The sequence below is a fragment of the Dongia soli genome, from assembly GCF_034044715.1.
GTDB lineage: Bacteria > Pseudomonadota > Alphaproteobacteria > Dongiales > Dongiaceae > Dongia_B > Dongia_B soli.
The window spans coordinates 922,747-1,376,770 of record NZ_JAXCLW010000001.1 but is presented as its reverse complement, the minus strand read 5'-3'; the positions used below and the strand labels follow the sequence as shown (position 1 = coordinate 1,376,770).

Genomic DNA, 454,024 nt, shown 5'->3' with positions numbered 1-454,024 from the left:
ATCGTCTTCGGCAGCAGGATCGGCCAGATCGGTGTCGCGGTCTGGCTGCCGCAATTGCTGATCCAGGGTGGACTTTCGGGTTTGATCGCCATCGTCGCTTATGGCATCGCGGTGCGGCAGCTCGGCGCAACTCGCGCGGCCGCTTTCAGCGCTTTGGTTCCAGCCTTGACCTTACTGGGCGGCCTGTTGCTGCTGGGTGAAAGCGTGCAGCCGCTCACATCACTGGCGACGGCCTGCGTCACGTTTGGCGTGGCCCTTGCGACCGGCCTCCAGCGCAGCGGAAAATAACATATTCCGACTGCAACGCGGCGATCCGATATCAGTCCGCGCGGCGCCTCGGCAATCCGCCATGTCCTGCGCTGCGATGACCGCGTTCGGTTGCCGCCGCCCGGAAATAAGCCAAGGCGTAGGCCCGGATCGAGGCGGTGAGGCTCGATTCCCCGCGATGGCGATTCACTTCGGTGCAGAGCTGATGCAGCGATAGATTTTCGCGCGTCCCGATTTCAAGCAGCGCATCCCACATTTCCGGTTCCAGCCGAAGGCTCGTGCGCCGACCAGCTACCGTGACGTTGCGGGCAATCATCGTTCTATCCAATCCCAGTTGTACAGAACTTCGCCCGGTCGCACCTTCGGGTGCGGCTTTATGTGATCCCTTCATGACGGCAGTCCACCCTTCCCCCAAAAGAGCTTATGCGTATATTCCCAAGCAGGTGACGCCAGACAAGTCAATAATTTTTGCTAAAAATTATCTTAATTTGAACTTATCGAAAGTAGTGTTGCGCGGGTTTCATCGATTCTGCTGCTTTCGGTTGCGACAATCTACCGCAGTACATCAGAAGCGGTAATCAAAACTTAATCGGCCCGACAACCTAGTGGACAGCCGATAGAACCGCCGCGCGCCAAATCGCCGCAAGTCTTCTAGCGGGTTTTTGCCCGGCTCCATGGAAGTCTTCGACAGGCGTTTACTCGCCGGGTGCCCGTGTCACCAAAGAGAGCGCATGTACCGGATTGTTCATGTCATCCGCCAAAGTGGCATAGACAAGGCGTTGGCGCTCAACCCGGGATTTGCCCGCGAAAGCGGCGGCTGTAATTTCGATCCGGAAATGTGTTTCGCCGCTTTCGCGCCAGCCCGCATGGCCGTGGTGCTCATTGGTCTGGTCGATGACGGCGAGCGCCTCGGGCTGAAAAGCCGTGCGCAGTTTTGCTTCCAGACGATCGGCGACCTGCCCCATGATAATCACTCCATTCATCTAGGGTGGCCAGCCTGCCGGCATCGCGGTGAAGCATTAGCCGCTGGCCGCAAGGATGGTTACGGAGAAGTCGCGCATTTGACAAGTCCGTCGCATGCAACGCTGTTCCCTGTGCAGTGCGGTCGCGCGATACTTGCCTTAGCAGCGGCGAAAACCCATACTATTGGCATGCCGAAATCCATGAACCAACGATATCGGCGCCGAGACTCATTCGAGGACGCGCAGCCGCAAATCACCCTCTGCAACCATCCCGGTTGCACCGAGGCGGGGGTTCATCGCGCGCCGAAATCACGGCAAAAGCTGAACGAATATTACTGGTTCTGCCTGGAGCACGTGCGCGCCTACAACAAGGCTTGGGATTACTATGCCGGCATGAATCAAGCTGAAATCGAGCGGCAAATGCGCCAGGACATCGTCGGACAACGGCCCACTTGGCCGTTGGGCCGTCTTGGTGCTCACCACCGTTTTGGCGTCAAAGGCGATTTCGTGCCGGATGACGTCGCCGAAGCCTTGAACGGCGAGCAAGCGAAGCGGGAACGGCAACAGCGCGCCAAGGCCGCAACCTCTCCGGAGGAACAGGCTTTGGCAGTGCTTAACCTGAGCTGGCCTGCCACTTTCGATGAGATCAAGCTGCGCTATAAGAGTTTGGTGAAAAAGCTCCATCCCGATGCTAATGGCGGCGACAAAACGGCGGAAGAGCAGCTGAAATTGGTCAACCAGGCTTATAGCACGCTGAAAGCCGCGGCCATCGCCGGGGCGTGACGGGCGTTTCCGCGAAGCGGACCCCGCTCTAGCGTTATTCCGGTCCCTTCAGGAACGACGCGACCCGGCACGCATGCTGGCGAGGCGTATATGCCGGGCAGACGAGGCTGGATTGCGCATATTGTCACCCCGTGGTCGTTCCCTGCGCTCCGACCTAGCGCAATCCCACTATAATCGAGTAGAAATTGCCAACGACGCAGTAATGTAACGAAAGCGGATCACTTTATCATGGCAGCCACCAGCGCGGCGGCGGAAAAGACCGCCACCCCCGATATCTCCATCTCCGTCAGCCAGGTCTTCGGCCTGGAATCCGACATGCAGGTGCCGGCGTTCAGCCAACGTAGCGAACATGTACCGGATGTCGACGAATCCTATCGCTTCGATCATGACACCACGATGGCGATCCTGGCCGGTTTTGCCTATAACCGCCGCGTCATGATCCAGGGTTATCACGGCACCGGTAAATCGACCCATGTCGAGCAGGTCGCCGCGCGTCTCAATTGGCCCTGCATCCGCATCAATCTGGATAGCCATATCAGCCGCATCGACCTGATCGGCAAGGACGCCATCGTCCTGAAGGACGGCAAGCAGGTGACCGAATACCGAGAAGGCCTCTTGCCTTGGGCCCTGCAACATCCGACCGCTTTGGTCTTCGACGAATATGATGCCGGCCGGCCCGACGTGATGTTCGTGATCCAGCGCGTGCTGGAAGTCGAAGGCAAGCTGACCTTGCTGGACCAGAACAAGGTGATCCGGCCGCATCCGGCCTTCCGGCTGTTCGCCACCGCCAACACGATCGGCCTTGGCGATACGACCGGCCTCTATCACGGCACCCAGCAGATCAACCAGGGCCAAATGGACCGCTGGAACATCGTCGCCACGTTGAACTATTTGCCGCATGACGACGAGGTGAATATCTGCGTTTCCAAATCGCCGACCTATGACAACGATGCCGGCCGCAAGACGATCGGGGCCATGGTGGCCTGCGCCGAATTGACCCGTGCCGGCTTCATCAACGGCGACATCTCCACCGTCATGAGTCCACGTACCGTCATCACCTGGGCCGAGAATGCCCGCATCTTCAACGATGTCGGCTTTGCCTTCCGCGTCTCGTTCCTCAACAAATGCGACGAGCTGGAACGGCCAATCGTCGCGGAATATTACCAGCGCTGTTTCGGTGTCGATCTGAAGGACAGCATCACACGGGCGCAGCTGGTTTAAGAACCGAGGCATCGTCATGTCCAGCCCCTTCAATCCGCTGGAGGAGTTCCGCCGCATCACCGGCGCGACCATGCGCGCCATCGCGGAAAAGAACGATGTGCAGGCGAGCTTCTCGCCCGGCCCAGCGAATCTGCTGGGCAGCGAAGCCCGCCTACCTTTGCCGGCACGCCATCTGCCGGCGGCGGAAGTCGCCTATGCCCGAGGTGAGGCCGATGCCATCGCGCTGAAGCTTCGTTATCACGACAACAAGCTGCATGCCCGCGAATGCCCGAAAACGCCGCTCGCCCGCGAAGTGTTCAATGCGGTCGAACAAGCGCGGGTGGAAGCCCTGGGCAGCCAGCGCATGGTCGGGGTTTCGGAAAACCTGACGGCGGCGCTGAAGGAGCATTGCAAACTGAAGGGCTTCGCCCGGATCAATTCGCGTCAGGAAGCCAACCTGGCCGATGTCATGCGCCTGCTGGTGCGCGAGGCGATCACCGGCCAGCCAGTGCCGGACAGCGCCAAGGCCATGGTCGATCTGTGGCGCGCCGATCTGGACCAGAAGGTACGGGACGATATCGCCCATCTGCGCGACGAATTGCATGACCAGCGCGCCTATGCGAAGGCGGTGCGCCGCCTGCTCGCCGATCTGGAGATGGAAGCAAGCGACGAGGATTTCGATTCCAGCGACGATCAAAGCGACGAGCAGGACGATCAGCAGAACCAGCCTGACGACCAGCCGCAGCAGCAAGGCGGCGAACAGGGTGAAACCGATCAGCCGCCGCCGATGGACAAATCCGCTGCCGAGGGCGAAGCCGAGGCAGAAGAGATGGCCGGCAGCGAAGACGAGATGGATATGCCGACCGAGGACGGGGAAGAACAACCCGGCAAACCCGGTCGACGTCAGGAACACGATCTCGGGCGCAATCGCCATGATTCCGCCTATAAGCCGTTCACCAATCAGTTCGATGAAGTGATCGGCGCTGAAGAGCTGTGCGACCCGGATGAATTGACGCGCTTGCGCCAGATGCTGGATCAGCAGCTGGTCAATCTGCAGGCAGTCGTGGCGAAGCTTGCCAACCGGCTGCAGCGGCGATTGCTGGCAAAGCAGAACCGATCCTGGAACTTCGATCTGGAAGAAGGCCTGCTGGATGCCGCGCGGCTGCCGCGTGTCATCGTCAATCCGGAATTGCCGCTGAGCTACAAGCAGGAAAGCGATACCGAATTCCGCGACACGGTCGTCACCCTGCTGATCGACAACTCGGGGTCGATGCGCGGGCGGCCGATCACCGTCGCTGCGATGACTGGCGATATCCTGGCGCGAACCTTGGAGCGCTGCGGTGTGAAGGTCGAGATCCTCGGCTTCACCACGCGCATGTGGAAGGGCGGCCAGTCCCGCGAAGCCTGGATTGCCGCCAACAAGCCAAGCAGTCCCGGCCGTCTCAATGACTTGCGGCATATCATTTATAAGGCGGCGGATACGCCTTGGCGGCGGGCCCGGAAGAATCTGGGGCTGATGCTGCGCGAAGGCATCCTCAAGGAAAATATCGACGGCGAGGCGCTGCTTTGGGCCCATAGCCGGCTGATCGGCCGCCCCGAGCAGCGCAAGATCCTGATGGTGATCTCCGACGGTGCGCCGGTCGATGATTCCACCCTGTCGGTCAATCCTGGCAATTATCTGGAACATCATCTGCGCGAGGTGATCGACTGGGTCGAGACGCGATCGGCGGTGGAGATCGTCGCCATCGGCATCGGCCATGACGTCACCCGCTATTACCGCCGCGCCGTTACAATCGTCGATGCCGAGCAATTGGGCGGCACGGTGCTGGAGCAATTGGCCGCCTTGTTCGAGGAAGACCATCAGCCGCGCCGTCGCCGGCGCTAGAGACCTCAAGGATAAGCGGCGGCGTCGATAAGACGACCATGCTGAAAAGCTGGCGCTGGCGGAACGGCGTATTGCTAGGAAAGAGCAGCCTGTTTCGGCGGCCGCCCCGATCAAACGGACTTCCCACAAGCAAAGCGTCCTATCGGCATGTTGTCGTTCCCAAGCGAGTGTTTCTGACGCCTGTTTCCGGGCGAGCTGTTTTCCAGCCAGGGCGCGTCGTGATACCTTGATACGTCATGTTGGAAAGGGCGAGGCGCATATGACAGGGCATCAGCACGGTTCGACGCGGCCTGCACGCGGGTTGGGTGCAGGCTGGTTCGCTTCCGTGCAGCGAATTGGTCTCGCAATCGTCACGGCTTCTGCCCTCATCTTCCTGTCATGCACGGCATCGCCGGCCGGCGCCGATACGGTCGAGGCGTTGAAAGAACGCAAGTCGATCATTCTGGGTGTCCGCGCCGATCAGCCGCCATTCTCTCAAATCAAGGACGGCAAGCCGGACGGCTATGCCGTGGCGTTGTGCCAGGAAATCGTCAAGACCTTGCGCGAGACCCAGAACATGCCGGATCTCGGCATCACCTATGTCACGGTCAGCGCTGATTCGCGGTTCGACGATCTGGCCACCGGCAAGATCGACCTGCTTTGCGAGGGAACGTCGGAAACGATCCAGCGCATGCAGAAATTCGACTTCACCCTGCAAATCTGGGTTTCCGGCACCGGTTTGATGACACGGACCGACAGCGATGTCGCCAATATGCGCGACCTGGAAGGGGAGCGGATCGGCGTCGTCGGCAACACCTCGACCGAAGCGATGCTGCGCGCAACCTTGCACCGTCTGCTGATCACCGGCGACGTGGTGACCTTTGAGAGCCATCTATCCGCCTTGAAAGCGCTGGAGGACAAGAAGATTGCAGCATATTTCGCGGATCGCGATACGCTGGTTGTCTTACGGGCACAGAGCAAGGAACCGGACAGCCTGCGGGTCGCCGACGAATCCCTTAGCCTGGAACCTTTCGCTTTCGCGCTACGCCCGAACGACGATCGCCTCCGGGTGATTGCAAATCTAGCCTTGTCACGGCTTTATCGTTCCGGCAAGGCGCAGGAATTGTTCCATGTCTATTTTCCAAATTCGGAACCCAGCGCCCTGCTGAAGGCGCTCTTCATCCTGCAGGCAATACCGGAGATTTGAGCCGGTCGTTGCCGCGGTCTCAACTGCCGATGGTTTCGTGCAGAAAGGCGACCGTGCGATCCCAGGCCTGGCGCGCCTCCGCCGCCTCATAGTTCTGGCCGGTGGGATTGGCGAAGGCATGATTGGCATTGTAGCGATAGATGGTCGCTTTCTTGCCGATCTTCTTCAGCCGCGCCTCGAAGGTATTCACCGATTCCGGCGTGATCGATTGGTCAAGATTGCCGAAATGGCCGAGAACCGGTCCCTTCAGTTTCTGCAAGGCGGATTCATCGGGCGTGACATCGCCGTAATAGATGACCGTCGCCTCGACCGGCCGCGCCAAGGAGGCACGGAGGGACCAGCCGCCGCCAAAGCACCAGCCGATCATCGCCAGCTTGCCATTGCTTTCCGGCCGCTTGCGCAGGTAGTCGATCCAGGTGGTGAGCGTTTCCGTCGCCTGCTCGGGCTGCACGGCATCCTTCAACTGGCGTGCTGTCGCCACATCTGTCGCGACTTTGCCGTTATAAAGATCGCTGGCGAGGGTGAGATAGCCGATCTTGGTCAGTTCCGCCGCTACGCTTTTGATCTGATCGTTGAGGCCCCACCATTCCGGCACCAGCACCACGGCGCCGGCCGGCGTCTTGGCCGGTACGCCCAACGCGCCGGAGATGTCGCGGCCGCTCGGTGTCTTCGTGGTGATGGTGGTTAGGCTTTCCGCCGCGGCGGCCACCTTGACCGGATCGGCGAGCAATGCCGCGAGGGACAGTCCGGCGAGGCCGGTCATGACATGACGGCGTGGAAGATCGTTCATCTGCAACCTCCATTTCAGCTATCGTCATCGGCCTGCGCGCGGCGACAGTTTAGCATCCGCACCGGATCGATCCAGACCGAATCCCATTCAGGGCGGTCCGTCATCGATCCGCGGCGGCAGCGATGTGAGGGGCCTAGCCCGATTACGTCGTTGCGGTCGCCACAGCCAGCAATGGTGACGAGCCTGTCCGCCGGTAGCGCAGGCGATCCTCCGGCGGCAGGAACCAGCCGGCGAGATAGACGAAGGGTGCCTCTGCCACCGCCATCGCCAAGCGGATCCAATAGGTGCCGATGACATAGGTGAAGATAAGCGCCCTGAGGCCGAGCGGCGGTTCGCCGAGCAGCCAGGGGAAGACCATCCAGGCGAGACTATTGAAGATGATGTTGTCGATTAGCGCCGAGATCGCCGTCGAGCCGCCGGCCCTGAGCCGCATATGACGGCTGCCGGTCCAGGCGCGGAACTCCTGGAACACCGGGACGTCATTGAACTGGCTGATCAGATAGCTGGTCATGCTGGCTGCCAGCAGGGTCGGCGCTGGCAGGAACAGGGCCATGATGTGGTCGTGATTGGGCAATGCCCAGGCCATCGCTTCGCCGCTTCTGCCGCTGTCATCGGCCGGTAGCCGATGGCCAGCATCATCATGCAGGTCATCAGCAGCATGACGGCAAAACCAAGCCAGAAGCCGCGCCGTGCAGGCGCCCGGCCGTAATATTCCGTCAGCACATCGGGCCGGCCGGACCGAACAGCTGCAGCATGGCGGGGATCAGGTTAAAACAGAGCAGCATCTCGATGATCAGCAGATCTCGGGCGGCAAAGTGTCCAGATAGGCAACGAAATCGGACAGCATCGATACCTCCCTTCCTCGGTGACCGGGAAGATGCCCGGGCGAGGTGCTGACGGGCCGCGATCGCGGCTAATCATAAATGCGGAAAAGCCCGCGGCATGCGCGGGCTTTTCAATACGGTTCCGGCAAGGTCAACAACCGGGCGAAACGGCCCGGGACAGCGCGGCCTTAGGCAGCAGCCTTGGCGGCAGCCTTTTCGATCCGGCGCTTCAGCTTGCGGGCTTCGTCCGTCAGCTTGGAATCCGACGTGCCGAGCAGGAAGGAGTCGAGACCGCCATTATGCTCGATGGTCCGGATCGCATTGACGGTCAGGCGGAGCTTCACCGGCTGGTTGAGCGTATCCGAGACCAGCGAGGTTTCCTGCAGATTGGGCATGAAACGACGCTTGGTCTTGTTATTGGCATGGCTGACATTATTGCCAACCTGAACACCCTTGCCGGTGATGGCGCAACGACGAGCCATGACCAAATCCTTTTCTTTTCAGATATTTGTCTAAATTAAAACGGCCGGATGAACCCTTTTCCGGCCAAGTCGCGGCGGTTCTACCGGTTTAAGGCCGCTTGGTCAAGGCGATTCCGGCCGTTTCCGCCCGAAAGGCCGTCAGTCCGCTTTGAAGAACTGCGCCAGCAGCTCCCGGGCGGCGGCCCCCGGGGTCGTCTTACCGGCGACGACCCTGGCTTCCAGCATGGCCAGCCGTTCGGCCACGCCCGGATGGGCCTTCAGGCTTTCGAGCAGGCTGTCCGACAATTCGCGCCAGAGCCAGCTGCGCGCCTGCTCGCGGCGCCGCGCGGTCAGTTCGCCGCTGGCCGACATCTGGCGCTCGAAGCCGATCACCTTGTCCCAGATTTCCGGCATGCCGGTGCCCTGCAGGGCCGAGGCTTGCACGACCTCCGTGGTCCAGGCGCGGTGCATCGGATGCATCAGGCGGAGAGCATTGGCGTAATCCGCCGCAGTCCGCCGGGCGGCGGCAGCGAGATCGCCATCGGCCTTGTTGACGATGACGAGATCGGCCAGTTCCATGATGCCCCGCTTGATGCCCTGAAGGTCGTCCCCGCCCGAAGGCAGGAGCAAGAGCAGGAACATATCGACCATCTCGGCAACCGTGGTTTCCGACTGACCGACGCCGACCGTCTCGACGATGATGAGATCGAAGCCCGCCGCCTCGCAGACCAGCAGCGCCTCGCGCGTACGGCGCGCGACACCGCCGAGCGCCATGCCGGCCGGCGAGGGTCGGATGAAGGCTTCCGGCCGGCGCGACAGTTCCGCCATGCGGGTCTTGTCGCCGAGGATCGAGCCGCCCGAGACCCGCGAGGTGGGATCGACGGCAAGCACGGCCGGGCGCCGCCCCTGATCGATCACGAACTGGCCAAAAGCTTCGATGAAGGTGGATTTGCCGACACCGGGCGGTCCGGAAATGCCGAGGCGGATTGACTTGCCCGTTACCGGCAGGAGCCGGTCCAGCAAGGCCTCGGCCGAACGCCGATGATCCGCCCGGTCGGATTCGACGAGGGTGATCGACCGCGCCAGTGCCCGCCGATCGCCGGCCAGCACCCGTTCGGCCAAGGCAGCAACATCCACCGTCATTAGACTGTTTCCCGCTGGGTCGCAGTCTGCGTCGCCATCAACGCGGCATCCTGGGCCGCCGCTTCCTGTTGGCGGCGCCACATGGCGGCGTATTTGCCATTGGCCGCCAGCAGCTCGGGATGCCGTCCACGTTCGGCGACACGGCCATCTTCCAGCACGATGATCTCATCGGCATCGATCACCGTGGAGAGGCGATGGGCGATGACCAGGGTCGTGTGATTGCGTGCCATGTCACGCAAATTGGCCTGGATGTCCCGCTCCGTCTGGCTGTCGAGCGCCGAGGTCGCCTCGTCGAAGAGCAGGATCGGCGGTGCTTTCAGAATGGTGCGGGCGATGGCGACGCGCTGCTTCTCGCCGCCGGACAGTTTCAGGCCGCGCTCGCCGACTTTGGTCGCGTAACCGTCCGGCAGCTTGGCCACGAAAGAGTGAATCTGCGCCAGCCGCGCCGCTTCCTCGATCTCCGCCCGGCTGGCGCCCGGCCGGCCATAGGCGATGTTATATTCGACCGTGTCGTTGAAGAGTACGGTGTCCTGCGGCACGATGCCGATGGCGGCGCGCACGGATTGCTGCTGCACGTCGCGCAGATCCTGGCCATCGATGGTGACGCGGCCCTGTTGCACGTCATAGAAGCGGAACAGCAGCCGTGAGATGGTCGATTTGCCGGCGCCGCTGGGCCCGACGATCGCCAAAGTGCGGCCGGGTTCGACTTTGAAGCTGACGCCCTTCAGGATTGGGCGGCGCGGGTCATAGCCGAAATAGACGTTCTCGAAGGCGACCGCACCCGCGGTGACCTGGACCGGCGGTGCACCCGGCTTGTCGGCGATATCGACATCGACCAGCAGCAGGGCGAACATCGCCTCCATATCGATCAGCGACTGGCGAATTTCCCGATAGACCGTGCCGAGGAAATTGAGCGGCAAATAGAGCTGGATAAGATAAGCATTGACCAACACGAAATCGCCGACGGTCAGGCGCTTGTCGACAACGCCGCTGGCCGCCAGAGCCATCATCAATGTGACGCCGGCGGCGATGATGAAGGCCTGGCCGACATTCAAGGTGGCCAGGCTGGTCCGGCTCTTAACCGCTGCCTGTTCATAGACCTTCAGCGCCACATCGTAACGCCGCGCCTCATGCGCCTCGTTGTTGAAGTATTTGACGGTCTCGTAATTGAGCAGGCTGTCGACCGCCTTGGTATTGGCCGACTGGTCGGATTCGTTCATCACCCGGCGGTACTTGATGCGCCATTCGGTCACGGTCAGCGTGTACCAGATGTAAAGACCGATCGTGCTTGCGGTGATGGCGGCGAAGCGCCAATCGTAGAGCTTCCACAGGATGATGCAAACCAGAGCGATTTCCAGCAGCGTCGGCAGCACGTTGAAGAGGATGAAGAAGAGCAGGAATTCGATGCCTTTGGCGCCACGCTCGATCGCCCGGCTGAGGCCGCCGGTCTGGCGGTCGAGGTGGAACTTCAGCGACAGGGCATGCAGATGCCGGAAGGTGTCGAGCGCGACCTGACGGATCGCCCGCTGCGCCACCTTGGCGAAAATGCCATCGCGCAATTCCGCGAAGGCCTGGGAAAGCACGCGGGCGAGACCGTAAGCGAGCAACAGGCCGACCGGCACGACCAACAAGGTCGCCACGCCAGGTTTCAGCGTCAGATCGTCAACCATGTGCTTGAAGAGAATCGGCACATAGATATTGGCGACCTTCGCGATCACCAGGCAGGCGATGGCGAGCAGGACGCGAACGCGCAGGTCCCACTGCCCGGCCGGCCAAAGATGCGGCAGTAGCGATTTGAAGGCATACCACTGGCCCGCCTTGGGTGTCGGGGTCGGCGGTACCGAGGACTGGGGCGTCGTGACCTGGTCAGCCATGACGCGTCCCCAGCCGTGTCCTTAAGCGGTCAATGTTCGACGGCACGGCCGAGGCTATTGGCCATGACGAGATAGAGCTTGCCGACATCGGCGGTAATGAAGGTGGCATCAAGAACGGCCTCCGGATCTGCACTGCGGGATTGGGACAGCAGATCCTCAAATTTTTGAATATAGCGATCGACCATATCATGGAAGCGTTCATCGCGCTGGTAACGCTGTTCGATCGCCGGGATGACGTAGGAATCCTTCATGCGGAACAGGCGACGGGCGAAGACCGACTTTTCGCCGTCGCGATACCGCTTCCAGACCTCGTCGGGGATTTCGGTATCGAGCAGGTTGTGGATGTCGAGCGCCAAGCCGTTCAACTCGTCGATCATCACCCCGGCGGCCCGAAGGAAAGCATCCCGTGTGGCATTGTGCTGGGTCTGGCGCAACTGCTCCAGCCGTTCCAGCGCCAGGCTGGAACTTTGGGCTAGATCGGCGCTGTGGCTGCGGAAGGCCTGGCCGAGCTGATCGGCCTTGCTGCCGGCATCGGCGATCGCCCGCTCAAGCGCACTGGCCTGGGTCTCGAACTGCTTGCCGAGGCTCACGGCGCGCTTCATCGCCTGATCGGCGGCTCCCTGCATGCCGGTCATCCGCTGGTCGAGATCGCTCGTCACCTCGGTGAGATGCGCCTTCATACGATCGGCCGCCTCTCCCAGCATGGTGACCTGGCGGGCCAGCATGGTGGTGGTGGCGGTGGCATCGCTGCGCGCGGCATCGCTGCTCTGGCGCACCGAAGAGGCCGCCGCGGCGAAATCCGCCATCTGCGCGCGGAGCTGGGTCTGGACCGATTCCGCCAGATCGCCGACCTGCTTGCTGAGCGTCGTGAGATCTCCTACCTGGTCGCGCAAGGCTTCCTTTATGCCACCCACCTGATTCATCGAGGCCTGGGTGACGGTGCTAAGCGCCTCAGCGCCTTCACGGAAGGACTGCACGATGCCCTTGGCCTGGCGGGCGGTTTCCTGCGTCGTGTTGCGCAACAGCTTGACCAGCGTTTCGATCGAGGCGCCAAGCTGACCGATCTGCTCTTCCCCGGCCTTGCCGGCTTCGCCGATCGCGGCGACGCGGTTGCTGAGGGACCGATGGACATCATCCTGCCGGATTACCGTCTGGTCGATGATCGTCACCAGCGAATCGGCGCGCTGCTGCAGCGCCTCGCCCACTTCGGTGAGCTTCCGCTTCGCCGCCTCGCTGCCCTCGCCAAGCTGGCGCATATGGGTCTGATAAAGTGTTGCCAAATCGCCGCCGCGTTTCAGGCTGTCATCGAGCGCTGCCTGCAGGTTGCTGCATTGCTGTTCAATTGACTGCCGCGCGGCGGCCGCCTTGTCGAGCGCCAGGCGCGCCGCCTCGTCGAGCACAGTGAGATGCTGGCGCAGCGATTCCTGCAAATCGCCGGCACCGCCGGTCGCCTTGGCCGCCGCCTCGGTCAATGTCGCTGCTTCCGTGCGGAAGACGGTGCCGATCACCTGCGCTTCCATCGTCACCTTCTCGGCGACATCGCGCAGGTCCTGGATCTGGGCACGCAAGGCTTGGCGGATGCTCTCGGTGGTTTCCGCGGTCTCCTGCATCGCCGCCTTCAGATCGTCATGCTGACGCGCCAGCGATTGAGACAAGGTTACCGCCTGGGCGGCGGCCGCCTCGCTGGCGGCCTGGATGCCGGCTGCATGGTTCGACATGATGGACTGGACGGCGTTCGCCAATTCCGTGGCATGGGCCTGCAACTGCCGCCCCGCTTCCGCGGCCCGTTCATTGATTTCAACGCCGGCGCGATTGGCCGCCTTGGATTGGGTCACCAGGGCATCGCGCATGGTGATGGCCGCCTCGGTCGCCTGGGCCGTCGCCTTGCCGAGGGTGGCCGACTGCGCATCGGCCGCCGCCGCCATCTGGCGTCCCTGTTCGGCGATGCCTTCGAAGAGACCGGCGATCCGAGTGTTTTCCGATTCCAGCACTTCGCGCAATTGCGCTGCGGCAGTTTCGCCGGTCGTCTGCAACGCAGTCGTCTGTTCCCGCCCGATATCGCCGATCCGGGTGAAGCCGTCCTTCAAGGTGGCAGCGATTTGCTCGGCCTGGACTCGCGCTGCGGCGGCGAGACCTTCGCTTTCCTGCACGGCGGCCGCCGTCGCCTTGGCGATATCCTGGGCATGTTTCGTTAAAGCGGTTTCGAACAGGCTGGCAGCTTCCGTTGCCACCTTGATCAACGCTTCGCGCTGTTCCACGGTTGCCGCGGTCAAAACCGTGGTTTTCTCACCCACTGCCTCGACGGTAGACTGCAACGCCGCAGCCTGCTGTCGCAGCAGTTCCTCGAACTTCTCGGCCGCAGTTTCTGCCAAAGCCGATAGGCGATCAGTTTCGCCCCGCAAGGTGGATTGGAGATCGCGGCTGCGTTGTTCGAGCTGCAGGATGCTGGCATCTTGGGCCGCCGATTGGCGCGCGATCTGCTCTTCCAGGCGCTTGGCTGTGGTTTCGCTGACCTGCTCCAGCATCTTCGTCTGCTCGCCCATCTTCTCGGCGAATTGCGTTGACGACGACGCCAGAGTCTCGCTGAGCTTGCCGGTGGTCTCGCCGGCCAGGCTGTTCAAACGGCTGCTTTGTTCCTCCAGCAGCGCCTGCAAATTGCGGCTGCGCTTTTCGAGCTCGGTAGTGGCGGTTTCGTGGGCAGCGGCATGGCGGGCGATCTCAGCGGCCAGCCGTTCCGCCGTGGCTGCACTCAGTTGCTCCAGCGTCGCGCCCTGTTCCGAGAGGTCCGAGGCGAAACGAGTTGCAGTACTGCGCAGCAGTTGCGTCAGCCTGGCCGTGGCCTCGCCGGCGGTATCATTCAGGCGCTGGCTTTCTGTCTGTAGTGCCGTCTGCAAATCCTTAGCGCGCTCGGCGAGATCGGTAATGGCCTTTTCCTGCGCCGACGCCTGCTCGGCGATTTCCGCACGCAGCCGTTCGGCGGCGGCAGTGGTGGTTTCCTCAAGGCGGCCGCCCTGCCGGGAAATATCTTCGGCAAAACGGGTGGAAGCGGCCTGCAGCAACTGATCCAGGTTTTCAGTGGCGCTGCCGGCGGCAGCTTTCAGGCTTTCAGCTTGCGTCTGCAAGGCGGCCTGCATCTCCTGGGCGCGCTGGATGAGATCGGCAATCGCCTTTTCCTGGAGCGCGATCTGCCCGGCGATTTCGTCGCGCAGGCGGGAGGCCGTCGTCGTACTGGTTTCCTCCAGCCGCTGGCCCTGCCGGGAGATGTCCTCGGCAAAGCGTGTTGCAGCTGCCTGCAGTAAGAGGCCGAGCTTCTCCGTCGCCGCACCAGCTGAGGCATTGAGACTCTCGCCCTGTGTCTGGACTACGAAGCGCATCTCACCCGCCTGACGCTCGAGATCGGCAAAGACCTGCTTCTGCGTCGTAATCTGCTGGGCGATCTCCGCCTGCAGGCGGGCAATCGCAGTGGCGCCGGTCTCCGCGATGCTTTTTCCCTGCTGGACGACTTCCCCCGCGAAACGGATCGAGGCCGCCTGCAGGGATTGATCAAGCTTGAGTGCCACCTCGTTTGCCGCCGTCCCGAGGCGGTCTCCCTGGCTTTGCAAGGCCACCTGCATTTCGCGCAGGCGCTGCTCCAATTCGCCAATCGTCTTTTCCTGGGCGGCGATCTGCTGCACGATCTCAGAGCGCAAACGGATCGAAGCCGTCGTGCTGACAGCGTCCAGGGTTTCGCCATGGCGGGTGACATCGTCGGTGATGCGGCTTGCCGAGGATTGAAGGAGCTGTTCCAGCCGCGCCGCTTCGGCATCGACCGTCGTCGCCAGTTCACGCTGTCGGCGATCGGCGAGATCGCTGATTTCCGCCAAACGCTGCTCATGGGCTTTCAAGTGGTCAAGGAAGCGCTGGCCGGCCTTGTCCGCCGCATCATCCAGACGTTGCCCTTGCTGATCGATCAGCGCGGTGAGCTCGCCATTGCGGGCCTCGGTATCGGCGATCACATCGGCGATATGCTGGCGCTGCTCTGCCAGCAATGCCGAGAACCGGCCGGCGCCGCGATTGGCAGCGGCCTCCAGGATCATCGCCTGCTTGTCGAGCAATTGCACGAGTTCGTTGTTCTTGCGTTCGGCCAAAGCGACGAGACCGTCGAGATGTGCCTGATGCGCCTCTGCCTGGACCTTGAAACGTTGCGCCGAGGCATCGGCAGCGAGGCCGAGGCGGACGCCTTGCTGATCAACCAGTTCCGCCAGTTTCTCCGATTGCTCGCCAACCGCGATGCCGACCTCGTCCATGCGGCGGCCAAGATCGCCAATTCGCGCGGCCAGCTGATCGACCGTCTCGTGAGCTGCTTCCGCAATGGATTGCCGATGCCGCTCCAGTTCGCTGTTCAAGGCACGGCCATGCCCGCCGATCCGATCGGCGGTGGTGGCGGCAACCGCTGCGATCTCACCGCCAAGGCGGTCCAGGGCAGCGCGGAACTGCTCGCCGGCAAGCTGGGCCGCCTGGCTGAGACGCTGCGCCTGGGTCCGGCTGAGCTGCTCGAGCGCGGCATTATCGGCCGCCGTTTGTTCGCCGGTCCGCAAAATCTGGTCACTCAATTGAGTCAGGCTGACGATGAGATCATCGGCGATGCCGCGCGTCGTATCGATGATCGCATCGCCTTGTTCGCGCAGGCTGCGCTGAATCTCGCTGGTCTTGCGCGTCATTTCCGCGACCGTGGCGGAAGAGCTGGCGAAGGCAACTTCCTGATGGCGCTTCAAGGCCAAAGCGAGACGTGTGGCGGCATCATCGGCCGCGTGATCAAGCTCGACGCGATGCTGATCCAGGGCTGCCGTGAGCCGCTGCTCCTGGTGCTGCAGATCCTCAAAGAGCAAGGTGAGGCGACGCGCCTCTTCGCCGGTCGTTTCGGCGAGCTTGCTGTTATGACCGTCAATCGCCTGGCTGAGGCCCGCCAGATAATCGGCGATCCCCCGCTCAAGCTCACGATGGCGTTGTGCTGCCGACGCCGTCGCCTGGTCCAGGGCCTCGCGTTCGGTTGCCACCACCGCTTCCAGCCGCTTGCCTGCCGTGGTGATGCCCTCCTGCAGGAGATCGGCCTGGCGTCCGACAGCAGCCAGGAGTTCGCCTTGCGCTGCCTCGCTATGACGGGTGGCACCGAGAATCGCCTGGATCTGTCCTTCCAGTTTGTCGGCGACGATCTTGACCTGATCTGCCGCCCGGTCGCGATTTTGCTGCAGCACGGTGGTGAGGCGCGCCGCCATTTCTTCCGCCAGGCGGCCGGCCGCATCGCCGGACTGCGCCAAACCATTCATCAAATCGGCAATGGTCGTGTTGAGCTTGTCGCCAACGGCGTTACCCGCCGTCTCCAGCGCCGCGGCCTGGGCAGTCACCTGATTGCGCAACGCGGATTCCTGACGTGCCGCCTGTTCCGCCGCATCGCTGAGATGGCGCGACAATTGATCGATTTCGGCGCCCAACCGGCCGGCAGCGCGTTCAGCGACATCGTCGAGCCGCAAGGCTTCGGTTTCGATCGCATCGCGCACCGTCGAGCCGTGGTCCATCAAGCCGTCGATGATGCTCTCGATGACAATGCGCTTCTCATCCATGGCTTCGGCCACCCGGGCCATGCCTTCCGCCGTCAGGCGTTCCAGGGCCATTGTCTGATCGGCGATCACCGTCTCGATCCGCTCGCGCTGGGAATCGGCCGCTGCAGTCATCTCGGCCAACATGCGCCGCTGCTCGGCCAGGGCCGTCTCGACTTCCGCCTGCTTGTCGCTGCTGCTGCGCGCTACCGCCTCCAGTTCCTTTGCCTGATGGCGGAAGACATCGCGCATCTTCGCCAAGGTCTTATCGGCATAATCGGTGGCCTGGGTGAGGTCGATCGATTGCTGGCGCAAAGCCGAGGCGATGCTGGCGATCCGCGCCTCGCTTGCTTCATCGGGATAGGTCAGGAGCTGCAACTGCGCTTCCAGGCTCGCCGTATGCCGGGCGAAATCCTGGCGTCGCAACAGGACGAAGAAAATCAGCCAGAGCACCAGCAGGGGCAAAGCCGCTGCCGTGACAATGGCCCCCAACTCATTCGGCATCAGCTCATTGATGATATCAAGACCGATCGCGCTATCGAGATAGATGAGACAGGCGATGAGCCAGGCCAATGAGAGCAGGCAGACGATAGTCGTGGACCACGGATAACCGCGCCGGTCCTGGACGGGTTTGTTGTCGGCCATGATGGGATCGCCTCGTTCAGGCAGCTTTGCGGGTGCGGTGTACCAGTGAGAGAATCTCGGCGGCGGCGCGCGGGATATTGGTGCCGGGACCGAAGATCGCCGCGACCCCGGCCTGTTTCAGGTAATCATAATCCTGGGCAGGGATGACGCCGCCGCAAATTACCAGGATATCCTCTGCCCCCTGCCGCTTCAGCGACTGGATGAGTTGCGGCACGAGAGTCTTGTGTCCGGCGACCTGGCTGCTGACGCCGATGACATGCACGTCATTTTCGATCGCCTGCCGCGCCGCTTCATCCGGCGTCTGGAAGAGCGGACCGACATCGACATCGAAGCCGATATCGGCAAAGGCCGTGGCGATGATCTTGGCGCCGCGATCGTGTCCGTCCTGGCCGAGCTTGACCACCAATAGGCGCGGTCGGCGGCCTTCGATCTTGGCGAATTCCTTGATCTCTTCCTGGATGCGGCGGAATTCCGGATCGTCCTGATAGGCCGCGCCATAGACGCCGGCGATCGAGCGGATTTCCGCCTTATGGCGCGAGAAAACCTTTTCCAAGGCGCTAGAAACCTCACCGACCGTGGCGCGGGCGCGCATCGCTTCGACACTGAGCGCGAGCAGATTGCCATTTTCGTTCTGTGCCGCCTCGGTGAGCGCATTGAGCGCCGCCTCGACCTTGGCGGCATCGCGGCTGGCCTTGATCTTTTCGAGCCGGGCGATCTGCTGCTGGCGAACCTTGGTGTTGTCGATATCGAGGACATCGATCTCCGCCTGCTGGCCGGACTGATATTTATTGACGCCGACGATGATATCCTCGCCGCGGTCGATGCGCGCCTGGCGCCGCGCCGCGGCTTCCTCAATCTTCAGTTTCGGCATGCCGCTTTCGACCGCTTTGGTCATGCCGCCCAGGGCTTCCACCTCGCTGATCAGCTTTTCCGCTTCCTTGACCATGCTGTCGGTCAGGCTTTCGACATAATAGCTGCCGCCCAACGGATCGATCACATGGGGAATCCCGCTTTCTTCCTGGATGATGAGCTGGGTGTTGCGGGCGATACCGGCCGAGAAGGGCGTCGGCAGCGCGATGGCTTCATCCAGCGCGTTCGTGTGCAGCGACTGCGTGCCGCCCAGCACCGCCGCCATGGCTTCGATGGTGGTGCGGACGACATTGTTATAGGGATCCTGCTCGGTCAGGCTGACGCCCGAGGTCTGGCAATGGGTGCGCAGGGCTAAAGATTGCGCGTCCTTGGGATCGAACTGCCGCATCAGTTTCGCCCAGAGATAGCGGGCAGCGCGCAGCTTGGCGATTTCCATGAAGAAATTCATGCCGATCGCGAAGAAGAAGCTGAGGCGAGGCGCAAATTCGTCGACCTTCAGACCCTTCGACAAAGCGGCGCGGACATATTCCAGGCCGTCGGCGATGGTGAAGGCCAGTTCCTGCACCGCCGTCGCCCCGGCTTCCTGCATATGATAGCCGGAGATCGAGATCGAGTTGAATTTCGGCATGTTCTGCGCCGTGTATTCGATGATATCGGCGACGATGCGCATGCTGGGTGCGGGCGGATAGATATAGGTATTCCGCACCATGAATTCCTTGAGGATATCGTTCTGTATGGTGCCGGAGAGCTGATCCAGGCGAACGCCCTGTTCCTCGCCCGCAACGATGAAGCCGGCAAGGACCGGCAACACCGCGCCGTTCATGGTCATGCTGACCGACATCTTGTCGAGCGGGATGCCGTCGAACAGAATTTTCATATCCTCGACGGAATCGATGGCGACGCCGGCCTTGCCGACATCACCTTCCACTCGGGGATGATCAGAATCATAGCCGCGATGGGTAGCGAGATCGAAAGCGACGCTCAGGCCCATCTGGCCACGGCGCAGGTTCTCGCGATAGAAGGCGTTCGATTCTTCCGCCGTCGAGAAGCCGGCATATTGGCGGATGGTCCAGGGGCGGTTGGCATACATGGTCGCCCGGGGACCCCGCACATAAGGAGGCAGGCCGGGCAAAGTGCCGAGCACTTCCAGCTTTTCCAGGTCTTCGGCTGTATAAAGCGGCTTTACCGCAATGCCCTCCGGCGTATGCCAGGTGAGGCTATCGGGATCGGCCGCTTTCAGCTCCTTGGCCGCCAATTTACGCCAATCGTTCAGCGGACCCTTCGGAAAATCGACCACGCTACCCTCCCCCAATATCAATCTTACCGACCACCGGGGTGTCACCCGAATTTCACAGCCGGCTTGCGCTAAAGCCGCATTTCGCGGCGCAACATGGCAGGAATATAGCCAAAAATCCGCGCCCTCGTCCAGAAATCGTCCAAATTTATGACAAGCCTGTGCGAGCTGCCGTCAGCGCCGATAGAGCGCTTGAGGGACGCCGTTATTCCATCTCGTGACGGCAGCAATCACAGCCTTGGATCTATTCAGGGCTTCGCCTGATATGGCGCCGGAACCCAGGCATATCGGCCATTGTCGAAACGGACATGTCCGATACCGGGGAAAGAAAGATGAGCCCCGCCCACCAAATAGCCCTGCCGAGCCGCGCCCTGAAGCACGCGTTGGCGGGTAGCAATGGCCATTACGGGATCGACGTCATAATCGATCGTGAGCGTGGGATCGGCGAACTGCACTTCGGCGGCGTGGATGATGTCGCCCCAAAGCAGCAGCTGTTTTCCCTCGCTCTCGAGCATATAGCCGGTCAGCCCGGGCGTATGGCCATATTCCGGGACAGTGCGGATGCCGGGAAACAGCTCTGTCGGCCCATCGAAGGTCTGGAGACGTCCGGCACGTACATAAGGATCGACCGTCTGGTGTGACTGGACAAAGGTGGTCCGGCGATTGGCGGGTGCCTTCGCCTCCTCTTCGGCGCTCAGCCAATGCGCAGGATCGCGCCGGTCGACATATACGATGGCCTTGGGGAAAACCGGCTTGCCACCGATGCTGAGGCCGCCCGAGTGATCCCCATGAATATGGGTTAGCAGGATCACATCGATATCCTCCGCGCTATATCCGCCGGCGTGCAGATTAGCAACCAAATAGCCTGAGCTCGGCCCGAACAGCACGCCCGCACCGGTATCGACCAGGATGCGCTTCTCGCCGGTATCGATGAGATAGGCGTTGATCGAAAGCTCGACCGGAAGGGCCTGATGCGACGCCGTAAAAGCGGCGCGCACAGCCTCAGGCTTGCTCATGATCTTGGGCAGATCCCGTGGCGCGGTGCCATCGGAAAGGACTGTGATCCGGAAGTCGCCGAGACGGAAACGATAAAAACCGGGCGCTTGCTGAGCCACCCAGCCGGTCGCAACAGAATGAGCGAGGGGCGAGGCGGGCTTAGCTGTTATGCTGCATGCCGAGACGGCGAGCGCCAGCATTGCGGCCGAAACGAACGGGAATTTCATGACAGGACCTTTCGAATAAGGCGAGCGATGGGCGGGGAAGCGAGCGTGAGGTCGCCTCCCCGTTCGGTCACATCAGCGATTCACTTCTGGCGGTTCACACCTGTGGTTCACTTCATCAAGGCATTGCGGACGGCTTCACCGACCTGTTCAAGCGCCGCCTGGGTGCTGGGGACATCCTTGATCCCGTTCAGCAAGACGAAATCATGGATCGTGCCGTTATAGCGGGTCGCGGTTACCGGCACGCCGGCTTCCTTCAGCTTACGGGCATAGGCTTCGCCCTCGTCGCGCAACGGATCGTTTTCGGCGGTGATCACCAGTGCCGGCGGCAAGCCGCGCAACTGGTCGAGCGTCGCCCGCATCGGCACCGCATAGGGATTCGCCCTCGTCTTTGCGTCCGGCGCGTAGATGTTCCAGCCGAACTGCATGAAGGCACGCGGCAGGAAGCGGCCCCTATCGAAATCGCGATAGGACTGCGTCTCGAAATTAGTGTCAGTTGCTGGGATGAGGAGTACCTGCAACCGGATGTCCGGTCCGCCGCGATCCTTCGCCATCAATGCGAGGGCAGCGGTCATATCGCCACCCACCGAATTGCCAGCGACGGCCATACGGCTGCCATCCAGACCGAGCTCGGCACCATGCGCTGCGATCCATTTGGCCGCTGCATAACTCTGCTCGATCTGGGTCGGGAAAATTGCGTCCGGAATCGGCGTGTATTCGACGAAAACGGCGGCGGCACCTGACCGGACCACCAGATCACGGACGAGCCGCTTGTGGTTTTCGAAATTGCCGGCGATCCACACGCCGCCATGGATAAAGAGCAGCACCGGTGGCGTTCCGGTAATATGCTCCGGCTTCATGATGTAAAGCTTCACGCTGCGGCCATCCTGGCTGATTGTCTTCTCGGAATGATGACACCCGAGAGGTCAACCGGTGTCTTGGCCTGTAACCCGGTCAGCACCGCCCGCACCTGCGGCCCGGGAAGCGTCCAGAAGGGGCTCGGGTCCTTGTTCACGTTCGACAGGAACGCCCGCACCTGCGGATCGATGCGGAGGTCCTTCGCCGCATCGGACGCGGCATTGGCAGTCTGGATCATGGCGGTGAGTGCTCCTAAGACGAAGATTGAGGTCAGAAAACGGTTCATTGTCGTACTCCTAGAAGGGATCTGGGTTACAGCCGAGACAGGTTTCCCTCGGCACATCCCCTGTCTACGCCCACGAAACCGGCTTGATTATTCGGAGATTTCCGCAAAGATTGTGCCATGGGTGGCACAATCGAGTTCCATATGGAAGCCCACCTCAACGATACTCTCGCTTTCATCAAAGTCGTCGAAGGCGGCAGCTTTACCGCCGCCGCCCAGAAGCTTCGCCTCCCCAAGACAACCGTCAGCCGACGTATCCGCGAGCTCGAGTTGAAATTGGGCGCGCAGTTGCTTCATCGCACGACCCGGCGGCTGAGCTTGACGGAAGCGGGCGCGGTGTACTTCCAGCAATGCCGCCACATCGTCCAGGCGCTGGCCGAAGCCGAGGCATCGGTTGGACAGCTGCAGGGCCGGCCGCGCGGCACGCTGCGCGTCAGCTCATCCTATTCGTTGATGCTCAGCCTGGTCGGGCCTTTGCTGGCGGAATTCCGCTCGCTCTATCCCGAGGTGCATATCGACCTCGTCCTCAGTCACGCTCGACCTGGTCGAAGAGCAGATCGACGTCGCGCTCCGCATGGGGCCGCTGGTTGACTCCGCATTGGTCGCGCGACGCCTGGCGGTGCTACCCAATCGTATTTACGCAAGCCCCGCTTACCTGGCCGAGCATGGGGAGCCCGCGCATCCTTTCGATTTGCAACGCCATTCCGCACTGGTCACCCGTATCGCCCGGCGCGCCGGCGGCTATGCTTGGACAATGAGCAGGGACGGCGTTGTCGAAAGCTATGAAATTACACCGGTGATCGAGGCCGATGATCCGGAGATTCTCAAGGCGCCGCTATTCGCAGGCGCCGGCCTCATGATGGCGACCGATATGATCATGGCCCGCCATGTAACCGACGGACTTGTGCGGCCGATACTGCCCGGCTGGTTCGGCCGTTGCCCCGAACTCCATGCGGTCTTTCCGCGCGGCCATGTCCAGCCGCCGAAACTGAGGGCCTTTGTCGATTTTCTGGTTGAGCGGCTGAGCAAAGAGCCGGCGGTTGGAAAAATCGCTCGGGAGGCTTAAAGGCATCCGGCGCCGTTCCGCAAAACACTAGGCTTCAGCCCAATTCCATCAGTGCGTCGATCTTGTCCTGGCCCATGATTTCGGCATGGCCGTGAATGACTGCGCTGGCCTGACCGATCAGGTCCTGAAGATTATGCGAGGCGCGGGAGGCCACCAGGCGGAGGACATCATCCTCGCCTTTCGTCAGCAACTGCTCCAGCCTGACGACCGAGAGCGCCACCAGGCGGTTCATTTCACCCACCAGCCGGTCAAATGGCTGGCGGAATTCCGCCGGGACATAGTCGTAGGCTTCGATCGCCAGATCGCGATCGGCGATACCGCTTTGGGCGAAATGCTCCTGATAACTGAGCGGTCGCCATGCCTTGCAATCCTCCAGACAATCCGGAAGATCGGGGATGAGCTCCAGCAGCATGACGATTTCGTTGATATGATTCAGATAATCGGTCGCGAGCAGGGTTTCTTCGTGAACATTCGAACCACGCGCCTGCAAGCATAATTCCAGATAGCGGCGCTGACATTCGTCGCCGCCCGGTCTTTTCCCGCTCGTATTCTCGGGCTTCACGTCGCATCACCCCTTCTGGCCGGGTCATCGATCCCGTCATCGGCCCCAGACTGGCGCTGCCACCTTTATAATTCGTTACTGCGCTTCGGGAGGCGCAACTCAAGGTCGGACACGAACAAAAGGCTGCGGCGTGTCGAAACCTTTCAGCACCGCCTGGTCGGCGAGAACCGTCAGGTTGCTGAGCAGTGGCGCTAATGACTCGCCTGCTGCCACCTCCGCCGAGAGGATCAGGTCACCGCCGACGGATTGGCCCTGTAGCCGCGCCGCCATATTGACGGTCGAACCGAAATAATCGAGCCGGTCATTCAAGGTGACCGCGATCACCGGACCGGCATGAATGCCGAGCTTGATCACCAACCCCTCGCTCAATCCGTTCTCGCGATTGAAATCGGCGATCCGGCCCTGGATTGCGAGTGCCGCCGCGACCGCCTGGTTATTATCGATGAAGGCCGCCATGACGGCATCGCCGATGGTCTTCACCACGGTGCCTTCATGGGCCCGGATGACGGCCGTCAGAAAGGCGAAGTGATTGCGCACCAGGCGATAAGCCGCCGCATCGCCGACCCGGCGATACAGCGCCGTCGATCCCTTGAGATCGGTGAAAAGCAGAGCCACATGACCGACCGTCACGTCGTCGCCCGGCCGCAGCACATCATCGGAGAAGAGGTCGCGGAAGGCTTGAAGGGCCGTCACCCGGTCGGCGGTCAGGGCCTCGGCAATCCAATGCCGATCCTCGATCACGAAGGTCCGCCACCTGTCGCTGCGGTTTTCCAGGCGGATCGTCGCACGGCCTTTTGGACTTCGCGGGTTTTCGCCCGCAATGGAAAGATCATCCCGCCGGATCGTGTCGCCGAGATGAGCAAATGCCAATCGATGATCATCGTGCCAGTCGATCTCCTCGACCGGACCGCCCTCGAAAGTGCGCAACCGAAAGGGACCTGGCACAAGCGCGAGCGAGAAATCCCGGTTTTCGCCGGGAGCGATCGCAACCTGCAATTTCACATGCGGTTCCGACATCGGTCCCCAGACACAATACTCGCCCGTCTCCAGCGCGCGGATCGCCGGGCTCGGCCGGAAGCTGGCTTCGACATTGCGGGAGAATTCGCGGTCGTAATCGATATTGCAGGTGGGACAATGCACCTTCCGCGGCAGTTGGTCGAGGGTTCCCGACCAGGCTTTCGCGCCGCGGCAACTTGGACAAAGCAAATCCCAGCGCAATTCCAGCAGGCCGCTGCGCACCGCCTGCAAACAGAGCTCGATCACGTGCAAAGCCGGCCGGTTCCATCGATGCGCCAGGCCCAGTGGTCGAATATGCCAAAGATCGACTTCCTGAGCCGTAACCACGAAATCGGCCAAACGTCGGGCAAGGCCATGGCCATTCGGGGTCGCCTCGATCTCGGCGATGATCCGGTCGAGACGGCTTCGCAACCCCGGCGAGACTGGCGGCGGCGTATAGGGAAAGACCTGTTCCGCTTCACCTTTGGCATAGGCATTGGCCGAGGCCGTCATACGCCTGAAGCTGCGTTCGGCCGCGCGGAAGAAACCGGTCGCCAGGACCAGCCGGCCGAACCAATTGGCGGGACTCGCCCTCACCCGGTAGGTCATGCGGCAGCCGCGATCGCTTGGTTCGAGCTCTATTTCCGCCCCGAGGAAGCGCAGCGGGCCGCGCGTGAATAGACGATTGTGTTCCAACCATTGCCCGCTGATCCAGTTCGCCGGGATCTCGCGCCATTCGAGTTTGACCGGTCCGATCTTCGCCCTGGCGATGGCAAGGACGCTACCATCCGGTTGCACCGTTTCGCTGACGATATGAATCGGCAGGCCGCTTGCTTCATTGAACCTGGCCGTATCGGCCATCAACGACCAGATTACCTCCGGCGGATGGTCGAATTCGGTGATCCAGGTCCGGCTCTGCTGCTCAGCCATCGGTACGATCTCAATTGCGCCGCTGTGTCGGACAGGATCGCCCGATGAGTGATCATTGGGCAAGCACGCGCATCACCAGGCAAGGGCCGGCATGGCGTAATCCGCTGTCACTTCATAGTGCCGCAGCAGGCCCATGGTGGCTTGGCGGTCGATTTCCCCATCCTTCAGCACCTCGCCGTGATGGATGCCGCCGCCGAGGAAAAGCGATTTTGCTCCCGCCGCCATGGCCCCCGCCACATCGGTGCGGCAGGAATCACCGATCGCTAACACGCGCGCCGGGTCGTCGACCTGCATTTCGGCAAAACATCGCTGATAGATGCCAGGATAAGGCTTGCCGTTATAGATCACCTTCCCGCCCAGTTCCTGGAACCGGGCAGCGATCGCACCCGCACAGATTTCCGCGACGCCGCCGCGATGAACCAGGAGATCGGGATTGGCGCAGATCAATGGCAGCCCGTCCCAGACGGCCCGGCGCAACACCTCCTCGAACTGCTCGACCGTATCCTGCGGCCCGTCAACCCCGATCGCCAGCAGGAAGCCGGCGCGGCTGACATCCTGCACCACGTCCAGATTTAGGCCGCTCAACAGGGTTTGGTCCTTTGCCGACATGAAGGGGTAGACAGCGCGGCCGATATGGCGGAATTCCGGCGTCGGGCGATCATGCAATTGGTGCCAGGTTTCCTCGCCGGACGAATAGATTCCGTCATAAAGATCCGGCGTGATGCCCATTTCGGCGATCCTTTTCGCCACCTCACCGATACGGCGCGGCGCATTGGAAATGATCGCGACTTTTTTGCCAGCCCGGCGCAGGTGATGCAGGCAGTCCATCGCCGCCGGATAGCAGGTCACGCCATCATGCATGCAGCCCCAAAGGTCAAGGATGACGCAATCGATCTGGTCGATCAGGTCACGGACGCCGCGCGGAAAAAGGAGTTGATCGGGCATGACAGCACTCAGTCCAAAAGAAACAAAGCGGAAATGATGGCAAGACGGCTTTGCCCGGCAACGGGACCTAAGTCAATGGCCGTGATTTAAGTGAGCGGACTGGCCATTTCGCTGCGCACCAGGCGCGGCTCGCCGAACAGATAGCCCTGGCCGAAATCGATGTGCAAATCCAGCAATTCGCGCAACATGTTTTCGTTCTCGATCCCCTCGACGATGAGGTCGATGGCATAGGAATCGAGAATGCGCTTCAGCGCGCTGGGATCGTCCCCGATCTGGCCGGCGGAGACCGCCTCCAGCAGATTCGTCGCGTCGAGCTTCAGGAAGCGAAAATGCCGACTGGAGAGATCGGCGACATCGATATCCAGGCTGTAGATCTGATCGATGGCGAAACGGAAGCCCATCTGCGCCAGCCGGCCTAGGTCGCCCCACAGTGCCGGATCGGCATTCTCGATCGCCCGCTGGGAGAACTCGAAAATCAGATTGGGCGCCAATTCGACGTGCTGTGACATCAGATTGATGAATTGCCGGAAGAAGTCGCGGTCTGCCAGGGTGTAATGGGAGATGTTCAGGAAGAAGCCGGTCGTGGCATTCGAGCGGCGCAAGCGGCGCAGCATCTGAATGCAGCGGAACAGCATCAGATTGTCGATCGCCGTGATCAAGCCATGCCGTTCGGCAATGTCGATATATTGTTCCGGTACCAAAACGCGGTCCTGGCCAACGCGGATCGGCGAGGAACATTCGAAATAGCGCCGCTTGCGCTGCGGCAGGCTGACGATCGGCTGGACTGCCAGCTCGACACCGTTTTCCCGCAGACCATCGCGCACAAGATCGAGAATGGTGCTTTCGTCCAGCCCTTCGGCGATGGGCGGCATCGGCAGACTAGCGCCATTGGCTTCGGTCGGCGAGACGGCTTTTCCGGCCTCCGCGGCAGCAGCGGGTGCAGGTTTCTGGACTTGACGGCGTGCCGGGTTGGGCTTTTTTTCCGATTGAACAGCGGCGGCCTGTCCCAAAGCCATCGGCGCACCGGCGGCTGCCGCGGCAGCCACCGGCGCAGCGGCAGCCTTTTCAGCTTGCTGGGAGACCGTGTCATTGGCACGGGCGGAGTAAAGCCGCTCCACCAACGACTGGAGCACCTTCACCTCGGCCACCACATTGCCGACGTCCGGTGCCGCCTGATTTTCCAACGCCGTTAGCGATTCATCGATCCGCTCCACCGTGACGGTGAGGCGCTGCTGATCGCCATAAAGGCGGTTCATCGCCTGTTCGACCTCAGCCATCTCACGGCGCAAGGCTTTGTTATGCGCCGCCAGGGCCAGCAGAACATGCAGCAGCGCCGCGAACAGGAGGATGAAGCCACCGGCGATGATCGCTATCTCCAGCTTGATCATCGGCAGATGACGCGGCAGGCCATACGCCAGAACCGCAGCGGCCAGCGCATAAAGACAAAAGATCAGGACGTGAGATCCGCGTCGCATCGTTCGTCCTGCTTAACGGTTTACGGTTAAGACTGCATTAAGGCGCGCTTTCATGCACGATGATCAGCGCCGACCGCCGCCGAAACATTATCGAAGCCATCCTTCGCCAGCAGCTCGGCGAGATCCCGGTTGATCCGGGTCACCAGTGCGGGCCCGTGATAGACCAGCGCGCTGTAAAGCTGCACCAATGAAGCGCCAGCCCGGATCTTGGCATAGGCCTCTGCCGCATTGGAAATTCCGCCGGTGCCGATGATCGGCAGGCGCCCTCCGGTCAGCCGATACATCTGGCGCAGAATCTCGGTTGATAAAGGGAACAGCGGCCGCCCGCTCAGCCCGCCGGTTTCCTTGGCCAGCAGCTGATCAATCCCGGCCGGGCGGGTGATGGTGGTGTTGCTGACGATCAGCCCGTCGAGCCCGGCCGACGCGCCGGGTCCACTTTCCAAAGCGACGGCGGCGATATCGGCCAGATCTTCCGATGTCAGATCCGGCGCGATCTTCAGCAACAGCGGCGGCGCCTGGTCCGGCAGGGTCGCGGCCAACGCCTGACGGCTACGGCGAATCAACTCCTGCAGCGGCGCTCGACCTTGCAAGGCGCGCAGACCGGGCGTGTTGGGTGAAGACACGTTGATCACGAGGTAATCAGCAAAAGGCGCCAACCGGCGGATACCGATTTCGTAATCAGCGGCGGCGTCTTCGGTCGCCTTGTTCTTGCCTAGATTGATGCCGAGGATGCCCTGGCGATTGGATAGTCCGTTCCGCCCTGCCAGAAGTTGGGCCATAGCCTCAGCACCGGCGTTATTGAACCCCATGCGGTTGATCACCGCTTCGGCCTGGGGCAGGCGGAACAGCCGGGGGAGCGGATTGCCGGGTTGCGGCCGCGGCGTGACACTGCCGATCTCGACAAAACCGAAGCCCAGGGCCAAAGCCTGCCGCCAAACCTCGCCATTCTTGTCGAATCCTGCCGCCAAGCCGACCGGATTTGGAAAATCCAGCCCCCAGAGACGCTGCCCCAGGCGCGTCGCTGTTAACTTATCGGGCGCTGCCATGCCGAGGCCCGCGGGCAATCCCAAGCGGAGCGCCCGGACGGCCAACCGATGGGCGCTTTCCGCCGGGAGGCGGCGCAAGAGCGGCCCCACATATCTATAAAAATCGACGGCCATGACGTTCCGACGGTCCCGTTATTATCCTACGGCGCAGCGGCGCCCGCCCTATGCTGGGGAGCCTATAGCAGGCGTCCGCCGGAAGACCAACCCGCCAACAGTCGTCGATTGATATATTTGCATTCTGAGAATAGCTCATTGCAAAATGCAAATATCTGGTTTGCATAATGCGAAAAATTCCTTGCTCCAACTAGCAAAAATTTCGAAATTGTTGGCAAATCATTGCAATTGTGAGCTTTTCGAAGGGTCCTAGGATGGGATCAAGATTGGCATAGGATTTGATGCGTCAGCATGGCGCCGGACCATCGCGCATTGCGCCAGGAGCCCGCGTAACGCTGATAACGAAAAAGGACAAGAAGGAGGCTTGACTATGTTGCAACACGTAGATGTGTGGCGCGGCATCGACCGGCTCGCGGCAAAATACGGCCTGTCCCCCTCTGGCCTGGCCCGCCGCGCCGGACTTGATCCGACGGCATTCAACCCAAGTAAGCGGATTACCCGAGAAGGCCGCCCCCGCTGGCCCAGCACAGAATCCCTCTCCAAGGTTCTCGCGGTGACCGGCGAGAGTTTCAGCGGCTTCGTGACTCTGACCGGCGCGCCGGGCAGCGGATTTGAAGCGACACCCGGCGGCAATCGGATCATCGCCAAGACGGGGCAGCCCGTACCCGGGGCTCGTGCTTTGCCGGTGGTCGCCTTCAGCCGGGTCGCGGAAGGAGATTGCTTCGATGCCAATGGCCGGCCGCAAGGCACCGCCTGGGGCCGCATTTCATCGACCCTGGCGACCGATCCCGATGCTTATGCCATCGAGATCAACGGTCACGATTTCGACCCGATCTACCGCGACGGTGATGTGGTCGTGGTCTCGCCGGGTGCGGAAATCCGCCGTGGCGACCGCGTCCTGATCGGTACCGCCGGTGCCGGCGTGCAGATACGTCGGCTTGGCCGGCGCGATACTGACGGACTTTATCTCGAACCGCTGGCAAAGAACGGTGTGGCGACGAATACGGGGCAATTCCTCGCCGCCGATCAGGTGCAGTGGCTGGCCCGCATCATCTGGGCATCACAGTAAGCGTAACTGGCACCGTCAGTGGCTTAAGAGCGGAACGCCAGCACTGACGGTCTCACGGTCTGGGACGACGAACGGTCATGGGCTGCGGCAACGCGGCCCATGAACGTTTTGAGACGAATTATCGCGTGATAGATGTCTTAGAGGGCGACGTGACGCGCCCGCGCAGCCCGTTCGATCGCGGCAGCCGGCAATTTGCCGACATCCAGCGTATCGCGGATCATTTCCAGCAAACGCGCCTCTTCCTGGGTCACCTTGCCATCGGCTGCGGCGACATCGCAGGCCAGCGCGTAAGCGGTTTCACGCAACTTCACCGGGAGCGCCTTCTTGATGTCCTGCAGGATATTCATCAGACCGTTATCGCCCTGAAGCCGGTCGACACAAGCGCCCGAGGTCTTGGCGATATCGTTGCGGTCATAATCCCGGAACACCGGCAGATGGCCGATGATATCGCCGATTGAGGTCATTTCCGCATCCGACATATCGCGATCGGCAGCGGCCATCAGCACCATCGTATAGATCAGCGCGGCATGGTGATTGATCATCGTTTACTCCGGTCGTTGGTGGATCAGGCGGAAACGGCGGTCAATCTAACGGGATCGGACGGAAACACAAGACCCCCGCGCGATACAGCATCTGCCGTTTCAAGAAAGGTTGATACCGCCGCTTATCGCGGTCTGTGGCGCGGTATCGGGCTGAACAGGCGGATTGAGAAACTCGGCCGTCCGCCGCACCACCTCGGCGAGGCCAAGCCGCTCCACCGTGACGCCCTCCGGGAAAGCTGTCAGCAGCCGCGACGGCATCGCCTTGTCGAGCAGCACGAAAACGCCGTGGTCATCGGCCCGGCGCACCAGCCGCCCGAAAGCCTGCTTCAGTTTCAAACGGGTCAGCTGGTCATCATAGGCCGTGCCGCCGAAATGCGCCTTGCGAGCCTTGTGCAGCAAATCGGGGCGCGGCCAGGGTACCCGGTCGAAGACGATCAGCCGCAGCGCCCGGCCTGGCACATCGACGCCGTCGCGCACGGCATCGGTGCCGAGCAGACAGGCGTCGATCTCGCCGCGGAAGATGTCGATCAGCGTCGCCGTCTCCACCGCATCGACATGCTGGGCGAGAAGATCGATGCCGGCCTGTTCCAGGGCCGGCGCGATCCGGCGGTGCACCTCACGCAGCCGGGCGATGGCGGTGAAAAGGCCGAGCGCGCCGCCGCCGGCCGCGAGAAACAGGCTGCGATAAGCGGCAGCGACCTGGTCTATCTCGTTGCGGCCGATATCGGTGACGATGAAGACCCGCGTCTGGACCGCATAATTGAAGGGCGAAGCCACGCGGGCCCGCATCGCCGGCAGCGGCAGATGCGCCGCACCGGTTCGCATTTCCGCTGCCGCCCAAGCCTCCGCCGTACCGCTGCCATCGGTCAGGGTCGCGGAAGTGACGACGATGCCATGGGCCGGCTTGGCCACCACTTCGGCAAAGGGCTTGGTTGGATCGAGCCAGTGGCGGTAATGGCCGACATCGAGCTCCCTTCCGTCATTGCGATCGAGGGCGAACCAATCGACATAATCGGGCGCCATCGCATCGAGCGCCTGGCCATCGCGCAAAGATTCCAGCATCGACCGCCAGGCGCCAATCTCCATGTCGGCGCGACGGGCAAGGCCGCGCGACAGCGCCTCGATACGCAAGCGCATCGGCGTGTCCAGCGTATCGGCATCTTCATCCAGCCGCTTGGCGAGGCGGCCGGCGAGATCGCGCAACGGCCGTTGCAGCGCCGCGAAGGCCTCGTCGAGCACGCGGGCCGCCTCGGTCACGCGCTCATCCAGCGGCAAAGTGGCGGTTTCCAGCGTATAGCCGGCGCCGTCGCTGGGTGCTCGGGCTAAAACCTGTCGCCGCACCGCGGCCAAATAAACTTCGGTCGGACCCATGGGATGGCCATCGATCAGCCGCTGATGCCAGCCTTCGCTGGCCAGAATCCGAGCTGCATCTAGACTCTGCTGCAGGAGGTCGATCGCGCCGGCGTCATCCAAAACGAGGTCTTCGATGCGCCGCTTGAGACCCCTGGCGCGGCTTGACCGGCCGCCTTCCCCACCCAGCAGCCAGCGCCGCAGATCGAGCGTCTCCTGGCCAGTCAAATGCGCGGCGAAGGCGCCGTCGATGGCGGCGAAGAGGTGATGGCCTTCATCAAAGACGTAGCGGGTCGGCAATTGCTTTTCATCCGGACCGAGTGCTGCCTGGATCATCACCAGCGCATGATTGGCGATCACAATCTCCGCCTTGCGCGCGCGGCGAACCGAACGTTCGATGAAACAGCGGCTGTAATGCGGGCAGGCGGCATAGATGCATTCGCCACGCCGATCGGCGAAGCCCTGGCTGCGATTGAGGCCGATCAGGTCCGGCAGCCAGCCGGGGAGATCGCCCCCCACCATATCGCCGTCACGCGTCGCCATCACCCAGCGCGCCATCAATCCGGCTGCGATAGCCAAGGACGGTTGCGCGGCATTACCGGCGATCTCCGCCAGATTGAGCAGGCAGAGATAATTCTCCCGCCCCTTGCGGATGACCACCTTGCCGGCTTTCAGCGCCGGATTTGCATAAAGTCGGTCCAGCTCTTGATCGATCTGGTGCTGCAGGTGCCGGGTATAGGTGCTGATCCAGACCGGCCCCTGGTTCTTGCGTGCCCAGAGGCCCGCCGGCGCCAGATAGCCCAGCGTCTTGCCGACACCCGTGCCGGCCTCGGCAAGCACCAGGTTGGGGCTGTCCGGCTCCAGGCGCGGCGTGAAGGCCGGCACCAAGGCGGTGGCATAATCCGCCTGTTGCGGCCGTTGCTCGGCGCCTTCGGCCAGCAATTGCGCCAGATATTGCCGGGTTTCCTCAACTTCGATCGGCAGGGAAGCCGGTGCCGGTTCGGGTGCCGTCTCGCTCCATTCTGGCAGATCCTCCCAAACCGCGATGCCCGGCGCGGCCCGCCCGTCGAAATCGCCGGCCTGCAGCGCCCGCAGGACGTCCGGCGCCCAGATCCAGCCGGCTTTTTCCAGATAGCGCGCGAGCCCGATCAGGCGCCGGCGCCGGCGATCAGTCGCCGCGAGTTCGCTCAGCAGGGCTCGCGCCGCCTGGCGCAGCAGCGGGGCTTGCAGCGCCAGACTGTCCGACGGGGATGCTGCCGCGGGCAACGGCAAGCCCAGCGCCTCGGCCAAACCACGCGGCGTCGGGAGGCAGAAACTGGCGGGACGGACAAAGGCGAGGAGTTCCAGCAGGTCGTAAGCGGGAAACCGCTCGCCGCGCAAACGCCGCGCCGTATTGGGCAGATGACAAAGCAAAGGCGGCGCCGCTCGGGCCCGCTGCAAGGCAGCCTGCGGCGCCAGCCGCTCAACGGCATCGCTTAGCAAGCTGTCGCCGGGCAGCCAGATCACTTCGGTAAAGCCAGCCAACAGTACCGGCCGCCGGTTGATCGGCAGGGACTTTGGGGTGGCGTTAGGCTCAAGCATCCGAGGCAGGCCGGCAAGGGGAGCTGCGAAGGGAACAGATATGAAACATCGCCCTGTTATGGCGAAGCCGGCGCGCTCTGGCAATCCCGTCGCGCATCTTTGATGGATAGCGGAACGGGCGGCAGTATGGGTTACATACCCGCCGGCAGCGGGCGAACAGTCTCGGGATTGACCTTTTCGCCGATCTGCCAGGGACGCCGCGGATCAGGGCGACCGAAATAATAACCCTGGAGATAATGCACCCCGGCCCGCGTCAGCACTTCGGCGTCTTCCGCATTCTCGACGAACTCGGCGATCGTCTCGAGGCCGAACGTTTCAGCCAATGCGAGCAGATTGCGGATAAAGAGCTGATTGTCCTGGCTGCGGCTGAGATTACGCACGAAGGAGCCATCGATCTTGACGAGATCGACCGTCAACGCTTTCAGGTGCCGGAACGAGGTGAAGCCGGCGCCGAAATCGTCGATCGCCACGCGGCAGCCCAGATCGCGCACCGCATTGACGAAACGGGCGGATTCCTCGATGTCGTGTAAAGCCGCCGTTTCGGTGATCTCCACCACCAGGCGTGGGCCGATATCCGGCGTCGCCTTGACTGCCGACATGAGCGCCCGCAGCCAGGTCTGGTCGGTCGCCGTCAGACCGGAAATGTTCACCGCAAGATCGATATCGTGATGCGCGCGCAATTCCTCGACGGCGAGATCGAGGACATAGCGATCCATCACCTTGGTCATGCCGAGCTGTTCGACCACCGGCACGAAAGCACCTGCGGAGATGATTTCACCGCGTTCGCCGCGCATCCGCAGCAAGCATTCATAGCTGGCCACTTCCTGCGTGTCGGAGCGCACGATCGGTTGATATACGAAAGACAGCCGGCGTTCGCGCATCGCCGCCTGAACCTGGGCGGCGATATCAAGATTACGGCGGAACAGCAAGGATTGCTGTTCGGAGGCACGATAGACGCTGAAGCAGCTGCGTCCCGCCTGCTTCGCCTGATTGAGCGCGGTTTCGGCCTTGGCGATCAGATCATAGGCGGTGTTGACGAAACCGGGGAAGAAGACGCAGCCGATCGACACGGTGGCCGGAATGGCCTCGCCTTTGATCTCGATCACCTTGTCGCGCACCACTTCGATGATGCGCTCCATGGCATGAAGCACCATCTCCTCGGGGCATTGGGTGAGAATGACGCCGAAGCAATCGCCGCCCAGACGACCGATGACATCGCTGGCGCGCAGGAAGCGGTCGAGACGCTGGCCGATTGTCACCAACAGGGCGTCGCCGATTTCGTAACCGTAAGCATTGTTGATCAGCGCCAGCTTATCGACGCCGATGACGATGAAGGCGCCCGGGATGGAAAAGCGGCGCGCATAGCTAAGGGCATGTTCGAGCTCTTCGCGCAGGCGGCGTTTATTATAATGGCCCGTGAGATCGTCATAATTGGCGATCCGCTCCAGCCGCGCCTCGCTTTGCTTGCGATCGGTGACGATGCGCAAAGTGCCTGACATGCTAACCGGCACGCCGTTCTCGCCCATCACGGCCCGCCCGCGATCATGCACCCAGACCACCGAGCCGTGGCCGCTGCGCAGGCGATACTCGCAATCGAAGGTTCGGGCCTGGGCGAAATGGTCGGACAGCGCCTTCAGCCGGATTGGCAGATCTTCCGGATGAACCCTGTTGTTATAACTATGGCCGGTGAGAATGGCAGAAGCGGCCGGCATCGAGGGGGGAATTGCAGCCGAAGATGCCAAGCGATCCGCCGCAGCGCTTTCGCCAAACATCTCCTGCGTGTTGCCAACCCAATAGATATTGTCGCTGGCAACATCCCAGAAATAGGCCACATCGCCCGAACCCTCCACCGCCTGGCGCAGCCAGTCGAGCGGATTTGGTTCGCTTTCGGGCGTCATACTGCTGACTGTCGTCTCGCCCAATGGGATTCCCACAACAGGTGCCTTTATTGCCTTTTTGTTACGAGCGAGCGTCCAACGCCCCGAACGAGTCACGGTAGGTGGAGAGCGTTAATAACCTCTAAAGGTTTCGCTCACATTGCGAAGCAACATATTATAGTTAACAGATTTTTGCCGATAAGTTTATCAAAGACATGCATACAGGAGGGTGTTTCGCCCTTGTTCTGCCCTTAATTATGCCTCAGTCTATGCCCGTTACCGTACCGGTTGCCGGATGAGGGGGCGACACTGCGGTGTAGACGGATCTGAAGCTTGCTGGGCCCTAGCGGCTGCATAATGTGGTCAATGCCATTATGGCCGATTTGATCAAACCTGTTGCGACCTATCGCGACCTGTCGGTTACCGCCGCTGCCGAAGCGCAGTCACGGCGAAACCGCCAGCGCGCCTTGTTGCAGGAGGATGGGCCGGCCCGCTTGGCCACGCCGGTCGAACAGCCGGCTGCGCGTGAACAGGAAAAGTCCAGCTATCAAGCGATCCAGGATGCAGTCGGCAAGGCGCAGGAACGTGCCGCCGAACAGGAACCGCAGTTTCTGGAAAACCAGGACAGCAGCCACCAGGCCAGCAAAACGGCCCTCGCGCAACGTTCGACCAAACAGATCGAGGCGCGCGATGAGGAGGAGATCGGGGACGAAAGCGATGGGTCGCTGGAGGATCTCGGTCTTGCCGATGACGAGAGCCTGAGCGCTCCTTATGCGGCCCAGGTCTTGGCCCAGGAATACCTCGGTGAGGGCCTGCACATTCCGCCCCTACAACCGGCCGACGAAGCCTATCGCCGCGCCGGTGCCGAGCCGCCGCTGGTCACCGAGGATGCCTCCCCGAGCGTGATGAGCCTGGCGATCTGAGCGCCGAAGTACCTGCAACACATGCAACAGATCCCGGCGGTTTGTCTTTGGCTATCGGGATGAGCTAGCGGCTGCCGCTCGGGGCTGTCGTGTCGGGCCGGAAGCCAAGGGCCGCATTGTCCGCTGGCGCGCCATCGGGGGCTGGCGCCTCGATATGCGCAATTCCGTCGCCGATCGGCGGTGCGGCGGGGCGCTCCTGGCCAGGATCAATGGAACCGCCAGCGATGGCGCCGCCGCCCAGCAAGTTGAGCGCATAGCGGCCGCCCACCAGGATGTCGCGGGAGATCGTCATGACATCGTCTAGCCAAGCAGTAAGGCCTGCGCAATCCGGCGCCTGATTATCCGCGCCCTCGCGGCAGAGGTGATTGTCGCTGCCGTCGCTATAGTCGAGTATGACGCCCGGCAGCGGTCGTATTTTCGCTTCGGCCGGTGGCGCAGCCAGGTCGAACATGGTGGGCCCGTTCTCACCGATCAAATCCATCACCAGACGGGGCAGGCGATACATTGGCAGATGGCCCAGGCGCAGCGGCCCGTTGCGACCGTCGATCACGATCAGCGGCGGCGTTGACGAGATTGCGTAATCCGCCGCGGTAAATTCCCCGAAGGTCGGTTTCAACAGGCCGGATTCCACATAGCCGCCGAAACCCGGGCCCAAAGACGGCAGGTGATCGCCGAAAGCCACGATGACCGAATCCGGGTCGGTGCGCCTCAAGCGTTCGATCTCATCGACGACGTCGCGCGATTTGTAATAGACCGCATTAGCGTAATTCACCACATCCGGCCAGGCGCTGTCCGAGGTGATGACCGGTGGACGTTGCGCACTGGGCGGATAGGGCCAATGGCCGAAGATCGAGACGATGTAATCGAAAACCGGACGCTGGTCGCCGGCTGAGGCGGCGGTTTGCGTCAGCTTGGCCGCGACCTGGGCATGCAAAGACCGGTCCGATAGAAACTCGCCGCCAGCGAGATCGTCCATCACGAAATCCTTGCCCGCCCAAAAGGTTTCAAAGCCGAGCAGCTTGAAGGCGACCTGGCGGTTCCAGAAGGCGGGAATGTTGGGATGCGAGGCGATGGTGCGATAGCCGGCCCGGTCGAGCAGTTGGGGCAAGCAGGGCATCGAATTCTTGAGACCGTATTCGAATTTGACTGAGCTTTCGTTCAGCGGCAATCCGCACAGAACTTCAAATTCGGCATTGGCGGTCTGTCCGCCATAGGCTGGGCTTAGGCTGCGAGAGAAACCTGTCTGGCGCCACAGCTCGACAAACCGCGGATCAAGCGGCGGCTGGTTGAAATGCGCCCCCGCAAGCGGGCTGGGGTCCCAGAAGCTTTCTTCGAGAATCACATGAATATTGCGCTTCCGGCGATAGGAGGTATCGACCGACCCATCGGCAGCCAAGGGCGCCGGTGAGTAGATATCAGCCAGATTGACGCGCGCTCCGTTCGCCAATTGACGGCGCGCCACCGCCGCGCGGACCTCGGCGTCGCTCGGCGCCGGCCGGCGTTCGGCCAAGGCGCGAACGCCCTCCTGCACGAAATTCAGCGTGCCGCCGCGGTGAATGTAGTTTTCGCGCTGGTCCCAGGGGAAGTTGTCGAAGACCTGATCGAGACCGCTTTCCAGCCATTGTGTTGCCGGATGGGTCAGAGAAACCGACGCACCGGCCGGCACCACCAGAAGCAGGCCCCAGGCGGCTTTGGTCATCCGTCCTTTGAGGCGCAGATTGAAGAGGAACAGGCTGGCGATCAGCGCCAGCGGCAGAGCCACCGCAAGCCAGCCCAACGGACCCAGGATGCGTACCAGCGCATTCACATTGTGGATGTCCTCCGGCATGATCGGCCGGCCCAGCATCGACGTCTTGACCGCACTCCCGACATAGAGCACCGCGACCAGCAGGGTCTGCAGCAGGAGGAAAGCCCAGACGCGGCGGGATATGGCAAAGACCAAAACGGCCAGCGACAGATGCAGGGCGAAATCGGCCGGAACGCGGCTTGGCTTGATGTAGATGCCGAAGCACAGCGCCGGAATCCAATAGCCCAGCCCATAAAGGACGATCGTTGAAGCGACAGGGACGAGCCAGCGGTGGCGGGTCGTCCGCATCCCGCGCAGGCGGGAAAAGAAAATCATCGTAACGGCCCGTTCCAGCTGACGGCGGTAGCGCCGCATTGCCTCAAAATGTCCTCAAATTATGATTGAGTTGTCATTCTGCTGCAATATTTGAAGCATTCAAAAAGGCGCGAGCGGGATGCATCAGCCGCATAGGCGGCCATATGAATACGCGAAATAGCGGTATTTTTGTTCAGCCGATATGGGCGAGATCGGCATTGCCGCCGCAGATCACGACCCCGATTCGTTCACCGATCCGGGGTTTATAAGCGCCGGCTACCAGGGCAGCGAGCGCGGTAGCGCCGCCAGTCTCGACCGCGAGGCGCAGGTCCCGCCATAAGAGTCGCTGGGTGGCGCGGATTGCCTCGTCCTCGACCAGGACGGAACGGTCGATTGCCCGGCGGGCGATTTCAAACATCAAATTGCCGACACGCTTGGCGCCAAGCGAATCCGCGGCGATCCCGCCCACTTCGACATCCACCGGGGCGCGCGCAGAAAGTGCTGCGTGCAAGGTCGGGCAGTTCATGGGCTCGACGCCGATAATCCGCGTGTGGCCCGGGGTTAGGGCACCCTGCTTGGCATCCGCATGCCAGGCAGCGATGCCGCCGATCAAGCCGCCACCGCCGACCGCCACCAACACCGTATCCAGATCGGCGATCTGCGCTTCAAATTCCCGCGCAAGCGTACCCTGCCCGGCGAGTACCGCGACTTCGTCATAGGCATGAACCGAAAGCGCACCGGTTTCAGCTTGCCGAACCTGGGCGGCGGCCAAAGCCTCGGCATAGGTAGCTCCGGTTTGCCGGATCTCTGCGCCGAAATCGCGCAAGCGCTGAACCTTGGCCGGGCTGGCGATCTGGGGAACGAAAATTTCAGCATGCAGCCCCAAAGCCTGGGCGGCATAGGCGACGGCGGCGCCGTGATTGCCGCCGGAGGCGGCGATTACACCGGCAGCGGGAATCCCGCGGGAACTTTCCCGCGCGCTGAGCAGCGCATTGAAGGCGCCGCGCGCCTTGAAGGAGCCGGCATGTTGCAGCGATTCCAGCTTAAGAAACAGGGCTGCCGGCAGGCCGAATGCGCCCTCCTCCAGAGCGATCACCGGGGTGCGGCGCACATAACCGCCGATGCGATGCGCGGCAGCCTCGATATCGGTGCGACTGATCGGAGCGTTTCCGGGATTGGCGGTCATTCAGGGCTGCGGATCATTTCCGCTCGAACATGGTGGAAAGAAGGATGGCAGAGGTGGTGCGGGCAATACCGGGCAATTTGCCGATTTTGGTCAATACCTCGTCGAGATGCGCCGAGGTGCTGGCGGTGATCATTGCGATAGCATCATAGATCCCGCTCGCTGTGTAGCAAGCGGCAACCTCCGGCACACCCTTCAATGCGGCCATCGCGCGGTCCTGGAACTTCGGGTCGAGCGTCAGGAGCACATGGGCGGTTACGCCGGGGCGCTCGGTTTCGGTACCGATGATCACGGTATAGCCGCTGATCACGCCATCCCGCTCCAGGCGCTTCAGGCGCTCCTGAACGGCGCTGCGTGACAGGCCAAGCTGCCGTCCCAGGGCTGCGGTCGGCAGGCGTGCATTGGCGCGCAAGAGCGCCAGAAGCCGCTGATCGGTATCATCCAAACTGCGTTTCGCCATCTGCCCTCGACCCCCGCAATTCCGTTTACATCACCCGACGCGATCCCGGCGCCAGGAGCCCCAGCTCTTGGTTTGTCCGTTCCCGGATGCTGGCGCTGACCCGCTCTCAGTCATCAGTCCAAGCGTCAGGAACAGACCGGCGATTCGTCGGCCTCGGCCCCGGTTTTCCACCTTTCGCCGGGTTTAGGCAAGCCCGACCCCAACTTATGATCGAGTCGTCACATATAAACGTACAGGGGAAACGAGAAATGAGCCGTAAAGTCCTGATTCTGGGTGCCGGAAAGATCGGTGGCGCCATCGTCGACCTCTTGCATGCGAGCGGCGATTACGACATCACCCTGGCCGATACCGATGCCGCATTCCTGAAGCAGGCCGGCGGTAAGAAGGCGAAGACCGAGAAGGTCGATGTCGCCAATGGCAAGGCCCTGGCAAAGCTCGCCAAGGGCCAATCGGCGGTGCTCTCCGCCCTGCCCTTCTTCCTCAATCCAGGCGTCGCCGCCGTCTGCGCCGAGATCGGCGCGCATTATTTCGACCTGACCGAGGATGTGGCGACCACACGCGCGGTCCGCAGCGTCGCCAAAAAGGCATCGACAGCCTTCGCCCCCCAATGCGGCCTCGCGCCCGGTTTCATTTCCATCGTGGCCAACCATCTCGCCAAGGGTTTCGACACCTTGCGCGAAGTGCATATGCGGGTGGGGGCGCTGCCGCAATTCCCCGCCAACGGCCTAAAATACAATCTGACCTGGTCGACGGACGGCCTGATCAACGAATACTGCAATCCATGCGAAGCCATCTATGAGGGTAAGCTGCTCGACGTGATGCCGCTGGAAGGATTGGAGCATTTCTCGCTCGACGGTATCGATTACGAATGCTTCAACACCTCGGGGGGCCTCGGCACGCTTTGCGAATCGCTGAACGGCAAGGTGCAGAGCCTCAATTACAAGACCGTTCGCTATCCCGGCCATCGCGACATCATGAAATTACTGCTCGAAGATCTGCGGCTGCGTGACCGCCGCGACCTGTTGAAGGACATCATGGAAAAGTCGGTGCCGATCACGCATCAGGATGTCGTCTTGATCTTCGTCACCGTCACCGGCACGAAGGATGGCCGCCTGACGCAAGAGACCTATGCGAAGAAAATCTACGCCCGCGAAATCGAGGGCAAATTGATGAGCGCGATCCAGATCACCACGGCCGCCGGGATCTGCGCCATGCTGGATCTGCAAGGCGACGGCAAATTGCCGAAGAAGGGATTTATCCGCCAGGAAATGTGCGATCTCGACGCATTTCTCGCCAACCGTTTCGGCAAATATTACGCTTAACCGCAACGGGTCCAGGGGCCGATGCCGCCGGATTGGCGCGACTCATTCCGGCGGCGCCTCGACATTCTGCGTCGAGGCTTCGCCATAGATATCGCTCAATACTTCATAACACAGTTGAAGATTGCCGCCGGAGGCGTCGATCATCTCCGGCGCAGCGTCCGGCGATGCGGTTGGCAAAGGGCCGCATGATTCCAGGGTGATGACCAGCGGATCCGGCAGCTTAACAGTCTCGTTCAGATGCCGGACCAGCCCGTCGAACAGCGCGCTGTTGCGGATCCAAGCGGCGATATCCCGCAATGTCGGATCGGCGCTGCTGCGATATTGCAGCGTGAGCGGATGAAGCTCCTGCGTCGACGAGATACCCGCAGGCTGCGCCGATGCCAAGGACACGACGGCGATATCAGCCTTGGCAAGCGATCGGGCCCAGCTTTGGCGCAAATCGGCAAAGCCCGCCGCACAATCGCCCGCCTGTGCCGGCGCGAGTAGCCCCTCATCCACCACGCGGCGCCATCTTGCCGGATCGCTGCCATAGATCACGCAGGCGATGGTTGCCATTTGCGCCGGATTAAGACTGCCGATTGCCCAGGCTGTACCGGTGGCGGAATCCGTCCCAGTCTCATCCTCATCGGCATCCTTGCCGCCCGATGGCGCCTGCTGCTGTGCCGCCTGATCTTCCTGCATGGCGAGATGCCATGAATTGAACCAGCCGAGCACCGCTTGCATCAGCGGGATGCCGTTATATTGATCGCCTTCGGCACTGACCAGCAACAGGGCGGCCAATTGATCGCGCGCCGTCGCGGTATCTCCTGGATGGGAGAGATCGAAATGCTGTATCAGCAGATCGGCCATATCGCGATAGAAGACGAAACCGGTTTTGCCGAGGAAGTAAGCCCAGACCGGATCCTCATTCGGCCCGCCATCCGGATCATCCGCGGAATCCGCCGCCTGTCCGTCCTGAGGAGACGGCAAGCTAGGTGTCAGCAAATCAGGCGAGGCATCATTCTGCAGCACCTGATCCTGAGCGGTTTGCGCCGGCCCCGTGCTTTCCTGGGCCGAACCGGATTGCACCATTGCGATAAAAACCACCGCGATTAGAACCAGAGCGATTAGAACCACTGCGCGAAAAAACGGGATGATCAACCCTGCCATCCATGGTCGCATTCGCATCAGAACACCGCGTTTCAACTCGGCCCCCGCATCACAAATCACAATAGGATTTGGTGCAGATTAACCGTTGGGCCGCAATTGTGCTACATCAGGTCGGCAACATGCGATAGCAAGCGATCAGACAGGACGTTCACGGATAACAGCTTCATGACAACGACTTCCGGCTTACAGGAACAGACGAGGAGCGGGACATGGCGCCTGCGACAGGCGGGACGCGTGTTGTGGCGAACTGTTCTCTGCCTTGCCTGGTTCGCGGCTTTGATGGGCTGGCTCGACCAGCAGCAAGGCCAGCTGATGGAATTGCCGATGGTCTTGCGGGCCATCATCGCCATCTTCCCGCATCTTGCTTTGCAGCTTTGCCTAATCGGCGCGTCCCTCGCCGCGCTGGCGCTGGTGCAGCGGTCGTGGCGCGGCTTCCTCATTGCCGGCCTGCTCGCCTTGTGGCAGGGCTGGATCGTCTGGCCCCCGGCATCGCCGACCGGCAGGGCCATCGCCGCTGAAGCACCGATTCCCGGCGCGTCGGCATTGAAGATCGTTTCGTTGAACACCTGGTATCGCAACGACCGGTACGACAATCTGGTTCAGTATCTACGCGGCAGCGGGGCCGATGTGATCGGCTTGGTGGAGGTGACACCCGGGTTGAAGGCCGCGCTGGCTTCGTTGCGCGATCTCTATCCCTATCAGGCGGATTGCGTGGGCAGCCTCAAGAAATGCGAGGAGATGCTGCTGTCGCGCCTGCCCTTGCATGACGTCGCCACGCAGCGTGTCGAGGGAATGCGGCCAATCGTTGTCAGTGCGCGACTTGATCTGCCCGGGGGACCGGTCACCATCGGCGTCACTCATTTGAGTTCATCGCTGAACGGCTTGATCGAAATCAGGCATGCAGAGGAGGATATCGCCCAGGAGGGGCAGGTGGCGCGGATCGGCAGATATTTTGCCAGCCTGCCCGCCGATGCGATCCTGATGGGCGATTTCAACGCGGCACCCTGGAGCCGCGTCCTGACCGAAATGCGCATTGCCGGCGGCTGGCGTGCCAATGCCGGCCTCGTGCCGAGCTGGCCGCGCTGGCTGCCGATGCCTTTGCGCCTGCCTATCGACCACATCTTCGGCCGTGGCCGGGTCACGGTCACCCGGATGGATGCCGGCCCGGCCTTGACCTCCGATCACCTGCCGGTTGTGGCACAGATCGCCATTCGCCCGGAAAAAACGGTTCCCTAAGGCCTTTTGGCTCGTTCTGCGGCGACTGCGCCCTTGCCCGCAACCCGCGCCGCCACTAGTCTCCGACCTTCTTTACCCGAAACCGGAGATTGATGGAGATGACGAGCGAACGCACCTATGCCGAAGCGGCGAAGGCCTGGCCCTTTGAGGAGGCGCGCAAACTGGTCGCGCGCTATGCCGGGAAAGCGCCGAAAAAGGGCTATGTGCTGTTCGAGACAGGCTACGGTCCCTCGGGCCTGCCGCATATCGGCACCTTTGGCGAGGTGGTCCGCACCACGATGGTGCGCCAGGCCTTTCAGCGCCTCTCCGACATCCCGACCCGTCTGTTTGCCTTCTCCGATGACATGGATGGGCTGCGCAAGGTACCGACCAATGTGCCGAACCAGGAGATGCTGGCCCAGCATCTCGGCAAGCCGCTCACCAAAGTGCCCGATCCCTTCGGCAAATATGAGAGTTTCGGACATCACAACAATGCCATGCTGCGCGGCTTCCTCGACAGTTTCGGCTTCGAATACGAATTCCAGTCCTCGACCGATTACTACATGTCGGGGCGGTTCGATCAGGGCCTGCTGGATGTGTTGAAGCATTATGAGCAGGTGATGGAGATCATGCTGCCGAGCCTGCGCGAGGAACGGGCGGCAAGCTATTCGCCGTTCCTGCCGCTCTGCCAGAAGACCGGCCGGGTGCTGCAGGTGCCGGTGCTGGAACACAATGCCGCCGCCGGCACCATCGTCTATCAGGACGAGGACGGCTCCAAGGTGGAGACGCCGGTCACCGGCGGGCGCTGCAAGCTGCAATGGAAGCCGGACTGGGCCATGCGCTGGCATGTGCTGGGCGTCGATTACGAAATGTCCGGCAAGGACCTGATCCCCTCGGTGCAGCTTGCCAACAAGATCTGCCGCGAGCTGGGCTCGCCGCCGCCGGACGGCTTCAACTACGAACTCTTCCTCGACGACCAGGGCCAGAAGATTTCCAAATCCAAGGGCAACGGCCTCAGCGTCGAGGAATGGCTGGCCTATGCGCCGCCCGAAAGCCTTGCTTTGTTCATGTATCAGAAGCCACGTGCGGCCAAGCGCCTCTATTTCGACGTCATTCCCCGGGCGGTCGATGACTACATCACCTTCGTCGAGAAGTTCGACGGCGAAACCGAGGCCCAGCGGATGGAAAATCCCGCCTGGCATATCCATAACGGCAAACCGCCGAAGGACAAGGCGCAGCTCAGCTACGGCATCCTGCTGAACCTCGCCAGTGTCTGCAATGCGGAGGCCAAGGAAACCCTTTGGGGCTTCATCACCCGCTACAAGCCGGATGCGACGCCGGCCACGGCGCCCTTCCTCGACAAACTTGTCGGCTATGCGATCAATTATTATCGCGATCATGTGAAGCCGACGAAGAAGTATCGGGCTCCGGATGCGACCGAAAAGGCCGCCCTCGCCGACTTGCTCGCCTATCTCGACAAAGCGCCGGGCACGGCCAGCGCTGAAGATCTCCAGAACGAGGTCTACGAGATCGGCAAGCGTCACGGCTTCACGGAATTGCGGGCCTGGTTCAAGGCGCTTTACGAAGTCTTGCTGGGGCAGGATCAGGGTCCACGTTTCGGCTCCTTCATTGCGCTCTATGGGCGCAAGGAAACCGCCGATCTGATTCGCCGCGCGCTGGCGGGCGAGGATCTCGCCGCCTGACCACGCAATCGATCGCCTGAAGAAAGCGGCAGCCCGGAAACGAGCTGCCGCTTTCATTTTCGCTCAGTCGAACAGATCGCTGAGCCAGGATTTGCGCCGGTGATGCTTGTATCGGTAATCGTCATCATCATCGCGGCGAGATTGCTGTGACCTAGAGGGCTCGCGCATCGCCGATGCTGCTTGCGGCATCTCCTGCACGCTCCGCTCGATGATCTTGTCCAATTCGCCGCGATCCAGCCAGACACCCCGGCATTTGCGGCAGTAATCGATTTCGATCCCCTGTCGGTCGCTCATCACGAGATCTTCCTGGCAGGTAGGGCATTTCATCAGCGGAACCTCCTGTTGTGAGTTTGCTCGGCTTAAGGTCTTTCGTTACGATCGCGGCCTTCTTGGCGCCGCTCTGATATGAACCTGACATGGCCCTCCTGATATCGTGGCGCAAGAGGCGCGACATCCGTAGCCAAGAGGGGAACGAAACAGTCAACGGCGATGCGCTACCGCGAGGCCAATGGCCGCCGTCATCAACAGGCCACCGGTCATGCGCTGACGCAACCGGCCGTGTCGCAACAGCAGATGCCGGCTGCGACCGGCGAGGAGGGCCCAGCCGCTATCGACACCGAGGGCAAGAGCAAGAAACGTCACCGACAGCAGGGCGAGCTGCGGACCGGCCGCGCGGTCCGCCGCAATGAACTGCGGCAGAAAGGCGCCGTAGAACAGCAAGGTCTTCGGATTGCCGAAGGAGACCAAAAAGCCGCGCAGCAACAGGCGCTTCGCCATAGCGACATTGATCGGCATCGACTGCATCGTCTCCACATTCAAGCGGTCAGGTGCGGCGAGCCAGCATCGCAATCCGAGATAAAATAGATAAGCGACACCGAGCCAGCGCAGGATATCGAAGAGCTGGGCCATCAGGCCGAGCAACGCGGTCATCCCCAGTGCCGTCAAGGCAAGCTGCGGGATCATGGCGCAACTGGTGCCAAGCACTGTCAAAAAACCGGCGCGGGTGCCATGGGCAATGCTGGCCGAGGTGATCAAGGCCACATTGGGGCCGGGAACAAGCATCAACATCGCCACCGTGGCGATGAAGGCAAGATAAAGCGTAGGATCGATGATCGGCATGGATATCTCCGTTGTCGGTTTGCGGGCGACAGACGGAGATTGCGCAAATAAAAAGCCCCGTCCGTTGCCGGCGGGGGCCTGTGATGGTTAACGACGCTTGGTTTTAGCGCGCAAGACCACCTGACGACCCGCCGAAAGGCGCGGTCGCTTGTTGGTTGGTGGTCCCAAGGTCGAACATCGTCGTCATGCGATGCTTATGACCGTCGCCGCGCCACTGGTCAAATCACGCATACCAATGGACTTGCCAGCGGGCCTCACGCGGCTTACATTGAGCCCATGAGCAAGATGCAGATGACATCCGGTGCCCTGCGCACCTCGCGATTTTGGTACCGCTGGTACAGCCCGGCGGCCTAGGATCGTGTGCATCTGACACAACCCCGAAGCCGCCCCCTGTAAGGCGGCTTTCGTATTTCCGGTTCCCGGTCAATCGAATTCCCGCCTGACATGGAGCGGTTTCCTAATCCAGGAGACGACCATGAAACGCATCCACACCACTGATTTCGATGTCATCACCGGCCCGTCGATGGCGAGTGCCTGCCCTGTCGTGGACACCGCGCCGGCGGAATTACCGCCACTTGCTGAAAGCCGACTGGCCGGAAAGTCCGATGACAGTGCGACTACGCCGCTGCATCAACCGGCACCAGCATCACCAGTTTGATATCTGGCTGATTTGCGAGGGTGAAGGCGATCTGGCGGTAGAGCAGCAGGCCGCGTTGCGGATGCTGGAACTGCCGGTTACCGCCTTCGCGCCCAAGCACCGATTGCTCCTCCCATAGACGGCTAAAGGCCGGGCTGTGGCGGCGCAGATCGCCGATCAGCCCGCGAAGCTGCGGATCGTCCAGCGCATGGCTGTGATCGGCGCGGAATTCAGCCACGACACGCCGCGCCCGGTCTTCCCAATCGACGATCATCTGGCGCGCCCGGGGCTCGAGAAAGATATAGCGCAGCAGATTGCGCTGCGGATCGGCGGCAGTGTGATCCAGCCAGCCGATGAAAAGTGCCGCGGCCGCCGCGTTCCAATGGCGTGCCTGCCAATGCCGGTCGAGCAGATAGGCCGGCACCGTGACGGCGGCGATGGCGGCAGCAGCGGCCTCCGGCAGATCGGCATCTTGGCCGGCTTGGTGAACATCGGGATCGCGCTTATCGGCCAGATCGAACAGATAAGCCCGCTCCGCCCGCGTGAGTCGGTAGGCCCTTGCCAGGCGTGCCAAGGCGGCCGGCGACATCGATACCTCCCGTCCCTGCTCGATCCAGGTGTACCAGGTCGCGCTCATGCCGCTGAGCTGAGCCGCTTCCTCCCGGGTCAGCCCGGGGGTACGGCGCCGCGACCCTGTGGACAGGCCGAAGGATGCCGGTGATAGGCGCGCTCGCTGGGCCCGCAGGAAGGCCGCCAACGCATGGCGCTGGGAAGAAGGCGGCGTTTTCATGGCAGTTTTTATACCAGGATATCTAGTGGTCTAGTACCGGTATGAATTTGGCCACATCCTGCCTTCTGTCGCAACTTTTCCGCGCTGCCAAGGGCAGCGCCTCCAGCAGCAGGCCGAAAATCATGAAATCCGATCAACCGTCATCCAGCCGCGTTCACCAAACCGTCGTCGCCGAGCAATTTGGGCCCCGCGCCGCAGCTTATGTCACCAGCGCCGTACACGCGCAGGGCGAGGATCTGCAGCAGATGGCCGGTATGGTCATGGGGATCGGACATGCCCGCGTCTTGGATCTCGGCTCCGGCGGGGGTCATGTCAGCTTCCAGGTAGCACCGCATGTGCGCGAGGTCGTCGCCTATGACTTGTCGCAGGACATGCTGGATGCCGTTGCCGCCACGGCCACCGAGCGTGGCCTGGAGAATATCAAGACCGAGCGCGGCGCGGCCGAAAAGCTGCCCTTTGAGGACGGCTCTTTCGGCTTCGTAATGAGCCGCTTCAGCGCTCATCATTGGCACGATCTCGATGCCGCCTTGCGGGAAGCGCGCCGCGTGGTGCGGCCCTGCGGCCGTGCCGTCTTCGCCGATGTCTATACGCCCGGCCATCCGCTGTTAGACACGTTTTTCCAGACGATCGAGATGCTGCGCGATCCGTCGCATGTGCGGAACTACACGATTGCCGAATGGGAGCGGGCACTGAAGAAATCCGGCTTCGCGCCGGGCGAGGTTACCCGGCGGCGCCTGCGGCTGGAATTCACCAGTTGGGTCACACGGATGCAGACGCCGGAAGTTCACGTCCAGGCGATCCGGTCGCTGCAACAGCGCATGGCCGATGACGTGACTCGGCATTTCGAGATCGAGGCCGATGGCAGCTTTACCATCGACACCATGACCATGATCGCCAATCCGGTTTAGCAGAGCCCGTCAGTTTTCCGGCGTCGTTGGTTCCGGCGCCGGCTTGACTGAGCGCTGCCGGCAATCGGCGACCATGCGATCGAGCTTCGCGAGGGTTTCCGGCCCGGCCGATCCGTCGCCGATCTTGCCGATTTCCGCCGCATCCAGATTCTTTGCCAATCGGTCTGCGACGCAGCTGCAATAGCTGTCAAGCATCTCTTCGGTGGCTTCATCCATCGCCAGAGCGCCGCCGCCATTGGCGATGCGGCCCTGCTGCTTGCAGGTCTTCATGAAATTCGCCCGGTCCGCGGCTTGCCGATCCGTCCCGCCGTCATGAAGGTAAAAATATGCCCCGGCCGCGATCAAGAGGGCCGCGACAAGACAGAGGACAATGAGAGGGATTGCTCTGCGACGAAACATACGTGCTAAAGTGTCAGTGACGCGCAGAGAGCGCAAGAGCAACGGCCAGGAAAGACCATCAGGCGTAACGATCACGGAAGGGTGATGACGCATGACGCGATTGACCGTCATTGCGGGCAGCGGCACGGATAACTGCCGATTGCGTTCGGCCCGGCCGAGAGAGGCCGCCGCCCTTACCGACCTCGCTTTGCTTTCCAAAGCCAGTTGGGGCTACGATGCCGCCTTCATGGCACGGTGCCGCAAGGTGATGACGATTTCGCCGGAAGATATCCGACGGCATCCCTATTACGTAGCGGAAGACAGCCGCGACCGGCTGACGGGCTTCTATGGCTTTGCCGTCATCGATGGCCTCCTCAATCTCGATTGGCTGTTCGTGATGCCTGATCAGCAGCGGCGTGGCATCGGCACGCACCTTTTTCGTCACGCCATCACTTTGGCGCGCGGATTGGGCTTCGCTTATTTCCAGATCACCAGCGATCCTCATGCAGAGGATTTCTATCGCCGCCAAGGAGCGGTCGTGGCCGGCGCGGTTCCTTCCGACCTGAGCCCCGCGCGCTACCTGCCGCTGCTGCGTTTTGATCTGACCGAATTGGCCCGGCAACCTCAAAGTCGCTGATCGGCCGCCCAGGCAACGCTGGCTGCACAGACTCATCAAATGAGCTCGTTGAATTGGCGCGAAAAAACTTCCATCTCTATGAAACGCGCTCTACGCTGCGACAGCATTTTCAGAGGACACCATGGCTGAACAGATTTCCGCGATTCTCGATGTGTTGGACGGCTTGATCGCCCGCGCCAAGCGGGCCGGCGCAGATGCCGCCGATGCGGGGTTGGCCCGCGACAGCTCGCTGAGCCTCGGCCAACGGCTCGGCAAGCGGGAAAAGCTGGAGCGGTCGGAATCTCAGGATGTCAGCCTGCGGGTCTTCGTCGGTAAGCGGCAGGCCATGGTCTCCACCAGCGATCTCTCCGATTCCATGCTGGACGAATTGGCCGAGCGCGCCGTCGCCATGGCAAAAGCCGTGCCGGAAGATCCCTATTGCGGGCCCGCTGAACCGGAGCTGCTGGCGAAAGATTGGCCGCAACTGGAATCGTTCGATCCACGAGAACCGAGTGAAGCTCAACTCGCCGAGAAGGTTAGGCTGGCCGAAGAAGCCGCGCGGGCGGTACTTGGCGTCACCAATTCCGAAGGCGCCGAGGCCGGCTGGGGCCGGGTCGACATGGCGCTGGTCGGCAGTAACGGCTTTCGCGGCAGTTTCAGCGGCAGCCGCTTCGGGCTGAGTGTCTCGGTCATTGCCGGCGAAGGGACGGCGATGGAGCGAGACTACGATTATTCCTCCACCGTCTTCGGCGCCGATCTCACCGATCCCGTGGCCCTGGGCAAGGCGGCCGGCGAGCGTGCGGTCAAGCGCCTCAATCCGCGCAAGGCGCAGACGGCGAAACTGCCGGTCATTTACGATCCTCGTATCTCGAATGGATTGATCGGCCATTTCGCCGGGGCCATCAATGGCGGTTCGATCGCGCGCGGCACCAGCTTCCTGAAGGACCAAATGGGCAAGCAGGTTTTCGCCGCCGGCATCAATATCATCGACGACCCGCATCGCCGGCGTGGCCTGCGTTCGCGGCCCTTCGATGGCGAAGGTGTCGCAAATCGCCGCATGGCCTTCATCGAAGACGGGGTGCTGAAGAGCTGGGTCCTCGGCTGCCGGGAAGCGCGGCAGCTCAATCTGCGTACCACCGGCCATGGCAGCCGCGGCGGTTCGCCCTCGACGTCCAATCTCTATATGGAAGCGGGCGAGGTCTCGCCCAAGGAATTGATCGGTGCGGTGGAACGCGGTTTCTATGTGACCGAGCTGATCGGCCATGGCGTGAATGGAGTGACCGGCGATTACAGCCGCGGTGCAGCCGGCTTCTGGATCGAGAAGGGCGAACTGGCCTATCCGGTATCGGAAGTCACCATCGCCGGCAATCTGAAGGAGATGTTCCTTAACATCACGCCGGCCGATGACCTGGTGTTCCGCTACGGGATCGATGCGCCAACCCTACGCATTGACGGCATGACCATCGCCGGCGCATGACGCGCCGCTGTCGATATTTCGGCGGATTACCCCTCTTCCTTGCTCTCGTTCTGCTGCTGACCGCATCGCGGTCGCAGCCAGCGGCAGCCGATGCGGTAGTTGACGGTCCGGCCTGCGCTGTGCTCGCCAGGACCATGGCAGCACAGCCGGATGGGCCGGTCCTCCTCGCGAGCTTTCCAAGTGTCACGACGGGACCGCTGCACAACGCGGCCTTCCTTTACGACAATGCAGTCGCCGCAATCGCGCTGCTCGGTTGCGGACGGGGCGATCAGGCGCGCCGGATCGGCGATGCCATGCTGCTTGCGCTGGAGCATGACCGCTACTGGCATGACGGACGATTGCGCAATGGCTATGCCGCCGGGCCTGTCACGACGGAGCCGATAAAACTTGCCGGCTGGTGGGATCAAAAAGAACAACGCTGGCTGGAGGACCGCTATCAGGCGGGGAGCGATAGCGGCAATCTCGCCTGGGCCATGCTCGCCTTGCTATCGCTCGCCCGCCATGAGCACGATACGCGCTATCGCGGCGGCGCGGAGCGGATCGCTCATTGGCTCATCACGCAGCGCGATACGACACATCGCATCGGCGGCTTTACCGGCGGCACTTTCGGCCATGAACCGACACCATCGACCGTCACCTGGAAATCGACCGAGCACAATACCGATCTCGCCGCAGCCTTCGCCGAACTGGCCATGATGACCGGCAATGCGCCTTGGCAAGATCAGGCGCATGCTGCCAGCCAGTTCGTCTCGGCGATGTGGGATAATGCTTGCGCCTGCTTTGCCACCGGCACCGGCGATGACGGTGTGTCGATCAATCGCTTCCTTGCCTTGGATGCGCAGGTTTGGCCGCTCCTGGCGCTGCCAGGTCTCGAGAGCCGTGCCGATGCAGTGATGGCAATAATCGCCGCCCGACTGGCGGTCGGCGACGGATATGCCTATAGCGAGGTGAAATCCGGCATCTGGACCGAAGGCACCGCCCAGGTTGCGCTGCTGGTGGCCTTGCACGGCGACGAGACGAAAGCGGCTGCGTTGCTGAAAGCCATCGCCCGCCAGCGTGCCAGCGATGGCAGCTACTATGCCAGCGATATCGCGGCCTTGCCGACCGGCTTCATGCTGCCGACCGATCCGCGCCAGCCGCGCCTCTATTTCCGGCTGCCCCATCTTGGCGCAACTGCCTGGGTCGCCCTGGCCGAGCGACGCTTCAATCCCTTCACCGGTTCGGCAACCTTTCCTTAAGAGTCCGGACATCGCCGCCATGCGGAGATGACGGTTCCGCGTCGATCCAGCGACAGGCCGGTGAATTTCGGTGCAGGACAGATGTCCGGCCGCGCCTGTCATCATCCCGTCACCGGCTTGCCGCATTGTCTGCCGCGTCGCGGGTTCTCGAACCCGAGTCGTAGATGAAAGCCAGTCGTGGATGAAAGCCAGGGAGCGGCTGAACGGCCATGAAAATTGACCCGATACCCACTCATTATCGGACGATTTTCGTCTCGGACGTGCATCTCGGGACGCGCGGATGCAAAGCGGAATTCCTGCTGGATTTCCTCAAGCATCATGAATCCGATACGCTCTACCTGATCGGCGACATCATCGATTGCTGGCGGCTGAAGAAATCCTGGTTCTGGGCGCAAAGCCACAACGACGTGGTGCAGAAGGTGCTGCGCAAGGCACGCAAAGGCACCGAGGTGATTCTGGTTCCGGGCAATCACGACGATCCCCTGCGCGACTATGACGGCATGGCTTTCGGCGGCATCCAGGTGTCGAAGGAAGCGATTCATGAAACCGCAGACGGCAGGCGATTGCTGATCGTACATGGTGACGGCTTTGACGGCATCATGCGGCACGCGCCCTGGCTGGCGAAGCTGGGCGATGCGGCTTATACGTTCGCCCTTGGCCTCAACCACTGGTACAACCGCGCCCGTCTCGCCTTCGGCTATCCCTACTGGTCGCTTTCCGCTTATCTCAAGCACCGCGTCAAGGATGCGGTGAAGTTCATCAGCGATTTCGAGATCGCCATGGCGGACGAAGCCAAGAGCCGCGGGCTCGACGGCGTCGTTTGCGGCCATATCCATAAAGCCGAGATCCGCGAGATCGACGGCATCCTCTATTGCAATGACGGCGACTGGGTAGAGAGCTGCACGGCGCTGGTCGAACATCGTGACGGTCGATTGGAGATCATCGAATGGGCGCGCGTGCGGCAATTCTCCATGATGCAAGCCTGACGGATTATCTAACTGGAATCGACGCCACGCCGCCGCTTCGCATTGCGATCGTCAGCGACGCCTGGATCCCGCAGGTCAACGGCGTGGTTCGGACCCTTGGACGCACCATCAAGGAACTGGTCGAGCTCGGTCACCACGTCGATGTGATCGCACCCAGCGATTTTCGCAGCCTGCCCTGCCCCACTTATCCGGAAATCCGCCTGGCGCTGATGCCGAAACGTGGCATGGCGCGGCAGCTGGACCGTCTGCAACCCGAAGCCATCCATATCGCCACCGAAGGTCCACTGGGTCATGCGGCGCGCGCCTATTGCCAGGCACGCAAATTCCCCTTCAGCACGGCCTATCACACGCGCTTCCCCGAATATGTCGCCGAACGCTTCGCCGTTCCGAAAGCCTTGAGCTATGCCCTCCTGCGGCGCTTCCACGCCCCGGCGCAGAGCATCATGGTGGCGACCCGGTCGATCGCCGAAGACCTGGCATCGCGCGGCTTCCGCAATATCCGCGCCTGGTCGCGCGGCGTCGATCTCGAGCTCTTCAAGCCGCGGGTCAACGAAATTCCCGACTTGCTGCGTAACCTGCCGCGTCCCCTGCATCTTTATGTCGGCCGCGTTGCAGTGGAAAAGAATATCGAGGCCTTTCTGTCGCTCGATTTGCCGGGAACCAAGGTCGTGGTCGGCGATGGGCCGCAGCGCGCCTCATTGCAGCGGCGCTTCCCCAAGACGGTTTTCGCCGGCGCCAAACACGGCGTGGAGCTGGCACAGCATTATGCCGCCGCCGATGTCTTCGTCTTTCCCAGCCTGACCGATACCTTCGGCCTGGTCGTCCTGGAAGCCCTGGCAAGCGGTATCCCCGTCGCCGCTTTTCCGGTAGCTGGGCCGAAGGATGTGCTAGGCAATAGCGGCGCCGGCGCTCTCGACTGGGATCTGGCCCGGGCGGTCCAGCGGGCAATAGCAGTACCACCGGCCCAATGCCGTGCCCATGCGGAAACGTTCTCCTGGCGTGCCGCGACTGACCAGTTTCTCACCAATCTCGCGCTCATCTCGAAACCCGTGCAGGTTTGATGTCCGCACCGATTGCTCCATATCCAGATCTGATATCCGCCTGGATTTGACGCTGCAACCGCGCGCCTTGCATCCCTTATCGTCTTGCCGCAGAAAGACGTAACGGAACAGGAGGCGTCATGTCATCCACCTCTTCAGGGACATCATCAGGCACACCATCATCAATGACATTGGGAGTCATCGGTGTCGGGGGCTTAGCCGATTTCATCGTCCAGGGATTGCGCCGAGCCGGTGACCGAAGGAAGATTTTGCTGTCGCTGCGCAATGCCGCGCGGGCTGCCGTGCTGGCGCAGCAATGAGATGCCGATATCCTGCAGGGGAACCAGGCGGTGATTGACGGCGCTGGGATCATCCTGGTCGCCGTGCCACCCGCGGCCGTCTATGACTGCGTCAAAGCACTGCGCTGGCGATCCGGCCAGGTGCTGATTTGCGTCGCTATCGATGTCACCGCGGCAGGATTGCAGGCAGCGGCGCCAAGCGCCATCGTGGTGCGCGCCATGCCGAGCAGTTGCGCAGTCCTCAATGCCGGCGGCACGCCCATCTTTCCCGGCAACGACGCCGCGGCGGATTTGTTCGGCAAGCTCGGCACCGTCTTTCCTGTGAACAGCGAAGCGCAATTCAACACGGCAGCGGCTCTCGCCGCCTTTTATCTCTGGAGCTTTGCCGTCATCGATACGGTCGCCGAACGCGCTGTCGCCGAGGGGTTGCCGCCCGAAACCGCTCGCGGTCTCGCCGCTGCCCTGGCCGGCGGTGCCGCCGCGGTCGCCGCCAGTCGTCCTGATCTTCCCGCGCGGACACCGCTGGAAACCTTCGGCCGGGCCGGCACGATGACACGGCAAGGCTGGGATGTGCTGATCCGGTCCAAGGCCCTGGATGCCTGGAGCGAGGCGCTGGATATCGCTATCGCCCGGATGCGGAGCAGCCGGTAGCGTTCAGCTGTGCGATCAATCTGGCCGTTTCATTTCGAAGATGTTGTCGACCACGGTGAAATCCATATAGCCCAGGCGGGCGATGGGACGGATCTTGCCAAGATCGACACGGCCATCGGTGATCACCGCATCATCGATATGAACCTGCACCACCTCGCCGATCACAATGGCATTTTCCAAACCTGCGCCCTCGGCCGTCGTCAGATTGACGGTCTGGCGGTAACGGCATTCAAGGGTGACGGGGCTGCGTTTGACACGCGGCGGTGCGACCAGGACGGATGGTGCCATTTCCAGCCCGATCATTTCAGGCTCGCTGACATCCGCGGGCATCCTCGCCGAGGTGGCATTCATCTCGGCGCGCAGATCATAGGTCGCGAGATTGAAGACGAATTCGCCCGTCTCCTCGGCATTGCGCTGCGAATCCTTGCGCGGGCCGCTGGAGAACATGACGAAGGGCGGTGTCGTAGAAACCGCATTGAAGAAGCTATAGGGGGCTAGATTGACGATACCCTCGCGCGTCACGGTGGTGATCCAACCGATCGGCCGCGGCACCACCAAAGCGTAAAAGGGATTGTGCGGCAGGCCGTGATGTTCGCTACGCGGGTCGTAATGCATTATTCCTCACTTCGGCGTCAGAGATACCAATCATATTCCTGCGGGGAAATTCGGCGCTGGAATTTTTCCGCTTCTGCCCGCTTGGCATCGACATAGAGCGCCAGGTAATCCGCGCCGAGATAATCCGGCAAGATCTTCGCCTTGGCCATGCGATCCAGAGCCGTCATCCAGTCGAAGGGAAGTTTCGCATCGCGTTGCTGGCTGACATCACCAGTCGAGATGGGCGGTGGGGTCAGCTTCCCCTCGATGCCGTGCAGCATGCCGGCGAGGATGCCGGCCACCACGAGATGCGGATTGGCATCGGCGCCGGCAATGCGGTGTTCGATGCGCCGGCCCTTGCCATTGCTGAGCGGAATACGGAAGGCGACCGAGCGGTTATTGGCGCCCCAGGTCGCCGCCATCGGAACCAGACTGCCCGGCTGGTAGCGGCGATAGGAGTTGAGATTGGGCGCAAAAAGTGCCATCGCCTCGCCCATGGTGGCGGCAAGACCAGCCACCGCCTGGCGCAGCACCGGACCACCGGCATCGCTGCCATCGTCGAAGACATTGCCGCCCTTATCGTCGAGCAGGCTGCAATGGACGTGCATGCCGCTGCCCGCCTGTTGCAGGAAGGGCTTCGCCATGAAGGTGGCTTCATAGCCATGGCGCTTCGCGATCTCGCGGATGACTCGCTTCAAGAGCACCGCATGATCTGCCGCCAGCAGGGCATCAGGGGAGTGATGGAGATTGATCTCGAACTGGCCCGGTGAGTTCTCGGTGATCGCCGTCGAGGCGGGGATCGCCTGGGCTCTGGCCGCCGCCGCGACATCGCGGATGAAGGCGCCATACACATCGAGATTGCTGATGCTGTAAAGCTGGCGGGACGTATCTGGCAGGCCGGTTGCCGGCGAGATCGGCGGCAGCGGCTCACCCAAACCGCCACGCTTGCGGTCGGCCAGATAGAATTCCATTTCGACGGCCACCATCGGTGTCAGGCCGCGCTTCTTGAACCGCGCGACGAGATCGCCGAGCATCTGGCGCGGATCGACACGGCAGGGCTGGTTGGCCTGATCCGGCATGGTCAGCAGGACCTGCGCCGTCGGCACATCAGCCCAGGGCACGGGCTGCAATGTGCCGGCAACCGGCCAGGCCGAGCCATCGGGATCGCCGCGCGCTTCGGAGCGTTGGCCCGGATCGAGATCCTCGCCGGTCACATCCAGGAAATAGAGGCAGAAAGGCATCTGCACGCCGCTTTGCCAGATCTTCGCCGCCTCATGTACCGGCAGGCGCTTGCCGCGAATCGTGCTGCAGAGATCGCTGATGAAGGCGTCGACGAATTGCGTGTCCGGATGGCGTTTCAGGAATCGCTCGAATTCGGCCAGATTACTTTCCCCCAAGCCGCCTTTCGGCTGCTTCGCCCTGCCGAGTGCCTTCGTGCGTTGCGCCATTTTCCCCTCGTTCGGTCGTCACACCGCCCGTCAAATCGTCTCGTCGGGCAGTTTTCATCTGCAGCCAGGACACTAGGCAAGACTACGGCCGGCGGCAAGCCTACCGAGGTAATGATCGTTCGCTGGAGGCGAACAATCCGTTCAAATACGGCCATCTCGCAAATTGCCCGATGATCTGCCATTTGAACGTAGAATGATTCATTGACGGCGCGGTCGAGCACGCGCCTGGAAGGAGGCTGCATGACCATATCGGCAAAACAGACTGGCACCGCCGGACAGTCGGCCGCGCGCCGCGTGACCCGGCTCATCGCCGCCAAACCGGCGACGGACGGAGCTGGCGTGCGCATGAAGCGGCTGCAGGGTGTACCTGATCTGCAGAGCTTCGATCCGTTCCTAATGCTGGACGAATTCAAATCGGATGACCCGAATGCCTATATCGGCGGGTTCCCCGATCATCCGCATCGCGGCTTCGAAACGGTGACCTATTTGCTGGCCGGACGCATGCGGCATAGCGACAACCATGGCCATAGCGGTTTGTTGGGTCCGGGCGGCGTGCAATGGATGACGGCGGGACGCGGCATCGTGCATTCCGAAATGCCGGAGCAGGAAAACGGCCTGCTTTGGGGCTTCCAGCTCTGGCTCAATCTGCCGGCCAAGGAAAAGATGATCGAAGCCGGTTATCGCGACATCAGCGCCGGGGAAATCCCAAGCATCGATCTGGCGCCCGGCGTCACAGGCAAACTGATCGCCGGTCACTTCGGCGCTGCCGACGGGCCGGGTCACGCTGCCGGAACCGCAAGGACGGCACCGATCTATGTGGATTTGCATCTGGCGCCAGGTGCCGCTGCCTCTCTGCCTTTGCCGGAAACCCATGCCGGTTTCGTCTATGTCTATGAAGGCGAGGCCGCGATTGGCAAAGCAGGCGAAACCGAAGCAGTCGGCGCCGGCCGACTGGCGGCCTTGAGCGATGGCGCAACCGTTGCCATCGCTAACCAGACGGCAAACGAGACCAAGGTTCTGCTGTTGGCGGGACAGCGCCTCGGCGAACCGATCGTGCAATATGGCCCCTTCGTCATGAACAGCGAGGCTGAGATTCACGCAGCCATCGACGATTATCGCGCCGGGCGTTTCTGAAGCGAGATCAGCCGGCCGAAAGGACCTTGTAGAAGAAGCTCGCGGAGTCGCAGATGCTGCCATCGGCCCGCATGGCATAGCCGGGAATCTCGCCCACTTCCGTCCAGCCCAGCCGCGCATATAACCGCTCGCCGGCGCTGCCAGTTTCGGTATCGAGGGTCAGCAGGGTGCGGCCGATACGGCGCGCTTCTTCCTCGGCCGCTCGCATCAGTGCCGCACCGAGGCCCTGGCGCTGGGCCAGCGGATGGACCAGCATCTTGGCGAGATCCGCCCGGTGACGCTGATTCTCCTGTGGCGCCGGCACCAGATGTACGGTGCCATCCAGGCGCTCGTCGCTCTCAGCGATGAAAATCAGCCGCTCACCGCGCGCCTGATCAGCCAAGGCGCCGTCCCAACAGCCCTCGGCTTTTTCGCGGGTCATCGGGAGGACGAAGTTGACCGAGGCACCGTCCTCGACCACGGCGATCAGCAGATCGACCAGCGCCGCGCGTCTGGCCATCGCCTGTTCCGGGGTGAGAAGGAGAATGCGATGCGAGGCCATGAGTTCGCCTTTTCACTGCGGATGACGGCACGGCCTTGATAGCGAAAACCTCGGGCCGCCGCCAAGCTCAATCAGCCAAGCTCAATCTGCGGTAGTCAGGGTTTCCCGGGCGCGCAGATGATCGATCAGGCTGTCGGCGGTCTGCTGGATATGCCGCTCCAGGAGATCGAGCGCCTCTGCGACATCCCCCTTCCGGCAATGCGCAAGCAGGTCCTCATGTTCGCGGAAGGCCCGGGCTCGGCCGGCGCTGAGCGACACTTCGAGGCGCAGGTAGCGGTCGATATTGTCGTGGATGCGTTTCAGCATCTTCAGGGTGAGCGGCCGGTCGGCTGGACGATACATGACTTCGTGGAAGCGCCAGTTGAGTTCACCCCAGCGCGGCAGGCTGTCCGGCGCGCGCTGTTCGGCGATCAACTGGTCAAGGGTGGCGAAGTCTCCCTCAGTCAGCCGTGGCAAGGCGAGGCTGAGAATCCAAGTCTCCAGGTGCAAGCGGAGTTGGAAGAGCTCCTCGATCTCCGCCACCGATAGCGGCGCCACGGTCGCGCCCTTATGGGACGCGATGGTGACGAAGCCTTCTGCCTCCAACTGTTTGAGCGCTTCGCGCAGCGGAATACGGCTAATCCCCAGTTCCGTCGCCAGATGTTCCTGCCGGATCGGCGTGCCTGCCGGTAGCACACCCAACAGGATGCGCTGGCGCAACAGGTCGGCCACCTGTTCCGCCATGGTCCGCTTGCTCAATACCGGGCCATCCATCACACAAATGATCCTTCTTCCGACTCGTCCCAGCTTGACAGATTTGTAGATTGTATACAATATTCGTTTAACGCAACCCAGCCCTGGAGCCCCAGATGCCCCGCAATCCCTTCTGGTCCGGCGTGTTCCCCGCCGTCACTACCCAGTTCAATGCCGATAACAGCCTTAACCTGCCTGCGACGCAGCAATCGATCGAGCGCTTGCTGCGGGCGGGCGTGCATGGCCTGATCATGCTGGGCACCTGCGGCGAGAATTGCTCGCTGCTGCCGGAAGAAAAGCGGGCCGTGTTGGCGGCCGCCAAGGAAGTCGCCGGCGCTAAGGTGCCAATCATCTCCGGCGTCTCGGAATACACCACGGCGCTCGCCAGCCAATATGCCAAGGATGCCCAGAAGATCGGCATCGACGGACTGATGGTGCTGCCCGGCATGGTCTATAAATCCGATACCCGCGAGACGCTGACGCATTTCCGCACCGTCGCCCGGGCCAGCGATTTACCGATCATGATCTACAATAATCCGATCGTTTACGGCGTCGATATCAAGCCGGAAACCTTCGGCGAGTTGGCCGGCGAGAAGACCATCGTCGCGATCAAGGAATCTTCCGACGATCCGCGCCGCATCACCGATCTCCACAATCTGCACGGCGACCGCTTCACCTTGTTCTGCGGTGTCGACGATCTGGTCCTGGAAAGCGCCGCACTCGGCATCGATGGCTGGGTCTCGGGCCTGACCGATGTCTTCCCGGAAGAATCGGTGGTGCTGTGGGATCTGCTGCAGGCCGGTCGTTTCGCCGAGGCACGCGGCCTCTATCGCTGGTTCACGCCGCTTCTCCATCTCGATACCAAGATCAAGCTGGTGCAGTACATCAAGATCGGCCAGCAGGTCGTCGGCCTGGGTTCCGAGAAGGTACGTCCGCCCCGCCTGGAACTGGACGGCGCGGAACGTGCCGAGATCATCGCGATGTATGAAACGGCGCTGAAGAACCGGCCGCAGCTCGGCAAGCTGAACGCCGCGCAGTAAGCGCTTAACAGATGAACATCAAAGGCCGCATCTTCTGATGCGGCCTTTGTCGTCACGCCGATCGATCAAGCCAGATAATAGTCTTTGTACCAGGCGACGAAGCGCTCGATGCCCTGCGGCAAAGCGGTTTTTGGTTGGAAGCCGAGGTCGCGACGGCTGGCCTCGATATCGGCCCAGGTCGCGGCAACCTCGCCCGGCGGCGGCGGCACTTCATTCCGCTTTGCCTTGCGCCCCGTTGCCGCTTCAATTGCCACGATCAGGTCATTGACGCTGGCGGCAGCGTTGTTGCCGAGATTGTAGAGTCGATGCTGCCCGGCGTCGATCGGCCGGTCCAACGAAGCCAGTACACCGGCGACGATATCGTCGATATAGGTGAAATCGCGCCGCATGCTGCCATCGCCGAAAATGCGCAAAGGCTCGCCGTCGAAGATCGCTTTGGTAAAACTGAAATAGGCCATGTCCGGCCGGCCCCAGGGCCCATAGACTGTGAAGAAGCGCAAGCCGGTCTGCGCCAGTCCATGGCTATGGGCATAGGAGATGCTGAGCGCTTCATCCGCCCGCTTGGTCGCAGCATAAAGCGACAATGGATTATCGACCCGATCGTCAATCGAAAACGGCACCTTGGTGTTGCCGCCATAGACCGAACTGGAACTGGCATAGACGAGCTGCCGCAGCTTCGGCAGATGTCGCGCCATCTCCAGCACATGCATATGGCCGATCAGGTTCGAAGCGATATAAGCATGGGGATTGACCAGCGAATACCGCACGCCGGCCTGGGCAGCGAGATGCACGATGCCGTCGATCGACTGGCCATCCCGCGCCGTGAGTGCTTCCATCGCCGCGCGATCGGCGAGATCGAGATGATGAAAGCGAAAGCTTTCCCCCTTTGCCAGCGATCGCAGGCGATCCAGACGCGCTTGTTTCAGCCGCGGATCATAATAGTCGTTGATGCTATCGACACCGATCACTTGTTCGCCGCGCGCCACCAGCGCTGCCGCAACCTGCGAACCGATGAAACCGGCGGCTCCCGTCACGAGAATCGTCATGGGGTCGTTCCTATGCCTCTCTCATCGTTTGGTCAATGCAACGACCGATCTTACCACAGGGTGCCGCTGGCGCTGACGACCATCGGCACCGGCGTCCGGACGCTACTTGCGCCCGATACTATGATAGGCGAAGCCACGTTCGCGCATATCGGCGGGACGGTAGATATTGCGCAGATCCACCACCACCGGCCGGCGTAGAATCTGTTTCATGCGCTCAAGATCCAAGGCGCGGAAACTGTTCCATTCGGTGAGGAACACGACCGCATCGGCATCCTGCATCGCCTCATAGGGATCACTGGAATAGGTGAGATCGGGCATCAGGTCCCGCGCCTCGGTCATGCCGACCGGATCGAAGCAGCGCAGCTTAGCCCCCATCTCCTGCAAGCGCGGTAAGATGACCAGCGACGGGCTTTCCCGCATATCGTCGGTATTCGGCTTGAAGGTCAAGCCAAGCACGGCAATCCGCTTGCCCTGGACGTTGCCATCGAGAGCCGCGGCGATTCGGTCCACCATGGCGATCTTGCGCTGATCGTTGAGGCGGACGACCGTCTCAATGATCTCGATCGGCGCGTCATGATCGCGCGCTGTCTGCACCAGCGCCAAAGTATCCTTGGGGAAACAGGAGCCGCCATAGCCGGGCCCCGGATGCAGGAACTTCGGACCGATGCGCCGGTCGAGGCCGATCCCCTTGGCAACGTTATGCACGTCCGCACCGACCTTTTCGCAGAGATCGGCCACCTGGTTGATGAAGGTGATCTTCATCGCCAGGAAAGCGTTCGAGGTATATTTGATCACTTCCGCCGTTTCGAGATCGGCAAATAAAATCGGCGTTTCGATCAGATGCAGCGGACGATAAAGCTGACGCAGCACTTCGCGTGCGCGTTCGCTTTCGACCCCGACGATGACACGGTCGGGTCGCATGAAATCTTCCACTGCGGAGCCTTCGCGGAGAAACTCCGGATTGGAGGCGACATCGAACTGGGCGTCGGGGCGGCGCTTGCGAATCACTTCGGCTATACGGCGTGTGGTGCCAACAGGCACGGTCGATTTGGTGACGACGATCTTATAGCCGTTGAGATGATCGGCAATCGTTTCCGCAGCCGCCACGACGAAGCTGACATCGGCATGACCGTCACCGCGCCGGGATGGCGTGCCCACGGTAATGAAGATCACATCGGAATTCTCGATCGCGGGTCCAGCTTCGGTGGTGAACCGCAGACGGCCTTCCAGAGCACTGCGCTGCACCAACGCTTCCAGCCCAGGTTCGAAGATTGGGATGCGGCCGGCTTGCAGCGCTTCGATCTTGCGCGGATCGGTATCAACGCAAGTGATGTCGAAACCGAATTCCGAAAAGCAGGCGCCAGTAACCAAACCGACATAACCCGTGCCGATAACTGTGATCTTCATGTGGAGCCTTCCGGTGGTTGCCTCAAAGATTGACGCGTGCGCGACATGAACGTCGATAACGGCGGCACCATAACCCGGGCATGATGGCGAGGCGAAGAGCAAAAGCACATTCTTGACGTGATATCGGCGTGACATGGCTGTGACTTGCGGTGATCGATCCTTGACGGATGAGTGACCATCGCAAGCTTCGCTCCACAGCATCATCCCTCGGCACCGAATGGGCGGTGCCTGCATCGCCGTGTTCGGCGTGCGCGTCAGGTCGAGGACAGGTCATCCGAGGAAGGCAATCTAGGAATTAGGACAGCTTGCGCCGCGGGGATCAAAGACGGGCGCCACGAGATGCCTCGCCAGCGAAGCCCTCTGTCAGGACCATCGCCTAGATAAAAATTTATGTATAATATGGATGAAGGAGCGACGGCGCCGCTGGGAAGGCGTCGGCTGCTTGCGGAACAGACGCCGCGTCAGTCTGGTGATTTGAGTTGGTGCCCCTGGCCGGACTCGAACCAGCACATCTGTGAAGATACCTGATTTTGAGTCAGGCGCGTCTACCAATTCCGCCACAGGGGCCAACCACTTGGGGGATATGCCGGTTCGCCGGGCAGATAGGCCTGGCGGAGCGGCGTCGGGCGTCGCTGGCATCAGTGGTGCATGCCGATGACGCGTGGCCGGCATAATAGCCGAGTTTGCTCTGATGGCAAGTGTCCGCGCTACGGATTAACGCAATTCGTGATAATCTTAAGATTTATTGTATATACCTGATTTTAAAGGGATTTTTTACATTCATCTGCTTGCATGGCTATCCGGATCTTATTAAGAATTCGGTCGGCCAAACAAAGAAGGGACGCGGCCGTGGCACAATTGACCCAGGCAGATGTTGACCGCCTGATACACGATCCGAGCCCGGAGAGCCGGTCCGCGGCGATGTTGCGCGTGGGCGCGGCCTACGGCGAGGACCAGCTATCGGAAGCCGAGCGCAGCCTGGCGCTGGCGATCATGCAGGTCGTCCTCCCCGAGGTCGAGGTCTCGATCCGCTGCCGCCTTTCGGCCAGCCTGCAGCATACCACGCAGCTCGACCACAACCTTGCGCTGCAATTGGCCAAGGACGTGATCGATGTGGCGGCGCCGATCCTGACCAATTCGCCGGCTTTGTCCGAGGACGATCTGCTGGAGGTGATTCGCACCACCTCGCCGGCCCATATCCGGGTGATCAGCCAGCGTGCTTTCCTGTCGGTCGCGGTCACCAGTGCGGTGATCGATAGCGGCGATGAGGTCGCCGTTTTGCGGGTTGCCGCCAACAGCAATGCCGCTATCAATGCCACCGGGTATCATCGCATTCTCGATCAGTTTCCCGACAATGCCCGCATCAACGAGGCATTGAGCCAGAGGCCGGCTTTGCCAATCGCCATTGTCGAGCGCCTGACCACCGCCGTGACCGGCAAATTGCTGGAACGGCTGATCCAGCGTTATGCACTGCCGGCGCAGCGTATCTCCTTCATCCTGCATCACAGCCGCGAACATTTTCTGCTCACCAGCATGGCCGGCCATCCGGCCGAAGAGCTGCGAGATTTCGCGGAAAAGCTGGAAGAGAACGGCTTGCTCAGCGGCAGCCTCATCCTGCGCGCTTTGGCGATCGGGCAGTTCGCCTTCCTGCTGCAAGCCTTGTCGGTGAAAAGCGATATTGCGATCGGCAATGTGCGTCGACTGATGTCGGATGACGGCGGCATCGGCCAGGAGCGGCTGTTCGATAAGTGCCAATTGCCAGCTGCCTATCGTCGGCTTTTCGTCGAGCTGGCCATGGCTGGCGGCAATCAGCCGGCGCATCGCGATGGCAAGCCACCGGCTGGCTGGATTCCGCAAGCGATCGGTATCCTGCGGCGCTACCTGGAACAGCCGGATCCGGATCAGAGTTTGGAACAGGTCATCACCGAGGTGATGTATCGCCTGGACGGCAGCGCCGAGTCGCCGACCACGCGACGCAGCGCCTGATCGCACCGCTGATTCAGCGGTATCATCCGACCGCGCCACATTTTCGCCATCATCACACCGGCAAGCTGCCCTTGTGGCACCATGCCCTTGCCATATGGCGGTGGCGTCCTGGATCGTGCCCCTATGAACTGGGCGACGGCCTCTGCTAAAAGGCCTGACGCCACTTAACCAAGCAGGGCCACGATCAGGCAGATATGACGCGTTCCGATTCGCCTCCTCCATCCCGCCGCAACCGCGGCCGGCCCGTTCTTTGGTTTCTGTTGAAATGGGGACTCATCGGCGGCATTTGGGGAAGTTTCCTGCTGTTGATCCTGGTGGCCTGGTGCGCCTATGACCTGCCGGATGTCAGCCGCCTGAACGAGATCAAACGCCGCCCGAGCGTGACCTTGCTGGCGACCGATGGCAGCATTCTCGCGACCTATGGCGATCTCTACGGTACGCGCGTGACGCTGGCGGATATGCCGCCTTATCTGCCGGAAGCGGTGCTTGCTACCGAAGACAGGCGCTTTTACAGCCATCTCGGCGTCGATCCCCTGGGGCTCCTGCGCGCCATCTATGTCAATTTCAAGACCGGCGATGTGGTGCAAGGCGGGAGCACCATTAGCCAGCAGCTGGCGAAGAATATTTTTCTGACGCCCGAACGCAGCCTGCACCGCAAGGGACAGGAAGTTCTGCTGGCCGTATGGCTGGAACACAACTTCAGCAAGCAGCAGATTCTCGAGCTTTATCTGAACCGGGTCTATTTCGGCGCCGGGACCTTCGGCGTCGACGCCGCGGCGCGCAAATATTTCGGCCATCCGGTCCAGCAGGTGACGATTTTCGAAGCAGCGATGCTGGCCGGCATGTTGAAGGCGCCATCGAAATACAATCCGCTCAATGATAAGGAATTGGCCAAAGCGCGGGGCAGCCAGGTCATCAAGAACATGGTAGCGGCCGGCTACCTGAGCGGAGAAGAAGCCAACGCGGTCGTCACCCAAACCGCGCCCGCCGTCGCAGCCCAGGCCAGCGGGCAGATTGGTGAGTATTTCGCCGACTGGGTGATCGATCAGGTCTCCTCCTATGTCGGCGCCAGCGACCAGGATCTGATCGTTCACACCACCCTCGATCCGCGCATCCAACGCGCGGCCGAAGCCGATCTCAATCGCATCCTCCAGGAGAAGGGCGGCGAGATGAAGGCGAGCGAAGGCGGCCTCGTGGCAATGACGCCGGATGGCGCCGTGCGTGCCATGGTGGGAGGCCGCGATTACCATAACACGCAGTTCAATCGCGCAACCCAGGCCCTGCGCCAGCCGGGATCCGCCTTCAAGGCCTTTGTCTTTCTGACCGCCTTCGAGAATGGCTACACACCGGAGAGCCATTTCTTCGACGGGCCGATCTCGCTCGGCAATTGGGCGCCGGGTAATTACAACGACAAATTCTACGGCGATGTCAGCCTGCGCGAAGCCTTTGCGCGGTCGCTCAACAGCGTCGCCGTGCAGTTGTCGGAGCGCACCGGCCGCAAGCGTGTGATCGAAACCGCGCAGCGCCTTGGCATCACCTCGCCAATGGCGAATAACGCCTCGATCGCGCTCGGCACCAGCGGCGCCTCGCTGCTGGAGATGACCGGGGCCTATGCCACCTTCGCCAACCAGGGCAACGGCGTGTGGCCGCGCGGCATCGACCTGATCAGCACCCGCGATGGTCTCATCCTCTATCAGCGCAGTGGCGACGGTCCGGGCCGCGTTGCTTCCGGCACGGCGATCAATGATATGCTCGACATTATGCATTCGGTGGTCGAATGGGGTACGGGCCGCAAGGCGAAGCTAGACCGCCCGGCCTATGGCAAAACCGGCACCAGCCAAAACTATCGCGATGCCTGGTTCATCGGCCTGACCGCCGATCTGGTGACCGGTGTGTGGGTCGGCAATGACGACAACTCGCCCATGCAAAAAGTGACGGGAGGTGTCCTTCCCGTCACCATCTGGCATGATTTCATGACAGATGCACTGGCGGGAACACCGCCGCGCGATGTGGCGCGACCGGGTACCGGCGGCTGGATCGCCTCAGCGGCACCGACGGATGTCACGCCGGATACGCCGGAAACACCGGCTGAACCGGTCAGTGCGCCCACCACCATCGAAGGCATGATTCAAAACATTCTCGGTGATGACAGCGGTCAGGACACCGCGGCGAAGAAGGAACAACGCCGCAAGGTCCTGCAAGAGCATATTGGCGGCGCGAAGAACTGACGTCGCCCTGAGCATGACCTCGTCAATGAGATGAACTGCTGGGCCGCACCATCAGCCAGTAAGAGAGATTGAGGCCAACAACGGTCAGCAGAATCGCGACCGTCATGGGTACCGCTGTTTGCGCCTGCAATTGGCCGAGCGCTGCACCGATCAATGCCGCAACGGACATCTGCAGGAAACCGAGCAGCGAGCTGGCGGCGCCGGTCGCCTGCGGGAAGGGACCGATCGCGCCGGCCTGCGAATTGGGCGAAGCGATGCCGATGCCGATCATATAGACCATCAAGGGCAGCAACAGCCCCGGCACCGATTGATGGATCAAAGCGATCGAGACCAGAACGATGCTGGCCATCAAGGCCACGGCGCCACCCAGGCGCACCATATTATCGACACCGACCCGATGCGTCAGGCGTGCCGACAGAATGGTGCCGATCATATAGCCGATGACGAAAACGGCGAAGCACCAGCCGAAATGCTTCGGCGAGACGCCGAGCATATCGATGAAGACGAAGGCCGAGCCGGAAATGAAGCAGAAGATGCCGCTATAGCTGAAGGTCTGGCACAGCACGAAGCCGACATATCGGCGGTGGCTGAGCAGCATGCCGAAGGTCTTCAGCATGGTAATCGGGCCAGCGGCGACACGGTTCGCCGGTTGATGGCTTTCGGGCAGCAGCGCGACGGTCGCAATCAAGCCGATGACGCCATAGAATGTAATGAACCAGAAGATCGAGCGCCAGCCAAAGGCATCTTGCAGGAAGCCGCCGAGGATCGGGCCGACTGCCGGCGCCAATGCCATGGCCGCGGCCAAATAGGACAGCACGCGCGACGCACCTTTGGCGCCGAAGACGTCGCGCACCATGGCGCGGCAAAGGACCGGCCCGGCCCCGGCGCCGATCGCCTGTACGGCCCGCGCGGCGATCAATTGCTCGATGCTGTCGGCAAGAGAACAGGCGAAGCTGGCCAAGCCAAAGACCACCAGACCGGCCAGCAAGACGGGCTTGCGGCCGAAGCGGTCGGAGAGCGGCCCGTAGATCAGCATGGCGACGGCGAAACCGCCGAGAAAAGCGCTGAGCGTCAATTGGGCATCGGCCTCGCCGACGGCGAAATAGCGAGCGATGCTCGGCAAGGACGGTAGATAAAAATCGGTCGAGACCGGTCCCAATGCCGTCAGCGCCGTCAACAGCACGACCGCGACAGGGCCGAAGCGCGGTCCTGTCACGCCATGCACCGCTCCCGCCCGGTCGCCGTGAGTGGCGGCCGAATTGCCAGCCGCATTATCTTGGCGCTGGAGCGGCGTTTCCTTGTTCATTGCTGGACATGGGTCGGTTCCGGGCTCGAGGCCCCCTGTTGCGCCGGGGAAGGCTCCGCCGCCGCAGGTGTTGGCGCCGGCAAGGTTGCCGTGACACCGACAGGCTGGCCGACCACCGCGAAAACCAATCGATCGGGCTGTAGCAAGCGCTTCGCCACCCGCGCGACGCCGGCCGGCGTCACCTTGGCGATTTCCGTTTGGCGGCGGTCGATGTAATCGATGCCGAGACCTTCAAGCTGGATGCCGAGCAGCGCACTCGCCGTGCCGGCACCCGAGGTAAAGAGCCGCGGATAGGAGCCGAGCAGATAGGTCTTTGCCGTCTCGACCTCGGCTGCGTTGGGGCCGCCGTCACGCATTTTTGCCCATTCGGCGCGAATGATCTCGATGGTCTTGGCGACCCGTTCATTGACAGTCTGCACCTGGCCCCAGATGAGACCAGCATGATCAAAGGTGAGGAGACTGGTGTTGATGCCGTAAGCGAGGCCGCGCTTTTCGCGCACCTCATGCATGAGGCGCGATGAGAACCCACCGCCGCCGAGAATGTAATTGGCAACATAAGCCGCGAAGAAATCCGGATCGTCGCGCTTGATGCCCGGCTGGGCGAAATTGATGATGCTTTGCGGGATGCCTCGGTCCACGACCATGATACCCCCCGGCCGGTCGATCTTGGCTTCCGGTATGGCGGGAAGATCGCTGCTGGCCGGCAGGTCGCCGAAGGTGGAATCCAAGAGCGGCCCGAGCTGCGCGGCGGTGATGTCGCCGACCACCACCAGATGCAGTCGGTCGCGGGTGAAATGCTGGGCGACGAAGTGATGGAGATCATCGGCGGTGATTGCCTGCATGCTCTCCGCCGTGCCGATCCTGGGGCGGCCATAGGGATGACCGCCAAACAAGCTCTGGCTGACCGCACGCGCACCGATCACATCGGGATCGGAAAGCTGGTCATCGATCATCGCCAGCAATTGCCGCCGGATGCGTTCCACCGGCTCGGCATCGAAATGCGGCGCGGTCAGGGAGCGGTGCAGCAAGCCGAAAGCGAGATCACGCTGTTCAGTCAGCATGTTCATCTGGCCGGTGAAGGAATCGCGCGAGGCATCGAAACCGTAGTCGATGCCGTTATCGTTCAACTGTTCCTGGAAGGCCGCCGAATCGAACTCGCCCGCCCCCTCATCCAACAGGCCCGATGCCAATTCGGCGAGGCCTTCCTTGCCCACCGGATCTGCAGTTGCCCCTCCGGCGAAACCGAGTGCGACGGCGATCAGCGGATTGGTGTGATCCTCAACCAGCCAGGCGGTGACGCCGCTATCGCCGGTCACCTGACGAATCTCGATCGCCCGCGCCGCCGGGGCGAAGATGAGACAGCAGACGGACAACAGACAGAACAGAACCAGCTGCCCGACGATGCGGGGAGGCACAGCCGAACTCCTGCGATCCGCCATCAGTTCACGTTCCTGCATCAGTTCACCGTACCACTCGGCATGGCGCCGGTCTCCGGACTTTGGGGCAAGGGTGGCGCCGCTTCGGGCGCGAGCCTGGCAGCAGCTGCCGGATTGGCCGCCAGCAACCGGCCTGTCACCGACCGGCGGTCATCGAAGACCCGCCGAGCGGCACGCTGGATATCCACTACCGTGACCGCATCGATGCGGTCGGCCCAAGCCTGCACATCCGCCAGGTTGCGGCCGTTGACCAGGGCCGCCGCGATCATGCCAACCGGCCCCGACAGGCTGTCACGCGCCTTGACCGTGGCGATGCGCAGCCGCTTCTTCGCCAAAGTGAGCTCCTCCTCGGTGATGCCGTCCTTGAGAACCAAAGCGATCTCGTCATTGATCGCCGCTTCGACCTTGCCGAGATCGCCGCCCGGCACCGGGCTGCCATAGAAGCTGAACGTGCCGAGATCATAGGCGCCGGGATCGTAGCTGCAATCCGCGCTGGTGGCCGATTTATCGGTGATGACGAGCCGGCGATAGAGACGGCTGCCGGTACCGTCGCCGAGGATCTCGGACAGCAGCAGCAAGGCGTAAGCGTCATCATCCTGGGCTTGCTGATTGTCGAGGCCGAGGCGATAAGATGGCGCCAGATAGGTTTTCACCACATAAGGCTGGCGCACCAGATCGCTGGTAAGTTCGACTTGGCGCGGCGCCCGCTGCTGCGGCTCTTGCAGGCGCTGGCGCGGCGGCAGGTCACGGCGCGGAATCGATCCGAAATATTTTTCCGCCAGGCGCCGCACTTCCGGCACCGTAACATCGCCGCCGATCACCAGCACCGCGTTGTTGGGCGCGTAATAGCGGTGATAGAAGGCAACAGCATCGGCCGTGCTGTACTGTTCCATTTCGTGGCGCCAGCCGATCACCGGCAGCCGGTAGGGGTGGTTGAGGAACAACGCGGCGTCCATCATTTCCATGAGTTGCGCGCCGGGTTCGTTGTCGATGCGCTCGCGCCGTTCCTCGAGAATGACGTCGCGTTCAGGCATCACCACCGCGTCGGTCAGCCGCAGGCGGGTCATTCGATTGGCTTCCATGGACATCACCAGGGGCAGATGTTCTTTGGCGATTTCCTGGTGAAAGGCCGTCATGTCCTGATTGGTGAAGGCGTTATCGGTGCCGCCGCGGCGGTCGATTTCCTGGGTGAACTGGCCGGCCTTCAATTTGTCGGTGGCCTTGAACATCAGATGTTCGAGAAAATGGGCGATGCCATTCTTGCCCGGCGGCCCATCGGCAGCCCCGACCCGATAGGCGATCATCTGGAACACCACCGGCGCCCGGTGATTGGGTACCACGACGACCTGCAGCCCATTCTTCAGGGTGAAGGTCTCGGCATCGAAAATCTGCGCCTCGCCTGTCGAGGGCGCCAAGATGACGCCCAAAAGCATGATGCCGGCGATCAGGATCGCCGGCATCCGCAGCAGGCCAGGCCTGCCGTGCTTAGAATATACCTTCAAGCATGCCTCGTTGCTTGCGTTCGATGACCGGCGTATCGCCTTCGGTCACCGGCTTGCCCAAAGCGGCGTTTTCCTGCAGCCGCTTCTGCTCGGCCGCGGGATCGATCACCGTGCCGTAAGGCTGCGGCGAACGCCAGAAGGTCAGGCTATCGGCCAAACTGGTCGAGTTGGCTTCGTCCTGCGCCGTCTCGGCATCGACTTCCTGGCGGATATTGGGGTCGACCCCGGCCAGGCCGGCACTCTGCAACAAGGCCGCCTCCCCCGCCGATTGTGCGGTACCGGCGGCACCTTCGCCGATTGGCGGCGGGACCTGATCGTTGCCGATACCGGCGCCCGGATGGCCGAACACGGCATTCTCCGCCTGATCCCGCGCCGTCCCTTCCTGGGGCCGGGGCGCGCCGGGTGTGGGCGGCCGCAGGCTGTAATTCGGCGGCATGCTTAGCGGCGCCCGCGATACGACCCGGAATTCATCCGGCGAGCGCTTGGTTAATCCGAGTGTTTCCTTGGTCGCTTCGCACCCCGTCAGCAGGGCGGCAGCCGCAACCGTCGAGATATAAAGCGCTATGGTCTTCCGACGCATGATCGGCACCTCCGTCATGGGGTCAGTTTTTACCTTGTTCCGAGCCGTGAAACAACCCATCCAGCAGCAGCAAGACGACCCCTGTCGTGATAGCCGAATCCGCCAGGTTGAAAGCCGGCCAGTGATAATTTCCCCAATAGACGTCGAGGAAGTCGAAAACCGCCCCGAATCGGAGGCGGTCGATGACATTGCCCAGCGCGCCGCCGATTACTAATCCGATACCGACGGCCGGCAGCGGCTTGCTAACGCGCAGCAGCCAGATCGCCAGGGCGATGGAGATAACCACCGACACCGCCGAGAGGATGAAAGGACCGCTGGCGCTGTCGGTATGGAGGAGGCTGAAACTGACCCCCCGGTTCCAGGCGGTTACCAGGTTGAAGAAGGGGGTGAGTTCGATCACCCGCGGCTGCTCCATCGGGCCGTTCAGAAGCCACCATTTGCTGGCTTGATCGGCCAGGATGGTCACCCCCGCCAGGATGCCTCCCAGCAGGACAAGACGCGGTGCGGCTATTCGCATCAGGCCACCCCGGCCCTATCGGCTTGCGTCCCGATCTCATCAACCGCGTCGCCGCAGCGATGGCAAAGGGTGGGATGGTCGCGATCCTGCCCGACTTCCGGCAACACCCGCCAGCAGCGCTCGCATTTCTCGCCATCGGCCAAGGCCACTACCACGGCAAGACCCGGCACATCCGGCAGCGTAAAGGCATCGGCCGGTGCTGGCTGGGCGCTCAATGTGATGGCGGAAGTGATGGCGATCTCGGCGAGGTCGAGACCGTCCAGCAGATTACGGTGCTCCTCGGTCAGGTAGACGACCGGCTTTGCCTGCAGGCTGGAGCCGATCTTCTTATCGGCCCGGGCCAGTTCGAGCGCGCCGGTGACGACTCGGCGCAGATCGCGCAGCTTCGCCCAGCGGGCTGCCAGGGCCTCATCGCGCCAAGAGGCTTCCGCTTCCGGGAACAGGCGCAGATGGACGCTTTCGGCATTGTCGACATGCTTCGCCGCATTCGCCGCGTCTTTCCATGGCCGGTGGCGCCAGGCTTCCTCAGCCGTGAAACAGAGGACCGGGGCGAGCCAGGCGGTCAGGGCGTTAAACAGCTCGAATAGCACCGTGCGCGCGGCGCGGCGGTTGAGCGAACTGGGCGCATCGCAATAGAGCGCGTCCTTGCGGATGTCGAAATAGAAGGCGCTGAGATCGACGGCGCAGAAATTATGCAGCTCGGTGAACCAGGGATGGAAATCGAAGCTGTCGGCGGTTTGCCGCGTCCTCCCCGCCAACTCGGCGATGCGGTGCAGCACCCAACGATCGAGTTCCGGCATCTCGGCGAGCGGCAGATATTCGCTCTGCTGCCAACCGTCGAGCGCACCCAGCAGATAGCGCAAGGTGTTGCGCAGGCGGCGATAGGCCTCGGCCTGGTGCTTGATGATTTCCGGACCGATGCGCTGATCGTCGGAATAATCGGTCGAGACCACCCAGAGGCGCAGGATATCGGCGCCGTATTGCTTCATCACATCCTGGGGCGCCACCGTGTTGCCGAGGGATTTCGACATCTTACGGCCCTGCTCATCGAGCGTGAAGCCATGGGTGAGCACCGCCTTATAGGGCGCGCGGCCACGCGTGCCGCAGCTCTCCAGCAGCGAGGAATGGAACCAGCCGCGGTGCTGGTCCGAACCTTCGAGATAGAGATCGGCGGGCGAATGCAGATCCCAGGTGGGATCGGCGCGAGTTTCGCGCTCCAGCACGAAGGCATGGGTCGAGCCGGAATCGAACCAGACATCGACGATATCGGTGATCTGCTCGAAATCCTCCGCCTTGTACTGGTTGCCGAGGAAACGCGCGGGGTCGCTGGCAAACCAGGCATCGGCACCTTCCTTGGCGAAGGCATCGGCAATACGGTCGATCACGGCCTGGTCGCGCAGAAGCTCGCCGGTCTTCTTGTTGACGAAGACGGCGATCGGCACACCCCAGGCGCGCTGGCGCGAAATGCACCAATCGGGACGATTGGCGATCATCGATTGCAGGCGGTTCTTGCCCTGGGACGGCACGAAACGGGTTTCGTCGATCGCCCGGAGAGCGACCTGCCGCAGGTCGTTCTTCTCCATCGAGATGAACCATTGCGGCGTGTTGCGGAAGATGAGCGGCGCCTTGGAACGCCAGGAATGCGGATAAGAGTGGGTGATGCGTCCGGATTTCAGCAAGTGGCCCGCCTGATCGAGGGCCGCCATGACAGCGCCATTGGCATCGCCCTTCTTACCCTGGGGCGTCAGCACGCGCTTGCCGGCGAAAAGCCCGACGTGATCGTAATAAGCCCCGTCGGGTCCCACTGTCTGCGGCACGTCGATGCCATTGGCAAGGCCGAGCTCATAGTCGTCGGCCCCATGGCCCGGGGCGATATGCACAAAACCGGTACCCGCATCGGTGGTGACGAAGCCGCCGGCATGAGCCGGAACCTCGAACCGGGCATAGAAGGGATCGAGCTCGGCCAGCGGATGACGGCAGATCACACCAGCCAGATCCTTGCCGGTGAAGGCCGCGAGATCGCGCGCCGCGACAATCCCGAGATCCTTGTCGAAATTCTCCTTGAGCTCGCTGGCGACCAGCAGCTTGTCGCCGACCTTGACCTTCGCCTCGTCGGCGACTTCCGTCACCTCGATCAGGGTATAGGCGATCTCTGCGCCATAGGCGACAGCGCGATTGCCGGGAATGGTCCAGGGCGTCGTGGTCCAGATCACCACCGCGGCGCCGACAAGTTCCGGTTTCAGCGCCTTGACGATAGGGAAGCGCACCCAGATTGTATCCGAGGTATGGTCGTCATATTCAACTTCGGCCTCGGCCAAAGCGGTCTTTTCGACGATCGACCACATGACCGGCTTGGAGCCGCGGAAGAGACTGCCATTCATGACGAACTTGCCGATCTCGCGCACGATCTGCGCTTCGGCCGGGAAGGCCATTGTCGTATAGGGATGGTCCCAATCGCCCTCGACACCAAGTCGCTTGAATTCCTCGCGCTGGACATCGATCCATTTGGCGGCGAATTCCCGGCATTCCTGGCGGAATTCATTGATCGGCACCGCATCCTTGTCCTTGCCGGCCTTGCGGTACTTTTCCTCGATCTTCCATTCGATCGGCAGGCCATGGCAGTCCCAGCCCGGCACATAGCAGGCGTCCTTGCCCAGCATCTGCTGTGAGCGATTGATGACGTCCTTCAGTATCTTGTTGAGGGCATGACCGATGTGAATATTGCCATTCGCATAGGGCGGACCGTCATGCAGGACGAATTTTTTGCGGCCTTTCGAGTTTTCCCGAAGCTTCCTGAACAGGCCCATCTCCTGCCAGCTTTGCAGAATCGCCGGCTCCTTGTTCGGCAGATCGCCGCGCATGGGAAAGTCGGTTTTGGGGAGAAAAACGGTCGTCTTGTAATCCACGTGTCGTCTCTATCACTAAAGGTCATCAATCGGGCGTAAGGCCCGGCGCACCGCAAGCCCGCACCCGCTACCGGGCACGAGCGGCGCTAATTCGAATGTCTATTCCGCGTCGCGGCGCCATCAGGCCCCGCCTTCCGGCGGCAAATCGATCGCCGGATGTTGTCCAGGCTCGGGCCCGTCATAAGCTTTGAGAAGCTGCCGCGCCGTTGCGCAATCGGTGGCGATCTGCGCTTTCAACTGATCAAGGCCGGCGAATTTCATTTCCGGCCGGATGAAGCCGAGCAAGGCGACGCGCAGATGCTTGCCATAGAGATCCTGTTTCGTATCGAAAAGATGCACTTCCAGCTGTACCCGGGTGCCGCCGATCGTCGGACGGCGGCCGAGATTGGCGACGCCGTCGATCCAGGCCGGCGCCTCGCCCGTATCCACCGCCGCCCGCACCGCATAGACGCCGAGGCGCGGTTCCATATAGTCGCCGAGCGCGACATTGGCGGTCGGAAAGCCGAGCTGCCGCCCCCGCTGGTCGCCATGCTCCACCCGGCCTTCGATTTCCCACGGGCGCCCCAGCGCCAGAGCGGCGGCCAGGGGATCGCCCGCCAGCAGCCGGTCGCGCACCAAAGTGGAGGAATAGGTGTTGCCGGCGGCATCCTGCTGCGCCCCGACCGAGGTCACCCCAAAGCCGCGCGCCTTGCCGAATTCGGCCAGGACCTGGGCATTGCCGCCCCGGTTCTTGCCGAAGCAGAAATCGTAGCCGACCACTACATGGGCGATATCGAGGCCCTCGACCAGAATTTCCCGAGCGAAGGTCTCGGCGCTCTTGCTGGCCAGTTGCGCGTCGAAGGGCAGGCTGAAGACGTAATCGACGCCCAGCGCCTGCAAATGGCGCATCTTGATGCGGAAGGGCGTCAGGCGGAAGGGCGGCATGTCGGGGCGGAAGAAGGCGCGCGGATGCGGCTCGAAGGTCATCACCGCAAGCGGTGCCCCCATCTCGCGGGCCAGCCGCGCGGCTTCGGTGATGACGGCCTGGTGGCCGAGATGCACGCCGTCAAAATTGCCCAGCGCCACCACGGCCCGGCGGGCTTCGGCGGGAACCCCTTCATGATGGCGGATCAGACGCATGGTATGCAATTCTCCGTCCGATGGCTGCCGCAAGACGGTCGACATTTGCCCTGTCGATACTTCACCTGCGCCATCCATCACACTTTTCCAGGTCCGCCCATCATAGTCAAAAATCAGGCCGGACGCTTCGGTACCAGAAGCTGCGCCTCGCCATCCATCACCAGGGTGGACCCGACATGGGCGGTCGTCGCAAAGGTCACCCGGCCCTTCTCGCGATCGATCGCCGTCGCCGTTACCCGGGCGACCACCGTATCGCCGATGCGGACCGGCGCCTTGAATTTCAGGCTTTGCGAGAGATAGATGCAGCCTGGGCCGGGGAGCTTGGTGCCGAACACGGCGGATATGAAGCCGGCCGTCAGCATGCCATGGGCGATCCGGCCCTTGAACGGGGTCGGCTTGGCGAATTCCTCGTCGAGATGCACCGGATTGGTGTCGCCGGTGATTCCGGCAAACAGCACGATATCGGCCTCGGTCACGGTCTTGGAGAAGACCGCCGTCATGCCGTCGGTGATTTCATCGACATATTTGCCACGCAATTCGTCCATTGCATTCGCCTCCCGCAAAAAGCGGCCGGCACTATAGCTTTCCGCTCCCCCCCTCACAAGCCGCCATAAAGGCTAGAATTTACCCAATTTATCAAGACGTTCACTGCTTACCCGGAAACCTTCACCCTTCTCTGGGATCGAGCGGGACCTGGCCGGCCAGACCAAACAAGGATTCGATCGCCGCCGCCGCCCCGAGCAGCGCCGCCTCACCGCGCGGCCGCGCCACCAGCTGCAGGCCGACCGGCCGGCCATCAGGCGTGAAGCCCGCGGGCAGCGCCAGGGCCGGACAGGAGCTGACCGTGACGACCGAGGCGATTTTCAGCCAGTCGACGTAGTTCTCCATCTCGACCCCAGCGACCTTGCGCATCCAGCGCTCCTTGATGTCACGCGGCGGGGTGCAGGCGGCAGGCGCGATCAGCAGGTCATATTCCTTGAAGAAGGCCACCATCTCCGCATAAAGCCGGCTGCGGCGCCGGGTCGCCTGGCCGATCTGCTCGACCGTCAGCTCGAGGCCCTTCTCGATGTTCCAGATGACATCGGGTTTCAGATGCTCGCGGTAGCGCTCCAGAAGCGGCCGCATCGAGGCGGCGTAATCCACCGCCCGCAGGGTCTGGAAGGCGGTGGGCACGCCGGCGAAATCGGGACAGGCTTCCACCACTTCGACGCCCGCCGCGCGCAGTTTATCCGCCGCCGCAGCCAGGACCGCCCGGGTCTCAGGCTCGACCGGCGTGATGCCGAGATCCGCACTGATCGCGACACGCCGCGGCAAGCGGCCGTTCTGCGCCGCCGCCAGGAAGCTCTCCGCCGGGGCCGGCAGCGAGATCGGATCGGCCTCGTCATAGCCGACCATGGCATCCAGCATCACCGCTACATCGGCGACATTGCGCGCCATCGGTCCTTCCACCGACATGGTATCGAAGCGGATTTCGCCGGGATTGCGGGCGACCCGACCGGGGCTGGGACGAAGACCCACCACCGAACAGAAGCTGGCCGGCGTGCGCAAACTGCCGCCGAGATCGGAGCCGGTCGCCAACCAGACCTGGCCGGCAGCCAGCGCCGCCGCGGCACCCCCTGAGGAGCCTCCGGCATTGAGGGCGGTGTTCCAGGGATTGCGAGTCTCGCCGAAGACTTCGTTGAAGGTGTTGCCGCCGGCGCCAAATTCCGGGCTGTTCGACATGCCGATGACGATCGCGCCATTACTCTCCAGGCGCTCGACCATGGGATCCGAGCGGTTCGGCACGTGATCCTTGAAGATCGGCGATCCGTAAGTGGTGCGCACACCGGCGACATCGCTGAGATCCTTGACCGCCAAAGGCAGGCCGCAAAGCAGGCCGCGCGCCTCGATCGGCTTTGCCATCAGCTCGCGGGCCGCCGCGCGGGCGCGGTCCAGGCACAAAGTCACGATCGCATTGACGGCGCTGTTGGTCGCGGCGATCCGCGCTTCCGCAGCATCGATGAGATCGAGCGGGGTTACCTCGCCACGCCGCAACGCAGCAACCGCCGCTACAGCCGTCAGTCGATAAAGATCTAAAGCAATCGCCATTTGATGAAACCCATGTTACACAGTTTGGCCCGATCGGGATTGGCTCTCCGGGCGGAGTCGCATTCCACCCGTTGCGCTGATGGACGTCAATCAACCACTTTTCATTCGCTCCCTGGCCAAGCCCGGCGCCGGGGTCTTCGCGATGCTGTTCACGCTCGATTCCATCGGCCGTGCCATCATCTCGACGGTGCTCTCGCTCCAGGCCTACGATCTTTACCGCGACGCTTTCGGCCAGGCCGAATCTCGCCCCTGGGTCAGCGCCAGTTTCCTGCTGACCAGTTTTGTCAGCCTACTTTTCAATCTGGTCTCGCCCAGCTTCATCCACGCCTTCCGGCGCCGGTGGTTCTATCTCGGCGGTATCATTCTCGGCATCATCGCGGTCTTCCTGCTCGCCACCAATACGATTCCCGGCCAGATTTCCGGCATGATCTGCCGCGCCATCAGCGCTGCTGCCTGCCGCATCGCTTTGCTGCTCTACATCATGGATTACATCCCCCGGCATCAGCTGGTGAAATCCGAGCCATTGCGCCTCGCATTGAGCTGCATCGCCTGGGGGCTCGGCCCGTTGTTGGGCGTGGTGCTCTATGCGGAACACGGCTCGATCGCGCCGGCGATGATTTCCGCCGCCAGCTATGTCGTGCTGATCGTCTACTTTCTGTATCTGCGGCTGCGCGATGACCCGGCGCTGGTACCGCCCGGCAATGCGCTCAAGCAATTCCGCAATCCGCTGCGCAACATCCGGCATTTCATCGAACAGAAGCGCCTGGTCCTCGCCTGGACCATCGCCTTCGGTCGCTCCGCCTGGTGGTCGATGTTCTTCGTTTATCCGGCGCTCTATCTGACCGACCATCACGTCGATCAATTCTATGCCGGCCTAGTGGTCGGCATCGGCAACGCGCTGCTGATCACAGCACCCATTATCGGCATGGTCGCCCAGCGCATCGGCATCCGCGCGCCCCTGGTCTATGGCCTGTTCTTCGGCGGCATCGTGACCTTGGCAATTCCATTTTTCTATGATTATCCACTGATCGTCTCGATCCTGCTGCTGTTCGGCGCCAGCGCCATCATCGTGCTGGATGCGCTGGGCAATATTCCGTTCATGCGTTTTGTGCGCGTCCGCGAACGCAATCAGATGTCGCCGATTTTCCAGACCTATATCGATTTCAGCGATCTTGCGCCCTCGACCATCTACACATTGCTGCTTTTGCAGTTCGACTTCCGCGCCGTTTTCCTGACCAGCGGATTGCTGACCATCCTCGCCGGCATTGTCGCCACCTATCTGCCAAAACGCCTTTGAGACACAGCGTAAACCGGCATCGGTTTGGGACAGGCTCTACCCTCTGGCTCCCAGCACGTTTTATCTGGCCGTCCTGCGGCGCATTGCCTATGATTCGTGCAGGGGTCATCAAGATGGGGGGAAATCGTGGCAGTTGATCTACGATGGACGGCGAAAGCGCGCGCTTTCCTACTTGCCGGCCTCTTCTCATCCTTCAGCCTAAACGTTGCCGTTGCCGATATGGCCGAGGCTCAGGCAGCCACCGCATCGGGAGATTATGCCGCCGCGGATCAAGCGCTACGCCCGCTTGCCGCAGCCGGCCGGGTGGATGCGCAATATCAATTGGCGAAACTCGCGCTCGATGGCCGCGATGTCGGCCTGAAGCCGGATCAGGCCATGTCCCTGCTGGTTCAGGCGGCGGCCCAGGGCAATGGCCCGGCCCAGGCACGGCTCGGTCTCGCTTATGCCAAGGGGGAGCGTGTCACGCAAAACGATCTCGCGGCCTATCAATGGCTGAGCCGCGCCAGCATTTCCCCCGATCTCAGCGATATCGAACGCAGCGTGGTTACCACCAACCGCACCGTAATCCTCAACCGCCTCGCACCGACGCTGGCCGCCGGTGTCGATCTCAATAAAGCGGCAGCAGCACAAGCGCCTCTGCCGCCTAAGCCGGAACCCGCCGGCAGCATCGCTGCGGTGCCGCTCTTCAGCGAGACGACCCCGGCCCCTCAAACGCATGCGGACGACGCCGAATCCCTCGCCGCTGAGAGCAACGAAGGAGATCGTGCCAAAGACGAACGCGACAAAGCACCGGTAGTTGAACCGGCGCCGTCTATGCAGGTTTCGGCAGGGAAGACCGTGACCCCGACCAAACCAGCGGCGCTTCCATCCGTTCCCGCTAGTGCCAAATCATATCAGCTGCAAATCGCCTCACTGTCGGATGCGACGGCAGCCGAAGCGGAGCGGAAACGCCTGGTTCATCGCCATGCAAAGTTGCTGGGTGGGCTCACGGTCGAAGTTTTGGCGATCAATGTCGCCGATAAAGGCATCCGGCACCGTATCGTTGCCGGACCGTTCGATGACAAGAGGTCGGCCCAGCAGCGCTGCAAGCAATTCAAGGCCGCGGGCCAAGATTGTCTCGTCGCTGGCGTCGCGCACGCGATCCAAGCGCAGAATTAGTAATCGCCGCGATTGATCTCGATCTTACGCCGGGCGACATAATCGGCCAGGGCTTCGGCCAGGGCCGGATCGAGTTCCGGCTGCTGATAGGTCTTCAACAAGTCCTTCCAGATCGCGTTGGCCCGTTCAGTGCCGGTTTTTGCACCGCTTTCGCTCCAGGTCTCGAAATTGCGCCAATCGGACAGCATCGGTTCATAGAAGGCATGTTCGAACCGGGCCAAGGTGTGGCCGGTGCCGAAGAAATGACCGCCCGGCCCCACTTCGGCGATGGTCTCGACCGCCAGTTCATCGGCATCCACCGCGATCGGCCGCAGGAATTCCCGCATCATCTGCAGCATCTCGGCATCGAGAACGAGTTTCTCGAAAGAAGCGGTAAGGCCGCCTTCCAGCCAGCCGGCGGCATGTTCGATGAGGTTGACCCCGCCCATGATGCTGCCCCAGAGCGACATGCCGGATTCATAGGCCGCCTGCACATCGACGCAGTTGGAGGCATTGACGTTGCTGGAGCGAAAGGGCACGCCGTAGCGCCGCGCCAGCTGGCCGCTTGCGAGGGCCGCCTTGGTATATTCCGGCGTGCCGAAAGCCGGTGATCCGGTTCGCATATCGACATTGGAAGTGAAACCGCCATAAAGCACCGGCGCGCCAGCCCGGACGATTTGCGTCAAGGTCATCATCGCCAGGGCCTCGGCATTCTGCTGCGTCAAGGCGCCGGCGATCGTCACCGGGCTCATGGCGCCGGAGAGGGTGAAGGGCGTCAAGGCAATCGGCTGGCCCGCCTTCGACATGGCGGTCAAGGCTTCGCCCATGGGGATATCCAGCTTCAGCGGCGAATTGGAATTGATCACCGTCAGGGTGACCGGCTGCTCGGCCATCTGCTCGCGCCTCAGGCCATAGACAATACCGATCATATTGAGCGCGTCCTCGACCCGGTAGGCGCCCAGCGCCCAGCATTGCCAGGTCTTGTCGGTCAGGGTCAGCGCGGCCTGATAGAAGTCGAGATGCCGCGTTTCTGCCGGCAGATCAGTCGGTTCGACCGGGCAGCCCCCTTCCTGGTGAATCACGTTCAGGCTCTGCACCAGCCGAATATAGTCGCACATATCGGCGTAATTTCCCGGCCGCCGGCCGCGGTCGAGATCATGGGCAAAAGCCGGGCCGCCGGTCGCGGCGAAGATCATCTGATTGCCGCCGATCTCGATATCATAAGCGCGATTGCGCGCCCGCATGCGAAAGCTGCCGGGGATGGTCCGAATCTTCTCTTCCACCAAGGCAGGATCGAACCGCACGCGATGGGTCCCCTCGTCGACATCTGCGCCGGCCGCTTTCAACCGGCCGCGGCTCTCCTCATGCATGACTTCGATGCCGATTTCGGCCAGGACTTTCAGCGAGGCGAGATGAATTGCTTCGATCTGGTCGGCGCTCATGACCTCGATCGGACGATAGCCGTTCGGCACCTGTGCGAAGGATAATTGGCGCGGCCCGCCACCCCGCGTCGCCTGGGCGCGCCGCTCCCGCCGCCGGCCCGCGCGTTCACCGCCACTCACAGCCTGCGCCACGTCATCCGTCATGGCCGCCTCCCTTGATATTTTATCGATACGCGCCGACTATTCCGACCTTTGCGCGCCGCGTATTATTTCACGAAGACGAGCTCCCGCTTGAACGGGAACTGATCGGGATCAATCGTCTCACCGAATTCGCGCGCCGCTCGATGGCCGGCATAGGTCGCATGCACGATCGCACCAGGCGCATCGCAATCGCCGATCGGCCGCAAGGTGACGATATCCGCCGCTTCGCGCGCCGCAGCATCCTCTTTCAGCGAGCGATAGAGGCCGTCATCGGCCTGCCGCGCCGTGACGGTCACCAAAGTCTCGCCCGCCACCCGTCTGCTGGCGCCGGTATAGATACAGGCGACCGCCGCCGCATCGCCATGCCAGGCTTCCAGACGATGGGCGAGGACCAGATTGACGCCCATCTTCATCAGCTTGGTCTGCACCTTGAACTGCTCGTCGGTGAACAAGGTCCAGCTGGACACGTCGAGGCCCGGCGTCACCAAGGTGACGTCATGGCCGGCCGCCCGGAACCGTTCGGCCAAAGCGCCCGCCATATAGAATTGGTCATCGTCATAGACGACGATGGAACCGCTCGGCTGCTTGCCGCTCATCACATCATCGGGCGTCAGGACATTGGCGGCATCGAGGCCGGGCAGCGGGAAGTAGACGTTGTGGCCGATACCGTCGCGCCGCCAGGCGGCGCCGGTCGCCAGGATGACGTGGCGATAGCCGGCTTCCAGGATGGTGTCCTTGTCCATCCGGCTTTCCAGGAAGATCTCGACATTGGGCAGCTTGGCAATCTGGCCCAGGCGGTAGTCGCGTACCCGGCCCCAGGTGCCGAGACCCGGCAGGCGGGATTCGCGGTTGATGCGACCGCCAAGTTCCCGGCCCGCATCGGCCAACGCCACCTGATAGCCACGCTTGCCAAGGATCATCGCGCATTCGAGACCGGCCGGACCGCCGCCGACAACCAATACCTGATCATTGGCGAAACCGCGTTTCGGCGTGACGATTTCCGGATGCCAGTCCCGGCGATATTCCTCGCCCATGGTCGGATTTTGCGTGCAGCGGATCGGCACGCCTTGGTTATTATGGGCGCGGCAGATATTGCAGCCGATGCATTCGCGGATATCCTCCTCGCGGCCTTCATCGATCTTGCGCGGCAGCCAGGGATCGGCGATCGAGGGCCGTGCCGCACCGATGAAATCGCACACCCCCCGCTTGATCATCGAGACCATGGTATCAGGCGACGTGAAGCGGCCGACCGAGACCACCGGCTTCGAGGTGAGCTTCTTCACGAAGCCGATATATTTCTCCTGATGGCCCTCCTCGCCGAAACGCGCCGACATGGAATCGTTTTCCACATAGGAGATATTGACGTCCCAGAGATCTGGCAGCTCGGCGAGATAGTCGATCACCTCGCGACCTTCATTCTCGGCGGTGACACCGGCAGGGCCTATCAACTCATCGACGGCGAGACGCACGGCAACGGCGCATTTATGGCCGATCGCCTCCTTGGTCTCCTCGATCATTTCCTTGAGCAACCGCGCGCGGTTCTCGATCGGCCCGCCATATTCGTCGGTCCGCTGGTTCCACCGCTTGGTGATGAACTGGAACGGCAGATAGCCATGGCCGGCATAGCAATAGACGATGTCAAAGCCGGCTTGCATGGCGCGCTTCGCCGCTTGGACCTGCCAGCGGCGCAGGTTGCGGATATCCTCGCGATCCATCGCCCGGGTCTGCAGCGGAAAAACCGCATGCTGGGTCGAGCCCGAAGGTGAGATCGGCGTTTCACGGCTGAAGCGGTTGGGAGAATGATTGCCGCCATGCCAAAGTTCGGTGCCGGCAAGGGCGCCATGGCGATGGATCTTCTCGGCGGTCAGCGACTGGAGGCGGATGTCGTTCTCATCCCACATGGCGCAAAGCCGGTAGGGCGCATCCTCGCTGGACCAATGCAGCGAATTGTATTCTGTGTTCACCACCGCCCAGCCGCCCTCAGCCTTGACCTCGCGCATGCGGGAAACGGAATGCGGCAGGTCATAGCCCATGCCAGTGCAATGCGGCACCTGGTAGAAACGGTTGCGCGCCGTCAGCGGCCCGATCCGGACCGGCTCGAACAAAATGTCATATCGCGGATTGCGCGCCATCTCCTCCCCATCCTCCAGGCGAGACCAGCGCGGCCTTGTAATTGCGGCCAGCCTTTTTTCGGCAATGCTTTTATGGCACCGATCTCAATCTGTTAAGCTGTATACAGCTCGCCAAGCTTTGTCAATCGGCGCTGCTGAGCAGTAGGCGGTCCAACTGGTGGGCAAAGGCACCGGCGCTAACGCCGAGCCCGATTGGCGCCAGCCCGCCACGTCTTTGCCCAAGGCTGGAAATGACGGCGAAAAGATGGGGCTTGTTCGCCGTATCGAGCAGCACCATGGGACCGCCGCTATCGCCCGGCCGGATGATACAGGTGCTTACCGTGATGCCGCCGGGAAGGTCCAGGCCCAGGCTTCGGGGGTCGACCGGATCGCAATCGTCATGCTGCCGCAGCATGGCCTTGTCGCCGCCGCCGAAACCGGCGGAATAAAAGTGATCGCCAGCGGCCAGGCGTTTCATCACCTGATCCGACGACAGCGCTTCGATCGGCAGGGGCTGTAATTCCCTGGGCGCCGGAACGATTTTCAGAAAAGCCCAGTCCATCGCGACGTCGAGTGCATCGATATGGCCTTCGTGGACCTGTCCCCCCAATACCTGCACCGCGCGGACAGGTAAGGGGTCGAAGACCGGGGTGCGGCCCGCATTGGGCGTAAAAACCAGATGGTCCGCCGCCAAGGTGCGACTGGGCGGATAGAGGCAATGCGCCGCCGTCAGAATCAAATTGGGACGAACGAGACTTGCCGTGCAGATATGAGAAGTGCCCCGTTCGGTCAGGGAGCCGATCGCTACCGTCCAGGGCAAGGGCGCCGAGGGGGTCAGGGTCGGGGTCGATTTAGTGGCTGGCGGTTTCGCGGCACAGCCGGCGAGCACGGCCAGCGTGAGGCAGATGATGGCCGTACGGTTGAACACCGTATGGGACAGCCACGCCATGCGCTGTCGAACCCCCGTCGCGCTGCCGCGCATCATCCTTCCTTCCGATTCCCATCGCCGGTTCGACCGGCAGCCTATCATTCCAGATGACGGCAGATAGCGCGTTTCAAGCGATAAGGCCAGAATGCTGCAATCACTGGGCCGCTTGTGGCAATCCCGCGACCGGCTCAACCGCAGCCTGGCCGAGAAGCTGGCGCAATAACGTTTGATCGCGCACCAAATCGGCGAGGCTGTAGCGGTCCAGAACGGTAAGAAAAGCCTGCAGCGCTTCCTGCAATATTCCCGTCATGTGGCAATTTCCTGACAAGGGACAGTCGCAGCCGGCGGATTCAAAACAATCTGCAAGCGCAAGATTGTCCTCGGTCTGACGAAACAACCATCCCGCGGAAATCTGATCTGGCGCCATATTCAGCCGGAGCCCCCCACGCCGGCCGCGCAGGGTCTCGATCACGCCGATGCGACCAAGGCGGTGCACCACCTTGGTCAAATGGCTGGCAGAAACATGCAGCCGCGCCGCGATTTCTTCGACCGTGGCCCGCCGGTCGGGTTGGAGGCAGAGGTAAATCAAGGTTCGAACGGCATAGTCGGTGAATTGCGTCACCTGCATTTGGTCACCTAAACTTGGGAATCCTGCGCCACAGAGGCAATGGAGTCGGTCGAATTGCGCCATACCACCGGGTGGCCGGCGAAATGCGCGAACGGCGGGAAAATGTCACTCGGCAACGAGTGGCGGAGAGGCGATTAGGACAGCAACATCTTCAATCCAGATAACCATCATTAATCAGAGGGTTAGCACATCCACCCCCGATCGGGTCAAGTCCTTCTACATCTCCGGTTATGCAGTCGCGTCTTCCTGAGATACCGGGCCGCTGATGCCCGCCCGATGACGGGCTGGGGAAACTGGGATAGAAGCACCATGTGAATGTTGGTGGGTTTACTTAGGAATTGGGTCTGTTTTCAACTATCCGCGTTTCCGCCGCAAGGCTACAACGCGTCGCGAGAGATGGCAGTGAGGACAAAGCGAGCGGAAATGGCTGCAGGGCTAGCAACTGAAAGTGTGGGCACGCAGGCAGTGGCGCCAATCCTGGTGGCATTGGATACGACCGACCCAACCCAGGCAGGGGCACTGGCCAATGCGTTGCGCGGCCATGTCGGCGGGCTCAAGCTTGGCCTTGAATTTTTCATGGCAAATGGCGCGGCGGGTGTCGCCCGTATCAGCGAACTCGGCCAACCGGTCTTTCTTGACCTGAAATTCCACGATATCCCCAATACGGTGGCCGGTGCGGTGCGCGCCGTGGCGCCTTTATGCCCCTTCATTCTGAACGTGCATGCAAGCGGTGGCCGCGCCATGATGGTGGCAGCCCGGGAAGCCGCCCATGACCGTGCCGCGAAACTGGGTGTCACACCCCCCAAGCTCATCGCCGTCACCGTCCTTACCAGCTTTGCCGGCAATGATCTGGCGGAAGTGGGCCAGCCGGCCGATCCACAGGATCAGGTCCGGCGCCTGGCCGCTTTGACCCGCGAATGCGGCCTTGATGGCGTGGTTTGTTCGGCCAAGGAAATCGCCGTTCTGCGCCAGGACCTGGGAGCCGATTTCCTGCTGGTTACACCGGGCATCCGTCCGGCCTGGGCCGCGACCGGCGATCAGAAGCGCATCATGACACCGGCCGAGGCGATGGAGGCAGGCGCCGATTATCTGGTGATCGGTCGCCCGATCACCAGCGCCGGTGATCCGGTTGCGGCGGCAAAACGCATTGCGGATGAAATCGCCAGCCGTCCTGGCAATAACCGAACCCGAGCCTGATTCGAGATCTGAATGTTCGATCGACCCGATTCACGTTTTCCGCAGCACAATCACGGTTCCGGCCCCCATGGGACGGGACCGGAGCGACGCCTCGCCGTGATGCAATTGGTGCGCGTCAGCTTGCAGAGCCTGATGCTATGCCGCGACGACGCGTTGCGTCTCGGCATCGTGCCTCTGGCAATCTATTTTCTGGGCTCCCTTTACGGCGCCCCGGCCTTCGAACAGATGTTTACCGGCGGCCTTGACCAAGGATCATCCCAGCTTAATCCCGACGCCGCCGGGCCGCTGATGGTGACCGCCATCATCATCGTCATTGGCCTCTCCTTGCTCTCGGTGAACTGGCTGCGCTTTCTCCTGCTCGGTCCCAGTGCTGTGGAAGGACTGGGGCTGGCGCTGCGGCGCCTGCATGTGATCTTCCTGCTTGGCGCTTTCGCGCTTGGTTTCTGCGGCTCGATTGTGCTGGCCCTGGTCTCCATACCGATCGCCCTGCTGCTGGGCGCGGCGGCGCAGATTGGTATCCTGATCGCCGCCCTGCTGATCGGCGTGGTCGGCGTCCGCTTGGCGCTGGCCTTGGTCGCGATCGCTATCGGCCAGCCGATCAGCCTGCGCCAGGCCTGGGAGGCCTCCCAGGGACAGGGCTGGATCCTGCTGCTGGCCTGCCTGCTGGTCGAGGCCCCCTTCCTGCTGTTGATGATCGTGATTCGCTTGATCGCCGAGGGAACCGGGCTGGCCGATGCGGCACCCTATACGATGCTGCTGATCGGCTGTGTGGCGCAGATTGCCGCCACCCTTGCGCAATGCGGCGTGATCGCAGCTGGCTATCGCCGGCTGCTCGGCGTGCGGGCCTGAGGTGAGGTTGTCATGGCATTCGAAGCCAAAATCTGCGGCTTGACGACCCCGGCGGCGGTCGAAACGGCGATCGGCCACGGCGCCAGCCATATCGGTTTGGTTTTCTTTGCCAAGAGCCCGCGCAATATCACCGCCGAAGCGGCTGGCGAGTTAAGCCGCCTTGCCGCCGGCAAAGTTATCCGCACCGGCCTGATGGTCGATGCGAGCGATGAGCAGATCGCCGCCATCCTGGCAGCCTGCCCCCTCGACCTGCTGCAACTGCATGGCAAGGAGACGCCGGAGCGCGTGGCCGAAATCCGGCAGCGCTTCGGCCTACCGGTGATGAAGGCGTTGCAGATCGGCGAGGCCGGCGACCTCGCACAGGCCAGAGCTTACGAGAAAGTCGCTGACCGGTTGCTTTTTGATGCCAAGCCGCCGGCGAGCAAGACGGATGCACTGCCGGGCGGCAATGCCGTCAGTTTCGACTGGTCCTTGCTGGCCGGGCAGCAGTTCGGCATTCCCTGGATGCTGGCGGGCGGTTTGACCGCGGACAACCTTGCCGAGGCAGTCCGGGCGAGCGGTGCCCGCGCGGCCGACACCTCGTCAGGGGTCGAGGACCGGCCGGGTGAGAAGAATCTTCAAAAAATCAAGGACTTCCTTCGAGTTGCCGAGGGCCTTTAGCCCTGGGCGGCCCAGGCCGAACCCTGTGACCACCCCTTTGACCTTTGCGCCGTGCTGTGGTTGATTGCGGCGCGAATCGCCAGTTTTTTCTCAGGATCGCAACGTGAGCGTCACACCATCCTCCCAGTTGAACAGTTATCGCACCGGCCCGGATGACCGGGGCCGGTTCGGCCTGTTCGGCGGCCGCTTCGTCGCGGAAACCTTGATGCCGCTGATCCTGGACCTGGAAAAGGCCTATAACGACGCCAGGAAGGACCCCGCTTTCGCCGCCGAGATGGCCTCGTTCCGTCAGCATTATATCGGCCGGCCGAGCCCGCTTTATTTCGCCGAGCGGCTGACCGAGCATTTCGGCGGCGCCAAGGTTTACTTCAAGCGCGAAGAGCTGAACCATACCGGTTCTCACAAGGTCAATAACTGCCTCGGCCAGATCCTGCTGGCGAAGCGGATGGGCAAGACCCGCGTCATCGCCGAGACCGGCGCCGGGCAACATGGCGTCGCCACCGCAACCCTCTGCGCCCGCTTCGGCCTGCCCTGCACCGTTTATATGGGCGCCACCGATATCGAGCGGCAGAAGCCCAATGTCTTCCGTATGCGCCTGCTGGGCGCCGAGGTCATTCCGGTTCACTCCGGCACCGCGACCTTGAAGGATGCAATGAATGACGCCCTGCGCGACTGGGTCAGCAATGTCGAGAATACCTTCTATATCATCGGCACGGTCGCCGGCCCGCATCCCTATCCGGCCATGGTGCGCGACTTCCAATCGGTGATCGGCACCGAAACCCGCGAGCAGATGATGGAGCAGGAAGGCCGCCTGCCGGATTCGCTGGTCGCCTGTATCGGCGGCGGCTCCAATGCCATGGGCCTGTTCCATCCCTTCCTCGATGATCCCAGCGTCGCAATTTACGGCGTCGAAGCCGGCGGCGATGGTGTCGAGACCGGGCGTCATGCCGCCTCGCTGACCGGCGGCCGGCCCGGCGTGCTGCACGGCAACCGCACTTATCTCCTGCAGGATGATGACGGCCAGATCAAGGACGCGCATTCAATCTCGGCCGGCCTCGATTATCCCGGCATTGGCCCGGAACATGCCTGGCTGCATGACATGAAGCGGGTGAAATATGTCTCCGCGACCGACCAGGAGACCTTGGATGCCTTCCAACTCTGCAGCGCCCTCGAAGGCATCATCCCGGCTTTGGAACCGGCCCATGCCTTGGCCTATGTCAGCAAACTCGCGCCCACTTTGCCGCGCGAGCATCTGTTGGTCATGTGCCTGAGCGGCCGGGGCGACAAGGACATCTTTGCCGTCGCCGAAAAACTGGGGACCGTGCTGTGAGCGCAACCGTGGCAAGCATGACGGATTTGACGACCACCCGGATCGAGCGCCGCTTTGCCGATCTCAAGACACAAGGCCGCGCCGGCCTCGTCACCTTCATCACCGCCGGCGATCCCGATTACGATCTGTCGCTGCAATTGCTGAAAGCCATGCCAGCGGCCGGCGCCGATGTGATCGAGCTCGGCATGCCCTTCACCGATCCCATGGCTGACGGTCCGGCAATCCAGGCGGCAGGTCTCCGCGCCCTGAAATCCGGCATGACGCTGAAGCGCACATTACAGATGGTGCGCGACTTCCGCCAAAACGACAACGATACGCCCATCGTGCTGATGGGCTATTACAATCCGATCTACTCCTATGGCGTCGAAACCTTCCTGGTGGACGCGCTTGCTGCCGGTGTCGATGGCTTGATTGTCGTCGATCTGCCACCGGAGGAAGATGCCGAACTTTGTATGCCGGCCTTGAAGGCGGGTCTTAACTTCATCCGCCTGGCGACGCCGACCACCGATGACAAGCGCCTGCCGGCGGTGCTGAAAAACACATCGGGCTTCGTCTATTACGTCTCGATCGCCGGCATCACCGGCACACGCTCGGCGGCCAATGCCGATATCGCCGCCGCCATTACCCGGTTGAAGCGGCATACCAATCTGCCGCTTGCCGTCGGCTTTGGCATCAAGACCGCCGATCAGGCCGCCGCCGTCGCCAAGGCCGCCGATGCGGCGGTGGTCGGCTCGGCCTTGATTCAGCGCATCGCCGATAATCTCGACACCAATGGCCGGCCGAAAGCCGGTTTGGTGGAAGCAGTGCTTTCCTTGATACGCGACCTTGCCGCCGGCGTGCGGCGCGGGCGCGCTTAATAACAACACGACCCGTATAAGGGATGATTGAATGAGCTGGTTGACCAATTTTGTCCGCCCGAAGATCCGCGCTTTGGTGCGCAAGGCGGAGGTGCCGGATAATCTCTGGGACAAATGCGGCGCCTGCGGCCAGATGATTTTCCATCGCGAGCTGGAAGCCAATCTGCGGGTCTGCCCGCATTGCGGCCATCACATGCGGGTCGGCGTGAAGCGGCGCCTGGAACTGCTGTTCGATGGCGGTACGTATGAGCGCGCCGAGCTGCCGGCGGTGCCGCTGGATCCGCTGCGTTTCCGCGACCGCAAGAAATACACCGAGCGTTTGAAGGAAGCCCAGGCCAAGACCGAGGAACAGGATGCGATCGTCGTCGCCAGCGGCACGATCGGCGGGCTGAAAGTCGTCGCGGCGGCGTTCAATTTCGATTTCATGGGCGGCTCGATGGGCGTCGCGGTCGGCGAAGGCCTGGTCAAGGCGGCCGAGATCGCGGTGCGCGAGCGCGCGGCGATGATCGCCATTCCCGCCTCGGGCGGTGCGCGCATGCAGGAAGGCATCCTGTCGCTGATGCAGATGCCGCGTTCCGTCATCGCCGTCGACCGGGTCAAGGAAGCCGGCCTGCCCTTCATCGTGTTGCTGACCGACCCCACGACCGGCGGCGTAAGCGCCTCCTTCGCCATGCTGGGCGATATTCACATTTCCGAACCCGGCGCGGTGATCGGCTTTGCCGGTGCCCGTGTCATCGAGGAAACGATCCGCGAGAAATTGCCGGAAGGCTTCCAGCGGGCGGAATATCTGCTGGATCACGGCATCGTCGATCTCGTCATCGCCCGCAAGGACCTCCCGACCGAACTCGCACGCATCATCGGCCTGCTGACCAAGCAGGTGCCGGGTGCGGTCGTACCGGCGCCGCCCAGTGCGGGCGGCAATAGCGGCGGCAAGTAACGGCCGTCGCCAATCCGATAAGCTTTCTTTCAAGCAAAAGAGGCCGATCCCATGGGCCAGGCGTCTTCCTCGCAGAACAGCGATATCGTTCTTGAGCGGCTGAACCGGCTGCATCCCAAGATCATCGATCTCGAATTGGACCGCGTGCTGCGCCTGCTGGCCGCCGTCGGCCATCCGGAGAAGCGCCTGCCGCCGGTCGTGCATGTTGCCGGCACCAATGGCAAGGGATCGGTCATCGCCTATCTCCGCGCCATGCTCGAATGCGCCGGCTACCGGGTGCATGTCTATACCTCGCCGCATCTGGTGCGCTTTCATGAGCGCATCCGCCTCAACGGCAAGCTGATCGAGGAAACCGCGCTGATCGAGCTGCTGGAGGAATGCGAGCGCGCCAATGGCGGCGTGCCGATCACTTTCTTCGAGATCACCACCGTCGCCGCCTTCCTCGCCTTTACCCGCGAGCCGGCGGATATCCTGCTGCTGGAAACTGGGCTTGGCGGCGAATTCGACGCCACCAATGTAATCGACCAGCCGCTCGCCACCGTGCTGATGCCGATCTCGATGGATCACATGCAGTTCCTCGGCGACACGCTGGAAAAGATCGCCGCCGTGAAGGCCGGCATCATGAAGCAGGGGCGTCCCGCCATCGTCGCGCAGCAGCCGCCGGAAGCCGCCAAAGTGTTCGATGAGGCGGCAGCGCGTCTGAACGCGCCGCTCTGGCGCTTCGGCAAGGAATGGTCCGTCAGCGATATTCCCGGCGGCTTCCGCTATGAGGATGCGCGCGGCGGCTTCGACCTGCCGACACCGGCGCTGGTCGGCAAGCACCAGATCGGCAATGCCGCCACCGCCGTCGCGACGACGCGCTGGCTGGAAGGCTTCGATCTCGGCGAGGCGGCGATTGGCAGGGGCCTGACCGAGGCCGTCTGGCCTGCCCGCATGCAGCATCTGACGCACGGTCCTCTGGTCGGGCAATTGCCGCCCGGCTGGGAGCTCTGGCTGGATGGCGGCCATAACGAGGATGCCGGCCAGATCATCGCCGGCATGCTGAAGGAATGGCAGGCGCAAGACGGCAAGCAAGTGAGTCTGATCTTCGGCATGCTCAACACCAAGGAACCGGCGGCCTTCCTGAAGCATCTGGCGCCGCTCGCCGAGGACCTCAGCGCCGTCGCCATCCCCGGCGACCATGCCAGCCTCAGCGCCGAAGACTGCGTTGGCTTCGCCCAGCAAGTCGGCCTCGCAGCCGGCGGCTTTGAATCGGTCGATGCCGCGTTGAAATCGATCCTCGCCAACCACGGCACCGAACCGCGCCGCGTCCTCATTTGCGGTTCGCTCTATCTCGCCGGCACCGTGCTGGCAGAGAACGGCTGAGGCGCTCATCCGATATCCGGGCCGCCGACGGCCTTCAATGCGGCAGGTTGAAGAACGACCGGATACGAGCGAGCAGTTGTCCGGGCGGCCCGGCATGGGCGCTGGCACCGGCGGCAACAGCGCGGGCGATGAGCTCCTGGCCGCGACGGGCCGAAGCTTCCAAAGCCGCCACCAGTCCCGGTGTTTCGGCGAGAAGCGGCGCGATATCTGTCTTACAGAGCTCATAGACGATACAGGGCGTCAGTGCGGTCACCGTCGCCGCATGGGGAGACCCGGTCAGCATGCCGATCTCGCCGATATAATCGCCTGAGCCTATGCGCCCGACGACATATGTCCGCTCCGGCGTCTGCCGGGTAACTTCCAGCACACCGGAAGCGATGATGAAGAGCGAGGCCTCGGTTGCACCCTGGGCGAAGACGATGTCCTGGGGTTCGAGCGCGTGACGGATCAGCTTGCCGGCAAGCTGTTGCCGATGATCTCGCGACAAGTCGTGAAACAGCGGTATCTCATCCAGCAATCGATCCAGCGGATAGGAATCGAACGCTGCCGAGGTCGGCGCCGGCGCGCCGGTCTCGGCCATACCGCCTGAGGCTGCGCGCGGCCACTCCTTCGGCCAGATGCCGGCATAGTGGAATTGCCGGGAAACCTCTTTCATCAACATGTTCCGCGCAGCCCAGAGCTGGCCGCTCGACGCGACGGAAAACGAGATTTCATAGTCATTGCGCCGCGATCCCATACGCACCAGCGCGATCGAGGCCGCGGGTTCCTTCAGCACCATGGGGCAAAGGAGAACGGCCCGTTTCAAGAGATCGATGGCGTGATCAGGCATCACGCTTGCATTGCAGGATATCCGGAGGGAATCGCCGCGGCGCGCTGTCGGATGGTCTCGATTGATGATGCGCGACTTGGCAACGACGCTATGCGGCACGATGGCGATGTCGTTGCTGTCGGTGCGGATCCGGATGGAGCGCCAGTTGATCTCAACGATCTCGCCCTCGATCGGACCTTCGATCCAGACGCGGTCGCCAACCGAGATCGGACCTTCGATGCCGACGGCGATACCGGCGAAGACATCGGCGAGGCTGTTCTGCAGCGCCAGCGCCAGGACGATGGCGATCACGCCGGAAGTCGCAACCAGCCCGCCAATCGGCACGTTGAAAATCGTATTGATGACATGCAGCAAGGCGGCGAGATAGACACCGCCCGAGACGAGATCACTGACCAGTTTCGCTTCGCGCGAGTGCCGGCCGGTCATCAGGATGCTGCGGGCCACGACCAGGACGGTTCTGGCGCCCAGCAGCCACCAGGCCGCCAGGATCACCTGGAACCACAGCGTGATGCCGGGCGAGGAACGCGGGATCGTGGGTTCGAGCGGCGAGCCGACGCTGTAGATCAGGATCACCGTCAGCAGCGCAAAGAGGATGGCGGTCGAAACCGGTCCAAGCCAGGTCGGGCGCGGCGGCATAAACCGCCAGCCGATAACGGACAGGCAAATCAAGGCAGTGGCGAGCAGCGGATCGGTGATCATCGCCAACATCTCTCAACCTCGCAGTCACCCGTAGCACGGGAGAATGAAGGTGACACGGCGGCGATTGCCGAGGAAGAGAGAAACTGTTGTAGCCGGTCCGGCTGGGAGGTAGCTGGATGGAGCCCATAAAGAGGCGCCGGACAGGTGATTGCCAGCATGGTGCGTGAGTGGCGACAGCGAGACTCAGAGCCACTAATCCTATATGCTCTGACCAAGGACTCAGTTACGCCTCCCAAGGACCTTAGGCCGCTCGCTCGCCGAGTAGCCATTCATTTACCCTCGCGACCATGCCAGTCCCAATGCTGAAGATTGCGTCGCCTTCGCGAAGCAACTCCGCCTCGAGGCGCATGACTTCGAATCTGTCGACGGCGCTTTGAAATCCATCCTCGCCCATCCAGGACACGGAACCCCGCCACATCCTCATTGCGGCTCGCTCTATCTCGCCGGGATGGTGCTGGCGGAGCATTGGGTGATACGCGGCTCGCGCACATCAGAAGATATTGCGCGTGACGCTAGCGAAAAATGTTCGTGCTCACAGGATCGAAGTCCTCAATGACCACTGACGCCTGTACTGGCTAAGGAAACCCTGCCATTTCAAACGGTGAATGTTTTTAGGTTGAGGCTGACTTCGAACTTGCAGAGTGCGCCCTCAAAGGAGCTTAGCCAAAGCATTCGAACTTAAGGCGCCACAATTCTGAACCAATCTCGCATAGTTTGCCGGATCCGATCCAGCTCCTCGCTGGAAATTGTACTCATATGGCAAATCGTGTTTCGTAAGTGGCCAATTAGTCTCGCTTCGTGCACAAGGCTTTTATCGCGGACAATTTCATCAAATGCACCTTTCCAGTTTTGTTCTATCACCTTCAGCAGTTGAGGCAATGTCATCAATGCCGATTTGTCCCTAGAGCCAAGAGCCATCCAAGCCTTCATTTCCTCTGTTTCCTCCAGCTTGGTAACTTCAAATTGAATGTCGGTCGGCACCTTGTCCCACCAATTTTCTTGGCCATCTTTGGCAAGGACATCAACGATCAAATCGCGAAGATAATTCTCGAACACAAAAAATAGCCGATAAGCCTCAGCAGCCTCTGTTGATCGCCTAACCATATCTGGAACTAACGGGGCCAAATCGTAAGAAACCGAAAGGAATAGGGATTCGGCGGGGACTACATCGTCCACACTGGTTAGACTTTTTTCCGCCGCTTGACCGAGCATTAAAAAGAGAGCGGCCGTGCCATCAATACTCACTGGAATGTCTTTCGGATAGCATTGAATATATTCAAGTATGTTTCTTCACTGCCATTAGTTGGCAGATGAATTTGTAAATTGTAATGAAACTCGGTACGGAGATTTTTAGGTTTGCTTTGTCCATTAGTCGGGCTTGCTTCTTCGAAATCTGCGTCGGTATCCGCTTTGTCCTCCGTTCCGCCATCGTTAGCCTGGGCCTCAAAGTCTGCCAGCTTCGAAAGCGCACTGAAAGTAGCAGCTATCCGGGCTGTGGCGTCAGCATCGACGCCAGCCACTTGTGCTATGAGACTTTTAAGTCGATCTGAAGAGAGCTTCTGGGCGCTTTGATCTGCATCGAAAAGCGGGCCATAGGCGCGTCTCATGCCGTCTGCAAGTGCTTCACCCTGATTGTGCCCTTTTAGAAGCCTATACGATGGCATAGGCGTGCCAGATTGGTCGATAAAACCCATATTCCGGAGGAGGGGAATAAGAGCTCTGTCATTAGTGCCTTTAAGGCCAATAGTTGTAGTAAGAAAGGAATGGGTGAATTTTTCGGGTACTTTTGCTGCCGCTATCTTTTCGAAGAGCAATGATACGTTTTTGTTGCTCGCCAAATATGGAAGCGATGCCGCCATTTCTTCCCCCAAGCCCCGTTTTCACAATGCTATCTTTGAGTTTAATCTCCCTTAGAAATTCGTCAAATGATATCAATTGCACTTTTTATCTCCACCAGTCGTTCCTTAGTGAAGGACTTCTCTAGGTGCCTACTGGGTCTGATAAACTGGCTCCGTGAAGCAACAGAACCACACAAACAAAAACCCCGCCGTCACCGGCGGGGTTTTTCGATCTCGGTATAAATCGGCTTAGAGGACCGATTCGACCCAGTCGACCAATTGGCGCTTCGGCATGTTGCCGATCTTGGTCGCCGCCACCTGGCCGTCCTTGAACAGCATCAGGGTGGGGATGCCGCGCACGCCGTATTTCTTCGGCGTCTGCGGATTATGATCGATATTGATCTTGGCGATGGTCAGCTTGCCATCGAGCTGCTGGGCAAGCTCTTCCAAGGCCGGGGCGATCATCTTGCAGGGTCCGCACCATTCGGCCCAGAAATCGACCAGAACCGGACCGCTCGCCTTCAGCACATCGTTTTCGAAGCTGGCGTCGCTGATATGTGTCGTCGTGCTCATGCAGCATCCCTTTATGTTGCGCGCGACCCATCCCCTCAAGCCGGTTCAGGTGCCCATATAGGCGCGCCTTGTTGCTGGTGAGGAATCTATGAACGGCTCCCGGCAACGTCAAGGCGGCGCATTGCAGGCCGCGTCAGTCATGCAAATCGAGCATGTCGCCAGGAAGCTCCATCAGACGGGGGCCATCGCTCCAGAGCAGGAAGCAACGTACTGTTTGACTTGGGTAAATTTCTCGGACAGCACGCCGGTAGGCCGCCATCTGGCGCAGATACAGGGCTGGGACATGCGAGGCCTGCATGGGTGGTGGGCGATTACTTTTATAATCGACGATCAGGCAATCCTTCCCACGCACCGCCAGCCGGTCGATCTGCCCGGCAAGGATTCGCCGGCGGCCGTCGCGGTCGGCGAAATGGGCGATCACCGGCACCTCGGCCTGGCTGCCGGGGGCGAAAAGATCGGCGAAATCGGGATGGGTGAGCACCGCCAGGACCTCGGCCGCGATCTCCGCCTGCTGGGCGGCATCCAGTCCGTGTACCGGCCGGGCGAGATAGGCCGAGGCCGCCGCCGCGCGTGCCTCAGGGGCCAGCCCGGGCAGGGTTTCCAGCAGATGATGGGTGAGCCGGCCGCGCTTGAAGCGATAGCCCTGATCGGCCGCCAGCGGGCTGACCAGCGCCAGTTCGGCGGCTTCCTCCGAGTCGCTGGGCCGTGAGGGGGTGAGCGGCTGCGGCGGATCCGGTTCATCCGGCGCCCTGGTGCCGGCCCAGTCCGGCAGGGGCAGATCCGCGCCGGTCACAAGCGCCGCGCCGGGCCTGGCGCGGGTCGGTGCGGCAAGCTGCGCGCTGGCGACGCGCCAGCCCTCGCCCTGCCAGCCCTCGCCCTCGAAACCTGGCATCTCCAGCTTCTCAGCTCCCGGCATGTCGGCGAGCGCCCCGGCAACGTAATCGTGCCAGCCGGGCGCGGCACTGACGCTGCCAGAACCGGTGCCGCAGACATAGAGGCGATCCTCCGCCCGGGTCAGCGCCACATAAAGCAGACGGTTTTCCTCCAGCATCATCGCATTGGCGCGCTGCTCGCGTGCCGCCGCCGTGACCGCATGATCGGCCTGGCGGTTGGGCGACCAGAGCGGCAATTCGGCGCCGCCGATCGAGACCCAGAACAAGCCGTCCCCATTGGGCCGGCGGCGCTGCTGGTCGATCAGGAAGACGATCGGCGCCTGCAAGCCCTTGGCACCATGCACCGTCATCACCCGCACCTGATCATTGCTGTCCTGCAATTCCCGCTTCACCTCGACATCGGTGGTGCGCAGCCAATGCAGGAAGCCTTGCAGGCTGGGTGTGTGGTGGCGTTCGTAATCCTGGGCAAGGGCGATGAACTCATCCACAGCATCGGCCGCTTCCGGGCCCAGCCGGCCATAGAGCCGTCGGCGCCCGCCGGTCGCCTGCAACAGCTCGCCATAAAGTGCGAAGGGCAAAAGGTAATCGACCCGCGCCTGGAAACCAGCGAGCAGGCGATGCGCGGCGGCGAAATCGGCGCGTTCGTCACGGCGTGCACTGAGCGCCGCCCAGAGGCTGCCCTTGCGGTCGAGGCAAAGCGCCATCAGCGCATCCTCATCGAGACCGACCAGCGGGCTTTTCAGCAGGGTCGCCAGAGTGAGATCGTCGTCCGGCAGCAGCAGAAAATCGCCGAAGGCCATGAGGTCGAGCACGGCGATTTGTTCGAGCAGATGCATGCGATCGATACCGGCCACGGGAATGGCCCGCGTCTTCAGCGCCCGCACCACCGCTTCGAACACCGCGCTGCGGCTGCGCGCCAAAATGAGGATATCGCCGGCCGTCACCACGCGGCCGCGATCGCGCAACATCTCCTTGCCGATCAGGCGCTGAATCTCGCCGGCAATTGCTTCGGCAAGGCGTGGCACGGGTGTGGCCGCTTCGTCGCGGATGCGCGGCGGCGACCAGGGGTCGGGCGCGGCGAGATCGACCGGCACGGCGCGCGGCCAGAGCGTCACCATGCCTTCGGCGCCGACGCGGCTGACGCGGTGGCGCAAGGCAGGCTCGCCCGGTAAGACCACGCCCGGCGCCGCCGGCCCGGCAAACACCCGGTCCACCAGATCCAGCACCTGGTCGGTCGAGCGGAAGGAGACGTTGAGGATCTCGTCATTGAAGCGATCCGGCCCCGCGAGTGCGCTGAACTGCGCCCGCTTGGCGATGAATTCCATCGGATCGGCGCCCTGGAAACTGTAGATCGATTGCTTGACGTCGCCGACCGCGAAGACGGTGCGCGGGCGTTCAACCGCCCCTTCGCCCACGAAGAACTCTCCGGCCAGAGCCTCGATCACCTGCCATTGCGCCGGATTGGTATCCTGCGCCTCGTCGATCAGGATGTGATCGAGGCCGCCATCCAGCTTGAACAGCACCCAGGGCGCGATGCCGGGTCGGCGCAGCAGGTCGCGGGTCTTCAGAATAAGATCGTCGAAATCCAGTTTCGCTGTCGCCGCCTTGCGCCGCTCATAGCGGTCAAGCATATCGCTGGCGAGGGTCAGCAGCGCCATCGTGTCGGTCAGAATGTCGACCGCGCGGAGACGCTCGCCGATCCGCGCCACGCGGTCGCGCTCGACCGTGAGCATGCGTTCAATATCGGGATGCGCGCTGGCCAGGGCCTTGGTGAGGAAGCCGTTCTTCGGCGCGCCCTTGGAATCGTGGAAGGCCGCCAGATAATCCTCAAAGCCGGACAAGCGATCCTCGCGTTCCGCTGCGAGCCACGGCGCAAGCCGGTCCGCGAGCTTGCCGTCGGTCGTCTTGCCGCGTTGCAGGATCGCGACCGCCGCGCGGAGACCTTGGCAATCGAACAGCGCATCATCGCAGGCCGCAAGCAGGATATCGCGGCGGCTTTCGCCCGGCTGCAGATCGAGATGACGGGCCAGCACCAAAGCCACATCGTCGAGCGAGCCGCTGCGCCGTCGTAGAGTCATCAGGCGGCCGCGTTCCCGCAAGAAGGCCGCCATGATCTTGTCGAGCCGGTCCTCACCCAGGCGCACCACGTGGTCGAGCGCCAGAGCGAGCGGCGTCTCCCGCTGCTCGCGCGCCGCCAGCAGCATGGCGTCGCGGGCGGCGCGCAGCATTTCGGTGGCGTCGCGTTCTTCCATCGGCTCGAAATGCGGTGCGATCTCCGCTTCCAGCGGGAAGCGGCGCAACAGCGACTGGCAGAAGGCATGAATGGTTTCGATCTTCATGCCGCCAGGCGCATCGAGCACGCGGCTGAAAAGGCGGCGCGCTTCGTCCTGCATCTCGGCGCTCGGCCGCTGGCTGGTGAGATCGACCAAAGCCTGGCGCAAGTCCGCGGCCGGCATCGCCGCCCATTTCGCCAAGGTCTCGGCGATGCGGTTGGCCATTTCCGCTGCCGCCGCTTTGGTGAAGGTGAGGCAGAGGATGCGCTCCGGCCGGGTGCCATTGAGCAAGAGCCGCAGCACGCGGTCGCCCAGCACCTTGGTCTTGCCGGAGCCGGCCGAGGCCGTCACCCAGGCGGATTTCAGCGGATCGGCGCCACGCCGCTGACCCAGGGACGCATCCCTGATAGCGCTTTGCGCGTCGCGCGCGATCGGCAGAGCCTGCGAGGATGGACGTTCGATCGTCATTCGCCCTCCTCGCCCGCCAGCGACCATTCGAGCACGCGGGCGAGATGACCGTAATCGCTGTAGCGCGGCGCGTAACGGGGCGCCGGCTGCGCCGGATAAGCGGCATCCTCTTCGGAAAAGTCACGCAGCAGGGCCAGCAGGCCGTCATAAGCGAGCTGCGCCAGCACCATGTAATCGGCATTGCCGCGCAGGCCGCGGCCGGCTTCCTTGACCGGCTTCACCGCGCCGCCCGAATCGCGGCCATTCAATTGCCAGAAGGCCAGTTCGCTGACCGGTCCTCGCAAAGATGCACCGGCGGCGGATTGGAAGGCGCCGGCCTTTGCCAGCGCCGCTTCCAAAGGTAATTGCGGCGCAAAGCCGAGATGAATTTCATCCATCGTCGGGATGCCGCCGGTCTTGTAATCGATGATCGCCAGGCTGCCGTCTTTCATGCGGTCGATGCGATCGGCGACGGCGCTCAAAGTGAATGGCGGATCGACCTCCACGATCGGCAACTCGCCGCGTAATTCCGTGAAGCTCTCGGCGATCAGTGGCCGGCGCGCCTGTTCCTGCAGTACGATCCAGGCGGCGATGCGCTGGAAACGCGGCCACCAGAAGGCCCAGACAGCAGGTCGCGCCAGGATATCGCCGAACGCCTCCTCGCCGTAACGCAGCAAAAGCGAAAGAGCATCCGGCGGCAGGCCGTCGCGGCAATCCTGCAGGAAGCGCTCCAAGGCCGCATGAATGACCGTGCCGAGATCGGCGAGGCTGGGATCGGCATCGATCGGTTCGAGGGCGCGCAGGCGCAGGATGTATTGCGCATAGATCGCATAGGGATCGCGCATCCAGGTTTCGATGCGTGTCACCGACAGGGCTTTGGGCCGATGCGCCCGGCCGGGACGCGGCGCCGGCCGTGGATAAGGCTGGACCTTCTCCGGCCGGTCCAGCGCCGTCTGCCAGGCGGTCCAGGCGGCGCCGTCGCTACTTTCCCCCGTGACGCCGAGGCAGCGGAGATAGGCTTCGAGCCGCAGCAGCCAGCGCGAGGGGACGGTGGGTGTCCCTTCGACGCGGAGCGCCCGGGTGAGATAGACCTGCGGCGCGCCCAAGGCCTGTTGGAAATCATGCGCCGAGAGACCGATGCGGCGTTCCGGCTGCGGCAGGCCGAAAGCCTGTCGCATCGGCCGGTTGAGCCAGGGATCGATGGTGGGATCGGCGGGCCAGGTGCCGTCATTGAGGCCGCCGAGGATCATCAGCTCCACCTGCTGCAAGCGCGCTTCCAGCGGACCCCAGATGAAGAGGCGCGGATGGGCGCCGTAACGCGGCCGCACCTCGATGCTGCGCATCATCTCCGCCAGCAATGCTGCATAGTCCAAAGCCGAGAGGGCCGGCTGGCCGCTCGCCGCTTCGCCCAGGCGGTGCACGAAATCCGCCAGCGCCTCACCAGCCTCGCCGCGCCAGAGATGATCGGCGCCGCTTTGGCGCGCTTGATCGCTCCCACCGGCCGCCAGGGCTTCCGCAGCGGCGAGATGGGCCGCCAGACGCGTCGCGAGATCATGCTGCGCCTGCCAATCAGCCAGCGCAGCCAGACGCTGTTCGAGATTATCCAGCAAGGCGGTCAAGCGGTCCGCCATGCCGGCGCGCAGACCACCGCCGCTGACGGCACTTGCGACAGCCGATCGCAGCCCCGCCCAACCGGGGGCCGGGCGAGGGCCGCGCAGCACGGCTTTTTCGAGATCGCGCACGAGCGCGCGGAAGGCACTCGTCTCGAGGCCCGCTTTCGCCAAAGGATGTTTCAGCAAAGCGAGCAGCGGCACCGGCGCCCAATCCGTCGCGGCGGCTTCCGCCAACAAGAGCAGGAAAGCGCCGGGCGGCGTCAGGTTGAGCGCACGGCCGGCGGAATCGTCGATGACGATATTCCAGCGGCGCAATTCCGCCGTCACCTGGGCGGCAAGCTGTCGGTCCGGTGTTACCAAGGCGGCACGCTGCGCGCCCGGCGTTTCCACATGGTGACGCAGGATGAGGGCGATGACGCCGGCTTCTTCCTGGCGGCTGTGGCAATCGATGCGATGCACCGGGGCCCAGGCTGCTGTTGCCTCGGCCACGTCCAGCAGCTCCGCGGCCGTCGACCAGCGGTCGGTGCAATCGGCCGGCATCAGCGCCTGGGCGATCAACCTGCGCCGCGTTTCCTTTGCCGCATCGGCCGCGGTCACACCTGTCGCAGTGACATCGGTCGCGGTGACATCGGTCGCGGTGACATCGGTCGCGGTGACATCCGACCAGTCATCGACCTGGTTCCGTTCGATACCGATATGCTTCAGCAGCAAAGCGAGGCCGAATTGCGGATGGCTGGGATCCTCGGTGATCTTTGCCCAGACGGCGTCATCGACGCTGCGGTCCAAACCCGGCAGCACCACGCAGCCTTGCGGCAACCGGGCGATCGTCGCGATGAGATCGGCGCTGGCCGGGATTGAGCCGGTCGAGCCGGCGGCGATCACCGGCCCGGCGGGCGGCTGGCGCAGCCACAGGTCGCGCTGGCGCCGGAGCAGCAGGTTGCGGCGCTGTGCCGCATCGATGGCGCCTTCATCGCGCAGGATCGCCGGCCAGGCATCGCGCAGGATATCGAGGAAATTGACCGTCAATTGCCAGTGCCGGGCGAGGTCGCCGGTCACCAATTTGTCGAGATCGGCGAGATCGCAGCCTTCGGTTTCCACCTGATCCAGCAAGCGTCCGAGATCGGCGGCGAGACGCACGGCATCCTGCCAGCGCAAGGGTTCACTATCCGGCTGGAAGCGCGGCCGGCCGGCCATGACGAGTCGCGCCAGCAGCAATTGCCGCCGCAAGGGATCGATGGCCGGCGGCAGATCCAGGGCACCGCCCGCCAGTACCGCGAGATCGTCTTCATCGACATCGCCGATCGGCTGCAGACGCGGCAGCAGCAAAGCGCTCGCGGTCCGCTCGCGATCCGGCCCCAACTGCGCCTGCCGCAAAAAGGCCTCCTGCAGCGCCCGGCAGGCGCGCCGGTTCGGCAGCAGCACGGTCATCGCCGCGAGTCGCAGCGGATCGCCGCCGGCTTGCCGCAGCAATCCCGCCGCCAGGGCATCGACGAAAGCGATACCTGTCGGAATATTGAAGACGCGCGGGGGCGACTCGCGGATCGACGTATCGGTCATTGCTCCGATACTGCGCGAGCCCCGCCCCAGTTCAAGCGAAATCGGTTCAAGCGAAATCGCATACTCGCTTGGAAGGAAAAGGCTGCCTAGAAACGGATACCGTGATAGCCGAGATGGCGTTCGACCTCCTCGAGCTGGGCCGGCGTGCTGACATGATACCATTCGCCGTCATGGCGGAGGCCGTACAGCCGCTCCTCCTCGATGGCGCGGTCCCAGACGACATTGGTCGAGAAGGCGCCGGCCGGCGGATCGCGGAACAGGCGCGGATGGCAGATCTGGATGCCGGCATAAAGGAACGGCGCCACCTGCCAGCCCGGGCGACGGCGGATGCGGCCGGTCTGGTCCATCAGGAAGTCGCCCTGCCCGCCATAGCCGACGGCGGTGACGGTCGGCTGCAACAGCAGGAGCGCATCCATCTTCGCCGGATCCCATTGCTGGGCCATGCGCAACAAGGCATCGGTCTTGCCATTGAGCCAGATGATCTTGGCATTGACGGTGAAGAAGGGCTCATCACCCAGCAGCGGCAGAGCCTTGACGATGCCGCCGCCGGTTTCGAGAATTTCCTCTTCCTCGGAGAAAATGATTTCCAGCGATTTGCGCGTCTTCAGATGATCGCGGATCACATGGCCGAGATGATGCAGATTGACGACCGCGCGCTCGACGCCGACCGCTTCGAGACGATCCAACACCACATCGATCATCGGCCGGCCCAGCACCCGCACCATCGGCTTCGGCGTCGTCTCGGTCAGCGGCCGCAATCTTTTGCCAAAACCCGCCGCCAGCACCATGGCCGTTTTCGGCACGGTCAGGTTCGACATCTGCGAGGAGGGCGTGAGGGAAGCTGTCGTTGCGGTCACAATCTCATCCTGTATAGCGGCAAGGCTTCGGCGGTCGCATCGGTTCAGGCGAAGACCTTACGGTCATGTGGCGGGAGGTGTTTTGCATACCAAGCGGCAACCGGCGCCAGAGCCGGATGCGAAATGTCATGCGCAATCAATTCCCAAACGCGCGGCATGTAACGCTGATAGCCCGCCTTGCCATCGCGCCGCAAGAGCCTGGTGAAAGTGCCGGCGATGCGCGTGTTGCGCTGCGCCCCGCTGACCGCATAGACGGTCATGAAATCGTCACGCCCCAACTGCGGATTGGCAGCAAGATAACGCTCGATCATCGCCCGCATCAGCGGCATCGGCACATTGCGGCGCACATCCTCCAGCAAGGAGACGAGATCGAAAGCCAGCGGGCCTGACAGGGCGTCCTGGAAATCAAGCAAGCCGCAGGCCTGAACACCGGCGCGGCCCGGCAGCAGCAGCAGATTATCGATGTGGAAATCGAACAGCACGATCGTGTCGGGAAGACGGTGCCAGAGCGGCAGAACCTGCCGCCAGGCCGCTTCGAATTCGGCGCGCATCTCAGCCGGCGGCGGCGCACCATGCAGTTCCGGCCAATACCAGTCGAGCAACAGCGAAACCTGACGCAAGGCGCTGTCGAGATCGAATTTGCGCAAGCCAGCCAGCGCCGCCTGCGGCAGGCGTTGATGGAGCGCAATCAGCGCATCGGTCGCCAATTCATAGAGCGCGGTCTCGTCATGGCCGCGTGCCAGCAAGCGCGTATAGGTGTCGTCGCCGAAATCTTCCAGCAGCAGCAGGCCGTTCGCCGCATCTTCGCCCATGATGCGGGGCGCGCTGAGGCCGAGATCGTAGAGCAGGCGGTCGATGGCAATGAAGGGACGCACATCCTCCATCGGCGGCGGCGCATCCATCAGCACGGCGCGATTGCCGGCGGCATCGGTGAGGCGATCATAGCGCCGGAAGGAGGCGTCGCCTGCCAGCAACCGCCGCTCCGCCTTGTCCCAGCCATGATCTGCCAGAAAGCCGACGATCGCCGCTTCACGTGCGACGCGATCGATCCCGTTGGTCATCATGCCTCCCCTGTCATCAGCGGCGCCAACCGGCGATGCCAAACTTCATTGCCGGCGATTTCCGCCCGTCGCTGTCCGGCCTTTTCCGTCAAAGTCAAATTGAGATCGAGCCGCTTCGCCGGCAGCAGATAGCCGAGCCGCACCGGCCATTCGATCAGCGAGATCCCGTCCTGGAACGCCTCTTCAATCGCCAGGTCATAGGCCTGTTCCGGCGCGGTCAGGCGATAGAGATCGAAATGCCATAGTTCCACCGGCTCGTTCGTCTCCCCAACCTGCCCCGGATAGGTCTGGACGAGGGTGAAGGTCGGGCTCGGCACATCCTCCGCCTCGGCCGAGAGGCGGGTGATCAGCGCCCGGGCGAAGCTGGTCTTGCCGGCGCCGAGATCGCCCCAGAGGGCCAGCACATCGCCAGGGCGCAGGAAGGACGCCAGATCCTGGGCAAGCGCAGCGGTCGCCGCCTCATCCGGCAGCGTGCGCGCAAATAGAACGGAGATATCCTTGGCCGGCTCCATGCCAGCAGCTTTTACCGGTCGCCCGGCGCAAGATCAATCGGCCCGGCCCGGATGGCCCGCCGGAGCGGGCCCTTGCCGGCTAGGCGTAAATCCCTGCTGCGCTATATGGTTTTAGACGTTCCAAGGATGATCGGCGATTGATTTGCCGGGACCACCACGGCAGGATGCCGCCGCAAGTGACGGTATGAGAGAAGGATTACGCACGGATATGTCGGGACAGATTCACCAGACCGATGTTGCGGTCATCGGTGCCGGGCCGGTCGGCCTGTTCGCGGTTTTCGAATGCGGCATGCTGAAGATGCAATGCCATGTGATCGACGCCCTGGAAAGCACCGGCGGCCAATGCGCCGCGCTCTATCCTGAAAAGCCGATCTACGACATTCCCGGCTATCCGGCGATCGATGCCGCCGATCTGGTGCAGAAGCTGGAAGCCCAAGCAGCTCCCTTCAAGCCGGTCTATCACCTCGGCGAGCAGGTGGAAAAGCTGACCGCCAATGGCGAGCGCTGGCTTCTGGAGACCAATAAAGGCACCCGGATCGATGCCCGCGCCGTCATCGTCGCCGCCGGTGTCGGCGCTTTTGGCCCCAATCGGCCGCCGATGGAGGGTCTCGAGCAGTATGAAGGCAAGAGCGTCTTCTATCTGGTGAAGCGCAAGGAAGATTTCCGCGGCAAACGCGTCGTCATCGCGGGCGGCGGCGATTCCGCCGTTGACTGGGCCCTGGCCTTGCACGGCGTCGCCGCCAGCATCCAGGTGGTGCATCGCCGGCCGAAATTCCGCGCCGCGCCGGAAAGCGCCGCACGCCTCGAACAATTATCGAAGAGCGGCGGGATCGACCTGGTCACCCCGTATCAACTGCACAGCCTCGAAGGCCAGGACGGCCAATTGACCGCGGTCAATGTCGCGACTTTGGAAGGCGAGGTGCGGCGGCTCGAGGCCGATGTGCTGTTGCCGTTCTTCGGCCTGGCGATGAATCTGGGGCCGATCGCACAATGGGGTCTTAATCTAGATCGGAATCACATCGCAGTGACGCCGATGGATTGCGCCACCAGCACGCCGGGCATTTTCGCCGTCGGCGATATCGCCACCTATCCCGGCAAACTGAAGCTCATCCTTTGCGGCTTCTCGGAAGCGGCGATGGCGGCCCATGCCATCCATCCCCTGGTGCATCCGGGCGAAGTGCTGCATTTCGAATATTCGACGACGCAAGGCGTGCCGGCGGCGTGACCCGCCGGACTGTCTAAAGCCTGCGTTCAGGTGGTGCTGGATACCATTTCGGTGGCGGCGGCATTCAGCGGGATGACGCAGGTGACGCGGCGGTAGCCGGGGCCGATATCGGTTTCGATGCCGCCGCCATGCAGGCCGATCAGGGTCTTCACCAAGGCAATGCCGAGGCCGCCGGTCGCGCTGCGACCGACACTGCTTGAATCCACCACATGGGGCTGCACCGGCTCGCTGCCGTAAGGGATATCGCCGACCCCGTCGGTTAGACCGGAGAGCGCGACGCTGAGATAGAGATTCGCGGTGTCGCGATGGGCGGCGACCACGACGGCTGTTCCGAAGGGCGCCACCGCAATGGCATTGCTGATGAGATTGCTGAGTGCCTGCTTCAGCCGCTGTTCGTCGGCAAAGACGCTACCGATCTCCATTTCGCAATCGATGCGCAATTCCAGATCGCGGCTGCGTACGCGCTGTTGGAACAGGCGCTGGATCGAATCGACCAACGCCAGCACGTCGATCTCGCGGCGTTCCAGGCGGATATAGCCGGCCTCGATCGCCGCCACATCGATCACGTCGCTGATCAGCAGCAGCAGGCCTTGGGCGGCGTCGAGGATGCTGTTGCTGTAATCGAGCTGGCGGGGATTGAGGCTGCCGAAATATTGCCGCGCCAGCAATTCCGCATAGCCGATGATGACGTTGAGCGGCGTGCGGAATTCATACGAGACATTGGCAATGAATTCCGACTTCAGGCGATCGGCGGCCACCAACGCTTCGTTGCGCTCCATCAGCGCCCGCTCCATGTTGATGCTGTCGGTGACATCCGTGTATTTGTAGAGCTTGCCGCCATCGGGCAGCGGAATCGAGGCGATATCGATGATGCGATTATCGTTGCGCTCGATCCGCAGGTTGCGCAGATCCCGGTCGGCAATCGCGCCGATAATGCGCTGGCGCATATCGCGCCAATCGTTGCGCGCCGGGAAGAAACCGACCACCTGATCGAGAATCTTCGAGACATGCGGTTGATTGGCCAGCACTTCATCGGTGAGCCGCCACATCCGCGCAAAAGCCGGATTGTGCAGTTTCAGCCGGCCATCCTCGCCATAGACCGCGATACCTTCATGCAGATGGTCGAGCGTCTCCTTTTGCACTTCGATCAGCGTATTGTAATTGGCTTCCAGGGCCAATTCGTCGGTCACGTCCTCGAAGGTCAGGATGACGCCGCCCAAAGGATGCGGGCTCGCCACCATGCGGAAGGTGGCGCCGTCCGGTGTGTGGATCAGTTCCTCAAGCGGCGCGATGGCCGTCATCAGGTGGCGGGCGAATTCGCGCTTGAAGGAGCGAAAATCGGCCTGCTCCGCCAGCCGCCGGCGCTCGCGCAATGCTTCCAGCACTTCCTCAATGGTCGGCTCGCCACGGAGGAAATGCGCATCGAGGCCGAACTGTTCAAGATAGGCGGCATTGAAGAATTTAACCCGGCTATCAGGGCCGAAAATCACGATGCCGGTGCCGAGGCTCTGCAGCACGTCGTCGTGGGCGGCGAGGTGACGCGATAGTTCCGCGTGGCTGTCCTCAAGCGACGTCTGGTCGAGCGCGAAGCCGACCAGGCTGCCATCCGGCAGGGGAATTTCACTGAAGTCGAACAGCCGGCGCTGTCCCCCGACCACGAGCTGTTGGCTTTCCGCCTGCGCCACCGCCAGTTTCTGTGCGCGGCGCGCCAGAGCCCGGGCGCCGGCATTGACTTCGCGTCCCGGCGGCAAGGAATCGCCATCCGGCACGTCGAGCAATTGGGCGAAAGCACGATTGCAATAGGTAATGCCGAGCTGAGCATCCCGTCGCCACACCGGATAGGGCAGCTGATTCAGCGCCTCCGCCAGCCCCTCCGCCAAGCGGCGCTCCTTGGCCTGATCGGTTGCCAGCGCGGTCACTTCGTCGATCCAGAGCGCCCAGCCGGGCCCGAGCCGCTTGCCGCGCAGGCGCAGCCAAGCCTGGTTATCGGCCCGGCGGAGGACCAGGTCGACCGGAAAGGCGCTGGCGAGATCCATCATCGCCTTTTCCAAAGCCGGCCGGTCTTCGATCCCGATCAAGTCGAGAAAATCCGCGGCTTCGATCTCGCTGCGATCCAAGCTCAGGAGGTCACGGGCCGGGCGGTCGAGAGTGAGACGGCCGGTCTCCCACCAGTCAATGCGCCCGGTCGGCATCTGGTCCAGGCGCAATTGCGCCAGGGTCAGCGACTGGTCGGCCATTTTCTTTTCATGCACCAGATCGCGCAAGCGGCGCGCCTGGCGGCGTGAGAACCACATGCCGACCAGCACGGCGCCGGTGACCATCCCCAAAAGCAGGGTGCCGACCAGCAGTTCAGCGATATCCCGGGACAAAGCGAGGGGTTGCTGGAGAGGGGCAGTCTGCGCGTTAGCGGCCAGCGGCCAAGCCCAAAGGGCACCGGCGAGAAGCACGGTCCGGGTCACGGTGGTCGTCAGGGCGACTCGGCAGGGCGATACAACCATTGCGGCGTGACTGTAGCAGGTTGCAACCGATCTCGCACGCTCGGCTTTGCGCGCGCCTGCGCAGGATTGGCGGAAGGCCGGCCGAGGCTGCCGCCAGAAGCGTGAATAACGGAGACCGGCTTTGGCGGGTCCGGGCTTGCTGTGGGGCGAAGCCCGGACCGTCATGGTGACTTAGTAGCGGTAATGTTCCGGTTTGAACGGGCCGGCCTGCGGCACCGAGAGATACTGCGCCTGCTTCTCGCTGAGCTTGGTCAGCTTGGCGCCGACCTTGGCAAGATGCAGTGCCGCCACCTTTTCGTCGAGATGCTTCGGCAGGACATAGACCTGGCGTTCGTATTTCGCATGGTGCTGCCACAGCTCGATTTGCGCCAACACCTGATTGGTGAAGGAGGCCGACATGACGAAGCTGGGGTGGCCCGTGGCACAGCCGAGATTGACCAGGCGGCCTTCCGCCAGGACGATCAGGCGCTTGCCATCGGGGAATTCAACTTCATCGACCTGCGGCTTCACATTGTGCCATTTGTAATTCCGCAGACCGGCGATCTGAATTTCGCTGTCGAAATGGCCGATATTGCAGACGATGGCACGGTCCTTCATCTGGCGCATATGGTCGAGGGTGATGACATCGACATTGCCGGTGGCGGTCACGAAGATGTCGCCCTGCGGCGCGGCGTCTTCCATGGTCACTACCTGATAGCCTTCCATCGCCGCCTGCAGCGCGCAGATCGGATCGACTTCCGTCACCATGACGCGCGCGCCCTGGCTGCGCAGCGAGGCCGCCGAGCCCTTGCCCACATCACCATAGCCGGCGACCACGGCGACCTTGCCGGCCACCATCACATCGGTGGCGCGCTTGATGCCATCGACCAGGCTTTCGCGGCAGCCATAGAGGTTGTCGAACTTCGACTTGGTGACGCTGTCATTGACGTTGATTGCCGGGACCTTGAGCGTGCCGGCCTTGGCCATCTCGTATAGCCGATGCACGCCGGTCGTGGTCTCTTCCGAGATACCCTTCACGTCCTTCAGCAGCTCGGGATATTTGTCGTGCATGATCTGGGTGAGGTCGCCCCCATCATCCAGGATCATGTTCGGGGTCCAGCCATTCGGGCCCTTGATGGTGGCTTCGATGCACCACCAGAACTCCTCTTCCGTCAGGCCCTTCCACGCAAAGACCGGGATATTGGCGGCGGCGATAGCGGCGGCAGCCTGATCCTGGGTCGAGAAGATATTGCAGGAGGACCAGCGCACTTCGGCACCGAGCGCGGTCAGCGTTTCGATCAGCACAGCCGTCTGGATGGTCATATGCAGGCAGCCGGCGATGCGCGCGCCCTTCAGCGGCTGCGCCTTGCCATATTCGGCCCGCAGCGCCATCAGGCCAGGCATTTCGGTCTCGGCGATGGCGATTTCCTTGCGGCCCCAGTCGGCGAGGCTCATGTCCTTGACTTTGTAATCGGTAAAGGCAGACATGCTGTTCTCCTAACGGCGATAAATCGCCCCGCTTCTAGCAGCCCACCGACCCTGGGGCAAGCCGCAGCGCCGGACAATGTCGCGTGAACGCTCGTGCGATTCGCCCATGTCCCATAACCATTTCAATTATAGGGTTATTGGAACCTGGGTGAGCCCTTAACTGGGGTCCCAGGCAGTGCCCTCGATCCGCTCCATATCTTCGTCGCTGAAGCCGAAATGATGGCCGATTTCGTGGATCAGTACATGGCGAATCAGGGTTTCCAGATCCCGCTCCTCCTCGCACCACCAGTCCAGCAGCGGCCGGCGATAGAGGAAGACCATGTCGATCGCCGGGCGGGGATTGCTGATTTCCTGCTGGGTCAGCGGTACCCCTTGATAAAGGCCCGCGAGATCGAATGGCGAATCGATTCCCATTTCGACTAGAACCTCGTCGTCAGGAAAGTCCTCCACCCGGATGACAAGATTGCGACACGGCGCGGTGAAAGCGGGCGGCAGCTCGGCATAGACGCGTGCCGCGATCTCCTCCATCTGCGCGAGGCTGGGCGGCGGGCCGCAACGGGTTTCCGTATCGCTCATCCGGATCGCCTTTTCACATGGCAAGAGCGTTGAAATCATCCAGCAACATGGCAATCCGCCCCATATCGGACTGGTCCATGATCAATCGCGCACAGCGCGTCGCCGCGACGAAATCGATATTGCGGATACGCTGCTTCACCCGCGGCAAGGAGGTCGATGCCATGCTGAGATCCTGGATGCCGAGGCCGAGCAGCAACGGCGTGTAACGCGGATCGCCGGCGATTTCGCCACAGATGCTGATTTGGATGCCGGAACGCAAGGCGGCTTCGGTGGCGAATTGAATGAGCCGCAGCACCGCCGGATGGAGCGGATTATAGAGATGCGCTACCTGCTCCTCGCCGCGATCGATCGCCAGGGTATACATGGTGAGATCGTTCGATCCGATGGCGAAGAAATCCGACACTTGAGCCAGCGCATCAGCCGCCAAAGCAGCCCCCGGCACCTCGATCATCACGCCGACAGACGGCAACGGATCCGGCACCTTGGCACCGCGCCGTTTCAAGCGCCGCGCCACCTGCACCAAGGCCTCACGCACCTGCTTCACCTCCCCGACCGACGAGATCATCGGCAGCAAGATGCGCACCGTGCCATGCGTAGCGGCCCGCAGGATCGCGGCCAATTGCGTGTCAAGCAGATGACGCTCGCGCAGGCTGAGGCGAATGGCGCGTAAGCCGAGTGCGGGATTCGCCGATTCACCCAGCCGGTCGCCGAGCGACACCGCCAGCTTGTCACCACCCAGATCGAGCGTGCGGATGGTGACGGGTCGCCCCTCCATCCCTTCGATGATTTCGCGCAAAGCCCGGTATTGTTCGTCCTCGCTCGGCAGGTCCTCGCGGTTCATGAACAGGAATTCGGTGCGTACGAGACCGATGCCCTCAGCCCCCGCCTGCGCCGCCATCGCCACTTCGCGCGGCAATTCCAGATTGGCCAGCAGGCCGACGCGGCGGCCATCGCGCGTCACCGCGGGTAGCTTGCGCAAGCGGGCGAGCTGCTTGACATCGCGCTCCAGCTCTCCCTGGCGGCGGCGGTAATCCGCCAGCAAGGCCTCGCCGGGATTGATAATGACGCGGCCGGCCGTGCCATCGACGATGACGATGTCGCCGGTTTTGGTGCGGCCCAGCAAATCCGGAATGCCCAGCACCGCCGGGATGCCGAGCGACCGCGCCATGATGGCGGTATGGCTTTCCGCGCCGCCAAGCACCGTGGCAAAGCCAAATATCTGCTTCGGATCGAGCAAAGCAGTGTCGGAAGGCGTCAATTCCTCTGCCACGACGATGGAGCCTGCCGGTAGATGCTTGAAGGCCTGATAGGGCGTCTTGGTCAGATTGCGCAGCAGGCGTGCGCCGACTTCGCGCACATCGGTGGCGCGGGCGGCAAGATAATCATCGCCGAGACCGGCGAAGTCCTGGGCGACTTTCGAGATCTCCGCCTGCACCGCCGCTTCGGCATTCTGGTGGTGCCGGATGCGCTGTTCGACACCCCTCGTCACCCGCGAGCTGGAAAGCATCTGCAGATGTGCATCGAGGAGAAAACCCATTTCCTCCGCCGCACTGCCATGCAGATCGAGCGATTTGGTTTTCAGCTTTTTGATCTGGCGTTCGGCCTTTTCACGCGCCGCCACGAAGCGCTCAAGCTCGGCCTCGATTTTCTCGACTGGGATTTCATATTCCGGCACATGCACATCGCCGGTTTCCATCAGATGGACCTGGCCGATGCCGATGCCGCCAGCAACACCCAATCCTTCGAGAATGACATTGTGCCGGTCCTGGCGGCCATGTGGTTTCGCGGCGGTCCTGGTCCGCTTTCGCACGGTGTCGGGCTTTGCGCCGTCGATCTTCCCGCCTTCGATTTTTCCGCCGCGTTGTGCCGCGGCCCTCTTGATGCCTGGTTCTTTCTTTCCGTCCGTGTCCTTGCGACCGGATTTCGCCATCATCGATTACTCTTCGTCAAATTTACGATCGATCAACTCGGTGATCGCCCGCAGAGCGGTGGACGCTGCCGGTCCGCTGGCGCGCAATTCGATTTCACAGCCGATTCCCGCGGCCAGCATCATCAGCCCCATGATCGATTGACCGCTGACTTCGACCTCGCCTTTGATGACGCGAATATCGGCGTCGAAACCGCTTGCCACCTTGACAAATTTCGCTGCGGCCCGCGCATGCAAGCCGCGCTGGTTTTTAATTACGATCTTGACAGGACCGCCGGTCGCGGCATTGCTCTCGCCATTGGTCATGCGCGTCTTCATTTCTCGCTGGCTGCCAAGAGTTGCGATGCGACATTGATATATTTACGACCGGCATCCTGTGCCGTGCTCACAGCTTCGGCCAGCTTCTGCGTCTTGCGCACCGAGGCGAGCTTTATCAACAGCGGCAGATTGACGCCAGCAATGACTTCGACATTCGCCCGATCCAGCATGGAGATCGCGAGATTGGATGGTGTACCCCCGAACATATCCGTCGCCAGCACGACGCCGTCGCCGCTATCGACCTCCGCCACACGTTGAAAGATCTCCTGACGACGCAGCTCCATATCGTCGTCGGCACCGATACAAACCGTTGCCACTTGCGTCTGCTTGCCCACGACATGTTCCAGCGCCGAGAGGAATTCGGCGGCCAGATTGCCGTGGGTTACCAGGACCATTCCGATCATCGCCTCATCCCCCTCGTACGCACCGGCTTGCTTGGCCTGCCGTTGTATTATCGGCCCGGCGGATGCGTCCCCTGAAGGTCATCATGCGGAAATTACCATGTGAAGCTCACCCTGCCTGAAGATTATATTGTTTATATTTATCTTGTATCGTCACGACCGCTCCAAATCACGATGCGTCAAGGCGACGTCCTGTCCTCGCTGGCGCAACCATGCCGCCACACGCCGCGCAACATAAACTGAGCGATGCCGCCCGCCGGTACAGCCGATCGCCACCGTCAGGTAACTTTTCCCCTCGCGTTCATAACCCGGCAATAGCGGCAGGAGCAAATCGGTCAAAGCGGGAAAAAAAGCGGCAAAGGCCGGATCGGCCGCAATCATGGCGCCGACCGCCTCGTCCTCACCAGTTAACGGCCGCAAGACGGGATCGTAATGCGGATTGTCAAGGAAGCGCACATCGAAGACCAAATCGGCTTCGCGCGGCAAACCGCGGCGGAAGGAAAACGACACAACCGATATCGCGACGCCCGACCGCCGGTCGAGAGCGAAGCGCCCGCTGAGCAGCCGTTTCAGATCGCCGCTGGCCTGATCGCTGGTATCGATGATGAGATCGGCCAGCAGGCGCAGCGGGGCGATCAGCCGGCGCTCCTGCTGGATGCCGTCGAGCACCGTGCCCTCAGGCGCCAAAGGATGCCGTCGGCGCGTCTCGGTAAACCGGCGGCGTAAGATCTCGTCTTCGCAATCCATGAAAATGAGCGTCGAATCCAGCCAGCGGTCGCCACGCAATTGGGCCACCAGATCGGTCACTGCCTGGGCCGTGAAATCACGCGTCCGGGCATCGATACCGATCGCAATCGGCCGGTTGCGATCGGCAGCCACATCGCTGCTGGCAGCGGATAGGCCGCTCAGCAAATGCGGCGCCAGGGCCAAAGGCAGATTATCGACCGCTTCGTAACCGAGATCCTCCAGGCATTTCAGCGCGGTGCTTCGGCCGGCTCCGGCCATGCCGGTGACCAGGATGACACGACGGCCTTCTTCCTCATGACGCGATGGTTCATGACGGGATTGGGGACGCCCGGCCGACGGCCCCGACGGGCCATGACCATTATGCTTGCCGGCGGCGCCGGCAGATGTATCCGCGCCGGCCGAGGGCGCAACGGGTGCAACTGGGTCGATGCTCATAAGGGCGCCATTATATGGCCGGCTGCGGCGGCGACCGCAAGCCGCAGTTTTGCCGGTGCCGAGGCCTCGAAAGCGGCCAGATGCACGCATGGCACCGCAATGCCGGCATAAAGCCGCACCGCCGGTTCGGGCATCCGCTCGATCGGCGCGGTCAACTCGACGATCAGACGCAAGGGCAGTGGCGCCGCAACGGAAGGAACCGGCATGATGCCGAGCCCCCGGACCTCCATGCGACCCCGCAGATCGGCGGGAGCCACTGCCGGGTACAAGGCGACGAGATGGTCACCATGGCGACGCAATTCCGTCAGGTCGTCCGCAATTAGCTTGGCGCCCTCATCGATGAGGCGCAAGGCCAGATCCGATTTGCCGGCCCCCGGCGGACCGATCAGCAACACCCCGGCATCGCAGATCGCGATGCTGGTCCCGGCAACCAACTCATGCCAAAGCGTGTCAGAGCTGCTTATCGACTGATCGGATTGCATGACGCTTCGATGCCGCTCGGTCAGATCGCCGGCAATCGCAGCGTGAAACGGGCGCCGAGAATATTGTTCTCTTCGTCGCGCAGGTTTTCCGCTGTCAGCGTCCCGCCGTGAGCCTCGACGATTTGTTTCGAGATGCTGAGACCGAGGCCGGAATGCGTGCCGAACTTCTCGCCTTTCGGCCGTTCACTGTAGAAGCGTTCGAAGATCGCGGTCAGTTTATCGGGGGGAATACCAGGCCCTTGGTCATCCACCATGACCAGAATGGACCGGCCCTGGCGCCGGGCTCGCAGGACAATTTCGCCGGCGGGCGGGCTGAAGGAAATGGCATTGCTGACGAGATTGCGCAGTACCTGGCCGAGGCGTCCTTCCATGCCAAGCACGGTCAGATTGGTCTTTTCCGGCAGATCAAGCGAGAGATGCGGCGCCGTGTCATCCGCAGTCGTCGCATGAATATCGGCCATCGCCTGCAGAATGTCGCGCAGATCGACCGGCCCGGCTTCGGAACGCGACATTTCGGCGTCAACGCGAGAGGCGTCGGAGATGTCGCTGATCAACCGGTTCAATCGCTGCACGTCATCCAGAATGATGCTCATCAGCTTCTTCTGCTGCAACGGATCCTCAACCCGCGCCACCGTCTCCACGGCGGATCGCAGCGACGTAAGGGGGTTCTTGATTTCATGAGCGACATCGGCAGCGAAACGTTCGATCGCATCCATGCGATTCCAGACGGCGCGCGTCATGTCCCGCAGCGAGCCGGAGAGATCGCCAATTTCGTCACGGCGGCGCGTGAGATCGGGAATGGTGATTTTGCGCCCTTTGGCCCGGCGCACCCGGTCCGCCGCATCGGCGAGGCGATGGATCGGCAGGGCGATGGTGCTTGAGAGATAGAAGGACAAGAGTACCGTGACAGTGAGCGCAACACCGAACACGCCGAGAATGGTGAGCCGCGTATCGCGCAAAGTGTTCTCGATGCTCTCCCCGCTCTTGGTCAGGAACAGCGCGCCGAGAACCTGCCGATATCGCTGCACCGGAACCGCAACGCTAAGCACCAGCGAACCGTTGCCGGCATCGCGGATAAAGGTGCCGATCTCGCCGCTGAGCGCCTTCTGCACTTCGGGATAATCGCCCGCCGTCTGGATGGCGGATTCGCTGTAGGGCGGGAGACGCGTACCATTGGGCAACAATGCCAAGGCCCAGTTATAGGCCTGGATGACGGCCTGCCAGAGGAAACCGTGATCGGGTTCCGGGGGTGGCAGCGGTTGAATTTCGACCACGCCGCCCGGACCGGAGAGGAGGAAACTATCGGCAAGCAAGGCACCATCGGGCGCAAACAACCGGGCGCGCGTTTTCGAGACATCGACCAAACGGCGCACCGTCTGGCGTGTCGTCTCCGGCACCAGGCGCTCGTCACCCAAAGGACCAGTGGCAACGCCGCTCGCCGCCAGCGCGCCGGAGAAGAGCTTACCTTCGGTCTGCAGCAATTCCAGTTCGGATTGGATCAGGCTGCTGCGATAAGAATCGAGATAGAGCAGACCGATAATCGGAATGGCCAAAGCCAGCATATTGACGGCGAGGATTCTGCGCGTCAGCGGAGATTGCCATAACGGGCGATGGCTGGCGCTCGGCCGGGTCTTGTCACGCCGCATTTTCTGCGCTTCGTCGCCGGCGGAATCACGGTCAACTTCCTCCCTGCCGCGTCCGGGCCTTTCGGGGCGCGGCAGATCGGAGCGCAGCATCTCTGCTGGAGATGCTTCCGGGTGGGACACATCCCGGCGGTCGCGTAAAGGCACGACCTTGGTGACATTCGTATAATCTGCAGCAAGAGGTTTGCGGCCACCGACCAGGACGGGCTCTCGCCGTCCTTGATCCTTTCCGTCCTGGTTAGCCCTTGCTGGAGGTGTCTGCGTGACCTCGTCCGCTGCTTTCCACCAACTAAACCAGCGGAAGCGTCGCCTGGCTTGCTTGCTGCTGGCATCGGCCAGGGTGGAGGGAACGCCGGGCATGCCGAGACTGACGCGGCGATTCACGCCGGGGCCTACCCCGTCGCGCGACGTCCTGTTGCCAGACGGCCGTGAACGATTTTCCGGCGACAGATCGTCTGGCGCGAAATCCGTCATGGCCGCAATGGCCCGCTATCGGCCGCCTCGCTAAGCATCCTTGTAGCGATAGCCAACGCCATAGAGCGTTTCGATCTGATTGAAGCTGTCATCGACCGCCTTGAACTTCTTGCGCAGCCGCTTGATATGGCTGTCGATCGTCCGGTCGTCGACATAGATATTCTCGCCATAAGCGGCATCCATCAACTGGTCGCGGCTTTTCACATGTCCCGGCCGCTGCGCGAGCGCCTTCAGCAGCAGAAACTCCGTCACCGTCAATTCTACCGGCACGTTCTGCCAGGTGCAGAGATGGCGGGTCGGATCGAGCATCAGACTTCCACGGATCAGCGCCGCTTCGCCGGGCTTCTCGCCCACACCGCCGCGACTGAGTTCGCGGCGCAGCAGGGTGCGAATGCGTTCGATCAGCAGACGCTGCGAAAAGGGCTTCTTGATGTAATCGTCCGCACCCATGCGCAGGCCCATCAATTCATCCACCTCGTCGTCTTTCGAGGTCAGGAAAATGACGGGAACGTCGCTGCTGCGCCGGAGCTTTTCCAAAAGCTCCATGCCATCCATGCGCGGCATCTTGATGTCGAGAACGGCGAGATCGACCGGCTGGCTGGACAGCGCCCGCAGCGCCTCCGCCCCGTCGGTATAGGTTCGCACGGCGAATCCCTCGGCCTCCAATGTCATCGACACTGAGGTGAGGATATTGCGATCGTCATCGACAAGCGCAATGGTCTGCGGCATTGGCGCATACTCCTTCTTGGCCCAACTGATAGCGTTTCCGCCCCGTGCTGCCAAGATCGGCCCGCAGTATGACGGAATTTGGGCGAAATTGCAGTATTTAGCGGACGACGCAGATAGGTCGCACAAGCTAACTCATTGATCAATCGACAAAAACTTCGTCAAGGCGACAATCTTGCGTTGCGCCGGACGGTTTGTGGCGGCTGACCGAAGGCGCGCAGGAAGGCCCGCCGCATGCGTTCGCGGTCGGCAAAACCGGTTTCATCGGCGATCACATCCATCGACAGGCGCCCCTGTTCCATCAGCAAGCGCGCGGTCTCGACCCGGAGATTCTCCACTGCCTTGGCCGGGGACTGACCGGTTTCAGTGCGGAAAGCGCGGCTGAACTGGCGCGGGCTGAGATGGGCGACCGCCGCCAGTTCCTCGACGCTCAGCGGCTGTTTCAGGTTTTTCTTAGCGTAATCCAAGGCCTGCTGAATGCGGTCGGATTTCGGTTCCAGCTCCAGCAAAGCGGAGAACTGCGACTGGCCGCCCGCGCGCCGATGATAGACCACCAGATTGCGGGCGACCGCGCGCGCGATGTCGGCGCCGAGATCCTTCTCGATCATCGCCAAAGCGAGATCGATGCCGGCGGTCATGCCGGCCGAGGTCCAGATCGGCCCGTCGATGATGAAAATGCGGTCTTCCTCGACCTTCAAGCGGGGAAACCGAGTTTGCAGCTCGCGGGCGAAAGCCCAATGGGTGGTCGCCCGGCGGCCATCGAGGAGGCCGGCCTCGGCCAGGGTAAAGGCGCCGATACAGGGCGCGGCGACGCGGCGGGATGTCAGCGCCGCATCCCGCACGAAATCCAGTAGACCCGGCGTCGTCGCTTCCACCTGCATGCCAGCACCGATGATGATGGTATCGAACTGCGCCTCCGTCACGGCGGTCGATCCGAAAGCCTCCGTTTCCACCGCGAAGCCGGCTGAAGACCGAATCAGGCCGCCCTGCTCCGAGAGCAGCCGCAAGTCATAGATCGCCTCCCCGACGACCACATTGGCTACCTCGAAAGCGGTCACCACGGCGAAGCCCAGCACCTGGAACTTCGGAAAAATGACGAAACCGATGACTTGCATGCTTCGACCTAACGCGAATATGTCCCAAAAGGTTGTATATATGACATTTAAGACATGGGCGATCGGGCATAGGTTATCCAGGAGCCACCTCGCTGGCTCCTTCAACCGGAGAACCTATATGACCTCGTCTTCCCAGAATGGCACTGCCCTGATCACCGGCGCTTCCAGCGGTATCGGCGCAATCTATGCCGACCGGCTGGCGCGCCGTGGCTATAACCTGATCCTGGTGGCGCGCAACCGCCCGCGCCTCGATGATCTGGCCCGCCGTCTTGCCGATGAAACCGGACGCACGATCGAAGTAATTGCCGCCGATCTCAGCGCCAAGTCTGATCTGGCGCGGGTGGAAAATGTGCTCCGCACCGATTCCAGCATCACCTTGCTGATCAACAATGCCGGCTTCGGCGCCACGGCACAGCTGCTTGATGCCGATATCGACAAAATGACCAATATGATCGACCTGAACATCACGGCACTGACCCGGCTGACCTATGCCGCAGTTCCCGGTTTCGTCGCCAGGAGCGGCGGTACAATCGTCAACATCGCCTCGGTGGTTGCCATCGCGCCCGAATTGCTGAATGGCGTTTACGGCGCTTCCAAGGCCTTCGTTCTCGCTTTCAGCCGGTCGCTGAAGCACGAGCTTGCCGATAAGAACATCCGCATCCAGGCCGTCGCACCCGGCGCCACCGCAACCGCGTTCTGGGACCTTCTCGGTGCCCCGATCGACCATTTGCCGGCTGAGATGGTGATGCGGGCGGAGGACATGGTGGACGCCGCCTTGGCCGGGCTCGATCAAGGCGAATTCATCACCATCCCAGCCCTGCCTGACAATGCCGATCTGGAGGCCTACGAGGCTGCCCGCGTAAAGCTGATGCCGAATCTGTCGCGCAGCGAACCGGCCAAGCGCTACCCAGCAGCGAAAGCAGCCTGAACGGTCACGACCCGGTAACTGGATGTCGCAAAAGCCTGGGGCGATCACGGGCTTTTGCGATATCGTCAGCGCTTCATTGTTTAAGCTTCACGTCATACCTTGAGGTTAAGCCGAAGGACTTTCGATGAGCTCCGACATTCAACCAGCAAACATCCAGGACATTCCGGGGGAGATCCGCCAATTGCTGCGCGTGGCGGAACGTGCCTATCTGGGGACGCTGACATCACGCCTCGATATCGACTTTCCTTTCGTTACCCTGGTGGTGCCGGCTCTCGGCCGGGACGGAGCGCCGCTCCTGCTGCTTTCCGACTTGTCGGACCACGCCAAGAACCTGCAGCAGAACAAGCATATTTCGCTGCTCTTCGACGGCACGCTGGACCGCGCCGAACCCTTGACCGGGCCCCGTGTCACCTTGCTTGGCACCCTCAACGTGAGCGAGGCCGGGGAAGATCGGGACGCCTATCTTGCGCAGCGCCCGGAAGCGAAGCTTTATGCCGGTTTTGGCGATTTCCGCTTCTATCGCTTTAATCTTCTGGAAGCGCTCTATGTCGCCGGCTTCGGCCGCATCCACCGACTTTCGGCAGCCGACCTGAAGGCCAATTGAGAAAACCTCAGAGCCGGGTGGCGAGGACCACGACACCGCAGAGCATCAGGACAACGCCAATTGCTTTTGCCAGGTTGCGGCCGAATGGCGCGATCTTTTCCAGCAGCACGAGGATCGTGAGGCCGGCAATCCACAGCATGTTCATGACCCCGCCGACGAAGAGCAAAGCCATCAGCGCCCAGCAGCAGCCGACGCAATAAGCGCCGTGATACATGCCGAGCTTCAATGATCCCCCGGCATCCCGGCTGAAACCGCCGTGCTGCTGAATGAATTGCAGCGGCATCCGGCATTGCGACAGGCAGGCATCCTTGAGCGATCCCCACTGAAACAAGCCGGCGGCGATCAACAGGAACCCGGCGAACAACCGGTTGCTGATCGCCATGTCGGGCGACAGAAAGGCATGTCGTTGCAGCCATCCTTGCAGCAATGTCGCAATCAGCGAGAACGCGGCCCAGACCAGCAGGTAACCCGCCGCGAACCATCCGGTCGCGGCGAAGGGCTTGCCGTGGGCGGCGGCCTTGCGGGCAACACGGGCATAAAGCAGGATCATCGGCGCGGCGGCGGGGATCATCATGCCGATCATCATCGCCACCCACATCAGGAACAGAACCGTCTGGTCGGCCAGATGTGGCGTCGCCAGCATATCCATTCCCGCCATCGCCATGCCGGACATTTTCGGGCCCGACATATCCATTCCGGGCATGCTGCTCATCGGCATATCCATGCCAGGCATGTTATCCGACGTGGCCGGGCCATGCATCTGCAGGACCAGCGAGAGGATGTAGATCCACGACAGCATGACGATGGCAGCAAGCGCAACCACGACGATCCAGCGATCGCGCCGTAGGACGTTTTCAAGCGTCAGTGTCACCATCGCAGCCTATCCCGCCTAACGCATGACGCCGCTTTGCGTCAGGTTCAAATGGGCAAAATGGCTGTGGCTATCGGCGATCGTCAATTTGATCGCGCCCTCGGTATTGGCCCAGCCGCGGCCGGTCTCCGCCCGGATGAATTCAAAGCCGTTCGGCAATTCGATCAGCGCCCGGTGCTCGGCACCGGTCACCGGATTGCGGATCGGCTCGCCGCGGGAGTCGATCACGCCGTCAACGAAAAGACGCGCCGTGCGCGCGTTTATGTCGACCGTGAATTCGATCTCCGCATCGATCGGCTCATGCACCGTCTCGAAAGTAGCAGAAAAGACCTGAAAGACCGTGGCGCCGGGTTCGGTGTCGAGGCCGGAGATGATACGCAAGAGAGCATCACGCTGCGCCGGGGTCGCGCGCCGATCGATGATCGGCTGCACCGCGCCATTGCCTTCGTGGATCGCACCGGGCCAGGAGAAGACGGCGGCAACGCGCAGGCCGTCGAGCGGTGTCGTCCCGTGAAATCCGTGATCAATCTCGAAGCCGAGAATAGCCTGGCAATTGCCATGGGTCGGCCGGCCGTTGAACTGGCAGGGACAGCCGTAGTCACAGTTGCAGTGGGCGAATTCCCGCGCCTGGATCGTCCACTTGGTGTCCGCCATGGTTCCCTCCGTCGATTGCTCGAGCGCAGTACGCTAGAAAGAAGAGCCTAGCATAGAGCACCAAGAGGAGCGCGCGGATTCACGACAAATCCAGGAATCCGTGATCTGGAGCACATCACGGCGCGTTATTTGGAATAAAATCTCAGGTTAGGAAAATGACGGATTGCTTGCGCAGCTTGCCACTCGTCGCCATGTCACCGTGAACAGCCCAGCGGCGATCAGCAGCGAGCCACCGATGCGATTGACCAGGCGCTGCACCAACGGCCGGCGAATGGTGCGCCGGGCCGCCGAGGCCATCAAACCGTAAGCGGTTGCATTGATGGTTGCGAGCATCAGGAAGGTCGCCATGAAGATCATCATCTGCGGCACGATCGGTGCATGCTGATCGATGAATTGGGGCAGAAAGGCGACGAAGAAGATGATGCTCTTCGGATTGAGGGCGGTCACAGCATAGGCATGCAGGAAGATACGCCAGGGTTGCGCCGCCGCATCGGTTGCCGCGAGGCCGCCGGCCGTGACCGGCGCCCGCCACAATTTGATACCAAGATAGATGAGATAGGCAGCGCCAACCCACTTCAACACGGTGAAGAGGGTGGCCGTTGCCATCAGGAGAACGCCGAGCCCCAGCATCGAGGCGGTCATCGAGGTGAAATCGCCGAGCGCCACGCCGCCGACCGTCGCCAGCGCCGAGCGCCGGCCATGGCCAAGGGCGTAGGAAATCACCAACAGAACCGTCGGTCCCGGAATCGCTACCAGGATCGCGGAGGCCGCGGCGAAAGCCAACCAGTGTTCGAACGACATCTCATCCTCCCCTACGTGTTTTCGCGAGTGATCCACGACACGCCGGGAAAGGCAAGATGGTTTGAACGGTTTGTGACGGATTGATTACTTCGGCTTGCGGGGTTGCTGCTGGACAGCGCTGAGCGGCGGCAGATCTTCTTCCAGGATCGACATCTGGAAGGAATAGGAGACTTCGCCCTCATCCTCATCGCGATGCAGCACGCCGATGAATTCGTCGGCGATGCGGACCTCGATCGTCGCCCCCTTCTTGACCGGCGGATCGACGAAAATCTTGGAATTGTCGAAAGTACGCCGCAGGTAATCCTGCAACCGGGCAATTTCATTGGGGGTCATGTCATCGATCCGTTGCTGTCGATCGCCGTTATCGAAATGGCAATTCTTAATGAAGAAATGGTGCCGTTGAAGGGACACAGTCGGCATCACCCAATAGCGGCGTGGTCGGTCAGGATCAAGCTTTAATAACTGGAAAGCCCACAGCGGCCGAAACCGTTACAAGCAAACAGTTATCTTATGGGGGACCGTTTCGCTAGGTTGTGGCGAAAGCGATCAGTTCGACCCGACGGGTCCCATCTTTTAGTTGGTTGCCACGAGATACTTAGGCACGCGCATGTCCGTTGGCTTTTTTGGCGACGCCTGGTCGGGTACTCGCGCGGGAGCCGGTCTTTCGTGGCTGCTTCCTTGGGTTTTCACCATTTTTCGCGCTTCCGCCATTTCTTCCCGAAACAGTTGGCGTAGCCTCTGCTCTATCTGGTCTTTCGCCATTGTCAGCCTCCTTTTCAGGTTGCGAAATAATATCCGCGAAGTCCGTAAATGACACGTCCGGGGACGTATGTCGCAATTTGCTTTTCAGGCCGCCTGCGATAACCTTTTCATCTTCATCGAGTGCCAAAACATTTTTGAAGAGGCGTTTGGCCTCCTCGGCGTCGATCACAAACCCGTGCGAAGGGTACCCGTTCACCAGAGTATCAATGGCAGAGGACTTAAGATTGTGTGAACCAAGCTTTTCGGCATACTGATGGGCAATTTTGCTGGCGCGTCTTACCTCGCCCAGCCGTACCGGGTCAATCTGCCCGGTGATCGGCGCATATAACCCAACCACGAAATCGCGAGCAATTTCCGCCGCCGTCTTCGTAGATATGTTGCCTGAGCTGTGCCCGACAAGATCAACCATGCATTGCTCAAATGCTTCAAAAGCATTGCTGGTCGCGACGGCAAGAGCCTGGAAAATGTCCAGACTGCTGCTGTTTGGCATCAACTCGTCAGGTTTAGTCAGCTGCACGTCGAGAGGACCAAGTTCACCGGTCTCCGACATAAGGAGCTCGTGGGCGCCTATAGTCATTAGTGTTCCCGCACTTTTGCAGGGACCGCAAACGGCAATTCGCACGGTGGAATATCTGGCTCGCAGCGCACGAATCATCCGGTACGCAGCGTGGGGATCCCCACCAGGCGTCGTCAAAAACAGCAAAACTCGCTTGTTTCCAGAAGATTTGCGGCACACTAGATCGACGAATTCACTGGCGTGAGTGTATTCGATAGGACCGCTATAAAGAAAAAGATCTGACTCTCGTTGCTTCACGTATTTTCGGATGACATCCGTCACATGGCTCGCGGCCATATCGCCAACTCCCCCCAACCAAGCCTGGCCATTATTCATAAAACAACCTTCGGATGCAATCCGGTGCCCTACGGGCTTCATCTGCATACGATAACATTCACCTGCGGAAAGGCCACAGGAACATGCACAGCCATCGCAGGAACCCATGCATCGGCGGTTGCTGGATTTCACCGGGTTAGGTTAATTTTTTCCTTGAAATCCTGATCTGGGTAGCATAGATTAACCCAACCTGGTTTATCTGAGCCAGAGGGAAGAAACCTAAAACAACCTTCTTCTAGGAGACTTATTATCATGTCCAAACTTACCCCCTTCGGCAAAGCGGTCAGGAAGCATCGTATCGATGCCGGCCTGCTGCTGAAGGACTTGGCAGGTCAAGTCGGCCGTTCACCGGCCTTCTTGTCCGCAGTGGAAACGGGGGAAAAAGCAATTCCAGGAGGACTAATCCATGACGTAGCAAACGCTCTCGGGCTTAACGACGCTCAACTGGAAGATCTGCGAGTTGCGGCAGAGCAATCGCAAAGGGTCTTTCAAATTCAGGTTCCTGAAGACGCTTCTCCAATGGAGCGCTCTGTGGCGGCAATGTTTGCTCGCCGATTTAACAACTTGCCCGAAGTTGACCTGAAAGCACTCCACAACATCTTGGTCAACGATAAGGATAAAAAATGAGTCACGGACCATTTCAGGCGCAGCCGACAACTAAGGCTGCGCTCGAGAATGTAGCTGGGCAATTGCGCCAAGTTCTTGGCCTAGAAAAAGTCGACTTTTTCCCGGTGGTGAAAGTCCTTGAATTTGGCCTTCCAAGTATCTTCGAAAACTTTGTATTCCGCGTGAAAGAAGGCCCGGCCATGGGAGATCAGCATGGTTTGACCTTTCCCGATGACTCCGAGATTTGGCTACGAGACGACGTGTACGAGGGGGTGACTCAGGGGAAAGGCCGTGACCGATTTACTGCTGCTCATGAAATCGGTCACCTTCTTCTCCATTCCCAGCGCTTCTTGTCCCGTCGAATGGGGGATCAGCCAATTCGGACAAACTGTGATCCAGAGTGGCAAGCAAACTGTTTTGGCGGATGCCTGCTAATGCCAGCCATTTTGGTTAAAACATGCAAGTACATCGACGAAGTAATGGATCGGTTCGGTGTATCGAGGGACGCTGCGCGCCACAGAACGAAACAGCTGAATCTCTCGATGCAGGAGGTCTTCTAAAAACGAAAGCGAACCAAGACTGCCATCTCAGTTCGCTTCCAAATAATTCCAGACTCTGCGGAAGGAAAGCGGCCTAACCGCAGGACCCTTCCCCAGTTCCTCCTAGTCTTCGCAGACTAAAGATAGGACGACTGGGCGATTTAGGGAAGAGGCAAATAGCCGCGGGAGATACGCTAATGACGTATACCCGGAAACCGGCCCCCGAAGGCTGGGATTGGGTGCATTGTCGTTACCGGCGGGTAAGGAATTCCCAGCGCGTCCTCGACGCCCATGAGTATGGGTACGAGTGCTGGTCGTTTCTTGTCCGGAGGAAGCGCAAGTAACCCGTAATTTATTGTTTAATTAACGAAACCGGCAGGGACCTGGAGGCCCTGCCGGCATACTTGCCGAGATCAAAAAACCGGCACCGATCTTGTTTAAGTCATGTCAAATAGGCGTCCGCTCGAAATCCCTCCCGACTTAGTGATGATTAGCTCGTCGGCTCTCTGCCCCACCCCGCGCTCCCTCGTCCCCATGGAATAAGTCGTCTCCACCTCGATGAAGTGAAACCCGGCGAAGCATTCGCGAACGCCGTTCGCGTCGTTGAGGGATAGCATGAACCGGCCCTGCAGCTTCCGGAGCCGGGCGGCCATGTCGTAGAAATCCGACCGCTTGAAATCCGAACCGTAGTCGCTCTCACAGCCCCAATAAGGCGGATCGAGATAGAACAGCGTGTCCGGACGATCATAGCGGTCGATGAGATCGCGCCACGGCAGGCACTCGATGATGACGCCCTCGAGACGGCGGCCAAGATCCTCGATGTGCCGAACGGCCGCCCTCGCTCGCAATCGAGATCCGCCGGCGACATCGACGCCGAAAGATGGATGCTTCACCTTGCCGCCGAAGGCCTGGCGTTGCAGGTAGAGAAATCGGGCCGCCCGCTCGATGTCGGTCAGCACATCCGGCGGCGTGCGTTTGAGCCGATCGAATTCGTCGCGGCTGGCCAGGCTCCAGCGATCGACGGCCTCAATGAAAGCCGCTCGATGCCGCTGCGCCACCCGGAACATGGTGACCAATTCACGATTGATGTCGTTGATGACTTCGGCCGGCGGCGCGTAATGCCGACGCAGGAAGACGCCGCCCATGCCGATGAAAGGCTCGACATAGGTCTTGTGCGGGATATCGGCGATCAGATTGACCAGGCGCTGAGCTAGATGCTTCTTGCCGCCAAGCCACGGGGCAATCGGCTCGACCGGGGTTACCGGCCGCTGATAATTGGACTCCATTCACACTTTCCATTAGTAAGCACCCGCCCCTGCAGGGGTGGCGGGACGGCCTGAGATCGGCCGGTTCAGGCGTGCGTGCCACAACACGCGGTTAGGGGCGTTCGCGCGCCCCTTCCCCCGCCCGGTAGCAGCCGAGCGGAACCTATGCGCAAATATATGCGCATTACTCTTGACAGAGCGCCCTCTTATGCGCAAATATATGCGCATACACAGGGGAACGAAATGCCGAAAGCCTATAGCAGCCGCGAACTGATCAAGTTGATCGAGGCAGACGGCTGGTATCTGGTCGGCACGGTCGGCAGCCATAACCAGTACAAGCACCCGACCAAGCCGGGCCGCGTAACGGTCCCTCACCCGAAGAAGGATTTACCGACCGGCACCGTCCGGTCGATCATGAAGCAAGCCGGGCTCTGAGAGCCTGGCGGCCGCCAAGGAGAGTGAGATGCTGGATTACTACGTCGCCCTGATCCACAAGGAAGCCGGCTCTGATTACGGCGTCATGTTTCCAGATTTCCCCGGCTGCATTTCGGTCGGCGCCACCTATGAGGAGGCGATCTCGATGGGCACCGAAGCGCTTGCGCTGCATGTCGCCGGCATGATCGCCGATGGTGCGGCCGTTCCCGCCCCACGCAGCTTGGAAGCAATCAAAGCGGCCGGCGAAGACTGGATCGACTGGGAGAACGCGATCGTCACGGTCATCCCCCTGCTACCGATCGCCCAGGGCAAGCCGCAGGCAACCAATCTCTCGCTCGATACAGGCTTGGTTGAAGCGGTCGACCAATACGCTCAGCGCGCCGGCCTGACCCGCAGCGCCGCCTTCACCGAGGGCGCCCGGTTGCTAATGCAAACCCGGCCAGCCGGCAAGGTTGACCTTCCCGTCCGGAACAAGAAATCGGCCAAGCGGGCCAATTAATCGCTACAAGTGGCAGCACATCACCCGGCTGAGACACCAGGAATAGGGCCGTTGACTCTCGCGCCAGGATGAGAACATTTTAGGAACTCTTTAGACGCACGAATGCCCAGAGAGCGGCCATGGAAGCGGACTTTGAAGACTTCGCCAGAATGGAAATTCGCCGGCGCGGCGATCGAGCGCTCGCATACGCGCGAGCGCGCCGTGACCGACCCATTCCCGGTCTCGATCCCGTTCGCGAGCAGACCTTTTGGGGAAAGCTGGTTGCGGCGATCGAGCAAATTGAAGCCAACGAGCCGAGCCCGGCCGTTCCCAACTGCCTGCTCTGCGGGCACGTGGCCGAGTATACCGACATGCAGCCCGGCAAAAACGTCGAGCAGTTTTGCGCCGATTGTGGCCCATTCCAAGTGACCCCCGCCCTCTTTGCCAAGTGGCAGGCCGACCCAAAAAAACACCGCCGCACCTATGCGACCGAAATGTTTTTAGAGGCCTGCGCCGATCGCGGCGACCTGGCTGTCTTTGATGATCTGACGCTGGCCAGGATCGAGCGGCAATATTCGTTATGAGCGGCTTGCAGGATGTGGCGGATCAGATGCAAAGGCAAAGTCGCAACCCTGGCCCAAGTCGGAGACCATTCCCTGGTTGCCGCTTGCAGCAATTGCGAACACATGCGGACCCTCTCGACCACCAGCCTCATCCAGAAATATGGCGAAGATTACACGCTGACCGAGGTGCTGCGGCGGCTCAAATGCCACTACTGCCGACACCGGACGCATCATCGCTTTTCCGTGATGCTGACGGTTGATGACTCCGACACCGTCAAGCGCCTGGCTGGCGGCAGAAAAGGCCATCCTCCTGGCCGCCTAGCCCGATTTGAATGGATTGACCCAACGAAGAATAAGAGCGGATCATGGCTGACAAATTCAAAATGGTCGAATTAGGCGTTCGAACGGAAATGCCTCCTGAAACGCTGCAAGAGCTCGAGTGGGAGCTTACGCGCGACGTCGCCCAATTCATTCTGACGCCAGACCGGATCAAAACATTCCGAAAACTGCAACCTGGCGAGCTATTGTATGAGCACCGCTGGGCGATCGACGTCGCCAAGCTTATTATTCAATCTCTCCAGCGGCATCGCTGGCACATTGTGCGATTGCCGCATGGTATGGACGGTCCCCGGAACAGTAGCATGCCTGACTAGAGTGGAGATCTTCATGTGCGGACGATATGTTTTCATCTCCAATGTGGACGCGATCAAACGGCTGTTTCGCTTCGAGAACCTGCCGAATCTCGCGCCCCGGTATAACATCGCGCCGACGCAGCAGATCCCGATCGTTCGGTCCAATGGCGATGCCCGCGAGATGGTGAACGTCCGCTGGGGCCTGCTCCCTTTCTGGCTGAAGGAAGCGCCCAAGGGGCCGCCGGTCATCAATGCCAAGGCCGAAGGCATCGAGGCAAAGCCGATGTTCCGCGCTGCCATCGCGAAGCGCCGCTGTCTGGTACCGGCCGATGGCTTCTATGAGTGGAAAGGCCCCAAAGGTGATAAGCGACCTTATCTGATCCAGATGCAGGATAAACAGCCCTTCGCTTTCGCTGGCGTCTGGGAGCGCTGGAAATCACCCGAAGGCGACATCGACAGCGCTGCGATCCTGACCTGCGAACCGAACAGCCTTATGGCCGAAATACACGACCGGATGCCTGTGATTCTGGACCCGACCGAATTCGACGCCTGGCTTTCCGATAAGACACCGTCAGCCGATGTCGGAAAGATGATCGATCCGTTCCCGGCGGAGCAGATGCGGGCTGTCCCAGTGTCCAAGGCCGTCAACAGCGTGAAGAACGCTGGACCCGAATGCATCGAGCCGCTTGAAGCTGGCGCCGTCTGAAGGGGAACCTCCTTTATGATGCCCTGTTGGTCAGCATGGCAAAGTCTGACCCATATCGCGCCGCTGCCAAGGCCGCCAAGGCCCTGTTGGATGTGATCGGCGCTACAGGCGATATCCCAAAAGAATTTTGGGAAAGCCCGTTCGTGTTGGGCTTTTTCTTTTATTACCTTCACGCTGTTGCTGTCCGTGCGGGTGAGGAGCCGGGCAATTATAAGAACATGCCACTGGCTTACGTCCTGGCCTGCGGTGAACCTCTCGGTATAGATGTCCTCCAGCGCACTTTGGATTTCAGTACGCTGCGGACGCCCGATTATCTGACTGGGCTTGATGCGGGCGATAAGTATCTAGCAGTCGTCTACGGGTCGAAAACCTATGATAACGATCCAGCGATCATCGAAGCTCGAAGGATGGCCAGACAGACCGCAATGGATCTCAAGGATCCGAATATTGAGCTGGTCGACATCGAGAATACCTATCTGCTCGAAACCGTCTTTCTCAGCGAGGTCCGTCGCCGGCTTAATTTGGTCACGATCAATTAAGCGCTACTGCGGCTCGTTCGAAATCACATTCCCGCAATCTCCCGCAGATCCCCGGCAAATCCGAAACCTATCTCCGCGGCGACGGTTGAGTCTCAAACCCGCTGAAGGAGACACGGCCATGAGGCAACGCAACCCAGCCCTCGATGAAGACAGTTATTTCAAGTTCGTTTTTGAAGGCTCGTTCGGCGGTGGACCAGGCGAGAATCCCCGCTTTGTGGAAGTTGAGAACAGCAGAGGCGAGAGCGTCATTTTGGGCGAGTGGGTAGAAACCCGCGACGGGCTTGAACTACGTTTGGCCGTGCGGCGTGTGGGCGGCAGGCTCATTTTGCAAGTGCCGGAATACACTGATGCAGGCGAATGGATAGAGATCGATGAAACTGACCTGCCCTATGAAGAGCCGGACAGAGAGCCTGACCGGCGGAACGTAGTGCATTTTAGGAGGTGACCGGCGCGATCGGCGCTTCGGTCACATCCTTGGGTCGGATGTCCTGCCGCAGCCCCTTGAAGCTCGCCTGACGGAGATAGCCCTCAGCCGTCCGCGCCGTGAACTGGACCTCGCAGACCTGCTCTGGTTTGACCCATACGGCGCGCTTGGCGTGCTCCCGCGGCACCTTCTGCAGGATCGGCTTCTCGACTGCCAGGGGCTTTAACAGCTGCTCAAGCTGGACAGACAGCTTATGCGTAAACCCCGTTCCGGCGCGACCGTCGTAGATCAGAAATCCGCCGTGATAGTGACCCAGGAGCAATGAGCCCACCCCTCGCCCTGTTGTGCTGGGGATATAACCACCGATAACGAATTCCTGCCGGGGCGAGCACTTGACCTTGACCCATGACAGCGTCCGCCCGCTGACATAACGGCTATCGGCCTTCTTCGAGATGATGCCCTCGAGCTTGTGCTTGCAGGCGTGCTTGAAGAACACAGCGGCGTCACCATGGACCTCTTCCGACAACTGGATATGCGGCCACTCCATCCGACGTTTGCCATTGATCAGGGTCGTCAGCTTTGACCGGCGCTCCTTGAGTGGCAGCTTCTTGAGGTCCTTCCCGTTGAACACCAGCAGATCGAACACATAGAAGATCAGATCTTCGTCCCGGCTGGCGCCGATCGCCGCTTGCAATGCGCCGAAGTCTGACGCGCCCTTCTCATCCAAAGCGCAGAGCTCGCCATCGATATAAGCGCGCTCGCATGGCAGCAAGGCCAGCTCTTTGATGAGAGAGGGGAACCGGTCAGACCAGTCGTAGCCATTTCTGGTGAACAGGCGGGCTTTGCCGTGGTCGATATCGGCGCCCATCCGATAGCCATCCCACTTAATCTCATGCACCCAGCCCGGTCCGGTAGGCGGCTTGGCAACAAGCGTACAGAGTTGGGGCGGGATGGCAGCGGAGGACTTTCGCGCTGTAGGTTTCTTGATCTTTTGCCACCGCATTGCGCCACCTTTCTGAGGTGGAGGCGCCGGGCGCATCTTGGCCAAGAGTTTGCGCTGGGTTCCAGACGAACGAGAGTGGCGCCTCCGCTGCAAAAACATCGTTGGCCATCAGGAGGTTCCGCCCATATTGGCTTTAGCTTTTTAGTGAGATATGCTTCCTAGGCAAATGGGGGGAATTCACGTGAAAAAGTTCATTTTACTGGCTGCCTTGTGCAGCCTATTGAGCGGTTGTGTCAGTGCCAATATGCACACCTATGGCACGCCTGATAGGTCGGAGCGCTCAGTTACCGTGCCGCCGGGTGGCGGATTGACCGCCGAAATCAAGGAAGTTTTCAAGAGGAACGGCTGGACCATGGTTGTCGATCGGGGACCGCAAGTGACCTCTGGATCTTTAGGGTCCGATACGCATCTCGAGAAATACGACACCTTCAATACCAGATATCGGTTGATGCTGGACTACAGCCAGTTCGACATTTGCCTTGGTCATATGGACGGGGCCTACAATTACAACATGTCATTCGTCGACAATAAAACCGGCGAGGAGCTTATGGCCATGGGTGGTCGAGCGTGCCAAAGTCAAATCCTCGACAAGCTTCAGCAGTTCCTTAGTTCGTCAAAATAAAGTCTGGCCAAAGTGCCGCCGGGTTCAGACCAGCGGCTTTCCATGAAGGGCCTTAAACGGACAGCGGGTTGACCCGGCGGCGGAATGAGAGTGGCGGCTGACCAGACGGGCCACGGTAAGTCCCCGCTAGCAGGGAATCCCGGGAATGAGCCGAACTCCAGCGCTGTGCCAGCCGCCGAGGGAAATATAAGCCTCATGTGGGGCAGCGAACAAGGCTCGAGATAGGGAGCCCATCGTGGAGAACCAGGTCAGCTATTTGCGCTTATAGGGCCGGGACACAGCCTCCCGCGCCTGCCAGTTGGCAATATACTGTCGAGCCAAATCGGCGTCGCGGATGACCAGGAGGTTTTCCGCGTTCTTCTCCTGCGCAGCTTTTGTGAAATTGAAGCTGCCGGTGATCACCGTGCTGCCGTCGATCACGATCACCTTGTTGTGGGCGATGGCCACCTTGTAATCGATCGCCACTGGCACGCCGGCGTTTTGCAGATAAGTGGCGCCGGTATATTTCGCGGTCGCCTGGCTCTTGTCGAGAATGACCTTGACGTCGACACCGCGACGATAAGCATCGGCGAGCGCCTTGGCGATCGGCGCGGAGGTGAAGCTATAGGCTTGAACGCGGATCTGCTTCTTTGCTGCGCCGACGGTATTCACTATGAGATCCGTACATTTGCCCCCAGGCGTAAAACATGTGGTAATAGATGGAGAAGCGATCGCGGTTGAAGCGTCGAAACCAAAAGCGGCGAAGGCAATCAATATGATTGGACGCGAAAGCTTATATTTCATGTGAGGGGCAATTCCAAATGTCGGGTATTGATGATCGTTACCGGAAAGATTGGCTGGAGCGCAATAGCCAGTATCTTCAAGAGGTCCAGGTTGAAGCCAGCAGCTGGACCACAAAGAGCATCCAATCAAATCAATCCACTGTGGAGTTTGGCGTCCAGGCAATCAAAGCCTGTTACCTGCTGAACGCTGGCGGCGTCGGCGTGTTAGCAGCGGCAGGAGCTCTTCTTAAACTGGAAGCTCCCACGTTGGTGGGGGCAGCGACGCCTTTCTTCGTGGGACTTTTGGCAGGCGTCGTATGCAATGTGTTCGCCTATCTTGCTCAGGGCGAATACTCTCTCATGTGCGATGAGGCACATCATTCGCAACGGCTAGAAATTCAGCAACGCTACTTCGCAGAAACGAAAACCAAAGATTTAGAGCAGCTTATTGAAGCCCATAAGGCCGCATTTAACGATCACGCCGATAAGGCCCATGCACTGCGCATCGCGTCGATTTGGTCTGGCTTATGCAGTCTAGCTGCGTTTGTTTACGCCGGTGTCCATGTGATCCAGCTCCAGGCACATAACGTGAGCGGCTAAGATCGAACATGACCGAATCTCGTATGATGATTGGCCGTGGCGGGTTGGCGCTGATACCAAAGCCGCAGCGCTTCCAACTTGCCCCGGCAATCGCGGCCGGGGATGGCGATGTCGACGATCAATTCCGCCTGCTCGCGGTCGCTCATCGCCTGGATTACATCATTTGGCGGGATCGGTGGTTCCGGCAGGCAATTGAGCAGACTTTGATCCGGCTTGACCGTCACCTCCTGAATTCTGGTCACCACGATCGGCGGCGGTTCCTTCGGCTGTATCCCGCAGGCGCTGCCAAGCATGAGCGCTGTAAGGGCCAATGGCATTATTCGGAGCGTGGACACTTCGGATTTCCCCCTTGATGGATGCGGCCGTCCGTTGCCGTTCGGCTGCCTTTTCAGCAACGCCGCGCGCGAGAACGTCCATTGAATCGCGCAGCGCATCGAGCTTGCGCTGCAGGTCAGCATTATCGGCATTGATTTGCTCGATTGCCTCGGCGTTGGCGCGCCAGGCATCCCGATCGGCCTCGGCAGCTTTCTGCCTGGTGACAGCATCGGCAGCCGCCGTTTCCGCAAGCCATCGGTTGCCGCGTTCCCAGGCATAGAGGCCTCCAAGCGCGGCGATGACCAGCCCGACCGCAATCCAGGGCAGCAGCTTTTTGAACATGGCGGCTCCGGCGGCGCCGGCGGTTTCACCCACAAGAAACGCCATTTATTGACCTCCCAACATGCGCTGCCACTCGGCAATGCGTTCGACATAGGTGATTGTCTCCAGCGCGTGGCGGCCCGTGACGGTCGGCAAGCACCGCGCCACACCCGACCAGGATTGCGCCGGGCAGAGACGCAGGGCTTTGCGGATATTGCCAGGGCCGGCGTTGTAACTCGCCTGCGACATGCGGTGCCTTTCGGGATCCTGCCAGCGCCGCCAATCGGGAAATCGCCGCAATTTGGCCATGTAATAGGCGCCAGCATCGATTGCCGCCCAAGGGTCGAACGCCGTTCGCTTGCCCAGGCCAAGCTCGATAGCCACTTCGCGCCAAGTTCCCGGCATGAATTGCGCCAAGCCTTTGGCACCCGCCGGCGATACCGCTCGCGGATCGAGGCGCGACTCCTGGCAGAGCTGCGCCTTCCAGGCATAGAAGCCGGTATCGGGCGCGACATCTGGCCACCATTCGATGACGGCCGCAGCAATCTGGATATCGTAGTCAGATCGCGAGCAGGGCGACGCTGACCAGGAGGCAGATGCCCAGGAAGCGCCGGCCGTAATAGTCAGCAAGAGCGCGAGGATCTTTCCGCATTTCATTGAGCGCATCCTTGAAAGGAAGACCGGCCCGGCGATCGAGCCAGCGGGTTTTGCCGACGACCAGCAGCAGGCCGATCAGCAGCAGCATCAGCTTGATGCCGGCGCGGATGGTTTTTTCGTCGAGATACTGTGAGAGCTCGGCGGGCATGGAATGAACCTCCTGATGTCTTCCGTGAGTTGCCAGGCCTGATCGGCCGGCAGCTTGAGAATTTCGGGGAACCGACCGTCATCGATGGTCAAAGCGACCCCGTCATCGGTCGGCTTCACCGACCAATGTGCGTGTGTTTGAATTGGCATGCTTAACCTTTGGGACCGACGAAGCGATCGACCAGCCTCGTCAGAAGCGCCTGGATGCCGGCCGGGCCGAGATAGGAGACCATGATGATCACCGCCGTCGTCGGCTTCGGATCGAGATGGAAATATTCTGCGATGCCGTCAGCGACGAAACCGCTCGCCAAGGCGGTCGGCAGTTCCCAGATGAGATGCGTCGACCAGAATTTCCGCTGACGCTTTTGCACCTGCTGAACATGCCAACCCATCCGGCCCATGAGAGCAAGCGCCAGCGTCGTGACAAAGCTCCAGACCGCCTGGCGCAAGTCGGGCGGCAACAGATTGTCCATCCGATCATCCCTTTTTTGGTCAGCCGATTCTATTGAGACTGGACCCGCACGAAAACGCACGGGCCGCCGAGCACGTTATCAAGCGTGACTGTTGGAGGCAGCGGGCCGAATGAACAATCGCACCCGTTTGGAATGCCATTAAAGAACTCGTTTGCCGATGATAGACCTAAAATCCAATTGATCTCTCCGCCCAGGGCATCAGCCTGATACAGATACAACCAGTCATCGGCCTCGGGCGCGTTGATGACCGCACCCAGCCAATAAATCGTACCGCCGATCATTTCATAGTCGATGTCGATGCTCGCGAATCCGCCCGACGAAAGATCTGCCTCGCCCGCATCGAGTAGCAAGCCCCCGCAGCGGTTGTCCGGCCCGCTCGCATAAATGCCGAGTCGAGCCTTGCGGCCGGGCTGTGTGCCGTTCGGGTCAACACCCACGCCAATCGCTGAAATCTTTTGCGTCTCACTAAACCATATCGGCTGGAGAATCAGCATGTCCCAGTAGGATTGGTCGGCAAAGCCGCCATAAGTTGTTGGCGTACAGTAAATCCCGCCTGCACGCACCGGCGCCTGAAAGGATCGTGGCGCTGGCGCGCCATCGGCACCAGCAGCGCCCCGGATGTCGACAGCATCGGCGATCGCATCGACCAATCCAGCCGCACCGACAAACTTCCCGACGGCAGGCTTTGCACCGCTGCCGCCAGCCCAGTCGGTGACCTGCTGGACGCGCCGATCGCCATCAGCAACAACCGCAAATACCGGCGACCAACCATCATCTCCATCGGAGCCGTCAGCGCCATCTGCCCCGGGCTGGCCCGGATCGCCAGGATCACCGGTAGCACCACGGATATCGACGGCATCGGCAATCGCATCGACTAGCCCGCCCGCACCGACATACTTGCCGGCCGCCGGCTTGTCGCCAGTGCCGCCAGTCCAATCGGTCACCTGCTGGACACGGCGAGCGCCATCGGCGACCATCGCCAAAACCGGCGACCAACCATTGGTGCCGTCTTCACCCTCGCCATCCTCTCCGGCAGCGCCGCGAATGTCGATCGCATCGGCAATGGCACCAACCAGCCCGTTTGCACCGACATACTTACCTGTCGCTGGCTTCTCCCCGGTGCCACCGGTCCAGTCTGTCACTTGCTGGACGCGACGAGCTCCATCGGCGACTACCGCGAGAATCGGCGACCAACCATTTGCGCCGTCGCCACCCTTCAAGCCGCGATTGACGACGACAGGAATTGCGGCCATTTGCTTAACGACAGCAACGACATTGATGCCAGTCATCGGGTTACCTCGGCGAACACGGTGAAATTACCCATAACTAGCGTCGTCACGGCGCCCTGCGGCGAATGGATCTCGAGGTCATAGATATAGTTTTCCACGATAGGGAAAATCCCGCGATCGCAGAGCACCGGAATGGTTTTGGTCTGATCCGGCGAGATGGACACAGTGATTGTGCCTGCATCGCCATCAATCGTGATGCCCCCGCCGGCGCTCGACAGATCCAACGCCGGTACCGGATCGGCGATATGCTTACGCACCTGCATGCGAGCTGAGTAATCCGTTAGCAACAATGCCGGTCCGGTTTCGCTGTCCTGGTGAACCTCGATTAGCAGATCCAGACTATCGCCCTGGCGGCACTCCAAGTTCGTCAATTGCGCGGTCATGCAGCACCGCCGTTCATTTCGGCCTGCAGCGCAGCATCAACGGCCTCAAAGGTCGTCAACTCGCCAGACTGGATACGCAGACCGACCGCTTTTTCGGCGGCAAAGCATTTCTGAATATGGGCGCCAAGGGCATCGAATATGACCTGGATTGTTGGAAGATCAACAGTTACCCAGCCGCTTTCCGCCTTGAAGTCGACCGCCTCGGCTGGATGCTCATCGAGAAATGTTTTCGCGCCATCGATCAGCGCCTTGGATCGGTCATCGGTAGCGATCCGCAGGCCACCGACCTCCGTGCCACCCGTCTCGATTTGCCATCGCTTGGTTGCCGCATAAGAAAGAAGGTCGGCGACGGCCTCCTTCCCTGGCGGCGCAGGCTCTACAACGATCACCTCGCCGCCTACCAGGCGAAGCAATCCGAGCGGCACGGCTGCCTGTTCGGGCGTCAGTTGCACAGCGTCCGGCCGAGCGGTGATATTGCCGCTGTATTTGCCAGTACAGCGCCCCACGTTATCGAATGTTACCGTAATTTTCTGCATATCGTTTTCCCATTACAGCCTCAGCCGATGTGATGCAGAGGCCATTCACACCGTTGAGGTCGGAGACGACAGGGCTGCCGTGAGCGCCGCATCGACGGCCTCGACCGTCACCAACTCGCCGGACGCAATGCGCAGACCGACCGCCTCTTCCGCCGCGAAGCAGGTCTGGATATGCGCCCCAAGCGCATTGAAGATGGTGTCGATCGTTGCGAGATTGACCGAGAGCCAACCAGCTTCCGATTTGAACCGCACCACCTCAGTGGGATTGGCGTCGAGATAGGCTTTCGTGCCGTTGATCAAGGACTTCGACCGGTCGTCCGTGGCGACGCGAACGCCGTTCACCTCCATACCGCCGGTCTCGATTTCCCAGCGGCGGGTCGCCAGATGCACGAGCAACTGTTCCTGAGACGGCGGCGGCGGCGGCGGCGGCTCATGAAACGCGCCGTCATAGGTCCATCCAGGCTTCACATCGAGCCCGGCCGGGGTCTCGACCCAAACCAAGTCCTGGTGAAAAACCCCGTCCCAATCGGCAAGGGTGAGGGTTTCGGCGACAGCGCCGTTTTGAATGCGTGCCTTGGTTATCATGATTTACCTCAGGTCATCTCGAAAATGATTACAAAGCCCGCACCGCCAGGACTGGCTGCAGTCGAGTTTCCGATTGCATTGGTAGAACCGCCACCGCCGCCGCCGCCATTCGAACCAGGCGCAGATTGCTGAGGGCTGCCGCTACCGCCTCTGCCGCCACCGAGGCCGCCGCCAACACCACCAGTTGAGCCATTGCCTGCCGTCGGCGAGCCGGTGCCCGACCCGCCATCCTGACCTTTGAAGTTGAGGTCTCCGCCGCTCCCCTGGCCGCCGGCACCGCCGGCACCGCCGGCTGTGCCGCTGGTCGTATATCCGTTTTGCCCGGTGCTGCCGCCCGTCGCCGAAACGCCGGAAAAGGAACTCGTGCCGCCTTGTGAGCCGGTGAAAAGACCGCCATCCGTAGCAGCGCCGGGCGTGCCGCCGTCGCCAACGATGACCGTTGCCGTTGCCGGCATAGCGGCGAAGAATTTTTCGGCCCGGCCGCCCTCACCGCCACCGCCGCCAGCCGCGCCACCGCTTGATTTCGGGATTGGCTGTCCGCCCGGCCCGGCACCGCCTTTGACGATGACATAGCCCGATTTGCAGTCCGCTGCCCTGTTGTACGTGAACGTGCCGGCGGCGTTGAAGGAAACGACGCGGAGAAACCTGCCGCCGAATTGCAGGCCGGCCGTTGCATTCGCAATGATTTCGAGGATCGCCTGATACATTTGCTTGTCATCAGCCGCATCAAGATCAATGCCAGCCCCCTCGATGACGCCCGCGATCTCCTCCTGGACGCGATTGGCCCAATTGGCATCAAAGAAGGTACCGCCATCACCGGTATTGGGATTGCAGTTCGCCCAAAAGCCCGGGACGCCACCGGCTGGATATGCCGGCTTCACAGCGACCGCTGTCGGAATGTCAATCCGTTGCATGGTTTCCTCTTACTTACGCGATTTCAAAGGTGACAATTGTATGGGCGGGTGCGGCACGGCGGATGACGCAGCGCAAGAGATCGAGATTGGGCAATTCGCAGACTGGGGCACCGGCGACGAAGCAACCGGCCGCTGCCCGGCGCACCGTCTGATTGAGAACGCGCACCGACCACCAATAGGGACAGATGGCCGCTCGGAAACAGCCCGCACGAACGATCCCGGCGCGTGGCGGGAAGTGCTCAATGACCTCGATCTCAAAACCAACGACGGCGGCGATATGAATGAAAAAGGCCGGCGTCTGCAGACCGCGTTCGGCGAGCTTCAAGCACAGCGCGATTTGTCGGTCTCGGATGCTGAGTCCCGCCGGCGTGCAGGCGTCGGGCAAGCCGAGGGAACGCTCCCAATCTCCGAGCATCTCTTGAGATGCGCAGGGAAAGCTTTCGCGCTCCAGCAAGTCGCAAGATCGATCGTGATGACGCCGCAGTTCGGCGGTCGCCGCCATCCAGTAGCTCCAAAGAACCGTGTCTTCGTCGCGCGGCCAAGCGAAGCCTTGCGGCAGAAGATCGAGCGCGAGCTGGCCAAAATCCTCATTGGTCAAGCCGCAGAGCGGATCGATCGTCTCTGCCATTGATCACTCCACGAAGGATAGGTCGCCGAGAGTTGCGATCTCCGCTGTCGATATGATGACATCCTCGGCCGGGTCGATTATCTCGTGACTATATTCGCCACTGACGGTCGACACGGCGGCCCAGAGCCATGATCGCGGAATCGTCAGGCCAGGCTGCGCTGAGCGCAGAAACAGATCGCGCAATTCCGCTTCAACAGCGGCTCGAACTTCCGGCCTATCAGGGGTTAAGGCTTTGACCACGATATCAATTGGGCGTGGGATCGGCGCGACAACAAAAACGCTCGCCGTCACCGGCCGACGCGGCGCGATGTGATCTGCGACAAGTTTCAGATCGTCCGTATAGTTGGGATAGCTATCGCCTGTCGGAATGCCCTGTTGCTCCAAGCGCACACGGTCCATCATGAAACGCACGACAACCGTTCCCGGCCCAAATTCGTTTCCGGAGCACCAAGCCCGTGTGACGCCAGGCACTTCCAGTGCCCAGCGTTCATAGTCGGTTTGATTGCCGCCTGCAGGCGGCTTCTGCAGCTCCAGTAAGAGCCGAGTGCGGAGATCCTCATCGGGCTCATCATCGGCACCACCGACCATCTCACTCGCCAGCTCCGCCGTAGCGACGATGCCGGGCAAGGCGCTTACCAGATTGACCTTGACGGCGGCGTCATTGTTGCCGAGCTCGCCCGGATCAATTGATTCGGCTGCGATGACGGCCTGTCCTCCGGCGATGACGCCGATCGCCGTCGTCCGGTAGCTGGCGCCACGATTGCCGGTCTGGGCGATCGTGCCGATCGGGATCTCGGCGCCATCGGTGCCTGCGAAACGGATGCTACCAGTTGCGCGCTCGGCGCCTTTCCGGACAACACCGAAGATGTTGCACCAGCGCTCGAGGTACTGTGCTTCGGCCGTGTCTGGGATGACCTGCTTGGCCAAGTAGTCGAGCGCACCATAGACCAGATGCGCAAGGCCAGCCATCACGTCGGCCGAGACGCGGATATTACTCTGCCGCAGGCGGCTGTCGGCGCCAGGCAGACGCGCGTTGAAATCGTTACGCACGCGGCTGCGCAACTCCGTCAAGGGAGGTCGAACAAAGGGCATGACGATATCCGAAAAAAGAAGCGAACGACGTTCGCTGATTAGGCCGCCTGGCGATAGGCGTCAGTGCGCAAGCCCTTGATCTGGTCCCAGACCCAATCGAAGCGGATCTCGACCGACTGGCCGCTGTTGCGGTAAATGGTGATCACCAGGTCAAGGCGATCAATGCCGCTGAAGCTGGCATCCACCCCGACCTGCTGGGCGACACCGTCATCGATCAGCCATTGCAGCGCCTCGGTGCTGTATTCGATCGCGCGCTGCCGCACCGATTCCAGCGTCTTTTCCCGTGACAGCAGCCAGAGCCGCGAGCCGATCAGGCCGTCATCGTCGTTATCCGCCCACCAGCCGCGCCGATCCGTCGTGCCATCGGGGATGACATCATCCGGGCGCGCGAGGCGATCAGTGAAGAGCGAGATAATGACGGCGGTGCGGAGATCCGCATCATCCGCCAGACCGGGGGCAGCCAGCAGCCAGTCGCCGGCGAGGATCTCCGGCGACCAGGTATGGACGAAATCGACCATCTGATATCCCTACGGATTGATGCGAAACCAGGGCCGGCCGCTGGTGGCGTGGCCACAGGCGGCATGATGGCCTTCGCGGCAGACCGGAATGCCGCCAACCCGGAACCAGGCCGATCCCTCGACCATAGGCGGCGGCGGCGAATGGGGCGGATCGCCATGGGCGGCGACAAGATCCCCGATCACCACGATCGGCTCCCGCTCGACGCGAAACCAGGTATTGGCCTCGGTCATCTGGGCGCCGCCGGCCGCATCGAGGGCGTGGACAGCGACACCGCTCATGACTGATCGGCCTGGAAATCGGGGGTGATCAGCTTGACACCGGCGGGCGTGAGCTCGAGCCGCGTCGTATCACCGACCTGGATCGTCACCTTCTTGCCGGCGAAGATGTCGATCTCCTGGCCGCGCTTGAAGTGGATCCGGTGACCGCCAGCCAGCTGGTCCTCATCGGTGTACAGGATGACCTCACCAGCCTTGATGTTGCGCGGCCGATAGCGCCGATCGTCGAGATTGAGCGCAACGCCATGATCCCGGTTGCCGCCGATGAAGAAGGCCACACCTTCCGCACCGGGATGCGGATTGGATGAGAAGCCGTAATGCTGCAGATGAGTCAGGCCACCTTTGGCTTCATCCGCCATCAATCGCAGCTGAACCGATTGCAGGCCTGGACTGTCATCGACCCCAGACAGAACCACCTTGGCGATTGCCATGCGCATGCGCCGGGTCAGGTCCCGGAGGGCTTCCTTCATACTGGCCTTTCCTTCTTTCCGACCGGCGGCGACAGAACACCCTTCTGATCGAGGATGGCGAAAGCACCACCAAGGTTGGCTGCCGCGCTTGGATCGACCGGTTCCGGCGTATAGGCCTCCGGCGGCGCCAAGCTCAGCTCGCAGGTCGTGCCGCCTTCGTTCAGGCGATAGGTGACGCCGGCGATCAGCAGATCCCGCTGCACAGCGAGCCAGCTGCTGTCGACATAGGCCATCTCGTTCGGCGCCCAAAGACGGTCACTATTCGGATCCCGCCAGTCCTGTACCGTGATGGTTGCGCGAACGCCGTTCGCTGCCCGCGTCAGCTTTTCCCAGGTCGCCCGCTCCACCGCCGTCGCAATATCGGTCTGCCCCTCGGCAATGACCAGCTTCGGCCGGTATCGGGTGATGCCGGGATCGCGCGCCTTGCCTATCGGCTCAGTCGCTTGCGTCCCAGAGATCGCATCTGTTGCAGCTTGTTGTCCCTTGACGATGTAGTCGCTGTATCGCTCGGCGGCGCTGAGGGTTGCGCTGGCGCTGAGGATATTGACGCCTTGCCGTAGCGAGCCAGCACCGCGGCCTTTGCCAGCCCTGGCAAGGACGAGATTTCCGCTCGGCGCATCGCGGACCAGAACTGCCCGCAGGCGCGACAACCGTTCGATGAGCTCAAAGATCGTTTCCCCCTGCTGGACCTGGACGTCCGGAAACGGCGCGCCGAGGTCGGTCTCGATATCGACACCGACCCCGACCGTGGCGCAGAGCGTCCTGGCGATCTGGCCGAGGTCGTAACCGGTGAATTGACCGCCCGGCACGATCGCCGAGCAGTCGGCAACGTCCGCCGTGCGGGACCGCCCCGTCACGCGTGCGCCGTGATCGCTTGCGGCATAGCTCGGATTGTAGCTGTCCACGTAGCCGGTGATGACGGTTTCGCCATCCATCAGGATCTCGCAGGGCATGCAGGGCTGAATGCGCCAGGGCGTGCCGTTCAACTGATCCATCAGCGCCAAAGCCCTATCATCGCCAACCTTCTTCGCCCACTTCTCCGACAGGCCAAGGTCAAAGGTCGACACGGCATTCTCGACAGAACGCGTGACCGTGACTTCGGTCCAGCCCTCATAGAGCTGGCCGCCTACCATCAAGCTCAGCATGATCGCGATCCGTTACTGTGACAGTGTTTCCAGCCGGCGCTTCATCCAGCCGGGATGCGGCGATGGGTTGCGACCGATCAGGTCGCTTTCGCGATCGATGTCCTGATAGAGCCTATGTGCGACCACTAGTGACGGCAGCGAGCGGCCCGTCTCCGTGAAGACGATGCGCTTCAGGTTGGCGCCGCGCTGCGTCAGGTCTTCCGTGACTGTCGCCTGCAGCCCCGTGAGGGCTAGATAGGCATTGTCGTCGCCACGATCGCCGGCCCCGACGATGACCTCCTCGAGATCCGCGACCAGAGCATCACGGACCGCCACCGCCTCCTGGTAGGATGAGAGCGGCCGGCTGGTTGCCGCGCGAGCCTGCTCCGCCACCGCGACTTCCCGCACGAGTGCCGTGATCGCGGCGGCATTGGCTGCCTCGCGGTCCCGCATCGCCGTCTGATAGACCGGCGCGAGGATCGAGACCTGCCAGTCCCGCAGCGCCTGCAGGCCCCGCATCGCCTGGGCGGCATCGGCCGTCTGCAGGCGGAACAGCGAGAGCGTGCCGGCCAGTGTCGAGCCGAGATCAGCCGAGCGCACGATGCTTTCCGTCGTCACGGCCAAGCGCCGGGTCGCATCGGCGAAATCGGCAGCCAGCTCAGTCGGCACGGATGTGACCGACTGCACTTGCCCCGCCAGCACTGCTGCCAGGTCGGCAACCCCATTGACTGCCGTCTGGATGACAAAATCTGGGAGTTGCAGCCACTCATAGATCTGGTCGAAGGCGCTGAGCGAGGCCTCGGTCGACTGATCCGCCGCCGCAAAGACGCTGTTCCGGGTATTGACCGCCGGCGCCGGAAACTTCCGTTCACCCGCCTCAACGAAGGAAAGATCGAAGCGACATATGCCGCCCTCCTCCGCCGTCTCGCTGTAGCTGAAGGTCTCCAGCGCGACCTGCAATTCGCCGCGATAGGGATGGACCAATGTTCCGGGCCCTGGCGCCTCGCAGGCACGGATCAGGGCGTCTCGTGCCGGCATGTAGTCATCGCCGAGCACATAGCCGCTGAGCGTGAATTGCCTTGTGGCGCGGCCCATATCCTCCTGAAACGGCTCATCACGCAGCGGATATTCATGCTTGGCAAGCCGGCGGCCACCTTGACCGCCGGTTTTACCAACGAAGAACGGCGCCCCCCGAAAACTGGCGGGCCGCAGCGAGTCTCTCCAAGACATGCCGGTGATCCCTTTTATAAAGCGCCCTGGCGGCTCCGCCCGACCTCCATATCGGAGATCGCGTTCCCCCGTGCATTGGAGCGGATCTCCGCGCCCTGCGGCACGTTGCGGAAATCTACCGTGATGCCGACCTGGCCCGTCGCTGCCGCCGGCTGTAAAGCGGCCTGAGCCGCCGCGAGCGGGATGCGGGGCGGCAATGGCCCCCGGCCCCCGGCAACCTTGCCCACGCCAGGTGCAGCGATTGCCGGCTGGTCTCCCCCGAGCAAGCCGCCGAAGTCCAACAGCCCCGACAACGTGTTTTGGATGGCCGAGCCGAGATCCGAAATCTTTCCGGTGACCGCCTTGACCAAACCGTCTATCCACTCGGAGCCGATCTTGAACATGTCGATGCCGAATAGATAGTTGACGAGGCCATTGATCGCCTCGGCAAAGAGCCGGGTCGGATTGAACTGCTCAAGAAGCGTCAGGATGCCGCTCAGGAAGCCTTTGTCGAAGGCTGCCTTAACCGCGTCCAGCTTGGCCTGGAACCAATTGGCGATGTTGTCCCAGTTCTTGTAGACGACATAGACGAGGCCGGCGATCGCCGCCACGGCAACGCCAATGGCTGCCACAACCGGATTCGCCAGTAGTAACCCGCCCAGCTTCACGATTGCGCTGCCGACGCCGAATATCGACCCGATCAGATCGCGATTCATGAAGAGAACGACGCCAATCAGGGCGTTTTGCCAGCCACCGACAAACTCAGCCGCGCGGCTGATCCCGGATGCAAAATCGGCGACACCGCGTCCCACCACATCCCAGTCGATCCGCTCCAGAGCCGCCGCCAATTTCGACACAACGTCACTTATGCGAGCTGAAATCAGTTCGCGATTTGCCGTGATCCATTTCGTCAGCCGCTCAATCAACGGCAACAGAGACGGCAGCAGCTTGGATGCGATGTTAAAGCCCAGCCCGCGAGCTGCGCCGGCGAGACGATCCATGTCATCGCCGAACGATGCCGCGTTGCCAATTGCGTCATCATCCAGGACCTCGCCGAGCTTTCGCGCCTCCTCGCCCGCCGACCTGAGCCCTTCGGCTCCATCCTTAAGAGCCGGAAGCAAATCCGCTCCGGTCTTGCCGAACAGCGCAGTGGCAACAGCCGTCCGGGCGATCGGGTCATGAATGCGCTGGATCGCATCCGCCAGATCCGGCATCAGCGATTCTGCGTTGCGAAAATGACCGTTCGCATCCTTGGCGCTAATGCCCAGCTTGCGAAACAGGACCGGCAGCTCCTTGTTCTTGCCGTTCGCCAAGTCCGCCAGATTGCGGTTTAGGCGGCCGACGCTCGATTCCAAAGCATCCTGCTCGACGCCACCCAGCTTGGCCCAATGTGTCCACTCCTGGACCGCCTTGGCCGAAACCCCGAGGCGCGTCGACAGATCGTCAACGTGACCGCCGTACTCCGCGAAGTCCGAAATCGTCTTACCGAGCCCGGCCAAGGTCAGCCCGCTGCCGATCGCGGTCAACGGGCCGAGCAGATTGCCGATAGCGCCACCGAGGTGGAGCACGGAGGAGCTGACACCATTGAACCCGGCCATGATCTTAGGGAAGCCAGCAGCAGTACCAATACGCTCCATCGCTCGGTTGACGCGTTTTACCGGCTCCGTCACGCGATCGATCCGCTTCATGATCCGGTCGATCGGCGCAGTCACGCGATCGATCAAGCTCACGACGGCGCTGACGTCGATTTCCTCGCTCATGTTCCGTCGCTCCGTTTGAATTCATCCAGGAGGCGATGTATCTGCGAGGTCCAGAAATCCAGATCCTCGCAGGTCATCGCCATGAGTTCGGAAGGCTGAAACCGGAAGAAATATGCGAGATCGGCTAGTCGTTCTCGCCAGTCTCCCGGCCTTTCGGCAAAAAACTTTCAACCTTCTCGGTGAGTGCCGCGAAGTCGGTGAAATCGAGCTTATCGAGCAGTGACGGCGTGACGGGCAGGTCCGGATGATCGGGAAGGGTTGCGACCTTGCCCAACAGGGTCGAAACAGCAGCCATCTTGGATTTCTGACCTTCGATCGCTCTCATGTCACCCACGGTCGGCCTCTTAAGCGAGATGCGGGAAATCTGCGCACTTCCCGCCGCGATCGGGTATTGCAAATCGATGGTTTCCATCAGGTCAGCTCCTCCCCGCTTTTGCCTTCGAAGCGCAAAGGTGTTTGGCCCTCGCTGGCATTCAGTTCACGCGATTCCGCCGACCAAGCGTTTCGCAAGATGTAGGATTTGCCGTTCGCCAACTCGGCAACGACGGTTACATCGGTCATCGCCTGGAGCTTCTCGATCGAGAGATCACTGGTGAGCGACACGGTCCCGCTGATGAACGGGATATTCACCGTTTCGGTGAAGCCGTGCACCCGGTCAGCGCCAGCCACACCGGTGCGCGTCACTTTGTCGATGTTGATCGTCAGATCGCCCTTGAGGGCGAATTGCTGGCCGTCCGCCTTGAGATAGCAGACGCCAGCAATGCGATTGTCAGCCATTTAATTCTCCTATGCCTGGATCGCTTAAGCGGCGACTGCCGGGTATTGCAGACGGAACTGCGCCAGCACCGCGAAAATACGCAGCTGATTCACCAGATCCGGCGGATACAGGACGTTGATCCGGTTCGGATTGTCGGCGGCGCGCTCCACGATGAGATTTGCCTTGAACAGATCCGTGTTCTCAACGAGCCCCATCTCCTCAAGCGCCCGGTACTGCGCGACGATTTCGGCCTTGATGACCTTCGGCGTCACCATGGCCTGGCCCGGCCCGAAGGCCGTCCCGTCATTCGCCAGTTTGTGCCGCCCGTACTTCTGTGTGATGGCCTGCTTCATGAAGCGCAAGACATAGGCCAGCGTGTAGAGCGTCTCGACATCGAGATAGGACGGATCTGGCTGGCCCCAGGCATTGCGCTGGTAGGTCGTCACCGCCCGCTCGATATGCACCACGCCGTCACGGCTGGTCGTCGATGTGGCGACACCACAGGTGAGAAGCGTCTGCCGTTCGCTGATGCTGAAGCGGCTTTCCATCGGCGGCGCGGACACGCCGACCAGCGGCAGCGTTTGCAACGGACGGGCAGGATCGATGCGCAGCGATACTGCCGACTGCGCAACCCAAGCCGCGGTTACTTCCCAAGGCGGCGTCGCACTATCGTTGTAACCGGCAATGGTGACATGCGGATCGTTCCGCGTGATGCCGAATGTCTGCAGACCGCTGACAGTGCCGCGCTTCGCCGAGAAGACATGGCCATAGACCTGGCGCAACCAGGACCAGCAGCCGGTTTCCTCATCCCATTCGTCTCGGATCGCGTTCAACGACACGGCGTCGGTGTAAGGGATGCCGACGAAGTCGAATTCTTCGTCTCCCTTGGCCGCCAGGGCGGCAGCAACATCGGGTGCACCGGTGCCGCCGCTCATCGCCTCGATCGTGATGGTGATTCCGGCCGGCGTCGTCTCGCCACCAACCGCGCCGTTGAGATTGATCCGAAGGTCGATATCGTTGCCGGCGAGACCCGCTTGGGTTGCCGTCAACGTGATCACGCCGGCTTCGGAGGCGGCGGTGACCGGCAATGAGGTGAGCGCATTGATCGCGGTCTTCAGCGCCGTGGCGATCACGGTCGCGGAATCGCCGGGCAGCGCCTTCACCTTGACTAGTTGATTGGCGATGTAGAGATAGATCGTACCGCCCGCCGTGGGGACGCCGGCAATGGTGATCGTCCCCTCGGCCTCGACCGCCGCCTCATCGGCCGGCATCGGCAAGCACCAGATCTCGCCGAAGGCATCATTCTGGCGATAGACATTGACCATGCGGGCGAGGTGCGACCCGGCGCCAAACAGCGCCGCTTCCTGGCCCAGGCCGCCCATCAGGATCGGCTTCAAGGGCTCGGCGGTGCCACCGGGCAGCATCTGGGCAATCAGCAACGCGCGCTGCTGATTCTGGTAGTAGCTGGCCTGGCTGTTATCCAGCTCCGCATAGAACAGCGGAACGCGGGTCGCCGGGTCGATATGATTGAAAGAGACCCCCATGATTAAGCTCCTTTCGGCGAAGCTGCGGCCGGCGCGGAACTCTGCTCGGACGCGTCAAGAACGATGCCGCCGTCATTGAGACGGCGACGCCAATAGGCGGTTTCGGGGACGTTCCGACCTTCGGCCGGCAAGATGTCGTGACGATCCGGGTCGACGATCGTCATCCCCGGCGCAGGCTTTACGCGCATGGCAGGCTCCAAAGATTGGCCGAAATGGCGGATTGAATCAGTCTTGCGGCAGGTCGATGACCTGCCTGACCTCGATGCGGCCGTCAGGGCCAGGGTACTGCTTGTTCGGATCAGCGATCGGATCGATCACGTCCGTTTTGATTTCGGTACTGTCGAAATCGTCCGTGACAACCGGCTCGTAGATCTGGCTCATCGTCACCGTCATGGTGATCGTGCCGCCGGCGGTGCGCTTGTCCGACTTCGTATCGGGCCGGATGGCCGTGTTGACCGAAGATACGCCCTGGATGGCGCGGACCCAGTCGGCATCGGTCAACAGGACCTCGACGATGCGCTCACAAAGCGTGTCGATCTTGTCCGCAAGAGCTTCATCGTCATCGTCATCGATGGCCACCTCGATACTCAGTTCGGTTTCGGCATCGAATTGCGGCGCTGACATCCAGGCGTTGGGCCCCGATTGCTCCGAATTCAAGGTGAAAACCGAGATTGCATCGAGCTCCGCGCGCTCCGTCGGCAATTTCCGGCTGTTGTGGACATGGCCGTTCGGCACGAGTGCGGCCCGGCTTAGCACAGCGACCGTGCGCCTGCGGAGATCTGATCGAAAAGCCATGGAAACGCCCTCAACGTTCACTTTGTGAAGAGATGCACCTGGACGTCGCCTTCGCTGTCGGGCTGGACTTCGCTCACTTCGTATGTGCAAGCGACACCACGCTTGTCGGTGATGATGAAAAGGTCGCGTGGACGCACTTCTTGCGGCAACAGGTGCCGGCGCAGACCGATAACCTGGGTCTGCCCCTGGACTACGCCCTCGGTCGTCACCTCAACCGGCTGAAAATCGCCGATGAAGATGCCTCTGAGGTGGAAGATGCCGCCGGATTTCGGCTGGAACAGCACATCGGCGCCGAAAATCTCCTGGCAAGGCGCCAGGACCAGCTCGTCAAAATCGATCGCCACCGCCACGCCTCCAATTTTCCGCTATCGAAGCTTGCTCTTCGCCGCCGCTGCGAGCCTTGCCTTGCCGGAAATGGCCCGAAGACGGCGTTCCATCTGGCGCTTCACATTGATGGGCAGCCTTTCACGGATCAGCGCCTCGATTTGCGCGCGGACTTCCGCCCGGCCCATCGTTCCAGCAACGCCTGGACCAAACAGCTCCTTGATCGGCAGCCGATCATCACCGGTGCGGGTAAAGACGCCGACATGGCCGGTCCTCATGGTCGCGATAAACGAGCCGCGATAGACCTTCCGTTTGCCCCAGGCCTTCGCCGAAACACCGGCTTTGGTCTGGCGCGCATTGAAGGTATAGAGCGGTAATGCCCGGCCAGATCCGCGCACGATCGCCGTCAAGGTCGATCGGCTGGCCCTGATGATCCGTACGCGCTTCCGCACATCCGACGATTTGAGGCCACTTTCCTTGGCGACAAGCTTGACGGCCAGGTTATTGGCCTGGCGCGCGGTGTCGTTGACGGCGATCATGCCGGCGGCACGGAAGTGTTTCTCGCCGAGCTGGCTCAGCGCCTGCTTGAACTGCGAGAAATCGATCGAGACCTTCATGCTGATCGGCATAAGCACCTCCCTGAAACAGTGAAGGCGGCTCTAGGCCGCCCTCGCTGTCATCGCGAACGCCGTTCGCCTTAGAGATCAGCCCGTCATGGTCAGCCGGCGCAACGCACGTGGCCGCAGACAGATAGTCAGCGGATTCGATTGTGCTTCCACAACCGCCTGACGACTGGTCTGACGCTCCGGCGGCATGAAGGCATGGACCGGCAGGCCCTTCATATTCGTCATCCCCATGATGTCAGGCGGGGCGAAGAGCATCTGGAAGAGCCCAGTCACACCCATCGGGAACAACCGAGCCTCGTCGGTGCCGATGCCGACTTTGCCATCCTTGGTGCCGCGATAATTGGCCCAGGTAATGCCGCCGTAATAGAAGTGGCTGAAGGCCTTGATCTCCTTGAAGACATCGGAGTCCCGGCCAGTATCCGACGTGGCCCGCGCAGCCTTCACTTCCTTGTTGGAATAGACCTGGTCATAATAATTATCGCCGCACAAGACGACCGGGACCATTGTCGTGACCGGCAGCCCTTCGAGCTCCCTGAGCATCTCCCGCACCCACTTGTTACACTGCATCTCGAAGGTGCCCTTATCGGCGGTGAGCGCTCCGAAATTCGTCGCGCCATCTGCCATCGGTGCAATATCGAAGAATTGGTACCAGTTGTAGAGCGTCGATCCATCCTTATCGACGACAATGCCCTGAATGCCGCCGAGGCGATGGTATTCATGCGTGAGTTCGATCCGAGCTCGCAGGCCGAACGGACCATTGAGCCGATCCTCAAGCAGGCCCTGTGCCGTTTCCAGCTCCGGCTGGCCGCTGACCATGCCATCGGCAAAGGCGCCCTGCACTTCGTCGGCATAAACAGTGCCCTCAAGTGCAATATGAGCGGCGGTCGCCTTGCGAACATCTCGCTTGGGGTGGCCACTCTGCGGCGGGGGCGAACCGCGTTCGCTGGTCGCAACGATTTCCAGCGCACCGTTGCGCGACAGGATGCCGACATCCGTGGTCCGCACACCATCGGCAGCGAAGATGTTTTGCGACCCGAGGAAATTGGGCGCATAGGGCACATTATTAATCATGGTGGTCAGGCTGATCGCCGAAAAGGCGTTGCCCGTGAAGATATTCGGGATTTCCCACGCCATGGGGAGCTCTCCTATCGAAATGAAAAGGCGCTACTGCGCCACATGGGAAGGCGGGCTGGCGCCTATCGGACGACGATGCCGCGCTTTGCGAGCTGGGCGGCGGCCAAGGCAATGTCGTCGGCCTCGGCGTCCTCGAAATAGGCGAGACACTGGCCGTTTACCTCGGCGTCCCGGCAAATGACAACGGCACGATGATCACCATCGGTGGCATCAACATTGTCGTACAAGACGGCAACGGCATCAGCCGAGCCATCGTCACTCGCGGGATTCCACTGCTTGTATTTTTCGGTGCCGCCCGAGACCGCGATGACGAAGCCGTCACCAACACCGAAATCCACCGCCCCGTCAGCCAGGGTGAAGGATAGACCGCCGCCCTCGAAGGCTGCGGCCACGTCGCCATTGCCGACCTCGATGCCGTCGGGATCCTCGACCGTGAAACTGCCGGCATTTGCCGTCGCCGCCGTGATGGTCAAAAGATACTGGCCGATCTTCGCCGCACCATCGACTGTGATGGCGCCCATGACGCCATTGCCGGTATTGCCGGCCTTCGGCTGGGCAGCCGCAACCGCACCGGCCAGGGTGCGACCCAGAACCGATCCGGCTTCGAGGTTTTCTCCCGCCAACAAGACGACCTGCTCGCGACTGCGATGGCCGTTCGCTTCGGAGACGATAAATTCGCCGGTATACCGGCCCTCTTTAATGACCTGAGGCATGTGGTAACTCCCATGCACTAGAGTGGATGGCCGATCTCCGGCCGCGAGATTGATGGGTTAGCGCGACTTCGCGCCGTTGAATCTGTCGTAGATCGCCCGATGATCGATGCCGGCACGGCTCTGCGGGGCCTTCTTGCCGTCCATCCCAAGCTTGGGATTACCGAGCTGGGCCATGGCCGCAGCCAGGCCGCCCTTGCCGCCCGCTTCGGCCTTCGGCGCAGCCTTGAGGCCGGCAATCGCCGACTTCACGCTCATCGATGTCCCGAATGCGAAATGGCAGGCCAAAGCCAGTCTGCCCTCAGCCTCCGCCGAGGTGACGATCGCCTGGCAACGCTTGCGCTCCTGACGCCGTGCCTTGCGAGCATCCTGCTTGCTGTCCTCGTCATCCTCATCAGACTCGCCGTCTTCGGCCGCTGCGTCACCCTCGTCGGTGTCGTCGTCTTCGGCGGCTTCCTCTTCGGCGTCTTCTTCCTCGTCCTCAGCCTCGGTTTCGTCCTGATCATCTTCCTCGGCTTTGGCGGTCTTCGCCTTCTTCCTGGCCTCTTCCTCGGCGACACGCGCCGCATTCCGGCCAAAGCCGGCCAATACGCCAAACTTGCGCATAGTCAGTCTCCTGATTGTGGGTGATGGGCCGGCACGCGACCCCATGGTGCCGATGCTGCTATGCGCCGGCCATCTGATCGAGGACCCGGTTCATCGCCGCCCTCGCTGAAATGACTTCGTCAGCCAGGCCGAGCTTGATTGCTGCGGCCAGCCCCAACGGACCCTCGAAAACTGCCGCTTCGGTGCTCATCAGCTGATCGACGCTCACCTTGACACCGGCGGCTGATCTGTTTCGAGCAACGGTCTCGCAAAAGAGGACCCGCAATTCCTCACAGTCAGCCTGCCATTGCTCCTCAACGGCCTCAGGCAATGGTTCATAGGCATTTCCGTCAGCCTTATGCTCACCCGCTTTGATCAAGGTGACATCAAGGCCGACCTGCTTGAGCCACCCCGACATGTCGTAATGCGCCATGATGACGCCGATCGACCCGACGCCGCCGGTGCGCGGCACGGCGATAGAGTCCGCAGCGGATGCAAGTGCATAGGCCGCGCTGAAGGCACATTCATCCAGCACCGCGAGCACCGGTTTACCATCGGTAACCTTAGCCTCGGCGATCCAATCGACGAGATCAAAGCACCCGGCCACTTCGCCACCGCCACTATTTATATAGGAGACGATGGCCTTCACCTCCGGATCGGTGAAGGCCTGAGCGAATTGGCAGTACAGGGCGTCATAGCCCGTCGCATAAGGCCAGCCCACATACGGGAAGTGGTTGAGCAGAATGCCCCTGATCGGGATGACGGCGACATTGCCGGCAAGATGATAGAGGCGACGGCGATCGTCGTTCGCCTCTTCCACATAGGCACCTTTTGGCGGCTCGGTCATCTGCGCCACCTGACGCAACAGGCCCGAAAACTCGGCGAAGCGATCTCGTCGATACAGCACCGGCCTGGGCGATGCGGCCTGCCCGAGCAAGATTTCCCGCGTCATGCCTTTTGCCCTTCCTCTTCCTGCTGGCCGCCCTGCATCCGTATATACTGCGCCCAATCCCGTTGCGCAGGATGCAAGACGCCGTTCGGCAGCTCAGCTATTTCACGCCCGATCTGCTCGATGACTTCCTGGTAGTCGACGCCTTGCTCGGCGCACTCCGCTTCCAAGGTCGACATGGCGCCATTGATGCCGATCAGCGCCCCTTGCTTTTCCTTGACCGGGTCGACCCAGCCACGGCCGGGCCCGATCCACTGGCAATGGCAATAAGCTGCCCGCGCATCGTAAAAGCTGGGCGCACCCGCCGGTTCTTCCAATTCCCCCCGATCGATAGCCTCTTCCAGGAAGGCGCCATAGATCGGTGTGGCAAAACTGGCGGCAAAGGCCCGTCGCCGTGTGATCAAGGTTTTCCAGGTTTCCAGCAAAGCACCCCGCGCCGACGAGTAATTCGACTGCGACCAGTCCCTGCTGATTTGCTCGTAGCTGAGACCTGTGCCCGCCGCAATGTTGCGCAGCATGGCGCGTTCGAATTCCACGAAGGCGACATTGGGCCGAGCCGCCGTCTGAAAACTGAACTTGTCGCCCGGAAACAACGTTGGAATGCGAATGCCATTCAGGCTGACCTGTCGCTGCGCATGAAACGCCGCGCGGGCATCCTGATAGCCATTGATCTTCGCTCCATTTCCTTCTTCGAGGATCTCCGTCAGCAGCTCGTGATCGAACGGGCTTTCGATGAATGCCGCGAAAATCGAATTGAGAACGGCTGCCTGCAGTTCGACCTTGCTGGCCTTCGACACCATCTTGAGTTTTTCCAAGATGGGCGTCAGGCGCCCCACGCCACGTGTCTGACCATCGCGCGTCTTGTCGTAGAAGTGGACAATCACCGGACGGCCCCAAGCCGTTTCACGTGGAACACGCTCCCACACAAAACTATTCATGCTCGCGGACGGTATGTCCGCCGGATGCCGCTTACGGATGTAGTAAGCGATCGCCGCGGTATCTTCATCGATCTCCACGCCGCCGCGAATGTGATCGCTATCCATCTGGCTGAGCGGGTTCGACAACCGGTCAGGATCGATCACGCGAACCGCCGTCGCCCACTTCCCGCCTCTGCCCGGCTTCCACAACAGCGTCGCCAGAGCATCGCCATCCTGCAAATAGTGTCGATAGCCGAGGCCGAAGACGCCGCCCATCTGCGAATGACGGCTTGCATCGCAGTATTTCCCCGGATCATTGGCATAGGTTCGCCACAGAGCTTCTGCGCGCGTGCCCCAGTCATGAGCCCATTCCCGAGTCTGATTGAGCGCGCGCCAGTCAGGCTTTGCCGATAGCCGGAGGCCGCTGCCGATGACATTGTCCAACTCGCTGCTGACGATGCCACTGGCCCAGCCATCATTCCGCGCCATATCGCGGATACGGGCCGTGATGGCATCCCGCTCATAGAGCAGGTCCATATCGGCTGAGGCCAGCCCCGGATGCCAGCCCGCCAGGTCCTGCCCAGTGAAATCCGCCGCATGATAAGCAGGGATGCGAGCCGATTTGACAGGCAGCATCGGCGAGCCATCGGCGTTCACGAGCGCGCTCGTGCCAAGACGGTTAGACATGTTGATATCCTCCCGACCTAGCGGTGAGTAAAGCGAACGCCGATGGCTCCGCGCCGTGACAACCCCAAGCGAGATTCGATCTCGGCAATCCGCCGCCGAATCTCGTTGAGGTCCGCAGCCGCATAGGTGACGCTTCTGCCATTGTACTGAGCGGTGACCACTCGCTTGCCGGTGAGAAACTCTGTCCGAGCCTTCACGAGCGTCTGCAGCTCGGCCCGCAACGCGTCACGTTCTGCATTGGTCATGATCAAGCCAACCTACTTGCGAAAGAGATTCCGTTCGTTAACGGCTGCGATGCTGCCGGCGACGGCGCGGCCGGCAACATATCCTCGAGATCGAGCTGTCCGGAGCCGCGAGAGGCTTCCAGTTCTTTCTCAAGCTGATCCCAGGCGTCGTCGGTTTTACTTCGCCAGCCCAGGCGGATAGCAGCCGCTTCCGCGTAAAGGGCCGTATCAAGCACTTCATTTCGCTGCGCCGCATCCTTGGTCCAGCGATAGTCGACGAAGCCGTCTTTGCGTTTCTTGGGTGTTCGCCGCTCGGCACAGAGCTGCTGGTAATAGTCGTCATCCAACCCTACGGGAAATCCACAGTAACCTCGCTCGAGCGGATCGAGCTTCTGCAGATTCTTGTAAAGAGACATCTTCATGGGGGAGACGCCAACATTGAAAAACCGCCCCGCATACTTGACGGTTTTACCTTCTTTGTTTTTCTCCCGCTTCACCTTAACCAGTAATGGTGCCAGGTCCGATTTCGCGCCGCGGACCATCATCACGCGACTGGCTGGATGCCGCTTCGCCCAATCGAACACATCATCCGTCCAAGCGTTGCCGTCGATCGCGACCATGCCGACTTGGCGCCGGTTGCCGAATTTATCCGGCCAGGTGCGCTTTACCAGTTCGTCAAGCTTGCGCCGTGTTTCGCCATCGGAGATGTGACCTTCGATAACACCATACTCGATGGTCCAGCGGCGCAGGTCCCTGCCGAAGGCAACGCAATGCCACTCAACACGATCGCTCTGGCAGTCCAGGCCCAGCGAAAGCAGCAGGCCGCCGACCGGGATCTCGCCAAGCTTTAGCTCGCCGGCGGCCGCTCGATCTCTGATCGCTTCCCATGGCGGTGACTCACCGGCAGCTTTGTAGGCAAACCCAACGGTATCATTTAGGAAAGCCTGCTCTTTCGCCGGGTCACCTTTCGCCGCAAGCCATGCATCACGAATGTTCACCCAGCTTTCCAAAGGCGAATAGGCCGCCCATAGATAAAAGCCGATCATCACAGCCAAGGCATTGCGAGCAACCCATTTGCCGAGCCGGTTCATTTGGTACCGGTGATGCTGTTCGATCAGCCCGCCGCAGCTAGGGCAGGTGAAGCATGGCTCATCGGTCGGGTGGGCTTCGATGTAGCTCTGCAAATTCTCCCATTCCAACGGGTGTTGATGGCCGCAATGCGGGCACGGCACATGGTAATGTTCCTGAGTCGATCGCAGGAATGCCTTGGTGATCCGGCAACCGTCTTCAATCAGCGGCGTGCTGATCTTGAATATCTTCGCCCAGGCGAACGCTTTGCTGCGGCTATCCGCCTGCGTCTCCGGATCGCCGGCGTCATTCAATTCCCATTTGGAAAGATCGTCCTGAATCTGCTTCTTTGCGCTGAGCATCGAAAGACTCGATGCCGAGTTTGCGCCACTGATTTGCAGCCAACCCCGACCATCCTTTCTTTCTTGAAACAGGAGGCTGTGCGAACTATCCCGCGATTTGGCATTGCCGAAGATCGCAGTCAACGCCGTCGACTGCCGGATCATCGGCTTCCATTTGGTTTTGGCCCAGCGCGCCGCGTTAACCTCGGTTGGATGGATGTACATGACGCCGCAAGGGTCCATGTCCATCGAGGCGCTGAGAAATATCTGCGCGAGTACGGTGCCACCAATTTGCGCCGATTTCTTCATTACGACGACGCGTGCGGGGTGCTCCGGCCCCAGTACCTCCAAGGGCCGCGTGAAGAACGGGAATAGCTCCGGGTTGTAGGGACCACGGATAGAGCTTTCCGACCCGAAGCGGACGTTGTCCTGCGCCCACCGATTTAAGTCCAAAGGCGGCGGCGGCTGTGTTGTCTCGGCAACAATGTCCGCAACGATCCGACGAGGGTTCGCGAGAAATCCACCATCAGGCATAAATTAATCTCCCGCCGGATCGTCCTCCTCTAGGACCTCAGGCTGATTGGCAGCGGCTGCCCGCGCGTTCGACGCAACGCTTTCCCGCCAGGCGCGCAGCTCTCCGCGAAGAATCACGGTGGCCGCCTTCGGATCGATGTGCAACGCTGCGGCGAGTGCGTCGGCCATCTTTGGCATCGTCTCTTCCAGGCTTACGAGGATCTCCGTCAGGGTACGGGTCCATTCCCGCTTGGCGTCTTCGGTGCGGATGTAGACGCCGCGTTCTTCCTCTTCCTCACGCTTCGCTCGGCGCAAGGCGATCTCTGCCTGATCGGCCCGCGCCTGCTGGTATCGATGCTGGGCATCGTTCAGCGGGATTGGGGTATCGCTGCCTTCGCCAGACCCTGGACTTCGATATCCAGTTGGCACCGGTCTCCCTTGCGCGGCGAGCTGCGCCGCATCGAGGGTGACGCCGAGTTGGCTGCAGGCCAGGTCGACATCGATGCTGGCGTTCCGACCTTCACCGACGATGGCATCTCCGTAGATCTTTCCTTCGCGGAGATACTGAGAAATGCGGCCAGGCGTGACGCCGACGATCTCAGCCAGCTTACCTTTCGTGACCAACCGACGAACGGCGTTCGCGCTCGCGAGCAGCGGCGCCGCCGCAGTGGCAATGCCCTGCACCGTCTGCATATCTCAACTCGTTCAATTGCGCTAAAGGACTAAATTTAGGCTCTCAATTTAGTCACTAACTGGCGAAACCCTGCGGCTGCGTTGCCCGTATGAGGCGGACCCCCTAGGAAGGACCCGCGACCCCCGGGGGTGGCAGGGCGCCAGCCGATCGGATGAGCGCCTGGCCCTCGGCGTACTCGGCAGCTCGCACAGTAAGGACTAGGCTTACAGGCTTGAGGTCCTGCAGCGTCTCCAAGTCAGCGCTGCATAGTTCCCCGCCGATTGTGACAATGGCAATAACGTTAAGTTTCCATGCCACAGCGACATGCGTGATCCTGTCACTGAGAGCGAACACGGCTGCAATGATCTCGGTAGCAGTCCGCGTGACGTGCGGGCTTAGCCCTCTCTCAGCTTCATCGCTTCCGACGATCAGGTACTGGATCGGCGCGTTGGCAAAGAGATCATCCATAACAACACGTCCTTGAAACGGAAGCGCCCGCGACTCTGAGGAGTGGCGGGCGCAATTCGTCATCATTGGGGAGGAAGCTAAATCGAACATATGTTCGAAGTCAATAGCCATAGTGATAGGCGAGCGTGGCGATGGCGGCGCGGAACATGGTGATGTTCGCGATCTCGGCTCGGAGGCCACGTCCACGGCCATAGTGTTTCGCAGGCAGATCATGACAGATGACATGCACGAGGATCGGTTCGAGCACGGGGCCGACAGCGCGACCGGCCAGCATGATGCGACGGCGAGCATCGATGGCCATGTCGGACATCTCGCCCTTGCCGGCGGGCAACTGCATCAAGGTCGACACGACGCGCGGCTGCATACCGGCGATATGGAAGTCCCGGCGCAGCTGATCACCGGCGAGCCACAGGCGCTGATGGTCCCCGCTCTCCTTGTCGAAATCCAGCTCACGCCGGTTGAGCATGGTATCCAGCACCGTCGCCGTCATGACGCGGGCATGGGTATCGCTGTTTTCCTTCTCGATCTTCACCTCGCCATGCTGGCGGCGCTCGGTCGTGCCGAAGTCGTCATTGCTGACAGCGATCGCCACGCCCGCGCGGTCACGCAGGATGACGGCGGGATCGGTCACGACATCGCTCGGCTTGATCGCATAGGAGCGGATGTCCTTCCTGATCTTCTTCCGCGCGCTTTTCTCGATCGCCTTCAGGTTCGCTTTCAGCTTTCCCATCAGAATTCCCCTTAAAAATTCCGATAACCACCTTGCTGGATAGTTATGGACAGTTGGTGGACAGTTGAAAAAGGGCCTAAGTCTTTGGAGAGATTGGAGGGAGTGGACAGTTGGACAGTCTGGACGGAAGGCCATCGCTATAAGCGAAAGAGAAGGCCTATGCGTACATGGGAAAAACTGTCCAAACTGTCCAACTGTCCGTCACCACCAACAAAACCAAGGACTTATGCCGTGGACACTTTGCGCGCCGTGGACACTTAACTGTCCATCTCGGGCGGCGGCGGCTCCGGCGATCCATCGCCACCACCGTCATCGTCATCTGTTTCGACCGGCTTCGGCTGCTTGAATGTCTCCACCACCAGCTCGGTGTTGACGTAGTAGACGATGCCGACCTTGTGTTTCTTGAAACCCATGTTGTCGAGCAGGCGGCCGATCTTGGACTGCGACAGCGGCTCATAGGCGTTGGCGTCGCACCACTCCTTGTAGAGCTCATAGACACGCTTCGCCGTGACGGTCGCGCCGGGCGACTCGCGCAGTGCCGACTTCACGAACTGGCTGAAGGGCTGGGTGCTTTCCCGATAATCCTCGGTCGCGGCCTTCACCTCATCCGGCGTCACCAGCCGGCCATCGGCAAACCACCGGGTCAGGCCCTCGAGCAACCAATTCAGGATGCCGCTGCGTTCTGGCACCAGCTTTTCGCCGAGCTGCTTGTCGCGCTCTTCCTCCGGGATCACCACATCGAAGGGCACGATGGTGATGCGGCGCCAGATGCCATGATCCTGGCCTTGCACCGTCGGCTTGATATTGACCGAGACGCCCAGCTTGAAGCGCGGCAGGTATTCGAAGAAGCCCTTGTTGAGATGTCGGGCTGCAATCGGCTCACCCGAGGTCACCATCTTGACGAAGGATTCGGATAGCCGCTGCCCCACCTCCGGCTCGGACGCAAGGACAAGGCGTTTGCCTTCCAGCCGCGCCACGTCAGGCGAGGCTTGGCTGCCGCTGCGGCGATCGTCATACATCAGCGTCTGGATGGGCGTGATCGCTGCGTAATCGTCGAGCAGATGGTGCGCCGCATCGACGATGGTGGACTTGCCGTTGGCGCCGACACCCGACAGAATAGCGATCTTCTGCTCGGAGACGTCACCGGTTAGGCAAAGCCCGAGATAAGTCTGCAGATAGATCCGCACCGGCGCCACCGGCAGCACCCGATCCACCGTCTTATTCCAGATCGGTGCCTGCGCCTGCGGATCATAGGTCACATTTGCGAGCAGCGTGATGCGATCTTCCCGCCGATGCTCTCGTAACCGGATACCGGGATGGCCGTCGCCGGTGATGTACCGCAGCTCCAAGGTGCCGTTCAACACATTGAGCAGCCAGTTATCGGCATCGAGCTCGCGCGGCGACACCCGCAGATAGGGAATCGCGGCCTGCAGCATGGCATTGGCCTTGTTGGTGTTCCCGCTGGCTACGGCAAAGGACCAGTGCTTCTTGATCGCATCTTCGGTTTCTTCGCGGTCGAAGCCAGGCGGACGATCTGCCATTGGCAGGTCGAAGATGCCGAGCATCTCTTCCTTGAGCGCCGCCGCCTCTTTCTTGATGGCTTCGGCCGTCTGATGCGCCATCATCAGCGCCCGGACATCGCCTGCTTCGCCCGACCACCTTCGGCCGTCCCAGACATACCAGCCGTGCTCATCGACATACATCAGATCGCGGCCGAAGCGCTCGATCAGCCGCTGCGCGTTGCCGTAGTCGTTCCGAGGTAGCTTGGCGAGATCGAGATCACGGCGTTGCGCTCGGGGCTGTGGCTTCTCGAACATGGCCGCGATGCCGGCGAGCGGCTTGGCACTCTCACTCATTACTCATCAACCTTACCCAAGCGGCGATAGGCCGCGGCATCGACAAAGTCATCGCGGTAACGGCGGCGCCAGACGAACCAGCCCGCCTCCATGGTGGGCGCGCCGAGCCCGAGCGAATCCGGGCGGAAGGTCAGCGCATAGATCATCGCCGGGCGATGCTCACCCCAGAGCAGATCCCGGTCGATCGCGTGGAAGTAGCTGGCTTTGAGGTACATACCGACATAGGGCGCACCGAGGGCCAGGCTGTGACGGATGAACTTTTCAGCCAGGGAGAAGGGTGGATTGGTGATGATGCCCGGCATTCGCCCCTTCGGGCGCCACGTCAGATAATCAAGCCCGGCCACGCCGTAGCCACGCGCGACCAGGTCGGACGCCTCGACCATCAGGCCGTGGTCCTCGAGCACGCAAGCGAGCGCGCCGTCACCACAGGCTGGCTCGCGGACATAGCCGTCACAGAGATCGAGGATCTTGCCCAGCTCGGCGCGGAGAAAGGCCGCCGTCGCTTCGCGCGGCGTTGGATACCACTCCTTGTCAGGCTTGCCCCTGCCGTTGCCACCGGCCATCATGGCGCCGAGGCCGCTCACGAGGCGGCTCCTTTAACCTGGGGAACACGATGGATACGTGGTGTGGTCTTCTCACATGCGATCTGGGGGCGCTTGCATATGGGTATCAGACGCTCTTCACAGGCATCGTCGCCATTATAAGTGTGGTAGCGCTCGTCGGCGTCGAAGCTTGGAAGCGCCGGAAAGATGAGAGGGATGCCAAAACTAAACAGGCATCTCTGGGCAGGATGCTGGAGCTGAGGACCGTCACAAATTGCAATCAGATATTCGAGCACAAGCTGCGGATTTGCCAAAACCTGCCTCAGATAGCAGCGTCCGAACATATGCGAGAATCGGTGCGTCAGGAGCTTGATGACCTCGATGACATCGTTATCTCGACCATTGATGCGATTTGGGGGCTGGCCAGCGAGTTGCCCAAAGCCAGAGGCGACACAATCGTCGACGGCTGTAACACGCTTCAGGTCGTTTTGCGTAATCTGCGGAATGTAAGAAGGGCGCTCGACGAGACGGTTATTCCATTGGCCGCAGATCCGATTGAGATTACCAACAACCTGAATGCTCTCTACGAGAAGATCGAGAGCGATCTCGCGAAAGCAAACCCAAACGTCAGTCGACTTCTTCCAAAATGGAGAGCCGAAATCGGCGAGCAACTGGATGCGTTTCGAAGAACTATCGTATAAAGCACTCATTCCCCGCCCCCGGCCATGTCGCAGAAATCCATCGCGGGATTGGCCCAGATGATCTCGACCTCTCGGCTTTCGGCCTGCCAACGCCGAACGCCGCGATTGACGATTGCCCGCGTGCAATAGGGATCGCTGTCGCCATCGCCGAGAATCACCACCTGCCGTACCTTCGGCGGCAACACAATGCCGGGACGCGACATGTCGGGATGTTCGGTCTGGACCCGCTTCTCCGGATCGATCGGATGCCGCCTGGATGGATAGCCAGGCTCGCCACCACCGCCGATATTGCCGAGCGTCAAGGCCGCCCAGACCGGGAGAGGATTTCCCGCGCGCGCCAGCGCCGACATCACCACCAAGCCGTTTTCGATGCCTTCCGATATGCCTAGCCTTTCGCCGGCCGGCGCCAGGCGCGTGCCGCCGGTGACACAGGGCCCGAGCATCAGCTTGGATTTCGGCACGCGGTCTTTCGGCGCTTTCCGCACCCGGCCCGCCGCATCGGGCGTCGCCAGATAGGTACGATGCACGGCGACGAGCTTGCCGGTTGGCGATTGCACTGCAGCCACCATGGCGGGCCACCAGCTGCGCTGCCCGGTCTCCTTATGAATATGCGCGAGCTCCGGATGGAATCTCAGCGTGATCGGCACACCGTCGATCGCCTCGAGATCGACACCCCGCCCCCGCAAATAGGTCTCGACCGGCGTGCCATTGGCCGGCAAGGATTCGCGCCAGATCAGCGAGATCCTGTCCTGCAGCTGCCGGCGCTGACGCTCTTCTTGCCCGACGGTGGTTGCGGCGCCGGCGCGCGCGGCCGGTTTCGGCGCCAGGCTCTGTTTCGGCTTGGCCTGCAGCATCGCCTCTTCCGGCACCGGGATCCCGGCGAGCTGCGCCAGGGCTAAGATGGCCTCCTTGAAGTCAACCCCATGATATTCCCGGTAGAAGGTCACGACATCGCCACCGGCGCCGCAGCCACGACAGAGATAGAGCTGCTTGCCGGGATGAACGAAGAAACTGGGCGTTTTCTCCTGGTGGAACGGGCAGAGCCCGATCAGCTCGGCACCGGAGCGCCTCAGGGCGATGACGTTGCCAATTACGGCGTCGATCGACAGCTTTACCTTGATATCCTCGGTCTGGATCGGCCGAGCCTCACCGCCCGTCATGCCGCACCTGCCAGTTTTGCCGCCCGAAGCAAGGCCGCATGGTTGGCGCGAACGGCATTCGCGAGATCGACGATCAGATTGAGCCCATGGATCGGCAGGACTACACCCAACTCTTGTTCGCCGTCCTCGTCAGCCCAGATGCGGAATGCTTCTCCTGAGAGTGCCGACATCGCCAGCTGACGCATTAAACCAAGCGCCCGCTCGTCCGTGATGACGCGCGATCGACGCTTACCTGCGTGCCAGCCGACCAGCGAGATCGGCTGGCCACCGGTCTCGTGCAGCACGAAGATACCTCGCGGCTCAGGCGTCGACAGACGCGCGACGCCGGCTTGATTGATGGCAGTTCGGCAGATCATGCTTCCCCCAAGCACATGCAAGTGATGCCGGGCATTAGCAGCCCCCGGCAGGCGCCCCTCCGTTTTCCAATCTGCAGCTTAGGGAGACGACGGCTGCAGAAGGGTGATCAGATAACCCGCTGATCCGGGTTGCCGGTCTCTTCCGGCTGTCACGCCTTTCCGCACTAGAGCGGCCATTTCATCGGCCAGGTTTGACGTTGCCTGATCCGCCCCGGACAGCCCGCCCCTCGCAGCCGGAGACTGCTTTTCATGGACGGGACTCGCTTCGGCAGGCCGGCTCGATGCCGACTGTCCTGCGGACGCATACCGCTATCGTAGCGGGGTGCGGTGGACTGGCCCCCTGGCCGTGCGCACAGCCGGAACCGCGATTTTTTAAGCCTGCGTGTTCTTCCACGCTGCTGCCGAACTCGATTCTGTGGCCGCTACTCTCCCGGCCTGGTCACGCCCGATGTTTTGCGCTGTTGCTTGCCCGCAGGCTCACGCTAGGTAATGACGTTTTCCCGCTGCCTCGTTAGAGCCCGATCGCCTGTTTGTAGAGATCGAGCAGTTGTTCCTGTTCTTCGCGGTCATGTGCTTCCATCTTTCGAAGGCGCACGATCTGCCGCATGATTTTCGTGTCGAAACCGGAGGATTTCGCCTCGGCATAAACTTCCTTCACATCGCTGCCGATCGCGGCCTTCTCTTCCTCCAGCCGCTCGATCCGCTCGATGAAGCTTTTCAAGCGATCGGCCGCGATCCCACCAGCATCAGCCATGCTGCACGCCCTCCTGAATGACGAGATCGAGATCGGCCAGCATCGACGCCAAAGCATGCATCACTTCCGAGACACCCTGCTTCAATTGGCCGGCTTCCTGCGGCGTCAGCCGATGATCCGCCATGGCCGTCGCGTACCGTGAGAACAGTGCCGCCGCGCGTTCGCCGAACCGCGCCATATCGACCGCTAAGGGCAGGTCCGCCTCGGCAAGTAGCGGAATCAAGGCATGATGCGCCTGCAGGGCGAGATAGGCCGTCACTAAAGGCTGTCCGCTCACGGCTTCCAAGGTAATGACCTGGGTCAATGATAATTCGGCCCTTGGATGCAGCGGATCGGTATAGCGCTGGACCTGCGATTGTGACTTGACCAGGATCTGGCCGACGCGCTCCTGCCCGCCGCAACTCTCGACCAGGGATGTCATGGCTGATTTCAGCGTCCCGGATGGACGCGGTTTCATACTGTGGCCGGGACGCATTAAAGCCGCTCCTGATTTGATAGGTGATTGCGTACGAGGGCGCCAATAGACGCATCCGTGCTGGCTCCGCTACGCTTGGCCATTGCGACTCGGGCTAAGGAGCGAAAAGTGGGTGACGAGGAAATGGCGTGCTGGTTTCGCGGCATGACGGTAGCGAACACCGTCTTCATGGGGAGGCTGGCGGACCTTTTGATCAAGAAAGGCTTAGTTACAGCCGGCGAATTGCGTGAGGTCATTGACGAAGGCCTCCTGACTTTGGAAGCACGTCAGGGTGGGAACCCAGATCACCATTCGCTCTACGAAGCCGCCCGACTCCACCTGGAAAACGTGTTGGCAGCAATAGACGGACCGGGGATTGCACCGGCACGCGCTCAACGAACCACGAAATGATGCGAAGGATCGGCGTCCAATTGTCTCGAACTGATGCCGAGCCTGCACCACGCCCGCGAAGTGGAATGAGCAGCAGAAGGGTACTGGTCATGCCCGTACCCCTGGCTTGGCCGCGTCGCCCGGCGCATCATCCATAGCGCGATTGTCGTTCACCGGGACTGACGGAACATCGAAGTCCTGGGGAATGATTCGCTCCAATCGGCGCAGTGTATCCGCGACTGGCGACCAGTTCGGGTCGTCGATCTTCCGGATCGTGCTTTCGTTCACGCCAGCGGCCTTGGCCAGGCGGAGGACGCTCCAACCCTGTGCGAGGCGATAATGACGAACCCGAGAAATAGAAAGGTCGATGTGCATGACGCGAATAATTCGCTAAATTTCGCGAACTCGTCAAGTCATTCGCTAAATTTCGCTATCGCGGAATTTCGCGAAGAGCCGGAATATCGCGATCAGCATATTGATTTTGCTGACTTTTCCGGAGACGAAATGCCTAAGGGCAATCCCGACCAACTAATCGCCGAGCGGCGACGCCTCGCGCTTCGCAAGTTCATGCAGGCGCGCAAGCTCACGATCAACGGCTGGGCCGAGAAGGCTGGCGTCAGCGAAAGTGGCATTCGCTCGTTTCTCAAGGGAAAGAGCCAGAGTCTCGGCACGCGCGTGCTGGAGCGACTGGCCAAAGCAGAACACACAACCGTCGCTGTCCTCCTCGGCGATGGCGAACCGGCAGAGGTCCAACCTCCCGAGTCGCGGCTTCGTCACCGTGCCGGGTCGCGCGGCCAGGATATTCGAGAAGTCGAGGTCCGCGCCGGCATGGGACCGGGCCAGCTACCGGAGCAGGTGGAGCATCCGAAGGACGTCTGGACAGCGCCCCAGGGCTTTTTTGGCCGTTCGAGCGACTTGCTTATCCTCGAAGTTGACGGGGACAGCATGTTGCCCGTTTTGGAGCCGGCCGACCGCGTCGTCGTCAATACGGCCGATCGCATTCCGTCCCCGGCCGGCATCTTTGCTGTGTTCGATGGGCACGGCATCATGGTCAAGCACGTGAGCACAGTCGCGCAATCGAACCCAATGCGAATTCACATCCGATCGAGCAATCCGATCTATCCTCCCGAGGAATGGCTGGTCGAAGAGGATACGATCATCGGCCGGGTGAAAGGCCTGATTCGCCGCTTCTAGTCCCTCAGACCTGCGATAAAAGGTCTGCTTTCTTCGTCTCGAATTCAGCGTCGGTCAGCACACCGGCTGCTTTCAATTCCGACAGTTGCCGGATTTTATCGATGGCGGATGATGCCGCGGGCTGGGTGGAATTTGGTTTGCTGCCATGCCGACGTTGCTCCAGCTCATCGACAAATGCTTGGTAGGCGGCGCCCTTCTCAAAAGACCGGAACTCGATCGCATCGTCGGACGTGTGCAGAAACAGCGTTTTGTGGCCGAGGAGCGTCTTCGTCTCTACCGAGCTCAGCTTATCCAGCGGGATGGTTTCAAAAATCTCGCCAAACAATCCAGCACGATAAAAGGCGACGCGCTGATCGGTCAGGATCAGAGCGCCGTTATGCATCGCCTCCTCACCCTTACCCATCATCTTGCCTTTATAGCCTTCAAGCGCAGCGACCAAGGTTTCCCCCGGCTTCGCTTTTTTTGCGAGGAATTTCTTCGTATGCGAGCCACCGTTTGCCATATCGCCCCTCGATTCGCCCCAACACCACTATTGACCGAATTTCGTTGGTCACCATCAATCGAACCGAACAATAGCAGCCCCCATGGTCGAAGCCTTATCGCTAAATTTCGCGAATTCCGCTTGACTGATTCGCGAAATTTAGCGAATACTCCGCTTGCTAAGTGAACGCCGATCATCGGTCGACGCGTTTGCGCTTTGAAGCAGCCGGGTGGCGGTTGCCCAAGTACCGCCGCCCGGCCCCCTCAGAAGGGAGGAGACCCAATGCCCCGTCATATCGCCAGCGTCCGGCAGCAGGACGCGACTTTCGCCTTTCCCCTCAGTGTCGATCGTCAAAAGCCGATCGGCGCGCAAATGGCCGCCGCCATGCTCGCTCTGCATCGGGTGTTCGGCAGCTGCGAAGAGCGGGATCTGCTCGCCGTCGGATTCACCGCCGATGATTTGCAGATCCATCGCCACGTCGCCCGCCTGATGGCCTACCAAGCCGCGCCGCATCTGAGTGCGAACGACGTTCGCCCCCATCTCAGCGATGAGGACATCGCCGCCGGCCTCACGAAATCGACGCTGCCGCCCGAATTCCCTGGCGGCTGCCGCTACCGCGAGCGGGTGGCCTGAGATGTCGGCCCGCATCCTCGCCTTTCCAGGCCAGCCGGCGCCGAGCGTCGGCATCCCGGTGTCGCGCGGCCAGGCCGTCCTGTTCCAGGGGACGCAGCACACGGTCGAGCAGGTCTATGACACCCGCGCGCTGATCGCCGGGCCGCGCGGCCAGCGCATCGCCCGCCTGGCCTATCTGACTCCGGCGCCGCCCGCGAACCGCTAGCAGCCACACCGCGCCGATACCGGCGCCACGCAACAACCAGATACCGCGAACGCCGTTCGGGTTAAGGAGGGATCGTGTCGATTTCCGCCATTCTCAAGTCGCATCTTGAATCAACCGGCATCAGCCAGCGCCAGTTCGCTCGCGATGCCGGCCTGCCGAAGACCACCATCGCCGATATCGTGAGCGGCAAGGCCTCGATCATCAGCATCCCCACCGCCGAAAAGCTCGCGCCGATCCTCAACCGCTCGGTCGCCGAGCTGATGGGCATTCCCGATGCAGGCCAGGGCGGCGACAGTGGCGGTCGCGGTGCCGGCGAGCTGCTCATCCCGTGGGGTGAGATCGGCCCCTCGCCGCTCAATCCCCGCCGCGACTTCGAGCCCGAAGCCCTGCGCGGCCTGGCCGACAGCCTGTTCGAGCATGGCCAGCTGCAGAACATCGTGCTGCGCAAAGTGATCTTCCCCCAGGAGAACGAGCCGAAATATCACATCGTCGCGGGCGAGCGCCGCTGGCGCGCCACGGGCCTCAACATCCAGGTGCTGAAGCGCTGGGATGCCAGCCAGCCGATGCGCGCGGTCATCATCGAGACCAACGACGCCCAGCATCGCGCCTTGGCCCTGCTGGAAAACCTGCAGCGTGAAGCGCTTTCGCCGATGGAAGAGGCCGAAGCGTTCCATGCGCTTACCGAGCTCGCCTGGAGCACGGCGCAGATCGCCGAGAAGATCAGCAAGACGCAACGCTTTGTTCAGCAGCGCCTGGCGCTGGTCACCAAACTGGCCGAGCCGGTCAAACAGGCCCTATCGGAGGGCGTGATCAACATCGACCAGGCGCGGGCTCTGACATCGGCCGATGAGAAGCGGCAAAAGACGCTGCTTAAGAAAATCCAGACCAACAATTATGGCGTCAGGACCGGCGATGAGATCCGGCAGCGCCTGACAGCCAACTTGATACCGGCGGAGAAAGCGAAGTTTCCGCGTGATCGCTACACCGGCGAGATCCACGAAGACGACACGGGCCGCGAATACTTCGTGGACGGCGAGGAATTCAAGAAATTGCAGAAGGACGCCGCCAAGGATCTCGTCGCAGAGAAACGCGCGGAGGGTTGGAAGTGGGTCGAACTAAAGGAATACTGGCATCGCGGCGAGTACGAGCCGCTTCCCAGCACCGACAAGAAGAAGGCAGGTGTGCTGGTCATCCTCGACTGGCAAAACAATATCGAAGTTCATGAGGGACTGGTCAAAAAGCGGGCGGAGAAAAGCTCGAAGGCGGATGAAGCAGCCCGGCAACAGGAATTCGCCGAACGGGAACGCCGTCGCGACGAATTGGGGGAGATGACCCCGCGTATCCGCGCAGCGATCGAGAAAGACCCCACCTTCAGCCTGCGTGTCCTCCTCTGGCATTCCGCCGATTTCGAAACGCCCCGCCTCTCATGGAAACAGCTCTGCAATATGGGGCAGAAAGCACTCCTGGCCCAGGCAGCCAAATGTGCCGCTCATTCGCTCCACCTCAACACCTATAGCGATCTTGAGCCCTGGGAAGCGGCGGCCTTCGACCTCGCCGGCATCGAGAGGCCGGACTATCTCACTGTCAACGGCGACTCCGAGGACGAAGAGGTCGAAGACGAGATCGAGACCGGCGAAGCCGAAGAGGATGGGGACTGAGCGATGCCGGCTCCTCACTTCACGAAACGCCAGGTCGCCGCGCTCAGGGCAGCCCGAGATAAGGGCGGCGCCTGGTACATGGATGGCCAGAATATGGGCGGTGCCAAGCGCCGAATGATTCGTCGACTAGCCGCCGCCGGATATCTCTCCTTGCTCGCCCCATATGCCCTCACCCGATCCGGCGCCGCTGCCTTGGCGGCCGCCGAGCGGAAGGACTGAGTCATGCAGCGATGCGCGCGCTGCCGCCGCCGCCTGAAAACCACGCGCGACGACACGCCCGCCTCGCTGGTGCCCGGCGACATCGAGCTCTGCGGCCGATGCCTCGACGAAGATGACAGCATCACCGACGAGATGGGGCGCAATGAGCTGCCCGAGATCCTCGCGCCGATCCAGCGCCACCTCAGGACCAGGGAGGATTAGCCATGGGCCGCCTGCGCAAGAAGCCTCTTGTCCGCAAGATCCCGGTGCCACCGGACGAGCAACAGGCACGGCGGCTGATCAGCGAGGCGGCATCACTGATCGCAAGAGCAGCTGGTCTGCGCGCGGCCGGCGATGGCGACGCCGCCGATGACTGCATGGCCCAGGCCGCCAGAAACCGCAGCGAAGCTGCTTATCTCCGCAACCGATTGAAGGTCCAGTCACCATGGCCGAAATTACGCCAATGATACCCGCCTCCTGGGGCGGCTTCGATCTCCAGGCCGCCAGTGATATGCCCCTCGGCCAATTCGCCCAGCAGGTCCGGAAGGAAAAGGACCCACTTTACGGCTGGCCCGATATCCCCGATTGCGTCGCCGACGAGCTCACGAAGCTCCAGGCGCGTTGCCCCGTAGCGATCCGTCGCGAGCCCGAGCTGCGCAGCCGATACCGCAGCAGTTACGAGGTCTGGATCGACGCCGAGCGGAACGGCGCTCTCGCGCCCTGGATCGAATGCCGCCCCGAAGAGCGGCTCGGCGAAAGCTTCCCGCTCTCATCCCGCTATTGCGAGGAGATCCTGGAGGACTTCGCCGCGCGCTGCGGCGAGGAAGCCGCCGGCCTGACTTTTACCGAAACCAATTGGGCCAATTGGGCCGAAGCCGAGGAGGATGCCTACTCATGAAAATCACCATCGAGCGCGATGTGCTTCGCAACGCGATGATGGCGATCGACAGGATCGTCAAGCGCAGTGAGACCGTGCCGGTGTTGGGCTGTGTCAAACTAACCGTGCGCGGATCCCGCCTAACCATCACCGGCACCGACCTGACGCTGCAGGCATCGACTACGATGACAGTGGACGTCACCGAGCCAGGTGCAGCCCTGATCGACGCGACGGCCTTATCGCGTGCCGCTGCGGCGGCGCCGGCTGGCAGCCAGATCGAGCTGGCCGCCGACGAAACCCAGGCGACGGGCAAGGCCGGCAAGACCCGGTTCCGCTTTCCCACGTTCCCTGTGGCCGATTTTCCAGTCGACCGCGACCTATCCGGCGGCGGAGCCTGGCAGATCGGGGCAAGCGATCTCAAATTTCTGTTCGGCCGCTGTGCCCATGCAATGAGTACTGAGGAAACGCGCTATTACCTCAACGGCATTCATCTCCTGGTCGTCACGTCGGAGAACGGTGAGCCGCATTTGCGGGCCGAATCGACGGACGGGCACCGCCTGGCGCGAGCCGAGATGCGGGCCGATGACGACATGGTCAAGGCTTTCGAGGCGGCCGGCAAGGTCATCGTGCCGCGCGAGACGGTCCACCACCTCCTGCGATTGATTAAGGATGAGGAGAGCCTGTCGGTCAGGTTGGATTCCAGCCTGATCGAAGTGACGGTCGGAGACCTGACGATCCTGAGCAAGCTGATCGACGGGCAATTTCCCGACGCCGATCGCGTCATCCCAAAGAAAAACCCGCACCTTGCCACCGTTGACCGCGAGGCTCTGGTCGACATGACAGCGCGCATCGGGCCCTTTGCCGGGGGCAAGAAGGGTCGCGGCCTGCAGCTGAAATTCACCGGCGAGATCATGGAAATGAGTGCCGGCAGCGAGGACGGCGTCAATGCCCGCGATGAAATGGCGATCGAGGGCTTCGCGCAGCCACTCAATGTCGGTTTCAACGTCAAATATCTTCATGAAGCGATCGATGGCGGACTCGGCTCGACCGTCGCCCTGGCCTTCGACGAGCCAAATTCGCCGGTTCTCATCACCTTCCCCCAGGACTCCCGTCTCCGGATGGTCCTGATGCCGATCCGTGTTTAGGAGGCACTTCGATGTCCTTGCGTTTCGCATCCGCCCCTTACACGCCCTGGATCGCGACATCCACCGGCGGCCGCTTCGATCTATTGTCGCCTTCCGCCGCCCAGGTGGACTGGCGCGATATCGCCACCCACCTTGCCAATCTCTGCCGCTGGAATGGCGCCCTTGCCGGCGACCTCTTTTATTCGGTGGCCGAGCATTCTTCGCGCGTCGCCCTGCTGGTTCAGCAGACCGACCCCAGCAACCACCGCGCAGTGCTTTATGCAGCGCTGCACGACGCGCATGAGGCCTATCTCGGTGACTGGACCTCGCCACTCAAGCGCGCCATCACGCATTATGCCGGGCAGAACATTCTCGGGAGTCTGGCCAATCTTATCGACAGCGCGATCTTCGAAGCCTTCGGCCTGCCGCCGATGTCGGACGATATCGAGGATATGATCAGGCATGCCGATCTGACATTGCTCGCCACCGAGAAGCGGGATCTCATGACGCCGCATCCAGCCTGGCAGATCGCCCTGCCGGCGCCACTCACCGGCCGCATCATCCCCAATAGCCGGCTGGCTGCCCGCGACAACTATGCTCGCATGCTCGCGAATGCCGTTCGTGCTTGCGGCCTGGATCTGCCGATCCGCCGCGAGATGGAGGTCAGCCATGGCTGACAAATCCATGCCGGTTTCTGACGCTGGTGCGGTTGGATGGAGATCGATGAATCTCAGATATAAAGATCGGCAATCTGCCAACTTCCAAATTCTCACCGACGACACGCTGCAGGGCTGGCTGGCAGACATCGAGAGTGGCATCCGGGGATCGATCGACCAACTTGAGACTCGTTTTGTTTGGGTATGCGAAATTCTACTCAGGGAGAGAGAGAATCGCCTTCGGACGCGCTATCCGCGCATGACGCCAAGGCATGGAGACGTTTTGCGCGCCATCGACACATATATCGCCACACACGGCGCATCGCCGACCTATCGAAACATAGCCGAGATTACCGGCTACAGCATGAGCATTGTCTTCGACGCCATTCATGCTGGGAAGAAGCATGGCTACATCAGCCATGACCCGCACAAACGACGCAGCCTGCGACTTACGCCAAGGGCGCTTGAGATCAGCAGTATCGAACTCGGTAGGGATAAATGGCAGGCTCAGTGAACAAGGTCATCCTAATCGGCAATCTCGGCCGCGATCCCGAGATCCGGACGACTCAGGATGGCAGCAAGATCGCTCAGATGTCGATCGCCACATCAGAGAGCTGGCGCGACAAGGGCTCAGGCGAGCGGCGGGAGAAAACGGAGTGGCACCGCGTCGTCATCTTCAACGACCGCCTGGTCGAGGTGACCGAGAAATACGCGAAGAAAGGCCGCACGGTCTATATCGAGGGCCAGCTGCAGACGCGCAAATGGACCACGCAGGATGGCCAGGACCGCTACACCACCGAGATCGTGCTGCAGAAGTTTCGCGGCGAGCTGACGCTGCTCGGCCCTAGCGATCGGGATCCCGGCCCTGGCGGCCAGGAGGATTACGGCCATAACGCTGGCGCCACCGGCCTTGGAGATTTGGATGATGACATCCCGTTCTAAAAGCGAACGCCGTTCGCAACCACCCGCGCCGCCGGCACCCCCGGCCGGCGCGATCCACCCCGCGATGTTCCGCATCGCTCGATTGCTTGCCCGAGCTGCTTTGGCATCGCAGAATGCCATTCCGCCGATTGAACCGCATAACGACAATGACGCGCGCCGCCATCTACGCAAGGTATAGTTCAGACCTGCAGTCTGGCCATTCGATCGAGGACCAGCTCCGCATTTGCCGCGAGCGGGCCCAGCAGCTGGGCGCCTCGATCAGTCGGGAATATGCCGATGCCGCCATCAGCGGCAGCCATCTGTTCAACCGTCCCGGCATCAACAGCCTGCTCGCCGATGCGCGCGCAGGCGCCTTCGATACCTTGCTGGCCGAAGCGCTCGACCGGATCTCGCGCGACCAGGAAGACATCGCGGCGATCTTCAAGCGGCTGCGCCATGCCGGCGTGCAGATCATCACCTTGTCGGAGGGCGAGGTCAACGAGCTGCATATCGGGCTCAAGGGCACGATGAACGCGCTCTTTCTCAAAGACCTCGCCGCGAAGATCAAACGCGGCCAGCGCGGCCGGGCAGCCGCCGGCAGCATCCCCGGCGGCAAGACGTACGGGTATCGCGTGGTTCGGACGATCGACGCGGCCGGCGAATTGGTGCGGGGGAAACGGGAGGTCGACGAGGACCAGGCAGCCGTCGTCCGCAAGATCTTCACCTGGTACGCCGCCGGCGAGAGCCCGCGTGCGATCGCCGGCCGCCTCAATGCCGAACGCGTTCCCAGCGCCCGTGGCGGCAAATGGAATGCCTCCACGATCAACGGGAACAAGGCGCGGGGAATCGGAATCCTGAATAACCAGCTTTATATCGGCCGGCTGACCTATAACCGGCAGAGCTACCGGAAAGATCCGGATACGGGGCAGCGCCTGACCAGGGTCAATCCGGAGGGCGAGCGTATCGCCACCGATGTGCCAGCGCTCAGGATCATCGACCAGGACCTCTGGGACGCCGTACAGGCCCGCTTGGCGGATCTCGGCGGGAAGCCCCTCACCAGGCGCACGCGGCCGCGCCACCTGCTCTCAGGCCTGCTCCGCTGCGGTTGTTGCGGCGCCAATTACATCATGGTCGACGCAACCCGCTTTGGCTGCGGCCAGAACCGCGAATCCGGCAGCTGCAGGAATGGCCGGCGGATCCCGGCCGAGAAGCTGCAGCGGCGCGTGCTTGATGGCCTCCGAGACCAGCTGCTGGCGCCAGAGGTCGTGGCGACGTTCGTGGAAGAATATCGACAGGGGGAAAAAGAGCGCCAGGCCGAGCTGGCGCGCAGCCAGGCGGGCACGGAAAGGCGGCTGCGGGAGGTCACGGCGAAGATCGAGCGCATCGTCACGGCGATCGCCGATGGGACCAACTCACCGACGCTGAGGGCTGCCCTGACCGACCTGGAAGCCGAACGGGCCGAGCTGGCGGCGGCGCAGGAGGAGATCGATAATCCGACCGTCGTCGCCCTGCATCCACATTTGCCCGAGATGTACCGACAGTACGTCGAGCGGCTTGGCGAGGCACTATCGACTCCGGAAACGAGAACTGAGGCGATCGAGGAGATGCGTCAACTCGTTGATCGGATTGACATTCACCCATTGCCGGAGCGCGGCGAATTCGATCTGGAGATCCACGGCCAGATCGTCTCGATCCTGGCCCCTGAGGCCTGTTCTACTAGCGTTCGCAAAGGGGTGAAATCGATGGTGCCGTTGAAGGGATTTGAACCCCCGACCTACTGATTACGAATCAGTTGCTCTACCCCTGAGCTACAACGGCACGCACTGCCCGAAGACAGGAAGGGCTCCAGGCCCGGCGCAACCGTTGCGCCAGCCCGAAGCGGCGGGCGGGAACCTAATTCACCAAGCGCGCGGCGTCAACAGAAGAGCCACCCATAGGTGGGGTTCCGTTCCCTGTCTCCCCCGCTGTCTCGCCCGCGGCCACCTGTCCTTCGGTTAACTCGCCCGGCAAGCGCCGCAGCGGACCGGACTCATTGAGGATCTCGCCCGCCCCCGTCGCGGGGCTCGCCCCGGCCGGTGCGGCCAGGATGCCCATTTCCGCCAATTGCGGCCGTTTCCAGGTCAAGCTGTCGATGGCGTCGCAATGCGGGCAGACCGCCTGCCAATGGCCGCATTGCGGGCCCGCTTCGCCCGGCGCGCCGCATTTGTCGCAAAGCCAGACGGGATCGGGGAGCAAACCGGCAGCCCGCTCCAGCCAATCGCGGGCGGCGGCCATATTGCTTCGTTCGCCCTCTTCCAACCGGGCATAGAGCCGGGCCGTGCTCTGGCTGATGTCATGCGGGCCGACCTCGCGCGCCGGCCCCCTTTCTGCGCGCTCGATCTCAGCGAGGCGGTCGAGATGGCGTCGGGCCTCGCCCCAGAGCTGCGCCGACAAGGCGGCCGCCGCCGCCGCACGATGGCTTTCCGGGTTGCCCGGATTGACGCGTGCCAGCCGTTCGACCCGATGCGCCCGGTCGAGCGGGGTTTCGTTGGCTTCGGCCCGGGCGAAGATACCGGCCAGCAGCGGATGGGGGCTCGTATTCCAGGCCTGCTCGATCAGCTTGGCGGCTTCCTTGGCCTTGCCCTGCCGGATCAGCAATTGCGCCAGCATGAAGCGCGCCGGCACAAAATCGCTCGCCAGCTTGACCGCCTCGCGTGCCGCTGCGACAGCCGCCGGGATATCGGGCGCTGCCGCCGGATCGGCATGCGGTATCAAGGCTTGCCGAGCTTTTTCCGTCAGGATGACCGCGCGTCGGCGCTGTGCCGCCCGGGCATCGATGCCCTGGCTGCGGTTCCAGATCTTCAGGCTGGCTTCGGCCGCGTCATATTCGCCGACTTTCAATTCGAGCCGATGTGCCGTTTCAGCCGCCCAGCTTGCCTGCGGCGCGACCTTCATCGCTTGTTCGGCATATTGCTTGGCGGTCTGCTCATCGCCCCGCTTCAAGGCGCTGGTGATCAATCCGCGCAGACCGAGCAGCGCCGATTCCTCGTTCTTGGCCAAGGCCGCGAAATAGCGTTCCGCCGCGGCATCGTCGCCTTCGAGCTGCGCCGCCTGGGCCGCCAGCAATAGGGTCAGCGACGGTTCCTGCAGCAGGTCATGGGCCAAACGCGCCTGTTTCCGCGCTTCTACCGCATCGCCGGCCGCTGCCGCCGTCAAGCCGCGGGTCAAAGCACGGTAGCCCTTGGCCTTGCGCGAATTCGACCGCGCCGACGACAACTCCCGGGGCGCCCGCCGTAGGAAATGCCAGAGCCGCCACAAAGCGAAGATCGCCAGCAGCAACAAAGCGGCGATGGCGATGGCGAAGCCGATCGGCATATCGGCGCGATGGCCGAGCCAGAGGACCGAGAGATCGCCCGGCCGGTTGGCAAGCCAGACAGCGATCGCGACAATGATGGCGATTTTGATCAGGAAGCCGACTGCGCGCCATAGCGTCATGACCCGCCGCCTTTCAGTTCGCCGCCGGTTTGGCAGGGTTTTGCGCCGGCGCCAGTTCCTTCGAAGCCAGCTCCGACAGACGTGCGCCGGCCCAGTCGAGATCAAGCCGCGCCCGGGCACCGCCCAGCCAGCCAGCCGCCCGATTGGCGGCTTCGCCCTGCAGGCCTGACAATTCATCAACAGTCTTCTTCAAATCGCCCGCCGCCAGCGCCGCCTCAGCCCGCGCCAACCGCTCCAGCGGCCCGTCCCCCGCAACATCTTCGCCGACCGGCCGCACCGTCACAATTTCGGACAAGCGATGGGTCATGCGGCGCCACCAGCTTTCATTGCCGCCGGCATCGGCAGCCATTTCTGCTTCGGCCGCCCGCGCAATCTCCCTCGAGGGCAAGGTCGCCTGCAATTGCGACAAGGTCGGCGCGCCGCTGGCTGCCACCGGTTCCAGTTTCACCGCGATCGGCGCGACATCGGCCGACAGTTGCGAATCCGCGGTGGTCAATTGCTTGAGGGCGGCGAGCTCGGCGGTGAAGGGCTGCGGACCGGCGAGGGCACTGCGCAATTGCCCGGCTGAGAGGACCACAGCGGTGCCCAATTGTTGCCGTGCGGTGACCGGTGCCGGTGCCGCCGCAACCTGGCTTTCCAGTGTCGCAACCCGCTCATCCACCTTGCCCAGCGCATCGAAGCGGCTGGTGAGCGCCGCCAGTTGATCGCGCAGCCCCTGGTTTTCCGATTTCAGGGCATTGATTTCCGGCGAAAGATCAGGGGCGGGCGGACTTGCCGGTGCCGCGGCTTCAGCCTGGCTCGCGGCATTTGGAGCCGGTTCGGCGGGCAGGCGCGCCTGCAGATCGCCCAGGGTTTTCTCCAGGCCGGCGATCTTGTCATTGAGCGGCGTCAGATCGGCCACGTCCGTGCCGCTCGCCCCGCCGCCCGACTGCAGCTGGGACACCTCATCCTTCAAGGAGGCGAGCTGATCCTGCACGGGACCGATGGCGGCGGCGATATCGCTCTTTGCGGCGGCATTGGCCTGTGCCTGCTGAAGCTGCGCAACAGATTGCTGCAGATCGCCGACCGCCTGGTCATGCCTTGCCGCGCCGCCCTGGCCAAGTCCCAGCAAGCCGATCCAGCGCGGCGCCGTCACAGCCACGGCAGCCGACACCAGCGCCGCGACGATCACTGTCGCCACCAGACGTCCGGCAGTACCGCCGCTTCCGGCTGCTGGCGAAGCGGCCATATTCATATCCGGCGATCTGTCCTCCGCCGGAATCGGGCCCGCCGCCGGTTCCGGACGCTTGGCCTCCGCTGTCGCAGTTGCAGTATCCGACATTCCCTCGTCCTTCCGTTGCAGCTCAGCATCCACCAAGGCGAGCATGGATGGCAAGTCCGGCCGTTCGGCAATGAAGACATCGCGCCATGGCAGGTCCCCGACCTCCCGCGCGACCGCCGCGCTCAGGCACAGCGCGCAAACCTGTTCCAGATTGGCGCTGCCCGCCTCCTGCCATAAGGCGGCAAAGATCGCCGCTGTGCGCGGTGAGAACAGCAATACGAGATCGATCCCACCCAAGGTGAGGTTCATGCGGGTTTCCGGCGACAAAGCGGCGGCCTGTTCGGCAGTGTAAAGCGGCGTCCGGCGCACGGTGAAACCGGCTTTTTCGAGATCCCCGGCCAGATCGCCGGTCGTGATGCTACCGGCGGCATGAAAAAGCGCGCCGTCTTGCGGCTTCAGGCGGTCGCAGACCAGGCTGACCAGTGCCTTCACATCGCCACCGGCGCTTTCGATCCGGGTGAAGCCCAATTCTTTCGCTGTCGCGGCGGAACCGTCGCCCACCGTAAAAGCCGGCAAGTCGCGCCGATCGGTGAGATTGGCAAAGGCGCGCACGCCGTTGGCGCTGGTGAAGAGCACCGCCTGAACGCCATCGAGTTCGATCTTGGCGCCCGCGATCGGTTTGATTTCAAGCAGGGATTCGATCACCGGTTCGATGCCGCGGGCCGAGAGCGCCTCGGCCAAAGGTGCGGCATCTTCCTGCGGTCGCGTGATCAAGGCTCGCATGCGCTGCCCTCTCAGGATGAATGAGCTGTGGTGACGGCGATCGTCGCCTGCTGCGCCAGCAGGTTTTCACCCGCCGCACGGCCGAGCGCAACCGCATCGGCAGCCGGACCGCGCCGCTCGTCGCGCAGAACGCGGCTGCCATCGGGCGCCGCCAGTAAAGCGCGCAGATGCAATTGATCGCCGTTTAATTCGGCATAAACGGCGATCGGTGTCCGGCATGATCCTTCCAAGGTTGCCAGGCAAGCGCGTTCCGCCGCCACGCGGATCGCCGTCGGTGCATGATGGATCGGCGCAAGCAGCGCTTTGGTGGCAGCATCATCGCTGCGGCATTCGATGCCGATCGCGCCCTGTGCCACGGCAGGCAGCATTTCGTCGACCGATAAAATGGCCGTGGCGATATCGGCACGGCCGAGACGCTTCAATCCGGCCAGCGCCAGCAAGGTCGCATCCGCATCGCCGCGTTCCAATTTCGTCAGCCGCGTACCGACATTGCCGCGCAAGGGAACGATCTGCAGGTCGGGCCGCAGCGCCCGGAGTTGCGCCTGACGACGCAAGGAGGCCGTGCCGATAATGGCATTTTGCGGCAAAGCGGCGATACTGTCGGCGCCTTTGCCAATCAGCGCATCGCGCGGATCCTCCCGCGGCAAAAGACAGGCGATCTCCAGCCCTTCCGGCAGCATCGTCGGCACATCCTTCATCGAATGCACGGCGATGTCGATGCGGCCCTCGAACAGGGCCTCCTCGATTTCCTTGGTGAACAGCCCCTTGCCGCCGATTTCGGACAGCACCCGGTCTTGAATTTGATCGCCGGTGGTTTTGATGGCGACGATCTCGATGGCCCCAGCATCGAAATCCGCATGGGCGGCGATGAGTCGCGCCTTGGTTTCTTCCGCTTGAATCAGCGCCAGTGGCGAACCGCGCGTGCCGATCCGCAACCTGACCGTGCCGAAAGTGTCCGGCCGGGAAGTGTCCTCTGGCTTGCCGATTGGGTCCGAACCCGCCATAACTACCCTCACCATCGCTTCCAGTGACTTAGCGGTCGCGGCGGTGGATTGCAACCTTTCGCGCGGTCAAAATGCCGCAGGTCGGTGAGCCCATGATCGTGTTGGGCATTGAATCCAGTTGTGACGAAACAGCGGCGGCGGTGGTCGATAGCGATCGGCGAATCCGCGCCAATCTTGTCCTGTCGCAACTGGACGAGCACCGCCCCTTCGGCGGTGTGGTGCCGGAAGTGGCAGCGCGCAGCCATCTCGATCATCTCGATAAATTGATCGAGGCAGCGATGCGGGAAGCCGGTATCGGCTTCGATGCGCTGGACGGCGTTGTCGCCACCGGCGGCCCAGGTCTGATCGGCGGCGTCATCGTCGGCGCCATGACCGCCAAGGCCATCGCCGCCGTCCACCGCAAGCCCTTCATCGCGGTCAATCATCTGGAAGGCCATGCCTTAACAGCGCGGCTGACCGATAATGTCGCATTCCCCTATCTGCTGCTGCTGGTTTCCGGCGGACATTGCCAGTTGCTGGTCGTCGAAGGCGTCGGTCGCTATCGCCGGCTTGGCGCCACGATCGACGATGCCGTGGGCGAGGCATTCGACAAGGCAGCAAAACTTCTCGGCCTGGGCTATCCCGGCGGTCCGGCGGTCGAGCGGGCCGCCAAGGCGGCGACCGCGCCGGTGCTCGATTTGCCGCGGCCTATGAAGGGCCGTGCCGATTGCAATTTTTCTTTCAGCGGCTTGAAGACCGCCTTGCGCCAGCGGGTCGATGCCCTGCGCGCCGCCGGGCAGTTCGATGCGAATGCGCAGGCCAATCTCGCCGCTGGTTTCCAACTGGCCGCTATAGATTCGCTGGCCGACCGCACGCGGCAGGCTGTGCGCATGGCACGCGAGACGACGCCCGATCTGACGGCTCTGGTCGTCGCCGGCGGCGTCGCCGCCAATGCCGCCTTGCGCCAGCGCCTGAGCGAGATCGCGGCAGCGGCCGACCTGGCGCTGCTGGCACCGCCGGGCAAATTGTGCACCGACAATGCCGCGATGATCGCCTGGGCCGGATTGGAGCGACTGCGTCTGGGCGACAGCAGCCCCCTAGATTTCGCGCCCCGTCCCCGCTGGCCGCTGGATCAGACCGCAGCGCCGCTGAGCGGTGCCGGTGTTAAAGCGTAAGCGTCATTCCTAGAGGAGACCCATCAAATGCAGTTCGCCATTTACTGCCTGGACAAGCCGAACCATACGGAGGTCCGCGCCAGCAACCGTCCCGCCCATGCCGAGCACCTGAAGGCGCATAACGATCAATTGCTGCTGGCTGGCCCGATGCTGAGCGATGACGGCGCGACCATGATTGGCAGCCTGCTGGTAGTCGAGATGGCCGACCGCGCCGCCGTCGATCGCTTCCTCGCCGCCGATCCCTACACCAAGGCCAATCTGTTTCAATCCGTGACGGTACGGCCTTTCCGCAAGGCTTTTCCGCAGTAATCACCGGTATCATCGGGGGACGACATGAATCACTGGCTGGTGAAGTCAGAACCGTTCAAATATTCCTGGGACCAGTTGGTCAAGGATAAGAAAACCTTCTGGAACGGCGTTCGCAATTATCAGGCTTCCAACAACCTAAAGGCCATGAAGAACGGCGACCGCGTCTTCTTCTATCATTCCAATGAAGGATTGGAGATCGTCGGCATCTGCGAAGTGGTCAAGGAATATTACCCCGATCACACCGATGAAAGCGGCCGCTTCGGCATGGTCGATGTCGCGCCGGTCATGCCGTTGAAAAAGCCGGTCACGCTAGCCGAGATCAAGCAGACGCCGGAGCTGGAAGATATCGCACTGATCCGCCAGTCGCGCCTCAGCGTCATGCCGATCACCGCGCCGCAATGGAAGAAAATTTGCGCCATGGGCGGCGTCAAGGGCTGATGCTTGCAATCGCCCGGCTGCCTCTGCAGCCGGGCAGCCAACCGACATGGTGATGTGACTCAAAAGTTTTCGCCGAGACGCCGTGCCCAGCTGAGGATCCGCGGCGGATGGATGGCTCTTGCCCCCGATCGCACCGTAAAGCAAATTCCAGACGCCGCTCAGCGCCGCCGCAATAATCGGGGAGGCCAACGCCGCTGGAGGCACCATTGGCGGCCAGGCCGACCTCGCTTCGGGTCCGGCAAGCCTTTTGGGGGCGCAATCAAAGGCGGTCCGGATGTCCAAAGCCCGCGCCATGTCCGGAAACGCCCTTCATCGTAATCTGTCACAATCGCCGGTCGTTCTCGTCGACGGGCACTTACACCGATTACCGTAGGGAAGAGAGGCTTGGTCTTCCGATAGACAACTTGCGCGTGAGGCTTGTCAGTGACGACGCTTTTTGTGGATAATCGCTGCATCGCAATGCGTTCGCGGCATCGCCGTGCCGTCGGCGCGCGGATCGGATATGCGGTCTGCAAGAAAAATTAATGGAACCGCATCCTATCTTCAACACATGGGCGGGGAGTCTTTAGGGTATGAGCGAGAGTAACGTTTTTCCTGTTTCGGAAGCCTGGCGCAAGAAAGCCTGGGTGGACGAAGCGCAGTATCAAAAGATGTATGCGCAGTCGATCCAGGATCCGGCGGGCTTCTGGGGGGAACAGGGGCGTCGGCTCGACTGGGTCCGTCCCTATACGCAAGTGAAGGACGTCGATTATACCGGTGAGGTTCGCATCCGCTGGTATCACGACGGCACGCTGAACGTTTCTGCCAATTGCATTGACCGCCATCTCGCCGACCGCGCGCAGCAGACCGCCATCATCTGGGAAGGCGACGATCCCAGCGAATCGAAACACATCACCTATGCGGAGCTGCATGAGCAGGTCTGCCGCATGGCCAATGTGCTGAAAGCGGCCGGCGCCAAACGCGGCGACCGCATCACCATCTATATGCCGATGATCCCGGAAGCCGCCTATGCCATGCTGGCTTGCACCCGAATCGGCGCCATCCATTCGGTGGTGTTCGGCGGCTTCTCCCCCGATAGCCTCGCCAACCGTATCCAGGACTGCGATTCCAACATCGTCATCACCGCCGATGAAGGCGTGCGCGGCGGCCGCAAGATTCCGCTGAAAGCCAATGTCGATATCGCCCTGCAGCACTGTCCCAGCGTTGCCTCCGTGCTGGTGGTCCGTCGCACCGGCGGCAAGATCGACTGGCATGCCGATCGCGACATCTGGTGGCATGAGGCCGCGGCGAAAGTGCCGGCCTATTGCACGCCGGCGGAGATGGGCGCTGAAGATCCGATGTTCATCCTCTATACCTCCGGCTCCACCGGCAAACCGAAAGGCGTGCTGCATACGACAGGTGGCTATCTGGTCTATGCCGCGATCAGCCATCAATATGTCTTCGATTATCACGACGGCGATATCTATTGGTGCACGGCCGATGTCGGCTGGGTCACCGGCCACAGTTATATCGTCTATGGCCCGCTCGCCAATGGCGCCACCACCCTGATGTTCGAAGGCGTGCCGAATTATCCCGACGCCTCGCGCTTCTGGCAGGTCTGCGACAAGCACAAGGTCAACACCTTCTATACCGCGCCGACCGCCATCCGGGCATTGATGCGCGAGGGCGAAGCACCGGTCGAAAAGTGCAACCTCTCCAGCCTGCGTCTGCTGGGATCGGTCGGCGAGCCGATCAATCCGGAAGCTTGGCTGTGGTACCACCGTGTGGTCGGCAAAAAGAAATGTCCGATCGTCGATACCTGGTGGCAGACTGAGACCGGCGGCATTCTGATCTCGCCGCTGCCCGGCGCCACCGAATTGAAGCCCGGCTCGGCGACGCTGCCCCTGTTCGGCATCCAGCCGGAAATCGTCGATGCCGAAGGCAAGGTGCTGAGCGGCGCCTGCGAAGGCAATCTTTGCCTTGCCGATTCCTGGCCGGGCCAGATGCGGTCGGTCTATGGCGATCACAAACGCTTCGCCGAAACCTATTTCCGCACCTATCCCGGCAAATACTTCACCGGCGATGGCTGCCGCCGCGACGAAGACGGCTATTACTGGATCACCGGCCGGGTCGACGACGTGCTCAATGTGTCGGGCCACCGCATGGGCACCGCCGAAGTGGAAAGCGCGCTGGTCGCCCATAAGGATGTGGCGGAAGCCGCCGTGGTCGGCTATCCGCATGACATCAAGGGCCAGGGCATCTACGCCTATGTGACCCTCAATGCCGGCGTGGCGCCGACCGAGGAGTTGCGCAAGGAACTGGTGCAATGGGTGCGCAAGGAGATCGGCCCGATCGCCAGCCCCGATCTGCTGCAATGGGCGCCCGGCCTGCCGAAAACCCGTTCCGGCAAGATCATGCGTCGCATCCTGCGCAAGATTGCTGAGAATGATTCCGGCAATCTCGGCGACATCTCGACCCTGGCCGATCCCAGCGTGGTGCAGAATCTGGTCGATAACCGGATGAATCGCGGCTGAGCCGTACCGGCATATCCCAAATGAGTCGGGCGGAAGCAGTGCTTCCGCCCGACTTGCTTGGACTGAATATTGGCGAACCGATCAGGCGATCAGGCTGCGCAGGGTGCGGTTGGCAACGGCCAGCATTGCCAGTTCCAGCTTGGCCGCTTGTTTGAGGTCGGCAAAGAGACTGTCGGCCCGGCCGAGAACTGCACCTCGGGCCTCGCGCCAGTGATCGATCGCCGGCTGGCCTGTCAGCTTCGGCTTGGCTTCCTGGCCGCCCTTCAGGATCACCGTCGTCAATTCGCGCTGGTGACCGTAGAGATCCTCGATGATGGCGAAGACCGCCAGGCGCTGCCAATGGCTGTCGCCGATCAGCGACTTCGCCCCACTGCGCAACCAGTCGAGATAGAACTGATCGCCGATGGCGAAATAGGTCTGGCCGACCTCTTCGACCTTGATCTGCAGATCGGCAGCGATCCGCACGATATCCAGTGCCGGCATCATCAGGGCGAGCTGTGCCACACGCCGCGCCAGATCCGCCGGTACGTTCTGGGCCGTGAGATCATTCAGGCGGCGACTGATTTCCGCCTGATCAGCCGGTGAGACGATCGTTGGCAAGGCCGCTTCCAGGGCCGCCAATGAGGGTTCGGTCGCGGCGACATTGGCGGCGATATTCAGCGGATGCTGACCGTTGCGCAGGAACCAGAGCGTTGCCTGGTCGGCGAGATTGCCGACCGTCAGCAGCATGTCGGTCTGCACTTTGGCATCGACTTTGTTATCCAGCGCCTCGACGCCGCTCCACACCTCACGCAGCTTGAAGGCGCTGCGCGTAATGGTATAGGCGCGCGCAATGGCCGAAGCGCTCTGCCCAGTCTTTTCCTTCATCACATGGGCGAAAGTGGCGCCCATGCGATTGACCAGCGAATTGGTCACCACCGTGGCGATGATTTCCCGCCGCAGACGATGCTGCTCGATCTGCTCGCGATAGGATTTTTGCAGCGGCCGCGGAAAGTAGGTGATGAGATCATCAGCCAGTTGCGGATCATCCGGGAGATCTGACGGCAGCAACTCGTCATAAAGCGAGTTCTTGGCATAGGCCAGCAGCACCGAAAGTTCCGGCCGGGTCAGGCCGAGGCGCTGGCTGAGCCGCAGGCGCATAGTCTCGTCATCCGGCAGGAATTCGATTGCCCGGTCGAGCCGGCCGGCCCGCTCAAGGCCGCGCATGAACCGGCCCTGCTGGTCCAGCAAGCGGAAGCTTTGATATTCGGCAATGCTGATCGCCTGGCTTTGCAGATAATTGTCGCGCAGAACCAGATTGCCCACTTCGTCGGTCATGTCAGCCAGCAATTTATCGCGCTGCTTCATGGTGAGGTCACCATTGGCGACCGCCTCATTCAGCAGGATCTTGATATTGACCTCGTGGTCCGACGTATCGACGCCGGCGGAATTGTCCAGCGCATCGGTATTGATGCACTTGCCGGCGAGACCCGCTTCAATACGGCCGCGCTGGGTAAAGCCAAGATTGGCGCCCTCGCCCACCACCTTGCAGCGCAGCTGATCGGCATTGATGCGGATCGCATCATTGGCCCGGTCGCCCACCTCCGCATGGGTTTCATCCCCGGCCTTCACATAGGTGCCAATACCGCCCAGCCAGAGCAGGTCGACTTCGGCCTTCAGCATGGCCTGGATCAGCTCGTTCGGCGTCACGCTTTCCTTGCTGATGCCGAAGCGTGCCCGCGCTTCCGGCGACAATTTGATCGACTTCGCCTTGCGCTCATAGATGCCGCCACCAGCTGAAACCAGTTTGCTGTCGTAATCCGCCCAGGTCGATCGCGGAAGGTTGAACAGCCGCTCACGCTCGCGGAAGCTGGCCGCGACATCCGGATTGGGATCGACGAAGATATGCATGTGGTTGAAGGCGCCGACGAGCTGCGTGTGCCTTGAGAGCAGCATGCCATTGCCAAAGACGTCGCCCGACATGTCGCCGACGCCGACGCAGCTATAATCGACCGACTGGATATCGAGGCCGATTTCGCGGAAATGCCGCTTCACCGATTCCCAGGCACCGCGCGCGGTGATGCCCATCTTCTTGTGGTCGTAACCGGCCGATCCACCCGAGGCGAAGGCATCATCGAGCCAGAAGCCGTAATCGCGCGACACACCGTTGGCGATATCGGAGAAGGTCGCGGTGCCCTTATCGGCGGCGACGACCAGATAAGGATCGTCACCATCACGCCGGACGACGTCACCCGGCGGTACCACCTTGCCGCCGACCAGATTGTCGGTAATGTCGAGAAGGCCACGCATCAGCGTTTTGTAGCAATAGATGACCTCGGCCATGACGACGTCGCGATCGGTGGTTTGCGGCGGGCGCTTCACCACGAAGCCGCCCTTCGAACCAACCGGCACAATGACGGCATTCTTCACCATCTGCGCCTTCATCAGACCGAGAACTTCGGTGCGGAAGTCTTCGCGGCGATCCGACCAACGGATGCCGCCGCGCGCTACCTTGCCGCCGCGCAGGTGAATCGCTTCGGCCCGCGGGCTGTAGACGAAGACCTCGACCATCGGCCGGGGCAGCGGCAGGTCTTCGATATTGTGCGAGTCGAGCTTGAAGGACAGATATTCCTTCACGCCGCCATCTGCGGCGCGCTGGAAAAAGTTGGTGCGCAAGGTGCTTTGCACGGCATTCAGGAAGCGGCGCAGGATGCGGTCCTCATCGAGATTGCTCACTGCGTCGAGCTGCTTCTGGATTTCCGCGACGATCTGTTCCGATACCGTCTTGCGATCGCCGATATAGCCGGGATCAAGCTCGATATGGAACAGCTTGACGATATTGCGGGTGATCTGCGGATTGCCGTTAAGCGTCGCCTCCATATAGGCCTGGCTGAAGGCGATGGCCGCCTGGCGCAGATATTTGCAATAGGCCCGCAGCAAGGTTATGTCGCGCCAGGCGAGGCCGGCGGTGATGATCAGCCGGTTGAAGCCGTCATCCTCCATCTCCCCGCCCCAGATCTTGGCATAAGCCTCCTGGAACTGGTCGCGGATCTGGCTGATATCGACCTCAGCGCCATCGGCCGTCGCCATGACAAAGTCGTGGATCCAGACCGGGGTCTCACCGCCATGGGGCCGTACCTCGAAGGGATTCTCGCTAATCACCTTTAGGCCGAAATTTTCCAGCGACGGCAGCACGGTCGAGAGCGCGATTTTCTCGCCACTCTTGTAGAGCTTGAGATGCAGCTCGTTGGCCGGCACCTCGATCGGGCGATAGAGGTTGAGCGCAGGGGCGGTCCGCTGCAGCGCCTCTTCGATGCGATCGATATCGTGAACTGCGTTGTAGGCGCTGAAAAATTCCTCATAACCGGCGGGGAATGCGTCGCCAAACCGCCGCAGCAAGCCGATACCTTTGGCCTCGCCCTTGGCTTCGACCAGCGCGTCATGCAGCTTGTCGCGCCAGGACCGGCTGGCTTCGGCGACCTCGTCCTCCAGTTCCTTGAGATCCACCGCAGGCACTTCGCCCGGCGTGGTGTTGACGATGTATTGCAGCCGCGCCAGCGGGCCATCGCCGACATGTACATAGGAGGCCGTAATCTGGCCGTTGAATCCCTTCGACAGCACGGCGCCGATCCGCAGGCGCAGGGCCGTGTTCAGCATGTCGCGCGGCAGATAGACGAGGCAGGAGACGAAACGTTCGTAAGGATCGCGGCGGGCGAACAGTGCGACACGCTGGCGTTCCTGCAGATGCAGGATGCCCAGTGCGGTTTCCATCAGCTCATCTTCCGCACTTTGGAAGAGTTCGTCGCGCGGATAGGTATCGAGGATATGAGCCAGGGCCTTGCCGTCATGGCTGTCAGGATCGAACCCGGCGCGCCTGGTGATGTTCTCGACCTTGCGGCGCAGCAGCGGAATCTGCCAGGGGCTACGGTTATAGGCGATCGAGGTGAAGAGGCCGGCGAACAGACGCTCGCCGGCAACTTCGCCCTTCTTGTCGAAGAATTTGACGCCGATCGTATCGAGATAGGAATTGCGGTGAACCGTCGAGCGCAGATTGGCCTTGGTCACCATCATCAGATTGGGCTGGCGGATGAAGTTCCGCACATCGGGCGGCATGTTATCGCGGTTGCGGATGCCGTCAAAAACGCGGGTATTGAAGTCGCGCAGAATACCGAGCGAGGCGCTTTCCTGGATGCGGTAGCTGACCTGCTCGCCTTCGCCGGAGAAGGTATATTCCCGATAGCCGAGGAAGGTGAAATTGTTGTCGCCGGCCCAGCGCAGGAAATCGACGATCTCGCTCACTTCTTCTTTGGGCATCGGCAGCTTGCGCTTGGCAATATCCTCGATGACCTCATCGAGGCGGGCTTTCATTTGCGGCCAATCCTGCACTGCCAGGCGGACATCCTTCAGGATTACTTCGATCCGTTCCCGGATCTGTCCGCAGCGCGCGGCGTCGCCGATCTGGGTCACATGCAATTGCATGATCGATTCAGCCGGCGCATCCGCTTTGCCGAGACTGACAAGCTGACCTTTGGCATCGCGCTCGACCCGCATGACGGGATGGATGACGAGATGCACGCCGACATCCTGACGGTTCAGCTCGGCATTCACCGAATCCACCAGGAACGGCATGTCGTCATTGACGATCTCGACGATGCTGTGGCCGATATCCCAGCCATGCTCATCCTGTTTGGGATTGAAGACGCGGACTTTGGCCCCGTTCGCCGGGCGCTTGGCAGCGAAATTCCAAAGCGACAAGGCCGCGCAGAACAGATCTTCCGGATTCTGATCTGCCAGATCGTGCTGCGGCACATTGGCGTAGAACTGGCGGATGAAGCTCTCGACGAGAGGCACCCGATTGCGCTCGATCCGGTCGTTGACGAAATGCACGACATCGTCGATCAGCTGCAACTTCAGTTTGTCCGCTTTCATGATTTGTGATCTGCCCTCGCATTGCTCTTGTTGAAACCGGCGGCTTGCCCGCCCGTCTGTTTGGCAGTGCTCTCTCGAACCACGGCGCCTGCGCGCCCCAGTGACCGTCGCACCACTGTGTCGGACTGTAGCCGAGCGGGTAGGGTCTGGCCAGTGACGCCTGCATTTTGGAAGCGCTGTCATCGGATTGTGACTCGGAATCGGAAAGAGAGAGGGCGTTGCCCTCGGCCAAACCGGCAAAACGCTGTTTCTAAAAACGCGTTATAAATCTTGTTAAGATTTCCCGGGTAAGGTGAAGGCAGCAAACCGCCCGCCAACAGTCGATCCGTGGGGGTATAGGCGGCGATTTGCGGGCAAATGGGGATGCAATGCTGACCAAAGAAATGCGTGGCGACGCTTTCCTGCGTCAATTGCCATCGGATATTCGCGCCAGTTTCACCAGCGTCCAGGAGGCCGCGATTCGTGCCACGGCCATCAAGACCGGGCCAAGCGTGCATCCGATCGACTACCGCTTGTCGGTAACCCTGCCTGCCGTCGGCCGTCTTTATTTGGTTCTGCTGGCCGGACGCGAGAAACGCAATCCCACCCGCCTGGCGCTGGAAGCGGCGTTGCGTCCATCGAAGCCCCTTACGCGGGCTGTGATTTTCGGAATTTTCATTACAGCATTCAGCATCGCCGCGTTAACCGCTATGCTGCTGTATGGCATCCGCGGTTGACTTGATCCTCCAGCGCTTTTTCCGGTCGTTTGCGGCACTCAATGCCATGTTGGGCGCGCAACGGCGGGGCCTTGTCATCTTTCTTGCGCTGCCGCTCGTCCTGACACCCGCCGCGGTCTTGGCGCAGCAGGCAAAAGGGACGGCGGATCCGGGGCCGGTGGCGACACCGACCCAGGCGGCACCACCCCTGCACAAGATGGGCGTTTCGGCGAAGGACCGTCGCCGGCGCGTCGATTCCAGCCAATGGCCTTGGTCGTCGCTGGGGCGGATCAACCGGGTCATCGGGGGCCATTGTACCGGCGCCCTGATTGCCGCGAATTGGGTCCTGACCGCCGCCCATTGTCTCTACAACTTCAATGATCGCCGCTGGGCAATCCCCAGCGATGTGCATTTCGTCGCCGGCTATGATCGCGGCAAATTCGCCGGCCATGGCATCGCCAAGCGTTTCGTCCTGTCGCCTGGCTTCATTCCCCGGAGCAATGGCGATCTCGGCGATATCACCCGCGACTGGGCGTTGATCGAGCTGGATCGGAAGCTCGACCTGAAGCCGATCCCGATCGCCGCGCAGGACCTGACCTTGGGCAATGGGCAGGCCCATGTCGCCGTCGCCGGCTATAGCGGCGACTTCCGCGAGGTCTTGACCGCAGACCAGGATTGCGACGTGATCGCGCAACTGACGCCGGGCCCGGCGGATGCCAAGCTTTGGCTGCATGATTGCGATGAAACTTTCGGCGCCTCCGGCGCGCCGCTGCTGCATGCCGCGGGCGGCAAGACGGAGATCGTCGGAATCCAGAATGCCATCATCACCACCGGGGAAGGCCGCGAATTCAGCACCGCTGTTCCGCTGAGCGCCTTTCATGCAGCGCTCAGCCAGATCTCAAGATAGGCTTTCTGTATAGATCGCGGCGTCAGCGACCGGAGGTCCCGGGCGTCGCCCCGGCCGTCAGCGGCAGCGGCCGCGCCAGATAGCGGAGCACCACATAGCCCATGACTCCCGAGAGGATCGAGCCGGCAAGCACGCCGAGCCGGACATCGGCCGCGCGCAAATTATCATCGAAGGCCAACGTGCCGATGAACAGGCTCATGGTGAAGCCGATACCGGTCAGGACCGCCACGCCATACATTTGTGACCAGGACGCTCCCTGGGGCAGGCGGGCGAAGCCGAGCCCCACGCACAAAGCCACCATCAGCATGACGCCGATCTGCTTGCCGAGGAAGAGGCCAAGGGCGATGCCGATGCCGACCGGCTCGGCTGCGATGTTCAATCCCATACCCTGCAAGCTGACGCCAGCATTGGCGAAAGCAAAAATCGGCATGATGGCGAAGCTGACCCAGGGATGCAGCGCATGTTCACAGCGTCGCAGGAGGGAACGGTCGGGCCGCTTGCGGTCGCGAATCGGGATGGTGAAGGCCAAGGCCACGCCGGCCAGGGTAGGATGCACGCCGGATTTCAGCACGCAAACCCACATGAAGATCCCGATCAGCACATAGGCTGCCAAGCGGGAGACGTTGCAACGGTTGAGGACGATCAGCGCCGCCAGACCGAGCCCGGCAAGGGCCAGCCACAGCAGCGACAGTTTGGCGGTGTAGAAGAAGGCGATGATGATGATGGCACCGAGATCGTCGAGTATCGCCAGGGCCAGCAGAAAGACCTTCAGGTTGAGCGGTACCCGCGATCCGGCGAGCCCCAGAATGCCGATTGCAAACGCGATATCGGTTGCGGTGGGGGTCGCCCAGCCGGGCAAATTACCCGGGTGTTGCCAATTGAGCGCGCAGTAGATGAGAGCCGGCACCGCCATGCCTCCCACAGCGGCGAAACCCGGCAAGGCGATCTGCGCCACGCTGGATAGCTCGCCCTCCAGGATCTCGCGCTTGACCTCCAGGCCGATGAGAAAAAAGAAGATCGCCATCAAACCGTCATTGATCCAGAGGATCAGCGGCTTGGTCAGGCCGTAAGCCCCCAGCGTAACGCCGGCAGGCAGATTGAGCAGCGCCTCATAGAGCGGCGCCAAAGGCGAATTGGAAATCAGCAGCGCCATGATCGCCGCCGCCAGCAAGATGATGCTGCTGGCGGATTCGAGCTGCAAGAATTTCTGAACGACCGAAAAACGCACCTGCTCCCCTCACCGCTAATCAGTTTGGGGAACAGATATAGGGGGATATCTCGGCGGGCGAAAGCGTAGCCGCCCGGCACAAAACAAGAACCTATTGCAGCAGATTCTGCCCGGCCAGGATAACCGCCATCAACGTGCCGAACGCAGCGCCTTCCAGGATGTGTCGAGCAATCCGGATCATGATTTGCTTTTCCTCTGTTGAGTTCTCGGAATGTTCTCTTCTTATGTTCTTTTTTTGTTCCAAAGTCAAGCCACTTCCCGGCGTCGGCAGAAGCAGCCGTCGAGAAACGAACAGGGGTCGGGGATCGCTTTAAAGGGACGCTTCGGCTAGTGCGGACGGACCGCTTTCAGGCGATAGGTGCCGTCCACCGGTCCCTCGAACATCTTGGCAACCATTGGGTGCCGGCAGGGTTTGTCGGTCTCGTCCGGTAGCAGATTTTGCTCCGAGACATAGGCGACATAGGTGGTTTTATCGTTTTCCGCCAGCAGGTGGTAGAAAGGTTGATCCTTGCTCGGGCGGACCTCGGCGGGGATCGAATGCCACCACTCCTCGGTATTGTTGAAGGTCGGATCGACATCGAAGATCACACCGCGGAACGGATAAACCCGGTGGCGGACCACATCGCCGATCTTGTATTTCGCAAGCCGCATTTCGTTTACCAACTTTCCTGGCGGAGCCCCGGATGGCGCTCATCCGGCCGCAATTGAGAGTCTGACAGCCGGGCATGAGCAGGTTGGGGTAGTCGCAGTCGATATGGCTAGCACGCCGGCAAAGTCAAGTTTGCGACTTGTCCCAGTCTGAACTGTTTAGAACGGGCATCCGCCGGTTCGGGCAGTGACGAGGCTGCAATTCGCTGCCTTTGCCGGCATGCGCCATGATGGTAGGTTGCGCCGCAGCTCACGCCGTCACAAACGCAACAAGGGCGAACGGAACCAGGACGCAGATGACCAATTCCACGAAACCCGGCGGCTTTGCCGGTACCGACAGCTATATTGCGACCCGTGATCTGGAGGTGGCCGTCAATGCCAGCGTGGCTTTGGGCCGGCCCTTGCTGGTGAAGGGCGAGCCGGGCACCGGCAAGACCGTCCTCGCGGCGGAAGTGGCCAGCGCCCTCGGCCTGGACCTCATCCAATGGCATATCAAATCCACCACCAAGGCCGCGCAGGGCCTCTATGAATATGACGCGGTGGCGCGCCTGCGCGATGGCCAGCTTGGCGAAGCCAAGGTGCATGACATCCGCAACTACATCATTCGCGGTAAACTGTGGGAAGCTTTCGCGAGCGAAAAGCAGGTCGTGTTGCTGATCGACGAGATCGACAAGGCGGATATCGAATTCCCCAATGATCTGCTGCAGGAACTCGATCGTATGAAATTCTTCGTCTGAGACGAAGGAGACCGTGACTGCGAAGCACCGGCCGGTTGTGATCATCACGTCGAATAATGAGAAGGAACTCCCCGACGCCTTTCTGCGGCGGTGCTTCTTCCATTACATCCGCTTTCCCGACCGGGACATCATGGAACGCATCGTCGCGGCGCATTATCCGGATATCAAAGCCAATCTGGTGCGCGAGGCTCTGACGCTGTTTTATGAAATCCGCGACGTGCCCGGCTTGAAGAAAAAGCCGGCGACCTCCGAGTTGCTCGACTGGCTGAAGCTGTTGATGGTCGAAGACATCCCGCCGGAAACGCTGAAATCGAAAGACCCGAAGGTTGTGGTGCCGCCACTCTATGGCGCCCTGTTGAAGAACGAGCAGGATCTGCATCTCTTCGAACGTGTCGCCTTCATGGCGCGGCGCGGGCAATAAGGATCACGGCTCATGTTCGCCGGCTTCATCACCGCCTTGCGCAATGAAGACGTGCCGGTCTCGTTGACCGAATATCTGACGCTGATCGGCGCCCTGAAAAGCGGCGTCGTTTCGCTCAGCGTGGAAGATTTTTACTTTCTCGCCCGTGCGACCCTGGTGAAGGACGAAAGACGAATCGATCGGTTCGACCGTGTCTTCGCTGTCTATTTCAAAGGGCTGGAGGCGATCGGTGGTGAGATCCTCGCCGATATTCCAGAAGAATGGCTGCGCAAACTGGCCGAACGCTATCTCACGCCCGAGGAAATGGCCGCCGTACAATCGCTCGGCGGCTGGGATAAGCTGATGGAGACTTTGCGTCAGCGCCTTGCCGAACAGCAGAAACGGCATCAGGGCGGTAACAAGTGGATCGGTACCGCCGGCACCTCTCCTTTCGGCGCCTATGGCTATAATCCGGAAGGCATCCGTATCGGCCAGGATGGGTCGCGCCATCGCAGCGCCGTCAAGGTCTGGGACAAGCGGGAATTCCGCGATCTCGACGGCGATGTTGAACTCGGCACGCGGTCGATCAAGCTGGCCCTGCGCCGGCTGCGCCGCTGGGGCCGGGAAGGCGAAGCGACGGAGCTGGATCTCGGCGGCACGATCGGCGCGACTGCCCGCAATGGCGGATCGCTCGATCTTAAATTGCGGCCCGAGCGGCGCAACAAGGTGAAGGTGTTGCTGCTGCTCGATATCGGCGGCTCGATGGACGATCATGTCGAGGAAACCGCCCAGCTTTTCAGCGCCGCGAAATCCGAGTTCAAGCATCTCGAGACTTTCTATTTCCACAACTGCCCTTACGAGCGGCTGTGGCGCAGCAATCGGCGCCGCTTCGATGCGGCAACGCCGACCCTGGAGGTCATGCGGACCTATGGTCCCGACTGGTCGCTGATCCTGGTGGGCGATGCCACCATGTCACCTTACGAAATCACCGTGCCGGGTGGCAGCGTTGAGCATTGGAACGAAGAGTCCGGCCAGATCTGGCTGGAGCGGTTGCTGCGGCATTATCCGCGTTCCGCCTGGATCAATCCGCGCGATCAGCAGCTCTGGGGCTTCACACAATCCCTGAAGCTGATCGATCAGTTGATGGGCAGCCGCATGTTTCCGCTGACGCTTGACGGCATCGACGATGCCTTGCGGGCGTTACGTCATCGCAATTGAACCGCCAGCGCCCACTTAACCACCGGGCTCGCTGAACAAACGGGCCCCGTCGCTGCGCCAGCGCTGAATCAAACGGTCAACCTGCTTATCGGTGAGGGCGGCGAAGAAAGCACCGATGCGCCTGGCATCGCGGCGGTCCGGCAAGCCGATAAGACGGTCGAGTTCGCTCATCTGCCGGCGCCAGTCCTGCCATTGCGTTTCGAACTGACTGGCATTCAGGCCGGCGGCACGCCCAAGAATGGCAAAGCTTTCGCTGCCGCCATCCCGCAGCAGCCGGCGCAGAAGCGGCGCGCGTAATTTGCAGAGATGCGCCAGCATCACCTCGAAACGCGGCAGATCGTCCTGGGCCAATACGTCGCTCAGCAGCTCGACGGTGACCCGGTGCGGATTGGGGCGCGGCGCCGCCAACATCTCGTCCAGCGGCGAGCCCGGCTCCGCTCGCATGGACGACGTCATGACCGTCGTCTGACCTCGATTGGAAATTTTGCTGCTGGGCTGCGATCGCGCCGGCAGCTCTATGGGTGATGCTGGGGCCGGCGAGGAGGGGGCGATTAGCGTGGTTTCGGTGGGCGAAGAGTCGGTCGGCGAAGAGTCGGCCGGCGAAGTGCCGGTCGGAGCCGCCGGCTCAATCCGCGCGCCGCCGGGGGCTGGTGGCGCGGCGCACAGCGAGGATGCGGCCGGTGTCCCCGGTTGCGGCGCCGCGGGTAAAATCAATGATGGCGTCAACCGCATGTCGGTCTGCGCGGCCGGTTCGACCTGGGGCGAAGCATTCCGCTGCCGATCGGGCCGCAAGCTGATCCTGAGCGGAGTCACCGTGAGGCGCGGCCGGGCCCGTGAGGGGCGAGCCGGCCAGGTTCGCACCGTGGCCCCGATTGGCGACGTTATCGTAATCGTCGGCCCCTTTTTGCCGGCAGCCGGCGGGGGCATGACGAGGGGCTGCAGGATCGTTGGGATTGCCGGGCGCGTTGCCAGATGCCGACCAAGACGCTCCCGGTCGGCGGGATCGGCACGCGGCACCAAGACGATCAGCAACTCAGCCAGCATGTCGCGTTCGCGCGCCGTGAGCCCGGTCCACCGCTCGCACAATAACGCGGCGAGGAGGGCGAACAGGCGGGCGCGGCCCTGCGCCGTGCGATCGCGGGCAATATCAGCCAAATGCAGGAGATTGAATGTCGCGCTTTCCCCCATGATCGGTCCACTATGCCCGCGCCCGGTCGCCTAGCACAACTGGATTGCCGCGGCGGTGTGCCTAAGCCGCCGCCTCATCTTCGTCATCCGAGGAAGGTGACCGATAGGCTCGGCGTAACGGTTCTGCAATCCTGCTACCGAAGCTTTGTTCAAGCGATCTCGTGCCGTCCTATTTCACCTGGGTCAGCTGCGGACCATCCATTACCCGCTCAGGGGGCAGGATGACGATGGCTCGGGTGCCCCTGCCCGGCGTGCTATCGAGGACCAGATCACCCCCATGCAGCCGTGCCAATCCGCGTGACAGCGGCAGGCCGAGGCCGGCGCCGTCGAACTTCCGGTGCAAAGCCGAATCCGCCTGCACGAAAGGCTGCAGGACGCGCTCGATATCCTCGCTCGCTATGCCGATGCCGTTATCGGATACGACAATTTCCAGCCCGCCCTGATCGAGCAGTCGCGCCGAAAGCTTGATATTGCCGCCTTCCGGCGTGAACTTGATGGCATTGCCGATCAGGTTGATCAGGATCTGCTTCAGCTTGCGCTTGTCCGCATTGAGGCGCGGCGGCCGGGACGGCAGAGCGATATCCATTGTCAGCCCCGCTTCCGTCTGGCGTTCGCGCACCAGGCGCAGGACGGAATCGAAGACCTCCTCGAGATTGACCACGCTTTCCATCAGCTGCACCTTGCCGGCCTCGATGCGTGACACATCGAGGACGTCATTGATGATGCCGAGCAGATGCAAGGCGCTGCCGTGAATGTCGCTGATATAAGCGCGGTATTGCGGATTACCCACCGGCCCGATCATTTCCATGCGCATCACGTCGGAGAAGCCGATGATGGCATTGAGCGGCGTGCGCAATTCATGGCTCATATTGGCGAGGAACTGTGTCTTCGCCATATTAGCGACATCCGCCGCCTCCTTCGCCGCGCGCAGGCCGTTCTCACGACGGTTCAGCTCCGTCACATCGGTGGCCGCGCCCCGGAAACCTTGCAGAGCGCCGTCACGCCGGTCGAAGACCGGGACCGCGCTCAACAGGAAAGTCTTCCCCCGGCCTTCGCTGTCATGCATATCGAAGGCCTGTTCGCGGAACGGCGACAGGCGGTCGAAGCGCCGCTTTACGTCATTGGCGAGTTCGGGGTTGGAGCTCAGCGCCAGCAGATTGGTGCCGATCAATTCCTGCGGTGCGCGACCGATGGCATTCATGACGCGTTGCGACACCATGACGAAATTCAGCTGCGCATCGGTCTCCCAAACCCAGTCCGCCGTGAGCCGCAGGAAATCGGCGTAGCGATCGGCGATGACGCTGCTGTCATCCATGCCGACTGTATTTTCCGCAAACAGATTGAGCAGGCCGCCGAAGCCGGTCAACTCGCCGATCGTGTCGAAGAGCGGGACATGACGCGACCGCAGGAAATGCACTGCGCCGCCGGTCTTTACGCGCTGTTCGCGATAGACCGTGCTGCGATTCTGGTCGATCTCTTCCGCGATGTCGCGGAAGCGCATCATTTCCATGAGCTGGCCGCCATCGACCGGCAGTTCGACGATGCGGCGGAAGGCGACATTGCACCAGCGCACCACGCCATCGCGATCCGCCAAATAGAGTGCAGGACCGAAATCCAGCAGCTCTTTATGGAAAATGTCGCGCAGCTGCTCGGGCGATGGCTGGGCATCCCGGACGGGATGCCAGTCAGTGACGATCGCCGTCGGCCTGCTCATTCCTGCGGCGGGTTGGGCGCCGAGCTGGGATTGATCGTTGTCGAACTCATCGACCGGGCCGCCTGTTCGACCTGCTTGACCGCGTACAGGTAGTTGGGGTCGCGCTGCCATCTGTTGATCACCTGTTTTGCATTGTCGGGGGTGATTTTATCAAAAAACGCCAAAGCAGTACCAAGATTGGCGGGATCGGTTATTGCCGTGCCCGGCCGGGTCTTCCGGCTGAGCAGGAAGATCGTCGCAAATTCTTCGCGCGCCAGCTCGATGGCGCGGATCATGACCGCAAGGCCTTCGCCGCCATCCTCATAGAGCAGGCGGCGCACCAGCGGCAGGCGAAGCTGCGCCAGTTCCGCCAGCATGGCTTCGAAGAGCTGCACCTCGCCCCGCCGGAGCGTCTGGATCATGAGACGCGGCGTCAGCTTTTCGGCACGTCGCAATTCCTGCACCAGCCGTTCAGCCGCATCGCTGCCCTCGACATTGACCTCCTCTACCGCCTTGACCTCGTCATGCAAGGCCGGCTCGATCAGATCGTCCAGTTCATTCGCGTTGATCTGAAAACGGTCGAGAATGAACAGGCGCAAGGCGGCCGATACCCAGTAGCACATCTTGACCGCCAGCTCCCGCGGCAGGTCGCTGCGGCGCACCAACGGCCCCTGGAAATCGTCGATCGACCGCGATTGCTCGACGATATAGGCCAAAGTTGCTTCGGAGATCTGCGCATCGGGATTTTCCAGCAAGGCGCGGATGACATCGATATCGCCGCTATCCACCAGCGCATCCGAAACCTGCTGCGAGAGATCGCGCCGCATAGCGATAGCCAGCATATGCTGACGCGATCGCTGATGAATGACCTCCATCAGATCGACCTGATGCAACGCCTTGCACTGCATCAGGATCGGCGCCGCCACATCGATCTCATCATGCGCCAGCAGCAGGGCCAGTTCGCGCGGGATGTTGGGTGCTGCCGCAAGTCGTTGCGACAGACGAACCCGGATATCCCGCGAGACTTCGGTGATCAGCTTCTCGAGAATATCGACCATCAGCGCGCGTTCCTGGACGGTCAAGATCCGCGCCTGATCCATGAACAAATCGCCCATCACCTCGAAGAGATGACTTCGCGCCTGTTCTGATTTTTCTCGGGCCAACGCCAGCAATTCCTGGACGTCGGTGCTGTCTGCCGCCATCAATGCCGCCCCCCAGCGGCTGGCATTCTCGCAACCTTAGGGGACCCTACTCCGTCCCTGTAAAGGCGATGCCATCACGTTCCGAAGCCAAACGAGTACATGCTATCGCAACTCTATCATCAACTATACATAATCATGGTAGTTAAGCTGAATATTAAAGGCAAAACAAGAGGTATTTTCGGCAAAATATTGAAATATAGGGATTTTATACACAAACCGAGGCAGCAAGACGTTAACTATATTCTACCGCGTAGCGGGAATTTTTGAAAGGACGCCTAGGCCGGACCAGCCATTCAGAAAAGATGGTGATGGCGGTCACGCTACAGCAACCTTACGAAGGAAAGCGGGCTCATGATAAGGTGGCGGAGTTGGACCGTCGGATTTAACCACAGCCCGCGACGTTCTTCATTACGAGGCCGCCCCTGTCACTCCATGGTCCAGTCACTATTGCAATTGCTGGAAAAAATCCTCCTCTGGGCCTTGGCGATCTGCCTCTATGCCGGGATTTTCGGCCTGCTCGCCTTCATTGTCCTCGATTTTCTCGAAGCCATTCTGGGGATCGATCTGGTACCGGAGATTAAGCGGCAATTGGGAATTGGCGCGACCATCGCCCTCCTGATTGCGCTGATCGCCTTCCTCTGGCTCGAGCGGTCCGCGCAACGGCCGGACGATCTCTGAGCTCTGTCCTTCGTATATAGGGGTAGGACTTCAGTCTATAGACATCTGATGATTGGATGTCTAACCTCTTGCCATCAAGACCGAGACAACGGACCAAGCATGGCTCTTTCGGCCGCCACTCGTTCCTCCCTGGTTGATCATGCAACCGCCTCACTGAGGGCTGAGATCGCGTCCGGACGCTGGGCGATCGGCGATCGCATCCCGCCCGAGGCAAAACTGTCGGACATGCTGCAGGTTAGCCGCGGTACCTTGCGGGAGGCCGTGCGTGTTCTGAGCGCTGCTGGTTTGCTGGAGGTGCGCCAAGGTGATGGAACCTATGTGCGAAACCAGCAGGACCAGTCAGAGCTGCTGCGGCGCCTCAATCATGCCGATCTGCATCATCATTTCGAGGTCCGGTGCATGCTGGAAGTTCAGGCGGCTGGTTTAGCGGCGCAACGCCATACCGCATCGGACCTCATCCGGCTCCAGCAGTTATTGGCTGCGCGTAACGACCGGCTATCGGACGACAACACCGCCTCAGTCGATGCGTTCGTGGCGCGCGATTATGCGTTCCATGAAGCCGTCATTGTCGCGGCGCATAACCCGGCCTTGCTCGAACTTTATCGCTTGTTTTCCGACACCATTCGCCGGCACATGCCGGCAACCGTCGGCAATGCCCATTTGCCCGAACCCGACGATGCCGCCCATCGGGCGATCGTCACGGCGATTGCGGCGCGCAACCCGCTGGCCGCGGAGGCAGCGGCCCGCAACATCATCGCACCTATTCTGACAGCATTGGAAAATCTGCTGGCCACCCCTGCGGGCGGTGCGGCCTTCGATCAAACATGAAACGGAATCCAGACATGACCCAGCCGCCGCATCAGGCGCAGCTCGCCGACGAACTGATCGATGCCGAGAGCGACATCGTTCCACCGCCGGCACCGGCGCCAAGACCGGCCAAGGGATCGGCATTCCTGCTCGCCGCCAGCCTGGTCTTGATCGCCTTCAATTTACGGCCGGCGTTGACCAGCCTGTCGCCCGTCCTGCCGGAAATCATGCAGGACCGCGGCCTGACCGCCACGGATATGAGCCTGCTGACCACGCTGCCGGTTCTCTGCCTTGGTTTGTTCGCGCCCTTGGCCCCGCATCTGGCCCGGCGTTATGGCACGGAACGCGCCATACTCTATCTGCTGGTGGTCTTGGCTTTGGGCACAATGCTGCGCGGCTTCGGCAGCGTCCCTGCCTTGGTGACCGGCGCGCTGCTCGCCGGGGCGGCGATCGGCATCGTCAATGTGCTGCTGCCCGGTCTGGTGAAACGTGATTTCCCCCATCGCGCCGCCTTGATGACCGGCCTTTACACCATGGCGCTTTGTGCCGGCGCCGCCTCGGCGGCCGGCGCCACACTGCCCTTGAAAGCGCAGCTCGGCAATTCATGGCCTGCCGCTTTGGCCGTCTGGGCCGTGCCTTTGGTGGTGACGATTTTCATCTGGACACCGCAAGCTTTGGGTCTGCGGCATGGCCGTGGCCGCACCGCCTTCACCGTGCGTGGCTTGTGGCGCGATCGCCTGGCTTGGCAGATCACCCTCTTCATGGGGCTGCAATCCGCATTGGCCTATAGTGTCTTCGGCTGGCTGGTGCCGATCCTGCGCGAACGTGGCCTCAATCCGGTGACCGCCGGGCTTGCGGTCTCCGTCTCGATCCTCTGCCAGGTGGCCGCCTCACTGGTGGCGCCAAGCCTGGCCACCCTGGGGCGCGATCAACGATTATGCAATCTGCTTGGCATTGGCATTACGCTTGTCGGCCTGATGGGTCTGCTCTTCACACCGCTCAGCTGGATCTGGCCCTGGGCCGTGCTGCTTGGTATCGGGCAAGGCAGCCTGATCTCAATCGCCCTCACCATCATCGTCTTGCGCGCGCCCGATGCGCATGTCGCGGCCCATCTTTCCGGCATGGTGCAGAGCGTCGGTTATGTCCTGGCCGCGATCGGCCCGCTGCTGGTCGGCCCGCTGCATAGCTGGACCGGCGATTGGTCGGCAGTCGGCATCATGTTCGTGCTGCTGTCGATCGGCGTAGCCATCTTCGGCCTGGGTGCGGGACGGGACCGATTGGTTGGTGTCGTCAGCATGCCGGTTCCCAGCAGCCCCGTCTCGCCGGCGGAGAAGAAGAAATCATGATCCTGGAACATGCAATCCTGGAGGTGAAAGCCGGCCAGGGTGATGCCTTCAAGGCCGCCATGCGCGAGGCCTTGCCGCTGATCCAGGCAACGCCGGGCTTCATTAAGCTGGAGGTCCGCCCGTGCCTCGAGGCCGGCCACCGCTATCTACTGCTGGTCTGGTGGCAGAAGCTGGAAAACCATACGGAGGATTTCCGCGGATCGGATCGCTATCAGCAATGGCGCGCCCTCTTGCATCACTTTTACGAGCCGATGCCGATGGTCGATCACTATAGCGCACCCGTCATCGCCACCGCCGGCTAGGCCGCTTGCCGGCCATCCGCTGCAAATTTGCAGCCGCGCCGTGCAGGATCGACGCTGTCATTTCCCAACATCCCATTGCTATGCTGCGCTGGACAAAGTCACAGGGGAGGAAAGCATGGCTGAATACCGGCTGCATTGCATGAAGGAATCCGGCAATTGCTATAAAGCCGCCTTGATGCTGCAGTTATGCGGCTGCGATTGGGAACCGGTTGGGATCGATTATTTCAACGGCGCCACACGGGAAGCGGCCTTTCGCGATGAATTCAACGAAATGGGCGAAATTCCCGTCCTGGATCATGGAGAGAGGCGCCTTAGCCAGAGCGGCGTCATCCTCACATATCTCGCCGGCATCACCGGCAAATTCGCCGGCCGCAATGAGGATGAAAAACTAGAAATCCTCCGCTGGATGCTGTTCGACAATCACAAATTCACCAGCTATTACGCGACTCTGCGCTTTTTGTTCGGCCTGCAGAAATGCGGCGAGACGCCGGTCACGGAATTTCTGCGCGGGCGCGCGCTAGGCGCCTGGACTGTCGTCGAGAAACATCTGGCATCGCGGCCCTTTCTCGTCGGCGAGATCCCGACAATCGCCGATTTATCGCTTGCCGGTTACGTCTACTACACCGATGAAACCGGCATCGATCGGGCAGCCTTCCCCAATATCAATGCCTGGGCCGGTCGCATTGCCGCGCTACCCGGCTGGCAACATCCTTACAGCCTGATGTCGACAGCTTCATAGCGATCACTTCATAGCAATCAGCGACCGAGGCGATCGAGCGCGCGATTGAGCTTGTGCAAGCTTGGTTTGCCTCTTTTCTCGCGCCATTGCGGATTCTCATCTTGCTCTGCCGCGTCCTTTTCGCAGAGATCGCGGATCTCTTCGAGCTCTTCCTCGGTCAGGTGCTCGATGCCGACGAAATGATTGCGTGCGCCCTCCAAAGCGCGAATTAATTCGTCGAGCTTGGCCTGGATCGCCGCGCCATCGCGGTTCTGAGTATTCTGAATCAGGAAGACCATCAGGAAGGTGACGATGGTCGTCCCGGTATTGATGACCAGCTGCCACGTATCCGAAAAGCCGAAGACCGGACCGCTGACCGCCCAGCCGATGATGACGAAGCAACAAAGCGCAAAAGTCACCGGGCGGCCGGTCAATCGGGCTATGGCATTGGCGAATTTTGTGAACAACCTAGAAACGGTCTGAGATGCAGCCATGACAACCTCCCGAAGTCGCAAAAAAAACCGACCAACAGGCCGTTTCGTTGCCCTCCGACCAAGCACGGTTTCGTGAACGTCGGCCTTGCTCCGCTTGTAGCGTTACGGCGGCGCGTGGTAATAGTTGTTCGCATTCTGTTCCGAGCAATTCCCAGGAGTATTCGTGAGCCGACGCGCCGGTAGTGCCGATTTACCGCTGCATAATGGCCGGGTCCCAGCTTGGCTCGGCCAGCGCATGACCAAGCTGGGCGCCATAATCACCGAGGCGATCATCCATCATTATGGGCGCGACGAATTCCTGCGCCGGCTGTCGCATCCCTTCTGGTTCCAATCCTTCGGTGCCGTCATGGGGATGGATTGGCATTCCTCCGGTATCACCACCAGTGTCATCGGCGCCTTGAAGCGTGGTTTGACGCCGCTCTCCCATGAGCTCGGCCTTCACGTCTGCGGCGGGCGGGGCAGTCATTCACGTCAGACGCCGCAGGAACTGATGGCGGTTGGTGACCGCGTCGGCCTCGATGGCGGTGCGCTTGCCAAAGCGAGCCGCCTGATCGCTAAAGTCGACAGTGCCGCCGTGCAGGACGGGTTCGATCTTTATCTGCATGGCTTCATCGTCGCCGATGACGGCAAATGGGTGGTGGTGCAGCAGGGCATGAATGGCGGCAGCCGTCTGGCCCGCCGCTATCACTGGCTGTCGGAGGAACTCAAGAGCTTCGTCGACGCGCCACACGCGGCGATCGATGGCCGCAACCAGGGTGAGATCGTCAACCTCACCGATCACCGCGCCGAAGCTTCACGCCGCGGCCAGCTGACGCTGCTCCACGATCTGGGTCCGGACCGGCTATTGAATGAGATATCCGCCTTAAGAGGCAAGGCGCCCGCATCTCCGGCCCAGCCCTTGTTACCGCATCTCGTCATGCCGGCACACCATGATGTCCGCCCGAAGGATGTCATGCTGCGGCGGCTGCACGGCGCGCTGGCCGCTGCCGCCGAAGCCGGTCCGGCGGATTTCGCCGACCTGCTGATGGTGCCTGGCGTCGGCGCTCGGACGATTCATTCTTTGGCCATGGTATCGGAGGTGATTCACGGCACGCCTTGCCGCTTCGCCGATCCGGCTCGCTTCTCTCTCGCCCATGGCGGCAAGGACCGGCACCCCTATCCGGTGCCAAGCTTGGTCTATGACAAGACCATCGATGTGCTGAAATCCGCCATCACCGCCGCCAAGCTGGGCAATGATGAAAGACTCGACGCGATCCGGCGGTTGGACGCCCAGGCCCGGCGCCTGGAACGCAGTGCAACCGGCCCCTCGCTATCGGCATTCATCGGTGAAGAACGTCATCGCTCCGCGGAGTATGGCGGCCGCAGCGTCTTCGGCTGGGAGCCACCGCCGGCGGCGAAAGCCAAGTCGCAGTGAGGATCACCGTTAAGCAGCACCGCATTTAGCGCGGCATCGCTCGTCCCTTCATTTTGTATAAACCGGCAGCGGCGTTCCTTTTTGGCCCGCCGTATTATCCGGCAGCGGGGGCGCCTTCCGGTCCTTATCATTCGTATGATCCGGCAGAGGCATTCCTTTCCTGTTGTGAGAGTGGTCGGCGCAGCCGGCGGAGACCAAAAGCGCGCCGACAAGCGCCAGCGCGAGTGCCCTGCATTTCATCTGGATCCTCCCTCTTCTGCCTCATGAATTGCCGGTTCCAAGCATGGAGAACCTGGAGCGCGGCCAAGTGTTCCTGGCCGCTGCAACGCTGCCGGCACCTCATGCGAAGATGGGTGATATGGCTCAATTCTCCGGATAATCCGTGGCCAGGCTCAGCTCGCGCCATTGCTCGATCTCCGTCAGGCTACTGCGCAGCTTCTTCGTTACCGCATCGATGCCGAAGGCGCCGAGCACCAGATGGCGCGGCGGATTTTCGCTTTGCGTGACCTTGATCATCGCCTCGCCCGCGCGAACGGGATCGCCCGGCTGCTTGCCGCTGCCGGCGGTCGTGTTTTTCAGACGCGCACCGGCGGTTTCGGCATAATCGGCAATCCGGTTCGGCGTCTGTTTCAAGGATCGTCCGGCCCAGTCGGTGCGGAACGGCCCCGGCTCGACACAGGTCACCTTGATCCCGAGCGGCGCACCCTCCGCCGCCAGGGCATCGGACCAGCCTTCGACCGCATGTTTGCTGGCGGCATAATAACCTGAACCGGGAAAGCCGACGATGCCGGCGACGGAGGTAATGTTGATCACATGCCCACCGCGCTGCTGACGCATGAAGGGCAGGATGGCGCGCGTCAACGCGAAGAGGCCGAAGACATTGGCATCGAATTGCGCGCGAATTTCCGCCTCCTCGCCTTCTTCGACTGTCGCCTGATAGCCATAACCGGCATTGTTCACCAGGACATCGACGCGACCGAAACGTGCCTGCGCGGCCTTGGCCGCCGCTTGCACTTGATCGGGTTTCGTCACATCAAGATCCAACGCCAGCGTCGCATCGGCATGACCCTTGACCAGCGTTGCAAGCCGGCTCTTGTCGCGGGCGGTGACAACGGCGCGCCAACCGCGGGCGATGACGAGTTGTGCAAGTTCGTGACCGAAGCCCGTGGAGCATCCGGTGATGAACCAAACGGGAGAGCTTTGTGTCGTCATGGACGTTCTTTCGCAACCTGTTGCTGGGAGATACGGAGACGGCAGGGTGAGGCTAAGACATAGCCGATATATCGAGGAGTATCAGCGATCCGCCTTCACTTATGAAGACTGCGCGGCCCTCATGACCGATTTTTGAAGAAGCGCTATGATAATTCGCTGTCGGACGCAGTGTCATCAGCGGGCCGCGGAACAATGATCGTGATGCGGTCAACCGACCGGCGAATGACAGCGCGCGCCGGCCCACCACGCTCGAATCGCAGCGGTAGCCGCCGGCGCCGTTGGGCATATTCAAAGACGCGCAATCGCCTCCCGGCTCATGCCGAGCAGGCTTGGTGCCGGCCGGCTGGAGCCTGAGCGACGCGCGCTGCGTCAATATGTGGTCTCTTTGCTTCGACGGAACTGGCTAATAACCGCCGCCACCCATGCCGCCGCCCGACATGCCACCACCCGACATGCCGCCGGCACCACCGGGGGTTCCGGTCGTTCCGCCGGTCGTTCCACCGGTAGTTCCGCCGTTCTGGCCTTGTTTATCCGTCGAGGATTTGTGGGTGCAGCCGCCGGCGGCCAAGAGTGCGCAGAGGACTACCGGCACGATCGATTTCAGTCTCATCTGTTCTCTCCATCATGGATATTGAACGGAGGAACCCGGTGGCAACTGTTCCTGCGGCCATTCGGCCGCCGGCCTCGCCGCCGGAACGCCGATTAATTATAGCGACGGCTTCCTGGCCGGAAGTTTGCAAAGAGAACATCTGCTTCACGATATTAGTCATCGGCAGACCGCCTTGGCGCAACGTCCTAGTGATGCGCCTTCAGCCGGTTGCGATGTGCGGCCTGCTTGGCGCGATTGCCACAGATCGCCATGCTGCACCACCGGCGCGCCCGGCCCCGGGTGCGATCGACAAACAGCAAGGTGCAGGCGGGCCCCTCGCAGGCCTTCACATCCGGGAAATCCGTCGTGCAGACCAATTGCGCCAGAGCTTCGCCAATCGGCAGCAATAAGGATTCCGGCGTTCGCCACCGGCGCATCGTCAGGAGCTCAAGCTTTGCCGCGCCGTCTTGTTGCGCCGGCACGATCTGGCGGAAAGTCTCCTCGCGCTCCAATAGCCGGTTTAGCGGCTCCAGTTCGTGGAGATGCTTTACCGCCAACGGATGGCCTTTATGAGCCGTGACGAAGCTTCTAAACCATTCGCGCAGATTGCGGGCCTGATCGGCCACTTTATCGAGTTCCCCGGGCAGGGCTTGTGCTCTGAGCGTTTCCAGCGCCTCCCTGGGGACGAGATGCGCCTGCTCCAGCCAGCGCAGTAATCCTTCTCCGTCATCGATCCAGTCAACAACCTTATCCACCGGCGTGGCGATGGAATTCAGAAAATCGAGGCCGAGCGCGTCGGCAACAAACATGGCTGGGGAATGATGATCAACCATCTGATCCTCGAGAGAATAAGTCCTCTTTAGGATATATAACCTTCAAAAACGCATTAATCAAGTTACATTAGAGAAGGAAAAGTTCCAGGCCCCTCCCCTTTGCATCCCTCGCATTTGCCAATTTTTCTTCAAATATATCGGGTCCGTGTAAATTTTTTTGTAACCTTGAAAAAAGCATTTGACGGGTTACGTAGAGGGCGAGATAACCGTTTAAATAAGTTTTAGCAGGTTACTACACAAGGAGACGCATCATGACGACAACCCGTTACCGGACCGCCAATGTCGAGGGTTTCAAGCTTTTCTATCGCGAAGCCGGGACTGTCGGCGCACCGAAGCTCTTACTGCTTCACGGCTTCCCCAGCGCCGGTCACATGTTCCGCGATCTGATCCCGCTATTGGCGGATCGCTTCCATATCGTTGCTCCCGACCTGCCGGGTTTCGGCCAGTCCGATATGCCGGCGCGCGACAAGTTCGCCTACACCTTCGACAATCTTGCGAAAGTGATCGACCGCTTCACCGAGGTGATCGGTTTTGACCGCTTCGCTGTCTATGTTTTCGATTACGGCGCGCCGACTGGTTTCCGGCTTGCGATGCAGCATCCTGAGCGTGTCACGGCGATCATTTCTCAAAACGGCAACGCCTATGAGGAAGGCCTCAGCAATGGCTGGGACCCCATCCGCGCTTACTGGCAGGATCCTGCCCAGGCGAACCGCGACGCCTTGCGCGCCTTGCTGACGCCGGAAACGACACGCTGGCAATATACCCACGGCGTCGCCGATCAAAGCGCCGTCTCACCGGACGGCCAGTCGCTCGACAACTTCTATCTGGCCCGTCCCGGTGCCGACCAGGTACAGCTCGATCTGTTCGGCGATTACAAGAGCAACGTCGCCCTCTACCCGGGCTTTCAAAAGTATTTCCGCACGCACCAGCCGCGATTTCTCGCGGTTTGGGGCAAGAACGATCCGTTCTTCCTGCCGCCGGGCGCCGAGGCATTCAAACGCGACATACCGAATGCCGTCATTCGCTTCTTCGACACAGGGCATTTCGCACTTGAGACTCACGCCGAAGAAATCGCCGCGGCGATCGGGGATTTCCTGACGCACTGAGCTTGCGATCGACAAGTCTCATTCTCCAACATCCGCTATCCGGAGGATATTATGCGCGCTATCGTTCTCGAAAAATTCGGTGGGTTGGACAGCCTTATCTACAAAGACATTCCGAAGCCGGAGCCTAAGGCGGGCCATGTCGTCATCCGCATCAAGGCGTTCGGCATCAACCATGCCGAAATGCATATGCGACGCGGCGAATGGGCCGAAGCGGCCGAGGTCAGCGGCATCGAATGCGTCGGCATCGTCGAGTCGTGCCCGGGCGGTGAGTTTCCGGTAGGCGCCAAGGTCGCGGCCCTGATGGGCGGCCTCGGCCGCACCATCAATGGCAGCTATGCCGAATATACCCGCGCTCCTGTCTCCAATGTCGCCTTGATCGAAGCGGACCTGCCCTGGGCCGAGCTCGCCGCGATCCCTGAAACCTATGCGACCGCCTGGACCTGCCTGTTCCGCAATCTGGAGCTCAAAGGCGGGCAGTTGCTGGTCATTCGGGGCGCGACCTCCTCCTTCGGTCAGGCCGCGCTCAAGATGGCCGTCAATGCCGGCGCGCGGGTGATTGCGACAACCCGCAACAGGGATCGTTTCGCCATGCTGGAAAAACTCGGTGCCGAGCGTTGCGAGATCGAACGGCCCGACCTCTCGAAGCATATCGCCGAAGCGAAGCAGATCGATGCAGTACTCGATTTGGTCGGCAATACCGTCGTGCTCGACTCGCTCACCATGCTCCGGCGCGGCGGCCGCTCATGCCTCGCCGGCTGGCTGGGCGGCCTTGATCCGATCCCCGACTTCAATCCGCTGCTGCAAATGGCGAGCGGGGTCTATCTGACCTTCTTCGGCAGCTTCGTCTTCGGCACGCCGGGCTTCCCGCTTTCCGATGTCCCTTTGCAGCAGATTGCGGCGGATGCCGCAGCCGGCAAGCTCGACGTGAAGCCGGTTCGGATCTTCCGCTTTGACGAAGTCCGTGAGGCGCACCGCGTGATGGAAGCCAATGAGGCTCGCGGAAAGATGGTCGTGGTCCACGACTGATCCCTGAAATGTTCCCCGGCAGGAAGCAGGCCTGGGCTGCTTCCCGCAGGCTTTTTTTGCAAGAATTTCTTTCCTCTTGACGATGCCATCAGCATGGATGCGGCGGGCAATCATTTGCCTTGGATAGTTGGCGTGGCGGCATTCCTCAGGTCGTGGTCACGACCCGCACGGGTCCGCGCCGGTTCAGGACATCAACCACCACCTGTGCGCCCGACCGGCGCAGGGTGACATCGGTGGCGCCGTCATTGAGGACAAGATTGCGGATCGTCACCTGGCTGAGAAAGTCGGGCAGGACCGGTTCCTCGAAGGTGATGTGATCCTTTTCCGGATCGAAGCCGAGTCCGAGGCAGGATTGCAAGATGAACAAAGGCGCTCCCGCCGCCCAGGCCTGGGGGGAGCAGGCGACCGGATAGAAAGTCGGCCCGCGTGTATTCTGGCGGGCGAAGCCGCAAAAGAGTTCCGGCAGCCGGCGAAGATCGATATAGGTCGCTGCAGCAAACAGCCCCTCTAGGATGCGCGCCGCCTCGCGCTTGAAACCGTAACGGGCAAGACCAACGGCGATCAAGGCATTGTCATGCGGCCAGACCGAGCCGTTGTGATAGCTCATCGGATTATAGCGTGCTTCCGTGGTGGCGATGGTCCGCACGCCCCAGCCGGAAAAAGAGGTAGGCTGCATGAGCGCTTTTGCGATTGCGGCGGCGCGCTTCGGCAAGGCGATCCCCGTGAGCAAAGCATGGCCGGCATTCGAGGAAAGCACCCGGCATGGCCGTTTCTCGCCATCCAAGGCCAGCACATAGCTGCCCAATTCTTCGTCGAAAAAGGCTGCATCGAACGCCCCGCGCAGCACGTCCGACCGCCTTGCCAGCGCCTCGGCACGCGCCGGCTCGCCAACAGCGCGCGCGATGGCCGCGGCGGCCTGTAACGCGCCATAGGCATAAGCCTGGACTTCCGCGAGGGCGATCGGCCCCTTCGCCAACGTGCCGTCAGCATGGAAGATCGAATCGTGGCTATCCTTCCAGCCCTGATTGATCAGTCCCTCATCGGTGCGGCGGCCATATTCAAGAAAGCCGTCACCGTCGCGGTCTCCATACCGCTCCATCCAGGACAGCGCCGCCTCAATATTCGGCCATAAGCGGCGCAGCAACCCGGTATCGCCCGTGCGCTTCAGATAGGCGCCCGCAAGCATGATGAAGAGCGGCGTCGCATCGATACTGCCGTAATAGCGGCGAAACGGCACCTCCTTCAGTTCCGCCATCTCACCATAACGCACTTCATGCAATATCTTCCCGGGCTCGGCATCGGCCGCCGCGTCGAAATCGGTCGCCTGGTTGGCGGCCAGATGAGATAGCACGCCGCAGGCGACGGCCGGGTCCAGCCAAAGCATTTCCAGCGCCGTAATCAGCGCATCGCGTCCGAAGACAGTGCTGAACCACGGAATGCCGGCATAAGGATAAGGCCCGTCAGGCGTGTCGGTGATCAGCATGTAGAGATCGGACACCGAGCGGCGTGCGGCTTCGTTGAAGATGTCGTTCGAGGTGCTGACCGTGGCGGCGCGCGACGCCGACGCACGCAGCGACCGGCACGAGGCCCTGATCGCCCGGCCGAAATTACGGCGCAAGGACCCGTCCCTGGCGGCGTCACAGGCGATCTCCATCGCCACCGTCTTGGCCTGCCGCGGCGCCAGATCGAGCAGGAAGGCCGCATGTCCCGTCGAGATCTCTTGCGGCACGGGATCGAAGCGCAAATTCGTCATGCGCCGGCGGTTATCCAGCCCGAGATAGGCAAGTGTGACACGGTCAGTTCCAATCTCAGGATTCAACATCCGGCCGTGCCGCTCGCGCTGCGTACCGCGCACCTCGAAAAGATCGGCGAAATCGGCGGCAAAAGCGATCTCGATCCTGACGCGCCTCGGGCGGTTGTCATAGTTGCGAACCGCCAGCCGCTCATAGCATGCGCCATTCCATAAGAAGCGGGAACGGCGCAGATGCAGAACATCATGTTCCAGCACCAGCTTGCCATCGGCATCAAACAGATCCGGATTCGTAAGATCACAGGTCAGCGTCGCATTATCATCGCGCAACGTGGATGACAGAAGAAGCGGCCGTTTCCCCTCGATCGTCAAATAAAGGTGGGAAAGATAGCGCGTGTCGCGATGGAAAATTCCTTCCGGGCTGCCCGGCCCGGAGAGTGCGTCGCCATTGTGGTCGAAGACGGCGAAAGTATCGGCGTGCTTTAGTGTGCGCGGCCGCCGCTCCTGCGAGGAGGCGGAAGCGGGAATAAAGAACTGGGCGACGGGCGTGCCCAGATAGGGCGGCGTCGGCGGCTGTGCGCCAGCATCGGCACTCATCTGGCTCATGCTCTACTCCTCATGGTCTAGTGCTACGCATCCAGCTACGACAGCAGATGTGGGACCGAGCTGTTGGCTAAGCCACAACCTGCAAGCCCGGGCCTTTGCCCTTCAATGCTGTGGTGCGCACAGTCTCGCGGCGGCCAGTCTCCCGCAGACCCGGCAGATTGCGATAGATGCTAAGATAATCGAGCGCCATGCGCTCCACTGTGAAGCGTTTCGAAAATGTAGCGCGAACTTCACGCCGGTCGAGGCGCTCAAGCTTACCGACCGCGGCCACGGCCTCTTCCAGCGTATCCACGATGAAGCCGGTGACGCCGTCATCAATCACCTCCGGTACCGAGCCGTTGCGAAAGGCGACGACCGGCGTCCCGCAGGCGATCGCCTCGATCATGACCAGGCCGAAGGGTTCGGGCCAGTCGATCGGGAACAGGAGCGCACGGGCATTGCCAAGGAAGTCGGCTTTCTGGTGTTCATTGATTTCGCCGACGAATTCGACATTCGGATGGCGCGCCACCATTGGGCCGATCAGCTCATTCCAATAAGCCTGGTCCGCCTGGTCGACCTTCGCGGCGATCTTCAGTTTCAGCCCGGCGCGCACGGCGAGCTCTATAGCGCGATCGGGGCGTTTCTCCGGGGAGATGCGGCCAAGAAAGGCAAGGTAATCGCCCTTTGGGCTTGCCGTAAAGGGCAGCAGATCCTCCGGCAGGCCGTGATAGACGGTGCCCGCCCAATTTACCTTCGGCATGGGCCGGCGCTGTGCATTGGAGATCGAGACAAGCGGGTAGTCGGGCAAAGCGGAATAGAAGGGCGCGAGGTCCGGCAGATCGAGGCGACCGTGTAGCGTCGTTATCATCCTGTCAGAAAACGCCGCCGCCATGGGATAATGCAGGAAGTCGATATGGAAATGCAGAACGTCGAATTCGTCGGCACGGCGCCGAACTTCTTCAAGCATCCGCATGTGATAGGGTACCGGATCGCGGACCAGCGGACTCAGCCGCAAGGCGGTCTCGCAACAAGCGACCAGTTCGGCACGTGTTTTGGAATCGCCGCTCGCGAACAACGTCACATCATGACCCTGCCGGACGAGTTCTTCGGTCAGGTAAGAAACGATACGTTCAGTGCCGCCGTAGAGCCGGGGCGGGCAACTTTCCGCGAGTGGGGCGATCTGGGCAATTTTCATCGGCAAAAGCTCCTCGGTTGAGCGAAGCATCGACAATGAATGCGCATTGGAGAGGTCGGGCCACCCCAATAAAGCCCACTCGCACAAAAGTGACCTGCCGCTAGGAGCGCGGACGTGGCATGGCTCGACTACGGGAGCTCTGCGACCGTTACCTTACCGGCAAGGCCACCGCCGCCGCATCTGCCTCGCCAGCGACTGTCGCGACGAAGCCGCCACTGGAAATGCGGGGCAGTGGGGACCCTTCCTCCTCCAATGCGATGACGTTGAACAGGCGGGACTCCCGCGTATATCGAGTTAGGAAGCGCGCCCATATGGTTCAAGATATCCGGACTCCAGCGGGCGATTCGAAACGGGTTCGAACAGGCATCGGAAAGCTTTCGGCCATGCGGACAGGGGGGCGCCGGCCCTTGCTCTCGAACCGCGCCCAAGGCAAAGTCAAAAATAGTCGGGAAATTTGTAGAAATTGGAGCGGGCGAAGGGATTCGAACCCTCGACCCCAACCTTGGCAAGGTTGTGCTCTACCCCTGAGCTACGCCCGCGCTCCGTGCGGCGCGACCTGGATGGCAACCGATGGGTTTCGCTGGCTGCCCGGTCAGCGCGGCGCATATTACCCATCGCCTGATCATTTGCAAGTACCAAATTTCAGCCGATTTTCCGGGACTTAGCAAAATCGAGTCGGTGCCGGCGGAGGAGAATGCAAACCGGCCATGCCGGTTTGCGGTCGGGCGCAAGGATGATTATAACGACCGCGAAGAATTGCGCCGGGCCGTGTGGTCCGGCCAGCGTGATCAGCAAGGAGATGTGCGATGAGCGAAAGCCAGGCCGCCGCACCCGGGAAGGACGCACGGAACCCGCAGGCCGATGGCACAGAGGCGCCCGCTTTGCCGACCTCGGCGGAGCAATTGCTCGCTCGGCTCAATGATCTTGGCATCGTCAGCCGCACGGTGGACCATGCCGCGGTCTTCACGGTCGATGAGGCCAAGAACCTGCGCGGCGAATTGCCCGGCGGCCATATCAAGAACCTGTTCCTTCGCAACAAGAAGGAGGAGATGTGGCTGGTTGTCGTCGAGGAAGACAAGCGCGTCGATCTCAAGACGCTGGGCGAACAATTGGGCGCTGGCAAGCTCAGCTTTGGCAGTGCCGACCGGCTGATGACCTATCTCGGCGTCCTGCCGGGCGCGGTGACGCCGTTCTCGATTATCAACGACAAGGAGAATAAAGTGCGGGTGGTGCTGGATGAGGATCTGCTGACCCGCGATCCGGTCAATTGCCATCCGCTGGTCAATACCAAGACCACGGCGCTGTCGCCCGCGGATCTGCTGCGCTTCCTGGAAGCGGAGGGACACAAACCGCAACTGATGCGCTTCGCCTGACCGGGCAGCCCTCGCGGCTCCAAGTGGGCGCTTATGACATTTGCGACACCGGCAGATGCCATGCCGGCGACGCGGCCCGGAACCGCGGGTGTGAACGCTTGATCGTTCCGCGGTTACGCGCCATCTAATAGGCCTATCGGAATTTGTATTCGGGGATTGTCTCCCCTTCATGTTGGATCTTTGCCGGAGTTGATTGAATGGACCAGTTGATTGGTAGCGGCAAGCCGGCCGCTGGCGATGTAGTCAAGGACAGCGATACTGCCCGCTTCAAGACCGATGTCATCGATGCCTCGATGCAGGTGCCGGTGATTGTCGATTTCTGGGCCCCCTGGTGCGGTCCCTGCAAGCAGCTCGGTCCGGTGATCGAAAAGGCGGTGCAGGAAGCCAAGGGCGCGGTCCGCCTGGTCAAGATCAATGTCGATGAAAATCAGGAACTGGCCGCGCAGATGCGCGTGCAGTCGATCCCGGCGGTCTATGCCTTCTTCCAGGGCCGGCCGGTGGACGGTTTTGTCGGCGCGCAGCCGGAAAGCCAGTTGAAGCAATTCGTCGCTCGCCTGGCCAAGATCGGCGGTGATGCGCTTGGCCCCTCGCCGGTCGATGAAGCGGTGGAACAGGCCGAAGCCGCGCTGGCGGCCGGCGATCATGGCGCTGCGAGCGCGATTTTCAGCGAGGTCCTCGAACACGACCCTGGCAATGCCAAGGCGATTGCCGGACTGCTGCGTTGCTTGCTCGCCATGAACGATCTGGCGGCGGCCAAGGAATTCCTTGAGGGACTGGAACCCGAGATCCTGAAAGACCCCGCCGTCGCCAGCGCCAAGGCGCAATTCGAACTGGCGGAACAGGGCCAAAAATCGGCCGGCAAGTTGCCGGAGCTGCAAGCCCGCATCGCCGCCAATCCGAAGGATTTCCAGGCGCGTTATGAACTGGCGGAGGCGCAATTCGCCGCCGGCCAGAAGGAAGAAGCGATCGATCACTTGCTGGAAATCGTGCGCATCGACCGTGCTTGGAACGATCAGGCGGCACGGCTGCAACTGGTGAAGTTCTTCGAGGCCATGGGCCCGACCGATCCGCTGACCTTGAGCGGTCGCCGGCGCCTATCTTCGATTCTGTTCTCATAACCGCTAAGCAGGTAACCCTACTCATATGCGTTCCGGCCCAACATCCCTCGGTCCTTTCGATCCCGGCTTCGATGAGCTGCCGGGATCGATCCCCTTATTCCCGTTGACCGAGGCGCTGCTCCTGCCGGGCGGTCGGTTGCCGCTGAACATCTTCGAGCCGCGCTATCTGGCGATGGTGCGGCAATCGCTGATGCATCCGGCGCGGCTGATCGGCATGGTTCAGCCGCTGCAGGCCGGCGCCGATCGCGATTTGAAATCGACAGCTGTGCCGCCGCTGCAGCAGGTCGGCTGCGCCGGCCGGATCGTCGCTTTCGAGGAAACTGAAGACGGCCGGTATATGATCACCTTGTCCGGTCTGGCGCGTTTCCGCATCACGCATGAGTTGCCGCGCCATGCCGAGGGCTTCCGTCAGGCGGCGATCGATTTCTCGCCCTATCATGAAGACATGATGGAGCGCGGCTTCGTGCTGGCCGATCGCGATCACTTCCTCGATCTCCTGAAGAGTTTTCTGGAGATGCGCCAGATGGGTGTCGACAAGCAGGCGCTGGCCGAGGCCGAAGACGAACATCTGGTGGTTTCATTGGCCATGCTTTGTCCCTTCACCGCGGCGGAAAAGCAAAGTCTGCTGGAATGCCCCGATCTCGATACCCTGGCCGATATGCTGACCGCCATGTTCGAGCTGGCCATCGCCACCCATGAACAACGCGACCGGCCATTGCATTGACAGCCGTTGCCCTGATATCGGCGCATTGACGACCGGAGGACACCCATGAACGATCAGCCCATATCCGGCGACGAACCCGGCCCTGGTTACGAACCGCGGCCTGGCGTCGATCGCAAATTGTTGGAAATCCTGGTCTGCCCCTTGACCAAAGGGCCGCTGATCTATGATGCCGCGCGCCAGGAATTGATCAGCAAACAAGCGGGTCTTGCTTATCCGATCCGTGACGGCATCCCCATCATGCTGGTCGATGAAGCACGGTCGCTGAACGACGAGGATTTCCTGAAATGACCGAAGGCCGACCGGCGGATCAGAACGGCAATGCCGGCGCCGTCCACTGGCCTTTGGAAATCCGCCTGCTGAAAGCGGAAAAGATCCTCGAAGTCGCTTTCGATAATGGCGTCACCTTCCGCTATCCGGCGGAATTCCTGCGGGTCGAAAGCCCCTCCGCCGAAGTTCAGGGTCACGGGCCTGGGCAGAAGACCCTGGTCGCCGGACGTCGCCATGTCGGCATCATGGGACTGGAGCCGGTCGGTCATTACGCCGTGCGCATCCAGTTCGACGACATGCACGATACCGGCATCTTCTCCTGGCGCTATCTCTATGAGATCGGCGAGAAGCAGGATGAGTTATGGGCGCGCTATCTCGAGGACCTGGCTGCCAAGGGCCTCAGCCGCGATCCGCGCTGATCGACCCGTTATCCGTCACTGATTGCTTCATAAGCGAAGGGCATGAGCTGCGTCGATTCACGGCTCGGATGCATCTGCCAGGCAGCACGCTGCGCCGTGGCGGCGGCCACCACCTCAGCCGGTGCCTGCTGCCGGGCACTGTCGAGATCGGCTTTGGCGGCGAGGATGCCGCTATCAACGGCAAGATCGAGATAGCAGATCCCCTCGCTGAAACTCTCGTCATCATCACCATGTTCGGCAAGCAGCGTGCCATAAGGATGGAAGGCACCGGCATAGCCTTGCGCCGCCGCCTGGCCCAGCCAATCGGCTCCTGCATCGAGATCACGCGGCAGGATACGCCCCTCAACGAGCAACTGCCCCAGCCGGCATTGCGCCTGGCCGTAGCCGGCTTCGGCCGCCTGACGCAATTTCGTCAGGCCGCCCGCGACATTCTTCGGCACCAACTGGCCCTGCACTTCCAACCAACCTAATTCGTCCAGGGCCACGACCGCGCCCTGTTGGGCCCCGGCGCGCAGCAGGCGCAGGCCTTCTTCGTTATTGTTCGGCACGCCCATGCCCCAGAGGGTCATTAAAGCAAGATGCGCCAAAGCGCGATCGTCGCCCCAGGCCGCCAGACGCGAGAAGCAATGCAAGGCATTGGCATAGCCGGCCTCGTCGCCGACCGCCATGGCAAGGCGCGACATGCGGAACATCGCCTCGGTGCCTGGCCTGACCTGTTGCCGCGGATTGACCGGCGGCGTTTCTTCGAGGCGGATCAGGGCATCGGCATCCTGCTCCATCGCCCGGCAATGATAGGTGGCGGTCAGCGCGAAATCGCGCTTGGTGCCGATCGCCAGTTCATAGAGCAATCCCAGCAGATAGGACGCTGCCGCATTGCCGGCTTCAGACGCTGCTTGCAAAGCCGGTATCAAGGCCGGCAGATCGGGGCGATCCAGGACATCTAACGTCAGGGTGCGCGGCAGTGCAGCATCATTCGTCACCGGAAACTCCCATCAGAAACTGATCATAGTTTTGGACGATACGATGGGCGCCTGCCTCGCGCAGCTGCGCGCCGTGACCGGGGCCGCAATGCCGGCCGCCGATGAAGCCGATTGCCGTCATGCCGGCCGCCCGCGCCCCCGTGACACCAGCCACGCTGTCCTCGACCACCACACAATCCGCTGGCGCCACTTGCATCTGCGCTGCGGCATGCAGGAAAAGGTCTGGCGCCGGTTTGCCATTGCGCACCATCGTCGCGCTGAAGATATGCGGCGTCAAATCATCGTAAAGACCGACGAGACCCAGGCAATGGCGCAGCCGCTCGGGATCGCTCGACGAGGCGACGCAGCGTCGGCCCGGGAGGCGCGTCAATACCTCCCGGATGCCCGGCACGACATCCAGCCGTGCGGTGAAAGCGTCCAGCAGCCGGCATTTGACCTCGCCCATGATTTCAGCGCTTGGACGCCGGCCGTATTCGCGCTCCAGCACGATGAGTGATGACGCCGTACTGATACCCAGTAACAGTCGCCGCACATCATCCGCCGTCATGGGAAAGCCATGCTCGCTCAAGACTTCGGCCTCGACCTCGCAAGCGATCCATTCGCTATCAATCAACACACCGTCGCAGTCGAAAATGATGAGGCCCGCCAGATGGGGCGTGGCCGCCAGATCCGCTTTGGTCATTAAATTCGTCTCACTGTCACAGGGGCTTGCCGCGCACCAGTTTCGGCAGGTCGCCGACCAGCCCCATGGCGTGACGCATCGCCAGCCGCTTGGCCGGCTTCAGCTTGTTGAACAGGGCAAAACCAAGATCGCGCGCCAGGCGCAAAGGGGGCAGATCATTGGAGAAGAGCCGCGTCAGCCCATCCGTGACGCCGACCAGAAGCAGATTGTCGAAACGACGCCAGCGGGCATAACGCTCCAGCACCAGAGGCGAGCCGATATCCTGGCCGAGCCGCCTGGCATCGACCAATACTTCGGCCAGCGCGGCGACATCGCGTATCCCCAGATTGAAGCCCTGGCCGGCGATGGGATGAATGCCATGCGCTGCATCGCCCACCAGCACCATCCGGTCGGCGAGATATTTCTCCGCCACCAGCAGTTTCAGCGGATAAGAGAAGCGCGGCCCCAAAGGTCGTACACGACCAAGGGTCAGACCGAAGCGCCGCTCGATCTCAGCGCCAAAAGCATCATCATCGAGTGCCAGCAACATCGGCACCAGGCGCGGATCCTCCGTCCAGACGATCGACGACCGATGCCGGACATGTCCCTCGTCATCGCGATCATCGGTCATCGGCAACATGGCGAAAGGCCCGGCCGGCAGGAAATGTTCATGGGCGACGCCATGATGCGGCTTTTCATGCACCACCGTGCAGACGATGGCGCTTTGCCGGTAATCGGATTCGCTGATGCCGATGCCGGCGAAACCGCGCAAGGCCGATTGGCGGCCATCCGCCGCAACCACCAGCGCTGCTCCGATCCGCCGGCCGTCATGCAGGCTGACCTGGGCGCGTTCCGCATCCAGCTTGAACGACATAGCGGTAGCGGGCGCGATATGGCTCACATTCGGGCAAGCTTTCAACCGCTCGAACAAAGCAACGCGGCTGATCCGGTTTTCCACGATATAGCCGAAAGGTGGCGCCTCGCCTGATTGCGCGGCCGTGCCATCTTCCGCGAGATCGCGGTGGCTGTAATGCACGAAGAAAGGAGAAACCCCGCCCGGCCGCCTGGCATCGCGCTGATCGCCACCGCCATCGGTGACGCGAATGTCGAGGATCGGCTGCGCCTGATCCTTCAGCAAATCCCAGACGCCGATCGCCTTCAGCACCTGTTGCGAGCCATAGGCGATGGCGGAGGAACGGCCGTCGTAACCGCGATCGGTCAGCGCCGGCGCCGGTTCCGCTTCGATCAAGGCGGTCTTGATACCGTGCTCGCTGCAGGCGATCGCCAGTGACATGCCGACCATGCCACCGCCGATAATGGCGAGGTCAACGCGAAGCGGCGGCGTCGCTGTCGCGGCAGTATCTTCGGAAACCAGATGAAACGGCCGCTCGGCAGCCGGGCCGCGGGGAGAATCTATGTCGGTCATGGCGCTAAACTGCCCCCGGCAGTTCCGCTTGTCCAGCCGTCACAACGTCACGGCTCGCTCCCTTTCACATTACTCCTCGATGAGGTCGTCGACCTCGCCATCGCTGCTCGCACCGATGACCTGCCGCGCTAGGCCGCTGGAAAAGCCGGCCCGGGCCATGGCGGCGAGATCCTTCTGTCGGTTTTCTGACCGGCTCGCCGGATCAGACCGGAACGGGCCGAGGCGGCGGCGGCGGGCGAAGGCAGTGGCTGCTTCCAGTTCCGGATTGTCAAATTCCTGCGCCATGCGAGCGAACGCCGCCGAGGCCGTCGCGGAGTCGATCCCTTTGCCGGCGAGGTTGTGCAGGATCTTGGCCCGCGACCCGCCGCGCCGGATCATTGCCCGGGCCTTGGCTTCGGCAAGGTTGCGGTCATTCAGCACGCCCTGCGCCGCTAGGCTGGCCAGGATCGGCGGCAAGGCCGCCAGCAGGGGCGCGGGATCGTCGCCATGCGCCGCGGCGGAGGCGCGGATTTTGCGCGTCATGACCTGATCGAGCCGCTTGGTCGAGGCCACGAAGCGGTCGAGGTAATTGAGCACGGCCTCACGCAGATTGGCCGGGGTGAGGCGCTGCGGTTTGCGTTTTTCTGTCATACGGTTGTCGTCATGCTGATCCCGAAGTCTTCCTCCGTAGCTTGCCAAGGCCTGTCCGGTGGCTGGGGAAGCCATGCGCCGGCCGGCCTTGCCAGTCAATCCCACCGCCAGTATTTTCTCGCCATGCAAAACAGCACGCAGCCTGGCGGCCTTTCATCCGCCCCCTTCTCCAACCCGACCCTGCCCCGTCTCGCCCCGCGCGCCTATGGCGGCTTCAACTGGATCGGCTTCGGCACGCTCTATGCCAAGGAGGTCCGCCGCTTCATTGCCGTCGGCACCCAGACGATCCTGGCGCCGATGGTGACGACCTTGCTGTTCCTGGCGGTCTTCGTGCTGGCGCTCGGTCATTCCGTGGATCAGGTCGGCGGCCAGCCTTATATCCTGTTTCTGGTGCCTGGCCTGATCATGATGGCGATGACCCAGAACGCCTTCGCCAATACCTCCTCCTCGCTGATGATCGCCAAGGTCCAGGGCAATATCGTCGATCTCCTGATGCCGCCGCTCTCGCCGCTGGAACAAACCATCGGCGTTGCGGCGGGCGGCCTGACCCGCGGCCTCGCCGTCGGCCTCGCGACCGGCCTTGCCATGTGGATTTTCGTGCCGATCACCATCGCCCATCCGCTGTTCGCCTTGTTCCACGGGGTGATGGCCAGCCTGCTGCTGGCTTTGATCGGCATGCTGGCCGGTATCTGGGCAGAAAAGTTCGATCATATGGCGGCGGTGACCAATTTCGTCATCACGCCGCTTTCCTTCCTATCCGGCACCTTCTATTCCACCGAGCGCCTGTCGCCGGCATGGAAAGCCGTCGCCCATGTCAATCCGTTCTTCTACATGATCGACGGTTTCCGCTATGGCTTCATCGGCCATGCCGATGGCTCCCTGGCAGCCGGTATCGCAATCCTCTGCGTCAGCAACCTGGTGCTACTGGTCCTGGTGCATCGCTGCTTTGCCCGCGGCTACAAGCTGAAGGCATGAAACCCTTTCCGCCCTCGTCCGCGCGGCAAGCCGGAATTGGCCCATTGCAGCCGCGTCGTTTCGGGCTGGTTAACTGGATCGGCCTCGGTGCCCTGACGGGACGGCAGATCCGCGGCGGCTTGGCCGACTATCACTATCAGGTCCTGGGGCCGGTCGTGTCCTGCCTGCTCTATCTGACGATTTTCCATCTGGCGATCTCGACGATGCGAGGCAATGCCGGCGGCGATCTGCTGGCCTTCATCGCCCCGGGCCTGATCATCTATGCCGCCTGCGAGAAAGCCTACGAAGCTTCCGCGGCGACCCTCATCCTGGACAAGCATGAGCGGGTGATCTTCGACCAGTTGATGGCGCCGGTGACTGCCTTCGAGCGCAGCCTGGCCTATTGCATCGGCCCGGCGATCTGCGGCCTCGCCGTCGGCCTGGCGGTGGCGGTGATGTCGCTGGTCTTCGCCCCACTGCGCCCGCACGATCCGCTGGCGCTCATCTTCTTTGCTGTGGCCGGCACGATCATGCATGGGCTGATCGGCACCCTAGTCGGCGTCTGGGCGCAGAAATGGGATCAATATGCAGCGATCATGACTTTCATGCTGCTGCCGCTTTCATTCCTATCCGGGGTGTTCTACCGCATCGCGGATCTGCCGGAACTGGCGCAGCAAGTCATCCGCTTCAATCCGATCTTTTATGTGATCGACGGCTTTCGCCATGGCCTGACCGGCGAAGGAACCGATCTCGGCCTCGCCGTCTCGGTGGTTGCAATCGTGGACCTGGTTCTGTTCCTATGGGTCTATATCTGGTTCAGGACCGGATATCGGCTGAAACCCTGATGGGGTAGCTTTCCGGCAAATGTTCCTGGTTTTAAGGAAGTTAAGATTAAGAATCATACGATTTCATGATTTTAATCGGTCGGCTTGGCGATATCGCCGCCTCTCTCTGCGAGTTGTTGCAGGATTTGCGATCGCGACCCCTTCGCGCCAACGCACCTGATTTAGTCGAACGCCATATCGCGGCTTTGGAACTGATGGAGGCCAGGAGACTGTGCGGCGACGGCGGCCCGTTCGGCCGACAGCTCGTCACCGGCCTGACAAAACGCGCCAGGCCTGCTGCGCTGGTAGAGCCCCAACTGTTACGGGCCATTCCAGCGCTTTACCCGCAAAAACAGAAATCCGGGGCGCGATTGACAAGCCAGGAGGCGCTTGTTATGCCCGCCCCTTTCGCGGATCCAACATTTCGCGTTAACCCACAAAGCGCATTAAATCTTGGAGACAGAGGAGCCCAGCATGGCCGCGACTGTCACGCCGGCATTGATGAACACTTACGCCCGTTCGGAACTCGCTTTCGAGCGCGGCGAGGGTGCCTATCTCATCACGGCGGATGGCCGACGATATCTGGATTTCGCCAGCGGCATTGCTGTCACCGCACTCGGCCATTGTCACCCTCATCTGGTGAAGACCCTGGCGGAGCAGGCCGGCAAGCTGTGGCATGTTTCCAATCTCTACCGCATTCCCGACCAGGAACGCTTGGCCGACCGGCTGGTGGCGAACAGCTTCGCCGACCAGGTCTTCTTCGGCAATTCCGGCGCTGAAGCGGTGGAATGCGGCTTGAAGCTGATCCGCAAATGGCAGGACGATTTCGGCGATCCGAAGCGTTATCGCGTGATCGGCTGCGAGGGCTCGTTTCATGGCCGCACTCTTGCCACCTTGGCGGCGGCCGGGAACGAGAAATATCTCAAGGGCTATGCCCCCGATGTCGACGGCTTCGACCAGGTCCCCTTCGGCAATCTGAACGAGCTGCGGCAGAAGATCGGCCCGGAAACGGCCGGCATCCTGGTGGAGCCGGTGCAGGGCGAAGGCGGCATGCGGGCCGGTTCCGTTGAGTATCTGCGCGGCCTCCGCCAGGTCTGCGACGAATACGGCCTGCTGCTGATGTTCGACGAGGTGCAGGCCGGTATGGGCCGGACCGGCAAGTTGTTCGCCCATGAATGGGCCGGCATCACGCCGGATATCGTCGCCACCGCCAAAGGCATCGGCGCCGGCTTCCCGATGGGCGCCTGCCTCGCCACCAACCGCGTCGCTGCGGCTTTCGGCCCCGGTAATCACGGCACCACCTTCGGCGGCAATCCGCTCGCCATGGCGGTCGGCAATGCCGTGCTCGACGTCATGCTGGCGCCGGGCTTCATGGAGCATGTGGTGGCGATGGGCGATCGGCTCGCCGGCAAGCTGGATGATCTCATCCAGCGCCATCCGGCGGTTTATGCCGAGCGACGAGGCAAGGACCTGATCCAGGGGCTGAAATGCCACCTGCCCAATACCGATCTGGTGGAGAAGCTACGGGGCGCCGGTCTGCTGACCGTGGGCGCCGGCGATAATGTCATTCGCCTTTTGCCGCCGCTGATCATCAGCGAAACCGAAATCGATCTGGCGGCGCGCCTTCTAGGCGATGTCGCCGCCGAAGCAAAGGCTGCCTGACGATGACCGCATCCGCGAAGACTGGAACACCGCAGCACTTCCTCGATCTAGACGTCCTGCCAGCCAGCGAGCTGCGCAGCATGCTGGACACGTCGCTCGCCCTGAAAAAAACCGGCAAGCTGAAGGGCCAGGCCAAGCCGCTGGCGGGCAAGACGCTGGCGATGATCTTCGAGAAGCCCTCGACCCGCACGCGCGTCTCCTTCGAGATGGGGATGAAGCGGCTGGGCGGCGAGGTCGTCATCATGGAACGGGAAAGCTCGCAGCTCGGCCGCGGCGAGACCGTGGCCGATACCGCCCGCGTGCTGTCGCGCTATGTCGATTGCATCATGGTGCGCACGACCAAGGAAACGAAGCTGCTGGAACTGGCGCAATACGCCACCGTGCCAGTGATCAACGGCCTGACCGACCGCACCCATCCCTGCCAGTTGATGGCCGATGTCATGACCTTTGAGGAACATCGCGGGCCGATCAAAGGCAAGCGCATCGCCTGGTCCGGCGACGGCAACAATATGGCCACATCCTGGATCCACGCCGCCGTGCGGTTCGATTTCGAGCTGAATATCGCCTGCCCGGAATCGCTGACGCCGCCGCAGGACGTGTTGGACTGGGCCAAGCGCGAAGGCGGCAAGGTGATGGTCTGCACCGATCCTGACGCCGCCGTGCGTGGCGCCGATTGCGTCGTCACCGATACCTGGGTCTCGATGGGCGACGAGGATACCAGCAACCGCCATAATCTCCTCAAAGCCTTCCAGGTGGATGACCGGTTGATGTCCGTGGCTCAGCCCGATGCCATCTTCATGCATTGCTTGCCTGCCCATCGCGGCGAGGAAGTCACCGCCTCGGTGATCGACGGCCCGCAATCGGTGGTCTGGGATGAAGCCGAAAACCGTTTGCATGCGCAGCAGGGCATCCTGCTGTGGTGCCTAGGTGCAATCTAAGCGGCGTGCTCTGAGCAACGGGACCAACCATGCGCACCGGCCTTACCACGCAAAACGACGCTGATGTCATCCAGCCCTTCCAGATCGAAGGGCTGGAGGTGCGCGGCCGTCTGGTACGTCTCAGCGAGGTGGCGGATGAGATCCTCAGCCGCCACGCTTATCCCGAACCGGTCGCCCGGCTGCTCGCCGAGATGATGGCCTTGACGGCGGTTCTGGCGGCCGCCCTCAAATATGACGGCATCTTCACCTTGCAGGCCAAGGGCGACGGTCCGGTCCGCCTCATGGTGGTCGATCTCACCAGCAAGGGAGCCATGCGCGGCTATGCCCAGTTCGACGCCGAGGCGGTTGCCGGCCTGTCGCCGGAACAGCCTTTGCTGCCGCATCTTCTAGGCGCCGGCTATCTCGCCTTCACCGTCGACCAGGGCGATTACACCGATCGCTATCAGGGCATCGTCGAACTGACCGGCAGCTCTCTGGCGGATTCGGTGCATCACTACTTCCGCCAGTCCGAACAATTACAGGCCGGCTTCAAACTGGCGGCCGGCAAGGTCGACGGCAAATGGCGTGCGGGCGCCTTGATGCTGCAGCGTCTGCCGGTCGAAGGTGCCGGCGAAATCGCCGCCGATCTTGCGGAAGATGCCTGGCGACGCGTCGTCGCCATGATGGCAAGCTGTACTGACACTGAGCTGATCGATCTCGATCTCCTGGTCGATCGACTGCTCTATAGCCTGTTCCATGAAGACGGCGTCCGTGTTTTCGAACGCCAGGGCGTGGAAGCAAAATGCCGTTGCTCGCGTGACCGTGTCGATAATGTCTTGCGGGCCATGCCGGCGGATGACCTGGCGGATATGTGGGTGGACGGCGCCATCACCGTCACCTGCGAGTTCTGCAACACGACCTATCGTTTCCAGCCCGAAGATCTGGCGCCCAAAGAAGCGACATCAACCAAAGACGAGACGCGGAAAGACTAAGGATATCTCGTCACGGGATTGACCCGCGGGATTGCGGCGGCAACAATAGCGCCTCATCAGCGTAGCTTCCCCTCAGCGAGTCCTCCGCGTCATGCAGCTTTCGATTACGACACCTCGTCCCCTTCTCGCTCGCCTTCTGTGTCTTGTCCGTTTGGTGTCGCTGCCGCTGCTCGCTGCTGCTTGCAGCAGCCCGCCCCCCGCGCCGCAGTTACCCCCGCTGACCTATAATGCACTGCCGCCGATCCGCCTCGACGTCGCCCAGGTGCAGATCGATCAATCCTATCAAGCGCCGGGGACAGCACCTCATATCGATCACCTGTTTCCGCAGATTCCCGCCCAGGTCGCCGCGCAATGGGCCCGCGACCGACTGCAGGCCGCCGGCCAGAGCGGGCAAGCGGTCTATACCGTCACCGATGCCTCGGCCACCGATACGGTGCTGCCGCGACCGCAGAGCTTCTCGGCGATGCTTACCGACGAGCAAAGCAATCGCTACGATCTCAATATCGCCGTGCGTTTGCAGGTGACAAGCGGCGACGGCACCCGTCATGGCGCGGTGCAGGTCAGCGCCAACCGCAGCCAGACCGTTTCGGAAAAGACCACACCGGAGCAGCGGGAGGTCGTCTGGTATCAACTGACCCAGCAGACCATGAACGATCTCAATGTGAAGCTGGAAAGAGACATCGGCGCCCATCTCGCGGGCTTCCTGCAGTAAGGAACAGGAAACGATCATGCATCTCAGCGATGGCGATCGCAGCATGTTGCAAGGCGAGCAAGGGGAAGCCGCTCGCTTCGCCATGCAGATTGTCACCGCCTTTGCCGAAGCCGTGGGCGCCGGTACGCTGCTGGATATCAGCCGGGCTCATATCGATGGCTGTCTCTATCATGGCGAGGTCAGCCTGGATTTCGTTGAACGCCTGGTCGCCAACGGCGGCCGCGTGCGCGTGCCGACCACGCTGAATGTCGGTTCGCTGGATCTCATCCATCCCGACCTCGTCCATCTGCCGGCCGAAGAGCAACAGCCGGCAGAACGGCTTATGCGAGCGCATGAAGCTTTGGGCTGTCAGCCCAGTTTCACCTGCGCCCCCTATCAGACATTGTTCCGCCCGGCATTCGGCGAACAGATCGCCTGGGGCGAATCCAATGCCATCGTCTTCGCCAATTCGGTGATCGGTGCGCGCACCAATCGCTATGGCGATTTCGTTGATCTCTGCTGTGCTGTAACCGGCCGCGCCCCGGCCTGGGGTCTGCATCTCGACTCGGGGCGGCGTGGCCAGGTCCTGTTTCGCCTGAGCGGCTTTCCTGCTTCGCAGGCGCCGACCGACAGTCTCTTCATCGCGATCGGCCTGATCGTCGGCCAGCGCAGCGGCGAGCGTATACCGGTGATCCAGGGATTGCCGACCCCGCGCGACGAGGACCAATTGAAAGCTTTGGGCGCGGCGGCGGCCTCGACCGGCTCGGTCGCCCTGTTCCATGCCGTCGGCATTACGCCCGAAGCAGCCACCCTCGCCGATGCCTTTGTCGGCGGCGCGCCGGCCGAGACCATCGTGGTGACGCCAGCCGATGTGGCGGAAGCTTTGGCAGAGCTTTCATCGGCGCCGGCGGGACACCCGCTCACGGCTGTCTGTCTCGGCACGCCGCATTTCTCCCGAGCCGAATGGGACCGCCTGCTGGTCCTGCTGCGGCAAGCCCGGCCCACCAGGCCGGTACCGATCTATGTCAATACCGGCCGGAGCGTGCTTCAGCAGCTGGAAGAGAAAGGCGCCTTCCGCAATCTTACGGGTTGGCGCCTGATACCGGTCGCCGATACCTGCACCTATCTTACCGCTGTCCTGGAGAAGCTGGATGGTGTGGTGATGACCAATTCCGGCAAATGGGCGCATTACGCGCCGGGGAACATTGGTGTCCGGGTCGCCTTCGGGGAATTGGAGGATTGCGTCGCCTCGGCCGCGGCCGGCCGGGTGGTACGAGGTGTCGCATGAAGCGGCCGGCGAAGGTCTATTTTGCCGGCGAGGCCGAAGCGGCAATGATAGTGCTTTCGGTGCCGTTGAGCTTCTGGGGCGGAATCGATGCCGCCACCGGCAAGATCATCGATCATTCCCATCCCGATCTGGGCAGATTCATCGCCGGCTCCATTCTCGTCATGCCGAGCGGGCGCGGCTCGTCCTCCTCCTCATCGGTATTGGCCGAAACCATCCGGCGCGGTACCGGACCGCGCGGTATCGTTCTTGCCCATCCGGACCCGATCCTCACTGTCGGCGCCATCGTTGCTCAGGCGCTTTACGATCTGCGCTGCCCGATCGTGACCTGCCCGATCGGTGGCTTGCACAGTGGCGATATCCTTCGGATTTCCGCGCTGGCGCCGGAGGGCGCCGAGATCTCTCTCATCAATAGTGCGAGCTGAAACTTGCGTTATTGAGCCGGGGTCGCGCCGAAATTCTTCAGATAGGTCGAGAGAAGCTGGGTCTGCGATGAAATGCCGAGCTTGCGATAGACGTTGCGCCGATGGACCTTGACCGTGCCGGTCGAAATATCGAGCTTGAGGCCGATCGATTCCGAAGAATGGCCCTGCAACACCAGATCGACGATCTCGGCTTCCCGGTTCGTCAGCTTCAGCTCCCGCCAAGGTGCATCGGCGGTGGTGGAATGCGGCTCTGCTTGGCCCCGCTGCTTCCGGCGCTTCCCCTGGGATAGCATTTGCTTGTCGAAGCGTTGCCCCAGATCCGCCCAATAATGACGGACCATGCTGGCGACCAGCGGTTCCAGCTTCTTCAGCAGGTTGAAGTCCTGAGAAGAAAAGGCCCCGGTCTTTTTCCGCCGCATCAGGGAGATGACGACGGCAATATCGTCATTGAGGGCGATGAAGAAGCCGACTTCCTCGGCGAGACCGGTCTGCACGTAATAGGTCCGGTGGTATTCGCTGGAAAAGAAGCGGTCCGGTGCAAGTTCACGCATGCGATATACCCCCAGACGGCGCTGCCGGGCGGTGTGGTAAAAGGGATCGAGCAGGAAAGGCCCTGCCTGATAGAGCGTCACGAATACCACATGCTCATCCGGGCTGAAGGTATTGTAGAGGTCGATCGGCCGTTCCTTGCCGCGATAGGCAAAGACCACGATATGGTCGGGACTGACCAGCGACGACACGGTCCGGCGCAAGATCTCACCGAATTCCCGATCCGTCATTTCCGCACGGCCGATCGTCGCCGTGACCGCGCCGAACAGCATTTCCAGATCGATGCTCATAAGCTCCCCGACGTCCCCTACCCTTATTTTGCCGGCATTTTTCGATTGGTCCGCGCGGCCTATCCTGTGCGGTTTTCAGGCACCCGGCATACACCCTGGAAATAGGTAACCGTGCGGACCTACCCCTTTCGGGGTATATACCATGCCGGAAGCCACGACTTAACCTTTCACCAAAGACGGTGGCAATAAGGCAGCACAGACTGCCGACATGCATCAACCGCGGGGAATAGACGTGGCATCCGCTTCAACCAACGACATCGAGTTCCGCTCGGTCACGAAGAACTATGGCCCGGTGACCGCCGTGAAGGACATCAACCTCAACGTGCCGAAAGGCGCGTTTCTGGCGCTGCTCGGCCCCTCCGGCTGCGGCAAGACGACCTGCCTGCGGATGATCGGCGGATTCGAACAGCCAAGCGAGGGCACCGTCCTGATTGACGGCCGGGAGATGAACGGCGTGCCGGCCTATCGCCGGCCGGTGAATATGGTGTTCCAGCATTACGCTTTGTTCCCCCATTTCAACGTGGAACAGAACGTCGCCTATGGGCTGAAACAGATGCGGCCCAGGATCGCCGCCGCCGATATCGACCGCCGGGTCGCCGAAGCGCTGGAAATGGTGCGGCTTGGCGGCTTCGCCAAGCGCCGCATTCATGAAATGTCCGGGGGCCAGCAACAGCGCGTGGCCCTGGCGCGGGCCCTCGTCAACCGGCCCTCGGTGCTGCTGCTGGACGAACCGCTCGCGGCCCTCGACAAGAAATTGCGCTCCGCCATGCAGATCGAGCTGCAGACGCTCCAGCGCGATCTCGGCATAACCTTCGTTCTCGTCACCCACGACCAGGAAGAAGCGCTCTCGATGGCCGACATCGTCTGCGTGATGAGTGCCGGACGGATCCGCCAGCTGGGCGCGCCGCAGGAAGTATATGATCATCCGGCCGATCTCTTCGTGGCGGATTTTGTCGGCAAGACCAACTGCATCGAAGCGAAGATGGAAGCCGATGGCGCGACACTCAGGCTGGCCGACGGCTCGGCGATTCCTGCGGTCAAGCGTGTTGCCACGGATGAGGCAATTGTCGCCATCCGCCCCGAAGCAATCCGCCTGAGCCGCGAGCGGACCGCGCATGGCGCCTCGTTCCAGGGCGTCGTCACTCATCGCATCTTCCTCGGCTCCTCGGCGGAATATGCCGTGAACGTCCCCGGCCTCGGCGATTTTCTCGTCACCGCCGATCGCAGCACCATGAATGACAACGATCTGGTCGCGCCGGGCGAAGCGGTCTTCCTCGGCTTCGATCCGGCCGCCGTCCATGTTTTTCCAGCATCGACCGCATAACCAGAACAGGGGAACAGCATCATGTCGAAGGATTACAAGGACAATCTGCCGATTTCCGTGCAAGGCTTCATGGATCAGTATATGCGCCTCAAGCGCGGCTCCGTGACCCGCCGGCATTTTCTCGGCATTACCGGCCTCGGACTGGCGACCGCCGTCATGTCCCGTTTCCCCGGCGCCCTTTCCACGCCGGCCTATGCCGAGGATCTCGGCAGCCAGATGTCAATCGCGACCTGGCCGAACTATCACGATCCCAACACGTTCGAAAATTTCAAAAAGGCGACCGGCGTCGCCGTTGAAGTCAACGTCTTCGGTTCGAATGAGGAAATGCTGGCCAAGCTCCAGGCCGGCGGTTCAGGCTGGTCTTTGTTTGTGCCGACGAACTACACCATCTCGACCTATCACAAGCTTGGCCTGATCGATGAACTCGATCTTTCCAAGGTGCCCAATTTCAGCCAGAAGACGGAAAATCCCCGCTTCACCAAAGAAGGCCAGATCGATGGCAAGAGCTATGCGGTGCCGAAGAACTGGGGCACCACCGGCTTTGCCACCAACACCTCTAAGCTGAAGGCCAAATTGAGCAGCTGGAAGGATTTCTTCGAAATCCTCCAGACCGAGGCCGATGGCCGCGGCATGGTGCATGACTATCAATTGACCACAATCGGCAGTGCCCTGGTCTCGCTGGGCTACGGTTTCAATTCGATCAAGCCGGAAGAGCTGGCAAAGGCCGAAGAGCTGCTGATCAAGGTCAAGCCGCATCTCTTCGCCATCAACTCGGACTACCAGCCGGCGATGCGGGCGACCGATGCCTGGCTGACCATGTGCTGGACCAATGATGGTGCCCAGCTCAACCGCGACATGCCGGAAATCAGCTATACGCTCGGCAAGGACGGTGGCGAGATCTGGACCGATTACTACGCGACCCCCAAGGATGCGCCGAACAAGGCGGCCGGCTATGCGCTGCTGAACTTCCTGATGGATCCGAACAATGCGGTGAAGGAGCATCTGGCCAATGGCGCACCTACCACGGATAGCCGGGTCATCGCCTTGCTGCCGCAGGAAATCACCACGAACAAGATCGTCTATCCGGAGGAAGCCTCACTGACGCCGCTGGAATTCGGTGCTGCCGTGACCTTGACCGATCCGGGCCGCGCGGAATTGATGGCCCGGTTCAAATCGGCCTGATCGCGTGATGGATAATGGTTCCGGCCGCCAATTGCCGGCCGGAACCATTGTTACTCGATTGGCGATAAAATGGCTTAAAGACGATTTCAGCACATGACGCTTACCGCTCAAGTCAAGAAACGCCTCGTCACCGCCGCGCTGGTCGCGCCGGCGAGCCTATGGCTGTTCGTGTTTCTGGTCCTGCCCTTTATCGCCATCATCGTTTTTGCCTTCGGTGAGCGCGGCCCCGTGGGCGGCTATCAGCCGGCCTTCACCTTTGCGCAATTCGCCAATCTGGGTTCCCGCGCGGCAGCTTTCATCAATACACTTGTCCTGGCACCGATCGGTGCTGCCGCCTGCCTGCTGGTTGCCTATCCGGTCGCCTATTACCTCGCGATCAAGTCCAGCCCGCAGCGCCGGTTGCTGCTGGTGTCACTGGTCATCGTTCCCTTCTGGACCAGCCTGCTGGTGCGCACCTATGCCTGGATGTATATCCTCGGGGCGCGCGGCATTCCCCATCTTCTGGAATTCGTCGGCTTCGACAATGTGCGGCTGCTGAACACGCCCGGCGCGGTGCTGCTCGGCATCATCTATGGCTATCTGCCGCTGATGATCATGCCGATCTATGTCAGCCTGGAGAAACTCGACCGCCGCCTGCTTGAAGCCTCGGCCGATCTTGGCGCCCATCCGGTCTCGACTTTTTTCGGGGTCACCCTGCCGCTATCACTGCCCGGCGTGATGACGGGCGTTGCGCTGGTCACCATCCTGCTGCTCGGCGAATACCTGATCCCGCAATTGCTCGGCGGTGGCAAGGTCTTCTTCATCGGCAATGCCCTCGTTGATCTTTTCCTGCAATCCCGCAACTGGCCCTTCGGCTCGGCGATCGCCGTGACGCTGGTCGCCGTGGTGGTGGTGGTCCTGCTCGTCGCCATGCGGATTGCTTGGCGGATCGCCGGCACGCGCCAGGTGGATCTCGTTTGATGCGTGCCCTCGTCACCTTCGTTTACATATTCCTCTACACGCCGATCGCGCTGGTGGTCCTGTTTTCCTTCAATGCCGGCCGCAATGCGAGCGAGTTTATCGGCTTCTCGACGCAGTGGTATGGCAAGGCGCTGTCGAACACCTTCCTCATGGAAGCGCTGCAGAACAGCCTGATCGTGGCCTTCACCAGCGCCGCCTTGGCCGCGGTCTTCGGGACCATGGCGGCGATCGGCATGGAACGGCTTGGGGCCCGGACGCGTGCCGTCTTCGACGGGCTTTTCGCCGCCGCGATCGTCGTTCCCGGCGTCGTCATCGGCATCGCCACCCTGGTGGCGCTGGTCGAGGTCTTCGGCTTTATCAATCCGGCACTAGCGGCAATCTGGCCCGGCGATCAGCCGCCGCGCCTCTCGCTTGGCTATGGCTCGATCATTGCCGCGCATGGGCTTTTCACCATGGCGCTGGTAACGATGATCGTGAAGGCGCGCATCGCCAGCCTCGGCCGGGACATCGTCGAGGCATCGAGCGATCTCTATGCCGCACCGCTGACCACCTTCCGGCAGATCGTGCTGCCGCAGATCATGCCCTCGGTCCTGGCCGGCTTCCTGCTCGCCTTCACCTTCTCCTTCGACGACTTCATCATCGCTTTCTTCGTCGCCGGATCGAACACCACCCTGCCGATCTATGTCTTCGCCTCGATTCGCCGGGGCGTGACGCCGGAAATAAATGCCATCGCCACCATGGTGCTGGCGGTATCGCTCGCTTTGATCCTGATCGCGCGCTTCTTGATGCGCGAGAGGAAGACCTCGACAAACTGAGTTGGAAAACGCCATGATCCTCGCGGACCGCGTCGCAATCGTCACGGGAGCTGGCTCCGGCATCGGCCGCGCCGGCGCACTCATCATGGCGCAGGAAGGGGCCCATCTCGTCATCGCCGACCGCAACCGGGACGGAGCCGACGAGACGGTGGGGCAGATCAAGGCGGCGGGCGGGAGTGCCGAGAGCCTGGTGCTGGACGTGACAGATGACCGGGCGATGGAAGCCGGCATCACCACCATTGGCGAGAAATACGGCCGGATCGATATCCTGCACAATCACGCCGGCGCGCAAGTCGCAGGCGATCTCGAACACGTCGCGGTGGAGGGCTTTGACCGCTCGTGGAGCTTGAATGTCCGTTCGCATTTCATGGCGGCCCGTCTGGTCATGCCGATCATGCGCCGCGCCAGGAAAGGCGTCATCCTCAATACCTCATCATCGTCCGGCGTGCTCTATGACCGCGAGATGATCGCCTATACCACCACCAAGCATGCCGTCATCGCCATGACGCGGCAGATGGCCGGGGACTATGCCAAATTCGGCATCCGCGTGAATGCGCTTTGTCCAGGCTGGGTGGACACGCCCTTCAATGATCCCTTCATCGCCCAGATGGGCGGCCGCAGCGCAATCGAAGCCTATGTGGCCGAGAAAGTACCGCTGGGCCGTTGGGCCGAGGTATCGGAGATCGCGGAACCCATCCTGTTCCTGGTCTCAGACCGGTCCTCCTACATGACCGGCCAGATCCTGGTCGTCGATGGCGGCGAAACCATCGTCTAAGGCTTTGCATCTCCCTTAGTGGCTGCGCACCCAGTCGATCAGCTTGCGCAGGAAGGTTTCGCCGGCCACCAGCTCGCTCTTCAGGATGAATTCATCGGGCTTATGCGCCTGGGTGATGGAGCCGGGACCGCAGACGATTGCCGATAGCCCGGCCTGCTGGAACTGGCCGGCTTCGGTCGCGAAGGCCATGCCATGGGTCTCGTTGGCGCCGGTCAACATCTTCAACAGCGCTTCGGCAGCGCTGTCCTTTTCTTCGATCAGCGGCGGCACGCCGAGATCCGGCACGATCTCGATATTTGTCTCCGGCGCCACGGTCCGCATGCGGGGCAGAAGATCGCTGTCGATGAATTTGCGGATTGGATCGAGGGCGAGGTCCACCGATGCTCCCGGCACCGGGCGGAAATCCCATTCCAGCCGGCATTCGCGGGCGATGATATTGACCGCCGTGCCGCCCTGGATATTGCCGAGATTGAGCGTGCAATAAGGCGGGTCGAAACTATGGTCATGCGGCCCGTTTACGCGCAGATCTTCGGCGATGCGGATCAATTCGCCGGCGATCTCGGCGGCTGCGGCGATGGCATTGACGCCGCGATGGGTTTGGCTGGAATGGCCGTCCTTGCCCGTCACCCGCATCTCGTAGCAATAGCAACCCTTGTGGCGCGTGCCGAGGCGCATCTCCGTCGGTTCGCCGATGATGGCGAGGCGCGGCTGCGGCAATTGCTTGCCGATTTCTTCGATCAGAAGCGGTGCGCCGAGGCAACCCAGTTCCTCGTCATAGGAAAAGGCGAAATGTATCGGTGTGGTCAGCGGCTTCGCCCGCATTTCCGGCACCAGCGCCAGACAGAGGGCGATGAAGCCTTTCATGTCGCAAGTGCCGCGGCCGAAATACCGATCACCACCATCGCGGAGAGTGAAGGGATCGGCCGACCACGGCTGTCCCTCCACCGGCACGACATCGGTATGGCCGGAGAGCACGATACCACCCGGCTTGTCGGGACCGATGGTCGCCCAGAGATTGGCTTTCGGTTGGCCATCCGGTGCCGCCATGATGCGGACGCGGACCCCATGCTCGGCGAGATAGTCCCGGATATAATGGATGAGACCGAGATTGCTGCGGGACGAAACGGTATCGAAGGCGATCAGTTTCCCCAGCATCTCTGCGACGGCGGTCATTCTATCTTCTCCATTCCTGCGCTGTCAGCCGCGCCAGAAGGTCGGGCTGAACAAGACCAATACTGTGAGCAATTCCAGGCGACCAAGCAACATCGCACAAGCGAGCAACCATTTCGCACCGTCGGGCAAGGTCGAAAAATTGCCGGACGGCCCGATAATCGGCCCCAGGCCGTGACCGATATTGCCCAGCGCCTGGGCCACCGAGGTGAAGGCCGTGATGAGATCGACATTGAAAGCCGATACGGCGATGCCAAGCACCGCGAAAGCCAGCAGATAGAAGGCGACGAAGCCGATCACCGAGCGCATGATCTCGTCGGTCAGCCGCCGGCCGTTATAAGTCGGCAGCAGCACCCGATGCGGATGAACCAATGATCGCAACTGCCATTTGGCAAAAGCGCCCAGCACGCAGAGACGGAAGACCTTGATCGCCCCGGCAGTCGATCCCGTGCAGCCACCAAGTAAGAACAGGATCAGCACCGCGGCGACCGGCAGCGTACCCCAGGATGAATAATCCTCAGCAACATAGCCGGAGGTCGAGCCGATCGACACCACCGCGAAAGCCGAGGAACGCAAGGCGCCGAGGATGTCCCGGCCATTCGCGACGATCTGCCAAAGCGCGATGACCGAGGTGAAGCCAAGGAGATAGAGGCAATACCAATGGGTCTGGCTGTCGCGCAGCAAGGGCCGGAATTTCCGGTGCCACATGGCCTGCGCCATCAACGTGAAGGTCGTGCCGCCGAGGAACATGAAGACAATGCTGACCCATTCGATCGCCGGATTGTGGAAATAGGCAATCGAGCTGTCCTTGGTGCTGAACCCGCCGGTCGCCAGCATGCCCATGGCGTGACAGACGGCATCGAAAAGCGGCATGCCGGCAAAAGCGAGCAGAATGGCGCAAAGCAGCGTCAGCAGCGAGTAAACGCTGAGAATCTCCATGGTGACTTCGGCGGCACGCGGCCGGATCTTGTCGGATTTGTCGGAGGATTCCGCGCGGAAGAGCTGCATGCCGCCGACCCGCAGTTCGGGCAGGATCATGACACTGATGACGATGATGCCGACGCCGCCGATCCAATGCAGCAGTGAGCGCCAGAGCAGCACGCCGTTGCTTTCGTGATCGAGCCCCACCATGATCGTGGCGCCGGTCGTCGTCAGCCCCGACATCGCCTCGAAGAATGCATCGGTATAGCTCAACCTGGCATCGATCAGGGTCAGCGGCAGGGCCGAAAAAGCACAAAAGATGACCCAGGTCAGAACGGTCAGCAGAAAGCCTTCACGCAGGCCGAAGCGGCGCTGCTGCGAGGTCCGAAAGGCGAGGAACATGGTGCCGCCGATCGCGGCGGTCGCCAGGGCTGCGGCGCCGAAAGCGCGCCAATTCTGCTCATGAACCTGGTCGCCCGACAGGTAGGGCATCACACCGTCGATCAGCAGCGGCACCAGCATGATTACCGCCAGGACCATCAGCAATTTGCCGATGCTGAAGCAGCACCAGCGCAGATCCGGCCAACTGATCACCGATGGCATGACCTCTCCCCCTGTGTCATGTCCCGTGGATTAGCGGCACGTCTCCGGCCGGATCACGAGCTGGATCCAATGGTTGAGGCTGGGAGCCCGATAATGGCCAGGAATTCGCGACGCGTCGACGGATCGGTGCGGAAGGCGCCCAGCATGCGGCTGGTCACCATGGAGGTGCCCGGTTTATGCACGCCGCGCGTGGTCATGCATTGATGGCTGGCATCGATCACCACCGCGACGCCGCGGGGCTGCAGCACGTCATTCAGCGTGTTGGCGATCTGCGCCGTCATCTTTTCCTGGATCTGCAGGCGTTTGGCATAGACGTCGAGCAGGCGCGCCAGCTTGCTGATGCCGACCACGCGATGGCGCGGCAGATAGGCGATATGAGCACGGCCGATGATCGGCGCCATATGGTGCTCGCAATGGCTTTCGAAGCGAATATCGCGCAGCACGATCATCTCGTCATAGCCGTCCGTCTCCTCGAAGGTGCGCTTCAGGATATCGACGGGATCAATCGAATAGCCTTTGAAGAATTCCCGGTAAGCCCGGGCCACGCGATCCGGCGTGCCGCGCAAGCCCTCGCGGTCCGGATCGTCACCCGCCCAACGGATCAGCGTGCGGATCGCTTCTTCGGCGTCGGCCTGGGTTACTTTGATGCCGCCCCTCCTCGTCAGCGCGCCCGGCCTGGCAACCGTCAGGCTGGTGCCTGTTGTTTTAGCTGTCGACGAGGTGGTTTTCGGCGCCGCTTTGCTGCGTTGCGCCTGCCGGATTGTCGCCGGCCGTTTGGTCTTATCCGTCACGCTGTAATCCTTTCTGCCGTCACCCGGTCACTATAAGGGTCAATACCGGCGGCGACTCGAACATGGCGCTGGCACCGCTGAATGCTGAGGATCGGGCATTGCAAGGCGGCAACGAGAATGTCAGTTGAGCTTGATCGGCTGATGCGGGCTGTCGAGCGAGAAAGCCGGTACATCGACCTCGAACCGCTCGCCGGCTGGCGTCTCCATCTGATAGGAGCCGACCATGATGCCGGACGGTGTTTGCAATGGCGTGCCGCTGGTATATTCATAGCTTTCGCCGGGTTTGAGGATCGGCTGCTCGCCGACCACGCCGGCGCCGCGCACTTCCTGGACCCGGCCGAGCGAATCGGTAATGCGCCAATAGCGGTTGCGCAGCTGTACGGTTTCAGGGCCGCCATTCTCGATCCGCACATGATACTTCCAGACATAATGGGATTCGTCCGGTGCCGACTGATCGTCCAAATAAGTCGGCAGAACAGTGATCGTGATCGACCGGGTTGTCTGGGTGTACATATGCGATGAAACCTTGCGTCCTGTCGCGGTCCGCCGTCGCTGACGTCCTTGCGCGCCGACGAGCCTGAAATCCTTAGTCCCGATACTCCGGGGACGGACTCTTTTCAACCGCTTCCTAGCGATCACTGGTTCATTTGCCCGGAAACGGTCCCAATTCGTCGATTTTAACGACTTTCCACAAACGCGCCAAGTAATGGAGCCGCCCGCTCCGGAAGGACCGCACCACAGGCTGCAGAAAAGAAAACGGCGCCGGATTGCTCCGGCGCCGTTCCGAGGCGATTTCTAACCGAGGGCTTACTGAATGATGATTTCAGCGCGGCGGTTAGCCTGTTCGCGAACGCCGTCGGCGGTCGGAACAGCATTCTCGGTTTCACCCTTCCAAGCGGTGGTGATCGCTTCGGCCGGGACGCCGGCAGCAATCAACGCAGCGCGGACCGAGTCAGCGCGACGCTCGGAGAGCTTATAGTTGTAGTCTTCGGGACCGGCGCGGTCGGTATGACCGGTGACCGAGATCGCCGTCGCCTTGTTGTTGTTGTAATCGGCAACAACCTGATCAAGCACCGACTTCGCGGCCGGGTTGATGTTGTACTTGTCGAAGTCGAACAGTACCAGATAAGTCGCCGGCGCAGCCGCAACCGGGGCCGCCGGCTTGGCTTCGAGTTCGGTCAACGCTGCCATCAGCTCGTCGCGGCAGGTTGAAATATGATCGTGCTGGAAGTTTTCTTCCTGCTGTTCGAGCCAGCAATCGAAACGGCTCTGCGCGCGGGCCGCAACTTCCGGCTTCGCATCGCGGGCGCCGCCATCCAGCGCCGTGATCAAACGAGCGCGGACGTCGTTGATTTCCGGCAGCGTATCGGCCGGCAGATCGCGCTCAGCGGGATCCTGCGGCGTGACCAATTCGCCCCGAGCCGAAGCGAGGCCGCGGCGGGCATACCAACCGGCATCACGCCAGTCATACATCTCGTCGGCTTCGAACGCCGAGAGATCGCGATATTCCTTGGTCAGGGCTTGGGTGAAGGGCGTGCCACCGCTGGGCTCGGTGGTGCGGATTTTCTGAATGTCGGTGCTGCAGGCGGCCAGCAGGGCCATGGCACCAACAACCCCCAGCAGATTGAGTATTTTCATTTTGCTCCTCGCTCTTTTGTCCCTCGCTGGTTGAGGGCCGGCGGGTATTCCGGCCTCGGACCAACGATTGTCCAATTTCATAAAACCGGAACTAGCGATTGTTCATCCCCGGTGATGTCAGCGCTGATTGCCGACTTCCTGCGAACTATAGGTAAAAGCTCACTTAATGTCAAAAGGCAGCGGCCGCACGGAAGTGACGATATCAGGCGGTCTTTTGCCTCTTAACGACAGAGGCCGAAGTGCCCTCGGGAAGCCGCCGGCCGGGCTTGTGAGACGCCATCGCGACCGTTCGGCCGCGCCGCAGGCCCGGTCTGGCGGATCCCCAGGGATAACCCAAAAGTTGCGCAAGCGAAGCCGCCTGCTGCGTTGATAAACGCCTGATCCGGCTGAAAAACAACTGGCCCGCGCGGCGGCAATTACTGACCGGGAAAGTTGTCTGACGGAGGCTTCCGCGGCGCTCCGAAACCAGCCCGCTCACCCCTCTGCTCCAAGCGGCAAAGACCCGGAGCAAGCCGCCGGACAGCTCAGCAGTTCAGAATGGTGGGTCGGCTTATCGCGAACATGTGATCGGTTCTTTTCAAGCCGCCACCCATTCCGAGGCCTCATTACGCCCACCTTGAACCGGTAAAGACGATCTCTTATAAAGAGCGCGCAAGAAGCCGGCCTGGATTCCGCCAGGAAGACTGGGGTTCGGCTAGGCGGGTGTAGCTCAATGGTAGAGCAGAAGCTTCCCAAGCTTACGACGAGGGTTCGATTCCCTTCACCCGCTCCAACGAAAAGCCCAGTTTTCCGCGCATTTTAAGCGATTCTTGAGATGTCGCGGCTATTGGCGTTGGTGTCCTTGCCGCCGACCCACTGCTGACAGCGTTCCTGCCTCTCTCGAGCCGGAAAACGCTGCCGACGACAAGGCGAGCCACAGTTGCACCGCGGCGTCGACTAATCGGCTTCCTTCGCACTCGCTTTATCCAATGTTGCAGTTTAAGCCTCAGCGCCTCTTGGCTGGACGGACGTCTTGCCGATGGGGCGCGTCGCCTTCTTGGGAGCACCTAGCAAGGCCGGAAGAAAGATCAACGCCGTCACCAGCGTCCAGATCAGCGAAATGACCAGCACCTTGCCCATGCTTGCGGTACCGGGGTGATGTGACAGCCAGAGGCTACCGAAAGCAGTTGATGTTGTCAGGGCGCTAAACAGAATGGCCCTTGCCAGACTGGACTGCAGCATATTGCGCGCGCCTGCGCGCCAAGCCATGACGAAGTAGATGTTGAAGGCAACGCCAATCCCGAACAGCAGCGGCAAGGCGATGATGTTCGCAAAATTGATCGGCTGGCCGATGACGACACAGGTCCCGAGCGTCAAAAGACCCGCAAGGAACAACGGTGCCAGGGTCAGCAGAACATCGACGATGTTGCGCAGGACGAAGACGAGCAGGATGGTGATGGACAAGGTGGCCCATAAGGCGGCCTGCCGAAAGGCGTTGACAATCGTCCTGCTGGATTCCTGAATGGAAATGGGCGTTCCTGTCGCCTCTGGAGCAACCGCGCGGACCGCGGCCGTAAACCGCCGTAGCGTATCGTTGTCATTGCTATCGCCCTTCGGAAACACCTGCACCCTGGCTCGACCATCGGATGCTACCCAATCAGCGACCAAATCTCTGGGAAGGGATGACAATGTCACCGGTTCGGCTTCAAGTGCCTGGCGAAGTTGATTGAGCAGGACGTTGAGCCCGGGAACCAACGCGTCCGAAGCATGGATCCGCAGCCCAGGTGTACCCGTCGCCACTTGATCCAGTTGATCGGCAACGTGCCGGGCGAGGCTCGATGATTTTGCCGCCGGCCGACGTGAGTCAGAGCCGCTAGCAGCCCGACGCAAGGCCTTCGCCGTTTCGGCCATCGCGTCGATGTTTTCGGGATCGCTCGGCGGCGGACGTATGTCCGCAGGAGTAAGGGTGAAGCCAAGCAGCATGGCCGTGTCGCTGATTGACGCTAGTTTAGCCGCCTGTTCTTCCGGAACGAAGCTTTCCAGCGTGACTGCCTGCGCAACTTCGGGCAATTGTGACAATCGCGCCCCCATGGCTGCCGCCGCTTTGAGCGAAGGGGCAAGAACATCGATCGTGTTGGGGGTGGTGTTTGGATCGCGCATGAGATCCAGCAATGTCGCAACCGATTCGACCTTCGGACTTTTGAGGTTGATTGGATTGAAATCGAAACGGAGCCAGGGGAGGAGCCCAAGCGCTGTGAGACCAAGCAATCCGAAGAAAACAAGCACCAACCGGCGCTGCGTCAGCAGCAGGCGATCGGCAGGTTTTAAGAAGCGATAGCCAACCTCGGAACGCTCGGCTGATGGCCGGGTCAGACGCAAAAGCGCGGGTAATAAGGTGACGTTCAGAGCAAAGGCGATGATCATGCCCGTTCCGGCGATCAAGCCCAGATCGGAGACGCCGCGATAATTCGTAGGCAAGAAGGCGAAAAAGCCCGCAGCGATTGATACCGCGGCGAGAGCCAATTGCCTTCCGACGCCGGTTCCTGCCGCCTTCAAAGCGGCCGGCAAGTGGTCGTTCCGTCGCCGCTCTTCGCGATAGCGCACACAGTATTGGATGCCGAAATCGACACCCAGGCCAACGAATAGGACGGCGAAAGCGACGGAGATCAAATTGAAGGGGCCGATGACGGCGAGCCCGAAGGCTGCCGTCAAAAGCAGCCCGACCATCAAGGTTAACATAATCGACACGATCATCCGGATCGAACGCAAGCCGAACCATAACAGGATAATGACAGCAGCAAGGGTCACGCTGCCGGTAACCGCAGCGCCATCTGCCAAGGTCGAGAATTCTTCATCGGCTAATGGAACGGAGCCGGTCAGACGAATGGTCACTCCGTGCGGCGGGTCGAGCTTCAGCTCGCTTGCCGCTCGTCGGATTGCATCGCTGGCCTCGCCACCCGGAGCCAGGGCGGTGTAATCCAAGACAGGCTGAACGAGAATGAAGCGTCTTAATTCGCGTGGATCGGGCGACTGGTTCGTGATCAATTGGCGCCACGAAAGCGGTCTCGGTGTTCCGGCAAGAACGCCCTCCAGGGTATTGGAGAGGGCAATCAGTGGCGGGGCCAAGTCGTCAAGTTTTGCCTCGCCTTCTTCGACCCCAAGAAGAGCAAGGGAAAGCGACTTCATGAGACCGCGTAAGCTAGGGTCTGCCGCAAGTGAGCCAAGCAGCGGTTGTGCGGCCACGAGTTGACCGGTTGTTCTGGTCACCTCCTCCTTTGACAGGAACAGCAGGCCGTTCCGATTGAAGAATGACCCGCCGTCCGGGCGGCGGACGGTTTTGAACAGCTTGTCCTTTGCCAATAGGCGCGCCGTCAGCGCTGCTGTTGCACTTTCGGCCAATTCAGGAGTCGTCCCATCGACAACGACAACGATCTGGTCCTGGCCTTGCGGAAAGGCGCGATCGAAGGCGGCATCGCGTTGCCGCCACGGCAGCTTGTCCGAGATAAGCTTGGCGCTATCCGTATCGATTGAAAAATGCGTGGCTACGTAATTAAAGGCGCCCGCCGTCAACAATCCGGCCACCAGAACCACTATCCAAGCGCGCGTCGTGCAGAACTCGATCACCGCAGCGATCAAGCGATCGCCGCGTGGCGATCCTGCTGCGCCGCCGAAATCACTCTTTTTCTCCACTATTGTCCCCTTAACGCGTGACCGCGATCTTATTCGTCAACCTGATTGAGGAGATCGATATTTCCCCGCGAGTTATGCGACCGATAGCTGTAAATGGCTAACAACAATGATGTTGCGGGAGGCTTGATGCTTATCGAACATCTTGCTTCTGCATCGGGACGCTCACAAACTAAACTAATTGAATGCCGAGCGTGCCGAGGTTTTCTTAGCGCCAAATCTTTTTGCGTCACATGGATTTTGCGCTGATCCCGCATGCCAATCCAGCAGATAAACCGATTCAACCCATCGGCCTCATGGCAGTCTTCCAACTCCGCGGCGTTCGGAACGATCCTCTCTCGAATTGAATGATTATTCCTTCTGCAATTGCAACGACCATAGCGCGACTCTCTGCCAGTATCCTTGCAGGTCGTCATAAGCTGATCCAGCTCCACTGATGCAATCTGCGCGGCTCGTAGGATTATCTGCAGGATTTCTAATGCACGTGATGCGGAGAGCCTCCGCAATCATTTCAGTGTTGCCTCCGTGAGAAGCTGGCGGACGTGAATTGACGTGGATGATGCCGCGACGCAATGTTCTAGAAAGGTCGTGGGTGATTATATTCTAGTTCCTCCGTGGCCTCAGCACCGGGGCCAGGGAGGCAAGCGAGCTCGCAAGTGCAAATTGACAGTGACCTGGTCGCAATGATCATAACGAATGTGGGCTGGGCTTGCTTCATCATCGCGGGCGTGGGCAGCATTTACACACTCGCCGCAGCTATCCTGGTGAGACGGTTTTTTCGCCACGAAATCGCCGATCCGCAGGAATTTCCACCCGTCAGCATATTGAAGCCGCTCCATGGCGATGAATTCGGGCTCGCGAAGAATCTCGAAGCGTTGTGCCTACTGGACTATCCGGGACCATTCCAAATTGTCTTTGGCGTTCAAGATCCCTACGATCCGGCCATCCAGCATGTGGAAAATTTGCGCCGGGCCTTTCCGCATATCGACATTTGTCTTGTCGTTGATGTGCGGGAGCATGGCGCCAATCGGAAGGTATCAAATCTCATCAATTTGATGCGCGAAGTTCGCCATGATCTACTCGTTCTTGCGGACAGCGATATCGGAATTGATCGGGCTTATCTGCGGCAAATCGTGGCCGAGCTGGTCAAGCCGGAGATTGGGCTCGTGACCTGCCTTTACCGCGGACGGCCAACCACAGGATTGTGGCCGCGCCTGTCGGCCATGGCGATCGAATACAGTTTCATGCCGAGTGTTGTCTTGGGTCTGAGTATTGGATTGGCGCGCCCCTGCTTCGGCTCAACAATGGTGCTGCGCCGTGCCGTTTTGCAAGAAATCGGTGGCTTTGAAGCCTTTGCAGATCATCTGGCCGACGACAACGCAATTGGGGAGGCGGTGCGGCATCGGGGATATAAAGTGTCAATTCCGCCAATGGCAGTGACGCACCTTTGTTCCGAGCAGAGCCTGCGGGAACTACTAATACATGAGATGCGTTGGGCGCGCACAATTCGGGCAATTGCTGGCAGGGGATTTGCCGGAACGATCATCACGCATCCATTTCCATTCGCTCTCTTGGGAGCAGCGGCGATGGGATTATCAGTGCCCACCGCAGGGGCTGTTGCAGCGGTATTGGGATGTCGGTTGATCCTTGGTCGACTGGTCGATGAGGCTCTGGGCGGAAAGACGGCAGGCTGGTGGCTGATGCCAGTCCGGGATATGCTCTCTTTCGCCGTGTTCTGTGCATCGTTTTTCGTCGGTTCTGTTACCTGGCGCGGCAGGCGTTTTCACGTCCGCGCAGACGGAATGTTATTGCCCGTTGAGGAACACTGAAATGTTAAAAACCCTCTTTCTTCAAGCCCCTTCATTTGATGGTTTTGACGGTGGGGCAGGATCGCGCTATCAGGCGCGCCGCGAAATTCGCTCTTTCTGGTATCCGACGTGGCTGGCGCAGCCTGCTGCCCTGGTGCCCGACAGCAGGTTGATTGACGCACCGGCACATCGGCTCGGTCTCAATGATGTTACAGCGGCGGCCAAAGACTACGATCTCGTCGTCTTACATACATCGACGCCCTCCTTTGCGTCTGACGTAAAGACCGTCGAAGCAATGAAGGCCGTGAACCCCAATCTAAAGGCTGGCTTTGTCGGCGCAAAAGTTGCAGTGAATGCTGAAGGCAGCCTGCGGGAGGCACCGGCGCTCGACTTCGCTGCCCGCAGCGAGTTCGATTTCACCATCAAGGAAATCTCGGAAGACCGTCCTTGGTCGTCAATTGCGGGTATGTCATACCGTAATGCTGAGGGCGTAATCGTTCACAACGACGAGCGCGCGATCCTTGAAAATATGGACGCGCTGCCTTTCGTGGCGCCGGTTTATAAGCGCGACCTGAAGATCGAGAATTACTTCATCGGCTATCTGAAACATCCTTATATCTCGATCTATACAGGGCGCGGCTGCAAGTCGCGTTGCACCTTCTGTTTATGGCCGCAAACTGTTGGCGGGCACCGCTACCGTACGCGTAGCGTGGGCCATGTTCTGGAAGAAATCGCCTGGGCGCAGAAAGCCTTCCCGCAAGTCAAGGAGTTCTTCTTCGACGACGACACGTTTACCGACAACCTGCCGCGGGCCGAGGAAATCGCGAAGGGTTTGGGCAAATTGGGCGTGACGTGGTCCTGCAACGCGAAAGCCAATGTCCCGCGCGAAACCCTCAAAGTTCTGCGGGACAATGGCCTGCGGTTGCTGCTGGTCGGTTATGAATCCGGCAATCAGCAGATTCTGCACAACATCAAGAAGGGAATGCGCATCGAGGTCGCCGAGAAATTCACGAAGGATTGCCACGAACTCGGCATTGCAATTCACGGCACCTTCATTCTGGGACTACCGGGGGAAACCAAGGAGACGATCGAGGAGACCATCCATTTCGCCACCAGGATCAACCCGCATACGATCCAGGTTTCCCTGGCGGCGCCATATCCCGGCACATTCTTGTTTAATCAGGCGATCGAGAATGGCTGGCTTGACGAGGCGAATGCGGAATTGGTCGATGAGCACGGGGTGCAGCTGGCGCCGTTGCATTATCCCCATTTGAGTCACGCTGAAATCTTCAATTCGGTGGAGGTCTTCTACAAACGCTTTTACTTCCGGTCGGGAAAAATCGCGTCCATCGTCGGCGAGATGGTTCGCAGCCCGGAAATGATGAAGCGACGCCTGCGCGAGGGGGTGGAGTTCTTCCAGTTCTTGCGCGAGCGGCGAGCCTCCGCTCTTTGAAGGAACTGATCGTCACTGCGGATGATTTCGGTGCGGCGCCTGAAGTAAATGACGCGGTCGAAGTTGCACATCGCGACGGTATCCTGACGGCGGCGAGCCTGATGGTTACCGGACCGGCTGCGGCGGATGCGATCGCCCGGGCGCGCCGTTTGCCCTCGCTGAAAGTCGGGTTGCATTTGGTGCTGGTGGAAGGGCGTCCGGTTTTGCCGGCGGCCGTCATTCCTGATTTGGTCGATAAAGACGGCTCGTTCCGCGCGAACATGGCGCAGGCTGGCGCCAACATGTTCTTTCGTCCGACAGTACGCCGGCAATTGGCGGCGGAGATAGCCGCGCAATTTGAAGCGTTCCGTGCGAGCGGCCTGACGCTGGACCACGTCAACGCACACAAGCATTTTCACCTACACCCGACGATATCCAGCCTTATCGTCGGGATCGGCTGTCGTTTTGGTATGACCGCTGCCCGCATTCCGTGGGAACCGCGCACCATTCTCAGGCAGGCGGAGCCTACGGCAGTATTACCGACGGCCCTCCTCCTCATGCCCTGGATGAAGCTGATGCGCGCAACATACGGCCGGGCCGGTTTGCTGGTGCCAAACCAGGTCTTCGGCCTGGCTTGGTCGGGCGCCATGACCGAGCCGCGTCTCGCCGGCATTTTGCGACATCTACCTGCCGGGCTGAGCGAAATTTATCTACATCCGGCGACGTCAGGTGGCTTTGATGGCGCGGCGTCAGGCTATCGTTATGCCGAGGAATTTGCCGCACTGACGGCCCCATCGGTGATGGAGGCTGTACGTCATGCGGGCGTGAAGCTTGGCGCCTTTGCCGATTTTCAGATGGCGGCAAGGCGGCCATGAAACATCTCGGCAAGATCACGGCATTTGCTGGGTTGATCTTGGCAATCTGGCTCTTCGCCCGTGACGACTTCAGCAACATTGTTGCTTTGTTGCGGCAAGCCGGCCCCGGCTTGCTACTTGCCAGTCTCATTCACGTTTTTCCAATGGCGTTGAATGCTCATGCCTGGCGGGTGATTCTTCCCGGCGCCAGGCGGCCGGGGCTTGCATCCATGCTGCGGATCGTCTGGGTGCGCGAAGCCGTGAACGGCTTGCTCCCTGTCGCGCGGATCGGTGGAGAGGTCGTCTCGTATCGGCTCTTGCGCCGCATCGGCGTGCGTCGCTCGCCTGCCGTGGCAAGTCTCACGGTTGACATGGCCCTGTCGGTCCTGAGCCAGCTGGCCTTTGCATTGCTTGGTGTCGCCTTTCTTCAGGCTCAGGGCGCTGGATCCCTGGCCATGCAGATTACCCTGGCACTGGCCGTCTTGGCGCTTCTGGCAATCATCTTCGTCGCCGTGCAGCACGGTGGCTTGTTCGAAAGGGTGATGCGGGTGCTCAATCGGCTGGCGGCCGGTCGTTTCGAGGAAGCTATCGGCCATTCAGCGCGGATTGATCGTGCCGTGCAGGCGATGTATGGCAGGCGCCGTGCCATCATCAGCTGTCTGTTCTTGCAATTCGCCGGTTGGATCGCTGGCGCAGCCGAAATCTGGCTGGCTCTCTGGTTTCTTGGCCATCCCGTCGGTGTGATCGACGCAATCATCATCGAAGCTGTCATTCAAGCCGTCAGCAGTGCCGCCTTCCTGGTGCCGGGTGCTCTCGGTGTGCAAGAAGCAGCCTTTATGCTGATTGGAGCGACCCTTGGCCTGGGGCCGGCACCAGCTCTCGCCCTGGCGGCGGCCCGGCGCCTGCGGGATTGTGTGGTCTTCATGCCCGGATTGGTCAGCTGGCAGATAGCGGAAACCGAGAAATTGCGACAGGCGCAATGACCTGGACTTTGCTCATTCCCGTTGTCGAGGCGACCTAATCTCAACCTGATACGATTGCATAGCGCGCGAACCTTTTCGCCTAGATGGCGGCGAAAGCGCGTTGAGCAGACGGCACACTGCGGCGGTCCTGAATGAAGAGCCAGCGATGCGCCGTCCCGCCCTTCGTGGTCTTCTGCTTCAGCCAGCCGACCGCCAATCCCCAGCCATTGCCGGCCGTTGATCGCGGGGATCGAGATCATTCGGGCCATAGCCATGGCTGATCCCCGGCCAGACCCCCGCAAGCGACCAGCCCATGAGCGCGTGGTCAAGGCCTGAAGACGCCCCCATTAACCATATTGGGCGCCATCTGATAGCAATGACAAATTGATGTCGCCAGGAACGACTTACTGCCCGCTGCGTTATTAGTAACGCCGAGATCGGCGGTGGACTGCCCGGCACGCCCGGCAATAACGTCGTTAACGCCCCCTTAAAGCCCTGTGCATAAATCTCTGGAAAGCCGCAAAAACAACGGGATTCCGCCACCGTCTCTGTGGATAAATATGGGGAGGAATGTGGATCGATTGTGCATATCTTTGCAATTGCCAGCCTGCGGCCGGCAGCGCATCATCCGTTTGCCCTTCAGGGTTCAATCCACGCGCCAAGCACCGCGGAAGCGGTCGGGGACGCCGATTAAACTGAGGATGCGATTTGCAAGAAGCGCCATCGGTCGCCAATCTGAATTCCGCAGTCCTGAGCGGGCTGGATGCCTATTGGCGGCAGCAATGCGCCGGCCGCGATATGCCGCGCCGGGCCGATATTGATCCCATCGCGCTTAAACAGATCCTGCCACGCATCATCTTGACCCGGATCGAGTATGCGCCGCTGCGTATCCTCTACACCGTGGTCGGCACGCAATGCGTCGCCTCGGCGGGGTTCGACTACACGGGTTATTATCTTGACGAGCTGGACATGTCCGCCGAAGTCGGCACCCACTGGCCGGCCGTTTACGGCCGGATCATCGATGAGCGCCGCCCCGTCTTCGGAGTCTGCGGCACCGCGCTAAGCAATGGTCAATCGCGGCCTTATGTGGCCGGTCTTTACCCTCTCTCGGATGAAAATGGCGAGATCAGCCACGTCATCGCAATCGAGGACATCGTTCTCGAGCCGACGGACGAGCTGCTGATGGTGCCGACCCAGCCGATCGTGCTGAAGCCACGGCAAAACGGTCGCGTCGCCAGTTAGCCGCTTTCGCCCAAGCCAAGCGTTTTATCGCGACCTGAGGCCGCCGGCCAGAAAACCGGCCGGGCCGCGATGGCCGGCGACCATAGTCGCAACTGACCTAGAAAATGTCGCAACAGCGCGGCTGACGACCCTGCGGAACCGTTACACCTGTTGCGATTTCGCCCGCTTCCGGGCAGGTTAGCCGGCGATTAGCAGACGCTCGTGCTTGATGCAATTTGATGGGTGACAACATGGCCGATGATGGCGATTTGGATCTCCGCAGCCTAAATGACGACGATCTCGTGCAGCAGATGCACGACGATCTCTACGACGGCCTGAAGGAAGAGATTGAGGAAGCCGTCCACATCCTTTTGGAGCGCAAGTGGACCCCCTATGACGTGCTGACCAAGGCCCTAGTCGAAGGCATGCGGATCGTCGGTATCGATTTTCGTGACGGCATACTGTTCGTTCCGGAAGTCCTGCTAGCCGCCAACGCCATGAAAGCCGGCATGTTCATTCTGCGCCCGCTGCTGGCCGAAACCGGCGCACCGAAGGTCGGCAAGATGGTGATCGGCACGGTCAAGGGTGACATCCATGACATCGGCAAGAACCTCGTCTCGATGATGATGGAAGGCGCCGGTTTCGATGTCGTCGATCTTGGCATCAACAATCCGGTCGAGAAGTACCTGGAAGCCATTGAACAGCACAATCCGGACATCCTCGGCATGTCGGCTCTGCTCACCACGACGATGCCCTATATGAAGGTCGTGATCGACGCCATGGTGGAGAAGGGCATCCGCAACGACTATGTCGTCCTGGTTGGCGGCGCGCCGCTGAACGAAGCGTTCTCGCAGTCGGTCGGTGCCGATGCTTATTGCCGCGACGCCGCCGTGGCGGTGGAAACCGCTAAGCAGTTCATGTCGAAGCGCCAGGGCTCGGCCCTCTCTCAGTAACACTTTGGAACGTCTTGGGGGCGGCCGCACCCGGTGACCACGATCACAACCCGCCGTCTTTCAGACGGCGGGTTTTTCGTTCCTATTGCCGCCCTAGACATCGAAACGCATAGTGCGCCGGGGGCCGATATCATCCGCCGGAGGACACGAATCCGGCGATCGATAGGAGCTTAATTGTTATGATTCTACCTTTCGCGGACCGTTTTTCGTCCGACCGCGCCTTACTGATGACACGCCGCGGCTTTGCTCGCGGCCTGATCGGTACCGCCGCCCTGACGACGAGCCTGAGCATGAGTTTCGCTTTTACCGCCGGAACGGCCGATGCTGCGACCGACCGCACCGCACTTGGTAGCGTCAAGCAAATGCGCCAACTCGCCGGGGCCAGCTTCGAGAAGGAAACGCGCCTTTTGCATCCTGACGATAAGGTCTTCCAAAGCGACCTGCTGTGGACCCGGGATGGCGGACAATTGCTGGTGGCAATGTTCGATGGCAGCAGTTTGAGCCTGGGCGAGAATGCCGAAGTCCGGTTGGACGATTCGCTGGCCAGCAATCCCGTTTCCGGTTTTCTCCGCATTCTCGGCGGCGCCTTCCGCTTCAACAGCGGCAAGGCGGAAAAGCCGGCCGAATCGCCGAAGATCCATACGCCTTTTGCCATTCTCAGCCTGCGGGGCACCGACGTCTTCGGCGGCAGGTTCGAGAAATCATATGACATCTTCGTTTTCAGCGGTGAGGTGGAGGTGCGCAACGATGCCGGGGCGGTCATCCTGACGTCCGGATACGGCACATCGCTGACGGCAAGTAATGTTCCGCCGACACGGCCGAAAATATGGGGCGATGCAAAGATCAAGCGTGCACGCGCCATGGTCGGAGATTAGCGCTAGCTCGCACAGTTTGCGGTTTCAAAACTGGTCCCAGGGAGAAACGGGCTGGAAAGCCCGCGCCAAAGCATCGACGACGACGCGGATCTTCGGCGCCGGGGCGCGTGAGCCGTGCCAGAAGGCGTGAATTGAGGCGGCATTGACCGGGGCCGTCATCAGGATCGGCTGCAACCGCTTCTGCCGCAGATCTTCGGCGATCAGCCAAGTCGACATATAACCGATACCCAGTCCCGACAACACGGCCTCGCGCAGCGCCTCGCCGTGACGGATGATGTGGCGCGGCTTCACCCGCGCTTCGACGATATCGCCGTCATCGCTGGGTATCAGCCAGGGCGTGGGGCGGCCGTCGCGCACGAAGACGATGCATTGATGTCGCTCGAGATCATCCATCGTTGCCGGTAATCCGTTCGCGGCGATATAGGCCGGCGACGCGCAGAGCATCCATCGCTGCGTACCAATTCTTCTGCCGATCAGGCTGACGGATTCGCCCGGATCGCCGACCCGGACAACCAGATCGATCCCTTCATCGACCAGATCCACAAGCCGATCCGTGAAGGTCACGTCCAGCATGAGCTTTGGATGCCGCCGGGCGACATCGTGCAGCACCGGCATGACCCATATGCGGCCGAAGGACAGCGGCAAGTTGATCCGCAGACGCCCCGACACTTCGCGATGCCGCGAGCTGAGCAGCGTCTCGGCGGTGCTCAGCTCGTCCAGCACTTTGAGGCAACTGGCGTAATAGACCTGGCCCTCTTCCGTCAGGCTGAGCTGGCGGGTGGTACGGATCAGCAATTTCACCCCGAGGCGCTCTTCGAGCCGCGCCACGCTTTTTCCCACAGCGGATTTGGATAAACCCATACGTAAGGCGGCTGCGGTGAAGCTGCCTGTTTCCACCGCATGCACGAAGCCGGAAATTCCCTGAAGATGGGACAGGGGATCGTAGCCCATGACATCACCGTGCCTGATATCCTCCGGCGATTGTAGCCGAATTGTCGGAAGTGTTCGCCGAATTTGGCGCCATTTACGCACCTATCTTTTCAATAGGCTGACATTCGGCAATTCGAGCATCAGGTCGGGAGCCGGTGTCTCACCACAGGATCGGAAAGGAGCGGGACATGCCGAGAAGAAATGCGGTGAAAATCGTCGAGAATTTTTGGCGGGATGTCTGGCAGGCGCGCAATCCGGAAGCGATTGACCGCTATGTCACTGAGGATTTCGTTCTGACATCAGGTGGCGTCGATATCGTGTCGCCATCGGCATTCAAGAAATGGGCGAAGGTGTTTCTCTCCAAAATCAGTGATTTTGACTTCCATGTGGTCGAGACGTTTCAGAATGAAAAGGGCGACAGGGTCGCTTCGCGCTGGCGCATCACCGGCAAGAATAACGGCTTTGCCAATACCAAGCCCTGCCAGTCACCGATCGAGATGACGGGAACGGCGGTATGGGAAGTCAGCGAAGACGGGCGTTTGCGGCACAATTGGGTCGAACGGAATGCCTATGAAGTCTTCCGAGAGCTCGAGAAGAAAGAGCAAGCTCTCGGAATGACAAGCAGCACCGCTGGCGATCGTGGCCTTATGATCTCGGCTTGAGTTTATCGGGATCGTAGAAGGGAAACCGGACGACGCGGGCGGGATAGCGCTTTTGCTGCCCATCGAGACGGCCGATCTCGACCTCCGTGCCGATTGCCGCATAAGCGGGGTCGATGCGGCAGAGCGCGATATTCTTGTTGAGGACCGGCGAGCGGCAGCCTGAGGTGACGACGCCGATCTGCGCCCGCCCGACATGCACACAGGAGCCATGGCCGCAGACTTCGGCGCCGTCGATTTCCAGTCCTACCAGCACATGGCGCGGATTCTCTTTGCGCTTCAGGATCGCTTCGCGGCCGACGAATTCCTCGTTGCCCTTGGCCGCCACAGTGAAGCCAATACCGGCTTCATAAGGATCGGTCTGGTCGTTGAATTCGTAATTGGCGAAGACCAGGCCCGCTTCGATGCGCAGCATATCGAGCGCTTCCAGGCCCAAAGGCAACATGCCGTGCTTCTGCCCCTCGGCCCAGATCGCGTCCCAGACCGCAACACCGTCCTTGGGATGGCAGAAGACCTCATAGCCGAGCTCGCCGGAATAGCCCGTGCGCGACACCAGGACCGGAATGCCGTTATAGCCGCCGATCCGGCCGATGGTGAAATGGAACCACTGGATCTCATCGACGCGCGGCCGGGCCGGCGGGGTCCAGACGATCTCCTTCAGGATGTCGCGGCTCTTCGGCCCCTGGACGGCGAGATTATGAAGCTGGTCGGTCGCCGATTTGACCCAGACCTGCTTCAGGCCGCGCTCCTCGGCAAGATCGCGCAGCCATTTGCCGCCGAATTCGTCACCGCCGATCCAGCGGAAACGCTCGGCGCCAAGACGGAATACCGTACCGTCATCCACCATGCCGCCATGAGGGTAGCACATCGCCGTATAGACCACCTGTCCCTCGGCAAGGCGGCGGATGTTACGGGTACAGGCGATCTGCAGCAGGTCCTCGGCATCAGGTCCCAGCACTTCGAACTTGCGCAAGGGCGAGAGGTCCATCACCACCGCCTTTTCGCGCGCCGCCCAGTATTCCGCCTGGGGACCGGCATTGTTGAAGCGATTGGGCAGCCAGAAGCCGCGATATTCCGTGAACTGCCGGGTCAGGGCCGAGGTCCGCTGGTGAAATGCCGTTTCCCGCGTCAAACGCGGCTCCGCTTCTGCGCTCATCCGATAAGCCACCGCTCGTGAGAAAGTGTTATGGGCCGCATAGACCCGGACATGAATGTCGGTCGGGTTCCAGGCATTGGTCGCGTCGATATCGTCCGGACAGGCCGAAGAGGCGCAGACCAGATCCTTCATCGCTCGCAACAGCACATAATCGCCTGGCCGGGACCAGGGATCGTCGAGGAAAATCGCATTCGCCGCATTGACCCCGGTATTGTAGAAAAGATTGATTGCATGCCAGCCGGGCCGCCGCGCCAGGCCATAGCCGTCGAGCTGGTTGTTGAAGTTCTCCGAACAGCTGACATGGCCGGGATAGCCCGCATCTTCGTAAAAGCGCGGCGTACAAGCGAGGCCGAAACTGTCATGCCGCCCTACGGTGTCGCGAATGACCTCGCAGAGCGGCTGCATGTCGAGATCGAAATATTTCGAAGCAAGGCCCGGCCCGGGATAAAGCTGACCGGTCAAGGTGCGGGTGGTGGTGAGATCCAACCCGCGCTCCCGTCCGTCCTGCAACTGCCGTGCATCGAAACAGACAAAATCCGAGCATTCCCGACCCTGGACATCAATGATCTGGATGTACTGGCCCTCGCGCACCTCATAGGAGCGGGCGGTCCGCGCATCGACCCGGTATTCGGCGACGAGATCGCCCAGTTCCGGCGGCAGCGGCACCGACGCCGCCGGCACGATGGTCGCCCGGTGCACCATGACCGAAAGATCGGTCGGTGGATTGTCGCCATCGACCAGCATATCACCATTGGGTCCTGGTCCGGCGGCGTGGAAGATGACATCGACATCGCGTTCAGCCCGCAGCGAAACCTTGTCGCCCGGCCTGGTATCGCCGTCGAGCAGCCGCGCCACCTTGTCGACTCCAAGCGGAATGCCCCGCTTGCGCAGCCCCGCCGCCACCTGCGGGCCGGCGAGCCAATCATCACTTCCAATCTCGCCGCGCAGCAGTCGGTTGATACCGGGCGAATCCTGCTTGGCAGTCAGGCCGAGCGCTGCCAGATCAGGCTTCGCCCCCGATCCGGCCGTACCGGGGGCGAAGGCCGCCACCTCGCACGGCTGCCGGCCTTCCCGGTCGATCACCTCGACCCGGTCGCCGGCAAAGAGATGCAGAATCACCGCACCGCCGCCCAACACCCGGTAATGTTCGACGCCGGGCGCGAAACGCGGCAGTCCCGGCTCGCGGACGCGCAGTTTCGGCGCAGATGTCGCTGATATCATCGTCATCTCCTCAAGCTCGGCCGCCGCAGCCCTGATGGCGCGCTCGGGCGCCCGCCCAAAGCGGACGCCCCTCGCTCGTCACTTGCCCGGCACGCGGCTCTCGTTCAGATAACTCTCCAGCGAGTCATCCATTGCCTCAAGCCAGGGCGTGTGATGCTTCGGCGACATATTGCCGGTCATGATCGAGCGATAGGAGTTGTTGCGGAAGCCCATGATGTTTTCCGCCTTGTGATGCTCCCATTCCATGAAGGTTTTGTTGACCGTCTCGATATCGAATTTGGGATAATCGGTGAGATCGATCAGTTCCTTCACGTAATCGCCCTGGAACCAGATCATCTGCTCGGCATCTTCCAGCTTCTCCTCGCGCGCACGCCAAGCGGCACTGTTGACGCGCATCTCATCCAAGGTCGGCAGCTTCTGGCGGCCGAGGATGACGTCGCGTGAATACCAGGCCTGGGCGTCGAACATATTGAAGGTATAGAACTGGTCCTGCATGCCAATGTAATGCAGCTTCGGATTGTTCTCCCAGACAACGCCGCGATAGAGATTGAGCGGCCACAGCCGGTTCTCAGTCTTCAGGCGCAGCTCGTCCGGCAGGAACGGCAAATGATGCAGATAGCCGGTGCAGAGGATGATGGCGTCGATCTCTTTCGTCGTGCCATCCTTGAAATAGGCCGTCTTGTTCTCGACCCGCTGCAACAGCGGCTTCTCCTCCCAGTTCGCCGGCCATTTGAAGCCCATCGGCTTGCTGCGATAGCTGGTGGTGATGGATTTGGCGCCATATTTGTAGCATTGCGAACCGATATCTTCCGCCGAATAGCTGCGGCCGATGATCAGGATGTCCTTGCCCTTGAATTCCACTGCGTCGCGGAAATCGTGGGAATGCATGATGCGGCCATTGAAGGTCCGGAAGCCAGGGAATTCCGGCACGTTGGGAACCGAGAAGTGGCCGGAGGCGACGATTACATGGTCGAATTCCTCGGAGCTCAGATGATCCTTCACCTGATCATGCGCGGTGACGGTGAACTTGCCGCTCTTCTCGTCATAGGTGACTTGACGCACCGGGGTGCGGAACCGCACCCAACTACGCACACCGGCCTTCTCGACGCGACCTTTGATATAATCCCAGAGTACGGCGCGCGGCGGGTAAGAGGCAATCGGGCGGCCGAAATGTTCCTCGAAGGTGTAATCGGCGAATTCCAGGCATTCCTTTGGGCCGTTTGACCACAGGTAGCGATACATGCTGCCATGCACCGGCTCGCCATATTCATCGAGGCCCGTGCGCCAGGTGTAGTTCCACAAGCCGCCCCAATCGTCCTGCTTTTCATAGCAGACCACTTCGGGAATCTCGGCACCCTTCGCAGCTGCTGATTGGAACGCGCGCAAGACAGCTGTTCCAGATGGACCGGCACCGATGACGGCAACTCGCTTCTTCATGTGTTTTCCCTACCCTTGACGATGGACTTGTTCTCTCTCTCGCGGTGCATCCTCACCGCGCCGGCGTCCCGTCCGGCACCACGTTGCTCCGCGCATCTCACCCGATACTAGCATCACCGCCGGCCCGGCCACGAGCTTCAGCAACACTGACATCGCGATATGATTGTCCTGTACTATTTTTGCCCTGCTCCCGCCCCACAGGCCCGTGGCCTGCGGCTCCGACACTCCAGATTTTTCATCGTAAGAATTTTTGTTTCGCCCAAGTTAAACGCGATTCGGTAAAAAGCAATCGCAAAGAATCACGTTACAAGCGGTCTGGCTTTGGTCGCGCTGTCCGCCAGCAGGCGGATGACGACTTAGCATGATAGGCGTGGATCGGCGTCAGGAGATTGTCCGAAACCGACGCGCAACAGGACAACATCGGCGCGGCTTCCGCTTGTCAGGAGATGGCCACGCCGCTAGAAGGCAGTCATGATCGAGAAACCCCGGAAGACCTCCGCTCCCCGTCCAACCACTACCAGACCGTCGGCGGGACCGGCGGTGCCGCGCATGTGGCGTTGGCTGGCAGCGACCATTCTGGTTCTCGGCCTGGCGGCGGTGTTCCGCTACCTGGTGGTCGAGCCGCGCAGCATGGGCTTTGCCTGTTCCGAGACACCGACACCCTGGTGGTGCGGCCCACGCGAATGGGTAATCATGCTGCACCTCAACAATGTCTGGGGTGCGGTGGCTTTGGCCAGCGGCATCCTGGCCTTGTTCTTCCGTCAGAATTGGGCCTTGCCGGTGGCGCTGGTTACCGGCCTCGCCGGCATGGTGCTTTATGACACCGGCCTGTCGGCGATCGGTTTCCTCTTTGCCCTATTGCGGATGCTGCGGAGCTAGCGCGCACCTTAAGCCAGCGCCGAAACCGGCCGCCGGGCGAAGAAGAAGCCCCAATAGCGGATCCAGGGCAATGCCAGGAGCAGCGCCTCCGCCGTCCAGATCAGAGCCTGCCAATTCTGCGGCCCTTCGATCACCGGTATGGCAAGCGATGCGGTCACCAAAATGAGCGAGAGCAAGCCTTCTTCCCGCCGGTCGGAACGATAAACATCGATCGTTCCCCGGCCGTGCCGCAACGCCATCAAGATGAGATGGGCAGCCATCGGGATGGCGAAAGCGAGAATCGGGAAATCGCGATAACGCGCATCGAAGGCAAGGCCAAGCGACGCTGTCGCTGCGCCGACTATCGCCGCCAATTGCAGCAATGACAGCCAAGCCAAGGGATCGCGCCGCTCGATCGCAAGGCGCGGCAGGCCGTCGGTGATCTGCACGATGCTGGGAGCCGCCATCGCCGAGCGGCCGCTGACAAGCATCCGCAAGGTGGCCCAGGCCGTGGCCGCGCTGAGCAGCCAGAGGAAGGCCTCGACGGCGATCTCATGCCAATCGTAAGCGACGATGCCGATGCGCCGCGCATAAAGAACGAGAACAGCGCCAGCACCTGCAGCCAGGATCGGTAGCAATAGGGCGCGCCACAAGGTCAAGCGCCGCGAGCCAGCAAACAGCGATGTCGCCAGCAACAGGGTCCCCAGCCCCAGCGCCATATACCAGCCGTGCCGCCAGTTGCTGTAATTGCTGACCGGCCCGGTCAGCGGGAATTTAAGCTGCCGATCGCCGGAGAAAACACCCCAATAGCCGCCAACCGTGCCTTCGGAGGCGCGTTTCCATGGCTGGTCGAAGGCTTCGATCAGGTTGTAGTCGACGGAAATCGAATTGGCATAGGCGATGAAGTCGCGGATATAGCGCGCCTCGTCGACAGTGCTCGGCACCGCCGAAGCACGCTGGCGGCCGGCACTGGGAAAGCCGGTCTCGCCGATCAGCACCTGCTTTTCTGGATAGGCCGCCTTCAGGATGCCGTAGATCGCTTGCAGATGCGCGACGCCTTCGGTCGAGGCGATCGGCTGGTCTTCCCAATAGGGCAGGATGTGAATGGTGATGAAATCCGCCGCTGCCGCCAGCGCCGGGAGGCCATCACCGACGCGGTCATTGCCCGGTTGCCAGAACTCCCACACATCGGCATAGGTGACCGGCACGCCTGTCGCCTCCTTCACCCGCTTCAGCATGCCGCTCAGCGCAGCCGGCGTCTGCTCGCCGCGCAGCAACACTTCATTGCCGACGATGATGCCGCGCAGCGCATCGGGATATGCCTTGCCGAGCTCTATCCCCTGCTGCAGCTGCTTCTCATTGGCCACCGGATCGCGGCCGATCCAGATTCCCATCAGCACCTTCATGCCCAGCTCGCGGGCGACCGGAAGTACCTGGTCCAGCCCCTGATCGGTGGCATAGGTGCGCACGCAATTAGTCACTGCTTTCAGCTTGTTGAGATCCTCGGCAATCTGCTGCGGCGGAATGACGAGTTTGCCGTCGAAGGGCGATTGCTTGCCGCGAAACGGTGTATAGGACAGGCATTGCAGCTTGCCGTTGGGCGCATCGGCCATGGTCACCGGCATCCCCAACTGCTGGAAGACAGCGAAACTAGCCACTGCCGCGACCAGGCAGCCGATCAGAATTGCCAGCAGCAATAATGGCACCCCGCCGCCGGCGGACGTCCCGCCATGCGGTGCGCCATGCGGCGCGCCGTCCCGGGGAATGCCGGCATCGGGCGTGCCGGCCCGTGCCACGCCGGCAGCCACACTGGAAGGTGCCACGCTGGCGGGAGCGAGGCCGGACGAATGTGACGTCATGAGGGCGTTCCGATCGGTTGCTTAACTCGGCTGGTCAGGTGCTCGGTCTTATGCGGCCGTCTTAGTGACGGTTTCGGCATTGGCCGAGGGCAACAGCTTGCCCGCATCGATACTCGGCACCGCCGGCTGCTGGGTGTTGGGGAAGGCACTGATCATCGCCATGACCACCGAGCAGAAGAACGGCAAGGCCTGGATCGCCAGGAGCGCCGCCCACATGCAGGCGTCGGGCTGGATCACCCAGTCGATCGAGATAAGTCCCTTCAGCGTCTGGCTGAGCGCCGTTGCGATACCGTTCAAGCTCAGGGTCCAAGTGGGGCCGGTGAACTGGCCGATGATGGTGCTGACATCGAGGCCGCGTTCCCAGAGGAGAGCGATGGCGCAACCGAGCAGGGCCAGGCAAATCACCGCCTCCTCCCGTGCCGATACCAAGGCGCGGATCACGGCCGGCGAATTCTCCATCTTCGGGGTGCGGTGGAACGGCAGGTTGGAGGTGAAGAGGCCGCGCCATACCGCCTTCGCCACCGCATGCGACAGGGCCAGGCCGGCGATGGCGGCATAGAAATTATCCAGCGCGCCGCAAGGCACCTTACTGGCATAGAGCCACATCGATTTCCCGACCTTGAAGAAGAACATGCCGAGCGTCACCACCAGGAACAAGGTCAGCGGCGGTTCGATCATGCGCGGCCACACCAGCGTGCCGATGCTCCACAGGATCGCCATGGCGACGAACAGCAATTGCAGGCCGTCGGCGATCCACGGCATCCAGCCGGCCAGGAACTGGTAGCGCTGGGACGGGTTGAGACGGCCGGGCCGGCCGAACGGCATCAGGTCGCGCCAATGTCCTTTGAGGATCTGCATGGCGCCATAGGCCCAGCGATAGCGTTGCTTGCGATAGGCCTCGAAACTGTCGGGCATCAGGCCCTTGCCGTAGCTCTTTTCCGTATAGATCGCCCGGTGGCCGGCCTCGAACAGACGCAAGCCGAGTTCGGCATCCTCGGTGATGCACCATTCCGCCCAGCCACCGACTTCCTTCAAAGCGGAGGTACGAATGAGCGCCATGGTGCCGTGCTGGATGATGGCGTTCTTCTCATCGCGCGTCCGCATGCCGAGATAGAAGAAGCCGGCATATTCCCAGAAGCACATGCGCTTGAAGAGGCCGTCCTTGCCGTCGCTGTAATCCTGCGGCGCCTGGACCAGCGCCACCTGCGGATCGGCGAAATGCGGCACCAGCGTCTTCAGCCAATCGCTGCGGACCTGATAATCGCTGTCGATCGTGGCGATGATCTGGGCGTCCGGATCGGTTTCGGTGATGGCGAAGTTCAGCGCACCGGCCTTGTAGCCCGGCCAGTTCGGCAGGTGGAAGAAGCGGAAATTCGGCTTGTTCAGCGACTTGATATAGGCCTCGACCGGTTTCCAGACTGCCTCGTCCTTGGTGTTGTTGTCGATGATCAGCACTTCGTAATTGGGATAGTCCAACCGCTCCAGCGCCTGAATCGTCTCGATCATCATCTCCGGCGGTTCGTTGTAACAGGGCACATGCACCGAGACCTTGGGCAGCTTCCAATTGCCCTCGATCGGCGGCGGCGCCAGCCGCCGGTTGGTCTTGCCAAGCCAGAGATTGAGCGCCATTTCGGCGCCTTCGATGAGGAAAATGATGATCAGCAGCAGGGTCGCTGGCGCCACCATCGCCAAGGCGGCGATATCCACCCAAGTCAGATACCGGGTGCTGTACAGCGCATAGATGGCGATCGTCGTCATGACGCCGCCCTGCACCAGCAAGGCGATAAAGACCCGGCCGCGCCGATTGAGATCGAGGCTGGCGCGCAGGACCCAGAGCACGAAAGGCAGGCCCAGGGCGATGGTGGCGATCGCCAAAGCCCGCCAGTTCTGGTTATTGACCAGGACACCCGCCAAAGCCGGCTTCGGATTGCCGTTGCCGTCCCACAAGCCCCAATAGGCCTCGACGCCGCCGCCGGTCTGGATTTTCCAGGGCTGGTCGAAAGCTTCGATGATGAAGTAGTCGATATTCTCTTTCTTCGCCTGCAGCAGGAAGCGGCGCAGGAAAGTGCCCTGATTGACCGGCGAGGCTTCCGCCTGGCCACGCGTGAGGCCCTGGCTCGGCCAGCCGACCTCGGTCACTACGATGCGCTTGTCCGGATAGGTCTGCTGGAGCCGGTGATAGACCTGCATCACCGCATTGCCGTCGGTCTTGCTGTCAACGGCGTTCTCGACCTTCACGCCGTTCCAGAAGGGCAGGATATGCACGGCGATGAAATCGACCGCATTCACCAGCTTGGTGACATCGGCATTATGCGCCTGCGCTGCCTTCAGCGCATCCCCGGCCAGCGGCTTGCCGTCTTTGTCGGTGGTCGGATGGGGCAGCCAGTAATCGAAGGTTTCGGACGTGCTGACGGGCATCCCGTCGACCTGATCCTTGACCCGTTTGATATAGGTGATCAGACGGTCGACCCGCAAAGAGGCGCGTTCCGCTTCATCCTTCGGATCGCCGGGAAAATTCAGTTCCTGGCGATAGAGGACTTCATTGCCGACCAACAGCTGATTGACGCCGCCGACATTATGGGCGAGGTCGATCAGGTTTTTCACTTCGGTCTCGTTGCGCACCAAATCATTGCCGATCCAGGCGCCGGTCGTCACCCGCAGCCCCATGCGGGAAGCGATTTCCGGCACGTCATAGGCGGCGCCGGTGGTCTCATAGGTCCGAATCTGGCCGGTGATGCCGGCCATCTTCTCGATATCCCCGGTCAGCTGCTCGCGCGACGGCTCGATGCGGTTCTTGACATCGGTCGAGATCCGGTAGGGCGTGTAGGTCAAGCCGCCGACGTCGCCCTCCCAGGGCTGCTCATTCGCGGGACGATTGAGCAGATACCAGGCGCTGGCAAAGATCAGCACCACCACAAGACCGATGATCCAATTCGAGAAACGCGTCATGTCCCAGCTTTCACTCGTCATCCCCGGTGCCCGGCGATGGAATCCGCCTGGGAGACACGCCTGCGCCCGGCGCCCGCCGCTTGGCCCCCATACTGGCGACGTAGCCGCCGGTCACACGCCGCCCCCGACATGTCATGACCCGGCCTCTTCGCGCCGCGCGGATCGGCCACCGCAAACGGAAACGCCCCTCTGGCATAGGCAATCCGGAGAGTTGTTGGAAAATCGACTGAATCCGACCGGAATTCAAGGGGCCAAAACGTGACGGTCAAGAATTGACGGAACAAAAACCTGTGATATCGACGAGACTTATCGTCGCATCCAGCGCGGCACAAGGCTACGCGCGGCCGGCCTCAAAAGATGATCAACCACGTTCCCGGAAGCGGTCCATCCCGGCCACCAGATGCTTGCGGATGCCCGGTTCCATTGCCGAGTGGCCGGCATCCGGCACGATGTGATAGCGCGCTTCCGGCCAAGCCTGGACCAGATCGTCGGCGGTCCGGATCGGGCAGACTAGGTCATAGCGGCCTTGCACGATGAAGGCGGGGATATGGCGGATCCGGCCGACATTTTCCAAGAGGTAGTTGTCCGGCAGGAAAATGTTGTTGCGGAAATAATGGGCCTCCATCCGGGCCAGCCCCAGAGCCAGAACATCGGCGGAGAAAGCCGAAACCGTTTCGGGGCTCGGCAAAAGGGTCGAACAGCTGCCCTCGTAAATGCTCCAGGCACGCGCCGCCGGCATATGAATGGCGGGATCCGGATTCATCAGGCGGCTGTGATAGGCGGTCAGGAGATCGTCCCGCTCGGCGGCTGGAATATGGCTGGCGAATTTTCGCCAGGCTTCCGGTGCCAGCTCCTTCATCCCATAGAGGAACCAGTCGATTTCCGATTTTCGGCACAGGAAGATGCCTCGCAGCGCCAAGCCGCGGACCTGCTCCGGATGGAATTCGGCATAAGCCAGGGCCAGGGTCGATCCCCAGGATCCGCCGAAGACGAACCAGTTCTCGATGCCCAGATGGCGGCGCAGCTTCTCGATATCCTCGATCAGCAGCGGCGTGGTGTTGTCACGGACATCCCCGAGCGGCCGAGACCGCCCGGCGCCGCGCTGATCGAAAATCACGATGCGGTAATGCGCGGGATCGAAAAAACGGCGATGGGTCGAATTGGCGCCGGCGCCGGGGCCGCCATGCAGGAAGACAACCGGCACGCCTATGGGATTGCCGGACTGTTCGTAATACATCTCATGCAGGGAATCGAGTTTCAGAAAACCGCTGTCATAAGGTTCGATTGCCGGATAGAGGTCCTTGTCCGCCATGTGCCGCTCGATTCCCATCGGTTCATCCTGTCGGGACACCTTCCCGCGTCGCCGCCAGTATTACATGCGGTCCCTGCCATGACACAAGTCATCGCGGCGTACCGGATATGGTGCCTGGCGACGTCACGCCAATGTGAGTGCAGCTCACGATCATGCTGTGAAAGCTTAGCTGTCGCGGCGGCAAGTGCGGATATCTGATCTGTATCACCCCCTGGATCCGCTTGGAAACCCGTGGTCCGGCAGGATGGGCAATGATAGGTTGATGACGGATAGGGTCTGCGGCTGGAGCGTTATGCTGAGCATTGACGGCGCAGTTGCAGGGCATCGATATGCGAGACCATCAGTTGCCGGCGAAGAAAGGAGCTGCGACCGCTGCTTGGACGGATGGAGGGAGAGGAAGGCAGATGAAACGAAAAACGGTCCTCGGCCTGATGGCCGGTTTGACCATGACGGCTTTGCTGGGCGCTTGCACCACGGCCACCAGCCCGGCTACCGGGCGCACCTTCACGACCAGTCTCTCTCCCCAGCAGGAGGCCCAACTCGGTCGCCAGGAACATCCGCAGATTCTCGCGGAATTCGGCGGCGCCTACGATGCCCAGCCGGATCTTACCGCCTATGTCACCAGCGTCGGCCAATCGGTCGCCGCCACCGCCGAGCGCAAGGATGTGACCTATACATTCACCATCCTCGACACGCCGGATGTGAATGCCTTCGCCGTACCCGGGGGTTATGTCTATATCACCCGGGGATTGCTCGCCCTGGCCAATAACGAAGCTGAAATCGCCGGCGTTCTCGGCCATGAAATCGGCCACATCAATGCGCGTCACACAGCGGAACGAATGGGCCAGGAGCAGAAAGCCCAGATCGGCGTGCTGGGAGCGACTTTGCTCGGCGCGATTCTGGGCGGAGAGACGGGTGCGAATCTGCTGGGTGGCGCCGTGCAGCAAGGCGCCCAATATCGCCTGGCGCATTATTCCCAGGAACAGGAGTTCGAAGCCGATTCCCTTGGCGTCCGCTATCTGAAGCGCAGCGCCTACGATCCCCAGGCAATGGCGACGTTCCTCGCCGATCTGAGGTCGCAGAGCCAGCTGGAAGCTCAGCTCGCCGGTCAGGATCCCAATGCAGTGGATGCCGATAACATGCTGGCTTCGCATCCGCGCACGGTTGACCGTGTCCAGCGGGCGATTGCCGAAGCCGGGTCGGAACCGGCCGCCGGTGCAAAACTCGACGCCGATACTTATCTGCAGAAAATCGACGGCCTGATCTTCGGCGATGATCCGCGGAACGGCATCATCGACGGGACGCGCTTCATCCACCCAAGCCTGCATTTCGCCTTCACCGTGCCGCAGGGCTATAAGCTGGTGAATCAGCCGGACATGGTGGGAGCGACCGGGCCGCAGGATGCCGTCATTACCTTCACCTTGGCCTCGCCGCAACCGAGCGGTGCCTTGGCCGACTATATCGCGAGCGGGCAGATCGCCCAGAATGTGACCTTCCAGAACGTGCAGGCCGTCACTATCAACGGCATGCCGGCCGCGACCGGCACCGCTGCGGTGAATACCAACAAAGGATCGCGCAACGTTCGGGTCGTGCTGGTAAAGCATCCGGAAGGCAGGGTCTATCAGTTCCTCTTTTTCGCGACGCCGAATACAGCTTCCAGTCTCGACAGCGCCTTTTTACAAACCGCCCAGAGTTTCCAGCAGATCGGCGGCGATGAAGGGGCGAGATACCGGCCGAAGCGGGTCCACATCGTGACAGTGCAGGAAGGCGATACGGTGCAATCGCTCTCGGCACGCATGGTTACCGGTGCGAATGAGGACTGGTTCCGTGTGCTCAATAACCTCAAGCCTGGCGAAGAACCGCAAGTTGGCCGCAAGGTAAAGATCGTTACCTATTGAAGAAGATCGAGGAAAACAGGGACCGCGCGAGTGACAATATCCTGACTGGTCGTTCGCCCGTTCCGACCGCGCCGCCACTGCCTGCCGGCCACGCGCCGGCAGCGCCGGTGGATGCAACTCCTGGCGCGCCCGCTGCGATTCCGGAGCGGAATCGCGCGCTAAAGTCGCGTCTACTTGCAGGGCTGCGCCGGATGCTGCGGCCGCGCCTCTCAATCGTCACGACATTGGCGCTCAGCTTCGGCAGCCTGGTCATTCTCGCTGTCGGCATTGCCGTCTGGCACCTCTACACCGTAGCGCAGAGCAACACCGGTCAGTTGATCGCCGCCACCGGCCAGGCGGTCGTCACCATCGTCAGCCAGAATCTGCGGCATCAGCTCGATCCCACCGAAAACCAGCTCCGCGCCCTTTCCCGTTTCATTCTAAGCGATCATCGCGACATCTTCGAGGATGGTCGGATCAAGGATCTACTGCTGGGCTCGCTGGCATCGGACGAGCAGATGGACAGTCTCATTTACGTGCGTAGCGACATGCGCGTCATGTCGGCCAGCCGCACCGGCGATGAGCGCGACGATTACAGCATCCGGGAGATAACCGGCGAAAGCGCCCGTACATTCGGCGTCTATCTCACCCGTGCCGGCGATCGCCGGTCCGCGTTCTGGGGCACGCCGTTCTATTCGCCGCAACGCAAGGGAACGGCCATTCCGCTTTATCTGCCGGTGCGGCGCGGCACCAAGATCATCGGCTTGCTACGCGCCACGGTCACCGTCGCCGGCCTCTCTCGCCATATCGATGAGGATCTCACCGGGCTGAAAGGAACGCCTTTCGCAATGAATGCCGACGGCTTCATCATCGCCCATCCGGCGGCGAAGAATGACGTCCAATCGGCGATGGGCCGGTTGCTCCGCCCCTCCGATCTCGGCGATAAAGTGCTCGCCGCCTTCCGTTTCAATGACAGCAGCGACGTCGATGTCCAGTCGCTCTATCCAAAACTGCCGCTGAATTTCCGCATCCAGCAGGTGGAGGTCGACGGCTCGGATTATTTCATCCTCTATCGCCCCCTCCCAGGCTATGAGTTCAAAGAGCCCGGCGATACTAGAAATCGCGAATGGATCATCGGCACCCATGTGCCGGATGCCAGCATCAACAGTTTTCTCGATCAGGTGACCCGGGCCGCCATTCTCGGCATCGGCGTGATGCTGTTGGGCGTGGCCATGGCAATCCTGATCGGTCGCCGCATCGCCCGGCCGATCACCCGGCTCGCCGCCGCTTCGGAAAAGATCGCGCGGCTGGAACTAGGCGATGGCGATCCCCTGCCCGGGGGCCGGCTGCGCGAGGTGGACGTCGCCGTCACCGCGTTCAATCGCATGCGAGCGGGGCTTGGGTGGCTTTCGACTTACGTGCCCCGCTCCCTGCTGCCCATGTTGGTGCGGACCGGCTCGAGCGACGCATTCGAATCGAAGGAGCGCGAGGTCACCATTCTTTTCACCGACATTGTCGGCTTCACCAGCATCAGCCAGCGGCTGGATGCGCCGGCCCTCGCTGCCTTTCTCAGCCGGCATTTCTCGCTGCTGGAGGAGGCGATAGCCGAGGAGGGCGGGACGATCGATAAATATATCGGCGATTCCGTCATGGCTTTCTGGGGTGCGCCGGCCTTGCAGCCCGATCATATAGAACGGGCTTGCCGTGCCGCCTTGGCCATCACCGACAAGATTTCCGCCGACAATGAGCGGCGGCGCCATAAGGACCTGGAGCCGATACGCCTGCGGATTGGTGTCGAAACCGGGAGGGCGATCGCCGGCAATATCGGTGCGCCGAGCCGCATCAACTACACGCTGGTCGGTGACAGCGTGAATCTGGCGCAACGCTTCGAGCAATTTGCCAAGACCATCGACGATGGCAGCAGCGATGCCATCGTCATCATCGGCAGCGAGGTAGCGGCCGCCCTGCCGCCGGACATGCAAGCGGAGCCGCTTGGCTATCATCTTCTGCCGGGCCGATCGGAAGAAATGCAGCTCTATCGACTGCTGCAGCGCGTAAACTCGGCAATCCCGGCAGCTGATTAATCAAGCTTCGACCAGATCGAGGATCGCACCGCGCGTATCGAGACAGGCGGCGATCGCCTTGCCCCCGAAACCGCAGCCGCCATCCAGTGTCACGGTGAAAGGCCCCTCGCCCGGACCGCCATGCTGGCGATCGAAGCCGCGCACCACTTTCAGGAACTCGCCATAAGGATGATTCAGGCTGGGGAAGCCGGCACTGCCCCACCACAGGCTGTCGCCCTGCGCGTCCAGCGGGCGCTCCGGATCGAGGCCGGCATGCACGAAGAGCAAACTTAGATCATGGGTATAAGCGGCACGGCGCACCGTGCTCATGAGCTGATAATGGCCGGGCCGCGCCTGCATGGCGCTGCGCAGCGAATTGGTCCAGCGGGTGATCGCCAGCGCGCCTTCGCGGCAGCGTATGATGCCCTCGGCCGGATCGCCGCCATAGGCGGTGATCGTCTCACCAACACCCTGGCGCAGCATCCAGGGCAGCACCTCTTTTGGATTGGGTGCGAATTGCAATTGCAGCAGCTTCTGCCACATCTCCTCCTGAGCGCCGCGCAGATAGGCAATGTCGAAGATGAACATATTCGGCCGCGCCAGGATCTTGCTGCGAAAGCGCACCAGCTCGGTCATCACGCCGGCGACATCGGGACCGCGGCCGAGAAATCCCCCGAGATAAACCAGCCGGTCGCCGGGTAAAAACTGACCGCCAAGATAATCGTGCAAAGCCTTCAACCGCTCGGCCTCGCCATGTACGGGCGAGACCGCCCAGATGCGGCTGGCGGCGCGCAGGACCGCGAATTTGTCCTGTTCCGGCATGGCGTGATCGTCTCTCCGTCCTGTTCATCGACTCGGGCCGACGATCACTCTATCAGGTGGCAAGCGCAGGCCAAACTGGATCGCGTTGACCTTCGCGTGACCGCCTGCACCAGTGAACAAAGTCGCGATACAGGGAGCAGATGCACGAGCTGGAGAGCTAGCCCATATGCGTGGCCGCTGCCCGGTTCCGGCGCAATTCGCCGAGCAGATACCAGACCACTGCCGCGAGCACGAAGCCGCCACCGATGAAAGCCGCGCGATCGGGCCGTTCGGAAAAAGCGAGCCAGACCCAGAGCGGGGCCAGCACGACATCTAGCAAAGCGACCAGGCTCGCTTCGCTCGACGGCAGATGTCGGCCGCCGGTAAGGAACAGCAGATACGCAAGCGCCGTCGTCGTGATGCCAAACAGCGCAAGGATGATGAGCTCTTGCCAACTCGGCACGACGGACGCCATCAGCGGCCAGCAGGCCAATGCCACCGAGGCGGCCGCGAGACAATTGACCGGCGCCATGGCGATCGAGGAATAGCGCCGTGCCATGACCAGGACGAAGGCCAGCGTCACGGTCATCAACAGCGCCATGGCATTGCCGGCGAGATCCTGTCGCGGCGCTGCGCCCACCATGATGAGGATGCCGAACAAGGCGACGGCGCTCGCCGGTAACACGCCCCGCCTAGTTCGCTCGCCGATCCACAGAAAGGCGATGCCGGCGGAAACGAAGGGGATCATTGCATAGACGATCATGACATTGGCAACCGTCGTCAGCTTCAACGCCACGACGTAGCCCAGCATCGACAAAGCGGAAATGGGGATGGCGATCAAGCCTGGCCAGCCGATGGCGAGAAAGGCGCGGGCAGCGCGGTGACGATGCTGTATCACCACGACCGACAGGAGGGCTAGCGAAGCGAAGAGCGAGCGCCAGCCGAGCATGGTCCAGACATCGAGGTCGAGCAGGCGAACAAAGAAACCTGCAGTGCTCCAGAAGAAGGCAGAAGCCGTCACCAGAACAAGGCCATGGACATGTCCGCGCTTCACCGATTGCCGGGAATCGCAATTTCTTCCGTTGGCCTCATCCGCCTTGTGCGGCAGCACTTAGAACACAGGAGGAACATGGAAGCAAGGAACGGAAATCGGTGACCGTCCCTCCTCGCCGGCGGGGGAAAAGGGCGGCTGCCGGAATCGAAAACCCCTGACGGATGGGGCCGGTTAGGGTCCCGGGAACCATCCGTCATTCGCGGTCGAACCGCTAGGGGGCCTCTCGAGGAGAGAGCTTGGGAAGTGTGCTGCCGCCGGCCTCTCCGCCGGCGAAATCAAGACTGGCTTAGAAGCGCCGGTCAGGCTGCCTTCAGAACCTGATGCAGGCGCTGCGTCGCCGCCTGTTCGTCGATCCCGTCAATCGCCGCCAATTCGCGGACGAGACGATCCAGCGCCGCCTGATAAATCTGGCGCTCGCTATAGGATTGATCGGGCTGATCGGCATTGCGATGCAGGTCGCGCACCACCTCCGCGATCGAAACCGGGTCGCCGGAATTGATCTTGGCCTCGTATTCTTGGGCGCGGCGCGACCACATGGCGCGCTTCACGCGGGACCGGCCCTTCAGGGTCTGCATGGCCGTATCCATCACCTTCTTCGAGGAAAGCTTGCGCAGGCCGGAATTCTTCGCCTTGGCGACCGGAACGCGCAGGGTCATGCGGTCCTTGTCGAAATGAATGATGATGACTTGCAGGCTGTGACCGGAAATCTCTTGCGACTCGATACCCAGAATCTTGCCGACGCCATGGGTCGGGTAAACGACGAAATCGCCCTTCTTGAAACCGATATCCTTATCCTTCGCCGCAACGCTCTTCTTTGCCTTCTCAGCCACGATCACTACCTCCAAACGAACACCACCACGTTGCTGCTTCGGCCAGCACACCGGTTCGGCTTGATGCCTTGAGGGACGAGCGATGTTGCCGCCCGGCCATCAGCAAACCCGACACTTAGCAATCCCCTGGCCTTTCTATCCCAGAACCACTCCTAATCACCGAAGATAGGGAAAGCCGGCGCAAAGGCCGATGACAAAAGAAGCACCCGCCAGCTCCGTCAGTATGCTGACAAAAGCGGGTTTTCCGCGGTCAAGAATTCCCGATCCCGGACCTTAGAGCCCAGAATAAATTCTTATCAATTGTAGGCTTGGACGGCTTGTCGACACCGGGTCGTCACAAGTTCTCCGCCCCAAGGACCTATGACCATCTTATAACAGAAATGGCCGTTTGATTCAAGTTAAGGGAGGTATGCGTTAGGCGCAGGCAGAGCGTTCTGCAGTCCTTGACGGACAACAGCGCTGACCCACTAGATATAGATTAACCAATTGAATTTGTTAACTATTTCCCGGATTCGGGCTGAAATGCTTCTCGAATTTATCAGCCACGCCCTTCCAATCATCAGCATCCGCCGGGGCTTCCCCCTTGCGCGTGATGTTCGGCCATTGCGTGGCATATTGACGGTTAATTTCCAGCCACTTTTCCATGCCGCCTTCACTGTCCGGCAGAATTGCATCGGCGGGGCATTCCGGCTCGCAGACACCGCAATCGATGCACTCATCCGGATGGATCACCAGCATGTTCTCGCCGACGTAAAAGCAATCGACCGGACAGACCTCGACGCAGTCCATGTACTTGCACTTGATGCAAGCTTCCGTCACCACATAGGCCATAGCCGTCTCCTGCTCTTCTACGCTTCCGCGTCACTACCGACAATCGCGCGGCCTGTTACCACGTCATCCGGGCGCGGCGCAACCACATCCCTCGCTGACGACGTCAATCAGCCGGCCGGACGCTGCATATCAGCCATCGGCCCACGACATCCAGGGATTCAGTCATCACCCTGCAAGCGTGTGATCGCGCGCCGCTCACGCTTCGTCGGCCGGCCGCTACCCGCATCCCGGTGCGCGCCAGCTGCCAGATCCTCGTCATGCAAGTTGTCCGCATCTGGCGTCGTCGCCTTGCGGGGCATCGGCGGATCGAGATCGAGATAGAGCTGCTGTGCTTCCACCGCCGGACCGCGGCGCTGGCCAAGCGCCACCACCCTGATGACCCGGATATGCGGTCCAAGGGCAAAGGTCAAGACATCGCCGGGCCGTATCGCGTAATGCGCCTTCGCCGTCGGCACATTGTTGACCCGCATACGTCCTTCTTCGACCAGCCTGCTCGCCAGGCTGCGGCTTTTCACAAAGCGCGCGAACCACAGCCATTTATCCAGACGCAGACTGGACGTATCGCCGGCGGCATCAGTCATCGCGCAGTCATCCTCGCATCACCTGTTCCCGTTGACGTCAGCTCTCGGCCTTCAAGCCCGCCAGTACTGCGAAAGGCGAACGCGGGTCGATATCGGGCTTGTGTTGGGCCTGGCGCTTGCGCCGACGTGCAAAGCCGCTGGCCCCGCCGCGCTCCTTGGGCACGAAGCCCAATGCTCGCAAGACCGGTGCGATCAAGGCCGCCGGCATGTTCAACTGTGTCGGCAATGTCTCATCCGCCAGATCAAGCCGTCGCGCCTCTGCCAGCCGGTGCAGATCGCCTGACCACCGCTCCAGCCGGCCGAAATCGACCACATGACCGGCGATCAAGCGCCGCCCACCGACCCGCGCGGTCGCATCATCCATCCCGACCGGCGCGGCCGCCAGTTCCGGCAAGGGCGCGATCGGCAGCTTCAGGCGCCGATGCACCGCATGCAGCAGCAACAGCAAGCGGCGCTGCCGCCGATCGTTCAGGCGTTGGACCCAGACCGTCTCGCGCCCGATCCTGAGGCCGAGCGATGACAATTGCTGCCGCTCCTCGCGGCTGAGGGCGGCAAGCTGCGGGGCGATCTCGCTGCGCGGCATGGCGCCGAGATGCTCGACCAGTTGGTAGGCAAGGCCGCGCGCTGACGGCGGCAAGCTCGCCTCCGCTGCGGCGAAAAGCGGCTTCAGGCGGCGGCGCAGATAGGGTGTGAGCCATTGCTTCAGCCGCTGCTCGATCGCCTGGCGCTGGCGGCCGTCCAGCAGGTCGTCATGCAGCAGTTGAATCTGCGGCTTCAACGGCGCATCGCCGGCGATAAGCCGCGCGATCACCGCGTCGTTCCATTGCAGGCGACCTTCATCATTGAGGCGGAAATGCTCGTCCGGGGCTGCCACGACCTGGCCGACACGCTGCGCCACCGCCGGGCCCAAGGCACGTCGGGCCGCCGCCAGCAATGGCTTGGTTTCAATGCGGCCGGCGAAATCCGCGGCCTCGGCCAAAGGCGTGAAGGCAAAGCCGCGCAAGGTTCCGACCGCGTGGCCTTCGACCAGCACCTCATCGCTTTCCGTCACCACGCCATAGAGGCGACCACCACTTTGCAGGTGGCGATGCAACGCCGCGTGGCGCTTGTCGATGAAGCGCTGCGTCAGCGCGTCATGCAGGGCATCGGACAGCCGTTCTTCGATCGCCTGCGCCCTGCCCTGCCAATGGCCGGGATCGGCGATCCAGTCGCCACGATGGGCGACATAAGCCCAGGTGCGGATATGGGCGAGGCGTTGGGTCAGCTGATCGATATCGCCATCGGTCCGATCAAGCTGCGCCAATTGTCCCGCCACCCAATCGACCGGCAGGCGTCCGGGGATACGCAGTCCCGCCGTCAGATGCCGGAACATTTGCCCCAGCAGCCGCACATGGGCATCGGCCATCAGCTTGCGGAAATCGGGGATCTGGCAGACCTCCCACAGCAAGGCGACACGAGCTCGATCCTGCGCCAACGCCACGATCTCCGGGTCGCGCGCCAGATATTGCAAGGCGAGATGATCCTCGCCCTCCTGTTGGCGGATCAGGCCGGGATGTGCTGGCCGGGCTTCCAGGCTGCGGAGCAAGCGTTCGACGCTGCGGAAATCGAGATCGGCATTGCGCCACATCAAATGCGGCAAGGGATCGAAGCGATGCGCTTCGACTGCTTCCACCACATCCGCTTCCATCTCGCCGGCATCGGCCGTTGTACCGAAGGTGCCGTCGGTCATATGTCGCCCGGCCCGGCCGGCGATCTGGCCGATCTCGGCTTTGGTCAGCGGCCGCGGCACGCGCCCGTCGAATTTGCGCAAGCTCGCAAAGGCAACATGACGCACATCCATGTTCAATCCCATGCCGATCGCATCGGTCGCGACAAGATAATCGACCTCGCCCGATTGATAGAGCGCGACCTGTGCATTGCGGGTGCGCGGCGACAAGGCGCCCATGACGATCGCGGCCCCGCCACGCTGACGGCGAATGAGATCGGCAATGGCATAGACATCAGTGGCGGAGAAAGCGACCACCGCAGAGCGCGGTGGCAGACGCGTAATCTTCTTCGCCCCGCTATAGCTCAAAGTCGAAAGACGCGGCCGGTCGAGGAACTCTGTGCCGGGTACCAGGCTGCGGATCCAACGCGCCGCCGTATCCGATCCCATGAACATGGTTTCCGAAAGACCCCGCGCCCGCAGCAGGCGGTCGGTGAAGACATGGCCGCGTTCCGGATCAGCCGCCAATTGAATCTCGTCCACCGCCAGAAAGGCGACGGGACGATCCAGCGGCATCGATTCGACCGTGCAGACGAAATAGCGTGCCGTGCGGGGAATGATTTTCTCTTCGCCGGTAATCAGCGCGACCGAAGCGGCGCCCTTTGCCTTCACCACTCGGTCGTAATTCTCGCGCGCGAGCAGCCGCAGAGGAAACCCGACCATGCCGGTCTGATGCCCCATCAGGCGTTCCATGGCGAGATGGGTCTTGCCCGTATTGGTTGGGCCCAAGACAGCCGTGACGGCAACAGCCTTCTTGCTTGCGTCGGGAGGAACAGCGGCGTGCCGCGGCGATAAAGCGGTCATGATCACAAGATTTGGCCGCAGGCCGCCCGGAATGCAAGCCGGGAAAGCAGGATCGCCGGATTGTCATCCGGCTCGCTTCGAAGGGCAACGAGACGGGCGGGCTAGCCCTTGCGGCGGAAGCGGAAATAAGCCGGTTGCCGCCCCTGGCGAATCGCCTTCTGCTCATAACGGCTGGGCGGCCAGTCTGCCGGACGCTGCAACCAGTCGGCAGGTCCTTCCGCCAGCCAGGTAAGAGCAGGGTGGTCGCTGGCATGGGCCAGGGCCCACCCGATATAGGTCGGGTCGTCGCTGCCGATCCGCAATTCGGCGCCCGGTTTCAGCAACCGCGCGAGCAAATCGAGATTGGCGCGGTTGACGAAGCGGCGCCGGGCATGCCGGATTTTCGGCCAAGGATCGGGGAACAGCAGGAAGAAACGATCGAGGCACTGGTCCGGCAAGGTCGCCAGCAGGTCGCGGGCATCTTCCGGATAGATGCGCACATTGTCCGCGGCCCGGCCCTCCCGCTGGTTTTGCTGCAGGTGGCCCAGTAGGCCGGCAATGCCGTTCAAAAAGACTTCGCAGCCGATGAAGCCGATATCCGGATGAGCAGCCGCCTGTGCCGCCAGATGCTCGCCGCCGCCAAAGCCGAGCTCCAGCCAGATGGCCTGCATCGGCCGTTTGAACAAGCTCTGGAGATCGAGCTTGCCGCCAGCTTGGGGCAAGCTCACCTGCAATTGCGGCAACAGCTCGTCAATCAGCACCTGCTGATTGGAACGCAGCTTGCGGCCCTTGCGGCGGCCATAAAATTTGCGTCGCCGATCCGGTTCGGCCCCGAGGCTCATATCCGGATCGGCGACGCCATGATCACGCGTCATATAGTCGATGCGACAGCTTAGTTGAACGCCGCCTTCAGATCGGCAACGAGATCCAGGCGCTCCCAGGAGAAGCCGCCATCGGCCTCCGGCTCGCGGCCGAAATGGCCATAAGCAGCAGTCCGCGCATAGATCGGCTTGTTGAGGCTGAGATGGGTGCGAATGCCGCGCGGGCTGAGATCCATGAGCTCGCCCAGCACCTTCACCAGCTTCTGCTCATCGATATTGCCGGTGCCATGGGTATTCACATAGACCGAGAGCGGCTTGGAAACACCGATCGCATAAGAGAGCTGGATGGTGCATTTCTCGGCGAGATTGGCGCCGACGACATTCTTCGCCAGATAGCGCGCGGCATAAGCGGCCGAGCGATCAACCTTGGTCGGATCCTTGCCGGAGAAAGCGCCGCCACCATGGGGTGCGGCACCGCCGTAGGTATCGACGATGATCTTGCGGCCGGTCAGGCCGGCATCGCCGTCGGGACCGCCCACCACGAAGCGGCCGGTCGGGTTGACGTAGAAGCTGTCCTCATCGCACATCCAGCCATTGGGCAGCACTTCTTTCACATAGGGCCGCACGATCTCGCGCACCTGGGCCTGATCGAGATCAGCGGCATGCTGGGTCGAGACCACCACCGAGGTGGCGCGCACCGGCTTGCCGTTTTCATAAAGCAGCGTGACCTGGCTCTTGGCATCGGGGCCGAGGCCCTTTTCCTTGCCGGAGCGGCGCGCTTCGGAGAGCAGCTTCAAGATGCGATGGGAGAAATAGATCGGCGCCGGCATGAGCTGATCGGTTTCGCGGCAGGCATAGCCGAACATGATGCCTTGGTCGCCGGCACCTTCGTCCTTGTTGCCGGCGGCATCGACGCCGACGGCGATATCGGCCGATTGCTGATGCACGTAGCAGTCGATATCCGCATTCTTCCAGTGGAAGCCGTCCTGCTCATAGCCGATATCCTTGATCGCCTGGCGGGCGGTTTCCTTGAGCAGGTCGTGCGTGATCGAAGCGGGACCACGTACCTCGCCGGCCAGTACCACCTTGTTGGTGGTTGCCAGGGTTTCCACCGCGACACGGGCCTGCGGGTCAGCCTTCAGATAGATATCGACGATCGAATCGGAAATCCGATCGCAAACCTTGTCCGGATGGCCTTCGGAAACGCTTTCGCTGGTGAAGAGGTAACTGGTTTTGGACACGCTCAAATCCCCGCAATCTGTTTGTCGGTCGGATGAATGGCCGTAAATCAGCGCCAGGCCCGCTCGGGCCGCATGTCACAGATGCGAGTCGACGACCCGCGCTGAAAAGGCGGCGCGGATCATGGTCGAGGGTCAGTCCGGGGTCAAGTCCCGGAATAGTGAACGGATCGCACTCGCGGCACCCTGACATATTTGCCACTACGCAGCCGACTCATGTTGAAAGGATCGCCATCCTGCAATTATTGATTCCGCCTATCGTAGCCGATGCCTTACAGGCATTCCTTCAGACCGGTCGGATGGCTACCTTACTCGTCCTCGCGGAAGGTCTTGGCGATCGACTTCGTCAACTCGAAGATACGCTTGCGGACCTGCGGATCGGTGATCTTGTAATAGGCCCGGACCAATTCCAGTGTTTCCCGCTTGGCCATCGGATCCGGCTCGTATTCCGGTTCCGGTGGCGTGGCGACGCCCATCAGCTTCGAAGGGCTCTTCTCCTGGACGCTGGCCGACATGTCTTCGAAAAAATATGAAACCGGCACATCCAAAACGCGCGCCAGATCGAAAAGGCGGCTCGAGCCGACCCGATTGGCACCACGTTCGTATTTCTGGACCTGCTGAAAGGTGAGACCGATCGCCTCACCCAGTTTCTCCTGGCTCATGCCAAGCAACGTTCGACGCAGACGAATCCGGCTACCGACGTGAACGTCGATCGGATTGGGATAACCCCTGCTGGCCATACGACCTGAGGACTTGCGACCTCGCGGCATGGGATACCTCTCTTTCTGCAGAAAAGACGCGTTTAATTACGCCTAAACGTATGTTTCGTTCATTGTTTGATAAGCCGTAAATAGGCATACGACAATATGAGGGTCAAACAAAAATAGAGAGCAACTGTAAAAAACTCACGTTATTGTGAAATGGGCCTGTTTATTCCCGTTTTCCAATAGCTTACACCGACCGCTGCAAGCCCGGCGCATAGCGAAAATAGGACGGATATCACAATCCCATAACGCGCAAACGTCGTCATGTTTTGCAACTTTTCTGGTAGGGCAACATCGAGTATTCCAGCGGTGCCGAGGGGCAGTGAGGCCAGCACCCGACCATACGGATCGACGGAGCCGGAAATGCCCGTATTAGCAGCACGAATCAAAGGTAATCCCTCTTCCACGGCCCGGTATCTGGCGCTTACAAAATGCTGGTAGGGACCGGTGCTGGTGCCGAACCAACCGTCATTGGTTACGTTCAATAACCAGGCAGGCCGGTCGGTTGCATTGGTTACCGCGCCGGGAAAAATTACCTCGTAGCAGATGAGGGCGCCGGCCGGCGGCAGCCCCGGAAGATGCAACGTCTGCGGCCCGGGACCTCGCGAAAAATTGAGCGAGCCGGGAGTTAGCTTATTGATAAAGGGAAAAATATTGCGCAGCGGGACGTATTCCCCGAGCGGTACAAGATGAAACTTGTCGGCAGTCGCGACGACGTTGCCGCTGCTGTCCAGGGCGGCGACCGAGTTCCAGATTTCGCGGATATCGCCGCTGAGCGGTTCCGCCCGCAAGTCCCCCGTCACCAGGAGGCCATTGGGGGGAACGGCGCCGGCCAGATAAGCCCGCAATTGAGGATCGCGCTCCAGGAGAAAGTTGACGGCAGTTTCTGGCCAGATCGCCGCCGTGACATCCCGGAAACCCGGAGTTTCCACCGTCATGTTCCAGTGCTTGTCAACATGGCGGCCACGATTGATGCCACTTAGCTTCTCATCCTGAGGTATGGCCGCCTGGACCAGACGCAACGTCACCCCGGGTACGGTGGCGCCGGAGGCCTGGCCAAGGCGATATTGGCCGCCGGCCCAGAAAGCGACCAGAAACAGAACACCGGCCAGATTGACCCAAAGTGCCTGACGTCGCGGGCCGGTCAGGAACAGCAGAGGCAAAAGCGCCAGCAATACGGTAAACCCGCCCAGACCCCAACTGCCCCATAAGGCGGCCGACTGCATCATCGCGTCATTGATCGACCAGGTATAGGCGATCAGGTTCCAGGGATAACCCGTCAGGATATGGCCGCGCAGCCATTCGGTAATTGGCCAGAGCGCCGCGAAAGTGAGGATCAAGGTCAGCGGACGGAACCGCCAGCGCCACGCCGCTAGCGTGGCCAGGCCAGGATAGATCGCGAGGAAGGCGGCAAGCCCGCCGATCACCGGCGGGATCATCCAGCCGAAATGCGCGGCATCGATCATGAAGGAATTGGCGATCCAGTAATTGCCGACCAGGAAATGCCCCGCTCCCCACCACCAACCGGCGCCAAAGGCGGCACGCGGCCGCTTTGCCGTGATCATCAGCAAGAGCAGACCCACGAAGGCCGGGATCAGCAAGGGCACCCAATTGAATGGCGGCAGCGCCATCGCGCCCAAAGCCCCAAGCATCGCCAGCAGGCCCCGCCGCCGCCAGGGTGACAATCGTCCGCAGCGATCGAGCAAACCGGCGAGGCGTACCGGCTGGTCTTCGGGCAGATGACGCTGGGCGATGGAATGCGAAGTCATGAAGCTTGATCCGGGAATGGAATGCGACGGGAGAGGAAATCGGCTCGGCTGGTTGCCCAACCGCGCCGCAACGATCAGTCGGATGCCGTCTCGTCTGCCGGCGTGGGCAGATTGCGCACCCGCAGTCGCTTGATACGCCGCGGATCCGCATCCAGCACTTCGAAAGCAACGCCTGAGGGATGCGTCACCAATTCGCCGCGGCTCGGCACGCGATCGGTCAGCGACATGACCAAGCCGCCCAGAGTGTCGATATCGGCTTCGCGTTCTTCTTCGGTCAGCACCGGCCCGACCAGTTCCTCGAAATCCTCGATCGGCGTGCGTGCATCGGCGAAGAGCGTGCCATCGGCGCGGCGCACCAGGAAAGGCCCACGGGCCTTGTCATGTTCGTCCTCGATCTCGCCGATGATCTGTTCGATCAGATCCTCGATCGTCACCAGGCCGTCGATACCGCCGAATTCATCCACCACCAGTGCCAGATGCGCCCTCGCCAGCCGCATTTGCAGCAATAGGTCCAGAACGCGGATCGAGGGCGCGATGAACATCGCCTCTCGCATCACCTGCTGCAGCCGAAATGGCGTGTTGTCGACCACGAAGGGCAGCAGATCCTTGATATGCACGATGCCGATGATGTCATCGAGATTTTCGCGGTAGATCGGCAAGCGGGAATGGCCATGCTCGCGTATCATCGTGATCAAATCGTTCAGGCTGATATCCTCCGGCGCGGCCTTGATATCGACCCGCGGCACCATGACGTCGTAAGCAGTCTGGTCGCCGAGCTTCAGGATATTCAGCAGCAGCGAGGATTCGCTGGTGGCAAGGGAATCGTCGCTATCACCTTCGCTTTCCTCGATCAATTCCTCGATCGCATCGCGCAAGGCATTCTCGCCGCCGGGGCGGCGGCGCCAGAAACGCAGCCAGCTTTTGAGACCGAGCTTGGTCTTGGCTTCGTCGAAAGGCTCGCCACGTCCCGTTCGCGAGTGAGAGAGATCGCTCATAATGTCGTCACGTCATCCTAATCGGCGCGGCAATATGGGTTGCCGATCCCCAGCCGCTGCAAGGCGGCAATCTCCAAGGCTTCCATCCGTTCGGCCTCGGCATCCTCCTCGTGATCATAGCCCAAGAGATGCAGCACGCCATGAATCACGAGATGCGTTAAATGATCGTTCAGCGCCTTCCGCTGTTTGGTCGCCTCCTTGCGGACCACGCCCAGCGCGAGAATGACATCACCCAGATGCCAAGGCATGTCAGCATCCGGCTTGCCGGCATCCAACGCAGCGAAAGATAGCACATTGGTCGGCTTATCCTTGCCCCGGTAATCACGATTGAGCTGCCGGACATGCCGGTCGTCGCTGAGCACGATACAAAGCTCATGCGCCTTGCTGGACCCTCGCCAGCCGTCCGCGCGCGCCTGGGTCATGGCTCGCCTCGCCGCTTTGCGCAACAAGCCGGGGATCGCCGGCACTTCGGTGTGCCAATCGTCATTCTCGATCACGACCGCGATCCGCAAGGCAGCCGCACGCGACGGGCTGTTGCGCTTTTGCGCAGCCGAGGCAGAACGGCCAGATCGCCGGGCACCGCCCTTCATGGCCGAACCCATGGTCTCAGGAACGCCGGGAACGCCCGGCAGCGCCCTCTTCGGCATTGCCGGTCAGGCCCAGGCGCCGGTCGCGAGCATCATAGGCGCCGACGATCCGGGCAACCAGCGGATGCCGGACGACGTCGCGTTCATCGAACCGGGTAATGCCGATGGCATCGATGCCCTCGACCGCCTCCAGTGCATCCTTGAGGCCGGATTTCTGGCCGGCCGGCAGATCGATCTGGCTGAGATCGCCGGTCACTGCCATGCGCGAGTTCTCGCCCAGGCGTGTGAGGAACATCTTCATTTGCATTGGCGTCGTGTTCTGCGCCTCGTCCAGGATGACGAAGGAATTCGCCAGGGTCCGACCACGCATGAAGGCAAGCGGCGCCACTTCGATCTCGCCGGAGCTCAGCCGCTTGATCACCTGCTCGCCGGGCAGCATGTCGTGCAAGGCGTCGTAAAGCGGCCGCAGATAGGGATCGACCTTTTCCTTGAGATCGCCGGGCAGGAAGCCGAGGCGTTCACCGGCCTCGACCGCCGGACGCGACAGCACGATGCGATCGACGCTGCCCTTGGTCAGCATGGCGACCGCAACGGCCACGGCGAGATAGGTCTTGCCAGTGCCCGCCGGGCCGATGCCGAAGACCAGCTCGCGGTCATGCAGCTGACGGATATATTTCGCCTGCGTGGCGGAGCGCGGCGTGATATGGCGCCGCTGGGTACGGATCGCCGTACCGTCCTTCATATCATTGCCGAAGAGATTGGGCTCGCCATCTTCGCCGCCGCGTCCATCGCTTCGGCCTTCCGGCCGCGATTCGCTGCGGGCGATGCGCAAGGCGGCGTCGACCTCGTGCTTGTCGACCTCAAGGCCGCGCTTCAGCCGCTGATAGAGTGAGGTCATCACCTGCCGCGCCGTGGTCACCGCCGGCCCGGCACCGGAAATCGTTACCTGGTTGCCGCGCGACACCATGGAAACGCCCAGCTCCCGCTCGATCCGGGCGAGATGCTGGTCATGCTCGCCGAACAGCAGCGGCGTCAAACGGTTGTCGTCGAATTGCAGATGCAAGGGCGGCGCGATCGGACCAATGGGGTCGTAGCTCAAGCGCGCGCCTCCCTCGAAAAGACACCAGCTGCCGGCACGGAGACGGCGGCTGCCGTCTCATCCGTGACCGTGCCTGCCAGACTGAAATGGCTGAGACCGTCAATCCGAACCATGGCGATGCGGCCGATCATCGCATCGGGCGCCATCGCATGAACCGGCTGCAGATAAGGCGATTTGCCGACCAGCTGGCCGGCATATCGGCCCCGCTTCTCGAACAGGACCGGCAAGATCGTGCCGACCATTTGCCGGTTGAAATCGGCGAGCTGCCGGTTGAGCAGTGCCTGCAAACGCTGCAGACGCTCATCCTTGACCGCTTCCGGCACCTGGTTCTCCAAAGCAGCGGCTGGCGTACCGGGACGCATGCTGTATTTGAAGGAGAAGGACTGGGCGAATCCGATCTCCTCGACCAAGGCCATGGTCGCCAGGAAATCGGCCTCGCTTTCGCCGGGAAAGCCAACAATGAAGTCTGAGGACAAGGCGAGATCCGGCCGTGCCGCGCGCAATTTTGCGACGATCTCGCGGAATCGCTCGACCTTGTGCTGCCGATTCATCGCTTCGAGGATGCGATCGGACCCGGATTGCACCGGCAGATGCAGGAACGGCATCAGTTGCGGCACCTCGGCATGGGCGGCGATCAGGTCATCTTCCATATCCCGGGGATGCGAGGTCGTGTAGCGGATGCGGGCGAGACCATCGACCGTTTCGGCGAGATACCGGATCAGGTCGCCGAGACCCCATTCGGCATCGCCGCGCGGTGCCGCGCCGTGATAGGCATTGACGTTCTGGCCGAGCAACGTGATTTCCCGGGCGCCCTGGTCCACCAGGCGGCGGGCCTCAGCCGCGATCTGCACGACCGGACGTGAGAATTCCGCGCCCCGCGTATAAGGCACCACACAGAAGGTGCAGAACTTATCGCAGCCTTCCTGTATCGCCAGGAAGGCCGTCACGCCTTGCGGCACCGTCGCTTCGGGCAGGTGATCGAATTTCGATTCGACCGGAAAGTCGGTGTCCAGCACGCCCGGCCGCGGCGGCAATTGCTTGCGCGAGACGCCGGCGGCCTTGGCGGCGCGGCGGGCAGCGCTGGCCCGGGTCGCCCGCGCCACCATCTCCGGCAGGCGGTGATAGGTCTGGGGCCCCAGCACGATGTCGACTTGCGGCGCGCGGCGCAGGATTTCCGCGCCTTCCGCCTGGGCGACACAGCCGGCGACGGCGATGATCATGTCATTGCCCTCGGCCTGCCGCTGGTCGCGGTCGATCTTCAGCCGCCCGAGTTCGGAAAAGACCTTTTCCGCCGCCTTTTCGCGGATATGGCAGGTATTGAGGATCACCATATCGGCTTTGGCCGGATCATCGGTCGGACCATAGCCGAGCGGCGCCAGGACATCCGCCATGCGGGCGGAGTCATAGACGTTCATCTGGCAGCCATAGGTTTTGATGAAGAGCTTTTTCGCCAAGGTCGTACCGCTCAAAAATCCCCGGCTCGGCTCAATATCGTGATGCAATCGCTCATCAATGTGCAGTCTAGCACGGGACCATGGTCACGTGTACCCGATTTGCCCACCCACAACAAGCCGCTTCAACCTCTTGAAACCTTTAATCTTTTTTGACGGTCCCGGATTGCACCGGCGACAGCGCGCCGGTCAGGCCGGCGATCGCCCGGGAGACGCCATCGGCGACCCGGTCGAGGCAATAGCGGGTCAATTCCTTGCGCGACGGGAAAGCGGTCACATCAGTGACTGGATGGAACTCGACCACCACCCGCACCCGACCCAACCGGCAGAAGGTCCAGAGATGCCCGCCCAGGGTCATGTCGCCATACCAGGCCAGCAGCGGCCGCAGCCCGTGCCCCAGCGGCAGGCCGTTGAGGCCGACATAGCTGATAGAGACCGGCTGCACAGTCAGGGGCTGCCCGTGAGGCCGCGCCTCGGCGACCGATAGAAGCGCGCTGCGGAACGGCAGGACACGGTTGCCGTCATTGGATGTGCCTTCCGGGAACAGGATCAGGTTGTCGCCGGCATCGAGCCGCTCCTGCAACTGCTCGCGCTGCTGGTGTGAGGTGCCCCGGCGGCGATCGACGAAGACCGTCCGCTGCAATTTCGCCAGCAAGCCGAAACCCGGCCAGCTCGCCACCTCGGTCTTCGCAACGAAACTGGCTGGCAGGATCGATCCGAGAACGGGGATATCGAGATAAGACGTATGATTGCAGACATAGAGAGTCGGCCGGCGGGTGGAAATCTCGCCGATCACCCGGATATCGAAACCGAAAATGCGGCAACACAGCCGGTGATAAAAAAGCGGCAGCCGGGCGGCACCGCCGCTGCCCAGCGAAACGAGCAGCAATTGGACCGGCATCAGCGGCAGGGTCAGGCCGACATAGAAAGCGAGCCGCCAAGCAGCAAGCCAGCTGGAGCCGAGCGCGATCGGCTCGGCGGCATCGGCTGCAACCACCTTTGCCAAAGCCGCCGCCCGCTTTGCCAGGCGGCGCTCTTGCGCGGCTCGTTGCCGCTCGGTCAGTTGGGATCTGTCTGCCACCGCCATGGCCAGTGTCACATCTGGCGCACCAGGCTCAACCGAGCCCATTTTGCTTGGCGCTGCCATCTCCGGCTTCATCACTGCCGGCAGCATCGCCACGCGTATAATGCTTGAAGTATTTGTCGGTGACGCGGCTGGTCACCACGATCACGCTGACATCGGTGGTGCCGAATTGATGATCCACCACCGCGCCCTCGCCGACGAAACCGCCAAGCCGCAGATAACCCTTGATCAGCGGCGGCAAAGCGACCAGCGCCCGCTTCTCGTCGATCTCCGAGACCGGCATCATATTCATATCGACATAGCGTTCCGGGAGGGCCCGCGGGCGGAATTCCGCCGGTGCGAGATGTCGGTGATGGAGATAAGAAAGCGGCACCTTGTGCTGCTCGGGATCAGTGCCCGGCAGGCTGGCGCAGCCGAACATGATCTCGATCTTGTAGAACATCACGTAATCGGTGATGCCCTTCCACAGCAGTTGCATCGCCGCCTTGGTGCGATAGCGCGTATCGACGCAGGAACGACCCAGCTCGAGAATTTCACCCTCATGCTGGGCGATGGCGCTGATATCGTATTCGTCGATCGAATAGAACTGCCCCCTTTTGGCGGCGCCCTCGCGCCGCAGCAGGCGATAGGTGGCAACAATGCCCTCCGGCCCGGAAGCGAGGGCGTGATCGATGATGATCAAATGATCGCAGAACGGATCGAAGCTGTCGAAATCGCGCTCCGCTGCGGCCATTTCCGGCGAGGGCTGCGCCGCCATTTCCTGATAGAAAACCCGGTAGCGCAGGGCCTGGGCGGCCGCGATTTCGGCTGCACTTTCCGCCAAACGAATTTCCAGATTGCCGACGCGTACTTCAACCGGCCGGGTTGCACTCGCCATCGCCAAGCTCATTTCTTCTTGCCTTTACCATGCAGCGGCACGGCATAAAGCTCGAGGCGATGGCCGACCAGTTTGTAGCCGAGCTGCTCGGCGACGCGGTGTTGCAGTTTTTCTATCTCGGGATTGGTGAACTCGACCACCGTGCCCGACTGGATGTCAATCAGATGATCATGGTGATCTTCGGGCGCCTCCTCATAGCGCGCCCGGCCGTCGCCGAAATCATGACGTTCGAGAATGCTCGCTTCTTCGAACAGGCGCACCGTGCGATATACGGTCGCCAATGAGATGCCTGGATCAATCCTGGTGGCGCGGCGATAGAGCTGCTCGACATCTGGATGGTCGTCGGCCTCCGACAGCACACGGGCGATCACCCGACGCTGCTCGGTCATCTTCAGACCCTTGTCGTGACACAACTGTTCCAACCGAGATACGACGCTCACCAAACCCATCCTTGACTAAAAACCGATCATTGATTCGGTCATTCTATCGCCGCCGGGTCGCAGCGGCTATTCTCTCGATCCGGCAGGCCGCGCTGCTATACCATCTTTTCGGTTGCGGCGGCTGTTCGATTCCCTGTGGTCGCCCATTCTGACGATCCCGCGATCCGGCGGCAAATCAGAATTGGCAACAATGCCTTTTGTTAATAAGTCCGATTATCGACGCTTATGGGCGTGGTTGGCTTAGCGCCGACGACCGGCACCAGTCCCGAGGCCGATCTGCCGTGCCAGCGAGCTGCGTTTTTTGGCGTAATTGGGTGCTACCATCGGATAGTCGGCAGGCAGATTCCACTTTTCGCGATATTGCTCCGGGGACAAGCCGTAAGCAGTGCGCAGGTGCCGCTTCAGCATCTTGAGTTTTTTCCCGTCTTCCAGGCAAACGATATATTCCGGCATGACAGATTTCTTAATCGGCACCGCGGGCTCCTGTGGCTCCGCCGGCATCCGCCCGCCACCGTCATGGCTGAGGCCGGATAAAGCGCCATAAACCTCATGGATCAGCCGAGGAATATCACCCACCGCGACTGTGTTGTTTGAAAGATGGGCCGCGACAATCTCTGTTACCATCGGCAATAAAGCCTGTCGTTTGCTGTCATCCGGCATGTATTCATCCGCCCTTCCTGCAAAAGAAGCCGACCGTAACCGATACCTATTAGGCATTCAACCCTAGCTGCCCACATGGAGCTGGTATTCATGCCAAGATCATAACAAATTCATCTCCCGGCGCTGTGTTTAATTTTCAAGAATTGGGGCAGACCAGCCTGTTATTTTTATTCTTGCGCCAAATCCCGCCGCATAGTGACGGCATCTACCGCTTCATTATTTCGGTTCCGATAGTAATTGCGGCGGATACCCATCTGCTTGAATCCAGCAGCCTGATACAGTCGTGCCGCCGCGACGTTGGGGTGGGCATGCTCGAGGAAGATCGCCTGCTGGCCTTCGGCATGCGCCCGCTCGACGATCATCTGGGCCAATTCTTTGCCAAATCCACGGCCGCGGCAATCCGGCCGCACCGCGAGCAGAATGATCTCCGTCTCATCCAGCACCGAGCGCATCACGGCAAAGCCCAAGGGCTCGTTATCCTTATCGAGAAGGATGATACCTGACGCACCAGGCATGGCGAGGACCTCGGCGAAGCTATTGGCCGTCCAGGTCTGGTCCCAGGGGGCGGTGAAGCAGATTGCGTGCAACGCCGCGAGGACCTCGAGATCGAAGGGGCCCGCCGGCCGCACATACAGTTCGCCACTTATTTGATCGCCCGTCATTTGATCACCGTTGTTGCTCGCCGGTCATTGCGTCACTTTTATCTCGGGCGATTTCGGCTGCGAGATGTCCGGCGGCCGGAGATAGAGCGGGTCCGGCTGCAAATCGAAGCGGCGGCTGGGATCTGCCGCTAAGGCTGCGGCGATTGCGGCGTCGGTCGCTGTTTCGATCAGAGTCAGCGCCGCTTTTTCACCGCGCAGGCTGTCCCGCAAAGCTGCCAGACCATCTCCGATCACGGTGGCGATTGCTTCCTCGCGGATCAGCGTCAGAACTTCCTCCAGAGTCATCAGGGCAGGCGGCTGCAGAAAAGAAAGATCGCGGCCGAGCAAGGCGGCGTAGGGTTCGGCCCGACGGCTGTCCAGCGCCACTAAAAACCGCTCAGGCAACTCGGCGATGGCGCCCGCCGCCACCTGGAAACTGCTGAGCCCGACGACCGGGCAGCCGATCGCCAAGCCGAGGCCGCGCGCAGTGGCGAGGCCGATCCGCAATCCGGTAAACCCCCCAGGCCCCACGGTCACGGCGATCCGTTCGAGCTGCCGCAGATCGACCCCGCTCGCGGTCATCACGCGTTCGATCATCGGCAGCAATTCGACGGCATGGCCGTGAGACATCGACCGGCTCTCCCGGGCAGCAATGCCGCCATCCCGCCACAGGGCAGCGGAACAGGCATGGCCCGCCGCATCCAGGGCCAGAATTGTGCCGCCAATGGGAGCGGGAGCCGGAATCGGTGATGGAAATCTCTGTTGCTCGCTCACGTCTGCCTGGCCTTGTTCAACGGATCGCCCTTTGCGGAATTGCCAGGGTCTGCTAGTTCCTGATCCGGAGATAACCGCGAAACGGATGGCTTGCAATATGACCATAGGAAGCGCAGCGCCCACATCGTCGGCCGGCCCGATAGCCAGCCCGGCCGCTTTGCAGGCACAGGAGCTGGTCCCAATCACCCGAGCGGACTTCGATGTCGAGCTCGCTTTGGCCTATGCGACCCCCGGCAATGTGACCGGCAAACAGATCTATCGCCATGCTGATTGCTACCTGCATCCCGAGGCAGCCCGCCTGCTGCGCCGGGCAATCGAACTTGCAAAACCGCTCGGCCTGCGTTTCAAGATTTTCGACGCCTATCGGCCGGTCGAAGCGCAATGGGCCTTGTGGAACGCCTTTCCCGATCCGGAATTCGTTTCCGATCCCCGCAAAGGCGGCATTCATACACGCGGTGTTGCCGTCGATCTTACCTTGATCGACACCGCCGGCAATGAGCTGGACATGGGGACGGAATTCGATTCCTTCGCGCCGCAGGCGCATCACGGGCGCACCGATGTCAGTGAACTGGCGCAGCGCAACCGGTTCCTGCTGCTGGGATTAATGAGCGCCGCTGGCTGGGATTTTTACCAAAACGAATGGTGGCACTATCAACTGTTCAGGTCGCGCGACTACCCGGTCGTAGATCAGAACAGCCTGCCGCGCCCCATGATGTAACTGGCGCCGATAACGACCGCACCAACAGCAGACGGGCAACTCATATCATGCGTTTGATTCTGGCAATTCTCATTCCCTGGCTGCAATTCTTCACGATCGGCCGCCCCTTTGCGGGATTGATCTGCCTGATTTTGCAGATCACGCTGATCGGCTGGATTCCGGCGGCGATCTGGTCGGTCTATGCGCTCAGCCAGTACAAGACCGATCAGAAAATCAAGGACGCCATGGGCCCGCGTTAACCCGCGAAGACTCAAGCGATACGGCAGGCTTCGCTGAAGTCCAGCCGCGGATTGCGCGGACGATAGCCAGTCGGATCGCCATAGCCGAGATTGCAGAGAAAAAGCGCCTTCCAGGCGCTGCCGGAAAAGAAAGCGGCATTCACCTTGGCGCGGTCGAAGCCGCTCATTGGGCCGCAATCGAGACCCAAACCACGGGCCGCCATAATGAAATAGCCGGCTTGTAAGGTAGCGTTCATCTGCGCCGTTTCGCGCGTCGCCGCTTCACTGCCCGTGAACCAGGATTTGGCATCGGCCTGGGGAAAGAGCTTCGGCAGGAATTCGTAGAATTCATGATCGGCCGCAAAAACCGCGGTCGCGGGTGCCGACATCGTCTGCTCGACATTGCCTTCGGACAAAGCCGGCCTGAGCTTTTCTTTCGCCGCTGGACTGCGTACGAAGTCAATGCGGAGTGGTTGACAATTCGCGCTGGTCGGCCCCATGCGGGCGAGCTCATAGATTTGCCGTAACAGGGGGTCGGGCACCTCGCGATCGAGCCATCGCCGCTGGGTATGGGCTTTGAGGAAGAGCAGATCGATCGCGGCCGCATCCAAGACCATGGGATCGCTCAGAAAATCAGACTGGCCGAACCTCAACGACTTCCGGCACATAATGCCGCAGCATGTTTTCGATACCCATTTTCAGGGTCGCGGTCGAGCTGGGGCAGCCGGAGCAGGAACCTTGCATATGCAGGTAGACCACACCGTCCTCAAAGGAATGGAAAACGATATCGCCGCCATCCTGCGCGACCGCAGGACGCACCCGGGTATCCAGCAATTCCTTGATCTGGGTGACGATTTCGTCATCCGCTTCGCTATGCTCGGCATGACCGCCGCCGCCGGCCGCAGCTTCGTCGCGCAAGACGGGCTGATTGGTGGTGAAATGCTCCATGATGATGCCGAGCAAAGCCGGTTTCAGGACCGACCAATCCTTGGCGTCGTTCTTGGTGATGGTGATGAAATCGCTGCCCAGGAACACCCGGACCACGCCTTCGACTTGGAAGAGGCGGACGGCAAGCGGCGAACGTTCGGCGGCAGCCGCGCTGTCGAAATCGGCGGTCCCTTGCAGCACCACGCTGCGGCCGGGCAAAAATTTCAATGTCGCCGGATTTGGCGTTTCTTCAGTCTGGATGAACATCATAATACTCCGCTAAGCTCAGCGAGTAATCTCTCAGGAGATTGCATGTCCCGAAGATGGTTGATCGCCCCAGGCGCTTCAACCTCAAAATGGTTGTGGGTATGGCGAATAGACCGACGCAGCTATCGACCAGGGTTACCGGCAATGGGTCGGCCGGCTTGGCGGGCGACCGCGAGGCGAGCCGGAATGAGGCCGGCAACCCGCCGGAAAGCCAGGGTTCCGACCTGATCGGCCGTGCCCTGGCCGGCATTGCCGCAGCCACGGGCCAGCCCCGCGCTGTCGGTGCGGATGGCACCCTGGCCTGTCCGGCGGTGGATCGCGCCTTCCGCTGGTTAATGGAGCAGGGCCGGGTGGCGGCCGATATGCCGGGCTTCCTGCTCGGGCTGGTGCGCCAGCTGACCGAAGCCGGCTTCCCGCTCCAGCGCGTCTATATCGGCCAGCGCACCTTGCATCCGCAGATCGCCGCCGTCGGCTATCTGTGGAACCGGGGCGATGAGGCGGTCAGCGTCGTGACACGCGACATCTCGGTTTTCGCCAGCCCGACTTTTATCAACAGTCCGATCCGCCAGCTGTATGAATTCGGCATCAAAAGCATCCGCCGGCGCCTGGTCGGGCCGGAGGCCAAACTGGATTTTCCAATCCTCGAAGAGATGCGCGAACAGGGCGCCACGGATTACGCGATTTTCGCCCTCAATTTCGGCGCCCTCGTGCGCAGCAGCATCTCCATCACGACCGATCATCCGACCGGCTTCACCGATTCCCAGCTTGCCGCCTTCGAAGCAATTTTGCCGTTGCTGGCCATGGTGGTCGAGATGCTGGAAACGCGGCGTCTCGCCGGTTCGTTGCTGGAAGTCTATCTGGGGCGCGATCCCGGCCAGCGCGTTCTCGACGGCGCCATTCAGCGCGGTGAAGGTGTCACCATCGCCGCCGCGATCTGGTATTGCGACTTGCGGGACTTCACCAAACTCAGCAACAAATTGCCGCGCGACGAAGTCATCGCCTTGCTCAACGACTATTTCGATACGGTGGCTCGGCCGGTCCATGCTCGCGGCGGCGAGATCCTGAAATTCGTCGGCGATGCGATCCTGGCAATTTTCCCGATGCATGACGATCTCGACCGGGACGGCAAATGCAAAGTCGCCTTGGCCGCCGCCGAGGAAGCCCTGGAAGGAATGCGCGATCTTAATGAATTGCGCGCGAGCGCCGGAAAGCGGCCGTTGAAGATCGGCATCGGCCTGCATGCCGGTTCGGTCACCTATGGCAATATCGGCGTGGTTTCCAGCGATCTCGCGCGGCTCGATTTCACCGTCATCGGCCCGGCCGTCAACCTGGCTTCGCGGATCGGCGATCTGTGCCGCCCGCTCGACGAGCCGCTCCTGGCATCGCGCGCCTTCGCCTCGCCTTGCGGCTCCCATTTGGTGCCGCTCGGCGAATATGTACTGCGGGGCTTTGACGAGCCGCAGCAGGTTTTCGGCCTGCCGCGCTAGTTTTCTTTCACCGCGCCAAACGCCGATGGAGCCGTCGGCATGCTTTCTTTAAGCTGATGAGGCAGAGGCCTGGTTGTTGCTGCCGGCGGTCGAACCGCTTGTCGTTGCGGCATCGCCCGCCGAGCTTGCCGAATCCGTCGGCGACGACGTGTCAGCAGCCGTCTGGTCCGGCGCCTTGCTCTTGTCTTCGCTCTTCTCTTCATTCAGCGGCGATGATTCCTTTTGGCGCTCGATCGCCCGTTCCAGATTGGCCTGGAGCGGCTGCGATAACCATTGCTGGAATTGCTCGATCGCACCGCTTGCATCGCCGACGGCACCGAGGGCGTCGAAGCCGTTTGCCGCGTCACTGCCGCCAGTACCGAAACCATTCATGAAGTTGAGGCCGTTGACCGTCGTGTCTTGCCCCGCGGTCAGATAGGAGGCCAAGCTGGGCTGATTGGCGATCTGCTGATTGATGGTCTGTGCCAGGCTGTTCTGCGCGCCGCCATTCTGCCCCGCATCGCCTGGCGCCGAGCCGCTTTGCAGGTTCCCGCTCTGCAAGCTGGCCAGCAATTGCTGCGCTGCCGCCGACAGATTGAGAATGACAGCATCATTGCCAGCATTGCTGGGCGAGCTTGCGTCGCCGATGGCACTTTTCAACTTGGCGATCGTGTCGCTGGTGGATGTGGCGGATGACGCCGCGCCCTGCGACGAGGTAGAGCCTTGGGAGGACGTATTGCTTTGGCCGGCCGTATAGGCGGCATTGAACCGCGCCAGAATATTCGCCGAAAAGGCGCCGATGGAATTCGCCATGATTCCGCTTCCCGCTATCTGCCGATGACATTGCCGGCGTCCGGATGAGTTGCATCGACCGGAACGTGGCTCCAACGGCTTCAGAGCAAGGCGCGTGCCAAGTGTGAAACGCCGTTTAATACGGGCATTTTGGCCAGGACATGCCTGTCAGATTGGAGAAAGCGGGAAGAATGTGCCCGGCGGGGCAAGGCCCGCCGAGGCCCGTTAGGCAATATGTTCGATATCTTCTTGCGTCAGATGGCCGGGAACGATAGTCAGCGGAACCCGCAACTTGCCGACGAATTTGCCGCTCAACGCCGTGACCAAGGGACCAGGTCCCTTGGGACCGGTGGCGGCGCCGAGCACGAGAATCGAAATCGTCAATTCCTCGTCGATCAGCTTCATCACCTCTTCGCGGCGATCGCCTTCCCGGAAATAGAGAACCGGCATCTTGCCCGACAGCTTGGAGACTTCCGCCGCCATCTTCTGCATTACCGCTTCGGCCTGTTGCCGGGCTTCATCCTGCATCAGCTGGCTGACGCCGACCCATTCGCGAAAGCCGGTCGGTTCCGACACATGCACCATGGCGACGCGGCCGCCGGATTTCGCGGCGCGGCGGCAGGCGTAACGCAGCGCCGTCTTCATTTCCGGTGAATCGTCGATCACCACCAGGAAAATACGGCCGAGCGCCGCTTCTGCAGCGGATTTGCCGCCATTTTCGGTTTCATCGGCCATGGCTACCTCCTCCGGAACATCAGATGCGCCAGCCACCCGGCGAGGAGAGCGACGATAACGGCAACCACGCCATAGGCAAAGCCGTTATTATTGGCAAAACGATAGATATCGGCACCGAATCCCACCTTGCTGATAACCAAAGGAATGGTCTGGGCATCAACGATCTGGCCGTCGCGGGCGAGATAAACTTCGATCAGGAACTTCCCCGTCGGTACCGTGGAGGGGAGCCGCAGATTGGCGCGGAACAGTGTGTCACCGACAAAGGTGACGCGGCCGACCTTATCGGCATAAAGATTACCGCGCTGGCGCTCGCGAATCAGCGCCGAACGGAAATCCGCCACATTCGGCGCATCGGCGCCCAGCGTCTTCAAACGCAGGCGCCCGACCCCAAGTTGATAACGGTCCAGCACATCGGGCGCCAGCAATTCGTAAAGCGGCCGGGACGAAGCAATGCCATAAAAGGACGGCACATTGCCGAAAGTAACCGCCTCGCGATTGACCCAAATGCCGGCCACACGTTCCTTGTGATGGACCTGGACATCGCCTTGCGGTCCCCACATCGCCATGATGATATCGCCCGGCTGGTCCACCGCGCCGAAAATCAGGACATCCTGGCCGGAGAAATCGGTGGTAATGGCGATCAGATGGCGGTCGATATCGGCCACCACGCTCTTGGCCGTCGCCGGCCGCATCGCTATCGCCAGGGTGCAAGCGGCGAGGACGCAAAGAGCCAGGATAAAAAGGCCGGCGGAACGCAGCAAGAATCCGTTGTCCCCACGGGTTGACGCATCTTGCCGTCGCGAGCGCGTCAATGCAGGCCTCCCACCGCCATGATGCTGTAAAGGTTGGCTGGCCGGCGCACCAGTTCGATCAGCAGCAGGAGACCGACGGTGACGACAAGGGCGGCCATGAGAAAGCGCAATTGCTCGCCCGGCAGCTTGGCGCCGAGCCGGCCGCCGAATTGCGCGCCCACGACCGAGCCGATCGTCAGCAGCAGAGCCAGCATGATATCGACGGCATGGTTCTGCCAGGATTGCAGGATGGTGACATAACCGGAGACGAAGATGATCTGGAACAGCGAGGTGCCGATGACGATGCTGGTCGGCATGCCGAGGAGATAAATCATCGCCGGCACCAGCATGAAGGCGCCGCCCACCCCCATGACTGCCGAGAGCAGACCGACAAAGGCGCCGACGCTGATCGGCAGGATGGCGCTGATATAGAGGCGGGACTTCTTGAACCGCAGTTTGAATGGCAGCCCGTGCACCCAGGTATGCTGATGCAGCTTTTTCGGCGGCGCCTTGCGGCGAATCCGCCGCAGTGCCTGGATCGATTCCACCATCATCAGCAGGCCGATCGAGCCGAGCGTGACGACATAGGAAATCGCGATGACGACATCGATCTGGCCGAATTGCCTGAGCAGCGAGAAAACCACGATGCCGATGCTGGAGCCGAGCAAGCCGCCGATCAGCAGCACCCCGCCCATCACGAAATCGACATTGCCCCGTCCCCAATGGACGAGGACGCCGGAAACCGATGACGCGACCACCTGGTTGGATTGTGTCGCCACGGCGACCGCCGGCGGCACTCCGATGAAGATCAAAAGCGGCGTCACCAGAAAGCCGCCGCCGACGCCGATGAGGCCCGAGAGAAAGCCGACACCGGCCCCCAAAGCCAGCAGGAGAAACACGCTAATCGAGATTTCAGCGATCGGCAGATAGATTTGGAAGCTGAGGAGCCAGTCCAGTATGGCGCCTAACATGCCCAACGCCCTGATGTCATTCCCGTGCCAGCCTCATCCCCTGTCGGCCGTCCCGGTTGCCAGGCCGACCGCTTGATATCTACCGCCACGGTTGCCGGGATTCCCGGCATTGTCTCCCCTGGCCCCGAATCGACTCCGCCGCGCCGGGTCTGACCGGCACGGGTCGTCAGCGCTGCGTCGTCCCACACATGTCCGGCTGGTTGCACGCTGAGGCGGTGCGACACATGGCTGCGCGCGGCGATTCGCTAGCGTCTCTACCCTACGCTCAAGCGATTCGCCTGGAAAGGTCGCGCGCGCGACCGGCCACTGATTTCACGCTTTCGTGGACCGATACGGCTACGTCCTTGAAGCGGATCCGCCAGACCCCGGCCTAGCGATGGCGCACCGCAAGATCACCCCGCTTGGGTCACTTCTGCAAAACATCCATCATCTCGTAAAGCTGAGTCCGGGCCCGCTGAAGGTAGAAGCCGATGGCAGCGAGATGATTGGGTTGGAGTTGCGCGTCCGGCCGGCCGTTCACAACGATCCAGGGACGCAAGGCTGCTGCATCCATCAAGCTGCCAACCATGCGCTGCCAGATATTGGCTGCACCCTTTTCCTGGATCACCTGCTTGTAATCGGTACCGAGATCGCGCAGCACCAGGGCATAGGCATAGGCAAGCCCCTTGGTGCGATAGAAGACATCGTCAGCGGTGAAATCCAGCCAGTTGCCGGAATTTTGATCGATCTGATTGTCGATATCGTTGGTCGCCGAACCGAGATCCTTGCCGATCCCGTCCAAGGTCACCAGCAGATTGTCGGCGCGCGGCTCGAAGACCGCCTGGCCGCGTGCCAGCCGGTCATTATAGGATTCTAAGGCCTTCATCGCCGCGCGATATTGCGTTTCCGACGACGCGGTCGGGGCCAGCGAGACGCTGGGATCCCATAGCCAGACGGTCGGCGAGTATTTAAGCAGGCCGAGAGCGCGCTGCAGATCAGTGTCGATGCTGCTGGAGGCGCGCGACCGGCCGATCTGGTCTTGCAGCTCCAGCACGTAGCGTGACAGCGCCTGGATGATGCCCTGCTGGAAATTCGGCATATTGTCGAGTGCCGCACCCGGCAGGAAAAACGGATCGTTGGACACCCAACGGTTCTGATTGACCTCGCGGTTGATCAGGGCAGCGGTAATCGCCACCGACTGGCTGGCACCGGCCGGGACGGCGGGAGCCTTGAAGTTCGGGTCGTCGTCGATCTTGTGCACGATCAGCATGCCGACCGGGTAGTAGAGCAGCAGGGCGAGGATGACCAAGCCACCCACCCATTTCACGGTCCGGATTGTCCCACCGCCGCCAAAACGGCTGCTGCGGGGTGCTCCGGTTGCATCGAGAAAAGGGTCGTTGGCCATGCCGGCACCTCACTTGCGCATCATGCGTTGAACATGGAGACGACGCCGCATCCCGACAAGCCTACCGCGATGCGACATATCCCGGCTCGTCAGCTTCTTCAGGGCGACGACAGCAACTCACCTTAAACGTGCAGCAGGCCGACAATATCCTCGGCTTTTTGCAAAATCGGCTCGGCAATGGCCCTGGCACGGCTCGCCCCCTGGCCCAGCACTGCATCGATCTCCCCCGGATTATCGAGCAGCCGCTTCATTTCGCTGCCGATCGGCCCCAGCACGGCGACCGCCAGATCGGTCAGCTCCTTCTTGAAGACCGAGAATTCACGGCCTTCGTAGTCGCGGACAATTTCCATCAAAGGCCGATCCGCCAGAGCGGCATAGATCGACAGCAGATTGACCGCTTCCGGGCGGGCAGCATCGATCTCGGCCTTGAACTGCCCCTTCTCGTCGAGATCGGCAAGGCCGGGGAGCGGATGCGGATCGGTCTTCGCCTTGCGCAGTTTCAGGGCGATGGCTTCGGCATCATCGGTCATGTTGATCCGGCTGTAATCCGATGCATCGGATTTCGACATCTTCTTGGTGCCGTCGCGCAGGCTCATGACCCGCGTCGCCGGTCCGCCAATCACCGGATTGGGCAGCGGGAAAAAATCGGTGCCGTAATCATTGTTGAATTTCTGCGCGATATCCCGGGCCAATTCCAGATGCTGCTTTTGATCCTCGCCGACCGGCACATGGGTGGCTTGATAAGCCAGGATATCCGCCGCCATCAGCACCGGATAGGTATAGAGGCCGACCGACGCATTCTCCCGATCCTTGCCCGCCTTGTCCTTGAACTGGGTCATGCGGTTAAGCCAACCGACGCGGGCCACGCAATTCAACAGCCAGGCGAGTTGCGCATGGGCGCGACACTGGCTCTGGGGAAAAATGATGGCATTCTTGGGATCGATCCCAGCCGCAATGAAGGCCGCCGCCACCTCTCGGGTCGCCTGGCGCAGGGCCGCCGGTTCCTGCCACATGGTCATGGCGTGCAGATCGACGATGCAGAAGATGCTTTCCATCTCGTGCTGCATCCGCACCCAATTGCGGACCGCACCGAGGTAATTGCCGAGGTGAAGATTGCCGGTAGGCTGAACGCCCGAAAAAATGCGATTCATTGGGTTTGGACCCCCGAATTCCCTAAAAAGCCACGCCTGATCGGCCGGTTTGGCCCGACGCCCAGGTTTATTGCCGCCGGCACAGGGTTTCGCAAGGATTTTCATGGCGTTGTCCCGCTTACCTGCGGCATTTCACGATCACGGACTATTGAAACCCATTGGCATCGTTCTATTATCTTACGTGCAGGTTTTTATGGCGCCTGCCACATATGGAACAGGGAGTGAACACCATGGTCGCCGGACCGAATCGCGAGTACGTGACCCGCACGCAGGCCCAGGCGGTCGAGCTTGACGCCGGCCTGCGCAGCTACATGCTGAAGATCTACAATTACATGGCCGCCGGCTTGGCGCTGACGGGCCTGACGGCTTATGGCGTCTTTGCCAGCGCCGAAACGCATCCCCAGATTCTCGAAACCGTGCTCCGCCTGCAATGGGTGCTGATGCTGGGTACGATCGGCTTGGTCTTTTGGCTGAGCTTCGGCATCCGTCGCATGTCCGCTGGTGCGGCGCAGATGTCTTTCTGGGTCTATGCCGTGCTGAACGGCCTTTGGCTCGTGCCGATTTTCCTGGTCTATACCCAGACCTCCATCGCCCGCACCTTCTTCATCACCGCCGCAACTTTCGCTGCGATGAGCCTTTACGGCTACACGACGAAGCGTGACCTGAGCGGCATTGGCAGCTTCCTGATCATGGGCCTGATCGGCATCGTGATCGCCAGCCTGGTCAACATTTTCCTCGCCAGCTCGGCGATGAGCTTCGCGATCTCCGTCATCGGCGTCCTGATCTTCACGGGTCTCACCGCCTATGACACCCAGAAGCTGAAGGAGATGTATCTGGAAGGCGACGACCATGACACCCTCGGCAAGAAGGTCGTCATGGGTGCGCTGACGCTCTATCTCGACTTCATCAACCTCTTCCTCATGCTGCTGCGTTTCGTCGGCGACCGCCGCTAAACAGCAGCCTCGATACAGCGCTTGCTGGGGCCCGAAAGGGCCCCAGTTTTTTTGTGGCCGCGCCATAGGTGATAGCAAGAACGCTAACAGCCCGCTTTGCCGCCTGACCCCTGGCTTTGGCAAGCAAGTCCGACTAGGCTGCCGCCGGCAAGATTTTCTTGTGACCATCTCAGACAGGGGGAGCAATCATGTATACGCTGTATTATTCGCCGGGCGCGGCCTCGATGGCACCGCAGGCAGTGCTTGAGGAAATCGCCGTGCCGTTCAAGCTGCAAAAAATCGACACCGCCAATGGTGAGCATCAGCAGCCCGCTTATCTTGCCCTCAACCCGGCCGGCAAGATCCCAGCACTGACCCTGCCGGACGGCACCACCATGGCGGAATGCGCGGGCATCTGCATTTTTCTCGCCGACCGCCATCCGGAGGCGGGCCTTGCCCCGGCGCCGACCGATCGCGCCCGCCCGGCCTATCTGCAATGGATCATGCATCTAACCAATACGCTGCAACCGGCGGATCTGCGCTTTTATTATTCCGAGCGCTACACTGCCGAAACCGAAGGTGCAGCCGGCATCAAGGCGCGCGCCGTGGCCGAGATTGCCGAGATTTGGTCCCGCGTCGACAAGCATCTGGAGAAGAACGGCCCGTATCTGCTGGGCGAACGCTTCAGTGCCGCCGATATCTTCTGCTTCATGCTCTCGACTTGGCAGGATAGCTGCCCGGATCTCAACACCCGTTTCCCGCATGTGAAGAAGCTGGCCGATTTGGTCGGTGCGCGGCCGGCGGTGCAGCGGATGCTCAAGGCCAACTGAGCGCAAGCAGATGACCACGCCGCGCGATATTCTCGATTTCTGGTTCTCGCCTCAGGCGCAGGCCTTATGGTTCGAGAAGGTCCCGGCTTTCGACGATCAGATCCGGACCCGCTTTGCCGCCGCCATTCATGAGGCCCAGCAAGGCGGGTTCGAGACCTGGCGCCAGTCACCGGAAGGAAGCCTGGCTCTCCTGATTCTGCTTGATCAATTCGCCCGCAACATCCATCGCGACTCGGCGAAAGCCTTTCTCGGCGACAGCCGCGCCCGCACGGTTGCCGCCACCGCGATCGAGCGCGGTTTCGATCAACGGCTGCCCTTTTTGCACCGCCGCTTCATCTACCTGCCCTTCGAACATAGCGAGGCAATGGCAGATCAAGACCGCGCTATCGCCTTATTCGGCCAATGGCTCGACCAAGCATTACCGAGCGATCGAGACGAGGCCGCCGAGCAATTGCATGACGCCCATCTGCATCGCGACGTCATCGTCCGTTTCGGCCGCTTCCCCCATCGCAACGACGCCTTGGGCCGCGACACCACCGAGGCCGAGGCAGCGTTTCTGCGCCAGCCCAATTCCTCCTTCTGAGCGCATCCCGCAACGCCCTCACGGCGGCGCTTCCAACTTCCTTTCAACGCGACGCTTGGGCTACAGTCGCTCGCGTTACCGGCATGTCAGGGGTCATTTATGAAAATGTCATTGCTCCGCGCCTCCCTGCTCGCCGCCGGCCTGGCCGGCGGTGTCTGGGTGGCGCCCACGCCCGCTCTGGCGGATTATCGTGCAGCCGAGGCGGCCTTGCGGAGCAATGATGTCGCTGGCGCGATCCCCTTGCTGGAGGACGAAGCGCAACACGGCAATCCGGTCGCCGCCTATAATCTCGGCAAGATCTACGAAAGCGGCAATGGCGGAATCCAGAAGGACTATGTCAAGGCGGCCACCTGGTATCGGCAAGCCGCGGAAGTCGGCAGCATGCCGACGCAATTCGACGGCACGCAGCTTGGGTCCCAGGCGGCCGATCTGATATTCGCCGCCCAGCTCTATGCACAATACGGCCTCGCCCGGCTTTACGAGGCCGGACGTGGCGTTCCCCAGGACAGCAACGAGGCCGTGCGCTGGTATCGCCGTGCCGGTGACCAGGATCTCGATCTCGCACAGCTTCAACTGGTCCGCATCTATCGTCAGGGCAGCGGCGCCATCGCGCCGGACCTTGCCGAATCGACCAAGTGGCTGGAGCGCGTCGCACAAGGCGGCAATGTTTCTGCCATGGCCGATCTCGGCACCGCTTATCTGCAAGGGATCGGCGTCGAGAAGAACGCGAAGACCGCTCATGATTGGTATGAACGCGCCGCCGCCTTGGGCAATAGCGATGCGCTTTACAATCTGGGACTGCTGTATCAGTCCGGCTATAGCGGCCAGCCGGATCCGATCCGCGCCGCCGATTACTATAATCGCGCCGCCAATCAGAAGAACGGCCGCGCCATGCTTGCGCTTGGCGATCTCTATGCCGATGGCGAGGGCGTCCCGCATAATCAAATCCAGGCCCTGGTCTGGTATGAACTGGCGGCGGAAAATGGGAGGGCGGAAGCGATTGCCAAACGCGATGCGCTGACCCGCGATTTGCCGGAAGCCGATGTCGATCAGGCCAATGCCATGGCGGCCTCCTGGCAGCCGCAAGGCGATCGCCTGAGCCTGCCGGCCAATGCCCTGCCGTCCTCCCCGCCATCGGCGCCGGCTGCCGTCCCAGAAACCACAGCACCGCAAACCGCCGCACCGGCAGCGCCATCATCCGCTGAACCAGCGCAACCGGCCGAACCGGCCACTGAAGCGTCGCCGGCGCCGGATACTCTGCCGCCCGCAGCACCGCCGCCGGCAGCATTTAAGCCCGGTGCCGATGCAGCCGTCTCACCGGGGCAGCCCACGGCCGCACCGCAGCAGACCCCGGAGCAGTAGCAAGCAAGGTTTGCGAACGCGATGCCGGTTGGCGCCTCAGGCGCCGATCTTTTCCGGTGTTGCCGGCTGGAGGATGCCGCTGGTCACCGGGCCGCGGCCATTGGGACCCTGCTGCATCTGGCGGTCGACTTCGATCTGGTCGAACAGCCAATCACGGAAGGCCTTGATCTTCGGCCGCTGCAAGGCCGATTTGGCGTAGCAGACATAAAAGCCGCTATCCGGCCAGACGGTGAAATCGAACGGCCGGATCAGCCGTCCCTGGCGCAGATCCTCGCCGGCCAGCATGGTATTGCCGATGGCGATGCCGAGCCCGTCCACCGCCGCCTGCATCAGCAGGTTGGAGACATTGAAGCTGAGGCCCGGCCGATAGCGCGCATCTTCCACGCCTGCAGCAGTCAGCCAGTCGCGCCAGAAATCGTAGTTGGCGCCGGCCCAGTCAGAATCGGTCAGGAGGGGATATTGCAGGAGGTCGCGCGGCTCCTTTAGCGGCTTGTCCTCGCTGGGCAATTTCGGGCTGCAGACCGGGAACAGGTCATTGGCCAACAGCAATTCCGCTGTCACGCCGCTCCAGTGGCCGCGCCCGAAACGGATGGCGATATCGATATCGCCATCGCCGATGGTCTCGACCCGGCCGGTCGCGGAAATCCGCACATCGATATCCGGATGACGGGAGCGAAAGTCGTGCAGCTTCGGCACCAACCAGCGCGCTGCCACCGAGGGCAACACGCTGACAACGATCGGCCCGCCCCTTGTGGCAATGGAAACATCGCGCGCCGCTTCGGCGATCTGCAGCAGACCTGAGCGTACCGGCGGCAGGAACCGGCGGCCGGCATCGGTCAAAGCCACCTGCCTGGTGCCGCGCTCGAAGAGCGGCACGCCGAGCCAGGATTCCAGAGCCTTGATCTGATGGCTGATGGCGCTGTGGGTCACGCTCAGCTCCTCGGCCGCTTTGGAAAAGCTTAAATGACGGGCCGCCGCCTCGAAATAACGAACGGCTTTCAGCGGTGGATAGGCAACCATGGGCGACTCGCTTACGTGTTTATTTTTCTCACGAATCCTCTGAGGAATGATCGTTTGTTTTCCGCAGAAATCAAGACAATTCTACTCTTCATGAGCTTCCTCAAATCAGGTCATAAGTTAATTTGTAACACCTGAATTTTTCCCTAGCCACGCTGCGGCGACGCGCTCCGGGGAGAGGAAGAAGGGTAATAACGCAGCAATAAGAGGTGGATCATGGCTCAAGTCAGTTGCTCGTCCTCGACCGTGACCGGCCACCATGCCGCGCGGCGTCAAAGTGCTTCAGCGTTTTCCCGTCTGGTCAATCACTTGGAGATCTGGAGCGAGCGCCATCGTGCGCGCCGCGCTCTTGCCGGGATGTCCGATGCCATGCTGAAGGATATCGGCCTGTCGCGGGGTGAAGCGACCTATGAATGGGAAAAGCCCTTCTGGCGGCCCTGACCGGTGATTGGCCCAACTGCGCGGTTGGCAATACCCGGCCGAATAGACCGATTATCACAGAGATCACGAAAGGGGCGCGGAACGCCGAGATGAAAAATTATTTTCGGCGTTTCGCGCGCTTCAATCAGTGGGCCAACGAGCGCCTCTATGCGGCGGTCTCGGCCCTGGATGCCACGGCTTTCCAGGCACCCCGCAGTGGCTTCTTTCCGTCGATCTGTCGCACGCTCAATCACCTCTATGTTGGCGACCGGATCTGGCTGGCACGGTTCGAAGGCTGCGACATTCCCCATCGCCGCCTGGATGAGATCCCGCATCCGCTGTTCCAGCATCTCTGGGCGGCTCGCCAGGTCGAGGATGCGCGCATCTGCCGCGTGATGGATGATGCAGCGGAAAGCTGGTTCGCCGGAACCCTGCACTATACCAGCGTGACGAACGGCCAGGCTGTTTCGATGCCGGTCGAATCGGTGTTGGCACATTTCTTCAATCATCAGACCCATCACCGCGGGCAGGTCCATGCCATGCTGTCATCGACCGAGGTAGCGCCGCCCGATCTCGATTTCGCCGCCTTCATGGTCAAGGTGGGAGAGGCGGGCTGAACCGCCAAAGCTGATCAGGCGCCCGCCTTAACGACCCTCAGCTCCAGACCAGCCAGCGCACCATCCAGGCAGCGCCGACCAAGCTCCAGAAGGTGATATCGGTCAGCAGCGCTGCGACTGCGGCGATGATGCCGATCAGCCCCCAATTATACTGCCGTCGACAGAGCGCAACGATCCCAGCGATCAGGGCCAGCGGCGCCAGCAAGATCGTCGTCCGGTAAAAGGCGGCGATGGCGAAGATCACACTGAGAGCCCCGGCAACCGGCGGCTTGAATGGCATATAACGGCGAAAGGCGCCCCGATCTTCGATCGGCGCGCCTTCATGATCGATCACATCCCGGTCGGTGATCTCGCCGGCAAATGCCGCATCGGGCAAACGCTGCGGCGCCGACTTCCCGGGCTGTGCGGGAAGATTGCCGGGACCGGACAGGGAAGCGGCCTGGGAAGTAGGATGCTCGAGCGAGTCCTGCGTCATCCACGCCCTTTCGACACGGCGCTTATTTCGGCGCCACCACCATGATCATCTGGCGGCCTTCCATCTTCGGATGGGATTCGACCTTGGCGATGGCGTCGAGCTCTGCCTTCACCTTGTCCAATACCTTCACCCCCAGTTCCTGGTGCACCATTTCACGGCCGCGGAAGCGCATGGTGACCTTCACCTTGTCGCCTTCTTCGAGGAAGCGGTGGATCGCGCGCATCTTCACATCATAATCATGCTGGTCGATGCCGGGGCGCATCTTGATCTCTTTGACCTCGATGACCTTCTGCTTCTTCTTGGCTTCGTTTTTGCGCTTCTGATTTTCGTATTTGAACTTGCCGTAATCGAGGATCTTGCAAACCGGCGGCGTCGCAGTAGGCGAAATCTCGACGAGGTCGAGGCCGGCTTCGGCTGCCATGCTCAGTGCTTCGCGGGTTGTCACCACGCCATGCATGGAGCCGTCTTCCAGCACCAGCCGCACTTGCTGCACATTGATCTGATTGTTGACTCGCGGCCCCGCATCGCGAGATGGCGCGTTGTCCTGGGTGTTGAACCTAGATATGGAAAACTCCTGTCGCAGTTGACGTCACTAACAAACAAACCACCTGTCTCGGCGGGACCGGCCCGCCGCCCGAACGGTGGCGGCGCATTATGCCACCAAATACCCGCCGGGTTCAATTCGCCGGCTGCGCATGCGCAGCCGGCAATTTTGCCATGAAGCTTAAAACATCGATCATCCGACCGGTTGTCGCAAATCGGTCATTCTCATCGATCGAGCGGCGATTTCGCCTCGGCACCAAGCATTTCCACCGCCTCCGCCAGGGGCAGCACGCTCTGGTCATTGGAGCCGAGACGGCGGATCGCCACCGTGCCGCCTTCCTCGTCGCGCTTACCGACAGCGATGATGACGGGCACCTTGGCGAGGCTATGCTCGCGCACCTTATAGGCGATCTTCTCGTTGCGCAGATCGAGTTCGGTCTTCAAGCCGGCCGCCCGCAAGGCGGCGGCGACCTTCTCCGCATAAGGCGACGCATCCGAGACGATGGTGCAAACCACCACCTGCAACGGCGCCAGCCAGAGCGGAAACTTGCCGGCATAATGCTCGATCAGAATGCCGATGAAACGCTCCATCGACCCGAAGATCGCCCGGTGCAGCATGACCGGCCGGTGCTTCGCACCATCCTCGCCGACATAAGAGGCATCAAGGCGTTCCGGCAGGACGAAATCGACCTGCAACGTGCCGCATTGCCAGTCCCGTCCGATCGTGTCGCGCAACACGAATTCCAGCTTCGGCCCATAGAACGCGCCTTCGCCGGGATTGAGCGTGAATTCCAAACCCGCAGCCGTGGTCGCACCTTTGAGCGCTGCCTCGGCCTTGTCCCAGGTTTCATCCGACCCGGCGCGCTTTTCCGGCCGGTCGGAGAATTTCACCCGCACATCCTCGAAACCGAAATCGCGATAGACCGAGCGCAGCAAGTCGCAGAAAGCCTTGGTTTCGGTGACGATCTGATCTTCCGTGCAGAAGATATGGGCATCGTCCTGGGTAAATGCACGGACCCGCATGATGCCATGCAAGGCGCCCGACGGTTCGTTGCGATGGCAAGCACCGAACTCCGCCATGCGCAAGGGCAGGTCGCGATAGCTGGTCAGGCCCTGGCGGAAGATCTGCACATGGCCCGGGCAGTTCATCGGCTTCACCGCGAGCACATGATTCTCGTCATCCTGTACGATGAACATGTTCTCGTGGAACTTCTCCCAATGGCCGGACCGCTCCCACAAGCTGCGGTCCATGATCTGGGGGGTTTTCACTTCGACATAGCCGGCGTCGTCGAGGCGGCGCCGGATATAGTTTTCCAGCGTGCGGTAGAAGGTCCAGCCCTTCGGGTGCCAGAACACCGCGCCAGCCGCCTCCTCCTGCTGATGGAACAGGTCCATCTCGCGGCCCAGGCGGCGATGATCGCGCTTCTCGGCTTCTTCAAGCTGCGTCAGATAATCTTTCAGCTGCTTGTCATCGGCCCAGACCGTGCCGTAGATGCGCTGCAATTGGGGGTTGTTCGCGTCACCGCGCCAATAGGCGCCGGAGAGCTTCATCACCTTGAAGGCCTTGCCGAGCTTCGCGGTCGACGGCAGATGCGGCCCGGTACAAAGGTCGAGCCACTTGCCCTGGCGATAGATGCTGATTTCTTCGTCGGCCGGGATCTCCTTGATCCATTCGGCCTTGAAGGTCTCGCCGATCGATTTGAAGTAGTCCACCGCCTGGTCGCGGGTCCAGATTTCGCGCGTGATCGCTTCATTGCGATCGACGATCTCCGCCATCCGCTTTTCGATCTTGGCGAAATCCTCCGGCGTGAACGGCTCCTCGCGATGGAAGTCGTAATAAAAGCCGGTTTCGGTCGCCGGACCGAAGGTAATCTGCGTGCCGGGGTACAGCTCCTGCACCGCCTCGGCCATCACATGGGCGGCGTCGTGGCGCAAAAGCTCCAGCGCATCCGGGTGGGTTCGGGTGACGATTTCCACCTTGGCGTCATGATCGATGACCGTGGCGAGGTCCTTGACCTTGCCGTCAATTTTGATCGCCAGGGCCGCCTTGGCCAGGCCGGAACCGATGGAGGCAGCGAGATCGGCACCCGAAAGCGGCGCCGGATAGGGTCGCTGGCTGCCATCGGGCAGGGTAATCGTCGGCATTAATTCTTGTCCCATTGGTGCAAAAACGCCGGGAAACCGGCGAAGAGCGGGACTTTAGAAGGATTCGACCCGGTGTCAAGCATCGCACCGGCCACAGGCGCAATGCCCCTAGCCGGCGCGCCGCAGCCCGTGGTGAGATGCCGGATGATGCGGCCTGCCGCCGGGCCGTTCCGGCTTGTGATAGAGCCAGACGCTGGCGGGCGGCAGGTTCTGCAAGACACGATCCTGCACCCCGCCCTGAACCCCCAGCCGGCGCCGGGGCAGGGGCGAAAACAGGCCATAGGTGAATTGGATGAAAGGTGCGCCGGGCTCCAGCGCCGCGAAGGCCTGGGCGCCGATCCGGTATTGCACGGCCTTCTTCATCGAAAGCAGGGGCAGGCTGCTGACCACCGCCTTGACCGGCGTGATGCCTTCACGCTTCAGCAGCGATTGCAGATGCATGGCATCGCCGAGGATCACCCGCACATTTGGATAGCGCTCGCAGAGCAAGCGATAGAGGGTAGGATCGCGCTCGACGACAACCAGCCGCTCAGGCTGAGTGCCCGCCGCGAGGATCGCCCGGGTCACCGGCCCGGTCCCACCGCCCAGCTCCACGACATAGCCGTCACCGACAGGTATCTGGCGCGCCATGGCGGAGGCAAGTTCCGGGCTGCTGACGGCAACGGCGCCGATCTTCAGGGGATTCTTGAGCCAGAGCTTGAAGAGCAGCTTCGATTCGGCAAACATTTCGGCGGTGCCCAACGATATTCGGTAATCGGCGCCGTCATCAGCAAGGTGACAGAATCGGCGCATTCAAGTCAGGATATATAAGTCAAACGGAGCCCGAAACCCATAGTTCCAAGATAAGCATTCCAAGAAGATTGGCCGCCCCTCACGTCAATGTCAGAACGACCTTGCCGGTCGAGCGACGCTGAATCAGCAGATCGAAAGCTTCCTGAAAGCGTTCCAGCGGCAGCGCCTGCGAGACATGGGGCTTCAGCTTGCCGGCGCGATAGAGATCGGCCAAATCGCGGAAGCAAGCCTGCAGCAGGTCCGGGCGGTGCTGGCGGTAGGAACCGAAGAAGAAGCCCAGAGCATCGATATTTTTCACCAGCAGGATATTGGCCGGAATCTGCGGGACCTGGCCGGCGGCGAAGCCGACGACGATCAACCGGGCGCCCCAGGCGACACAGCGCAGCGATGCATCGAAGACCGCGCCGCCCACCGGATCATAGACCACATCTGCCCCCTGCTTGCCGCATTCGGCTGCGATCGCCTTGACGCGCTCGCGGATATCCTCGGATTTGTAGTCGATGGTGTAATCGGCCCCATGCGCCTTGGCGATGGCCAGTTTCTCGGCCCCGCCCGCCGTGGCGATCACCGTCGCCCCCATGGCCTTGCCGATCTCGACAGCCGTCAACCCAACGCCACCTGCGGCGCCATGCACCAGCAGCAACTCGCCAGACCGGAGATGGGCTTTCCACTGCAGGGCCCCCAATGAGGTGCCATAGGCGATGGGAAAACCGGCTGCGACGGGCCACTCCATGCCCGCCGGCACAGAGAAGACATCGTCGCTTCGGACCAGCGCCATTTCCGCAAAGGCGCCCTGATCGGCCATCGCCATCACCCGGTCCCCCGGCTTCACATGGGTGACATCGGGTCCGGTCTCGAGCACCGTGCCGGCCAGTTCCAGTCCCGGCACGAAAGGCAAAGGCGGCTTCGTCTGGTATTGCCCGGCGATCATCAGCGTATCGGCGAAATTAAGGCCCGCCGCGGCCACCTTGATCTTGACCTGGCCGGCGGCGGCCGCAGCCGGCTCCGGCACATCTGCCAGCTTCAGATCGTCAACCTTACCCCAGGCGACACATTGAATGGCGCGCATGCACGATCTCCGTGATGATTTGAATGGTTAGAACGGACAGTCGGCGGCGGGCCTGATCTGACCCGTCGGCGTCCCGGCCCAGTTCTTCAGGGTCGGCGTCAGCACATCGCGCAGCTTCATTTCCGCCGCCTCGTCGATCACCTTCAGATGCTTCAGCACCTGACCCATGACGATCTCGGCAGCGCGCCCGGCTCCGTCTTCCACCTTCAGGCAGATGCCGAGGCCGAGTTCCGGCAGCGCACCGCAATAGACGCCTTCGGCGCCCACCTTGATGGCCGCTTTCTTGCCTGTGGCATGCATCACCGTGGTGCAGAAGCGGTCGCTGCCGGCGACCATGAAGGGATCTTCCATCATTGCATCGAGGATGCGGCCAGCGGCCTTTGCGCGTTTTTCCGGCAGGCCGCTGGGATCGGCGAGACGCGCCATGGCGAGGGCGGTATTGCCGAGCGGGATGGCGATGACGGGGATGCCGCAGCCATCGATGCCGCGGGGCACCGCGCCCAGCTCGCAGCCGCTCATCTGTTCCAGCACACCGAGCAGCCGCTGCTGCACCGGATGTTCGTATTGGATGTAGTTCTTGGTCGGCTCGCCGAGATGCACGGCGGTGGTGAGGAAGCCGCTATGCTTGCCGGAGCAGTTGTTATGTGCGCGGGTTGGCCGTTCGCCATGGGCCCACATCGCTTGCGCCGTCGGCTCGTCATAGGGCATATGCGCGCCGCATTCGAGATCGTCCACCGTCAAGCCGACCTTGGCGAGCCAGGCCAGCACCGTCTCGGTATGCCGCTTCTCTCCGTTATGGGAAGCGGTCGCCAGGGAAATTTCCGCGGTGGTCAGACCGAAGCGATCGGCGGCGCCGGATTCGACCAGCGGCAGCGCCAGCAGCGGCTTGATCGCGGAGCGGCCGTAAATCGGCTGCTCGATATCGCCCCAGGCGCCCACGACATGGCCTTCGGCATCGACGATGGCCACCGTTGCCCGGTGCCGGCTTTCCACCATCTGGCCGCGCACCACTTCAACCAGGATCGGCGCGATATTGCGGTCGCTCCCCTGTGGAAAATGCGCTCGGACGGTGGGTTTATCGGCAGCGGGCTTGTCGGCAGCGGTCATGTCATCGGTCCGTCGGTTAGGGCATCTGTGTCGCGGTTTCTCTGCGGCACCTTGCCTTGCCCCCGCCCGCTATGCAAGTTGTGCGCAAGTCTGACAGAACGGATCGGTAAAATGGAGCGACAGCTGCCGCGCGGCTATTTCGGTATTGGCGTCGACGGGATTTCGAAGCCGATGAATCTGGGCGCCATTCTGCGCACCGCCCATGCCTTTCATGCCAGCTTCGCCTTCACCATCAATGCGGAATTCGATACCGACCTGGTGCTGCAATCGGATACCTCGGTCGCCATCAACAACATGCCGGTGCATGTCTATCCGGACCTGAGCGAGTTCAGCCTGCCCGTGGGTTGCCGGCTGGTCGGAGTGGAAATCACCGAAGATGCGGTCGACCTGCCAAGCTTCACCCATCCGCCCGCCGCGGCTTATGTGCTGGGCGCCGAACAGGACAGCCTGTCGCCGGCTTTGATCGAACGCTGCGATTTCATCGTCAAGATCCCGACCCGCTTCTGCGTCAATGTCTCGGTGGCGGCGGCTTTGGTCATGTATGACCGCATGATCAGTCTTGGCCGCTTCGCCGAACGGCCGGTCCGTGTCGGCGGCCCCACTTCTGTTCTGCCACAGCACCGCCACGGCCTGCCAAAATGGAAAAAGAAGCGCCTCGCCAAGGACGCGGCGGCGCAGAATGCCGCAGCTCCGGCGCCCGATAGGACTGGCTCCGGCAGCGATTGATCCCCATCTCTAGGCTGTTCCAAGGGAGTTCCCGGTATCAGGGGACCGTCCAACCCATGGTCGCCCAATGATCGGATTTTTCGATCATTATGTCTTAAATAATCCATTGGATAGATGGATTGGGAATTGTTATCTATCGCCTTGCCAATTCAACCCACAAGGACTGGAGAGTACAAAAATGTCATTGATTAACACCAACCTGAAACCCTTCAAGACCGAAGCGTTCAAGGGTGGGAAGTTCATTTCCGTTAGCGATGCGGATCTCAAGGGCAAGTGGTCGGTCTTCTTCTTCTACCCGGCCGACTTCACCTTCGTCTGCCCGACCGAATTGGAAGATCTCGCCGACAATTATGCCGAGTTCCAGAAGCTCGGGGTGGAAATCTACAGCGTCTCCACCGACACCCATTTCGCCCACAAGGCCTGGCACGACATGTCCCCGGCCATCAAGAAGATCAAGTACACGATGCTGGGTGATCCCACGCTGAAGATCAGCCGCAACTTCGACGTGCTGATCGAGGAAGCCGGTCTCGCCGATCGCGGCACCTTTGTCGTCGACCCGAACGGCGTAATCCAGATCGTCGAGATCACCGCCGGCGGCATCGGCCGTGACGCCAAGGAACTGCTCCGCAAGATCAAGGCAGCACAGTATGTCCACGCTCATCCGGGTGAAGTCTGCCCGGCCGCCTGGAAGGAAGGTCAGAAGACCCTCGCGCCGTCACTCGACCTGGTCGGCAAGATCTAAGCCGGCCTTACTTACCGGCGGTCTCCGTTAACCGCGGGATTATTTGAACCTGTGACCGGATTCGAGTTCGCTCGGATCCGGCTCGGGGAATCACCGTCTCTTTGCCTGGGGAACCACACCGATGTTGGACGCCAATCTGAAAGAACAGTTAGCTGCCTATCTGGAGCGCATCACGCAGCCGGTGGAACTGGTGGCGTCGCTCGATGACAGCGAAGCCTCCCGGGAAATGCGGGAGCTGCTGGAGGAAATCGCCGCTTTGTCGAACCAGGTCACGGTCGTGACCGACGGCGATGATGCCCGCAAGCCTTCCTTCGCCATTCGCCGCACCGGCACCGCGATCGCCGTGCGCTTCGCCGGCCTGCCGATGGGCCATGAATTCACCTCCTTGGTGCTGGCGCTGCTGCAAGTCGGCGGCCATCCCTCCAAGACCGCCGAAGAGGTCATTCAGCAGATCCATGGTCTCGACGGTGAGTATCATTTCGAAACCTATTTCTCGCAGTCCTGCCAGAACTGCCCCGATGTGGTGCAGGCCCTCAACCTGATGAGCGTCATCAACCCCCGGATCAAGCATGTCTCGATCGACGGCGCCTTGTTCCAGTCGGAAGTCGATTCGCGCCAGGTCATGGCCGTGCCCTCGGTCTATCTGAACGGCGAGCCTTTCGCCCAGGGCCGCATGAGCCTGGAACAGATCCTGGCCAAGATCGATACCGGCGCGGAAGCGCGCGCCGCCGCGAAGCTGAAGGACAAGGCCGCCTTCGATGTGCTGGTGGTGGGTGGCGGCCCGGCCGGCGCCGCTGCGGCCATCTATGCCGCCCGCAAGGGTATCCGCACCGGCGTCACTGCCGAGCGCTTCGGCGGCCAGGTGCTGGACACCATGGGCATCGAGAACTTCATCTCGGTGCCCCATACCGAAGGCCCCAAAATGGCGGCGGCGCTTGAAGAGCATGTGAAGACCTATGAGGTCGACATCATGAATCTGCAGCGCGCGGAGAAGCTCGTCCCCGGTGCGACGGCCGGCGACCTGCATGAGGTGCATCTCGCCAGCGGCGCCGTGCTGAAGGCCCGCAGCGTCATTCTGGCGACCGGCGCCCGCTGGCGGCAGATGAACGTGCCGGGTGAAGCCGAATACCGCAACAAGGGTGTCGCCTATTGCCCCCATTGCGATGGCCCGCTGTTCAAGGGCAAGCGCGTGGCGGTGGTCGGCGGCGGCAATTCCGGCGTCGAGGCGGCGATCGATCTGGCCGGCATCGTTGCCCATGTGACCTTGATCGAGTTCGACAGCCAGCTTCGCGCCGATGCGGTGCTGCAGGCCAAGCTGAACAGCCTGCACAATGTCACCGTCATCACCTCGGCCTTGACCACCGAAGTGCATGGCGATGGCAGCAAGGTGACGGCGCTGACCTATCGCGACCGCAACAGCGATACGCAGCATCGGATCGAACTTGAAGGCATCTTCGTGCAGATCGGCCTGGTGCCCAATACCGAATGGCTGAAGGATAGCCTGGCGTTGACCACGCGCGGCGAGATCGAGGTTGATCATCGCGGCCAGACGTCTCATCCGGGCATCTTCGCCGCCGGCGATGCCACCACGGCGCCTTACAAGCAGATCGTCATCGCCATGGGTGAAGGCGCCAAGGCATCCCTCGCCGCCTTTGACCATCTGATCCGGCAAGTGCCGACGGCCGATAAAGCGGCCGCCTGACACACTCCAGTCCACCGCCGGACCGGCGCCCAGTCGGCATCTTCGAAAGCCAGACTGGCAGTCGCCAAGACTTCCCCGGAACGGTCAACGACCAGTTCCGGGGATTTGTCATTTGGTCGGTGCCGCCTGCTTTTCGCGGAAGCGCCGCACCTTGTCCCGGGTGCCGCAATCTTCCATCGCGCACCAGCGCCGGGTGCCGTTTTTGCTGCTGTCATAGAATAGCCAACTGCAATCTTCTCCCGGGCAGCGTTTCAGCCTGGCCGGCTCGGCGGCGGTCAGCAAATCGACCGCATCGCGGGCGATGGCATGGCGCAGCCGGTCGACCGGTCTTGCCGCGTCCCGCCAGGAAAGCGGCCGGTCAGTGCCGGGAATTAGCCGCAGCGCCGACAAAGCATCTGTCATTGCCCCGTCCAGGGCATCAATATCCGCCGCCGCCATAGGACTGCCGTCGATGGCTGCCGTGAAGAGATTGCGCAGGCGCTCCCGCAGGCTGCGGAACCCTGTAAGGTCCCCCGCATCAGCCCCGGCGATCTCCCACCCCGCCCGCTTCGCCCAGGCCACGAAAGATGCGAGGTCCCGCAGCCGGTCGTCCCGTGGCGCCGGCCGGAGGAGAGAGAGCGTGTTGCAAAAATCCACCGCCAGCCGGCCCCCGCAAAACTCGTGGTTAGGCACCGGAACCAAAGAAGCCGCATTCTGCGAGTCGCCCGACATATTTCCGTGATACCTCCTAAATACGTTTGACTGGTTTCAATATCTCATGTCACATTGTAACTGTCAAAATGATTTTCACAGGTTACAGACATGACAACCGATCGCTCCTTGCCCGCCGGCGTCTGGATCATGGGTCTAAGTGTCTTCTGTTCGGCCTTCGGCCCGGCCTTGATTCGCCTGAGCCCCGTCGACGCCGCCTCGACCGCCTTCTGGCGCCTCGCCTTTTGCCTGCTGCCGGCTTTGTTGTTGGCCTATCGCGCCGGCCGGCAGACCGCCGCCAAAGAAAACAGGCCGACACCATTGTTCCCCACTTTGCCCCGACGAGATGGCGGCCTCGCCTTGCTGGCCGGCCTGCTTTATGCAGGCGACCTCGTGCTCTGGAACGGCGCCATCCTGCGCACCACCATCTTGAAGCCAGCATGCTGGTCATGATCTATCCGGTCCTGGTGGCGCTGATCGGCGTGACACTCCTGGCACAACAGGCCGGCTGGCGTTTGTGGACCGGCTGCGCGCTCTGCTTTGGCGGTATTGCCTTGATGTCAATGCACCGCTATAGCGGCCAGAGCGACTGGACCGGCAATACCATGGCGCTCGGGGCGGCTGTGTTCTATGCCGTCTCTTTCTTGATCACGGCTGAGCTGTCCCGGCGCCATGACGCAGCCATGGTGGCCTTTTGGGAAAGCCTCGGCGCTACCCTCGGCACCCTGCCGCTCGCCGTGGCGGAGCCGCATTTTCTGCCCAGGACGGCGCAGGACTGGGGCTTCATGATGGTCTATGCGGTGCTCACCCTCATATCACTGCTGGCCCTCAACCGCGCGCTGCGGGTCCTGCCGACTGCGATGGCGGCCACGCTCGGCTATGGCATGCCGGTCCTTGCGACGATTTTCGCGGTGCTGATTTTCAGCGAATGGCCGAGCGTCATGGCCTTGGCGGGGGGCGCGGTCATCGTCTGCGGCCTGGTCCTGACGACCCGCGACAAATCTGGTCAGGCAGCCGCGCCAGCCTAAACTTCCTGACATCCCGAATAAAACTGACAGTGCCTAAACCACGACTAAAACTGGATTTTCCGGCGTTAACCTGTTATCTTTCCGAACCGGAGAGAAGATCATGCGGAAGAAGGTTTTTGCCCTGGCAGGGCTTGCTGGGCTGTGGTTTATTGGCGCCGCTTTGCCGGCCCCGGCGCGAGCTGCCGCGGCGGAGCCGAAATTGCTTGGCATCTATGGCGACTGGCTGGCCAAGAGCGTGGCGGAAAACGGCACCACCTTGTGCTATATGAGCAGCGTTCCCAGTTCGGTCAGTGCCGGCGTCGATGGCCGATCGGCGACCGGCGCGATGATAACGCATGCGGCAGGTGGCGGCGCCCGGGATCAAGTCAGCATCGCGCTCGGCTTCAGCCCTCGGAAGGGGACGGGGGTCAGCCTGCGGATCGGCAAACGCAGTTACACGCTGCAGAAGATCCAGGGCGATCGTGCCTGGGCCAGCAGCAACAGCCTCGACCGTCAGATCGTGGCGGCGATGAAGAAAGCGGATTGGATGACCGTGCAGGCGACCTCAGCCGGCGGCACCAAGGCGCAGGACAAATACAGTTTGAGCGGTTTTGCCAAGGCCTATAGCAAGATTTCGCGGGCCTGCGGCATGTGAACGAACGTGATCGGATTGCCGGGCGTTCGGAAGGAAACGGAATGCAGATCGATCACCAGAGCAACGCGCCGCAGCCGGCAGCTATTGTCCCGGACGTAGCGGCAAAAGATGCGACGGCGACGGCGCAGAATGCCGAGTTCGTCAATCTTGTCGGCTTGAGCCGCGAAGAACTGACCGAGGCGATGACCTCGATCGGCCAGCCGGCTTTTCGCGCCCGCCAGCTCTGGAACTGGATTTATCATCGCGGCGAGACCGACTTCGCCAAGATGAGCAATCTCTCCAAGGACTTTCGCGCCGCGCTCACTGAGCGTTTCGTGGTGCAGCGCCCGGCGATCACCGTCGACCGCCAGTCGATCGACGGCACCCGCAAATGGCTTCTGAAGTTTCCCGACGGGCAGGAAGTCGAATCGGTGCATATCCCCGAAGAGGATCGCGGCACGCTCTGCGTCTCCTCCCAGGTCGGCTGCACGCTTACCTGCAAGTTCTGCCATACCGGCACCCAGAAGCTGGTGCGCAACCTGACCGCCGCCGAAATCGTCGGCCAGGTGATGAATGCCCGCGACCATCTCGGCGAATGGCCATCGCCCCAGGACGGGCGCATGCTGTCGAATATCGTCATGATGGGCATGGGCGAGCCGCTCTACAATTACGAGAACGTCGCCAAAGCACTGAAGATCGTGATGGATAGCGAGGGGATTTCCATCTCCAAGCGCAAGATCACCCTGTCAACCGCCGGCGTCGTGCCGATGATCGAACGCTGCGGCCAGGAACTGGGCGTCAGCCTGGCGATCTCGCTGCATGCCGTCACCGACGAGCTGCGCAACGAAATCGTACCGATCAACAAGAAATATCCGATCGCCCAATTGATGCAGGCCTGCCGCGATTATCCGACCTTGAGCAATGCCCGGCGCATCACCTTCGAATATGTGATGCTGAAGGGCATCAATGACAGCCCGGCCGACGCCCGCGCCTTGGTGAAGCTGATCAAGGGCATTCCCGCCAAGGTCAACCTGATCCCCTTCAATCCGTGGCCGGGGGCGCCTTACGAACGCTCGACCGATGCCGCGATCAACGCTTTCAGCGATATCGTCTTCAATGCCGGCTATGCCAGCCCGGTCCGCACGCCGCGTGGCGAGGACATCATGGCGGCCTGCGGGCAGTTGAAGAGCGAAAGCGTCAAGCTGCGCCGTTCGGCGCGCGACGCCGCCGCGTAGCGGCTGCCCACCTCAAGCGATCAGGCGCGCGCCCGGCTGGCTTCGCGGCTGTCATCGCGACCGACGCGGCCAGCGGGGTCGCAGCAATTGAGTGTCCCTGCGTGTAGCGATACCACATGATGGATTCCTTCCAATAACCGGAGAGGATCGATACGTTACGTTTTGATGTCGGACGTGATTTTTTTAGGGCACCCGTAAGTTTTTCTCGCAGCTCCGTGAAAATTCATCAGGCGCCCGATCACTTGCGCTGAGTTACGCTTCAGCAAAAGCAGTGAGGAGAGGGCGATGAACAGGATCGCACCGGCGGACACGTCTACGGACCGGTCCCGAGGAGAACGGCAAGCTGATGACTCGTCCCTGACGGATTGGTCATTGAATGCCATCGTTGCGGAATTGCGCCATTCGCGCGAATCAGCCAACAAGATCCGGCATCGCGGCGAGGTGCGGAACCTTCCCTCGCGTGCTGTGGTGGGCGAGATCGTCAATGATCTCTCGGCGGCGCTTTTCCCCACCCATTACGGCCGGCCGGACCTCAGCGACGACAGCATCGATTTTTATGTCGGCGACCGCTTGCATAACGGCCTAACGGCGCTCAAGGAACAGGTCAGGCGCAGCCTCTCCCTTGGTCGCGAGGCGTGCCACAAGGCGGAGACGCCGACGCCAGCCGAAGCGGTGCAATGCGCAGGTGAAATCACCAGCGCCTTCGCCCGCCAATTGCCGGAGATCCGTGCTGCGCTGGTCAGCGACCTGATGGCGGCCTATAGCGGCGATCCGGCGGCAACCAGCATTTCCGAGCTGCTGCTCTGCTATCCCGGTATCACGGCGATCATCCATCATCGTCTAGCCCACGCATTGCAACGCCTCGGCGCGCCCTTCATCGCCCGGCTGATCGCCAGCATCGCCCAATCGGCGACCGGCATCGACATCCATCCGGCAGCGCAGATCGATGCCGGTTTCTTCATCGACCACGGCACCGGCGTGGTGATCGGCGAAACCGCCATTATCGGCCGCAATGTGCGCCTCTATCAGGCCGTCACTTTGGGGGCGCGCAAACTGCCGGCCGACGAGACCGGCGCACTCGTCAAGGGCGGTGCGCGTCATCCGATCATCGAGGATAATGTGGTGATCTATGCCGGCGCGACCGTGCTCGGCCGCATCACCATCGGCCGCGATTCCATCATTGGCGGCAATGTCTGGCTGACCCAGAGCGTCCCGCCCGGCAGCATCATCACCCAGGCGAAGAGCAGCCACGGCGATCAGCATCTGATCAGCCTGGGCCTGCAGGACGGCAGCGGCATCTGAAACAAATCTGGACGACGCGGCGGGGACGACCTGCCGCGTCTCAGACGCGTTTGCTCATATGTACCAGGAAGCCGCCCTTGAACGGCTCCTCGCGGTCGAGGCCATAGCCGAGCCGCCGGTAGAGCGCGATATTCTCCGCAAACAGCTTGTTGGTATAGAGCCGAATCTCGCTATAGCCGCGCGAACGTGCCAGCTCTTCGGCATGCAATGCCAGACGCCGCCCATAGCCGCGCCGCTGGAAGTCGGGCGAGACGGCGAGATTTTCGATCAGCAGGTGATCCGCCATCGGAATGGTTTCGACCAGCGCCGCCAATCTATCGCCGACGACCAGCAAATCGATCAGATGTTCGCGCACCGCTTGGTCGTAATCCGCCGTCATCGGTTTCGGCTCGCGGCCCAGTACCGGCAGCCATTTCGCATAAGCCGCATGCGTTAGCGTCCGGATCGCCGAAGCATCCGCCGGCACTGCTCGTCGTAAAGTTTCGCTTTCAGCCATTTCCTGACATGTGTGATTGCTGCGTGGAGGGCGATGATAAGCATGCCACGCGGCCGGGCAAGCTTATGGAATGAACTTGCGACGCCGGAAATCCACGACGATTTCCACCAGCATCTTTTCTGTATCGACGAATTCATGGAAGCCGAAGCGCCGCGCCTTGGAGCCATCGGCGAACATGTCGTAATCCCAGGAGAAGACGAAATCGCCGAAGCGCGCCCGGCTTGCCGGGAAACCGCAAGGTTGGCGTACCCGGCCGTCATCGCCACCGACCCGGCGCGAGAGGCCGATGACGTCCCAATGTTCCAGCGTCTTCAGATGCTCAATGAGGTTGCGGCCGATCACTCCCTGTGCGCCCGCCACTAAAGCGACTTTTCGATCCGTTGTCATGGCATGTGCCTTATTCCGCCGAGCAGCTTGCAGCGACGCGCGGCGAGGCCACGGGCCGCCGATCGAGATACAGCGCCCAAAGCGCGACCAGGATGGCGGCCAACGGCACCAAAGCGGCGACCCAGGTCACGGCGCCGAGCCCCAGCCGGCTGTCGATCACCGCGCCGCCCAGCCAGGCACCGAGGGCGTTGCCGAGATTGAAGGCACCGATATTGAAGCTGGAGGCAAGGCTCTGGCCTGCACCTTCGGCTTTCTTCAGCACCCAGATCTGCAATGGCGGGACCGTGGCGAAGCCGGCAGCACCCAGCAAGCCGATGAAGACGACCGCAGCAATCTTGTCATGGAATGCGAAGGTCATCGCACCCAGGATCAGCGCCAGGGCCAGCATGCTGCCAAGCAAGGTCGGCAGCAGACGCCAGTCGGCCAGCCGCCCGCCCAGCAGGTTGCCGACCACGAGGCCGCCGCCAAAGACCAGCAGAATGGGCGAGACGGCGCTGTCGGCGAAGCCGGTGATCTGCGTCAGCAAGGGTGCAACATAGGTGAAAACGGTAAAGACACCGGCAAAGCCCAGAACGGTGGTTAACAAGCCCAGCAACACCGGACCCCGCAGCAAGGCGCGGAAATCAGCGGCGAGATTGATGGCTTCCGGCGCCGTCTTGTCGCGCGGCACGAAGAGGCCAATCACCGCCAAAGCGAGCACCCCGATTGCGCTCACCGCCCAGAATGTGGCGCGCCATCCCATTGCATGACCGAGCCAAGTCCCCAAGGGCACACCGAGAATATTGGCGACGGTGAGGCCGGTGAACATGATGGCGATGGCCGAGCCTGGCGCTGGGGCGCCACCAGACCCGTGGCCACCACGGAGCCGACGCCAAAGAAGGTGCCATGGGCAAAGGCGGTGATGATCCGCGCAGCCATCAGCCAGCCATAGCTCGGTGCCAGAGCGCAAAGCCCATTGCCCAGGGTGAAGATCACCATCAAGGCCACCAAAGTGGTCTTGCGCGGCAGCCGCGCCGTCACAGCCGTAAGCAGCGGCGCCCCGGCCACGACACCCAGGGCATAGCCGGAGATGAGCAGGCCGGCGGCGGCGATGGAGACATGGAGATCGCTGCCCACGTCGAGCAGCAGCCCCATGATGACGAATTCGGTGACGCCGATCCCGAAGGCGCCGGCGGTGAGCGCATAGAGAGCAAGTGGCATGGTAATTCCGTTCAAAACATCCACGAATGCGAGAAACGCAGAAAAAGTGGATGCAAAGGTGATTGTGGACTAGACTGCGCAAAAGAAAATCATCTGTGAAATGAACTCACCAAATGGCCCGTCTCGACGTCAATCGTTTTGGCGAAATGGAAGTCTTCGCCCGGGTGGTGGAGCTGGGCGGCTTTTCCGCCGCCGCCCGGGCTTATCGCATGACGCCTTCCGCCGTCAGCAAGCTGGTCGCCCGGCTCGAGGCCCGGCTCGCCGCCCGGTTGATCAACCGCTCGACCCGGCGCCTGGAGCTGACACCCGAAGGTTCCGCCTTTTATGAGCGCAGCATCCGGCTTCTTGCCGATCTCGACGAAGCGGAACGCGCTGCCGGGACGAGCGACGTCCCCTCGGGCCGGCTCCGGGTCAACGCCAATGTCCCCTTCGGCCGGCAGATCCTGCTGCCACTGATGCCGAAATTCCTCGATCTCTATCCGGCGGTGAAGCTCAATATCGTGCTGACCGATACGGTGATCGATCTGCTGGAGCAACGCACCGATGTGGCGGTGCGGGCGGGGCCGCTGAAAAGTTCCCGCCTGCTGGCCCGGAAGCTCGGCGAAACCCGCATGACCATCATCGCCGCGCCCAGCTATATCGAGCGCCATGGTCTGCCGCAAAAACCCGCCGATCTCGCCAGGCATAATCTGCTCACCTTCTGCTATGCCCGCGCCATCGAAGGCTGGCCGTTGATCGAGAACGGCACGCCGGCGATGGTGGCGCCACTTGGCAATACATTAATCAGCGATGGCGACGCGCTGCGTCAGTTGGTTCTGGCAGGTGTCGGCCTCGCTCGGCTCGGTGCTTTCCAGGTGCGGGATGACATCAGGGCAGGGCGGCTGGTGCCGGTGCTCGAAGACTGCAATCCCGGCGATACCGAGGATATTCACGCCGTCTTCCTCGGCCAGAACGGACCGCTGCCCTCGCGGGTCCGCGTCTTTCTCGATTTCCTCGCCGAACATGTGAAGCTCGACTAACCAGGGCAGCCTCACGCTTTAGGGTAGATGAAGCCCTTCATGAATGCGTGTTGCCGCCGCCCCGGACTGGGATTAGCTTCGCGCGACGGCCGCACCGGGCCATAGCAGTGACGAACCGAGACCATGCGATCCACTGGAACCTGTCGACCCGTTTTCATTTTCCGCAGCGCCGCCGCCTTGTGCTGCGCGACCGCATTGGCCGTCATCCTGGCTGCCGCCTCCCTGCCGGCGCGCGCCGAGGTACTGCTGCCGGAACAGCGGGACGGCCCGGCCAAGCAGGATATGGAGCAACAGCAATTGCCGCGGGCGACACCGGCGCCGGATATCGCGCCGGGCAAGGACATGGCCGATTGCCTGGACAATGACGATGCGCAATTACGTATCGTTGCCTGCACCCATGCAATCGAGGGCAAGCAGGTCGCCGGCGATGACCTGGCGGCCGCCTATTACAACCGGGCGATCGGTTACACCTTGCTGCGCAAATACGACGCCGCCATCAACGATTTCGGTCAGACGCTGAAAATAAAGCCGGGCCTGCCCGCTGCCTTGGTCAATCGCGGCACAACGCAATTGCGGGCCAACCGGCCGATGGCCGCCAAGCAGGATTTCGATGCGGCGCTCGCCAAGGATCCGGACAATGTCGATGCCCGCTATCTGCGTGCCTGGGTCGCCGCCAGCCAAGGCAAGGACAACGACGCGATCGCGGATCTCGGCACGCTGTTGAAGACGCATCCCGATCATCTCGATGCGCTGCTCGATCGCGGCGGTCTCTATATCCGGGCCGGGAAATTCGATGAGGCGATCCGCGATTTCACCGCCATGCTCAAGCTCGATCCCAAAGCTGCGGCGGGCTACTATAATCGCGGCCGGGCGCGCTATGCCAAGGGCGACTATGCGGGCGCGGCCAATGACTTCGCCAGCGCGATGAAGGCACGCGACGATAATCCCTATGCCGCCCTGCGCCTCAATCTGGCGCGCCAATTCGCGGCCCATCTGCAAAAAAAGGGCAAGACCGAGGGCGATCCGGCGGCGTTGAAAGCCGCAGCCGACAAACTGCTCGATGAACAATGGCCGGTGCAGATCCTCCGCTATTTTCAGAACAAGACCGATGCCAAGGCAATCTTCGCCCTGATTGACAAAGATTATCCGGTCCAGGGTCCTGCCTTACGCTGCGAGGTCAATTATTATCTCGGCCAGGCCGCCTTGCTGCGCGGCGATCGCAAAGCCGCGGTGGGTTACTTCAAGGCTGCCATTGCCACTGGCAGCAGCTCGACCATCGAATATATCGATTCGAATGTGACGCTTAAGCAGCTGGGCGCCTAGCGCCCTGCTCCCGCTTATCGGTTGCAGGCCACCAGCAGGAAAGGCGGCCGCTGCCGTTCATCCGCCCAGTCCGGTTCCGAGGCGATCTGCGACAGCGAGGGCGCCCATTCCTCGATATAAGCCAGGGTGAAACCGGCAGCGATCAGCGTGTTGAGATAGGTCGCGATGGTGCGGTGCTGCTTGATGACACCCTTGGCCAGCCAATCCGTGGCACGTGCCCCTTCATCGAGATAGCGATCGACCGGCCAGGTTTTCTGGCCGTTTGCATCGGTCGTCCATCCCGGATTGCCGGGCGCGGTATAGATCGGATGTTCGACGGAGAAGATCAGCTTGCCGCCTGGCGCCATCGCCGCATGCACCTTGGCGATCAGGCTTGGCAGATTCTCGATGTAATGCAAAGCCAGCGAGCTATAGACCAGGTCGACGGAATTCGGCGCCAAATCGACATCTTCCAGATTGGCCCGGAGATAGGTCACGCCCGCACCTTTGGTCTCGTCCTTGGCGCGCGCCAGCATGCGCTCGGAAATATCGATGCCGAGGACCTGCGCCGCGCCATGCGCTTGCGCCCAGCGGCAGAACCAGCCGAAGCCACAGCCGAGATCCAGTACCCGTAATCCCCGCAGGTCCGGCAACAGGCCGCGCAGCACCATCCATTCCGGCGCACCGTCCAGGCCGAGCACCGAGCGGGGCAACTGGCTGTAACCGGCGAAGAAGGTCTCGTTATCGTAGATGTTCTGCGTCATGGGTGTTTCTCCGATCCTCGGACGCCCACGGCAGCCCATGGCAGTAATCGCGCCAGCCGAAAAGTCCGGCGCAAAATTAAGCCCATTCCCCGGCCGGATGCAATCCAAGCGGGTGGCGCGCAAAGGGCCGCCGGCGCCGAAGCTCGCCGCCGCTGCCCGATATGCCGGGAGCCGTCGTCCGGTCCTTGCCTGGACCCGCCATTTCCCCTAATTTCCGCCCGGTTTTCGCCGGGTCCCGATCCTGGCAGTCTCTTTCCACGAGGAAACGTTATGGCCCGTGACATTAAGAAAGTCGTGCTCGCTTATTCCGGCGGTCTCGATACCAGCGTCATCCTGAAATGGCTGCAGGAAGCCTATGGCTGCGAAGTGGTGACCTTCACCGCCGATCTCGGCCAGGGCGAGGAATTGGAGCCGGCCCGCAAGAAGGCCGAGATGCTGGGGATCAAGGAGATCTTCATCGAGGATCTGCGGGAGGAATTCGTCCGCGATTTCGTCTTCCCGATGTTCCGCGCCAATGCGCTTTATGAAGGCCAGTACCTGCTCGGCACCTCGATCGCCCGGCCGCTGATCGCCAAGCGCCAGATCGAGATCGCCCGGCAGACCGGTGCCGATGCCGTGGCCCATGGTGCCACCGGCAAGGGCAACGACCAGGTACGGTTCGAGCTCAGCTATTATTCGCTCAACCCGGATATCAAGGTCATCGCGCCCTGGCGCGAATGGGACCTGACCAGCCGTACCAAGCTGATCGAATTCGCCGAAAAGCACCAGATCCCCATCGCCAAGGATAAGCGCGGCGAAGCCCCCTTCTCGGTCGATGCCAATCTGCTGCACTCCTCCAGCGAAGGCAAAGCGCTCGAAGATCCCTGGCAGGAGCCGGAGGAATTCGTCTATCAGCGCACCGTCTCGCCGGAAGCGGCCCCCGACAAGCCGACCTATATCGAGATCGGTTTCGAAAAGGGCGATGCGATCTCGATCGATGGCGAGAAACTGTCGCCCGCCGCTCTCCTCACCAAGCTCAACGAATTGGGCAAGGCCAATGGCATCGGCCGGCTCGACCTGGTCGAGAACCGCTTCATCGGCATGAAGTCGCGCGGCGTCTATGAAACCCCGGGTGGCACTATCCTGCATTCTGCCCATCGCGGCATCGAAAGCATCACGCTCGATCGCGGCGCGGCGCATCTCAAGGATGAGATCATGCCGCGTTATGCCGAACTCCTGTACAACGGCTTCTGGTACAGCCCTGAACGTGAGATGCTGCAGGCCCTGATCGACAAATCGCAGGAGCATGTCGAAGGCACCGTGCGGGTGAAGCTCTATAAGGGCCATGCCGATGTCGTCGGCCGCAAATCGCCGAAGTCGCTCTACAGCCTGCGCCACGTCACCTTCGAAGACGATGCCGGCGCCTATGACCAACGCGACGCCGCCGGCTTCATCAAGCTCAACGCGCTGCGCCTGCGCCTGATGAAGCGCGATAACGGCTGAACTTCACCGAGCTAATTTCCAGACTTCGGACTGGCCGGCATATTGCCGGCCAGTTTTTTGTTGGTCGAACTTAGGATCAACACGGCAGATCGGACAGATGTTGCCTGGATTCCTGCATCCTTGAGGACTAGACTTGCGGCGAATCAGGGTTGGAAATCTGCATGCAGCGTTATTCAGTCATCGACGACGTTCCATCGCCGCGCATCCGCCGTCTTTACGAATACTGGATGACGAAAAAAGGCGATCGGGCGATGCCGTCGCGGCAGGATATCGATCCCGCGGATATTCCCGCCTTGCTGCCTTACATCATCATGGCGCGGCTGGAATACGCGCCCTTCCGGGTGCGCTATACGCTGGTCGGTACGCGCTGCGTGGAGAACGGTGCTTTCGACTATACCGGCCATTATCTCGACGAATTGCATTTCCGCACCGAGCACGATACGGACTGGCATGAGATTTACGGCTTGCTGTCACGCGAGAAGCTGCCGGTCCTGGGGCTCGGCCAGGTGAAGTTCGACAACGGCATGCTGAAACCCTATGCGGTTGCCGTCCTGCCGCTGTCGCGCGACGGCGAGACGGTCGACCAGACCATCGCGCTCGAAGATTTGGAATTGGAGCCGCTGGAAGCGATGCGGCGGCCGCCGACCGTTCGGATCGGCGAGCCGCCCCGCTGATTTGATCTTGCCGGTTAGAGCCGGATCGTTTTAGACGGTCGCGCCCTAGTCCGGCAGCTTGACCCCGCGCTGGCGGCAGGCCGCAACCAGCGTGTTGCGCAGCAGCAGGCCGATCGTCATCGGACCGACGCCGCCCGGCACGGGGGTAATGCCGGCGGCACGCGGCAGGGCGGTTGCATATTCCACATCGCCGACCAGCTTGCCCTTGCCGTTGACTTCGATACGGTTGATGCCGACATCGATGACCGTGGCACCTTCCTTGATCCAGTCGCCCTTGACCATTTCCGGCCGGCCGACGGCGGCGACCACGATATCGGCGCGGCGCACTTCGTCCGGCAGGTCCTTGGTCTTGGAATGGGCGATGGTGACGGTGCAGCTTTCATTCAGCAGCAATTGCGCCATCGGCTTGCCGACGATATTGGAGCGGCCGATCACCACCGCATGCTTGCCGGCGAGATCGCCCAGCCGGTCCTTCAGCAGCAGCAGGCAGCCATAGGGCGTGCAGGGCACCAGACCTTCGCCGCCGGTCGCCAGCTTGCCGGCATTGACCACATGGAAGCCGTCGACATCCTTGTCGGGATCGATGGCATTGATGATCGCCTGGGGATCGATCTGCTTCGGCACCGGCAACTGGCAGAGGATGCCGTTGACATTGGGATCCTTGTTGAGCTTGTCGATCAGCGCCAGCATTTCCGCCTGGCTGGTGGTATCCGGCAGCTTGTATTCGAAGCTCGCCATCCCGGCTGCCTTGGTCTGTTCGCCCTTGTTGCGTACATAGACCTTGCTAGCCGGGTCTTCACCGACCAGCACCACTGCGAGACCCGGGGTGAAACCGTGCTTTTCCTTCAGGAAGGCGACCTGCTCGGCGATCTTGGCGCGGAGCTTTTCCGCAAAGGCCTTGCCGTCGATGATTCTGCTGCTGTCGCTCATGCTGCTCCCCGTTCTCTTGCTTTCAATGATGATGATCGAGCCAGCCGGCGATCCGCGCCGCCAACTCCTCGGACTGTCCGCGAATCTCCACCAGCTTGTGCCGGTCGGTTGCACCGGTGACGACCGAAATGGCCGTTTTAGCGACACCCCATTCCTTGGCCAGCAGCGCGATCACCGCCGCATTGGCCTTGCCGTCTTCCGGTGCGGCCGTCACGGCGATTTTCAGGACCGGGGCACCATCGGCATCGGCCATGATTTCGCCGATCGCCGTGCGGCGAGCTTTTGGCGTGACCTTGAGGCGCAGCCGGATGCCGTCGGGTACCAGCTGGATCAGGCCCGTCATGCCTGATTAGAAACCCGCAACCAGATCGTAGCGGATGAAATTATCCAGGAATTGCAGGACCAGGATGAGGATGATCGGTGAAATATCGAGGCCGCCGAGATTGGGCAGGACCTTGCGGATCGGCGCCAGGACCGGCTCGCACAGTGCGGAGGTCACCCGGCCGACGGCAACCACCACCTGATGGCGCGGATTGACGACGTTGAAGGCGGTGAGCCAGCTCAGCGCCACATGCACCAGCAGAACGATCGTATAAAGCGTGATGATGGTGTGAACCAAAGAAACCAGGGCGATCATAACCGTCCAAGACCTTTCCGCCAGGTTGCGCTGCAGCCTATATGGGGCAAAAACCGCTTTCTGCCAAGGCCTTGCCAGCAAAGTGCGGATTCGCGGCAATGCCCGGCGGGCCCCGAAAGCGGCTTGACAGGCGGCCCCCGGGACAACCATATTCCCGCCCGTCCGACACGGTGGGCCCGTAGCTCAGTTGGGAGAGCGCCTCGTTCGCAATGAGGAGGTCGTCAGTTCGATTCTGATCGGGTCCACCAAATCGCGTCCCCAAACAAAAGGCCGATCGGCCGCGGTTGATTTCCTTCCCATCCGAGAAGATTGGCGCCCGCTGGTTCCAAGGGCTGCTTTGGCCTGCTTCACTCTGACCAGTTCTTGCGGAGTGGCTGCGATATCCCTGCGCCCCCAGAGCAGCGCCAGGCTTCGGGCGAAGCCTGGCAGTCGAAGTCGTAGGACGCTGAAACAGGGATTCTAGACGGCGGTATTATTTCTTGTAGCCGACGTAATAGATGCCGATGATCTTGCCCGCCTTATCCATCATCGGCTCATAGCCGGTGATGTACGGCGTGCCAAGAATCTTCACTTCGCCATAGAACGGCTTGCCTTGCTTAATTTCAGCAATCGCTTTGCCGGCTGGGTCGAGGATAGTCCCGACCGCTCGTCCGCTGCCGTCAGGTTTCGGCACGCTGGTGGATACGCGAATGTACTCGCTGCCGCTTTTGGCAAAGAACGTCGCCGTCATGCCTTTGCCATCTTCCTTGCTGATAGCGTCGACAAGCTCGAAGTTATTGTTGATTTTGGTGGAGCCGAAATACAGAGCGGGCGCGTCCTTGCCGCCAACGGCCTCATGCCCTTCGAGCCTCGGCGGCCCCAGCTTCGCCGCCATGGCCTTTAGGCTTGCCATCGACGTCGCAACGCGCGGATCCGCTGTCCCAACTGCCCCCGCCGGCATCAGCATGGACATTCCCATGACGCAGCCAGCCGTCAGCATAACGACAAGAAACGATTTTATGTTCATCAACAGATTTTTCATGGACGGACTCCTTCCCGGAGAAATGGGCGTGCTTGCAACGTCCCGAATAATCCACATGGTGGAGATCGCCCCGTGACGATCAAGTATACCAAATACAAACGCTCTTTTCATCGAGAAGCGCGTTTCATCGAGAAGCGCAGCAGTTCCGATTTCGCGGTGCCCATCACGTCATGTTGGACTGTCCGGTCAACCTGCAGGCAGATTTTGCTATTCAATGACTGCCGTCCTCGCTGACGGCTCTCGTCTGGCACTTATCCGGCTAAGCTGACCCCACCATTTCGATTCTCATTTCCAGACCTCGGTCAATCCAAGCCGCAACCACGCGCCGTTGCCGATGATCCGGAATTGTCTCATCCTGAGTTTGTGGACAGAGGAAGGTGATGAAGATGTCGAGGACAACCACGCTGCAGACCACACAGAACACCGCGCTGCAAGGGGAACTTTCGCCGGACTCCATCCTGCAACTGGCATTCGGCTTCTGGGCGTCAAAGGCCCTGCTCACCGCGGTCAGCCTGGATCTCTTCAGCACCTTGTCCCAGGCACCGCTCGATGCCGACAGCGTGACGTCGCGGCTCGGCCTTCACCCGCGTGGCACCCGCGACTGGCTCGATGCCCTGGTCGCGCTTCGCCTGCTGGAACGGCAGGACGGGCTCTACCGCAACAGTCCCGATAGCGAGCTTTTCCTCGACCGCGCGAAGCCGACCTATATCGGTGGGATGATCGAGATGATGGATCGGCGACTCTATGGATATTGGGGCCGGCTGACCGAGGCGCTCAAGACCGGTCATCCACAGAACGAGGTCCTCAACAGCCGGGATCCCGATCTCGATCTCTTTGCCGCGCTCTATGCCGATCCCGACAGGCTGCGACATTTCCTCGGCGCGATGACTGGCATCAGCCGCATGACGGCACGGGCCATTGCCGCCGCTTTCGACTGGTCGGAGGTCGGATCCTTCGTCGATGTGGGCTGTGCCCAGGGCGGCTGCACCGTCGAGATCGCCCGCACGCACCCGCACCTCACCGGCATCGGCTTTGATCTGCAGGAGGTCGAGCCCGTCTTCACGGACTATATCCGCGCCTGCGGCCTCACCGATCGCATCCGCTTCGAAGGCGGCAGCTTCTTTGCCCAGCCGATCCCGGCTGCCGAGGTCATCGTCATGGGACATATCCTGCATGACTGGGATCTGGCGCAGAAGCGCGTGCTGCTCGCTAAAGCCTATGCGGCGCTACCAACGGGCGGCCGGTTGATCGTCTATGATGCAATGATCGACGATCAGCGGCGCGAGCATGCCTTCGGTCTGCTGATGAGTCTCAACATGCTGATCGAAACCAATGGCGGCTTCGACTATACCGGCGCCGATTGCCTCGGCTGGATGCGCGAGGCCGGCTTCCGCGACGGCCGTGTTACGCCGCTTACCGCCACGCATTCCATGGCGGTGGCGATCAAATAGCCGGGCGCGGGCTCCGGTCTGACTCGCCGCGGCGCCCGCCATAGCGGCCCGGCACGTCGAGCAGGCCGGCCGAGCGTCTTTCGACCGGCCTGCCCCATCAGCCGACGCATCCGCTGGAGCCTGCGATTCAGCGACCGCGGACGCGGTGATAGATGAAAAGCAACAGCAGCGCGCCAAGGACCGCGATCGCGAAACTGCGCAGATCGAAGCCGCTGATATCGCCGAAGCCGAACAAGGTGCTGATGAAGCCGCCGAGTATGGCGCCGGCAATGCCGATGATGATGGTCAGGATGAATCCGCCGGGATCTTTCCCCGGCATGATGAGCTTGGCGACAATACCGGCCAGCAGACCGAAAATAACCCAGGCGAGAATCCCCATCTTTCACCCCTTCGCGTCAGGAAAGAATAGGGAAGCATACGCCACCCGGCCGGCTATGCGTCAATCTTTGGACGTAACCATACCGTTCACATCTGCGTGGCGTTACGACCGCTGCGTTTAGCTGCCCCGCGGTGACTGGACCGATATCGGCGGCGCGCGAGATTCTGCAGCAGGCCAAGCAATGACGGCCGGCTTACGGCCTCAATTCGCCGCGCCGGTCACGGTAAAGCCGGCATCCTCAATGGCGGATTTCACGGTTTCCGCCTGGCTTTGGCTTGCATCGACGGCGACGGTGCCCTTGGCGAGATCAACTTCGATCTTGGCGCCCGGCACAGCCGCATTCAAGCTGCGCTGGATGGCAGCCGCACAGCCGCCGCAGGTCATCCCGGAAACTGCAAGTTTAAGCATTCCAACATCGTCCTCTCTGATTTGCCTTCCCAATATGGGGCTTCCCATGATGTCAAGGTCAAGGCGATGATTTCATGAGAAGGGGCTTGACCTTCCAATCATTGGAACCCCCATCTAGACTGACATGGAGGATTCCATGCAGACAGGTTCCATCGACAGACCGCCATCACAGATAGCCGCCGCAGCCGAAGCCAGGCAGATCGATATCGGCATCGACGGCATGACCTGCGCCGCCTGCGCGGCCCGGATCGAGAGGGCTCTCGCCAAGCTTCCCGGCGTGACTGCCGCGAACGTCAATCTCGCCACCGAAACCGCGCGGGTCAGCGGCGATACGGGCCTCAGCGAAACGGCCATTGCCGATGCGATCATTCGGACCGGTTATGGTGTGCGCCAACAGCACGCGCAAGCCGCATCCAGCCATGCCGCGCCATCCGCCGATACCATCGCCCTCGACCGCGAGATCGTTCTGCTGATCGGCGGCGCCATTCTCACCTTGCCTCTGCTCCTGCCAATGCTCGCCGCCGTGCTGCCGGCGACGATGGCCGAAGCATTGACCGCGCCGCTCTGGCTGCAGATCGGTCTCGCCACGGCCTTGCAGATCGGTCTCGGATCTTTGTTCTATCGCGGCGCCTGGAAAGCCTTGCGCAGCTTTGGATCGAACATGGATGTCCTGGTCGCCCTCGGCACCAGCGCGGCTTATGGACTCAGTCTTTATCTCGCCTTGCCGGTGCTTTTCGGCGAGGCGCAGCATGCAACGCATCTGCATCTTTATTTCGAATCCGCCGCGGTCATCCTGGTCCTGGTACGGCTCGGCAAATGGCTGGAGCGGCGCGCCAAGAAGCGCGCCTTGTCGGCACTCGATGCCTTGAAGGCGCTGCGGCCGGAAACCGCGCGGGTCAGGCGCCATGGGCAGGAAGCGGATGTGCCGCTGGCTCTGCTGCGCATTGGCGATATCGTCATTGTGCGGCCGGCCGACCGTCTCCCGGCAGACGGCAAGGTCGTCGCCGGCCAGAGCGCAGTCGACCAATCCTTGCTGACGGGCGAGAGCCTGCCGGTCGATGTCGCGCCGGGCGACCGCGTCATTGGCGGTGCCCTCAACGGCAATGGTTTGCTTGAAATCGAAGTAACTGCCCTGGGCGCGCAATCGATGCTGGATCGCATCCAGCAGATGATCGCCGATGCCCAGGGCGCCAAGGCGCCGATCCAGAAGCTGGTGGACCGCATCAGCGGCCGCTTCGTTCCCGCCGTCCTGGTCGTCGCGCTCGTGACTCTGATCGGCTGGCTGATCGCAGGTGCCGGGATCGAGACTGCGATCCTCAATGCCGTCGCCGTGCTGGTGATCGCCTGCCCCTGCGCCCTTGGCCTCGCGACACCCACCGCGATCATGGTCGGTACCGGCACCGGGGCCAAGGCCGGCATCCTGATCCGCGATGCCATTGCACTGGAAACAGCCCAGCATATCGACAGCGTCGCCTTCGACAAGACCGGCACCCTGACCGACGGCAAGCCGCAGGTCACCAGCCTTGTGACCGCCGGTGGCACCACCGAAGCGGACGCGCTTCGCCTTGCCGCCGGGTTACAGCGCGGCAGCAGCCATCCTTTGGCCGAAGCCGTGCTGCATCTGGCCTCGGAACGGGACATCGTGCCGGCCGCGAGCACATCGGCCGAAGCTTTGCCCGGTCGCGGCGTGGCAGCGGCCGTTGATGATACCCGTTACCTGCTTGGCAATAGCCGCTTGATGCGGGAACACGGATTGGATGTTGGGTCCTTGTCCGGCGGAGACGGCGCCACCCGCTCCTATCTCGCCGCGCTGGATCCGCAGCCGCGCCTTCTGGCGGCGCTGGAATTCGCCGATGGACTGCGGCCGACCGCCAAACCGGCCATGGCGGATTTGCAGCGGCTCGGCCTCACCTCGCTGCTGCTGACCGGTGACAATGCCAAGGCGGCACAACGCATCGCCAGCGATGTCAAGATCACCAATTGGCGGGCCGATCTGCTGCCCGGCGACAAGATCGCCGCGATTGAGGCAGAGCGCGAAGCCGGCCGCCACATCGCGATGGTCGGTGACGGCATCAATGATGCGCCGGCTTTGGCAGCGGCCGATCTCGGCATCGCCATGGCCAATGGCACCGATGCGGCGGTAGCGACGGCCGGGATCGTGCTGATGCGCAGCGATCTGCGTCTGGTGCCGGCGGCGATCGATCTGGCCCGCGCGACCGGACGCAAGATCAAGCAGAATCTGCTCTGGGCCTTTCTGTTCAACGCGCTGGGCGTCCCGCTGGCGGCTTTCGGCTTGCTCAATCCGATGATCGCCGGCCTGGCCATGGCGCTCAGCAGCGTTTTCGTCGTCAGCAATGCCTTGAGCCTGCGACGCTGGCTCGCCACAATGAAGGTGAGATATGCGCACGATCGGTGAAGCGGCGAGAGCTTCCGGGGTTTCCGCCAAGATGATCCGCCACTACGAATCCATCGGCCTGCTGCCCAAGGTGCAGCGGACCGGCGCCGGCTATCGTCTTTACGACGAGAATGAGGTGCATGCCTTGCGCTTCATTCACCGGGCGCGGTCGCTTGGCTTTCCGCTCGAAACAATCCGGCAGTTGCTGGCGCTGTGGCGCGACCGCCGCCGCTCCAGCGCAACGGTGAAGAAACTCGCCACCGCCCATGTCGCTGATCTCGAAGCCAAGATTGCCGAGATGCAGAGCATGGTGAAGACGTTGAAACATCTTGCCCATCATTGCCACGGTGACGACCGCCCCGATTGCCCGATTCTGGAGGATCTGGCCGGATCGGATGAGGCGGTGCCGCGGCAACGCAGCGCCTAGCACCAGGACTCCACTCGCGAGGCGCTTGCCAAGGCCGGCGGGGCAGCTATGTTGCGCCCCATGACCGCCGTCATCCAAGATGCTTTGCCGATCGAAACGCTGCTGCCGGACATTCGCGCGGCGCTGGCGGCTGCGCCCAATCTGGTCCTGGAAGCGCCGCCCGGCGCCGGCAAGACCACCATGGTGCCGCTCGCCTTGCGCGACGAGGCATGGCTCTCCGGCGGCAAGATCGTCATGCTGGAACCGCGCCGGCTGGCGGCGCGAAGCGCTGCCCATCGTATGGCGAACCTGCTTGGCGAAGAGGTCGGCGAGACAGTCGGCTATCGAGTCCGTCTCGACCGTCGCGTCGGGCCGAAGACGCGGATCGAGGTGGTGACAACCGGCCTCTTTCTGCGGCAATTGCAGGCGGATCCGACCTTGCCCGGCATTGGCGCCGTGCTCTTCGATGAATTCCACGAACGCACAATCGACAGTGATCTCGCTCTGGCCTTCTGCTTGGAAGCCCAGGCTGCCTTGCGCGACGATCTTCGACTTCTCGTCATGTCCGCGACCTTGGATGGAGCCGCCACCGCAGAATTGCTGCCGCAGGCCCGGCGCCTGACCAGCGAAGGCCGTATGTTTCCCGTCGAGACCCGCTATCTCGGCGATGATTCCGTCAGCCGGATCGAAGACCGCATGGCTGGCGCGATCCGCCAAGCACTGCAGGCGGAAGCAGGAGACATCCTGGCTTTCCTCCCCGGCACGGCGGAGATCCGGCGGGTCGAGCAGCGCCTCGGCGATCTCGGCAGCTATCACATCGTCCTGCCGCTCTATGGCGATCTGCCGTTATCCGAGCAGGACCGTGCCATCCGCCGCGACCCACAGAACCGCCGCAAGATCGTGCTCGCAACCTCGATTGCCGAAACCAGCCTGACGATCGACGGCGTCCGCCTCGTGGTGGATAGCGGTTTGCGACGGGTGCCGCGCTTCGACCCGGTCAGCGGCATGAGCCGATTGACCACGACGAAGGTTTCGCAAGCCGCGGCCACACAACGCCGCGGTCGGGCCGGCCGAACCCAGCCCGGCATTTGCTATCGGCTGTGGTCGCCGCAATCCGAACGTGCTTTGCCCGCCTTCGAGGCGCCGGAAATTCTCGCTGTCGATTTGGCGCCTTTGGCCTTGGAACTTGCGGTCTGGGGCATCACCGAAATCGAGACGTTGAAGCTGCTCGACCCGCCGCCGGCGGCCTCCCTCGCCCAGGCCCGCGAGTTGCTGGCTGAGCTGGAAGCGATTGACGATAAATTGCTGGCGACATCCCCTGGCAAGGCGATGGCGGCGCTTGGTGTCCATCCACGCCTTGCCCATATGATGGTGCGAGCCAAAGAACGCGGCCTGGGTGCGCTCGCCTGCGATATCGCCGCTATCCTCAGCGAGCGCGACCCCATCAAGCAGGACCGCCAATATGGCCCCGCCGATGTGGATCTGCGCGACCGGCTGGATGTGCTGCAGGATCGCGGCCGGCATAGCGGCAAAGTCGATCGCCCTCTGCGCGAACGCATCCGGCAATCGGCCAAGGACTGGCGCCGGCAGCTTGACCTTCCGTCAGATGCGGCGGCGGCGCGCGACGCCGCCGGTGCCGTGCTGGCATTGGCCTATCCGGATCGGTTGGCGCAGAAGCGTGGACGCAATCCCGACGGCATGGAGAGCTTTCGCCTCAGCAACGGTCGCGGCGCGGTGCTTGGCGCCGCCGATCCGCTCGCCAACCAGGACTTCCTGGCAATCGGCGCACTCGACGGCGACAAGCGGGCCGCCCGCATCTTTCTCGCGGCGCCGATCACCCTCGACGAGATCGAGGCGGATTTCGGCCAGGCCATCATCGATGAAACCATCGTCGCCTGGAATCCCCGCAGCGAGACGGTGGACGCGAAAAGCCAGCGCCGCCTCTGGTCGCTGGTGCTGGCGGAAAAGCCGCTTGCCAATCCGCCGCGCGGCCAACTCGCGGAGGCGATGGCGACCGGCATTCGGCAGATGGGATTGGCATGCCTTCCCTGGACGCCGGATTTGCACACCCTGCGCGCCCGTATCGCACTGCTCCGCCGGCTGAACGATCCACGCCACAGCTGGCCGGATCTGTCGGATGACGCGCTGTTGGAAAGCCTCGAAACCTGGCTGCTGCCTTATCTTGATGGCAAGACACGGCGCGCCCATCTCGCCAATCTCGATTTGCGGGAGGCCCTGTTGTCGACACTCGACTGGCAGCAGCGCCAAGCCTTGGACCGGCTGGCGCCGACCCATCTCGACGTGCCATCGGGGTCGCGCCTGCCGCTCGATTACGAAGGCGGCGACCTACCGGTCCTGGCGGTACGGTTGCAGGAGATGTTCGGCGCCACCGATACGCCGACCATCGCCGATGGCAAGGTCCAGGTGCTGCTGCATCTGCTCTCACCTGCCCGCCGGCCGGTTCAGGTGACGCAGGATCTCAAGAGCTTCTGGGCCAATGGCTATCGCGCCGTGAAGGCCGATCTCAAGGGGCAATATCCGAAACATTATTGGCCGGACGATCCGCTGATCGCCGAACCGACGGCGCGCGCCAAGCCGCGGCCACGTAGCTGATTCCACCGAAATCGATTATAAGCCGCCGACTTCCAGATTGCCGGTTTCGCCCGGCGGATTGGTAAAGGGCGGAAAGCCATGCAAGGCGCGTGATTGCGCAAAATGATGCAGCGCCCAGCGCGCCGAGGGAAAGGCGAGATCGTCCCAGGGAATCCGGTCGAAGGTGAAGAGACCGACTTCCAGGCTTTCCGGTCCCGGTGCGATCCGGTCGTCGCCGAGATGGGCCCGATAAATCAACTGCACCTGGCTGATGCGGGGGATCGTATAGATCGCCAGGAGCGCATCGATTTCGATCCTTGCCCCCGCCTCTTCCTGCGCCTCGCGCACGGCGCCCGCTTCGGGTGTTTCCTGCAATTCCAGATAGCCTGCCGGCAAGGTCCAATGCCCGCGGCGCGGATCGATGGCGCGGCGGCACATCAGGATGCGGTCGCCCCAAAAAGCGACGGAGCCGACGACGATCTTCGGGTTTTCGTAATTGACGAAGCCGCAATTGAGACAGACATCGCGTTCCCGACCATCCCCTTCCGGCACCTGGCGGCTGAAACTGATCGTTTTTTTTGTGTCCTGTTCCGGCATCGGGCCAGTCTGGCGAAGCCGGATCGTTGATGCAAGGCTTCTGGCGACGTCAGCGCAATCCAGGAAGCGTTCTCGCACAGCCACAGAGGTGCGTAGTGCTATTGTCACTGGATCGACCTTCCAGGTCGTCTCCGCGCGGTTGTGTTGTCCCGCCTGCCCGCTATGATGCCGGCCAACCGTGTCACTTTCACCACGCTTGTCACTTTCGCCGATCCGATGAACAAACCAGCACGCTATAGCGAGGATTTCGGCTCGATCGCCGCCGCGCGCCGCCAAGGGGCGTTGGCCGCCCTGGCGATGCCCGCCGTGGTGCTCGGCGCCAGCTATCTGGGCTTCGGCGCCTTCGTCCGGCAAAGCGGGCTCACCTTGCCCCAGGGTGTGGTCTCCAGCGCCACCGGCTGGGCATTGCCCGGCCAGATCGCACTGATCGAAATCTATGCGGTGGGCGGCACTCTGGTGAACGCCGCGCTTGCCGTCATCCTCACCAATGCCCGCTTGCTGCCGATGGTAGCCAGCCTGATGCCGGTGCTGCGGGCTGGGGAAGCAGGGCCGCCACGCTTGCGGCATTATCTGATCGCGCATCTGATCGCCATTACCGGCTTTGCCATCGCCATGCAGCGCGCGCCGCAGATGCTGCCGGAACAGCGCCTGCCCTTCTATCAGGGTTTCGCCATCACGCTCTGGCTGACGACGCTCACCGCCACCATGTTCGGCTTCTTCCTCGCAGGAATGGTGCCGCTCTATGTGACGCTTGGCTTCGTCTTCCTTAACCCGCTTTATTTCATGCTGGTCTTCATTGCCGATCTGAAGCATCGGCTGCGGGCTTTGGCCCTGATTCTCGGTGCCTTGTTGGGGCCGGCTTTGCATCTGATCGATCCCGAATGGGGCTTGCTTGCGACCGGCCTGATCGGCGGCACGGCGGCCTTCCTGATCGACAATGCACGGCGCCGCCGCAGCCACGGATGGCGCCGGTGAGTAGCGTTTTGTTGCCGTGGCTGTTCCTGTTAGTAGGCGCCGTCGCGACCTATATCTGGCGCGGGCTGGGCGTGATGCTGTCCGCCCGCATCAACGGCGATAGTCCGATCATGCGATGGGTGGCGGCGGTGGCCTATGCCATGCTGGCCGGCTTGATCATCAGAATGATCCTACTGCCGGCCGGTTCGCTTGCGACCATTTCGCCGATTGATCGGCTGGGCGCGGCCGCCGTCACGGTTGTTGCCTATTTCGTCACCCGCCGCAGCATCGTTCTTGGCGTCGCCGCCGGCGCGGCGACGCTCATTCTGCTGCTTTATTTGCGTAACGGTGCCTGATCCCATTATTGGGAGCCATCAATTGCCCGGCGTTGATTGGCCGCCTGCACCTTGCTTTTCATTCTGCGTTGACGCGCCTTTCTGCTGTTGCGTGGCGGCGGCGACTGCCGGCACGGCCTTGTCGGTCGTCATCGCTATCTCTTTGGCCGTCATCGGCTGTGCATGGTTGGCGGCATCGACCGGCAGCGCGCCGCCCAGCGACTGTTGAGCATTGCCGGCAAAGGCCAGCCCATTCAGCAGAATGATGCTCAGAACGATGAGCGATAGATGAAATGTTCGGCGCGACATCATATGTGGCATGACAAGAACCCCTTCTCAGTCATTCGAAACAGGTTCCGGCTCGCGAGTGGAAAACTACGCGCTGCCGGGCTGAGGCGATATGACGCATGTCACGCTGGGTGCAAAAATTTAGCCCGCGCAGTCGGTTAGACAGTGCGGGCCGCTAGAGCTTAATTAAGATGACCAGTCTAAGTCTTCCGTCATAGGACCGACACATCCGGGTGCCGGTGCCGTGACATTGTCAGTCCTGCAGGGCGGCGACGCCCGGCAAGGTCTTGCCTTCCAGCCATTCCAGGAAGGCGCCGCCGGCGGTCGAAATATAGGTGAAGTCAACGGTCACGCCGGCATGCGCCAGGGCCGCTACCGTATCGCCACCACCGGCCACCGAGAGCAGTTGCTTCGCCTTGGTCAAAGCCGCCGCTTCGCGCGCCACCGCCACCGTGGCCCGGTCGAACGGCTCCAGCTCAAAAGCTCCAAGCGGACCGTTCCAAACCACGGTCTTGCAGGTCTTCAGCCGGGCAGCGATATCCGCGACCGATTTCGGCCCGGCATCGAGGATCATCATATCCGCCGGCACCGCAGCGACATCGACCGTCTTGTTGGCAGCGCCCGCCTTGAATTCCGCTGCCACCACGGCATCGACCGGCAACACGATGGTGCAGCCTGCCGCTTTCGCCTTGGCGACGATATCGCGCGCCGTATCCGCCATGTCGCGTTCCGCCAGCGACTTGCCGACTTCGATGCCATTGGCGAAGAGGAAGGTATTGGCCATGCCGCCGCCGATCACCAATTGGTCGACCTTGGCGACGAGATTGCCGAGGAGATCGAGCTTGGTCGACACTTTGGCACCCCCCACCACCGCCATCACCGGGCGCTGCGGCTTTTCCAGCGCCGCTGCGAGATGATCAAGCTCCGCCTGCATCAGGCGACCGGCTGCATGAGGCAACAGATGGGCAATCGCCTCGGTCGAGGCATGGGCGCGATGGGCGCAAGAAAAGGCATCATTCACATAAATATCCGCGAGCGCCGCGAGCTGCCCGGCGAAGCCTTTGTCGTTGGCTTCTTCAGCATCGTGGAAACGCAGATTTTCCAGCAACAGCACATCGCCGTCCTTCAGCGCCTTCACCGCCGCTTCCGCCGCCGGGCCGACGCAGTCATCGGCGAAGGCAACCGGCTTGCCTAAAGCGGTCGAGAGCGGCTGCACCAGGGGACGCAGGGAGAACTCGGCGGCGCGCTTGCCCTTGGGCCGGCCGAAATGCGACATGACGATGACCCTGGCGCCCCGGGCTGCAAGATCGCGCAATGTTTCGGCACCGCGATCGATACGGGTCGTGTCGGTCACCTTTCCGTCTTGCATCGGCACGTTGAGATCGCAGCGCACGATGACGCGCTTACCGGCGACGGTGAGATCCTCGAGGGTCTTGAACTTTGCCATTTGTTTCCTCATAGCGCCCGAACATGCAGGTGGCTGATCTGTCACAGCCCATGGCAAAAGGCAAGACAAGGAAACGCGAGCAAAATCCTGCGCTGCCGGCTCAACCTTGGCGATGTGTCGGGTTTTCCCTATGGTACCGCTAACGGCTTCCATCGAGAAGCAATCGTCGAGGCAGCAGTCGAGGAAACCACATGACCTATGGTGCAGCCTTGATCACCGGCGCTTCCAGCGGCATCGGCGCGGCTTTCGCACATGCCTTGCCGCGCGCCACGCACCTCCTGTTGACCGGCCGGAATCGCGAAAGCCTGGCAGCGCTCGCCGCCGAACTCACCGGCCCCGGCCGTGAGATCCGCATTGTGATCGCCGATCTCGCCACTGCTGAAGGGCGTCAGGCAGTGATTGGCGCGACCCAGGCTTTTCCCGTCGATCTCGTCATCAACAATGCCGGGCTCGGGCGTCTCGGGCGCGCGGTCGATAACACCGCCGAACGGGGATCGGAAATGGTGCTGGTCAACGTCCTGGCCCCGGTGGAAATCGCCCGCGCCTTGCTGCCCGGCATGCTGGCACGCGCAGAGCGGAACAACCGCCGCTGCGGCGCGATCTTCGTCGCCTCGGCCGCCGCTTTCATGCCGATTCCCTATTTCGCCACCTATGCAGCCAGCAAGACTTTCCTGCTCCATTACACCGAAGCCCTGGCGGAGGAGCTTAGCCGTGAGCCGGTCGATATCCTGGCGCTGTGTCCCGGCGCCACGGCCACCCAGTTCTTCACCCGGGCCGGAATCGACCGGCCGACTTTTTCCAGCATCCACAGCGCCGAACGCGTCGCCCGCGAGGGCTTGCAGATGCTGGGACAGAAGCGCGTTCATGTGGTCGGACCGGCCAATTACATGACGACCCTGGTCAGCCGCTTCCTGCCGCGCGGCCTGGTGACCTTCGCCGCCGAACGGGTAATGCGGGAATGGAAGTGATGCTCGCTGCCGATCGCTAGATTGACCGGGGCGTTGACGAAGCGGCCTATACGGGTTCTGATTGGATTTGTCATCCTTGGCGAGGACGGTCGCATGACAATGCAGATTGGCGTCGTACAAGCGGAATCTCCAGGCTGGCAGAATGCCGGCCGCCGAAACAGCCTTGTCTTGGGACAGCGTCATGTCGCGAGCGCTCTCGGCCGCGTGCCGCCCACCCTTCTGATCCTGCTATCGATCCTCTCCGTCCAACTCGGATCGGCTTTGGCAACAGTGTTATTTTCCAGCCTGGGTCCCGCCGGCACGGCTGTGCTTAGCGCCGGCTTCTCCGCCGCCATGCTCAGCCTCGCCAACCGGCTGCAAGCCGGACGGCGCGGGGCAATTCCGCAAGGCTGGACGCTGCAGCGGCACGGCCTGCTGGTCCTGGTTTTCGGCGCGGTTCTTGCGGGCATGCTGCTGCCCTTCTTCCTGGCGTTGCAATACATCCCGCTTGGCATCGCCTCCGCCATCGCCTTCCTCGGCCCGCTGACGCTGGCGGTGCTCACCTCACGGCGCCTGCTGCATTTTGTCTGGATCGGCATCGCCGTCATCGGCCTCGTCTTGTTGACGCCGGATATCGGTGTCGATCTCGATCCGCGCGGCCTCGGGCTGGCGGTCCTCACCGGTGTTGCCTGGGCCGGTTTCGTGCCGCTCAGCAAGCAAGCGGGTCGGCTCTTTGCCGGCATAGGCGGCCTCGCCTGGGGCATGTGGGCCGCAGCCATCTTGTTGCTGCCCTTCGCCCTGGTGGAAGGCAGTTTGAGGCAAGCCGGCCTGGCGGATTTCGGCGGCGGCTTTGCTGTGGCACTCCTCAGCACCGTCTTGCCTTGCGTGATGGAGTTCCAGGCATTGCGGCGTCTTTCGGCCCGCAGCTACGGCATCCTCATGACGCTTGAGCCAGCTTTGGGTGCGCTGGTGGGCGCCATCTTCCTGAGCCAGGATCTCGGCTTGCGCATGCTGATCGCCATCGTCTGCGTTACCGTGGCCGCCATCGGCATGACCCTGTCGGAGCGCCAGGACGACCGCTGATGGCGCGTTTTGAGTAAGCGTCTCGTGAGCCGGAGGATGATATGACCGCCCACCATCGATATTGTCTTGCAAACTGGACTTGGATCGCTGCCATCTGCTGCTTAACACTGGCCACACCCGCGCGGTCGGAGGAAGCCGGCAAGGTCCTGACGCTGCCGAGCGCCGACCGCCAAGAGATTGAGAAGCTTCTGGGCAAGGGGGTCATCGGCGATGCCTTGCCGGCAAAGCCTTTGCCGCCGGCCGAGGCCTATGTGACCGGCATGGCGGGACGGATTTCTTATCTGATCCGCGACGAGAAGGGCCGCACCAAGAACGAGGCGCATGAGTTCGCCAGAACCGCCGGCGCAACGCCGGAGAGCTGGGATTACCGGATCGGCAAGGACCGCCGCGCGGTCTTCATTAAAACCGCGGATGGCGGCCTGGTCACCAGCCTGGAATATGATCTCGACAAAGAAGTGGTCTCACAATTCACCCCGGGCGAGCCGCTGATCCTGACCGGCCTCAAGCCGGGCGACAGCCACCGCACCACAATTCACGTCAAGGTCGCCGATATCGACGATCCGACCGATGTCGATTACGACGGCACGCTCAATGTCACCTATAGCTATCTCGGCCGCTACCGTGTCACGGTGCCCGCCGGGAGCTACGATGCCGATCTCATCAAATGGACCTATGCAGGCGAAATCGGGCCCGCCACCATCAAGACGGCGCAATACCGCTTCATCGCCGAGAAGAGCGGCATGGTCGCCATGGTGGAATGGCGCGATATCTCCGCCATGCTGGTTTATCACGATAAATCGCGGCAGGGAAAGCTGCTAGCCGCCACCAAGTAGCCTGGCCGAAATAAGGTTTGCACCGGTCATTGCGGGCCGGCGACGGTGAAATAGGGTGCGGTTTTCTTTTCGTCAGGTCCGAAGGGTCCCGGCACCTTATGGGAAACCGGGGTCAGCGATTTCAGATAGGCGACCAAAGCCGCGGCATCCTTGGTATTAAGGGCGCTATAGGAGCGCCATGGCATGGCCGGCGCCAATTCGCGGCCATCGGGCCGCGCGCCGGTGGTGACGGCCGCAATGATCTCTTCCTTGCTCCAATTGCCAAGGCCGGTCTCGTGATCCGGCGTCAGATTGGGCGGAAAAAAGACACCAAGCCCCGGCACCTCGAAGCCGATCTCCGAACCGGCCAGGGGCGTTTCCAGATTCGGCTGCGGCGTGAAGGCACCGGTATTGTGGCAGCCACCGCAATCCATGATCCGGGCCAGGTATTCCCCACGCTTGATCTGATCGTTCGCCTGCGCTTCCGGCGCCGCAACCGATGCGATCCCGAGCAACAACGCCATAGAGGATAGAAAGGCACGCGACAGCCTGGTGCCGCATCGTGTAACGGACATCTTATTATCTCCCCCGACAGATCATCGATCATGAAACGGCTCCACCGCGCCGAGCAAGCGGTTTAAGTGCCGGGGCCTAGTCAGCCCACGCCGAGGGAAACACGATACGGCCTCTTGGGCAGCACATGACATAGGCGAAACGTCATGGAATTGGCCTGTTTGTTATGGCGTCCGTCGGCACTACCGCCATCTTGAAAAAAAAACGGCCTGGATCAAAGTTATATAGCTGACGGGCGAAAAAAATGACGCCGCCTTTAACCAAACATTTGCACAGCGGCGCGAAGAATGGGACGATCCGTTGCAACGGCGATAGCCGGATGGTCCTAAGCGAGGAGGCCGTTCTACCTATGTCAATGGCAGTGCGGCAGGACCTGACGGCGCGGCCTTGGCTGACGGCTTATCCGCCCAACCTCGATTGGGCAACGCCAATCGAGCCGCGACCGCTCTATCACCTGCTGGATGATGCCGCCGCGCGTTTCGGCACGCGCCCCTGCATCGACTTTCTCGACCGCCAATTCACCTATGCCGAGATCAAATCCCTCTCCGACCGCGCCGCGAAGGGATTGCAGCAACGCGGCTTGCAGGCCGGCATGCGGCTCGGCCTCTTCCTGCCCAACTGTCCTTATTATGTCATCTTTTATTATGCGGCGCTGAAATGCGGCGCGACAGTGGTCAACTTCAACCCGCTTTATGTCGAACGCGAGGTCGAACATCAGATCGCCGATTCGCAGACCGACATGATGGTGACGCTGGATCTGCATTCGCTGGCTGACAAGCTGGAAGTCCTGCTGGGCAGAAGCCGGCTGCGGGCGCTCATCCTCTGTCCCTTCGCCGACAGCCTGCCCTTTCCGAAGAATTTGCTGGTGCCGATCGCCATGTTCCGGGATCTTGCCCACATCCGGCGCGACGAGCGGCACATCGCCTATGCCGATCTGATCGATAATGACGGCGCTTATCTGCCGCCGGTCATCGATCCTCTGGAGGATATCGCGCTGTTGCAATATACCGGCGGCACCACCGGGGTGCCGAAAGGTGCGGCACTGAGCCATGCGAATGTCTATGTGAATGCTCTGCAGTGCCGCGCCTGGTTCGCCAATGTCAGCAATGAGAGCGCCCGTGTGATCGGCGTTTTGCCGCTGTTCCATGCTTTTGCCATGACCTGCGTGATGAATTGGTGCCTGACCATCGGCGGCCTGATGATCCTGCTGCCGCGTTTCGACGCCAAGCGCCTGCTCAGCACCATCGACAAGAAGCGGCCGACCGCCATGCCGGCCGTGCCGACCTTGCTGACCGCCTTGCTGAATCGCAGCGACCTCGGCGATTACGATTTGCGCTCGCTGGAATTCTGCATTTCTGGCGGTGCCCCTCTGCCCCTGGAGGTGCGCAGGGCTTTCGAGGCGAAGACCGGCGCCCGCGTGGTGGAGGGCTATGGCCTCTCCGAAGCCTCCCCGGTGACCTGCTGCAACCCGGTGCACCGCCCCGGCAAAACCGGGTCGATCGGCCTGCCATTGCCACTGACCGATTGCGTGATCGTTTCGCTCGACGATCGGCGGACGCCGGTGAAACCGGGCGAGGTCGGCGAGATTTGCTTTCGCGGCCCCCAGGTGATGCTGGGTTACTGGAACCGCCCCGAGGCGACCGATGAGGTCATTACCGACGGCCTCCTGCATACCGGCGATGTCGGCCATATCGATGAGGAAGGCTTCGTCTTCATCACCGACCGGCTAAAGGAAATGATCAATGCCAGCGGCTATAAGGTCTATCCGCGCGTCGTCGAAGAAGCGATCTATCAGCATCCGGCGGTGAAGGAATGCGCCGTGATCGGCGTCGGCGATCACTATCGCGGCCAGACCGTTAAAGCCTTTGTGTCCTTGAAGACAGGGCAGCATTTGACCGCCGAGGTCCTGCAGGAATTCCTCAGCCATCGGCTGTCGAAAATCGAAATGCCGAAGCTGATCGAATTCCGCGCCGAACTGCCGAAAACCGTGATCGGCAAGATCCAGAAGAAAGTGCTGATCGAGGAAGAGAACGCCAAGAGCCAGCCGGCTGGTGCGGCTGACCCAGACCAGAATAAGGAGACGACATCATGACGGAAGCGGTGATCGCGGGTTATGTCCGCTCGCCCTTTCATTTCGCCGGCAAGGGCGCCCTGGCAAAATTGCGGCCGGATGATATGGCCGGCGCAGTGATTCGCGGCCTGATCGACAAGACCGGAATCGATGTGAAGGATGTCGAAGACCTGCTGGTCGGTTGCGCCTTTCCGGAGGGTGAACAGGGATTGAACGTAGCGCGGCTCATCGGCTTCATCGCCGATCTGCCGCAATCCGTAGCCGGCGCTACCATCAACCGATTCTGCGGCTCCTCCATGCAAGGCATCCATTCGGCGGCCGGCGCGATCGCCCTGGGCGCCGGCGATGTATTTATCTGCGCAGGTATCGAATCGATGTCGCGCGTGCCGATGATGGGCTTCAATCCGCTGCCCAATCCGGCACTGACGGAGCGCCTGCCGGCCGCCTATATCTCGATGGGCGAGACGGCGGAGAATGTCGCCAAAAAATACAAGCTCGACCGTCGCGAACAGGAAGAGCTGGCGCTCAGCAGTCACCGCAAGGCCAGTGCGGCACGCCAGGGCGGCAGGCTCGCTGACGAGATCATTCCGGTCAAAGTGGGCAATGAGACCGTCAGCATCGATGGCTGCATCCGCGACGAAACCACATTGGAAGCGCTGGCCGGGCTGAAGCCCGCCTTCGACCAGAATGGCAGCGTCACCGCCGGCACCTCCTCGCCCCTGACGGATGGCGCTTCCGCCTGCCTCGTCACCTCGGCTGACTATGCCAAGGCACACGGCCTGCCGGTCCTCGCCAAGATCCGCGCCATCGGTGTCGCCGGCTGCGCACCGGAGATCATGGGAATCGGCCCGGTCGCGGCGACGCGGAAGGCGCTGAAACGAGCCGGCCTCACCATCAAGGATATCGACATCATCGAACTCAACGAGGCCTTCGCGTCCCAAGCCTTGGCCTGCATGCGCGATCTTGAGATCGATCCCAACAAGATGAATCTCGATGGCGGCGCCATTGCACTCGGCCATCCGCTGGGCGCCACGGGTGCCCGCATCACCGGCAAGGCTGCGGCCTTGCTGAAGCGCGAGGGCAAGCAATTCTCGCTCTCGACCCAATGCATCGGCGGCGGCCAAGGCATCACCACCATCCTGGAGGCGGTTTGATGGCCGCAACGACAACCGGAGCGCCGATCCGCAAGGCCTGCGTGATCGGCGCCGGCGTGATGGGCAGCGGCATCGCCGCCCAGATCGCCAATGCCGGCATCCCGGTTCTGTTGCTGGATATCGTGCCGAAGGATGCGGCCAACCGGAATGCCATTGCCGAAGGCGCCATCGCCAAATTGCTGAAAGCCGATCCCGCCCCGCTCATGTCCAGCGCCGCGGCGAAGCTGATAACGCCCGGCAATATCGATGACGACCTTGACAAGCTTGCCGAGGTCGATTGGATCGTCGAAGCGGTGATCGAGAAGATCGAGATCAAGCAAGCGCTCTACCGCAAGCTCATGGACAAGCGCCAGCCGGGCTCGATCGTCTCATCGAATACCTCGACCATTCCGCTGGCACAATTGACCGAGGACCTGCCGGAGGCTTTCGCCCGCGACTTCTGCATCACCCATTTCTTCAATCCGCCGCGCTACATGCGCCTTCTTGAAGTGGTCGGGGGACCGAAGACCGATTCCGCCCAGATCGAGCGCATCGCGGCTTTCGGCGATATCGCGCTTGGCAAGATGATCGTGCGCGGGAAAGATACGCCCGGCTTCGTCGCCAACCGCATCGGGGTCTATTGGATGCAGGCCGCGATCATCCATGCCCTTGATCTCGGCCTCACGGTGGAGATGGCCGATGCCATCATGGGCCGGCCGATCGGCGCGCCCAAGACCGGCATCTTCGCTTTGCTCGATCTCGTTGGCCTCGATCTTATGCCACATGTCGATGCCTCACTCGCGGCCTCTTTGCCGGCAGGCGACCCGTATCTGTCGATCCGCCGCGATTTCCCGCTCCTCACCAAGATGATTGCCGAGGGCTATACCGGCCGCAAAGGCAAAGGCGGCTTCTACCGGCTCAATACCGAGGGCGGAAAAAAGGTCAAGGAATCGGTCGACCTCAGGACCGGTGCTTACGCTCCCTCAACCGCTGCCCGGCTTGATTCCGCAGATGCGGCCAAGGGTGGCTTGCGTGTCCTCGTCACCCATCCGGATGCCGGCGGCCAATATGCCTGGCGCGTGCTGTCAGGCATGCTGAGCTATGCCGCCTCCCTGGTGCCGACGATCGCCGATGACATCGTTGCCGTCGATCAGGCGATCCGCACCGGCTTCAATTTCAAGCGCGGCCCCTTCGAGATGATCGACGAGCTGGGCGCTGCCTGGCTTGCCGAAGCCCTGCGCAAGGAGAACCGCCCGGTGCCGGATTTCCTGGCCATGGCGGCGAAGGCCGGCAGTTTCTACAAGGTGGAAAATGGCCGGCTGCAGTATCTCGGCCTCGATGGCAGCTATCGCCCGGTGGAACGACCGGAAGGCGTGCTGCTGCTGCGCGACATCAAGCTCGCCAGCAAGCCGATCCTGAAGAACGGCTCGGCCAGCCTGTGGGATATCGGCGATGGCGTTGCCTGTCTGGAATTTCACAGCAAGATGAACGCCATCGATCCGGACACGCTGACCTTGATGAAGCAGTCGCTGGATCATGTCGGCAAGAACATGAAGGCGCTGGTGCTGCATAACGAGGCGGATAACTTCTCCGTCGGCGCCAATATCGGCCTCGCCCTCTTTGCCGCCAATATCGCCATGTGGCCGATGATCGACGATCTGATCGGCCAAGGCATCGCCGTTTACAAAGCAATCAAATACGCGCCCTTCCCGGTGGTAGGCGCACCCAGCGGCATGGCGCTGGGCGGCGGCTGCGAGGTGCTGTTGCATTGCGCGGCGATCCAGGCCCATTCGGAAACCTATATCGGCCTGGTCGAAGTCGGCGTCGGGCTCATTCCCGGCTGGGGCGGCTGCGCGGAAATGCTGATTCGCTATCAGCCGCAAAGTGCGAAAGAGCCGAAGGGACCGATGCCACCAGTGGCGCAGGCTTTCGAGACCATTTCATTGGCGAAGGTGGCGAAATCGGCAGCCGAAGCGAAGCAGTTGCGCTTCCTCCGCCGCGATGACGGCATCACCATGAACCGCGACCGCCTGCTGGCCGATGCCAAGGCGAAGGCGCTGGCATTGGTGGCCGCCGGCCATCAGCCGCCGAAGCCGGCGGAGCTGCGCCTGCCCGGCCCCAGCGGCAAGACGGCGCTGACCTTGGCGGTGGATGGCTTCGTCGCCCAGGGCAAGGCACTGGCCCATGACCGCGCCGTCTCGCTGACCTTGGCCGAGGCCCTGACCGGTGGTGCCACCGACATGACCGAGATGATCGGCGAGGATCAGATAAATAAGCTTGCCAAGCAGGGCTTCATGAAATTGCTGCGGAGCGAGCCTACGCTTGCGCGGATGGAGCATATGCTCAGCACCGGCAAGCCACTTCGCAACTGATCGTGCGGAACTGACTTTGCGAAATTGAGGGAGCACTTGAATGCCTGCTTATGAAGCGCCCTTGCGCGATATCCGTTTCGTGCTGAACGAGGTGCTGCAGATCGACAAATTCAGCAACCTGCCGGGCTTCGCCGATGCGACCCCGGATGTGGTGGATGCGATTCTTGAAGAAGCCGCGAAGTTCTGCAGCAGCGAATTGCAGCCGCTCAATCAGCCGGGCGATGAGGAAGGGTGCCATTTCGACGACGGCAAGGTGACGACGCCGAAAGGCTTCAAGGAAGCTTATGACAAATTCGCCGAAGCGGGCTGGATCGGCCTGCCCTGCGATCCGGCCTATGGCGGCCAGGGCTTGCCGAAGGTGATCAATTTCGCCGTCGAGGAGATGGTCTGTTCCGCCAATCTCTCCTTCGGCATGTATCCGGGCCTCAGCAACGGCGCCTATAACGCCTTGTATCTGCACGGCACCGAGGATCAGAAGAAGCTCTATCTGCCGAAGCTGGTCAGTGGCAAATGGTCCGGCACGATGTGCCTCACCGAGCCGCAATGCGGCACCGATCTCGGCCTCATCAAGACGCGGGCGGAACCGCAGGCCGATGGCAGCTACCACATCACCGGCACCAAGATCTTCATCTCAGCCGGCGAGCATGATCTCACCGAGAATATCGTGCATCTGGTGCTGGCGCGCCTGGCCGATGCACCGGCTGGCATTCGCGGCATCTCCCTGTTCGTCTGCCCGAAATTCCTGCCCGATGCGGCCGGCAATATCGGTGCGCGCAACAAGCTGGTCTGCGGCGCAATCGAAAAGAAGATGGGGATCAAGGCTTCGGCCACCTGCGTCATGAATTTCGACGGCGCCCGGGCCTGGCTCGTCGGCCAGAAGCACAAGGGCATGTCGGCGATGTTCACCATGATGAACTTCGCCCGTCTCGCCGTCGGCATCCAGGGGCTCGGCGTCGCCGAAGCCGCTTATCAAGGGGCCGTCACCTATGCCAAGGAGCGCCTGCAGATGCGCAGCCTCGGCGGCGTCAAAGCGCCCGACAAGCCGGCCGATCCGATTGTCGTGCATCCTGACGTGCGGCGCATGCTGCTCACCCAGCGCTCGATCACCGAGGCCTGTCGCGCCCTGGCCTATTGGGCCGGCATCGAGTTGGATATCGCCGCCCATCATCCCGAAGCTGAACGCCGCCAGGCGGCGGACGACCTCGTCGCTTTGCTGACGCCGATCGTGAAAGCGTATCTGACCGATCACGGCTCCCTAGCCGCCAATTTGGGCGTGCAGGTTTTTGGCGGCCACGGCTATATCCGCGATTGGGGCATGGAGCAGCTGATCCGCGATGCCCGCATCACGGAGATCTATGAAGGTACCAACGGCATCCAGGCTTTGGATCTGGTAGGGCGAAAATTATCGGTCGGCACCGGCCGCCTGCTGCGCCGTTTCTTCCATCCGGTCACGGCCTATCTGGAAACCGCCACTGCCAATCCGGCCTTGGCGGAATTCGCACTGCCTTTGATGAAGGCGGTGGCGAAATTGCAGCAAGCCACCGCCTGGCTGGCCCAGGCCGGCTTGAGGGATCCGGAGGAAGCCGGTGCCGCCGCGCATGATTATCTCCGTCTCTTCGCCTTGGTGGCGCTGGGTTACATGTGGTGCCGCATGGCGGAGGTTGCGCTGTCGAGGCAGGAGAGCGAAGAGCACGCCTTCTACCAGGCCAAACTTGCCGGCGCCCGCTTCTTCATGACCAAGGTCATTCCGGAGACAAATCTGCTTTTCACCACCATGACCTCAGGCAAGAACGCGATGATGGCCGTTCCGGACGATTATTTCTGAAACCGGCTCCACCGATGTTTGCTGCTGCGCGCCGGCCATACCTTGCCGGCCTCTTGTCGTTGCTGTCGCTGGCGCTGAATCCGAGTGGCTCCGCCATAGCCCAAGCGGCACCTCCCGCAATACCATCGCCAGGACAGAGCCTGCCGCTCGATCAGGCATCGCCCGTCGACCTCGCCGGCTATAAACTCGGCATGAGCCTCGATGAGTTCAAATCCCTGCCGCTTATTGACAGGGTGAAATATCCGAAGGCGCGCGTCCTCTGTTCCGGCGATCCGGAATTGCGGCGCTCGACCGAACTCGGCACCATGCGGCAGATGCCGGACGAACGCGCCGCCAATATCATCCGCTGCAACATCTTCCGCCCCGATCCCAGCAATGTCTCCTGGTGGTCATCATTGCCGCCAGCTCGAGACGGCAGGACCGCCAAGGAGAGCAAATACTATTTCGCATCGATCAATGGTGCCTATCGCCTGCTCTTCGCCCAGTCGAGCTGGCCGCAGGATATGCTGCAACACATGCTGGGCGAGCTTGTCGCCACTTACGGCGCGCCGGCCGGTCCCCGCCAGCAACGCCGCGACAGTCTTCGCACCTATGAAACCCGGTCCTGGCAAACCGCCAAGACCTGGCTGGTGCTGGACTATAAGACGGATAAGGCCGCGCGGGCCTTTACCGTTACGATCGTCGATCCGTTCCTCGATCAAGCCGTGCACGCCCGCGGCTTCAACAGCCGCGGCACGCTGCTCTATTACTCCACTTTTGTCCATATGCGTTGACGCTGCTTCCGGTGCGGCAGCGTCGTGACCGTTTAATCACAGCATTTTAACACCCCAGCCATGAGCGACGTGACATGGCTGTCTCACGCATAGACATTCTGCGAATCGCCACCAGAACGTTCATTCGGTGGCGGAAGGTGCTAGCAGCTACCAGTGTTCTCTCAGGAAAAAAGCGCCTGTCTGCAGCGGCCTCGCCAAACCGACAATGCCACAGCGCTCTCAGTCGGAGAGATGGCCCGAAGCAGCGTCGAAAACAGATCGCTCCCTCTCGATTCGACGCTGACCGATGCCGGTGTCCGCGATAGTTTGATCGCCGCTGGCGCCGTGCGTTTCTTCTTCAATCGCGCGCCCGGTCACACGACCGATCCGCCCAATTGTGCGCTGGGTCACAGGCAAATAATCGGATCGGAAATATAAAATCATGCCATGCAAGTGGGATTGACAGTTCGCCTCGCGACTGACGCGCCCGACTTGCAGCACGTTTCCTGGGTTAGCGTTCTATATCGGCGACACAAAGCAGGTGAAGGTGACGGCGCGGTGCATCGGCAACCTGAAACTGCCGGTACCGACCCAGGCCGGCAACGTTGGCGCGGCCGGCGAAAGCCGGGCGAGCCTGCCGGCGGGCGTTCCCGTCCCCAACTGCCCGCCGGCGCCTTCTTGACCGCAATGTCCCCAAATTGCCGCAAAGCCGTCAGCAGCTTGTCAAATATGACGTATAGAATTGCGCATAACCTGGGAGCTCACCTGAGCAATCATCTGAGCTATGAGAGGCGAGAGGTATGCTGCCGAAATATATCCCCGATCTGTTTCAACCGATCACTTTGGCCGTGGAAGGCTGGCGTAATTGGGCACGGGTCCGGGTCAGCCTTGGCTATCGCGTTTGCCGCTGGGTGCAGCATCAGGGCCGGCCCGCCAACGACAACTGACATCAGCACGCCTGCTGCCGTTTCCGTTTGTCAGCGGATCATATAGACCTTGCGCACCGTCTCGTGCACCCGGCACGTGCCTTTCCAATCCTTCGGAAAAAAAGCGATGGTGTCGGGCGTGATCTCAATCACTTCGCCAGATTCATGGGTATAGGTGCAGCGGCCGAGGAGGAAGTGGCAAAACTCGTCGCGCGTCACGTGACAGTTCCAGAAACCCGGCGTGCAGACCCAGATCCCGGTCTCGTTCTCGCCGTTCGGCCCTTTATGCAGCAGCACGCCCGAGGTCATCGACTGACCGTCGATCATGGTGGGGATCGGCCCCCAATCCTTCAGCTCGGTGACATCCTTGGGATTGCGGATGACCGGGGTGACGTGAGGGGCGGTGGTCATGATCTACTCCTATCGCAGCATATAAACATTTCGCATGGTCTCATGGACCGTGCAGATGCCGGTCCAGCCGGCGGGAAAATGCACGCAGGTGCCGGGCGCCACCTCGATCACCTCGCCATTATCGCGCTGATATGTGGCACGGCCGGCGATGAAATGACAGAACTCGTCGCGTGGTATCGAGAGCGGCCATTTGCCCGGCGTGCAGACCCAGAGGCCGGTTTCCGGTGAATTGCCGCCGACCGACGGATCGGGCCGCTTGAACAACAGCCGCCCGCTCGATTTCGACTGGCCTTCGATGCAATTTGGCTGATCGCCCCAATCGGCCAGATCGTCATAAGTCAGCGCATCATGAATATGCGGTGCGCTGGAAGTGAGATGCGCCGCCATATCAGGCCCCCGCCAGTTTGTAGCTGCCGGTCGTGGCGATTTCCGAGAGGAGCTGTGCCGCCTTCTCGGTGCCCCTGGCCGCCTGCATATGCTTGGAGATCGCCTGCAGGCGGGTTTTCATCGCGCTATCTTTCAGCAGGCGGTCGATGGTGCCGACGAGCTGTTCCTCCGTCCAGGTGTAGCGCGGCAATTGCTCGCCATAGCCGGTATCATGGATGCGGGCGGCATTGTCGAGCCCGTCCCAGCAGAACGGCATGATGATCGCCGGCTTACCGAAATAGAGCGCCTCGTTGAAGCTGTTATTGCCGCCATGATGGATAAAGAGATCGACATGGGGGATGACTGCCGGCTGCGGGTACCATTTCTCCAAATGCACATTGGGCGGCACATCTTTGTATTCGCCGATATAATCGCCGACATTCATCAGGAAGCGATAGGGCAGCTTGGCAAAACTGGTCAGCAGCCGCTTATAGAGATCGACATCAGCCGCCCCCAATGAGCCATAGCTGACATAGATCAGCGGCTTGTCGTTATTGGCCGCGAAAGTGGGCACGGTATAGCTGCCCTCATCGCGCACGCAGCCTTCGAGATATTGGAAGCGCGCCGGATCCAACGGATGCCGGCGCCTAAAGGCGAGCGGCTTCGGATAAAGCAGCAGGTTCATATAGGGCGAAGCCTCGAAGAACTGGCCCAGCGGATAAGGCTCATGACCGACCTTGCCGAGGAACTTGTTGAAGCGATCATGGACCGGCTTCACCAGTTCCAGGAAGCGGTTCTCGAAGGCTTCAAAACCGGCTTTGTCATCCTCATGGCAGCCGGAGAGATGTGGCGGGATATCGGGATCGGGGATTTCGTTTTCGGAGCAGGAGATGATCCGCACCCAAGGGCAGCCGGCCCGCTTGATCGCCGGGAACAGGATCACATTATCGACCGCAATGAGATCCGGCTTGATGCGCTGGAGATGCTCGTTCAATCCTTCCTCGGCGATGATCGCGGAATCGACGATCGCTTCCCAGACAGGAATTACATAAGTTGGCAATTGCTCGATCGGCGAAAGGCGGAAGTGCGGCTGTTTCTCTGCGATGAAATTGGCCCAGAATTTCGCGATCTCCTCATCCGACATGCCGCCCGACATATCGACCAGGTTTTCCTCGAACCCATATTGCTCGAAGACGCCCTTGAACCCCTTGTCGCAGACGAAGACCGGATTATGGCCTTGCGCCCGCAAGGTCTGCGCGATGCCCACGCAGTTCAAAGCGGGGCCGAAGGCCGCTTCGGGAAACAAGACGATGGTTTTGCCGCTCATGTCATTCCTCCTAATCCGTCAGCAATCGGGCCTGGGCGCCGGGCGCCCACCGGCCGCCCCTCTTCCATGCCCATGGCCAGCAGCGTACCGATCACCGTCGAAATCGCCGTCGAGGCGATTTCATCGGCGCAATAGCTTCATCAGAAGGCAGGCGCCTTCCGTTATCGATCGTCCTAACGATAGGACTTAGTAGCCGGGCGGCGTGGTCACCCAAAGCACCGTCGTCACCTTGGCGCTGACATTGACGAAGCGGTGGGGCTGGGTGCTTTTGAAGCGGAAGGTATCCCCTTCCTTGAGCAGGAAACGCTCATCCTCGATGAACAATTCCAGAGCACCGCTGAGGACCAGGCCGGCTTCCTCGCCGCGATGAGTATAAAATTCCGGCCCGGAAGAGCCGCCTGGCTGCAGCGTTACCAGTAGCATCTGCAAGGCGCCCGGCGTGGTCGGGGTCAGCAATTCCTTCTGCAGGCCGGTATCACTGAGATGCAGCATCGGCCTCGTCTTGCGTCGGACGATGTAGTTCATCTCTTCGGCCGGCGGCAGATCGGTTTCCTGGAAGAGATCGCCCACCGGCACTTGCAGCGCTTCACTGAGCTTTTTCAGCGAGCGGACCGAGGGGGAGGAAACGCCGCGTTCGATCTGGCTGAGGTTGCCGATGGAAAGGCCGGTGCGCTCGGCAAGCTCGGTCAGCGACAAGTCGCGTCCCTTGCGCAGGGCCCGTAATTGCTGCCCGAGCCAGAGATCCGCTGCCTTGGTGGCGCCGGCACCTTTGGCACCATTCGCCGTGCCGTCCGGCGGCAAGGCTGACTTGGTAATCCGGTTGCGTATGCGGTCGTTGGTTTCGCGGCCCATCGAGCGCCTCCCTCAGTTTCCTGGTAGCACAGGGACGGATGGGCGACAATCATCTGTTGCAGCGCCGGTCACCGAGCTGCCGCTGCCCGAAAAGCGGCGCGATGGCCTCCTTCCACATGCGTGATCTTCCTCACAAATGGCGCGTTCGGCGTGGTGCGGGTCCTTTTGCAACCTGCTAGAGTGCCGCCGGGTTAAGGACCATGAAAGCGATATGAAGAAGGCCTGGGATGTCCTGATACCGGCTTTGATCCTGCTGATCGCCCTGGCAATACGCTGGATCGATCCGTTGCCGGTGGAATATCTCCGCAATGTCACTTTCGACAGCTACCAACGCCTGAAACCGCGCGTCTACGATCCCGACCTGCCGGTCCGCATCGCCACCATCGATGAAAACAGCCTGAAACTCTTCGGCCAATGGCCCTGGCCGCGAACCCGCATGGCGCAGATCATCAACCGCCTGGCGGAACTTGGCGCCGCTGTGGTCGGAATCGATATCCTATTTGCCGAGCCGGATCGCACCTCGCCCCAGACGATCATGAAGCAGCTGCCGGATACGCCGGCCTTGGCCACAGCGCGTCAGGCCCTGGCCCAGATGCCGGACAACGACGTCGTCTTCGCCGATGCCTTGCGCAGGGTGCCGGTGGTGCTGGCTTTTGCTCTGCAGAATGCCGATTCGCACCACCCGCAGGAGAAGCCCTCGCCGATCGGCGGTTTCGTTTATCTGGGCGATGATCCCCGGCAATTCGTCTCGTCATATCCCTATATCGTGCTGCCATTGGCCCAGCTGCGGGCGGCGGCGGCAGGGATCGGGGTCGTCAACGCCGTCCCTGATATCGACGGCATCATCCGCCGTATCCCTTTGGTCCAGCTCTATCGCGACCAGCTTGTCCCATCCTTGGTATCGGAGGCCCTGCGCCTGGCCGGCGGGGGACCCTCTTATCTATTGCGCTCCGCCAAGACCACGAGCGAAGGCGTCGGCTCGCTGCTCGGTCAGGGTGTCGGCGCCATGCGGATCGGCAGCCAATTCACGGTGACGACCACCGGCGCGGCGGAAATGCTGCTTTACGATACTGGCACCAAGCCGCAGCGCTTTTTTTCGATCGCCGATCTCATGGACCCCTCTTTCGACCGCAGCCAGGTCGAGGGCCGCATCATCCTGATCGGTTCGACGGTCGAAGGACTGAAAGACAGCAAGCCAAGCCCGATCACCCGCGACATGTCGGGCGTGGAATTCCACGCCCAAACCATCGAGCAGGTGCTGGCTACCAATCTCCTCGGCGAACCGCAACTGGCCCGCCCTTATTGGGCTTTCAGCGCCGAGCTTCTCTACCTGACGCTGACCGGGGTCCTCACGATTTTCATCCTGCGCCGGCGTGGCGCCCTGACCGGCCTGCTGCTCGCGCTCAACGTCCTGGCCTTCGCGCTGGCCGGATCCTGGTATCTCTTCAGCCGGGAGCGTTTCCTGATCGATCCGATCTATCCCGGCATGGTGGTGTTCCTGATCTTCGTCACCGGCACCCTGACGAATTTCGTCCGCACCGAGAGCGAGAAGCGGCACGTACGCAATGCCTTTTCGCTCTATCTCTCACCGGTCATGGTCGACCAGCTCAGCCAGAATCCGCGGCGTCTCACCCTCGGCGGCGAAATCCGCAATCTGACCGTCATGTTCTGCGATGTGCGCGGTTTCACCAAGATTTCCGAAAGCCTGGACCCGCAATCCCTGACCCAGCTCATGAACCGCTTCCTGACGCCGATGACGCGGAGCATCCAGGCGCATCGGGGCACCATCGATAAGTATATTGGCGATTGCATCATGGCTTTCTGGAATGCACCGCTGGACGTGCCGCAGCATGGTCGCCACGCGCTGATGGCGGCTTTCGAAATGCGCCGCGCCCTGCATCACCTCAATGCCACGCTGCGCAGCGAGGCCGAGCATACGGGGCGCAATGCGGTCGAATTGCAGATCGGCATCGGCCTCAATAGCGGCCCCGGCTGCGTCGGCAATATGGGATCGGAACAACGGCTGACCTATTCCGTGCTTGGTGATACGGTCAATATCGCTTCCCGGCTGGAGGCTTTATCGCCACGCTATGGCGTCGATCTGGTGATCGGCGAGGAAACCGCAGAGGCGGCACCGGATTTCGCTTTGCTGGAACTGGATCAGGTACGGGTCAAGGGCAGGCAAGAGCCGGTCCGGATCTTCACGGCGCTGGGCGACCGGACGGTCGCCGATAGCAGCGCGTTCATGAAATTGCGGCTGGCCCATGATGCTTTGCTGAGCGCTTATCGCAACCGGGACTGGCCGGGGGCGGCGGCGGCCTTGGAAACCTGCCGCGGCGTCATGCCCGCCGGCTTGGCGGCCTTTTATGATCTCTATGCCGAGCGCCTGGAGGAATTCCGGGAAAGGCCGCCGACACCGGATTGGGACGGCGTTTACATCCCGGATAGCAAGACCGGCTGAGAATGCCCATAACATCGAAACGGCCGAGCCGACGGAAGCCGCAATGGGCCGAGATGCGGACCTTGCAAAATAGGCCCTGACGTCGCAACCGGCATTTGCCAGCGGCGGCGCCGTCCCTTAGGCTGTCGGCGAAACGAGGGGGCATTGATGTCGACCATTGGCCTGACCATTTTCGGTCTGACGGCGCTGCTGGCGCTGACCAGTCTGCTGCCGCCACTGGCCAGCCGGATGCGGTTGCCTTATTCGGTCCTGCTGGCCATTGTCGGCTGCGGGTTGGGGCTGATTTCAACCGCCCAGCCGCTGGCCCACCGCGCCGTCTTTGACGATTTCATCATCGCGTTGCGGCATCTCGATATTTCGGCGGAAACCTTTCTCTATGTCTTCCTGCCGGCCCTGTTGTTCGAAACCGCCTTGTCCATCAATGTCCGGCGGTTGCTGGACGATATCACCCCGATCATGGCCATGGCGGTCGTCGCGGTGGTCATCTGCACCGTCGTGACCGGCTTTTTTCTTTCGGCTGTCTCCCCCTTCAGCCTGCTCGCCTGCCTGATGCTGGGCGCCATCGTGGCCACCACCGATCCCGCCGCCGTGGTGGCGATCTTCCGCGAGATCGGCGCGCCGCGCCGGCTGACGATCCTGGTCGAAGGCGAGAGCCTGCTCAATGATGCCGCCGCCATCGCCATCTATGTCCTGTTGCTGGGCGCGCTGCTGGAAGGTCGGCCGATCAACGCCTTCGCGGCGATCGGCCAGTTCCTCTTCAGCTTCATCGGCGGAGCGGTTTCCGGCTATCTGCTCGGGCGCTTTACTGCCACGCTGTTCGCCTTGGTGCGCGGCTGGCCGACCGCCGAGATCACCCTGACCATTTCGCTGGCCTATCTCAGTTTCCTGCTGCCCGAGCATTATTTGCATGTCTCCGGCGTCGTCGCCTGCGTCGCAGCGGGCCTGACCATCGGCTCGGTCGGCCGTACCCGCATGTCGCCCAAGACCTTCGAGCAATTGGACGGTGCCTGGGGCCAGCTCGGCTTCTGGTCGAATTCACTGATTTTCCTGCTTGCTGCCATGCTGATCCCGCAGACCATGCGCGATCTGACCTGGCGCGATGTCGTACTGATCCTCGCGCTCTACGGCGCCACCTTGGTGGCGCGAGGAATCACCGTCTTTGGGGTCCTGCCCCTGTTGCGCGGCATCAACCGCAACGGCGATATCGGCGGAGGCATGAAGGCGGTGATGTGGTGGGGTGGCATGCGCGGAGCCGTCTCGCTGGCTTTGGCTCTCGCCGTCACCGAAAATCCCAGCATCGATCCCCAGCTGCGCCGCTTTATCGCGACAAGCGTCACCGGCTTCGTGCTGCTGACTCTTTTCATCAACGGCACCAGCCTGCGTTTGCTCATGCACGGCCTTCGCCTCAACCAGCTCACGGCCCGGCAGCGTGCGGTCAAGGACCGCAGCCTTGCCATGGCGGTCGAGGAGATCCGGAACCGGATCGTCGATATCGCCGACCGCGAAAGGATCGACCGCGAGGTAATCGATGAGGTGGCCGGCGATTACAGCCACCAGGTTACGGTCAATCAGGCCGAACAGGACAAGCGCGGCGACCTCAGCGCCGAGGATCTGCTGTCGGTCGGCCTGACCGTGCTGAGCGCCCAGGAAGACGAGCGCTATTACAACAATTTCAAGGCCCAGATCATGACCCGGCATATCGCCGAGCGGCTGCTGGCGCAGACTGCGCGGCTGCGCGACGCGGTCCGGGCCAAAGCCAGTGAGGGCTATCTCAGCGCCGTCGAGGAAAGCCTGCGCCTCACCCGGCGGTTCCGCTTCGCGCTGCGGCTGCATCAGATCACCGGCATCGACCGGCCGCTGGCGGCGGCGCTGGCCGACCGGTTCGAGGTTCTCCTCAATCAGCGCATCGTCCTCACCGAACTGATCGCCTTTGCCCGGCGGCGCCTGACGCCGTTGATCGGGACCGAGGCGGTCACGGCAGTGATCGATCTGATCAGCGACCGCCTGGTCAAGGTCAGTGCCGCCTTGCAGGCCTTGAAACTGCAATATCCCGATTATGCCCTGGAATTGCAGCGCCGCTATCTGGGCCGCATCGCCCGCCAGATGGAGCTGGACAGTTACGAGGATCTCGCCCAACAGGCGATGATCGGCGGCGAGGTGCTGTCGGAATTGCTGCTGGATACCAAGCGGCGCTGGTCGGGGCTGGATGAAAGGCCGCGCCTCGATACCGAATTGACGGCGACCCAGTTGATCGCCCGTGTGCCGATGTTCCATAATCTCAGTGCCGCGGTGCAGGCGGAGATCGCTCACTTGCTGCATCCGCGTCTGGTCATCCCCGACGAGGTCATCGTCCGCGCCGGGGAGCGGGGCGACGCCATGTATTTCATTGCCTCCGGCGCCGTGACCGTGAAGCTGCCCGGCCGCAGCGTCGAGCTTGGCAGCGGCGACTTCTTCGGCGAACTCGCTTTGTTGCGGGGTCAGCCGCGCAACGCCGATGTCGTCGCTCTGGGCTTCTGTAAATTGCTCGTCCTATCGGCCCGCGACCTGCAACCTTTGCTGGCGCGCGACCGGCAATTGCGGGAGCGGATCGAGTCCGTGGCGGCAGAGCGTCTCGGCACGGCGCTGAGCCGAAATTAAGCGCACGACATTGAGCCGCAATTGAGCCTATAGATAGAGGTGGCTTTGCCCCTTCGGGGCCCAGCGCTCGCGGTGGAGAGCGCTATATCCAAACGGTTATAGCCCCTAGCTTGGCCGTTATTCCCGGTGCTATAAGCGTTGCATCCATTCGCCGCCATCCGGGGTCTGGTTCCGGCAAGGCGGTTATGCCAAGAGGAGATGTAGGCATGAACCTTGAAGACGCACGGAAGCTGGATAAAAAATCGTTTCATAAATACGCGTCCAAGTTGAAATTCGAAACCCGCCATTTCATCGACGGCAAATTCGTCGATGGCAAGAAGGGCAAGAAGTTCGAAAGCATCAATCCGGCGACCGGCGAAGTGATCGCTGAAGTCGCCCGCGGCGATGCGGGCGATGTCGATCTTGCCGTCAAGGCGGCGCGCAAGGCCTTCAAGAGCGGTGTCTGGTCGCGCATGGCGCCGCGCGACCGCATGGCGATCATGTATCGCTTTGCCGATCTGATCCGCGAAAACGCGCTGCAATTTGCCTTGATCGATACACTCGATATGGGCAAGCCGGTGATGGACATGCTGAATTCCGACGTCCCGGGTTCGGCTTTGACCTTCCAGTTCTTCGGCGAAACCATCGACAAGATCGAGGGCGTCGTCACCAATACCGCCGCGACCGAATTCCAGTACATCCTGCGTCAGCCGCTGGGTGTGGTCGGTTGCATCGTGCCGTGGAACTATCCGTTGATGATGGCCTCCTGGAAGGTCGCTCCGGCTCTGGCTGCCGGCAATAGCGTGGTCTTGAAGCCGGCCGAACAATCGCCGCTCTCGGCCAATCTGATGGCCAAGCTGTTCATGGAAGCCGGCGGTCCGGCCGGTGTCTTCAACGTCGTGCAGGGTCTTGGCGAGGAAGTCGGCAAGGCGCTCGCCTTACACATGGATGTCGACAAGATCAGCTTCACCGGTTCGACCGAAATCGGCAAGCTGATGATGGTCTATTCCGGCCAGTCGAACATGAAGCGCGTGACGACGGAGACCGGCGGCAAGACCCCGCAAATCATCACCGCCGACGTTCCGGATATGGACATGGCCATCCAATATGCCGTCAACGGCATCTTCGGCAACCAGGGCGAGGTCTGCAACGCCGGCTCGCGCATCCTGGTCGATGCCAAGATTCATGACGAGTTCGTCCACAAATTCCAGGAAAAGGCCAAGGCCAGCTTCCTGCCGGGCGATCCGCTCGACCCGTCGACCACGATGGGCCCGCTGGTCGATAAAGGCCAGCAGAAGCGCGTCCTCGGCTATATCGATATCGGCAAGAAGGAAGGCGCCAAGCTGGAATTCGGCGGTGCCGTGCCGAAGGGTCTGGAGAAGGGCGCCTATGTCGCCCCGACCCTGTTCAGCGGCGTGAAGAACAAGATGCGGATCGCCCAGGAAGAAATCTTCGGTCCGGTCGGCGCGGTCCTGCCGTTCAAGAAGGTCGAGGAAGCGATCGAGATCGCCAATGATTCGATCTACGGCCTGGCAGCGTCGATATGGACCTCGGATGTCAACCTCGCCCACAAGGCGGCACGCGACATCGAGGCCGGCGTCGTCTGGGTCAATTGCTTCGACCATGGCGACATGACCCAGCCCTGGGGCGGGTTCAAGCAGTCCGGCATGGGCCGCGACAAGTGCCTGGAGACCCTGCTGACCGTCACCCAGACCAAGTCGGTCTGGATGCATCTCGGCTGATCGCGGGGCGATGTCGAAATGGGGGCGGGGCTTGCGGGTCCCGCCCCTTTTTCGTCGCGAAGCGAAACCACGAAGACGCTTTTAAAGGACTCCGCAATGGACCGTCACATTTCCCCGGTTCCGCTGGAAAAGGCCTATCGGCTGATCAATCACGGCCCCACGGTGCTCGTCTCCGCGCGCCATGATGGCACGGACAATGTCATGGCGGCTGCCTGGGCCTGCGCGCTGGATTTCGCCCCGCCCAAGCTGACCGTGGTTCTGGACAAGAGCACCAAGACGCGCGGCCTCGTCGAGCAAAGCGGCGCCTTCGTCATCCAGGTGCCCACCGCGGCGCAATTGCAATTGACCCACGAACTGGGCACGACAACCATGTTCGACGCGCCAGACAAGCTGGAACGCTTTGGCGCGACCTTGTTCCAGGTCGAGGGATATGACCTTCCCTTCGTTGGCGGCTGTTCGGCCTGGCTCGCCTGTCGGCTGATCTCCGAGCCGCACAACCAGCAGGCCTATGACTTGTTCATTGGCGAGGTCGTAGCCGCCTGGGCCGATAATCGCGTCTTCAAGGGCGGCCATTGGCAGTTCGAGCATGCCGACCCAGCCTGGCGCAGCCTGCATCACGTGGCGGGCGGCCATTTCTATGCGATCGGCGAAGCCCTCCATGCCAGCAATGACGGGGAAGGCTGACGACCGAAGACCAAGGCTCACCTGAGGACATTCCAGTCCACCCGGCCTCAATGCCGTCGAGCCGGCGGAAATTGGAAACCTGCCAGACTCGCCACGGCCGCGCGCCGAAACGCGGTTCGACGACCAGGCTCCTCAGCCAAAGCGGTTGGTCGAAGCTGCGGCTGATCGCAAAATCGCGGTCGAACTCTTCGGTCAGATAAAGCACGACCGGTTTGCGGTAATGAATCTCCACGCGCTCGATGAAGGCCGCCAGCTCGGCATGTAGCGCGCCTGGCGAGATCCGGCTGGCGCAATTTCCGCCATATTCCAGATCGACAGCCGGCGGCAGCGCATCGGCCTCGACGGGGACGCTGGTGATGAAATTTGCCGCCTGATCCGCCCCCGGCCGGCAAAGCGTGAAGAAGTGATAGGCGCCGCGCTTGATACCGACGCGCCGTGCAGCGGACCAGTTGACGGCAAACAGCCTGTCCCGGTGATCGCCGCCTTCGGTCGCCTTGATATAGGCGAAGTCGACGCCCTGGCTCGGCAGTTTCCACCAGTCGATGCGCCCTTGATGATGGGACACGTCGATTCCCTGATGCGAGAACGTCGTGCCGGATGGATGCCAGGCGGATGCATAAAAAACCGCTGCCGCAGCGGCAGCAAGAAAGACGGCAACTCCAATAAACCAAAAGCTCCTGCCTGCAGGTCGGCGTCGACCACTCATTTGCGCTCTGGATCGATAGCGGAACGGAGCGCCGATGGTGGCCGGAGAGCATGGCCGCAATTGGGCGACGTGGCGATTTTCCAGTGGCCGCTGGAAGCGGAGCGGAATTGCGCCAGCCCAGAAAAGCGAGCGGCCCCAAGGCTGGGGGCCGCTCGGTTATTCGGAGGTCACGGAATCAGATGGCGAGGCGGTTGCGGCCATTGGCGTTGGCGGGGCGACGATGACCCCTCCGTGGCTTGGCCGTCGCGGCCGTGGTCAGCAGAGCGGGCTCGCCGCTGTGAATATGGCGGATCTCTCCGCCCGTCACTTGACCCGGCTCCAGAAGGCCGTCGCGCAGCGCCGCGACCTGCAGTCGGTGCGGCCGGCTCTCGCCCGGCATGACGAAGCCGTAAGGGGTCGCCGGCACGAAGCCGAAGCGCTTGTAGTAATCGATATCGCCGACCAGCAGGACCAAGCCATAGCCGAGGCCTGCGGCGAGTTCCAGAGTCTTGAAGGTGAGGGCCCGGCCGATGCCTTTGCCGGCGAATTCCTGATCGATGCTGAGCGGGCCGAGGAGCAGGGCCTGGGTGGCCGTGCCGCCATCCTGCGGATCGACCAGGATCGGCCAGTAGCGGATCGAACCGACCAAGCGGTCGCCGGCGAAAGCGGTCCAGGAGAGATCGGCGACCGGCTGCACGCCGATGCGATATTGATAGGAAGCCTTGTCGAAACGGCTGGCGCCGAACACCGTATCGAGAAGGCTTTCGACAGCGGGGGCGAGGTCCGGGGTTTCGGGCTTAAGCAGATACATTGTCCAGGTTTCCTTCAGGTAAGTAAGTGACACTGCGTTTAGTGACCACTGCCGAAACTGGGCGTTCGGCTGCCTACCCGTCGGGCTCCCCGGCCTTAGATGGCCTTCCCGGCGTCTCGTGCACAGCCGACCGCCACGCTTCGCAGCGCGCGGATCGATCGTCGTCGGAGACGTAAGGTGGACATGGGGCGACTCTGTCGCTGTTGCATATGGCGCGGACCATACAGAATAACTGGGTAAGGGTCCATAAAAAATCCGCGGGGATTTAACCTCGCGCGGTAAATTCTCCTTAATGACCTTTATCTGAAATATTGCGAGCTCGCGCCGCCGGCCACAAAGAAAACGGGGAAGCCGGACCGGCTCCCCCGCAAGGTGATCGCGATCTTCGCCCGCTTAGAGCGTGAAGATCCAGTTGGTAATAAGCACCACCGCTACACCGGCAACCAGGGTCAGGTAAGGCAGTATGCCCGCCTTCCGTTCCATCTTGCCTGAATCGGTGATGCCGAGGTCTTCGAGCATGCGCGGCGGGAACTTGCCCTTGTCCTGCACATAGTGGCGGAAGCAGAAGACCGGGATGATCAACGCGGCCATGATCAACCCGCACCACAAGGCGATCGGGTTCCACACCTTGGCGCCAGCGCCCATGAAGGCGGCGTTGACGAAGGACAGCACCGTGCCGGCGGCCAGGATCAGCGTCGGCGCCTTATAGGGCCGGCGCACATGGCCGTTATCGATACGATGGATCCAACCGGAATTGAGGTTGAGGAAGTTGAAGATGATGTAGCCGCAATTGGACACCGCCAGGATGAAGTAATAGGCGGTGGCATCCGACGACGCGAAGGACAGCAGGATCATGTTGAAGACCAGATCCGTCCACATGGCATTGGTCGGCGCGCCGTTGTGATTGACGCCGCTCAAGTAGCGCGGCAGCCAACCATCGACCGAGCCCTGATACAGGGTGCGCGACGAACCCGCCATCGCCGTGATGATGATCAGGATCAGCGAAGCGATCATCAGGAAGACGAACAGCGTGTGGATGAAATGGCCGCCGCCGACCATCATCGCCATGGCCGAAGCCACACCCGTGCCGGCGACGATGCCGGGATCGAGCATGCCGGTCAGGCCCAGATAGCCCTGGAAGGTGATCGGCACCAGGATGAAGAGCAACAGGCAGAGCAGACCCGAATAGAAGATCGCCTTGAAGGTGTCTGTATCCGGATTCTTGAACTCGCTGGTGTAGCAAATCGCGGTTTCAAAGCCGTAGGTCGACCAGGCGGCGATGAACATGCCACCCAGCACCAGCGTCCAACCGGCCGTGTTCCAGCTCCCCGGCTCCGGCGCATAAGGCACCGCGAGCGGTACGAAAGGCGTGAAGTTGGCGGAGTTGAAGTTGCCATTGAAGAACGGAATGACGCCGACGATCAGCAGCGTGATGACGATCACCAGCCCGACCACCGTCTGCACCTTGGCGGTGCCGAGGATGCCGCGATGCTGAATGGCGAAAGCCAGCAGCATCAGGATGGCGCCGATGAAGAAGGTCCAGTTGATCGAGACGTTGACCAGGCCGCCGACATTGGCTGTGAAAAGCGACCAGTTGTGGATCGGCATGAGCGCAGCGGTAGCCGCGGCCGCATCCATCGTCTGACCGGCTGCCGTTGCCTGGGCGATCATGGCCTGGACCGCTTCAGCCGTCGGCGCCGGTTCCATCAGATCGAGGATGTAGCCGGCCGCGATGGCGGTACCGAGTGAGAGCACCGGCGTCCAGGCGAACCAATTGCACCAGACCGAGAGCGGCGCGATAAACTTGCTATAGCGCACCCAGGCGGCTGCACCATAGACCGATGCACCGCCCGATTTGCTGGGAAATAAGCCAGCGATTTCGGCATAGGTGAAGGACTGAATGAAGCCCATGCACATCGAGATCGCCCAGACCGCAAAGGCCGGAATACCGACTGTGCCGGCGATGCCGCCGATCGAGAAAAGAACGAGAGCGGGAACGCCGCTGGCAACCCAGAACGCCCCTTTCCAATCAATTGCCCGGTGCAGTTCACCCTGCCCGGCTGTCTTTGTTTCACTTAAAGTCGCCATTTCCCCCTCCCAGGTACTGGAAAAGCGTTACGTGCTTAATTAACGGTTACGAATGCTCCATTTTATTGGCCGGCATCTCCCCCGATGCAGTTGTTGCCGATGGAGCGGCTGATACCGGGTGATGGAAGATCACCCAGCGGACACGCGCCCATTTGTAGGCATCCATGATCGAGAGGGCATAAATGAACAGCCCGCCGGCATAGCGGCCCACCAGAGAAATCTCGGGCGTCGAGAGGTGATAGGTGACATAGCCAAGCGCAATCATGGTGAACACAAACAGCAAGCCGCGATTGGCTTGATTGTTCATCACCTGACCGACGCCCGGCAGAACAGCTGCCACCGCCATAATCAAATAAGGATGCAACGGCGGCTTCGGCGGCACGGCCGATGGCTCCGCTCCCTTGCGCCGTTTCGATGAGACGGCGTTGTTCTTTCGTTTCTGCGTCAAGCGCTTCTCCCCACGCCCCACGCGTTCACCGCGATGCGGCATGATGGGCGAAATCGCCACACCAATCCACATATTTTTTAACGCATTGGTCCATCATTGGTGCACGAGTCATGAATGCGTTTCCGGGGCTTTCGAGTCTGGCGCGTGCGCCGTTAGCGCTGTTGCGACATCACGATGAATCGCGATCAATCGATCGAGCAGATCCTGCAGCAGCGCCGGTGCGAGGACCGGATTCTCGAAATCCGCCTGGCGCAACACTTGATACTGCAAGCGATCGGCTTGGCGCGCCTGAAACACCAGCCGCACGCCTTTCGCCGTCAGCAGCATTTCTTTCGCTTGCGGCTTGTCGAAGAAATTCATATGCGGCGTCAAAATCTCAGGCGGCGGCAAGCGCGCCGGATCGTCGCTGCGAATCGTGGCATCCTTTGGCCAGCCGAGCGGCAGATCGAGGCGATGCGGCAGATCATTGGACGGCGAGAAGAACTCGACATTGTGGGCCCGCATCAGGATATCGAGCGTCGGCATGCCCGGCAGGGGCGCCATCAAATTCGCCCGCAGCCATAGGCTGGGCACCTTGCGGACGGCGATATGATCGATGATGGCATCGATATGAACGCTGTGGCCCTGATAGCGGCCGGTGAGCACCGGATAATCGAGATCATTCTGACGCAGTTGGGGCCCTTCCAGCAGAGTCAGGCATTGCGAAAACAGGATGCTGCGCCGTTGCTTCAAGCGTCGGCGGTCACGCCGATAGATCCCGCCGAGCGTAACGGCCGCTGCAACAACGAGGATAATTAGGATAATCGTTTCGCCTGTCGTCATCGGCGTCTTGAATTGCCTCGCGTCATCTCATTTCACCGGCATCATCGCACGATCGTGACGGGGCAATGGGCCCGGGTGACGATATCTGCGGCCACTGATCCCAGTAGCAGGCGCTTCGCCCCGGTCAGCCCCGCCGAGCCGGCAATGATGTGGTGATAGTTGTTCTTCTCCGCATAGCTCACAATAGCGGCGGCGGGATTGCGGCCATGAACCCGCACGCAGGTCAGATGCTGCAGCTCCTGATGCGTGGCAACGCTGAGCGCGGAGAGCAATTCGCGATCGGGCGGCAGGTCGCCGGCCCGCAGGCGCTTTTCGTCCCAGACCATCGGGTGCTGGTCTTCCGAACCGGTGACGACGGTGAGAAAGGCGAGATGCTGTTGCTGCGACCGCGCCAGCTCGGCGGCATAGACCACCGCCTTTTCCGAAATCGCCGATCCGTCCGTTGCGCAAAGCAACCCCGATGTCATCATTCTACCCCCGCTCGATAGGTGCCGCTTTATAGGAAACCGGCCGATGGTTATTTTCCATCGGCCGGTCTTAACGGCTCGTTACCAAGCCAGGCCTGTCTTATGGTCTTTTAAACAAGCCCTTAACCATATTCCTCGCAACCCCTTCTCAGTAACCCAGGGGCCGCGGCCAGGACATGGTGAACTGGTCGCCGCGCCGCACATATTTGTAGCGATGGAAGGCAAACCAGATCGAGGCCAGGATATAGAACATCATCATCGCCAGGAGCTGCGCCCCGAAGCCGAGGAAAACGGCGAAAAGGGTGGCAACGCAGAGGATGAAGAGCACGATCGCCGGGATCGGATGTCCCGGATGGACATAGCCCCGCTTGATCGATCCCAGCGGCCATTTGCGCCGGAACTTCATGACGTTGATCGGCATGAAGGTATAGCCGAGCAGGCCGGAGAGGATCGAGAAGGTGATCGTCTGCGCCAGGAGCCCGGTGAAGCCGAAAGCGACGGCGATCGGGATCAGGAACAGGATCGAGCGATAGGGCGTGCGGTATTTCGGATGCACTGCCGAGAACCATTGCGGCAGATAACGGTCGCGACCCATCGAGAACCAGGCACGCGAGGCGTCATTGATGCAGCCATTGGCCGAGGCAGTCGCCGAGAACACCGTGGCGACCCAGAGCAGCACATGCAGGAAGGTGCTGCCACTCATCTTCGAGGCGTCATACAGCGGTGCCAGCGCCTGACCCAGATAATCCCAGGGCAGCATGCCGGCGCAGATCCACCAGGTGAGCGCGGCGGCGATCAGCAGCGTGATCATGCCGGTCATGGTGCCGAGCGGCAGGGAGCGGCCGGCCGAGCGGACTTCTTCCGCCGCCTGGCAGGTGCCTTCGATGCCGAGATAATACCAGATGCCGAATTGGAACGAGGCCAGCACGCCCATCCAGCCATAAGGCAGGCCGGGCACGTTGGAGAGTTCCGGCAGCGGCTGGATTGCCAGCATTTCCGCGTGCTGCGTGATTTCGCCCGGCGAGAAGGGATGCACGCCGATCCACAGGACGATAATCGAGACAAAGGCGATGGCGGTGATCAGGAAGTTCACCGACAGGGCCATGAAAACGCCGCGATAGTTCAAGAAGGCAAGCGCCGCGACCATGAAGAAGACGAATGGATGCGGATCAACGCCGGGCCTTCCCAGCTCTTCCGCGCCCATTTTCACCAAGTCACCGATCACCAGCACGTCGGCCGCTTCCAGCATGGTATAGGCCATGACCAGATAGAGGCCGACATTGAAGGCCATCAGGGGCCCGGTCGTGTGCTTAGCCTGGGCATATTGCCCGCCGGCCGCCGCGACCGTGGAGGTGATCTCCGAATCGATCATGGCGACGCAGGTGTAAAGCAGGCCGACCACCCAGCAGGCGACCAGCGAGCCATAGGCCCCGCCTTTTGCGACCGAGAAGTTCCAGCCCATGAATTCGCCGACCAGAACGATGCCGACGCCCAGCGCCCAGACATGGGCTGGCCCCAGCACCTTCCGCAGATTGATAACGGTCGGCGTGGCTGTCGTCGTGGCTTGATCCAAGGCAACATCCGACATGATTTATCTCCCGCTCCGATGTTGCTCTTGCTGCAGGGCCAGTTCGTCGATGCCTTCCTGCGAACTGGTCAACACATCCTCGCTGAAATGCTGGCTGATGCGGATGGCATCGAACACCATCCATAGAACCAGCAAGGCCGCCGCCGCCCAGGCGGCATATTGCAAGATATCCCAGAAATCCATGGTCTCTCCCCTCGCCTTTATCGTGGCGATGACGATCTTTATCGGTCGAATTTTTCCGCAATGACTTCCTTGTATTCCTTGTCCGAAAAGACCAGCAGGAAGCCGAAATAGCCGATGATGACGACGGCGGTGAGCAATAGCATCGACCAGTTGAAGCTGTAATCGAACCACTGGGTGATCAACGCGGCGGCGCTGTTCACGTCATAGCCGAGCGCTTCCCATTGCTTCTGCATGGTCGCGTTCTGGCCGAGATTTTCCCAGGTCGCGCCGGTGAAGGTGACCGTGCCGTCGGCAGCAGTTTCCTGGGTCACACCGGCCGGCAGGATGGTGCGGGTCGACGCACCTGCGAGATTGAAGACCAAGGGCACGTAAAGTGCCACGAACACAGCGATCAGGACCAGCAAAGCGTCGATGATCTGCCCTGCCACGCCCTGTTTCGGCGGTTGATATTTTGCTTTTGCCATGGAGCCTCCCCCTCCCGAGTAAAGTCTTTCCCGACCTGCGTCAGCGCCACGCCCGCAGCATCAGGCAACCGGCAAAGACGGTCCGCTCAATGGTGGCGGGCTTCGTCGAGATGCCGAATGTCCAGTTCGTAGATGAAATTTTTGTCGTGGCTGTAATGCGAGATCATCGCCACGATCGAGGCCGTGTTGAACAGGCCGAGCACAACCGCGGCGACGGCAATGACGACACGCATCGTGTTGTCGGGGATCAGCGGATTGACGCTGAAGAACACAAAAGCGAGCACAGCCCACAGAACCAGAACGAACCCAAAGGCCCAGAGCTTATCGCGCCGAAACATAGCGTCGATCCGGGCTTGCATAGATTCAGCCATTAGACGGGTCTCCCGTTGATAGACACGATCCGCCATATTCAGCCGAACACAGCTCCCGCGTCACAATCCTCTCAGACACACTTATTCTTCGTTGGCCGTTCATCGGCCATTAGGAGTTGTTTACCAGATTGAAAACTTTTTTACTAGGCTGAAACTTCTTAACGCAAATGCATCGATTGAAAACGGCATGCATTAGATCAAAATCGTCAGAACTCGCGTTTCAGCGGACGGGCCAGGAGCGTCTGGACGGCCGTATCGATATTGATCCGCCCGCTGAGGATATCATCCACCGCCCGGCACAGGGGCATATCCACCTGCAATTGCTCGGCCAGGGCGACCACGGCGGCGGCGGTGGTGACGCCTTCCGCCACCGTATGACGCTGCGCCAGGATATCGGCCACTTTGCGCCCTTCGCCCAGTTCATGGCCAAGCGAGGTATTGCGCGATTTCAGGCTGCAGCAGGTAAGGATGAGATCGCCGAAACCTGCGAGCCCCATCAGGGTCTCGCTGCGCCCGCCTTTGGCCAGTGCCAGCCGGCTGACTTCAGCCAGGCCGCGCGTGATCAGGGCGGCCCGGGCATTCTCCCCGAGGCCGCGACCGATGACCATGCCGCAAGCGATCGCCAACACATTCTTGGTCGCTCCCGCAACCTCGACGCCGACCAGATCGGAAGCGCCATAGGGACGGAAGGCGGCATGGCTGAGCGCCGCCATCAGGCGCTGGGCGACGGTGTCTTCCGCGGCGGCGATCGCCACCGCCGTCGGCAAACCGCGCGCTGCCTCGGCCGCGAAACTGGGGCCCGAGAGCACCGCAATGCATTGGCCCGGCAATTCCTCCGCCGCTATCTCGGTCATCAGCCGCCCGCTACCCAGCTCGATTCCCTTGGCGCAGATCACCAGCGGGCTGGTGGGCGCGAGATACGGCCGCGCCGCCCGGCAGAAAGCGCGGAAATACTGCGAGGGCTGTGCGTAGAGCACGGCATCGGCCGACAAAGCGGCGGAGAAAGCATCAGGGAGATCGCCGGCAATCCGCAAATCCGGCGGCAGCCCGACACCCGGCAAATACCGCTTATTGGCGCCGTCGCGCCGCATCACCTCCGCCTGTTCCGGGCGACGCACCCAGAGCTGCGTGTCGCGGCCGGCACGCGCGGCGATCAATGCCAACGCCGTGCCCCAGGCTCCGGCGCCGATTACCGAGAGCGATTTGATATCGGTCATTGCCGTCGCATCCTGATATGCCTGCCTCGTCATGCCGTCGGTGATGCCGTTCCCAGTTGGCCCATCCTTGCCTCGGCTGTAGTCTGGCGCCCGACGAAGTGCAAGATGGTTTCAGCCAATGCCGGTTCCCTCACCTCATCTTCTGCCGGCGCCGTACAGCCTGGCGACTCGCTTGCCGAAATGGCTGATCCCGGCCGTTTTGTCGCTTTTGTTCACCGCGCAGGAACCGCCATCGGCCGCCGCAGCGGCCACCGCACCCGCAGTTGCGCCGGCGATCGCAACCCTGACCGTGGCCCTGCCGGAAACCGCCGCCCCGCGAACCATCGGTTTCTATATGGCACTGGCCGATCACCTCTTTGCCGATGCAGGCCTTCAGGTTCGCTTCATCGCCCCGGCCGACCGCACGCCGGCGCAGATGCTGGCCGAGGGCAAGGCCGATCTTGCCGTCGACACCATGTCCACCGCCTTGCGGCTGCGCGAGGAAGGCGCGCCGATCCAGCATATCGCGCAATTCTTCCAGCAAGCGGGCCTGGCGCTTTTTTGTCGTCGTCCGATCCGGGCGCCGGCCGATCTTCGCGGCACCAGCATCGGCATCCGGCTCGACCATCAGGAAAGCTCTTTCTATGCCTGGATGAACCGGCTGAATATCAGCACTTTCGGCGAAGAGAACGGCGTCACGCTTTCGCAGCAGGCTGACGATCTCCAAGCCCTTGCCGATCATCGCCTCGATTGCATCACCTCGACCGCCTATCTCATTCCTCGGCAGTTGAAGATCGCCGGGCTCAAGGCGAAGGACCTGACGGTTTTCCGTTATGAAGATCTCGATGTTGAAACGCTGGAAGATGGTCTTTATGCCCGCGCCGAGGATCTGCATGACCCGGCGCGGCTCGACCGCTTCGCCCGTTTCCTGGCGGCCGCCCGCCAGGGTTGGCAGCAATTTCATGACAACCGCAGTGCCGCGCTCAGGCTGCTTACCGGCCTGTCCGACAAGACCGCGCAACAAGAGACCGAGCAGGTGGGAACCGTGCCAGCCAAGCCGGTCAACAGCGGCGCCGGGATCGATCGCGCAACCCTGGCCGAAAGCCTGAAGGCGGTCGATGTCCTGCTGAATTCCGACAAGCAACCGATCGGCAAGCTGAACCCCGAATCCTATGACCGCAGCGTCAATGTGCTGCTGACCGGTGCGCCTGATCCAGTGCTGGCCCGGGCTCCGGCCGGCGCCCTCAGCGACGCCGTCTGGTGGCGTCTCGGCGCGGTCGCCCAGCCCAAAAAATAGCCGCCGCCGGCGCGCCGCGGCTTTTGCCAGATCATATGACCTCTGCTATAACCGCCTTGCCCGCGTCCCCGTAGCTCAGCAGGATAGAGCGTCGGTTTCCTAAACCGCAGGTCGGAGGTTCGAATCCTCTCGGGGACGCCAATTCCACTCACCTGATATGCCCCCGTACTCAGAGGGGTATCCTGGGTTTCCTCCTAACCGTTTCTTTGCGGCGGTAGCGAGCCTTGCGGCGTTTGGCCGTCGAGTGTCATAAGCGGCCAATAGAGATCGGGCCTGCGGTCGCGAAAGACACCCCAATTGGCGCGCATCTCGCGAATTGCCTCAAGATCGAACTCGCCCAGGATCACCTCTTCCTTGTTGGGGCTTGCTTTGGCAACGATTTGACCCGTCGGGCCAGCAATGAATGAGCGGCCCCAGAAAGTAGTTGATCCGAACTCCCCGTCTTCCTTGCCGATGCGGTTCGATGCCACGAGCGGTGTCAAATTGGCGGCGGCGTGGCCTTGCATCGCAGTTTGCCAATGATCATGACAATCAGAACCAATACCCGTCGGGTAAAAGAGCAAATCCGCGCCAAGCACACACATGCAGCGGGCGGATTCCGGGAACCATTGATCCCAGCAGATGCCGACACCGAGATTTCCGAACCGGGTTTTCCAGACCTTGAAACCGGTGTCGCCCTCACTGGTGTAAACCTTCTCGAAGCAGCCCGGAGGGCCCATCGGAATATGTGCCTTGCGATAGATGCCGAGCTGCTTGCCATCCGCATCGATCATCATGACGGTGTTGTAATAGGCGTTGTTCGCCCGTTCGAAGAAATTTATCGGCAGCACGACGCCCAGTTCGCTTGCCAGCTTGGACATCCGCGCCAGGATCGGATTGCCTTCTATGGGCAGAGCGAACTTGAAATATTCCGATTTCCAATCCATGAAGGCGAAGAAGTGAGTGGCAAACATCTCCTGCAGCAGGATTACATTGCCGCCTTCCCGAGCAGCCGCCCGCACAAGGCGCTCTGCCGTAGCGAGGTTTTCCTCCATATCCCAGCTGCAAGCCATCTGCGTTGCAGCAACCTTGACTTTCATGGTTTTGCATCCTCCCTTTGACGCCATTTCGGCGACCGATCCCCTCTTGACGAGGCGCCAGCTGTACAAATTGGGAAGTCATCTCCGTGACGCACGGAAAGCAGCCTTCCTGAAATGCCGTTCTATGTTCGTTGATCCCCAGCATATTCACACCCTCCTTTCTCATCAAGAATAGGGCGGACGTATTCCAGCGATCGACTGGGCCGAAGTCGCCATAGACCGAGTTCCGCGATGGCGAAGATTGAGCTATCATTCGAGTCGGGTGCCGCCCACCCTCCTCCCTCCATCGGGAAAGCATCTTTCATGCAGGGCGCATGGATCGTTGAACCGACTGTTCGAGCGTGCAGCATAAGGAGGGGTTGTTGCGATCACGGCTCGCAATGGGAGGTTCCATCGATGAAACTATCTGCACCCGTCTATCATTTGAAGCGCAAGGCGAAGCTTCTATCCCGTGAAGCGAATATGCCGCTGCACGAAGCGCTCGACCGTATCGCCATCGAGGAAGGTTTCGGCAGATGGAGTTTGCTTGCCGCCAAGCTCTCCGCGTTGACACCGGCCGGTAGGCTCTTTCCTCAATTGCAGCCGGGCGATCTCGTTCTGGTCGGTGCCCGGCCGGGGCACGGAAAAACCTTGATCTGTCTCGAACTCGCGATCGAGGCCATGAAAGCCGGTCATCGAAGCCTATTCTTCACGCTGGAATACACGAGCAGAGATGTATCGGAACGATTCCGCGACCTCGGCGTTGACGATGCTCGGTTCGAGGCGCTGTTCACCGCGGATTGTTCCGATGCCATCAATGCCGGCTACATCATCGAGCGGATGGGTACCATGCCCTGTGGCACGTTGGCGGTCGTTGACTATCTGCAACTGCTCGATCAGCGGCGCGAAAATCCGCCGCTGATGGTTCAGGTCCGCGCGCTGAAATCCTTTGCGCGCGAGAAGAGGATGATCATCGTCTTCAGTTCTCAGATCGATCGATCTTATGACGCCGCTGTGAGATCTCTTCCCGATCTCACCGATGTCAGATTGCCAAATCCTTTGGATTTGGCGCTCTTCAGCAAGACTTGCTTTCTGAACAGCGGCGACATTCAGTTTCGCGCCACAGGCTGACAGCGCCATACCGTCAAGGCATCGCCCGCTAAAAGCATCCTCTGAGGGCCGGCTCGCACACCTGAGCCGGCTGTCCTTGAGGGCGTAGAAATTTCTCCTTATAGTTGCCTTCTCGCACCGCCTGGGGAGAAGAGTTGAGAAGCTACAGCGTTTCCCAGGACAGGCGCTCGGCGATCACCGCGACTGAAGTCGGCAAGCGCAGATGGCCAGCAACCGGGAAAGATGCTAAGCCTGCCGTGCCTATTGATTACAGCCAGATGCATGGCCCGCATGACGCAACCCGGCGCTCAGAATCGCGAAAACGCTTCGAAAAGCTGCGATGCCTTTCGTGATGGTCCAGACGTTGGCACCGTCCCGCGGGTCTGGGTCCTGACCGGCTTTCGCGCCGGCGACAAGGCGCAGATGCTTGCGCTGGCCGAGGCGCTGGGCTGGCCCTTCACGGTCAAGCAATTCGCCTACCGGTCTTTCGAGCTCGTCACCAATATTCTATTGGGGCCTAATCTCGCCGGCCTGAAGCGCGACAAGTCCGATCATCTGACCCCGCCCTGGCCCGATCTCGTCATCAGTGCGGGGCGCCGCAACGAGCCGATCGCTCGCTGGATCAAGGCTCGTTCGGGAGGGCGCACGCGTCTGGTCCATCTCGGCCGCCCATGGGCCGAGCCGCGGCATTTCGACCTGGTGATCACCACACCGCAATATCATGTCCCGCCCAGGGATAATGTGCTCTCCATCACCGCGCCTTTGCATCAGGTGACGGCGGCGCGGCTGGAGGTGGCAGCGGAACGGTGGCGCAATTCTGTGGCGTCCTTGCCGCAGCCGCGCATTGCCGTCCTGGTTGGCGGCAGCAGCCCGCCTTACGTTTTCGATCGCGATATGGCTTCCCGCCTTGGCCGCGCGGCTTCGGCAATGGCGCGTCAAGCCGGCGGGTCGCTGCTGGTTTCGACAAGTCCCCGCACCGGCCCGGCGGCAACGCAAGCCTTGCACGCAGGCATCGATGTTCCTTGTCATTTCTACGCCTGGCAGGCCGACCCCGAGACGAATCCCTATCTCGGTTTTCTGGCTTTAGCCGATGCCTTCATCGTCACCGGCGACAGCATGTCAATGGTCGCCGAAGCCTGCGCCACGGCAAAGCCGGTTTATCTCTTCGATATGGGTAAGGGCTGGAGCCGCATGCGGTCGGAACCGCCGGCACGACCGGAGCTGATACCGCTCGCCGACCGTCTCCGGCCAAGGCGGGTCCTGCATTGGCTGATCGCCCACTGCCTGCCCCGGCGCGTGCGCCGCGACATCCGCCTGATCCTGCGCGGGCTGGTGGCCAATCGCCAGGCCGCGTGGCTGGAGGAAGAAAGCGGAGGGGACCGTCAAAGCCAGCCGCTCAGGCCGTCAGCTTCAACCGACCTGCCGCGCGCCGTCGCTCGGGTGAGGGCATTATTCGCGACGCCGGCAGGCGACTGATCCGGCCGACGCCGCAGAGATAATCAGGCCGCCGGTTGCAGGGCCGGCGCCGGTGACTGCCGCAACAAATCCAGCGCGTCATGGCGAATGTGATTGAGCCGCATTTCCTCGCGCAACTGCGCTTCCGTCACAATGCCGGCATCGAGGCATTCGCGCAGCAGGTCGAAGAAGAGCTTTTCCTGGTTCGGATCGGGATGTGGCTGATAGCGGCCCATCAGGCCGTAATCCCCGAACAATTTACGACGCGCCTGCATCAGCCAGGCCCAGGGCGGAAAGAAGGCCACCCGATCGACCGGGGAAAAGTCGACCTTCAGACCGGTTTTCCAAGGCTGCGTCTTGCGCTTGGTGTTATGCACCATCTTGGTCGCCGGGGTCAGGCGGTCGAAATCGTTCCACTCATTCTCCAGCGAGCCGATCGTGTCCTGATTCTCGGTCGCGAGACTCGTCCATTCGATATAGTCGCGCTTGAAGTCGAACATCTCGCTGAACTGGATCTCGACATGCCAGTGCTTGAGCTTCGCACAGTCGAGCAGCATCACGCTGGTCGCATGCGCTTTGCGCGTGCCGCGGGCACGACACAGGACCGCCTTGCCCTGCATGTCGCGCGACAACAATTCCCAGATATCGCCGACGGCGAAAATATCGGGGTCGATCACGGCGGCCCGCCCCTGATAACCCATCAGTTCCGGCGGCATGAAGCGCAGCGGCGTGAAGGATTGCAGATCGTCATTGCGCCAGATGCGTTTCATCCCGTCGCGCAGATAAATCTTGCCTTCCTTGGCGCGAAAGAAGTCGTGCTCCTCCATATGCATAATCTGCACACCAAAGGCATCCGGCTTCGCCGAATTCCGCTTCAATGCATGGGCGGCGACCAGGGCACCGACCAGCTGTTTGCGGTTGGTTTGAATGAAGACGCAAGGTTTAGGTTCGGCCATTTCTGCCATTCCGGTCCGATCAATCATGATGCTTGGCGTTCGGTCGTGGGCGATGCATCTGTGCCATAGCCGAAGACCGGATCGAGATGCTTGGCGACATATTCATCGATCTGCCGCGTCTGCTCGTCATCGAAGTAATCGTGATAGCCGCCGATTTTGGCGCGGCGCACCTTATAAGAGTTCGTGTCGCCCTTTTTACCCGGCGCCAGGCGTTTGCCTGAGAGCCAGGTCGAGGACGATCCCTCCTCCAGCTTGCGCATATTCTCGAAGGCGGCAAATTCAACGCTCTGACTGACCTCGTCATCTGTCGGCGACTGTTTCATCCAGTTCAGCATGCGCTTCAATTCCCCGTTAGGGTCGCGCCGTATATCTTCATAGCGCACAATGAGCACGTTCTTCATACGCGGCAATTCCTTAGCCCATTCGTTCAGGAACCGCACCGCGCGCGGCAGCCCGGCATCGGCATTGAGGACGAAATCGGCAACCGAGATATCCGCTCCATGCGCCGGATATTCGTTCAGCACCTTCTTATGCGCCGGCATGCGATGCTGCCATTGAAAGAATTGCGAAACGGACACATCGGCAGGATGGCGCACCAGCAGGATCGTCGGCTTATTATAGAACGCCACCTTGGTCGCCCCGGCGCCGGTATAATCCCGGATGTAATTGTCATGGGTGAATAGGATCTTCGGGATCGCCTTGTTCTTGGCATGCAGGTTGTCGAAGAAGAACAGGTCATGCGCGGGCAGCTTATGCCGCAATTGGAAGAAGCGCGACAGCATCACATTGAGCCAGGTGCGCCCGCTCTTTCCATAGGACACGATAGCGTAATCCGAACGCTGCAGCCGGAACGTATCCTCCCGGCCCCGTGCACGCCGGCGAATCTGGCGCCGCCGCTCGGCAGGCGCCAAGGCGGCGGCCGTCATGACGATTTCGCGCATGACGCGATGTAATACCCTTTCGATCATCTCAACTCCTGGCAGCCGGCATCGCGGCCGTATCCTGCAATAAACTCCGCCGGCGATCACCGGACGGCACTTCCATCGGCATCACAGCGATTCTCTCTAATGCAACGGTTTCTGGCAAGGGCAACGCTGCTGGCAAGCCACGTTAAGCACCTTCGACCAGTTTGGTGACACGGTCGGCGACCCGGGCTAACTCATCCACCGGACGGCGACCGCCGGCATTGAATTGCTCGCCGAACCAGACCGCCAACCCGTCCGCCACCAACCGCCGGTGCAACGCTGTCAGGTCACGGTCATGGCCAAGGGCAGCGAAGCGCGCCACGAAATCTGCCAGCTTCCGCAGCCAGCCTCTTGCCGCTTGCCCCGGTATCAGCCGGTTCAGCCGGGTGGCCCAACGGCCGGCGCGGCCGGCTGGAGATATGGAATAAATCGCCAACGGGCGGCCGAGGCGGGCGATTTCCATCAACATCGAGAGGCTGTCGCTGGTCACCACAAACCGTTCGGCGAGACCAAGCAAAGCCCGATAGGGATTATGTAGGCCATCGGTTCGCCAGGGATACAGTACGGCGCCGCGCGGCAATTCGCGTTCCAGGACGGCGACGGCTTCCGGTGGCGTGCGGCGACTGGTGGTAACCACGAGCGAACCGCCTTGAGAGGCGACCAATTTCCCAAGATCCTTGGCCAAGCGGCTCGCGGCCGCCGCATCGAAAGGCACCGTGCCGGTTTGGCCACCCACCAGCACGGCCGTCAAAGGTTGCGGCAGGGATGCAAAAGCATCCCGCCAGCGATCGGTTTCAGCGGCGATCGCCGTTTCATCGATGCGCTGCAATGGATAATCGATACGCATCAGATTATCGCCGCGGCACTGGCGGTAATGGCCGGCCAGGACCGCCAGATCGAAGCGCTCGATATGCCCCTTGGGCAGACCGATCAGCACGATCTTGCTGCGCTGCTCAGGCGCGGCGGCGGCTTGCGACCGTTCCTGGATCCAAAGCGCGATCATCGACATCCGCCGCCCGCTGGTAAGGACCAGATCCGGCCACGGCGCTTCCAGCCTGTCGGATCGCGCCAGATCGACATGATCCAGTGAAGCGGTGATCTTCGGCTTGCCGAGAACATAGGGTTCACGCACCTGAATGCGCTTGATGTCGTAAGGCCAGGGCAGCGCATCGGCGACGGCGAGAACCTGCGCATTGTCGCCCGCCTTATCGGACAGGATCACCCAGATGCGCGGCGACTGCCTGGTATCGCGCGGCATGGCCGTTGCGAAATCGACCACCGCATGATTGGCATGTTCAGGATGACGCGGCAACGGCGCCTCTGTCGACATCCCCATCATCCGCCGGACCCGCCGAACCGCCTGCTGCAGATCGTCCATCGGCACCATATTGGCCGCTTTGGCATTCGGCGACGGGAGCTGCGGCGGATCGGTCAGCCATTTGGCGCGACCCGATCGGATATAGAGATCCTGGACCAGACGGATATCGCGGCTACGGTTGAGGCGCCGCGCCGGCCGACCGATCCACCAAGCATAGGGGAGGCCAAGAAGGCCCTGATCCAGCAATTGCGACAGGCGCCACCATTGACGCACCCGCTTGTCGCGTCCGCGCGGCCCATGCATTGCCGCCGGGCCACCGCCGAATTCGAACATATAAACCGGACGATGGGTATGGCAGGCCTCGGCCAGCATCGACATGCTGTCGGCCGTGACGATGAAGGCATCGGCCAGCGCCAGGAAGCCGTGATAGGGATTGTTGTCGTCATTCGCCCGCCAACGATAAAAGTGGCAGGGCACATCGATCGCACGCTCGAGCGCCGCCATCGCGCCCCGGCCGGTCCTGGCACTGGTGCAGATGAGAAGGGAGGCGCCCAGGGCACGGGCCAGCGCGCTCGCCTCGCGGCCCAGGCGTTGCGCCGTACGTCGGCTGAAAATATAGGGACCGCTCGAGCCGCCGACCAGCACCGCCAGATAGGGTGCGGCAAGGCCGGCGAGACGCGGTGTCCAGATTGCCGCCGCGTCATCCAATCGCTTCGGCGTCACCGGATGGAGGGGGAAATTGTTGTGCAGCACGTTCGGATGCGGTGGCAGGCGGAATTGCGGCGTCGTCACCACCAGATCCAATTCGTCCGGCGGCGTCCAGTAGCGGCCGAGCACGACGATCCGGCTGCGTCCGCCGGATTGCCGGCGAATCCACTTGGCGGGGGTTTCGTTCTGGCGCCCGGCCATGATGATGAGATCCGGCCAGGGCGGCGTCAGTGGACTGGAGCGCCGCCGGTTGAGGCCGATCAACGTCACCGCGCCCGGCAGCGCGAAGAACGCCTCGTACCAGTGATATTTGGTTTCCTTGACGGTGAATGACCAGCCCAACGCCCGGGCCAGGCCCAGGCTTTGGGCGTGATCCCCCGCGCGATGACATTTCAAGACCCAGACCGTGGGCTGCCGCCCGACGTCCTCATACCCGCCGGCGGCGGCATCAGGAATACGTTGGGTCGACTTGTAAACCGTGGCTTCGTTATCGGCTTGGTCGAACATTCACCGGCCGAGTGCCAAATGCGTCATAGCCTGACGGTCCTCCCCCCGGATGCCGCGGCAAAGGTGGTTCGTGGCAGTGATCGCGATCGCAGCAAGCAGCAAGCCTACCGGCAGATCGATCAGGTAGTGCCAGCGCGAGGCCACCGATTCGATCACGATCCAGAAGAAGGCGATCGCGGTGACCGGCGCAACCCACAGCCGCGCCTTAACAGCATAATACAGCATAATAAAGGATGCGCCCACATGAAGCGACGGCATGGCGGCTAGAGGCTGGGCGAAGAACTGCCCGCCATGTTGTGCGATCCAGGCCGCGCCGCCTTCCCGCACCTGCTGGTACACATCATACATGTGCAGTTCGGCATCGGTCGCCATCTTGTTGACGCCCGGTTCATAGATGAAGGGGCCAACCGCTGGACGCACGAAGTAAGCGAGCGGCCCCAGCATCTCAAAAATCACCAGGGCGACCATGTTGTGGTAATGCCACAACCGGCGGCCAAGCGCATGAGCCAGGAATGACAGGACGAAGATCGCCATGAAAGCGGCCTGGTACCAGATGTCGACGGCTGGCAAGAACTGCCCGATACCCATGCGCAGCCATATGAAAAGGTCGACCACTGGCCGCAAAGCCTGATCAATGCCGAAATATTCCTGGTCATGCAGCGATGGGTTGATGACCGGGACCCACATCTTCATATTGAAGTGGACGTAGATAACGCCGATGAAAATGCCGAGAAGCAAGTAATCGTTGACCGCATGTGCGGCGATTTCCCGCCAGGTTTTTTTCTCGGCGCCGATAAAGCGCGCCATGACTTGCAGGACGAAGTAACCCAGGGCAGCCGCAATTGGCGGCACCCAGTAATTCGTCTTCAAACCCGGGATATTGCCGGGCATTGGCACCGTGAAAGGAATATTTTCCAAGCTGGAGATGGTGACGGCGATCGCCACAAAGCCGAGTGCCATCATCGGAACGAAGGCAAGGCCACTGAGCGGCAAAAATCTCCAAACATTCTGTGGAACGGCCAGGGCCATCGGCGCCACTGAAACACTATTTGCTGGTTTTTGCCGAGTCAGCACATCTGGCCTCTTGCTCATCTCACCCTACGTCTGATGCCGACGGCCCGGGGACCGGTCGTCAACAGCATTTTGTTATCTGCGAAGGCGGCCGACTGCGGGGAATCGGCGCTGCAAACTGACCTGTACCACGCCGAAATGTAACCCAAGACGGCGTGGGAGCATGTCATTCCCTTTACCCTATCTGCCCCCGTAATGCCAGCGAGCGGCCTCGATCCAATTATTATCAATTGGCGTCACAACGAGGCGTGCCGCAGTTTGCATGACGTCGACGTTACGTCTTCATACTTTCCGCGAACTGACGGCGCCCGGAACAACCTGAGATACGGGATACGAACCGGTTTACCTGGCTAGACCGGTGTCCAATTACAACAATAATGCGACACCATTGTGACATCACGAAACGGTGACCCCCTAAGTCCAGGATTGTGCGGTGCGGGAGGCGATTGACCGCCCGCTCCGGTAACGGCACTTAAAGTTCTTCGACCGGCATCGATTTTCATGAAATGGCCGGGGACCGAGGCGGTCGCATCCGTGAACGACCGGCAGTCTCAGAGGTAGCCTTGTGAGATAAGGCACCTAGGGAACTCAGACCGAAACACCCATCTTTTTTGAAAGGCGGAGCGGTGCGGATACCGGCCGCTGAACCACTCACCGGCACGGTAATCTTCTCCAGTTGAAGGGGCCGAACCGGTGATAGGATGTTTCAGCCTGCCTCACGTAAGCGGGAGATCGTGACATGCGTTGGCTCATTCCGGGGCGTTGGCTCATTCCGGGGCTCCTGACGATGATATCCGTGCTGAGTGCCTGCGCATCGCGGCCGGATATCACTACCGATTACGACCACACTATTAATTTCTCGACCTACCACAGCTTTGCCTTTGAGCCGCAGCTCGGCACCGAGACGGCCGGCTATACCAGCTTGACGACACAGCGGGTCAAAGCCGCCATTCAGCGCGAGATGACCGCGCGCGGCTATGTCTATGACGAAGCAACTCCGGACCTTCTGGTGAATTTCTCCGCCAAGCTGGAGGATAAGGTCAACGTTACACAAACGCCGGTACCCATGAGTTATTATTACGGCTATTACGGCTACCGCGCCGGCCTTTATGCCCCTTGGCCGGGCTATGCGCTCGACACCAATATCGATCGCTACACCGAGGGAACGATCAATATCGACCTCGTCGACCGCGCGCGCCGGCAGATGATATGGGAAGGCGTGGCGGTCGGCCGTATCTCCGGCAATTCGAAGCAGATCCCGGAGGAGAGTATCAACCAGACGGTCACTGATATCTTCGCGAAATACCCCTTCCGGTCGGCCGGCCCGCCCACGCAATAGCGAATGGCGGCGAGAGGCACTTCGCCGCATCGGCCCGATATTGTCGAAGTGTGAAGAGCTGTCGAGTGCTGAGGATATCGGTGTGGAGGGCCAAATCCTGCTTGCCCTCGAAGTCGTGTCAGGTCGAAACGACACGACATTCAAGAAGCTGTCGGAAGATCTATCAAACAGCTAGCGCTCACCGTCCCTACCCAGGCGGCGGAAACGGAAGCATCTGCGTACTATTTTATGCCTGTGCGAAGACGTGGCAAGGGCGGAATTCCCGGAATAACAAGAGAAAGCACCGATTTCTGCGTCATTTTTACGGGTGATCGACTGTCACTATGACGTGACCGGGGCATGATCGCCCGCGAGCAACTTCGTCCTGCTTCCGCGGTTATCTCCCCGGCATACGGTGCTGCAGACCACGAGATGCGAGCGCCGCGGTAGCAGGTGACTGACTTCGCTATTTCGTATCCGAGCCCCATCGGAGGATTCAGCCTATGCGATTTCGTGGTAAGATGTATTGGCGACTCGCGAGTTAGATTGCGCTCTTCAGTCACGCGATCATCTTGAAACTGCGGGGCGGCAACACCTTCTTAGTAGAGACGTGTTGAACCTAGCGGTCGCATCACAAGTTCATCACAGGGGAACGGAGCGCAAGAGCAATATCGGGGATGCATCGGCGCTAAAGCCTTTGGAGGCTACGAGATGGCGGAACAGAAGGACGGATTTGCCGATATCATCGGCAAGGACCACGCCAAACGCCAGGAGCAACACTGGCGAGGAAATCTTCTCGCTTACCTTGATTTGCTACGCGAGAATTCCGGCATCTACAAATTGGCACATGCGCATCTGCACGATGTGGTCATGCGGGCGGGGATGAGTAAACCCGACGAAGCCGATGCTGCCCGGCAGGCGAAGATCTGGGGCGGAGAGCCACCCAACACCTATGAGTTTTTCAAAAACGATTTCTTCGGCATCGAGGATGTCATCGAAAAAGTTGTGCATTACCTGCACGCCGCCGCGCTGAAAGGCGAGGAAAGTCGCCAGGTCCTCTACCTCATGGGTCCTGTGGGTTCGGGCAAGAGCTCACTCGCTGACCGGTTGAAGGAGGGGCTGGAGCTCGCCGATCCGATCTATGTCATTGACGGCTGTCCAATTCACGAAGAGCCGCTGCACCTGATCCCTCGCCATCTGCGGCGCGAATTCGACAAGATGCTGGACGTGCATATCGAAGGCGAACTCTGCCCGGTCTGCCGCTATCGGCTGGAGCATGAGTTCAACGGCCGTTATGAGGAAATGCCCGTCACGACGATGCAGTTTTCCCGCAATCAGCGGCGGGGCATCGCCGTGGTGCCGCCGGTCGATCCGAACAACCAGGATACCTCCGTCCTGATCGGCTCCGAGGATATCTCCAAGCTCGATCGTTACGCCGAAGGCGATCCGCGCATCCTCGATCTCAACGGCGCGTTCAATGCTGGCAATCGCGGCTTGGTGGAATTCATCGAGGTCTTCAAGAACGAGACCGAATATCTGCATGCCATTATCACGGCGACGCAGGAAAAATTCGTTCCGGCGCCGGGGCGGCATGGCACGATCTATACCGACACCGTTATCGTTGCCCATTCCAATGAAGCGGAATGGCGCAAATTCAAAGCCGATCACACCAATGAAGCGATCATGGATCGTATCGTCGCGATCCGTGTGCCTTACAATATGCGCCTCAATGAGGAAGTGCGGATCTACGACAAGATCTATCGCCGTTCCGGCTTCCGCACGCATATCGCGCCGCATACGATTGAAGTTGCGGCCATGTTCGCGATCCTCACGCGCCTCCAGCCTTCGGCAAAATGCGACATGCTGACGAAGCTCAAGCTCTATAACGGCGAGGAGGTTGTCGAAAAAGGCCATACCAAGAAAGTCGATTTGGCCGAGCTGAAGGAAGACGCAAAATCCGAGGGCATGAGCGGCATATCGCCACGCTTCGTGATGAAGGCGCTCGACAGCGCCCTCACCCGCCATCCTGAAGGCATCACGCCGATTCACATCCGCGAAGTGCTGATCAAGATGGTCAAGGAAGCCGATCTTCCGGACGATACGCGTAAGCGTTATCTGGAATTCCTGCAGGATACCATCCACAAGGCCTATCTGGAGATTCTCGAACGCGAGATCACGAAAGCCTTCGTCTTCGCCTATGAGGAACAGGCCGAGACCCTCTTCCAGAATTATCTCGACCATGCCGAAGCCTATGTCAACAAGACCAAGGTCAAAGACCGCAACACCCGCGAGGAATTGGAACCGGATCTCAGCTTCCTCAAGTCGATCGAAGAGCAGATCGCGATCATCGGTTCCTCGGCCGAAGGTTTTCGGCAAGAGGTCATCGCCTATCTATGGTCGGCGAACCGGCGTGGCGAAAGGGTCGGGTATTCCAGCTATGAGCCGCTGAAAGAAGCCATCGAGAAAAAACTGATGGGCTCGGTGCGGGATATCAGCCGGATCATTACCAAGACCCGCACACGGGATGAGGAACAGAGGAACAAATACGAGGCTCTGGTCGAGAATCTGCTGGACAGCGGGTATAACGAGCACTCTGCCGAGGTGGTGCTGAAATATGCAGCAAACCATCTGTGGAAGGATTGAGCGGACTGAGGACGGGTGCATCAGCCCTGACCGATGGCGGGACGAGCGATGACGACTGTTTTCAGAAATTACTCTTCCAGCGAAGCCCTGCAATCCGATCGCAGCTCCGGTGATCGCCTCCGTCACCGCCAGAAAGTGCGCGAGGCGATTCGCGATAACATCGCGGATATCGTGGCGGAACAATCGATCATCGGCCGCAGCCGCGATACCATCATCAAGGTGCCGCTGCGCGGCATCAAAGAATACCGCTTCGTCTACGGCGATAACAGCAACCGAGCGGGCCAAGGCAATGGCGATAGCCAGCCGGGCCAAGTGGTCGGTCGCAGCCAGCAGGAAGGCGAAGGTATTGGTAAGGCGGGTGACCGGCCCGGGGTCGATTACTACGAGACCGATGTTACCTTAGAAGAACTGGTCGACATGATGTTCGAGGATCTGGAATTACCGGATCTCGAACGCAAAGCCTTGCGCGAAACCATCAGCCACAGCGCCACCAAGCGCAAGGGATACCGCAAGGTCGGCATTCATGTGCAACTCGACAAACGTCGGACCGTACTCTCCCGCATCCGCCGCAAGGTGGCGACCGGAACCGAAGGCGAGGAAGCTCCGGAGGGGGCGGAACTCGAACAAGGGGAAGGACTCGAACAAAGGGAAGGAAGAGCGCGCTTCCCGTTCATTCAGGGCGATCTGCGGTTCCGCCGGCGGACCGAAGACGTCGATTATGAATCCAATGCCGTCGTGCTCTGTCTGATGGATACCTCGGGCTCGATGGACACGATGAAGAAGTATCTGGCCCGCAGCTTCTTCTTCCTGCTCTATCAATTCGTCCGCACCCGCTATCAGCATGTCGAGCTCGTTTTCATCGCGCATGACGCGGAAGCGCGTGAAGTCAGCGAGGAAGACTTCTTCCATAAGGGCGAATCCGGCGGCACGCTCATATCCTCCGCCTATGCCAAGGCGCTGGAAGTTATCGATCAGCGTTATCACCCATCGCTCTGGAACGTTTATGCCTTCCATTGCTCCGATGGGGATAATATGTCGAGCGACAATCCGCAGGCGCTGAAGCTGGCCGCGCAGTTATGCAAAACCTGCAATCTCTTCGGCTATGGCGAGATTAAACCCAATAGCGGCTATCGCGAAAGCGATGCCATGATCGCCGTCTTCCGCGACCTGGAAGCGGATAATTTCCAGGCGGTCCGGATCGGCGATAAAAGCGATATCTGGGCCGGCTTCAAAAGCTTTCTCACCAAGGATAAGGCAACGGCGAATCCGACGGGTTGATGCGGGAAAGCTGAAAGGAGTCCGGATCAGATGGCGGCAGCATGGGACATTCGCGATCTCGAATATTGGGATGCGCGCATCCGGGAGAAAGTTCAAGAATTCGGCCTCACCTGCTATCCCCAGGAATTTGAACTTTGCGACCATACCCAGATGCTGAGCCTGATGGCCTATTCCGGCATGCCGTCGCATTATCCGCATTGGTCATATGGCAAATCCTTCGAACGCCAGAAAACGCTCTACGACCACGGCGTTTCCGGCCTGCCCTATGAAATGGTCATCAACAGCGATCCCTGCCTGGCTTATCTGATGCGGCAGAATTCGCTGGCTTTGCAGATCCTCACCATCGCCCATGTCTATGGGCACAATGATTTTTTCGCCAATAATTTCACCTTCAGCCATCTGCATGCCGATCTGGTGATCGAGACCTTCAAGAACCACGCTAATCGTGTGCGCGGCTATGCTGCCGACCCCTCGATCGGCCAGGAGGCCGTGGAGCTTGTGCTCGATGCCGCCCATGCCTTGTCGCTGCAATGCCGCCGCAATCCGGCAATCCGCCGGCGCAGCCCTGAGGAGCAGAAACGCGCGGCTCTGGAAGCCGCCGGTGCGCCGCCCGATCCGTTCCAATCAGTCCACAAGCGACCCGGCTACGAGGCACCCGAACTCGGCCGGGTGCCGCTGGAGCCGGAAGAAGATCTGCTGACCTTTCTCCGCGACTATTCGCCAAAACTGGCGGATTGGCAGCGCGATCTGCTGACCATCGTTCACGAACAGACACAGTACTTCCTGCCGCAGATCGAAACCAAGATCATGAATGAAGGCTGGGCCTGCTATTGGCACCGCGCCATCATGAACAGCCTCGACCTGCCGCCCGATCTGCATATGGAATTCATCGTCCGGCACAATCAGGTGGTGCGGGCGATCCCGGGCGATATCAATCCCTACCATCTTGGCCTCAAGGTCTGGGATGATATCGTCCGCCGCTATGACGACCCCACGCCCCAGGAAATCGAGGAATTCGGCCGGCCGGATCGTACGGGCCGCGAAGCGATCTTCCAGGTGCGCGACGTCGATCGCGATGTCTCTTTCCTGCGCCGCTTCCTGACGCAGAAGCTGATGCGTGAGATGGATATGATCGAGGTCGCGCCGGAGGGGAATGACCTGGTCGTCTCCCGCATCTCCGACGAGAATGACTGGCAGCATGTCAAACGCACCCTGCTCTCCTATATCGGCATGGGCAGCACACCGGTCATCCGGGTGATCGACGCCGATCATGGCGGTAACCGGACCTTGCTTCTGCGGCATGAATATGATGGCCGTGAATTGCTGCTGGATTACGCCGAGAAGACCCTGCGTTTTGTCCAACAGCTCTGGGGCCGCCGGGTCGATCTGCAAACCACCCTTGATGGACGCAACGTCTGCCTGTCTTGGGACGGCCAGGATTTCCTTCAGAACTGAGCGGCGCCCGCGAAATCAGCCGGGCATGTTTGCGAAGCCCTGCTGCAGGCCCTGATAGAGTTCCTCGATCGGCCCCTTGAGCCGCTCGGGCTCGGGCCGGTGCACCAGCCAGCCATTCACATGAGTGGTGAAATCCTCGATCTCCAGCACCTGCAGGGATTTGCGCAATGGGCTTGCCTGCAGGACGGTCGATGCGGTGATGCCGATGCCAAGCCCGCGCGCCACCAGCGAGAGACGGAGATCGGGGCTTAACACTTCGATCGCGATATTGAAGGGCAGATCGGCCTGGTCCAGCGCCCGGCGGATGGCGCGGCGATAGCCACAGCCCCCCTGGTTGAGCACCCAAGGCAGATGAGCGATCGCGCGCAATGTGGTGCGCTTCGGCAGACCGAGGCTATGCGGCGCGACAACCAAAACGGGATGGCGGCTGAGATGTCGCCGCATGAGGTGCTCCGGCGGATCCATCTCTTCAGGCACAAAGACCGCGGCGGCATCGATGCCGTTATCGTCGATTTTTCGAAGCAGCTCGCCCGACCAAGCAGTCGTGACATGCATCGTCAGTTTCGGATAGCGGGTGCGCAGGTGATCGAGTGGCGATGCCAAGGCCACATCCGACAGAAAGGGCGTGAGGCCCAGCCGGAAGGAGCCGGTGATTTCGCCCTCCGGCGTCAGGTTGCGGCAAAATTCGGCGACGGAATGGGCGATGCGGCGGCCCAGCTCATAAGCCTCTCGGCCAGCGGCCGTCGGCTTGAGTGGCTTCGACTGCCGATCGAGCAACTCCACTCCCAGTAATTCTTCCAGATTCTGCACCCGCCGGGTGACGCCGGGCTGGGTCAGATGCAGTCGCCGGGCGGCCGAAACGATAGAGCCGGTCTCCACCACCGCCAGAAAAGCATCGATATCCCGCGTGTTCATGCTGATCTCGCATAAAGACAATTAATATAATTTAATAGTATTATATTGTGATGCCGGCTACCTCTCAAGGAACTTCAGCTTGAAGAGGATTCGCCAATGGATGGGCAATTTCCCGAAACTGCCGCGGACATCACCGGCAAGGCCCTCGCGGCCGACGCAATTGCCACCGGCGAGAGACAGGGGGTTTCGACCTGGTTTTTCGCCATGGCCGTAGCCGTCGTGGTGCTCAACCTGTTTTCCGCCCAACCCCTGGTCGATGTAATCGGGCCGGCGATCGGCCTGGCGCCCACCGCCTATGGCCTAGTCTCGATGCTCACTTTGCTCGGCTATGCCGCGGGGTTGATCCTACTGGTGCCGATGGTGGACCTGGCCGAAAATCGCCGGCTCATTCTGCAAATGCTGATTGGCGATGTCCTGGCATTGGCCGTTGCGGCGACCGCGCAACAGTCCTGGATTTTCCTTGCCGCAAGCTTCACCCTCGGCATGACCATGAGCGTCATTCAAATGCTGGTACCCCTGGCCGCGTCGCTGACCCCGGAATCCCAGCGTGGCCGTGTTGTCGGCAATGTCATGAGCGGCCTGATGCTCGGCATCATGCTGTCCCGGCCTCTGGCGAGCCTGATTGCCGAATATCTCGGCTGGCGCAGCGTCTATGGGCTGTCGGCCGTTGCAGTAGCACTGCTGGTCATAGCGCTCGCATGGCGTCTGCCGCGGCGCCGACCGGCACCCGGTCTTTCTTATGCGGCACTGATCGGCTCACTTTCGACCTTGCTGCGAACCGAGCGAGTCCTGCGCCTGCGTGCCGCGACCGCTGGTCTGTGTTTCGGCAGCTTCAGCTTGTTCTGGACCGCGATCGCCCTGCGCTTGCATGCAGCCCCCTTCCATTTGACCGCAAACGGCCTGGCCGCCTTCGCACTTGCCGGTGTCGGTGGGATTGTCATGGCACCTTTGGCCGGCCGGCTTGGTGACCGCGGCTGGGGTCCGGCAGCTGTCGTGATCTCCGATCTCCTGGTGGTCGGCGCTATGGCCCTGGCTTGGCTGGCCGGCAGTGATGGTTTGGCAAGCCATCCGGACTGGGCGCTGGGTCTTATGGTCGCCGCCGCCCTGTTGCTCGATCTCGGCGTGGTTGGGGATCAGACCCTCGGTCGGCGCGCAATTAACCTTCTCAATCCGGCGGCGCGCGGCCGGCTGAACGGGCTTTTCACCGGCAGTTTCTTTATTGGCGGAGCCTGCGGCTCGCTGGCGGCCGGTGCCGCCTGGGTCTGGGCCGGCTGGAGTCTGATCTGCTTGCTGGCAATCCTCGCCGGCGCGGTTGCCTGTCTATTGTCCCTGGTGGATGTGATCGCCCTCCGGAACAGTAAGGGCCGATAGTCTTGCGTTGGCTTCCGATAGAGCCTCTCGCCAACCACTCGGCGGTCGCTGCCTTCAGCGCGGAAGCGCGCATCGCCGCGAGCTCCGCGATGCGTTATCTCGGCCAGCCCTGCAAACATTTTGGCCATAAGGTGCCATCGGCACTGGAAGGCGATCCCGGCTGGATCACGTTCGATTTCGGCCGCTGCCATCTGGCGGCGACCGAGGCCGAGCTCAGCCTGCACGCCGTGGCCTCAGCTGATCCGCAAACCCGTCTCGGGGTCGAACAGGCTGGCGCGGGACATGTCGGCCGCGAAACGCGCAGTGCCACCGGCGCGCTGTAGATCGCCGGGGCGCAGCCGGGCGGTGATTTGATCGCCACCGAGCCGCAAGGTGCCTAAAGTATCGGCGCCCGTGGGCTCCAGCACCTCAACTTGGGCCTCGAACGACGCGAGATGCGGTACGCTCTCTGTGCCGCCATCTGCCAGCGTAACGGTTTCCGGCCGGATGCCGAGGATGACTGGCCGATCGATTTGCGCCTCAACCGCAGCCGCGCCCGTTGCGGCCAGGGGCAGGAAACTGGCACCCGTCGCACCTGCTTTGCTCATGACGCCGATCCGGCCGTCCTGGCGGCGCAGCTCGCCGTGAATGAAGTTCATCCCCGGCGAGCCGATGAAGTCGGCAATGTAGAGATTGGCCGGACGTTCATAGATCTCCTGGGGAGTCGCGAATTGCTGCACCACGCCGTCACGCATGATGGCGATACGCGAGGCCAAAGTCATCGCCTCGATCTGATCATGGGTGACATAGACGATGGTCGTGCCAAGGCGCTGATGCAGCTTCTTCAACTCGGTGCGCATCTCGACCCGCAGCTTGGCATCGAGATTGGAGAGCGGTTCGTCGAACAGGAAGACTTTGGGGTCGCGCACCATGGCGCGGCCGATGGCGACACGCTGGCGCTGCCCACCGGATAAAGCAGCCGGCTTGCGATCGAGGAGATGATCGATCTGCAGCACTGACGCGACTTTCTCGATCGCTTGCTGCCGCTCCGCCTTGGCAACACCGCGCATCTCCAGGCCAAAGCCGAGATTGCGCGCTACGGTCATGTTGGGATAGAGCGCGTAAGACTGGAACACCATCGCGATATTGCGGTTTTTCGGATGCACCCGCACGATCGACTGGCCATCGATCAGCACATCGCCGTCGCTGGGTTCGATCAACCCGGCGATGATGTTGAGCAAGGTCGATTTGCCACAGCCGGATGAACCCAGCAGGACCAGGAACTCGCCGTCTTCGAGATCGAGATCAATGCCTTTCAGGGTCTCGACCGGACCATAGCGCTTCTTGATCCGCCGCAATGTCAGTGTCGCCATAATCCGTTCGATCCCTTTCGTCTCAGCTGGCGGCGTCGTAGCGCCGGGGCAGGGTGGAGACGGCGCGTGAGGCGATGCCGACGCCAGCCGCTAATGCCGTATCGATATCGGCACCCCGCGCCATTGCGGCCAGATAACCGGCATTAAAGACGTCGCCGGCGCCGATCGTATCGACCGGCGTCACTTTAGGCGCCGTCACCCGCACGGTCCGGCCGAGATGCTGCCCCATGGCGCCAGCCGCGCCAAGCTTCACCACCAGCTGCGCCGTTGGCGGCAGGAGCCGCCCGATGCGCTCCAAAGCCGCCTCGACCGTCTGCGTGCCGGCCAGCGAGGTTATCTCCACCTCATTGACCAGGAAATGCGCACAATAAGGCAGCCAGGCCCGCGTCATCGTCAGGATTTCCGGGGTCCAGCCCCGGATCGGCCAGCCGGTGTCGAGGGCGATCTCGATGTTATGGGCCATGAGCCAGGTGAACAGCTCGGCATAATCGGCGGTCAGCCGGTCGGTCAGATAGCAGCCGGCAACTAGGGCGATACCCCCACGCAAGGCTTCGATATCCAGGCAGCTCTTCACCTCCGCCAGGCTGAGCAGCGGGATATGGCCCGGCATGGTGAAAAAAGTGCGCTCGCCATCCGGATGAGTGACGCCGACGGAAAAGGTCGTCGCCGTCTGCTCGACCGGCCAGGCTGCGCTGTGGGCGGCGAAGCTTTCGCGCAGCCAAGCACCGAAGTGATCGTCGCCGGTATTCGCCGCGAGCCGGAACGGGACGCCCATCGCATCCAGCGCCAAGGCCGTGTTGCCGACCGCGCCACCGACCCGGATCTCGCCATGATCGACCATGATCTCGGTGCCGGGACGCGGCCAAGGCGCGGCGGCACCGATGATGATGTCGATATTGACATTCCCGATGAGGGCGAGGGGACGCATGGCCATATCTGCGGTTCTTCCCGCCTACTCGACCCGTGTGACCTTGCCGCTGCGGATCGGCGTGCCGACATCAGCGACACGGCGGCGGGCGATTTCGATGACCAGGCGTTGCGCCGGCGGCAGCAATGCCAAATTGGCGGCGAGATCCTTGGCGTGGCCGACACTGATCTGCAAAGCGCCGGACTGGCTGTCCTGGCCGCTGGCATCGATCAGCACGGTCGGCGAACCGGCCGCCACCGTCTGCCTCGCGAGATCATCGCACAAGGCCGCCGCCGGTTCATCGCCGCGCACCACGACGACACCGACCTTGGGCCCGAGAATTTCCAGCGGCCCGTGCCGGAACTGGCCGCCTTCCAGCGCATAGGCGGGCATGCGTGCGAGCTCCATCGCGCCGAGTGCGGCACCTTCGGCAAGGCCGCGCAGGCCGCGACCGGAAAAAACGATGGTCTCACAATTCTGCAGCGTATCGGCGGCAGCGCTGATATCCGGGTCGACCGGCGCCTGCAGGATACGCAAGGCTGCAGCAGGATCGGCGCCAAGCTCGGCCAGCACCCGCTGATGCAAGGCCAGACTGATCAGCAGGCTGCGTGTCGCCGCGAAAGCCTTTTCCGAACCGCCGGCGCCGATCAGCGAGGGGCAGATTTTGGCCAAGGTCGAGCCGCCTTCCAGGGTCAGGCCGAAAACATCCTCGCGCTTGCCGATGCCGTCGAACAGGCGATGCACTTCAGCGGATTCACCAGATTGCGAGGTAATGATGAGGGTCGCATCGGTGAGATCGATCGGGGTGTAAAGCTGCTCCGACAACGGCAGGGCGAGGCAGCGGATGCCGCAGGCACGATAATCCGGCTCCGCCATGCGGTTGACCGCCTGCGACCCGCCCATACCGAGCAGGATCAGGCGCTTGGTGCGCTTGACCGAGGCGGCGATCTTCACCGCGACCTCGCCATTGGCATTGTAGGAGTCCAAGGCATCGCGGTGCTGCTTCGACATTTCACGATTGAGAGCGGCGAGGCCGGCCGGAATGCCGGCAGCCGATGAACCAGGTGTGGTCATGATCTATCCTTTCACGCCGCCGGTAGTGAGACCGGCGATCAGGGATTTTTGCAGGAAAAAGCCAATCAGCACCGGCGGCAAGGCAGCCAGCACGCCGGCAGTGGCGATCAGGCCGTAATCCGAAACGCGGCCGCCGGCGAGATCGGCGATCGCGACAGTCAGGGTCTTGGCCCGCTGATCAGCGGTGAAGAGCAGGGCATAGAAGAATTCGTCCCAGGCGAGCAGGAAGGCGAACAAGCCGCCGGTCGCCAAAGCCGGGCCGGTGAGGGGCAGGGTGATGCGCCGCCAGATTTGATCCAGCCTCGCACCATCGATCATCGCCGCCAGTTCGATTTCCTGCGGGATATTGTCGAAGCTGCTCTTCAACAGCCAGGTGGTGAAGGGGGCGAGGATGCTGAGATACACCACCGCCAGGCTGAAGACCGAATTGAGGGCGCCAAGCGCGCTCAGGGCGAAATAGATCGGCACCACCAGCGCGACCGGGGGCAGCATATAGGTGGCGACGACGGCATAAAGCGCCAGGCGCTGCCGCCCTGGCGAGCGCGATACCGACCAGGCGCCCGGAATCGCCACCAGCAGCGCACCCAAGGTCGCCATGGTGGCGACCGCGAGGCTGTTGCGCATCGAGGCGAGGAACGCCTTGCCCGCGCTGTTTTCCGCTACCGTCAGCAGCTCGATATAGCGATGGAAGTCGATCTGCTCCGGAATCCAGCGCAGCGGAATGGTGGTAAGATCATTGGTGCTGCTGACGCTCATGATCAGCATCCAGAGAATCGGCGCCAGCAGGAACAGCGCCAGGAGCAGCGCGCAGGCATACACAAAGAAGCTGACCCAGGGATTGCGTCGTTCCATATTGCGCGCTCCGTCCGGCTTATTTCAGCTCGCCCTGCTTGCGCAGGATGGTGACATAACCGGTGATCAACAAGGCGCTGATCAACACCATGATGAGGGCGATCGATCCGCCAAGGCCCGCTTGTTGAAAAGAAAAGGCCTGCTGATAGACCAGAATGCTGATCGTCTTGGTGCTGTTGGCGGGGCCGCCGCGGGTCATCACCCAGATGATATCGAAGACCTTGAAGGCTTCGATGATGCGCAGCACCACGGCGACCGTCAGCGGACCGATCAGGTAAGGCAGGATGACAGCGCGGAAACGCGACCACGGCCCGGCCCCATCAATTACTGCCGCCGCGCGCAATTCGCGCGGCACGGATTGCAGGGCGGCGAGCGCGATCAGCGCCACCAGCGGGAAATTCTTCCAGACATCCGCAAGGCAGATGGCATACAGCGCGCTGCCCGGCTCGCCTAGCCAGGAGCGATAGGCATCGATCAGCCCAAGCTGCGTGAAGAGGGCATTGAAGGCGCCGAAATCGGGATTGTAGATCAGGCGCCACATCGTGGCGTTGACCACGGTGGGGAGAGCCCAGGGCAGGATCATCAAGGCGCGGACAATGCCGCGGCCATGGAACTTCTGATCGAGCAAGAGCGCCGCGAGCAGGCCCAGCAGGAACTCGGCACCCACCGAAATCAGGACGAAGCGGATTGTGGTCCAGACGACTTCATAGAAGGCCGGGGCTGCCAGGACTTTTTGGTAATTGGCCAGTCCCAGCCAATGCACGTCGCCACCTAGCAATTTCGCATCGGTGAAACTGACCGCGACGGTCTTGGCCAAGGGCCAGCCGATGATGAAGGTCATCAGGGCGAGGAGGGGGGCCAGCAACAGCCAGCTCCGCAGACTCATCCAATTCCCATTCATCATCGGCCGTCCAGTGGAGCTTTAAAACTTACAACCCGCCGCCAGCCGCATCCGCCGCCGTCTGCAAGGCATCGGCCGGCGAAGCCGATTTCAGCAGTGCCGTATGGAGTGCCTGCTGCAATTGCGTCGAGAGCTGCTGGTAGGTCGGCGTGGTCGGGCGCGGGAACATGATGCCCAGCGACTTCTTGGCTGCCGCCACCAGGCTTTCCTGGCCCTTGGTCACTGCCGGATCACTATAGGAGCTGGCCCAGATCGGCAGGCTAAGCTTGGCGTATTTATTCTGCACATCCTGCGAGGTCATGAAGACGACATATTTCCAGGCGTCATCCGGATGCTTGCTGGTGGTGGTGACGCCAAGACCCATGGAGCCATTCACCGCCGAGGCTTCGCTCTTGCCAGCGACGCCCGGTGCCGGCACGACTCCGACCTTGCCGACGATCTTGGATTCCTTGGGATCGCCATTGGCCATGTTGTACATATAGGTCCAGTTGAGCGCGAAAGCGGCGTCGCCGCTGGAGAAGACGCGGCGCACATCTTCTTCCAGATATTCCTTGGAATGCGGATTGGTCAGGCCCTTATCCGTGGTCTCGACCATGTATTTGAGCGCATCGACGCCGCCATCGGTCTGGAAGGCGGGCTTGCCGGATTCATCGAGGAACTTGCCGCCATAAGCCGCGACCAAAGTCGTGTAGTCGCAGATTGCCGCTTCCGCCTGCGCCCAGCTCCACACGATCGGGAATTCGACCAGCTTCTTATTCTTGATAATCTCGGCCTGCTTTTCCAATTCCGCCCAGGTCTTGGGCGGATGGGCGATGCCGGCCTTCTTCAGGATCTCGGTATTGTAGAACAGATATTTGGTGTCGAGGATCCAGGGCATGCCGTAGCGATGGCCCTTATATTCGACGGTGGTCCAGGCGCCCGGTAGAACGCCTTTCTTCATTTCCGGCGTGATCTTGTCGGTGACATCGACCAGCACCTTGTTTTCGGCAAATTCGGCCGGCCAAATCACGTCGAACAGCACCACGTCGTAGCCGCTGCCCGCACCTTGGGCCAGGGTCGTCTTGTCGTGCAGGCCTTCATAGGGCACGAATTCGGCATTCACCTTGATGCCCGGATTGGCCTTTTCAAAATCCGCGGTCATCGCCCGCACATCGGATTCGCTGTAAGCCGCCTGGCTCATGAACAGCGCGTTGATGGTGGTATCAGCGAGCGCGCCGTGACCGATCATCTGGCCGCCGGCCAGGAGACCGCCGCCGATAATCGCCTGCATGATCAGCGATTGAAACTTACCTGACATCCCTTCCTCCCAAGCTGCGCCGTGCCTTTCTCCAGCCGGCGGTTTGCACCAAACATCATGGAACTTGCCATGATTAGATCCACGAAAGGTACTTGCATCGCCTTTCGAATTAAATCAATTTGTTTGACTTATTGAGTTTCCGGGAATTTGTCCAGCCTGTCAATCGATAGGCTGCCGGTGCCAGAGGGGAGCGGGACAAGGTTGACACGGCGGATCAACGCGACGGCGGGGACCAATCTGGGCGGCGCCAGTGCCCATAACCGCCGTGTCGTCTTCGACGCCTTGCGCCTGAACGGCAGCCTATCGCGCGCCGAGATCGCCCGCGCGACGCAGCTGACGCCGCAAACTGTCAGCAATATCATCGATCAGTTCGTTGAAACCGGTCTGGTCTCCGCCGATGCGCCGATCCGCGGCGGTCGCGGGCAGCCGGCTACCCCCTATCGCATCGTTGCCAGCGGCGCCTATTCCCTCGGCATTCACATCGATCGCCATCAGATCCTCGGCATCGGCGCCGATCTCAGCGGCCGCACCCTTAGCCGTCATCGCCATCGCCTGCCCAAAGGGGGAGCTAAAAAGGGTTTCGCCATCCTGCTCGATCTGGTCGCCGCGATCCGCCGCGACATCGATCTCGCGGCGCCGCCGGGCGCCCCCCGCTTGCTCGGCCTCGGTGTCGCCATGCCGGGGCCGTTCGGCGTCTGGTCGGACCCGCAGCATCCGCCGGCAGATACCTTGATCGATCCCTGGGTGATGCGCGAATGGCATGAATTCCCGCTGATCGAACGGCTGACCACGGAAACCGGCCTGGAAGCGGTGTTGCAGAACGATGCCGGCGCCGCGGCGATGGCGGAAAAGATGTATGGCACCGCCAGCGGGCTCGATCACTTCGTGCATCTCTATATCGGCTATGGCCTGGGCGCCGGGCTGATCATCCAGGGCGAGATCTATGCCGGCACTGCAGGCAATGCCGGGGAGATCGGCCAGCTGCCGGCCGCCGGATCGGAAGATCGGGAGTCGGAGGGATCAAGGACGCTGGAGCATTATGTCTCCGTCCTCTCCGCCTGCCGCGCGCTCGATCTCGATCCCGGCGCGGCCAATCTCTTTCCCAAATTGGAGGCTTTGCTGGCTGTGGGCGATCCGCGCCTCGATGCCTGGACCGTCCAGGCCGGCCGGCATCTGCGTCAGGCGATCCAGATCGTCGAAGCCCTGTTCGATCCGCAGACGGTCGTGGTCGGCGGACAATTACCGCCCGGCCTGCTGCTGGCAATCACCCGCCATGTCGAGCCGCTATTGTCCTCGGTCTCGCATCGGCCCGGCCGCTCTTTGCCGCGCCTGACGGTCGGCACCGCCGATCTCTGGGTGGTCGCCCAGGGTGCCGCTATGGAGCCGATCTCGCGAACCTTCGATCCGCAATTCCGCGCTTTGCTCAAATCGGCCTAGGGCCGCGCTTCACACAGAGGCCGCATCCTCCCGGCCAGCGAACGACCGGCCGCTCTGATCGAAGAGATAGACGTCTTCGGGATTGGCGGTGAGGCGCAGCTCGGCGCCGCGCTTGACCTCCAGCCCGCCCGGCAGCTTGGCGATGAGCGGCTGATCGCCTGCGCCGATATCGAGATAGGCAAGCTGCACTTCACCGAGTTGTTCGATGTAACTGAGCTTACCCTGCAGCAGGACATCGGCGCCATCGTTGGCAATCCGCAGATCTTCCGGCCGGACGCCAAAGCTGACCGTCGCTCCTGTCACCGTCTCCGGCGTTTCCAGGGGTAACTGCGCGCTCATTCCGCCCGCCAGCTTGACCGAAGTGTACGTGCCGGCGCGTTCGATACTTGCCGGCAGGATATTCATCGCCGGCGAGCCGATGAACTGGGCGACGAACAGATTGCACGGCTTCTTATAGAGCTCCATCGGCGTGCCGACCTGCTCGATGCGCCCGTCTTTCAACACGACGATGCGGTCTGCCAAGGTCATCGCCTCGACCTGATCATGAGTGACATAGATCATTGTCGTCTGCGGCATGGCGTCCTTGAGCTTGGCGATCTCCATGCGGGTGGCGACACGCAGCGCCGCGTCCAGATTGGAGAGCGGCTCGTCGAACAGAAAGACCTTTGGATTGCGCACGATGGCGCGGCCGATGGCGACGCGCTGGCGTTGGCCGCCCGATAACGCCTTGGGCAGGCGATCGAGATATTTGCTCAGCTGCAGGATCTCCGCCGCCTGGCGCACCCGCCGGTCGATCTCCTTCCTGCTTTCCCGGGCGATCTTCATGCCGAAGGCCATGTTGTCATAGACCGTCATATGCGGATAAAGCGCATAGGATTGGAACACCATGGCGATGCCGCGTTTGGAGGGCGGGACATGATTGACCACCTCGCCAGCGATGCTGATCGTACCCTCGGTGATCTCCTCCAGCCCGGCGATCAGGCGCAGCAGCGTGGATTTGCCGCAACCTGACGGTCCGACGAAAACGATGAATTCGCCGGACTCGATCTCAAGATCGATGCCCTGGAGGATCGTCATGCCACCGAAGGATTTCCGGACCTGCCTGAGGGATAGATCAGCCATGATGTTTTCCTGAATGTGCCGCCGGATTGATATTGATGCCGGTATTCTGCGCGCCCGTCATTCCGCGGGTCCACCCGGTTTAAGTTCCGACAGCCAGCGGGTGAAGGCGCCCGGCTTTTCATTGCGGATTTCCAGATCGTTGCGCCGGCGGATCGCCGCCCGCACCAATCTCGCCCCGAGATAGCGCAAGGGTTCCGGCGGCAAGCTCATCCGGCGTTTGAGCCCGACCAATCCGCTGGCGCTCCAGCGGTCCCTGCGCTCCAGCACCAGGCTGGCGAGAATGCGCCCCGCAACCGGCGTCTGGGCGATGCCGGTGCCGTTGAAGCCCATGCCGAAGAAAATATTGGGTTGGTCCTGCAGGTGGTCGAAGACCGGCACATGTTCCGGCGTGCAATCGATCGGACCGGCCCAGTCGTAATCGATTTGCACCTGGCGCAAGCCCGGATAGACTCGGTGCAGCTCACGAATATTGTCGCGCCCGTGTTGCGGGCTGCGGTTGAAGCTGGCGCCGACATCGCCGCGAAAGGCGACATTGCCGCTGCCCCGGCCGAAGATGACGCGGCCTTTCGGCGTGCGTTGATAATAGAGGACATGGGCCTGGGAATCGCAGATCGAAACGCCATCGCGCCAGCCGATGTGGTCAAGCAGATCCGGCACTTCGGCAGTGGCGATCACCTGGCTCGCCACCACGTAAAGATGGCGCCGCAGCTCGGGAACGGCCGAGAGCCAGGCATTCGCCGCCAGTACCACTTTCTCGGCCTGCACCGCACCGCGCGCCGTGCGCAATGTGCAGATCCGGCCCGGCAGGATATCGATCACCGGGCTGCGCTCATGAATGACAACGCCGCGCGAGATCGCCAGATCGCGCAGGCCGATCGCAAGTTTCGCCGGATGGACGGTACCGGCATGGGGCTCGATGATACCTGTATAAGAAACAGAGGAGCCGCTGCGCTGTTCAATCTCTCCGGCACTCAATTGCCTGAAACGATTTGTGCCGGCGGCCTCGGTCATCGCCACCGCACGCGACCAGGCGCCTTCCTGGGCCTTTGAGCTCGCCGTCCACAGCCAGCCATCGAGCCGCAGATCCATGTCGATCACACCTTGCTGCTGAAGCTCCTCCAGCTCGCCGATAGCATCCACCGTCTCGGCGCAAAGCTGCCGCGCTTCTGCATCACCGACCACAGCACTGATCTGGTCCAGTTCGGCAAACCAGGAATGAACCTGGCCGCCATTGCGACCCGAGGCGCCCGATCCACAAAGATCGGCCTCGAGAATGACCACCCGCATTTCCGGCGCGAGTTCGCGGATGCGCAAGGCGGTCCACAAGCCGGTGAAGCCGCCGCCGACAATGACGATATCGGCCCGTTCCTCGCCTTGCAGGGCGTGGGTCGCCGCCTGCGCCGCGATATCCTGCAGCCAAAAGGACCGATTGGTAGGCGCCGCAGCGACCGGTTGACGCAAACGCAACCCCGTCACCTCAGGCCTCCGCCCGGTCGATATAATCGGCATATTTGGTCAGCAGCCAGCCCGGAATCGGCCGCGGCTCCTGCGGGAAACCCCCGATATGCAGGCAGGTCTGGGCGGCGGCGGCCGTCGCCCGGTTGAGCGCGTCGGTCGCCACCCGCTTTTCGCAGATCAACGCGATTACAAAGGAGGCGATGAAGCTGTCGCCAGCGCCGCAGGTATCGAGCACATCGACCGGCGTCGCCGCAACATGGCGGATGGCGTCGCCGTCATGGAAGAAGGCGCCCCGCCGCCCGCAGGTGAGAACGGCCTGTTGCGCACCCGCTTTGCGCAGCGCGCCGAGCAGCGGCTCGACCGGTTCATCCTCGTTTTCGGGCCCCGAAGCAAAAACCAGCGGCACACCGGTGAGCGGCAGCGCCAGATGCGCCGTCGAGACATCGATGCTGAAGCGGATGCGCTCTTCCACCAGGCGCCGCAACAGGTCGGCATTGGCATTGGTGCCGAGATGCACCCAATCGGCAGCAGCGATCTCGTCATAATGCTTGGGTGCGGGCATATAGTTTTCGCCGACGCCGAAGGATTCCAGCAGGAATTTCCGATCGCCGAATTCCTCCCGCAGCAAGGTGACGGCCGTGCCGCCGGGGCGTCGTTCGACATCCTCCGCCGGCAAGCCGAACCGGGTGACTTCCTGGAGCACGATGTCGCCTTCGGGATCGTTGCCGACCGCGCCGAAATACCGGGCCGGCCAGCCGCGTCGCCGCCATTGCACCGCGACATTCAGCGCATTGCCGCCGACGGTCATGAAATCCTTCGTCAGATAGACGTCGAGACAATTGTCGCCAACGGTGACGAGCTTGGGCGAGGCATTGCGTGTCATGCGCTCACCGTGCCCGATCGAGATAGGGTTCGATGCCAGCGAGGCAACGTTTCCAGGCCGAGACTGGATCGAGCGCATAGGAACCGTCGCCGAAAGGTTCGAAGGTGAGCTTACCGGCATAGCCGTGTTCCGCAAGTTGCGACATGTATTGTCCGAGCGGCAGATTGCCGTCGCCCCAGACCAGATGTCCGGCCGGCTTTCCATCGACTACCTGGACATGCGCCACCCGCGTGCCGAACAGACGGAAATAATCCGCCACCGTATCGCCCGCCGCGGCCATGGCGACGGTGTCCAGGACCACGTCGATATTATCGGCGCCGATCTCACCCAGCATGCGGCGGACGCCGGCGGCATCCAGCAGGATATTCGTTTCGATTCGCTGCAATGGTTCGAGTAGGCAGCGAATGCCGCTGCGTCCCGCATAGCCGGCAATCTCCCGGATCGAGTCGACGGAGCGCTTCCACGCTGTTTCCTGGGCTTCCGTCTCGTAGCCGCGGCCCGAGGTCAGGAAGAGATAACGCGCACCCAAAGCCGCGCAGATATCGGCCCCGCGGCAGAAGCGATCGATGCTGGCGCGCCGCAGTTCGGCATCGCCCGAGGCGATATTGATCGGATAGAGCACCTGTTCCGGCGTGAAGCACAAGGTGGAGATGCCGTTATCCGCCAGGACGCGGCGCACCCGCTCGATGCGGGAATCGGTCGCATGGTAAAGATCGAGGTGCTGGGCAGTACCCCATAACTCGATTTCGCGCAGGCCGAAATCCCGCAGCACCTCCACCACCTTCTCGAAGGGGAAATGCTGGAAGCTGAAATTGGCGCCGATCAACTGGCTGGATGCAAGCCGCTGCATGAACCTCCCTTTCGGAAAACCACTATTTGCCGATGCCCTCGGACAGGCCGCGGATGAAATAGCGCTGGGCGGCGAAGAAGACGATCACGATAGGCAAGGCCGAGATCGTCATCGCCGCGAAGACTTCGGCATAATTGGTGCCGTGCGTCGCCATGATCGAGGTCAGGCCCACCGGCAGCGTCTGTGCGCCGACCCCGCTCGAGAAGATCATGGCGAAGAGATATTCATTCCAGGCAAAGAGCACATGCAGGATGATGCAGGAAACGATGATGGGCCGGCAAAGCGGCAGGGTGATGCGCCAGAAGATCTGACCCTCGCTCGCCCCATCCATCACCGCGGCCTCATCGAGATCGCGCGACAGATCGAGCATATAAGCGCGGATCAGGAAGGTGCTGAAGGGCACCCGGAAGGCCGTATAGAGAATGATCAGCGCCCAGTAGGTATTGTAGAGGCCGAGCGCCTGCATCATCTTGACGAGCGGAATGACCGCCACGGTGGGGCTCAGCATCAACCCGCCGAGGACGAAGCCGACGACCAGGGGCTTTGCCGGCATCTTGGTGCGCGTCAGCCCGAAGGCAGTCCAGGCGCTGACCAGCACTGTGCAGAGGCCGGAGGCGACGGTCACCAGGATACTGACGCTCACATAATCGCGCACACCTTGGTTCCAGGCCTGGACATAATTTTCCCATGACCAGCCGATCGGCAAAGCGAAGGGGTTGCCGAAAATCTGTGCGTTATTCTTGAAGCCGTTCAGCGCCATCCAGAGGAGCGGATAGATGACGATAACACCGAGGCAGATCAGGAAGGCGTGCAGAAACGTCTTGGCGATGACGTTCCAGACATTCGCCTGGGAGGTCGCCCGGCCAAGAGGCCGCGTGGAAGACAGAGCGGTCAAAACTGCACCCTCCGCCGTCTGGTATAGAGGAGCTGCGCGATGCCGGTCACCATGGTGACCACGAAGATCACCGCGGCGATTGCCGCGCCATAGCCGAAATTGTTCTCGATGAAACCTTGCTGATAGAGCCAGGTACCGAGAACCTGGCTGCTGTTATTGGGGCCACCCGCTGTCATCACCATGACCTCGTTAAAGACCTGAAAGGCGCCGGTGATGGTGATGATGATCATGAGCCCGGTCATCTCGCGGGTCAGCGGGAAGGTGATGCTCCACAGCCGACGCAGCGGGCCGGCGCCGTCGATGATCGCCGCATCATAAAGCTCGCGGGGAATTTTCTGGATAGCGATGGCGAAGAGCAGCGTCGAATAGCCGAAACCCTGCCACTGGCTCATGGCGATGATGGCGTAGATCGCCGTTTTTGGATCGCCGAGCCAGGGTTTCACCAGTGCATCAAGGCCGACCGATCTCAAGGCCGCATCCAGGAGGCCGATCTCCGGCTGATAGATGAAATAGAAGAGAAGGCCGCTCACTGTGATTGAAATCGCCGAAGGAACAAAATAGATCGCTCGCCAGAACCGCTGCAGGCGCTCCGAGCCAAGACCTTCGATAATCGCCGCCAGCAGGAAGGCGCCGAAGACCTGGAAGACGATGGAGATCACCGCATAGAGGCTGTTGTTCCAAAGCGATGTCCAGACGATCGGGTCATTCAGGAGCCGGTCATAATTCGCCAGGCCGACATTGGTCACCTCGCCGGTGAAAATGTCCTGGTCGGTGGTGCTGACGACAAAATTGTCGACGATGGGGTAATAAACGAACCAGCCGATGAGGATCACCGCGACCGCGACCCAACGGAAGGACAAGAGATTGCGCAAGCGGGGTTTGGGAGCCCCGCTTGCGCCCTGGCCGGTCGCAGCGCCGTAGGAAACAGCGCCGCTATTTACCCCAGTCACAGCCATTGTTTTGTCAACTGCGCGTTATTTTTTCGCATCCGCGGCGGCGGCTTCCTTGACCTGATCCATGACCTGTTCCGGGGTCATCGATCCGCCGGCCAGTGCCTGCAGGCTGGACAGCCAGGCAGCGGCCACGCGCGGCGAATTCGCCGTGTCGAGCCAGGGCATCAGATAGGAGGCGGATTTCAGCACCTGCAGGCCTTCGACGACCGCCGGGCTCATGCTCTTTTCCGACGCACCACCGACCGTCGCGCTGGGCTGGCCGTAAGGCGGTGCCGAGAGGACCTGGCCATGTTCCTTCGAGGTCACGAATTTCATGAAGTCGATCGCCAGCGGAATATTCTTCGAGGCGGTGTTGATCATGTAGCCTTCAGGCGCTCCTTCGACGGCTTTCGCATCGCCTTTGGCGCCTTCCGGCACCGGCAGGACGAAAAAGCCGAAATCGGCCTGCTTCAACGCGGAATCCGGCGCAGCGCTTTGATCGAATTCGATGATCTCCTGATAATACATCGCCGATTTGGCATTGCTGAAAGCCTGCAATGCCGAAGCGTAGGATTCGCCATTCATCGTCGCGCCATTGGTGCAGCGGTCGGCCAGTTCCTTGAATTGCTTCAGCGCTGCGACATAGCCTGGATCGTCGAACTTCGCGGTCTTCGGATTGAAGTCGCGTTCCAGCGTTTCGCGCGGCACGTCATAGGCCAGGAGCTGGCCCACATAATGCACCACCGGCCAAGCCTCCTTGTTGCCGAGGGAGATCGGCACGATGCCGGCTTTTCTGATCGTATCGCAGTTCGACAGCAGCTGCTCGAAGCTGTTGGGCGCGCTCAAGCCGAGCTTGGAGAAGATCTGCTTGTTGTAGCCCATGAACTTGGCATCGAGATAAAGCGGGATGCCGTAATACTTGCCGTTATACTGGAAGGCCTGGACAGCCGCCGGCACCAGCGACTTGCCCCATTCAGTGTCGGGACCAATCACCTTGCTGAGATCGACCGCGCGGTTGCCGCGAACGAAATTGCCGCCCCAGCTTCCCGTCCAGGAGAAATAGACATCGGTAAGCGAATTCGAGGCTACCAGTGTCTTGGTCTTGCCCTTGACGCTGTCATCGCTCTCCTGAATGAGCTCCACCTTCACGCCGGGGTGAAGCTTTTCATATTCCTTGGCGAGATCGACGAAATAGGGCGACAATTGCTGCAGGCCGAACTTCGTCAGCACCGATAGGGTGCCGCTGTAATCGACCTTGGCGGCCGGATCAGCCTCCACCGCCTTGCCGGCGCTGTAGCTTTTGCCGGCCGAGAAGCCGAGCGCCGTGGCGGCGGCGACGGTGACCGCGACGACGTGCAGTGAGCGTTTCATGTGCATCTCCTTCCAGTGTTGTTTTTAGTATTCGACGCGCTTGTAATAGCGCCGCGTCGTCAGCGGATGATTGCGCAAAACCTCAAGATGAGCGCTGAGGCGTTCCAACAGAGTCGCCAACACGATCGGTGAAATCAGGGCGCGGACCTCGCCTGAAATGCCGGGCAGCTTTACGTCGGCGGTATCGAGGATGCGGACCTTATCCGAATAGCGTTTGACGAAATTTTCCACCCGGTCGCCCAGCGGCCGCGTGGCATCTTCGCCCTTGAACAGGAAAACGCTGACGCCGGGCTCGACAAGTTCCAGCGTGCCATGGAAGAAATCCGCCGCATGCACCGGTCGGGTGCGGATCCATTGCATCTCTTCCAGGATGCACATGCCGTAATAATGCGCTTCCGGCCAGACCGAACCGGCGCCGGTGAAGATGTGATAGGTTTCGTCCTTGATGGTCGCAGCAAGCTCGGCGGCCTTGGGCTCAAAGGCTTCCTTCGCATCCACCAGCAGTTTCGGCAATTGCTTCAGCTCGGCGACGATCTTGTCGTAATCGCCATAATCGCCGCGCTCGGCAAGCAGCGCGAGGACAATCAGCAAAGTCTGCAGATAGAAGGATTCCGAGGATGTGTCGTCTTCGGCGAAATTGGTGAAATTGAAATCGGCGTCCTGCGCCAGCGGCGTATCCTTGTGGCCGGTCAGAGAGAGGGTACGCACGCCGCGCTGCTTCAGGAAAGAAAGAAGCTGGACGCTCTCCTTGGTCGTGCCGGAAAGCGAGGGGATGACGACAAGAGCCTTCTTGTCGAGGCCGGCCGGCGGATTAACGACGACCTGGGCCGGATACTGCCAGCTCACCGGAAAAACGGAATGACGCTGGGCCAGTTCGATCGCCGGCAAGGTCAGCAACTGGACACCGCCGGTTCCCATGAAGTAGAGCCGCTCGATACCTTCCGACAATAGCTTCCGCATGACGTCCCGCACGTCACCGGCGATGGAAACGGCGCCGCTTTGAATTCGCACGAAGCGGTCCTTGTCGAAATTGAGCATGTGATCTTCCTCGTATCTGTTGCCGCGGATGTCCGGCGCGATCGGCATCGATCTAGCGCAAATATCCGTGTGAGATCGATCTCACATGCCACAAAAGGTGTGTGAGATCGATCTCACAGCGAGGTTAAGCGGAATACTGCCGTTTGGCAAGCAGATTTGGCGAGCCGGGGCGAGACGCGGCCCGTGCTTAACGCTTCTTCGGATGCGAAACCGAACCGCGCACGATGAGGCGCGTTGGAAAGCGGGTAAGCCGGGGCGCCACTTTCTTGCCGGCGAGCCGGTCGAGCAGCATTTGTGCCGCCAGCGGCCCGATCTCGGCAATGGGCTGTGCCATGACGGTAATCTGCGGATCGGTGAAGGTGGCGAGATCGAAATCGTCAAAGCCGACCAGCGAGACGTCCTGGGGGATCGATAACCCCATCGAGCGCAGGGCGAGAAGGGCCCCTTGCGTCATGAGGCTGTCCACGGTGAAAAGCGCGGTCGGGCGGTCGCGGCGGGAGAACAAGCGAATCGTCGCTTCGATCGCATGTTCGACGGTCGAGCGCGACACGCCGATCAGCGTCTCATCGAGCTCGATGCCGTGCGCCTGCAGGGAATTCCGGTAGCCCGCCAGCCGCTCCTGGGCAGTGAAGATGCGGGATTCGTCGCGCAGCAGCGCGATGCGCCGATGTCCGTTGGCGACCAGGTAATCCACCGCTTCCCGCGCCCCGCCTTCGTTATCGACCAGCACGCTGTCGCAGCGCACATTCTCCGAGACCCGGTCGATCAGAACGATCGGCGCCCCCTCGCGGGCGAGCTTGAGGATATGCTGATTGTCGGTCGCCGACGTGGGGGCGAGAATGAAACCCCGCACACTGAGCGAGCGGAGGCTTTCGAGAAGTTCCCGCTCCTGCTCGACATTCTCCTCGCTGCTGGCAATCAACAGGTTGTGGCCCTGTTTCCTGAACTCCACTTCAAGATCATGGGCAATACGGGCGAAAAAGGGATTCTGGATATCGCCCGGCAGATAGCCGACAATTGGCAGCTGGCCGCTGCGCAGGGCCTGCGCCACGCGGTTCGCCCGGTAACCTAAAGCATCGGCCGCCTCGATGACCCGCAGCGCCGTTTGATCGCCGACATAACCGTAGCTATTGAGCGCGCGGGCTGCCGTGGCGCGCGACACATTCGCGGCGGCAGCAACGTCCTTCAGGGTAACCCCCTTGCGTGTCAAAGCCGATATCCTCTCGATGCCTGCATTAACCGCCGAAACCGGATTGTGGCAGTCCCGCTGGCTTGGCATAACCAGCGTTGTGCCACATCTTCGCCGCGTTTCAAACTGCAAGCGGACAGTCCGCTAGCGGCACCGGCGGTTGTCATTCCTTGACGTCCACAATCACCAGAAAGCGGCGCATCTCGACCGGCGACATTTCACGTCCTGTTGAAATCCGGCGGGAACTGGTACAAACCAATCCTCGCCAAGGGCGCGACCGCTTGCGTTGCGGTCCCGCGACAGGGTTGGAAGTTTCCGCCAGGAATAGAATTGCGTGTCAATGTTCGCCTTGATTCCCCGGGACCAGATCAGGTCCGCCCGCATCCATCGGCTCCATGACTATTGGCAGGCTAAATGCGCCGGGCGAGCCGTCCCGGACCGCAGCGACATAGATCCTGCCGAGCTGACGAGCCTGCTGCCCTACCTGCTGATTGCCGAAGTCGAGGCCCAGCCTTTCCGGGTGTTCTACCGGTTGGTTGGCACCAAAGTGGTCGATATGAACGGCGCCGAATTCACCGGACTCTATCTCGACGAGATGACCGGTGAGCAATACAATTACATCGACCAGGGGATAGAAGCTTATCGTCGAGCTTGGTCGCAGCAATGCCCGGTCTACGGGACTTATGACTGGCCAGCGAAATCGGGCGCCATCTATCTGGTGGAATTCTGCATTCTCCCCGTCACCCAGGCCGGTAGCGCCGGTCAGTTTATCGCCATCGAGGATTGGGAGATCAGCGACGCTGCGGCGCCGCGGCATGATCCGCCGGTGCCCTTCATCACACCGGCCCGCCGCATCGATTGCGAATGATCTGATCGCCGAATCAGGCCATCTTCACCAGCCGGTCCTCCGGCAGGGTTACCGTGGCGATGAGACCTTTGCCCGGTGCCGTCTCGATATCAAGACGGCCGCCATGCAGATCGACGATGCGCTGCACGATCGCGAGGCCGAGACCGGTGCCGCCAACCTTCTTGGTATAGATATTCTCGATCTGGTGAAACGGTTCGAGGGCGAGGACCGCTTGCGCGGGTTCCATGCCAATGCCGCTATCTGTCACCTTGAGCATCGGCTGCTGGCCGGCAACGCCGCAATTGATTTCGATACGTCCTTCATTCGGCGTGTATTTGATCGCATTGCTAAGAAGATTGGTCAGCAAAGAGCGCAACTTGATGCGGTCGCCGCGAAACTGCAGATCGGGCGAAACAGTGCAGACCAGCCGATGCCGGCGCTGTTCCAGATCTCGGCGGCAGATATTCGCGACTTCATGACAAAGCTCGGCTGCATTGACGATATCGTTGCTGATACCGCTGGCATTCGCGGCGAGGGCCGCGTGTTCGAGCACGCTGTTGATGAGGTCGAGCAAAGCCCGGCCGGCATCGTGAATGATCGATAGGTATTCGTGTGCCGTGTCATTGCTGGTGCCATGGCCCGGCGAACGCTGCCGCAGCAGGTCGGAAAAGCCGATAATTGCATTGAGCGGGGTACGCAGCTCATGGCTCATATTGGCCAGGAACTCCATCTTGGCGCGGCTCGACGCCTCGGCCTCCTGCTGCGCCTGATGCCGGTACTCGGATTCGAACAGCACCGACATCAGCGACGCGATGGCGATGCAGAAATTGATCTCTTCCGGTTGCCAGCTGCGGTCGGCTGCATTGCGTTCGATGCAGAAGGTCCCGTAATCGTGGCCATAGGCGGCGATGGCAACCGCGATGAGGGCGCCGATATCGGTACCGCGATAATAGCTGCCGCTGAATTCGCCGACGCGCGCGTCGCCGACGACATCGTCGACGACGAGTACACGTTCCCTTTCCAAAGCCGCGCGGTAAAGCGGCATATCGGCTAGCTTCATCGCTTCCAGCGGCTCCTGGCTAAACGTGCAACAGCGGGCGATGCAGATGATATGGCGGTGATCCTCGTCCGGCACCCAGACGCTGCAGCGTTCCACTTGCAGGCCTTTGGCAGCACCTTCGCAGATGCGGCTGAGCGCTTCGGATAGCGGCATCCCCGCCGGCTGGCCGTCCTTGAGAATCTCGATAAGGGCGGCATTCAGGCGCTCTTCGCGCTGCCGGCGTTTCTGCCGTTCGGCGGATTCCGAGATGCGCTGCAATTCGATCGCCGCGCGGTCGGCAAAAAGCTCGAGCAGGCCAAGCGCATTATGCTCCGGATCGAAAGGCCGGCGGCGCAAGGCGACCATCAGGCCGATTGGCTGCTCGCTTTGATCCCGCAATATGACGCCGGCATAGCCCCGGATCCCCATTTCGGCCAGCATGCGATCGTCCGGAAAGAGCCGCTGCACATCGTCGGGAATGAAGCAGGCGCCGCCTTCGACGGTATTGGCGCAGGGCGACCCGCTCAGTGCGTAAACCATCTCCGCCGGCAGGTTTTCCATGCCAGCGAGGGCGACGATGGTTACCAGACGCTCGGTCGGGCTACCGGGCTGTGAATTGTGCTGCGATGCATGGCTGAGGCGCCCGATCATCAAGTAATCGGCGGGAATGAGCGGCGCCAATGTCTGCGCCAATCGGTCCAGATAGACCTGCTTATGAGCGCCGGAGAGCTGATCGCTCAAACGACGAATTAAGGTCGTTGCGTCATCGGCAGTATGCTCCATGCCAACGCTCCTATATTGCCCGCCCGCCAAATCGACACGCGGTTGCCGGCCGCATGGCGTTCTCGAAACGGTGCCAGGTGATCGGCCGACGCAGAACGGATGGATGCAGGACCGGGCGATGCAGGACCGGGCGATGTGGTCGCATCGTCCGAGCGGACCTACGATATGCCCGCGTTCCGGCTCTGGCCGGCTTGACGCGGCGTCGATAGATCGGTGGCATAATCAGTTTGGAATCATCCCCTGTTCGGGTCTTCCGGGGGTCTTTTCGTCCGGCCAGCAAATCGGAGCGCAAAATGGGCAACCATGTCAATCACCTCGGGCAGCAGATCGGATTCCCGGTACCGGATTGGACCGCCAGGCCGCGGCCGCCGCGCACCGCCCTGACCGGCCGCTTTTGCCGCGTCGAACCGCTTGCGGCGGATCACCACGCTGCCGATCTGCACGGCGCGAACCTACTTGATCGCGAGGGCCGGAATTGGACCTATCTGCCCTATGGACCCTTCAACAACCTTACCGATTATCGGGCCTGGATGTTGAAGAGCTGTGAAGGAGATGATCCGCTGTTTCATGCCATCATCGATCTGGCGAGCGAAAAGGCCGTGGGCATCGCCAGTTACCTGCGGATCGAGCCGGCGGTGGGGGTGATCGAGGTCGGTCATATTAACTATAGCCCGGCCTTGCAGCGCCGGGCGGCAGGCACCGAGGCCATGTATCTGATGATGCGCCGGGTGTTCGATGAATTGGGTTATCGCCGCTATGAATGGAAATGCGACGCCCTTAACGCGCCCTCGTGCGCTGCGGCGAAGCGCCTCGGCTTTCGCTTCGAGGGCATCTTTCGCCAGGCGACGATCTATAAGGGCCGTAACCGCGATACCGCCTGGTATGCGATCACCGACCGGGAATGGCCCGCCCGCAAGGTTGCTTTCGAGAGTTGGCTGGCGCCGGAGAATTTCACCCCGACGGGCGATCAGCGGCGGCCGCTTGACGCCTTCATGCCGGTCGATTGACGGCCAAGCCTAGCGGGTCACCAGGGCGCCTTCCGCAGGTGCATCGGCCGGCCGCTCTCCGAGATGGCGCATCAGGTGCTGTTCCCATTTCTTGAACAGCCAGATGATGCCGTAGGTGAGGGCGAGATAGATCAGCGCAATGGTGATAAAGAGCTCATAGGGCGCAAAGGTCCGGGCGATGATGACCCGGGCGACCCCCGTCAGCTCCAGCAAGGTCACCAGGCTGGCGATCGACGTCGCCTGCAGCATCAGCACCACCTCGTTGGAATAGGCCGGGAGCATGATGCGGAAGGCTTGCGGCAGAATGATCCGCCGCAGCACGGTGAAGCGTGGCATGCCGATGGCACGGGCCGCCTCGACCTCGCCATGGGATACGTTCTGGATCGCCCCGCGCAGAATTTCCGTCGTATAGGCGGCAGTGTTCAGGGTGAAGGCGATCAAGCAGCACCAGAAGCCTTCGCGCAGGAAATCCCACAGGAAGGTGCTTTTGATCCAGTGGAACTGGCCGAGGCCGTAATAGATCAGGAAGAGCTGGATCAGCAGCGGCGTGCCGCGAAAGACATAAGTGTAGATATAGATCGACTTGGAGATCCACGGATTGTGCGAAGCCCGCAGGATGCCCAGCGGCACGGCAAGGCATAGCCCCGCCAGCACCGACAGCAAGGTCAGTTGAATCGTCAGGACAAGGCCGCGGCCAAGGAGATCGGGCAGGCTGTTCCAGATCAGCGGAAAATCGAAGCTCATTGCCTTGCCCCTCTCAGATTCGGCGGATGCCGAGCGCGGCGCGGCGCTCAAAGCGGTGCCGGAACACATCGGATACCGCCGTCATGATCAAATAAAGAGCCGCGGCGATCAGGAACACCGTGAACGGCTTGCGCGTGGGGTTCATGACGATGGTGGACTGGCGCGTCAATTCGGGCAGGCCGATCACCGAAATGATTGCCGTCGCCTTCAGCAGCACCAGCCAGACATTGCCAAGGCCGGGAATGGCGAAACGCCAGACCTGCGGCAGCTTGATGCGCCAGAAAACCTGGCCCTTGCTCATGCCGCAGGCCATGGCCGCTTCGATCTGTCCCTTGGGAATGGATTGGAAGGCGCCCCGAAACACCTCGGTGGCGAAGGCGCCGTAAACGAAACCGATCACCAGCACGCCGGCAACGAAGTTATTGATGTCGATCGGCTCCTCGCGGCCGAAAAGCTGGCCGGCAACGGTTTGCAGCAGCACCGTGCCGCCGAAATAGATCAGCAGCAGCAAGACCAGTTCCGGCACGCCGCGGATGACGATCGTGTAGGTATTGGCGAAGAAATGAGCGACAGGGTTCTTGGAAAGCTTGCCAGCGGCGCCGATCAAACCGAGCGCGATCGCCACGATCATGGCGCAGATCGCCACTTCGATGGTGACCAGGGCGCCTTCGAACAGAAGATGGCCATAACCTTTCAAGTCAAACATGCCGTCACCCTAATCCTGGTACTTTAATTCTTGGGCGGAAAACCGCTATGCCGGCATCCGCCGCCCGCTGGGCAGCGTTGGTATGATGCGACTATATCCGAAAACCTGCCGTCACGGAAAAGACGGCACCAAGCATCTTAAAAGAACAGGCCGGAAAAAACACTGGCCGCCGGTCGTCCCAGAAACCGGCGGCCAGTCCTTGCGTCGACCTTAGTCGCCGTAAGCGTCGAAGCTGAAATATTTGTCGTTGATCTTTTTATAGGTCCCGTCGGCGCGGATTTCCTGGATCGCCTTGCTGAACGCATCGCGCAGCTTGGTGTCTTCCTTACGCACGCCGATACCGACGCCTTCGCCCAGTTCGCCGCCGACGAAGCCCTTGCCGAAGATCTTGAAATCATCGCCGCCTTCGGTCTTCAGGACGCCTTCTTGCAGTGCGAGGATATCGTCCATGCGGGCATCGATACGGCCATTGACCAGATCGAGATTGGCGTTGTCGGCGGAATCATAGACAACGATTTCGGCGTCCTTGAAATGCGCCCGGGCATAGTTCTCGTGGATGGTCGAGCGCTGCACACCGATCTTCAGGCCCTTCATGCCCTTATCGGTCGGATTGCCATTGGCATCCACGGCGATCTTGGCATCCTTGCGGGCGACGATCACGGCGGGGGTGTTGTAGTATTTCTTCGAAAAATCGATCTTCTGCTTGCGCTCGGCCGTGATCGACATCGATGCGGCAATGGCGTCGAACTTCTTCGCCAGCAGGCCGGGGATCATGCCGTCCCATTCCTGCTTCACGATCTCGCAATCCGCCTTCATCTTCTCGCAGAGCGCCTTGGCGATATCGACGTCGAAGCCTTGCAGGCTGCCGTCATCAGCAACGAAATTGAACGGCGCATAGGCGCCTTCGGTCGCGATCCTGATCTTTTCGGCGGCACTGGCAGCGCCGCTGCTGAGCGCCAAGACGGCTACTGACATCAGAATGGTAAACTTCTTCACTTACGCCTCCTTGCGATATGCGATCTTTAGGTCGTTGCGAGCTGCGGCGCCGATCGCTTCACGGCCGGCTCGCCGACCGGCGCCAGCACTCTTGCGAGGCAGCGTCGCCCGATCCGGTAGAACCCAGAAAATGAACAATAGAGAAGAAAGCTGCATGTACAGCATGCAGTTGGGGGATGCAATCGGCGGTTGATTGCGGCAAATCGGGAGCCCCGACCATTCAACCTTAACTTCCTCCCGCCTGGCCGCTTCCTGGTTGAGTTTTGGCGATCAGGCTACCCTCCGACCGGGATCCTTCGGATCTTCTCGGTTAAGCCGCTTTCTTGGCGACATTCGACTTTTTATGCAACGGCATGGTCTTTTATGCAATGGCCTAAGCCGGCTTGCCAAGGACAAAACCACCTGGCACCGGCAGCTGGGCTTCCTTCCGGCGAAATGGGGGGATTTTCCCGGCGAAGTGCAGGTCCGGGGACATGGGCGTGCCGGACGTGGGACCGGGCCCAGGGCGCCAATTTGACGCCGGTCCTGAGGAAGCCGGCGTACCATCAAGGTGGCCGATGAACAGGTCGAGATCGAGATCGGCATTGTCGCCGGCATCGTGACACGAGATCGCATAAGCAAAGCGAGCCCGCGCTAACGATGTAATCAGTTGCCGCTTTCCGTCAGGATGCGATCGATCGCCTGGGCCAGCTTTACATCGCGCTGGCTCAAGCCATCGCAATCATGCGTGGTTAGCAAGATTTCAACGCGGTTATAGACATTGCTCCATTCCGGATGGTGGTCCTGCTTGTCGGCGAGGAGGGCGACCCGCGTCATGAAGCCCCAGGCGGCGTTGAAATCCGCGAATTTGACTTTACGCCGAATGGCATCGCGACCATCCACGGCCTCCCATCCAGGCAGGGAAGCAAGCGCAGCCGAGCGTTCCGCCGCTGTCAGTTTCGCCACCATGAAACCCTCCTGAACCGATTGATCCTTATCACGCCAAGTACCGGCCAAGCCTCCAAGCGCATCGGCATCTCCGGAGGCCGGACCAAAAGCATAGCCGAGTCTTCCACGGGATGCATGCGCACCAGTCGGGAAAATTTTTGCTTCTGCAAATGAGAATGAGTTGCAATATCTCCTGAAGGCTGTTAGGGTCCGTCTTGCTCGCGAGGTGATGGTCACGACATCGCGGTCGGCGTGTTCGGCCCACGCCGAAGTCGATCATCACCTCGCGGCGAATTTCCCCCAGCCGTCGCCCGGCCCCTTCAAACCCCACCGCCCGGCACGATACGGTAACCCGCAATCCGACTGGATCTCAAACGAGTCACTGCACCGACGACAATCATCACGACGATCTTGCGAAGGCTGCGACGGCGATCCGCAATTCCATCAACTGCCTTTCGCTGCGCAGCTCCTCCTCTGGGGACATGCGCAACTGGGTCACAGCGCTGAAAAAGCAGCTCATGGAACGAGCCTGGCACAGCGCGCCGCGCAGCGCGTGTCGCCGCGCGAGGTTCCGGCACTCCTGCACTGACGGTGTCACACCCGCAAGTCAGCGCACCGCCGCCATCGGCATCGACAAGGCATAAGAACGTTCCGCCGAATAAATCGCATGCTCACCGCCGATGAAGCTGGAGAAGAGCGTGAAATGTGTCACTTCGAAACGCTCGGTGCGGAACAGGCTATGCGAGGCGAGGAATTGCTGCACCTTGCTGATCGGGGGGTCCTTGGGGTAGCTCAAGGTGACATGGGGCGTATATTTCTGCCCGTCCGGTTCGATCCCCGCCCGCACCACCGCAGATTCCACCTTGTCATGCAGATGCTGCAGCGCCGGCTCTTTTTCCACGCCGGCCCAGATTGCCCGGATGCGTGAAGCATTGCCGAAATGGCCGACGCCATTGAGGCGGATCGAGAAAGAGGGTACCCGGATGCCAGCCAAGGCGGCGTCGACATAGTCGAGATCGCGACCATCGAGATCGCCAAGGAATCGGAGGGTGATGTGGAAATTTTCCGGCGGCACCCATTTGGCGCCCGGCAGGCCGCCGCAAAGCAACCGCAACTGCCAGCGGACATTCTCCGGCAGAGTTAGGGCGACGAACAGACGCATCTTGCCCTCGCGTGATCCGATTGCCGCGACTCGAGATTGCGGCCGACTCAATGATAGCAGCCGTCCGCCATGCTGGCCAGAAATCCGCGAACTGTCATTTTCGCGCTGTCAGCAAGAGGACGGTTAATGCTTCTTAAGATGTGAGGTGGCCGGGGCGGTAGTCAAGCCCGCCCCGCCGATAGATGGCAAATCCGATGCTCGATCAGCAAGCCGATCACGGGCAGGGGATTGTGTGCTCGTGATGCAGCGCGTCGATCTCCGTCAGCACGTCGTCCGACAGCTTGAGATCGGCACTGGCGATATTGCTCTTCAACTGCTCCATCGTGGTCGCGCCAATGATATTGGCAGTGACGAAGCGGCGGCTGTTGATGAAGGCGAGGGCCATTTGCGCGGGATCGAGACCGTGGCGACGGGCAAGATTGACATAGGCCTTGGTCGCCGCTTCGCCACGCGCGCTGCGATAGCGCTTGAAGAAGCCATAGAGCGTCAGCCGCGCCCCGGCCGGCTCGGCACCATCGAGATACTTGCCGGAGAGGACGCCCATGCCGAGCGGCGAGAAAGCGAGCAGGCCACAATCCTCGCGGATGGCAACTTCGGCGACGCCGACCTCGAAAGCGCGATTGAGCAGGCTATAGGCATTCTGGATGCTGGCCATGCGCGGGCCCTTGCCCTGTTCGGCCAGCTTCAGCCAGGACATGGCGCCCCAGGCGGTTTCATTGCTGAGACCGACCTGACGCACCTTGCCGGCCTTCACCACTTCCTGCAGCGCATCCAGCGTTTCTTCGAACGGCGTCCAGTCCTGGTTCTCGTTGTGCTTGTACAGCAGTTGCCCGAAGACATTCACCTCGCGCTCTGGCCAATGCAGCTGATAGAGGTCGATGTAATCGGTCTGCAGACGCTTCAGGCTGGCATCCACGGCCGCTTGAATGTTCTTGCGATCGAAGCGCAGGTTGCCGTCGCGCACATAGGGAAAACGCTCATCCGGCCCGACGATCTTGCTGGCGAGAACGACCTTGTCACGCTTGCCGCGCGATTTGAACCAGGTGCCGATGATCTCTTCGGTACGGCCATAGGTTTCGCGCCGCGGCGGCACCGCATACATCTCCGCCGTATCGAAAAAGTTCACGCCGTGATCGAGCGCATAATCCATCTGCTGATGGCCATCGGCTTCGCTGTTCTGTTCTCCGAAGGTCATGGTGCCGAGGCAAATGACGCTGACGCGCAGATCGCTGCGCCCAAGACGCCGGTACTCCATACGATATCCTTTCAATGCGTAGTGAAACCCGTGTGCAGTTGATTAGCACAATCGAGAAGGGGAGTGAGAGCGAACCGGAACGGTCGTGGTGCCGTCACGATGAATTCATGATCGAGAGAAATCCGCAATCTTCAGCCGGCGCCCTGCTTCGATCCACCGGCATCGGATTTATCGGCTGCTTGCACCTGGTCCATCACTTTGATGAGGCTGGGCAGGAGCCGCTTGACGATGATCGCGACCCCCGCGGCATTGGGATGGATCCCGTCGGCCTGATTAAGCGATGGATCGCCGGCAACGCCGTCGAGGAGGAAGGGATAAAGCGGCAAATTCTGCGCCTTGGCCAGATCTGGGTAAATGGCATCGAAATCGTGCTGGTAATCGGCACCGAGATTGGCAGGTGCGCGCATGCCGACCAGCAGGATCGCCGTATTGGCCGCCTTGGCCTTGGCAATGATCTGCTGCAGATTGGCCCGCGCCGCCGCCGGCGGCAGGCCGCGCAGCATGTCATTGGCGCCCAGTTCCAGCACCATGATCTGGGGCTTGTCGGCCAGGGCCCAGTCGATCCGCGCCAGCCCCCCGGCCGTGGTGTCGCCGGAAACGCCGCCATTGATCACCTCGGCCGGACGGCCCATCTTAGCAAGAGCCTGCGACAGCTGGGTGGTGAAGCCTTCTGCCTCAGAAAGGCCATAGCCGGCCGTCAAGCTGTCGCCGAATGCCAGGATCCGCAGCTTCGGCTGGGTTTCCTGTGATCCTGTTTCTTGTGCAATCGCGCTTCCCGCAGCCAGCATGCCGTCAGGAAGCCAATCGAAGGGAAAACCGGTCGGGCAGGCCAGCGTCAACAGGCATGCCAGCGACAAAAGAAAGGCCCGGACCGTCCGCATGAATATCGACTCCCTCTCTCCGCACGCGCCATCTTCCCCTCGACCCGCCCCTTCCGCCCCTGTTTCGGCCGTCGAGCTCGCCGGCATTCAATTGACACTGGCGAGCGATGCCGGTGAGGTCAATATCCTGCGCGGCATCGATCTTACCATTGCCCCCGGCGAGACCGTCGGCATCGTCGGTCCATCCGGTTCCGGCAAGACCAGCCTGATGCTGCTGATCGCCGGGCTGGAAAAGCCCAGCGCCGGCAGCTTGCGGGTGGCCGGCCGGGATCTTTCCGGTCTGAGCGAGGATCGCCTCGCTTTGTTCCGCCGCCAGGAGATCGGCATCGTCTTTCAAGCCTTCCATCTCATTCCCACCATGACGGCGTTGGAGAATGTCGCCGTGCCTTTGGAGCTGGCCGGCCGGAAGGATGCCTTCGATGCCGCCCGCGCGGCTCTTCACTCGGTTGGCCTTGGCCATCGTCTCGCTCATTACCCGTCGCAGCTTTCCGGCGGCGAACAACAGCGCGTGGCCCTGGCCCGAGCCATTGTCGCCAAGCCGAGGCTGTTGCTGGCGGACGAACCGACCGGCAATCTCGATCTGGAGACGGGCGCTGTCATCGTTGACTTGATCTTCGATCTCGCCCGCGAACATGGCTCGACGTTGATGCTGATCACCCATGATCCGGCTTTGGCGGCACGCTGCGCGCGCATCGTGCGGTTGGCCGATGGGCGCGTCCAAGAAGACGGTCCGGCAGCACAATTCGGCCTGGCGCCCGGGTCGAGAATCAGCATCCTCACTTGAGCATATTCGGCATGAACGCCTTGATCGCCGTTCTGAAATTCGCTTGGCGCGACCTGCGCAGCAGCCTGGCTGGCGGCCTCCGCGGTTTTCGCATCTTCCTCATCTGCCTGATGCTGGGTGCGGCCGTCATCGCCGCGATCGGATCGCTGGCTGCCGGCATCGATGCCGGCCTGCGCAGCAATGGCAAGGCCATTCTCGGCGGCGATCTCGAATTCCGCCTGATCTATCGCCCCGCCACCGACGACGAACGCAATGCGCTCAATCTCGGCGGCGCCGTCACCCATAGCCAGGAATTGCGCGCCATGGTGAAGGGTGAGGCCTCGTCGGACGGCGCGGCGGCGCCCAATGACGGCAATCCGGTCCTGGTTGAGGTGAAGGCGGTAGACCGTCTTTATCCGCTTTATGGCCAGGCCGAGATCGATCCGCCGCAATCCCTTCAGGCGGCCTTGGCGCAGCATGCTGACGGGAGCTTCGGCGCCCTGGTGGAACCGAGCTTGCTGCAGCGGCTTGGCATCGCACCGGGCGCTGTTTTGCAACTGGGCAAGGCGAAACTTGTGGTGAGCGGCGCGATCACTCGTGAGCCGGATCGCGGCTCGCAGGTTTTCAATCTCGGCCCCCGCTTGATGATTTCGCCCCAGGCCTTGGCGGCCAGCGACCTCGCCCAGCCGGGCAGTCTGATCTATCACGTTTACCGCGTGAAATTGCAGCCGGGGCTCGATGCATTCCGTTTCAAGCAGCAGATGGTTGAGCGCTTCCCCCAGGCTGGCTGGCGCATTCGCGGGGTCGAGGATGCCGCTGCGGGATTGCGCAGTTTCCTCGATCGCACGGCACAATATCTCAACCTCGTCGGCTTTTCCGCACTGCTGATCGGCGGGCTCGGCATCGCTAATGCGGTGCGCGCTTTTCTCGAAGGCAAGGCCCGCAGCCTGGCGGTGCTGAAATGCCTCGGCGCCAGCAGCGGCCAGCTTCTGACGCTCTATCTGTTGCTGGTCGGCACGATGGCGCTGATCGGCACGGTGGCCGGCCTTGCCATCGGCGCCGTCGCGCCTTTCGTACTCGCCACTGCGCTAGCCCGTTTCGACGTGCCACTCCTGGCTGGCATCTATCTCGAGCCGCTCCTGCTGGCCGCCGGGATCAGCCTGCTGACCGCTTTTGCCTTTGCGCTGCCCCCCTTGCTACGGGCGCGCCGGGTTCGCCCCGCCCAGCTGTTCCGCGCCGGGCCGGTCGAGCTTGGCGGCCTCAGCCGGTTCGATCTCGGCACGCTTGGCCTCACCGCCCTGATCCTCGCCGCCGCGGCCGTGCTGACTGCCGGCAGCACCAAGCTCGCCGGCGGTTTCGTGGCGGCAACGATCGTCACCTTGATCGCTTTCGCCTTGCTCGCCGCCGGCCTCAAACAATTGGCAGATTGGAGCCGGGCCCGGCTCGGCCAGCGCAGCCGGGCCTTGCGCTTTGCTCTTGCCGATATTGCCCGGCATCAATCGCCCACCGCCAGCATTGTCCTCTCGGTCGGGCTCGGCCTCACCGTGCTGGTGGCGATCGCGCTCATTCAGCGCAACATGCTGCGCGATCTCGACGAGACGATTCCACGTCAAGCACCCAGCTTTTATTTCATCGACATCCAGCCGCAGCAGCTCGCGGCTTTCGATAAATTCGCCGGCAGCTTTCCCGGGGCCGGGGAATTCGAACGCGTGCCCATGCTGCGCGGCCGGATCGTTCAGATGAACGGCACGCCCACGGAGAAGATCGTGCCGCCACCCGATCTTGCCTGGGTGCTGAAAGGCGATCGCGGAATCACCTGGTCGGCGACGGCGCCGCGCAACGCCAAAATCGTCGAAGGCCAATGGTGGGCGGCCGATTACAAGGGTCCGCCGCTGATCTCGATGGATGCCGAGGCGGCGCGCGGCTTCGGCCTGAAGATCGGCGACAGCATCGCGGTCAATGTGCTCGGCCGCGAAATCAGCGGCAAGATCGCCAATCTGCGCGAGATCGACTGGTCCTCGCTCGGCATTAATTTCGTCATGGTGTTCTCCCCCGGTCTCCTAGAACAGGCGCCGCAAACCTATATCGCCACTTTGCGCATCCCGCCGGCACAGGATGGCGCGCTGCTTGCGGCGGTCTCGCGCGATTTTCCCAATGTCTCGGCAATCCGCGTCAAGGAAGCACTCGCCAGCGCGATCGAAATCCTCCAGGCTGTCGCCGCCTCGATCCGCACCACCGCCGCGGTCACCTTGGCAGCTGGCATGCTGGTGCTGGCCGGCGCCATCGCAGCCGGCCGCGAAAGGCGCATCTATGAAGCGGTGCTTTTGAAGATGCTAGGCGGCACCGCCGGCGATATTGCGCGTGGCTATCTTTGGGAATATGGCGTGCTGGCGGTGATCAGCGCCGTCATCGCTTTGGCGATCGGCAGTCTCGGCGCCTATATCTTCCTCACCGAAGTGCTGCATGTCGGCTGGTCCTTCCCGCCGCTGCTCGCCTTCGGCATTATCGGCCTAAGCCTCGCGGCGACACTCTCTGTCGGCTTCCTCGGCAGCTGGCGCGCGCTCCGTGCGAAGGCGGCGCCTTATTTGAGGAATGAATAGGGACTACTCTGCTGAGCACGTCGATCAACTTGTCATTGAACGCCTACTGCCTATCGCACGGTGGCGATCACAAGCAAGCTTGTCACCCTCGGACTTGATGCAAGGGTCCATCGCGGCAGCTGAAGAAAGCTGACGAACGCACCGGCCTTCGTCTTCATAGGATAACGAATGCAGCCGCTCCGGTGGACCCTCGGGTCAAGCCCGAGGGTGACAATCCGGTTTGCGTTTGACAGCGCGCGACAATGACACCGCCGGTCAAGCACATCGCCATGCCACAAAACTCAGCGTGCATTCGTCGACGACCGCGGCCGCCGGCGATTGGCGGCCAGCATATCGGTGACGGCGGGAGCGTCGCTCTCGCCGTCGTTCAACACCGCCATCAGCACGTCGCGGATCGTCTTCAGGCGGCTTTCGGCTTCCACCTTCAGGCCGAACTGGTCCTTGACGTAGAAGCTGTCGATCGCGCGGTGGCCAAAGGTGGAGATCTTCGCGTTGGAGATCTGCAGGTTCTGGGCGGTGAGGGCGGCCGTCAAGGCATAGACCAGGCCGCGCCGGTCGCGGCCATTGACCTCGATCAGCGTATGCGTGGCACTCGCCTTGTTGTCGATCAGGACGCGCGGCGCCACCGGGAAGGCCTGTACCGCCGGATTGGCAAGACGTGGCAATTTCCCGATCTCGGCCGGGATGCGTTGCGGCGCATCCAGCATGCGGCCGATCGTGCTGGAGAGCCGGGCAAGACGCGCCGGTTTGTCGAACGGACCGCCTTGTGAATCCTGGATTGTGAAGGTATCGAGCGCCATCCCGTTGGCGAGCGTCAAGATACGCGCATCGACGATACTGGCGCCCGACAAGGCAAAGGCGCCGGCCAGTTGCGAGACCAGGCCCTTGCGGTCGGCGACATAGATCGTCACCTCGGTCATGGAGCGGTAATGATCCACATTGTAATCGACCGATAGCGGCCGCTGCTCCAGTTCAGCCTCGCGAATGAGCCGGGCCTGACGCACCAGCAGCGGTACCGGGAAGGACAACCAATAGCCGCCATGGCCGCGCGCCAGATGTTCCTCGATCGCCTCGGGCGGCCAGTCGACGAGCTGCGCTTTGAGATCGTCCAGGACGGCGGCGATGCGGGCCTCGCGGCCCGCGGTGATCAAGCCGCCGGAGAGCTGTTCCTCGGTGCGGTTATAAAGCTCTCGCAGGAGCTGGGCTTTCCAACCGTTCCAGGTCTTCGGCCCCACCGCGCGGATGTCGCAGACGGTGAGCACCAGCAGCAGACGCAGCCTTTCGATCGACTGCACCTGAGCCGCAAAGTCGGCGATGGTCTTCGGATCGTCGATGTCGCGCTTGAAGGCGGTGTTGCTCATCAGCAGGTGATAGCGCACCAGCCAGGCGACGGTTTCGGTCTCCTCGGCGCTGAGACCGAGACGCGGGCAAAGCTGTTCCGCCACCTCGGCGCCGAGAGCCGAGTGATCGCCGCCGCGTCCCTTGGCGATGTCATGCAGCAGCACGGCAAGATAGAGCACACGGCGCGACAGGACCTGATGCACCACCGAGCTGGTGATCGGCGCTTCCTCGATCAGGAGGCCGTGCTCGACCTGATAAAGGATTCCGATGGCGAAGATCGTATGCTCGTCGACCGTATAGTGATGATACATGTCGAACTGCATCTGCGCGACGATGCGGCCGAAATCGGGAATGAAGCGGCCGAAAACACCGGCCTCGTTCATGCGCCGCAACGTCGCCTCGGGCCCGCCTTTATCGCCACCCGCCAGGCTGCTCTTGCGGAAGAGCAGGATTTCCATGAAGAGCGCATTGGCCTTCGGATCCTCGCGCAGCGATCGGTCGATCAGCCGCACCGATTGCGCCAGCCAGTTGAAGGTGATGGGATGGATATCGACATCGTGCCGTTGCGCCACGGCAAAAATCCGCAGCATGTCGACCGGGTGGCGCTCAAAGTGTTTTGCATTGGGCACGGTGAGGCTGCCGCCTTCGAGGCCGAAGCCGTCCAGTTCCCGGCGCCTGAGGCCGATCGCCGCCATGCCGGCCGGCAGGCGCAGCAGCGGCTTGCGCACATTCTGCGCTTCGACCGCGGCACAGAAGCTGCGGGTCAGTGCGCCGACCGATTTCGCCATCAGGAAATAGTGTTTCATCAGGCGCTCGACGCCGCTGGTGCCGGCGTGATCGCGATAACCGAGCAGCCGGGCAATCTCCGGCTGGATGTCGAAATTGAGTTTTTCCTCGGCCCGGCCACGGGCGTAATGCAGCTGGCAACGCAAGGTCCACAGGAAGCGCTCGGCCTTGTCGAATTTGGCGGCATCGGCTTTGCCGAAGAGACCGCGCTCGACCATCTCTTCGCTGCTTCTGGCGCCATAGAGGAAGCGGCCGATCCAGCGCAGCGTCTGAAGATCGCGCAGGGCGCCTTTGCCGTCCTTGATATTCGGCTCCAGCGCGTAACGGGTGTTGCCGTAGCGTTCGTGGCGCAGCCGGCGTTCTTCCAGCTTCGCATGATAGAAGGCCTCGCCCTGGCCTTGGAGAATCTCCTTGCGATAAACCTTCTGGAAGCGATCGAACAAATCCTGGTCGCCCCAGATATAGCGCGCTTCCAGCAGGGCGGTGCGGATGGTGAGATCGGTTTTGGCTTGGCGGATGCATTCATCGATCGACCGCACCGAATGGCCGACCTTGAGGCCGAGATCCCAAAGGCGATAGAGCATGAACTCGATCACCTGTTCGCAATAGGGCGTTTCCTTGTAAGGAATGAGGAACAGGAGATCGATATCGGAGAAGGGTGCCAGTTCCCCCCGGCCATAGCCGCCGACCGCGATGATGCCGATCTTCTCGGCGGCGGAGGGATTGGCGATCGGATAGGCGATGCCGGTCGTGACGTCGTGCAGTGCGCGGATCAGCTGATCGATCAGGAAGCTGGTGTGGCGACCGACGTCCCGGCCCGCTTCCGGCGCGTGCCGGTCGGCCTCGAAGCGGCGCTCGATCTCCGCCCGTCCGGCCTGGAGCGCCTCGCGCAGCAAAGTCGCCACGCGTGGCTGGGCCTGGGCCGGATCGTCCTCCCCGACCAGGGCACTGCGTAAACCGGTTTCGAGTGCCCGGCGATCGATGATCTGGCGCTGGCGGCTGATATCGGGCCGGCCCGCCTCAAGACGATCCTTATCGGCGCGGTCGGCTTCCTCGCCGGTTTCCGGATGGCTGATCTCATTCATAGGCGCATGTTAATGAAGTCATTGCTCCCGCGCCATCCGCCTCATGAGGGCATGCCGGCGCGCCGGCCCGGGAGGAAGCGGGTTAACCGGCGGAATATGGCCGGTTTTTGGCCGACGAAGCGCCGGCCCTCCGGCGGATGGCGGGTGAGAAAGCGCCTTGGCAGCGCACCCCAAAAGCGGCATAACGAAGTCACCAGAATGTCGCCTCCGAACAAAAGCGAAAGAAAGAGGCGCGATAAACAAAAAACAGGCAAGCAGGGAGTAATTATGGCGGAAGCGGCGCTGGTGGTGGAGGATCTCCACAAGCGGTTTGGCGAACTCGAAGTTCTCAAAGGTGTTTCGGTCAAAGCGGAAACCGGCGATGTGATCGCCATGATCGGCAGCAGCGGCTCCGGCAAGAGCACGCTCCTTCGCTGCATCAACCTCCTGGAGACGCCCGACGCCGGTAAGGTTTATGTCAATGGCGAGCTGATCCGCATGCGCCAGCATAAGGGGCGCGCCGAGCCCGAGGATCACAAGCAGGTCGACCGCATCCGTGCCTCACTCGGCATGGTGTTCCAGAGCTTCAATCTGTGGTCCCACATGACGGTCCTCGAAAACGTCATCGAGGCGCCGGTTCACGTGCTGAAGATCCCGAAGGCCGAGGCGATCGCCCGGGCCGAGGCGCTGCTCGCCAAGGTCGGCATCGCCGACAAGCGCAATCATTATCCAAGCCATCTCTCCGGCGGCCAGCAGCAGCGTGCCGCCATCGCCCGCGCCCTGGCGATGGAACCCAAGGTCATGCTGTTCGACGAGCCGACCTCGGCGCTGGATCCGGAACTGGTCGGCGAAGTGCTGCGTGTCATGCGTCAGCTCGCCGAGGAGGGCCGCACCATGATGGTCGTGACCCACGAAATGGGCTTTGCCCGCGAAGTCGCCAATAACGTGATCTTCCTGCATCAGGGCCGGGTCGAAGAGCAAGGCAATCCCAAGGAAGTCTTCGCCAATCCGTCTTCCGAACGGCTGCGCCAGTTCCTCACGACCTCGCATCACAAATAAGCTTCGATAGGGCGGCCTCGGCAGCGAGAGCCGCCTTATCTCTGTCGGGTTCATACGCAAATTCCGTCATCTTTTAGTAGCACAGCCGGCGCGGAACCTAATCGGAACGATTGCAGACCGGGAAATAGAACGGACTTGTGGGCCATAAAATAAGCAAATACAATTTGTTGAGACCTATTTCTTAATACATTACTGCTGTTTTTATTTTGTTCCTGAGTCTGCGCCCGAGTCGCCCTATGGAATCGTTGGAGATTCTTGCGCGGATCGCCGCGACTCGGACGGCGGGGGAATGATGGGCTTGGACCGACTCGAGTCGCTGATGAAGTTTCACCCCTTCACGCGGCTCAATAAATTGCTGGAAAACGTAACGCCCGGCGGTGGGAATACGCCGTTTCTGTTATCGGTCGGCGAGCCGCAATTCGCTCCGCCGGACTTCGTTTCGGAGATCATTGCCGCTGAAGCCGGCAGCTGGGGCAAATACCCGCAAGCCAATGGCAACGAGGCCTTCCGCCAGGCAGTGAAGGATTGGACCGACAAGCGCTACGGCCTGCCTACCGGCATGCTGCAGGCCGACCAGCACATCTTGCCGGTCGCCGGCACCCGCGAAGCCCTGTTTCACATCGCACTTTCCGCCGTGCCGGAATATGGCCCGGAATCGACTGGCGGCGAACGACCGATTGTGCTGATGCCGAACCCGTTTTATCACGTTTATGCCGGGGCGGCCGCGGCAGCCGGGGCCGAGCCCTGTTTCCTGCCAGCGCGGGCGGAAACCAACTTCCTGCCGGTGATTGCCGATATCCCGCCGGCGATCCTGAAGCGCACCGCCCTGGCCTATCTCTGCTCCCCCGCCAATCCCCAGGGCACGGTGGCCGATCTGGACTACCTCAAGGCCTGGCTCGCGCTCGCGCGGCGGCACGATTTCGTGCTCGCCAGCGATGAATGCTATGCTGAGATCTATCTCCATACGCCACCGCCGGGGGCCCTTAGCGCGGCCCGTGACCTGGGGGGCGAGCTCGACCATTTGCTGGTCTTTCATTCGCTGTCGAAACGCTCCAGCGGCGCCGGTTTGCGCTCGGGCTTTGTCGCCGGCGATGCGAATTTGATCCGGCGCCAGACCCAGCTGGTCAATTTCGGCGGCGTCGCCCAGCCTTACCCAATCCTCGCCGCCGCCACCGCCTTGTGGCGGGATGAAGACCATGTGATCGCCAATCGGAGGCGCTATCAGGCCAATTTCGCTTTGGCCCAGGAAATCCTCGGGCCGCTTTTCGGCGAGGTGCGGTCGGCCGGCGGCTTTTTCCTCTGGCTCGATGTTGGCGATGGCGAGAGAGCGGCTGTGGAACTCTGGCGCCGTGCCGCGATCAAGGTTCTGCCGGGAGGCTATATGGCACGGCCGGATGCCGCCGGCGAAAATCCAGGCCAGCGTTACATCCGGGTCGCCTTGGTTTATGAACCGGCGGATATGAAGCCGGTCCTCAAACGTTTGGCTGCTGTCCTGGCCGATTTCCTGACCGGAAATGGCCGCCGTGATGCGGATCGATCGCCTGGGTGAATAACGCGCCTGCCAGGCCGGTAGCCTGTCAGGCCGATGATATGAGTAGCGGTCGGAAGGGTCATGGACCCTAATTCCGACCGTGGACGGACGAAAGGAAGTTTGATGACGGATCACGCGCAATCGCGGTCCATGCAGCCCCCTGCTGTGAGCGGCGGGTTCTTGGGCTTTCTGCAGCGACGGCTGGCGGAGGCGGGTGGCGGCGCATTGATCATCCTCGGTCTGGCGCTATTGCTGGCGCTGCTGACCGCATCCTCCGGCGATCCCAGTTTCAACCGTGCCGTCGACCAGCCGACCAAGAATTTGATGGGGCCACTCGGTGCCTATGTCGCTGATTTCGCGCTGCAGGGAGTCGGGCTTGGTGTCATCGCTTTAGTGGCTGCCCCTTTAGCCTGGGGCTGGCGTCTGATCCGCGACCGGGCATTGCCGCGCTGGTGGCTGCGCCTCGCTTTGGTGCCGGTTGCCGCCTTGCTGCTATCCCTGGCCGCGGCCGGCTTGCCCAGCAGTGGGCCAGTCGCAACCGCCAAGCCGGCAGCAGGCAAGGCAGCGGATGCAACCAGCTCCGGCACTGTCATCACCGTAACCCCGGCGCCCTGGCCCTGGACCGCCGGTTATGGCGGTTTCGCCGGCCACTTGCTGCTCAGCGGCTCCGCCGGCCTCAACAGCGACGCACCCGACGACCAGGCTGCCGCTCGGACCAGTCAAACCGGAGCAGGCCAGGGAACTGACCGCCCGGGCGGCGTCGCCGGGCTCTTGCTGGCGCTGGGCGTCCCGCCGATCCTCGGCTCGGCTTTGGCCCTGCCGGCACTGATCGGCCTTGCCCTGGCCCTGGTGACGCTCTATTTCGCCCTTGGCATCGGCATCCATAGCTATCTGCGGTTCGGCCGCAATGTGGCCAATGCCGGCCGGCAGGTGGGGCTGGTGATCGAGCGCGGCCGGCGCAATCTCGCTCCAGGCGGTCGTGAGGCCGGCAATGGTGAGATGGGCAATCGTTACGCCGATAACCGGGATGACGATCCAATGGACGGCGCGGATGTCCCGCAGCATCAACCGCCGCGTGGCGGCTGGCGCCATAGGCTGGTCGCAGCCGGCCGCGCCTTGCTGGGCGGCGAGGGCAATGTGCCCCATCGCGAGGAACCGCATTTTGTCGAAGAGGATGCCGGCGAGCGCGCCTATCGCCGCGGTCAGCATCTGGCCGGCGCGCCGGCCATCGAGCCCGATTACGAGCCGGCCATGCAGCCCTCGCTCTCCCAGCCTTCCGCCCGGACCCGCGCTCTGGTGGCTGCGCCGGCGCCCCGCGAGAAGGCGCCTGCCAAGGCGGCCAAACGCGGTACCGTCCAGCCGAGCCTGGCGCTGGAAGAGGGCGATTTTGAATTGCCCCCGCATGATCTCCTGGCCCGGCCCGCCGCCAATGCCGCCGTGCAAAAAATCAACGAGGAGAGCCTGGAGAAGAATGCCCGGCTGCTGGAAACCGTGCTTGAGGATTTCGGCGTCAAGGGCGAGATCGTCAAGGTCCGGCCCGGCCCGGTGGTAACGCTTTACGAACTCGAACCGGCCCCGGGTACCAAGACCAGCCGCGTGGTCAGCCTCGCCGACGACGTCGCCCGCTCGATGAGCGCGGTCTCGGTCCGTATCGCCGTGGTGCCCGGCCGCAGCGTGATCGGCATCGAATTGCCGAACCGCCAGCGCGAAACCGTGGCTTTGCGGGAACTGCTGGAGGATGACAGCTATCAATCCACCCAGGCCAAGCTGGCTCTGGTCCTCGGCAAGGATATTGGCGGCGCGCCGATCGTGGTCGATCTCGCCCGCATGCCGCATCTGCTGATCGCCGGCACCACCGGTTCCGGCAAGTCGGTCGCCATCAACACCATGATCCTGTCGCTGCTCTATCGGCTGACGCCCGATCAGTGCAAGTTCATCATGATCGACCCGAAGATGCTGGAGCTGTCCGTCTATGACGGCATCCCGCATCTCCTCTCGCCGGTCGTCACTGAGCCGCGCAAGGCGGTGGTCGCCCTGAAATGGGTCGTGCGGGAAATGGAGAACCGCTATCGCTCCATGTCGAAGCTCGGCGTGCGCAATATTGATGGCTACAACCAGCGGCTGGAACAGGCTCGCAAGGCCGGCGAGGAACTGACCCGCCGGGTACAGACCGGCTTCGATCCAGAGACCGGCAAGCCGATCTATGAGGAAGAGCCGTTCGATCTCAATCCTCTGCCCTTCATCGTCGTGGTGGTGGACGAAATGGCCGATCTCATGCTGGTCGCCGGCAAGGATATCGAAGCCGCGATCCAGCGTCTGGCGCAGATGGCGCGGGCCGCCGGGATCCATATCGTCATGGCGACCCAGCGCCCCTCGGTCGATGTCATCACCGGCACGATCAAGGCGAATTTCCCGACCCGGGTCAGCTTCCACGTAACGACCAAGATCGACAGCCGTACCATCCTTGGCGAGACCGGCGCCGAACAGCTGCTTGGCCAGGGCGACATGCTTTATATGGCGAACGGCGGCCGGGTGACCCGTGTTCACGGTCCGTTCGTGTCCGACCGCGAGGTCGAGAGCATCGTCCAGTTCCTGAAGGAACAAGGTGAGCCGGCCTATATCGAGGAGGTTACCGCCGAGGAAGAAGGGCTGGATGGCGATGAAATGGTCGCGCCGGCTGGCGGTGGCTCGGGCGATGACCTATATGATCAGGCAGTGGCTTTGGTCTGCCGTGAGCGGAAGGCCTCCACCAGCTTCGTCCAGCGTCACCTGCAGATCGGCTATAACCGCGCTGCCAGGCTGATTGAGCGGATGGAGAAGGAAGGGGTTGTCAGCTCGGCGAACCATGTCGGCAAGCGCGAGGTTCTGGCCCGCAACATCGAGGCCGATTGATCTTAGCCTTGCATCGCCAATAGGGATCGCCAGTTAGGAATTGATTGTGAGCAGATTTGAGATCAGCCGTCGCCGTTGCCTGCAATTGACCGCAGCGGCGCTCGGCAGCCTCACCGTGAGCGGCGTGGCATTGCCGGTGGCCTGTGCCAAAAAACCGCAGCCGGTCGCCCTTAGCGCCCAAGACAAGCAGGATGTCGCCCGGATCGAGGATTACCTGAACAACCTGCATTCGGTCGAAGCCCGTTTCCAGCAATATTCCCCGTCGCAGGGCCTGGCTTTCGGCAAGATCTATCTGCGCCGGCCGGGCCGGCTGCGGGTGGAATACGATCCGCCCAACAAGATCCTGCTGGTCGCCGACGGCATTGCTCTCAGCTATTACGACGGCGAACTGAACAATCTCGACCAGGTGCCGCTATCGCTATCGCCGATGTGGTTCCTGCTGAAGGACAAGGTCGAATTGGGCGGCGATGTCACCATCACCTCCTTCAAGCGCGCGCCTGGCGCTTTCGAGATCGGCCTGGTCCAGACCGACGAGCCGGATGCGGGCAGCGTGCTGTTGGAATTCGGCGACCGCCCCCTCGAGCTGCGCCAGTGGACCATCATCGACAAGAAGAACCAGGAAGTGCGCGTCGGGCTCTATGACGCCCGTTTCGGCGTCGATCTCGCCAACGAGCTCTTTGCCACGCCGAAACGTAAAAGCAAGCGCAACTGACCGCCTGCCTATCGACTGAACCATCCGGCTCCAACATGCCCCGCAATCCTGCGATGGCCGGGCTGCAAGGCTGCGGCTTGGAAAGCGGACAAGGGATGCTTAGACTCATAGTATTGCCAGCTTTTGTGGAATCCTGAGGCCGCGTGACATCATGTCGACAAATCAAACGTCAGCCCCCGCTGCACCGCTTACCGCCATCCAGCTTCCCGCCGACGCGCCGATCATCGCCGTGCCGATGTGCATCAAATTCATCGACGGCCAGAATTATCATACGGTGGGCGACAAATATCTGCGGGCGGTGATCGAGGCGGCCGGCGGCTATCCCTTGTCGTTCCCGGCGCTAGGCCCGGTCCTGCCGGTCGAGGCGCTGCTGGATCATGTCGATGGCGTCCTCTTCACCGGCAGCCCGTCCAACGTTGCCGTCAGCCTCTATGGTGGCGCGCCAGACCGTCCAGACAGTCCGCAAGATCCCGGCCGCGATGCCATTACCCTGCCGCTGGTCAAGGCCGCGCTCGCCCGCAAGATGCCGGTCTTCTGCATCTGTCGCGGCTTCCAAGAGTTGAATGTCGCCCTGGGCGGCACGCTCAACACCCATATCCATGACGTCCCTGGCCATGCTGATCACCGGGCGCCAAACGATGCCGATTACGATGCCATTTATCAGGCTCGGCATAATGTCAGCTTCACGCCAGGCGGCCAGTTCGCCAGGGTGCTCGGCAAGACGAAAACCATGGTCAATACGGTCCATTGGCAAGGCATCGATCGTCTGGCCGATGGGCTGGTGATCGAAGGTCAGGCCGATGACGGCGTCATCGAGGCTATCAGCGTCAAGGATCACACCGGCTTCGCCATCGGCACACAGTGGCATCCTGAATACAAAGCGACCGAAAATCCGGATTCAATGAAACTGTTCAAAGCATTCGGTGACGCGGCTCGGGAATTTGCTCAACAACGTCGCGCAACACGCCGGCCTGCCGCGTAAATTGCGCACCGACTCATAACGCTGTGAGTCTCGGAAAAAGTGTAGCGCAATATACTGCCCGAGATATGCGGCGAAGCTCGTTCAGATATGCGTGAACATGCAGATTTGGCCGTTGAAAAGCCGCGCCACATGACCAAATCATTAGACAGTAAGGCCGCGACTGCAATGGTTGTGGTCGCCAATTGGCGGTCTCCCCCACCGCGATTGGCCTCCGAAAGGAGAAGGAACGCCCGGTCTTCCCCTGGCCGGGCGTTCTGTCTTTCAAATCCTTATAAGGCCAGCAACATCACAATCGTCGCGGTGCTGAGTGCGCCAAGCGCCAGCATATCGATCATGCTGAGCGATGCGCGGCTGGCAGCGACGACGCGGGCGTGGCGGCGGTGAGAGCGGGCAGAAGACTGGGTCATTTTCGGTCCTGCAACGGAGCGGCGATCCGGCAATTTGCGGGATCTTTGCAGATAGCTTGACGCGAATTCGGAAAGATTTCGTGAATCTCCGCTAGGCCTAGGATGGTGCCGCATTCGCGTGCTGGCTTACCGGCATCGGCGGCTTTCATGCGGCCGCATTTGCCATTAAGAAGGGGCGTCTCGATCAGCTGGGAAATTCAAATGCGTCTCGTTACTTGGAACATCAACTCGCTACGCCTGCGAATGGATTTGTTGCGGCGCCTGGTGCAGGCCGAACAGCCGGATGTCGTCTGTCTGCAGGAGATCAAGGTTCAGGACAGCGAGTTTCCCATGGAGGACGTGCAGGCCCTGGGCTTCCCCCATGTGCTGCGTCACGGCATGAAGGGTTATAACGGCGTCGCAATCCTCTCGAAGCTGCCTTTCAACGCGCGCGACCCTCAGGACTGGTGCAAGAAGGCGGATTCCCGGCACGGCGTCGTCGTGCTCGGTGGCGATGTCGAGCTGCATAATTTTTACATCCCGGCGGGGGGCGATATTCCCGATCCCGAAAAGAACGTCAAATTCGCCCACAAGCTGCAATTTCTCGACGAGATGAAGGATTGGTTTGCGGGCCAGAACAAGACCCGTAACGCGATCATGGTGGGCGATCTCAATGTCGCACCGCTGGAACACGATGTCTGGTCCCATAAGCAGCTTCTGAAGATCGTCAGCCATACCCCGATCGAGGTCGAGAAACTGACCGCGATGCAGTTGGCCGGCCAGTGGCAGGATCCGATCCGCCATTTCACGCCGGAGCCGACCAAGCTCTATTCCTGGTGGAGTTATCGCTCCCCGGATTGGCAGAAGAATGATCGCGGCCGCCGGCTGGATCACGTCTGGACTACGCCGCCGATGACCTCGCGGGTCAAGTCGGCGAAGATTCTGCGCGAGATGCGCAGTTGGACCCAGCCGTCGGATCATGTGGCGGTGGTGGTGGACATCGATTAGCAAGACAGCGACGAGCGGGGGGAATAAACTGGCGGAATAAACTGATATCTGGGGTGTCTTACCTTTGACCGTCTTCGGTCGTCCCCTCCAAACCGCACTGAAACCGCGTGGAGCTCAGGATGCCGCCCGACAAATCCTCCCGCTACGATCTTTCTGTTTTTCGCAACGGCAAAATGCTAGCCCGCCTGATCGGCATCGGCATCATTGTCGGCTGCAGCGCCGTCGCTTTCGCCGCTGTCGCTGGCTGGCTCAGCCCCGATAAGCTGACGCCAGCCAGTTTCGTCGATGGCTTCCAGCAGGCCAATGGCGTCCATCCGGGCTTCCGCCGCAACCACGCCAAGGGCGTCTGTATTGCGGGTAATTTCGCCAGTAACGGCCAGGGCGTGCGCCTCTCCAAAAGCGTGATCTTCCAGCCTGGCATCGTGCCGGTGGTCGGCCGCTTCGCCTTGGCCGGCGGCATGCCGATGATGGCCGATGGACCGAAGGCGGTGCGCAGCATGGCATTGAGCTTCCGCCCTGCCAATGGCGAGGAGTGGCGCACCGGCATGAATGACATACCGGTCTTTCCCTTCCCGACACCGGCAGATTTCTATGGTCAGATGCAGGCGGCGATGCCCGACCCTGCAACAGGCAAGCCTGATCCGGCGAAAATGAAGGCCTTCGTCGACAGCCATCCGAAGACCGCCCAGGCGATGAAGGCGATCGGTGCGAAGCCTTTCTCCTCCGGCTTCGCCGATGCCAGCTATAACAGTCTCGATGCGTTCCGTTTCGTGAACAAGGCCGGCACCGTCATGCCGGTGCGCTGGACCATGGCCGCGGTCGATCCCTTCGTGGCGCAAAGCGCAGAGCAGCCTCAGACCGGCGATAAAAACTATCTGTTCGATGCCCTGGCGGCGCGGCTGAAACAAGGTCCGGTGCAGTGGCATCTGATCGTCACTATCGGGCAAGCGGACGATCCCACCAATGATGCGACTGTCGCCTGGCCCGATGACCGCGAAAAGGTCGATGTCGGCACGCTCACCATCGATCGCATCGCCAGCGAGGCCAAAGACAATTGCCGCGACATCAATTTCGATCCGCTGGTCCTGCCGAGCGGCATCGAAGCCTCCGATGACCCGCTGCTCAGCGCCCGATCGGCGGTCTATTCACGGTCCTTCACACGGCGCGCCGGCGAAGACAAGACGCCGAGCGCAGTCCAGATCGACAATACAGCGAAGGAACCGTGAGATGACCCAGCATCAGCCTTTTCCGGTGTTCTCGCGCCTGCTGCATTGGCTCATGGCGATCCTCATCCTCGCCATGCTTTTCATTGGCGTGGGCATGGTGGCTTCGGTGACCGACTATTACTGGCTGGTCTCGATCCACAAACCCCTCGGTATCGTAATTTTGGTGCTGGCGGTCATCCGCCTGATCAACCGGCAGATCAACCCACCGCCCGCTTTACCGGCTGACATGCCGGCTTGGCAGCGCTGGGTGGCTTATGCCTCGCATATCCTGCTTTATGTTCTGATGATCGCCTTGCCCCTGGTTGGATGGGCGATGCTCTCGGCGGCAGGCAATCCGATCGTGCTTTACGGGGCCGTGCATCTGCCGGCGATCCTGCCGCATGACCCGATGCTCTATGCCGTCTTGCGGCAGATCCATACGGTTTTGGCGCTGTTGCTGTTCGCCCTCATCCTGGCGCATTTCGCCGCCGCCTTGCTGCATGCCCTGATCTTCCGTGACGGTGTGTTCCAGAGCATGACCACCGGGCGGCGGCGTTAGGAAGAACCTCTCTATCGATTAGAAGTGCAGCGGGATCACCACATTCACCGAGGGCGCAGCATAGATCGGCTGCGGCTCGACATAAACCGGTTCCGGCTCCACATAGACCGGCGCCGGGGCAATCACGACCGGCCGAGGCGCGACCACGACCGGCCGGGGCTGGACGTAGACGCGCTGGGGCCGGACATACACCACGCTCGGCCGTTGATGATAATATTCCCGGGAATGACCGCGGCCGTTGTCGTGATGGCCGTGTTTCCAGTCATCGGCGGAAGCTGACGAAGCAGCTAGTGCGATACCGGCGGCAAACAGGCCGCCGAAAATGAGCCGGCTGGCCGAAAAATGTCGCATGAGCTTCGTCTTGATCGGTTTCATGTTTCCTGTCCTCGCAGAAAAACCGTTTTAGCAAGGGCATCTGATGTGCCCCGCCTATACTTCTAACGAAGCGCGCGTGATTTTCCTGTGATCAGTTGGTGGGGACACGGGATACAAGAAAAAGTGATCGATGGCCTCGACCCAGGCAAGGGACTGCCGGCGCTGTCTCTTTCAGCTCTCAAAAGCCCGGTGGCACCGACAGAAGGCTGCCACGCCGCCATTTCTGAACGGCGGCGTGCACAAGACAGGGGAATAGCTTCGGGAGCTCAGTTCGGCAGCGATTTCAGCGCTTGCAGGACATGCGGCTTCAGTCCCTCGCCCTGATGGTCGGCAATATGCGCCAGGATCGCCTTGCGCATGCGGGGGTCCCAGAACTTGCGGATATGGGTGGCGATCTGCGGCACCGCTTCCGCTTCGGGATAGGCGTTGAAGAAATCGCCGATCTGATTGGCCATCCGGATCAGGGTTTCCGTATTGTTGCTCACCGTCTTACTCCCGAGACATCGATTGATTAGCTAAGCCGCCAGCCTTCGCTGACGATGATCAGACTGTCGCTGCGCGCCAGGGCGATCAGCGTTAGGCCGTAACGATCGGCCAGTTCCTGGGCAAGGCCGGTCGGTGCCGAAACCGCGACCAGCATCGGCAGGCCCATCGCCACCGCCTTCTGCACCATCTCGCTGGAACAGCGGCTGGTGATGACGCCGAAGCCGGTCGATGCGTCTATATTTTGCCGGCGCAAGGCACCGATCAATTTGTCGAGCGCGTTATGGCGGCCGACATCCTCCCGCACAATTCGGACATTGCCCTCGGCATCGCAGAAGCCGGCGGCATGGAGCGTCCGCGATTCGCGGTTGAGCACCTGCAAGGCCGGCAATTGATCCAGTGCCTGGAAGATCGCGGCGGTGGAGAAATGCCGGTCATTGGCCAATCGCGGCAAATCGCGCACCGCCTGGTCAATACTATCGACACCGCAAAGGCCGCAACCGGTCCGGCCGGTGAGATTGCGCCGGCGCTCCTTGAGCGCGGCAAAGGCCCGGCCGGTGATATCCAGCCGCACTTCCATGCCTTCGCCGGCCGGCCGAGTCTCGATATCCAGAAGCTCGGTTGCATCGCCGATGATGCCTTCCGAGAGCGAAAAGCCGAGGGCGAAGTCTTCCAGGTCCAGCGGCGTTGCCATCATGACGGCATGGCTGATGCCGTTATAGACCAGCGCCACCGGCACTTCATCCGGCACCACCCGGTCGATCTGATGGCGGCTGCCGTCGCGGTCGACGCGAACGAGATCGAGGCGCTGCAGCCCACGCGGCAGCGCCTCGCTATCATCGCTGCTCCGCATGGCCGTGACCCGGTTTTCGGCTTTCATCGCCACGCGAAGAGTCTCCGGAAAAATTCCCCGGCGGCCTATTCGGCCGCCGTGGTTTCGATACGGCGCGTCGCTTCGCGCTGCTTGTAATATTGCGATTGCCATTCCGACGGCCGATTGGTCGGCCGCACCTGCACCGCCGTCACCTTGTATTCCGGACAATTGGTTGCCCAGTCGGAATAGTCGGTGGTGATGACATTGGCGCCGGTGCCGAAATGGTGGAACGTGGTATAGACCACCCCCGGCTGCATGCGGTCCGAGACTTTGACCCGCAAGGTCGTCTCGCCGACGCGGCTGGCGATCGAGACCGTATCGCCGTCGCGAATGCCGCGGTCCTCCGCGTCGTGGGGATGCATTTCCAATACATCCTCGGGATGCCACACCACATTGTCGGTGCGCCGGGTCTGGGCGCCGACATTGTAATGCGCCAGGATGCGGCCGGTGGTGAGCAGCAGCGGGAAGCGCGGCCCGACCTTTTCTTCGGTCGGGACATATTCGGTGATCATGAAACGGCCCTTGCCGCGCACGAAACCGTTCATATGCATGATGGGCGTGCCTTCCGGCGCCTTGTCGTTGCACGGCCACTGCACCGAACCCTTTTCCTCCAGCATCTTGAAGGAGACGTTCTGGAAGGTCGGGGTCAGGCGCGCGATTTCGTCCATGATCTCCGAAGGATGATTGTAATGCATCGGATAGCCGAGGGCCTCCGACAGCATCATCGTCACTTCCCAATCGGCATAACCGGCCTTCGGCTTGACCGCGCGGCGGACCAGGTTGATACGGCGCTCGGCATTGGTGAAGGTGCCGTCCTTTTCCAGGAAGGTCGATCCCGGCAGGAAGACATGGGCGTAATTCGCCGTCTCGTTCAGGAAGATGTCCTGGATGACGACGCATTCCATGGCGCTCAGGCCGGCGATCACGTGCTGAATATTCGGGTCGGACTGGGCGATATCTTCGCCCTGGATGTAGATGCCCTTGAAGCTGCCTTCGATGGCGGCATCCAGCATATTGGGAATGCGCAGGCCCGGCTCCGGATCAAGCGTCACGCCCCAATCCTGCTCGAACTGCTGGCGCACCGAGTCCGTCGAGAGATGGCGGTATCCCGTCAGTTCGTGCGGGAACGAGCCCATGTCGCAGGAGCCCTGCACATTGTTCTGGCCGCGCAACGGATTAACACCGGCGCCGTTATGGCCGATATTGCCGGTCGCCATGGCGATATTGGCCATGCACATAACCGTGGTCGATCCTTGGCTGTGCTCGGTGACGCCGAGGCCGTAATAGATTGCCGCATTGCCGCCGGTCGCATAAAGCCGTGCGGCACCGCGCACATCGGCTGCCTTCACGCCGGTGAAAGCTTCCATCGCTTCCGGCGAATTTTTCGGATCGGCCACAAAAGCACGCCAGCGATTGAATTCCTCAAGGTCGCAGCGTTCGCGGACATATTCCTCGTCCATCAGGCCTTCGGTGACGATCACATGCCCAAAGGCATTGAGCATCGCCGTATTCGTGCCCGGCCGCAGCGGCAGATGATAATCCGCCTCGATATGCGGGTTCTTGACGAGGTCGATGCGGCGCGGATCGATGACGATTAGCTTCGCGCCTTCCCGCAGCCGGCGCTTCATGCGACTGCCGAAGACCGGATGGGCGTCGGTGGGATTGGCACCCATCACCATGATGACATCGGCTTCGTCAACGGAATCGAAATCCTGGGTGCCAGCCGAGGTGCCCAGCGTGGTTGCAAGGCCGTAACCCGTCGGAGAATGGCAGACCCGGGCGCAGGTATCGACATTGTTGGTGCCGAAGGCCGCGCGGACCAGCTTCTGCACCAGATAGGTCTCTTCATTGGTGCAACGCGAGGAGGTGATGCCGCCAACCGAAGTCCGGCCGTATTTCTTCTGGATCCGCTTGAATTCGCTGGCGGCGTGATTGATGGCCTCTTCCCAGCTCACTTCCTTCCAGGGATCAGTGATCTTGGCGCGGATCATCGGCTTGGTGATGCGATCCTTGTGGGTCGAATAGCCCCAGGCGAAGCGGCCCTTGACGCAGGAATGGCCGTGATTGGCCTTGCCGTCCTTATAAGGCATCATGCGCACGACCTCGTCGCCGCGCATTTCCGCCTTGAAGGAGCAGCCGACGCCGCAATAGGCGCAGGTGGTGATGACGCTGTGCTCAGGCTGGCCGGCTTCGATGATGGAGTTCTCCATCAATGTCGCCGTCGGGCAGGCCTGGACGCAAGCGCCGCAGGAGACGCATTCGGAGTCGAGGAAAGGCTGCGCTTCACCCGCCGCCACCATGGAGGCAAAGCCGCGGCCGTCGATGGTCAGGGCGAACGTGCCTTGGACCTCTTCGCAGGCCCGCACACAGCGCGAGCAGACGATGCATTTCGTCGGATCGAAGGTGAAATAGGGGTTCGACTGGTCCTTCGGCTTGTCGAAGTGATTGGCGCCGTCGAAACCGTAGCGCACTTCGCGAAGGCCCACCGCACCCGCCATATCCTGCAGCTCGCAATCGCCATTGGCGGCGCAGGTCAGGCAATCCAGCGGATGGTCGGAGATATAAAGCTCCATCACATTGCGGCGCAGCTTCGCCAGCTTGCCGGTCTGGGTCCAGACCTTGAGGCCCGGCTCGACCGGCGTGGTGCAGGAAGCCGGGGTACCGCGGCGGCCTTCGATCTCAACCACGCAAAGCCGGCAGGAGCCGAAGGCGTCGAGGCTGTCGGTGGCGCAAAGCTTGGGGATCTGGGTGCCCATCTGCATGGCCGCCCGCATGATCGATGTGCCTTGGGGCACCGTCACGCTATTGCCGTCGATCTCCAATGTCACCAGGGGCGTATCGACATGAACCTCGGGCATCACGCCGGAAGCGCAGCTGCAATTGCCGCTGCCGCAGACCCGCGGCTGGGCCGGCGCTGGCGTCCCGTAATCGATTTCCTTGATAAGCATGACTTAGCCTTTCCGTCCTACGGCGGTTGTAACTGTAATGGAGGCTGACACTGCGGCGGCCTTATTCGGCTGCGTGCCGCGGCGCGGTAGCGCCGGTACTGGCGCCGGGCGGCCGATTGAAATCGGCGCCGAAATGCTTGACCGCGCTCTGGACCGGCATATGCGTCAGTCCGCCAAGGGCACAAAGCGACCCGTCCCGCATAGTATCGCACAAGTCGTTAAGAAGATTTAGGTTCTTCTGGCGGTCAGTTCCAGCCAAAATTCGATCGATCACCTCGACGCCGCGGGTCGAGCCGATCCGGCAGGGCGTGCATTTGCCGCAGGATTCGACAGCACAGAATTCCATGGCGAAGCGCGCCTGGGCGCCCATATCGACCGTGTCGTCGAAGACCACGATACCGCCATGGCCCAGCATGCCGCCCGCCGCCGCCATCGCTTCATAATCGATCTGGGTGTCGATCAGGCTGTAGGGCAGGTAAGAGCCGAGCGGACCGCCCACCTGGATCGCCTTGATCGGCCGGCCGCTGAGCGTGCCACCGCCGAACTCTTCGATCACCTCCCGCAGGGTGACGCCGAAAGCGAGCTCGATCAGGCCGCCATATTTGATATTGCCGGCCAGCTGCAGCGGCATCGTGCCGCGCGACCGGCCCATGCCGAAATCACGGTAATATTCCGCACCCTGATCCAGGATGGTCGGCACCGCCGCGAAAGACAGCAGGTTGTTGATGATGGTCGGCTTGCCGAACAGACCCTTGATGGCGGGCAAAGGCGGCTTTGCCCGCACCATGCCGCGCTTGCCTTCCAGGCTGTCCAGGAGCGATGTCTCTTCCCCGCAGATATAGGCGCCGGCACCGAGCCGGGTTTCCAAATGGAACGCCTTGCCGCTGCCCTGGATGTTCTCGCCCAGATAGCCGGCCAGCTTGGCCGCGGTGATCGCCCGGTTCATCTGGGCGAAGGCGTGGGGATATTCGCTGCGGATATAGATGTAGCCCTTGCTGGCGCCGACCGCCAAGCCGGCAATGGTCATGCCTTCGATCAGCAGGAAGGGATCGCCTTCCATGATCATGCGATCGGCGAAGGTGCCGCTATCGCCTTCATCGGCGTTGCAGACGATGTATTTCTGATCCGCCTCGGCCTTCAGCACGGTCTGCCATTTGATGCCGGTCGGGAACCCGGCGCCGCCACGGCCGCGGAGGCCGGACTCGGTCACCGCCTTGACGATATCGGCGCGCTCCATGCCAAACGCGTTCTTCAGACCCCTGTAACCGCCGTGGGCGAGATAGTCGGGAATGGAGACTGGATCGGTAATGCCGCAGCGCGCGAAGGTCACGCGCTGCTGCTTCTTCAGATAGGGCTGGTCTTCCGGCTTGCCGATCCGCAGCTTGTGGGCGCCGCCTTGCAGGAAACTGGCGGCAAACAGGCCCTCGACATCTTCCGGCGTCACCGGGCCATAGCCGATGCGGCCTTCCGGCGTCGCCACCTCCACCAAGGGCTCCAACCAGAACAGGCCGCGCGAACCGGTACGGACGATGCGGATATCCGCCTTGGCCTTCTTGGCGGCCAGCTGGATCGCCTCGACCACCTCGTCGGCGCCCAATGCGACCGCCGTCGCATCCATCGGAATGAAGAGATCGATCGCCATCTCAGCGGCCTCCCTGGAGCTTGCCGATGAGGCTATCGAAACGTTGCGGCGAGACCCGGGCATAAAGCTTGTCGTCGATCATCACCGAAGGTCCGCAGGCGCAATTGCCGAGACAGAAAACCTGTTCCAAGGTCACATTGCCGTCCTTGGTGGTCCCATGATAATCGACCCCGAGGCTCTTCTTTGCATGCTGTTCCAACATACCGGCGCCCAGCGCCTGGCAGGCCTCGGCCCGGCAGACCTTGACCACATGGCGGCCGCCCGGATGGCGGCGGAAATCGTGGTAGAAGGTGATCACGCCGTGAACTTCGGCGCGGCTGAGATTGAGCTCATCGGCGATCAGCGGCACCGCCGCCTCGTCGACATAGCCGAAATGATCCTGCAGCGCATGCAGGATCGGCAACAGCGCCCCATCCATCTGCTTTTTGTCGGCAATAATCTGCCGCGCACTGTCCTGGTTCCAGGACGCTTGCGTCGTCACGGCCTTCTCTCCCCGTCTGAAAACGGTCCAAACATCGCGTTAAGGATCATCGATCACCAACTAAAGGCTTGAGGTCAAATTGAAGTTGTCACTTAGTTGATAGGACTTATCTATTATCCGATGGCGCGCCTAGTACATTAACAGTCGGTCTGGGTATGAGGCTCGTCTAAGTCGGTTGGCAGTGGGAAAAATAATCTATGTTAATCAAGCAGTTACAGTACCTTGTGGCGCTCGGTCGCGAGCGCCATTTCGGGCGTGCCGCAGCCGCCTGCAACGTCTCCCAACCTACACTTTCTGCCGGAATCCGACATCTTGAAGATGAAATGGGCGTTCCGATCGTTGAACGGGCTCAGCGCTTCCGCGGCTTCACCCCGGACGGCCAAACCATCCTCGATTGGGCCCAGCGCATCGTCGCCGATTACGAAGCGCTGCATCAGGAACTCAGCCTCGCCCGCCAGGGCCTGGCCGGGCAGTTGCGTATCGGCGTCATTCCCTCGGCCTTGCCCGTCACCTCGCTCATTACCGGCCCCTTCGCCCGCCAGCATCCGGGGGTCAATATCCTGCTCCGGTCGCTCACCTCGAAGGAGATCCAGCGCGGCCTCGATACCTTCGAGCTGGAAGCCGGCGTCACCTATCTCGACAACGAGCCGCTGGAGAATGTCCGGGTCCGGCCGCTCTATAATGAGAGTTATTTCCTCATCCAGTCGCGCCGCTTCGCTAAAACCGATGCCCAGACGGTCACCTGGGAGGAAGCCGCGGCCCTGCCGCTCTGCCTGCTCTCCCGCGACATGCAGAACCGCCGCATCATCGACAGCGTCTTCCGCAGCATCGGCAAGGAGCCGCGCGCGCAGATCGAAGCCAATTCGCCGATCTCGCTGATCGCCCATACCCGGAGCAGCGCGATCGCCACCATCCTGCCGCTCAGCTTCCTGTCGCTGATCAACGGCCTGCCGGATCTCAGCATGCGGCGCCTGGTCGAGCCGCAGCCCGCCCCGCAGATCGGCCTGGTCTATTCGGCCCGCGACCCGGTCCTCGCCGTGGTCAAGACCCTGATCGCCTCGATCCGCCGCCTCGACATGCAGAAAAGCGTCGACCTCGCCGCCGGGCTGGGCTGAGGCGCTGCTTCGACTTTAAGACGATTTGGAAGAGGTATCCGAACTCAGACGCGGCGATACATGAAATACCGCCCCGCTGACACATCGGCGGGCAGGGGCAGGGGCTCAAATTCGCCGGCATTGATCGCCCGGTCGGCAATCAGCACGGCGCCGCTTTTCGCCAGCTTCACGAAGCTTGGCGTCAGGGCATCGGCGAGCACGCGGTTCGCGGCGTCGTCGCCGGTGCCGCAATCAGCATGCAACAGGACTGCCGTCGCGCCGAGCTGCGCAACCGCCTGCGGCAGGGTCTCCTGGAAATCGCCGAGAAACATCCGGTCACCGGGCGGGACGCAATCGGGATGCGCATTGATCTGCCGGTCGAAGACATAGATGTTCCGCTCCGGCAGCAGGCCGCGCAGATGATCGTAGGTGCGGCCGTTGCCGAGCCCGAATTCCAATACATGGCCCGGCAGCTCACGCACCAGCTCGGCCGCATGGTTGAGGCAGGAACGCTGCGCCTGCATGCGGCGGATGAAGCTGTCTAGGCGACTCATCGGTAGTTGGTCTTTCCCTTACTTGTGATCGGCAACTGCGTCGCGCAATTGCTCGGTGGTATGTTCGAGGCGCTGCGCCAACACCCGCATGACCTCGATGGCGATCGAGGGGAAGTCGGTGATCATGCGGAAGAACAGCTCCTTGGTGATCTTGAGGGTGGTCAGCGGCTCGCGGGCAATGATGGTGGCGGTACGCGGTATGTCACAGAGAATGCCGATCTCGCCGACAAAGGCGTCGCGTCCCATCTCTGCCACTTTCAGCGGGCCGCTGGGCGTGTTCACCATGACATCGGCGGTACCGTCCAGGATGATATAGGCGGCATCCGCAAGATCGCCCTGGCTGAAAAGCGTCTCGCCGGGGTGATAACTGGCTCTTTCGCTGGCGAAAGCCATCAGCTTTAGCTTCGACGGCTCAACCTTGGCAAAAAGCGGGATGCGCCGCAGGGCTTCGACATCGTCATGGATGCTCATTTTGCCGCTCCATCATGCGAAAATCTGTCGCTCCGAACATACCGTCCCCAAACATTTCGTCCTCGTGGCTCTGCACGGTCTTTCGCCGCTTGTAGGTAGGCTTGGCGACGTTTTGATGACGCCGCCGCAAATTTGCCCGATCGAACTCATCTCGCTCACGCCGTCGCCGGCACCGGCGCGCTCTGGCCGATTTCGTCTTCGGCGCGCTGCTGCCGCGGCGGCCCGGCGAGATCACGCAACAAGCTGTCGGGCTGGTCGAGCTCCGCTACCGTCCCGGCCTCCAGCACCCGTCCATCCTTGAAGATCACGGCATCTTCGCAGGACCAGGCAAGGCTGGCGGTATCGGTCATCAGCACGGTTGCCTTGCCCTTGCGGTAGTTGAGGATCCGGTCCAGCAGGCGCTGCTGCGTCGCATGGTCGAACAAGGCGAAGGCATTGTTCAGCACCAGGACCTGCGGGTGCTTGATCAGCGCCCGCAGCAGCGCGACTTTCTGCCGCTGCAAGGTCGACAGCTTCTTGCCGCCGGAACCGATGTGATAATCGAGCCCGACCTGCATGACATGGGCACGCAGGCCGAGATTGTCGATCACCTCGGATATCAATTTGCCGATCTTGGCATGGGCCTGGGCCTGACCGAAGACCAAGCGGCCGAATAGCAGATTGTCCTGCACCGAGGCGGCGGCGTTGTAGCGTTCCGGATCGTAGAAATCGATTCGAGGACGAAGCTCCGGCGGCAGGGTCTCGAAGACCGTACGGCGCGCCTTCAACAGCCGCTCTTCCAGTGCCGTATCGATCAGGTTCAAGCGGTGCCGCGCCTCGATATAGGGAAAGGTGAGGCCGATCAGCTTGCGCCGGTCAAGCAAGGTTGCCTCACCCAGGCCACCTTTATCCAATCGCTGCACCAGCTGCTGATAGGCCGGCAATTCATCGGCAGCGATGAAGCTGAACTGGTCGAAGAAGGGATGGCCGGGCGGCAAATCGGCAAAGAGTTCGACCATGGTCTCGGCGATATGCTGACCCATCCGCAGCAGATCGTTGGTCAGCCCCTGCCGGTCGAGCAGTTGGGTCAAGAACGGGCTCTCAACCAGCCGGGCATAATCGAAGCCCGTGCGGCTGGTTGGCGTGCCGAACAGCATGTTTTCGACCAGCGTGAGATTCTTGTTGTAGCGCTCCGGATCGAAGGGCTCGACGAGCGTCTTGTAGCCCGGCTGGCGCAGATGCTCGGCAATCGCCTGGCGCGCCAACAGGAATTGCTGGGCAAGCTCGGGCCTTTCGGCCGGATCGATGAAGCCGCGCAGGCCGAAGTGATAGACATCGCCGTCAAGCTCGGCGACCGACAGCAGATCGGTAATCGCCATGCTCAAACCCGCCGCATCGGCGACGCCGGCTGCCTGATAATCGACCCAATCAGCGTTGATATCGAGTACCGGATTGCCGGCCCGCATCGCCTCGGCGATTTCCCATTCGCGGTGGCGCTTCGCCTCCTCGTTGCTGCCGGCCACCGGTCCCGGCCGGTGCTTCAAGCCATAGATGATATTCTCGCGGATCGAATGCGGGAAGAGATAGGCTTCATCGCCGACATAAGAGAAGTAGCGGCCAAGTGCCGCTTCCGAGAGGTCCTTGACATCATGGGATCCGATCCGCATCGAGCCGGTGGTCGGTTCGACGAAGCGCGCCAGCAGAAAGCCCAATGTCTCCTTGCCATGGCCGATGACCACCAGGCTGCGATCCGGCGCCACCGTCAGGGTCACGTCGTCGAGCAACCGCGCGCCGCTTTCATCGATATAGCCGACATGCTGCAGGTCGATTGGCGCCACCGGCAGATCGATTTCGGCGCCGACATCCTGTCGGGCGCGGTCCATCATACCGGTTGGCGAGAACTGTTCCGTCACCTGGTCGTATTTGATCTGCACGTCCTGGCGCTGCTGGTCCCAGTCGATCAGCTCCTTGATCGGGCTTGGCAGATCCTTATAGGCGCCGATCGCCGCTACCAAGCTGCCGATATCGAACCGCCCCATCAGGGCCAGGTAGCCGCCGATCAGATAGAACAGGAAAGGCGTAGTCTGGGCCAGCATGTTATTGAGATATTTGACGAAGAATTTCCGCTGATAGAGATCGAAGCGGATCTTGAAGATATGGCCCAGGCGATTGGCGATATCGGCCCGCTCGTAATTCGAGGTGTCATGCACATGCACCTCTTGCGCACCGTCAACGACTTCGGCAATGCGGCCGGCGAGCTGCCGGGCGGTGATCTGGCGTTCGCGGCCAAGCAGCAGAATCTTCACCCGCAGCCGGGGAATGACGACAACCTGGACAGCCAGGATGGCAACGGTGACGCCGCCGAGGAAGACGCTCTGGGTGAACAGGAAATAAAGTGCGGTGAGCGCCGTTCCGCCCAGAAAGGCCGGCTGGATAAAGGCATCGCCGATGAATCCGCCGAGCGGCTCCACCTCATCCTTGATCATGGTGGCGATTTCCGCCTGCTTGACCTTGCGGAAATGGCTGAAGGGGAAGCGCAGAATCCGATCAAACAATTCGTAGCGCAGGCGGCGCAGCATGCGCTCGCCGAGGCGGCCCTTTTCGGTCTGGACCCGCTGCTTCAGCCAGCCATTGAGCACAACGAAGAAGAGGAAGCTGCAACAGAGCGCGATCAGGTAATTCACGCGGTCGAGCTGAAAGCCGTCGAACAAGGTCGCCTTTGGCAAGCCGAGCCAGTCATAGGGTCCCAGCGTCAGCCGCAGAAAGGGCGCGGTCGGCTTTCCTTTAAAGGCTTCGCCCTGAATGGCATTGTTGACGATCTGTTTCGGCAGGTCGAGCGAGATGAAATAGAAGACCTGCGATATGAGGACGATCGCCAGAATGGCTAGTTGGTCGCGCCAGCTATTGCGCCAGATATATTTGAAAAGATTGCGATCCATCATTAATCCGACTGCAACGGAAGCGTTACACGCCTCTCGCCGGCCTTGCCCGGCCGCACTTGAGTTCCTACCTTAAGGATAGGCGCTGCATCCCGCAGCGGCAAGCACCCCTGGCCGTCTCTCTCCAGGATGCGGTGGTTCAGTGCTCCGGCTCACACCAGCATTAGGCATCAAACCCGCTTATTTCGATCCCGCCATTGACGCCGCCTAGCCAAGCTGGCAGATCCTTTCGACCCCAATCGGCCGGTCCAGCTAAGGGAAATCTTAGCCTTTCCAGGCCGCTCGGGGACATGTCATAATCCGCCCTCCTTTGACATCAGGGGACGGCGCGTGTCGGAGAAGGCGATGAGCGAGCGTGATGCGCGCGTCCTTATATACAGCCATGACAGTTTTGGGCTGGGGCATCTGCGGCGTTGCCGGACCATCGCTCATTCCCTGGTCGATCAGAACAAGGATATGTCGGTCATCATTTTGACCGGCTCGCCGATTATCGGCAGTTTCAATTTCCGCGCCCGGGTGGATTTCATCCGCATCCCCGGCGTCATTAAGCTGCGCAGCGGCGATTACACGCCACTCAGCCTGCTGATCGATATCGACGAAACCCTCGCTTTGCGCAGCTCGATCATTCAGCACACCGCCGATATTTTCGATCCCGACATCTTCATCGTCGACAAGGAGCCGCTCGGCCTGCGCGGCGAGGTGCGCCCGACGCTGGAGATGCTGCGTGACCGCGGTACCCATCTTTCGCTTGGCCTACGCGACGTGATGGATGAGCCGGCTTCGCTGGTGCCGGAATGGAAGCGCAAGAATGCCGTGCCGGCCTTGCGCGATCTTTATGATTCGATCTGGGTCTATGGGCTGCCGCAGATCTGCAATCCGCTTGAGGGGATCGATCTGCCGCACTCGGTGCAGCATAAGATGACCTATACCGGCTATCTGCAGCGCAGCCTGCCGAGCGAGCCTTCGCCGGTCACACTCCTGCAGAAGATTGAAGCCCCGTATCTGCTGGTCACGACCGGCGGCGGCGGCGATGGCGAGGACATCATCGACTGGGTGCTGCGGGCCTATGAGAACGATCCCCGCATGCCGCATCCGGCGCTGCTGGTCCTTGGCCCCTTCATGCAGTCGGAACGCCAGGCGGAATTCCTGGCCCGCGCCGCCCGTCTGGAAAAGGTCGAAGCCATCACCTTCGATGCGCAGCTTGAAACCCTGATGGACCGCGCCATCGGCGTCGTCGCGATGGGCGGCTACAATACTTTCTGCGAAATCCTCAGCTTCGACAAACGGGCACTCATCGTGCCGCGGACCAAGCCTCGCATGGAACAGTATCTGCGTGCCGCCAAGGCCAAGGAACTGGGTCTTTGTTCGATGCTGGAAGAGGATGGCGAACGATCCTGGCGGGCCATGGCCACGGCGCTGCGGCAATTGCCGCAGCAGGCCTTGCCAAGCGAGGTCGTGGTGCCTGGTTTGCTGGATGGTCTGCCCAATCTCAATCGCCTCGTGCAGCAGGCATTGGAGCGATCCAGGCACCGGCCGGAGCGCGGCGCGATCGGCGGGCCGCGGCGGCTGGCCGCGCGTCAGGCACAGTAGCGGCAACAGCACGTTTTCCCTTGAGTGCCGTGCCCCGCTTGTCCGTCTCTCCCGTTGCCGCAGCACGCCCGGGCCAGCAAACCGGACCTGGCATCCTGTTTCTGCTGAAAGGCTATCCGCGTTTGTCGGAGACCTTCATCGCCCAGGAGATCCGGGCGCTTGAAGAAGGCGGTCTGCCGGTGCGCATCGTGTCGCTGCGCTTCCCGACCGACAAGCATGTCCATCCGATCCATCGCGAGATCGTGGCGCCGGTCACCTATCTGCCGGAATATCTCATCCAAGAGCCGGCGCGCGTGCTGCGCGGCTGGTGGCGGGCGCGGCGCTTGCCCGGCTACCGGCATGCTCTGCGCGTCTGGCTTGGCGATTTGCGGCGCGATTCCACCACCAATCGCGGCCGGCGCTTCGGCCAGGCCTGCGTGCTGGCGGCGGAGATTATCGCCGGCAAGCATGGCGATGTCCGGCGCCTGCATGCGCATTTCCTGCACACACCTGCCGCCGTGGCCTATTACACCAGCCTGATGACCGGGATTCCCTGGAGTTGCTCGGCGCATGCCAAGGATATCTGGACCACTCCGGATTGGGAGATACGCGAAAAGCTCGCCAGTCTCGACTGGCTGGTGACCTGCACAGCCGGTGGCCACCACCATTTGCAGGATCTCGCGGCCGATCCGGGGAAGGTCTCGTTGGTCTATCACGGTCTCGATTTCCGCCGCTTCCCATTGCCAGCCGGGATGCCCGACGCCACTTCGACCAGCGCCGCGACGCGAGCGCCGGATGCAGCGGATGGACCGCTCGTCATCTTGTCGGTCGGCCGCGCGGTGCCGAAAAAGGGCTATGGCGATCTGCTCCGTGCCCTGGCGCGCTTGCCGGCTGCCCTCGACTGGCGTTTTCGCCATATCGGCGGCGGCCCGGAATTGGACCGGCTGAAAGCGCTCGCGGCGGAACTCGGCATTGCCAACCGTATCGACTGGCGCGGCGCCCAGCCGCAGCAGGAAGTCCTGGCGGCCTATCGCGCGGCCGATCTCTTCGTTCTCGCCAGCTGCATCGCGGAAAACGGCGACCGCGACGGCTTGCCCAATGTGTTGATGGAAGCGCAGAGTCAGGAATTGCCGGTGATCGCCACCGCCATCTCCGGCGTGCCGGAATTGATCCGGAACGGCGAAACAGGACTACTGGTCCCACCCAATGATCCTGCGGCCCTCGCCGATGCGATCGCCGAATTGCTGGTCGATCCCGAGCGCCGCCGCAGCCTGGCGATCGCCGGCGCGCAACGCTTGCGCGCGGATTTCGCCATGGAGACCGGCATTGCCGATCTCGCACGGCGTTTTGCGTGCGATCTTCGGCATGATGACGCGAACCAGGCGTTCCGGGCAGCGCAAGGGCGTATTGCCCGGCAATCGGCACGTTGATCAATCGGCTTGTGAAATGCATCGCATTGCCTTCTATGCACCGCTGAAATCGCCGGATCATCCGATCCCCTCGGGCGACCGCGCAATGGCGCGCCTGCTGATCGCTGCCTGGCGCCGCCAGGGTGCCCAGATCGATATTCCCACGCGTTTGCGTGCCCGCATCACCGCTCCTGATCCGATCGCGCAACGGGAACTGGCGGCGCGCGCCGAAGCCGAAGCCGATAGGTTGATCGCGCATTACCGTGCAGAGCTTCCCGACTGGCGCCCGCAGGCCTGGTTCACCTATCACCTCTATTACAAGGCGGTGGATTGGATCGGTCCGAAAGTGGCAGCCGCGCTCGATATTCCCTATCTGCTGGCCGAGGCCAGCCATGCGCCGAAGCGCGCCGCGGGGGACTGGGCCTTCAATCATGGCGGCGCCGAGCAGGCGATCCGCGCGGCATCGGCGATCTTCTGCCTTAATCCCAATGACAGAGCCTGCCTCGCCCCGCTGGCGGGAACCGCGCGGTTGGTTGACCTGCCGCCCTTTCTCGATCTGGCGGCCTTTGCGCCGGTGGTGCCGGACAAGATCGCCAGCCGCCAACGCATGGCCATCGAGGCCGGCATCGATATTGCCTCGCCGCGTTTCGCCGCACCTTGGCTGCTGGCGGTCGGCATGATGCGGCCGGGCGACAAGCTGGCCTCCTATCGGCAACTGGCAACCGCCTTGCCTGCGATCCACCAGCGCGACTGGCATCTGGTGATCATCGGTGACGGACCCGCCCGGCCGGAGATCGAGCGGCTGTTTGCACCTTTCCCCGGCCGGGTGACAATGGTCGGTGCCAAGGCGCCCGAGGATCTACCGGGCTATTATGCAGCGGCCGATCTGCTGGTCTGGCCCGCCGTCAATGAGGCTTTCGGCATGGCTCTGCTGGAGGCCCAGGCTTGCGGTCTGCCGGTGCTTGCCGGCGCGGTCGGCGGTGTGCCCGCCATTCTGCGCGACAGCGAAACCGGCTGGCTCGCCCCGGCGGACGACCCGGCCGCTTTCGGCGCCTTGCTGAATCGCGTGCTGGGGCTCGATCTCGCCACTGCCGGCTGCCGCGCCCGCCAATATATCGAAGCGCGTCACGACATCGCCGGTGCGGCGCGGATATTGGATCGAACCTGGCGCGACCTGGGGCTACCGGCGTGACCCGCCTAGTGATGATCCGCCATGCACCGACAGCCTGGAACCGTGCGAAGCGGCTGCAGGGCCATAGCGATATCCCGCTCGACGAGGCCGGCCGCGGCATCGCCATCAGCTGGCGACCGGGCGCCGCCGCCTGGACCGGCTGGCGCTTGCTTTCCAGCCCCTTGCGCCGGGCTTCCGAGACCGCGGCGCTGCTGTTCCCTGGCAAGGCCATCGCGGTCGAGCCGCGGCTGATCGAAATGAGTTTTGGCGATTGGGAGGGGAAGACGCTGGCGCAGTTACGTGGCGAGAAGGGGGCGGAGGTAGAGGAGCGTGAGGTGATGGGACTGGATTTTCACGCGCCCGGCGGGGAATCGCCGCGTCAGGTCCAGCAGCGGCTGCAACCGCTACTGGCTGAGATCGGCCGCGATGGGCGTGATACGGTCTGCATCGCCCATAAGGCCGTTTTACGCGCCCTTTATGCCTGGGCAGTCGATTGGGATATGCGGGCTAAGCCGCCGCAGAAACTGCAGTTCGGCTGCGCCCATCTGTTCGATCTCGATGCCGTCGGCCGGCCGGCCTTGCGGCAATTGAACATTCCTCTCTCGAACCGGAACATCCCCACATGACCGCGCGCGTGTTTTTCTATGTGCAACATCTGCTGGGCATCGGCCATCTGCGCCGTGCGGCGGCCATTGCCCGGGGCTTGCGCGAAGCGGGAGCCACGGTCGATTTCGTTTCCGGCGGGATGCCCGTCGAGGGCCTCGATATCGGCGGCGCCCAGCTAATCCAGCTTCCTCCGGCAACCGCTGCCGATAGCGGCTTTTCCGCCATTCTGGACGCCGACGGAAAGCCGATCGACGAAAGCTGGAAAGCGGCGCGCCGCGACCGGCTGCTGACGCATTTCGCCGCCGCCAGGCCTGATATCCTGCTGGTCGAAATGTATCCTTTCGGTCGGCGCCAGTTCCGCTTCGAATTGCT

The 454,024-nt window shown here is 61.6% G+C and carries 426 protein-coding genes, 6 tRNA genes and 4 pseudogenes (2 of these 436 running past the window's edge); 175 read left to right on the top strand and 261 right to left on the bottom strand.

The features are described 5' to 3' along the window. Positions 1 to 288: the final stretch of a DMT family transporter gene (locus SMD27_RS06315; RefSeq protein WP_320507471.1), read on the top strand. The gene continues 720 nt to the left of window position 1, outside the view; the window shows 288 of its 1,008 coding nt (coding positions 721–1,008); the start codon falls outside the window, past its left edge; it ends in the stop codon at positions 286 to 288. A 31-nt stretch (positions 289 to 319) separates the two neighbouring features. On the opposite strand, the gene SMD27_RS06310 is transcribed toward SMD27_RS06315, so the two are convergent. Together SMD27_RS06310 and SMD27_RS06305 are read right to left on the bottom strand one after the other, a co-directional pair. After that, positions 320 to 583: a ribbon-helix-helix domain-containing protein gene (locus SMD27_RS06310; RefSeq protein WP_320507470.1), complete on the bottom strand. Its 264-nt coding sequence runs from the start codon at positions 581 to 583 to the stop codon at positions 320 to 322. 379 nt (positions 584 to 962) lie between these two features. After that, positions 963 to 1,232 carry a BolA family protein gene (locus SMD27_RS06305; RefSeq protein ID WP_320507469.1) on the bottom strand — a complete coding sequence of 90 codons (270 nt, stop codon included), beginning with the start codon at positions 1,230 to 1,232 and terminating at the stop codon, positions 963 to 965. A gap of 198 nt (positions 1,233 to 1,430) precedes the next feature. On the opposite strand from SMD27_RS06305, the gene SMD27_RS06300 reads away from it, so the two are divergent. From SMD27_RS06300 to SMD27_RS06285, 4 genes are all read left to right on the top strand, one after another. Next, positions 1,431 to 2,012, top strand: coding sequence for a J domain-containing protein (locus SMD27_RS06300; RefSeq protein ID WP_320507468.1), 582 nt, complete (start codon positions 1,431 to 1,433; stop codon positions 2,010 to 2,012). Between the two features lie 228 nt (positions 2,013 to 2,240). Continuing rightward, positions 2,241 to 3,233: a cobaltochelatase subunit CobS gene (gene cobS / locus SMD27_RS06295; RefSeq protein WP_320507467.1), complete on the top strand. Its 993-nt coding sequence runs from the start codon at positions 2,241 to 2,243 to the stop codon at positions 3,231 to 3,233. Positions 3,234 to 3,249: 16 nt separating this feature from the next. After that, a complete protein-coding gene (gene cobT, locus SMD27_RS06290; protein WP_320507466.1) occupies positions 3,250 to 5,097 on the top strand; it encodes a cobaltochelatase subunit CobT in 1,848 nt (615 codons plus the stop codon). Positions 5,098 to 5,356: 259 nt separating this feature from the next. Then, positions 5,357 to 6,283, top strand: coding sequence for an amino acid ABC transporter substrate-binding protein (locus SMD27_RS06285; protein WP_320507465.1), 927 nt, complete (start codon positions 5,357 to 5,359; stop codon positions 6,281 to 6,283). A 19-nt stretch (positions 6,284 to 6,302) separates the two neighbouring features. Here the strand turns inward: SMD27_RS06285 and SMD27_RS06280 are convergent, their stop codons facing one another. The 11 genes from SMD27_RS06280 to SMD27_RS06235 form a co-directional block, all read right to left on the bottom strand. Further along, positions 6,303 to 7,073 carry a dienelactone hydrolase family protein gene (locus SMD27_RS06280; protein WP_320507464.1) on the bottom strand — a complete coding sequence of 257 codons (771 nt, stop codon included), beginning with the start codon at positions 7,071 to 7,073 and terminating at the stop codon, positions 6,303 to 6,305. Positions 7,074 to 7,215: 142 nt separating this feature from the next. Then, positions 7,216 to 7,659: a queuosine precursor transporter gene (locus SMD27_RS06275; RefSeq protein ID WP_320507463.1), complete on the bottom strand. Its 444-nt coding sequence runs from the start codon at positions 7,657 to 7,659 to the stop codon at positions 7,216 to 7,218. After that, entirely contained in the window at positions 7,581 to 7,796 is a 216-nt protein-coding gene (locus SMD27_RS24110; RefSeq protein ID WP_379991168.1) for a VUT family protein, read from the bottom strand. Before SMD27_RS24110 ends, SMD27_RS06275 begins: the two co-directional genes overlap by 79 nt. A gap of 289 nt (positions 7,797 to 8,085) precedes the next feature. Next, positions 8,086 to 8,379: a 50S ribosomal protein L28 gene (gene rpmB, locus SMD27_RS06270; RefSeq protein ID WP_320507462.1), complete on the bottom strand. Its 294-nt coding sequence runs from the start codon at positions 8,377 to 8,379 to the stop codon at positions 8,086 to 8,088. Positions 8,380 to 8,517: 138 nt separating this feature from the next. Further along, positions 8,518 to 9,501 (bottom strand): methylmalonyl Co-A mutase-associated GTPase MeaB, encoded by a 984-nt coding sequence (gene meaB, locus SMD27_RS06265; RefSeq protein ID WP_320507461.1) that lies wholly within the window; start codon positions 9,499 to 9,501, stop codon positions 8,518 to 8,520. Then, positions 9,501 to 11,375, bottom strand: a complete 1,875-nt coding sequence (locus tag SMD27_RS06260) for an ABCB family ABC transporter ATP-binding protein/permease (protein ID WP_320507460.1) — start codon at positions 11,373 to 11,375, stop codon at positions 9,501 to 9,503. The genes meaB and SMD27_RS06260 overlap by 1 nt, the downstream gene beginning before the upstream one ends. A gap of 29 nt (positions 11,376 to 11,404) precedes the next feature. Further along, positions 11,405 to 17,596 carry a coiled-coil domain-containing protein gene (locus SMD27_RS06255; protein WP_320507459.1) on the bottom strand — a complete coding sequence of 2,064 codons (6,192 nt, stop codon included), beginning with the start codon at positions 17,594 to 17,596 and terminating at the stop codon, positions 11,405 to 11,407. A 16-nt stretch (positions 17,597 to 17,612) separates the two neighbouring features. Next, positions 17,613 to 19,763, bottom strand: a complete 2,151-nt coding sequence (scpA, locus tag SMD27_RS06250) for a methylmalonyl-CoA mutase (RefSeq protein WP_320507458.1) — start codon at positions 19,761 to 19,763, stop codon at positions 17,613 to 17,615. 245 nt (positions 19,764 to 20,008) lie between these two features. Beyond that, positions 20,009 to 20,983, bottom strand: coding sequence for an MBL fold metallo-hydrolase (locus SMD27_RS06245; protein WP_320507457.1), 975 nt, complete (start codon positions 20,981 to 20,983; stop codon positions 20,009 to 20,011). 107 nt (positions 20,984 to 21,090) lie between these two features. Then, on the bottom strand, positions 21,091 to 21,855 hold the full coding sequence (locus SMD27_RS06240; RefSeq protein ID WP_320507456.1) for an alpha/beta hydrolase: 765 nt from the start codon (positions 21,853 to 21,855) through the stop codon (positions 21,091 to 21,093). Next, complete coding sequence (locus SMD27_RS06235) at positions 21,852 to 22,124, bottom strand: hypothetical protein (protein ID WP_320507455.1); 273 nt, start codon at positions 22,122 to 22,124, stop codon at positions 21,852 to 21,854. Before SMD27_RS06235 ends, SMD27_RS06240 begins: the two co-directional genes overlap by 4 nt. Positions 22,125 to 22,241: 117 nt before the next feature. Here SMD27_RS06235 and SMD27_RS24105 point away from each other — a divergent pair. After that, positions 22,242 to 23,187 (top strand): annotated as a pseudogene (locus SMD27_RS24105) (LysR substrate-binding domain-containing protein). Positions 23,188 to 23,221: 34 nt separating this feature from the next. Here the strand turns inward: SMD27_RS24105 and SMD27_RS06220 are convergent. The 5 genes from SMD27_RS06220 to SMD27_RS06200 all read right to left on the bottom strand — a co-directional run bounded on the left by SMD27_RS06220 (position 23,222) and on the right by SMD27_RS06200 (position 29,255). Continuing rightward, positions 23,222 to 23,749: a hypothetical protein gene (locus tag SMD27_RS06220; protein WP_320507452.1), complete on the bottom strand. Its 528-nt coding sequence runs from the start codon at positions 23,747 to 23,749 to the stop codon at positions 23,222 to 23,224. Positions 23,750 to 23,848: 99 nt separating this feature from the next. Further along, complete coding sequence (locus SMD27_RS06215; RefSeq protein WP_320507451.1) at positions 23,849 to 25,675, bottom strand: adenylate/guanylate cyclase domain-containing protein; 1,827 nt, start codon at positions 25,673 to 25,675, stop codon at positions 23,849 to 23,851. A 72-nt stretch (positions 25,676 to 25,747) separates the two neighbouring features. Continuing rightward, positions 25,748 to 26,620: a TIGR01459 family HAD-type hydrolase gene (locus tag SMD27_RS06210; RefSeq protein WP_320507450.1), complete on the bottom strand. Its 873-nt coding sequence runs from the start codon at positions 26,618 to 26,620 to the stop codon at positions 25,748 to 25,750. A gap of 86 nt (positions 26,621 to 26,706) precedes the next feature. Beyond that, positions 26,707 to 28,095 carry an EAL domain-containing protein gene (locus SMD27_RS06205; protein WP_320507449.1) on the bottom strand — a complete coding sequence of 463 codons (1,389 nt, stop codon included), beginning with the start codon at positions 28,093 to 28,095 and terminating at the stop codon, positions 26,707 to 26,709. A 50-nt stretch (positions 28,096 to 28,145) separates the two neighbouring features. Then, positions 28,146 to 29,255, bottom strand: coding sequence for a quinone-dependent dihydroorotate dehydrogenase (locus SMD27_RS06200; RefSeq protein ID WP_320507448.1), 1,110 nt, complete (start codon positions 29,253 to 29,255; stop codon positions 28,146 to 28,148). 370 nt (positions 29,256 to 29,625) lie between these two features. Between SMD27_RS06200 and SMD27_RS06195 the strand changes: the two genes are divergently transcribed. Continuing rightward, complete coding sequence (locus SMD27_RS06195) at positions 29,626 to 30,324, top strand: S24 family peptidase (RefSeq protein WP_320507447.1); 699 nt, start codon at positions 29,626 to 29,628, stop codon at positions 30,322 to 30,324. A gap of 137 nt (positions 30,325 to 30,461) precedes the next feature. On the opposite strand, the gene SMD27_RS06190 is transcribed toward SMD27_RS06195, so the two are convergent. From SMD27_RS06190 to SMD27_RS06180, 3 genes are all read right to left on the bottom strand, one after another. After that, positions 30,462 to 30,866 carry a tellurite resistance TerB family protein gene (locus SMD27_RS06190; protein ID WP_320507446.1) on the bottom strand — a complete coding sequence of 135 codons (405 nt, stop codon included), beginning with the start codon at positions 30,864 to 30,866 and terminating at the stop codon, positions 30,462 to 30,464. Positions 30,867 to 30,965: 99 nt separating this feature from the next. Further along, entirely contained in the window at positions 30,966 to 33,797 is a 2,832-nt protein-coding gene (locus SMD27_RS06185; protein ID WP_320507445.1) for an ATP-dependent DNA helicase, read from the bottom strand. 131 nt (positions 33,798 to 33,928) lie between these two features. Continuing rightward, on the bottom strand, positions 33,929 to 35,719 hold the full coding sequence (locus SMD27_RS06180; protein ID WP_320507444.1) for a putative bifunctional diguanylate cyclase/phosphodiesterase: 1,791 nt from the start codon (positions 35,717 to 35,719) through the stop codon (positions 33,929 to 33,931). A 329-nt stretch (positions 35,720 to 36,048) separates the two neighbouring features. On the opposite strand from SMD27_RS06180, the gene SMD27_RS06175 reads away from it, so the two are divergent. Next, a complete protein-coding gene (locus tag SMD27_RS06175; protein WP_320507443.1) occupies positions 36,049 to 36,597 on the top strand; it encodes a hypothetical protein in 549 nt (182 codons plus the stop codon). Between the two features lie 64 nt (positions 36,598 to 36,661). Here SMD27_RS06175 and SMD27_RS06170 read toward each other — a convergent pair whose 3' ends face one another. From SMD27_RS06170 to SMD27_RS06160, 3 genes are all read right to left on the bottom strand, one after another. Further along, positions 36,662 to 38,758 (bottom strand): LTA synthase family protein, encoded by a 2,097-nt coding sequence (locus SMD27_RS06170; protein ID WP_320507442.1) that lies wholly within the window; start codon positions 38,756 to 38,758, stop codon positions 36,662 to 36,664. A 133-nt stretch (positions 38,759 to 38,891) separates the two neighbouring features. Beyond that, complete coding sequence (locus SMD27_RS06165; RefSeq protein WP_320507441.1) at positions 38,892 to 39,884, bottom strand: threonine/serine dehydratase; 993 nt, start codon at positions 39,882 to 39,884, stop codon at positions 38,892 to 38,894. A gap of 13 nt (positions 39,885 to 39,897) precedes the next feature. After that, complete coding sequence (locus SMD27_RS06160; protein ID WP_320507440.1) at positions 39,898 to 40,341, bottom strand: Lrp/AsnC family transcriptional regulator; 444 nt, start codon at positions 40,339 to 40,341, stop codon at positions 39,898 to 39,900. Positions 40,342 to 40,589: 248 nt separating this feature from the next. Between SMD27_RS06160 and SMD27_RS06155 the strand changes: the two genes are divergently transcribed. Next, positions 40,590 to 41,663 carry a saccharopine dehydrogenase family protein gene (locus tag SMD27_RS06155; RefSeq protein ID WP_320507439.1) on the top strand — a complete coding sequence of 358 codons (1,074 nt, stop codon included), beginning with the start codon at positions 40,590 to 40,592 and terminating at the stop codon, positions 41,661 to 41,663. A 42-nt stretch (positions 41,664 to 41,705) separates the two neighbouring features. Here the strand turns inward: SMD27_RS06155 and SMD27_RS06150 are convergent, their stop codons facing one another. Then, positions 41,706 to 42,812 carry a DUF4344 domain-containing metallopeptidase gene (locus SMD27_RS06150; protein WP_320507438.1) on the bottom strand — a complete coding sequence of 369 codons (1,107 nt, stop codon included), beginning with the start codon at positions 42,810 to 42,812 and terminating at the stop codon, positions 41,706 to 41,708. 165 nt (positions 42,813 to 42,977) lie between these two features. Here SMD27_RS06150 and SMD27_RS06145 point away from each other — a divergent pair, with 165 nt between their 5' ends. Together SMD27_RS06145 and SMD27_RS06140 are read left to right on the top strand one after the other, a co-directional pair. Continuing rightward, on the top strand, positions 42,978 to 44,048 hold the full coding sequence (locus SMD27_RS06145) for an endonuclease/exonuclease/phosphatase family protein (RefSeq protein ID WP_320507437.1): 1,071 nt from the start codon (positions 42,978 to 42,980) through the stop codon (positions 44,046 to 44,048). Between the two features lie 98 nt (positions 44,049 to 44,146). Beyond that, a complete protein-coding gene (locus tag SMD27_RS06140; protein WP_320507436.1) occupies positions 44,147 to 45,730 on the top strand; it encodes a lysine--tRNA ligase in 1,584 nt (527 codons plus the stop codon). A 63-nt stretch (positions 45,731 to 45,793) separates the two neighbouring features. On the opposite strand, the gene SMD27_RS06135 is transcribed toward SMD27_RS06140, so the two are convergent. The 3 genes from SMD27_RS06135 to SMD27_RS06125 all read right to left on the bottom strand — a co-directional run bounded on the left by SMD27_RS06135 (position 45,794) and on the right by SMD27_RS06125 (position 48,276). Next, positions 45,794 to 46,057, bottom strand: a complete 264-nt coding sequence (locus SMD27_RS06135; RefSeq protein ID WP_320507435.1) for a TFIIB-type zinc ribbon-containing protein — start codon at positions 46,055 to 46,057, stop codon at positions 45,794 to 45,796. Positions 46,058 to 46,210: 153 nt separating this feature from the next. Further along, complete coding sequence (locus SMD27_RS06130) at positions 46,211 to 46,849, bottom strand: LysE family translocator (RefSeq protein ID WP_320507434.1); 639 nt, start codon at positions 46,847 to 46,849, stop codon at positions 46,211 to 46,213. Positions 46,850 to 47,466: 617 nt separating this feature from the next. Next, positions 47,467 to 48,276 (bottom strand): helix-turn-helix transcriptional regulator, encoded by an 810-nt coding sequence (locus SMD27_RS06125; RefSeq protein WP_320507433.1) that lies wholly within the window; start codon positions 48,274 to 48,276, stop codon positions 47,467 to 47,469. Positions 48,277 to 48,398: 122 nt separating this feature from the next. On the opposite strand from SMD27_RS06125, the gene SMD27_RS06120 reads away from it, so the two are divergent. Continuing rightward, positions 48,399 to 49,184 (top strand): class I SAM-dependent methyltransferase, encoded by a 786-nt coding sequence (locus SMD27_RS06120; RefSeq protein ID WP_320507432.1) that lies wholly within the window; start codon positions 48,399 to 48,401, stop codon positions 49,182 to 49,184. A 9-nt stretch (positions 49,185 to 49,193) separates the two neighbouring features. Here SMD27_RS06120 and SMD27_RS06115 read toward each other — a convergent pair whose 3' ends face one another. Then, positions 49,194 to 49,454 carry a hypothetical protein gene (locus SMD27_RS06115; protein ID WP_320507431.1) on the bottom strand — a complete coding sequence of 87 codons (261 nt, stop codon included), beginning with the start codon at positions 49,452 to 49,454 and terminating at the stop codon, positions 49,194 to 49,196. 220 nt (positions 49,455 to 49,674) lie between these two features. Between SMD27_RS06115 and SMD27_RS06110 the strand changes: the two genes are divergently transcribed. The 6 genes from SMD27_RS06110 (at position 49,675) to SMD27_RS06085 (ending at position 55,869) form a co-directional block, all read left to right on the top strand. Continuing rightward, positions 49,675 to 50,199 carry a GNAT family N-acetyltransferase gene (locus tag SMD27_RS06110; RefSeq protein WP_320507430.1) on the top strand — a complete coding sequence of 175 codons (525 nt, stop codon included), beginning with the start codon at positions 49,675 to 49,677 and terminating at the stop codon, positions 50,197 to 50,199. 121 nt (positions 50,200 to 50,320) lie between these two features. Beyond that, a complete protein-coding gene (locus SMD27_RS06105; protein WP_320507429.1) occupies positions 50,321 to 51,655 on the top strand; it encodes a TldD/PmbA family protein in 1,335 nt (444 codons plus the stop codon). Next, positions 51,652 to 52,893 (top strand): prenyltransferase/squalene oxidase repeat-containing protein, encoded by a 1,242-nt coding sequence (locus SMD27_RS06100; RefSeq protein WP_320507428.1) that lies wholly within the window; start codon positions 51,652 to 51,654, stop codon positions 52,891 to 52,893. Before SMD27_RS06105 ends, SMD27_RS06100 begins: the two co-directional genes overlap by 4 nt. A gap of 209 nt (positions 52,894 to 53,102) precedes the next feature. Then, entirely contained in the window at positions 53,103 to 53,879 is a 777-nt protein-coding gene (locus SMD27_RS06095) for a UDP-2,3-diacylglucosamine diphosphatase (protein ID WP_320507427.1), read from the top strand. Further along, positions 53,840 to 54,940 (top strand): glycosyltransferase family 4 protein, encoded by a 1,101-nt coding sequence (locus SMD27_RS06090; protein WP_320507426.1) that lies wholly within the window; start codon positions 53,840 to 53,842, stop codon positions 54,938 to 54,940. The genes SMD27_RS06095 and SMD27_RS06090 overlap by 40 nt, the downstream gene beginning before the upstream one ends. A gap of 329 nt (positions 54,941 to 55,269) precedes the next feature. After that, on the top strand, positions 55,270 to 55,869 hold the full coding sequence (locus SMD27_RS06085; RefSeq protein WP_320507425.1) for a pyrroline-5-carboxylate reductase dimerization domain-containing protein: 600 nt from the start codon (positions 55,270 to 55,272) through the stop codon (positions 55,867 to 55,869). A gap of 15 nt (positions 55,870 to 55,884) precedes the next feature. On the opposite strand, the gene SMD27_RS06080 is transcribed toward SMD27_RS06085, so the two are convergent. Together SMD27_RS06080 and SMD27_RS06075 are read right to left on the bottom strand one after the other, a co-directional pair. After that, on the bottom strand, positions 55,885 to 56,484 hold the full coding sequence (locus SMD27_RS06080) for a flavin reductase family protein (protein ID WP_320507424.1): 600 nt from the start codon (positions 56,482 to 56,484) through the stop codon (positions 55,885 to 55,887). Positions 56,485 to 56,501: 17 nt separating this feature from the next. Then, on the bottom strand, positions 56,502 to 57,911 hold the full coding sequence (locus SMD27_RS06075) for a glutamine synthetase family protein (RefSeq protein WP_320507423.1): 1,410 nt from the start codon (positions 57,909 to 57,911) through the stop codon (positions 56,502 to 56,504). A 240-nt stretch (positions 57,912 to 58,151) separates the two neighbouring features. On the opposite strand from SMD27_RS06075, the gene SMD27_RS06070 reads away from it, so the two are divergent. After that, the gene (locus SMD27_RS06070; RefSeq protein WP_320507422.1) at positions 58,152 to 59,045 is read left to right on the top strand and encodes a pirin family protein; all 894 of its coding nucleotides are present in this window, start codon (positions 58,152 to 58,154) and stop codon (positions 59,043 to 59,045) included. A gap of 7 nt (positions 59,046 to 59,052) precedes the next feature. Here SMD27_RS06070 and SMD27_RS06065 read toward each other — a convergent pair whose 3' ends face one another. Both SMD27_RS06065 and SMD27_RS06060 read right to left on the bottom strand, forming a co-directional pair. Further along, positions 59,053 to 59,586 (bottom strand): GNAT family N-acetyltransferase, encoded by a 534-nt coding sequence (locus tag SMD27_RS06065; protein WP_320507421.1) that lies wholly within the window; start codon positions 59,584 to 59,586, stop codon positions 59,053 to 59,055. 81 nt (positions 59,587 to 59,667) lie between these two features. Then, on the bottom strand, positions 59,668 to 60,339 hold the full coding sequence (locus SMD27_RS06060; protein WP_320507420.1) for a GntR family transcriptional regulator: 672 nt from the start codon (positions 60,337 to 60,339) through the stop codon (positions 59,668 to 59,670). A 95-nt stretch (positions 60,340 to 60,434) separates the two neighbouring features. Between SMD27_RS06060 and SMD27_RS06055 the strand changes: the two genes are divergently transcribed. Continuing rightward, on the top strand, positions 60,435 to 61,358 hold the full coding sequence (locus SMD27_RS06055; RefSeq protein WP_320507419.1) for a dihydrodipicolinate synthase family protein: 924 nt from the start codon (positions 60,435 to 60,437) through the stop codon (positions 61,356 to 61,358). 65 nt (positions 61,359 to 61,423) lie between these two features. On the opposite strand, the gene SMD27_RS06050 is transcribed toward SMD27_RS06055, so the two are convergent. The 3 genes from SMD27_RS06050 to SMD27_RS06040 form a co-directional block, all read right to left on the bottom strand. Beyond that, positions 61,424 to 62,404: an SDR family NAD(P)-dependent oxidoreductase gene (locus tag SMD27_RS06050; RefSeq protein WP_320507418.1), complete on the bottom strand. Its 981-nt coding sequence runs from the start codon at positions 62,402 to 62,404 to the stop codon at positions 61,424 to 61,426. Positions 62,405 to 62,506: 102 nt separating this feature from the next. Then, entirely contained in the window at positions 62,507 to 63,811 is a 1,305-nt protein-coding gene (locus SMD27_RS06045) for a UDP-glucose dehydrogenase family protein (protein ID WP_320507417.1), read from the bottom strand. A gap of 480 nt (positions 63,812 to 64,291) precedes the next feature. After that, positions 64,292 to 64,378, bottom strand: a tRNA-Leu gene (locus tag SMD27_RS06040). A 282-nt stretch (positions 64,379 to 64,660) separates the two neighbouring features. Between SMD27_RS06040 and SMD27_RS06035 the strand changes: the two genes are divergently transcribed. Further along, entirely contained in the window at positions 64,661 to 65,797 is a 1,137-nt protein-coding gene (locus SMD27_RS06035) for a DUF2336 domain-containing protein (protein WP_320507416.1), read from the top strand. A gap of 194 nt (positions 65,798 to 65,991) precedes the next feature. Further along, positions 65,992 to 68,025, top strand: a complete 2,034-nt coding sequence (locus SMD27_RS06030) for a transglycosylase domain-containing protein (protein WP_320507415.1) — start codon at positions 65,992 to 65,994, stop codon at positions 68,023 to 68,025. Between the two features lie 22 nt (positions 68,026 to 68,047). Here the strand turns inward: SMD27_RS06030 and SMD27_RS06025 are convergent, their stop codons facing one another. The 9 genes from SMD27_RS06025 to SMD27_RS05985 all read right to left on the bottom strand — a co-directional run bounded on the left by SMD27_RS06025 (position 68,048) and on the right by SMD27_RS05985 (position 79,479). Further along, entirely contained in the window at positions 68,048 to 69,331 is a 1,284-nt protein-coding gene (locus SMD27_RS06025) for a Bcr/CflA family multidrug efflux MFS transporter (protein ID WP_320507414.1), read from the bottom strand. Next, positions 69,328 to 70,788: a M16 family metallopeptidase gene (locus SMD27_RS06020; protein WP_320507413.1), complete on the bottom strand. Its 1,461-nt coding sequence runs from the start codon at positions 70,786 to 70,788 to the stop codon at positions 69,328 to 69,330. Before SMD27_RS06020 ends, SMD27_RS06025 begins: the two co-directional genes overlap by 4 nt. Next, on the bottom strand, positions 70,788 to 72,269 hold the full coding sequence (locus tag SMD27_RS06015) for a M16 family metallopeptidase (protein WP_320507412.1): 1,482 nt from the start codon (positions 72,267 to 72,269) through the stop codon (positions 70,788 to 70,790). Before SMD27_RS06015 ends, SMD27_RS06020 begins: the two co-directional genes overlap by 1 nt. Further along, positions 72,253 to 72,849, bottom strand: a complete 597-nt coding sequence (locus tag SMD27_RS06010) for a DUF3035 domain-containing protein (RefSeq protein ID WP_320507411.1) — start codon at positions 72,847 to 72,849, stop codon at positions 72,253 to 72,255. The genes SMD27_RS06015 and SMD27_RS06010 overlap by 17 nt, the downstream gene beginning before the upstream one ends. A 22-nt stretch (positions 72,850 to 72,871) precedes the next feature. Then, positions 72,872 to 73,366 carry a signal peptidase II gene (lspA, locus tag SMD27_RS06005; protein ID WP_320507410.1) on the bottom strand — a complete coding sequence of 165 codons (495 nt, stop codon included), beginning with the start codon at positions 73,364 to 73,366 and terminating at the stop codon, positions 72,872 to 72,874. Beyond that, a complete protein-coding gene (ileS, locus tag SMD27_RS06000) occupies positions 73,366 to 76,227 on the bottom strand; it encodes an isoleucine--tRNA ligase (RefSeq protein WP_320507568.1) in 2,862 nt (953 codons plus the stop codon). The genes lspA and ileS overlap by 1 nt, the downstream gene beginning before the upstream one ends. Before the next feature lie 165 nt (positions 76,228 to 76,392). Then, positions 76,393 to 77,469, bottom strand: coding sequence for a bifunctional riboflavin kinase/FAD synthetase (locus SMD27_RS05995; protein WP_320507409.1), 1,077 nt, complete (start codon positions 77,467 to 77,469; stop codon positions 76,393 to 76,395). A gap of 35 nt (positions 77,470 to 77,504) precedes the next feature. Further along, positions 77,505 to 77,936, bottom strand: coding sequence for a MaoC family dehydratase (locus tag SMD27_RS05990; protein ID WP_320507408.1), 432 nt, complete (start codon positions 77,934 to 77,936; stop codon positions 77,505 to 77,507). A 121-nt stretch (positions 77,937 to 78,057) separates the two neighbouring features. Beyond that, a complete protein-coding gene (locus SMD27_RS05985) occupies positions 78,058 to 79,479 on the bottom strand; it encodes an amidase (protein WP_320507407.1) in 1,422 nt (473 codons plus the stop codon). Positions 79,480 to 79,558: 79 nt separating this feature from the next. On the opposite strand from SMD27_RS05985, the gene SMD27_RS05980 reads away from it, so the two are divergent. Together SMD27_RS05980 and SMD27_RS05975 are read left to right on the top strand one after the other, a co-directional pair. Continuing rightward, positions 79,559 to 80,776 carry an MFS transporter gene (locus SMD27_RS05980; RefSeq protein WP_320507406.1) on the top strand — a complete coding sequence of 406 codons (1,218 nt, stop codon included), beginning with the start codon at positions 79,559 to 79,561 and terminating at the stop codon, positions 80,774 to 80,776. A gap of 126 nt (positions 80,777 to 80,902) precedes the next feature. Further along, entirely contained in the window at positions 80,903 to 81,934 is a 1,032-nt protein-coding gene (locus SMD27_RS05975) for an SPOR domain-containing protein (RefSeq protein ID WP_320507405.1), read from the top strand. Here SMD27_RS05975 and SMD27_RS05970 read toward each other — a convergent pair. From SMD27_RS05970 to SMD27_RS05955, 4 genes are all read right to left on the bottom strand, one after another. Then, positions 81,931 to 83,499 (bottom strand): trimethylamine methyltransferase family protein, encoded by a 1,569-nt coding sequence (locus tag SMD27_RS05970; RefSeq protein ID WP_320507404.1) that lies wholly within the window; start codon positions 83,497 to 83,499, stop codon positions 81,931 to 81,933. The two genes, SMD27_RS05975 and SMD27_RS05970, sit on opposite strands and share 4 nt — an antisense overlap. A 62-nt stretch (positions 83,500 to 83,561) precedes the next feature. Beyond that, positions 83,562 to 85,628, bottom strand: coding sequence for an oxidoreductase (locus SMD27_RS05965; protein ID WP_320507403.1), 2,067 nt, complete (start codon positions 85,626 to 85,628; stop codon positions 83,562 to 83,564). A 121-nt stretch (positions 85,629 to 85,749) separates the two neighbouring features. Further along, on the bottom strand, positions 85,750 to 86,592 hold the full coding sequence (locus tag SMD27_RS05960) for a trypsin-like serine peptidase (RefSeq protein ID WP_320507402.1): 843 nt from the start codon (positions 86,590 to 86,592) through the stop codon (positions 85,750 to 85,752). Between the two features lie 97 nt (positions 86,593 to 86,689). After that, complete coding sequence (locus tag SMD27_RS05955) at positions 86,690 to 87,226, bottom strand: RrF2 family transcriptional regulator (RefSeq protein WP_320507401.1); 537 nt, start codon at positions 87,224 to 87,226, stop codon at positions 86,690 to 86,692. A gap of 360 nt (positions 87,227 to 87,586) precedes the next feature. On the opposite strand from SMD27_RS05955, the gene pyrF reads away from it, so the two are divergent. From pyrF to SMD27_RS05920, 7 genes are all read left to right on the top strand, one after another. Then, positions 87,587 to 88,360, top strand: coding sequence for an orotidine-5'-phosphate decarboxylase (gene pyrF, locus SMD27_RS05950; RefSeq protein WP_320507400.1), 774 nt, complete (start codon positions 87,587 to 87,589; stop codon positions 88,358 to 88,360). A gap of 12 nt (positions 88,361 to 88,372) precedes the next feature. Beyond that, the gene (locus tag SMD27_RS05945) at positions 88,373 to 89,209 is read left to right on the top strand and encodes a hypothetical protein (RefSeq protein ID WP_320507399.1); all 837 of its coding nucleotides are present in this window, start codon (positions 88,373 to 88,375) and stop codon (positions 89,207 to 89,209) included. A 12-nt stretch (positions 89,210 to 89,221) separates the two neighbouring features. After that, the gene (locus tag SMD27_RS05940) at positions 89,222 to 89,869 is read left to right on the top strand and encodes a phosphoribosylanthranilate isomerase (protein WP_320507398.1); all 648 of its coding nucleotides are present in this window, start codon (positions 89,222 to 89,224) and stop codon (positions 89,867 to 89,869) included. A gap of 103 nt (positions 89,870 to 89,972) precedes the next feature. Next, the gene (gene trpB / locus SMD27_RS05935; protein ID WP_320507397.1) at positions 89,973 to 91,199 is read left to right on the top strand and encodes a tryptophan synthase subunit beta; all 1,227 of its coding nucleotides are present in this window, start codon (positions 89,973 to 89,975) and stop codon (positions 91,197 to 91,199) included. 17 nt (positions 91,200 to 91,216) lie between these two features. After that, positions 91,217 to 92,056 (top strand): tryptophan synthase subunit alpha, encoded by an 840-nt coding sequence (gene trpA, locus SMD27_RS05930; protein WP_320507396.1) that lies wholly within the window; start codon positions 91,217 to 91,219, stop codon positions 92,054 to 92,056. A 31-nt stretch (positions 92,057 to 92,087) separates the two neighbouring features. Next, positions 92,088 to 92,993, top strand: coding sequence for an acetyl-CoA carboxylase, carboxyltransferase subunit beta (gene accD / locus SMD27_RS05925; RefSeq protein ID WP_320507395.1), 906 nt, complete (start codon positions 92,088 to 92,090; stop codon positions 92,991 to 92,993). A 51-nt stretch (positions 92,994 to 93,044) separates the two neighbouring features. Further along, positions 93,045 to 94,358: a bifunctional folylpolyglutamate synthase/dihydrofolate synthase gene (locus tag SMD27_RS05920; protein WP_320507394.1), complete on the top strand. Its 1,314-nt coding sequence runs from the start codon at positions 93,045 to 93,047 to the stop codon at positions 94,356 to 94,358. A 34-nt stretch (positions 94,359 to 94,392) separates the two neighbouring features. Here the strand turns inward: SMD27_RS05920 and SMD27_RS05915 are convergent, their stop codons facing one another. From SMD27_RS05915 to tsaE, 9 genes are all read right to left on the bottom strand, one after another. Next, positions 94,393 to 95,895, bottom strand: coding sequence for a mechanosensitive ion channel family protein (locus SMD27_RS05915; RefSeq protein WP_320507393.1), 1,503 nt, complete (start codon positions 95,893 to 95,895; stop codon positions 94,393 to 94,395). A 669-nt stretch (positions 95,896 to 96,564) separates the two neighbouring features. After that, positions 96,565 to 97,131, bottom strand: a complete 567-nt coding sequence (locus SMD27_RS05910) for a Swt1 family HEPN domain-containing protein (protein ID WP_320507392.1) — start codon at positions 97,129 to 97,131, stop codon at positions 96,565 to 96,567. Next, complete coding sequence (locus SMD27_RS05905) at positions 97,128 to 97,745, bottom strand: DUF5343 domain-containing protein (protein ID WP_320507391.1); 618 nt, start codon at positions 97,743 to 97,745, stop codon at positions 97,128 to 97,130. The genes SMD27_RS05910 and SMD27_RS05905 overlap by 4 nt, the downstream gene beginning before the upstream one ends. A gap of 228 nt (positions 97,746 to 97,973) precedes the next feature. Then, positions 97,974 to 98,297: a thioredoxin TrxA gene (trxA, locus tag SMD27_RS05900; protein ID WP_320507390.1), complete on the bottom strand. Its 324-nt coding sequence runs from the start codon at positions 98,295 to 98,297 to the stop codon at positions 97,974 to 97,976. A gap of 133 nt (positions 98,298 to 98,430) precedes the next feature. Continuing rightward, positions 98,431 to 101,931 (bottom strand): double-strand break repair helicase AddA, encoded by a 3,501-nt coding sequence (gene addA, locus SMD27_RS05895; RefSeq protein ID WP_320507389.1) that lies wholly within the window; start codon positions 101,929 to 101,931, stop codon positions 98,431 to 98,433. Continuing rightward, positions 101,928 to 105,080, bottom strand: coding sequence for a double-strand break repair protein AddB (addB, locus tag SMD27_RS05890; RefSeq protein WP_320507388.1), 3,153 nt, complete (start codon positions 105,078 to 105,080; stop codon positions 101,928 to 101,930). The genes addA and addB overlap by 4 nt, the downstream gene beginning before the upstream one ends. A gap of 86 nt (positions 105,081 to 105,166) precedes the next feature. Further along, positions 105,167 to 105,937 carry a nucleotidyltransferase family protein gene (locus SMD27_RS05885; protein ID WP_320507387.1) on the bottom strand — a complete coding sequence of 257 codons (771 nt, stop codon included), beginning with the start codon at positions 105,935 to 105,937 and terminating at the stop codon, positions 105,167 to 105,169. Positions 105,938 to 105,981: 44 nt separating this feature from the next. Continuing rightward, a complete protein-coding gene (locus SMD27_RS05880) occupies positions 105,982 to 107,001 on the bottom strand; it encodes an aminoglycoside phosphotransferase family protein (RefSeq protein WP_320507386.1) in 1,020 nt (339 codons plus the stop codon). Next, positions 106,998 to 107,510: a tRNA (adenosine(37)-N6)-threonylcarbamoyltransferase complex ATPase subunit type 1 TsaE gene (gene tsaE / locus SMD27_RS05875; RefSeq protein WP_320507385.1), complete on the bottom strand. Its 513-nt coding sequence runs from the start codon at positions 107,508 to 107,510 to the stop codon at positions 106,998 to 107,000. Before tsaE ends, SMD27_RS05880 begins: the two co-directional genes overlap by 4 nt. A 208-nt stretch (positions 107,511 to 107,718) precedes the next feature. On the opposite strand from tsaE, the gene SMD27_RS05870 reads away from it, so the two are divergent. Beyond that, complete coding sequence (locus SMD27_RS05870; protein WP_320507384.1) at positions 107,719 to 108,735, top strand: NAD(P)/FAD-dependent oxidoreductase; 1,017 nt, start codon at positions 107,719 to 107,721, stop codon at positions 108,733 to 108,735. 26 nt (positions 108,736 to 108,761) lie between these two features. On the opposite strand, the gene SMD27_RS05865 is transcribed toward SMD27_RS05870, so the two are convergent. From SMD27_RS05865 to SMD27_RS05815, 11 genes are all read right to left on the bottom strand, one after another. Continuing rightward, the gene (locus SMD27_RS05865) at positions 108,762 to 111,194 is read right to left on the bottom strand and encodes a sensor histidine kinase (RefSeq protein ID WP_320507383.1); all 2,433 of its coding nucleotides are present in this window, start codon (positions 111,192 to 111,194) and stop codon (positions 108,762 to 108,764) included. Between the two features lie 210 nt (positions 111,195 to 111,404). Then, positions 111,405 to 112,700: an adenosylhomocysteinase gene (gene ahcY, locus SMD27_RS05860; protein ID WP_320507382.1), complete on the bottom strand. Its 1,296-nt coding sequence runs from the start codon at positions 112,698 to 112,700 to the stop codon at positions 111,405 to 111,407. 156 nt (positions 112,701 to 112,856) lie between these two features. Further along, on the bottom strand, positions 112,857 to 113,276 hold the full coding sequence (locus tag SMD27_RS05855) for a metallopeptidase family protein (protein ID WP_320507381.1): 420 nt from the start codon (positions 113,274 to 113,276) through the stop codon (positions 112,857 to 112,859). 13 nt (positions 113,277 to 113,289) lie between these two features. After that, entirely contained in the window at positions 113,290 to 115,209 is a 1,920-nt protein-coding gene (gene ptsP, locus SMD27_RS05850; protein ID WP_320507380.1) for a phosphoenolpyruvate--protein phosphotransferase, read from the bottom strand. Positions 115,210 to 115,212: 3 nt separating this feature from the next. Beyond that, complete coding sequence (locus SMD27_RS05845) at positions 115,213 to 115,521, bottom strand: HPr family phosphocarrier protein (RefSeq protein WP_320507379.1); 309 nt, start codon at positions 115,519 to 115,521, stop codon at positions 115,213 to 115,215. Then, positions 115,518 to 115,925: a PTS sugar transporter subunit IIA gene (locus tag SMD27_RS05840; RefSeq protein WP_320507378.1), complete on the bottom strand. Its 408-nt coding sequence runs from the start codon at positions 115,923 to 115,925 to the stop codon at positions 115,518 to 115,520. The genes SMD27_RS05845 and SMD27_RS05840 overlap by 4 nt, the downstream gene beginning before the upstream one ends. 150 nt (positions 115,926 to 116,075) lie before the next feature. Next, positions 116,076 to 117,104 carry an RNase adapter RapZ gene (rapZ, locus tag SMD27_RS05835; protein WP_320507377.1) on the bottom strand — a complete coding sequence of 343 codons (1,029 nt, stop codon included), beginning with the start codon at positions 117,102 to 117,104 and terminating at the stop codon, positions 116,076 to 116,078. After that, on the bottom strand, positions 117,101 to 117,586 hold the full coding sequence (locus SMD27_RS05830; RefSeq protein WP_320507376.1) for an HPr kinase/phosphorylase: 486 nt from the start codon (positions 117,584 to 117,586) through the stop codon (positions 117,101 to 117,103). The genes rapZ and SMD27_RS05830 overlap by 4 nt, the downstream gene beginning before the upstream one ends. A gap of 20 nt (positions 117,587 to 117,606) precedes the next feature. After that, complete coding sequence (locus tag SMD27_RS05825; protein ID WP_320507375.1) at positions 117,607 to 119,613, bottom strand: stimulus-sensing domain-containing protein; 2,007 nt, start codon at positions 119,611 to 119,613, stop codon at positions 117,607 to 117,609. 120 nt (positions 119,614 to 119,733) lie between these two features. Then, complete coding sequence (locus SMD27_RS05820) at positions 119,734 to 120,432, bottom strand: response regulator transcription factor (RefSeq protein WP_320507374.1); 699 nt, start codon at positions 120,430 to 120,432, stop codon at positions 119,734 to 119,736. A gap of 158 nt (positions 120,433 to 120,590) precedes the next feature. Beyond that, entirely contained in the window at positions 120,591 to 121,544 is a 954-nt protein-coding gene (locus tag SMD27_RS05815; protein WP_320507373.1) for a GlxA family transcriptional regulator, read from the bottom strand. Between the two features lie 118 nt (positions 121,545 to 121,662). Here SMD27_RS05815 and SMD27_RS05810 point away from each other — a divergent pair, with 118 nt between their 5' ends. Both SMD27_RS05810 and SMD27_RS05805 read left to right on the top strand, forming a co-directional pair. After that, positions 121,663 to 122,472 (top strand): SDR family NAD(P)-dependent oxidoreductase, encoded by an 810-nt coding sequence (locus tag SMD27_RS05810; protein WP_320507372.1) that lies wholly within the window; start codon positions 121,663 to 121,665, stop codon positions 122,470 to 122,472. 124 nt (positions 122,473 to 122,596) lie between these two features. Then, positions 122,597 to 123,076 carry a pyridoxamine 5'-phosphate oxidase family protein gene (locus tag SMD27_RS05805; RefSeq protein WP_320507371.1) on the top strand — a complete coding sequence of 160 codons (480 nt, stop codon included), beginning with the start codon at positions 122,597 to 122,599 and terminating at the stop codon, positions 123,074 to 123,076. A 7-nt stretch (positions 123,077 to 123,083) separates the two neighbouring features. On the opposite strand, the gene SMD27_RS05800 is transcribed toward SMD27_RS05805, so the two are convergent. The 5 genes from SMD27_RS05800 to SMD27_RS05780 all read right to left on the bottom strand — a co-directional run bounded on the left by SMD27_RS05800 (position 123,084) and on the right by SMD27_RS05780 (position 127,104). Further along, a complete protein-coding gene (locus tag SMD27_RS05800) occupies positions 123,084 to 123,950 on the bottom strand; it encodes a DUF2182 domain-containing protein (RefSeq protein WP_320507370.1) in 867 nt (288 codons plus the stop codon). A gap of 15 nt (positions 123,951 to 123,965) precedes the next feature. Beyond that, positions 123,966 to 124,601 (bottom strand): DUF1326 domain-containing protein, encoded by a 636-nt coding sequence (locus tag SMD27_RS05795; RefSeq protein ID WP_320507369.1) that lies wholly within the window; start codon positions 124,599 to 124,601, stop codon positions 123,966 to 123,968. 147 nt (positions 124,602 to 124,748) lie between these two features. Beyond that, a complete protein-coding gene (locus SMD27_RS05790) occupies positions 124,749 to 125,402 on the bottom strand; it encodes a LysE family translocator (protein ID WP_320507368.1) in 654 nt (217 codons plus the stop codon). Between the two features lie 84 nt (positions 125,403 to 125,486). After that, positions 125,487 to 125,735, bottom strand: a complete 249-nt coding sequence (locus SMD27_RS05785; RefSeq protein ID WP_320507367.1) for a DUF3126 family protein — start codon at positions 125,733 to 125,735, stop codon at positions 125,487 to 125,489. Positions 125,736 to 125,997: 262 nt separating this feature from the next. Beyond that, entirely contained in the window at positions 125,998 to 127,104 is a 1,107-nt protein-coding gene (locus tag SMD27_RS05780; RefSeq protein ID WP_320507366.1) for an SDH family Clp fold serine proteinase, read from the bottom strand. Between the two features lie 204 nt (positions 127,105 to 127,308). Here SMD27_RS05780 and SMD27_RS05775 point away from each other — a divergent pair, with 204 nt between their 5' ends. Both SMD27_RS05775 and SMD27_RS05770 read left to right on the top strand, forming a co-directional pair. Beyond that, a complete protein-coding gene (locus SMD27_RS05775; protein WP_320507365.1) occupies positions 127,309 to 127,683 on the top strand; it encodes a helix-turn-helix domain-containing protein in 375 nt (124 codons plus the stop codon). Then, a complete protein-coding gene (locus SMD27_RS05770) occupies positions 127,680 to 128,222 on the top strand; it encodes an ImmA/IrrE family metallo-endopeptidase (RefSeq protein ID WP_320507364.1) in 543 nt (180 codons plus the stop codon). The genes SMD27_RS05775 and SMD27_RS05770 overlap by 4 nt, the downstream gene beginning before the upstream one ends. Positions 128,223 to 128,638: 416 nt before the next feature. On the opposite strand, the gene SMD27_RS05765 is transcribed toward SMD27_RS05770, so the two are convergent. Further along, positions 128,639 to 129,487, bottom strand: a complete 849-nt coding sequence (locus SMD27_RS05765) for a DNA adenine methylase (protein ID WP_320507363.1) — start codon at positions 129,485 to 129,487, stop codon at positions 128,639 to 128,641. A gap of 222 nt (positions 129,488 to 129,709) precedes the next feature. Here SMD27_RS05765 and SMD27_RS05760 point away from each other — a divergent pair, with 222 nt between their 5' ends. The 3 genes from SMD27_RS05760 (at position 129,710) to SMD27_RS05750 (ending at position 130,963) form a co-directional block, all read left to right on the top strand. After that, entirely contained in the window at positions 129,710 to 129,901 is a 192-nt protein-coding gene (locus SMD27_RS05760; protein ID WP_320507362.1) for a type II toxin-antitoxin system HicA family toxin, read from the top strand. Between the two features lie 28 nt (positions 129,902 to 129,929). Then, positions 129,930 to 130,400 (top strand): type II toxin-antitoxin system HicB family antitoxin, encoded by a 471-nt coding sequence (locus SMD27_RS05755; protein WP_320507361.1) that lies wholly within the window; start codon positions 129,930 to 129,932, stop codon positions 130,398 to 130,400. Between the two features lie 119 nt (positions 130,401 to 130,519). Further along, positions 130,520 to 130,963, top strand: coding sequence for a hypothetical protein (locus tag SMD27_RS05750; protein ID WP_320507360.1), 444 nt, complete (start codon positions 130,520 to 130,522; stop codon positions 130,961 to 130,963). Here the strand turns inward: SMD27_RS05750 and SMD27_RS05745 are convergent. Beyond that, positions 130,958 to 131,248 carry a hypothetical protein gene (locus SMD27_RS05745; protein ID WP_320507359.1) on the bottom strand — a complete coding sequence of 97 codons (291 nt, stop codon included), beginning with the start codon at positions 131,246 to 131,248 and terminating at the stop codon, positions 130,958 to 130,960. The genes SMD27_RS05750 and SMD27_RS05745 overlap by 6 nt on opposite strands. Before the next feature lie 59 nt (positions 131,249 to 131,307). On the opposite strand from SMD27_RS05745, the gene SMD27_RS05740 reads away from it, so the two are divergent. From SMD27_RS05740 to SMD27_RS05725, 4 genes are all read left to right on the top strand, one after another. Beyond that, the gene (locus tag SMD27_RS05740; RefSeq protein ID WP_320507358.1) at positions 131,308 to 131,595 is read left to right on the top strand and encodes a hypothetical protein; all 288 of its coding nucleotides are present in this window, start codon (positions 131,308 to 131,310) and stop codon (positions 131,593 to 131,595) included. A 13-nt stretch (positions 131,596 to 131,608) separates the two neighbouring features. Further along, complete coding sequence (locus SMD27_RS05735; protein WP_320507357.1) at positions 131,609 to 132,280, top strand: SOS response-associated peptidase; 672 nt, start codon at positions 131,609 to 131,611, stop codon at positions 132,278 to 132,280. A 26-nt stretch (positions 132,281 to 132,306) separates the two neighbouring features. Then, the gene (locus tag SMD27_RS05730; protein WP_320507356.1) at positions 132,307 to 132,819 is read left to right on the top strand and encodes a hypothetical protein; all 513 of its coding nucleotides are present in this window, start codon (positions 132,307 to 132,309) and stop codon (positions 132,817 to 132,819) included. A 118-nt stretch (positions 132,820 to 132,937) separates the two neighbouring features. Further along, entirely contained in the window at positions 132,938 to 133,264 is a 327-nt protein-coding gene (locus SMD27_RS05725) for a hypothetical protein (RefSeq protein WP_320507355.1), read from the top strand. Here the strand turns inward: SMD27_RS05725 and ligD are convergent. After that, complete coding sequence (ligD, locus tag SMD27_RS05720; protein ID WP_320507567.1) at positions 133,254 to 134,246, bottom strand: non-homologous end-joining DNA ligase; 993 nt, start codon at positions 134,244 to 134,246, stop codon at positions 133,254 to 133,256. The genes SMD27_RS05725 and ligD overlap by 11 nt on opposite strands. 181 nt (positions 134,247 to 134,427) lie before the next feature. On the opposite strand from ligD, the gene SMD27_RS05715 reads away from it, so the two are divergent. Then, complete coding sequence (locus SMD27_RS05715; RefSeq protein ID WP_320507354.1) at positions 134,428 to 134,868, top strand: hypothetical protein; 441 nt, start codon at positions 134,428 to 134,430, stop codon at positions 134,866 to 134,868. Between the two features lie 252 nt (positions 134,869 to 135,120). Here the strand turns inward: SMD27_RS05715 and SMD27_RS05710 are convergent, their stop codons facing one another. Continuing rightward, a complete protein-coding gene (locus SMD27_RS05710; RefSeq protein ID WP_320507353.1) occupies positions 135,121 to 135,519 on the bottom strand; it encodes a phospholipase D family nuclease in 399 nt (132 codons plus the stop codon). 149 nt (positions 135,520 to 135,668) lie between these two features. On the opposite strand from SMD27_RS05710, the gene SMD27_RS05705 reads away from it, so the two are divergent. Next, positions 135,669 to 136,229 (top strand): hypothetical protein, encoded by a 561-nt coding sequence (locus SMD27_RS05705; RefSeq protein WP_320507352.1) that lies wholly within the window; start codon positions 135,669 to 135,671, stop codon positions 136,227 to 136,229. On the opposite strand, the gene SMD27_RS05700 is transcribed toward SMD27_RS05705, so the two are convergent. From SMD27_RS05700 to SMD27_RS05500, 41 genes are all read right to left on the bottom strand, one after another. Next, positions 136,226 to 136,375 (bottom strand): hypothetical protein, encoded by a 150-nt coding sequence (locus tag SMD27_RS05700; protein ID WP_320507351.1) that lies wholly within the window; start codon positions 136,373 to 136,375, stop codon positions 136,226 to 136,228. The two genes, SMD27_RS05705 and SMD27_RS05700, sit on opposite strands and share 4 nt — an antisense overlap. A 13-nt stretch (positions 136,376 to 136,388) precedes the next feature. Next, positions 136,389 to 136,931: a hypothetical protein gene (locus tag SMD27_RS05695; protein ID WP_320507350.1), complete on the bottom strand. Its 543-nt coding sequence runs from the start codon at positions 136,929 to 136,931 to the stop codon at positions 136,389 to 136,391. Then, the gene (locus tag SMD27_RS05690) at positions 136,932 to 137,522 is read right to left on the bottom strand and encodes a transglycosylase SLT domain-containing protein (protein WP_320507349.1); all 591 of its coding nucleotides are present in this window, start codon (positions 137,520 to 137,522) and stop codon (positions 136,932 to 136,934) included. It abuts the gene before it with no gap. Further along, positions 137,425 to 137,670, bottom strand: a complete 246-nt coding sequence (locus SMD27_RS05685) for a hypothetical protein (protein WP_320507348.1) — start codon at positions 137,668 to 137,670, stop codon at positions 137,425 to 137,427. The genes SMD27_RS05690 and SMD27_RS05685 overlap by 98 nt, the downstream gene beginning before the upstream one ends. 151 nt (positions 137,671 to 137,821) lie before the next feature. Continuing rightward, a complete protein-coding gene (locus tag SMD27_RS05680; protein ID WP_320507347.1) occupies positions 137,822 to 138,142 on the bottom strand; it encodes a phage holin family protein in 321 nt (106 codons plus the stop codon). A 29-nt stretch (positions 138,143 to 138,171) separates the two neighbouring features. Further along, on the bottom strand, positions 138,172 to 139,431 hold the full coding sequence (locus SMD27_RS05675; protein WP_320507346.1) for a hypothetical protein: 1,260 nt from the start codon (positions 139,429 to 139,431) through the stop codon (positions 138,172 to 138,174). After that, positions 139,428 to 139,814 (bottom strand): hypothetical protein, encoded by a 387-nt coding sequence (locus tag SMD27_RS05670; RefSeq protein WP_320507345.1) that lies wholly within the window; start codon positions 139,812 to 139,814, stop codon positions 139,428 to 139,430. The genes SMD27_RS05675 and SMD27_RS05670 overlap by 4 nt, the downstream gene beginning before the upstream one ends. After that, positions 139,811 to 140,350, bottom strand: a complete 540-nt coding sequence (locus tag SMD27_RS05665) for a DUF4376 domain-containing protein (RefSeq protein ID WP_320507344.1) — start codon at positions 140,348 to 140,350, stop codon at positions 139,811 to 139,813. The genes SMD27_RS05670 and SMD27_RS05665 overlap by 4 nt, the downstream gene beginning before the upstream one ends. A 45-nt stretch (positions 140,351 to 140,395) precedes the next feature. Then, entirely contained in the window at positions 140,396 to 140,935 is a 540-nt protein-coding gene (locus tag SMD27_RS05660) for a DUF4376 domain-containing protein (RefSeq protein WP_320507343.1), read from the bottom strand. Between the two features lie 8 nt (positions 140,936 to 140,943). Beyond that, positions 140,944 to 141,849 carry a glycine-rich domain-containing protein gene (locus SMD27_RS05655; RefSeq protein WP_320507342.1) on the bottom strand — a complete coding sequence of 302 codons (906 nt, stop codon included), beginning with the start codon at positions 141,847 to 141,849 and terminating at the stop codon, positions 140,944 to 140,946. A gap of 13 nt (positions 141,850 to 141,862) precedes the next feature. Then, entirely contained in the window at positions 141,863 to 142,477 is a 615-nt protein-coding gene (locus tag SMD27_RS05650) for a putative phage tail protein (RefSeq protein ID WP_320507341.1), read from the bottom strand. A 3-nt stretch (positions 142,478 to 142,480) separates the two neighbouring features. Next, positions 142,481 to 143,569 carry a baseplate J/gp47 family protein gene (locus tag SMD27_RS05645; RefSeq protein WP_320507340.1) on the bottom strand — a complete coding sequence of 363 codons (1,089 nt, stop codon included), beginning with the start codon at positions 143,567 to 143,569 and terminating at the stop codon, positions 142,481 to 142,483. A 38-nt stretch (positions 143,570 to 143,607) separates the two neighbouring features. After that, positions 143,608 to 144,087: a phage GP46 family protein gene (locus SMD27_RS05640; protein ID WP_320507339.1), complete on the bottom strand. Its 480-nt coding sequence runs from the start codon at positions 144,085 to 144,087 to the stop codon at positions 143,608 to 143,610. A 9-nt stretch (positions 144,088 to 144,096) separates the two neighbouring features. Beyond that, complete coding sequence (locus SMD27_RS05635; protein WP_320507338.1) at positions 144,097 to 144,366, bottom strand: PAAR domain-containing protein; 270 nt, start codon at positions 144,364 to 144,366, stop codon at positions 144,097 to 144,099. Beyond that, positions 144,363 to 144,833, bottom strand: coding sequence for a phage baseplate assembly protein V (locus SMD27_RS05630; protein ID WP_320507337.1), 471 nt, complete (start codon positions 144,831 to 144,833; stop codon positions 144,363 to 144,365). The genes SMD27_RS05635 and SMD27_RS05630 overlap by 4 nt, the downstream gene beginning before the upstream one ends. Beyond that, positions 144,830 to 145,978 carry a phage baseplate assembly protein gene (locus SMD27_RS05625; RefSeq protein WP_320507336.1) on the bottom strand — a complete coding sequence of 383 codons (1,149 nt, stop codon included), beginning with the start codon at positions 145,976 to 145,978 and terminating at the stop codon, positions 144,830 to 144,832. The genes SMD27_RS05630 and SMD27_RS05625 overlap by 4 nt, the downstream gene beginning before the upstream one ends. 12 nt (positions 145,979 to 145,990) lie before the next feature. Further along, positions 145,991 to 147,187 (bottom strand): DNA circularization protein, encoded by a 1,197-nt coding sequence (locus SMD27_RS05620; RefSeq protein WP_320507335.1) that lies wholly within the window; start codon positions 147,185 to 147,187, stop codon positions 145,991 to 145,993. A 14-nt stretch (positions 147,188 to 147,201) separates the two neighbouring features. Then, the gene (locus SMD27_RS05615) at positions 147,202 to 148,926 is read right to left on the bottom strand and encodes a phage tail tape measure protein (protein ID WP_320507334.1); all 1,725 of its coding nucleotides are present in this window, start codon (positions 148,924 to 148,926) and stop codon (positions 147,202 to 147,204) included. Between the two features lie 124 nt (positions 148,927 to 149,050). After that, positions 149,051 to 149,338: a phage tail assembly protein gene (locus SMD27_RS05610; protein WP_320507333.1), complete on the bottom strand. Its 288-nt coding sequence runs from the start codon at positions 149,336 to 149,338 to the stop codon at positions 149,051 to 149,053. Continuing rightward, positions 149,338 to 149,703, bottom strand: coding sequence for a phage tail tube protein (locus SMD27_RS05605; protein ID WP_320507332.1), 366 nt, complete (start codon positions 149,701 to 149,703; stop codon positions 149,338 to 149,340). Before SMD27_RS05605 ends, SMD27_RS05610 begins: the two co-directional genes overlap by 1 nt. 24 nt (positions 149,704 to 149,727) lie before the next feature. Further along, complete coding sequence (locus SMD27_RS05600; protein ID WP_320507331.1) at positions 149,728 to 151,227, bottom strand: phage tail sheath subtilisin-like domain-containing protein; 1,500 nt, start codon at positions 151,225 to 151,227, stop codon at positions 149,728 to 149,730. A 2-nt stretch (positions 151,228 to 151,229) separates the two neighbouring features. Further along, entirely contained in the window at positions 151,230 to 151,415 is a 186-nt protein-coding gene (locus tag SMD27_RS05595) for a DUF2635 domain-containing protein (RefSeq protein WP_320507330.1), read from the bottom strand. Between the two features lie 37 nt (positions 151,416 to 151,452). After that, positions 151,453 to 152,022, bottom strand: a complete 570-nt coding sequence (locus SMD27_RS05590; protein WP_320507329.1) for a hypothetical protein — start codon at positions 152,020 to 152,022, stop codon at positions 151,453 to 151,455. Positions 152,023 to 152,039: 17 nt separating this feature from the next. Beyond that, entirely contained in the window at positions 152,040 to 152,366 is a 327-nt protein-coding gene (locus SMD27_RS05585) for a head-tail joining protein (RefSeq protein WP_320507328.1), read from the bottom strand. Positions 152,367 to 152,387: 21 nt separating this feature from the next. After that, entirely contained in the window at positions 152,388 to 152,975 is a 588-nt protein-coding gene (locus SMD27_RS05580; RefSeq protein ID WP_320507327.1) for a phage tail protein, read from the bottom strand. Between the two features lie 75 nt (positions 152,976 to 153,050). Continuing rightward, positions 153,051 to 154,106: a major capsid protein gene (locus tag SMD27_RS05575; RefSeq protein WP_320507326.1), complete on the bottom strand. Its 1,056-nt coding sequence runs from the start codon at positions 154,104 to 154,106 to the stop codon at positions 153,051 to 153,053. A 62-nt stretch (positions 154,107 to 154,168) separates the two neighbouring features. Next, complete coding sequence (locus tag SMD27_RS05570; RefSeq protein ID WP_320507325.1) at positions 154,169 to 154,819, bottom strand: head decoration protein; 651 nt, start codon at positions 154,817 to 154,819, stop codon at positions 154,169 to 154,171. A gap of 57 nt (positions 154,820 to 154,876) precedes the next feature. Next, a complete protein-coding gene (locus tag SMD27_RS05565; protein ID WP_320507324.1) occupies positions 154,877 to 155,422 on the bottom strand; it encodes a hypothetical protein in 546 nt (181 codons plus the stop codon). Positions 155,423 to 155,480: 58 nt separating this feature from the next. Next, complete coding sequence (locus SMD27_RS05560; protein ID WP_320507323.1) at positions 155,481 to 156,353, bottom strand: S49 family peptidase; 873 nt, start codon at positions 156,351 to 156,353, stop codon at positions 155,481 to 155,483. Further along, the gene (locus SMD27_RS05555) at positions 156,350 to 157,954 is read right to left on the bottom strand and encodes a phage portal protein (protein ID WP_320507322.1); all 1,605 of its coding nucleotides are present in this window, start codon (positions 157,952 to 157,954) and stop codon (positions 156,350 to 156,352) included. The genes SMD27_RS05560 and SMD27_RS05555 overlap by 4 nt, the downstream gene beginning before the upstream one ends. A 17-nt stretch (positions 157,955 to 157,971) precedes the next feature. Further along, positions 157,972 to 158,199 carry a gpW family head-tail joining protein gene (gene gpW / locus SMD27_RS05550; RefSeq protein WP_320507321.1) on the bottom strand — a complete coding sequence of 76 codons (228 nt, stop codon included), beginning with the start codon at positions 158,197 to 158,199 and terminating at the stop codon, positions 157,972 to 157,974. 2 nt (positions 158,200 to 158,201) lie between these two features. Next, positions 158,202 to 160,121, bottom strand: coding sequence for a phage terminase large subunit family protein (locus SMD27_RS05545; protein WP_320507320.1), 1,920 nt, complete (start codon positions 160,119 to 160,121; stop codon positions 158,202 to 158,204). Positions 160,122 to 160,124: 3 nt separating this feature from the next. Further along, positions 160,125 to 160,784, bottom strand: coding sequence for a hypothetical protein (locus SMD27_RS05540; RefSeq protein WP_320507319.1), 660 nt, complete (start codon positions 160,782 to 160,784; stop codon positions 160,125 to 160,127). Positions 160,785 to 161,341: 557 nt separating this feature from the next. Continuing rightward, complete coding sequence (locus SMD27_RS05535; protein ID WP_320507318.1) at positions 161,342 to 161,971, bottom strand: DUF6456 domain-containing protein; 630 nt, start codon at positions 161,969 to 161,971, stop codon at positions 161,342 to 161,344. 257 nt (positions 161,972 to 162,228) lie between these two features. Beyond that, positions 162,229 to 163,827, bottom strand: a complete 1,599-nt coding sequence (locus SMD27_RS05530) for a DNA primase family protein (protein ID WP_320507317.1) — start codon at positions 163,825 to 163,827, stop codon at positions 162,229 to 162,231. Beyond that, a complete protein-coding gene (locus SMD27_RS05525; RefSeq protein ID WP_320507316.1) occupies positions 163,827 to 164,411 on the bottom strand; it encodes a hypothetical protein in 585 nt (194 codons plus the stop codon). Before SMD27_RS05525 ends, SMD27_RS05530 begins: the two co-directional genes overlap by 1 nt. Then, entirely contained in the window at positions 164,408 to 165,079 is a 672-nt protein-coding gene (locus tag SMD27_RS05520; RefSeq protein WP_320507315.1) for a hypothetical protein, read from the bottom strand. Before SMD27_RS05520 ends, SMD27_RS05525 begins: the two co-directional genes overlap by 4 nt. Further along, positions 165,076 to 166,230 carry a DUF7146 domain-containing protein gene (locus SMD27_RS05515; RefSeq protein ID WP_320507314.1) on the bottom strand — a complete coding sequence of 385 codons (1,155 nt, stop codon included), beginning with the start codon at positions 166,228 to 166,230 and terminating at the stop codon, positions 165,076 to 165,078. Before SMD27_RS05515 ends, SMD27_RS05520 begins: the two co-directional genes overlap by 4 nt. After that, entirely contained in the window at positions 166,227 to 166,586 is a 360-nt protein-coding gene (locus SMD27_RS05510; RefSeq protein ID WP_320507313.1) for a hypothetical protein, read from the bottom strand. Before SMD27_RS05510 ends, SMD27_RS05515 begins: the two co-directional genes overlap by 4 nt. Before the next feature lie 511 nt (positions 166,587 to 167,097). Further along, positions 167,098 to 167,340 carry a DUF2312 domain-containing protein gene (locus tag SMD27_RS05505; RefSeq protein ID WP_320507312.1) on the bottom strand — a complete coding sequence of 81 codons (243 nt, stop codon included), beginning with the start codon at positions 167,338 to 167,340 and terminating at the stop codon, positions 167,098 to 167,100. Continuing rightward, complete coding sequence (locus SMD27_RS05500) at positions 167,333 to 167,761, bottom strand: phage regulatory CII family protein (RefSeq protein WP_320507311.1); 429 nt, start codon at positions 167,759 to 167,761, stop codon at positions 167,333 to 167,335. Before SMD27_RS05500 ends, SMD27_RS05505 begins: the two co-directional genes overlap by 8 nt. 162 nt (positions 167,762 to 167,923) lie before the next feature. Between SMD27_RS05500 and SMD27_RS05495 the strand changes: the two genes are divergently transcribed. Next, positions 167,924 to 168,205, top strand: coding sequence for a hypothetical protein (locus SMD27_RS05495; protein WP_320507310.1), 282 nt, complete (start codon positions 167,924 to 167,926; stop codon positions 168,203 to 168,205). 87 nt (positions 168,206 to 168,292) lie between these two features. Here the strand turns inward: SMD27_RS05495 and SMD27_RS05490 are convergent, their stop codons facing one another. After that, the gene (locus tag SMD27_RS05490; RefSeq protein WP_320507309.1) at positions 168,293 to 168,559 is read right to left on the bottom strand and encodes a helix-turn-helix domain-containing protein; all 267 of its coding nucleotides are present in this window, start codon (positions 168,557 to 168,559) and stop codon (positions 168,293 to 168,295) included. On the opposite strand from SMD27_RS05490, the gene SMD27_RS05485 reads away from it, so the two are divergent. After that, on the top strand, positions 168,554 to 169,378 hold the full coding sequence (locus SMD27_RS05485; RefSeq protein ID WP_320507308.1) for a S24 family peptidase: 825 nt from the start codon (positions 168,554 to 168,556) through the stop codon (positions 169,376 to 169,378). The genes SMD27_RS05490 and SMD27_RS05485 overlap by 6 nt on opposite strands. A gap of 4 nt (positions 169,379 to 169,382) precedes the next feature. Here SMD27_RS05485 and SMD27_RS05480 read toward each other — a convergent pair whose 3' ends face one another. Further along, on the bottom strand, positions 169,383 to 169,880 hold the full coding sequence (locus SMD27_RS05480) for an SHOCT domain-containing protein (protein WP_320507307.1): 498 nt from the start codon (positions 169,878 to 169,880) through the stop codon (positions 169,383 to 169,385). A 261-nt stretch (positions 169,881 to 170,141) separates the two neighbouring features. Between SMD27_RS05480 and SMD27_RS05475 the strand changes: the two genes are divergently transcribed. The 12 genes from SMD27_RS05475 to SMD27_RS05420 all read left to right on the top strand — a co-directional run bounded on the left by SMD27_RS05475 (position 170,142) and on the right by SMD27_RS05420 (position 177,912). Next, the gene (locus SMD27_RS05475; protein WP_320507306.1) at positions 170,142 to 170,492 is read left to right on the top strand and encodes a hypothetical protein; all 351 of its coding nucleotides are present in this window, start codon (positions 170,142 to 170,144) and stop codon (positions 170,490 to 170,492) included. Between the two features lies 1 nt (position 170,493). Beyond that, the gene (locus SMD27_RS05470; RefSeq protein ID WP_320507305.1) at positions 170,494 to 170,697 is read left to right on the top strand and encodes a hypothetical protein; all 204 of its coding nucleotides are present in this window, start codon (positions 170,494 to 170,496) and stop codon (positions 170,695 to 170,697) included. A gap of 74 nt (positions 170,698 to 170,771) precedes the next feature. Then, positions 170,772 to 172,355, top strand: a complete 1,584-nt coding sequence (locus SMD27_RS05465; RefSeq protein ID WP_320507304.1) for a ParB/RepB/Spo0J family partition protein — start codon at positions 170,772 to 170,774, stop codon at positions 172,353 to 172,355. Between the two features lie 3 nt (positions 172,356 to 172,358). Further along, positions 172,359 to 172,574 (top strand): hypothetical protein, encoded by a 216-nt coding sequence (locus SMD27_RS05460; RefSeq protein ID WP_320507303.1) that lies wholly within the window; start codon positions 172,359 to 172,361, stop codon positions 172,572 to 172,574. A 3-nt stretch (positions 172,575 to 172,577) separates the two neighbouring features. Next, positions 172,578 to 172,775, top strand: a complete 198-nt coding sequence (locus SMD27_RS05455; RefSeq protein ID WP_320507302.1) for a hypothetical protein — start codon at positions 172,578 to 172,580, stop codon at positions 172,773 to 172,775. A 2-nt stretch (positions 172,776 to 172,777) separates the two neighbouring features. Next, positions 172,778 to 173,020, top strand: coding sequence for a hypothetical protein (locus SMD27_RS05450; protein ID WP_320507301.1), 243 nt, complete (start codon positions 172,778 to 172,780; stop codon positions 173,018 to 173,020). Next, complete coding sequence (locus SMD27_RS05445) at positions 172,999 to 173,451, top strand: hypothetical protein (protein WP_320507300.1); 453 nt, start codon at positions 172,999 to 173,001, stop codon at positions 173,449 to 173,451. The genes SMD27_RS05450 and SMD27_RS05445 overlap by 22 nt, the downstream gene beginning before the upstream one ends. Further along, on the top strand, positions 173,448 to 174,575 hold the full coding sequence (gene dnaN / locus SMD27_RS05440) for a DNA polymerase III subunit beta (RefSeq protein WP_320507299.1): 1,128 nt from the start codon (positions 173,448 to 173,450) through the stop codon (positions 174,573 to 174,575). The genes SMD27_RS05445 and dnaN overlap by 4 nt, the downstream gene beginning before the upstream one ends. A gap of 11 nt (positions 174,576 to 174,586) precedes the next feature. Continuing rightward, on the top strand, positions 174,587 to 175,231 hold the full coding sequence (locus SMD27_RS05435) for a hypothetical protein (RefSeq protein WP_320507298.1): 645 nt from the start codon (positions 174,587 to 174,589) through the stop codon (positions 175,229 to 175,231). Beyond that, complete coding sequence (locus SMD27_RS05430; RefSeq protein WP_320507297.1) at positions 175,224 to 175,724, top strand: LexA family protein; 501 nt, start codon at positions 175,224 to 175,226, stop codon at positions 175,722 to 175,724. The genes SMD27_RS05435 and SMD27_RS05430 overlap by 8 nt, the downstream gene beginning before the upstream one ends. Then, positions 175,709 to 176,152: a single-stranded DNA-binding protein gene (ssb, locus tag SMD27_RS05425; RefSeq protein ID WP_320507296.1), complete on the top strand. Its 444-nt coding sequence runs from the start codon at positions 175,709 to 175,711 to the stop codon at positions 176,150 to 176,152. Before SMD27_RS05430 ends, ssb begins: the two co-directional genes overlap by 16 nt. Before the next feature lie 113 nt (positions 176,153 to 176,265). Continuing rightward, on the top strand, positions 176,266 to 177,912 hold the full coding sequence (locus tag SMD27_RS05420; RefSeq protein ID WP_320507566.1) for a recombinase family protein: 1,647 nt from the start codon (positions 176,266 to 176,268) through the stop codon (positions 177,910 to 177,912). On the opposite strand, the gene SMD27_RS05415 is transcribed toward SMD27_RS05420, so the two are convergent. The 4 genes from SMD27_RS05415 to hemC form a co-directional block, all read right to left on the bottom strand. Beyond that, positions 177,875 to 177,949, bottom strand: a tRNA-Thr gene (locus SMD27_RS05415). The genes SMD27_RS05420 and SMD27_RS05415 overlap by 38 nt on opposite strands. Positions 177,950 to 178,024: 75 nt before the next feature. Continuing rightward, positions 178,025 to 179,605, bottom strand: coding sequence for a heme biosynthesis protein HemY (locus tag SMD27_RS05410; protein ID WP_320507295.1), 1,581 nt, complete (start codon positions 179,603 to 179,605; stop codon positions 178,025 to 178,027). Between the two features lie 13 nt (positions 179,606 to 179,618). Further along, the gene (locus SMD27_RS05405) at positions 179,619 to 181,649 is read right to left on the bottom strand and encodes a uroporphyrinogen-III synthase (protein WP_320507294.1); all 2,031 of its coding nucleotides are present in this window, start codon (positions 181,647 to 181,649) and stop codon (positions 179,619 to 179,621) included. A gap of 11 nt (positions 181,650 to 181,660) precedes the next feature. Then, a complete protein-coding gene (gene hemC / locus SMD27_RS05400; RefSeq protein WP_320507293.1) occupies positions 181,661 to 182,653 on the bottom strand; it encodes a hydroxymethylbilane synthase in 993 nt (330 codons plus the stop codon). 92 nt (positions 182,654 to 182,745) lie between these two features. Here hemC and tsaD point away from each other — a divergent pair, with 92 nt between their 5' ends. The 4 genes from tsaD to acs all read left to right on the top strand — a co-directional run bounded on the left by tsaD (position 182,746) and on the right by acs (position 187,067). Further along, complete coding sequence (gene tsaD / locus SMD27_RS05395) at positions 182,746 to 183,807, top strand: tRNA (adenosine(37)-N6)-threonylcarbamoyltransferase complex transferase subunit TsaD (protein WP_320507292.1); 1,062 nt, start codon at positions 182,746 to 182,748, stop codon at positions 183,805 to 183,807. A gap of 27 nt (positions 183,808 to 183,834) precedes the next feature. After that, the gene (locus tag SMD27_RS05390) at positions 183,835 to 184,116 is read left to right on the top strand and encodes a YciI family protein (RefSeq protein WP_320507291.1); all 282 of its coding nucleotides are present in this window, start codon (positions 183,835 to 183,837) and stop codon (positions 184,114 to 184,116) included. A gap of 24 nt (positions 184,117 to 184,140) precedes the next feature. Next, the gene (locus SMD27_RS05385; protein ID WP_320507290.1) at positions 184,141 to 184,554 is read left to right on the top strand and encodes an EVE domain-containing protein; all 414 of its coding nucleotides are present in this window, start codon (positions 184,141 to 184,143) and stop codon (positions 184,552 to 184,554) included. Between the two features lie 572 nt (positions 184,555 to 185,126). Beyond that, positions 185,127 to 187,067, top strand: a complete 1,941-nt coding sequence (gene acs, locus SMD27_RS05380) for an acetate--CoA ligase (protein WP_320507289.1) — start codon at positions 185,127 to 185,129, stop codon at positions 187,065 to 187,067. Positions 187,068 to 187,148: 81 nt separating this feature from the next. Here the strand turns inward: acs and SMD27_RS05375 are convergent, their stop codons facing one another. Beyond that, entirely contained in the window at positions 187,149 to 191,975 is a 4,827-nt protein-coding gene (locus tag SMD27_RS05375; RefSeq protein WP_320507288.1) for an NAD-glutamate dehydrogenase, read from the bottom strand. Positions 191,976 to 192,343: 368 nt separating this feature from the next. Here SMD27_RS05375 and SMD27_RS05370 point away from each other — a divergent pair, with 368 nt between their 5' ends. Then, positions 192,344 to 192,691, top strand: coding sequence for a hypothetical protein (locus SMD27_RS05370; protein ID WP_320507287.1), 348 nt, complete (start codon positions 192,344 to 192,346; stop codon positions 192,689 to 192,691). 46 nt (positions 192,692 to 192,737) lie between these two features. Continuing rightward, positions 192,738 to 193,577, top strand: coding sequence for a trypsin-like serine peptidase (locus tag SMD27_RS05365; RefSeq protein WP_320507286.1), 840 nt, complete (start codon positions 192,738 to 192,740; stop codon positions 193,575 to 193,577). A gap of 22 nt (positions 193,578 to 193,599) precedes the next feature. On the opposite strand, the gene nhaA is transcribed toward SMD27_RS05365, so the two are convergent. Then, positions 193,600 to 194,805 (bottom strand): Na+/H+ antiporter NhaA, encoded by a 1,206-nt coding sequence (gene nhaA / locus SMD27_RS05360; RefSeq protein ID WP_320507285.1) that lies wholly within the window; start codon positions 194,803 to 194,805, stop codon positions 193,600 to 193,602. A 327-nt stretch (positions 194,806 to 195,132) separates the two neighbouring features. Beyond that, positions 195,133 to 195,456 (bottom strand): heat shock protein HspQ, encoded by a 324-nt coding sequence (hspQ, locus tag SMD27_RS05355; protein ID WP_320507284.1) that lies wholly within the window; start codon positions 195,454 to 195,456, stop codon positions 195,133 to 195,135. A 293-nt stretch (positions 195,457 to 195,749) separates the two neighbouring features. Here hspQ and SMD27_RS05350 point away from each other — a divergent pair. Both SMD27_RS05350 and SMD27_RS05345 read left to right on the top strand, forming a co-directional pair. After that, positions 195,750 to 196,611, top strand: a pseudogene (locus tag SMD27_RS05350) (AAA family ATPase). 12 nt (positions 196,612 to 196,623) lie between these two features. Next, the gene (locus SMD27_RS05345) at positions 196,624 to 197,808 is read left to right on the top strand and encodes a vWA domain-containing protein (RefSeq protein ID WP_320507283.1); all 1,185 of its coding nucleotides are present in this window, start codon (positions 196,624 to 196,626) and stop codon (positions 197,806 to 197,808) included. 15 nt (positions 197,809 to 197,823) lie between these two features. On the opposite strand, the gene SMD27_RS05340 is transcribed toward SMD27_RS05345, so the two are convergent. From SMD27_RS05340 to SMD27_RS05330, 3 genes are all read right to left on the bottom strand, one after another. Then, positions 197,824 to 198,996 (bottom strand): DUF2336 domain-containing protein, encoded by a 1,173-nt coding sequence (locus SMD27_RS05340; protein ID WP_320507282.1) that lies wholly within the window; start codon positions 198,994 to 198,996, stop codon positions 197,824 to 197,826. Between the two features lie 169 nt (positions 198,997 to 199,165). Continuing rightward, positions 199,166 to 200,710: a PAS domain-containing sensor histidine kinase gene (locus tag SMD27_RS05335; RefSeq protein ID WP_320507281.1), complete on the bottom strand. Its 1,545-nt coding sequence runs from the start codon at positions 200,708 to 200,710 to the stop codon at positions 199,166 to 199,168. Next, the gene (locus SMD27_RS05330; protein WP_320507280.1) at positions 200,707 to 201,891 is read right to left on the bottom strand and encodes a DUF2336 domain-containing protein; all 1,185 of its coding nucleotides are present in this window, start codon (positions 201,889 to 201,891) and stop codon (positions 200,707 to 200,709) included. The genes SMD27_RS05335 and SMD27_RS05330 overlap by 4 nt, the downstream gene beginning before the upstream one ends. A gap of 432 nt (positions 201,892 to 202,323) precedes the next feature. Here SMD27_RS05330 and SMD27_RS05325 point away from each other — a divergent pair, with 432 nt between their 5' ends. The 5 genes from SMD27_RS05325 (at position 202,324) to SMD27_RS05305 (ending at position 205,763) form a co-directional block, all read left to right on the top strand. Beyond that, positions 202,324 to 202,569, top strand: a complete 246-nt coding sequence (locus SMD27_RS05325; RefSeq protein WP_320507279.1) for a hypothetical protein — start codon at positions 202,324 to 202,326, stop codon at positions 202,567 to 202,569. Between the two features lie 99 nt (positions 202,570 to 202,668). Further along, a complete protein-coding gene (locus SMD27_RS05320; RefSeq protein ID WP_320507278.1) occupies positions 202,669 to 203,397 on the top strand; it encodes a FadR/GntR family transcriptional regulator in 729 nt (242 codons plus the stop codon). Beyond that, a complete protein-coding gene (locus SMD27_RS05315; protein WP_320507277.1) occupies positions 203,394 to 204,722 on the top strand; it encodes a CynX/NimT family MFS transporter in 1,329 nt (442 codons plus the stop codon). The genes SMD27_RS05320 and SMD27_RS05315 overlap by 4 nt, the downstream gene beginning before the upstream one ends. After that, positions 204,719 to 205,024 carry an antibiotic biosynthesis monooxygenase family protein gene (locus tag SMD27_RS05310; protein WP_320507276.1) on the top strand — a complete coding sequence of 102 codons (306 nt, stop codon included), beginning with the start codon at positions 204,719 to 204,721 and terminating at the stop codon, positions 205,022 to 205,024. The genes SMD27_RS05315 and SMD27_RS05310 overlap by 4 nt, the downstream gene beginning before the upstream one ends. 115 nt (positions 205,025 to 205,139) lie before the next feature. Further along, positions 205,140 to 205,763, top strand: a complete 624-nt coding sequence (locus tag SMD27_RS05305; protein WP_320507275.1) for a glutathione S-transferase family protein — start codon at positions 205,140 to 205,142, stop codon at positions 205,761 to 205,763. A gap of 17 nt (positions 205,764 to 205,780) precedes the next feature. Here the strand turns inward: SMD27_RS05305 and SMD27_RS05300 are convergent, their stop codons facing one another. After that, the gene (locus tag SMD27_RS05300) at positions 205,781 to 206,236 is read right to left on the bottom strand and encodes a low affinity iron permease family protein (RefSeq protein WP_320507274.1); all 456 of its coding nucleotides are present in this window, start codon (positions 206,234 to 206,236) and stop codon (positions 205,781 to 205,783) included. Between the two features lie 163 nt (positions 206,237 to 206,399). Here SMD27_RS05300 and SMD27_RS05295 point away from each other — a divergent pair, with 163 nt between their 5' ends. After that, positions 206,400 to 207,650: a DUF763 domain-containing protein gene (locus SMD27_RS05295; protein ID WP_320507273.1), complete on the top strand. Its 1,251-nt coding sequence runs from the start codon at positions 206,400 to 206,402 to the stop codon at positions 207,648 to 207,650. Positions 207,651 to 208,013: 363 nt separating this feature from the next. Here SMD27_RS05295 and SMD27_RS05290 read toward each other — a convergent pair whose 3' ends face one another. The 3 genes from SMD27_RS05290 to SMD27_RS05280 all read right to left on the bottom strand — a co-directional run bounded on the left by SMD27_RS05290 (position 208,014) and on the right by SMD27_RS05280 (position 210,284). Next, a complete protein-coding gene (locus tag SMD27_RS05290; protein ID WP_320507272.1) occupies positions 208,014 to 208,862 on the bottom strand; it encodes an oxidoreductase in 849 nt (282 codons plus the stop codon). A 403-nt stretch (positions 208,863 to 209,265) separates the two neighbouring features. Further along, positions 209,266 to 209,472 (bottom strand): hypothetical protein, encoded by a 207-nt coding sequence (locus SMD27_RS05285; RefSeq protein WP_320507271.1) that lies wholly within the window; start codon positions 209,470 to 209,472, stop codon positions 209,266 to 209,268. 185 nt (positions 209,473 to 209,657) lie between these two features. Continuing rightward, a complete protein-coding gene (locus SMD27_RS05280; RefSeq protein ID WP_320507270.1) occupies positions 209,658 to 210,284 on the bottom strand; it encodes a CGNR zinc finger domain-containing protein in 627 nt (208 codons plus the stop codon). Positions 210,285 to 210,535: 251 nt separating this feature from the next. Between SMD27_RS05280 and SMD27_RS05275 the strand changes: the two genes are divergently transcribed. Together SMD27_RS05275 and SMD27_RS05270 are read left to right on the top strand one after the other, a co-directional pair. Beyond that, positions 210,536 to 211,390, top strand: coding sequence for an alpha/beta fold hydrolase (locus SMD27_RS05275; protein ID WP_320507269.1), 855 nt, complete (start codon positions 210,536 to 210,538; stop codon positions 211,388 to 211,390). Between the two features lie 51 nt (positions 211,391 to 211,441). Continuing rightward, positions 211,442 to 212,416: a zinc-binding alcohol dehydrogenase family protein gene (locus tag SMD27_RS05270; RefSeq protein ID WP_320507268.1), complete on the top strand. Its 975-nt coding sequence runs from the start codon at positions 211,442 to 211,444 to the stop codon at positions 212,414 to 212,416. Between the two features lie 145 nt (positions 212,417 to 212,561). Here the strand turns inward: SMD27_RS05270 and SMD27_RS05265 are convergent, their stop codons facing one another. The 3 genes from SMD27_RS05265 to SMD27_RS05255 all read right to left on the bottom strand — a co-directional run bounded on the left by SMD27_RS05265 (position 212,562) and on the right by SMD27_RS05255 (position 216,485). Continuing rightward, positions 212,562 to 214,772 (bottom strand): amylo-alpha-1,6-glucosidase, encoded by a 2,211-nt coding sequence (locus SMD27_RS05265; protein WP_320507267.1) that lies wholly within the window; start codon positions 214,770 to 214,772, stop codon positions 212,562 to 212,564. 67 nt (positions 214,773 to 214,839) lie between these two features. After that, the gene (locus tag SMD27_RS05260; protein WP_320507266.1) at positions 214,840 to 215,946 is read right to left on the bottom strand and encodes a glycosyltransferase family 4 protein; all 1,107 of its coding nucleotides are present in this window, start codon (positions 215,944 to 215,946) and stop codon (positions 214,840 to 214,842) included. A 464-nt stretch (positions 215,947 to 216,410) separates the two neighbouring features. Continuing rightward, positions 216,411 to 216,485: transfer RNA gene (locus tag SMD27_RS05255), tRNA-Gly, on the bottom strand. 267 nt (positions 216,486 to 216,752) lie between these two features. Between SMD27_RS05255 and SMD27_RS05250 the strand changes: the two genes are divergently transcribed. The 5 genes from SMD27_RS05250 (at position 216,753) to SMD27_RS05230 (ending at position 219,847) form a co-directional block, all read left to right on the top strand. After that, positions 216,753 to 217,319, top strand: coding sequence for a prolyl-tRNA synthetase associated domain-containing protein (locus SMD27_RS05250; protein WP_320507265.1), 567 nt, complete (start codon positions 216,753 to 216,755; stop codon positions 217,317 to 217,319). Between the two features lie 197 nt (positions 217,320 to 217,516). Then, complete coding sequence (gene trxA / locus SMD27_RS05245; RefSeq protein ID WP_320507264.1) at positions 217,517 to 218,437, top strand: thioredoxin; 921 nt, start codon at positions 217,517 to 217,519, stop codon at positions 218,435 to 218,437. Between the two features lie 25 nt (positions 218,438 to 218,462). Then, complete coding sequence (locus SMD27_RS05240) at positions 218,463 to 219,161, top strand: LON peptidase substrate-binding domain-containing protein (protein WP_320507263.1); 699 nt, start codon at positions 218,463 to 218,465, stop codon at positions 219,159 to 219,161. 45 nt (positions 219,162 to 219,206) lie between these two features. Continuing rightward, on the top strand, positions 219,207 to 219,449 hold the full coding sequence (locus tag SMD27_RS05235; protein ID WP_320507262.1) for a Trm112 family protein: 243 nt from the start codon (positions 219,207 to 219,209) through the stop codon (positions 219,447 to 219,449). Beyond that, a complete protein-coding gene (locus SMD27_RS05230; protein WP_320507261.1) occupies positions 219,446 to 219,847 on the top strand; it encodes a DUF971 domain-containing protein in 402 nt (133 codons plus the stop codon). Before SMD27_RS05235 ends, SMD27_RS05230 begins: the two co-directional genes overlap by 4 nt. 8 nt (positions 219,848 to 219,855) lie before the next feature. On the opposite strand, the gene SMD27_RS05225 is transcribed toward SMD27_RS05230, so the two are convergent. The 4 genes from SMD27_RS05225 to SMD27_RS05210 all read right to left on the bottom strand — a co-directional run bounded on the left by SMD27_RS05225 (position 219,856) and on the right by SMD27_RS05210 (position 223,544). Further along, positions 219,856 to 220,827: a tetratricopeptide repeat protein gene (locus SMD27_RS05225; protein ID WP_320507260.1), complete on the bottom strand. Its 972-nt coding sequence runs from the start codon at positions 220,825 to 220,827 to the stop codon at positions 219,856 to 219,858. Beyond that, positions 220,817 to 221,509 carry an HAD family hydrolase gene (locus SMD27_RS05220; protein ID WP_320507259.1) on the bottom strand — a complete coding sequence of 231 codons (693 nt, stop codon included), beginning with the start codon at positions 221,507 to 221,509 and terminating at the stop codon, positions 220,817 to 220,819. The genes SMD27_RS05225 and SMD27_RS05220 overlap by 11 nt, the downstream gene beginning before the upstream one ends. Before the next feature lie 16 nt (positions 221,510 to 221,525). Further along, a complete protein-coding gene (locus SMD27_RS05215) occupies positions 221,526 to 222,914 on the bottom strand; it encodes a UbiH/UbiF/VisC/COQ6 family ubiquinone biosynthesis hydroxylase (RefSeq protein ID WP_320507258.1) in 1,389 nt (462 codons plus the stop codon). 69 nt (positions 222,915 to 222,983) lie between these two features. Next, positions 222,984 to 223,544, bottom strand: a complete 561-nt coding sequence (locus SMD27_RS05210) for a RecX family transcriptional regulator (RefSeq protein ID WP_320507257.1) — start codon at positions 223,542 to 223,544, stop codon at positions 222,984 to 222,986. Between the two features lie 12 nt (positions 223,545 to 223,556). On the opposite strand from SMD27_RS05210, the gene SMD27_RS05205 reads away from it, so the two are divergent. From SMD27_RS05205 to SMD27_RS05170, 8 genes are all read left to right on the top strand, one after another. Then, on the top strand, positions 223,557 to 224,519 hold the full coding sequence (locus SMD27_RS05205) for an ABC transporter permease (protein ID WP_320507256.1): 963 nt from the start codon (positions 223,557 to 223,559) through the stop codon (positions 224,517 to 224,519). Between the two features lie 44 nt (positions 224,520 to 224,563). Continuing rightward, on the top strand, positions 224,564 to 225,343 hold the full coding sequence (locus tag SMD27_RS05200) for an ABC transporter permease (RefSeq protein WP_320507255.1): 780 nt from the start codon (positions 224,564 to 224,566) through the stop codon (positions 225,341 to 225,343). A 453-nt stretch (positions 225,344 to 225,796) separates the two neighbouring features. Next, the gene (locus SMD27_RS05195) at positions 225,797 to 226,984 is read left to right on the top strand and encodes an aspartate aminotransferase family protein (RefSeq protein ID WP_320507254.1); all 1,188 of its coding nucleotides are present in this window, start codon (positions 225,797 to 225,799) and stop codon (positions 226,982 to 226,984) included. A gap of 2 nt (positions 226,985 to 226,986) precedes the next feature. Beyond that, entirely contained in the window at positions 226,987 to 227,922 is a 936-nt protein-coding gene (argF, locus tag SMD27_RS05190; RefSeq protein WP_320507253.1) for an ornithine carbamoyltransferase, read from the top strand. Positions 227,923 to 227,951: 29 nt separating this feature from the next. After that, positions 227,952 to 228,893, top strand: a complete 942-nt coding sequence (gene hslO / locus SMD27_RS05185) for an Hsp33 family molecular chaperone HslO (protein ID WP_320507252.1) — start codon at positions 227,952 to 227,954, stop codon at positions 228,891 to 228,893. 91 nt (positions 228,894 to 228,984) lie between these two features. Continuing rightward, positions 228,985 to 229,605 (top strand): hypothetical protein, encoded by a 621-nt coding sequence (locus SMD27_RS05180; RefSeq protein WP_320507251.1) that lies wholly within the window; start codon positions 228,985 to 228,987, stop codon positions 229,603 to 229,605. Positions 229,606 to 229,621: 16 nt separating this feature from the next. Further along, positions 229,622 to 230,872 carry an aconitase X catalytic domain-containing protein gene (locus SMD27_RS05175; protein WP_320507250.1) on the top strand — a complete coding sequence of 417 codons (1,251 nt, stop codon included), beginning with the start codon at positions 229,622 to 229,624 and terminating at the stop codon, positions 230,870 to 230,872. Next, positions 230,869 to 231,294 (top strand): aconitase X swivel domain-containing protein, encoded by a 426-nt coding sequence (locus tag SMD27_RS05170; protein WP_320507249.1) that lies wholly within the window; start codon positions 230,869 to 230,871, stop codon positions 231,292 to 231,294. The genes SMD27_RS05175 and SMD27_RS05170 overlap by 4 nt, the downstream gene beginning before the upstream one ends. Before the next feature lie 8 nt (positions 231,295 to 231,302). Here the strand turns inward: SMD27_RS05170 and SMD27_RS05165 are convergent, their stop codons facing one another. After that, a complete protein-coding gene (locus SMD27_RS05165; RefSeq protein WP_320507248.1) occupies positions 231,303 to 232,133 on the bottom strand; it encodes a helix-turn-helix transcriptional regulator in 831 nt (276 codons plus the stop codon). Positions 232,134 to 232,365: 232 nt separating this feature from the next. Between SMD27_RS05165 and SMD27_RS05160 the strand changes: the two genes are divergently transcribed. The 5 genes from SMD27_RS05160 (at position 232,366) to SMD27_RS05140 (ending at position 237,189) form a co-directional block, all read left to right on the top strand. Beyond that, positions 232,366 to 233,457 carry an ABC transporter ATP-binding protein gene (locus SMD27_RS05160; protein WP_320507247.1) on the top strand — a complete coding sequence of 364 codons (1,092 nt, stop codon included), beginning with the start codon at positions 232,366 to 232,368 and terminating at the stop codon, positions 233,455 to 233,457. Between the two features lie 21 nt (positions 233,458 to 233,478). Further along, on the top strand, positions 233,479 to 234,639 hold the full coding sequence (locus SMD27_RS05155; protein ID WP_320507246.1) for a polyamine ABC transporter substrate-binding protein: 1,161 nt from the start codon (positions 233,479 to 233,481) through the stop codon (positions 234,637 to 234,639). Between the two features lie 93 nt (positions 234,640 to 234,732). After that, complete coding sequence (locus tag SMD27_RS05150) at positions 234,733 to 235,599, top strand: ABC transporter permease (RefSeq protein ID WP_320507245.1); 867 nt, start codon at positions 234,733 to 234,735, stop codon at positions 235,597 to 235,599. Further along, entirely contained in the window at positions 235,599 to 236,414 is an 816-nt protein-coding gene (locus tag SMD27_RS05145) for an ABC transporter permease (protein WP_320507244.1), read from the top strand. The genes SMD27_RS05150 and SMD27_RS05145 overlap by 1 nt, the downstream gene beginning before the upstream one ends. Positions 236,415 to 236,427: 13 nt before the next feature. Beyond that, complete coding sequence (locus tag SMD27_RS05140; RefSeq protein WP_320507243.1) at positions 236,428 to 237,189, top strand: SDR family NAD(P)-dependent oxidoreductase; 762 nt, start codon at positions 236,428 to 236,430, stop codon at positions 237,187 to 237,189. A 15-nt stretch (positions 237,190 to 237,204) separates the two neighbouring features. Here the strand turns inward: SMD27_RS05140 and argE are convergent, their stop codons facing one another. The 5 genes from argE to SMD27_RS05115 form a co-directional block, all read right to left on the bottom strand. Continuing rightward, positions 237,205 to 238,362, bottom strand: coding sequence for an acetylornithine deacetylase (gene argE, locus SMD27_RS05135; RefSeq protein ID WP_320507242.1), 1,158 nt, complete (start codon positions 238,360 to 238,362; stop codon positions 237,205 to 237,207). Positions 238,363 to 238,386: 24 nt separating this feature from the next. After that, complete coding sequence (locus SMD27_RS05130) at positions 238,387 to 239,883, bottom strand: TrkH family potassium uptake protein (protein WP_320507241.1); 1,497 nt, start codon at positions 239,881 to 239,883, stop codon at positions 238,387 to 238,389. 53 nt (positions 239,884 to 239,936) lie between these two features. Next, entirely contained in the window at positions 239,937 to 240,548 is a 612-nt protein-coding gene (gene folE / locus SMD27_RS05125) for a GTP cyclohydrolase I FolE (RefSeq protein WP_379991215.1), read from the bottom strand. A gap of 246 nt (positions 240,549 to 240,794) precedes the next feature. Continuing rightward, positions 240,795 to 241,187, bottom strand: a complete 393-nt coding sequence (gene apaG, locus SMD27_RS05120) for a Co2+/Mg2+ efflux protein ApaG (protein ID WP_320507240.1) — start codon at positions 241,185 to 241,187, stop codon at positions 240,795 to 240,797. Positions 241,188 to 241,481: 294 nt separating this feature from the next. Continuing rightward, positions 241,482 to 242,312 (bottom strand): OmpA family protein, encoded by an 831-nt coding sequence (locus tag SMD27_RS05115; protein ID WP_320507239.1) that lies wholly within the window; start codon positions 242,310 to 242,312, stop codon positions 241,482 to 241,484. Between the two features lie 698 nt (positions 242,313 to 243,010). Here SMD27_RS05115 and SMD27_RS05110 point away from each other — a divergent pair. Continuing rightward, a tRNA-Gly gene (locus SMD27_RS05110) sits at positions 243,011 to 243,084 on the top strand. A 206-nt stretch (positions 243,085 to 243,290) separates the two neighbouring features. Here the strand turns inward: SMD27_RS05110 and hpnN are convergent. Then, a complete protein-coding gene (gene hpnN / locus SMD27_RS05105; protein WP_320507238.1) occupies positions 243,291 to 245,981 on the bottom strand; it encodes a hopanoid transporter HpnN in 2,691 nt (896 codons plus the stop codon). A gap of 653 nt (positions 245,982 to 246,634) precedes the next feature. Between hpnN and hpnI the strand changes: the two genes are divergently transcribed. The 7 genes from hpnI (at position 246,635) to SMD27_RS05070 (ending at position 254,083) form a co-directional block, all read left to right on the top strand. Then, entirely contained in the window at positions 246,635 to 247,807 is a 1,173-nt protein-coding gene (gene hpnI / locus SMD27_RS05100) for a bacteriohopanetetrol glucosamine biosynthesis glycosyltransferase HpnI (protein WP_320507237.1), read from the top strand. A gap of 1 nt (position 247,808) precedes the next feature. After that, on the top strand, positions 247,809 to 249,239 hold the full coding sequence (hpnJ, locus tag SMD27_RS05095; protein WP_320507236.1) for a hopanoid biosynthesis associated radical SAM protein HpnJ: 1,431 nt from the start codon (positions 247,809 to 247,811) through the stop codon (positions 249,237 to 249,239). After that, positions 249,236 to 250,093, top strand: a complete 858-nt coding sequence (hpnK, locus tag SMD27_RS05090) for a hopanoid biosynthesis-associated protein HpnK (RefSeq protein WP_320507235.1) — start codon at positions 249,236 to 249,238, stop codon at positions 250,091 to 250,093. Before hpnJ ends, hpnK begins: the two co-directional genes overlap by 4 nt. Beyond that, positions 250,090 to 251,055: a flippase-like domain-containing protein gene (locus SMD27_RS05085; protein ID WP_320507234.1), complete on the top strand. Its 966-nt coding sequence runs from the start codon at positions 250,090 to 250,092 to the stop codon at positions 251,053 to 251,055. The genes hpnK and SMD27_RS05085 overlap by 4 nt, the downstream gene beginning before the upstream one ends. A 687-nt stretch (positions 251,056 to 251,742) precedes the next feature. Next, entirely contained in the window at positions 251,743 to 252,276 is a 534-nt protein-coding gene (locus SMD27_RS05080; RefSeq protein ID WP_320507233.1) for a PAS domain-containing protein, read from the top strand. A gap of 218 nt (positions 252,277 to 252,494) precedes the next feature. Then, on the top strand, positions 252,495 to 253,208 hold the full coding sequence (locus SMD27_RS05075; protein ID WP_320507232.1) for a corrinoid protein: 714 nt from the start codon (positions 252,495 to 252,497) through the stop codon (positions 253,206 to 253,208). 179 nt (positions 253,209 to 253,387) lie between these two features. Beyond that, on the top strand, positions 253,388 to 254,083 hold the full coding sequence (locus SMD27_RS05070) for a FecR family protein (protein ID WP_320507231.1): 696 nt from the start codon (positions 253,388 to 253,390) through the stop codon (positions 254,081 to 254,083). 24 nt (positions 254,084 to 254,107) lie between these two features. Here the strand turns inward: SMD27_RS05070 and SMD27_RS05065 are convergent, their stop codons facing one another. Next, on the bottom strand, positions 254,108 to 255,034 hold the full coding sequence (locus tag SMD27_RS05065) for a LysR family transcriptional regulator (protein WP_320507230.1): 927 nt from the start codon (positions 255,032 to 255,034) through the stop codon (positions 254,108 to 254,110). Positions 255,035 to 255,201: 167 nt separating this feature from the next. Here SMD27_RS05065 and SMD27_RS05060 point away from each other — a divergent pair, with 167 nt between their 5' ends. Further along, positions 255,202 to 255,675 carry an ester cyclase gene (locus SMD27_RS05060; RefSeq protein ID WP_320507229.1) on the top strand — a complete coding sequence of 158 codons (474 nt, stop codon included), beginning with the start codon at positions 255,202 to 255,204 and terminating at the stop codon, positions 255,673 to 255,675. On the opposite strand, the gene SMD27_RS05055 is transcribed toward SMD27_RS05060, so the two are convergent. Then, a complete protein-coding gene (locus SMD27_RS05055; protein WP_320507228.1) occupies positions 255,659 to 258,049 on the bottom strand; it encodes a DUF1989 domain-containing protein in 2,391 nt (796 codons plus the stop codon). The two genes, SMD27_RS05060 and SMD27_RS05055, sit on opposite strands and share 17 nt — an antisense overlap. 78 nt (positions 258,050 to 258,127) lie before the next feature. Then, entirely contained in the window at positions 258,128 to 259,486 is a 1,359-nt protein-coding gene (locus tag SMD27_RS05050) for an NAD(P)/FAD-dependent oxidoreductase (protein ID WP_320507227.1), read from the bottom strand. A 471-nt stretch (positions 259,487 to 259,957) separates the two neighbouring features. Here SMD27_RS05050 and SMD27_RS05045 point away from each other — a divergent pair, with 471 nt between their 5' ends. Further along, positions 259,958 to 260,365, top strand: a complete 408-nt coding sequence (locus SMD27_RS05045) for a hypothetical protein (RefSeq protein ID WP_320507226.1) — start codon at positions 259,958 to 259,960, stop codon at positions 260,363 to 260,365. An 8-nt stretch (positions 260,366 to 260,373) separates the two neighbouring features. Here the strand turns inward: SMD27_RS05045 and SMD27_RS05040 are convergent, their stop codons facing one another. The 3 genes from SMD27_RS05040 to pip form a co-directional block, all read right to left on the bottom strand. Further along, positions 260,374 to 262,203 (bottom strand): glycoside hydrolase family 17 protein, encoded by a 1,830-nt coding sequence (locus tag SMD27_RS05040; protein ID WP_320507225.1) that lies wholly within the window; start codon positions 262,201 to 262,203, stop codon positions 260,374 to 260,376. A 48-nt stretch (positions 262,204 to 262,251) separates the two neighbouring features. Next, positions 262,252 to 265,173: a glycosyltransferase gene (locus SMD27_RS05035; protein WP_320507224.1), complete on the bottom strand. Its 2,922-nt coding sequence runs from the start codon at positions 265,171 to 265,173 to the stop codon at positions 262,252 to 262,254. Between the two features lie 340 nt (positions 265,174 to 265,513). Then, positions 265,514 to 266,464 (bottom strand): prolyl aminopeptidase, encoded by a 951-nt coding sequence (gene pip / locus SMD27_RS05030; RefSeq protein WP_320507564.1) that lies wholly within the window; start codon positions 266,462 to 266,464, stop codon positions 265,514 to 265,516. Positions 266,465 to 266,868: 404 nt separating this feature from the next. Between pip and SMD27_RS05025 the strand changes: the two genes are divergently transcribed. Both SMD27_RS05025 and SMD27_RS05020 read left to right on the top strand, forming a co-directional pair. Next, entirely contained in the window at positions 266,869 to 268,362 is a 1,494-nt protein-coding gene (locus tag SMD27_RS05025) for a M48 family metalloprotease (protein WP_320507223.1), read from the top strand. Positions 268,363 to 268,553: 191 nt separating this feature from the next. Further along, positions 268,554 to 270,425: an adenylate/guanylate cyclase domain-containing protein gene (locus SMD27_RS05020; protein ID WP_320507222.1), complete on the top strand. Its 1,872-nt coding sequence runs from the start codon at positions 268,554 to 268,556 to the stop codon at positions 270,423 to 270,425. Here SMD27_RS05020 and SMD27_RS05015 read toward each other — a convergent pair whose 3' ends face one another. The 20 genes from SMD27_RS05015 to tsaB all read right to left on the bottom strand — a co-directional run bounded on the left by SMD27_RS05015 (position 270,426) and on the right by tsaB (position 290,249). Further along, positions 270,426 to 271,226, bottom strand: coding sequence for a hypothetical protein (locus SMD27_RS05015; protein ID WP_320507221.1), 801 nt, complete (start codon positions 271,224 to 271,226; stop codon positions 270,426 to 270,428). Between the two features lie 157 nt (positions 271,227 to 271,383). Next, positions 271,384 to 272,259: a DMT family transporter gene (locus SMD27_RS05010; protein ID WP_320507220.1), complete on the bottom strand. Its 876-nt coding sequence runs from the start codon at positions 272,257 to 272,259 to the stop codon at positions 271,384 to 271,386. Positions 272,260 to 272,558: 299 nt separating this feature from the next. Beyond that, positions 272,559 to 273,089, bottom strand: coding sequence for a CarD family transcriptional regulator (locus SMD27_RS05005; protein WP_320507219.1), 531 nt, complete (start codon positions 273,087 to 273,089; stop codon positions 272,559 to 272,561). A gap of 495 nt (positions 273,090 to 273,584) precedes the next feature. Next, on the bottom strand, positions 273,585 to 273,920 hold the full coding sequence (gene fdxA, locus SMD27_RS05000) for a ferredoxin FdxA (protein WP_320507218.1): 336 nt from the start codon (positions 273,918 to 273,920) through the stop codon (positions 273,585 to 273,587). 158 nt (positions 273,921 to 274,078) lie between these two features. Continuing rightward, on the bottom strand, positions 274,079 to 274,501 hold the full coding sequence (locus SMD27_RS04995; protein WP_320507217.1) for an RNA-binding S4 domain-containing protein: 423 nt from the start codon (positions 274,499 to 274,501) through the stop codon (positions 274,079 to 274,081). 37 nt (positions 274,502 to 274,538) lie between these two features. Next, positions 274,539 to 277,070: a helicase-related protein gene (locus tag SMD27_RS04990; protein WP_320507216.1), complete on the bottom strand. Its 2,532-nt coding sequence runs from the start codon at positions 277,068 to 277,070 to the stop codon at positions 274,539 to 274,541. A gap of 101 nt (positions 277,071 to 277,171) precedes the next feature. Beyond that, positions 277,172 to 277,924: a tRNA (guanine(46)-N(7))-methyltransferase TrmB gene (gene trmB / locus SMD27_RS04985; RefSeq protein WP_320507215.1), complete on the bottom strand. Its 753-nt coding sequence runs from the start codon at positions 277,922 to 277,924 to the stop codon at positions 277,172 to 277,174. Positions 277,925 to 277,941: 17 nt separating this feature from the next. Next, a complete protein-coding gene (gene metK, locus SMD27_RS04980; RefSeq protein ID WP_320507214.1) occupies positions 277,942 to 279,111 on the bottom strand; it encodes a methionine adenosyltransferase in 1,170 nt (389 codons plus the stop codon). 305 nt (positions 279,112 to 279,416) lie between these two features. Further along, positions 279,417 to 279,878: a helix-turn-helix domain-containing protein gene (locus SMD27_RS04975; RefSeq protein WP_320507213.1), complete on the bottom strand. Its 462-nt coding sequence runs from the start codon at positions 279,876 to 279,878 to the stop codon at positions 279,417 to 279,419. 140 nt (positions 279,879 to 280,018) lie between these two features. Beyond that, entirely contained in the window at positions 280,019 to 281,641 is a 1,623-nt protein-coding gene (lnt, locus tag SMD27_RS04970) for an apolipoprotein N-acyltransferase (RefSeq protein ID WP_320507212.1), read from the bottom strand. A 74-nt stretch (positions 281,642 to 281,715) separates the two neighbouring features. Further along, positions 281,716 to 282,636: a hemolysin family protein gene (locus SMD27_RS04965; protein WP_320507211.1), complete on the bottom strand. Its 921-nt coding sequence runs from the start codon at positions 282,634 to 282,636 to the stop codon at positions 281,716 to 281,718. A gap of 17 nt (positions 282,637 to 282,653) precedes the next feature. Beyond that, on the bottom strand, positions 282,654 to 283,283 hold the full coding sequence (ybeY, locus tag SMD27_RS04960; protein ID WP_320507210.1) for an rRNA maturation RNase YbeY: 630 nt from the start codon (positions 283,281 to 283,283) through the stop codon (positions 282,654 to 282,656). Then, on the bottom strand, positions 283,243 to 284,322 hold the full coding sequence (locus tag SMD27_RS04955) for a PhoH family protein (RefSeq protein WP_320507209.1): 1,080 nt from the start codon (positions 284,320 to 284,322) through the stop codon (positions 283,243 to 283,245). The genes ybeY and SMD27_RS04955 overlap by 41 nt, the downstream gene beginning before the upstream one ends. Beyond that, positions 284,319 to 285,776, bottom strand: coding sequence for a tRNA (N6-isopentenyl adenosine(37)-C2)-methylthiotransferase MiaB (miaB, locus tag SMD27_RS04950; protein ID WP_320507563.1), 1,458 nt, complete (start codon positions 285,774 to 285,776; stop codon positions 284,319 to 284,321). Before miaB ends, SMD27_RS04955 begins: the two co-directional genes overlap by 4 nt. A gap of 139 nt (positions 285,777 to 285,915) precedes the next feature. Then, positions 285,916 to 286,920, bottom strand: a complete 1,005-nt coding sequence (locus SMD27_RS04945; RefSeq protein ID WP_320507208.1) for a lysophospholipid acyltransferase family protein — start codon at positions 286,918 to 286,920, stop codon at positions 285,916 to 285,918. Further along, positions 286,889 to 287,734: a l-ornithine N(alpha)-acyltransferase gene (gene olsB / locus SMD27_RS04940; RefSeq protein WP_320507207.1), complete on the bottom strand. Its 846-nt coding sequence runs from the start codon at positions 287,732 to 287,734 to the stop codon at positions 286,889 to 286,891. Before olsB ends, SMD27_RS04945 begins: the two co-directional genes overlap by 32 nt. A gap of 8 nt (positions 287,735 to 287,742) precedes the next feature. Continuing rightward, a complete protein-coding gene (locus tag SMD27_RS04935) occupies positions 287,743 to 288,123 on the bottom strand; it encodes a Fur family transcriptional regulator (protein WP_379991213.1) in 381 nt (126 codons plus the stop codon). A 291-nt stretch (positions 288,124 to 288,414) separates the two neighbouring features. Continuing rightward, positions 288,415 to 288,834, bottom strand: coding sequence for a MucR family transcriptional regulator (locus tag SMD27_RS04930; RefSeq protein WP_320507205.1), 420 nt, complete (start codon positions 288,832 to 288,834; stop codon positions 288,415 to 288,417). A gap of 167 nt (positions 288,835 to 289,001) precedes the next feature. After that, entirely contained in the window at positions 289,002 to 289,496 is a 495-nt protein-coding gene (gene rimI / locus SMD27_RS04925) for a ribosomal protein S18-alanine N-acetyltransferase (RefSeq protein WP_320507204.1), read from the bottom strand. Between the two features lie 24 nt (positions 289,497 to 289,520). After that, entirely contained in the window at positions 289,521 to 290,249 is a 729-nt protein-coding gene (tsaB, locus tag SMD27_RS04920; protein WP_320507203.1) for a tRNA (adenosine(37)-N6)-threonylcarbamoyltransferase complex dimerization subunit type 1 TsaB, read from the bottom strand. A gap of 97 nt (positions 290,250 to 290,346) precedes the next feature. Here tsaB and ddpX point away from each other — a divergent pair, with 97 nt between their 5' ends. Beyond that, positions 290,347 to 290,967: a D-alanyl-D-alanine dipeptidase gene (gene ddpX / locus SMD27_RS04915; RefSeq protein ID WP_320507202.1), complete on the top strand. Its 621-nt coding sequence runs from the start codon at positions 290,347 to 290,349 to the stop codon at positions 290,965 to 290,967. A gap of 47 nt (positions 290,968 to 291,014) precedes the next feature. Continuing rightward, positions 291,015 to 291,206 (top strand): YqaE/Pmp3 family membrane protein, encoded by a 192-nt coding sequence (locus tag SMD27_RS04910; protein ID WP_320507201.1) that lies wholly within the window; start codon positions 291,015 to 291,017, stop codon positions 291,204 to 291,206. An 11-nt stretch (positions 291,207 to 291,217) separates the two neighbouring features. Here the strand turns inward: SMD27_RS04910 and SMD27_RS04905 are convergent, their stop codons facing one another. After that, positions 291,218 to 291,802 carry a malonic semialdehyde reductase gene (locus SMD27_RS04905; protein WP_320507200.1) on the bottom strand — a complete coding sequence of 195 codons (585 nt, stop codon included), beginning with the start codon at positions 291,800 to 291,802 and terminating at the stop codon, positions 291,218 to 291,220. Positions 291,803 to 291,818: 16 nt separating this feature from the next. Beyond that, positions 291,819 to 292,379 (bottom strand): NifU family protein, encoded by a 561-nt coding sequence (locus tag SMD27_RS04900; protein ID WP_320507562.1) that lies wholly within the window; start codon positions 292,377 to 292,379, stop codon positions 291,819 to 291,821. A 101-nt stretch (positions 292,380 to 292,480) separates the two neighbouring features. On the opposite strand from SMD27_RS04900, the gene SMD27_RS04895 reads away from it, so the two are divergent. Beyond that, complete coding sequence (locus tag SMD27_RS04895) at positions 292,481 to 293,866, top strand: adenylate/guanylate cyclase domain-containing protein (RefSeq protein WP_320507199.1); 1,386 nt, start codon at positions 292,481 to 292,483, stop codon at positions 293,864 to 293,866. 48 nt (positions 293,867 to 293,914) lie between these two features. On the opposite strand, the gene SMD27_RS04890 is transcribed toward SMD27_RS04895, so the two are convergent. The 6 genes from SMD27_RS04890 to trpS all read right to left on the bottom strand — a co-directional run bounded on the left by SMD27_RS04890 (position 293,915) and on the right by trpS (position 299,669). Beyond that, on the bottom strand, positions 293,915 to 294,658 hold the full coding sequence (locus SMD27_RS04890; RefSeq protein ID WP_320507198.1) for a hypothetical protein: 744 nt from the start codon (positions 294,656 to 294,658) through the stop codon (positions 293,915 to 293,917). Between the two features lie 204 nt (positions 294,659 to 294,862). Continuing rightward, a complete protein-coding gene (locus tag SMD27_RS04885) occupies positions 294,863 to 295,372 on the bottom strand; it encodes a universal stress protein (RefSeq protein ID WP_320507197.1) in 510 nt (169 codons plus the stop codon). Positions 295,373 to 295,374: 2 nt separating this feature from the next. After that, positions 295,375 to 296,133, bottom strand: a complete 759-nt coding sequence (locus SMD27_RS04880) for a TIGR02186 family protein (protein WP_320507196.1) — start codon at positions 296,131 to 296,133, stop codon at positions 295,375 to 295,377. Positions 296,134 to 296,180: 47 nt separating this feature from the next. Continuing rightward, positions 296,181 to 297,134 (bottom strand): sulfite exporter TauE/SafE family protein, encoded by a 954-nt coding sequence (locus SMD27_RS04875; RefSeq protein WP_320507195.1) that lies wholly within the window; start codon positions 297,132 to 297,134, stop codon positions 296,181 to 296,183. 406 nt (positions 297,135 to 297,540) lie between these two features. Then, positions 297,541 to 298,518: a DUF2333 family protein gene (locus SMD27_RS04870; protein WP_320507194.1), complete on the bottom strand. Its 978-nt coding sequence runs from the start codon at positions 298,516 to 298,518 to the stop codon at positions 297,541 to 297,543. A gap of 122 nt (positions 298,519 to 298,640) precedes the next feature. Beyond that, complete coding sequence (trpS, locus tag SMD27_RS04865; protein ID WP_320507193.1) at positions 298,641 to 299,669, bottom strand: tryptophan--tRNA ligase; 1,029 nt, start codon at positions 299,667 to 299,669, stop codon at positions 298,641 to 298,643. A 230-nt stretch (positions 299,670 to 299,899) separates the two neighbouring features. Between trpS and SMD27_RS04860 the strand changes: the two genes are divergently transcribed. The 4 genes from SMD27_RS04860 to SMD27_RS04845 all read left to right on the top strand — a co-directional run bounded on the left by SMD27_RS04860 (position 299,900) and on the right by SMD27_RS04845 (position 303,376). Then, positions 299,900 to 300,622, top strand: a complete 723-nt coding sequence (locus tag SMD27_RS04860) for a Bax inhibitor-1/YccA family protein (protein WP_320507192.1) — start codon at positions 299,900 to 299,902, stop codon at positions 300,620 to 300,622. Positions 300,623 to 300,810: 188 nt separating this feature from the next. Then, complete coding sequence (locus tag SMD27_RS04855; RefSeq protein ID WP_320507191.1) at positions 300,811 to 301,431, top strand: glutathione S-transferase family protein; 621 nt, start codon at positions 300,811 to 300,813, stop codon at positions 301,429 to 301,431. 10 nt (positions 301,432 to 301,441) lie between these two features. Next, the gene (locus tag SMD27_RS04850) at positions 301,442 to 302,014 is read left to right on the top strand and encodes a DUF924 family protein (protein ID WP_320507190.1); all 573 of its coding nucleotides are present in this window, start codon (positions 301,442 to 301,444) and stop codon (positions 302,012 to 302,014) included. 99 nt (positions 302,015 to 302,113) lie between these two features. Further along, on the top strand, positions 302,114 to 303,376 hold the full coding sequence (locus SMD27_RS04845) for a tetratricopeptide repeat protein (protein WP_320507189.1): 1,263 nt from the start codon (positions 302,114 to 302,116) through the stop codon (positions 303,374 to 303,376). A gap of 36 nt (positions 303,377 to 303,412) precedes the next feature. On the opposite strand, the gene SMD27_RS04840 is transcribed toward SMD27_RS04845, so the two are convergent. Beyond that, a complete protein-coding gene (locus SMD27_RS04840) occupies positions 303,413 to 304,396 on the bottom strand; it encodes a transcriptional regulator GcvA (protein ID WP_320507188.1) in 984 nt (327 codons plus the stop codon). 213 nt (positions 304,397 to 304,609) lie between these two features. Here SMD27_RS04840 and SMD27_RS04835 point away from each other — a divergent pair, with 213 nt between their 5' ends. Together SMD27_RS04835 and SMD27_RS04830 are read left to right on the top strand one after the other, a co-directional pair. Further along, positions 304,610 to 304,834 carry a DUF1127 domain-containing protein gene (locus tag SMD27_RS04835; RefSeq protein ID WP_320507187.1) on the top strand — a complete coding sequence of 75 codons (225 nt, stop codon included), beginning with the start codon at positions 304,610 to 304,612 and terminating at the stop codon, positions 304,832 to 304,834. An 89-nt stretch (positions 304,835 to 304,923) separates the two neighbouring features. Further along, positions 304,924 to 305,430, top strand: a complete 507-nt coding sequence (locus tag SMD27_RS04830; RefSeq protein WP_320507186.1) for a DinB family protein — start codon at positions 304,924 to 304,926, stop codon at positions 305,428 to 305,430. A gap of 37 nt (positions 305,431 to 305,467) precedes the next feature. Here the strand turns inward: SMD27_RS04830 and SMD27_RS04825 are convergent, their stop codons facing one another. The 6 genes from SMD27_RS04825 to SMD27_RS04800 all read right to left on the bottom strand — a co-directional run bounded on the left by SMD27_RS04825 (position 305,468) and on the right by SMD27_RS04800 (position 311,561). Further along, positions 305,468 to 305,905: a hypothetical protein gene (locus SMD27_RS04825; protein ID WP_320507185.1), complete on the bottom strand. Its 438-nt coding sequence runs from the start codon at positions 305,903 to 305,905 to the stop codon at positions 305,468 to 305,470. Between the two features lie 22 nt (positions 305,906 to 305,927). Next, the gene (gene infC / locus SMD27_RS04820) at positions 305,928 to 306,470 is read right to left on the bottom strand and encodes a translation initiation factor IF-3 (RefSeq protein ID WP_320507561.1); all 543 of its coding nucleotides are present in this window, start codon (positions 306,468 to 306,470) and stop codon (positions 305,928 to 305,930) included. A gap of 203 nt (positions 306,471 to 306,673) precedes the next feature. After that, positions 306,674 to 308,593 carry a threonine--tRNA ligase gene (gene thrS / locus SMD27_RS04815; protein WP_320507184.1) on the bottom strand — a complete coding sequence of 640 codons (1,920 nt, stop codon included), beginning with the start codon at positions 308,591 to 308,593 and terminating at the stop codon, positions 306,674 to 306,676. A 108-nt stretch (positions 308,594 to 308,701) separates the two neighbouring features. Continuing rightward, positions 308,702 to 309,319 (bottom strand): class I SAM-dependent methyltransferase, encoded by a 618-nt coding sequence (locus SMD27_RS04810; protein ID WP_320507183.1) that lies wholly within the window; start codon positions 309,317 to 309,319, stop codon positions 308,702 to 308,704. A 145-nt stretch (positions 309,320 to 309,464) separates the two neighbouring features. Beyond that, positions 309,465 to 310,454: an NADPH:quinone oxidoreductase family protein gene (locus tag SMD27_RS04805; protein ID WP_320507182.1), complete on the bottom strand. Its 990-nt coding sequence runs from the start codon at positions 310,452 to 310,454 to the stop codon at positions 309,465 to 309,467. A gap of 27 nt (positions 310,455 to 310,481) precedes the next feature. After that, entirely contained in the window at positions 310,482 to 311,561 is a 1,080-nt protein-coding gene (locus SMD27_RS04800; protein ID WP_320507181.1) for an asparaginase, read from the bottom strand. A 111-nt stretch (positions 311,562 to 311,672) separates the two neighbouring features. Here SMD27_RS04800 and SMD27_RS04795 point away from each other — a divergent pair, with 111 nt between their 5' ends. From SMD27_RS04795 to ahpF, 3 genes are all read left to right on the top strand, one after another. Further along, positions 311,673 to 312,287, top strand: a complete 615-nt coding sequence (locus SMD27_RS04795) for an RNA methyltransferase (protein ID WP_320507180.1) — start codon at positions 311,673 to 311,675, stop codon at positions 312,285 to 312,287. 178 nt (positions 312,288 to 312,465) lie between these two features. Beyond that, complete coding sequence (gene ahpC, locus SMD27_RS04790) at positions 312,466 to 313,029, top strand: alkyl hydroperoxide reductase subunit C (protein ID WP_320507179.1); 564 nt, start codon at positions 312,466 to 312,468, stop codon at positions 313,027 to 313,029. Between the two features lie 121 nt (positions 313,030 to 313,150). Continuing rightward, positions 313,151 to 314,731 carry an alkyl hydroperoxide reductase subunit F gene (gene ahpF / locus SMD27_RS04785; RefSeq protein ID WP_320507178.1) on the top strand — a complete coding sequence of 527 codons (1,581 nt, stop codon included), beginning with the start codon at positions 313,151 to 313,153 and terminating at the stop codon, positions 314,729 to 314,731. Between the two features lie 108 nt (positions 314,732 to 314,839). Here ahpF and SMD27_RS04780 read toward each other — a convergent pair whose 3' ends face one another. Further along, positions 314,840 to 315,442 carry a CGNR zinc finger domain-containing protein gene (locus SMD27_RS04780; RefSeq protein WP_320507177.1) on the bottom strand — a complete coding sequence of 201 codons (603 nt, stop codon included), beginning with the start codon at positions 315,440 to 315,442 and terminating at the stop codon, positions 314,840 to 314,842. A 90-nt stretch (positions 315,443 to 315,532) separates the two neighbouring features. On the opposite strand from SMD27_RS04780, the gene SMD27_RS04775 reads away from it, so the two are divergent. From SMD27_RS04775 to epsC, 5 genes are all read left to right on the top strand, one after another. After that, positions 315,533 to 315,874: a hypothetical protein gene (locus SMD27_RS04775; RefSeq protein WP_320507176.1), complete on the top strand. Its 342-nt coding sequence runs from the start codon at positions 315,533 to 315,535 to the stop codon at positions 315,872 to 315,874. Then, on the top strand, positions 315,862 to 316,449 hold the full coding sequence (locus SMD27_RS04770; protein WP_320507175.1) for a DMT family transporter: 588 nt from the start codon (positions 315,862 to 315,864) through the stop codon (positions 316,447 to 316,449). The genes SMD27_RS04775 and SMD27_RS04770 overlap by 13 nt, the downstream gene beginning before the upstream one ends. Before the next feature lie 100 nt (positions 316,450 to 316,549). After that, positions 316,550 to 317,083 (top strand): invasion associated locus B family protein, encoded by a 534-nt coding sequence (locus tag SMD27_RS04765; RefSeq protein WP_320507174.1) that lies wholly within the window; start codon positions 316,550 to 316,552, stop codon positions 317,081 to 317,083. 41 nt (positions 317,084 to 317,124) lie between these two features. Then, a complete protein-coding gene (rlmN, locus tag SMD27_RS04760; protein ID WP_379991098.1) occupies positions 317,125 to 318,297 on the top strand; it encodes a 23S rRNA (adenine(2503)-C(2))-methyltransferase RlmN in 1,173 nt (390 codons plus the stop codon). 285 nt (positions 318,298 to 318,582) lie between these two features. Then, positions 318,583 to 319,599 carry a serine O-acetyltransferase EpsC gene (gene epsC / locus SMD27_RS04755; RefSeq protein ID WP_320507173.1) on the top strand — a complete coding sequence of 339 codons (1,017 nt, stop codon included), beginning with the start codon at positions 318,583 to 318,585 and terminating at the stop codon, positions 319,597 to 319,599. Positions 319,600 to 319,639: 40 nt separating this feature from the next. Here the strand turns inward: epsC and SMD27_RS04750 are convergent, their stop codons facing one another. From SMD27_RS04750 to SMD27_RS04740, 3 genes and pseudogenes are all read right to left on the bottom strand, one after another. Continuing rightward, complete coding sequence (locus SMD27_RS04750; RefSeq protein WP_320507172.1) at positions 319,640 to 320,095, bottom strand: GNAT family N-acetyltransferase; 456 nt, start codon at positions 320,093 to 320,095, stop codon at positions 319,640 to 319,642. Between the two features lie 63 nt (positions 320,096 to 320,158). Then, the gene (locus tag SMD27_RS04745) at positions 320,159 to 320,482 is read right to left on the bottom strand and encodes an NAD-dependent epimerase/dehydratase family protein (protein WP_320507171.1); all 324 of its coding nucleotides are present in this window, start codon (positions 320,480 to 320,482) and stop codon (positions 320,159 to 320,161) included. A 10-nt stretch (positions 320,483 to 320,492) separates the two neighbouring features. Further along, positions 320,493 to 321,616 (bottom strand): annotated as a pseudogene (locus tag SMD27_RS04740) (MFS transporter). Between the two features lie 179 nt (positions 321,617 to 321,795). Here SMD27_RS04740 and SMD27_RS04735 point away from each other — a divergent pair. Next, positions 321,796 to 322,701, top strand: a complete 906-nt coding sequence (locus tag SMD27_RS04735; RefSeq protein WP_320507170.1) for a LysR family transcriptional regulator — start codon at positions 321,796 to 321,798, stop codon at positions 322,699 to 322,701. 123 nt (positions 322,702 to 322,824) lie between these two features. Further along, positions 322,825 to 324,024 carry a tetratricopeptide repeat protein gene (locus tag SMD27_RS04730; protein ID WP_320507169.1) on the top strand — a complete coding sequence of 400 codons (1,200 nt, stop codon included), beginning with the start codon at positions 322,825 to 322,827 and terminating at the stop codon, positions 324,022 to 324,024. Positions 324,025 to 324,038: 14 nt separating this feature from the next. On the opposite strand, the gene SMD27_RS04725 is transcribed toward SMD27_RS04730, so the two are convergent. Beyond that, positions 324,039 to 324,767, bottom strand: coding sequence for a class I SAM-dependent methyltransferase (locus SMD27_RS04725; RefSeq protein WP_320507168.1), 729 nt, complete (start codon positions 324,765 to 324,767; stop codon positions 324,039 to 324,041). Between the two features lie 270 nt (positions 324,768 to 325,037). Between SMD27_RS04725 and SMD27_RS04720 the strand changes: the two genes are divergently transcribed. Both SMD27_RS04720 and SMD27_RS04715 read left to right on the top strand, forming a co-directional pair. Further along, positions 325,038 to 326,249: an argininosuccinate synthase gene (locus SMD27_RS04720; RefSeq protein WP_320507167.1), complete on the top strand. Its 1,212-nt coding sequence runs from the start codon at positions 325,038 to 325,040 to the stop codon at positions 326,247 to 326,249. Between the two features lie 161 nt (positions 326,250 to 326,410). Next, complete coding sequence (locus SMD27_RS04715) at positions 326,411 to 326,923, top strand: PAS domain-containing protein (RefSeq protein ID WP_320507166.1); 513 nt, start codon at positions 326,411 to 326,413, stop codon at positions 326,921 to 326,923. A 45-nt stretch (positions 326,924 to 326,968) separates the two neighbouring features. Here the strand turns inward: SMD27_RS04715 and folD are convergent, their stop codons facing one another. Genes folD through SMD27_RS04700 form a run of 3 tightly spaced genes read right to left on the bottom strand, consistent with a single transcriptional unit; the run spans position 326,969 to position 328,490 of the window. Next, positions 326,969 to 327,853 carry a bifunctional methylenetetrahydrofolate dehydrogenase/methenyltetrahydrofolate cyclohydrolase FolD gene (gene folD, locus SMD27_RS04710; protein WP_320507165.1) on the bottom strand — a complete coding sequence of 295 codons (885 nt, stop codon included), beginning with the start codon at positions 327,851 to 327,853 and terminating at the stop codon, positions 326,969 to 326,971. Between the two features lie 22 nt (positions 327,854 to 327,875). After that, positions 327,876 to 328,196 (bottom strand): DUF167 domain-containing protein, encoded by a 321-nt coding sequence (locus tag SMD27_RS04705; protein WP_320507164.1) that lies wholly within the window; start codon positions 328,194 to 328,196, stop codon positions 327,876 to 327,878. Positions 328,197 to 328,202: 6 nt separating this feature from the next. Then, positions 328,203 to 328,490, bottom strand: coding sequence for a YggT family protein (locus SMD27_RS04700; RefSeq protein ID WP_320507163.1), 288 nt, complete (start codon positions 328,488 to 328,490; stop codon positions 328,203 to 328,205). A gap of 172 nt (positions 328,491 to 328,662) precedes the next feature. On the opposite strand from SMD27_RS04700, the gene SMD27_RS04695 reads away from it, so the two are divergent. Then, a tRNA-Ala gene (locus tag SMD27_RS04695) sits at positions 328,663 to 328,738 on the top strand. Between the two features lie 224 nt (positions 328,739 to 328,962). On the opposite strand, the gene SMD27_RS04690 is transcribed toward SMD27_RS04695, so the two are convergent. After that, complete coding sequence (locus SMD27_RS04690; RefSeq protein ID WP_320507162.1) at positions 328,963 to 329,511, bottom strand: Cache 3/Cache 2 fusion domain-containing protein; 549 nt, start codon at positions 329,509 to 329,511, stop codon at positions 328,963 to 328,965. A gap of 386 nt (positions 329,512 to 329,897) precedes the next feature. Here SMD27_RS04690 and SMD27_RS04685 point away from each other — a divergent pair, with 386 nt between their 5' ends. After that, positions 329,898 to 330,962: a methyltransferase gene (locus SMD27_RS04685; RefSeq protein ID WP_320507161.1), complete on the top strand. Its 1,065-nt coding sequence runs from the start codon at positions 329,898 to 329,900 to the stop codon at positions 330,960 to 330,962. A 127-nt stretch (positions 330,963 to 331,089) separates the two neighbouring features. Here SMD27_RS04685 and SMD27_RS04680 read toward each other — a convergent pair whose 3' ends face one another. After that, positions 331,090 to 331,341, bottom strand: a complete 252-nt coding sequence (locus SMD27_RS04680; RefSeq protein ID WP_320507160.1) for a GlsB/YeaQ/YmgE family stress response membrane protein — start codon at positions 331,339 to 331,341, stop codon at positions 331,090 to 331,092. A gap of 201 nt (positions 331,342 to 331,542) precedes the next feature. Then, positions 331,543 to 331,749, bottom strand: coding sequence for a heavy-metal-associated domain-containing protein (locus SMD27_RS04675; protein ID WP_320507159.1), 207 nt, complete (start codon positions 331,747 to 331,749; stop codon positions 331,543 to 331,545). 136 nt (positions 331,750 to 331,885) lie between these two features. On the opposite strand from SMD27_RS04675, the gene SMD27_RS04670 reads away from it, so the two are divergent. The 3 genes from SMD27_RS04670 to hrpB are packed head-to-tail and all read left to right on the top strand — an operon-like array spanning position 331,886 to position 337,163. Continuing rightward, positions 331,886 to 334,165: a heavy metal translocating P-type ATPase gene (locus tag SMD27_RS04670; RefSeq protein WP_320507158.1), complete on the top strand. Its 2,280-nt coding sequence runs from the start codon at positions 331,886 to 331,888 to the stop codon at positions 334,163 to 334,165. After that, positions 334,149 to 334,571: a Cu(I)-responsive transcriptional regulator gene (cueR, locus tag SMD27_RS04665; RefSeq protein ID WP_320507157.1), complete on the top strand. Its 423-nt coding sequence runs from the start codon at positions 334,149 to 334,151 to the stop codon at positions 334,569 to 334,571. Before SMD27_RS04670 ends, cueR begins: the two co-directional genes overlap by 17 nt. Positions 334,572 to 334,631: 60 nt before the next feature. Further along, entirely contained in the window at positions 334,632 to 337,163 is a 2,532-nt protein-coding gene (gene hrpB, locus SMD27_RS04660; protein ID WP_320507156.1) for an ATP-dependent helicase HrpB, read from the top strand. Positions 337,164 to 337,178: 15 nt separating this feature from the next. Here hrpB and SMD27_RS04655 read toward each other — a convergent pair whose 3' ends face one another. After that, entirely contained in the window at positions 337,179 to 337,739 is a 561-nt protein-coding gene (locus tag SMD27_RS04655) for an NUDIX hydrolase (RefSeq protein ID WP_320507155.1), read from the bottom strand. Between the two features lie 162 nt (positions 337,740 to 337,901). Here SMD27_RS04655 and SMD27_RS04650 point away from each other — a divergent pair, with 162 nt between their 5' ends. Both SMD27_RS04650 and SMD27_RS04645 read left to right on the top strand, forming a co-directional pair. Continuing rightward, a complete protein-coding gene (locus SMD27_RS04650; protein ID WP_320507154.1) occupies positions 337,902 to 338,714 on the top strand; it encodes an AzlC family ABC transporter permease in 813 nt (270 codons plus the stop codon). After that, entirely contained in the window at positions 338,711 to 339,049 is a 339-nt protein-coding gene (locus SMD27_RS04645; RefSeq protein WP_320507153.1) for an AzlD domain-containing protein, read from the top strand. The genes SMD27_RS04650 and SMD27_RS04645 overlap by 4 nt, the downstream gene beginning before the upstream one ends. 18 nt (positions 339,050 to 339,067) lie before the next feature. Here SMD27_RS04645 and SMD27_RS04640 read toward each other — a convergent pair whose 3' ends face one another. Then, positions 339,068 to 339,349 carry a hypothetical protein gene (locus SMD27_RS04640; RefSeq protein WP_320507152.1) on the bottom strand — a complete coding sequence of 94 codons (282 nt, stop codon included), beginning with the start codon at positions 339,347 to 339,349 and terminating at the stop codon, positions 339,068 to 339,070. Positions 339,350 to 339,569: 220 nt separating this feature from the next. Further along, positions 339,570 to 340,763 carry a phosphoglycerate kinase gene (locus SMD27_RS04635; protein ID WP_320507151.1) on the bottom strand — a complete coding sequence of 398 codons (1,194 nt, stop codon included), beginning with the start codon at positions 340,761 to 340,763 and terminating at the stop codon, positions 339,570 to 339,572. A gap of 191 nt (positions 340,764 to 340,954) precedes the next feature. Between SMD27_RS04635 and SMD27_RS04630 the strand changes: the two genes are divergently transcribed. From SMD27_RS04630 to SMD27_RS04620, 3 genes are all read left to right on the top strand, one after another. Beyond that, complete coding sequence (locus tag SMD27_RS04630) at positions 340,955 to 341,731, top strand: SDR family NAD(P)-dependent oxidoreductase (RefSeq protein ID WP_320507150.1); 777 nt, start codon at positions 340,955 to 340,957, stop codon at positions 341,729 to 341,731. Positions 341,732 to 341,824: 93 nt separating this feature from the next. Next, the gene (locus tag SMD27_RS04625) at positions 341,825 to 342,793 is read left to right on the top strand and encodes an EamA family transporter (RefSeq protein WP_320507149.1); all 969 of its coding nucleotides are present in this window, start codon (positions 341,825 to 341,827) and stop codon (positions 342,791 to 342,793) included. A gap of 41 nt (positions 342,794 to 342,834) precedes the next feature. Next, a complete protein-coding gene (locus tag SMD27_RS04620; protein ID WP_320507148.1) occupies positions 342,835 to 343,626 on the top strand; it encodes a hypothetical protein in 792 nt (263 codons plus the stop codon). Between the two features lie 26 nt (positions 343,627 to 343,652). On the opposite strand, the gene SMD27_RS04615 is transcribed toward SMD27_RS04620, so the two are convergent. Next, positions 343,653 to 344,180, bottom strand: coding sequence for a c-type cytochrome (locus SMD27_RS04615; protein WP_320507147.1), 528 nt, complete (start codon positions 344,178 to 344,180; stop codon positions 343,653 to 343,655). A 347-nt stretch (positions 344,181 to 344,527) separates the two neighbouring features. On the opposite strand from SMD27_RS04615, the gene SMD27_RS04610 reads away from it, so the two are divergent. From SMD27_RS04610 to SMD27_RS04590, 5 genes are read left to right on the top strand one after another with little or no spacing between them, the layout of a single operon-like run. Then, entirely contained in the window at positions 344,528 to 346,270 is a 1,743-nt protein-coding gene (locus SMD27_RS04610) for a long-chain-fatty-acid--CoA ligase (RefSeq protein ID WP_320507146.1), read from the top strand. Continuing rightward, on the top strand, positions 346,267 to 347,403 hold the full coding sequence (locus SMD27_RS04605; protein ID WP_320507145.1) for a thiolase family protein: 1,137 nt from the start codon (positions 346,267 to 346,269) through the stop codon (positions 347,401 to 347,403). Before SMD27_RS04610 ends, SMD27_RS04605 begins: the two co-directional genes overlap by 4 nt. Continuing rightward, positions 347,403 to 349,754, top strand: coding sequence for a 3-hydroxyacyl-CoA dehydrogenase/enoyl-CoA hydratase family protein (locus SMD27_RS04600; RefSeq protein ID WP_320507144.1), 2,352 nt, complete (start codon positions 347,403 to 347,405; stop codon positions 349,752 to 349,754). The genes SMD27_RS04605 and SMD27_RS04600 overlap by 1 nt, the downstream gene beginning before the upstream one ends. 40 nt (positions 349,755 to 349,794) lie before the next feature. Next, positions 349,795 to 351,579, top strand: a complete 1,785-nt coding sequence (locus SMD27_RS04595) for an acyl-CoA dehydrogenase C-terminal domain-containing protein (RefSeq protein WP_320507143.1) — start codon at positions 349,795 to 349,797, stop codon at positions 351,577 to 351,579. Between the two features lie 14 nt (positions 351,580 to 351,593). Beyond that, positions 351,594 to 352,352 (top strand): hypothetical protein, encoded by a 759-nt coding sequence (locus SMD27_RS04590; RefSeq protein ID WP_320507142.1) that lies wholly within the window; start codon positions 351,594 to 351,596, stop codon positions 352,350 to 352,352. 219 nt (positions 352,353 to 352,571) lie between these two features. Here the strand turns inward: SMD27_RS04590 and SMD27_RS04585 are convergent, their stop codons facing one another. Further along, entirely contained in the window at positions 352,572 to 352,775 is a 204-nt protein-coding gene (locus SMD27_RS04585; protein ID WP_320507141.1) for a hypothetical protein, read from the bottom strand. Between the two features lie 356 nt (positions 352,776 to 353,131). On the opposite strand from SMD27_RS04585, the gene SMD27_RS04580 reads away from it, so the two are divergent. Continuing rightward, positions 353,132 to 353,278 (top strand): hypothetical protein, encoded by a 147-nt coding sequence (locus SMD27_RS04580; protein ID WP_320507140.1) that lies wholly within the window; start codon positions 353,132 to 353,134, stop codon positions 353,276 to 353,278. 30 nt (positions 353,279 to 353,308) lie between these two features. Here SMD27_RS04580 and SMD27_RS04575 read toward each other — a convergent pair whose 3' ends face one another. The 4 genes from SMD27_RS04575 to SMD27_RS04560 form a co-directional block, all read right to left on the bottom strand. Then, entirely contained in the window at positions 353,309 to 353,668 is a 360-nt protein-coding gene (locus SMD27_RS04575; protein ID WP_320507139.1) for a cupin domain-containing protein, read from the bottom strand. 9 nt (positions 353,669 to 353,677) lie between these two features. Next, positions 353,678 to 354,055 carry a cupin domain-containing protein gene (locus SMD27_RS04570; protein WP_320507138.1) on the bottom strand — a complete coding sequence of 126 codons (378 nt, stop codon included), beginning with the start codon at positions 354,053 to 354,055 and terminating at the stop codon, positions 353,678 to 353,680. A gap of 1 nt (position 354,056) precedes the next feature. Further along, positions 354,057 to 355,361 carry a glycosyltransferase gene (locus SMD27_RS04565; protein ID WP_320507137.1) on the bottom strand — a complete coding sequence of 435 codons (1,305 nt, stop codon included), beginning with the start codon at positions 355,359 to 355,361 and terminating at the stop codon, positions 354,057 to 354,059. Between the two features lie 186 nt (positions 355,362 to 355,547). Next, positions 355,548 to 356,213: a cupin domain-containing protein gene (locus tag SMD27_RS04560; protein WP_320507136.1), complete on the bottom strand. Its 666-nt coding sequence runs from the start codon at positions 356,211 to 356,213 to the stop codon at positions 355,548 to 355,550. Between the two features lie 211 nt (positions 356,214 to 356,424). Between SMD27_RS04560 and SMD27_RS04555 the strand changes: the two genes are divergently transcribed. The 4 genes from SMD27_RS04555 to SMD27_RS04540 all read left to right on the top strand — a co-directional run bounded on the left by SMD27_RS04555 (position 356,425) and on the right by SMD27_RS04540 (position 363,716). Continuing rightward, positions 356,425 to 358,674: a CHASE2 domain-containing protein gene (locus SMD27_RS04555; RefSeq protein WP_320507135.1), complete on the top strand. Its 2,250-nt coding sequence runs from the start codon at positions 356,425 to 356,427 to the stop codon at positions 358,672 to 358,674. Between the two features lie 147 nt (positions 358,675 to 358,821). Further along, on the top strand, positions 358,822 to 361,311 hold the full coding sequence (locus SMD27_RS04550; protein ID WP_320507134.1) for a cation:proton antiporter: 2,490 nt from the start codon (positions 358,822 to 358,824) through the stop codon (positions 361,309 to 361,311). Positions 361,312 to 361,517: 206 nt separating this feature from the next. After that, positions 361,518 to 363,032 (top strand): aldehyde dehydrogenase, encoded by a 1,515-nt coding sequence (locus tag SMD27_RS04545; protein WP_320507133.1) that lies wholly within the window; start codon positions 361,518 to 361,520, stop codon positions 363,030 to 363,032. A 96-nt stretch (positions 363,033 to 363,128) separates the two neighbouring features. Beyond that, entirely contained in the window at positions 363,129 to 363,716 is a 588-nt protein-coding gene (locus SMD27_RS04540; RefSeq protein ID WP_320507132.1) for a flavin reductase family protein, read from the top strand. A gap of 64 nt (positions 363,717 to 363,780) precedes the next feature. Here SMD27_RS04540 and SMD27_RS04535 read toward each other — a convergent pair. From SMD27_RS04535 to SMD27_RS04485, 11 genes and pseudogenes are all read right to left on the bottom strand, one after another. Further along, positions 363,781 to 364,422 (bottom strand): annotated as a pseudogene (locus SMD27_RS04535) (GH25 family lysozyme); the annotation flags it as partial. Positions 364,423 to 364,597: 175 nt separating this feature from the next. Beyond that, positions 364,598 to 365,212 carry a GNAT family N-acetyltransferase gene (locus SMD27_RS04530; protein ID WP_320507131.1) on the bottom strand — a complete coding sequence of 205 codons (615 nt, stop codon included), beginning with the start codon at positions 365,210 to 365,212 and terminating at the stop codon, positions 364,598 to 364,600. Between the two features lie 393 nt (positions 365,213 to 365,605). Beyond that, positions 365,606 to 367,300 carry an APC family permease gene (locus SMD27_RS04525; RefSeq protein WP_320507130.1) on the bottom strand — a complete coding sequence of 565 codons (1,695 nt, stop codon included), beginning with the start codon at positions 367,298 to 367,300 and terminating at the stop codon, positions 365,606 to 365,608. 46 nt (positions 367,301 to 367,346) lie between these two features. After that, a complete protein-coding gene (locus SMD27_RS04520) occupies positions 367,347 to 367,682 on the bottom strand; it encodes a hypothetical protein (RefSeq protein WP_320507129.1) in 336 nt (111 codons plus the stop codon). 174 nt (positions 367,683 to 367,856) lie between these two features. After that, positions 367,857 to 368,570, bottom strand: coding sequence for a hypothetical protein (locus tag SMD27_RS04515; RefSeq protein WP_320507128.1), 714 nt, complete (start codon positions 368,568 to 368,570; stop codon positions 367,857 to 367,859). Between the two features lie 41 nt (positions 368,571 to 368,611). Then, a complete protein-coding gene (locus tag SMD27_RS04510) occupies positions 368,612 to 369,040 on the bottom strand; it encodes a universal stress protein (protein WP_320507127.1) in 429 nt (142 codons plus the stop codon). A 145-nt stretch (positions 369,041 to 369,185) separates the two neighbouring features. After that, positions 369,186 to 370,625 (bottom strand): APC family permease, encoded by a 1,440-nt coding sequence (locus SMD27_RS04505; RefSeq protein WP_320507126.1) that lies wholly within the window; start codon positions 370,623 to 370,625, stop codon positions 369,186 to 369,188. Between the two features lie 3 nt (positions 370,626 to 370,628). Next, complete coding sequence (locus SMD27_RS04500; protein ID WP_320507125.1) at positions 370,629 to 370,808, bottom strand: hypothetical protein; 180 nt, start codon at positions 370,806 to 370,808, stop codon at positions 370,629 to 370,631. Positions 370,809 to 370,846: 38 nt separating this feature from the next. Then, entirely contained in the window at positions 370,847 to 371,272 is a 426-nt protein-coding gene (locus SMD27_RS04495) for a hypothetical protein (protein ID WP_320507124.1), read from the bottom strand. Positions 371,273 to 371,358: 86 nt separating this feature from the next. Further along, complete coding sequence (locus SMD27_RS04490) at positions 371,359 to 371,643, bottom strand: hypothetical protein (RefSeq protein ID WP_320507123.1); 285 nt, start codon at positions 371,641 to 371,643, stop codon at positions 371,359 to 371,361. A 206-nt stretch (positions 371,644 to 371,849) separates the two neighbouring features. Then, positions 371,850 to 372,860, bottom strand: a complete 1,011-nt coding sequence (locus SMD27_RS04485) for an NAD(P)H-dependent glycerol-3-phosphate dehydrogenase (protein ID WP_320507122.1) — start codon at positions 372,858 to 372,860, stop codon at positions 371,850 to 371,852. A 172-nt stretch (positions 372,861 to 373,032) separates the two neighbouring features. Here SMD27_RS04485 and SMD27_RS04480 point away from each other — a divergent pair, with 172 nt between their 5' ends. Next, positions 373,033 to 374,136 carry an ABC transporter substrate-binding protein gene (locus SMD27_RS04480; protein WP_320507121.1) on the top strand — a complete coding sequence of 368 codons (1,104 nt, stop codon included), beginning with the start codon at positions 373,033 to 373,035 and terminating at the stop codon, positions 374,134 to 374,136. A 64-nt stretch (positions 374,137 to 374,200) separates the two neighbouring features. Then, positions 374,201 to 374,277 (top strand) — tRNA-Arg (locus SMD27_RS04475). 53 nt (positions 374,278 to 374,330) lie between these two features. Here SMD27_RS04475 and SMD27_RS04470 read toward each other — a convergent pair. Beyond that, the gene (locus SMD27_RS04470; RefSeq protein ID WP_320507120.1) at positions 374,331 to 375,215 is read right to left on the bottom strand and encodes a carbon-nitrogen hydrolase; all 885 of its coding nucleotides are present in this window, start codon (positions 375,213 to 375,215) and stop codon (positions 374,331 to 374,333) included. 231 nt (positions 375,216 to 375,446) lie between these two features. Here SMD27_RS04470 and SMD27_RS04465 point away from each other — a divergent pair, with 231 nt between their 5' ends. Together SMD27_RS04465 and SMD27_RS04460 are read left to right on the top strand one after the other, a co-directional pair. Next, a complete protein-coding gene (locus tag SMD27_RS04465; protein ID WP_320507119.1) occupies positions 375,447 to 376,325 on the top strand; it encodes a DNA helicase in 879 nt (292 codons plus the stop codon). A gap of 270 nt (positions 376,326 to 376,595) precedes the next feature. Continuing rightward, a complete protein-coding gene (locus SMD27_RS04460) occupies positions 376,596 to 377,780 on the top strand; it encodes a mitochondrial fission ELM1 family protein (protein WP_320507118.1) in 1,185 nt (394 codons plus the stop codon). Between the two features lie 23 nt (positions 377,781 to 377,803). Here the strand turns inward: SMD27_RS04460 and SMD27_RS04455 are convergent, their stop codons facing one another. From SMD27_RS04455 to SMD27_RS04440, 4 genes are all read right to left on the bottom strand, one after another. Continuing rightward, positions 377,804 to 378,715: a hypothetical protein gene (locus SMD27_RS04455; RefSeq protein WP_320507117.1), complete on the bottom strand. Its 912-nt coding sequence runs from the start codon at positions 378,713 to 378,715 to the stop codon at positions 377,804 to 377,806. A 23-nt stretch (positions 378,716 to 378,738) separates the two neighbouring features. Then, the gene (locus tag SMD27_RS04450) at positions 378,739 to 379,683 is read right to left on the bottom strand and encodes a sulfotransferase domain-containing protein (RefSeq protein ID WP_320507116.1); all 945 of its coding nucleotides are present in this window, start codon (positions 379,681 to 379,683) and stop codon (positions 378,739 to 378,741) included. Between the two features lie 142 nt (positions 379,684 to 379,825). Beyond that, positions 379,826 to 382,213 carry a mitochondrial fission ELM1 family protein gene (locus tag SMD27_RS04445; RefSeq protein WP_320507115.1) on the bottom strand — a complete coding sequence of 796 codons (2,388 nt, stop codon included), beginning with the start codon at positions 382,211 to 382,213 and terminating at the stop codon, positions 379,826 to 379,828. After that, positions 382,214 to 383,206 carry a phosphatase PAP2 family protein gene (locus SMD27_RS04440; RefSeq protein ID WP_320507114.1) on the bottom strand — a complete coding sequence of 331 codons (993 nt, stop codon included), beginning with the start codon at positions 383,204 to 383,206 and terminating at the stop codon, positions 382,214 to 382,216. An 817-nt stretch (positions 383,207 to 384,023) separates the two neighbouring features. Here SMD27_RS04440 and SMD27_RS04435 point away from each other — a divergent pair. The 4 genes from SMD27_RS04435 to SMD27_RS04420 all read left to right on the top strand — a co-directional run bounded on the left by SMD27_RS04435 (position 384,024) and on the right by SMD27_RS04420 (position 389,978). Then, on the top strand, positions 384,024 to 384,623 hold the full coding sequence (locus SMD27_RS04435; RefSeq protein ID WP_320507113.1) for a DUF4136 domain-containing protein: 600 nt from the start codon (positions 384,024 to 384,026) through the stop codon (positions 384,621 to 384,623). A gap of 690 nt (positions 384,624 to 385,313) precedes the next feature. Beyond that, complete coding sequence (locus SMD27_RS04430; RefSeq protein ID WP_320507112.1) at positions 385,314 to 387,245, top strand: serine protein kinase; 1,932 nt, start codon at positions 385,314 to 385,316, stop codon at positions 387,243 to 387,245. Between the two features lie 48 nt (positions 387,246 to 387,293). Further along, the gene (locus SMD27_RS04425) at positions 387,294 to 388,523 is read left to right on the top strand and encodes a YeaH/YhbH family protein (RefSeq protein ID WP_320507111.1); all 1,230 of its coding nucleotides are present in this window, start codon (positions 387,294 to 387,296) and stop codon (positions 388,521 to 388,523) included. Positions 388,524 to 388,553: 30 nt separating this feature from the next. Beyond that, positions 388,554 to 389,978, top strand: a complete 1,425-nt coding sequence (locus SMD27_RS04420) for a SpoVR family protein (RefSeq protein ID WP_320507110.1) — start codon at positions 388,554 to 388,556, stop codon at positions 389,976 to 389,978. Between the two features lie 15 nt (positions 389,979 to 389,993). Here SMD27_RS04420 and SMD27_RS04415 read toward each other — a convergent pair whose 3' ends face one another. Then, positions 389,994 to 390,893: a LysR family transcriptional regulator gene (locus SMD27_RS04415; RefSeq protein ID WP_320507109.1), complete on the bottom strand. Its 900-nt coding sequence runs from the start codon at positions 390,891 to 390,893 to the stop codon at positions 389,994 to 389,996. 96 nt (positions 390,894 to 390,989) lie between these two features. On the opposite strand from SMD27_RS04415, the gene SMD27_RS04410 reads away from it, so the two are divergent. Both SMD27_RS04410 and SMD27_RS24100 read left to right on the top strand, forming a co-directional pair. Then, positions 390,990 to 392,264: an MFS transporter gene (locus tag SMD27_RS04410; protein WP_320507108.1), complete on the top strand. Its 1,275-nt coding sequence runs from the start codon at positions 390,990 to 390,992 to the stop codon at positions 392,262 to 392,264. Positions 392,265 to 392,353: 89 nt separating this feature from the next. After that, complete coding sequence (locus SMD27_RS24100) at positions 392,354 to 392,587, top strand: DUF2218 domain-containing protein (protein ID WP_379991210.1); 234 nt, start codon at positions 392,354 to 392,356, stop codon at positions 392,585 to 392,587. Here SMD27_RS24100 and SMD27_RS04405 read toward each other — a convergent pair. The 6 genes from SMD27_RS04405 to SMD27_RS04380 are packed head-to-tail and all read right to left on the bottom strand — an operon-like array spanning position 392,498 to position 398,647. Further along, entirely contained in the window at positions 392,498 to 393,616 is a 1,119-nt protein-coding gene (locus SMD27_RS04405) for an ABC transporter ATP-binding protein (protein WP_320507107.1), read from the bottom strand. The genes SMD27_RS24100 and SMD27_RS04405 overlap by 90 nt on opposite strands. A gap of 22 nt (positions 393,617 to 393,638) precedes the next feature. After that, the gene (locus tag SMD27_RS04400; protein ID WP_320507106.1) at positions 393,639 to 394,550 is read right to left on the bottom strand and encodes a carbohydrate kinase family protein; all 912 of its coding nucleotides are present in this window, start codon (positions 394,548 to 394,550) and stop codon (positions 393,639 to 393,641) included. Positions 394,551 to 394,568: 18 nt separating this feature from the next. Continuing rightward, a complete protein-coding gene (locus SMD27_RS04395) occupies positions 394,569 to 395,597 on the bottom strand; it encodes an SIS domain-containing protein (protein ID WP_320507105.1) in 1,029 nt (342 codons plus the stop codon). Between the two features lie 3 nt (positions 395,598 to 395,600). Next, positions 395,601 to 396,449: a carbohydrate ABC transporter permease gene (locus SMD27_RS04390; protein WP_320507104.1), complete on the bottom strand. Its 849-nt coding sequence runs from the start codon at positions 396,447 to 396,449 to the stop codon at positions 395,601 to 395,603. Positions 396,450 to 396,468: 19 nt separating this feature from the next. Continuing rightward, entirely contained in the window at positions 396,469 to 397,335 is an 867-nt protein-coding gene (locus tag SMD27_RS04385; protein WP_320507103.1) for a carbohydrate ABC transporter permease, read from the bottom strand. Between the two features lie 43 nt (positions 397,336 to 397,378). Next, positions 397,379 to 398,647: an extracellular solute-binding protein gene (locus tag SMD27_RS04380; protein WP_320507102.1), complete on the bottom strand. Its 1,269-nt coding sequence runs from the start codon at positions 398,645 to 398,647 to the stop codon at positions 397,379 to 397,381. A gap of 201 nt (positions 398,648 to 398,848) precedes the next feature. Here SMD27_RS04380 and SMD27_RS04375 point away from each other — a divergent pair, with 201 nt between their 5' ends. After that, on the top strand, positions 398,849 to 400,084 hold the full coding sequence (locus tag SMD27_RS04375; RefSeq protein WP_320507101.1) for an ROK family transcriptional regulator: 1,236 nt from the start codon (positions 398,849 to 398,851) through the stop codon (positions 400,082 to 400,084). Between the two features lie 9 nt (positions 400,085 to 400,093). Here the strand turns inward: SMD27_RS04375 and SMD27_RS04370 are convergent, their stop codons facing one another. The 9 genes from SMD27_RS04370 to SMD27_RS04330 form a co-directional block, all read right to left on the bottom strand. Further along, the gene (locus SMD27_RS04370) at positions 400,094 to 401,206 is read right to left on the bottom strand and encodes an ABC transporter ATP-binding protein (protein ID WP_320507100.1); all 1,113 of its coding nucleotides are present in this window, start codon (positions 401,204 to 401,206) and stop codon (positions 400,094 to 400,096) included. 57 nt (positions 401,207 to 401,263) lie between these two features. Beyond that, positions 401,264 to 402,682, bottom strand: a complete 1,419-nt coding sequence (locus SMD27_RS04365) for an NAD(P)/FAD-dependent oxidoreductase (RefSeq protein ID WP_320507099.1) — start codon at positions 402,680 to 402,682, stop codon at positions 401,264 to 401,266. Position 402,683: 1 nt separating this feature from the next. Then, the gene (locus SMD27_RS04360; protein ID WP_320507098.1) at positions 402,684 to 403,547 is read right to left on the bottom strand and encodes a PfkB family carbohydrate kinase; all 864 of its coding nucleotides are present in this window, start codon (positions 403,545 to 403,547) and stop codon (positions 402,684 to 402,686) included. A 4-nt stretch (positions 403,548 to 403,551) separates the two neighbouring features. Next, a complete protein-coding gene (locus tag SMD27_RS04355) occupies positions 403,552 to 404,397 on the bottom strand; it encodes a sugar phosphate isomerase/epimerase family protein (protein WP_320507097.1) in 846 nt (281 codons plus the stop codon). A 22-nt stretch (positions 404,398 to 404,419) separates the two neighbouring features. Further along, the gene (locus SMD27_RS04350; protein ID WP_320507096.1) at positions 404,420 to 405,292 is read right to left on the bottom strand and encodes a carbohydrate ABC transporter permease; all 873 of its coding nucleotides are present in this window, start codon (positions 405,290 to 405,292) and stop codon (positions 404,420 to 404,422) included. Continuing rightward, positions 405,289 to 406,248 (bottom strand): carbohydrate ABC transporter permease, encoded by a 960-nt coding sequence (locus tag SMD27_RS04345; protein ID WP_320507095.1) that lies wholly within the window; start codon positions 406,246 to 406,248, stop codon positions 405,289 to 405,291. The genes SMD27_RS04350 and SMD27_RS04345 overlap by 4 nt, the downstream gene beginning before the upstream one ends. An 18-nt stretch (positions 406,249 to 406,266) precedes the next feature. Beyond that, positions 406,267 to 407,595 carry an ABC transporter substrate-binding protein gene (locus tag SMD27_RS04340; RefSeq protein WP_320507094.1) on the bottom strand — a complete coding sequence of 443 codons (1,329 nt, stop codon included), beginning with the start codon at positions 407,593 to 407,595 and terminating at the stop codon, positions 406,267 to 406,269. Positions 407,596 to 407,619: 24 nt separating this feature from the next. Further along, the gene (locus SMD27_RS04335; RefSeq protein WP_320507093.1) at positions 407,620 to 408,633 is read right to left on the bottom strand and encodes an SIS domain-containing protein; all 1,014 of its coding nucleotides are present in this window, start codon (positions 408,631 to 408,633) and stop codon (positions 407,620 to 407,622) included. A gap of 187 nt (positions 408,634 to 408,820) precedes the next feature. After that, positions 408,821 to 409,843: a LacI family DNA-binding transcriptional regulator gene (locus tag SMD27_RS04330; protein ID WP_320507092.1), complete on the bottom strand. Its 1,023-nt coding sequence runs from the start codon at positions 409,841 to 409,843 to the stop codon at positions 408,821 to 408,823. Positions 409,844 to 410,162: 319 nt separating this feature from the next. On the opposite strand from SMD27_RS04330, the gene SMD27_RS04325 reads away from it, so the two are divergent. After that, positions 410,163 to 410,690: a PAS domain-containing protein gene (locus tag SMD27_RS04325; RefSeq protein WP_320507559.1), complete on the top strand. Its 528-nt coding sequence runs from the start codon at positions 410,163 to 410,165 to the stop codon at positions 410,688 to 410,690. 13 nt (positions 410,691 to 410,703) lie between these two features. Here the strand turns inward: SMD27_RS04325 and SMD27_RS04320 are convergent, their stop codons facing one another. Continuing rightward, positions 410,704 to 412,491, bottom strand: a complete 1,788-nt coding sequence (locus tag SMD27_RS04320; protein ID WP_320507091.1) for a GAF domain-containing sensor histidine kinase — start codon at positions 412,489 to 412,491, stop codon at positions 410,704 to 410,706. A gap of 293 nt (positions 412,492 to 412,784) precedes the next feature. On the opposite strand from SMD27_RS04320, the gene SMD27_RS04315 reads away from it, so the two are divergent. Further along, positions 412,785 to 413,498: a GNAT family N-acetyltransferase gene (locus tag SMD27_RS04315; RefSeq protein ID WP_320507090.1), complete on the top strand. Its 714-nt coding sequence runs from the start codon at positions 412,785 to 412,787 to the stop codon at positions 413,496 to 413,498. Between the two features lie 9 nt (positions 413,499 to 413,507). Here SMD27_RS04315 and SMD27_RS04310 read toward each other — a convergent pair whose 3' ends face one another. The 7 genes from SMD27_RS04310 to SMD27_RS04280 form a co-directional block, all read right to left on the bottom strand. Further along, the gene (locus SMD27_RS04310; protein WP_320507089.1) at positions 413,508 to 414,242 is read right to left on the bottom strand and encodes an ABC transporter permease; all 735 of its coding nucleotides are present in this window, start codon (positions 414,240 to 414,242) and stop codon (positions 413,508 to 413,510) included. A gap of 13 nt (positions 414,243 to 414,255) precedes the next feature. Further along, on the bottom strand, positions 414,256 to 414,948 hold the full coding sequence (locus SMD27_RS04305) for an ABC transporter permease (RefSeq protein ID WP_320507088.1): 693 nt from the start codon (positions 414,946 to 414,948) through the stop codon (positions 414,256 to 414,258). A gap of 210 nt (positions 414,949 to 415,158) precedes the next feature. After that, positions 415,159 to 415,944 (bottom strand): lysine/arginine/ornithine ABC transporter substrate-binding protein, encoded by a 786-nt coding sequence (locus SMD27_RS04300; RefSeq protein ID WP_320507087.1) that lies wholly within the window; start codon positions 415,942 to 415,944, stop codon positions 415,159 to 415,161. A gap of 645 nt (positions 415,945 to 416,589) precedes the next feature. Next, positions 416,590 to 416,892: a 4a-hydroxytetrahydrobiopterin dehydratase gene (locus tag SMD27_RS04295; protein ID WP_320507086.1), complete on the bottom strand. Its 303-nt coding sequence runs from the start codon at positions 416,890 to 416,892 to the stop codon at positions 416,590 to 416,592. 586 nt (positions 416,893 to 417,478) lie between these two features. Then, a complete protein-coding gene (thpR, locus tag SMD27_RS04290) occupies positions 417,479 to 418,033 on the bottom strand; it encodes an RNA 2',3'-cyclic phosphodiesterase (RefSeq protein ID WP_320507085.1) in 555 nt (184 codons plus the stop codon). A gap of 214 nt (positions 418,034 to 418,247) precedes the next feature. Next, entirely contained in the window at positions 418,248 to 419,288 is a 1,041-nt protein-coding gene (locus SMD27_RS04285) for an NADP(H)-dependent aldo-keto reductase (protein ID WP_320507084.1), read from the bottom strand. Positions 419,289 to 419,419: 131 nt separating this feature from the next. Continuing rightward, positions 419,420 to 420,169 carry an arylesterase gene (locus SMD27_RS04280; protein WP_320507083.1) on the bottom strand — a complete coding sequence of 250 codons (750 nt, stop codon included), beginning with the start codon at positions 420,167 to 420,169 and terminating at the stop codon, positions 419,420 to 419,422. Here SMD27_RS04280 and SMD27_RS04275 point away from each other — a divergent pair. Next, positions 420,168 to 420,953, top strand: coding sequence for an ABC transporter ATP-binding protein (locus SMD27_RS04275; RefSeq protein ID WP_320507082.1), 786 nt, complete (start codon positions 420,168 to 420,170; stop codon positions 420,951 to 420,953). The genes SMD27_RS04280 and SMD27_RS04275 overlap by 2 nt on opposite strands. 11 nt (positions 420,954 to 420,964) lie before the next feature. Then, the gene (locus tag SMD27_RS04270; protein WP_320507081.1) at positions 420,965 to 423,532 is read left to right on the top strand and encodes an ABC transporter permease; all 2,568 of its coding nucleotides are present in this window, start codon (positions 420,965 to 420,967) and stop codon (positions 423,530 to 423,532) included. 281 nt (positions 423,533 to 423,813) lie between these two features. Here the strand turns inward: SMD27_RS04270 and SMD27_RS04265 are convergent, their stop codons facing one another. Continuing rightward, a complete protein-coding gene (locus tag SMD27_RS04265) occupies positions 423,814 to 426,744 on the bottom strand; it encodes a [protein-PII] uridylyltransferase (protein ID WP_320507080.1) in 2,931 nt (976 codons plus the stop codon). 267 nt (positions 426,745 to 427,011) lie between these two features. Here SMD27_RS04265 and SMD27_RS04260 point away from each other — a divergent pair, with 267 nt between their 5' ends. The 5 genes from SMD27_RS04260 (at position 427,012) to SMD27_RS04240 (ending at position 433,899) form a co-directional block, all read left to right on the top strand. Further along, positions 427,012 to 427,782 carry an ABC transporter ATP-binding protein gene (locus tag SMD27_RS04260; RefSeq protein WP_320507079.1) on the top strand — a complete coding sequence of 257 codons (771 nt, stop codon included), beginning with the start codon at positions 427,012 to 427,014 and terminating at the stop codon, positions 427,780 to 427,782. A 319-nt stretch (positions 427,783 to 428,101) separates the two neighbouring features. After that, positions 428,102 to 429,331, top strand: coding sequence for an aminotransferase class I/II-fold pyridoxal phosphate-dependent enzyme (locus tag SMD27_RS04255; protein WP_320507078.1), 1,230 nt, complete (start codon positions 428,102 to 428,104; stop codon positions 429,329 to 429,331). Between the two features lie 105 nt (positions 429,332 to 429,436). Next, entirely contained in the window at positions 429,437 to 432,205 is a 2,769-nt protein-coding gene (locus tag SMD27_RS04250; protein ID WP_320507077.1) for an FtsK/SpoIIIE family DNA translocase, read from the top strand. Between the two features lie 46 nt (positions 432,206 to 432,251). Continuing rightward, a complete protein-coding gene (locus SMD27_RS04245; RefSeq protein ID WP_320507076.1) occupies positions 432,252 to 432,917 on the top strand; it encodes a LolA family protein in 666 nt (221 codons plus the stop codon). A gap of 151 nt (positions 432,918 to 433,068) precedes the next feature. Beyond that, a complete protein-coding gene (locus tag SMD27_RS04240; protein ID WP_320507075.1) occupies positions 433,069 to 433,899 on the top strand; it encodes a gamma-glutamyl-gamma-aminobutyrate hydrolase family protein in 831 nt (276 codons plus the stop codon). 269 nt (positions 433,900 to 434,168) lie between these two features. Here the strand turns inward: SMD27_RS04240 and SMD27_RS04235 are convergent, their stop codons facing one another. Further along, on the bottom strand, positions 434,169 to 434,306 hold the full coding sequence (locus SMD27_RS04235; protein ID WP_320507074.1) for a hypothetical protein: 138 nt from the start codon (positions 434,304 to 434,306) through the stop codon (positions 434,169 to 434,171). 201 nt (positions 434,307 to 434,507) lie between these two features. On the opposite strand from SMD27_RS04235, the gene xth reads away from it, so the two are divergent. From xth to SMD27_RS04220, 3 genes are all read left to right on the top strand, one after another. Then, complete coding sequence (gene xth / locus SMD27_RS04230; RefSeq protein ID WP_320507073.1) at positions 434,508 to 435,293, top strand: exodeoxyribonuclease III; 786 nt, start codon at positions 434,508 to 434,510, stop codon at positions 435,291 to 435,293. A gap of 119 nt (positions 435,294 to 435,412) precedes the next feature. Then, on the top strand, positions 435,413 to 436,519 hold the full coding sequence (locus SMD27_RS04225; protein WP_320507072.1) for a catalase family peroxidase: 1,107 nt from the start codon (positions 435,413 to 435,415) through the stop codon (positions 436,517 to 436,519). A 1-nt stretch (position 436,520) separates the two neighbouring features. Next, the gene (locus SMD27_RS04220; RefSeq protein ID WP_320507071.1) at positions 436,521 to 437,057 is read left to right on the top strand and encodes a cytochrome b; all 537 of its coding nucleotides are present in this window, start codon (positions 436,521 to 436,523) and stop codon (positions 437,055 to 437,057) included. Between the two features lie 18 nt (positions 437,058 to 437,075). Here the strand turns inward: SMD27_RS04220 and SMD27_RS04215 are convergent, their stop codons facing one another. The 6 genes from SMD27_RS04215 to SMD27_RS04190 form a co-directional block, all read right to left on the bottom strand. Then, positions 437,076 to 437,432 (bottom strand): hypothetical protein, encoded by a 357-nt coding sequence (locus SMD27_RS04215; RefSeq protein WP_320507070.1) that lies wholly within the window; start codon positions 437,430 to 437,432, stop codon positions 437,076 to 437,078. A gap of 266 nt (positions 437,433 to 437,698) precedes the next feature. Then, a complete protein-coding gene (locus SMD27_RS04210) occupies positions 437,699 to 437,917 on the bottom strand; it encodes a formate dehydrogenase subunit delta (RefSeq protein WP_320507069.1) in 219 nt (72 codons plus the stop codon). A 26-nt stretch (positions 437,918 to 437,943) separates the two neighbouring features. Beyond that, on the bottom strand, positions 437,944 to 438,795 hold the full coding sequence (gene fdhD, locus SMD27_RS04205; protein ID WP_320507558.1) for a formate dehydrogenase accessory sulfurtransferase FdhD: 852 nt from the start codon (positions 438,793 to 438,795) through the stop codon (positions 437,944 to 437,946). A gap of 38 nt (positions 438,796 to 438,833) precedes the next feature. Next, positions 438,834 to 441,737 (bottom strand): formate dehydrogenase subunit alpha, encoded by a 2,904-nt coding sequence (gene fdhF, locus SMD27_RS04200; protein WP_452094346.1) that lies wholly within the window; start codon positions 441,735 to 441,737, stop codon positions 438,834 to 438,836. Between the two features lie 61 nt (positions 441,738 to 441,798). Continuing rightward, positions 441,799 to 443,379: a formate dehydrogenase beta subunit gene (locus tag SMD27_RS04195; protein ID WP_320507068.1), complete on the bottom strand. Its 1,581-nt coding sequence runs from the start codon at positions 443,377 to 443,379 to the stop codon at positions 441,799 to 441,801. A gap of 1 nt (position 443,380) precedes the next feature. Beyond that, positions 443,381 to 443,860, bottom strand: coding sequence for a formate dehydrogenase subunit gamma (locus tag SMD27_RS04190; protein WP_320507067.1), 480 nt, complete (start codon positions 443,858 to 443,860; stop codon positions 443,381 to 443,383). Between the two features lie 197 nt (positions 443,861 to 444,057). On the opposite strand from SMD27_RS04190, the gene SMD27_RS04185 reads away from it, so the two are divergent. Then, positions 444,058 to 444,975 (top strand): LysR substrate-binding domain-containing protein, encoded by a 918-nt coding sequence (locus SMD27_RS04185; protein ID WP_320507066.1) that lies wholly within the window; start codon positions 444,058 to 444,060, stop codon positions 444,973 to 444,975. A gap of 44 nt (positions 444,976 to 445,019) precedes the next feature. On the opposite strand, the gene SMD27_RS04180 is transcribed toward SMD27_RS04185, so the two are convergent. The 3 genes from SMD27_RS04180 to SMD27_RS04170 all read right to left on the bottom strand — a co-directional run bounded on the left by SMD27_RS04180 (position 445,020) and on the right by SMD27_RS04170 (position 448,900). Then, positions 445,020 to 445,508: a class I SAM-dependent methyltransferase gene (locus SMD27_RS04180; protein ID WP_320507065.1), complete on the bottom strand. Its 489-nt coding sequence runs from the start codon at positions 445,506 to 445,508 to the stop codon at positions 445,020 to 445,022. 18 nt (positions 445,509 to 445,526) lie between these two features. Next, positions 445,527 to 445,979, bottom strand: coding sequence for a cyclic nucleotide-binding domain-containing protein (locus tag SMD27_RS04175; protein WP_320507064.1), 453 nt, complete (start codon positions 445,977 to 445,979; stop codon positions 445,527 to 445,529). Positions 445,980 to 446,134: 155 nt separating this feature from the next. Next, positions 446,135 to 448,900, bottom strand: a complete 2,766-nt coding sequence (locus SMD27_RS04170) for an ABC transporter transmembrane domain-containing protein (RefSeq protein ID WP_320507063.1) — start codon at positions 448,898 to 448,900, stop codon at positions 446,135 to 446,137. Positions 448,901 to 449,242: 342 nt separating this feature from the next. On the opposite strand from SMD27_RS04170, the gene SMD27_RS04165 reads away from it, so the two are divergent. The 5 genes in view from SMD27_RS04165 to SMD27_RS04145 are tightly spaced (at most 29 nt apart) and all read left to right on the top strand, a layout consistent with a single transcriptional unit that may run on beyond the window. Continuing rightward, positions 449,243 to 450,487, top strand: coding sequence for a glycosyltransferase family protein (locus tag SMD27_RS04165; RefSeq protein ID WP_320507062.1), 1,245 nt, complete (start codon positions 449,243 to 449,245; stop codon positions 450,485 to 450,487). A gap of 29 nt (positions 450,488 to 450,516) precedes the next feature. Further along, a complete protein-coding gene (locus tag SMD27_RS04160) occupies positions 450,517 to 451,896 on the top strand; it encodes a glycosyltransferase (RefSeq protein ID WP_320507556.1) in 1,380 nt (459 codons plus the stop codon). A gap of 16 nt (positions 451,897 to 451,912) precedes the next feature. Beyond that, positions 451,913 to 453,067, top strand: a complete 1,155-nt coding sequence (locus tag SMD27_RS04155) for a glycosyltransferase family 4 protein (protein ID WP_320507061.1) — start codon at positions 451,913 to 451,915, stop codon at positions 453,065 to 453,067. Next, positions 453,064 to 453,672 carry a histidine phosphatase family protein gene (locus SMD27_RS04150; RefSeq protein WP_320507060.1) on the top strand — a complete coding sequence of 203 codons (609 nt, stop codon included), beginning with the start codon at positions 453,064 to 453,066 and terminating at the stop codon, positions 453,670 to 453,672. Before SMD27_RS04155 ends, SMD27_RS04150 begins: the two co-directional genes overlap by 4 nt. After that, on the top strand, positions 453,669 to 454,024 hold the start of the coding sequence (locus SMD27_RS04145; RefSeq protein WP_320507059.1) for a glycosyltransferase family protein. The gene runs 790 nt beyond the window's last position; the window shows 356 of its 1,146 coding nt (coding positions 1–356); the start codon lies at positions 453,669 to 453,671; its stop codon lies off the right edge, out of view. Before SMD27_RS04150 ends, SMD27_RS04145 begins: the two co-directional genes overlap by 4 nt.

Excerpts from the sequence above, each read along its gene's own strand:
- SMD27_RS05880 (WP_320507386.1), bottom strand. The coding sequence starts at position 107,001 with ATGATGACCAACGGGATCGATCGCGTCGCACGTGAAGCGGCGATCGTC.
- SMD27_RS06255 (WP_320507459.1), bottom strand. The coding sequence starts at position 17,596 with ATGGCCGACAACAAACCCGTCCAGGACCGGCGCGGTTATCCGTGGTCC.
- SMD27_RS04890 (WP_320507198.1), bottom strand. The coding sequence starts at position 294,658 with ATGGCGAATTCCATCGGCGCCTTTTCGGCGAATATTCTGGCGCGGTTC.
- SMD27_RS06275 (WP_320507463.1), bottom strand. The coding sequence starts at position 7,659 with ATGGCCTGGGCATTGCCCAATCACGACCACATCATGGCCCTGTTCCTG.
- ahcY (WP_320507382.1), bottom strand. The coding sequence starts at position 112,700 with ATGTCTGCCTTTACCGATTACAAAGTCAAGGACATGAGCCTCGCCGAC.
- cobT (WP_320507466.1), top strand. The coding sequence starts at position 3,250 with ATGTCCAGCCCCTTCAATCCGCTGGAGGAGTTCCGCCGCATCACCGGC.
- SMD27_RS04385 (WP_320507103.1), bottom strand. The coding sequence starts at position 397,335 with ATGAGTCTGCGGAGCTGGCTGTTGCTGGCCCCCCTCCTCGCCCTGATG.
- SMD27_RS04825 (WP_320507185.1), bottom strand. The coding sequence starts at position 305,905 with ATGACGCAGGACTCGCTCGAGCATCCTACTTCCCAGGCCGCTTCCCTG.
- rlmN (WP_379991098.1), top strand. The coding sequence starts at position 317,125 with ATGCAGATCGATCACCAGAGCAACGCGCCGCAGCCGGCAGCTATTGTC.
- SMD27_RS05995 (WP_320507409.1), bottom strand. The coding sequence starts at position 77,469 with ATGGATGGCGCAGGTGAAGTATCGACAGGGCAAATGTCGACCGTCTTG.
- SMD27_RS05535 (WP_320507318.1), bottom strand. The coding sequence starts at position 161,971 with ATGGGAAAGCTGAAAGCGAACCTGAAGGCGATCGAGAAAAGCGCGCGG.
- SMD27_RS05570 (WP_320507325.1), bottom strand. The coding sequence starts at position 154,819 with ATGCCTCAGGTCATTAAAGAGGGCCGGTATACCGGCGAATTTATCGTC.
- SMD27_RS05165 (WP_320507248.1), bottom strand. The coding sequence starts at position 232,133 with ATGAGCATCGATCTGGAAATGCTGTTCGGCGCGGTCACGGCGACGATC.
- SMD27_RS05175 (WP_320507250.1), top strand. The coding sequence starts at position 229,622 with ATGCATCTCAGCGATGGCGATCGCAGCATGTTGCAAGGCGAGCAAGGG.
- SMD27_RS06165 (WP_320507441.1), bottom strand. The coding sequence starts at position 39,884 with ATGACCGCCAATCCCGGAAACGCTCCGATCAGTCGCACCGATATCGAG.
- SMD27_RS04545 (WP_320507133.1), top strand. The coding sequence starts at position 361,518 with ATGAACCTTGAAGACGCACGGAAGCTGGATAAAAAATCGTTTCATAAA.
- SMD27_RS05815 (WP_320507373.1), bottom strand. The coding sequence starts at position 121,544 with ATGCAAGTCATCGGTTTCGTCATTTTTCCGAAGTTCCAGGTGCTGGGC.
- SMD27_RS06055 (WP_320507419.1), top strand. The coding sequence starts at position 60,435 with ATGCCCCGCAATCCCTTCTGGTCCGGCGTGTTCCCCGCCGTCACTACC.
- SMD27_RS04720 (WP_320507167.1), top strand. The coding sequence starts at position 325,038 with ATGGCCCGTGACATTAAGAAAGTCGTGCTCGCTTATTCCGGCGGTCTC.
- SMD27_RS05180 (WP_320507251.1), top strand. The coding sequence starts at position 228,985 with ATGCAGCTTTCGATTACGACACCTCGTCCCCTTCTCGCTCGCCTTCTG.
- gpW (WP_320507321.1), bottom strand. The coding sequence starts at position 158,199 with ATGACCAATGCAGAACGTGACGCGTTGCGGGCCGAGCTGCAGACGCTC.
- SMD27_RS04455 (WP_320507117.1), bottom strand. The coding sequence starts at position 378,715 with ATGGCCGAACCTAAACCTTGCGTCTTCATTCAAACCAACCGCAAACAG.
- SMD27_RS04515 (WP_320507128.1), bottom strand. The coding sequence starts at position 368,570 with ATGACGACAGGCGAAACGATTATCCTAATTATCCTCGTTGTTGCAGCG.
- SMD27_RS05420 (WP_320507566.1), top strand. The coding sequence starts at position 176,266 with ATGCCATTCCGCCGATTGAACCGCATAACGACAATGACGCGCGCCGCC.
- SMD27_RS05260 (WP_320507266.1), bottom strand. The coding sequence starts at position 215,946 with ATGAAAATTGCCCAGATCGCCCCACTCGCGGAAAGTTGCCCGCCCCGG.
- SMD27_RS05660 (WP_320507343.1), bottom strand. The coding sequence starts at position 140,935 with ATGATAACCAAGGCACGCATTCAAAACGGCGCTGTCGCCGAAACCCTC.
- SMD27_RS04460 (WP_320507118.1), top strand. The coding sequence starts at position 376,596 with ATGACGCAACCCGGCGCTCAGAATCGCGAAAACGCTTCGAAAAGCTGC.
- SMD27_RS04250 (WP_320507077.1), top strand. The coding sequence starts at position 429,437 with ATGACGGATCACGCGCAATCGCGGTCCATGCAGCCCCCTGCTGTGAGC.
- SMD27_RS05155 (WP_320507246.1), top strand. The coding sequence starts at position 233,479 with ATGTCGAAGGATTACAAGGACAATCTGCCGATTTCCGTGCAAGGCTTC.
- trmB (WP_320507215.1), bottom strand. The coding sequence starts at position 277,924 with ATGACGCGTGATCATGGCGTCGCCGATCCGGATATGAGCCTCGGGGCC.
- SMD27_RS05475 (WP_320507306.1), top strand. The coding sequence starts at position 170,142 with ATGCCCCGTCATATCGCCAGCGTCCGGCAGCAGGACGCGACTTTCGCC.
- SMD27_RS04225 (WP_320507072.1), top strand. The coding sequence starts at position 435,413 with ATGCCGCCCGACAAATCCTCCCGCTACGATCTTTCTGTTTTTCGCAAC.
- SMD27_RS06045 (WP_320507417.1), bottom strand. The coding sequence starts at position 63,811 with ATGAAGATCACAGTTATCGGCACGGGTTATGTCGGTTTGGTTACTGGC.
- SMD27_RS04715 (WP_320507166.1), top strand. The coding sequence starts at position 326,411 with ATGCAGCGTTATTCAGTCATCGACGACGTTCCATCGCCGCGCATCCGC.
- fdhF (WP_452094346.1), bottom strand. The coding sequence starts at position 441,737 with ATGCTTATCAAGGAAATCGATTACGGGACGCCAGCGCCGGCCCAGCCG.
- SMD27_RS05685 (WP_320507348.1), bottom strand. The coding sequence starts at position 137,670 with ATGCCCGCCGAGCTCTCACAGTATCTCGACGAAAAAACCATCCGCGCC.
- SMD27_RS04450 (WP_320507116.1), bottom strand. The coding sequence starts at position 379,683 with ATGATCGAAAGGGTATTACATCGCGTCATGCGCGAAATCGTCATGACG.
- SMD27_RS04995 (WP_320507217.1), bottom strand. The coding sequence starts at position 274,501 with ATGACTGATGCCGCCGGCGATACGTCCAGTCTGCGTCTGGATAAATGG.
- SMD27_RS04180 (WP_320507065.1), bottom strand. The coding sequence starts at position 445,508 with ATGAGTCGCCTAGACAGCTTCATCCGCCGCATGCAGGCGCAGCGTTCC.
- SMD27_RS04470 (WP_320507120.1), bottom strand. The coding sequence starts at position 375,215 with ATGAAAGTCAAGGTTGCTGCAACGCAGATGGCTTGCAGCTGGGATATG.
- SMD27_RS04505 (WP_320507126.1), bottom strand. The coding sequence starts at position 370,625 with ATGTCGGATGTTGCCTTGGATCAAGCCACGACGACAGCCACGCCGACC.
- SMD27_RS05050 (WP_320507227.1), bottom strand. The coding sequence starts at position 259,486 with ATGAAGAAGCGAGTTGCCGTCATCGGTGCCGGTCCATCTGGAACAGCT.
- SMD27_RS05705 (WP_320507352.1), top strand. The coding sequence starts at position 135,669 with ATGTCGGGTATTGATGATCGTTACCGGAAAGATTGGCTGGAGCGCAAT.
- SMD27_RS05845 (WP_320507379.1), bottom strand. The coding sequence starts at position 115,521 with ATGAAGACGCGCATGACCAATGGCGAGAGCAATGCCGCGACCGGCGGT.
- SMD27_RS04570 (WP_320507138.1), bottom strand. The coding sequence starts at position 354,055 with ATGGCGGCGCATCTCACTTCCAGCGCACCGCATATTCATGATGCGCTG.
- SMD27_RS05065 (WP_320507230.1), bottom strand. The coding sequence starts at position 255,034 with ATGGGCTACGATCCCCTGTCCCATCTTCAGGGAATTTCCGGCTTCGTG.
- SMD27_RS05220 (WP_320507259.1), bottom strand. The coding sequence starts at position 221,509 with ATGACCAAAGCGGATCTGGCGGCCACGCCCCATCTGGCGGGCCTCATC.
- SMD27_RS04945 (WP_320507208.1), bottom strand. The coding sequence starts at position 286,920 with ATGGCAGCGCCAAGCAAAATGGGCTCGGTTGAGCCTGGTGCGCCAGAT.
- SMD27_RS05345 (WP_320507283.1), top strand. The coding sequence starts at position 196,624 with ATGTTCGCCGGCTTCATCACCGCCTTGCGCAATGAAGACGTGCCGGTC.
- SMD27_RS05690 (WP_320507349.1), bottom strand. The coding sequence starts at position 137,522 with ATGAAATGCGGAAAGATCCTCGCGCTCTTGCTGACTATTACGGCCGGC.
- SMD27_RS04530 (WP_320507131.1), bottom strand. The coding sequence starts at position 365,212 with ATGTATCTGCTTAAGCCCGAAACCCCGGACCTCGCCCCCGCTGTCGAA.
- SMD27_RS04685 (WP_320507161.1), top strand. The coding sequence starts at position 329,898 with ATGTCGAGGACAACCACGCTGCAGACCACACAGAACACCGCGCTGCAA.
- SMD27_RS05145 (WP_320507244.1), top strand. The coding sequence starts at position 235,599 with ATGCGTGCCCTCGTCACCTTCGTTTACATATTCCTCTACACGCCGATC.
- SMD27_RS04370 (WP_320507100.1), bottom strand. The coding sequence starts at position 401,206 with ATGGCTGATCTATCCCTCAGGCAGGTCCGGAAATCCTTCGGTGGCATG.
- SMD27_RS06095 (WP_320507427.1), top strand. The coding sequence starts at position 53,103 with ATGAAAATTGACCCGATACCCACTCATTATCGGACGATTTTCGTCTCG.
- SMD27_RS05450 (WP_320507301.1), top strand. The coding sequence starts at position 172,778 with ATGGGCCGCCTGCGCAAGAAGCCTCTTGTCCGCAAGATCCCGGTGCCA.
- SMD27_RS06195 (WP_320507447.1), top strand. The coding sequence starts at position 29,626 with ATGTTGCAACACGTAGATGTGTGGCGCGGCATCGACCGGCTCGCGGCA.
- SMD27_RS04905 (WP_320507200.1), bottom strand. The coding sequence starts at position 291,802 with ATGGTCTTGGATGCGGCCGCGATCGATCTGCTCTTCCTCAAAGCCCAT.
- SMD27_RS04990 (WP_320507216.1), bottom strand. The coding sequence starts at position 277,070 with ATGACCGCTTTATCGCCGCGGCACGCCGCTGTTCCTCCCGACGCAAGC.
- SMD27_RS04910 (WP_320507201.1), top strand. The coding sequence starts at position 291,015 with ATGCGTTTGATTCTGGCAATTCTCATTCCCTGGCTGCAATTCTTCACG.
- SMD27_RS05970 (WP_320507404.1), bottom strand. The coding sequence starts at position 83,499 with ATGACGGATGACGTGGCGCAGGCTGTGAGTGGCGGTGAACGCGCGGGC.
- trpA (WP_320507396.1), top strand. The coding sequence starts at position 91,217 with ATGACGGATTTGACGACCACCCGGATCGAGCGCCGCTTTGCCGATCTC.
- pip (WP_320507564.1), bottom strand. The coding sequence starts at position 266,464 with ATGGCGGACAAGGACCTCTATCCGGCAATCGAACCTTATGACAGCGGT.
- SMD27_RS05015 (WP_320507221.1), bottom strand. The coding sequence starts at position 271,226 with ATGCCGGAACAGGACAAATTCGCGGTCCTGCGCGCCGCCAGCCGCATC.
- SMD27_RS04935 (WP_379991213.1), bottom strand. The coding sequence starts at position 288,123 with ATGACCGAGCAGCGTCGGGTGATCGCCCGTGTGCTGTCGGAGGCCGAC.
- SMD27_RS05750 (WP_320507360.1), top strand. The coding sequence starts at position 130,520 with ATGGAAGCGGACTTTGAAGACTTCGCCAGAATGGAAATTCGCCGGCGC.
- SMD27_RS06210 (WP_320507450.1), bottom strand. The coding sequence starts at position 26,620 with ATGCCCGATCAACTCCTTTTTCCGCGCGGCGTCCGTGACCTGATCGAC.
- SMD27_RS06135 (WP_320507435.1), bottom strand. The coding sequence starts at position 46,057 with ATGAAATGCCCTACCTGCCAGGAAGATCTCGTGATGAGCGACCGACAG.
- SMD27_RS05140 (WP_320507243.1), top strand. The coding sequence starts at position 236,428 with ATGATCCTCGCGGACCGCGTCGCAATCGTCACGGGAGCTGGCTCCGGC.
- SMD27_RS04595 (WP_320507143.1), top strand. The coding sequence starts at position 349,795 with ATGCCTGCTTATGAAGCGCCCTTGCGCGATATCCGTTTCGTGCTGAAC.
- SMD27_RS04585 (WP_320507141.1), bottom strand. The coding sequence starts at position 352,775 with ATGATTTTATATTTCCGATCCGATTATTTGCCTGTGACCCAGCGCACA.
- SMD27_RS05530 (WP_320507317.1), bottom strand. The coding sequence starts at position 163,827 with ATGAGTGAGAGTGCCAAGCCGCTCGCCGGCATCGCGGCCATGTTCGAG.
- SMD27_RS05870 (WP_320507384.1), top strand. The coding sequence starts at position 107,719 with ATGTCGGGACAGATTCACCAGACCGATGTTGCGGTCATCGGTGCCGGG.
- SMD27_RS04285 (WP_320507084.1), bottom strand. The coding sequence starts at position 419,288 with ATGGAGTACCGGCGTCTTGGGCGCAGCGATCTGCGCGTCAGCGTCATT.
- SMD27_RS06260 (WP_320507460.1), bottom strand. The coding sequence starts at position 11,375 with ATGGCTGACCAGGTCACGACGCCCCAGTCCTCGGTACCGCCGACCCCG.
- SMD27_RS05590 (WP_320507329.1), bottom strand. The coding sequence starts at position 152,022 with ATGGCTTTTCGATCAGATCTCCGCAGGCGCACGGTCGCTGTGCTAAGC.
- SMD27_RS04540 (WP_320507132.1), top strand. The coding sequence starts at position 363,129 with ATGGACCGTCACATTTCCCCGGTTCCGCTGGAAAAGGCCTATCGGCTG.
- SMD27_RS05335 (WP_320507281.1), bottom strand. The coding sequence starts at position 200,710 with ATGAGCAGGCCGACGGCGATCGTCACTGACTGGCATCCCGTCCGGGAT.
- SMD27_RS06305 (WP_320507469.1), bottom strand. The coding sequence starts at position 1,232 with ATGGGGCAGGTCGCCGATCGTCTGGAAGCAAAACTGCGCACGGCTTTT.
- SMD27_RS05320 (WP_320507278.1), top strand. The coding sequence starts at position 202,669 with ATGGCTCTTTCGGCCGCCACTCGTTCCTCCCTGGTTGATCATGCAACC.
- hslO (WP_320507252.1), top strand. The coding sequence starts at position 227,952 with ATGCGCACCGGCCTTACCACGCAAAACGACGCTGATGTCATCCAGCCC.
- SMD27_RS05435 (WP_320507298.1), top strand. The coding sequence starts at position 174,587 with ATGTCCTTGCGTTTCGCATCCGCCCCTTACACGCCCTGGATCGCGACA.
- cueR (WP_320507157.1), top strand. The coding sequence starts at position 334,149 with ATGCGCACGATCGGTGAAGCGGCGAGAGCTTCCGGGGTTTCCGCCAAG.
- SMD27_RS05020 (WP_320507222.1), top strand. The coding sequence starts at position 268,554 with ATGCTGCGGCCGCGCCTCTCAATCGTCACGACATTGGCGCTCAGCTTC.
- SMD27_RS05800 (WP_320507370.1), bottom strand. The coding sequence starts at position 123,950 with ATGGTGACACTGACGCTTGAAAACGTCCTACGGCGCGATCGCTGGATC.
- SMD27_RS04360 (WP_320507098.1), bottom strand. The coding sequence starts at position 403,547 with ATGACACGCAATGCCTCGCCCAAGCTCGTCACCGTTGGCGACAATTGT.
- SMD27_RS05740 (WP_320507358.1), top strand. The coding sequence starts at position 131,308 with ATGGCTGACAAATTCAAAATGGTCGAATTAGGCGTTCGAACGGAAATG.
- SMD27_RS05955 (WP_320507401.1), bottom strand. The coding sequence starts at position 87,226 with ATGGCGCAATTCGACCGACTCCATTGCCTCTGTGGCGCAGGATTCCCA.
- SMD27_RS06020 (WP_320507413.1), bottom strand. The coding sequence starts at position 70,788 with ATGCAGGAACGTGAACTGATGGCGGATCGCAGGAGTTCGGCTGTGCCT.
- SMD27_RS06130 (WP_320507434.1), bottom strand. The coding sequence starts at position 46,849 with ATGCCGATCATCGATCCTACGCTTTATCTTGCCTTCATCGCCACGGTG.
- SMD27_RS05665 (WP_320507344.1), bottom strand. The coding sequence starts at position 140,350 with ATGCAGAAAATTACGGTAACATTCGATAACGTGGGGCGCTGTACTGGC.
- SMD27_RS04170 (WP_320507063.1), bottom strand. The coding sequence starts at position 448,900 with ATGATGGATCGCAATCTTTTCAAATATATCTGGCGCAATAGCTGGCGC.
- SMD27_RS04195 (WP_320507068.1), bottom strand. The coding sequence starts at position 443,379 with ATGGCGATCGATCTCTTCATTCCGATGGATGCGACGGCGGTCGCATTG.
- SMD27_RS05250 (WP_320507265.1), top strand. The coding sequence starts at position 216,753 with ATGAGCGAAAGCCAGGCCGCCGCACCCGGGAAGGACGCACGGAACCCG.
- SMD27_RS05565 (WP_320507324.1), bottom strand. The coding sequence starts at position 155,422 with ATGCGCAAGTTTGGCGTATTGGCCGGCTTTGGCCGGAATGCGGCGCGT.
- SMD27_RS04675 (WP_320507159.1), bottom strand. The coding sequence starts at position 331,749 with ATGCTTAAACTTGCAGTTTCCGGGATGACCTGCGGCGGCTGTGCGGCT.
- SMD27_RS04795 (WP_320507180.1), top strand. The coding sequence starts at position 311,673 with ATGGAGCGACAGCTGCCGCGCGGCTATTTCGGTATTGGCGTCGACGGG.
- SMD27_RS05430 (WP_320507297.1), top strand. The coding sequence starts at position 175,224 with ATGGCTGACAAATCCATGCCGGTTTCTGACGCTGGTGCGGTTGGATGG.
- SMD27_RS05575 (WP_320507326.1), bottom strand. The coding sequence starts at position 154,106 with ATGGCGTGGGAAATCCCGAATATCTTCACGGGCAACGCCTTTTCGGCG.
- SMD27_RS04930 (WP_320507205.1), bottom strand. The coding sequence starts at position 288,834 with ATGCCGGATGACAGCAAACGACAGGCTTTATTGCCGATGGTAACAGAG.
- SMD27_RS05480 (WP_320507307.1), bottom strand. The coding sequence starts at position 169,880 with ATGGCAAACGGTGGCTCGCATACGAAGAAATTCCTCGCAAAAAAAGCG.
- SMD27_RS04845 (WP_320507189.1), top strand. The coding sequence starts at position 302,114 with ATGAAAATGTCATTGCTCCGCGCCTCCCTGCTCGCCGCCGGCCTGGCC.
- tsaD (WP_320507292.1), top strand. The coding sequence starts at position 182,746 with ATGATCGTGTTGGGCATTGAATCCAGTTGTGACGAAACAGCGGCGGCG.
- SMD27_RS05195 (WP_320507254.1), top strand. The coding sequence starts at position 225,797 with ATGGCCGCGACTGTCACGCCGGCATTGATGAACACTTACGCCCGTTCG.
- SMD27_RS04550 (WP_320507134.1), top strand. The coding sequence starts at position 358,822 with ATGTCGACCATTGGCCTGACCATTTTCGGTCTGACGGCGCTGCTGGCG.
- SMD27_RS04600 (WP_320507144.1), top strand. The coding sequence starts at position 347,403 with ATGGCCGCAACGACAACCGGAGCGCCGATCCGCAAGGCCTGCGTGATC.
- SMD27_RS04380 (WP_320507102.1), bottom strand. The coding sequence starts at position 398,647 with ATGTCAGGTAAGTTTCAATCGCTGATCATGCAGGCGATTATCGGCGGC.
- cobS (WP_320507467.1), top strand. The coding sequence starts at position 2,241 with ATGGCAGCCACCAGCGCGGCGGCGGAAAAGACCGCCACCCCCGATATC.
- SMD27_RS05605 (WP_320507332.1), bottom strand. The coding sequence starts at position 149,703 with ATGGCTGACAATCGCATTGCTGGCGTCTGCTATCTCAAGGCGGACGGC.
- SMD27_RS04745 (WP_320507171.1), bottom strand. The coding sequence starts at position 320,482 with ATGACAACGGATCGAAAAGTCGCTTTAGTGGCGGGCGCACAGGGAGTG.
- SMD27_RS04725 (WP_320507168.1), bottom strand. The coding sequence starts at position 324,767 with ATGACGCAGAACATCTACGATAACGAGACCTTCTTCGCCGGTTACAGC.
- SMD27_RS04270 (WP_320507081.1), top strand. The coding sequence starts at position 420,965 with ATGAACGCCTTGATCGCCGTTCTGAAATTCGCTTGGCGCGACCTGCGC.
- dnaN (WP_320507299.1), top strand. The coding sequence starts at position 173,448 with ATGAAAATCACCATCGAGCGCGATGTGCTTCGCAACGCGATGATGGCG.
- SMD27_RS04605 (WP_320507145.1), top strand. The coding sequence starts at position 346,267 with ATGACGGAAGCGGTGATCGCGGGTTATGTCCGCTCGCCCTTTCATTTC.
- SMD27_RS04555 (WP_320507135.1), top strand. The coding sequence starts at position 356,425 with ATGAAGAAGGCCTGGGATGTCCTGATACCGGCTTTGATCCTGCTGATC.
- epsC (WP_320507173.1), top strand. The coding sequence starts at position 318,583 with ATGAACAGGATCGCACCGGCGGACACGTCTACGGACCGGTCCCGAGGA.
- argF (WP_320507253.1), top strand. The coding sequence starts at position 226,987 with ATGACCGCATCCGCGAAGACTGGAACACCGCAGCACTTCCTCGATCTA.
- SMD27_RS05770 (WP_320507364.1), top strand. The coding sequence starts at position 127,680 with ATGAGTCACGGACCATTTCAGGCGCAGCCGACAACTAAGGCTGCGCTC.
- SMD27_RS05640 (WP_320507339.1), bottom strand. The coding sequence starts at position 144,087 with ATGGTCGATTTCGTCCATACCTGGTCGCCGGAGATCCTCGCCGGCGAC.
- pyrF (WP_320507400.1), top strand. The coding sequence starts at position 87,587 with ATGGCTGCAGGGCTAGCAACTGAAAGTGTGGGCACGCAGGCAGTGGCG.
- SMD27_RS04465 (WP_320507119.1), top strand. The coding sequence starts at position 375,447 with ATGGCGAAGATTGAGCTATCATTCGAGTCGGGTGCCGCCCACCCTCCT.
- SMD27_RS05505 (WP_320507312.1), bottom strand. The coding sequence starts at position 167,340 with ATGGCTGATGCTGGTGGGATCGCGGCCGATCGCTTGAAAAGCTTCATC.
- SMD27_RS06170 (WP_320507442.1), bottom strand. The coding sequence starts at position 38,758 with ATGCGGCGCTACCGCCGTCAGCTGGAACGGGCCGTTACGATGATTTTC.
- SMD27_RS05385 (WP_320507290.1), top strand. The coding sequence starts at position 184,141 with ATGAATCACTGGCTGGTGAAGTCAGAACCGTTCAAATATTCCTGGGAC.
- SMD27_RS05510 (WP_320507313.1), bottom strand. The coding sequence starts at position 166,586 with ATGATCTGCCGAACTGCCATCAATCAAGCCGGCGTCGCGCGTCTGTCG.
- lspA (WP_320507410.1), bottom strand. The coding sequence starts at position 73,366 with ATGCGAATAGCCGCACCGCGTCTTGTCCTGCTGGGAGGCATCCTGGCG.
- SMD27_RS04805 (WP_320507182.1), bottom strand. The coding sequence starts at position 310,454 with ATGCGCGCCATTCAATGTGTCGCCTGGGGTAAGGTTGACGATCTGAAG.
- ahpF (WP_320507178.1), top strand. The coding sequence starts at position 313,151 with ATGTTGGACGCCAATCTGAAAGAACAGTTAGCTGCCTATCTGGAGCGC.
- SMD27_RS04310 (WP_320507089.1), bottom strand. The coding sequence starts at position 414,242 with ATGAGCTTCGATTTTCCGCTGATCTGGAACAGCCTGCCCGATCTCCTT.
- SMD27_RS04730 (WP_320507169.1), top strand. The coding sequence starts at position 322,825 with ATGCGATCCACTGGAACCTGTCGACCCGTTTTCATTTTCCGCAGCGCC.
- SMD27_RS05025 (WP_320507223.1), top strand. The coding sequence starts at position 266,869 with ATGAAACGAAAAACGGTCCTCGGCCTGATGGCCGGTTTGACCATGACG.
- SMD27_RS04325 (WP_320507559.1), top strand. The coding sequence starts at position 410,163 with ATGTTCGCCTTGATTCCCCGGGACCAGATCAGGTCCGCCCGCATCCAT.
- SMD27_RS05035 (WP_320507224.1), bottom strand. The coding sequence starts at position 265,173 with ATGACGAGTGAAAGCTGGGACATGACGCGTTTCTCGAATTGGATCATC.
- SMD27_RS05545 (WP_320507320.1), bottom strand. The coding sequence starts at position 160,121 with ATGCCTGATGGTGGATTTCTCGCGAACCCTCGTCGGATCGTTGCGGAC.
- SMD27_RS06140 (WP_320507436.1), top strand. The coding sequence starts at position 44,147 with ATGACGAGCGAACGCACCTATGCCGAAGCGGCGAAGGCCTGGCCCTTT.
- SMD27_RS05700 (WP_320507351.1), bottom strand. The coding sequence starts at position 136,375 with ATGAGCGACCGCGAGCAGGCGGAATTGATCGTCGACATCGCCATCCCC.
- hemC (WP_320507293.1), bottom strand. The coding sequence starts at position 182,653 with ATGGCGGGTTCGGACCCAATCGGCAAGCCAGAGGACACTTCCCGGCCG.
- SMD27_RS06110 (WP_320507430.1), top strand. The coding sequence starts at position 49,675 with ATGACGCGATTGACCGTCATTGCGGGCAGCGGCACGGATAACTGCCGA.
- SMD27_RS04275 (WP_320507082.1), top strand. The coding sequence starts at position 420,168 with ATGAATATCGACTCCCTCTCTCCGCACGCGCCATCTTCCCCTCGACCC.
- SMD27_RS06200 (WP_320507448.1), bottom strand. The coding sequence starts at position 29,255 with ATGGCCGTCGATTTTTATAGATATGTGGGGCCGCTCTTGCGCCGCCTC.
- SMD27_RS05680 (WP_320507347.1), bottom strand. The coding sequence starts at position 138,142 with ATGGACAATCTGTTGCCGCCCGACTTGCGCCAGGCGGTCTGGAGCTTT.
- SMD27_RS04240 (WP_320507075.1), top strand. The coding sequence starts at position 433,069 with ATGTCGACAAATCAAACGTCAGCCCCCGCTGCACCGCTTACCGCCATC.
- SMD27_RS04175 (WP_320507064.1), bottom strand. The coding sequence starts at position 445,979 with ATGAGCATCCATGACGATGTCGAAGCCCTGCGGCGCATCCCGCTTTTT.
- SMD27_RS04590 (WP_320507142.1), top strand. The coding sequence starts at position 351,594 with ATGTTTGCTGCTGCGCGCCGGCCATACCTTGCCGGCCTCTTGTCGTTG.
- SMD27_RS04900 (WP_320507562.1), bottom strand. The coding sequence starts at position 292,379 with ATGTTCATCCAGACTGAAGAAACGCCAAATCCGGCGACATTGAAATTT.
- SMD27_RS04640 (WP_320507152.1), bottom strand. The coding sequence starts at position 339,349 with ATGCCACATATGATGTCGCGCCGAACATTTCATCTATCGCTCATCGTT.
- meaB (WP_320507461.1), bottom strand. The coding sequence starts at position 9,501 with ATGACGGTGGATGTTGCTGCCTTGGCCGAACGGGTGCTGGCCGGCGAT.
- SMD27_RS06090 (WP_320507426.1), top strand. The coding sequence starts at position 53,840 with ATGGGCGCGCGTGCGGCAATTCTCCATGATGCAAGCCTGACGGATTAT.
- SMD27_RS04405 (WP_320507107.1), bottom strand. The coding sequence starts at position 393,616 with ATGGCGACACTGACATTGCGGCGGATCAAGAAGCGCTATGGTCCGGTC.
- SMD27_RS05075 (WP_320507232.1), top strand. The coding sequence starts at position 252,495 with ATGGGTGACAACATGGCCGATGATGGCGATTTGGATCTCCGCAGCCTA.
- SMD27_RS05805 (WP_320507371.1), top strand. The coding sequence starts at position 122,597 with ATGAGCTCCGACATTCAACCAGCAAACATCCAGGACATTCCGGGGGAG.
- SMD27_RS05290 (WP_320507272.1), bottom strand. The coding sequence starts at position 208,862 with ATGACGACACAAAGCTCTCCCGTTTGGTTCATCACCGGATGCTCCACG.
- apaG (WP_320507240.1), bottom strand. The coding sequence starts at position 241,187 with ATGTACACCCAGACAACCCGGTCGATCACGATCACTGTTCTGCCGACT.
- SMD27_RS06185 (WP_320507445.1), bottom strand. The coding sequence starts at position 33,797 with ATGCTTGAGCCTAACGCCACCCCAAAGTCCCTGCCGATCAACCGGCGG.
- SMD27_RS05275 (WP_320507269.1), top strand. The coding sequence starts at position 210,536 with ATGACGACAACCCGTTACCGGACCGCCAATGTCGAGGGTTTCAAGCTT.
- SMD27_RS05215 (WP_320507258.1), bottom strand. The coding sequence starts at position 222,914 with ATGACCGACATAGATTCTCCCCGCGGCCCGGCTGCCGAGCGGCCGTTT.
- SMD27_RS06215 (WP_320507451.1), bottom strand. The coding sequence starts at position 25,675 with ATGGCTGAGCAGCAGAGCCGGACCTGGATCACCGAATTCGACCATCCG.
- SMD27_RS04735 (WP_320507170.1), top strand. The coding sequence starts at position 321,796 with ATGGCCCGTCTCGACGTCAATCGTTTTGGCGAAATGGAAGTCTTCGCC.
- SMD27_RS05795 (WP_320507369.1), bottom strand. The coding sequence starts at position 124,601 with ATGGCGGACACCAAGTGGACGATCCAGGCGCGGGAATTCGCCCACTGC.
- SMD27_RS04800 (WP_320507181.1), bottom strand. The coding sequence starts at position 311,561 with ATGACCGCTGCCGACAAGCCCGCTGCCGATAAACCCACCGTCCGAGCG.
- SMD27_RS24100 (WP_379991210.1), top strand. The coding sequence starts at position 392,354 with ATGCGTTATCTCGGCCAGCCCTGCAAACATTTTGGCCATAAGGTGCCA.
- SMD27_RS05130 (WP_320507241.1), bottom strand. The coding sequence starts at position 239,883 with ATGCCATCGGTGATCAGTTGGCCGGATCTGCGCTGGTGCTGCTTCAGC.
- SMD27_RS04670 (WP_320507158.1), top strand. The coding sequence starts at position 331,886 with ATGCAGACAGGTTCCATCGACAGACCGCCATCACAGATAGCCGCCGCA.
- SMD27_RS05725 (WP_320507355.1), top strand. The coding sequence starts at position 132,938 with ATGAGGCAACGCAACCCAGCCCTCGATGAAGACAGTTATTTCAAGTTC.
- SMD27_RS05765 (WP_320507363.1), bottom strand. The coding sequence starts at position 129,487 with ATGGAGTCCAATTATCAGCGGCCGGTAACCCCGGTCGAGCCGATTGCC.
- ybeY (WP_320507210.1), bottom strand. The coding sequence starts at position 283,283 with ATGCCGAAGAGGGCGCTGCCGGGCGTTCCCGGCGTTCCTGAGACCATG.
- SMD27_RS04575 (WP_320507139.1), bottom strand. The coding sequence starts at position 353,668 with ATGACCACCGCCCCTCACGTCACCCCGGTCATCCGCAATCCCAAGGAT.
- SMD27_RS04680 (WP_320507160.1), bottom strand. The coding sequence starts at position 331,341 with ATGGGGATTCTCGCCTGGGTTATTTTCGGTCTGCTGGCCGGTATTGTC.
- SMD27_RS05855 (WP_320507381.1), bottom strand. The coding sequence starts at position 113,276 with ATGAGCGATACGGAAACCCGTTGCGGCCCGCCGCCCAGCCTCGCGCAG.
- SMD27_RS05370 (WP_320507287.1), top strand. The coding sequence starts at position 192,344 with ATGCTGACCAAAGAAATGCGTGGCGACGCTTTCCTGCGTCAATTGCCA.
- SMD27_RS04610 (WP_320507146.1), top strand. The coding sequence starts at position 344,528 with ATGTCAATGGCAGTGCGGCAGGACCTGACGGCGCGGCCTTGGCTGACG.
- SMD27_RS04415 (WP_320507109.1), bottom strand. The coding sequence starts at position 390,893 with ATGAACACGCGGGATATCGATGCTTTTCTGGCGGTGGTGGAGACCGGC.
- SMD27_RS05170 (WP_320507249.1), top strand. The coding sequence starts at position 230,869 with ATGAAGCGGCCGGCGAAGGTCTATTTTGCCGGCGAGGCCGAAGCGGCA.
- SMD27_RS05790 (WP_320507368.1), bottom strand. The coding sequence starts at position 125,402 with ATGTCGTTCGAACACTGGTTGGCTTTCGCCGCGGCCTCCGCGATCCTG.
- SMD27_RS05315 (WP_320507277.1), top strand. The coding sequence starts at position 203,394 with ATGAAACGGAATCCAGACATGACCCAGCCGCCGCATCAGGCGCAGCTC.
- SMD27_RS05985 (WP_320507407.1), bottom strand. The coding sequence starts at position 79,479 with ATGGCGATTGCTTTAGATCTTTATCGACTGACGGCTGTAGCGGCGGTT.
- trxA (WP_320507390.1), bottom strand. The coding sequence starts at position 98,297 with ATGAGCACGACGACACATATCAGCGACGCCAGCTTCGAAAACGATGTG.
- SMD27_RS05500 (WP_320507311.1), bottom strand. The coding sequence starts at position 167,761 with ATGACATCCCTGGTCGAGAGTTGCGGCGGGCAGGAGCGCGTCGGCCAG.
- SMD27_RS06205 (WP_320507449.1), bottom strand. The coding sequence starts at position 28,095 with ATGCGACGCGGATCTCACGTCCTGATCTTTTGTCTTTATGCGCTGGCC.
- SMD27_RS04840 (WP_320507188.1), bottom strand. The coding sequence starts at position 304,396 with ATGGTTGCCTATCCACCGCTGAAAGCCGTTCGTTATTTCGAGGCGGCG.
- SMD27_RS04335 (WP_320507093.1), bottom strand. The coding sequence starts at position 408,633 with ATGCTCAATTTCGACAAGGACCGCTTCGTGCGAATTCAAAGCGGCGCC.
- SMD27_RS04185 (WP_320507066.1), top strand. The coding sequence starts at position 444,058 with ATGTTAATCAAGCAGTTACAGTACCTTGTGGCGCTCGGTCGCGAGCGC.
- SMD27_RS04635 (WP_320507151.1), bottom strand. The coding sequence starts at position 340,763 with ATGGCAAAGTTCAAGACCCTCGAGGATCTCACCGTCGCCGGTAAGCGC.
- SMD27_RS06100 (WP_320507428.1), top strand. The coding sequence starts at position 51,652 with ATGACGCGCCGCTGTCGATATTTCGGCGGATTACCCCTCTTCCTTGCT.
- SMD27_RS04850 (WP_320507190.1), top strand. The coding sequence starts at position 301,442 with ATGACCACGCCGCGCGATATTCTCGATTTCTGGTTCTCGCCTCAGGCG.
- SMD27_RS05365 (WP_320507286.1), top strand. The coding sequence starts at position 192,738 with ATGTTGGGCGCGCAACGGCGGGGCCTTGTCATCTTTCTTGCGCTGCCG.
- rpmB (WP_320507462.1), bottom strand. The coding sequence starts at position 8,379 with ATGGCTCGTCGTTGCGCCATCACCGGCAAGGGTGTTCAGGTTGGCAAT.
- SMD27_RS05675 (WP_320507346.1), bottom strand. The coding sequence starts at position 139,431 with ATGACTGGCATCAATGTCGTTGCTGTCGTTAAGCAAATGGCCGCAATT.
- SMD27_RS05625 (WP_320507336.1), bottom strand. The coding sequence starts at position 145,978 with ATGCTGAGCTTGATGGTAGGCGGCCAGCTCTATGAGGGCTGGACCGAA.
- SMD27_RS04860 (WP_320507192.1), top strand. The coding sequence starts at position 299,900 with ATGGTCGCCGGACCGAATCGCGAGTACGTGACCCGCACGCAGGCCCAG.
- SMD27_RS05980 (WP_320507406.1), top strand. The coding sequence starts at position 79,559 with ATGGACGTCAATCAACCACTTTTCATTCGCTCCCTGGCCAAGCCCGGC.
- SMD27_RS05040 (WP_320507225.1), bottom strand. The coding sequence starts at position 262,203 with ATGACGTCACATTCGTCCGGCCTCGCTCCCGCCAGCGTGGCACCTTCC.
- SMD27_RS04400 (WP_320507106.1), bottom strand. The coding sequence starts at position 394,550 with ATGGCCATGCGTCCCCTCGCCCTCATCGGGAATGTCAATATCGACATC.
- SMD27_RS04235 (WP_320507074.1), bottom strand. The coding sequence starts at position 434,306 with ATGACCCAGTCTTCTGCCCGCTCTCACCGCCGCCACGCCCGCGTCGTC.
- addA (WP_320507389.1), bottom strand. The coding sequence starts at position 101,931 with ATGACGATCGAACGTCCATCCTCGCAGGCTCTGCCGATCGCGCGCGAC.
- SMD27_RS04770 (WP_320507175.1), top strand. The coding sequence starts at position 315,862 with ATGCTGGTCATGATCTATCCGGTCCTGGTGGCGCTGATCGGCGTGACA.
- SMD27_RS06175 (WP_320507443.1), top strand. The coding sequence starts at position 36,049 with ATGGCCGATTTGATCAAACCTGTTGCGACCTATCGCGACCTGTCGGTT.
- SMD27_RS05960 (WP_320507402.1), bottom strand. The coding sequence starts at position 86,592 with ATGATGCGCGGCAGCGCGACGGGGGTTCGACAGCGCATGGCGTGGCTG.
- SMD27_RS05410 (WP_320507295.1), bottom strand. The coding sequence starts at position 179,605 with ATGACGCTATGGCGCGCAGTCGGCTTCCTGATCAAAATCGCCATCATT.
- SMD27_RS04265 (WP_320507080.1), bottom strand. The coding sequence starts at position 426,744 with ATGAATGAGATCAGCCATCCGGAAACCGGCGAGGAAGCCGACCGCGCC.
- SMD27_RS04625 (WP_320507149.1), top strand. The coding sequence starts at position 341,825 with ATGACAATGCAGATTGGCGTCGTACAAGCGGAATCTCCAGGCTGGCAG.
- ddpX (WP_320507202.1), top strand. The coding sequence starts at position 290,347 with ATGACCATAGGAAGCGCAGCGCCCACATCGTCGGCCGGCCCGATAGCC.
- SMD27_RS06285 (WP_320507465.1), top strand. The coding sequence starts at position 5,357 with ATGACAGGGCATCAGCACGGTTCGACGCGGCCTGCACGCGGGTTGGGT.
- SMD27_RS04155 (WP_320507061.1), top strand. The coding sequence starts at position 451,913 with ATGCATCGCATTGCCTTCTATGCACCGCTGAAATCGCCGGATCATCCG.
- trxA (WP_320507264.1), top strand. The coding sequence starts at position 217,517 with ATGGACCAGTTGATTGGTAGCGGCAAGCCGGCCGCTGGCGATGTAGTC.
- SMD27_RS05085 (WP_320507234.1), top strand. The coding sequence starts at position 250,090 with ATGAAACATCTCGGCAAGATCACGGCATTTGCTGGGTTGATCTTGGCA.
- xth (WP_320507073.1), top strand. The coding sequence starts at position 434,508 with ATGCGTCTCGTTACTTGGAACATCAACTCGCTACGCCTGCGAATGGAT.
- SMD27_RS05515 (WP_320507314.1), bottom strand. The coding sequence starts at position 166,230 with ATGACGGGCGGTGAGGCTCGGCCGATCCAGACCGAGGATATCAAGGTA.
- SMD27_RS06115 (WP_320507431.1), bottom strand. The coding sequence starts at position 49,454 with ATGAAGACCTGCAAGCAGCAGGGCCGCATCGCCAATGGCGGCGGCGCT.
- SMD27_RS04420 (WP_320507110.1), top strand. The coding sequence starts at position 388,554 with ATGGCGGCAGCATGGGACATTCGCGATCTCGAATATTGGGATGCGCGC.
- ligD (WP_320507567.1), bottom strand. The coding sequence starts at position 134,246 with ATGCGGTGGCAAAAGATCAAGAAACCTACAGCGCGAAAGTCCTCCGCT.
- hspQ (WP_320507284.1), bottom strand. The coding sequence starts at position 195,456 with ATGCGGCTTGCGAAATACAAGATCGGCGATGTGGTCCGCCACCGGGTT.
- SMD27_RS05940 (WP_320507398.1), top strand. The coding sequence starts at position 89,222 with ATGGCATTCGAAGCCAAAATCTGCGGCTTGACGACCCCGGCGGCGGTC.
- SMD27_RS04345 (WP_320507095.1), bottom strand. The coding sequence starts at position 406,248 with ATGGCTGTGACTGGGGTAAATAGCGGCGCTGTTTCCTACGGCGCTGCG.
- SMD27_RS05785 (WP_320507367.1), bottom strand. The coding sequence starts at position 125,735 with ATGACCCCCAATGAAATTGCCCGGTTGCAGGATTACCTGCGGCGTACT.
- SMD27_RS05595 (WP_320507330.1), bottom strand. The coding sequence starts at position 151,415 with ATGCGCGTAAAGCCTGCGCCGGGGATGACGATCGTCGACCCGGATCGT.
- rapZ (WP_320507377.1), bottom strand. The coding sequence starts at position 117,104 with ATGAGCATCGACCCAGTTGCACCCGTTGCGCCCTCGGCCGGCGCGGAT.
- SMD27_RS04780 (WP_320507177.1), bottom strand. The coding sequence starts at position 315,442 with ATGTCGGGCGACTCGCAGAATGCGGCTTCTTTGGTTCCGGTGCCTAAC.
- SMD27_RS06160 (WP_320507440.1), bottom strand. The coding sequence starts at position 40,341 with ATGGCGAAACGCAGTTTGGATGATACCGATCAGCGGCTTCTGGCGCTC.
- SMD27_RS05655 (WP_320507342.1), bottom strand. The coding sequence starts at position 141,849 with ATGCAACGGATTGACATTCCGACAGCGGTCGCTGTGAAGCCGGCATAT.
- SMD27_RS05460 (WP_320507303.1), top strand. The coding sequence starts at position 172,359 with ATGCCGGCTCCTCACTTCACGAAACGCCAGGTCGCCGCGCTCAGGGCA.
- SMD27_RS04340 (WP_320507094.1), bottom strand. The coding sequence starts at position 407,595 with ATGAAACGCTCACTGCACGTCGTCGCGGTCACCGTCGCCGCCGCCACG.
- rimI (WP_320507204.1), bottom strand. The coding sequence starts at position 289,496 with ATGACGGGCGATCAAATAAGTGGCGAACTGTATGTGCGGCCGGCGGGC.
- SMD27_RS05445 (WP_320507300.1), top strand. The coding sequence starts at position 172,999 with ATGGCCGAAATTACGCCAATGATACCCGCCTCCTGGGGCGGCTTCGAT.
- SMD27_RS06050 (WP_320507418.1), bottom strand. The coding sequence starts at position 62,404 with ATGACGATTCTCGTGACGGGAGCCGCCGGTTTCATCGGTTCGCAGGTT.
- SMD27_RS05235 (WP_320507262.1), top strand. The coding sequence starts at position 219,207 with ATGAACGATCAGCCCATATCCGGCGACGAACCCGGCCCTGGTTACGAA.
- hpnJ (WP_320507236.1), top strand. The coding sequence starts at position 247,809 with ATGTTAAAAACCCTCTTTCTTCAAGCCCCTTCATTTGATGGTTTTGAC.
- SMD27_RS05915 (WP_320507393.1), bottom strand. The coding sequence starts at position 95,895 with ATGTTGGCGATGATCACCGATCCGCTGCTCGCCACTGCCTTGATTTGC.
- trpS (WP_320507193.1), bottom strand. The coding sequence starts at position 299,669 with ATGAATCGCATTTTTTCGGGCGTTCAGCCTACCGGCAATCTTCACCTC.
- SMD27_RS04485 (WP_320507122.1), bottom strand. The coding sequence starts at position 372,860 with ATGACCGATATCAAATCGCTCTCGGTAATCGGCGCCGGAGCCTGGGGC.
- SMD27_RS04975 (WP_320507213.1), bottom strand. The coding sequence starts at position 279,878 with ATGCCGCGAGGTCGCAAGTCCTCAGGTCGTATGGCCAGCAGGGGTTAT.
- ileS (WP_320507568.1), bottom strand. The coding sequence starts at position 76,227 with ATGCGCGGCGATCTGCCGAACAAGGAGCCGGCGATTCTGCAAAGCTGG.
- SMD27_RS05310 (WP_320507276.1), top strand. The coding sequence starts at position 204,719 with ATGATCCTGGAACATGCAATCCTGGAGGTGAAAGCCGGCCAGGGTGAT.
- SMD27_RS04315 (WP_320507090.1), top strand. The coding sequence starts at position 412,785 with ATGGGCAACCATGTCAATCACCTCGGGCAGCAGATCGGATTCCCGGTA.
- SMD27_RS06120 (WP_320507432.1), top strand. The coding sequence starts at position 48,399 with ATGAAATCCGATCAACCGTCATCCAGCCGCGTTCACCAAACCGTCGTC.
- SMD27_RS06300 (WP_320507468.1), top strand. The coding sequence starts at position 1,431 with ATGAACCAACGATATCGGCGCCGAGACTCATTCGAGGACGCGCAGCCG.
- ptsP (WP_320507380.1), bottom strand. The coding sequence starts at position 115,209 with ATGATGGCGAAATCCGGTCGCAAGGACACGGACGGAAAGAAAGAACCA.
- SMD27_RS06025 (WP_320507414.1), bottom strand. The coding sequence starts at position 69,331 with ATGAACAAGGAAACGCCGCTCCAGCGCCAAGATAATGCGGCTGGCAAT.
- SMD27_RS05695 (WP_320507350.1), bottom strand. The coding sequence starts at position 136,931 with ATGGCGTTTCTTGTGGGTGAAACCGCCGGCGCCGCCGGAGCCGCCATG.
- SMD27_RS06060 (WP_320507420.1), bottom strand. The coding sequence starts at position 60,339 with ATGGATGGCCCGGTATTGAGCAAGCGGACCATGGCGGAACAGGTGGCC.
- SMD27_RS04700 (WP_320507163.1), bottom strand. The coding sequence starts at position 328,490 with ATGATCGCCCTGGTTTCTTTGGTTCACACCATCATCACGCTTTATACG.
- SMD27_RS04280 (WP_320507083.1), bottom strand. The coding sequence starts at position 420,169 with ATGCGGACGGTCCGGGCCTTTCTTTTGTCGCTGGCATGCCTGTTGACG.
- SMD27_RS04525 (WP_320507130.1), bottom strand. The coding sequence starts at position 367,300 with ATGGCGACTTTAAGTGAAACAAAGACAGCCGGGCAGGGTGAACTGCAC.
- SMD27_RS05470 (WP_320507305.1), top strand. The coding sequence starts at position 170,494 with ATGTCGGCCCGCATCCTCGCCTTTCCAGGCCAGCCGGCGCCGAGCGTC.
- SMD27_RS05490 (WP_320507309.1), bottom strand. The coding sequence starts at position 168,559 with ATGCACATCGACCTTTCTATTTCTCGGGTTCGTCATTATCGCCTCGCA.
- SMD27_RS04355 (WP_320507097.1), bottom strand. The coding sequence starts at position 404,397 with ATGCAGCGGCTTGCATCCAGCCAGTTGATCGGCGCCAATTTCAGCTTC.
- thpR (WP_320507085.1), bottom strand. The coding sequence starts at position 418,033 with ATGCGTCTGTTCGTCGCCCTAACTCTGCCGGAGAATGTCCGCTGGCAG.
- SMD27_RS04390 (WP_320507104.1), bottom strand. The coding sequence starts at position 396,449 with ATGGAACGACGCAATCCCTGGGTCAGCTTCTTTGTGTATGCCTGCGCG.
- SMD27_RS05620 (WP_320507335.1), bottom strand. The coding sequence starts at position 147,187 with ATGTCTTGGAGAGACTCGCTGCGGCCCGCCAGTTTTCGGGGGGCGCCG.
- SMD27_RS04305 (WP_320507088.1), bottom strand. The coding sequence starts at position 414,948 with ATGTTTGACTTGAAAGGTTATGGCCATCTTCTGTTCGAAGGCGCCCTG.
- thrS (WP_320507184.1), bottom strand. The coding sequence starts at position 308,593 with ATGCCGACGATTACCCTGCCCGATGGCAGCCAGCGACCCTATCCGGCG.
- SMD27_RS05405 (WP_320507294.1), bottom strand. The coding sequence starts at position 181,649 with ATGCGAGCCTTGATCACGCGACCGCAGGAAGATGCCGCACCTTTGGCC.
- SMD27_RS04165 (WP_320507062.1), top strand. The coding sequence starts at position 449,243 with ATGAGCGAGCGTGATGCGCGCGTCCTTATATACAGCCATGACAGTTTT.
- SMD27_RS05610 (WP_320507333.1), bottom strand. The coding sequence starts at position 149,338 with ATGGAAACCATCGATTTGCAATACCCGATCGCGGCGGGAAGTGCGCAG.
- SMD27_RS05115 (WP_320507239.1), bottom strand. The coding sequence starts at position 242,312 with ATGAAAATACTCAATCTGCTGGGGGTTGTTGGTGCCATGGCCCTGCTG.
- SMD27_RS05205 (WP_320507256.1), top strand. The coding sequence starts at position 223,557 with ATGCTGATCCCGAAGTCTTCCTCCGTAGCTTGCCAAGGCCTGTCCGGT.
- SMD27_RS05325 (WP_320507279.1), top strand. The coding sequence starts at position 202,324 with ATGGTCCAGTCACTATTGCAATTGCTGGAAAAAATCCTCCTCTGGGCC.
- SMD27_RS05760 (WP_320507362.1), top strand. The coding sequence starts at position 129,710 with ATGCCGAAAGCCTATAGCAGCCGCGAACTGATCAAGTTGATCGAGGCA.
- hrpB (WP_320507156.1), top strand. The coding sequence starts at position 334,632 with ATGACCGCCGTCATCCAAGATGCTTTGCCGATCGAAACGCTGCTGCCG.
- SMD27_RS05560 (WP_320507323.1), bottom strand. The coding sequence starts at position 156,353 with ATGACGCGGGAAATCTTGCTCGGGCAGGCCGCATCGCCCAGGCCGGTG.
- accD (WP_320507395.1), top strand. The coding sequence starts at position 92,088 with ATGAGCTGGTTGACCAATTTTGTCCGCCCGAAGATCCGCGCTTTGGTG.
- SMD27_RS04835 (WP_320507187.1), top strand. The coding sequence starts at position 304,610 with ATGGCTCAAGTCAGTTGCTCGTCCTCGACCGTGACCGGCCACCATGCC.
- argE (WP_320507242.1), bottom strand. The coding sequence starts at position 238,362 with ATGACCGCCGTCGCAGAGATGCTGGGGAAACTGATCGCCTTCGATACC.
- SMD27_RS05150 (WP_320507245.1), top strand. The coding sequence starts at position 234,733 with ATGACGCTTACCGCTCAAGTCAAGAAACGCCTCGTCACCGCCGCGCTG.
- SMD27_RS05840 (WP_320507378.1), bottom strand. The coding sequence starts at position 115,925 with ATGATCGGAATGGTCCTGGTAACCCACGGCAATCTGGCCGCCGAATTC.
- SMD27_RS05920 (WP_320507394.1), top strand. The coding sequence starts at position 93,045 with ATGGGCCAGGCGTCTTCCTCGCAGAACAGCGATATCGTTCTTGAGCGG.
- SMD27_RS05635 (WP_320507338.1), bottom strand. The coding sequence starts at position 144,366 with ATGAGCGGTGTCGCTGTCCACGCCCTCGATGCGGCCGGCGGCGCCCAG.
- SMD27_RS04765 (WP_320507174.1), top strand. The coding sequence starts at position 316,550 with ATGCGGAAGAAGGTTTTTGCCCTGGCAGGGCTTGCTGGGCTGTGGTTT.
- SMD27_RS05330 (WP_320507280.1), bottom strand. The coding sequence starts at position 201,891 with ATGGCGGCAGACAGCACCGACGTCCAGGAATTGCTGGCGTTGGCCCGA.
- SMD27_RS05520 (WP_320507315.1), bottom strand. The coding sequence starts at position 165,079 with ATGAGTGCTTTATACGATAGTTCTTCGAAACGCATCCAGTTGCTCGCC.
- SMD27_RS05300 (WP_320507274.1), bottom strand. The coding sequence starts at position 206,236 with ATGGCTGCATCTCAGACCGTTTCTAGGTTGTTCACAAAATTCGCCAAT.
- SMD27_RS05820 (WP_320507374.1), bottom strand. The coding sequence starts at position 120,432 with ATGCCGCAGACCATTGCGCTTGTCGATGACGATCGCAATATCCTCACC.
- SMD27_RS06010 (WP_320507411.1), bottom strand. The coding sequence starts at position 72,849 with ATGCGTCGGAAGACCATAGCGCTTTATATCTCGACGGTTGCGGCTGCC.
- fdhD (WP_320507558.1), bottom strand. The coding sequence starts at position 438,795 with ATGAAAGCCGAAAACCGGGTCACGGCCATGCGGAGCAGCGATGATAGC.
- SMD27_RS06030 (WP_320507415.1), top strand. The coding sequence starts at position 65,992 with ATGACGCGTTCCGATTCGCCTCCTCCATCCCGCCGCAACCGCGGCCGG.
- SMD27_RS04830 (WP_320507186.1), top strand. The coding sequence starts at position 304,924 with ATGAAAAATTATTTTCGGCGTTTCGCGCGCTTCAATCAGTGGGCCAAC.
- SMD27_RS05745 (WP_320507359.1), bottom strand. The coding sequence starts at position 131,248 with ATGGCCTTTTCTGCCGCCAGCCAGGCGCTTGACGGTGTCGGAGTCATC.
- addB (WP_320507388.1), bottom strand. The coding sequence starts at position 105,080 with ATGACCGATACGTCGATCCGCGAGTCGCCCCCGCGCGTCTTCAATATT.
- SMD27_RS05280 (WP_320507270.1), bottom strand. The coding sequence starts at position 210,284 with ATGGTTGATCATCATTCCCCAGCCATGTTTGTTGCCGACGCGCTCGGC.
- SMD27_RS05755 (WP_320507361.1), top strand. The coding sequence starts at position 129,930 with ATGCTGGATTACTACGTCGCCCTGATCCACAAGGAAGCCGGCTCTGAT.
- SMD27_RS05670 (WP_320507345.1), bottom strand. The coding sequence starts at position 139,814 with ATGACCGCGCAATTGACGAACTTGGAGTGCCGCCAGGGCGATAGTCTG.
- SMD27_RS05735 (WP_320507357.1), top strand. The coding sequence starts at position 131,609 with ATGTGCGGACGATATGTTTTCATCTCCAATGTGGACGCGATCAAACGG.
- tsaE (WP_320507385.1), bottom strand. The coding sequence starts at position 107,510 with ATGGAGCCGGCCAAGGATATCTCCGTTCTATTTGCGCGCACGCTGCCG.
- SMD27_RS04895 (WP_320507199.1), top strand. The coding sequence starts at position 292,481 with ATGGCGAATAGACCGACGCAGCTATCGACCAGGGTTACCGGCAATGGG.
- SMD27_RS05210 (WP_320507257.1), bottom strand. The coding sequence starts at position 223,544 with ATGACAGAAAAACGCAAACCGCAGCGCCTCACCCCGGCCAATCTGCGT.
- SMD27_RS06075 (WP_320507423.1), bottom strand. The coding sequence starts at position 57,911 with ATGGCGCAACGCACGAAGGCACTCGGCAGGGCGAAGCAGCCGAAAGGC.
- SMD27_RS06145 (WP_320507437.1), top strand. The coding sequence starts at position 42,978 with ATGACAACGACTTCCGGCTTACAGGAACAGACGAGGAGCGGGACATGG.
- SMD27_RS04855 (WP_320507191.1), top strand. The coding sequence starts at position 300,811 with ATGTATACGCTGTATTATTCGCCGGGCGCGGCCTCGATGGCACCGCAG.
- SMD27_RS06080 (WP_320507424.1), bottom strand. The coding sequence starts at position 56,484 with ATGCATTACGACCCGCGTAGCGAACATCACGGCCTGCCGCACAATCCC.
- SMD27_RS04810 (WP_320507183.1), bottom strand. The coding sequence starts at position 309,319 with ATGTTTGCCGAATCGAAGCTGCTCTTCAAGCTCTGGCTCAAGAATCCC.
- SMD27_RS05060 (WP_320507229.1), top strand. The coding sequence starts at position 255,202 with ATGCCGAGAAGAAATGCGGTGAAAATCGTCGAGAATTTTTGGCGGGAT.
- SMD27_RS04650 (WP_320507154.1), top strand. The coding sequence starts at position 337,902 with ATGATGCCGGCCAACCGTGTCACTTTCACCACGCTTGTCACTTTCGCC.
- SMD27_RS04630 (WP_320507150.1), top strand. The coding sequence starts at position 340,955 with ATGACCTATGGTGCAGCCTTGATCACCGGCGCTTCCAGCGGCATCGGC.
- SMD27_RS06070 (WP_320507422.1), top strand. The coding sequence starts at position 58,152 with ATGACCATATCGGCAAAACAGACTGGCACCGCCGGACAGTCGGCCGCG.
- SMD27_RS06065 (WP_320507421.1), bottom strand. The coding sequence starts at position 59,586 with ATGGCCTCGCATCGCATTCTCCTTCTCACCCCGGAACAGGCGATGGCC.
- SMD27_RS05045 (WP_320507226.1), top strand. The coding sequence starts at position 259,958 with ATGATCGAGAAACCCCGGAAGACCTCCGCTCCCCGTCCAACCACTACC.
- SMD27_RS06245 (WP_320507457.1), bottom strand. The coding sequence starts at position 20,983 with ATGAAATTCCCGTTCGTTTCGGCCGCAATGCTGGCGCTCGCCGTCTCG.
- SMD27_RS05830 (WP_320507376.1), bottom strand. The coding sequence starts at position 117,586 with ATGCAATCCGATCAGTCGATAAGCAGCTCTGACACGCTTTGGCATGAG.
- SMD27_RS05645 (WP_320507340.1), bottom strand. The coding sequence starts at position 143,569 with ATGCCCTTTGTTCGACCTCCCTTGACGGAGTTGCGCAGCCGCGTGCGT.
- SMD27_RS04260 (WP_320507079.1), top strand. The coding sequence starts at position 427,012 with ATGGCGGAAGCGGCGCTGGTGGTGGAGGATCTCCACAAGCGGTTTGGC.
- SMD27_RS04705 (WP_320507164.1), bottom strand. The coding sequence starts at position 328,196 with ATGACGGGCCTGATCCAGCTGGTACCCGACGGCATCCGGCTGCGCCTC.
- SMD27_RS04320 (WP_320507091.1), bottom strand. The coding sequence starts at position 412,491 with ATGGAGCATACTGCCGATGACGCAACGACCTTAATTCGTCGTTTGAGC.
- SMD27_RS05810 (WP_320507372.1), top strand. The coding sequence starts at position 121,663 with ATGACCTCGTCTTCCCAGAATGGCACTGCCCTGATCACCGGCGCTTCC.
- SMD27_RS04510 (WP_320507127.1), bottom strand. The coding sequence starts at position 369,040 with ATGATGACATCGGGGTTGCTTTGCGCAACGGACGGATCGGCGATTTCG.
- SMD27_RS05375 (WP_320507288.1), bottom strand. The coding sequence starts at position 191,975 with ATGAAAGCGGACAAACTGAAGTTGCAGCTGATCGACGATGTCGTGCAT.
- SMD27_RS05070 (WP_320507231.1), top strand. The coding sequence starts at position 253,388 with ATGATTCTACCTTTCGCGGACCGTTTTTCGTCCGACCGCGCCTTACTG.
- SMD27_RS05270 (WP_320507268.1), top strand. The coding sequence starts at position 211,442 with ATGCGCGCTATCGTTCTCGAAAAATTCGGTGGGTTGGACAGCCTTATC.
- SMD27_RS05455 (WP_320507302.1), top strand. The coding sequence starts at position 172,578 with ATGCAGCGATGCGCGCGCTGCCGCCGCCGCCTGAAAACCACGCGCGAC.
- SMD27_RS06235 (WP_320507455.1), bottom strand. The coding sequence starts at position 22,124 with ATGAACCGTTTTCTGACCTCAATCTTCGTCTTAGGAGCACTCACCGCC.
- SMD27_RS05230 (WP_320507261.1), top strand. The coding sequence starts at position 219,446 with ATGACCGAAGGCCGACCGGCGGATCAGAACGGCAATGCCGGCGCCGTC.
- SMD27_RS05650 (WP_320507341.1), bottom strand. The coding sequence starts at position 142,477 with ATGGCAGAGACGATCGATCCGCTCTGCGGCTTGACCAATGAGGATTTT.
- SMD27_RS05340 (WP_320507282.1), bottom strand. The coding sequence starts at position 198,996 with ATGGGGGAAAGCGCGACATTCAATCTCCTGCATTTGGCTGATATTGCC.
- SMD27_RS05775 (WP_320507365.1), top strand. The coding sequence starts at position 127,309 with ATGTCCAAACTTACCCCCTTCGGCAAAGCGGTCAGGAAGCATCGTATC.
- SMD27_RS04560 (WP_320507136.1), bottom strand. The coding sequence starts at position 356,213 with ATGGGCCGCGAAACCAACGACCGCATACGCAACCGGATTACCAAGTCA.
- SMD27_RS04965 (WP_320507211.1), bottom strand. The coding sequence starts at position 282,636 with ATGAGCGATCTCTCTCACTCGCGAACGGGACGTGGCGAGCCTTTCGAC.
- SMD27_RS04620 (WP_320507148.1), top strand. The coding sequence starts at position 342,835 with ATGACCGCCCACCATCGATATTGTCTTGCAAACTGGACTTGGATCGCT.
- SMD27_RS04495 (WP_320507124.1), bottom strand. The coding sequence starts at position 371,272 with ATGGCAAAAGCAAAATATCAACCGCCGAAACAGGGCGTGGCAGGGCAG.
- SMD27_RS05285 (WP_320507271.1), bottom strand. The coding sequence starts at position 209,472 with ATGAGACTGAAATCGATCGTGCCGGTAGTCCTCTGCGCACTCTTGGCC.
- SMD27_RS04395 (WP_320507105.1), bottom strand. The coding sequence starts at position 395,597 with ATGACCACACCTGGTTCATCGGCTGCCGGCATTCCGGCCGGCCTCGCC.
- SMD27_RS05945 (WP_320507399.1), top strand. The coding sequence starts at position 88,373 with ATGTTCGATCGACCCGATTCACGTTTTCCGCAGCACAATCACGGTTCC.
- SMD27_RS05390 (WP_320507291.1), top strand. The coding sequence starts at position 183,835 with ATGCAGTTCGCCATTTACTGCCTGGACAAGCCGAACCATACGGAGGTC.
- fdxA (WP_320507218.1), bottom strand. The coding sequence starts at position 273,920 with ATGGCCTATGTGGTGACGGAAGCTTGCATCAAGTGCAAGTACATGGAC.
- lnt (WP_320507212.1), bottom strand. The coding sequence starts at position 281,641 with ATGACTTCGCATTCCATCGCCCAGCGTCATCTGCCCGAAGACCAGCCG.
- SMD27_RS04430 (WP_320507112.1), top strand. The coding sequence starts at position 385,314 with ATGGCGGAACAGAAGGACGGATTTGCCGATATCATCGGCAAGGACCAC.
- SMD27_RS04425 (WP_320507111.1), top strand. The coding sequence starts at position 387,294 with ATGACGACTGTTTTCAGAAATTACTCTTCCAGCGAAGCCCTGCAATCC.
- SMD27_RS05305 (WP_320507275.1), top strand. The coding sequence starts at position 205,140 with ATGGCTGAATACCGGCTGCATTGCATGAAGGAATCCGGCAATTGCTAT.
- SMD27_RS06125 (WP_320507433.1), bottom strand. The coding sequence starts at position 48,276 with ATGAAAACGCCGCCTTCTTCCCAGCGCCATGCGTTGGCGGCCTTCCTG.
- SMD27_RS04490 (WP_320507123.1), bottom strand. The coding sequence starts at position 371,643 with ATGGCTGAATCTATGCAAGCCCGGATCGACGCTATGTTTCGGCGCGAT.
- SMD27_RS04445 (WP_320507115.1), bottom strand. The coding sequence starts at position 382,213 with ATGTTCGACCAAGCCGATAACGAAGCCACGGTTTACAAGTCGACCCAA.
- SMD27_RS05615 (WP_320507334.1), bottom strand. The coding sequence starts at position 148,926 with ATGAGCGAGGAAATCGACGTCAGCGCCGTCGTGAGCTTGATCGATCGC.
- SMD27_RS04750 (WP_320507172.1), bottom strand. The coding sequence starts at position 320,095 with ATGGCTGAAAGCGAAACTTTACGACGAGCAGTGCCGGCGGATGCTTCG.
- SMD27_RS06105 (WP_320507429.1), top strand. The coding sequence starts at position 50,321 with ATGGCTGAACAGATTTCCGCGATTCTCGATGTGTTGGACGGCTTGATC.
- ahpC (WP_320507179.1), top strand. The coding sequence starts at position 312,466 with ATGTCATTGATTAACACCAACCTGAAACCCTTCAAGACCGAAGCGTTC.
- SMD27_RS05555 (WP_320507322.1), bottom strand. The coding sequence starts at position 157,954 with ATGTCTAACCGTCTTGGCACGAGCGCGCTCGTGAACGCCGATGGCTCG.
- SMD27_RS05780 (WP_320507366.1), bottom strand. The coding sequence starts at position 127,104 with ATGCAGATGAAGCCCGTAGGGCACCGGATTGCATCCGAAGGTTGTTTT.
- acs (WP_320507289.1), top strand. The coding sequence starts at position 185,127 with ATGAGCGAGAGTAACGTTTTTCCTGTTTCGGAAGCCTGGCGCAAGAAA.
- SMD27_RS05580 (WP_320507327.1), bottom strand. The coding sequence starts at position 152,975 with ATGCCGATCAGCATGAAGGTCTCGATCGATTTCTCGCAGTTCAAGCAG.
- SMD27_RS05055 (WP_320507228.1), bottom strand. The coding sequence starts at position 258,049 with ATGATATCAGCGACATCTGCGCCGAAACTGCGCGTCCGCGAGCCGGGA.
- SMD27_RS05265 (WP_320507267.1), bottom strand. The coding sequence starts at position 214,772 with ATGAGCCAGATGAGTGCCGATGCTGGCGCACAGCCGCCGACGCCGCCC.
- SMD27_RS04690 (WP_320507162.1), bottom strand. The coding sequence starts at position 329,511 with ATGAAAAATCTGTTGATGAACATAAAATCGTTTCTTGTCGTTATGCTG.
- SMD27_RS04435 (WP_320507113.1), top strand. The coding sequence starts at position 384,024 with ATGCGTTGGCTCATTCCGGGGCGTTGGCTCATTCCGGGGCTCCTGACG.
- SMD27_RS04870 (WP_320507194.1), bottom strand. The coding sequence starts at position 298,518 with ATGGCCAACGACCCTTTTCTCGATGCAACCGGAGCACCCCGCAGCAGC.
- ssb (WP_320507296.1), top strand. The coding sequence starts at position 175,709 with ATGGCAGGCTCAGTGAACAAGGTCATCCTAATCGGCAATCTCGGCCGC.
- SMD27_RS06280 (WP_320507464.1), bottom strand. The coding sequence starts at position 7,073 with ATGAACGATCTTCCACGCCGTCATGTCATGACCGGCCTCGCCGGACTG.
- folD (WP_320507165.1), bottom strand. The coding sequence starts at position 327,853 with ATGAGCGACAGCAGCAGAATCATCGACGGCAAGGCCTTTGCGGAAAAG.
- SMD27_RS06190 (WP_320507446.1), bottom strand. The coding sequence starts at position 30,866 with ATGATCAATCACCATGCCGCGCTGATCTATACGATGGTGCTGATGGCC.
- olsB (WP_320507207.1), bottom strand. The coding sequence starts at position 287,734 with ATGGCGAGTGCAACCCGGCCGGTTGAAGTACGCGTCGGCAATCTGGAA.
- SMD27_RS04500 (WP_320507125.1), bottom strand. The coding sequence starts at position 370,808 with ATGGATTTCTGGGATATCTTGCAATATGCCGCCTGGGCGGCGGCGGCC.
- SMD27_RS06155 (WP_320507439.1), top strand. The coding sequence starts at position 40,590 with ATGAGCCGTAAAGTCCTGATTCTGGGTGCCGGAAAGATCGGTGGCGCC.
- SMD27_RS04255 (WP_320507078.1), top strand. The coding sequence starts at position 428,102 with ATGAAGTTTCACCCCTTCACGCGGCTCAATAAATTGCTGGAAAACGTA.
- SMD27_RS04775 (WP_320507176.1), top strand. The coding sequence starts at position 315,533 with ATGACAACCGATCGCTCCTTGCCCGCCGGCGTCTGGATCATGGGTCTA.
- SMD27_RS04580 (WP_320507140.1), top strand. The coding sequence starts at position 353,132 with ATGCTGCCGAAATATATCCCCGATCTGTTTCAACCGATCACTTTGGCC.
- SMD27_RS06310 (WP_320507470.1), bottom strand. The coding sequence starts at position 583 with ATGATTGCCCGCAACGTCACGGTAGCTGGTCGGCGCACGAGCCTTCGG.
- SMD27_RS05600 (WP_320507331.1), bottom strand. The coding sequence starts at position 151,227 with ATGGGGGTCTCTTTCAATCATATCGACCCGGCGACCCGCGTTCCGCTG.
- SMD27_RS04295 (WP_320507086.1), bottom strand. The coding sequence starts at position 416,892 with ATGGTGGCGAAACTGACAGCGGCGGAACGCTCGGCTGCGCTTGCTTCC.
- SMD27_RS05990 (WP_320507408.1), bottom strand. The coding sequence starts at position 77,936 with ATGGACGAATTGCGTGGCAAATATGTCGATGAAATCACCGACGGCATG.
- SMD27_RS05240 (WP_320507263.1), top strand. The coding sequence starts at position 218,463 with ATGCGTTCCGGCCCAACATCCCTCGGTCCTTTCGATCCCGGCTTCGAT.
- SMD27_RS05965 (WP_320507403.1), bottom strand. The coding sequence starts at position 85,628 with ATGGCGCGCAATCCGCGATATGACATTTTGTTCGAGCCGGTCCGGATC.
- SMD27_RS04885 (WP_320507197.1), bottom strand. The coding sequence starts at position 295,372 with ATGGCCGATGAAACCGAAAATGGCGGCAAATCCGCTGCAGAAGCGGCG.
- SMD27_RS06150 (WP_320507438.1), bottom strand. The coding sequence starts at position 42,812 with ATGGCAGGGTTGATCATCCCGTTTTTTCGCGCAGTGGTTCTAATCGCT.
- SMD27_RS04220 (WP_320507071.1), top strand. The coding sequence starts at position 436,521 with ATGACCCAGCATCAGCCTTTTCCGGTGTTCTCGCGCCTGCTGCATTGG.
- SMD27_RS05630 (WP_320507337.1), bottom strand. The coding sequence starts at position 144,833 with ATGAAGGAAGCCCTCCGGGACCTGACCCGGCGCATGCGCATGGCAATC.
- SMD27_RS04215 (WP_320507070.1), bottom strand. The coding sequence starts at position 437,432 with ATGAAACCGATCAAGACGAAGCTCATGCGACATTTTTCGGCCAGCCGG.
- SMD27_RS04410 (WP_320507108.1), top strand. The coding sequence starts at position 390,990 with ATGGATGGGCAATTTCCCGAAACTGCCGCGGACATCACCGGCAAGGCC.
- SMD27_RS04875 (WP_320507195.1), bottom strand. The coding sequence starts at position 297,134 with ATGTTAGGCGCCATACTGGACTGGCTCCTCAGCTTCCAAATCTATCTG.
- SMD27_RS05905 (WP_320507391.1), bottom strand. The coding sequence starts at position 97,745 with ATGGCGGCATCGCTTCCATATTTGGCGAGCAACAAAAACGTATCATTG.
- SMD27_RS04565 (WP_320507137.1), bottom strand. The coding sequence starts at position 355,361 with ATGAGCGGCAAAACCATCGTCTTGTTTCCCGAAGCGGCCTTCGGCCCC.
- SMD27_RS04615 (WP_320507147.1), bottom strand. The coding sequence starts at position 344,180 with ATGTCCGTTACACGATGCGGCACCAGGCTGTCGCGTGCCTTTCTATCC.
- SMD27_RS04655 (WP_320507155.1), bottom strand. The coding sequence starts at position 337,739 with ATGCCGGAACAGGACACAAAAAAAACGATCAGTTTCAGCCGCCAGGTG.